This is a genomic window from Rossellomorea sp. y25 (assembly GCF_038049935.1).
Lineage (GTDB): Bacteria > Bacillota > Bacilli > Bacillales > Bacillaceae_B > Rossellomorea.
In genome coordinates this window covers 1544407-2005779 of sequence record NZ_CP145886.1, presented here as the reverse complement: position 1 = coordinate 2005779, position 461373 = coordinate 1544407, and the positions used below count along the sequence as shown (strand labels likewise).

Genomic DNA, 461373 nt, shown 5'->3' with positions numbered 1-461373 from the left:
TCAAGATGGAGCAGGATCAACAAACGTTTGTTCTGCTTGACTACTCCACCAATGTACTCTGCCTCCATTATTCCGACAACTTGTGGCGGCGGTTCAATCATTTCTCTCGCTACATCTAACACATCATTTGCTGAATCTACGATCAATCCTACTTCTTTATCCTCTGAACCAACGATAATCAAACGGGTGCTTTCTAATGAATCTGAAGAGGATAAACCAAATCGGCTTCTTAAATCGATAATGGGAGTTACGACACCACGTAAATTTATTACTCCCCTAACATAGGAAGGCATTCCAGGCACTCTCGTAATATATTGCAGCTTCTCAATTGACCGAACCTGATTGACGGGAATCGCATATTCCTTATCCACCAATTGAAATACGATAAGCTTTAGGTCTTCCATCGTCTCTGATACTACACTCATTTCCCTTACCTCCTATTTTATCAACGCATTACAATCAACAATCAGCGCTACCTTTCCATCCCCCAATATAGTGCCACCGGAAATAGCGAATACATCGTGCAGATAATTCCCTAATGATTTTAGAACAATTTCCTGTTGACCAATAAAGGAATCTACCACTAACCCTGCCATCTTTTCACCTTTACGGACAACCACGACAGAATATAAGTCCTCATCCTTTGAATCTTTAGGAACTTCGAAAACATCCTTGAGGAATAACAATGGTACAATCTTGCCTCTGAAATCAATCACTCTTTGATTATGTGCGTTCATCATCTCTTCTTTTTTCACTATGGCCGTCTCTATGATCGAAGAAAGTGGAATTGCGTATTTCTCAGCTTCAATTTCAACAAGCATGACTGATATGATCGATAAGGTTAATGGTAATTGGATAGAAAACAGTGAGCCTTGTCCAACAGTAGAGTCGATTGTTATTGAACCGCCCAATGACTCAATCGTTGCTTTGACGACATCAAGGCCAACTCCCCTACCAGAGATATCCGAGATTTGCTCAGCAGTAGAAAAGCCTGATGCCAGGATGAGTTCATAGATTTGCCGATCCGATAAGGTTTGCGCAACTTCTTCTGATACAATTCCTTTTTGAATCGCTTTTTCCAGTACCCGCTGTTTATTTATTCCTGCACCATCGTCTTCTAGTTCAATAAATACATGATTTCCACTATGATAGGCTCGCAGCTTGACGGTTCCTTGTTCAGGCTTACCATTTTTAGTACGAACATCAGGCATTTCGATTCCGTGATCTAAAGCGTTTCGAATTAAGTGGACGAGAGGGTCTCCAATCTCATCAATGACCGTACGATCAAGTTCGGTCTCTGCCCCGATGATTTCTAATTCTATTTCCTTATTTAAATCTCTTGCAAGCTGCCTTACCATGCGTGGAAAGCGGTTAAATACCGTCTCTACAGGAACCATCCGCATATTGAGAATGATGCTTTGTAAGTCTCCGGAAATCCGTGTCATTCTTTCAACCGTTTCATTTAATTCCGGGTTATTCAAATCTTTAGAGATCTGTTCCAGTCTGCCTCTATCAATGACAAGCTCTTCAAACAAATTCATCAGCACATCTAAGCGTTCAATATTCACACGGATCGTTTTGCTCGAAGGGTTCGATTGTTTTGATGGATTACTTGTTGTTTTGGGTATCATTTCTTCCCTTTCTTTTTCAACACCTTCTCTATGCTGTTCCTCATTAGCATTATTTTCATTATCATGAAGATGATGAGAGGTGAGTTCCAGTACAGTGACTTCTTCAACCTCAGATACCTTTCGTATACTCTTTTCTATGCCACTTGCATCCCCTTTTGACACAACGGCTACAACAAAGGAATGATCGAACTGTTCTTCTTCCAGCTGATCTACAGTTGGGAAAGACTTAATGACTTCCCCGATTTGTTCCAGCACTTCAAAAACCATATAAACCCTTGCTGCTTTTAAAAGGCAATCCTCCCGCAAGGATACGGTGATTTCAAAGCAATGGAATCCCTGTTCATAGGATTGCTGAATAACGGTTTGTTCAAATGCTTCATACTTCATGGATAATGTATGTATTTCGGTGGCTGAGGATGCGGCAACTTCATTACTAGCTGACTGTAGAACTTCACCCTTTTCAATCGCTTGGAGGAGAGTTACTACTTCTGACACGTCCCGCTTCCCATCTCCGCCGTCTGCGATAGAAAACACCATTGCTTCTAAGTCGTCAACGGATTTAAACACAATATCCAAAATTTCTGGCGTCACTTTTATTTTTTCGTTTCGAATAGCATCCAGTACGTTCTCCATTTTATGGGTAAGGTTTGCTAAATCCTCGTATCCCATCGTTGCAGACATTCCTTTTAACGTGTGAGCTGAACGAAAAATTTCATTAACAATCGCCAGGTTTTCAGGGTTTTTCTCCAATTCCAGTAATTGCTCATTACAGGTTTGTAGATTTTCCTTACTCTCTTCTATAAAAACTTCTAAATATTGACTCAATTCCATGTGCACCACACCTCTCTACAACATGTACTTCATAATGGTTTGAGAAATATCCCCGATGGTTTCCACGCTGTCCACTAAATTTGTCGCGATAGCCGATTTCGGCATTCCAAACACAATACAAGATTCTTCAGATTCTGCAATGGCTCTCACTTCGCCTCGTTCTTTAAGCTTGATCAATCCTTCAGAGCCATCAGAACCCATACCGGTCATAATGACAGCAATTTTGCCATAGTCTAGAATCAAGCTTACGGATTCGAACAATATGTCAACGGAAGGTCTGTGACCATTCCTTGGTGCTTCTTCCTTTGAAAGATGAATGGATAATTGTGATCCAAACTCAACAACCTTTGTATGAAAACCACCAGGTGCTATATATGCTGTTCCTTTTTGAAGGATTTCTTCATGTTCCGCTTCCTTCACTTTAATGACTGACTGACCATCTAACCGATTGGCGAGTGATCTGGTAAAACCAGGCGGCATATGCTGCACCACTACAACTGGTGCATCCAGGTTAGGTGGTAATTCAGTCAGCACCTGCTGTAAAGCGCGTGGACCTCCTGTTGAAGTTCCAATTAGGATTATTTTCGGTGAATTCATGCTCCAGTTGCTTTCTGAAGCTGTCGTGAGTTCTGTCCCATTAGCTTGTCTGCTTGATCCTTTTAATTCTGACCTCTTTCTCTTCCCATAAGTTTTGGTCATCTTTGTCATATTCACCTTGCTTGCCGCGACTACTTTTTCAACTATTTCATCTTGAACTTTATGAAGGTCCAATGATATGGTCCCTGAAGGTTTAGCGATAAAATCCACAGCTCCCAGTTCCATGGCTTTAAAAGTCTCCTCTGCCCCTTCTCTGGTTGTGGAAGAGAGCATCACGACAGGAACTGGACATTCCCCCATAATCCGCCTTAAGGCTTCTATTCCATTCATCCTTGGCATTTCAACATCTAAGGTTACGACGTCAGGACGAAGTTTATTAATTTTCGAGATTGCGTCTTCACCATTCCTTGCAATTCCTATCACTTCTAGTTGCTTTGAGGCTGTTAGAAAATCACTAATAAGTTTTCTCATAAATGCTGAATCATCTACAACTAGAACCTTTTTCATTCAGGACTTTTACCTCCCAAAAAATAAATTTTTCATACTCTTTAAAAAACCTGCTTGTTTACTCACCGGTTGTCCCCCGGAAAGCTGATGCAACATCGTACGCAGACTTAAGGTCATGGCTGAAGCAGGGTAAGAAACGACTAAGGGGGTTTGTTGAATGACCGCCTTCCTGACCGTTGAATCTTCGGGTAAGACCCCTAAAGAGACAATCTCCTTATGCAGGAATTTCCTCATCGTTTCTTGCAGTCTAGTAATCGTTTCAAGGCCTTCCTTCTTGAATTCAGCCCGATTACATGTCAGATAGAACTTTTTCTCTTGATCTCTCAAGTAAATATATTTCATCATCGAGTAGGCATCTGTGATTGAAGTAGGTTCAGGTGTCGTGACTACAATGATTTCATCCATGGCCAGGAGGAACTCTATTGTTTCTTTCGTAGCACCTGCCCCCATATCGAAAAGAATATAATCATACTTTTGAACTGCATACTCTAACACTTCAAAGAAGCGTTCTATCTGCTTCTCTTTCCACTCCACTATGTCTTTCAGGCCATTCCCACCGCTTATGTAAGAAATACCATGAACATTTTCACAAATAATCGTGTCGATATCCGATTCTTTTTCGTCGATATAATCCATGATTGAGTAGGTATGATGACTTCCCAGTAATATATGAATGTTTCCCATCCCGATATCAAGGTCAAATAATAATACTTTCTTATTTTCTCTACCAAGCAAAATAGAAAGGTTAGTTGAGATATTCGATTTTCCGACCCCACCCTTTCCACTTACAACTGCAATCGTTTTAGCAGGAGGAGAGTCATCTAAGAGCATTTTCCTCCTTAGGTTATATGCTTGATCTCTCATAGCGAAATCCTTTCATTAGAAAATGACCTATTTTTTCAATGTTCACCTCGGTGATATCCTCAGGTACATCCTGACCGATTGTTACATAGGCTGCACCGATCTTCATCTCGGACATCATGTTGATCATAGAGCCATAACTGGATGTTTCATCCAATTTCGTAAAAATGAACCGATCAATGTCAATAGAAGAAAACTGTGAAATGATTTCCTTCATATCCCGCTCCTTGCTGGTCAGGGATAGAACCAAGAACGTTTCCATGTGATGCTTGAAGTCGATAATTCCCCGCAAATCTTCTACATATTTCTTTTCTCTGAAATTCCGGCCGGCAGTATCAATGAACACATGGTCATAGTCCCGGAATTTATCGATTGCTTTTTTAAAGTCTTCCATTTTATAGACTACTTCAACTGGTACATTCAACAGACCGGCATACGTTTTTAATTGCTCGATCGCTGCAATGCGATACGTATCCGTCGTGATGAAAGCTATTTTCATCCGTTTCTCAATGACTGCCTCAGCAGCCATTTTTGCTAAAGTAGTTGTTTTACCCACACCTGTAGGGCCAACTACGTTAATATATTTCTTCTTGTAACTCATACCGCCTGAAGAGATTTCCTCCAGAAGAGCATTAAGAAAATACGTGACTTCCTGTCGGGCCCATTCATTTCGATTATTCCCTGGAAGAAAACCACCCTTGATCCTTCCTTCAAGATAGTCACCAAGTTGGAAGAGTGTTGGGTCACTCACATCATGATTTTTAAGATATAACAAGATTTCTTGAATATCTTCAGAGTAATTCTGGAATTGATTTTTTGATTTCATGGTAGAAATCATGTGTTTTAGTTCTTTTAATTCTGACTCTACCGACCGATTAGGACCGTCGTATTTTTTTTCGGAAGGATCGGAAGTAGGAACGATTGGTGCAGATGCGGCTTTCATCTTATTCATTTCCATCTTTTCAATCTCAACCTCTGGATCGATGGCAGCGATGACCTCTATCATCTTCTTTTTAAATAACCCCATAAATCCACCCGTATACGCTACTTTAGAGTTTAGGATGACAGCATCATCCCCTAATTCAGCTCTAACCTTTTTCATTGCCTCATTCATGGAAGGTGCTGCATATTTCTTTACTTTCATCCGACATTCACCACCCCTAAACTTTGTACTTCTACAGTTGCTTCTAATTCGTTATATGAAATGATAGGCACTTGTGGGAAATACCTCTCTGTCAATTGTCTTACGTACATTCTCACAGCTGGGGAACACAGAATGATCGGTGACTCCTCCATAAGAGACAACTGCTCCATTTGTGATGCGACTGCCTCCAGGATTCCTTGAGAATCGTTTGGATCCATTGATAAATAATTTCCATGTTCCGTTTGTTGAATGGCGTCGGCAATCAATTTTTCAACCTTTCCTGACATAGTCACAACCTTTAAGGAAGCATCTCCTTGAACATATTGACTGGTAATTTGCCTTGCCAACGATTGCCGGACATATTCAGCTAAAAGATCTGTATCTGAACTCATTTTGGCATAATCAGCAAGTGTTTCAAAAATAATCGGCAAATTTCTGATAGACACATTTTCCTTTAACAACTTGGCTAATACTTTTTGTACTTCACCTACTGTTAAAGGATTCGGCGTCACTTCTTCCACTAATATCGGGTAGGATTCCTGCAGGTGATCAATGAGCTGTTTCGTCTCCTGCCTGCCAAGTAGTTCATGAGCATTTGTTTTAATCATTTCGGTTATGTGGGTGGACACCACTGACGGCGGATCCACAACTGTATATCCGAATATTTCTGCCTGCTCTTTCATATCTTCTGAAATCCACTTAGCCGGAAGACCGAATGATGGCTCGATCGTATCAATTCCCTCGATCGAGTCATCCTCCACACCTGGACTCATGGCTAAATAATGATCAAGCAAAAGCTCTCCACGGGCCATCTCATTGCCTTTAATTTTCAAACGATATTCATTCGGTTGAAGTTGTATGTTGTCCCGGATCCTTACTACAGGTATGACCAGCCCCAGCTCTATCGCTAATTGACGGCGTATCATCACAATCCGGTCAAGGAGATCTCCTCCCTGATTCGTATCGGCAAGGGGAATCAGACCATAGCCGAACTCAAATTCAATCGGATCCACATTCAGTAAGTTCACGACGCTCTCCGGACTTTTCATTTCATCCTGCTCTACTTCCTCTTCCATTTCCATCATGTCGGATTCAGTTTCCTTAGGTGACCTTGAAAGCATGTAAGCCCCTATCGCTAATAAGGCTGCCACTGGAATGGTTAAGATATCGTGAATAGGAGTTGCTACACCCAGCATGAAGATCGTGAAGGCTGCTACATATAGCATCGCAGGATAAGCAAGTAGCTGATTCATGATATCCTGTCCCAGGTTCCCTTCAGATGCGGCTCTTGTTACCACGATGCCCGTGGCTGTTGAAATCAACAGGGCAGGAATCTGACTGACGATTCCATCTCCGACTGTCAGTAAAGAATAACGGGTTGCCGCTTCGGCAATAGGAAGCCCTTGTTGTGTCATGCCGATTATAATACCGAAGATTAAATTGATCATGACAATGACAATACCAGCTATGGCATCTCCCTTAACAAACTTGGATGCCCCGTCCATGGCACCATAGAAATCTGCTTCCCGCCCTACTTTTTCCCGACGATTTCTGGCATCATGCTCTGAAATCATCCCGGCATTCAAATCGGCATCTATACTCATCTGCTTACCGGGCATTGCGTCAAGGGTAAATCTTGCCGCAACCTCGGACACACGCTCAGATCCTTTTGTTATGACAATAAATTGGATCACGATGAGGATGATGAATACTACGAGACCGACGAGAATATTTCCCCCTACAACGAATGTTCCAAAGGTTTCCACAACGTCCCCTGCTTCACCCTTACTAAGGATTGATCTCGTTGTGGAAACATTTAGACCTAATCGAAAAAGTGTTAACAATAATAATAGGGAAGGAAATATAGAAAATTGCAATGGCTCATTCATATTCATCGAGGTTAGGAGTACAAGGAGTGCAAGTGAAATATTAACGATGATCAGTAAGCTTAATAACCAGGATGGGAACGGGATGATAAGCATGGCAACGATTAATATGACACTGGCTAGTACGGATAAATCTCTTGCTGACATTGTTTCTCTCCTAACTGCTTACATTTGATTTTTTATTCGGTAAACATAAGCTAAAATTTCTGCAACTGCTTTGAAAAATTCTTCAGGTACTGCATCGCCTATTTCAGCCGAGTCATATAGGGACCGGGCTAAGGGCCGATTTTCCACCATAACCACATCGTTTTCATTGGCGATATATTTAATCTTCTGTGCTAGATAATCAACGCCTTTTGCCACTACATAAGGCGCATCCATTTTATTCTCATCGTATTTAAGAGCAATGGCAAAGTGAGTAGGGTTTGTAATTACTACATCTGCTTCAGGAACTTCCTGCATCATGCGTCTCATAGCCATTTCACGCTGTCTTTGCTTAATTTTGGATTTAATTAGTGGGTCTCCCTCGATGTTTTTATGTTCATCTTTTAAATCCTGCTTTGACATTCGAATATTTTTTTCAAAATCATATTTCTGATAAAGAAAATCGAATAGAGATAAGAATAGTAGCGCAAGTGAAGCAGCGATTCCCATTTGCACAGTCAAGCTCGCCATCGTTGCTAATGAATCCCCCACTGATTTAAACGATAAGCTTAACACTTGATCAATATTCATCCAGAGAATGACGAAGGTGATTGCCCCAACAAATGAAATTTTTAAAATGGATTTTAATAGTTCAACGATTGCTCTTAAAGAAAAGATACGCTTGAACCCTTTAATCGGATCAATCTTTTCAAGCTTCGGCTCCAGCGGTTTAGTGGTAAACATGACTCCTACTTGAATATAATTCGAAAACAATCCGGCAAGTAAGGCCACTAACATAATCGGTCCGAGAAGTAACGCAAGCTCTTTCATAATATCCATGGTTATGACTTGAACTGTATTCTCTGTCAGTTCCATCAGCATATATTCCTGAAAGGTTTGATTAAAGAGATCGAACACAATATTTCCAATATAAGAAGCACTGAATGTAAGGAATAAAAAAACGGCAAGAAGGATGATTGCTGTATTCACATCCTGACTTTTTGCTGTTTGTCCTTTTTTCCGGGCGTCATCCCTCTTTTTCGGAGTTGCTTTCTCTGTTTTCTCCCCACTGAAAAACTGTAGGTCTAATGTTAGCCACTGCAATTTATGTGCCTCCAATTATTCTCATTAAATCTCTCATGGTTACAAACATCATCTCAAATAGCTGCTGCATGACAGCAAACATCACACCCATTACAATAAATAACACGATAAAGGCAACGGCAATCTTAATGGGAAACCCAACGACAAAGACGTTTAATTGTGGAACCGTCCTGGCGACAATGCCCAAAGCCACATCTACTAAAAATAATGTTGCAACCACCGGAATCGACATTTGAAAGGCAATGATAAACATTGAATTAAAGGAAGAAATAACATAATCAATTAATCTCTCATCTCCAAATGGAATCCAAGGGCTATCGATGGGAATCAATTGATAACTATAGAAAATTCCGTCCAGTAGTAAATGATGTCCATCCAGGGCAAGCAACAAAAGAAGCGCAAAGGTATATAAATATTGACCCATCAAGGGGCTTTGGGTTCCTGTTTGAGGGTCGATTACATTGGCTATGGCAAACCCCATCTGGAAATCTATGAATCCTCCTGCTATCTGAATGGCCGTAACGATCATATAGGCAACAAAGCCAATGAGAAGACCGATCATGGCTTCTTTCATAATCAATAAAAAGTATTGTCCGTTGATTTCAAATGCCGCAGAATCAATCGTGTAATACATCACCCATGAGAGTACAAGCGAGAAAGCGATCCGATGCTGTGCAGGTATATTACGGTATGAAAACAGGGGCATTGTAACAAAAAAAGCCGAAACCCTTACAAACACAAGTAAGTATACCGATAGAATAGGTACAAGTTCTTCCATTCTCTTACCCTACGAACCTTGTTAAATCCGAAAAGATTTGTGAGGTATACGTCACAAGCTTCGTTAACATCCAAGGGCCAAAGAAAACAATTCCGATCAAGACCGCCACAATCTTAGGTATAAACGCAAGGGTTTGTTCTTGTATTTGTGTTGTTGCTTGAAAAATACTGACGACCAACCCGACTACGAGGGCCAGCAGCAGTAATGGACCTGAAACGATGAGGGTTACATATATTCCACGCTCCGCTATTGCGATAACAGATTCAGCATTCATTGAAGCTCACCTACTTAGAAACTTTGTAAAAGAGATTTTATTACTAAATACCAGCCATCCACTAACACAAACAGTAAAATCTTGAACGGCAAGGAAATCATTACAGGAGGGAGCATCATCATCCCCATGGACATCAAGACACTTGCTACCACCATGTCGATGACTAAGAAAGGAATAAAGATCATAAATCCTATTTGAAAAGCCGTCTTGATTTCACTTAACGCAAATGCCGGCACTAGGGATGTAAGAGGTATGTCTTCCACAGACTCCGGCCGTTCTGCCCCGGAATACTGTAAAAACAACTCTAGATCCTTTTGTCTTGTGTGCTTACTCATAAATTCTTTAAACGGAATCGAAGCCTTTTCGTAAGCTTCTTCAAGATTAATCTCTTCATTAAAAAGAGGGGTCAATGCTTCATCGTTTACCTCTTGAAAAGTTGGAGCCATGATAAAGAACGTAAGAAATAATGAAATTCCAATCAATACCTGGTTGGGTGGCATTTGCTGAGTGGCGAGAGAAGTTCTGACAAAGGACAGGACAATCATGATCCGGGTGAAAGATGTCATTAATATCAGAATACTGGGTGCCAGTGAAAGGACGGTAAATAATAATAGCAGCTTTACGCTTGTCGATACATTATCAGCAGAACTACTATTAAAAAACTCCATGAATTCATTCATCTGAATGATTCTCCTTATTCTTTAAATCCTTAAACATCTTCTTTCTTCCCTTGCTCATTTCCTCAAGCTGTGATTTCAACTGTGATTGAAATGAGCTTTTAGAAGACGCTGGAGAAGGGCCTTTTACCTTTGTCAACCAACTGGAAACGGCTGTTTTAGTATCGGGAAATTGAGCTTCCTGATAATAGGATAGTATCTCTTCTTTTTCTTTTTCATCCTGAATTTCTTTCAGTAGCTGAATATCTTCTCCCACACCCAGTACAAGTACTTGCTTGCCTACCTTAACAATTTGGACAGAACGATTGCCCCCGAGTGGCGTTCCACCTAAATGATTGATTAATTTCGTCTGTTGAAAGGATCTTCCTTTTTGATTTATAAACTTCAATAAAAAATAAATAAGTGCAACTACAAAGATAAGAGCAACGATCATTTTAAGATAATCCAAAAAAGTAACCGAGGTAGAGACACCTGAATCAGAACTGTCCGCCTCTTTACCTTGTTGTTCATTGCATTTCTCAGGATGCTCTATGCAGTCCTTAACATTATTCACTTCCGCAAATGCTGTTTGGTTTACAGCATTTGCAGCAATGATGAAAACGATCAGACCCACTAGAATTTGAAACTTCTTCAATACATGCACCTTCTTATTAATCTGTTAGCTTAGAGCTTTCTGGATAGCTTCGATGACACGATCAGCTTGGAATGGTTTAACGATAAAGTCCTTTGCACCCGCTTGAATGGCATCAATCACCATTGCTTGTTGACCCATTGCAGAGCACATGATAATTTTCGCACCTGAGTCGAATCCTTTAATCTCCTTTAAAGCTGCAATACCATCTTTTTCCGGCATCGTAATATCCATTGTGACCAGGTCAGGTTTCAGTTCTTTATATTTATCAACAGCTTGACTTCCATCGGCTGCTTCTCCAACTACATCGAACCCATTTTTCGTTAAAATATCTTTAATCATCATTCTCATAAAAGCTGCATCATCAACAATCAGAATTTTATTCGCCATTACCGTCATCCTCCATTGTCTAAGTTATTTAAGTTTTTTAATACGATCACTTTGACTTACGATGTCCGTAATTCTGACACCAAAGTTCTCATCTATCACGACAACTTCTCCCTTAGCCATTAATTGGCTGTTCACAAGAATATCAACCGGTTCTCCCGCTAATTTATCAAGCTCTATAATGGAACCGGATGATAGTTCAAGTATGTCCCTGACAGACCGGTTCGTTCTTCCGAGCTCTACCGTAACCTGAAGAGGAATGTCTAATAACATATTTAAATTCTTTGTTTCCTGTTGTCCCAGCGTTGTCGGTTCAAAATGACTAAACGTTGCCGGTTGTACATTTACGGTTTCTCCATGCACGCCTTGTCCGCCCAGATGTTGAGGAGACCCGTGCTGGTGGGAAGTACGGACAGGTTCCTCATACATACCGCTATAAGCAGGCACTGGTTGTGGAGCAGTAGGAGGATCGACGCCCGGTGCAACCGCGGCTGCAACTTCTTCAGTAGCTCCACCATTCATTAATTCATCCACCAGGCTCTTGGCAAAAGTTAGGGGCAACAGCTGCATAATGCTCGAATCAATGAGGTCCCCAATTTTCAATGAGAATGATACCTTCACTAATAGATCTTGATCAGGAAGGTTTTCTTCCCCCTCCCCTTTAGGTATGTACATCAGATCGATGGATGGTGGGGAAATATCCACTTTCTTACTAAATACCGTGGACATGGAGGTTGCAGCAGATCCCATCATTTGATTCATGGCCTCTTGCACGGCGCTAAGCTGAATTTCACCCAATTCACCAGATGGATTCCTTCCATCCCCACCAAGCATTAAATCAGCGATGATCGATGCATCTGATTGTTTGATCACCAACAAATTCACTCCTGAAAATCCTTCAGTATATTGAACCTGAATGGCGACATATGGATGAGGAAATTCCTCTTCTAAATAATTCTTATTAATGATGGTTACTTTAGGGGTCGTTATCTCCACCTTTTTGTTAAGCAAAGTAGACAAAGCCGTTGCAGAACTCCCAAAGGAGATGTTCCCTATTTCACCTAAGGCATCCTCTTCAATTGAACTAATGTAGTCATTACTATTTATCGTTTTGCGCTCTTCTGTGTCCTCTTCGGGTTCTGCAGAACCACGAAGAAGAGCATCAATTTCATCTTGTGATAACATATCATCACTCATCATCGTCGTCTCCCCCCTTCAAGGAATCTAAAATTTGTACCGCCAGTTTCTTATTTGACTTCCCTGGCTGAGCAGTAAATTTGGGAATTTCACCCACTCTGATCGTTAAAGGATCATCGATTCGGGTGTTCATTTCTATTACGTCACCTATATCCAGCATAAGGAACTCTTCAATTGAAATATCAGAACGTCCTAATTCAGCTACAATTGGTACTTGGGCTTTCTTGATTCTTTTTTCAAGATGTGCCGTTTCTTCCGGCTTACTCTCTTTCCGTTTGCTTTCCATCCAATAGCTTCCTGATAATTTCGGAAGGATCGGCTCCAGGACAACGTGCGGAATACAGATGTTAATCATTCCACTTGTTTCACCAATCGTTGTATTTAATGAAATAACCACAACCGTTTCATTTGGTGACACCATTTGAAGGAATTGCGGATTCACTTCAAATTCTGCAAAAAACGGATCTACATCCGCCACAGTACTCCAGGCTTCCCTTAAATTCTCAAACGCCTTTTCAAAGAGCTGACTCATGATCCTTGTTTCAATTTCCGTTAAATTCTCTACTTTGTTAACACTGACTCCTCTTCCACCCATCACCCGATCCATCATCGAATAAGCGATATTAGGGTTGATTTCCATGAGGATTCTTCCATCCAATGGAGGCAATTCATAGACATTTAAAATCGTCATTTTCGGAACGGAACGGATAAATTCCTCATATGGGATTTGGTCAGCAGATGCCACGTTTATTTGAACGTACGTTCTTAGTTGGGCAGAGAAGTAGGTAGTCAAGATACGGGCGAAGTTTTCGTGAATTCTCGTTAAACTTCGGATTTGATCCTTCGAAAACCGTAAAGCTCTCTTAAAATCGTACACTTTCACTTTTTTCTCTTCTTCTTCTTTTTTGAAATCATCTGCGCTCATCTCTCCCGTATTGAGAGCAGACAACAGAGCATCGATTTCACTTTGAGATAAAATTTCACTAGCCATGCCTTCACCTCCAAATACTCTTTATAGTCTACTTTATTGAATCATCATAGAGGTGATATAGACTCTTTCTACCATTCCTTCTTGCATAAGGGAGTTCACTTTGTCTTTTACCCTTGTTTCGATCAATTCTTTCCCTTTTTTCCCTTGCAGTTCTTCTGCTTTCAATTCTGAAAGCTCTTCTATGATGATGTTATTCACTTGAAAATTTCTCTTTTCCAACTCACTTTTCGCTTTTTTACTATCCGTTTGAATCTTAAAGGAAATACGAATAAAATCATTGCTCATTAAATTGGTAGTCGTCTCAGGGATATCCACGGAGTTTTCGATCACTTCTTCAATGGAAGGCTCCTTCGTTTCTTCATCTCCTGAAAACTTCAGAATGACAACTAACGCAATCACACCGACAAGCGTAATCGTAACCAACAAGATCATCATGATTGTCAGGGCTTTATTCTTCAACTAGTACTCCCTCCCCCATGCGGCAGGCTTAGTAGATTTGCTTTTTGAAAGAAAGAAAGTGTAAGGCAGCGAACCTCGTCCACCGTTTCCTTCACAACATATCTTCTGCCATTTGTTAATAGAATCGTAGTGTCTGGAAACGCTTCTACTGTTTCTATGTATAAAGCATTCAACGTAAACGTCTTTCCATTCAGTCTGGTTAACGTGATCATCAGCTTTTGGGACCGACTTTCATCATCGGGGTTTACCAAAGGTACCCTCCGATTAGCCAGTCCCTTCCTCCCTTTTTAACGAACTAACGTTTCAAGTTTACAAGCTCTTGCAAGATTTCATCCGACGTTGTGATGATACGTGTATTTGCCTGGAATCCACGCTGTGCCGTAATCATTTCGGTGAATTCTTCGGATAGGTCTACGTTTGACATTTCAAGGAAACCTGATTCAATTGTTCCGATTCCAGATACTCCAGGTGAATCAACAATTGGAGCACCTGAGTTAGTAGTTACTTTGAAGTAGTTCCCCCCGGCTTTTTCCAGTCCACCGTCATTTGGGAACTTTGCTAATTGTAATTGTCCAGCAGGTGTAAGTACACCATCCTTATCAACAAAGTTCACTGTACCATCTTGACCAATACTCATACTCTTTGCATCAGTAGGAATATTAATTTTTGGAGACAAATAAAATCCATCACCTGTAACCAGATCACCAGATTCATCGAGGTAAAAATTTCCAGCTCTCGTATATAAAGTCTCACCACCAGTTGCGTCCGTTACTTGAAAGAAACCAGACCCGGAAACTGCTAAATCTAGTACTCGTCCAGTTGATTGCAGACTTCCTGTAGTGTGAATAGTGTCAATGGTTGAAATTTGCGAACCCAACCCTATCTGTTTAGCATTCACACCACCCCTTGAGGCACCGCTAGCGCTAGCTCCAGAGATATTTTGATTAATCATATCTTTAAATACAACTCGACCTTTTTTAAATCCATACGTATTAACATTCGCAATATTATTTCCGATTACATCCAGCTTCGTTTGAAAGTTTTTCATTCCACTTATACCTGAATACATTGAACGTAACATTGATTTTTCCCCTTTCGTGTTAGCTGCTTCGATCATTCCACAGCTACAGGCTTCCTATTTGGTCCAGCCTATGAGTCTATTAGTATGGTTCCATTTATATTTGTGAAAATTTGAGAACTTGCTTCATCACGGTCTAATGCTGTTATCACTGTTTTATTTTTTGCACTTACAATTAGTGCTGCATCTTTTAAAATCACCAGTGAATCTTGAACACCCTTTGTTTTCGCCTCATCTACTTTCTCCCCTATCTTCTCCCATGTTTGTGGAGTAATAGAGATTCCCCGTTGTTCCATCCTTACTTTTGCATGCTTACTGATCTGCATAAGGGGTACTTCTTGAATGGCTTTATCTAATTGAGCAGCAAAAGATGATGCGATTGAAGGTTTAGTAAAGGCTTTCGTTTTATAATTTGGTGTAATTGGTTGCAGTGAACGATGAACGAATGTCTTTTCCATACAACCACTCCCTAAGATTCAATTTTGATTAATTTATCACTGGAAATTTTGTCCCCTGCTTCTGTATGAAACCATATTTTTGAATCTTTCGTTGATACGGATTGAACGATTCCGCTCATCTCTCCATCTTCGCTGTTCCATGTTACGTTCTTTCCTATTAATAAAGATGCATTTACGAGAGAAGCTTCAGGGATATCCGTCGTATTCACTTGCGATATATTCCCGGGAGTCAGAATCGTGCCGTCCTCCATGATGAATTCAACAGAGTCACCTGTAAAGCGGACTCCTTTAACAAACCCCTGTCCTTCTTGTATTTCGGGTGTATCGCCTTCTTCAGATTCTATAATTTTATGCCATGTCACTTGTTTACCAACAAACTGATTGTAAGAGATCAATTGTGTTTGGGTTTGGTTATCCACAAATTTCTCCATTGTTTGCGTCAGGTTCGTCATTTGCTCTAATGATGAAAAGGTAGCCATTTGTGCGATGAAGTCTTTGTCCTGCATCGGATTTAACGGGTCTTGATTCTGTAATTGTGTCATCAGGATCTTCAGGAAGTCATCTTTTCCCAGAATATCCTTACCACCTTCACGCTGTTTTGTTTGGACGGTTGAATATAGTAAGCTCGGATCGATTTTCGTCATATTATCACCTATATTTCGGTATTTACGAGATATTCCTTAAAGGATTCAGTTCTTTCTTCTCCCCCGCTTCCTCCATGTTCGGGTTGATTCTGCTTATGTTGTTGTGAGGACTGTTGCTGTGACTGCCCTTTGGATTGCCGCTCAGCATCTGTTAACGCCTGTGAGATTTCAATCTTCTCTACCTGGAGGTTCTGAGATGTAAATGCATGCTTTAATCCTTGAATTTGAGAATCAAGCATTTCTTTCGCAGTTGCCGTTGAAGCTAATATTTTTGCGTTCATCACTCCGTTTTGCTGTAAAAGTTCGATCCTTAATGAGCCCAGTTGCTCTGGATACAGCTTGATTAACAGCTTACTCATGTTCGGCTGGGACACCATTTGAGATTTACTTAGGATATTCTGAAATTCTTTCACGAATTGTTCATATTGAACGGAGCGATTTCCTGATGAGAGACTCATGGAAACGGATTCTGTTTTCGGAAGTACAAAGTGTATGTGACTTGCCAGTATCGGTTGAATACTTTTCTTCTCCACTGTGACCCTTTCTGTTGAGGACTGCTTTTCCATTGTTTGCACAGGTGCTTGGCGTTGAAAAGCATCTTTCAAGATCCGGGACCAATCCTTCGCATGATTAAACTCCCTGGACAGGGATTGATCTACAGCCGCTTGAACCATCTTCATCATGTCTTTCAGCTCCGACGCTTTTGATGCTTCCATCACAAGTAAGTCACGGTTAGCTGCCAGAAGTTCAATGACCTTTACAAGTCTCGCCACTTCTTCCACTGGCCCTCTTCCATTTAAGCCCCCCACCTCATTCTTTAATGCGGATTGCAGTAACTGCATCGTTCCCAACAGGGTTTCATGAAGATCCTCTATACTATCACCTGATGAAGACGAAGATTGCTCAGTCCCAATAAGAGCGGATTGGAGCTCAGAAAAAAGTGTTTTGACCGTTTCTTTATCCATACCAACTATTTCAGCGATTTGGTCAAAGTCAAATTCCTTTAATCGGGATAAGTCTTCTAATTGTCCGCTTGATAGTCCAACTTCATCAAGCTCTGTTGCGCGTAAGATGCCTTGCAGGCTAACCAGAAGAGATAGTGTCTCGGGCTGTTTCACTTCTTCCCTTTCAACCACATGATTCGATACAAATCCTAAAAGTTTTGAAAACCCATCCAATTCTTTCTTAAAAAGCGTTGATTCCTGTCTCATCCCCATTAGTGGGTGGGAAGCTTGTGTACCTATTCCGACTTCCACTTTTTCACCTCCTCTCATGCCTTTAGCTTATCTTTCCTCCGTCGAGAGCAGCACCGTATATTTGGCAGCATCTTCCGGAGGCATGTTTTCTAAAATATCAGCTAGAGTATCAGGTTTGATACTTGATAGAATCTTCATCGCCTCATCGTCATTCATATTCATCAGAACAGGTGCTGCACTCTTTGCTGACATGGATTCAAATGTATTGACCACCTCTTTAAAGGCACGTTTGTTTTCTTCGCCAATTTGCCGTAACTCTTCAAGCTCTTCTTTTTGTTGCTGAATGGTTGCTTGTAGTTGTTCATTATCACTGTCTTTTTTTTCTGCTTCACTTTGAAGCTGAACAATTTTCGCCTCTTGATCTTCTGTTAAAGCTTGAAGTGAGATCATTTGCTCATGTAATTCCTCTCCATCCCGTGTATTCTCTGAAGGAAGGACTTTAGCTAAAAAGGGAATATCCGAACTTAAAGATTGAGCTTTTTCAAATACATTTATTCCTGCTACTGTCATGATTACAAGAGCGAAGGTTATAGCAAATAAGAGAGGAATGAAGATGATAAACACTACCCTTTGAAAACGACTTGATTGCTCTTTTTTTTCCTCTTCGATTACCTTTGCCATGAAATCACCTGACTCCCCGTTTCATATATTGAACGACCGACACTTCGTCTAATTGTTTATTTTCCACTTGTTGATTGCTTTGAAGGAAGCGATGGAGATCTTTTTCCCTCATCTTTTCGTATTTCTTCACTTCTACATTCATGTCCACAAGTTTCTCTTCGTACCAGTTCATTCGATTTCTAGCTTGTATCACCAAGTCCTGGTAATAAGAGATGGTCTTTTCGAGATTGGTAATGAATTGTTGATGATGTCGGATATCCTGTACGGATAATCCATTTTGCAATCCGGTTTCTTGGTGCTGTTCAAGGTATTCTTTCTTCTTCAGAAACTCATATAGCTTCTCGGCCACTTTTTCAAATTTTTCAATGGAACCCCTGTACATTTCTTGAACTTCATCTTTCTCTTTTTCCTTTAATGTTAAAATCCGCTCGAACCTGTATTGATAATTCACTCGATTCATCCACCTTTTTCCGATAGCTTTACAAGTTCATCAACACTTCCATGAAGGGAAACCTTCTCGTATACATCCTGCTTCAAGAAGGAGATGATGTCTGGATAGTATAGGATGGCTTCATCAACCTCACGGGAAGTACCCTTTTTATAAGCACCAATTTGGATAAGATCCTCGGAATTCATATAAGTACTCAATAGCTCTCTTATTCTAGTGGCGGCATGTAAGTGTTCATTTGATGCCAGATGATTCATTAACCGGCTCACACTTTTTAAAATATTGATAGCAGGATATTGGCCTCTATTTGCGATTTGGCGGTCAAGCACGATATGACCATCGAGGATTCCCCTGACCGTGTCTGATATAGGTTCATTTAAGTCATCACCATCTACCAATACGGTGTAAAATGCCGTAATACTTCCAAATACATTCGTTCCTGTTCTTTCTAATAGTTTGGGTAAAATAGCGAATACGGAAGGGGTGTACCCTTTAGTGGTCGGTGGTTCCCCGACCGCCAACCCGATTTCCCTCTGAGCCATTGCTACACGTGTAGCGGAATCCATCATGAGCATGACGTTCAATCCTTTATCACGAAAATATTCCGCAATGGCAGTTGCCGTAAATGCCCCTTTGATCCTCATTAAGGCAGGTTGGTCTGAAGTGGCTGCCACAACAATCGTTCGCTTTAACCCTTCTTCTCCTAAATCTCTTTCAATGAATTCCCTGACTTCTCTGCCCCGTTCACCGATTAACGCAATCACATTCAAGTCCGCTTTCGTATTTCGGGCAATCATCCCAAGCAATGTGCTTTTTCCTACCCCACTTCCAGCGAATATACCGACCCTTTGTCCTTTGCCTACAGTCAGCATGCTGTCGATGGCTTTTACACCAACCTCCATTTTCTCGTTGATTGGCGGCCTTGCCAAAGGATTGGGAGGGTCTTGTTCTGTATACGTTGTGCTCAATCCACTTGGCAAGTTACTTCCATCGAGTGGATGTCCAAGGGAATCAATCACCTTCCCTATTAAAGATGGACCAATTTTGATTTCTAACGGCTTTGCGGTTCCTTCAACCAAACTGCCGGGAGAGATATCCTGCATATTGGTATAAGGCATGAGGATCACTAAATCATCATTAAACCCTACCACTTCTGCTAAAATCACTTTCTGCTTGCCTCGGGAATAAATATGAATATGACATACTTCACCAACAGAACTTTCAGGTCCTTGAGATTCGATCATTAACCCGACAACCCGCTTTACCTTTCCAAACTTTTTGAAAGTCGGAATCCGGTGGATATGGTGAATTAGATCTGCGGCTTTCATTCAACATCACCTTCCAGAAAATGAAGAAGCTTCAGCTTTAATTCTCTTAATTGGGAATCCACACTCACAATGACACGTCCCTGATTGGTTTCTATATAACATTCCTCTGGTTTAAGGTCATCATTTGCATAAATAAAGCACTGAACATTAGTGGGGAACATGACTTCAAGCTCGTTTTTGTTTTCAACCAAAAGTTTATGCTTAGACGGATGAACATGAATCTGAATGTGGGGTAAATCTCTTACTTCTCTCAACCCCTGTTGGACGATTGAAAGGAAATGATCGGGTTCGTCCTCAAGTTTCCGATTCAAAATCTTCTCAGCACTTGTAATCCCCAGACTAACAATGACCTTTTCTGCATTGTGAATATAGTCATGATATTGTTGTTTATTTAGCTCGGTCATTTCATTGGCTTCCATTAAAAGCTGTTGATAATCTTGATAACCTTTGTTTCTGCCCTCTTCTTCACCTTGAAGAAATCCGGCATTATAGGCTTCTTGCATGAGTTGCTCCCGCTCGATCACCCACTTTTCTCGTTCACGTTCAATTTGACTCTGAGCATGAAGAGTCATTTCTTTCGCTTCTTCGATTATTCGGGCCGCTTTTTCTTTCGCTTCTTCTATAATGTTATCTACCTGATTTGCTCTGTTCAGTTCAAAGTCATTCGCTTCATGCTGCTTGGATTTTCCTAGTGGCATAACTCTTTTAAGGGATATCACTTTTCCATCTTCATGAATGGTTTGAGCAATGGAAGACTTAATGATTCTAGACAATGATATCGTCTCCTCCACCACGGGCTATGATAATCTCACCGGAATCCTCTAATCGCCTTATCACAGCTACAATCCTAGACTGTGCTTCTTCTACATCGCGCAAACGAACCGGCCCCATGAATTCCATTTCTTCTTTAAGGGTCTCCACCATTCGATTAGACATGTTTCTATATACAACTTCCTTGACCTCGTCGCTGGAGACTTTAAGGGCAAGGAGAAGGTCTTCGTTATCACAATCCCGAATGACACGTTGTATGGAACGTCCATCAAGGGTAACAATATCTTCGAACACAAACATTCTCTTCTTGATTTCTTCTGCTAATTCCGGATCTTGAATTTCCAATGCATCTAGGATTGTTTTCTCTGTAGAACGATCTACCCCATTCAGCACTTCCACCACTGCTTCAACTCCACCCGTTTGCGTATAATCCTGGGTAACTGTCGCAGAAAGCTTTCTTTCAAGGATAGCTTCTACCTCACTTATCACTTCTGGTGATGTACCATCCATAATTGCGATTCTCCTTGCAATATCCGCTTGAACGTCTTGAGGAAGTTCTGACAGAATTTGGCCTGCCTGCTGGGGTTCAAGATAAGATAGAATCAATGCAATGGTTTGTGGGTGTTCGTTTTGAATAAAGTTGAGAATTTGAGCAGCATCTGCCCTCCTTGCAAAGTCAAAAGGCTTTACCTGTAAAGATGACGTTAATCGATTGATGATAGCTAATGCTTGTTCTGATCCGAGTGCTTTTTCTAGTACTGTTTTGGCATAGCCAATCCCGCCCTGAGAGATATAATCTTGAGCAATGGCAATATTGTGAAACTCCTCTAGAATATCCTCTTTCGCTTCATTCTCTACCTTTTTGACTCCGGAAATCTCTAACGTTAATTTTTCGATATCTTCTTCTGACAAATGCTTGTACACTGACGCGGATACATCAGGACCAAGAGAGATCAGGAGGATGGCTGCTTTTTGTTTTCCGGTTAATTCTTTCTCTCTTCTAACCATGTTCACCCCTCCTAATCCTCTGCTAACCAGGTACGTAATAATTTTGCAAATTCTTCCGGCTTTTCTCTAGCCATCTTTTCAAGCTGTTTCCGGCGAATGGATCCTTCTGTTTCTTCTTTAGGCTCAATATCAGGGATATGGACAGGCTCCCTTTTTTCTTCGTAAACCATTTCTTCTAGCACTTCTTTCTTTCTGGAACGAATTAAGAAAAATACTAACAGTAGGATGACAACAAGAAGTATCCCTCCAACTACATAAGTCCACCAAGGAAGAACAGATTTCTCTTCAGAGACCAAGTTGACTTTTCCATTAAACGGTTGAACCGAAACGATTACTTTGTCTTCAATTGCCTCGTCTGTTAATTCAGGGGTAGAATCCTTGTCAATGGACGTTCGTACAATGGTCGATAGTACTTCGCGGATATCATCCACCCTATCTTGAGGAAGAGAATTTACCTCTTCAGGATTTGGAGGCTCCACCATTACCTGAATCCCAAGGTCCCGTATTTTGTATGGACTCTCTACCACTTCTTTACGGATACGATTGACCTCATTGTTGATCGTTTCTTCCATTCGTTCATAATCACCGTTTGATTCAGACCCAGAGCCATAAGTATCTCCGCTATTCGTTGGTTCATTGCCATCCCCGGCTCCAGGTGTCCCTCCCGGATTTGCCCCTTCTCCTGAAAAGGTTTCGGTAATTCGTTGGGCACTAATGGCAATTCCTTCCATATTTTCTTCATCCACTGGGGTTACAATGTTTTCTTCACGGTTTTCCTGGGTAAAGTCTATATCAGTTGTAACCGATACAACCACCTTGTTAAATCCAATCAATGTGCCGAGCATATTCTGAACTTGACGTTGTATATCACGTTCAATTTCTTTCTTAACATCCATTTGTTGAGCAAAGTTCCCTCCACCCATGGAATTATTTTGGGATTCCAAGTCAAAATACTCAAAAAATTGATTCATGATGACGATATTCTCAGTAGGAAGATCAGGAACACTTTTCGAAACCAGATGGTAAAGAGACTTAATCTGCTTTTGATCAAAAGTGAAACCAGGATTAGTATTTAATACAATGGACGCTGATGCTTGCTGAACGTCATCATTCAAGAAAACCTGCTTCTCAGGAAGATTGATCATGACTTTTGCATCTTGTACTCCCTCGATCCCTTTCATGAGTTGAGCCAGTTCCGTTTGCATTGCATCCAGCTTTAACACATTAAATTCATTATCGGTCATGCCAAATCCAGCATTTTGACTGAAGAAAGAGTAATCTATACTGCCCGAGTTAGGGATACCTTCTGCCGCTAACTCAACCTTTAATGTATCTACTTGTTCTTTAGGAACCATGATGGTTGATCCACCATCGGAAATCTCCGATGGTATTCCTCTACCGTCGAGATTTTCTTTTATGGTTCCGGTTTCTGATGGTGATAGATTACTGTAAAGGGGCACAAGAGACGTTCTTGTTGCAAAGAAGCTCACAACACTAATCAGAATGACCATAATCAGGAAGGTGGCACCCATACTAATCTTCTGTTTTTTTGTTCTGCTTGCCCAATAAGACTTTATTAGTTCTGTATATTTCTTTAACGATTCATTCATTACAATCCTCCGGTACATGACTGCATGAGCCTACTACATTGGCATTCTCATTATTTCCTGATACGCTTCTACTACTTTGTTTCGCACTTCCATGGTCGTTTGGAGCGTAATACTGGCCTTTTGCGAGGCGATCATCATTTGATGAAGATCAACATTTTCTCCCCGTACAAGCTTCTCTGTCATTTGATCTGATTGAACTTGCATTTCATTCACTTCTTCAATGGAATTTTTTAGTAATTGACTGAAATTCCCTGTACTTTCTGAAGGTGAAATATTTTTTTTTTCAAATGACGGACTTATAACTCCAGGATTAATCGAATTGATATTATGTATTGTCATAGAATTATACCTTCTTCCCTACTTACCAATTTCTAAAGATTTCATTAACATCGCTTTATTTGCATTAAATACGGTTACGTTTGCTTCATAAGAACGAGTAGCCGATATAAGGTCAACCATTTCTCGTAAAGGATCCACATTGGGTAGTTGTACATACCCCTCGACATTCGCATCAGGATGTTCTGGATTGTAGACCATTTTAAAAGGTGTCTCATTATCTTCTTCGATTCTGGAAACCTTTACCCCGCTACCAACACTATGTTTGTCTCCAGTGTTCATAGCATTATTTAATAATGATGAAAATTGATTTTCCTTAGATGCCATTACAACAGATTTTCTCTTATAAGGCCGCCACTCCCCTTCCACCATTTCTCCTCTTGTAGTGTCCACATTCGCCATATTAGATGAAATGACATCCATTCTTAAACGCTGAGCAGTCAAGGCAGAAGCTGTTGTATTCATACTTGTAAAAATAGCCATTATCATTTACCTCCCCTTACAACCGTTTGAAGACTGTTGAACTTACCATTTATCCGATCTGTCAGGGCGTTAAAATAGATTTGATTCGAAGCCATTTCTGACATTTCCTGATCTAAATCTACACCATTACCATTGTGATTATATTGATAAGCTGTTTTTGTTTTAACTGTTGGATGTTGACCGCTTGAATGAAAGGAAAAATGCCGGTGATCGGTTCTTTTGGCATCTAGTTGTTGAATTGATTGATCCAACATTTTCTTAAATTCTACTTCTTTTGCTTTATAATTTGGCGTATCGACATTTGCGATATTTTGAGAAATTACTTTTTGATTTAATGAGGCGTAATTAAGTCCTCTTTCTAGAGTTGTGAAAGTGTTGGAAAATAATTTCACTTAAGGCACCTCTATCCTTTTTTTGACAAGATACTACTATTTTTTACAAATTTAGCATGCAACAGTATTTATTGTAATGTTTAGCAAGATTAGTGTCTATGAATATTCCGTAAATTTTCAAGAATGAGCTCGATAATCAAAGAATTCGTGACTTTTAATCTATATTTAACCCTTAAATTCCCAAGGATATTTTTACAAATAAATGATGTTTTTTCTAATTTTATTACATACATGTTACACTTCCGCTTTTTTAATAGAATTATTTTCAATGTACAAAATTCAAAGATGTTGCTTTCTTCATGAATCTCTTACATAAATATAAATCCACCTTTATTACACATGAAAATAACACCTGCAAAGAGGTGAAAGTTCTCATAATTCTCATTCTCTACTGGTTTAGAAGCATTTTGTCGAAAATAGTCGTAACATTGTTGTAACTTTATTGTACTATTCATGTCATTTATGACAATACCTAACGGATAATAATCGATAGTCCATTTGGCTTATTTTCACTAAACAATCTGATATTTCCGTCCATTCGTACCACAAAAGCGGAGGGACTTTGCTTAGAGGCGACAAGCATAAGCCAAGGCCACCGGAAAGGCGCTCATTGCCTTTTTGGTGGACTTGACTTATGACCTCGAGCCTCTAAGTCCCGGAGCTGGATGACACAAAAGCGGAGGGACTTTGCTTAGAGGCGACAAGCATAAGGGAAACCAAATAAAAAAGCTGTTCCCCATTTGGGAACAGCTTTTCATTGTATTAATTTGTACGAAGCTTATCTAATTCAACTAAGAACTTATTGTTTAAGACTTTAATGTAAGTACCTTTCATTCCCAGGGAACGAGACTCAATTACACCGGCACTTTCTAATTTACGAAGGGCATTAACGATTACTGAACGAGTGATTCCCACTCTATCCGCAATTTTCGAAGCCACCAAAAGACCTTCATTACCATTAAGCTCTTCAAAGATATGCTCGATCGCTTCAAGCTCACTGTATGATAATGAACTGATCGCCATTTGTACAACTGCTTTACTTCTAGCTTCCACTTCAATTTCTTCAGCTTTTTCCCGAAGAATTTCCATACCAACTACTGTTGCACCATATTCAGCCAAGATTAGATCATCGTCTTCGAAGCTTGCTTCCAGGCGAGCGAGAATTAATGTACCCAGTCTTTCTCCTCCCCCAATAATAGGAACGATTGTTGTTAACCCATTTTTGAAGAATTCTCTATTTTCAACAGGGAAAGCAGTATATTCACTGTTAACATCCAGGTTTGGTGATGTTTCTTGAACATTAAACAGGTTTTGAGTATACTCCTCGGGGAATTGACGGTCAGCAAGCATTTGTTTCATGCGCTCGTTTTCAATTTGCTGATTGATAGCGTATCCAAGTAATTTACCTCGACGACTTACAACGAATACATTTGCTTCGATGACCTTGCTTAGTGTTTCTGACATTTCTTTAAAGTTAACTGGTTTACCAGCTGCTTTTTGCAGCATAGCATTAATGGTTCTTGTTTTACCTAATAAATTCATTTCATTTCCTCCTACTACAACTTAAGTGTATCTATTATTTAATTTAGTATTGTGATTAATTCATCTATCTTTACCCAATAGAGTGAAGGTGAAAACTTATAGAATAAACTGACTCAGATCCTTATCCTTCGATATGGCGCCTAACTTATCATCCACATACTGAGGTGTGATTTTAACCGTTTCTAGTGTAATGTCCGGAGCTTCAAAAGATAAGTCCTCGAGAAGTTTTTCCATAATCGTATGAAGTCTTCTCGCTCCTATATTATCGGTGTTCTGATTTACGTCATATGCAATTTCAGCTAATCTACGAATAGCATCGTCAGAAAATTCAATTTGTATACCTTCTGTTTCCATTAAAGCAATATATTGTTTGATTATCGCATTATCAGGTTCAATGAGTATACGCACAAAGTCTTCTGTAGAAAGCTTCTGAAGTTCCACTCTGATTGGAAAACGACCTTGTAATTCCGGGATAAGATCAGATGGTTTACTCATGTGAAAGGCACCTGCGGCAATAAAAAGCACGTGATCTGTTTTCACGGAACCATGCTTCGTGACAACCGTAGATCCCTCTACAACTGGAAGGATGTCACGCTGAACCCCTTCTCTTGAAACATCGGCTGAAGATTGGCCAGAGCCCTTGCTTGCAATTTTATCAATCTCATCGATAAAAATGATTCCTGATTGCTCTGCACGCACGATTGCCTCCTGGGTCACTTCGTCCATATCAATGAGCTTTTGAGCTTCCTCATTAGTAAGAACGATTCTCGCTTCTTTCACCTTTAATTTGCGTTTTTTCTTTTTCTTTGGCATGAAGCTGCTCATGGCATCCTGCATGTTCATCCCCATCTGTTCCATACCGGATCCTTGGAGCATATCGAACATGGAAGGCTGCTGCTCTTCTACTTCAATGGTGATGAACTCTTCTTCAAGCTCACCATTCTGTAGCCTCGTTTCCATTCTTCGTCTTTGCTCTTGAAGGGAACTCTCTTCTTGCTTTTCTTCCTCTTCTTCCGAAGTGCCCTGAGTCTGACTGCCACCAAAGATCATTTCAAATGGGTTTTTGTAAGAGGATGACTTTTTCTTAGATGGTACAACCATTTCGACTAAGCGTCGATTGGCGTTTTCAGCAGCTCTTTCACGAACTCCTACCATCTTCTCCTCTTTCACCAGCCGGACAGACGTTTCGACTAAATCTCTTACCATTGATTCTACATCACGTCCAACATAGCCTACTTCAGTAAACTTTGTAGCCTCCACTTTTACAAAAGGAGCTCTTACAAGCTTCGCGATTCTTCTGGCAATCTCTGTCTTTCCGACCCCTGTTGGTCCCATCATTAAAATGTTCTTTGGAATCACTTCATCCTTTAATACATCAGAAAGAAGGCTACGGCGATAACGGTTACGTAATGCAACAGCGACCGCTCTCTTTGCATCTTTTTGTCCTACAATATATTGATCCAGACGTTCAACAATTTGCCTTGGAGTTAAGTGATCGGTACTCTTCATCAAATGGCACACTCCTTACTTTCCCTATAGTGTGAAAGAATATAAAATTTCTACATAATGATCCATGTTTAAAGCTCTTCAACAATAATTTGATTATTTGTATATACACATATATCAGCAGCAATTTGTAAGGAAGATTGAGCGATTTCCCTTGCTGATAAATGGTCACCTGCGTATTGCTTTAATGCTCTTCCAGCAGACAATGCATAATTTCCACCTGATCCAATGGCTAAAATTCCATCATCCGGCTCGATCACTTCACCTGTTCCTGAAATTAGAAGCAAGTGATTTTCATCCATTACAATCAACATCGCTTCAAGCTTTCTTAACACCTTGTCGCTTCTCCACTCTTTAGCTAACTCAACAGCTGCTCTCGGAAGGTTCCCGTTAAATTCCTGGAGTTTCCCTTCGAACATTTCCGATAGTGTGAATGCATCTGCAACAGACCCGGCAAAACCTGCCAATACTTTACCATTAAAAAGCTTCCGTACTTTTTTTGCTGTATGCTTCATCACAACTGTATTGCCAAATGTAACCTGTCCGTCACCAGACATCGCACATTTGCCTCTATGTTGCACGGCAAAAATAGTGGTTGCGTGGAATTGTTCCATATCCTGACCTCCAACTCTTCTAAGCACGTGGATGATGTGCTAAATACGTTTTTCTTAACTGGTCCTTTGATACATGAGTATATACTTGAGTTGATGATAACTGAGAGTGTCCAAGAAGTTCCTGAACCGTTCTTAAATCGGCACCATTATTAAGTAAATGCGTAGCAAATGTATGCCTTAGCATATGGGGATGAATCTTTCCGGTCAAGGAAGCCTTCTCGATAATCTTATTTAAGATAAGACGTATCCCCCTTTGGGTTAATGCTCCGCCACGATGATTGACCAACAAATGGGTATGAGTTTGATTCTTCATTAACATGGGGCGTGATTGTGTTATGTATTGTTCTATAGCATCATGAGCAAAGCTGCCAAATGGTACATATCTCTCTTTGTTACCCTTACCTTTCACAAGAATTGTAGAAAGACCTAAATCTACGTCCTTCAGTTGCATATTTGTGCATTCACTTACGCGAATACCTGTTGCATAAAGAAGTTCAAAGATGGCTCGGTTGCGTATGTCTAAAGGTGTTTCTCCACCGCACGCTTCTAACAATACTTGTATTTCTTCCTCGTAAAAAAAGTTAGGCAATCGTTGTTCTTTTTTAGGAAGATTCACAAAGGAAAATGGATTAACAGTTAGCTGTTTTTCCCGATTTAAATAACGGTAAAAACTTCTTAAACTGGAAACCTTCCTTGAAATGGAAGACCTCATTAAACCATGATCATGCAGCTTGGTTAAAAAAAGTCTCGCATCAGAATACTCGACATCTTTTAATGAACTTAAACCTTGTTCTTTCATAAATACGTAGAACTCTTCAATATCATGACGATATTGTTCAAAAGTGTGAGCAGAATAATGCTTTTCTATTTGTATATATTCAGTAAAGGATTGTAATTGTTCATATAATTGATTTTTCATTTTCAACACCTCACAAGGGCTACTAAATAGTAACACAACCTAGCAGCCCTTGCAATGAATTTTACACTTTTTTCACAAAGTTCTGAATTGTTTCTAAGGCCCGAGTTGCATGCTGTTCATTACGCTCTTTCTTGCCTTTTACCTTTTTGGGTAAATCAGGGAAAAGACCGAAATTAGCATTCATCGGTTGGAAGTTATTTTTGTTGGCAGTCGTTATATATCTTGCCATGCTTCCAATCGCTGTTTCATGTGGAAATACTAGGGCTGATTCACCCTTGGCTATCTTCGCAGCATTGATTCCAGCAATCAACCCGCTGGCAGCGGATTCCACATAACCTTCCACACCTGTCATTTGGCCGGCAAAAAAAAGATTCTCATGTTCTTTTAATTGATAGGTATCTTTTAGAACATTTGGAGAGTTGATGAAGGTATTTCTGTGCATGACCCCATAACGGACAATATCTGCATTCTCAAGTCCCGGAATTAATTGGAGAACTTCTTTTTGAGGGCCCCACTTTAAATGTGTTTGGAAGCCTACAATATTATAAAGTGTGCCCGCTGCATCATCTTGTCTTAACTGAACAACAGCATATGGTCGTTTACCTGTTTTAGGGTCTTCTAATCCCACTGGCTTTAAAGGGCCAAATAACATGGTTTTCTTTCCCCGGGAAGCCATCACTTCTATCGGCATGCAGCCTTCAAAGAAGATTTCTTTTTCAAACTCTTTCAAAGGCACCGTTTCAGCTGAAATAAGAGCTTCATAAAAACGATTGAACTCACTCTCTGTCATCGGGCAATTTAAATATGCCGCTTCCCCTTTGTCATATCGGGATTTCAAATACACTTTGTCCATATCAATGGAATCCTTCTCGATGATTGGAGCTGCAGCATCATAGAAATATAAATGCTCTTCACCTGTTACTTTTCTAATTTTCTCAGAGAGACTCTCACTTGTCAGCGGCCCTGTGGCTACAATGGTAATTCCTTCAGGTAGATCCGTGACTTCTTCATTGAATACTGTGACATTCGGGTGATTTTTTACTTTCTCAGTAACATGTGCTGCAAATTCATGGCGGTCGACTGCCAACGCTCCCCCTGCCGGAACTGAACATGCATCAGCTGCTGACATAATGACCGAGTCTAATTGACGCATTTCTTCTTTTAATACCCCAACGGCATTGGTTAATGTATTTGCTCTAAGTGAGTTGCTGCACACAAGCTCTGCAAATTTATCTGTATGATGGGCAGGTGTTTGGCGTACAGGTCTCATTTCATAAAGGTTTACCTTTATTCCCCTCTTGGCAATCTGCCATGCGGCTTCACTTCCCGCTAACCCTGCTCCAATAACATTTACTGGCATCTATATAAACCTCCTGTAAATCGATCCTTCGTCTTAACCATATTGTATTGTACACCAATGCACAAAGATAAAAAAGACAAAAGCATATTGAGAATTTGTCATTTTGACTAAATGCAAACAGAAAAGGGCTGACCCAACAGATAATAGAGAAATCACCTGTTGGGACAGTCCCTTGTTACATTGTATAAGTTCATTGTTCAACAATCAATCTTTTTATTGATCAGAGGAATAGGAAACTCACACTATTTCTGAGGTTCTTCTTTATAATCACAATTCGTACATTGAATTTGATTACCTTTTTTAAGCTTTTTCTCTACGAGCAATTCTGAACATTTCGGACATTTCCGTTCGATAGGTTTATCCCAAGATAGGAAATCACATTCAGGATACTGATCACAGCCGTAGAAAATACGCTTTTTCTTGCTTTTTCGCTCTATGATATTCCCTTTTTCACATTTAGGACATTTCACACCAATTTCCTTGACGATCGGCTTTGTATTTCTACAATCGGGGAAATTACTGCATGCCATGAATTTACCATATCTGCCCATTTTGAACACCATTGGATGTCCGCATTCTTCACAGTCTTCACCGGCAGGTTCATCGCGGATTTCGATTTTTTCCATCTCATTTTCCGCTTTTTCTAAGTGTTTTTCAAAATCCTGATAAAAACGGTCGATGATACTTTCCCATTTCACATTGCCGTCTTCAATATCATCAAGGCTGCGCTCCATGTTTGCCGTAAACTCTACATCAATGATCTCCGGGAAGAACTCTCTAACTAACTCTAAGACGATTTCACCCAGTTCCGTTGGAATGAAACGCTTATTATCAAGTGTTACATAGCCTCTTCGTTGAATCGTATCCAGAGTCGGGGCATACGTGGAAGGGCGGCCAATACCCAGTTCTTCCAATGTCTTAACCAGCCTCGCTTCTGTATACCTTGGTGGTGGTTGAGTGAAATGCTGATTTGGATCAATACTTTCACTTTTCACTTTATCGTTTTCTTCCAAGGCAGGAAGAAGATTGTCTTTTTCTTCTTTCTGATCATCAGATCCTTCAACATAGACTTTCATAAAGCCTGGGAACTTCACTTTAGAGCCGGTTGCTCTAAACATGACTGAACCATTTACGATATCAACGCTCATCGTATCCATGATTGCCGGGGACATTTCACTTGCCACAAATCGTTCCCAAATCAATTTATAAAGTCTGTATTGATCTCTTGAAAGATATTCTTTCACTGAAGCCGGATCCCTTAATGTACTGGTTGGACGGATGGCTTCGTGGGCATCTTGTGACTTTTGTTGTTTTTTCTCTTTGCGCTCAGTCTGCTTAACGAAGTCATTTCCATATTTATTAACGATGTAATCGTTCGCTTCTTTTTGAGCCACTTCTGAAATACGAGTCGAGTCAGTTCTCATATAAGTAATAAAACCAACCGTACCTTCTTTCCCCATCTCAATTCCTTCATATAATTGCTGGGCAAGCATCATCGTTTTCTTCGCACGGAAGTTTAACTTTCTTGCTGCTTCCTGCTGTAGTGAAGAAGTTGTAAATGGCGGAGCCGGATTCCGTTTTCTTTCCTTTTTTGTCACTTTGTTAATTTCAAAGGACTTCCCTTTTACTTTACCAAGCACTTCTTTCACATCTTCTTCGGTCTTCAATTCAACCTTCTTACCGTCCATTCCGTAAAACGATGCCTGGAATGTATCGTTCCCTTTTGTGAATTCAGCTTCTATTGACCAGTACTCTTCTGGAGTAAAGCTTTTGATTTCATTTTCACGGTCAATGATTAATCGTACAGCGACGGATTGTACTCTTCCTGCACTTAGACCTTTTTTAACTTTTTTCCAAAGGAGAGGGCTGATGTTATACCCAACTAATCGATCTAAAATTCTCCGTGCTTGCTGTGCATCGACTAAATCCATATTGATTGCTCGTGGATGCTTAAAAGATTCTTTAATCGCATCCTTCGTGATTTCATTGAAGACCACACGACACTCGGAACTCGTGTCCATATCAAGGCTGTGAGCCAAATGCCACGCAATGGCTTCTCCTTCTCTGTCGGGGTCAGCCGCCAGGAAGATTTTCTTTACTTTTTTTGCTGCGGTTTTCAGTTCTTTTAATACAGGGCCTTTACCACGTATCGTTATATACTTCGGTTCAAATTCGTTTTTAACATCCACGCCCATTTGACTCTTCGGTAAGTCTCTGACGTGTCCCATTGAAGCCCTGACCTTATATTTCTTTCCTAAATAACGTTCAATTGTTTTCGCCTTAGCCGGCGATTCCACTATTACTAAATAATCTGCCATCCAATAAGCCTCCTTAAAGAGGAAAATAATCACTGTTTATAGCACCTTGGAATGATAAAGATCCTAGCGTAACGGAAACGTTTACACTTTCATTCACATAGGTATAGAATTGATATCATTGTAGATAATCACTACTTTTAACGATTTATTTCTCTTATATATAGTTTTAGATACCTGTTGCAAAATGTATAACAGTTTCACAATAATTGCAACCATTTTGTATAAATTACTTGTAATTATTCAAACATTCGCAGGAAAAATCCCACTTTATTAAAAGATTCTATATCATATGTTCTGACTTTATACTCCCAGTTCTGAAAAAATATCTTCTATTGATAAGACCATTCTTGCACCTTCCTGGATTAAACTGTTGGTTCCTTCTGCTAATGGCTCAAATATGGATCCTGGTATACATAATACTTCTCTTCCTTCATTTAATGCATAATCAGCCGTGATGAATGTCCCGCTTTTTTTTCTTGCTTCCGTAACAAGCACTGCGTCGGAAAGACCGCTGATGATCCTATTTCTAAAAGGAAATTGCCATTTTTCAGGTTTGATATAAGGGGGATATTCAGAGAGGAGAAGCTGATGCTTCATCATATGATGGGCTAACCCTTCATTTTGCTTCGGATAAATGTGGTTGAAACCTCCAGCAAGTACACCTATCGTTTGGCCACCTGATTGAATCGTTTCGTTATGAGCCACCGTATCGGCACCTTGCGCTAGTCCACTTACAATGACTACCTCTTTCTTCACCAGCTTTGGAATCATATCGCGAAGAATTTTATCAGTATAAAAGGTGGCATTTCTCGAACCGATAATGGCCAATTTTTTTTGGCCATGAAGGAGATTCCTGTTTCCTTTTAAAAAGAGGAGAAAGGGGGGATCATATACGTTTCCCAATAGAGCAGGGTAGTCTTCGTCCATAATTGTGATCCATTCTATATCATTTTCCGAATAAAGCTTTTTGTATCGCTCTGAATCAAATGAATGAAGATCTCTATAGAAGAGTTCTGAATTGACATTGGTGGAAAGGATTATCTTTTGAAGGGTGGAAGGGGATAAATCAAAGATAGAGTGTAATTTCGGGAGCGATTCTAGTATTCTTTTTGTTCCTTTCAATCCAATTCCCCGACAATGATGAATATGAAATAGAATATGACGACGTTCTTTCATTTATTACCTCCTGAATATTGTTTAATAGAGGATATAAAACTGAGACTGATAGCTTGAATGCCATCAGTCTCAATCCATGATTAATGCGTTTTACATTTATCTAAGATTCCTTCTTCTTTAAGAACCTTTATTAATGTTTCTCCCATATCTGAAGGTGTAGGAGCAACTTGAATTCCGCATTCATTCATAACGCGAATCTTCTCATCAGCTGTTCCTTTACCGCCTGAAATGATCGCACCGGCATGGCCCATACGTTTTCCTGGAGGTGCTGTACGTCCTCCAATGAATCCTACTACAGGCTTAGTCATGTTGGCTTTAACCCATTCAGCAGCTTCTTCTTCAGCAGTACCGCCGATTTCACCAATCATGATGACGGCATACGTATCTTCATCTTCATTGAATGCTTTCAATACATCGATAAAGTCTGTTCCATTCACAGGGTCTCCACCGATACCGACTGCCGTCGACTGTCCGATTCCCGCTTGTGAAAGTTGGTGAACTGCTTCATACGTAAGTGTACCAGAACGTGAAACAACACCTACATGACCTTTCGTATGGATGTAACCAGGCATGATTCCGATTTTACACTCTTCAGGTGTGATGACTCCCGGACAGTTCGGTCCTACAAGGCGTGTTTTCTTGCCTTCCATATAACGCTTGACCTTCACCATATCCAATACCGGGATATGTTCAGTAATACAGATTGCCAAATCAAGCTCGGCATCTACCGCTTCCATGATTGCATCTGCTGCAAACGGAGCAGGAACATAAATGACGGATGCATTTACGCCAGTTGCTTTCTTTGCTTCTTCAACTGTATTGAAAACAGGTACGCCTTCAACCTCAGTTCCGCCTTTTCCTGGTGTTACACCTGCCACGATTTGTGTACCGTATTCAAGCATTTGCTTCGTATGGAAAAGAGCTGTTGATCCTGTAATCCCTTGTACAACAACCTTGGTATCTTTATTAATAAATACGCTCATTAGTCCCCCGCCTTTCTCAGCCTACTTGCTCAACGATTTTTTGTGCGCCGTCCGCCATAGATTCAGCTGCAATGATATTCAAACCTGATTTATTAAGGATTTCTTTCCCTAAGTCAACATTTGTACCTTCAAGACGAACCACAAGAGGAACTTGAAGACCGATTTGCTTAGCTGCTTCTACAACACCTGTTGCAATAACATCACATTTCATGATTCCACCGAAGATATTGACGAAAATACCTTTAACGTTTTCATCAGAAAGAATGATTTTAAATGCCTCTGTTACCTTTTCCGCTGTCGCACCGCCCCCAACATCAAGGAAGTTAGCGGGATCTCCGCCGTAATGCTTTACGATGTCCATCGTTGCCATGGCAAGACCTGCTCCATTAACCATACAACCGATATTACCGTCAAGGGAAATATAGCTCAGGTCATATTTAGAAGCTTCGATTTCTTTTGCATCTTCTTCTTCAAGATCGCGTAGTTCAATGACATCTTTTTGACGGTATAATGCATTTGAATCGAAGTTGAACTTCGCATCAAGTGCCATGACGTCTCCGTCACCTGTCACAACCAATGGGTTGATTTCGACGATTGATGCATCCTTTTGGATGTACACGTTATAAAGACCCATCATGAACTTGGCTGCTTTTCCAACCAGTTTTTGAGGGATATTGATGTTGAATGCAATGCGTCTGGCTTGGAAGCCTGTTAATCCAACAACTGGATCGATGTACTCTTTAAAGATTTTTTCCGGTGTTTTTTCTGCTACTTCCTCGATTTCTGTTCCGCCTTCTTCAGAAGCCATCAGGACAACTTGGGAAGTCGCACGGTCAAGTACCAGACCTACGTAATATTCTTTCTTAATATCACAGCCTTCTTCGATAAGTAAGCGCTTTACTTCCTTACCTTCAGGGCCTGTTTGGTGAGTTACTAATGTTTTGCCGATTAACTCATCTGCATATGTACGCACTTCGTCCAGGCTTTTAGCGATTTTCACTCCGCCAGCTTTACCTCGACCACCTGCATGGATTTGGGCTTTCACTACATACACGCTGGAATCTAATGTCTTCGCCGCTTCTACTGCTTCTTCAGCTGTAAAAGCCACTTTACCATTTGGTACGGATACCCCGTAATTTCTGAGGATTTCTTTACCTTGATATTCATGGATATTCATTTTCCATCCTCCTATCAAACTCTTCAAAAAATAGACTGCGCTTTCATTGTATAAAATGACAGTATATCTGTCTACCATTATGCTAAAAATATTATATTAATTTTAAAATTCTGAACTTGAAATAGTAGAATTACTCCATATGCTCCGTTGTTCCTGAAGTGACTATCCTTGAAATTATTATTCTTAAAAAATATAATTTGCTATTCTAATTCGTGTTGATGCCTTTTAGTGACAGGAAGTATATTCGATTGGCAAAGAATTATCCCTTCCCCGCTATATCCCGATCTAATCGATAGATGAAAGCAAAAACCTCCGCTACAGCGCCATATAATTCTTCGGGTATTGATTCTCCTATATCCAGGTTCCCAAGAAGTGAGAGTAAGCTCTTGTCTTCTTGTACAGGTATTTGATGGTCTTTTGCTTGAGCCAAAATGTTTTCAGCAATGATTCCCTTCCCTTTAGCAAGGACCTTTGGAGCTGATTCACTACTTTGATTATATCCTAAAGCAATCGCTTCTTTTCTCTCATGAGGGTTTTTCATATCTTTAAATCAACTCCCGAAAACGTTTTAAAACGTTCTGCCATGATTTTATCAGAAAGCTCAACCTGCTTATCCGGAGCTTTCACCTTTACCATAGATAGTTGATAGTCCAGTTTCTCCAGACCTTCTTTTAATCCAGGAATAAATGATCTGGACATCCTCTCTGCGTTTGGGTGGTCATTCCAAACGGTCAAGGAGACCACCCGGTTTTGAACCTGCATATCGATCAATGTCTCTCTCATGATATCCAGCTCTAAATAAAATAAAACCCGGCAGTAGTCTCCATCAATCACACCTTTTTGTTTCTCTTTCCCTGTCCATTGAAGGGTGATATCGGTGCCCTGTCCATTTAGAGAAAATGGGAATTGCTGTACGATTGTTAGAAAAGGAGAACTCTCCTGTGATTGAAGCACTTGGTGGTTCATTTTGAGAACAAGATCATCGGCTAACATTCGAATATCTGCGAGTGGGTGATTTTGACTTAACCCAATGAGATACTGCTTAATTGTTGGATGATTTTGAAGCTCTTGTCCGTTTTTTTGTAACTGAGCTTCAAAGTTAATCCCAAACGTTCCAATTACTTTTTTCAGCATCCTTGCCAGTTCTTCTCCCCGAATCGTCTGAGTGATTTCTTGCTCTATCTGTAGGTGAAGTTTTTGTAATAGCCGTTCCATGTTCGATGCAGGTGCTCCTTTTCCATAAGACTGCAAGAGCCTCATATAGTTCATCTCAATGGACCGCCATTTTCCCTCTCCAACTACTCCCATCAGCTCTTTAGCTGCCACAAAGGAAGGTTTATCCCTTTCTCCATTTAGTAAAGTCTCCGAACTCAATAGTATATTAATCCATTTATCGATATGAGTTCCAGATCGTTTAGGAATTTCCGGGATCCTGCCGGTAGTCGTTGATAGGAGCTGATTCAGATCATTTCGAAGCTTTACGGGAGCTGGACCTGGATGATTTGCCAATTGGGTTCTTAGAATATCGATCTTTCTTTCCCACTGCCCGTATGTAGACTGTTTCAGTTCTTCTGAAAGCATTGTCTTTAACCCTTTCCTCCACTGATTCATGGGAGTGTCTTTCGGAAAGACTCCTAGTGATTTCAATAGATCGAAATGGCCTAATCGATTTGAGAAGGTTTGGGATGAATCAACTAAACTGGATAAGGCATTTATCACAAGTTTTTCAGACGCCAGCCTATTCAACGGTTTCTGGATCCCCGTAAGTAAATGAAGTGCGGCCGTGCCCCCTCCAGTTCCCCTTAACTTTGAAGACAGCTCATTTAACATGGATAAAATGCTGGTGGTTGAAGTTCCCGCTCTCATTGAGAGAAAGACCCTGTCAGAAAGCGGCATGTTCCTCTTAGCCATTTCAACCAGGGTTTTCACATTTTCCGATGAATCCTTCCCTTTCAAATGTTTCTCTCCGAATAATAGCAGTTCTTTATGAATGGGAATGTTTTTTTTCATTAGATCCATTACAAATTCGTTCATTTCTTTTCCACTTGTTGATATGGAAAAATGCTGTAATAGATTTGCTGCTATTTGCTTTCCATTTTCTACTCCAGTTTGCCCACGGCTCGGGATCAGATGTAGACTTACACTACTTTCAGATTGCTTCACTTCTACCCAATAACGTTCTCCAGCTTCCATAGGCGCTTCAATTTTCGCAATAAACCGTTGTCCATTTGCTGACACCACCGCATTGCCCTCTCCTAACAGCTTATGGACGCTGATAATTAGAACTTTTCCACTTTGAATGGAAAAGGGCTTTTGATCAAGGGGCTGGTTACTGTAAATACCATGAATATGGGTCATATCCTTATCTCCCGTTCATTGTGAATCCTAATCGTTTATACAGGCGAACCGGCTGCTAATCTATAGCAGCTCCTTCACAGGTGCAAAGGTCTTTCGATGAATGGGCGTCACTCCTAATTTCTCCAGCCCGCCTAAGTGATCCTTTGTTCCATATCCTGCATTTTTCTCAAACGCATATCCAGGATAGGTAGCGGCATACTCCTTCATCAGCCTGTCACGTGTCACCTTGGCAATGATGGATGCTGCGGCGATGGATATACTTTTCGAGTCTCCTTTAATGATCGACTGACTCGGAAAGGGCGATTGAATTTTCATCGCATCGATCAGTAAATACTCAGGCTGAACCGGCAGGCTGACGATCGCTTCACTCATAGCCTTTTTTGTAGCCTGATATATATTTATGGAATCAATTTCTTCCGCATGTACCATTCCTACTCCAACAGATGTTGCGTGTTCCATGATGTATTCATAGAAATCTTCTCTTCTTGCTTCTGTTATCTTCTTGCTATCATTTAATCCCGCCAAATAGAAGTCATGGGGCAGGATGACGGCAGCCGCTACCACAGGACCTGCTAAAGGACCTCTGCCTACTTCATCGATTCCTGCAATAAGGGTGAATCCTTGCTGGCGAAGTTCACTTTCATATTGAGTAAGGACGGCAAATTCTTCTCTTTCCTTCTCTCGTTTCATCTGCTCGCGTTCAATCTGTTTTAATAGTTTTTGGACACCAATTCTTTTGTCCTTCTTCAATCCCTCAAGAATCGGATCATGAGCAGAAGCAGACTTGATGATTTCACTTATTTCCTTAATGGTCATATGTACTGTATTCATATTGCTCCTCCTATCTATATCGGATGTACTTCACATAAATAAAGAGGCTGCGCTAAAGAGATCCCCTCTTTTTACAGCCTCTTTTTTATTCGCTCTCCCGCTCAGTCTCACCAATGATGTCAAACGTCATGGGTCCTAATTGTACATTTCGAATGTCACGGACGATAATTTCAGATGTCTTGTCATAGTTCACTTCTCCACCAGCCATCAGACAGCCTCTTTTAGCTCCGATTTTATCGAAGCTATCCACTACTTCTTCAGGTATTCCTTCGAGGCCGTAGCGCTCTTCTAATCGCTCTGGATAGTTCTCTTCAAGAAATCGCAAACCATAAACGGCGATATCCTGTAAATTCAGGATGGTATCTTTAATGGCACCGGTCAATGCCAGTTTATATCCAACTTGCGGATCTTCAAACTTAGGCCATAATATACCAGGCGTGTCGAGCAGCTCAAGCTCTTTCCCTACTTTGATCCATTGCTGGGCTTTTGTCACTCCAGGAGTATTTCCTGTTTTCGCTATATTTTTCTTAGCCAGGCGATTGATTAATGTGGATTTTCCTACGTTAGGAATACCGACAATCATGGCTCTTATGGCACGAGGTCTCATTCCTCTTGATTTCATGCGGTCGAACTTTTCTTTTAATATTTCTTTAGCGGCTTGAACTATGACTTGAAGTCCTTTGCCAGCCTGTGCATTTACAGCAAGGGCTGTTATTCCTTGCTCTTTAAAATAAGAAATCCACTGATTCGTTCTATTTGTATCTGCCATGTCTGCTTTATTTAACAAAACAAGTCGCGGCTTTTGTCCAATAATTTCTTCTATCATTGGATTTCTTGATGATAACGGTATTCTTGCATCTACTAATTCAATCACAATGTCTACAAGTTTTAACTTCTCAGTAACTTGCCTACGAGCTTTAGCCATATGCCCTGGGAACCATTGTATTGTCATATGACCACCTCCAAACAACTTTTTTCTATTATTTCACGAAACCTATATCTTTAACAGGCCAATAGATCACTTTTGTATCACCGATGACTTCTTCCATTGGAACTGTACCGATGTGACGACTATCTTTACTGAATCGGCGATTGTCACCCATCACAAAGATTTCCCCTTCAGGAACAGTGCCTTTTTCAATGATATCATTTAAAGTGAAATCTTCTGTTAACACACCTTCATTTAATTGATCTTTATACTCTTGTAAGTATGGTTCATTATACGCTTTTCCATTAATATATAATGTGTCATTTTTGTACTCTACTTCATCCCCCGGGAGCCCGATGACGCGTTTAATATAGTCTTTTTGTTCAGGTGCATGGAAAACGACGATATCAAATCGCTCCGGCTCCCCTAATTTACTTACAATCATTCGATCTCCATTATGTAAAGTAGGCATCATTGATAATCCATCGACAACAATGGGTGCAAATAAAAAGAATCTGATAATTGCAGCTAAACCTACTGCGATCAACAGTGCCTTCATCCACTCCCACCACTCATTTTTCTCTTTAACCACATCTCCACCACCCAATGTATTTTTCTATCTTTTTCTATTCTACTAGAAATTCTTGTATTTCTCATTAAAAAAAGGTGGCTTCATTAAAATAGTCAGGCCGTTTTTCCGCGGATGTTTCATTTATTTCACAACAAATCTTGTAAAATAAGGAAAAGGAGCTTGTCTCCAAGCTCCTTTTCTTACGTTCTTATCGAATTTCTTTAATACGTGCCGCTTTACCACGCAGGTTACGCAGGTAATAAAGTTTCGCACGACGGACTTTACCGCGACGAATAACTTCTAATTTAGCGATCTTTGGTGTGTGTACTGGGAACGTACGTTCAACACCTACACCGTAAGAAATTTTACGAACTGTAAATGTTTCGCTGATACCGCCACCGCGGCGTTTGATTACTACTCCTTCGTATACCTGAATACGTTCACGAGTACCCTCAACGATGTTAACGTGTACACGTACTGTATCACCAGGACGGAAAGATGGTAGATCAGAGCGAAGTTGTTCTTTCGTAATATCTTCGATTAATTTGTGCATCTTTTTCAACTCCTTCCAACAGATGCTCTTACAAAAGCGATTGATTGCAGCGGAACATCGGGATCAATGGCAACAGGGGATAACCCCTCAAGCCACAAAGAATATAATATCACACAGACAACCAGGATGCAATAGCCTATTTAGACTTTCTCCATTCCTCTATCCAGGCTTTTTGTCGATCTGTGAGCTTATAGCTTTCCAATAGATCCGGTCTTCTTTCATAGGTTCTTCTCAAACTCTCTTTCTCTCTCCATTCATCGATCAGACGGTGATTCCCTGAAATCAGCTCCTCCGGTACCTTCATCCCCCTAAAGTCGGACGGGCGGGTATAATGGGGATGTTCAAGGAGTCCTGACGAGAACGAATCCAGAATGGGAGAATCCTCATTCCCAAGCACACCTGGAAGCAGGCGTACTACACTATCAATGACCACCATGGCGCCAAGCTCTCCACCAGTCAAAACATAGTCTCCAATCGAAATTTCATCTGTGACAACATGCTCCCTGATTCGCTCATCGTAGCCCTCATAGTGCCCACATATAAATACGAGATGATCTTCCTTGGCCAATTCCTCAGCCTTTTGTTGAGTATAGCGTTCACCTTGGGGACACATGAGGATAACCCTCGGTTTTGATTGTTGTTCACTCTTCAATGCGTCGACGGCATCAAAAATAGGCTGGGGCTTCAAAACCATACCTGCTCCTCCACCATACGGATAATCATCGACTTGATTATGCTTATTGTCAGCGTATTCCCTGAAGTTAATCACATTATAGCTTACAGCTTCTTTTTCATGTGCTTTCTTAAGTATCGATTCACCTAATATTCCTTCGAACATAGGTGGGAAAAGAGATAGGACATCAATTCGCATCATGATAACAAGCCTTCCATAGGTTCTATCGTGATGAGCTGCTTCTCAATATCGACGGTTTTCACAATATCCTCAATGTAAGGAATAAGGTGTTCTTTCCCCCGTTGACCCTTCACTACCCAAACGTCATTCGCTCCGGGGCTCAGAATCTCTTTAATCGTCCCCAGTTCTTCTCCTTCAGTCGTAACGACCTTACAGCCAACGATTTCATGGAAATAGTATTCCCCTTCTTCAAGTTCCTGTAATTGGTCTTCTTGAACCTTTAAGATGCCTTCTTTAAATTTCTCAACCTCATTAATGTTTTCATAACCCTCAAAGGTCAGTAAATCAAAGCTCTTATGATTTCTATGAGATTTAATCACGAGATTGATCGGTTCATTATTTTGACCTTGGAACAAATAAAGTGTGTTCCCTTTTTGATAGCGTTCTTCCGGGAAGTCGGTAGTCGAGACGATCTTTACCTCTCCTTTAACTCCGTGCGTGTTGACGATCTTACCTACATTAAACCACTTTTCCATAGCTTTCACCTCTTGCATTAACGAATTTCTTTCACAATACCATCTTCTACGACAATCGTCTTAGAAAGTGCTTCTTCCTCCCAATTGTCACCAACTTGAATGTCCATCATACCTTGGACTTCCCTTTCCTTTAGTTCGCTTCCGATAGGCAGGATATTTAACTGCTCGATTTGGAATTCCAAGAGCTTGATCTTTTCAGCACGTTCATTCAATTCTCTTTCAAAATGCTGACTTAACTTATGTGACGGGTATTTCTTCCCACGTTCGATCTTTTTCATTTCGAACTGCAACTGGTCACATTCCTTGGCTAAATGAAACTTTTGATTTTCATATCGTTTCATTAACAAGTCCTTACTGTTTACTGTCAGCACTTGTTTAATCGTAATCGTATGTATCACATTCAAAAGCTCTTCCTCCTCCTTCTATTCACCCCACGCTGTCATATTAAATCCTTAGGGTGTTCTCTTCGGGGAGTGTTGGATTGTACCATTTTTTCTTTATATACAGCAGCCTAAGCCTATGAAAAAGGGGACTGACGTCTTAAGGCTATATAGTAACCTTGTGGGTCAGTCCCCTGGTTCTAAAAGAGCAAGTGTTGAAGGTCTAAAGCCTCATGAGAAGGCAGCTGATGAAAGCTTCCTTACTCCACTATCTCTAAAAAGATTTTCTTCTGTTGTGAAGATCCTGCTGCAGCGTATACCACAGTTCGAATCGATTTAGCTACTCTCCCTTGTTTCCCAATAACCTTCCCCATGTCCTCGGGATGAACAGATAACTTATACGTTATGCCGTTCGTTCCTTCATCCGTTTCGATGTGGACCGCGTCAGGATGGTCAACTAAGGGTTTCACAATCGTTAGAATAAGATCTTTCATCGATCTAATCGATTACTTGCTGTTTTTAGCATTGTGGAATTTTTCCATAATGCCTTGTTTTGAGAATAGGTTACGAACTGTGTCAGATGGTTTAGCACCATTAGATAACCATTTAAGAGCTAACTCTTCATCGATTTTCACTTCAGCTGGTTTAGCAACCGGGTTGTACGTTCCAACTGTTTCGATTTGACGTCCATCACGTGGTGAACGAGAATCTGCAACTACGATACGATAGAAAGGAGATTTTTTTGCTCCCATACGTTTTAATCTGATTTTTACTGCCATAATTAAAGCACCTCCGAATAGTTTCACACAAGTTAGTATAATATCAAATGTGTATTTTGTTTGTAAAGTGTTTTTTCTTAACAGTTCTATTTTTCTTATGAAAAACAGAATGAATTGCTTACATAAATGGGAATTTCATCCCTTTTTTCTTACCTTTTCCTTGCATGCCGCTCATCTGTTTCATCATTTTCTTCATATCCTCGAATTGTTTCAGAAGCCGGTTTACCTCTTGAATAGAAGTTCCACTTCCTTTGGCAATCCGTTTACGGCGGGAAGCATTGATGGTTTCCGGATGAATTTTCTCATCACCAGTCATGGATTGGATAATCGCCTCTACATGACTGATCTGCTTGTCATCGACTTGCAGCTTATCCAGACCCTTCATTTTGTTTGCTCCCGGCATCATTTTGAGTAACTCATCAAGTGGACCCATTTGCCTTACTTGACCTAATTGCTCAAGGAAATCATCAAATGTGAAAGACATGGTACGCATTTTTTGTTCCAGTTCTTTGGCTTTCTCTTCATCCACATTGGCCTGAGCCTTTTCGATGAGGGATAAAACATCCCCCATACCGAGAATCCGTGACGCCATACGCTCAGGATGGAATGCTTCCAAAGCATCCATCTTCTCGCCCATCCCAACAAATTTAATTGGTTTTTCAGTGACTGAACGGATGGATAATGCGGCCCCGCCACGTGTATCACCATCAAGTTTTGTCAGCACAACACCGGATATGCCAAGAGCTTCATTGAAGCTTTGCGCAACATTTACTGCATCTTGACCAGTCATGGCATCCACCACAAGGAAAATTTCCTCTGGATTTGAGAGTTCTTTAATTTCTTTCAACTCTCCCATTAGATTTTCATCAATGTGAAGTCGACCTGCCGTATCAATCAGAACATAATCGTGATGTTCTTCTTTTGCCTTTTCGATGGCTTGCTTTGCAATTTCCACCGGACTGACCTGATCCCCCAATGAAAACACAGGAAGGCTTAATTGCTTCCCGATGGTTTCTAACTGCTTGATTGCAGCAGGACGGTAAATATCAGCAGCCACTAAGAGTGGTTTGCGGTTATGTTTCTTTCGAAGCAGGTTCGCAAGCTTACCAGTGGTGGTCGTTTTACCTGCACCTTGTAAACCAACCATCATAATGACAGTCGGAGGACGTTTAGCGACGGCAATCTGACTTTGTTCGCCACCCATCAAGTTTGTAAGCTCTTCTTGAACAACTTTAATGACCTGTTGTCCAGGTGTAAGACTTTTCATGACTTCCTGTCCGACAGCCCGTTCACTTACTTTCTTGACGAATTGCTTCACCACTTTAAAATTAACGTCTGCTTCTAAAAGAGCAAGACGAACTTCACGCATCATTTCTTTAACATCCGCTTCTGATATCTTTCCTTTTCCACGGATTTTTTGTATTGTACCTTGCAGTCGGTCGGCTAATCCTTCAAATGCCATTCATGCCGCCTCCTAATCCAATATTTCAAGATCATCAATGAGTTTTAAACAATGAGAAGAATCGATTGATGGTTCTTCTATTTTTTGTCTGAGTTGATCAAGAATCTCGTTGCGTTCTTGAAATTTTTTAAATAATAAAAGCTTTTCTTCGTACTCCTCGATCATGGCCTCTGTTCGTTTAATGTTATCATACACTGCTTGTCGACTAACATTATACTCTTCAGCGATTTCCCCTAAAGAGAAATCATCCAAATAATAGAGGGACATATAGCTTCTTTGCTTAGGAGTTAACAAAGATTGATAAAAATCGTAGAGATAATTCATTCTGGTTGTTTTCTCCAGCACGGATATCCCTCCTTGTTAAGTGAAAAACCTTTACATATGAAGAATACAGTCTTTACGGGCGTTTGTCAAGGATACTTATAGATTTTTCAGAGAGAAAACCTAAAAAAACATACTGATTCCGTAAACAAAAGAAGAGTAACCTGCAAGACCGCTTCTCAAAGTCTCTCATCAGGCTACTCTATCGATTCTTGTATCTATTCTTCTTCTTTATCAACCAGGTTTGAGAATAAGCCATAGACATACTTTTCAGCGTCGAACGGCTGGAGGTCGTCCATTTTTTCTCCAAGACCTACATATTTCACAGGGATTTCGAGCTCGTTTCTGATCGCAAGGACAATACCACCTTTTGCTGTACCATCAAGCTTCGTCAGGACGATTCCTGAGACGTTTGTTGCTTCTTTAAAGGTTTTCGCCTGTACCATTGCATTTTGACCTGTGGTTGCGTCAAGAACGAGTAATACTTCGTGAGGAGCTCCCGGAATTTCTCTTTCAATCACTCGCTTCACTTTTTCAAGCTCTTTCATAAGGTTCACTTTATTTTGCAACCTTCCTGCCGTATCACAAATGAGTATGTCTGCTTTTTTCGCTTTGGCAGACTGGACGGCATCAAACATAACCGCCGCAGGATCGCTTCCCGCCGCCTGCTTAATGACCGGAACTCCTACACGTTCACCCCATACTTCAAGCTGCTCGATCGCTCCTGCTCGGAATGTGTCACCTGCAGCAAGAACAACATTCTTACCCTGTTCCTTAAACATATGGGCCATTTTTCCGATGGTCGTCGTTTTTCCGACACCGTTCACCCCGACGAATAATAAAACTGTTAGCGCATTGTCTTGAATGTTCAGGCTGCTGTCTTCTTCACGATCCCCCTGGTAGATTTCTACGAGCTTCTCTGAGATGACAGATTGAACATCTTCCGTGTCTTGAATATTCTTTCGCTTCACTTCAAGCTTTAGTTCATCAATCAGCTCCATCACTGTATCAAAGCCGACGTCCGCTCCTATCAGGATTTCTTCCAGCTCTTCAAAGAAGTCTTCATCGACTTTGCGGTATCTGGCAACCAGGTCATTCATCTTTGAAGTGAAGTTGTTCCTCGTTTTACTTAATCCATCTTTAAATTTCTCTGTTACATTATCACTCGACTGTGTAAATTTATCTTTAAGTTTCTTAAAAAAACTCATTCTTCCGCACCCCTTACCTAAGTTTCAAGTAATTCCTTTGTTTCTTGCAGTCTGACAGATACCAATTTGGACACACCGGATTCCTGCATCGTTACACCGTACAGTACGTGGGCTTCTTCCATCGTTCCTTTACGATGGGTGATGACAATGAATTGTGTTTCATCACTGAATTTTTTTAAATACTGACTGAATCTCTGCACATTTGCTTCATCAAGAGCTGCCTCAACCTCATCCAATATACAGAATGGCACAGGGCGGATCTTCAGGATTGAAAAAAGGAGTGCAATGGCCGTCAAGGCCCTTTCCCCACCTGACATCAGGCCCAGGTTCTGCAGCTTCTTCCCAGGTGGTTGTGCCACTATATCGACCCCGGTATGAAGAAGATCTGATGGATCTGTCAGCTTTAACTGAGCTCGTCCGCCACCAAACAAGGCTTTAAATACACCTTCAAATTCCACTTGAATGGCCGTAAAAGTTTGATCAAAACGTTTGATCATTTCTGTATCCATTTCATTAATGACCAAATATAGTGTATCCTTCGCTTCAGTTAAATCATTCTTTTGCTCAACTAAAAATTCGTACCGTTCTTTTACTCGTTCATATTCGTCAATGGCACCTAGATTGACGGTCCCCAGCTCTTCCAAGGCCAATTTCACAAGTTTCACTTTCTTTCTTGCTTCTTCAACCTCAATCGTCAATGGGTAGTCGGACTTAGCCGCTTCAAATGAAAGCATATACTCATCACGTAAATGATCAAGACGATTTTCCAGTTCAACATCAAGACGATTGATCTTTACTTCCTCGTCCCTTAAAGCTCCAACCAATCCTTTATGCTGACGCTTCAATTCTTTTAACTCAAGCTCCTCATCTTCAACCCTATGTTGAAGCTCCAAGCGCTCTTCACGTCGCAAAGAGATCAAATTTGACGTTTCTGCCTTTTGAATTGCACATTCTTCTGCCTTCATCCCGAGCTGCTCTTCACCTGAAAAATTATCCTTCATTTCCGTCTGCAACCATTCTAAATCATCCTGCAAAGTCGCTTTTCGCTTCTTTGATTCAACGATTGTTTCCTGCACCCGCTTTAATTGACTACGACTGTTGACCAGTTGCTCGTTTCGCGCAGCCAGGTTCGCTTTAATATCGCTGATTTCGTTCAATAAAGCGTCTTTGGACGTTCGTTCACTATTCTTCTGCAGAGTAAGCTCACTGATCTTTAGATCGAGTCTTGTAATCTCTTCTCCAATTTCATCGAGTGACGATCTTAATTCTTTCGTTCTGGAATCATGCTTTTCTTTAACCGACGTAAAGTCTTTTTTCTCCAAGTCATATAGGGAAAGCCTTTCATCCAGATTCTGTTGGGATAATTCATTTTCACGAAGTTGGGAAAGAAGCTCTTGCTCCTTGAGTCGCAAACGCTCTCCCTTCACTCTCATTTCCTCAAGCTTCTTTTCTCTGAAGCTGCTCTCTTCTTTGAGTGATTTCACTTGAGACTGAAGCTGTTCAGTCTGATTTTCCATTGTAGTAAGCTTTGCTTTCATTTCTTCAAGCTCACCTTTTCTGGAAAGAAGGGAATTCTTTTTCTGCTTTATCGTACCACCCGACATGGATCCGCCGGGATTAACCACATCCCCATCAAGAGTCACGAGACGGTAGCGATATTGTATAAGCTTCGCGATTTCATTGGCACCCTTTAAATCCTTTGTGATGATCACATTTCCAACCAGGTTGGAGATCACCATTTGGAAGCGCTGATCATAATTCAGGAGATCGGTTCCAACTCCTATAAAGGAAGAATGCCCCTTCAGCATGTTTTTTTGACTATCGGGTATCGATTTCCCTTTGATCACGTTCATCGGTAGGAAAGTAGCACGGCCATATTGGTTCTTCTTTAAGAAAGCAATGGCTTTACGACCATCTTCTTCAGTGTCGACCACAATATGCTGCATGGAGGCTGCCAGAGCAGTTTCCATAGCTGTTTCATATGCTTTAGGTACGGTAATCAGTTCTGCAACCGCACCTTGAATACCGGTTAACTGACCGTCACGTTCCTTAAGGACTTCTTTTACACCTTGGAAGAAACCTGTATAGTCCTCTTCCATTTCCTCAAGCATTTCTTTCCGGGATTTTGCTTGTTGCAGAAATTGGATAGCTTGGTAAAGGGTTTTTTCTTGCTTTTCATATTTTTCTTTAACCGATTCAAGCTTCTTCTGTTCTTCCCTATAGAAGAATATGTGCTCATCGATTACCTCTTTTTGCGCTTGCAGCTCTTTCGAAAGTTCTTTGTGACGCAGATGAAATTCCTCACGCTGAATCACATATTTTTCATTCTCTGCTTCTAATCGGCCGCTTCGATTGGATTGCTGCTCCAGTTGCTGCTCAAGGTACTGAATTTCATTTTTGGCTGACGCCTGCTGATTCAGCTTTTCAATGTAATCACTTTTGAAGGATTCAATCACATCTTCAATATTTTCATTGTAATGCTTAAATTGATTCTGTTTCGTTATGAGCAGCTCTTTTAGTTCCTTGACGTCTGAATCGATAGACTTGAATTCCATTTCTCCTTTTTCTTTTTCAGAAGTCAGTTGTTGGATTTGATCCTTGGTTTCTTCTATCGATTGCATTAATTGAGATTCGTTGGAAGACGAATTCCTCTTCCGCTCCACTAATACTTGCTTCCTGCCCTCAAGCTTCTCCAATTCTTCACTAGTAGCCAGGAGCACCTCTTGAAGATTCGAAATCGACTCATCAAGAGCTGCAATTTTATCCCGGGTGTGGGTTAGAATGGCCTCTTTCTTTTGTATACGCGTGGAAAGTGCAAGTTCTTCTTTCCCATGATGCTCGAATTCTTCACTGAGCTTTTCCCATTGCTTATGTAAATCCTCAATATCATAAACCGTCAGGGCAACCTCGAACTTCTCCAGCTCTTCTTTTTTCTCTAAATAGTCACGTGCCATGGAAGCTTGAATCTTAAGAGGTTCTACCTGCCCTTCCAACTCATGAAGAATGTCATTTACACGATTAAGATTTTCCTGTGTTTCGAATAACTTATTCTCAGCCTTTTTCTTGCGTGATTTATACTTCAATACGCCCGCTGCCTCTTCAAAAATGGTTCGTCGTTCTTCGGGCTTACTATTAAGGATTTCTTCCACTTTCCCCTGACTGATGATAGAGAACGCTTCTTTCCCCAAACCTGAATCCATAAATAATTCAATAATGTCTTTCAATCGACAAGGCTGTTTATTGAGTAAATACTCACTATCCCCGGAACGGTAGACTCGTCTTGTGACACTGATTTCACTGTAATCAATCGGAAGGGCTCCGTCTTCATTATCCAAGACAAGTGTTACCTCTGCTATATTAAGGGCTTTTCTCGAATCACTGCCGGCAAATATAACATCTTCCATCTTTGATCCACGTAAACTTTTTGCTGATTGCTCGCCCAGCACCCAGCGAATCGCGTCGATAATATTGCTTTTTCCACTGCCGTTTGGTCCAACAACAGCTGTAACACCCGGGACAAATTCCACGGATATTCTTTCTGCAAAAGATTTAAACCCCATTACTTCTAGTTGTTTGAGGAACATCTTCTTTCCCCCTATTTAGCGTCTAGCTTTTGTTTTAGCTTCTCAAGAGCCTTCTGTGCGGCTTGTTGTTCGGCTTCCTTCTTAGATCGACCTTTTCCGATACCTAATTCTTCGTCATTTAAACTGACACGGGAAATGAACTGACGATTATGGGCTGGCCCGCTTTCTTCAAGGATGCTGTATTCAATCATTCCTGCACTGCCTCGTTGGACTAGTTCTTGTAGCTGGCTCTTATAATCCATCACATGAGAAAAAGCACCGACATTGATTTTTGGATAGACAACTTTTTCAAGGATTGAAATCACTGTATCTAACCCTTGATCCAAATATACCGCTCCGATAAACGCCTCAAAGACATCTGCGAGTAGTGCTGGTCTTTCTCGACCACCTGTCATTTCTTCTCCTTTACCAAGTAAGATGAGCTCGCCGAAATTCAGTTCGATCGAGAACTTAACCAAGGATGGCTCACATACTATGGCTGCCCTTAATTTCGTAAGTTCACCCTCACTCATCATTGGATACTTCTTAAATAAGAATTGAGAAACCGTTAGTTCCAAGACGGCATCTCCAAGAAATTCTAAGCGTTCGTTGTCTTCATAAGGCTTACGACGATGCTCATTCACATAGGATGAATGAGTAAAAGCTTGTTTAAGTAGTTTTTCATCATTAAATTGAATCCCGATTTCATCTTGAAACGTTTTGAACTTTCCATCATTTTTATATCTGGTTATTCCTTTATTTCTACTTTGCTTCCGCATAAGGCACTCCACCTTGCTCTATATATGTTCTCATTGTATACTAATCAAGTTTATGCTAAAAAAATCATTTACGCAAAAGTTTCTTGCGTACGTTAGAACACAAATAAACTTGGTAGAGGTGAGACCTCTACCAAGTTTTAAATGGTTTTGAATGAAAGATGGACGTTTGCCCATCTTTTAATTCAATCTAACGATTAAGCGTTTGCTTTTATGTAGTTCACAGCATCACCTACTGTGCCGATTTTTTCAGCATCATCGTCAGAAATTTCCATGTCAAATTCATCTTCAAGTTCCATAACCAGCTCAACTACATCAAGGGAGTCAGCTCCTAGATCTTCTTTGAAAGAAGCTTCAAGAGTTACTTGAGATTCATCTACACCTAGACGATCAACGATAATTTTTGTTACACGATCTAATACTTCTGCCATTTTTGTCACCTCCCCTCAAGTATTATAGAGCATTTTGACCTCTAATGAAAAGAGTATACATGAAAACGATCAATAATTTATTATTTTCTTGCCGTTACATGACCATTCCGCCATCGATATGAAGAGTTTGGCCTGTCATATAAGCAGCTGAGTCGGAAGCCACAAATGTTACTACCTTGGCGATATCTTTTGGGTCACCAAAGCGGCTTAAAGGAATTTGCCTTAACATTTCATTACGCACATCTTCCGGCAGCTGATCCGTCATATCCGTAGAAATGAAACCAGGAGCGATCGCATTTACCGTGATGCCACGGGGTGCCAACTCTTTTGCTGTGGTTTTCGTTAATCCGATTACACCCGATTTAGCAGCTACATAGTTTGCCTGACCAGGGTTTCCACTCACACCAACAATCGAAGAAATATTGATGATTCTGCCGCTTCTTTGCTTCATCATTTGGCGGGTAACGGCCTTCGTACAAAGGAATACACCTTTTAGATTGATGTTAATGACATCATCCCATTCTGCTTCTTTCATTCTCATTAATAAATTATCTTTCGTAATTCCAGCATTGTTAACCAGAATATCCACTGAACCGAATTGACTAATCGTTTCCTTTACCATGGCCTGAACAGCATCACTATCCGATACATTACATTGTACGGCAATGGCTTCTCTGCCTAAACCTTTAATTTCATCGACGACTTCATTAGCCTTCGCTTCACTTCCTGAATAGTTTACGGCAACATTACAGCCTTCACGGGCAAGCTCTAGAGCGATCTCCCTACCTATTCCCCGGGACGCCCCCGTTACCAGGGCAACTTTTCCTTCTAAATTCATTTAAGCTTCCTCCTTTAACGCTTGAATGGTTTGTTCTAAAGATGCTTCATCTTGAACAGCATACGTTTTCACTCGTCTATTGACTTTTTTCACTAAACCTGAAAGGACTTTTCCGGGTCCAACTTCGATAAACGTATCCACATCTAATTCAAGCAGCTTCTCAACAGTATCTTCCCATTGAACAGGAGAGTATAATTGTTCAATTAATAAACGTTTGATTTCTTCACGATCCGTCACAGGTTTGGCCGTCACATTCGCAACAACCGGTACAGCTGCATCTTCAATCGTGATCGAATCTAGAATTGAGACAAACTGGTCGGCAGCAGGTTTCATTAATCGAGAATGGAATGGTCCACTCACTTGAAGTGGAATGACTCTCTTTGCTCCAGCTTCTTTCGCTTTCTCTGAAGCAAGCTCCACTCCTTTCACCGTACCTGAAATCACAATTTGACCAGGACAATTTAAGTTTGCCAGCCCCACTGGATGTCCCTCATTTGTTACAAGATCGGTAACTTCCTTTAGCGGCTCTCTTTCCATGCCAAGAATAGCAGCCATCGTGCCTTCTCCACTTGGAACTGCTTGTTCCATGAATTCCCCTCTTTTACGAACCGCATACACAGCATCTTCAAAGCCCAGGGCTCCGGCAGCTACCAGGGCGGAATATTCACCTAAGCTATGTCCGGCCGTATAATCTGCTGTGATGCCTTCTGCCTTTAAACGGTCAAGAATCGCGATGCTCGTCGTTAATAAAGCAGGCTGGGCATTCGTCGTTTGGGTAAGCTCCTCTTGGGGTCCTTCGAATATAACCGTTGATAGCTTTGTATCTAATGTTTTGTCCGCTTTAGTGAAATACTCCTGTACTTCAGGATATTGATCAGCCAATTCTTTTCCCATCCCGACTGATTGGGAACCTTGTCCAGGAAAAATGAACGCGATTTTACTCATACTTTTCTTCACTCCTATTGATAGCATCTTTAATTGTATTGGAGACATCGTGCTTCACCATTTCTCTGGCTTGTCTCATGGCGTTATATAAAGCAACTTCATTTGATGAGCCGTGGGCTTTGATCACCGGTGCTTTTAGACCAAATAAGCCCGCGCCTCCATACTCTGTATAATCAAGCATGTCTTTCATCTGCCTTAAATCATTTTTCACTAACCCGGCAGCCAATTTATTTTTTGTTGAGGCTGTAAAGGTCTTCTTGAGCATCGAGAAAACAGAAAGAGCCGTCCCTTCAATCGTCTTCAACACCATATTCCCGGTGAAACCATCGGTTACTACGACATCCGCAGGGCCTTCAAGTAAGTCCCTGGACTCTACATTTCCCACGAAATGAATAGGGGCGTCCTTAAGAAGTTGGAAAGACTTCTTTGTTAATTCATTCCCTTTTTTATCTTCGGTCCCAATGTTTAATAAGCCTACACGGGGATTGTTGATTCCTCTTACTTTCTCAGCATAAATGCTCCCCATGATGGCATATTGAAGGAGATGCTCAGGCTTGGCATCAACATTTGCACCTAAATCGAGCATGAGAAATCCTTTACCATCCAATGTCGGAAGGGTTGGTGCCAAAGCGGGGCGTTCAATCCCATCAATTCTGCCTACAATGAATAATCCGGCTGTCATAAGGGCTCCCGTGTTTCCTGCAGAGACACACGCATCAGCTTCCCCATTCCGGACTGCTTGGGCCATCAGCACCATAGAGGCATTCTTCTTGCGTTTAACGGCTCTAACAGGTTCATCTGTCCCCTCTATCACTTCATCCGTATGAACGATCGTCAAACGATCAACGGGTGTGATGTACTGCTTGATTTGGTTTTCATCTCCGAATAAAAGCACTTCTATATCGTTAAATTCCTTCAATGCCCTCTTTACACCAAGAACAATTTCTTTAGGAGCATGATCTCCGCCCATTGCATCAACGGCTAACTTCATCTACGCTTCATCCTTTGCAGAATTTTTAGAGCGATACATTTCGAATTCACCAGTGAAAACGAGCTCGCCACCGACTAAACTTTGAACTTCTACCGTTGTTCGGTCCTTTAGATCCTTCATATGTATCACTTTTGCTTTCGCGACAACACGCTCCCCTTCCTTTACAGGCCGGGTAAAACGGATTGTTGACTTAGCTGTTAATGCTAAGTCATCATTAATGACTGCTACCGCAAGAGAGTTTGCTTGAGCGAACAAATGATGCCCTCTCGCTATTCCATTTCTTACGAAAACATGCTCTCGTTTCACATCAAAAATGGAAATCGCACTCTGATCTAATTCTATATCAATAATTTCTCCAATAATCTCTTCAATAGGTAATGATTTCACTTCGTCTTCAAACGATTTCTCTGCTACATATTTAATCCGTTCACGAAGCTCCGGTATAGACAATTCCATACGATCCAACCGGATTGTCTGTACGCTCACCCGAAAACGTTCAGCTAATTCCTCATCTGTTATAAAAGGATTTTCCTTTATCGTGTCTGTAAGGTTTCCCTGTCTTTCTTTTTTTGAAAGTCTCAATATCAACACCGTCCAGTATTAGTACTAGGTACTAATAGTAGTATATAATCTAAAAAAGCAGATTGCAAGAAATAATCTCACAATCTGCCTTTCTAGTCTAGCTTTTCACCTTCTAATATCCCTGCAACCGACAGATACGCCCGAAGAGGTTCAAACTCGGGATCCTTCCAGAAAAGATCGGATTGAATTAAGCTTGCAGCATCATCTCTTGCAACTTCCAACGCACGATAGTCATGCACCATATCTGCCACTTTAAACTCAGGAAGCCCACTCTGCTTTCTGCCAAAGAAATCCCCCGGGCCTCTCAGCTCCAGATCTTTTTCACTCAGAACAAATCCATCATTGGTTTCGGTCATGATCTTCATTCGCTCTTTTCCAACCTCTGTTTTCGGTTCGGCAAGAAGAATGCAATAGGACTGATGTTCCCCACGTCCGACTCTCCCTCTTAGCTGATGAAGCTGAGACAACCCAAAGCGTTCAGCATCATAAATAAGCATAAATGTGGCATTGGGAACATTCACGCCCACCTCGACAACCGTGGTGGATACGAGTACTTGGAGATGATTTGCACTAAATTCCCTCATCACTTCATCCTTCTCATCAGGGTGAAGCCTTCCGTGCATCAATCCGACGTTGTATCGTCCTTCAAAGTAGTGCAGTAATTGATTGTAGACATCGATCGCATTTTGAACATCCAGTTTGTCAGACTCTTCAATCAGCGGACAAATCACATAGGCCTGTCTGCCTTGATCCAACTCCTTGTCCATAAATGAAAGCACCCTTGCTAGCATATCGGCTTTAGCCCAGTAAGTTTCAATCGTCTTTCTTCCTGCTGGCATTTGGTCGATTATACTCACATCCATCTCTCCAAACACCGTAATAGCAAGTGTTCTTGGGATGGGAGTCGCTGTCATAAATAATACATCAGGACTTTCCCCTTTTTCCCTGAGAACCCGTCTTTGATTTACCCCAAAACGATGCTGTTCATCGGTTACTACGAGTCCAAGAGACTTAAATTGCACATCCTCCTGGATAAGTGCATGTGTTCCAATGAGGATATCTATTTCTCCTTCTTTTAACTTTTCTAATAAAAGCCGTCGTCTTTTTCCTTTTACGGAGCTTGTTAACAGGGCAACAGACAGGCCTACCGGCTCCAATAATTCACTCAGAGAATTTGCATGCTGTTCTGCGAGGATTTCCGTTGGAACCATTAAAGCCCCTTGAAATCCTGCGGTTACACTCGAATAGAGTGCGATAGCCGATACGACTGTTTTCCCCGATCCGACATCCCCTTGCAAAAGCCGATTCATTCGGTAAGGAGACTTCATATCTGCCGAAATTTCATTCACTACCCGCTTTTGTGCATCGGTTAGCGGAAACGGGAGAGAGTCAATAAATTCTTTGATTTTACTTAAATCATAATTCTGTTGTAGACCAGACGAATGTTCTCTTTCAAACTTCCTAAGCGCCTGCATTTTCAGTTGAAACAACAAGAACTCTTCATACACAAATCGTCTTCTCGCCTGCTTCATGTCTTCAGTAGAATCTGGGAAGTGGAGATGAAAGAGAGCATCTTTTCGACTGGACAGCTTATATTTCTCCATCAACTGGTGGGGCAGGTTCTCCGTTACCAAATGACTGTAATCCTGAAAACCCTTTTTAATGAATTTTCTTAGTGTGTTGTTTTTTATAGAGCCCTTCAACGAATAAACAGGTTCAAAGTCTCCCTGTTTCCCATGTGGCCCCGACTGAAAATGCTGAACCGTAATGATTTGCCTATTCTTATCCCATTTCCCTGTGACCGTCACCGTATCGTGAAGGTTTATTTTCTTCTTTAGATACGGCTGATTAAAGAATACGGCCTGAACTAAATTCCTCCCGACCAATATTCTTAACGTCAAACGTGATTTTTTTCTCCCATAATACATTAATGCAGGTTCAGAATGGACCTTCCCTTCCACTGTGACACGCTCATCATGGGCTACATCCTCTAAGTCCCGAAGCCTGTAATCTTCGTACCTGTAAGGCAGATATTCTAACAAATCCAGAACAGAATATATCCCCATTGCATTCAGTTCCACAGCTGTTTCTTCACCAATCCCCTTTATGTTCTGGATCGTTAGCCCTTCTTTATGAGTCTTCACGTTTATTCAGGGAAACCCCAAAGATTTTCGCTTCCAGCTCTCTACCTGTAGGGGTGGCAGCCAAGCCACCTTGAGCTGTCTCTCTTAGTGCCACTGGCATTGTTTGACCGATTTTGTACATAGCGTCAATCACTTCATCACATGGAATCCGACTCGTTATGCCCGCAAGTGCCATATCCGCTGCAACCATTGCATTTGCCGCCCCCATTGCATTCCTTTTCACACAAGGTACTTCAACGAGGCCTGCAACAGGGTCACACACAAGACCTAACATATTCTTTAAGGTAATGGCCATGGCCTCGGCTGACTGGCTGGGTGTGCCCCCGGCCATTTCAACGATGGCAGCTGCAGCCATCCCACTGGCAGAACCAACCTCTGCTTGACATCCGCCGGCTGCACCTGAGATGGAAGCATTATTCGCTACAACAAAACCGAACGCCCCAGACGCGAATAAAAAGCGGATCATTTCATCTTTAGTAGGATTCAACTTATTTTTCACGGCAAACAATGTTCCCGGAACAACTCCTGCAGATCCCGCAGTAGGCGTCGCACAAATCGTTCCCATTGCAGCATTCACTTCATTGGTTGCTACCGCTTTACTAACTGCATCCAGGATAGTGTCCCCGGAAAGTGAACGGCCTTTCTCAATATATTTTTGTAAAAGTACGGCATCCCCGCCAGTTAAGCCTGAATGTGATTTCACACCTTCCAGACCTCTGGCTACTGCCTGTTCCATCACTTCCAGGTTTTTCTCCATTTGACTGTAGACTTCTTCGAATGTTTTACCTGTAAACTCGATTTCTTGTTCAATCATAATGTCAGAAATTTTCTTGTTCTGACTTTCAGCAAGTTCAACTAACTCTGCTACATTTCGAAACATTAAAATGACCTCCTCGCCTGAATGTAAACGCTATCATTATATTAATTGATTAATCGGAAATTCGGGTAACCTGAGTAATATTGGGCAGAGACGTTAATTCATTGATGACAGCCTCATCAATCGGCTGATCTACTTCAATGGTCATCAATGCCATTTGACCTTTCTCTTTGCGTGAAACATCCATATGTCCTATATTCAATTGATGTTTGGCAATGACATTGGATACAGATGCAATGGCTCCAAATCGATCATCATGAACAACCAATATGGCAGGATGGTGACCTGAAAGCTTGAGCTCAAAACCATTAAGTTCTATTATTTCAACTTTCCCGCCCCCAATGGAGATACCCACTAATTCGATTTCACCCTGCTCATCTCCCATCCTGATACGGGCAGTATTCGGATGATCCGTAATGGCGTCCTCCTCTTGGAACTTGATCTTTATTCCTTTTTGTTTGGCTACATTGATTGATTCGATAATTCGTTCATCATATGTATCATAATCAAGGATTCCACCTACAATGGCTACATCTGTTCCATGACCCTTGTATGTTTTTGCAAAAGATCCGTAAAACGATATCGTCGCCCATTTCGGTTCCCGACGAAACAGGTTTCTCGCTACTCTTCCTATTCTCGCTGCACCAGCAGTATGAGAACTTGATGGACCAATCATAACGGGACCAATAATATCAAATACACTTTTGTATTTCATGACTTTTCCCCCTAACTTAACATCCGGTCTATACTACCATTCTAACATAATGGAAGGGGACAAACTCCATATAGAGCTGTCCCCTTCCTTTATTCCTTATTCAACTGAGAATATATAGGAGTAAAGTGGTTGTTTACCATTATGAACTTCCACTTCTACATCTTCATAATGCTCTTCTACATACTCTTTTAATGAATCCACGTCCTCTTCTGTTACATCCTCACCATAAAGAATGGTTAAGATTTCAGAGTCTTCATCCAGCATTTTCTCTAATAAGCTTTGCGCTGTCTTTTGACGGTCATGATCAGAAATGACTATCTTCCCTTCTGCGATTCCCATAAAATCATCTTTTGCAATCGCAACACCATCAATATTCGTATCTCTGACAGCAAACGTGATTTGACCGGTTTTGACCTGCTTAGAAGCTTCAGTCATTAACTGCTTGTTATCTTCAACAGAAGCTGAAGGATTAAAAGCAAGTAACGCGGCCATTCCTTGAGGTACTGTCTTCGTTGGGACAACAGCTACTTCCATTTCCAGAACTTCAGCCGCCTGATCAGCTGCCATAATAATATTTTTATTATTAGGCATGATAATGACTTTCTTCGCATTCACTTCTTCAACAGCCTTCACGATATCCTCCGTACTTGGATTCATCGTTTGACCACCTTCTATCACAGAGGTAGCCCCGATGCTCTTGAACAGCTCGGCGATCCCTTCTCCCATCGCTACAGTCACAATGGCAAAGTCAACTTCTTTTGCTGCAGCAGGAACTTTAGCGTTCACAGGCTTTGTTTCACCAACAATGCTGCTGTGCTGCTGTCTCATGTTTTCAATCTTGATATTAATGAGACTTCCGTATTTATGACCATACGTCAATACATCCCCAGGTTGTTCAGAATGGATATGTACTTTAGCTAATTCATCGTCACTAATGACAAGCAGTGAATCACCGAATTCACTTAAATCCTGACGGAAGTTTTCTTCCACAAAGGATTGTTTGTCTTGTTCAAATCTGACCATGAATTCAGTACAATAACCAAACTCAATATCTTCTGTACTCATGAAATCCTGAGCTGTTTTGTGATGCTCAGCACTTACAAGATCATTCATGGAAGGTAACGAAGCTTGATTTGAAACCTTTTCACCCTTTAGCTCGGCTAAAAAGCCTTCATATACGAATAATAGTCCTTGACCACCACTATCGACTACTCCTACTTCCTTTAGAACAGGAAGTAAATCAGGTGTACGATTTAATGAAGCCTGTGCCTCATCGACGATTGCCTGCATAACCTTTACGAAATCACTTTCTGTTTCAGCTGCAGAAACACCTTTTCTGGCAGCATCTTTGGCAACCGTTAAAATCGTTCCTTCAACAGGTTTCATGACCGCTTTATAAGCCGTTTCCACACCTGTTTGAAGTGCATTGGCAAATTCCACACTCGATAAGGATTCTTTCCCTTCAATTGCTTTACCAAAGCCTCTGAACAATTGGGATAAGATAACACCTGAGTTACCTCTTGCTCCCATCAATAACCCTTTAGAAAGAGCAGCAGCCACATTTCCAATATGACCTTGAATATGTTTTTGGACTTCTTTCGCACCAGAAGTCATGGATAAATTCATATTTGTTCCAGTATCACCATCAGGAACAGGAAAAACGTTTAATGCGTCAACTAACTGCGCATTCGCAGATAATTGGGTGGCACCTTGTATCACCATTTCAGCAAAACGTTTTCCTTCCAAAGATGTAATCGACACGAATCTTCCTCCTCACTACGGGTTCGTGACACGAACCCCCTGCACAAAAATATTTACTGAATCTACCGCCAAGCCGACGGTCTTATCAAGAGTATATTTAACCTTGGATTGTACGTTATGAGCAATCTCAGAAATTTTTGTACCATAACTCACAATAATATACATATCAATATGTACTTCCTCTTCATCTTGACGAACGATCACTCCGCGAGTGAAATTTTCTTTACGTAAGATATCTGTGAAACCGTCTTTAATTTGGTTCTTTGAAGCCATTCCAACAATTCCGTAGCAATCCACCGCTGCACCTCCAGCAATCATTGCAATGACATCATTCGTAATATCAATTTGTCCGTACTGCGTTTTTAATTCGATGGACATGGAATGTTTTCCCCCTTTAATTACATGCTTGGCTAAAAACATTTTACTATAAGTATGGTGTTTTTGAAAGCTAAACTATTATCTCTACGTGATATGTTGGTTATGCCATCTATTTTTTCCTTAATATGCAAAGATTAATCAATTATTCTTCAGGTGGATATGACATATCATATATCGTGTTTTTAAGTAATGATCTGTTATTTTCCAAATACGTAATCAAAATTACTGCCTGTTTTTCTATGGTTCCAACAGATTAACTGGCCCTTCTTCCATCAGAAGGTAGAAAAAAGACGCCTAGCAACTAGACGTCTTCTCATTTTAAGTATTATACGCGTTCAACTTTACCAGATTTCAACGCTCTTGCAGAAACCCATACTTTCTTAGGCTTTCCGTCTACAAGAATTCGAACTTTTTGCAGGTTTGCACCCCAAGTACGCTTGTTCGCATTCATTGCGTGAGAGCGAGCGTTACCTGAGCTAGCTTTACGGCCTGTTACTACGCATTGTTTTGCCATAATATATTCCCTCCTCACTAACAAGAAGCTGAAGTTAATTTCAGTTCCACATTTCGCTTATTATCATAAAGATACTTTAATAATTTATCACACAACTTTCTAGAATGCAATACTACAATTAAAACCTTTCAAGAAAAAATACTTTACAGGCAGAAAAGCGGAGGCGGCTTGAGTAGGCCTGACAAGCACAACGGGGAAATCCCAAAAGGCGCTTTTTGCCTTATGGGATTTTTCAGTTGTGACCTCGAGGGACTAGCCGCCGGAGCTGGACATATAGAAAAGCGGAAGGGGCTCGGCCTGAGGCGACAAGCATAAGGCGAACTAACCGGAAAGGCGCTTTTTGCCTTTTTGGTTAGTTTGACTTATGACCTCGAGCCTCAAGCCCCTGGAGCTGGACATCGCAGAAAAGCGGAAGGGGCTCGGCCTGAGGCGACAAGCATAAGGCGAACTAACCGGAAAGGCGCTTTTTGCCTTTTTGGTTAGTTTGACTTATGACCTCGAGCCTCAAGCCCCTGGAGCTGGACATCGCAGAAAAGCGGAAGGGGCTCGGCCTGAGGCGACAAGCATAAGGCGAACTAACCGGAAAGGCGCTTTTTGCCTTTTTGGTTAGTTTGACTTATGACCTCGAGCCTCAAGCCCCTGGAGCTGGACATCGCAGAAAAGCGGAAAGGGCTCGGCCTGGGGCAGGAACACGACTGTTCACAATTTGGCGCAACAAACTCCAAAAGTGGCACAAGTTTGTGTGAAAGTGGCGCAACAAACCCAACAAGTGGCACAAGTTTGCTTGAAAGTGGCACAAGTTTACCCCAATGGAGGACTCTACACAGCCAAAAATACTCTTCCAGCACACTATTGAAAGCTCTCATCAACATTTCCCTGTCCTTAAATAACAATTACGCTCTCATTTTTCTAAAAACCACCTCACTTCTTCCATAAACAAAAAAGAAGATGGCACTAAAGCCATCTCCAACAAACTATTTATTCTTTTTTAAACGTTCCTAACATCGCCCTCACAAGTCCACCCAAGAATTTTGGTAATTTAATTGTATAAAAGCGCATTTTTAGTCCCTCCCCACAATCTAAAGAACGTAATGTTTCGCTTGACAACAGTTCAGTCTATTCAAGCAGTGTCAGTTAAGTACGTCTTCTTTTCTACCTGGTTTAAGAAGCTTTAATCACTGCTTCTTATCACCATTAATATGCCATTTGAAAAGGAAAAAGTACCAGATGATTGTATAAGTTCATTACTAATACATAGTGTGGATCCTCTGGAAATATTCCGATTTTCTAATGGATATTTAAAGCCGGTGAGGGTGATCCCTTCGACACTTTCGGTTACCGGAACGAAGGAAATATACTGTAATTCCGGGCTTTTTTCAACGGAATGCTCTCCAGGTTTGGCTATGTATAAACGATTTTGCACATCTATGATTTCCACTTCAATATCCGTATTTAATAGTCTCGGAGTCATTAATAATTGCAGGTTGCCCATGAAATGATCAAGCCGTCCACCGGTCGCACCAAAAATGTTGATTTTGTCAGGATTCTGATCAATCGCCCAGTTCAGCGCAAGCTCCAGATCCGTCTCGTCCTTTTCAGGCTTAAAACGATTGACTTCCTTAACTTTTTCTTGGATCAGCTCCCACTCTTTCTCGTTCACTGAATCAAAATCTCCAAAAGCGACATTCGGTTCAATATTTTGTTCAAGTAACGTGTATACCCCACGGTCCACACCAATCCAGTTTGCCTCACCATCCGAATATGCGTTCAATTCAGGGATGTATCTTTCTGGTCCGCCGGCAACGATATTGATTTCCATATTCTTCACTCCCTTTTTTATAAAAATAGACTGACCCTAAAGGATCAGCCTGTCATCTCTTATGTGAGAGATTTCTTTAATTCTTCGATTGCTGCCCCTCGGTCGCTGCGGTTGTAGATGGCAGAACCTGCAACAAACACATCTGCTCCTGCTTCAGCACAAATAGCTGCTGTTTCAGGGTTAATGCCACCGTCCACCTCGATTTCAAGTGTAGGATTGATTTCATGTGCCCATTCACGAATCTGTTTGATTTTTGGTACGACCGATGGGATGAATGATTGCCCACCAAATCCAGGGTTCACTGTCATAAGCAGGACCATATCGACATCTTGCAAAATTGGCTTGATCATTTCTGCCGGTGTTGCAGGATTTAGGACGACTCCCGCTTTTACACCTTTGCTTTTGATCATCTGAATCGTTCTATGCAAATGGGGATCAGCTTCTACATGGACGGTAATATAGTCAGCTCCAGCATCAGCAAAAGCTTCGATATATTGACTTGGATTTTCAATCATAAGATGTACGTCCAGTGGTAACGTCGTTAATGGACGTATCGCTTTCACGATCATTGGCCCCAGCGTGATATTCGGGACGAAGTGACCATCCATCACATCCACATGGATATAGTCGGCTCCCCCTTTTTCCACATCTTTAATTTCGTTCCCTAACTCTGCAAAATTTGCAGACAGAATGGAAGGTGCGATTTTCATGTTTAGTACCTCGGCTTTCTTTCTTTTATTTCTTTATGGAATGTTAAGTAGTGATCGTAGCGGTAAGTAGGGATTTCTCCTTCATCCACGGCAGCTTTAACGGCACATTTGGGTTCATTGATATGAAGACAGCCCCTAAATTTACAATCGTCTGATACTTCAACCATTTCGGGGAAGCATTGTGGCAGCTCTTCTATTTCAAGCTCTGAAAACTCCAATGAACTAAAACCTGGGGTATCCGCTACTAAACCATCCTCAATATCAATCAGCTCCACGTGACGAGTGGTATGTTTTCCCCGGCCCAAATGGGAGGAGATCATAGCCGTCTTTAATTCAAGTTCAGGTTTCAAGGCATTAAGCAAGGATGATTTCCCAACTCCGGACTGGCCTGCAAAGACAGAAATTTTATCACTTAAATAAGGTGTTAATTCCTCTACTCCATGCTCTGTTTTAGAAGACGTCATCAGGACTTCATAACCAAATGAGCGGTAATCTTTCACATATCGTTCGATCTTGTTTGTTTGATCAGGCGTTAGCAAGTCCATCTTGGTAACACAAATAAGCGGTTCTATTTCTTTACTCTCCACTAACACAAGAAAGCGGTCAAGTAATGCCGGGCTAAAATCTGGTTCGCTTGCAGAGAAGACCAATATCGCTTGATCGACATTCGCAATCGGCGGACGTACTAACTCATTCTTACGTGGAAAGACTTTCAGGATGTATCCATCCGTTTTGTTCTCTGCTTGAAATTCAACATAATCACCCACCAGGGGGGTTATTTTATTCTTACGGAAATTTCCTCTACCCCGGCATTGCGTAACGCTTCCTTCTGAAAGTACATAGTAAAATCCACTTAATGCTTTAACGATTTTTCCTTCAGGCATTCGAAACCTCCTATTCAAAAACATTCATTAAATAATTTAGTCATCTGGGTTATGTATCATTATCATTATAAATGAAAACAAGAGGACTGTCCCGTCAGGTTCATAAAAAACCTCGGTACAGCCCTTTGGCAATTGTCATTTATTCTTCTTTAGGATACTCGACAGTACCTGTTTTATACTCTTTTTCATCAACGAGAATGCGATATTTCCCAACAGTTCCTTCTTCCAATGTGAACTTCATTGTAATGGTCGTATCCTCATAAATGCTGATGAGTTCGTCACTATCTTCAATCTTTTTATTCTTGTCCTCAATAAAAATATCCACTACTTGAGGATCTCCATTGTCCTTGGTATAAGGAATGGTCATTTCCTCTGTAAACTCCTTGGTCGGTACTTCCTTCGGTGGCTCAGGACCCTTAGACATGATAACGTAAACATCCTCACCCTTACTAATAGGAGTATCTGCCACAGGCTTATGAGAAATCACCCTACCTTCTTCAACCTCATCTGAAAACACTTCACTCTGTACAATGATATTTATTTCCTTTGAAGCTTCATATTTATCAAGTGCAGTTTGATCGAAACCTACCAAGCTTTCTAAATCAAACTTTTCAGTTCCCTTACTCACGGTAAAGGTTATCGTCGTTTCATCTGCCACGACTTCTACTCCAGGAGATGGATCCTGGTCGGTGATTGTTCCAGCAGGTTCGGATTCATTGAACTCTTCTTCTTTCTCTACCGTGAATCCTTTTTCTTCAAGTTCAGAGGACACCTCTTCAAAATTCTTTCCTACATAGTCCTCTACTCGAACTTTTTCTTTACCTGTACTAACATAGATATCTATAGCCGATCCTTCATTCGCCATCCGTCCTGCCTTTGGGTTGGTCTTGATTACAAAACCTTCAGGAATCGTTTCATGGGATTGTTTTTTTGTTTCTCCGACGACAAACCCCTCTGAAACGATGGTGGAAATGGCTTCAGTCTGATCTTTTTCGACCACATCGGGCACCTGAATTTCCTTTGGCCCCAGCAGCTCAGGAACGAAAGTAACAGCAGCAACTCCTAAAAGAATAAGCAAAAAGAATAAACTAATAATAAGAATCGGCCACTTCTTTTTACTCTTTTTCTTAGGTGTTCCCTTCTTATTTTTCTTCTTTCCGTTCTTCTTCCCCTCTTGAACGGGAGGAGTTGGCTTCGTTTGTAATTTGTCTGTATCCGAATGATGGTGAACAATCGTATCGTCTAGATTCGAATAAGCCTTTTGATCGGTGATGACCGGAATGGCCTTTGTTGCCTCGTCATCAAGGGGAACGGCGAATTTCGGTTCATTCATCCGGTCCGGGTCCAAGGCTGAGCTCAATGCCTCGTCCATATCCTCGAGGCTTTCATACCGTCTGAATGGGTCTTTAGCCGTTGCCTTTAATACGATATTCTCAACACTCTGTGGAATATCCGGATTCCATCTTCGTAGAGAAGGAGTTTCAGATTGCAAGTGTTTTAAAGCAATCGAAACCGCTGATTCCCCAGAGAATGGGAGTCTGCCCGTTAACAATTCAAACATGACGATTCCAAGTGAGTAGATATCTGATTTCTTTGTGGCCATGCCGCCCCTCGCCTGTTCAGGGGAGAGGTAATGGACCGATCCCAGGACTGAATTGGTCTGGGTGATCGAAGTGGCACTAAGAGCCATCGCGATCCCGAAATCCGTGATCTTCACATTTCCATCTTCATCAAGCAGGATATTGTGAGGCTTAATATCACGGTGAACGATATGATTCTGATGAGCATGAGACATCGCTAAGGTTAACTGCTTCATAATATCGATCGCTTTGTCTACATGAACAGGTGAATGCTGCTGTATGTATTGCTTTAAGGTCATGCCATGAACATATTCCATGACAATATAGTATAGATCGTCTTCTTCTCCTACATCGTATATACTCACAATGTTCGGATGTGTCAAGCTAGTAGCAGATTGGGCTTCTCGTTGGAATCGTTTAATGAATTCCTCTTCATTGGCAAAATCGATTCTGAGCATTTTAATAGCCACTTCACGATCCAAAATCACATCATGAGCTAAATAAACGTTGGCCATCCCTCCGCCGCCGATTAGTTTAATGATTCTGTAACGCCCACTGATGCGCTTTCCTTCCATCATGTTATCACCCGCTTTCCGTTTCAGCGGCAAACTCAACAATTACTACGGTAATATTATCCTCACCGCCATATTCATTGGCTAAATGAACAAGCGACTCTCCTTTATTTTCTAGGGAGTTGTCATGAACCAATATCTCTTTCATTTCTTTTTGGGAGACTTTATTAGAAAGACCGTCTGAACACAATAAAATAACGTCTTCTTCTTCAAACATTATCGTTTTAATATCCATCGTAATTGAAGCTTCCGTACCTATCGCTCTAAGTATTACATTTTTTCTTGGATGATGCTCTGCATCCTCTTTCGAAATTTCACCGCTTCTAACTAATTCATTCACAAGTGTATGGTCTTCTGTTAGCTGATGAAAACCATTTTCGTTCAGAATATATCCTCTGCTGTCACCAATATTAACAATGGTTGCAAATAATGAGGTGCAAATGGCTCCGACAAGAGTCGTTCCCATTCCCTCGCACTCCGAATTGGATTGAGAATAAGTATATACTTCTTTGTTTACTTCGTTAATAGTTGTTTTTAACCAATTTTCGGCTTCATCAGCGGTGTGAAATTTTTCGGTTTTCTCCCATAAGTCCTTTAAGATCGAAATGGTGAGCCCACTAGCAACATCTCCTGCTCGGTGGCCCCCCATTCCATCTGCTACAACAGCTAAATGATCGCCGTGATGATTCACAAATACCCCGGCACTATCTTCATTTAGTTGACGCACTTTCCCTTTGTCCGTAAAATAAACAGTTTTCACTTAGGTCACCTCGTCTCTTCTTCTGCACCTGATTCAAGTAGCTCCTTATACTCATAGTTGGATGCATTTCAGTTCAAAAAATGAATTCACTTTGATTATCTTCGTTATATACGATCAGCTTCACATTCATTCTGAATGGAGTTGATAATGAAAAGAGCGAATATTTTCGGGCTTATCACTTTTGAGGAAATAAACATATGATTACAAAGTATTAGATAATCAAAGATTCATTAAGGGCTGTTGTACTTTTACGACTTTTCTAGTGAGTTTTCCTGCTTTTCTTTCGACATTTGATTTATTTCGACTCATTTTTTTCTAAAACACGAAATGAAAAACCCATCTCCACCAAAATCTTGTGGAAATACTTGTAATTGATTTTCTTTAATAAAAGGAGTAATGGAATCCGGAAGTCCATCTAGAGGATCAGGCTTAAATTCACTATGATCACTTAAGAAAGCCGCCACAGTACCTTCATTCTCATTTTGGTCTACAGTACATGTGCTATAAACTAAAAGTCCATCTTTTTTTAACAGTGGTGCAACCGCTGATAAGATGTCCAGCTGAATCTTTTGTAGTGATAGAAGATCGGACTCTTTTTTAGCATATTTAATATCCGGTTTTCTTCTTAATACACCTAAGCCAGAGCACGGAGCATCGACTAAAATACGATCGAAACTTTCTTTTTCAAACTTCTCTCCTGCTTTTCGACTATCAAGGGTTGCCGACTTTACATTATTTAATCCAAGTCGAGTCGCATTTTCGTCAATTAATTTCACCTTATGCTTGTGTAAGTCCAATGCATGGACTTCACCGGTACCTGAGAGTTTTTCGGCTATGTGGGTCGTTTTGCCCCCAGGTGCTGCACACGCATCTAACACTTTCATCCCCTGTTCAAGCTTTAAAGCATAGGAGACAAGCATGGAACTTTCATCCTGGATGGTACACTGTCCGTTACGATAAGCTTCTGATTTTGCCAGGTTACCTCGAAGTGACTGAATAGCCTCCGGGACAATTGCGCTTACTTTCACTTCATTTCCACTATCCGTTAAACGTTTAACCAGTTCTTCCCGACTGATTTTGGTCATGTTGACACGTGCCGTTTGTTTAGGTGCGATTAAATTGGTTTCACACATTTCTTTCGTCTTCTCCAGACCAAATTGTTCTTCCCATCTCTTCACTAACCAATAAGGATGACTCGTTTCGATGGCCACCCGCTCGATCGGATCTTTAATACTGTCAAGGGAAGGAAGCCCTTTCCTCTGAACAGAACGCAAGACCCCGTTTACTAATCCTGAAATGCCTTTGTGTCCTCTCTTCTTGGCGATTTCTACAGCTTCAAAGAAAACAGCACGGTCAGGAATTCGATCTAAGTACACAAGCTGATAAAGGGATAAGCGCAAAAGTTGACGAACCCACTCATCCAGCTTCCCTTTAATAAATGGAGCTAAATAGAAATCCAACGTCATTTTCCGTTGAATGGTTCCATACGTCAGCTCCGTTAATAATCCAATGTCTTTACTTGGCAGTTGATTTTTTTCAATCACAGAATTCAATAATAAATTACTATACGATTGATTTTTCTCTACTGCTTCAATGACATCAAGCGCTGCTTCACGAACGGTTTTATTTCTTTTACTCATTATTTTCTCCTAACATCATTCCTGCTTTTAGGTGAGAGCCAGCCCCACGCAGGTAATCCTTTGCACTCATTCTCTTTTTACCGGAAGGCTGTAAATCGGTTATTTTAATTCCCACAGAATTGCCTGTAGAAACGACGAATCCATCCTCTTCAATCTTCACGATTTCACCAGGTGCGGCAGAAGTACCTCCGACTTTTTCTCCCCACCAAACTTTGATCACAGAATTTTCTAATGTAGTGTAAGCAACCGGCCAAGGGTGAAGTCCTCTAATATGGTTGTAGATTTCTTCTCCAGTTTTCTTCCAGTCAATTTTTTCTTGTTCCCGCTTGATGTTTCGTGCAAACGTCGCTTTTGAATCATCTTGCTTGACCGGGGAAATGTCCCCCGCTAATAATTTGGGCATCGTTTCAATCAGTAACGCTGCACCTGCAACACTTAGTTTGTCATGAAGCGTCCCGACATGATCCCGCTCTTCAATATCTACTTCCACTTGACTTATAATGTCTCCTGCATCAAGCTTTTCGACCATATACATAATGGTAATGCCCGTTTTCTCTTTTCCTTGGAGAATGGAATAATGAATGGGTGCCCCCCCTCTAAGTTCAGGAAGTAAAGAGGCGTGAACATTGATACATCCATATTGTGGAGCTTCCAGTAATTCGTTAGGAAGAATTTGCCCAAAGGCCGCTGTAACTATAAGATCAGGCTTCAATGCAAGCACTTTGTTTAACTCATCTTCATTCTTTATTTTCTCTGGTTGGTAGACTGGGATCCCGTGTTTTTCAGCTGCTACTTTTACAGGAGGAGGCGTGAGGATCCTTTTTCTTCCCACCGGGCGGTCAGGCTGTGTCACAACCGCAATAACATCATACTTTTCATCTAATAGAGATTGAAGAACAGGAACTGAAAAATCAGGTGTTCCCATAAAAATCACTTTCGTCATTAAGCTTCATACCTTTCTAATTCTTCTTCTGTAACATATTTTTCTACCTTTGAGGTAAATAGGATACCGTGAAGATGATCGATTTCATGTTGAATCGCTCTCGCTAAAAAATCCTCCGCATGAAATTCAATCATTCTTCCTTTTCGGTCATGCGTTTTGACCTTGATGGAATAAGGACGGGTCACTTCGCCATATAAGCCCGGGAAACTTAAGCATCCTTCGAGGTCGGTTTGAGATCCCTCCGCCTCGACGATTTCCGGATTGATAAGCTCGATTGTTCCAGTGTCATCCCCGACATCGACCACTGCTATCTGAAGGTCGATTCCTACTTGGGGCGCTGCAAGGCCGACACCGTCCGCTTCAAGCATAGTATCATACATATTTGCAAGTAATTTTTTTAATTTCTTATCAAATGCCGTTACCTTCTCACATTCTTTTTCTAAGATCGGATCAGGGTGCATTACAATTGGAAGTATTGCCATAAGTCTCCTCCATTTTTCCGTATAAATAGTGTTACATCATCATATAAGGGTTCACATCTATGGAGATTGTTAACCCTTGGGATGCATATTGTTGCTGGTACTGGTCTAATACTGTCTTTAATGTAGTTCCAAGATTTGGTTCCAGCTTGTATTTTATCAAACATTGATAGCGATATCTATTCTTTATCCTGGGGATTGGTGATGCAACGGGCCCAAGAATAATCGTTGTGTCGGATAGCTTTGAACGAATATAGTTCGTCATCTTCTCTGCAATATCCACCACTTTCATTAAATCTTCATGACTCAATGTGATCAGAGTGATGTAGTAAAAAGGAGGATAGGAACCCATTTTCCTCATCATCATTTCCTGCTGATAAAAACGGTTGTAATCATGATTTGACGCTAACTCGATTGAATAATGCTCAGGTGTATACGTTTGAATCACGACTTCTCCGGGCAGCTTGTGTCTGCCGGCCCGCCCACTTACTTGTGTCAGTAATTGAAACGTCTTTTCTGCTGCTCTGAAATCCGGAAGATGGAGCATCGTATCTGCACTGAGGACCCCAACAAGTGTGATATTCGGAAAATCGAGACCCTTAGCAATCATTTGAGTACCAAGAAGGATATCCGCTTTCCCTTCTCCAAAGGCTGTTAACAGTTTTTCATGGGAGCCTTTTCGTGAAGTTGTATCTACATCCATACGAATGATTCGAGCATCTGGAATGAGTTTCGTCAATTCCTCTTCAACCTTTTGAGTTCCGGTCCCAAAATAACGAATATGCTCACTCGTACATTCAGGGCAAGTACTTGGAACTCCCTCCTCGTAACCGCAATAATGACACTTCATGCCATTTGAAAAACGATGATAGGTCAAAGATATGTCGCAGTTTGGACACTGAAGGACAAAGCCGCAATCTCTGCACATGATGAAGGAGGAATGCCCTCTTCTATTCAGGAATAGAACGGTTTGCTCTCCCTTTGCCATCCGGTCCTGAAGCTTTTCGAATAGTTTTGTTGAAAACATGGAACGGTTTCCCTTCCTCAGTTCCTCTCTCATATCCACAATGTCAACGGATGGTAATGGACCGTCATTCATGCGTTTATCCAAAGTGAGAAGCTCATATACACCTTTCGATGCCCGTGCAAAGGATTCCAAAGAAGGTGTAGCACTTCCTAAAATTACAGGGCACTTATGATATTCCCCTCGATAAATGGCGATGTCTTTAGCATGATAACGGGGATTTTCCTCTTGCTTGTAACTTGTCTCATGCTCTTCATCGATAATGATGATCCCGATATTTTCAAAAGGGGCAAAAACGGCTGAGCGGGCACCGACCACTACTTTTACTTCCTTACGCTGAATTTTCCTCCACTCATCATATTTTTCACCAACTGACAAACCGCTGTGCAGTACAGCTACATCATTTCCGAAACGGCCCTTAAAACGGTGAACCATTTGGGGGGTAAGGGATATTTCAGGAACTAATACAATCGCTTCCTTCCCTTCTTGTAAGACCCGTTGAATGGACTGCAGGTAAATTTCTGTTTTACCACTCCCTGTTACTCCGTAAAGAAGGAATGTATGATGTTTGTCTTGATCGATGGTGTTTAGTATAGGACGAATCGCTTGGTCTTGCTGGGACGTCAACGTTAGGGGTGAGGTTTTCTCAAATGTTTTGTTTTCAAAGGGGTCACGATACATTTCAACGTTTTTTTCAATCAGAAGCCCTTTATTGACCAACGATTTAACGGTAGATGAAGTGGTTGCCATCTCTTCAAGGAGGGTTGACGCTAGTATCCCGTCACCACCCGGAGCAGAATCACTCATGTACTCTAGGATTTGTTTCTGCTTATTTGCTTGAAGGGGCAGGCTGTTCTTTACCTCTTCTAAATCATCGTCTGGAACATTAAGATAAAGTTTTCGAACCGTTTTCTTATTTCCTTTCGCTTTCACCCTGTAAATCACTTCCACCGAACCATTTTTAACCTCTTTATGAATGAGAGGTAGAAGTCCGCTGTCTTCAATCGCTTTCCAGGAAACCTCTTTCCCCTGCTGAAAGAAGCGCTGTAAAGAGTGATGAAGCTCGTCAGGTCCCTTGTTTTCTTCTAGCTGAAAGAACTTTTCGTATTTGGCTTTCATTGCTGCAGGCAGCATGGATTGAAAAGCAGAGATTTTAAAACAAAGTGTTTTCTCTGTCAGCCAGTTCCCCAGTTTAAGCAATTCGTTGTTGAGAACTGGTACAAGATCCATTGGCTCAATGACCGGTTTGAGTTTCGACACTTCGCCTTTTTCCTTTAATTCAATCACAAAACCTTGAATTTTCCTTGGTCCAAACGGAACAACCACCCTCATGCCGGGAAGGATGCTGCCTCTCCATTCATCCGGGATACTATAGTCGTAGGTGCGATCCGTTTGCATGGCAGGGACGTCGACGATTACACTAGCTACGTTCATATGGCGTACCCTTCTTTAATTGCCGGACCGCTTCTTTATAGATTTCTTTCGCTACATCCACTTTTGATAATAACGGCAGATCCCGAACGTCCCCACCTTTTGTCACGATTGAAACCCGGTTTGTGTCGGTACCAAAGCCTGACCCCGCTTCTTTTACATTATTTGCTACGATCATATCTGCCTGTTTTTTTTCAAGCTTAGCCTTGGCATACTCCTCAACATTTGTTGTTTCCGCAGCAAATCCGATAAGAAATTGATGATTCTTTCTCTCTCCAAGACTTTTTAAGATATCCTTCGTCCTTTCGAATTCAATCACGAGATTTCCATCTTTTTTCTTTAACTTATCCCCGAATATTTCTTTCGGACGATAATCAGCCACCGCAGCGCTCTTCACCACGATATCCGCCGTTGGAAAAGCTGCGTGAACCGCATTGTACATGTCTTCGGCACTCATGACGGAAACCAATTCAACACCACGTGGAATCGGTAAATGAGATGGTCCTGAAATCAACACGACCCGGGCTCCTAAAGACACAGCTGCTTCTGCAAGGGCATAGCCCATTTTCCCCGTTGAACGATTGGAAAAGAAGCGTACAGGATCCACCATTTCCCTGGTAGGGCCAGCTGTTATCACTACTTTTTTCCCTTGTAATAGCATTCCTTCACTATCAAGATCTGAAAAATAGCGATCAACCAACTCCACTACTCTTTCAGGTTCTTCTAATCTTCCTTTTCCAACGTATCCACAAGCCAAATACCCTTCACTTGGTTCGACAAATTCGTAGCCAAACTCAAAAAGGGTATTAATATTTCGTTTCACCGCTGGATGATCATACATATGTACATTCATGGCTGGGGCAATCCAGACTTTCGTTGTAGTTGCCAGTATAGTTGTAGATATCATGTCATCTGCAATTCCATTCGCGAGCTTCCCGATGATGTTGGCCGTTGCTGGAGCTACGAGTACAAGGTCCGCCCAGTCAGCTAAGTCGATATGAGCAATCTTTGACGAATCCTTTTCATCAAAGGTATCCCAATATACATCTTGACGGGATAATGCTTGGAAGGTAAGTGGAGCCACAAATTTTTGAGCTGATTCAGTCATGATGACTTTCACTTCGGCACCGCTTTGGACCAGCTTGCTTGTTAAAGCAGCCGCTTTGTATACAGCAATTCCACCAGATACACATAGCAGTATTTTTTTCCCCTTGATCATTCTGCTTTCCCCCATTACTCTTTATACTTCCTTTATTATGAAGGATATTGATAGAAAAAGAAAATAGGGTTGTCCCGAAAAGATCATGAAATCTTTCGAGTCAACCCCCTAGAGTTTTTCATTAAGCATGATGATGCTTATTCATCAGAATAAACAGCTTTGGCATCTCTTTCTTTCATAGATAATTGACCGGCCTGAATTTCTTCAAGGGCTTTTCCTACAAATTTTTGAGACTCATAGCGGTTCAAACGGTAATCCCCTGTGTCTTGCAGGTTTCTCGCTCGCTTAGCCGCAATACTGACTAACGAATATTTAGAATCAATCTTCTTCATTAATGAATCAATGGATGGGTTTAACATTTATTCAACCTCCAGCATATTTAAGTATCGTTGTTGCACTCGTTCCCGTTTACAGTGTTCTGCTTGAACAATGGATTTAATCTTGTTTACTGCATTTTCAATTTGATCATTTTCAACAATGTAATCATATAAATTCATCATTTCGATTTCTTTTCTAGCAGTATTCATTCTGCCCTGAATCAAATCATCCGTTTCAGTTCCTCTTGTTACGAGACGATTCTGAAGTTCAGAAAGACTAGGGGGTGCCAGGAAGATAAATAAACCTTCAGGGAATTTATCTCTAACCTGCTGTGCACCTTGCACTTCAATTTCAAGAAAAACATCTCTTCCTGCATCAAGTGTCTCTCGAACGTAATCAACCGGAGTGCCATAATAGTTTCCAACGAACTCTGCATACTCCAAGAGCTTTCCTTGCTTTATAAGCACTTCAAACTCTTCTCTTGATTTAAAGAAATAATCTACACCATCCACTTCTCCTTCTCGGGGTTTACGAGTGGTCATGGAGATGGAATATTCAAATTTTGTATCTTCTTGGGAAAAAATCGCTTTACGAACGGTTCCTTTTCCTACACCTGAAGGTCCGGATAGAACGATCAGCAATCCTTTTTCTTTCATTTATTTACCCTGCCCTTCTTCTACTATATCCTCTTTATCCGTTAAACGATGAGCAACGGTTTCGGGTTGAACAGCTGAAAGAATAACGTGATCGCTATCCGTAATAATAACCGCTCTTGTTCTTCTTCCGTATGTAGCATCAACAAGTGTTCCCCGGTCTCTTGCATCCTGAATCAAGCGTTTGATCGGTGCTGATTCGGGACTAACAATCGAGATGATCCGGTTAGCTGAAACGATATTTCCAAATCCTATATTGATGAGCTTAATCGACATAACGCTCCTCCTAATCAATAGTTTAGTTTCGCCGGAATGATGGGAAACTAAACTTCTTATTCTACATTTTGCACTTGTTCTCTTAGCTTCTCGAGTGTTGATTTCAGTTCCACAACAATCGTGGCGATAAAGGAATCATTTGCTTTCGAACCAATCGTGTTCACTTCCCGGTTCATTTCCTGGATCATGAAATCCAACTTCCTGCCTACAGGCCCTTCACCAGCCAATGTGGAATGAAAATACTGGATATGACTTTCTAATCTCGTCAGTTCCTCGGTAATATCCGATTTATCAGCAAAAATGGCAACTTCCATAAGTAAACGACTTTCATCGAAGGAAGTTTCATTGTATTCGAGAATCCTTTTTCTTAACCGCTCTCTATATTGATCGACCAGTTCAGGAGCATGATTGGTAAGTTCAACAATTTTGTTCTCAAAATGATTGAGATGGGTGAGAAAATCCTTCTTGAGAAGCTGTCCTTCTTTTTCCCGCATTAACCTAAGGTCAGTTGCCGCTTTTTCTACAGCTTTTAACACCAAATGCTCAAGTTCTTCATTTTCTTCTTCCATTTCTTCAATCAACACAAATTCTTCCCTGTTTAAGAGGTGGGCTAATTGCACTTCATCTTTTAGGGAGAAGGTTTCTTTCACTTTATTTACTAACTGATAATAATCTTGAATGAGCTTCCAGTCAATATGTAGATTTTTATGTACTAAGCCATCACCGGTAATGGTGATGAAAATATCCACTTTCCCTCTCTTAACGGACTGGGATAGTTGTTTTTTAATTTTATCCTCAAGTTTCATTAATTGGCGGGGCATTCTTATGTAACATTCACTGAATCTGTGATTAACGGATTTCATTTCTACCGTTACAGTATGTTGTTCAGAGTCTACTTTGCTTCTACCAAAGCCTGTCATACTGACAACCATTACGATCACATCCAATCTTTTGACGTAGATCAACTGATTTCATGCGTGCATTCACACTATAAAAAAAGGTAATAGAGGCTTTTCTCTATTACCTTTAGGATTATACCACATTTCACTATTTTTTTCTTGCAAAAAATGACCCTGCCAGCAAAAACGTTGGAACGGAGCTTAATCCGATGATTAAGAACCAGTCTTTTAGCGCGATCGGTACTGTATGGAAGATCGGCTGCAATGATGGGATGTAGATCACAAGAAGCATTAATACGAGTGAAGATAACACGGCCCACACCAGATACATATTTCCAAACGGATTTCTTGAAAACACTGATACTTCACTTCGACAGTCGAACACATGTATCAGCTGTGCCATAACCAATGTAGCAAAGGCAACCGTTTGGGCATAAGCCAAGTGATCAGGATGAGTCTTATATGACAACATAAATGCAAGTAAAGTGACTCCTCCGATTAAGAATCCCCTTGACACCACTTTCCAACCTAATCCCCTTGCAAACACCCCTTCTTTCGGATGTCTTGGCTTTCTCTTCATGACATCATCTTCAGGCTTATCAAGACCCAGTGCCATGGCAGGAAGCCCATCTGTCACAAGGTTCACCCATAGAATCTGAATCGGCACCAATGGAAGTGGGAGTGCAAGAATCATAGCAAAGAGCATGACGAGGATTTCCCCGACGTTCGAAGCCAGCAGGTACCGGATAAACTTTCTGATATTTTCATAGATGTTCCTGCCTTCCTGAATCGCCGATTTAATCGTCGCAAAGTTATCATCCAACAGGACCAGTGAGGAAGATTCCTTGGCTACATCCGTTCCGGTTATTCCCATCGCTACTCCAATATCGGAGGATTTTATAGCAGGAGCGTCATTTACTCCATCCCCGGTCATCGCCACCACATGTCCCCTGTTTTGCAGGGCTTTGACGATTTTCAATTTATGCTCAGGAGAAACTCGTGCAAATACGGATACATCTTCTACCATTTCTTCTAGTTCATGTACTTCCATTTGATTTAACGCTTTTCCATCCAGAACGCGATCCTTGTTTTTTAAGATCCCGAGTTGTTTAGCAATCGCTTTAGCCGTTAAAATATGATCCCCAGTAATCATGACCGTCTTGATACCGGCTGCACGGCACTCTTTTACCGCCTGCTTCACTTCAGGTCTGGGAGGATCAATCATACCTTGTAAGCCAATGAAGGTGACTCCTTCTTCAATTTTTTCTTCGGTAATTCCTTCCATGGAACTTTCATTGAGGGGTTTATACGCGATCGCAATGTTCCGTAGGGCATTGGAAGACATCTCGCTGATTGCATCTTCTACTTTTTGAGACATTTCAGTTGTTTTATGTTGAAGTCTTCCTTCCCACAAGATGGATTCGCTTTTACCGACCAATACGTCGGGAGCACCTTTCGTTACAGAGAAGTGTTTCCCATTTTGATCGACTACGATAATACTCATCATCTTTCTGGTAGAATCAAAGGGGAATTCTTTTACAACCTTAAATTTTTTCTGCAAAGACTCCCGGCTTAATCCAGCTTTCAACCCTGCAACAAGAAGAGCCCCTTCTGTAGGATCTCCATCAACTGCAAAGCTTTCTTCACGTGTCACCAGTTCTGCATGATTGCAAAGCATTCCAAAAGTTAATAATTGTTGCAGGGCGTTCTCATTGTGAGGTGTAACCCTTTGTTCCCCGTTGTAGAATTGGCCGTTCGGCTCATATCCGGTCCCCGTTACCGTCCACGTTCTCCCTCCACTCCATAGATGTGTGACCGTCATCTTATTTTGGGTCAGAGTCCCTGTTTTATCTGAGCATATTACCGATGCACAACCTAATGTTTCAACAGCCGGCAGCTTTCGAACGATCGCTTTCTTCTTGATCATCCGCTGGACGCCGAGGGAAAGGGCAACGGTGACAATGGCTGGTAAGCCTTCAGGAATAGCGGCTACAGCCAATGAAACTCCCGCTAAGAACATGGTGTACATATCATGGCCTTGGATCACACCGATTCCTACGACTAATGCCGTCAATACGAGGGCAACCGTGATCAGTATTTTCCCTAATTCTTCAAGCTTTCTTTGAAGTGGAGTTATCATCGTTTCTGCTTTTTGAATCATATCAGCAATTTGTCCCATCGCTGTTTTCATTCCGATTGATGTAACCACACCAATTCCATTACCCCTTGTGACCATCGTCCCCATAAAGGCCATATTCTCTAAGTCACCGAGACTCATATTTTCGCCATTAACGGGGTTCGTTAATTTAGTAACAGGTACAGATTCCCCTGTTAAGGCAGATTCCTCTATTTCCAGGTTGTTCGCTTCAATGAGGCGTACATCTGCCCCGATCCGATCGCCGCTTCCAAAGCGAATAATATCTCCAATAATAACCTCTTTTGAAGCGATCTTCACCCATTCCCCATCCCTTAATATCGAAACCTGAGGTGCTGAGAGTTCCTTTAAAGCCTGTAGGGACCTTTCTGCTTTTCGCTCTTGAAAAAAACCTAAAAAACCGTTGATTAATACAATGGCAATGATTGCAATCGCATCGATGTATTCCCCAAGTAATCCTGAAATGAGTGTGGCTGCCAATAACACAAGAACCATAAAGTCCTTAAATTGACTGAAAAATAATAACAAAGCCGATTGCTTCTCAGCTTCTTCTAATTGATTGTACCCATATTGTTTCCGTCTTTTAGCTACATCCTCTGTTGAAAGACCTTCTTGATAATTGGTATTCAATGACTGCTCTATATCCTCTTGTCTCATCTCATGAAATTTCATGCAACCATTTCACTCTCCTCCTACGGTACGAAAAGTTGTCCCTTCTCATAGCATTCTTATTCAGACTCGTCCTAAAAAATGATATGATTTATGTATGTTTTGCATTTTATCGTTTAGAAGGGTAAAATCGATTACATTTGAAACACGGAGATCTTGACAAAGTCGGATAGAATTAAAAACGAATGAAACCGTTTAAAGTAGAGGATGTTTTATATGTCATTTGATGGATTATTTACGAGAAGCATGACGAAAGAATTGAATGAAAACTTATTACACGGACGCATTAATAAAATACATCAACCTTATAAAAATGAAATCATCATGATTATCCGGGCGAATGGAAAAAATCACAAAGTTTTATTATCCGCCCACCCCAATTATTCCAGGGTACAATTAACCAACGAAAATTACGAAAACCCTTCTGTTCCTCCTATGTTTTGTATGCTTTTACGTAAGCATCTGGAAGGGTATATCGTAGAAGGAATCAAACAAGTAGAGTTGGACCGGATGATTATATTTGAAGTAAAAGGAAGAAATGAAATCGGTGATATTTCATACAAACAATTAATTATTGAGATCATGGGCCGACACAGCAATATTATTTTAGTTGATAAAGAACGAAATATGATTCTGGATAGTATCAAGCATATTTCACCAAGTATGAATACCCATCGTACCGTTTTACCGGGACATACGTATGTTCTACCCCCACAGCAGGATAAGAGAAATCCTCTTGAAGCAACAAGTGATGATATCCTAAGAGCACTGGACTTTAATTCCGGCAAACTCGATAAGCAGATCGTTCAATCTTTCGCCGGAATTTCTCCTCTCTACGCTAAGGAAGTCGTCCACCGGGCAGGAATTGGAAGCCAGTCGACCTTTGCAGAATCCTTCTTAGAATTGATTCAACATGCAAAATCGAATGACTCAACACCAACCCTCATTAGCGGAGAAAAAGAAACGTTTTACTGGATGAATCTTGACCATCTTCAAGGAGAGAAACAAACCTTTCCTTCGTTAAGTGCATTATTAGACCGGTTCTTCTATCAGAAGGCGGCACGAGATCGGGTCAAGCAACAAGGAAACGATTTGGAACGATTCATTCGAAACGAAAGGGATAAAAATGTAAACAAAATCGAAAAATTAAAGCAAACGTTGGAGGATGCCCGACAGGCTGATCGCTATCAATTGCTGGGTGAACTCCTCACGTCGAATCTATATGCCGTTGAACGAGGAATGACTGAGGTTAGCGTTGTAAATTACTATGATGAAAACGGGGAAAGCATTACGATCCCCCTCAACCCACAAAAGTCTCCTTCGGATAATGCCCAAAACTATTTCTCACGCTATCAAAAAGCAAAAAATGCAGTGAAAATCGTACATGAGCAAATTGAAAAAGCCGACAATGAGATAAAGTATCTAGAGCAATTACTTCAGCAATTAGAATCGGCTTCTACGAAAGATGTAGAAGAGATCAGAGAAGAACTTGAGGAAGAAGGTTACCTGAGGGTTCGCAAGCAGACGAAAAAGAAAAAGGCCAATGTGAAGCCCGTTCTGGAAAACTACACATCGAGTGATGGCACACAAATATTAGTCGGGAAAAACAATAAACAAAACGACTATCTAACAAACAGAGTCGCAGGAAGGGAAGAGATTTGGCTTCACACGAAGGATATTCCCGGCTCCCATGTTGTAATCAAGAGTCAGAATCCTTCCGATGAGACGATCAAGGAAGCGGCTAACATTGCTGCCTACTTTAGTAAAGCACGTGATTCAAGCTCGGTACCTGTTGATTTCACTCAAGTCAAACAGGTAAAGAAACCAAAAGGAGCCAAGCCGGGGTTTGTCATCTATGAAGGACAGCAAACCGTGTATGTGACACCTGATTTGGATTTGGTCCGGTCATTAAAAGAATAATTTTAGTTAGAATGTACTTTCCCCCAGGCTGAGATTGGCCTGGGGGAAAGTATTTTGGTTATAGTACAGGCGAAAAATGCAGAAAGGCAGATAAACGCCTCCCCACTATCATTCTCCTATTAAAACTAAAAAGCAACTCACAAAAGAGTTGCTTTCCACCTTAACTGCCCCACTTCTCAGGATTTTCACTCCAAAGCTTCAATTGTTCCAGATCTTCTTCACGAATGATGGAGTTTTGAAGCGCTACGTCCAATAAGCTTGAGTAATCGGATAGAGCATATGCTTTAATGTCGTGTTCCCCCAGCATCCTTTTTCCTTTTTCTAACTCGTATGTGAAAATGGCAGCTACCCCTAATACTTCACAGCCCGCTTCTCTTAATGCGTTTACAGCCGTAATACAGCTACCTCCCGTTGAGATGAGGTCTTCTACCACGACCACTTTTTGTCCAGGCGTCGCTTTCCCTTCAATCTGTTTACCTTTTCCGTGAGCTTTCGCTTTTGACCTGACATAACACATCGGAAGGTTTAATTTTTCACTCACCCAAGCAGCATGTGGAATTCCAGCTGTTGCAGTACCCGCAATGACTTCCACCTGAGGAAATTGCTCTTTAATAATCTCAACAAGACCCGTAGAGATTTCATCCCGCACTGTAGGATAAGATAAGGTCAGTCGATTATCACAATAGATCGGGGACTTTATTCCGGATGACCATGTAAATGGCTCCGTCGGATTTAAAAATACAGCTTCAATGTCTAATAGTTTTTTTGCGATTTCTTGTTTCATTCTTTGTCCTCCCATTCATGTACGATCCGCTCATATGCAAGTACCGGATTATCGGCACCTGTGATACTTCTTCCAACGACAATGTAGGAAGATCCTAATTCTTTTGCCGTTTGTGGTGTAGTGACTCTTTTTTGATCTCCTAAATGATCTTCTGCTAATCTGATCCCAGGAGTTACACGTATAAAGTCAGAACCGCAATGTTCTTTAATCAGGCGTGATTCGTGAGGAGAACATACCACTCCATCAAGTCCCGCTTCTTTCGAAAGGGTGGCATAATGTAAGACAGACTCATTAATGGATTTAATAATTAGTTGTTCTTTCTGCATTTGTTCTTCCGTTGTCGACGTCAATTGTGTGACGGCAATCAGTTTTGCTCGTTTATGATTGGCAGGAGTACCCGCATGCAGACCTTCCAGCGCCTTTTCCATCATCACACTGCCACCTGCAGCATGCACATTGATCAGGTCCAGGTCGAACCCGGCAAGTCCCTTCATGGCGCCGTATACTGTATTGGGAATGTCATGTAGCTTCAAGTCCAGGAAGATACGATGATTTTTATTTAAAATCTTTTCGATGATAACCGGTCCATTTTGAAGGTATAGCTCCATACCTACTTTTACATTTAAACTCTCTGAAAATTGATCTAAGAAGATTGATGTCTTCTCCCACGTTGGGAAATCAAGAGCTATAAACGGCTTTTGATTCATGCTTCCCCCAGCTCCTTCCGGTCAATTGGGATATATGGTCCACTCCCAGCTCATCAAGTAACGGCGGTAAATCTTTTATGATACGCTGACACACGAATGGATCCACGAAGTTTGCTGTACCGACGGCTATGGCACTTGCCCCTGCGTAAAAATATTCAATCACATCTTCAGCAGTTTGTATGCCCCCCATTCCGATAATCGGAAGATCCACCTGTTGACTTACTTCATAAATCATACGAATCGCGACAGGTTTAATGGCTGGTCCTGACAATCCACCTGTTTTATTAGCCAGGATCGGCTTTCCTGTCTTCATATCCAGCCTCATCCCGAGGAGTGTATTGATCATTGTCAGCCCGTCTGCCCCCCCTGCTTCAACAGCCTTGGCCATGTCGACAATATTGGAGACATTCGGTGATAACTTTACATATAGTGGGACCTGCGAGACTTCTTTTACTCTCTCAGTCAATTCTTTTGCCACTTCGGGAATGGTACCAAAGGCAATTCCCCCTGTTTTTACATTTGGACAGGAGATATTCAATTCAAGGGCCTTAACGTTTTCTGCGGTTGAGATGACTCTTGCCACCTCCACATAATCCTCAACTTGAGAACCAGCCACATTTGCAATGATTGGTACATCGTACTGGGAAAGCCATGGAAGTTCGTTTTCCATCACACCTGTTAGTCCTGGATTTTGTAAACCAATCGCATTCAGCATCCCGGCGTTCGTTTCTGCGACGCGGGGAGTAGGATTTCCAAAACGAGCTTCTTCCGTCGTCGCTTTGATCATGATCGCCCCAAGCTCGCTTAAATCATAGAATTGACTATATTCGCGACCAAAGCCAAAGCAGCCTGATGCCGGCATGACCGGGTTTTTTAATGATAATCCCGGTAATTCGATTTTTAATGATTTCATAAAAGCACCACCCCTACTGGAAATACAGGTCCGTCACTACAAACCTTCACGTAGCTTGCCCCTTCAGGATCATCCTGTTTATGACAAACACAAGCGAAGCATGCACCTATTCCGCAGCCCATTCGTTCTTCTAAAGAGATAAACCCTCGTTTGTCCTCTAATTCGACTTGAAGTGCTTTTAGCATCGGAGTCGGACCACAGGAATAAAACACATCAAAGGCCGGTGCTTTTTCTCGAATAACATCTGTTACAAAACCGGGAGTTCCGAGGGTTCCGTCCACTGTGGCGACAAAGGTTTCACCCAATTCTCTGAACATATCTTCATAAAAGCTCACGGATTCAGTTTGAAAACCGAGGATGTGTTTCACTGTCCAACCATTTTCAACCAGCTTTTTAGAAAGACCGTAGAGGGGAGGAACTCCAATTCCTCCACCTACTAACAGTGCGGTCTTACTTGCGTCTTCGACTGGGAAACCATTTCCAAGAGGTCCTAAAACGTCGACTGTTTCTCTTATTTTCACCTCTGAAAGAAGGATCGTTCCCTTCCCTTCAGCACGGTAGATCAATGTCATCGTGAGGTTTTCCGGGTTGTGAGAGGCGATGGAAATCGGCCTTCTAAGTAAAGGGTCTATTCCCGTACCCACTTTAATATGGACAAATTGCCCAGGAGCCTTGATCTCGTTCACCAATTCCCCTTGTAGAACCAATTCAAAGATGTTTTCAGCTATTCTTTCATGAGAAAGCACAACCATCTTTTGATTTACGATCATTGAAAAACCGCCTCTCTCGTCTTCGGTTGTGATGGAAGAGCCTCAGCAGAGAATGTCATGGATTCAATCACTCTCAGGATGGCTTCTGCCGTGTCCAGGGATGTAAGACATGGAATGCCATTCTCTACAGATTCTCTACGGATTCTAAATCCGTCCCGGGCAGGTTGTTTTCCTTTTGTTAAAGTGTTTATGACAAGCTGTGTTTCTCCACTTTGGATGATATCCAGCAGGGTTGGTCCGGTAGATCCGATCTTATCCACCTCACGAACGGTGATGTTTGCTTTAGTCAGATGCTCAGCCGTGCCCTTAGTTGCAAGGATCTGATACCCGATATCGATAAAGCGTTGCGCCAGGAGAACCGCTTCTTCTTTGTCTTTATCTGCTACGGTCATGAGTACAGAGCCGTACTCTTTCATTTGCATCCCTGCTGCAACCATTCCTTTGTAGAGGGCTTTTTCCAGTGTAAGATCTTTCCCCATTACTTCACCTGTTGATTTCATTTCAGGCCCTAAAGTGATGTCCACCCGTCTTAGCTTGGCAAAGGAGAATACAGGAACCTTTACATATACACCATGTTTTTCAGGAATTAATCCTGATTCATATCCTTGATCTTTCAGGGAGATTCCAAGTATGGACTTAGTTGCAATATTCGCCATCGGTACATTCGTAATCTTGCTGATGAATGGTACTGTTCGGCTGGAGCGTGGGTTCACTTCCAGAACAAATATTTCTCCTTTTGAGATGACATATTGGATATTCAGTAACCCAACGATGTTTAAGCCTTTGGCGAGTCTCGTTGTATAATCAACAATGGTTTGTTTCTGTTCTTGAGTGAGCTGCTGTGGAGGATAGACCGCGATGGAATCTCCCGAGTGAACTCCAGCCCGTTCGATATGTTCCATGATTCCAGGGACGACTACGTCTATTCCGTCAGAAATGGCATCCACTTCAATTTCTTTTCCGATCAGGTAACGGTCGATTAGAACCGGATGCTGTGGATTCACTTTCACTGCATTCTTCATGTATTGAAGAAGTTCTTCTTCCCGATACACGATTTCCATCGCTCTTCCACCAAGAACGTATGACGGTCTTACCAGAACCGGGTAACCGATGCTTTCTGCGATCTTAATGGCTCCTTCTACAGATACCGCTGTTTTCCCTTCAGGTTGAGGGATGCCCAGTTCATTCAGTGTATGTTCGAATTTGTCCCGGTTTTCTGCACGATCTAAATCTTCAAGGGATGTACCGAGAATCGTGACTCCTCTTCTCACTAGCTCTTCTGCAAGATTGATCGCGGTTTGCCCACCAAACTGCACGACAACTCCCTTAGGCTTTTCAAGATCAATGATGTGCATCACATCTTCTACCGTAAGAGGTTCAAAGTATAATTTATCCGAGATGCTGAAGTCGGTCGAAACCGTTTCTGGATTGTTATTTACGATGATCGCTTCATAACCCGCTTCTTTAATGGCCCAGACAGAGTGAACGGTCGCGTAATCAAATTCGACTCCCTGACCGATCCTGATCGGTCCTGACCCAAGAACGATGACACTCTCCCGAGAAGTGACCTTGGATTCATTCTCATCCTCATAGGTTCCATAGAAGTAAGGAGTTTCCGATTCAAACTCAGCCGCACATGTATCTACCATTTTATAGACAGGTGTCAATTTATTTTCTTTTCTCCAGCTATACAATTCTGCTTCTGTACTATTCCATAGCTTGGCAATCGTGATATCTGAGAAGCCCATACGCTTTGCTTTTTGGCCCAGCTCAAGATTGAAGGGATGTAGAGTTAATTCCTTTTCGAATTCTACGATTCTATTCATTTTATACAGGAAGAAAAGATCGATTTTGCTCCAATCATGAATGGTTTCAATCGTCACTCCTCTTCTAAGTGCTTCCCCGATATAGAAGAGGCGTTCATCTCCTGCTTTGCGGATTCTCTTCTCGATCCACTCGTCTGTAAATTGTTCAGCATCACTTAATTCTATATGATACGTGTTGCTTTCAAGGGAACGAATCGCTTTAAGAAGTGACTCTTCCAATGTTCGCCCAATCGCCATTACTTCACCGGTTGCTTTCATTTGCGTACCGAGGTTACGCTTGGCAGCCTCAAATTTATCAAATGGCCATCTCGGGATCTTTGTCACCACATAGTCCAGGGCAGGTTCGAATGATGCATATGTTTTACCTGTTACAGGATTCATCATTTCATCCAGGGTCAGTCCTACAGCAATTTTTGCTGCAAGCTTCGCAATTGGGTATCCCGTTGCTTTTGATGCAAGTGCAGAAGAACGGCTCACCCTTGGGTTCACTTCGATGATGTAATACTGGAAGCTGTCCGGATCAAGGGCAAGCTGGACGTTACAGCCCCCTTCTATTCCTAATTCACGGATGATATTTAAGCTTGTATTCCGCAGCATTTGATACTCACGGTCACTTAAGGTTTGACTTGGTGCTACAACAATTGAATCTCCCGTATGAATTCCAACCGGGTCGATGTTTTCCATATTACACACCACGATGGCGTTATCGGCTGCATCTCTCATAACCTCATATTCTATTTCTTTGAAGCCAGCAATACTTTTCTCCAGCAAACATTGGGTTACCGGACTATATTTCAATCCTGAGCTTACAATCTCGACCAATTCGTCTTCGTTGTGACAAATTCCACCACCGGTTCCACCTAATGTATAGGCAGGACGAACGATGACCGGATAGCCTATTTCATTCACAAATTGATAGGCTTCATCTAAGGAATGAATGATTTCACTTTCCGGAACCGGTTCTCCCATTTCATTCATCAAGTTCCTGAACAAGTCACGGTCTTCCGCTTTCTCGATTGCAGAAAGCTTCGTCCCGAGAATTTCAACTCCGCATTCTTCTAAAACGCCCGATTTAGCAAGTTCAACAGCCAGATTCAATCCCGTTTGCCCACCTAATGTAGGAAGTAGGGCGTCAGGTCGTTCTTTGCGAATAATTCGACTGACAAACTCCAGTGTAAGTGGCTCGATATACACTTTATCTGCCATTTCAGCGTCAGTCATGATTGTAGCTGGGTTTGAGTTTACAAGAATAACACGGTAGCCTTCCTCTTTTAAGGCGATACACGCTTGAGTTCCGGCATAGTCGAATTCTGCAGCCTGTCCTATGATGATTGGTCCGCTTCCGATAACTAAGATGCTTTTAATGTCTGTACGTTTAGGCATGTTGAAGCTCCTTTCTTTTCTCATCTTTCATAAGTTGTAAGAAATCATCGAATAAGTAATTTGAATCCTCAGGTCCAGGTGACGCTTCAGGGTGATACTGAACTGTAAAGGCCGGGAAGTCTAAATGCTTTAATCCTTCTACTGTGCCATCATTGATGGCCATGTGAGTAACTTGAAGCCTTGATCCTGTCAATGACTTTTCATCTACTGCATAGCCATGGTTCTGGGAAGTCAGTGCTACTTTTCCAGTTTTTATATCTTTTACCGGGTGGTTGCCTCCGCGGTGACCAAATTTCATTTTGAAGGAGTCCCCTCCACATGCCAGAGCAAACAATTGATGCCCTAAACAAATACCAAACAGTGGAATTTCTCCCAGTAGCTCTTTAATGGTCTCAATGGCTTCCGGCACATCTTTCGGATCCCCCGGCCCATTTGAGAGCATGATCCCGTCAGGCTGCAAGCGACGAATCTCTTCAGCTGACGTATTGTAAGGAACCACAATCACGTCACAATCACGCTTGTTTAATTCTCTCAGAATTCCGTGTTTCATCCCAAAGTCCATTAATACGACACGATATCCTCTTCCTGGACTGGCATAAGCTGTTTTGGTCGAAACCTGCATGACTTGATCTGTTCTTAGAGCTGTATCATGCAATTTCTCAAGCATTTCTTTTGGATCTAATTCAGCTGAGCAAATGATGCCTTTCATTGCTCCATGCTGTCTGATGATTCTTGTTAACTTTCTGGTATCGATATCTGAAATTCCTGGAATCCCTTTTATTTTTAATAATTCATCCAATGTTGATTCATTTCTCCAGTTAGAAGGAAAATCAGCAACTTCTCTCACAATGAATGCTTTGATAGCTGGAGTGATGGACTCAAAATCGTCGCGATTGATTCCATAGTTCCCTACTAGAGGATAGGTTAATGTGACAAGCTGTCCACAGTAAGATGGATCTGATAGTATTTCCTGATATCCTGTCATACTTGTGTTGAAAACCACTTCTCCAATCGTTTCTTTATTCGCTCCAAATCCTTCTCCTACGAATACTGTTCCATCGTCTAAAATGAGTTGTCTTTTCATTGTTTGTTTCCTCCTTCATTCCATACAAGAGATCCCTGATAAAAAGTAGCTTTTGGAAAGCCTCTGCACTCCCAGCCTGTAAATGGGGTATTTTTTCCTTTTGATAAAAATTCAGCTGGGTCAATCCCTTTTTGTTCATTTAAATCTATAAGCGTAAAGTCAGCTTCTCCTCCTACTTCTAGTAGTCCAAACGGAAGGTTAAATGCTGAGCTTGGTTTAATCGTCATCCAGTCAATTAACTGCTTTAATGTGAAGATTCCTTTTTCTACAAAGTGTGTATAGAGTAACGGAAAGGCTGTTTCCAATCCTACAATTCCGAAAGGAGCGAGCTGCATCCCTTCTGACTTCTCTGCTTCCGTATGAGGTGCATGATCCGTCGCAATAAAGTCGATGGTGCCATCCAGCAATCCTTCTATTAACGCTTGCTGATCTTCTTTGCTTCTAAGAGGCGGGTTCATTTTGAAATTCGTATCAAGCCCTGGAATATCATCTTCACACAGGAGAAGATGGTGTGGTGTTACTTCAGCTGTCACATTGATCCCAGCCCTTTTAGCATCACGGACCACTCTTACTGACTCTTTTGTTGAAATATGACATACGTGATAATGTACACCTGCTGCTTCTGCAAGCAGCACATCCCGGGATATATGTACGGCTTCACAGATGGAAGGTATTCCTTTCAGGTTATGCTCTTTGGAGAATGTTCCGTCATGAACCGCTCCTCCATAAATCAGGGTATTCTCTTCACAGTGGGCCACAATGGATGCATTGATGCCGGCTGCCTTCTTCATGGCTTCAAACATCATCCCTGCCGATTGCACCCCTACCCCGTCATCTGTGAATGCAAATGCCCCATTTTCTTTTAAGGAAGGTAAGTCATTAAGCGTTTTTCCAATTTGTCTCTCTGTGATGGCGGCATAAGGTAATACGCGAACACTCGCTGTTTCAGAGATTTTCTTGTTTAGGGCTTGCAGATTTTCTACCGAGTCAGGTACGGGTCTTGTATTAGGCATTGCAGCGATGGTAGTGAAACCACCCTTCGCAGCAGCTTTTGTTCCCGTTTCGATTGTTTCTTTGTGTTCGCCCCCTGGTTCCCTTAAATGGACATGAAGATCAACAAAGCCTGGGGAAATCAATAACCCATCTGCTTGAAATTCCTGGTGATCGGTACGTTTGAGGTCTGTTCCCATCTCGATGATTTTCTGATTCTCCACCTTCACATCCACTATCTCAAGAACACCATTCTTTGCTAGAATACGTGCATTTCGGATTAACCAATTCATTTCAAATTCCCCCTAGTTAGTTGCTTTCAAGTGCTCTCTTTAAAACAGCCATTCTGATGTAAACTCCATTTTCCATCTGCTTAAAGATTCTTGATTGATCACATTCCACCAATGAATCTGCAATTTCAACCCCACGGTTGACCGGTGCCGGATGAAGAATGATACCGGTTGGTTTCATTCGTGCTTTTCGACTTTCCGTCAAGCCAAAGCTTTCATGGTATTCCTCTTTCGTTAAACTTGATGTACTATCGTGTCGCTCATGTTGAATTCTCAGTAACATGACCACATCGGAATCTGCTATACAATTATCTATCGGCCTATATTGATGTCGGTCCTGTGATGGGAACCATTCCTTTGGTCCAGAGAACATGACTTCGGCTCCCAGCTTTGTTAACGCTTCTGCATTGGATCGTGCCACCCGGCTGTGGGCAATGTCTCCAATGATCGATACCTTCAGTCCTGCAAATCCTCCAAATTCCTGTCGTATGGTCAACAGGTCCAAAAGGCATTGAGTTGGATGATTACCACATCCATCGCCTCCGTTGATGACGCTTATGTTAAGTGGTGCAAGTTCATCGAAATATCGTTCAAGTGAGTGCCGGATTACAACGGTTTCGACCCCGATGCTTTCTAATGTTTTCACCGTGTCATACAAGCTTTCTCCCTTTTGTACACTTGAAGTCTGTGCTTCAAATGGAATGACCTCGAGCCCAAGTTTCCTTTCCGCCATTTCAAAACTGCATTTCGTCCGGGTACTTGCCTCGAAAAAAAGATTGGCTACATATTTATTGGAGCCTTCCTTCCATGTTTCCCCCTCTTTAAAGTGTTCAGCTGCATCTAATATTTCAATGATTTCCTCTTTTGATAAGTCATTCATTGTCAACAAGTTCTTCATCATGGGACAACCCTTTCTTCTCTTCTTTCAAAAAAACACCCTGCCAATTTTCTGACAGGGTGTTTTTGAACATGCCAACAGGGACCGTGCGAAAAATCCCACGTGCCTGTCTTGTTCAAATTCACCCTTCTTAGACTCTCTGGACCATGTTAAAAGGTGCTTCTATGCAACATCATGCTTAGCATTTTCTTCTTCGAATAAGTTGTTTTCTCCTTCGCTTTCTTCTCTGCCTGGTAAGACAAGATTAAGGAGAACTCCGACAATCGCTGCTAGAGCCATTCCTGATAAGGATACCTGCTCATTGACCTTCACGAATGCCCCTCCTACCCCGATTACCAGGATCACTGAGGAAATCACCAGGTTTCTCTTGTTTCCTAAGTCTACTTTGTTATCAATCAGCATGCGCAGTCCGCTAGAGGCGATGATTCCGAACAGAAGGATGGATACTCCGCCCATGACGGCTGATGGTATCGATCCAATCAAGGCTGTTATCTTACCGACAAATCCGAACATGATGGCAAGGACTGCGGCTCCTCCGATTACGAATACGCTGAACACTCGTGTTATGGCTAATACTCCAATATTTTCACCATACGTTGTATTAGGTGGTCCACCGAGGAAGGATGCAATCACAGTTGCTACCCCATCCCCAAGAATGGAACGGTGAAGACCTGGTTTCTCAATGAAGTTTCTTCCTACTACTTTACTTAGAACCATCTGGTCTCCTGTATGCTCTGCCAAAGTTACGAGGGCAACAGGTACCATTATGGACACGATTTCCCAAGAGAAGCTTGGCGTGTAGTCAACAAATGGCATGAAGAAGTCCGGCATTTGAAAAAGCGGTGCATCGATTACTTGTTGGAAATTTACTAACCCTGCAAAAACCGCGATGACATATCCACCAATGATTCCAGCTAAAATCGGTACCATTCCAAGAAACCCTTTGAAGTAAATCGAGCAAATCACGGTAATGGCCAGAGTCGCAAGTGCCACCATAAAGTGTGTGTTACTGTAAACCAATTCTTCTGCTCCAGGATTTTCATACATGGCCATATTTACGGCCGTTCCTGCCAGGCCTAATCCGATAACCATAATCACTGGTCCTACAACAATCGGTGGAAGAATTCTCACCAGCCATTTCAACCCCAGTTTAGATATCAGTGATGCAACAATTCCGTAAACAATCCCGGCGAGAAAGCTTCCCATCATGGCAGCCTCCGGTCCTCCAAAGCTCTTTGCAGCTAAGATAGGTGCAATGAAAGCAAAGGATGATCCTAAGTAAGCAGGAATTCTGCCCCTTGTAATGAAGAGGTAAGCAAGTGTTCCTAAACCACTTGAGATAAGGGCGACTCCCGGGCTTAACCCTACCAGGAATGGAACTAATACCGTTGCTCCAAACATGGCGAATAAATGCTGTATACTTAAAGTGATCCATTTTCCTAACTTCGGTACTTCTTCTACATCTAATACAACTTGTTGGTTTTGACTCATTTATTTTTCCTCCTCTAATACCCAAATTCCCCAATAAAAAACCCTCTTTGTCCAAAAGAGGGCACAAAGAGGGTACAAGAAGGTCTATTATTACCTTCATTCCCATCCTTTGTCAGCCTCACGGGACCACTCTTAAAAGGACTTCCGTTATTCTTTTTCGTGTATTGCGACGATATCTTCCTGATCGACCTCTGTTAAGGCAACCATAATTTTTTCGGAGCTGGATGTAGGAATGTTTTTTCCAACAAAGTCTGCTCGTATCGGTAATTCTCTATGTCCACGATCGACCAGTACTGCAAGTTGGATTTGACTTGGTCGTCCAAGATCCATCAATGCGTCCAAGCCTGCCCTGACCGTTCTTCCTGTAAATAATACATCGTCTACCAGGATGACTTTCTTGTTGGTAATATCAACAGGCAGGTCAGAACCTTTCACCTCGGGTTCATGATCTTCTGTTTTCTTAGTTAAGTCATCTCGGTATAGGGTTATGTCTATTTCCCCTACGGGAATCTTTTCGCCTTCAATATCATGGATTCGCTCCGCTAATCGGTTAGCGATGTAGATGCCTCTTGTTTTGATTCCAACAAGAACACAGTCCTCAATTCCTTTGTTGCGTTCAATGATTTCATGAGCTATCCTTGTCAGAGCTCTTCGAATGGCGGGTTGATCCAATACCGTTGCTTTCTTTGTCACTTTCGCCACCTCGTTTCTTTAAAATAAAAAATCCCTCTCACCGTAGGGATGAGAGGGCACACTTATCGTTGTAATCTGATTGCACGCCAAAACGATTTGGTCGTACATGCTCCTTCTCAGCCTCACGGGACCGTATTAAAGGTTACTTATTCAATTAACTAAATCATAAAGGTCGAGTCGGAATTTGTCAACGATTATTTTCAAGATGCTTCACAAGTTTAGTGAACTCTAAAGGTAACTCCGAGTGAAATTCCATATATTCTTCTGTTCTGGGATGAACAAACCCTAAAACCCCTGCGTGAAGAGCTTGTCCCTCTATGCTCAGTGTTTTCCTTGGTCCATACTTAGGATCCCCGGCAAGGGGGAAGCCGATATACTTCATATGCACACGGATTTGATGCGTTCTCCCAGTTTCCAATTCACATTCAACTAATGTAAAATCTTTATAACGATCAAGCACTCTGAAATGAGTAACTGCTTGTTTGCCGTTATCCACTACAGCCATACTCTGACGATCTTTAGGGTCTCTTCCGATTGGAGCATCAATGGTGCCGTATTCGTGGGGAATAAGACCATGTACGATGGCTGTATATTTTCTTGTAACGGACTTTTCTACAAGCTGATTTACCAAATGCTCGTGGGCCATGTCATTTTTCGCCACCATCAGTAAGCCGGAAGTGTCTTTATCTATACGGTGGACGATCCCCGGTCTTAGAACTCCATTAATGCCTGATAGATCCTTACAATGATACATCAATCCGTTCACCATTGTACCTGAATAATGCCCAGGTGCAGGGTGAACGACCATTCCCTTCGGCTTATTTACAACGATGACATCCCCATCTTCATATGCAATGTCAAGGTTAAGATCTTCCGGCTCTACATCCAGCTCTTCCGGTTGAGGGATTGAAACCGTGATGACTGCATCTAGAGGACATTTAAAGTTGGGTTTAACTGCATCACCATTCACTTGAATATGCCCTTCCTTTATCCATTGTTGAACCTGTGAACGGGACCATTCCTTATTCAACTGACTTACGACTTTATCAATTCGTTCTCCCTGGTCTTCCTGCTGTATGTTGTGCTGAATTACTTCCATTTTTGTTCTCCTTCTTTGCTTTTCGTTCGTCTAAATACATGTAAATTAGTAACAATGCCACTCCAATGGTTAATGCTGCATCTGCAATATTAAATATCGGAAAATCATAGGAAAAGATGTATGTATTTAAGAAATCAACCACTTCTTTTCGAAAGATACGGTCAATAAAGTTTCCAATAGCTCCACCAAGCATAAAGGCTAAACTTAAACTGAATAAAGAATGCCCTTTCGCATGGACTTGCATATAATACACGATACCTACAATCACTACTACTGTAATAATGTAAAAAAACCACATTTGCCCTTGAAGTATTCCCCATGCTGCACCTTGATTTCGATGAGAAGTAAGATATAAGACGTTGTCAATGATCTTTATACTTTCTCCTTCTGTCATTCGTTTCACAACCAACCATTTTGTTAATTGATCGAGTCCAATCACAACCAAAGCCAATAAATAATAATACACAAAGGTAACCTCCGAACATCGTTTAAATGATTACCTTTGCATTTTAGCATAAAAGGGAGAATAAAGACACTTAAACTAAGGAGAACGACGAAAACCTATAGTGTGGCTGTTAGGAATAAGATGAGATTTTTCCAAATCGTCTCCATTCCAATGCATCTTCCAGAGATGTGCATGTTGGGTTCATCTTAATGAAATCATAGGGAATTTCTTCTCCGCTCATTTCACAATAGCCATATTGATTATCTCTAAATCGATTTAACGCTTGTTTCACTTCTGTAATTTCTTCATCAATATACTGCTGAATTAAAGGATGTTGAGATTGACTTGCCTCCAGCTCTTTCAAGGATGTGGTCAGTTCTTGAACAATGGATGTGTATCGGTCATATGTCATCTTTGATCCCTCCATTTATAGTATGGGGGAAACAGACCTAAAAATTGTGTTGCAAGATATAGCAATTTTGGAATTAGAAAGGCTGTCTGGACGAAAAAAGACTGACTCACATTGAGTGTGAGTCAGCCTTTTTAAATTATGCCAGGTGTGAATAGCTTTCTTTCACTACTGATGCACATCTTGTGCAAAGAGTAGGATGATCTTTATCCTTGCCGACTGTCGGTGTGACAATCCAGCAGCGGTCACATGTTTCACCTTGCGCTTTTTCCACGACAATATTGATTTCACCAAGACTTAATGCATGTTCTGGTGCTTCGTTCACTGCTCCACCGATTTCAAATGCGGAGACGATGAATAATTGTTTTAAGTCTTCCTTAATTGAACCTAGTAAAGCTTTCGTTTCATCATTTACGTAAAGGGTCACTTTAGCCGTTAATGATTTACCAATCATCTTCTGATTACGCGCTTCTTCAAGAGCCTTTAAAACATCATCTCTTAACTCAAGGAAAGCATTCCATTTCTTCTTCAACTCATCAGCATTTCTTACCTCTTGCACTTCAGGCATATCTGTTAGTTGAACACTCTCTCCCTCTACTCCAGGGATATGAGCCCACACTTCATCAGCTGTATGAGACAGGATTGGAGACATCAGTTTCGTAAGCGCAATCAGGGATTCATATAACACAGTTTGAATGGCTCGACGCTCTTCATGATTTTCTGACTCGATATATAGAACATCCTTCGCAAAATCTAAATAGAATGAACTTAAATCAAGCGTACAAAAATTATTTACAGCGTGATAGATGCTTGCAAATTCATATTTGTCGTATGAATTTCTCACATTTTTCACAAGATCATTAAGCTTTACAAGCATGAATTGATCCACTTCTCTTAATTGATCGAAGGATACCGCATTGGTACTTGGATCAAAGTCGGAAAGATTTCCCAATAAGAAACGGTACGTATTACGGATTTTACGATACACTTCAGCCACTTGCTTCAAGATTGGATCCGATACACGTACATCTGCTTGATAATCAACCGATGCAACCCACAGACGAAGGATATCGGCTCCAAGCTGCTTCATCACTTTTTCAGGAACGACTACGTTCCCTAATGATTTACTCATTTTTCTTCCGTCACCATCAAGAGCAAATCCATGACTTAACACGCCTTTATATGGAGCTTTACCCGTCACTGCTACACTTGTAGTCAAAGAAGAGTTAAACCATCCGCGATATTGGTCAGATCCCTCTAAATAAAGGTCTGCAGGACGCTTGAGGTCATCTCTTTCTTCAAGCACCGCTTGATGTGAGGAACCTGAATCAAACCAGACGTCCATGATATCCTGTTCTTTTGTGAACTTCCCATTCGGACTTCCTTCATGGCTGAATCCTTCAGGTAGAAGATCCTTCGCTTCTTTTTCAAACCAGATGTTTGATCCATGTTCACGGAAGAGCTTCGATACATGGTCGATTGTTTCATCTGTAATGATTTCCTGGCCATTTTCAGCATAAAATACCGGGATAGGCACTCCCCATGCACGTTGTCTTGAAATACACCAGTCTCCACGGTCTCTAACCATATTGTAAAGGCGTGTCTCCCCCCAAGCAGGTACCCATTTCGTTTCATTGACAGCTTCCAGCAGTTCTTTACGGAATTTATCGATTGACGCAAACCATTGTGCCGTCGCTCTAAAGATAACAGGCTTTTTCGTACGCCAATCATGTGGATAGGAGTGAGTGATAAAGTTAAGCTTTAATAATGCTCCTGTTTCCTGTAGCTTTTCTGTAATCGGTTTATTGGCTTTATCGTAGAATAAACCTTCGAATCCAGGTGCTTCAGATGTCATAACGCCTTTATCGTCAACCGGGCATAACACATCCAAACCATATTTCTTTCCTACCAGGAAGTCATCTTCCCCGTGTCCTGGAGCGGTATGAACACATCCAGTACCAGAATCAGTAGTGACATGCTCCCCTAGGACAACAAGTGAATCCCGATCATATAATGGATGTTTTGCCACGATATGCTCAAGCTCTGCACCTTTAACCTTTTGGGATACAGAGTAATCTTCCCATTCCAGATTCTTCGCTACTTCTTCTAATAAATCTTCAGCTACTACATAGCTGCTTTCTTTCACATTTACTACGACATAACTTAGATCTTCGTGCACGGCAATTCCCAGGTTAGCAGGAATCGTCCAAGGTGTTGTCGTCCAGATGACTAATTGAGTCCCTTCTTCAAGAACTCCCTTTCCTTCTGTAACGGCAAAACCGACATAGATGGAAGGAGAACGCTTATCCTGATATTCAATCTCTGCTTCTGCAAGAGCGGATTCACTTGATGGAGACCAATACACTGGTTTTTTACCTTTGTAGATATAGCCTTTCTTCGCCATATCACCAAACACTTTAATCTGTTGAGCTTCATATTCAGGCTTTAATGTAATATATGGATTATCCCAATCCCCGCGCACCCCTAATTGTTTGAACTGAATGCGTTGATTGTCAACCTGCTCATATGCATATTCCTCACACAATTTACGGAACTCAGCGATAGTCATTTCTTTACGTTTCACGCCTTTGTTCGTTAACGCCTGCTCAATCGGTAAGCCATGGGTGTCCCAGCCTGGAACATACGGTGCATGAAACCCGCTCATGGATTTATAGCGAACGATAAAGTCTTTAAGGATTTTATTTAATGCATGACCCATATGAATGTTTCCATTCGCGTACGGTGGTCCATCGTGAAGAACAAATAATGGACGATCACTCGTTCTCTCCTGCACTTTTTGGTAAATATTCATTTCTTCCCATTTTTTCTGCGTATCCGGTTCGCGTTTCGGTAAATTGCCTCTCATCGGAAATTCCGTTTCGGGCATCAATAATGTATCTTTATACTCCATGAAATCTTCCTCCTAAACGTTTCTCTTAATTGCCATCTTTTCTAAAACCTGCAATTCTTAATCAGGCTATCCCTTTTAGAAACAAAAAAAAGCTTTCTCATCCCTGGAAAGGGACGAGAAAACTTTTCCCGCGGTACCACCCTCATAAAGATCGAAACCGACCTTCACTCGTTTTGATTCGTAACGTGATCAAGACGCTATTCATTACTCTTCAGAAGTGAATTTCATGAGTAGAGCTCTAGGGTGATCTTCCGTACCTTTGTTCCTTGTCGGGCTTTCACCGTCCCCGACTCGCTAGAAAGGAATGATCATAAGAAACGTACTGTCCCTGTCTTAGCCTTCATTATGGCAATTTAGATTGTTGTTCAATTATATGAAAGTATTGCTCTTTTCGTCAAGACAATGTCTCTTCTTCTTTTAAAGTTTTTAAATCTGTTGCATCCAAATCGAATTCCATTAATTGATCCCAGTCATTTGTATCAAGTAAATCAAGTTGGGCTTCAATTAACATCTTGAAACGAGTTCGGAACACCTTTGATTGCTTCTTTAGTTCTTCAATTTCAATGGCAATCTTACGGGCTTTGGATAATGATTCGTTAACGATGCGATCAGCATTCTTCTCGGCTTCCTTAATGATCAGCTTCGATTCTTTCATTGCATTACGCTTAACTTCTTCCCCTGCTTCTTGAGCAATGACGATTGACTTGTTTAATGTTTCCTCGATGCTTGTAAAATGACCTAAACGTTCATTCAAGGAGTTTAAACGTTCTTCGGTTTCTTTCTTCTCACGGATAAGAATTTCATAATCTTTAATAATTTGATCTAAAAATTCATTAACCTCATCCTCATCATAACCACGAAAGCCACGACTAAATTCTTTGTTATGTATGTCTAATGGCGTTAAAGGCATGGGAGCCACCTCCAGTACTTGGTGAATTACATATTTATTATAACTAAAATTTCGACAGTATGTGGGAGTATTCCTTTATTTTTCTTAAATTATTTCAGTATTCCGACAGAAATTCGCCATTTCTCCCGTTTTGTTCTTCCTTCAATGGACAATAACTTACTTCTTCCGTATCCTCTTGCTGAAAGTACATCGCCGGCTTCGACTTCAAAAGAGGCATTTTCGACTGTTTTCCAATTAACTTTTACATGATTACTCTTGATTAAGCTTTGAGCTTTTTGGCGGGAATCATTATAAACTGCTGCAAGAACAACATCTAACCGCAGGGAACTTACAGTAGTCACTTTTTCGAGCCATTCTTCCTTACTCACGATTCGATCCTTCAAAGGAATATCCTTCAAGGATATCTTTGCCTTCCCTATTTGTGTGAGTTCCATTCGAACGTATTCAGAAATCTCATCAGCAAGCATGAGTTGAATGGTATCGTCCACTGCTAAAATATCCCCGAATTTTTCACGTTTCAAGCCTAATGACATAAGAGACCCTAATACCTGTCTATGTTCTATTGTAACAAACTTGGACGGGTACTGTATTTCAAATAGCCTAATTCCAAAATCTTCTTCTTCAGGCTGAAAATAAGAAGGATACAATAACGCTCTCTTCCTCTCTGTATTCTCAGGATAGAATGAGAGGAGAATTTCATCGTTGTTTCCGATGATTGACTCGACAATATACTGTTGTCTCGGATCCAAAAAGTCTGTTCGTTTGGCTGAATATTGGTTTTCCACTGCCAGTTTCCATTCCAATACAGCATCCACAAACTCTTTCTCATCCGGTCTGAAATGTTGATGAATTGAAGACAAACGCTCACCTCCTCTGTGATTTACCCAAAATAAAAAAACTGAAACTGTTCAATACGTTTCAGTTCTTTAAAGGATATATGATCTCCTGCTTCTCAATTAAAGAAGCCATCTAAATAATTGGTATAACCCAGATTGTGCTAAGTTCAACACAATGAACGCCACGATTGGTGAAATATCAATCATCCCGATTGAAGGAACAAAACGTCTAAACGGTTCTAAATACGGTTCGCATATTCTTGCTAAGAACTGCCCAATCGCCGTCTCCCTTGCATTTGGAAACCAGGACATTAATATATAAATGATTAAAGCCCAGGAGTAAATTTGAATAAGGTTCGATAAAATCTCATAAAGCAACACCATAGTTTACATTACCACCTCGAATCTGATAGATCTTCCTCTTTTAAGAATTCTGAGATATTTCCACTTACTTCAACATTATCAGGCGTACAAAGAAAAATATTATCTCCAACACGCTGAATGTCGCCGCCAATCGCGTAAACAGTTCCACTTAAAAAATCGACAATGCGTTTCGCTTGATCATGCTGAATTCGTTGTAAGTTAACAAGTACAGAGCGCCGGTTTTTCAAGTGATCAGCAATCTCTTGAGCTTCGGCGTATACTCTTGGTTCAACAAGAATCATCTTAGAGGACTTTTGAACACTTTGAAGACTGACAACATTTTGTTTCGAATTTGAAGGCTGCGACTTCATGGGCTTCTTCTCCTCGTATTCTTCTTCAAACTTTTCTTCTTCATAATCATATTCATCTTCATCTAACAAAAAGAACGTTTTAAACTTCGACTTGATACCCATTTGTATTCATCCCCTCTCAGTCATTTCCAACTAATGCAGTTCCAATACGAATAAACGTAGCCCCTTCTTCGATTGCAATCATGTAATCATTGCTCATCCCCATTGATAATTCTTTACAAGGGGCGTATGGAAGGTTTAATGCTTTGATTTCTTCCTGGATTGTTTTCAACTGTTTAAAACATGTCCGTAAGAATGGTTCATCGTCCGTATGTGGAGCCATCGTCATTAATCCTACGACTTTAATATTTGTGAGGTCTTTTAAACTCCCAATAAATTCTTTTACTTCTTGAGGAGATAACCCATGTTTCGAGTCTTCTCCCGAAACATTCACTTGAACAAAACAAGACACAGGCTTGTCCGCTCTTTTATGAATTTCTTTGGCTAATGACAGACGATCCAGAGAATGTATGTATGATACTTTATCAATGATGTTTTTTACTTTTCTAGTTTGCAGAGATCCAATGAAATGCCACTGGGGTTTGTCCTGTAGAACTTCCCACTTGGAGAGCAGTCCTTCGTCACGATTTTCCCCTAAGTGAATAAGGCCGGCTTCAACCGCTTCTTCTGCCCTCTCAATTGAAACGTATTTAGTGACCGCAACAACATGTACGTCTTCAGGGTTTCTTCTACTGCTCTTACATGCATTTTCAATATTTCCTTGGATGATTCTGAATTTTTCAGATACTTTCATCTTCTTTCTCCTTCCAGCCAATAAAGCTCATGATTCTTCCTGTTTTCCCACCATCTCTTCTGTAGGAGAAAAACTCATTGTGACAGGATGAACAATAACTAGAAGTGTGGATCTGTTCAGCATTTAAACCAGTTTGTACTAAAAGCTGTTCATTCAACTTCTTTAAATTGAGGTAATATTGTCCCTCTTCCTTTAAATTATAGGGTAAGTTGTTTTCATCTTCTAGTGTTTTTTTCACTTTATCAATCACATAGTCATCAACTACATAACAATTTTCACATATGGATGGCCCGATAACAACCTCTAGAGAAGACTTGGAGGCCCCTTGTTCCATAAAAGCACCGACCATTTTGGGCCCGATTTCTAAAACTGTACCCTTCCATCCGGCATGAGCCAATCCGATAGTACCCGATTCTCTGTCCAGGAAATATAGCGGAACACAATCTGCATAGCACATGGTTAAAAGAATATTCTCATTACATGTGATAAAGCCATCGGTATCTTTAATGCTGGTATGATAGTACTCTGCGCCTTTTCCCTTGTCTACTTTTCCTACTGTATGAATATTATTTCCATGGGTTTGTTCAGCAGCTACCCATGATTCAACAGGCATAATTAAACTGGAAGCAAGTATTTGACGATTACCAATCACCGAGGATTCATCGTCTTCAACGTGCAACCCCATATTGAAAGAGTGAAATGGTCCGGTACTGACACCTCCCGACCTTGTCGTGATCCCTGCAACTAGCCTTGGATTCTCTTTCTTCCATGTATCTATAAAATAATAAGATTCTGTTTCTCTTTTAAAAGGCTCCTTCGACACGTTGAATCTCCTTCGTTTTTATTAAGTGTACCATAGACTTTGAAGATTCGTCATGTATCGGGAGATTGTTTCGGTTCCTGGAGCTGACCTTGAATATGATGATTTTCTTTATATCGTACCAGAATAACATCCTCCCCTATTTTTACAATGCTGCTCCAAGGGATCACAATGTCTTCATCTTTACCGAAGAATCCTAATATTTTTCCTCCTCCCCCGATTACGATCGCCTCAATCCTTCCTGTATCCAGGTTAATTTCTATGTCCCCTATATTCCCTAACTTTCTCCCGTCCGAAATACTCACGACATCTTTCACCTGAAACTCAGATATACGCACCATCTGTTTTCACCCTCTTTTCTCCTTGTTTCACATTTATTCACATAAATTAATCGCTGTTCCTTCACCTTATTCAAGTAGTTATTATTAGTGTATGCAGCAAAAAGAAAGGCAGACCTTTCAGAGAAGGATCTGCCTTTCTTTTCTTATTGTCCAGCTTCAGCGGCTAGCCCCTCGAGGTCACAACAGAAAAACCCCATAAGCCAAAAAGCGCCTTTTGGGGTTTTCCTGTTGTGCTTGTCGGGGCTGAACGAGCCGCCTCCGCTTTTCTTTGTCCAGCTGCAGGGCTTAGAGGCTCGAGGTCATAAGTCAAACCATCCAAAAAGGCAAAGAACGCCTTTCCGGATGGTTCGCCTTATGCTTGTCGCCTCTGGGCAAAGCCCTTCCGCTTTTCTTTCTTATTGAATATTTTTGTTCATTTGTTTTATTGCTGCTTTTTCCAGACGTGATACTTGTGCCTGAGATATGCCTATCTCGTCAGCGACTTCCATTTGAGTTTTCCCTTGAAAGAAGCGTTTACTGATAATGAGTTTTTCTCGATCATTTAATCGCCTCATTCCTTCTTGAAGAGCGATCTCTTCAATCCAATGGAAATCACGGTTCTTTTCGTCGCTCAGTTGGTCCATTACAAAGATAGGATCTCCACCATCGTTATAAATGGGTTCAAACAGCGAAACAGGATCTTGGATGGCATCTAACGCAAATACAATTTCTTCATGAGATACATCAAGCACTTTAGCTATTTCTTCAGCAGTCGGTTCCCTGGATGTTTCACCCATTAATCTTTCCCTTACTTGCAGAGCTTTGTACGCAATATCTCGTAGTGAACGGGATACTCTTATTGGGTTATTGTCTCGTAAATATCGACGGATTTCTCCAATAATCATCGGAACCGCGTATGTAGAGAATCGAACGTTCTGACCTAAGTCAAAGTTATCAATGGACTTCATTAACCCGATACACCCTACTTGAAATAAATCATCAACATACTCACCACGGTTATTAAAGCGTTGAATTACACTTAAGACGAGGCGCAAATTCCCATTTACAAGTTTTTCTCTTGCGGTAATATCGCCCGCTTGCATTTGCTTGAATAGTACTCTCATTTCATCATTCTTGAGAACTGGTAATTTGGAAGTATCTACACCACAAATCTCGACTTTATTACGTGTCATTCTTTCCCCTCCTTGTAGGAGCTGCTGTACAAAATTCAGTATTTCCTTGAAGAGGAAAAATATGCATTTCATTCTGCCAAGTAATGGCTCATACTTTCCAAATCCCTTAATTTATCTGGGTAAATCCGACAAAAAAAAAGTTCAAATCCTGATAATAAAAAAAAGCTGACCTTTTCGATTGAAAAGGTCAGCTTTCTTGTCATACCATTTTATTAAATTCCTTCTTTAGACGTTTAATAATCCTCTTTTCTAACCGGGAGATATAGGACTGTGAGATGCCAAGCATATCAGCGACATCCTTCTGGGTCTTCTCTTCTTCTCCCATTAAACCAAAACGCAGCTCCATAATTTGTTTTTCACGATCAGAAAGTTGGTGAAGGGCGTTAAAGAGTAATTTTTTATCAACGGTTGCTTCAATGTCTTTTGTTATAATGTCTTCATCTGTTCCAAGTACGTCTGATAACAGTAATTCATTTCCATCCCAATCAATGTTGAGGGGCTCATCGAACGAAACTTCAGATCGGATTTTATTATTTCTTCTTAAGTACATGAGAATCTCATTTTCAATACATCTAGAAGCATACGTAGCTAATTTGATTTTTTTCTCTGGATTGAATGTGTTAACTGCTTTAATCAAACCGATTGTCCCGATGCTGATTAAGTCTTCAATATTGATCCCGGTATTCTCAAACTTTCGTGCTATATATACGACTAGCCTTAAATTACGCTCAATCAATAGCGAACGTGCCGCCTTGTCTCCATTAGGCAATTTATTGAGTAGTACTTCTTCCTCCTCTTTTGTCAATGGAGGGGGAAGTGCTTCACTACCACCTATGTAGTAAATTTCATCTGTCTTCAGCCCAAGTTTGATTAACAGTTTGTACCAATAGTATAAAAATTTAAATTTGAATTTTTTCATTGTTGCTCCCCCTTCTATTTCTTTAAATTGTGAGTATAGTAGTAATAATTGATTTAAGAAACGTTAAGAACCGGCTTTTGCGAAGCCATCTTTGGATGAACGATCGCTTGAAAATTTCCATCTGCTGAAAGCGGATCCTCTCTGAAGGCAATCAATCCATTCGGAATCGCCCATTCTGTTTCATGATCCTTCAGAATGAGAGAATCAGGCTTTATAGCGGCAAGAAGTTGGCTTTTTCTTCCGACTGATTGGGCGGGGACAATTCTCATCCGGTCAGACCAGCGTGGGTCAATAGATTTTTCACCAGAGAAAATGTCTTCAACATCGTGACAAAGTGCCATCACTTCACCTGGAATTTGACCTTCAATTTCGGCGATTGACAGAATCATGACCGGGCTTTTGGATATGGGGTCTTGAAGTTGATTCCCACTGTCAACAAGGCCGTTTACGGTACAATGAAATTCTTCAATTTTTATCCTTACCTTCAGGAGCTGATCATACTGTATCTTCACATGCTCGATGCTATCTACTCTCCCTTTAGAAAAATACCAGGCAAGAGGCAGAGCGAGCATAACGAATACCCAGCTTATTGGATCACCAAATCCACGGATACTTGCAAGTAGCATGGATGATTCTGCACTTGGGTCGAAACTTATAAAATAATGAGTTCCTATTAAAATCCCACCTGTAAAAAAGGTAACAAAATAAAACATAAGAAGATTTGATAAGTAATAGCGTAACCTTCTATACCCGAATGCTGAGTACACCATGATGATTGAAAACAATAATTTCATAAAAGGATTTCCTGCAAGATGCGCATAAGGTGAAAAGGCAAGGAGAATAATGATCGAGCCCATCAAACTGCCAATTCCAATCCTCCAAAGGGCATATTGTCTCTTTAAGATGATCCCAGTTAACCATAATAAGAAAAAGTCTACTAACAAATTCAACAACCAGATGACATCCAGATATAAGGTCAATCTCTACCCTCCTTTTGAAACTTCACCCAGCTAAAGTTACTTGAATTTCGAGATAGGAATGACTTATCAGAAGTATATCGTACATACCCTTTAAAAGGTTGTCATTTTTTGTATGCTTCAGAGGAAAACTTTTCAGAGATAAAAACGAAATATGTCACTAAATATATTCCTGATTCGAGGTATAAAAAAATGCTTTAGGAAGGGGATTCTGATTGAATGAATTAGAGAAAAAAAACAGTCCCAAAGGCATGGGTGCCTTTGGGACTGTTTTACTTTTCTTATGGTCAAGCCATTATCTACGGCGATTACGGTTTCGTAAGAAGGTTGGAATATCCAGTGTTTCTTCAGCACCCTGGTTCTGGTTTGAAGAGGTTCTCACCGGCTCTTGGTGTTGAGGCTCTTCACGTTTAGGTTGTTCGCGCTTGATAGATTGGCTTGGGTTTGGATTTTGATTCGGTTTCATTCCACCAAATGTAGGTCGAGTTTGCTTTGGAGGTTGAATGACCTCTTCATTAAACCCGGTTGCAATAACTGTTACCACAATATCATCTTTTAAATCTTCGTTAATGACGGAACCGAAGATCATATTCACTTCTTGATCTGAAGCGGATGCTACAATGTCAGCAGCTTCTTGAACTTCATATAGACTTAAGGACGTACCACCTGTAATATTCATCAGAACACCTTGTGCCCCGTCAATGGAAGTCTCAAGTAATGGACTTGAAACGGCTTTTTTTGCGGCTTCCGTTGCCCGGTTTTCACCAGATGCTGCACCGATACCCATTAGGGCTGAGCCTTTGTTAGACATAATCGTCTTTACGTCGGCAAAGTCAAGGTTAATCAGACCAGGTGTAGCAATTAGATCTGAGATACCTTGTACACCTTGTCTTAAAACGTTATCAGCTTCACGGAAAGCTTCAAGCATTGGTGTGCTCTTATCCACAATCTCAAGAAGACGATCGTTTGGAATAACGATAAGGGTATCCACTCCTTCTTTCATTGCAGCGATACCACCGCTTGCCTGATTTGAACGCTTTCTGCCCTCAAAGGTGAAAGGTCGTGTCACAACACCGACTGTTAATGCACCGATCTCACGGGCAATTTGAGCGATTACCGGAGCTGCACCAGTTCCGGTACCCCCACCCATTCCAGCCGTGACAAAGACCATGTCCGCACCTCTTAAAGCCTCTTCAATTTGTTCTTTACTTTCTTCAGCAGCTTTTTTACCTACTTCTGGATTCGCACCTGCACCTAATCCTCTAGTTAATTTACCACCGATTTGCATTTTTATTTCAGCTTTTGATAGATTCAGAGCTTGCGCATCTGTATTAACAGCAATAAATTCAACACCCTGTACTCCATGCTCAATCATTCGGTTTACAGCGTTATTTCCTCCACCACCGACACCGATAACTTTTATTGTCGCTAACGAATCTAAATTTGTATCAAACTCCAACATGACAAATCCTCCTAACTCATCGAATCTATGGATTCCTTTATTTATTCAAAGAAGTATCCAAAGAACTTTTTCACTTTTGACATGGCCTTTTCATCTTCATGTTCTTCTTCTTTAACCTTTGCAGGCTTTGGCTTTTTATTAGCTGGTTTCGATTGACGCTTCTCAGCAGCCTCTACAGGCACTGGTTCTGCACTAACAGATCTTCCTTGTAATCTAGCATTCTTTTGAGCGTACTTGATCAATCCTACTGCTGTCGTATACTGAGGTTCTCTCACTCCAATATAATCCGGAATTGCCACCCGTACACGATTTTGGAAAACGATTTGTGCTAATTCTAACACACCTGGAAGATTTGCTACACCACCAGTTAAAACATATCCACCCGGCAGGTCTCTTATCCCCATTCGTTTCAACTCATGGCTGATTAGGTCTAAGATCTCTTCCAGCCTTGCTTCTATGATATCAGAAATTTCTAATTGATTAAATTGCTGATGTTGATCACTACCAATAATTGGTACACTGAACACTTCATCTTCTGATGCATGGTCATAATAAGCATGTCCATATTTTGTTTTGATTTTCTCTGCATCGTCAGTTGAAGTTCTTAAACCAATAGATAAATCCTTGGTAATATGTTCTCCCCCTACAGGTAGTACAGTTGTAGCTTTTAAGTGACCTTGTTCAAAAACAGCTATCGTTGTAGAACCGCCGCCAATATCTATTAACGCGGCACCCAGATTCTTCTCATCCTTTGATAAAGCAACAGAACCAGCTGCCAGAGGTTGGAGAACGATATCTACAATTTCAAGGCCCGCCTTTTCTACACAACGTAGAGTATTATGTAAAATCGTCTTTGATCCTGTAATAATGGTGCCTTCCATTTCCAGTCGAACACCGATCATGCCTCGAGGATCTGTAATCTCATCCAATCCATCAACAATGAATTGTCTTGGGATTACATTGATGATTTCTCTTTCTGGAGGAATAGAAACAACCTGGGCTGCATCCATCACTCTTAGAACATCTTCATCGCCGATTTCCCGATTATCACTTGATACTGCCACCACACCATGACAAGATTGAAGAGACACGTGGTTGCCAGTAATACCTACGATGACTTGGCTTATGGATAAACCAACCATCCTTTCCGCTTGTTCAACTGCTTTCTTGATTGTATGAACAGTTTCGTCTATATCTACGATGGAACCTTTTCTGATTCCTTCTGAGTTCACATTTCCTACACCGATAATGTTTAAGGAATCATTTGTCATTTCACCAATGATTACTTTTACTGTGGATGTACCGATGTCTAGGCTAACGTAAATTTCATTGCTGTTCACTCTATGGCACCTCCTTAAAGAATGTTTATTTGGAACAACAATCCTAGAAAAACACTATTCTAAGTATATCTTATTATGATATTCGTCGTAACAAAAACGATTCCCTTTTAAAATTCTAATTTTTTTCTCTTTTTTCTTGTTTATTTGACCAATTGCTAATAAGTATTCTCCTAATCACTGCAATGTTCTGGAATATCCTTACTCCAAAAGCAAATACAGCCGCCAGGTATAAGTCTACACCAAGATGTACACCTAGAAAAGCTAAACTTGCTGCTAGTAAAATATTAAAAAAGAATCCAGATACAAAGACCTTGTCATCATAAATATTCTGGAGGTGGGCACGTATCCCGCCAAATAATGTATCCAATGCTGCCAGGACGGCGATTGATAAATAATTCGAGTACTCATCTGGAATTCTAATATCTGTAAGAAGCCCCAATACGACCCCTACCAGCAACCCTAAAAGGGGAAGCCACATATTACCCGTTCCCTCCTCTTTCCTTAACCGGCTCCATTAAACGGACCCGTATGGTATCTTTGTGTGGTGGAACCGTCACTTTTTCTAAAGGCTTTGAAATAGAGACTCGAAGATTATCGATAAAAAAGTCCTCCACAGATTGTGATACCTGCATCCGATTATACAACTCTTTTGCAGAGGCTAAATCTTTGGTTAAAACTCTCACTTCAAATGGTATTGTCTTAATTGAATAACCATCAACCTTGGTTTCTCCATTAATATCACGAATGACCGAGGTATTGATCAAGCGATGGCCATCTATGGAAATGTCCACTGCATCATAACGATTCAGCTCATTCACAAGTCTTTCCAACAGTTCAGGTGATACATTTTGAACTTTTTCCCCGAGTAGGACTTCTTCCATGGCAGGCTCAATCGTTAAGATAACTCCAGCTCCTGTTTTCTCAGTCAAACCCGCTTCTGTTTTCAATTCCTCTAATGTTTGTTTCAACGCTCGTTCTGGACTCGACTGCTGTTCTGTCTTATACTGTTCCAACTTCGTTTCTACAGCACGCATTTCTGCATAAAGATTGGAGTTGACTTCTTTTTCTTTTAATAGTGCATCTCGTAGTTCCCATATATCTCGTGTATCCCGGACAACAGGTTCTTTGACTGTTTGGAACTGTATAGCAATCATAAACCCAATAATAATCGTAATGATGGTGAAGCTTATCTTTAATTTGTTGTCCATTAATTGCACCTTACTTTCACATCTAGCCCTTACTTGTTAACTGGGCGAATCGTCAATGCGTCATCAATTGCTTAGGATTCGCTGATGCTTGGTTCTAAAATAACGGTATTCTTTTTTTCCAGTTTAAAAATAATATTATCATTTACAAGCTGGTCTTTAACCCCGCCCGTGATGTTCATGGCTGAAGATAACACTTCCGGGTCACCAATAGCGGTAATTTCAAACGGCGCAGGATATTCGATTCCATCAATTTGAATAACAGGACCATTACATAGTATGTATGAATCATGCTTTAGCCTTTGTCCATTTATCGCTACGGCAGAAGCCCCGGCAATGTATAATTCATTGATCACCTTAAAGACATGGTGCTCATGAACGATATAATTATTGGCGTTTTCTTCATTCGGATCGTAATCAGCATCTGATAACGTTACGTTTACCCCAGGACCTTGTACTTTCGTCTTCCCCAGGTACATGCGATACTTCTCTGCATCTTCTGCCAGGTTAAAATAAATTTGTTTCTCTTTAGAAAATTCCTTCTCCATATTGACGACCTTCTCCTGTTTCTCAAAGAGTTCCTCTTGCAGATTATTATTCTTCTGCTGATACTCAAGGATCTGATCTCTCAATGCTTCTTCCTGTTTCCACTGACCATTCGTTCGGTTCCCAAGTTCTGCTTGTTCTGTGTTAGCAAGACTAAATGAAAAAGCAAGGATGAAACCTAACACCAGACATACAAGAGAGAGGATTACATGCTTACCTCTCACCCTCATCCTCATCATCGCTTTGTTCACCTTCCGTTTCATATGCTCTGAAATAAGAACCTACCTCTAAATCAATGACTCCTTTTACTGAAGGATCCAGTTGACTGACAATGGAGGGGTAATGGACCATCTTCTCTGAAAAGGTCCTGATGGTAGCACTCACTTCGAATCCATCATTCATAAATAGAGTCAAGTGATATTGGTCTGTTTTCTTTGGAACCAGGTTGATTTCCGATATGAGATGCTGAACCTCTTTCGGAAGCTCACCTAATTCTTCCACCATTTTCACAAGGACCTTATCTTCCTCGAAACCTCTAAGTAAAGGAGCGTCCACAGGTATTGATTCCGTGCCTTTATTCAGAACGTTCCCATTTTCTAATATGACAAAGAATTTATTATCTTTCGAAAGATATGCCTTTTTATCATATTCTTGGATGTGAACTTCATAGGAATTCGGAAAGGACATCTTAACCGTCGCATTCTTCACTTCAGGAAGCTTCTTTAATTGTTCCACAGTTTTTTCTTTGTTTACGCTCCACAAATTCATACCGCTGTCAATTCCACTATTCAGAAGGACCGTTTCATTTGAAACAAGCTCATTCCCGTGTACCACCACTTCTTTCACATGACTTAAAGGTGACTGAAAGTAAACCACCGATAGAATCATGAGCAAGAACAAAGAAAGTAAAAAAAGCAGTCTGCGATTCGCTTTCTTTTTTCGGTGTTGTTTTAATTTAGGAATACGATCTTCAAGGGAAACAACATTTTCTTTTTTCATTTCGTTCTCCTCAATTTCACTTTGTATTCATTAAGTCATGAATAAGATATTCTCACCACGTCTTATAATGAAAGTACTCTTTACATTGGGATACCTTTCATTCTATCTGAAGGCAGCAAATGTTAAAAGAGGAACAGAACGTTATTTTCTGCCATATGACATAATGTTGAACAAGAAACCCTTATGATAGAGTTGCAGGATGGATAATCGGGAGTTTGCACTCTAAGATACATTGTCCATACCACTTTTCGTATATGTATTTCCATTCACCATTTCAAAAAGAGGCCATCCTTACTATTACACTCTTACACTCTATTTTAAACAACAATTTCTACATAATGAAAGTATGTCATTGAATTGTAAAAGATTTGGCTAACAAAAGTAATAAACTCTCCTTTATTTTGAAAAGGTCTGATCATAATGCATTACGTATATGTAATTAATTGTAACATCTCCCCATTAAATATCCTATCGTTATTTCAATAAAAAACAGGGAATTCAAGCGTTTTTTTCATTAATTCAAAAAGAGACTGACCTTAAAAGACAGGTGAGGACATGAATGATGAATTCCTGACTATCAGGCTTTTATCATTCACTTCTTCCCGGCTTTTAAAGTCAATCTCTTTTTTTAATCGTTACTGTCTCGTATAGCGGCTTATATTCAGCAGCACCCCGACAGCCATTAGCATGAGGGTCAAAGAAGATCCCCCGTAACTTAGAAACGGGAGGGTGATTCCCGTAACAGGCATAAGACCTGTTACAACCCCTACATTGATCATTACCTGGATAGCAATCATTGACACGATTCCTAACGCTAGAAAAGTTCCGAATAAATCAGGAGCCCCCAAAGCAATTCTAATTCCCCTCCATAAAATCAATGAAAACAGAAGCAATACGAGCGTCCCCCCAATAAAACCGAGCTCTTCTGCTAAGATAGCAAAAATAAAATCGTTTTGAGGTTCTGGAAGATAGAAGAACTTCTGCCTGCTTTGTCCCAGTCCTAATCCAAACAAGCCTCCCGGTCCAATTGCATATAAGGACTGAATGATTTGAAATCCGCTGTTTAACGGATCCTGCCATGGGTCTAAAAAGGACGTTATCCGTGCAATGCGATAAGGTGCAGATATAACAAGACCAATAAAGCCGACTAATCCAATCATCCCCAGACCGACAAAATGCATGACCCTCGCCCCTGCAATAAAGATCATCACTACTGAAGTGCCAACCATGACAGTACCCGTACCCAGATCCGGTTGTAACATGATCATTCCAAAAGCAGCGAACACTAAGAGAAGCGCCGGCAGGACTCCTTTTCTAAAGGAAGTAATATACTTTTGGTTTTCGGATAAATACTTTGAGAGAAACGCAATCATGGCAAGTTTCATAAATTCTGAAGGCTGAATGGAAAACGCCCCTACTCCAATCCAGCTCCTGGAACCGTTCCTTAGAACCCCTATACCCGGGATTAACACCAGTACAAGAAGGACAAAGCAAATGATGATGATGATTTTCGCCCAATTTCTCCATGTCCAGTACTCTACATTCATGATGAAGAACATAGCGACTAACCCTACACCCGCAAAGAGCACTTGCCTTTTTGCAAAGAAAAAGGAATCATCGAATTTGTAATCAGCCCAGACAGCGCTCGCGCTGTACACCATTATCAATCCAATCGCAAGTAAAGTGAGTGTAACCATAATGAGTATAAAATCGGGAGTCGATTTTTTTAAAGGCAATCTTCAACACCTCGAATAGACAAATTTAGAGCCGTTCGAGCAAGGAAAACTACTTATCTTGGATTGGTATACTGGTTGTTAAAGTATGGATGCTCTTTATGGACAAGCCCTTATTAAAGCTTATGCACCGCTTCAATAAAAATGTCACCACGTTGTTCAAAAGTTCGATATTGATCCCAACTTGCACATGCTGGGGAAAGTAACACAACATCTCCCTCTTCGGCATATCCAAAAGCAACAGGAACTGCCTTTTCAACATTATCGACAGGAATAATGGATTGTATCCCTGCCTTTTCTCCTGTTTTCACGAACTTCTCAGACGTTTCCCCGAAGGTGATCAACGTTTTTACATTCTTCAAATATGGAATCAGGTCATCGAATTCATTTCCACGGTCTAAGCCGCCAGCCAGGAGGATGGTTGGCCCTTCAAAAGCATGCAGAGCACTTTTCGTCGCCAGGCTATTCGTTGCTTTCGAATCATTGTAAAACTTTACACCCTTCACTTCACGAACAAATTGCGTCCGATGCTTGACCCCTGTAAAAGTCCCCAGTACTTTCTCAATACTTTCATTTGGCACTCCGTAGATTTTACATGCAGCAACCGCACAAAGTATATTCTCCAGATTATGCGCACCAGGTAAAACGATAGAAGCTATTTCAACGACCCGCTCACCTTTGAAGAAGATAGCTCCATTTTTTATATAGGCCCCTTCCGCTACTTCTTTCCTTGTGGAAAATGGAATTAATTGTGCTTTTGTAAAGGCAACTGATTCTAACACATGGTCTTGATCTGCATTAATGATCAAATAATCATGTTCTGTTTGATTTTTCGTTATATTGGATTTCGCCTTCCAATATTCACCCAAGTCACCGTGGTAATCCAAATGTGCATCATATAAATTCGTAATGATGGCAATATGAGGAGCGAACTCTTCAATCCCCATCAGTTGGAATGACGAAAGCTCAACCACCATTTTTTCATTTTCTTTCGCTTTCTGAGCTACTTCAGAAGCGACCGTTCCGATATTGCCTGCAATAAGAGGCTTTTGATCGGCCTCTTTTAGCATTTCAAACAGAAGTGTCGTTGTCGTGGTTTTACCATTTGTTCCTGTAATCCCAATCATTTCTGCTTCAGAAATTAAGAAAGCAAGTTCAACTTCTGTCAGAACGGGTATGTTCTTTTCGATTGCTTTCTTAATTAATGGGTTGTGATATGGTATTCCCGGGTTTTTAATTACATACTGAAAGCCTTCATCAAGAAGTTCGATGGGATGGCTTCCGCAAATCACTTTAATACCTTCCTGAAGTAGACCCTGAGCTTCCGGGTTATCAACTAAAGGCTTCTGATCGTTTACCGTTACAAATGCTTCTAGCTTATGTAGAAGAGAGGCAGCACTTACCCCACTTTTTGCTAAACCTAATACAAGAACTTTTTTATGTTTGAACTTCGTTATCTTCTTCAATTATAACCACACCTCAATATAGATTCCTAATACGGCAAAAAGCAGCCCAACGGTCCAAAACGTTACAACAACCCGCCACTCTGACCAACCGACTAATTCATAATGATGATGCAACGGGCTCATCTTGAATATTCGTTTACCTGTTGTCTTAAATGATGCGACCTGTAAGATGACGGAGAGCGTCTCAATGACAAAAACTCCCCCGATAAGAATTAAGATGATTTCCAATTTGGTTAAAATGGCAATCGTGGCTATTGCTCCACCTAACGCCAGTGATCCAGTATCTCCCATAAATACTTTAGCAGGGTGGGCATTGAATACTAAGAAGCCGAGAACAGCCCCGACTACCGCCACTCCGAAAATCGCGACGTCATATTGGGATTGATTCCAGGCTAATACAGCTAGTGCACCAAAGGCAATGGCGCTCGTTCCTGATACTAATCCATCTAAACCATCCGTTAAATTGACAGCATTTGAAAATCCTACAAGCCAAAAGATAATGAATAAACAATAAAACCAACCTAATTCGAATGAAAAATCCGTTAACGGAATCGAAACTGTAGTCGGAAAGTCATTTTGCTTAAAGATGAGATAAAAAATGACAGAAATGACAATCTGACCTAATAGCTTTTGCTTAGATGTCAGTCCCAGGTTTCTCTTCATCACAACTTTAATAAAGTCATCAAGGAACCCTAATAAACCAAACCCGACGGTCACAAGAATCATTAAATAAGTTTCAGGACCAGGCTCTGAATATTTCCCTGTCATTACAAATGTAGTAATCACGATGGAGACCAGGAACACAATTCCCCCCATTGTAGGTGTACCAGTTTTCTTCATGTGAGATTGGGGGCCTTCATCACGGATACTTTGCCCAAATTTCAATCTTCTCAGGAAAGGAATAAAGATGGGGGCAAGCAATACGGTAATGAGAAATGCCATAATGATTGTAAAAAAGATCACTTGTTCCATCATCATTATTCCCCTCCTTTTCCGTTGTTGGATTCGTTCGATAATATGTCCATTGTTTGATTTTGTTCAGATTCGTTATTAGAAATAAACTTCGTCATAATTTCCCACTTTTCTTGATTGTAATTTTGTTTGTAGTTTTCTAGTAAGTCAATATAAGCCTTGTAAACATCTTCAACCATAAATAATGGAAAGTGGTTCGGAACAAATGAAGGTACTTCTTTATTCTTAGGCCAAAGTGAAGCAATAGCCCCTTTTTCGATACTTTCAAAAAGATCTATTTCATCACCAAAAGGGACGTATAGTCCCTTCTCCATTCCCATCCTAGTTGAATTTGAAACTACTAGAAACGCAAAGCCTGGTAAATGTATCCCTGAAGTTTCAGGAAATAATTTCTTGACTTCATCATAAAAGAGCATACTTACAACCCCTTTATGATTTGTCTGGCCACTTCGCGGTCATCAAAATCGTATACGTTGTTTCCAATGATTTGATAGGTTTCATGACCTTTTCCCGCAATCAGGACAACATCATCAGTTTTGGCAAGACTTAAAGCCTCTTTAATTGCTTCTTTCCGATCCACAATTAATCGATACTGTTTGCCGACCACACCAGATTCCATATCTTCGAGGATACCATTTGGATCCTCAGTTCTTGGATTATCAGAGGTGAAGATGGCAAAGTCCCCATATTCACAGGCAATCTCAGCCATTATCGGCCGCTTAATCTTATCCCGGTCCCCTCCACACCCGACCACCACAATAACCTTTCCCTTGGTAATCGATTGGATGGTTTCTAATACATTTTTCAAACCATCCGGAGTGTGTGCGTAATCTACAATTACCGAAAATGGCTGACCTTCAGAGATCGTTTCGAAACGGCCCCTGACACCGTGTGCGCTCTCCAGGCTTCTTACGCTGTCCTCTAGGGGTATACCAGCTGCACTAGCCGTTGCAATCGCAGCCAAAGCGTTATATACATTAAATTGTCCAGCGAATTTTAATACCATCTCTTTTTCTCCAAATGGTGAAACGAGTGTAAAAGTGGACTCTGTAGCTTTTAAGACAATATCTCTTGCATGGAAGTCAGCAGAAGGAGACAGACCATATGTAAACACATGTGCGGCTGTGACTCTAATAAAATATTCAGCTGCTTCATCGTCCTTATTAATAATGGCATACTTCGGAGATTTCTTAAAATAAGTATTCCCTAATTGAGAAAACAATAAGCCTTTTGCATTTCGATAATCATCCATGGATTTGTGATAATCCAGATGATCCTGAGTCAGGTTTGTAAATACGGCAATATCAAAGTCGCAGCCGTGAACCCGCCCCTGATCTAAAGCATGTGAAGAAACTTCCATAATCGCAGAACGTACTCCTTTATCACAGAACCGTTTAAACGTTTGTTGGAGTGTTAAGCTGTCAGGAGTCGTATTATGACTTACATGTAACTCATCCCCCACTTTAATGTGCAATGTCCCAATTAAACCGGTCATCATTCCACAGTGGCTAAAAACCTGGTCAATCAGATGGGTGGTCGTGGTTTTCCCATTTGTCCCTGTCACCCCGACCAGTAAAAGCTGATGGGAGGGCTGCTTATAGAAGTAGTCTGCAAGAATTGCCATTGCTTTCTTCGTATCAGGTACGATGATAACCGGAACGTTTGCCTCTATGCTCCTCTCAGCGAGAATTGCAGCTGCACCGTTCTTCTCTGCCTTTGGGGCGAGTGAATGACTATCAATCTCCAACCCGTTAATGCAGATAAATAAATCACCATTTCTCACTTTCTTATGATGGTTAGCGATGTTTGAAATAGCTGGATTCCCTTCACCCTCTACTGAGAAAAACGGCAGTACTTCCAGCAAAGTGTGCAATCTCATCTTTTCAACTCCTCACAGGTAGAAAGCAACCTTTTTATATTTTACAAAAAAATGCGTATGAAAGCTATCAACCTTTTAACTTAGTTCGTTATAATTATCGAAAACTTGCAGCCCCGGGCATCATTTAAGGGGATACAGGACCTCCCCTTATGGTTATAAACCCCCGGCATAAATAAGAAGTATATCATGAAATGGGCCATCATGTTGACATTCTCGGCACTTATTCCGATAGATACACCCTTACTTTTGAACCTTGCTTGATCTTCACCCCCGGATCAGGAGACTGGCTAACCACTTTATCCCCAGTTCCGCTTATATCCAAGTCCAAATTAATAAGCTGCTCCTGTAACTCTTTTTTTGTTAATCCGACTAAGTCAGGGGTTTCAATCATCGGAGTATCGGTCCACGTCATTTTCTTTTCAATTTGATCTTTTCTTTTCGGAACTCCCATTGCTTCTAAACTATCCCCTATAATACTCCCTGCAATAGGGGCCGCTACTACCCCACCGAATTGAACCGTACCTTTCGGATTATCGACAGCTACGTAAACGACTATTTCCGGATCATCCGCGGGTGCTACTCCCATAAAGGAAACGATATGATTATTCTCTAAGTATTTACCATCCTTTGCTTTTTGAGCGGTTCCCGTTTTCCCACCTACCCGATAACCATCTACAAAAGCTTTCCCACCTGTACCTTGTGCAACTACACTTTCCAATGCTTCACGAATTTGTTTTGATGTTTCTTCCGAGATGACCCTTTTCTTTATTTGAGGTGTTTTTCTCATCACCACTTCTCCACTTGAAGGGTCAATAAGCTCTTTTGCAATATACGGTTGATACAGGATTCCACCATTGACGGCTGCTGACACAGCGGCTACCTGTTGAATCGGCGTAACGGCTACCCCCTGACCGAAGGCGGTAGTAGCTTGTTCTACAGGGCCGACCCGATCAAGGTTAAAGAGAATTCCTTTTCCTTCTCCTTGAAGGTCTATGCCTGTCTTTTCTCCAAAACCAAAGTCATGAATATAGCTAAATAGTTTTTCTTTCCCCAGCCTCTCACCTAACTCTACAAATCCGGGGTTACATGAATTTTGGACCACTTCCAAAAATGTTTGGGTTCCATGTCCTCCACGCTTCCAACAATGGAGGGTAGAGCCCGCTACTTCAATATGACCAGGATCATGGAACTTTTCTTTATAAAGATCTACCTTATTTTCCTCTAACGCTGCCGCAAGAGTAATAATTTTAAATGTAGAACCTGGCTCATAGGTGCTCCAAATCGGTAAATTCCGGTTATATATTTCTTGAGGTACGTTTCGGAAATTTGCCGGGTCAAAGGTAGGACGGCTTGACATAGCCAATATTTCGCCATTTTTAGGGTTCATGGCAATGGCGATAATCCCATCAGGGTTGTAAGTGGCTTGTGCAATATCCAATTCACGTTCCACGATGGTTTGAACCTTCGTATCAATCGTCAGCTTTAAATCCAACCCATTCTCAGGCTTCTCAAAGTCATCTGCCATGTCAGGCATTCTTTTTCCTTTGGCGTCTGAGAAAAATTTCACATATCCTTTATCTCCACTAAGCTCCTCATCATATGAAAGTTCCAGCCCCATCAGCCCCTGATTATCAATTCCAGCGAAGCCAAGTACATGAGATAAATAACTGCCATATGGATAATAACGCTTAGAGTCTTCTCCTAAGTAAACCCCTTTTAAATTAAGGTCTCTAACCTCTTTCGCTTTTTCATATGAGATCTTTCTAGCTTCTTTAATCAGCACCATATTTGCCCTCTGTGTAACATATTTATATGCAGATTCCACTGAAATATTAAGAACAGCCGCCAGTTTATCCGCTGTACCCTGAGGATCAGTAATTTGTCTTGGAACGACGAATATCGTCGGTGCACTCTGATTTCCGGCAAGTTCTTCCCCATTACGGTCAACTATTTTTCCTCTTTCAGGTTGAAATGGGATATTTCGACTCCAAGAGTCCTTTGCTAAGCTTGTAAGCCAGTCCCCTTTAAAAAACTGAACATACCCCAGCCTTATATCAATAATGGAGAAAATCAGGACTCCTACTACAAGTGCTACCGCTAACCTCTTCCTAACAGTTACATTGGATACTCTTTTCACTAATGGAACCTCCCCTTCTATGGCTCGTTCCATTATATGCTTGGACTTATTGTGGTATGTTTGGAAATCCACGAAAGGAAAAGGAAAGCATATTCATTCACATCAATTTGACCGATTATTCCAATAAAAAAAGGGCGACTTCGATGTGAATGGCACTCATACCCAAATCGGTTCAAAAGGAATAGATCCAGTTGCCGTTGAATGAGTCACATACATAAGTCAGCCCTTTTCATTTAATTTAGAGGTGGTTCTTCCGTATTCTCATTTTCACCTTGCTGTACTTGTTCTTCCGGGGTACTAAAGTTAACCACGAGAGGCTCTTCTTTTTCCACAGGTACTCCCGGTTGAATATTTTGACTGACGGCATAACCGTTCCCAACCATATTGATCTTCAGTCCAGCAAGATTTGCCACTTTAAAGACATCCCTTACAGACCATCCCTTCATATCAGGAATCGTGATGTCTCCATCGGTTTTGATCACAACTTTTTCCCCTTCAAGTATCGCACTTCCAGCTTGGGGCAGCTGCTTCTGAACCTCTGATCCGTTTCCAACAACAACGGGTGAAGCCCCTGCTTTTTTCAACTCTTCTTTAGCTTCTTCCACACTCATTTCTTTCGTATCAGGTAGAGACTGTTTTTTCAAACTCACTTTTTCCTGAGGTTTTATATTCAAGTATTTCAAGCTATTTTGCATGACAGGATTGAACACAGCCGCTACGGGATCCGAACCGATTTCAGTAGGTTCTAATTCGGGTTGTTGAATCCCTACATAGACAATTAGCTGAGGGTCATCAGCAGGTGCCATACCCATGAATGAAAATAGATAATTTTCTTTTCCGTACATATACCTTCCCGTTTCACGATCTGGTATTTGAGCCGTACCTGATTTTCCTGCAACGCTATAGCCTTCGATGGCAAAGCGGGTACCTGTGCCATTCTCAGATGTTACTGTTGATTCTAAGTATTCACGTACTTTTTCAGCAGACTCCTTTGTAATTGGGTTTCCAGCAACTTTTGGTTTTGTTTCTTCAACCACTTTCTTCGTATTCGGATCTACTATCTTCGAGATAACATAGGGCTGCATCATTTTCCCATCGTTCGCAATGGCCGATTCCGCTTGAATCATCTGCAGCGGGGTAACGGTTGTACCTTGTCCAAAGATCGTAGTGTATTTTTCAATCGGGTAATGATAAAGGATAGATCCAGAAGCCTCATGTGGTAACCCCACACCTGTTGGTTCTCCAAATCCAAAACTATTTAAATACCCTTCGAACTTCTTGAAACCGATTTTGTCCAGTAAATTCGCAAATGCCACATTGGAAGATCTTTGAACGCCTTCTAAATAAGAAATCGTCCCCCAACCTTCCCCTCCATTATGATCCCGGATAGGATTAGGAACATTATCAACATAATATTTACCAGATTCATAGGCTTCGTTCGGATTAAACTTCCCCTCATTTACAGCAGCAGCCAATGAAAATGCCTTCATAGTTGAACCCGGCTCAATCGTTTCCTCCACAATGAAGTTTGTCCAATTATCCAGTAGACCTTCTCTCGTGTCGGGATGAAAGGAAGGTCTTTGAGACATCGCAAGTATCTCTCCCGTTTTTGGATCAGATACGATCGCAAACATTTTCTTCGGTTTATATTTCTTTTGCACTTCATTCAGGGCTTCTTCTAAGAATGTTTGAACTTTCTTGTCAATCGTTAAGTAAATATCATTTCCATCCTGTGGTGATGTTACATGCTCATCTGCATTTGGTAATAAATACCCCCATACATCACTCTTATATTCCACTGAACCGTCCTTGCCACTTAACACATCATCAAAGCTTGCTTCCACACCCATTTTCCCTACGGTTTTGGAATCACCGTTATCCGAAGTGGACTTTTGCGCAAAACCAATAAGATGAGGCGCGAAGGAACCATTGGGATAAAATCGTTTCGCTTCTTTTCTGAATGTGATCCCAGGTATGTTTTCTTCTTTAATCTCCAGCATCATTTGATGAGTCAGGTCCCTACCAGCAGATCCAAATTCCACCTGATACGGCCCATCTTGATCGAGACGGTCATAAATTTCGCTCTCTTTCATATCAAGATATGGAGCCAGAGCCTTTGCTGTTTTCTCCGGATCTGTCACATGCTTAGGCTTTTTCGGATCACTCGTGATGCTGGGGTCTAAAATGGCCACGAGTGTATAGGCTGAAGTATCCTCGGCGATGACTTCACCTTTCCAGTCAAAAATCGTTCCCCTGTGAGCTTCTAAAATGTGACTTTTTATATATTTTTTTGCCGCTTGTGATGCCAGGACCTTACCTTCAGCTTCCCCGGTAACCTGAATCGTGACAAAGCGAACCATTAATACAAAAAAGAGCAAGCCGAAAATCCCGAAAAGGATGGCTGCCCCTATGTTCATGCTTGGTCTTTTTTTCATTATTGTTCAACAACCTTAACGTTCTTTTCTTTCAAATTAAGTCCAAGCTCTTTCGCTTTTTCAAGAATACGCTCATACGTACTAAGCTCACTTACTTGAAGCTTAAGATCATTATTTGCCTTTTCCTGCTTTTCAATGGTTGATTCAACATGCTGGACTTCTTTATTCACATCATAGATGGCAGCCTGTGTTGTCACAATCTGAACGGCTAAGAAGCAAAATACTGCTGCGAAAATCGCGACAAGGATCTTTTCCCCGGGTGTGATGACGGATCTTCTCTCTTCACTCAAGCGCTTTGGTTTGGCTTGAACGGATTGATTCTCAACTTTTTGCTGCTCGTAATTTCTGGCTAAGTTACTCAAAATTCTCCCTCCTGTTTCCTTCTATTTATATATTTTTTTCTGCGATTCTTAATTTAGCTGACCTAGCGCGATTATTTTCTTCTAATTCGTCATCACTAGGCAGGATCGGTTTTCTCGTTACAAGCTTAAGCTCTGCTTCATAACCTTCAGGAATAATCGGTAATCCCGGAGGCAGATCAGGTCCTGATGCCTTCTCCTTGAACATCGTTTTGCAAATGCGGTCTTCTAGGGAATGGAATGTAATCACGCTCACCCTTCCTCCCTTATGAAGAAGCTCTATCGCTTGTTCAAGTGAATCTTCAAAGGCCCCCAATTCATCATTCACGGCAATTCGTATGGCTTGGAAGACTCTCTTAGCAGGGTGACCACCTTTTCGTCTTGCAGGTGCAGGGATACCATCCTTAATGAGCTCGACAAGTTCACCCGTTGTTTCAATCGCCTTAATATCTCTTGCCGCTTCTATCTTTCTCGCTATTTGCTTTGAGAATTTCTCTTCTCCATATCGATAAAAAATCCGAACCAAATCTTCAAACGACCAATGATTAACCACATCATAAGCAGTTACTTCACCTTGCAAGTCCATTCTCATGTCGAGTGGAGCATCATGGTGATAACTGAACCCTCTTTCTGGAGTATCCAGTTGAGGCGATGATACACCCAGGTCGTATAGAATCCCATCCACACTATGTACTCCAAGTTGTTCAAGTTCTTCCTTTAGGTTTCGGAAGTTTGATTGAACGAATGTAACTCTATCCTGGTAGGATGAAAGCTTTTCTTTTGCGTGGTTGATGGCTGTTTCATCCTGATCGAAGCAATATAGATGCCCTTCCGGTGATAACTGGCTCACAAGATACTCGCTATGCCCTGCTCCACCCAGAGTACAATCTACATAAACTCCATTTTCTTTAATACTCAGACCATCCACCGTTTCTTTTAATAATACAGTTGTATGTTTAAACATGTTGACTTCACCTTTCCAATCGAACGTTTTGTGGGGGGTCAAATATCAAACCCTACCATATTCTCTGCAAGCTCAGCAAATGAATCTTCAGACTGTGTGAAATAGTCTTCCCATAATGATTTACTCCAAATCTCAATTCGATTGGAAACTCCTAAAATAATGCATTCTTTATCCAATTGTGCATAATTCACAAGTGTAGCAGGAATATTCACCCTACCTGTTTTGTCTAATTCACTCTCAGTCGCTCCCGAGAAGAAGAATCGAGTGAAGGCACGGGCGTCTTTCTTTGTCAGTGGTAGGGCTTTGAGCTTGTCTTCAAGAGCTCGCCACTCATCCATGGGATAACCAAATAAACATTGATCCAACCCTCGGGTAATGACAAATGAATCTCCGAGGTGATCACGGAACTTGGCAGGTACGATTAAACGGCCTTTATTATCAATGTTATGTTGATATTCGCCCATGAACATATGCACTGCCCCCACTTTCTAACACAAATGTACCACATCCCCCCACTTTTCTCCACTCTTTTATAAATTCTTTCCTTGCAAAATATTTCCTCTATTTTTCATTAGTCTTTTTCTCTCTTTTCCAGACAAGTTTTCACCGTTGAAATTTGTCTTTATTCAACGTAAAAAGGACCTAATTCGCAATATAAAACGAATTAGGTCCTTTAGTTTTTGTGCTTGTCGACTGGTAATATTGCATATTGTTTCCAATCAGATATATACCACTTTATGAGTTCCGTCAAAGGTGAAATCTTGAAGTGTCAGGTCTCTTACGAAGTTGGGTCCGTATTTGTTTAAGAAATAGAGAACATTCCACGTTCTTTCCTGCGGTCCTTCATTTGGCCTGATGCTGTTTTCCACCTTCATAAACTGATTAAAGGTTAATGAGTGCTTATCTTTCAGGGCTTTATCCACTTTGTTACGTAAATAATCGAACTGACTCAAGTGGAATTCAAGGTTCTTTTCAATTATCGGATGTAATCCTTGATCAATACTAAGCGCCTGTTCGCGAATTCTCTCATACTTACGCTGGAGTTCTTCCTGGATTTCTTGCATTTCCAACTTTAAAGCGGGACGCTCGAGGGATTTCCAAAAAGCATCACGAGCAGTAGAAACACCTTCCGTAATCACTCCATGGAGCGTCAATTGAAGGTCATGAATTCTCTTATCTATTTCACGTTCCACGATGGTAATATTTAATCTCGGGACGACCGGCGGCATTTTTAAATCTACAAGTTCAAAGGCTTTTTTCAATTCGCCCCAATAGGCAATTTCACCAGGTCCGGCAACAAATGCGAGAGTTGGAAATAACCATTCCTGCATCATAGGTCTCGTGACCACGTTATTACTGAATGATTCTGGACTTTCTTCCAGAATGGATAGCAGCTCCACACTCGAATAAGTTTTACCACTATTCTTTTCAAAGAACGTATTCCCTTCTCTTTCTAACAAAGCCCTTTCGTTCTTAAGTTGAATAAAGAGATTGGCAGCTGCAGGGGAAATGTCTAATTGAGTACTATATCCATTTTTGCGGATTTCTTCTTGTTGCTCAAACACCGCATCCGATATGGATTGACTGCTTTCAATCAAATGGTGAAAATGTCTTGATTCAAGCTTCCTTAGTAAAGGATAGGCAGAATCAATCACCAATAAGCCGAAATCTTTGAATAAGCTCATCACAAAGTGGGCAAAGAATCGAACAATATCCTCTTCTTCATCAATCATTTCAGTAAGTTCCGATGCCAGTTGTTTTGTATGCTGTGTTTCTCCCAGTATCATTAGTATATCATCAAGCCATTTCTTCATCACTGGTTTCGTATACGTAATATGAGAGGTCATTTTTTTCTCTAATACTCTCTCCGGATATCCTACCTTTTCAACCTTTGATCCGTTTTCTACGTATATATGATTGACTTCTTGATAATCATGATCTTCTCCTGCAATCCAAAAAACAGGAACCACAGGATGCTTTAACTCGGCTTCCTGCTGTCTGGCTAATTGAATGACAGAAATGATTTTATGTATCGTGTAGAGTGGGCCAGTCAGCAGACCTGCCTGTTGTCCGGCGATGACGGTTACGGCATTGTTTCTCAATTTCCCCAACGATTCTTCAACCTTTTCAGATGATGGCAATGACTTCATGTAAGAAGAAATACATTCTGCAAGATCTTCTCTCTGAAATTGTCTCGAATCTAAATCTTTCATGCGATCTGAATAGACTGAAGAACTGTTTACGTTATAGTGGAAAAAAGAAGTGACGGGCTCTTCTTGTTTTAAGTATTGAGAGGCAAACTGATTTATTGCTGGAATGTTTAAGCTTTCCAATTCCATTTGAATTACTCCTTTTCTAGCTCTTTATATCCTAACGATGAGTATATCATTCCACATTAAGAAAAGGAAAAAACTTGCCTGTTCTTTTTTCTAATATAATTCTAGGATACGGAGGACCAGTCCTGTAATCATTAACGTTATATAAGCCGTAAAGAATAACAGGAAGTTCATCCGCCAGAAACCTCTCAATACCTTAGGGTAATGGATTTCCCCCTTTGCCTTCCAATACATGATGGCAAATAGAACGCCAATGGAGCAAATTACAAGGAAAATAAGCCATAGGTAAGAAGTTTGCCAAATGGCAATGACAATAAAGTGAACAGAGACGATTAGTAGAAAAGTCGTAATATCAATCGCCAAATGAACAGCTTTCCGATGGTTCTTCATGATTTCTTTCGCTAGAATGAAACTGATGAAATATCCCAAAAATGGGATCATTACAAATATGGCAATGATGGTCGAAAAAATCGAAGCCATTTTATCCCCCCAGACCTTCTCTTTCAATTCCTTTAACTAATCTGTAAACGACATTCATGATGGGTACAAAATGGTGTTCTTTATGTGCTTTTTCAAGTAGAACGCCTAAGATAGACTCTATTTCTGTTTTCCTACCGGATTCAATGTCTTTTAACATGGAAGATCTGTTTTGGTATGTATTGGTGCAAATTTTTTCAACCGCTTCAAAGGAAATAATCCCTTCCATTTGTGGAAAGAGGCGAAGCAGTTCCTGGAATAAATCCATTTGTAATTGATGCAAGTGTGGGTTTTCAACCAGCTTCCCGTTCGTTAACCGGGTTAAAGCCGTTAGAGGGTTAATTAGTACATTTACAAATAGCTTGGTTAGGAGCATTTCCTCGAAGTCTTGTTTTAATAAAAATGGAAAGGAAGGAATGCTCTGTGATACTAATTCTTCCATAACTCCCCATTCTCCTTTAATTAAAGCGAGATTTGTCTTTCCGTCTCCTAAATGATGGAGAGTGTGGTCGTTTTCTTTCAAAGAGCCATGCTCTACCGAACCAGCAAGTAAATTTTGGTGGGGCAATGATTTCACCCAATCCAGGTGCCCAATACCATTTTGAAGGAATAGTAGTGGTTGACGCTTATCCATAAGCTCTAACACATTTTCCAAGGACTTTAAATCATATTCCTTTACTGCCACAATCACTAGGTCAAATTCCAAGGGAACTTCTGTAAGAAGATCCGAATGGACTTGTGTTGTGAATGAAGAGGTTTCCCTATGTACATTTATGCCATTCATTAACAGGGACTGAACCTGCCCTTCTCTCCTTACAAGGAGAGTGACATCAAACTTCTGGCCCAAATACCCTGCAAATAAAAGGCCGACTGCTCCTCCTCCAATGATTCCTATTTTCATAAAGACTCCTTATCGTACATGTTTTTAAGAATAGTTTACCAAATTTTCCGTAACTAGAAAACCATAGGCTAAAAGAATCAGTCAACGTTCGAAAGAAAGGGCCCGTCCCAAAGGAACGAGCCCTATCCAACAATCTAAACAGGATATACGGGATGTTTTCTCTCACTAAATTGAACTTCTTTGGTTTCATAGAGCTTATAACGTTGAATTAATACGGAACGCAACTCATTCGGTGCTGTAATTTCATCTACTATTAATTCCGATGCCAATTTATAAATATCGATATGCTCTTTATATTCCTTCTGCTTTTCCTGTACATACTGTATTCTCTCTTTTGGATCTTCGATAGCTTGTATCTTATTTGAATAAACAGCATTTACGGCTGCTTCCGGTCCCATTACTGCAATTTGTGCAGTAGGGAGGGCAATACAAACATCAGGATCAAAAGCTGGACCTGCCATTGCGTATAGACCGGCGCCGTATGCTTTTCTTACAATGACGGATATCTTCGTAACCGTTGCAGAGCTCATGGCAGCAATCAACTTTGCTCCATGGCGAATAATCCCGGCTCTCTCTACTTTTGTCCCGATCATAAACCCAGGTACATCTGCAAGGAATAATAAAGGAATATGGAAGGCATCACATAACTGGATGAATTTTGCCCCTTTGTCTGCAGAATCGTGGAAAAGTACTCCTCCCTTTACCTTTGGCTGATTGGCAATGATCCCCACCACTTTACCATCCATGCGGCCGAAGCCTGTGATCAATTCAGGTGCAAAGAGTTTTTTCATTTCAAAGAAGCTGCCTTCATCGATCAATGTATCGATGCAATCGTACATGTTAAAAGGCGCATTTTGATGTTCCGGGATAATGTCTTCTAACAGCTTCTCATGCTTAGGGGCAAGACCATCCTTGACGGCAGGCTTCTGTTGATAATTCGCTGGGAAATAACTTAAATATCTCTTCGCTTCTTCAATCGCTTCCTCTTCAGAAGCTGCAAGAAGATCTCCACACCCACTGACAGTGCAGTGCATTCTTGCACCACCCATTTCTTCAAGCGTTACCTTCTCACCGATCACTTTCTCTGCCATACGAGGAGAACCAAGATACATAGAGGCATTCCCATCCACCATGATCACTATGTCACAAAAAGCAGGGATATATGCCCCACCAGCTGCCGACGGACCAAAAAGAACACATATTTGCGGAACCATCCCTGACATTTTCACTTGATTGTGAAAAATCTTACCTGCCCCACGTCGATTAGGGAACATTTCTAACTGATCGGTAATACGGGCTCCGGCCGAATCCACTAAATAGAAGATAGGCACTTTCAAATTAAGGGCGGTTTCTTGTATTCGGATGATTTTCTCAACGGTTCTCGCTCCCCAGGATCCAGCTTTAACAGTGGAATCATTGGCCATTACACAAACGGTCTGTCCACCTACTTTACCGATTGCTGTTACAACGCCGTCAGCAGGTAAATCTTCTGCCTTATTGTTTGCAAACATACCATCTTCTTGATAATCCCCATTATCAAATAGTTGTTGAAGTCGATCTCGAACAAACATCTTTTTCTGTTCTTTCAATTTCTCATGATATTTCGGCTGACCACCCGAAGCAATCCTTTCTCTCTTTTCCTCGAGAGTGTTGATGATCGTTTTAGATGTCGACATAGTATCCCCTCCGTCGTTTTATGTAAATGCGTAAACAAGTCAGAGATGTTCATGCCATCTCTGACTTAACGTTTTCATACTCCCATTAACTTTCAATAACGAGTAATACATCTCCTTCATTAACGAAATCCCCTACACTAACCTTAATTTCCGAAACTTTCCCTCCCGCTTCGGCTTCAACGGGAATTTCCATTTTCATTGATTCAAGCATTAATACAGTATCTCCTACAGACACTTCTCCACCTTGTTCTACCAGTACATTTAAAACCGTTCCTGCCATTGATGATGTAATTTCCTTCATGATTGATTCCTCCAGTTTGTTCTCTTTTAGTTAAATTTTATCAGGGACTAACATCCCCCATTCTTTTTACGTGCGGTTGGCTGTCAAGAAGTCCTGTAGCCATTTCGTGGTGTAAGACCCTTTGATAAAGCCTTTATCTTCAATGATTTCCTTGAATAGAGTGACATTCGTTTTGACTCCTTCAATCGTTACCCCTTCAAAGAAGACCTTGGCTTTATGTAATGCATCTTGACGATCGTTTCCTTTGATGATGCATTTGGAAATCATCGGATCATAGAATGGAGTGACCTTGTTTCCTTCTTCATATCCGCTGTCGATTCGAACATCTTCTCCTTTTCCCCATCGCAAGGTCATTAACTGACCTGGAGACGGGTAAAACGTCTTCGGATCCTCGGCATAAACTCTAAACTCAATTGCATGACCCTTAACAGAGATTTCCTCCTGTTTGCATAGAGGAAGGGGCTCTCCGGAAGCTACTAAAAGCTGCCACTTCACTAAATCTAATCCCGTGATGGTTTCAGTGACCGGATGTTCTACTTGCAGTCGAGTATTCATTTCCAGAAAATAAAAATTTTCATCTACATCAACAATAAACTCAACTGTTCCAGCATTCGTATAGTTGACTGCCTTACCTGCCTGTACAGCAGCGGCAAACATCTTCTCCTTCGTTTCTTGAGAAAGCGCGGGAGAAGGTGATTCTTCTATCACTTTTTGATTTCTTCTTTGTACAGAACAATTCCGCTCAAAAAGATGCACCAAATTCCCATGATGATCTCCAAAGATTTGCACTTCGATGTGTCTCGCATTTTCAATACATTTCTCAAGAAAGACTTCCTCTTTCCCGAAATAGGCTTTAGCCCGGTTTTTAGTAGAATCGAAGCTTTGAACGAGCGCTTGCTCATTTTCACACCGGATCATTCCGATTCCCCCGCCTCCACCACTGGCCTTCAACATGACGGGATAGCCAATATCGCTTGCTACACGCTTGGCAGCATCAAGGGTTTCGACCCCTCCATCACTTCCTGGTACGACCGGTACAGACGCTTCATGCATCACTCTTCTAGCTTCCACCTTGTCGCCCATCTTTTCAATAATGTCATGAGCCGGCCCGATAAAGGTGATGCCTTCTTCTGCAACTCTTCTGGCAAAGTCTGCATTTTCTGATAGGAGACCATACCCGGGATGGATTCCATCCACTTTTTCCTTTTTTGCTACATCAAGTATATTGTCCACTACCAAGTATGAGCGATTCACTTGTGATTCACCTATGCGGTGTGCAATATCCGCTTCTTTAACGAAGGGCATATCCTGATCTGCATCGGAATAAACCGCGACTGTTTGAATGTTTAGTTGTTTACAGGTTTTAATAATTCTTGAAGCAATTTCTCCCCTATTTGCAATTAGAATCTTATGCACAATCTCTCCCCTTTCTTCATAGAACACATCTGTTCATATTACGAATTCTACAAAAATCGTCGAAATCCTTCTTCTTAATTGTAAACGTTTTCTTAATTAAGTGCAGAATTTTTTGTTTATTTGTTATATAATAATAATAAATACTTGCTTGATCATTAAATCCGTTGCAAACGGATTCATGATTCACCATGTTTTCCCATACTTATTTTTTAGCATTTTAGGAGGTAATACGATGGCAGTAAAAGTGGAGAAATTAAAAGTAAACTATAAAACTCTTGAAGAGTTTAAGAAATTTAAAGAATATGGTGTACAGGAATTATCCATGTTAGAAGACTTACAAGCCAACATCATTGAAAACGATAGCGAGTCACCTTTTTATGGAATTTACTTTGGCGATACCTTGGTTGCCAGAATGAGCTTGTACCAGCGCAATGCTCGTTTTGATCAGTACTTCGATCCTCCCCAAAATTACTTGGAACTATGGAAGCTAGAGGTATTACCAAAATATCAAAACAAAAACTACGGAAAAATGCTCGTAGAATTTGCAAAAAGCTTTGGTTTACCTATTAAAACAAATTCCCGTATTAAATCCCAGGGATTCTGGGAGAAAATGGGCTTCGAAGCCGTTACGTACGAAGTGGAAAGAGATTTAGGTGAAAATCCATACGTATGGTTCCCAGAAGGGGTCACAGAACAGAAAATCAGTTAAATACGAAAGCGGAGGCGGCTTGCCCAGAGGCGACAAGCATAAGGCGGACCTACCGGAAAGGCGCTCTTTCCCTTTTTGGTAGGTCTGCTTTATGACCTCGAGCCTCTAGCCGCCGTAGCTGGATGAATACGAAAGCGGAGGCGGCTTGCCCAGAGGCGACAAGCATAAGGCGGACCTACCGGAAAGGCGCTCTTTCCCTTTTTGGTAGGTCTGCCTTATGACCTCGAGCCTCTAGCCGCCGTAGCTGGATGAAAACGAAAGCGGAGGCGGCTTGCTCAGAGGCGAAAAGCTTACGAAAACCATTATCAATTAACTAAGATAGGCTGGCTAAATAAATTTATTTAGCCAGCCTATCTTTCTCTTCATTTATTCAACCGCTGAAGGTTGCCGTTTTTATCCATCTGAAACTTCACTTTGTCTTCATTTCCTTGCAAAAGAGCCATTTTCCTTGCTTTTTCAAAAATAGCTAATAATGACTTATGATCTTCTTCAAGAAGATTAAATTTTGCTTCATACTCTTTCAACTCAGCTTCAACCTCTTGAAGCCTTTCTTTCAAATAAGAGATTTGTCCATGAAGCTGAGTATTTTCATTCCGTACTTTTTCCCCGTTTCGAACGGCATCTTCAGCTTTTTGAAGATAATTTATCATACTCCCCATTGAAAACACTTCAGAAGCTTCAAGCTCTGGTGAACTCTCTACTTGCACTTCTTGATTTTCTTCATTTGCCTTACCTATTGGAGAGTCCTTTTTAGATTGCTTTCTTTGTTTTTTAGCAAGTTCGATTCCGGATTTATATTGTTTACGAACAAATGAGTTCCAACGAAAGCCGCAAGCCGCTGACGTTCTTGATAGTTTTCTTCCTACCTCTTCAAACGCTTGAAGCTGGGTACCACCTTCTCGTATATTGCGTAATACCACTTCCGCTAACAACACATCTTCATCTTGACTCCATGCATCCTGCCTATTTGAAGACATTTCCATCCCCCCTGTAAGATCCAGTTTATCCAATCATATGCTCTTACTAGAGAAGATAGAATCTGCACCACTATTTTTTTAATGCATACAAAAAGGAACCGGCTTTCTGGCACCGGTTCCTTTTTATTATGCTTTACCTATTTATTAAAGAATCTCTCCACTGCCTCGTGATGCTCATCACTTGCCCATAGCTTTGAACATTGGCTTATTTCCTTCATTATATTTTCTTCTACTCTTTTTCTATCCCATTTCCCAAGAAGTTGCTGCTTATATGCCCTCAAGACTCCCTCTGATTTCTGTGAGATCAATTTAATGAGGGGAATTTCATGGATTGGGACATTGGCATCGACTAGTTCATCTACAAACCCTATATCATAAAGGACTTCTGCTTCTTCCACCCTTGCTGTCATTAGCAGGGAAAGCGCATTAGACGCTGAAAGCCTTTCAAGAAGTAAGGTCCCACCTCCCCATCCTGTGGTAATGGCGAGATTCCCTTGAACGAATCCCATCTTAGTTGTTCTTTTGGCGATTCTAAAGTCACAAGCAGTGGCGATCTCACACCCTCCGCCAATCGCCGTTCCATTAATAAAAGCGATTGTAGGTTTTGGTAGGAAGGCTAGTTTCATAATGAGGCTGCCCATTTTACTGAGCATTCCATAACTTTCACTTTCTGTTTTAAGGTTATGAAATTGAGATAAATCTCCCCCGGAGCAAAAAGCCTGATCACCACTTCCAGTAATAAGCAGCGCTTTCACATGATCATTTTGAATACACTCATCTAGCGCTTTTTCGAGTCCTGCCATAATTTCATAACTCACTGCATTTCGTTTTTCCGGACGGTTGATGATAAACTGCAGAATCCCTTCTTCATTCATATGTATCATATATTCTCCCAAATCAGACCCTCCTTTCATACTTTTAGTGTATGGTTTTCTAAATGAGATGAACAGACATTTCTTTAAAATGACAATAAAAAAAGCGTGAAGAGCCATGGCCTCTTTCACGCTTTTTTTGCTGTAAACAATATTATTTGTTTACAACTTCTTTACCTTTATACGTTCCGCACTCTTTACAAACACGGTGTGCTAGTTTCATTTCACCACAGTTTGGGCATGCTACCATACCAGGTACACGTAGTTTGAAGTGTGTACGACGTTGTCTTTTTGCTGTTTTAGATGTTCTTCTAAAAGGTACTGCCATTCTTCCCACCTCCTTAAAAGAGATTCATACTCATTATGAAGCCAGTCGAACTGGTACTTCGCTTTTAAGATTTCTTGTTTTGATCAAGAAGTTTTGCTAACTCAGCGAGACGAGGATCAACTTTCTTCTCTTCCTCTTGTTCGACTTGATAAGCTTGTTCTTCCGTCAGAACTTCCCAGTTCTTACCTGAAGGCATCTCATCTTGTTCTCTCGCTTCATCACTGATTACTTGCATTGGAATCTCAAGTAATAGTAATTCTCTTATAGCAGGTTTTAAATCAATAACATCACCTTGAATACGATGTATTTCCTCTTCCTCATACTGATCATAATCAGTTTCATTTAGAAGATAGGTTTCAATCGTTTTAATGTCAACTGGTAAATCAACATCCACAAGGGTTCTTGAGCAAGGTAATACTAACTTTCCTTCTATATGAAGATGGAAGGTGACCCGGTTCGAACCGATATCTGCCTTTCCAGACACTCGAATAGGTGAGACTTCTATAATTTGGGGATCGATTTTTTTCAATTCATCCAAATTAATTGTTTCGTCAATGGAAAGTCCCTTGTCTCTAAATTTTTGTAATTGTATTATTGACCATTTCAATGTAATCACCTCAAGGCAACAAAGGTAATTATAGCTTTCATAATACCGTTTGTCAATATTTTTTCTTTACACTCTTTACAACCATAGTGTTGTAATTATAACGTTTAAATATAAGGACTTTCAAATATTTTATAATATTAGTTATGATTATGTCATAAAAGGAGAGAATCTATATCATTTCCATATATAATGAACTACATAGCAGATAGTTGTGACTTAGAAAGGATGTGGAGAATTTCATGAAAGCAACAGGAGTAATAGTAGAGTATAATCCCTTTCATAATGGCCATTTACATCATTTAAGGGAAACGAGAAGGGCAACAGGAGCTGATGTAGTGGTTGCGGTTATGAGTGGGCATTTCCTGCAACGTGGAGAGCCGGCACTGGTATCAAAATGGTCCCGCACCAAAATGGCTTTAGAAGCAGGGGTTGACGTTGTCATTGAGCTTCCCTATAGCTTTGCCACACAGCATGCTGAATTTTTTTCACGGGGAGCCATTTCACTCCTTGATGCCATCGGGTGTGAAAGCTTTTGTTTCGGCAGTGAAGATGGAGATATCGATACTTTCGAGAAAACGGTCCTATTCATCGAAGCGAATAGGAAGAAATACGATACATATATAAGTGAGTTCATCCAGGAAGGCACGAGCTATCCTTCTGCGTTGGCCAAAGCTTTCCAAATGCTCGGGAGCGGGGACTCGGTCATCGATCTAAGTAAGCCGAATAATATACTGGGATTTCATTATATGGAAGCAAGAAATCAGATTCACTCATCATTGAAAGCTTTCACCATCCCAAGGGAATCTGCTGGATACCATGATGAACATTTTTCTTCTCCTTCGATTGCGAGCGCTACAAGCATCAGGAAAAATATTTTCAGCAGTGAGGGTGATATCAAGATCGACTCTTATCTCCCCCCTACATCTGTTGATCAATTATCTCAGTACCAACTTGAGTACGGGGGATTCCATAGATGGGAAAATTATTGGACATTTTTGCAGTATAAGCTTCTTTCTTCGTGCAAAGAAGAACTGAAGGAGATATATGAAATAGAAGAAGGTATAGAGAATCGGATGATAGAGTTTGTTAAAAGCTCGGCTTCCTTTGAAGAATTCATGATGAAGCTTAAAACAAAACGATATACATGGACGCGTCTTCAACGAATGCTCCTTCATGTTTTAACCAATACAAATAAGGAAGAAATGCGAAGCAGACACAACTCCCCACGCCATATTCGCCTGCTTGGTATGAATAAAACTGGGAGGGAATTTATCCATTATCAGAAAAAAGCAATGCCTTTGCCTTTAATCAGCAAGCTTTCAAGTGCAAATCAAAAAGATATAGCTTTAGATGTCAGAGCGGCTGAAATTTATTCTTTAGGTTTAGAAAATGGGGCAGCCCGAAAAAAACTGCTTCATCTAGAATGGTCTCAACCGCCAATTATGATATAGAAATAGAAAGAGGCTGACAGAAGGCAGCCTCTTTGTTTATTTTTCTAATGTCTGTAAAAATGCTAATGCTTCATCAAATGTTTTCACAGGTATTACTTTCATGTCCGTACCAATGTCTTCAGCTGTTCTTTTGGCAGCAGTATAGTTCGATTCAAGATCAGGATATTTTTCTTTCATTTCCTTTGTAACCGTTTCATGGGGAGCAAGAAAATACTCTGCACCCGCTTTGTCAGCCGCAATGACCTTCTGCTCTATACCGCCAATGCGTCCAACTTCCCCGTTTTCGGAAATCGTCCCGGTTCCCGCAATAGAATGACCCTTCGTAATGTCATCCTTCGTTAGTTGATTATAAATCTCCAAGCTAAACATCAATCCTGCGGAAGGGCCACCAATCTCTTCAGTATCCAGTTCCACCGGTGGGTCTGTTTTGATGTCTTTATCGTCACTCAGCGTAATACCAAGACCTACTTTATCGGGCATATCAGGGAAAGCCTCCAAGGAAATCGTCTCCACCATTTCTTCCTTATCCCGAACGAAGGTAATCTTCACACTATCCCCACTTTTTTTCTTACTCACATATTCAATGAATTCCTCTGATGATTGAAATGCATTCCCATCAACGGCTGTAATACGATCACCAGGCATCAAAACTTCCTCGGCTGGCATCGACGGGTAAATATTTAAGACATAGATACCTTTATATGTGTATTCATAGGGTTTACCTGCTTTTTTGAAGGCCACTTCAATGGCATGGTTTTGAGAGTCGGCCATAAGGTGAAGTTGACGAAGATTATATTCCTCGTCACTTTCATGAGGACTTCTGATTTCTTCAACAGGAAATATATATTCGTATTTTTTTATGCTGGCAATAAGATAGGCATAGATATTTGCTCTACCCATCCTGACGGTTGTAAGCATTAATTCACCTTCATCCTCATATCCATCCTTCACTTCTACGATCGGATCCAGTTCATGTGCACCTCCCGGCTTCGTTACATAGAATGGAAGATAATAAAAGGATGTAGCAACCATAAAAATGGTCATGATGACTAAGGTTCTAATTAATGTTTTCGTTTTCATGTTCTTACTCCTTCCAATTATCTAAAACTTTCTGAATAGAAGGAATAACCTTCTTTGCCTCTTCCTCTCCCATATCTATAATTTCTTCAATATTTTTGAACGCTCTGGTACTGTACATTTCTACATGGGGTCTTATCATAAAGTCGGAGGCAAATTCCCTGTGTGCGACGATTTCTAGTTGAAGGATATCGATGCTTTGCATAATCACATCATAGATCGTTGTGATTTCTGCATTACGTTTCACATGAGATACATCGACTCCTATGACGATGTCGGCACCCATCTCTTTTACAACCGAAACGGGTACCCGGTCAATGACTCCTCCGTCCACGAGTAAACGGCCGTTTATTCTTTCAGGTACAAATATACCTGGAATCGCAATACTTGCCCGAACCGCACTTGAAACAGGTCCCGTCGTAAATACCACTTTTTCACCATTTGTTATGTCTGTAGCGACTACACTTACGGGGATGTTTAAATCTTCAATATTTTTATTATGTGTAAAAAGCCGAATGAATTCTCTTATCCGTTTACCCGAAATAAATCCCATCTTCGGAACGGTAAAGTCTAAATAATATTTTCTTCTGAAGGTGGTAGAAAGCTTGTAAAGGTCTTCCATCTTATGCCCTACCCCATAAAAGCAGCCGACCAAAGCACCCATACTGCTTCCTGCTATCATATCAATCGGAATCTTCGCATCATCAAATGCCTTTAACACGCCTAAATGTGCAAAACCTCTTGCCCCACCCGAGCCGAGGGCTAATCCAATTTTCGGTCTCTCCATGCCCTTCCCCCTTTTCCCGAGTTATCGGTACATTTCATCATATGGTCTATTTCAATTATGTATGAGTATATTGAATAATATGAGGACAAGTTGAATTAATCCCATTTTATCATTCTTTTCCCATTTCACAAGGAATTGATATAGAAGGAACTTATTTCATAAGAGGGGGAAGTCCGGTTGTTCAAATCGAAAATCAAAACCTTGGCTTTATCCATAAGCGTGACGGTGTTTGCGGTATCTCTCATCATAATGCCCGGAGAATCTCTTGAGGCGTCCATACGTGGATTAGATATGTGGTGGGAGATCGTTTTCCCTTCCTTACTGCCATTTTTTATCGTGTCTGAAATGTTGATTGGATTTGGGGTGGTCAGGTTTATCGGGGTCATTCTGGAGCCCTTGATGAGGCCATTATTTCGGGTCCCCGGAGTCGGAGGGTTTGTGTGGGCAATGGGAATGGCATCCGGGTTTCCATCGGGAGCCAAATTGACGGCTCGCCTGAGACAAGAAGAACAAATCACCAAACTGGAAGCAGAGCGCCTTGTTTCCTTCACGAACTCTTCCAATCCTTTATTCATATTTGGAGCTGTGTCAGTCGGCTTCTTTCAAAACGCTACCCTTGGCATTGTTTTAGCTGCCGCTCATTATATTGGAAACATCTGTGTAGGTGTCGTCATGAGGTTCTATGGTGGAAAAGAAAAGGAAGAAATGAGGAATCGCTCTCCCAGAAAAAAGGGCTTTATCATTCGGGAAGCCTTTTCTGCCCTTCATCGCACAAGACTGCAAGATAAGCGCCCTATAGGTAAACTCTTGGGAGATGCTGTCACCTCTTCTATTCAAACCTTACTAATGATCGGTGGTTTCATTATCTTATTTTCGGTCATTAATAAAATGCTTTACCATCTTCACATTACGACCTTTTTTGCAGAAGGGTTGTCAACTTTATTTATTCTGCTTCAATTACCAGAGCAATTAAGTATTCCTTTTATATCCGGCTTATTTGAAATTACGTTAGGCTCAAAACTGACAAGTGGAGTAAATGAAGCCACTCTCCTTCAGCAAGCCATTATTACAAGCTTTATATTAGGGTTCAGTGGATTTAGTGTCCAAGCACAAGTGGCAAGCATATTAGCCGAAACCGATATACGGTTCAAACCTTTTTTCTATGCCCGTTTTGTTCACGGAATAGCCGCGTCCATCACGACCATCCTGATTTGGAAGCCGATATATGAGAGATTTTCCGATGAGCAGCTCTCAAATGCCATACCCGTATTCGCAATGAAGAATAATGCATTCTGGACGGAAATGCTATATTGGTTTAAGACTGCAGGACCAGTGATCACGATTTTCAGTTTGATTCTCTATATCGTTCTGTATGCAAGAAGACAAGTGTATAAATAAAGAAAGGGGTTGATCCTTTTGCCTATGCCGGTTTACTTTTCACATCATGTGTAAGTTAAGGTTTAGACACCTGGATCAACCCTGTTTAATTATTCAGGCTTATTTAATTCATTATATTTTTCCTTTAACGATTCTTCCACACGCTTCGGGACTAATTCCGAAATGTTACCTCCATACTTAGCCACTTCTTTTACAATACTCGAGCTCAAGAAAGAGTATTGATTATTCGTCATGATAAAGAACGTCTCGATATCATCTTCTAAAACCCTGTTCATGGACGTGATCTGCATCTCATATTCAAAATCTGATACCGCACGCAACCCTCTAATAATCGCTTTCGCATTCACTTTTTTTGCGTAATCTACTAAAAGCCCTTGAAAGGAATCGACCACTACATTTGGAATGTCCCCGGTAACCTCACGAATCAATTCAATTCTTTCATCTACAGAGAATAGAGGTTTTTTAGAAGAGTTATTTAAGACCACTACATAAATTTGATCGAAAACCTTTGCGCCTCGTGTAATAATATCTAAATGTCCATATGTAATGGGATCAAAGCTTCCCGGACAAACTGCTATGCTCGTCATCTTTTTACCCCCAGTATATTTAGTATCTTCAATCATTTTCCTTCGAAAAAATGGAGATCCTTATGATTCCATACGTTTCTTCCCTTACTTTCTTCAAGCCCCCGGCTCTGTCTTCCAATGTAATATCCGAGCCATGTTCACACATGACGTAACCGCTTTCATTTAGAAGATTGTGCTCATCGATGAATTCCAAGAGGTGTTGAAGCTTCTGCTGTTTATAAGGAGGATCCAAGAAAATATAATCAAAGGTTAACTCTCTTTTTAAAATCGCCTTTAATGCCCTCGTTGCTTCATTCCGATACACTTCGCTCTGGTCCATTAAGTCACAATCCTGGAGGTTTGCCTTAATGGTTTGAAATGCTTTTGCATCACGGTCTACGAATATAACAGAATCAAGCCCCCGACTTAGAGCTTCTATTCCTAGTCCACCGCTTCCTGCAAACAAATCCAATCCTGATCCCCCTTCAAAGTAGGGACCTAACATATTAAATATAGACTCTTTCACCTTATCTGTTGTCGGCCGTGTTCCACTACCAGGAACAGCTTTCAACGGTCTACCTTTTAACGTACCTGATATTACTCTCATAATCATCCACCATATATGTATTTTTTCTTCACTATCCTATCATATCTCGACAGATATCGCTACATACTGAAATTGTTCCAAAAATGTATAAAATCATTTTGATAGGTGATAATGGAAGTAACAGCATCCTAACTGATGTTGTTGCCAACCGCGGAGAAGACTTACGATTCCCCATAAGTTCTTCCTCCGGTTTCTCCTCTCCCTTTGCCTTCTTTCCAGAAATGGATATAGAAGGACCCTGCAGAATTTCTGCAGGGCTTTTTACATTTCTTCTTTAATTTCGATTGAATTTCCTTTATTCACCACTTTTACATTAAACAATTTCTCAAACCAGTGAACATCCATATAAATGGAGCCTCCAACCGTTTGCACAGGCTTCGTTAATAAGCCGTAATTTTCTTCATTATAAATAAAATAATCTTCATTCACATAAAACCTGAATGTATTTCCGTTTATCGATGTGAAAAATACGTTGGGCTGAATCTCTTTTATATCCAGTCCAAGAGCCCTCACTGCTTGTGGAAATTGAATTAACTCTTTCTGTTTATAAGAAATGTAAGACAGGTTATGGGATTTCTTATTGATGAACACCGGGTGATCGTTTTTAAGAACCATTGGGACATTCTTTCTTCCTTTTGCACTTTCATTAAAAAATGTAGATTCAAAGCCTGTAACCGCTCCTAAAATCATATCTAATTTTAATGCATCGACCGATTTTGTCTTTTCCCCTTCAATTCTTCGCTTAAATGCATCCAATTGGGAGGAGGTTAGTCCTTCAATTAATTCCTTATACGCCCATGCGGAATTTGAAGTGTGCGGTTGTTTTTTTAAGATGATGCCAACAATAAACTCTTTGAGCCAAACCTCTTCATCAGTGGAAGCATACTGTTGATACAGTAAGCCGCCTTTCACATCATCCAGGAGCTCCTCTTCAGCTGTGTTCCTCACAATCAAATATGGAGATTGATAGGGCTTTATTTTGTTCGTCATGATGACGGTCACAAATCCTTCAAAGGAACTCAGGGAAGCCATACCGATATCTTTGATGACCGTCGTGTCGTACAACATTCTCACTGTAGATGATTTTTTTTCTAACATCGTCTCTTCTGTCCAATATAAAGCGGAAGGCTCACTTCCACCGCTGAAGGAATAGTAATCAATATATTTCATTTTTTTATGGCTGGCAGATTTATATCCTGTTATCCATTTTCCAGTCCTGAAGCTCTTTTCTGTTATTTGAATATCCGTATTTATTGTAAAAACAGAGGAAAGTGTGGGATGCCAATCTTTTACTAACATTACTTCTGCATTAAGTGGCTGTTCGAATGTATAGGTAATCGTGATCTCCTGTAGGTCATCATAGAGATTACTTAATAAGAATTCCCCGTCTTCTTTTGTGAAACAATCTTCCCCTCTGTCATTGACACATAAAAAATCCCTTGCATGATCTGGCCACTCAATTGATATACGTTCAGGGATCGATGATAAAAAATGAATGGTTTGAGTAACAATGAATTCGTCTCCCGTATGCGTAATGGAATAAGACTGATTCACCTTTACTGCACCGGACTCTTCGGCACTTTCCGTCGTAAACCCCATCCATTGAAAGAAAAGAATGCTAAAACTAATCAGTACCATAAGTAGACCAAATGTAAATAGAATGCGTTTCATACCATACTCCTTAACTCCGTCTGCTACATAAAGAATAGCAGATTCCAGCAGCTAATTGTGGAATATTTTAAGGATATTGCCATTTATTCATACAATATCCAGATCTTTACTGTCTGTAAGAAAAGGGGAGTCGCCTAAATGATCGCTCAGTAAATGATTCCATTCACTTTTATCGACCAAACCATTACCGATAAGAGTTTCTTGTAAACCTTCAAGAGTAGAGTTTTGCAGTTCATTTTCTTCTATGAGGGATAAGATTCCGTGAGCCGCCAGTGTGGATAGGATCGCTGACACTATAAAAGAATCACTATTCTTTATCTCAACAATCTCTTTCCTTTCAAGCCTCCCACCCATTACATACAAACATGATAACCCCAGGACGATAAAAAGAAATAACCATACCATCACGATCACCCCTATAAGTTATTTTAGAATCTTTACTTATGACTATATGTTTGAAATAATAAGGAATTGATAAACTCGGTAAGAAAAGGAGATTGAATGAATGATTCAACGTTTTATAGAATTAGGAGAAGGATATTCAGATATTTATGAACTAATGGAGCTAGCAAAAGCTAATAAAGAACGATTACAGCATATGATGACATTTCATACAATTGTAAAGAATCGGGCCGTTTCATCCCTGGCTCTTGTGATGAAACCTACAGAACAGGGGAAATTCCAAGCAATCTATGTGTGCAGGGAAGGAATTCCAAACCCGAACATCACACCGAACCAGCGCTACTCCCTTTTTGAAGAAACAGCTAAGGAATTAGACAAGGTCATTATCCAAATGGATGTTAAACCATCCACTTTATATCCAGAAAAGGCATTGTACTATCAACATCTGATTGCGATACTGCGCTTGAATCATTATATACTGCCTTTACAATAAGGTATGTTAATCGTGCAGCTTTTTGAACGGGGAGCTATTCATACTTAAGAAAAAAGCTGCCAAAACAACAGTCTTTGGCAGCAAACATTAAAATCCCATTTTGTAATCATATTCCTTCGCCTTATCGGGGCGGGAATTTTCAAAAACAGACTTAATAAATGGCTTAAATGAAGGATCTACTTTTTTCACATATGAATAGGTAGCTATTCGTTCCATTACAGAGTCAATTTCATCCTGATTACAATAAAGTACAACATATTTCATTTTCTTTGAAACATAGTGAACATTCCCAAATCGTCTCAGGGACTTGGCATGCTTCAAACTATGTAACCAAACAACTAAACCTTGTCTCTCTGTTAACATATAGTTTCCCCTCTAGGAATCACTTTTTTATAAGTCTAGCATAATAATGTGGGGGTAAGCAATATGTAATGGTCTTAACTTACATTAAATAAGCGTACAGTGAATACTACATAATGAAGTAGAAAACGGAGGGCCACCATGGACTTAAATGTGATTTGGGACTTTTTTATCGATCAGCTTCGACAAGAAGACGGGATTGAGGATGCCCGTGTAAAATGGAGCGCAGGCATTCCATTCATCTATATACAATCCAATAAAGAGAAAAGCGACATCGAGTACTCCATTAAAAAGTGGTCGGCTAGAGCGATGCGGGGAAAGAGATTGCATTCTGATACGATCTTTTTCAGGGAAGAAGAATCAATATATGTATATCGCCACCGGTTTTATGTTCCCCAGGAAAAGATGTTTTGCTGCGGGAACCTCTGCGTGGATTGTGTTCGGTTAAGGCAGTAATAAAAGAAGAGCGGACACATCGCCCGCTCTTCTTTCGACTTGTTTACGCTGAACAGCCGCAGCTTCCGCCAGAACCGCAGCCTCCCCCGCAGGATCCTCCGCTTGAGAAGAAAGGATTCCCTGAAGGAACCTTTACATTTTTAGATACGGAATGGCCGATTAGCAGGCTCACCTGATCAAGGAGATCTTGCAGCTCGTTTTCCACTCTTCTGAACTCCGCTACATTCTCATCAAGGTCCATTTCTCTTTTCACTTCACGGATTTCCTTCATGATGGTTTTGTAGTCCGGGTGGTAACGTCCGAAGCGTTGAACTTCTTCGTAACTTTCTTTCATTCGCGAAAAGGTTTGTATTTTTCGTTGAGTTTCAGAATTGTTGCGAAGTTTATATAAAGACTTACGATAATTTTCTGCCACATCAGATTCTAAAATCCACTGAGATAATTCGTCAGCTGAATCCAATATTTCCATTCTTTCTATAGTAGCAAGCATAATGCTCACCTCCGTAAAGTCATTTTAACATGTTTCACGAAAGGAAGCGAATATGCAAATTGATTTATTAGACTTGCTCACTTAATGAAATGCTGGGCTCATTCATCCTAAAGAAAAAAACGCCGTGAAATAGTTTTCACGGCGGCAGATCCATAAACACTATTGAATCGTCACATAAAACTGCTTTTTCATCCCTAAAGGTTTGTTATTCGTCCCTACTATTTCCACGTTGAGAAGATGTACACCTTTTGGTAACCCTTTTACAACAAAGGCAGCTGTATGATACTCCTTATACAAATTCCCTGTATTTGAACGAACGACAATCTTCCCTTTTTTCGCTCCGCTTTTTTCAGAAGTGAAAGTTACATTGGGAACGATACATTCAATATATACTTGACTTCCTTGTACCATATGTTTGATGGAAAGAGGCTTTTGCTCAGTGTTCGCTGCTTCAACTTTTTTAGTGAACGTAAAGCTTTCTGGTTCTGGCATTTTTTCCTTACAGCCACTTAATACAATAAGTAACGCAATGGATAGAAAAATGATTTTCTTCATCGTGTACACCACTCCTTACTAATAGCCTTGCCCAATCCACACGAATTTTACTCAAAATAATTGATAGGTGTTTGTGATGAAGTATGATGCAGAGCCATTTACCAACCTCAAAAAAAATAGCACCTCAACTATCGGCACTATTCATTGATTGAAACATACTGATCATCATGGAAGCCATTTGGACTCCGTTTGAGAATTTTTGTACGCGATGAGGAATCGTCTTTTGAAAATGGTTGATGGACGCTATTTCGAATTTCTCTAATTCATTGGGATTTCGAGAAAGTGTACGATACCACTGTGGCTGATCCCTTAAAAATAATTTCAGATCTTCTTTGGCATAAATATACTCAATAATGTCTGCTCGCATTATTAATCACCCTCCTAATCTTTCCGGAATGAAAATGGATGGGAGGGTTTAGATGGTGTTTCAGTTTTCGTTGCCGTTCCTGATCCCCTATTGTTATTTGACTGAAATTGACTAAGTACCCCTTGCACGGCTCCCAAGGCTTCACTTAAGTTGTTAATATGTTGTTGCAATTGATTAGCGTCCATTTTTTTCACCATATCTCCAACTTGATCCATCCAGCCGCTTTTACTTCCCTGGTTGGTTGGGGTTGATTCTTTCGCAGCTTCGTCTTTATACTTATCCCACCTTGTATCATCTTCCCCCAGTAAGTACCAGTCTTCAAAGAGATCCTGCCAATTGGCATCACCATTCCGCACATCTTTCACAATTTTCGGATGCTTTCTCACAAATCCTTTAAACTCTTTTACCTTAGGGTGTAATGATTTACCCATTTTATGAACACCTCCATTACAGGCATCTACCTACTATACTTTATGAAGGATCGAAAAGAATGGTGATACATTCCTTTTTGTAGTAATATTTACAAGTATATAGTGATGATTTTCAACAAACAGTTTCCAAGGACAGGCGGCTGTGAATAAAGAAAAGGATGTATGATGATGAAAGAACGGGTACAACAGTTATTTGATGAATGTCTTTCAGCTGCAACGGATGAGGAACTGCTTATCATGAAGCAGCTTTTAGAAGGGGTTAAAAGGAAGAAAGAAAAGGAAAATGGGTCAATCATTGGCGGAATATTTGCTATGGACCGTGAAGTGAAAGATGGGAATTTCGAAATAAGTATTCCGATCACCCCAGTTACATATAATTCACTGGAGATCGTTCATGGAGGAGTAACGGCTACTTTGGTAGACTCAGCTATGGGGACATTAGCCAATATGATGCTTCCAGAGGATTATGGGGCCGTAACGACAAATTTAAACGTTCACTACTTGGCCCCGGGTGTAGGAGAACGATTAACTGCTCATGCAACAGTGGTTCATCAAGGCAGTAAGACAATTGTTGTGGATGGGAAAGTTGTAAGTTCGGACGGTAAGATTGTTGCTCATTCTACAGGTTCCTTTTTTATATTCAAAAAGAAGCAGTAAACGAGCCTTATAAGACAAAAGAAAAGGTTGATTCCCCATTCGGCATTGGAGAATCAACCTTTTTATTATTCGTTTTCGACTTTTTCTATAAAGTTTTGAGTGTAGTACCTTTTGTATACTCCTACACCAAGATGGGTGAATTTTTGTTCCAATAAAATCTTTCGATGCCCTTCAGAATTCAGCCAGCCATGAACGGCTTCAGGAGCATCGGCGTACTGAGAAGCAATGTTTTCCCCTGCTGTATTGAACATAACATTTTCACTTTCTAGACGCTCGGAAAGGTTTCCAGATGTAGGTGAATCATGGGAGAAATATTCCTTTTCATACATTTCTTTACTATGCCCTCTTGCTACCTTTGCCGTTTCTTCATCCCATTTTAGGATATCTTCCTCAAATTGATGTCTGAGCACATTTGTAATATCAAAGATCTGCTTTTCACTGGCACCATTCACTTTATCCCATTCATCTTCACTCGGCTCCTGTTCTTCTGCCAGTTCCCCTCGATACATCATTTCATATGGATGCATCTCAATCAATGTCTGGCTATCCAGAAAGCGGATACTCGTAAGCTTACCGGTGAATTTGTCTAAATAAAGCTGGGCATAAATATCTCCAAGAGATATGAGTAACCTTGTATTCAGATCTTCTTCATTCAATTCAAATTGATAAGCCCCTGAATCATCATTTACCACGATTTCGGAATCAACAATGGTAAAACGGTAAATGTCTTCTAAACTTTGCCCCAATTTATAAGGGGCCACATCCACTTGATTCCCAATGGCAAACAACGTAACGACTTTATGATTATTAACGCCCATTTGTATGTACTGTTTATCCGAAATCGGGTAGATCCACCATTCATAACCATAGGAGCTTGGTTCAACCCGTTCCGGCTCTCCAAATGCTACTGTTACCTTTTTCGTATCTTTACCAATCCACGTTGATAAACCGGATGTAGGACGTTCACCAGGTGTTTCGATTGATTGGTTTAATTGGTTTTCGTTGTCTTCTTTAAGAGTTTGGGTTTCTGGTCCTTTTAGAGGTTCATTTTCTTGTTTTTGACCTTGATAAATACCAATAAATAAGATAATGACAAGAATGATCAAAATACGCAAAACTGTTCTCAGAAATTTCCCTCCTCTCTACTTTCTCTACCAAGATATGCTGCAAATGCTAGATTTATTATACCATTGTTTATGATTCTAAAACTTCAGTCTAGTATAAAGGATAGCATATTTTCATTCGTTCTAAAACAAATGAATCTCTAATGGGAGAGGTTTCTGTCCCAATTATAATAGAGATGATCAAAGATCATCTCCTCAAGATTAAAACGGTTTATTTCTGAAATTCGATTCAGATATATTTTCTAACGCAACGTAGGCCTGTCTGCCCAGTGATTCCCTTATAGCAAAATCACCTAAAGAGACCATCCCGAGCAATCGGTCTCCATCGACAATAGGGAGTCTGCGAATCTGATGCTCGGCCATGATATGAGCCGCTTCTTCTGCTTCGCTCTCAGGGCCAATGGTTATTAAGTGTGTACTCATAATGTCCTCTACCTTTGATGAAGCTGGGTGTTTTTCAGCAATACAGCGGAGGACGATATCCCGGTCTGTCATCATTCCAACAATCTTTTCACCATCCACGATGGGAATGGATCCTACATTATGTTCCTTCATTTTAAGAGCAACCTCATAGACATTGTCCAGTAATGAACAGGTTTCAACGTCTTTTGTCATTATTTCCTTGATTTTGGTCATATTTATCCTCCTCATGCGTTCAGAATCACTTTCTATATTTTTCACTTTCTCCTGAAGGATATTCACCTTTTATAAAAATGACATAATCAAATGATGCAAGACATTGCAAGATAAAGGTTTTTCCACTATTATTAAGAATGAGAAATACCGCATTAGTATCATTGTACATACACCGATATAAATGCTTCTACCATACGTATAGCATGTGGGCTCCATAGCCATCATGCCAGACAATATAGGAGGGAATTATTATGCGTTTTGAAGGAACAGAATTTGAAAGCTTAAAAGTGGATTTAAACCGATTAGACGAAATCATGGAATCTCATGGTCTTGTTCGTGCAGGTCAATGGGATTACGAAAGAGTAACATACGATCGCAAATTCGAAATTAGAGAAGGTATTTTCTATTTACGAATTCAAGGTCTTGCTGTTGAAGGAGATATCGGTAAGCATGACGCCGTTATTCAATTAATGACCCCACTATTAGGTAAGCACTATTATCCACATGGTGTAGAATACGGTGAAGGTGAAGAATTCCCTAAACACCTGGTCACTTCTTGTGAAAAACTTATTGCAGATGTCAAAAAAGAAGCAACGAACTTCGCTTGGTAATATCTGATTATGATTAGACTGTCTATCTTCAGACAGTCTTTTTCTATGTCTCATTTAGAGTGGACCTATCCTTCAATCTCCCCTATTCAACATTCGATAGAACGTGTATTAAACAGAAATAAATCCTTTGAAATTTCATTTTCTTCCTACTGTTCATTCTTCACATTCTCTCATATAATATATAGTAAGAGGTTTCTGTTAGAAAGGGGTACACAATTGTCAAAGTTTTTCACGAAAAAGGTATTAATGATTACGCTGATCTTCTTAATACTTGCTATAACTGCTTTTTTTATATTACCAGTTTCCGTCCCCTTAATTACTGCGATTATTACTGCTCTTTTCCTGGAGCCTGCCGTTAGCTTTATTCAAAAGCGTTTCTCGGCAAAACGTCGAATTGCGGTACTTTCCGTTTTTATACTGTTTCTACTTCTTATTAGCGTTTCCTCGTTCTTCGTTACTACCAAAGTCGTTGGTGAAGGTATCAAGCTGATAGAAGATGCACCGAAATATGTTAACCAGTTGAGCGATATATGGCTTGATTATGAGGATAGGCTGTTGAACGCGACGGAGGATCTTCCTGATGAATTAGTGAAAAGCTTCAGTGAAGACGTTCAAAACTTCCTGAATAGTGGAAAGACGAAAATTCTTAACTCTGTAAATATTGAAAAGATAAGCGTATTTTTATCTTATATACCCAATTACTTAGTAAGTTTTCTCGTTTACTTAATAGCTCTTTTTCTATTCATGTTGGATTTACCACGCATTAAGAAATCCATTTATGGTCACTTGACAGAAAGAACTGCAGAGAAAGTAACGTTTATGACTTCCCGACTCACTTACGTTATTTTTGGATTCTTTAAAGCTCAATTCCTGGTGAGTATTATCATCTTTATCGTTTCCTTAATCGGATTATTATTTATAGCTCCCGATGTTGCGATCGTTATGTCGATCATCATATGGGTGATTGACTTTATTCCTTTGATTGGATCGATCGTCGTGTTGGGCCCTTGGGCTATTTTCCATCTGCTGACAGGAAATATCGCATTAGGAACCCAACTTGCTGTATTAGCTGCCATTCTGCTTATTATTAGAAGAACGGTAGAGCCTAAGGTGATGGGTACCCATATTGGTTTATCTCCGCTTGCTACATTGATCGCCATGTATCTCGGGCTTAAACTCTTTGGTGTATTGGGCTTTATCATCGGTCCATTATTACTCATTGTGTTTAACTCCGCTAAAGAGGCAGGTATTATAAAAACGAATTTCAAGTTATAATTTAAAGGACAAATCCTATCGACTAGGATTTGTCCTTTTCTGAATCTGTAATGATAATTTCTTTGGCTATGTCACATTTTTGTTGATCTGTTAAGACGGACTCACGGACTTCATTTTAAAAGAAATCATAAAAAAACGGCTGTTTTCCCTGCGATAAGGCTTTTAGCTTATGAAGCTCCCCATCTCCGCATTGGAGTTTTCCCATTTGGATTAGAGCCTGTGGGGTATGTACTCCAAAAGCTAACCCGGAAAAAGTGTTTATATCCATTGAGATAGGATCCTCCACCTTTCCTCCCGCGAGCACTTCATTTTTGTTAACAATGAAAGTATTGTTATTCCAGGCAGCTGTTGAATCAGTAATGGAAAGTGACAGTTGATAGGAAAAATTGATTTCTTTTACATGTTTCTTTAAGAAGTTTTCCACGTCGACGATTCTTGCCATAAAGTATGGGTACTTCTCCATTTTAACTGCAGGGTCCTTCAACATATACGGTAAGGCTTCACACGGATTCAAAATAAGCTCTGCCTCTTTTACCATGGAGTCGTGCTGACAAATAAAGTTCCATAATCCAATTCTTGCATCACTTGTAAGTGGAATAAATTCTTCAACCTTTATCTTTTCCTTTTTCACTTCATATGTAAGATATCCGGTTGCGTCACCTTGTTCATTATAATATATAGCTATCCATAAATCCGTGATGCTTCTTTCCCTCCACCAGTTTTCAGAACGGACGAGCATACCATTATAGTCTTCCGCGTAACGATTATAAACCACTTCTAATTCATTGGGATACGTATCCTTGGTAAATCTTTTAATGTGGCCATTGTGAGGTTTTAAAGGTACAAGGTCCTTCTTCTCAAGCTGTACCTTGTGGAAGAATGTAAATACCTCCCAGCCGAATTTACGATAGAAATCAATATAAAATGGATGAAGCATGGATATGACTTTGCCTTCTTCCTTCATCATTAGTAATGAATGGTTCATCAATTGACGTATGTGCCCTCTTCTTCTAAACTCCGGATAGGTGGCGACTCCTGCAATGCCCCCCATGGGGTACACCTGTTTCCCCATCTGTATTTCCAAAGGTATCAGGTGAAGCTTTGCTGCTAATTTTTCTTCTTCATATATTCCATATACAGTATGTTCTTTAGTTTGTTGAAAACGTCTCTCCCTGTCTTCACTTGGTACAGCATACTGAAACGCATATTCGGATAACTGTAAGGATTCTTCAAATTGATCGTAGTTTAATTTTGTAATCATTATTTTTCTGCTCCCTTCTACTATTTCTACATTCGACGGGTATTCTACCATTCCCTTTAGTAAATCACCATTTATTAAACAAAGAAAAAAACCTATTATGTGATGTATCACATAATAGGTTTTTCTTTAATATCCCAGGATTGCCCGAATGACTGAGGTTGTTTCTCCGCCTTTGTAGAATACGTAAAGGAGGAGATACACAGCGACTCCTGTAATAGCCGTAAAGAACCAGATTAAACTAGTGATCGGTCCCAGCTTACGGTGCCTCGCTAAACGATCTTTATATCCTGTCCACAAGCTCATTAAACCAAATACAGCACCCGTTGTGGCCAATGTAATATGGAAAACCAAGAAAACCGTATAATAAATCTTAATGCTATCAGGACCGCCAAAAGACGTATTTCCAACAAATATCGTTCTGCTCATATAAATGATGAAAAAGATAAGCGCAAAAATACCTGCAAGTGTCATGGTTTTCTGATGTTGCTCAATCTTTCTCTGTTTAATCTGCCACCATCCAATTGCGACTGTCACTGCACTTAATACGATGAAGGTGGTACTAATTGTAGGTAAAATAGGTAAACCCATCTCTATTCCTCTCTTTTCTAAAGATACTAAGCTATGTACTTAGAGGAATGAAGTTAATCATCCCCTGATTCGTTACTGTTCTGTCAATTTTGGATCAATGGGATCATACGAGAGCTTTTCTTGTTTCTCCTGATCTTTGCGATACCATTGAAAAAACAGGTTGAATAGCATAACTCCAAATACAATCTCCTGAACAATCTTCATGATCACTCCGCCAAGCTGCTGATCATTTTGTGTAGACATATCAGTAAATAATTCCGGCCCAGTCAGCGTCAACCCTTCAAGAGTATTAACAGGCACACATAGTGCCAATGCTTTAAGAAACTCTTGTGGATCATAATAAGGGGCATATAAAGGATTCTCGGCAAAAATAATCAAACCGCATGCCGGTGTCAATAAGACTGCACTCCCAAGAATATATCCAATACGCTTGAGCCCACTTAAATCAATATCGTCATCCACTGGATTTAGTAAAGGCCACCACATGAATAAGGCTAGCAAGAATAGAATGATGGTCGCCAAACCGTGAAGAGTAGCATCAGTTCTGACATTATCAAACACTAAAGGAATATGATAAATCGAAAAGATGATATTGAAAGATAGTAATGAGATCAATGGTTTTGTCATAAACTTAAAGATTTGCTTAACCACTGGTAACTCAACTGCAGCTTTCCAGACCCATTTAGGTATTCCTAACACGAGCAGAGGAGTGACCACTAAATATAGTAACGCCATTTGTGCCATGTGAGCAGAAAATAAGATTGTGCTCATAATTTCTACTGGCGAACCCTTAATTCCATATAAGAGAACCATTGATAGAATAAAATAAGTGGCTTCTTTGCTGGTCAGTTTTTTACTTTCTTTAAAGCTGTCTCTCCATTTGACAGTGATTAAGAAATACACGACCGTTATAAATGCTAAAGCCAAGAAAAAAAACGGGCTCCATAAAGCCATAAAACCAAAAATACCTAAAGGCATTTCTTCACCTCATTTCACGTTTCCTAACCCCATTATACTGACAACCCTCCCCCACTTCAATGTAAGGTAATGACAAGTTCTTGACAATTAGAAAAGCGGAGCCGACTGTACAGGCCCGACAAGCACATTGGGAAAACCCAAAAAGGCGTTCTTTGCCTTATTGGGTTTTCTCAATGTGACCTCGAGGGACTAGGAGGCGCAGCTGGACAATGAAAAGCGGAAGCGGCTTGTACAGGCCCGACAAGCATAAGACGATTCTGCCGGAAAGGCGTTTTTTGCCTTTTTGGCAGAAGTGGCTTATGACCTCGAGGGCCTAGCCGCTGGAGCTGGACAATGAAAAGCGGAGCCGACTGTACAGGCCCGACAAGCACATTGGGAAAAATCCCACTCCAACGAAAAAAAGCCAGCCATAAGGCTGACTTTTTCTTTAGATCCATACAATCGTTACAAATGCTAACACTGTGATAAATGCAACAAGTGCACCAGAGTACAGGAATAATGCAGGAGCTTCATGACCTTTATGACTCATATGCATGAAGTAATAAAGTTGAAAAATTAGTTGAACGACTGCAAGTAAGAGGATGAAAGGTACAATAAAGTACTTATCAAAATCTCCTGCCACTGCAATGAACGCCACTAATGTTAAGAAAATCATTAACATGAAGGATGTAACCTGCATTCTCATGTCTTCTGCATTTTTCTTACGACGATATTCGTAATCTACACTTGGGTTACCTGAATTTGATTGTTGATTCGCCATCAGTTTATCCCACCATTCCCATTAAGTATACTACTGTAAAGATAAATACCCATACAACGTCGATAAAGTGCCAGTATAGAGAAGCTAAATAGAACTTTGGAGCATTGTAAAGGTTTAAACCACGTTTAGCGTTACGAAGCATTAAGCTTACAATCCATAGAAGACCGAAAGCTACGTGTCCTCCGTGGAATCCAACTAGTGTGTAGAAGGCTGAACCAAATGCACTACTAGTAAAAGTATGCCCGTATTCATGTACGTAATGATTAAACTCATAAATCTCTAATCCAAGGAACGCTGCACCTAGAAGAACCGTGACTAATAACCAAGCCTGCATACGTTGGAAGTTATAATTCTTCATATGATACATTGCATAAACACTTGTAAGAGAACTTGTTAAAAGTAACATAGTTGCAATAAATGCAAGTGGTAGATCGAAGATGTCAGCAGCAAGTGCATGACTGTCACTAGGGACTTTGTCTTTAAGCGCTAAATATGTTGCAAAAAGAGATCCGAAAAGAACCGTTTCTCCACCAAGGAAAAACCAGAAGCCCATGAACTTGTTTTTCCCCTCAAGGGTTGCCTTTTCAGGGGAGGCTGGCCAGGTCTTTGGCGTGAATTTTTCTTCAGCGTGCATTATGCCTTACCCCCTTTATCATCATCCATTAAATCTTCTTTGTGAACATGATATCCATGATCATCAAGTACTGAACGGAAGAACATTGCACCTAATGTAATAAGCATACCAATTACCAGAACAGGAATTGCCCATGCTTTATCACCATCCGGATGATACATAGCACCAAACGCTGCGATAAATAATCCGAGTGAAATGATCACCGGTAAGATGGAGTTATTCGGCATATGAATGTCTCCGATTGGTTCTGCTGGAGTTAAGTCTTTTTTACCCTCCATTTTCTCTAACCAATAAGCATCCAAACCACGGATAAGTGGAGTTTGCTTGAAGTTATAGAATGGCGGTGGTGATGGGATCGCCCATTCAATCGTACGACCATCTCCCCAAGGGTCATTAGAAACCTTAACACCTTTGACTTGAGTCATGATGACATTAACAAGAAGAACAATAACCGCTACTCCCATGAAGCCTGCTCCAATAGAAGAGATCAGGTTTCCTGTTTCTAACCCTTGACCAGGCAAGAACTTCCAAATACGACGAGGCATACCCATTAAGCCAAGGAAATGCTGAATAAAGAATGTTAAGTGGAATCCGATAAAGAATAACCAGAAAGCGATCTTCCCTAAGAAATCATTTAACATTGTACCGAACATTTTTGGCCAGTAATAGTGAGTACCTGCTAATAGGGCAAATACTACCCCACCTACGATAACGTAGTGGAAATGGGCAACAACGAAATACGTATCATGGAATTGATAGTCAGCTGTTGCAGCTGCGTTCATGATTCCAGTAACCCCACCGGCTACGAAAGTAGGAATAAACGCTACTGCGTAGAGCATTGGAGTCGTGAAGCTGATACTTCCTCCCCACATGGTAAGGAGCCAGTTAAAGATTTTGATACCTGTTGGTACGGCAATGGCCATTGTCGCAACGGCGAAGATTGCATTTGCGATTGGTCCAAGACCTACTGTAAACATATGGTGAGCCCAAACCATGAAGCCTAAGAAACCGATAAGCACGGTCGCAAATACCATGGATGAGTAACCGAATAAACGTTTTCTAGAGAAGTGTGGAATGATCTCAGAGAAAATTCCGAAAGCAGGCAATACAAGGATGTATACCTCAGGGTGACCAAAAATCCAGAAGAAATGCTCCCAAATAATGGTGTTACCGCCATTCGCTACATCAAAGAAATTCGATCCGAACATACGATCAAATAACATTAAGAATAACCCTACCGTTAATGCAGGAAACGCGAATAAAATAAGTGCCGAGGTAACAAATACTGTCCATGTAAATAGCGGCATACGCATGTAGGTCATACCAGGGGCACGCATATTAATGATGGTTACAAGGAAGTTGATCCCACCTATTAATGTTCCTGCACCTGAAATCTGTAAACCTAGTACATAGAAATCAATACCATGCCCTTTAGATGCCATTGAAAGTGAAGCATATGATGTCCACCCTGCATCTGGTGCTCCTCCTAAGAACCATGAGAGGTTAAGGAAAACCCCACCTGCGAAGAATAACCAAAAACCTAATGAATTCAGGAATGGAAATGCAACGTCACGAGCACCGATTTGTAATGGTACAACCGCATTCATGAATGCGAAAATCAACGGCATGGCCGCTAAGAAAATCATCGTTGTACCGTGCATTGTTAAAACTTCGTTGTATAAGCCTGCACTAACAAAGTCATTGTTAGGAACAGCCAGCTGTATACGAATGATAAGAGCTTCCAATCCACCGACTAGGAAGAAGAATCCTCCTGCCATAAGGTAAAGGATGGCGATCTTTTTGTGGTCTACTGTTGTTAAGTAGTCCCAAACAGTCGCGCCGAAGCCTTTTTTCTGTGCATAGCTACTCACGATTAAACCTCCCTTTAACTAATCCCCAATTAATCTTGAACTTTTAATCCCATTAAATATTCTGCAAGGGCATCAAGTTCATCTTCCTTCAGGTTACCGTATGTACCTGTCATTTTATTTCCTGGCTTGTACTGCTCAGGGTCAACTAACCAATTTTTTAGTTCTTCTTCATTGTGATCTAAAATACCTGCGATTCGGGTACGCTCACCAAAGTTTGCTAAGTTCGGAGCAAGACGTGCTGATTCAGGACGTCCATCCTGAGGTGATACTGCGTGACAGCTTAAGCATTTTTGGTTGAAGATTTCTTGTCCTTGTTGTGCTAAATCAGAAGTTGGTTTAGGTTCTCCTGCATTTTTCATATCTTCTACCCATGCCGTAAACTCTTCCTTAGGAAGCGCTTTTACTTTAAAGTCCATTAGTGCATGAGAAGGTCCACATAGCTCAGCACATTTCCCGTAGAATAATCCGCCTGCTTCTTTAGACTTTTCTCCATCAAATTCAAGGAAGAATGTGTTTACGTTGTCGACGTTTGTATCAATCTTTCCTCCAGCTGCCGGAATCCAGAAAGAGTGCTTAACGTCAGAAGCCGTAACATTGAAGTAAACCCTTTGATCGGTTGGGACAACTAAGTCCTGTGAAGTGATGATTTTTTCATCCTCATACTCAAATTCCCACCAGTAAAGATTAGCGCGAACATTTATAACTAAAGCTTCGCGATTACCATCTGCGTCTTTTTTGTCCATAGCTTTTGTATCCGCTAATTCGAAAGTCGACGTTACGGTTGGAACAGCCAGGATAAGAAGAAGGATTATTGGTATTACTGTCCACACGATTTCAAGTGTGTGACTACCTTCAACTTGTTTCGGGATAGTAGTATCTCCCTTTTTTCTGCGGAAACGAATAATTGCCACCATATAGACGATGACTACTACAATGATTACTAATACCATTATTAATGTAGACAGTATCATTAAATCATATTGTGACTGTGCTACTTCACCAGCTGGCTGTAATGTGGAGAGAAATGGCTCTCCACAACCAGAAAGAACTAGCGCTAACATTGCTACAATTGAGAATAAGCGCCACTTAGATAGCCTTGCTTTCATAGCTTAATCAAACCCCTCTTTCGTGTAATATACTTTTGAATAAAACAAGGACTCATGAAAATATCTATTTGGATTTCTTATCAGAAAGAATTCCCACTAATCTTAAATTACGGTAACGATTACCATCGCTACGAACAAGATAGTTAAATAATTTAGTGAATAGACAAACATAAGTTTCGACCACTTAATATCGTCTTTCATTTTGTAACCTGCGAGACCCAGTGCCAGCCAGCCAATGTTAAAGGCTGTTGCAAGGACAAAGAAGAACATTCCTAAATCCATCAAGAAGAATGGAAGTGGCAATAAAGCTGCAACCCATGCTACGATATGGTGCTTTGTGGTAGCAAATCCCTTCACCACTGGAAGCATTGGGATATTCGCTGCCCTGTATTCTTCCACCCTCTTCATCGCTAATGCGTAGAAATGAGGTGGCTGCCAGATAAACATCATTAAGAATAGTACCCAAGCGATTACATCAAGGTTTGCATCAACAGCTGCCCAACCGATTAATGGTGGAACCGCGCCAGAGATACTTCCTACAATCGTGTTGCTCACATATTTTCTCTTTGACCACATTGTATATAATACAACATAACTAAATACCCCGATAATTCCTATTACACCTGCAGTAACAGTGGTCATAAATAACATAATGATTCCCACTGCAATCATTATTAATCCCAAAGACAATGCTTTAGGTCCATTGATCTTGCCCGTTACGGTAGGACGTGCTTTTGTACGTTCCATCAGATGGTCGATGTCACGATCATACACATTATTAATGGTGCAAGAACCCGCAATAATAAGGGAAGAACCTATCAATGTAAGGAACATTATATCAAGAGAATTTAGAAAGTGCGTATTCGTAAAGTAAAAAGCTAACCACATACCTGTAAAGGTTGTAATTAAATTTGAATTAACGATACCAATTTTGATTAATGCTAAAAAATCCTTCCACGCAGTTGAGGTTGTCAAATCTGCTTCTTCTACGTTTGTCATCATTCGACTATTAGCCATTTTCTTCCTCCTCTCTATAAAAAGCCAGAGGCCAGTTGCCACCTCTATACTATATAGGAAATGTTTCACTATTTCTATATCACCTGTTAACATGCACAGATAAGAAATAGTATATATGCTATCAATATTATATTAAACCATATATTTTTTCCTTTTTGGGGGAGAATTAGACAATTATGTGAAGAAATTGTGAAGAAAGAAAAGCGCAGAGGTTTCTTCAAATTTCTACAAACATTTTAAACCCATCATACCATAAAACGAAGCTAAGCGCTTACAGATTTTGTTTTTCTGCAAATTAGTCATTATCTACTAATACCTATTCTCTTCATATAATTAATTATCATGCTCATAATTCTGTAACATTTTATCGGTTGAGTTTTACTGACCTTTTATGTATTATCGTAGGGGCATATATATTTTTCTACTATATTTATAATTTAGAAAGTGTGTAGAGTCTATTAGTTAAGAAGGTGAATAGATTGCATAAAGGTGTTCACAAAGGATTAAAATGGCTTGCCGTCCTCACTACTCTTGGCATGTTATTTGTTCTATTAGGAGGAGCCCTTGTAACAAAGACAGAATCTGGTATGGGATGCGGCCGGTCTTGGCCACTATGTAACGGGCAATTAATTCCAACTGATATTACATTTGAGCTTGTCATAGAATTAGCACATCGGGTTGTCTCCGGTGGTGTAGGCTTACTGGTATTGGCCTTATCAATATGGTCATGGAGAGCGATTGGATATAAGCGCGAAACGAAATTTCTTGCTGCACTCTCTTTCTTTTTCTTAGTATTACAAGGTCTTATTGGAGCTGCCGCTGTACTTTGGGGACAATCAGACTTCGTACTCGCATTGCATTTTGGAATTTCTCTTATATCATTTGCTTCAATCTTATTATTGACACTGCTGATTTTTGAAGTCGACCAGAAATTTGATGCCCACTCATTGGTCATCAATAAACGCATGAGATTTCATACAATCGGGGTCACTTTATATAGTTACATTGTTGTTTATACTGGAGCTTTAGTAAGACATACGGATTCAAGCTTAGTATGTAAGGATTGGCCGCTATGTGTCAATTCGTCCCCGGGTCTGCCCACAAATCTCTATGAATGGATTCAGATGGGACATCGAACAGCAGCAGGACTCATTTTCTTATGGATTGCATATATCACATATATTGCGATTAAAGAGCATAAACACCAGAAGGTTATTTATTGGGGATGGATCATTGCATTTACGCTGGTATCTCTTCAAGTCATGTCCGGAGCACTCGTTGTGTTCACACGATTGAACCTTGGGATCGCTTTATTACACGCATTGATCATCTCTTGTTTATTCGGTTTACTATGCTACTTCATTTTACTTGCTTCAAGAAGTAAACTTAAAGAATAGAAAAAGGATTCCGGACTTATCCGGAATCCTTTTCTTTATGCTTTTTGCACTTCAATTAATAGATCTCCAGGATTAATGGCATCGCCGTTTTGTACATAAATGTCTTTAACTACCCCTGCAAACGGAGCTTGAACGGTCGTTTCCATTTTCATGGCTTCTGTGATCATTAGATGATCTCCTTTTTCAACCGTTTCTCCTTTTTCTGCAATGACCTTTATAACGGTTCCTGGCATGGAAGCCCCGATATGATTTTCATTCTTCACATCTGCCTTCATCTTGGCTGCAACTGTTGATTTAATACTTTCATCCTTAATGACAACCTCACGGGCCTGGCCATTCAGCTCGAAATAAACGATTCGTGTACCATCTGCCTGAGCCTGACCAATCGAAACAAGCTTAACAATCAGTGTCTTCCCAGTTTCGATTTCCACCTCTATTTCTTCACCCAGTCTCATCCCGAATAAGAAAGTCGGGGTATCAAGAACTGAAATATCTCCAAACTGATCCATTGTTTGTGCGTATTCCATGAACACTTTCGGATACAGGGCATATCCAAGGGCATCAAAGCTCGTGACAGGACGCTGAAGATCCTCGAAGAGCTTTTCTTTAAGGGCGGTAAAGTCCACATCATCAAGGAGCTCTCCTGGACGAACGTTCAATGGAGTGCGCCCTTTCAGAATCACACTTTGTAAGTCTTTCGGGAATCCTCCATGAGGTTGTCCAAGGTACCCTTCGAATAATTCTACCACTGAGTCAGGGAAATCGATTTTTTCACCTTTTTCGATTACATCTTCTTCTGATAGATCATTCTGAACCATAAATAATGCCATATCTCCCACGACTTTAGATGAAGGAGTAACCTTTACGATATCCCCAAAGAGGTGGTTGACCCTTGCATACATTTCTTTCACTTCTTCCCAACGGTGCCCAAGTCCTACAGCTTTTGCCTGCTGCTGAAGGTTACTATATTGCCCCCCTGGCATTTCGTGCTTATAGACCTCTGAATGTGGAGACATCATGCCGCTTTCAAAGTCTGTATAATACTTTCGAATGTCTTCCCAATAGTGAGAAAGAGTTTCCAGTGAGTTAATATTTACATTCGGTTCTCTTTCGGTTCCTTTTAATGAGTAGTATAGCGTGTTGGCACTTGGTTGAGATGTTAGTCCCGACATTGTGCTTAGTGCTGTATCGACAATATCTACACCAGCTTCAACAGCTCTTGCGTATGTGTATATTCCGTTACCGCTCGTGTCATGAGTGTGTAAGTGGATAGGCAGGCTAACGGTATCTTTAAGTTCCGAAATTAGTCGGTAGGCAGCCTGAGGTTTTAAGAGCCCTGCCATATCTTTAATCGCTAAAATATGCGCTCCGCTTGCTTCTAACTCTTTTGCCATATCCTTATAGTAATCAATACTATACTTTGTTCGGGTAGGATCATCTATGTCTCCGGTATAGCAAATGGCAGCCTCGGCGATTTTTCCGCTTTGTCTTACAGCATCAATCGCTACTTCCATCCCCTTAACCCAGTTTAAACTGTCAAATATTCTGAAGACGTCTATACCTGCAAATGCGGATTTCTCAACAAATTCTTTAATGACATTATCAGGGTAGTTCTTATAACCAACGGCATTGGATGCTCTCAGAAGCATTTGGAATAGAACATTTGGAATGCGCTCTCTCATTGTTAATAATCGATTCCAAGGATCTTCCTTTAGGAAACGGTAGGCTACATCGAACGTTGCCCCTCCCCACATTTCATAGGAGAACATATCCGGAAGTAAATGAGATGTAGGCTCTGCAATTTGCTTCAGGTCATTTGTTCTGACACGCGTAGCAAGTAAAGATTGGTGCGCATCCCGGAAAGTTGTATCAGTCAGGAGTACTGAGTTTTGTTCCTTGACCCAATTAACCAACCCTTCGGCACCATGTTGATCTAAAATTTGCTTTGTCCCGGGTTTGAAGTCTTGTTTCAAGTCAAGGGATGGAATCCTAGGCTTAGAGAATACTGGCTTTTTCTTCTTCTCGATTCCCGGGAAACCATTTACGGTTACATTTCCGATATAAGTAAGCATCTTCGTACCACGGTCTTTTCGTTTCGGAAAAATAAACAGTTCAGGTGTCGTGTCAATAAAGGATGTATCGTATTTACCTGTAATAAAGTTTTCATGCTTAACAACATTTTCTAAGAACGGAATATTCGTCTTGATTCCACGTATTCTAAATTCTTGAAGATTTCTGACCATTTTCGATGCAGCTTGTTCAAAGGTTAAAGCCCAAGTAGACAGTTTAACAAGAAGTGAATCATAGTATGGTGTAATGACTGCTCCCTGGAAGCCGTTACCTGCATCCAATCGAACCCCGAATCCGCCTCCTGAACGATAAGCCATGATTTTCCCCGTGTCAGGCATAAAGTTATTTAATGGATCTTCTGTTGTAACACGGGATTGAATCGCAAACCCATTTGTCCGGATCTCTTCTTGAACAGGAATCCCAAGCTTACTGCTATGTAAGGCATGTCCTTCTGCAATCATCAATTGAGACTGAACGATATCTACCCCTGTAACCATTTCCGTAATCGTATGCTCTACTTGAACGCGAGGGTTTACCTCAATGAAATAGAACTGATCATTTGCAACCAGGAACTCAACCGTTCCGGCGTTTACATACTTTACATTATCCATTAAACGGACGGCTGCCTCACAAATATCTTCTCTCAGCTGATCACTCAAAGATACGGATGGTGCTATTTCAACTACCTTTTGGTGACGTCTCTGGATGGAACAATCCCGTTCATACAAGTGAACAATATTGCCGTCTTCATCCCCAAGTATTTGAACTTCAATGTGCTTAGGATTCTCCACAAATTTCTCAACATATATTTCATCATTTCCGAAAGCTGCTTTCGCTTCAGATTTAGCGCGCTCATAGGCTTCTTTCAAGCTTTCCAGGTTACGGACGATACGCATTCCGCGTCCACCACCACCTAATGAGGCTTTAATGATGATTGGGAAGCCATGGTCCTTCCCGAAGGCAATGACCTCTTCCAAAGTCTCTACGGGGCCATCTGTTCCCGGAATAACAGGGATATTAGCTAATTGAGCCTGATGTCGTGCCTTAACTTTATCCCCAAACATATTTAAGTGCTCTGAATGAGGCCCAATAAAAATAATCCCCTCTTCTTCACAACGTCTGGCAAAATGAATATTTTCAGAAAGAAACCCATAACCAGGATGGATGGCATCGACATCAGCGTTCTTTGCGATTCGAATAATCCCCTCTATATCTAAATAAGCATCAATAGGTTTCTTCCCTTCTCCTATTAAGTATGCCTCATCAGCTTTATAACGATGATATGCTCCCGAATCTTCCTTACTGTAAATGGCGACGGTTCTTATACTAAGCTCCGTACATGCACGGAACACACGGATGGCAATTTCACCGCGATTTGCTACTAATACTTTTTTAATTTTCTTCAATACACTCTCTCCTTTAAGCTATTCATGATTGAAAATCTCTATAATGCAGTCTATGAAAAAAGGACTGACCCGAAAGATAATAAAGAAGTATCTTAGGGGGCAGACCCTAGACTTAGAGTTTTAGATACTCTATCAAAGTGACCTACATTTTTACACCATATATTTTTTTGCTATTATCAATATTCTCCGAAGGATAGCCATTTTCCTTCTTTGTTTTATATTTTTCTTCATATTTCACAAACATCGACACATTTACAAGGACACCCATCGACAAAGATAGTACTAATAATGACGATCCTCCATAGCTGATGAATGGAAGTGGGACACCTGTAATCGGAATTAATCCGGATACACCTCCTAAATTAATGAAGGCTTGGATACCGATCATGCTCGATATTCCGATTGCCAGCATCGTTCCAAAAGGATCCTGACATTTAACTCCAGTATAGATCCCCCGGAGCACGATATAAGACAAACCGAGAATCACAAAGCTTACACCGAATACACCTAATTCTTCAGCGATGATGGCCATGATAAAATCCGTTTGGGGTTCAGGAAGATACCCCAGTTTCTGAACACTTTGTCCCAAACCAAGCCCTTTTACCCCCCCAGAGCCGATGGCAAGATACGAGTTCACTAAGTGATAGCCTTCCCCCTGGGCATATTTGAACGGTGATAGGTACGCTTCAATCCTGCTAAGTCTTTCTCTTGTAAAAATAAAGCCTCTTGCCAGGTAAATCACGGGTGAAAGTACTATCAACAGCCCTACACCTAAACCAGCGAGTTTAAAGAAGGTCTTATAACTAATCCCTGAACAGGAAATGACGATTGCTCCAATGACGAAAATGATCGCCGCTGTACCAAAGTCAGGCTCTAAAAAAACTAAAAAACAAATAAAGCCTAAAAATAGTAATGGGGGAGCAAGGCCCTTATTAAAATCATCTATGTATGCCTGTTTCTTGGAGTATACGGAGCCAAGATAAATGATGACTGCCAGCTTGGCGAACTCCGATGGCTGAATGGGCATGAAACCTAAATTGATCCAGCTTTTTGCGTTGTTTACTTCATAACCGAAGACATGTACCCCGATTAATAATCCAATAATAATAAACATGAGTCCCTTGATTATTTTCGCAACTTGGAAGGCTTTGTATGGAAACCATGCTGCAATTGTAAAGGCAATGAACCCGATGATGATATTGATCATCTGCCTTTTATAGAAGTGATCACTTTCCCAGCCAAACCGTTCTACAGCCATGACCATACTCGCACTATAAATCATTACCAGACCAAACAAACAAAGAAATACATATACAGCTATTAACGAATAATCATAGGATTTTGCAATTTTTTTAATCATGACATTTCAATCCTTTTTCTCTTATATCATTAAATTAATCCTAACCAATCAGTATTCTTAACAAAAAAACTCAAACAACAGATCCATGTATTGTTTGAGTTGTCATGACTATTTTACTTTTTTGTAGATGCTTCATGAAGGGCAGAAAGTTGTCTTTCCAAAGAATCAATCAGCTCTTTTCCATCTTGATCATCTACTAATCCTAAACGGACTGCAAATTCTATTTCACGAGATAATCCGAACATTTGGGTATCCAATACTTCCTCATAAAGAGGACATTGGGGCATCGTTAAATTATCCATTTGTACTTTAATAAGTTGTAAAATCTTTTCTGCGTCGGCCTTTAATAGCTCATAGGCTTTTTCTCGATGATTAATTGTCATTTCTGACGCCACAGTGATCCCCCCATTCCGAACAAATAGCTTTCCTGTCTTAAAATTTTATCGTTAAATCAGAGAAATTGCAAGAAAAATAAGTGTATTCCCCGGGATTCAATGACAGATTTTCGAATTATTTTTTTGGGGGGATCCCCGTGAAAAATCTTATACAATCTCTTATTCCAGAACTCACTATATTACCAATGCCTATGATTCATACTCGAACGTAATTGACGGGACCATTCGGTTAAAATATACTCCAGGAATATTCATCACTTAGCATTTCAAGGAGCTTTAACCCTGCACTGCTATTCCCGACATTATCCAGTGCAGGACCAAAGATTCCAATTCCACACTTTCCAGGAACAGCCCCCATGATCCCACCTGACACTCCACTTTTGGCCGGGATGCCCACTTTAATGGCAAATTCACCAGAAGTATTATACATTCCGCACGTAACCATGAATGTTTTACAAATCCTCGCAACATCCCTCGTAATAATTTCGCGCCCGCTCTCAGGGTCAACGCCATCATTAGCGAAAACAGCTCCCATCTTAGCAAGATCGACACAACTCATTTCCACCGCACATTGTTTCGTATAAAGAACGAGTAAATCTTCTACATTTCCAGTAATCACACCGTGCTGCTTCATAAAATAACAAAGCGATCTATTCAAATTTGCTGTTTGCAGTTCTGAATAAGCCACATCTTCATTGTATGATACCGTATCCCCAGTCATGTGATTAATGAACTCAATTAATCGTTCCCACTTTTCCATCCCGGTGTTTCCTTTAATCATATTCGTGACTGCGAGTGCACCTGCGTTGATCATCGGGTTAAGGGGTTTAGAAGGCTTATGGGTTTCGAGTTTTGCTATGGAATTAAAAGGATCACCCGTAGGCTCCATACCAACCTTTGAAAAGACATGATCCTCCCCATAGTCCATTAAGACAAGAGCAAGAGTGATGACTTTCGATATACTTTGGAGTGTGAACTTCTTTAAATGATCTCCTGCATAACAAGAGTGATTATCCAAAGTATATATACTTATTGCCAAATCACTGGGATTTTGATCCTTTAATGCCGGTATATAATCTGCTACCATTCCCTCTGAAGCAAAAGGCCTTGCTTTCTCCACTAATTCTTCCAACAGCTCCTGGGTTCTAATCACTATTGTATCAGCTCCTTTAGTCCTACCTTTAGTTTCCCTACTTTCACCGATTGAAAACGTTGAAAATGCTTTCAGCTTTGTGTGACAAACCTTTAAATAACAGATATACTGAAACTATCAGCGAGAGGAGGAATCTTAATTGGAAAGCATAGTCCCAATAAAAGGCAAGGTGAAATTCACGATAACATTGGATTCGGGCGTTTGGATATTTGATGATCGAAAAGTTGATTTAACTACATATTTTGATGAAACGAATGAGACGATTGATGAATTAGAAGAATATACAAAAGCCGTGTCCAAGCATTGGTCCCGGGAAATTCAAGAAGGCGCAACATATCCGCCTACACTTAAGACAGAAAAAAAATATGAAAAGGAAAAGATTTTGAACGGAACATTCGCTATTCCGTTGAATCCGTTTCTTACAAATGCGGAACCTCTTGAGAATGCGACATCTCTTGTGATCGAAACCGACTCGGATGAATATCGCATGGATCTGGCACACGCAGATCAATTACTCATTGGATTCTCAAAAGAAGGAAAGCCTCTAAGGGAAAACGGTCCCGTTCATATCTACTACAAAGACGGTTCGAATAGAGAAAACCCAATAACCGATGTAAGAGCATTCCGGGTAGAATAATATCATTTTAATGATTCGTACCCCAAGAAAGCTCTAAGTCAAATTTTTATAAAAAAACCGGTTCAGGAACCTCTGAACCGGTTTTTTCATACTTTATAATTGTGCTTAAATATACGCTAGTACTAAAGAAGGTCAGCAGCAAGTTGTGCAAGACCGGATCTCTCACCTTTCATGAGTTTAACGTGTCCGGCCAATTTTTGATCCTTAAATTTTTCTACTACGTATGTTAGGCCATTGTTGTACTCATCCAGGTATGGATGATCAATTTGTGCTGGATCTCCCATTAAAACGATTTTACTTCGTTCTCCTACCCTGGTTAGGATCGTTTTCACTTCATGCTTCGTTAAGTTCTGAGCTTCATCAATGATAATATACTGATCCGGAATGCTTCTACCTCTTATATAAGTTAATGCTTCGACTTCAATCGATCCCATACCGGCAAGAATATCATCCAGCTCTCCCGGCTTCTTTGTATTGAACAAATATTCCAGGTTATCATAAATCGGCTGCATCCAAGGTCTGAGCTTTTCTTGTTTTTCTCCTGGAAGATAACCAATATCTTTCCCCACGGGTACTATCGGACGTGCTACGAGCAATTTATTGAATTTATTAAAGTCTTCTGTTTGAAGAAGCCCTGCAGCCAGTGCAAGCAAGGTTTTACCTGTCCCTGCTTTTCCAATCATGGTGACTAAAGAAATATCATCTCTTAGTAACAGTTCCGTCGCCATTGTTTGCTGAACATTTCTGGCCTTGATACCCCACATATGCTCTTGATCATATACCAGCTTCTTCACTTTAAGTCCAGATGCATCTACCATTCCTAATGCAGAAGCAGAGCTTCCAAGTGCATCTTTCATAATGAGGAATTGATGAGAATAAAATCGTTGCTTCGTTATATCAGTAAGGGTTAGTTCCCCTTTATCATAAAATTTGTCAAGTAACTCTCTCTCAGTGTACAGTTCAATAAATCCTGTGTAAATATCATTTACCTCGATAACCCGGTCACTCAGGAAATCCTCAGCCTGTAACCCTAACGCATCAGCCTTTACCCTGACGAGGGTGTCTTTACTAACAAGTATGACCGATTTTCCATCCTTTTTCGCTTCTTCTTCGAGAGATAAGTTTTTTGCTACGGCAATAATTCTGTTATCATTGGTTTTCTCTACAAATATTTCTTGAAGCTGCTGAAATGAGCGGTGATTTAGTTCGATTCTCAATGATCCTCCCGTATAAAGGGGGATTTTTTCATGGAGCTTTCCTTCTTGCCGTAAATTATCTATTAACTTCGATACATGTCTTGCGTTTCTTCCGATTTCATCCATATAACGCTTTTTGGAGTCCACTTCTTCTAAAACGACTGCAGGTATAACCACCTCATTATCTTGAAAAGAAAAGATGGCTTGTGGATCTTGTAATAAGACATTGGTATCTAATACATAAATTTTATTCAAATCGATGCCTCCTGCTCCTGATTTCTTATTACTATTGTATGTAGCCAATGTTGATCCGGTTATTCCCAGCTACTCAAATAGGACGGCCCGTTTCTTAAAATATATGAATAAACGTATAAAGATAGAAGAAAATTACACAATAAGAAAAGATATTGATTCTAAATCGGGAGGTTTTCACATGTTTAAACTCATCTCTCTGCTTATGGTAACCATCATTCTTGGTGCATGCGCCAACAAGAATGAGGTCGGGTATAATAATGATTCGAACAGTAAAAACAATAAACCGATCACTGTTCAGGATAGCAATATCCAACATGTTGAGCGAAAATCAGGACAGCAAATCTCAAAGCATTTAGTTGACCTGACGACTAGTGTACCTGATGTAAAAGACGCAACCGCAGTAGTCTTTGGAAAGTATGCTTTTGTTGGAATCGATATCGATTCCGATATTGAGCGTTCTCAAGTCGGTTCCATCAAATATTCTGTAGCAGAAGCACTTCAGAAAGATCCATATGGTGCAGAAGCCATTGTCATCGCTGACCCGGACCTTTATGCACGTTTAAATGAAATCAGCAAAGACATCCAAAGGGGCGAACCGGTTCAAGGAATCATGAATGAATTGGCTGACATATCCGGCAGACTCATGCCTGAAATTCCTAGATCGTTAAAGCAAACAGACCCCGAAAATGCGCCGAATGAACCAAATAAGAAAATGAATAACACGAAAGAAAAACAACTTCAGAAAAAACAGGAAAATCAAACTTACGATAAGATTGAATAATACTTCGGTCATTAAAAAAGTGAATGAGAAAAAGCCATGAAAAAGCTTAGGGTTCTAAGCTTTTTTCATGGCTTCTATTACTTGTCGGTCCAAACGGTCTGCTGCCGTTTTATCATATGTCTTCTCATAGGCAGGTTCTGTCGATATTTTCGATCCATAGAACATGACGTCTCTTACTTCATTGATAGCAAGTTTAATAAGCGTCAGCTTTAGAGGGACTCCTTCCAACTTCTCCTCTCGGACCACTCCTTTTCCGCTTATGGAATAGGTTGATTCATTTGCAATTAAATTCACAACCGCGAGCGGATTGTTCTTTATATTCTCTACAATCCTGGAGCGTTGATCAACAGCAAATAACAACGTATGTTCATCCTTCGCCAAGACCCAAGAAATCGCACTTACATTAGGTCCATGCGTTTCAAAATCAATGGTAGCGAGTGTAACAAACCGCTCTGATTGCAGTTCGTCAAATAATGCAGGAATTAAGCTGGGTTCCACTTGATTAGCCATACAATCCCCCCTTATGAGTCCTCATTTTCTCTGTAAGTGTTTCGTTTCATTCGTGATTCAACTTGATTATACTATACCAATTCTGTTGATAAAAGCATACAGGAAAGTTAAATAAAGCGTTTGACTTTACTACATGATATACTAAAAGGACTAGACTTATGATTAGAACAAATAGAGGTGTGATGTATGAGAGTAAAATGTGCTTTATGTGAAGTGATAGAAATTATTGATGATTATTCCTTGCAGGCTAAGAAATTGCGGAACCGCCCCATTCATACGTATATGTGCGAGAAGTGTCATGATCGTATTAAAGAAAAGACGGAAGAACGTGTGTCGAGTGGGAATTTCAGATTTTATCGATCTCCTCAGGTAGACGATGACTTTTAAACAAATCGGTTCAGGAACTATTATTGGTCTTGTGTCAGGTACCCTATTAGGATTATTTCTAAAATGGATGCAAGTAATAACAGGCATCAAGGTTTATACCCTGTTATTGAATGTTGATTTCATCCCTGGATTCGGTGAAAAAGACTTTCCTGAATGGATGGAGTTTTTGTTCCACTTGGTTATTTCATGTGTGATCGGGGTAGTGTTCGTGAACATGATTGAAAGGCTGAACGTTACTGTTAAGGGCTATTGGATTCTTTCCTTTGTGCTAACAGCCCCGACTGTGTTCCTATATTTCCCTCTTTCGCACCTGGCAATTAAAGATGTACCCGGTTTACTGTATGGTGAGGCAATTATCTTATGGACAGTAGGACATCTTCTCTACGCTCTGTCCTTACCTCCACTATATTATCTATCTTCTGTTCGTGGTTAATCCACATAACGAAAAAAGCTGTAGTCTCATCCATTAGAGACTACAGCTTTTTCATGCTTAAAACGTGCCTTTTTTCTTTTCGTTTGTTAGCCGAACCTTATATATAATCAAGATAAGAGCCGCAACGACTAACCCCTCTGCTACCGGTAAAAAGATTCCAAGAAACGTTAGTACGGTACATCCCAAAATGAGAAAAGTATAAATCAAAATCGATTTCATTACTGGCAGCTTCTTCGCAAAACCTAGCTTATAAACTAAGATTGAGAGCCCAACTATGGTTATATAAAGCAACCACATTCCCATTTCCGCGTTTTGGTCAACACGGTAAAGGGATGCGAAAAAGGACAAACGCTCTGTTACATCCATTTCCTACTCCCCCTTCACTTAGTTTATTGAGAAACCTTACTTTTCTTTTCTGCTCTTTCACGCTCATTCTTATCAAGAATCTTTTTACGAAGACGGATTGACTCAGGTGTTACTTCACAATACTCGTCATCGTTCAGGTATTCAAGAGACTCTTCCAATGTCATGATTCTTGCTTTTTTAATGGTTACGGTTTGATCCTTGTTAGCAGAACGAACGTTTGTCGCTTGTTTAAGTTTTGTGATATTAACGGTAATATCATTTTCTCTTGTATGTTCCCCAACAATCATTCCACCATAAATTTCTGTACCGGATTCAACAAAGATAATACCACGGTCTTCCACTTGCATGATTCCGTATTGAGATGCTTTTCCTGTTTCCATCGAAACAAGTACACCTTGTCGACGTCCGCCAACTCTACCTTTTTGCAAAGGCTGATAGCTGTCGAATGTGTGGTTGATGATACCGTATCCACGTGTAAGAGTCATAAATTCAGTTGAATAACCGATTAATCCACGTGCAGGCACCATAAACATTAAACGGACTTGTCCATTCCCATTGTTCACCATATCCAGCATTTCGCCTTTACGTTGACCAAGGGATTCAATAACTCCACCCATATATTCTTCAGGAATATCAATTTGAACACGTTCTACAGGCTCACTCTTCACGCCATCGACTTCTTTAATGATAACCTGTGGTTTAGATACCTGTAATTCGTAACCTTCACGACGCATGTTTTCAATCAGAATCGAAAGATGAAGCTCTCCACGACCTGAAACCGTCCATGCATCAGGTGAATCTGTTGGTTCAACACGTAAACTTACATCCGTTTGAAGCTGAGCCAGTAAACGTTCTTCGATCTTTCTAGAAGTAACAAATTTACCTTCTCTACCTGCAAATGGACTGTTGTTCACTAGGAATGTCATTTGAAGTGTAGGCTCGTCAATACGAAGAACCGGAAGTTGATCCTGATGTTCAACAGGACAAACCGTTTCACCGACATTGATATCTTCCATTCCGGAAACAGCGATTAAATCACCAGCTTTTGCTTCTTGGATTTCTTCACGTTTTAATCCGAAGAAACCGAAGATTTTTGTTACACGGAATTGTTTAACAGTACCGTCAAGCTTCATTAATGCTACCTGCTGGCCAACCTTCATTGTCCCTCTGAACACACGTCCGATTCCAATTCGACCAACGTAATCATTGTAATCGAGCAATGCAACTTGGAATTGCAGTGGATCTTCAGAGTTGTCTACTGGTGCAGGAATATGCTCAATGATCGAATCATATAAACACTGCATGTTTTCGTCTTGTTTTTCCGGATCCGGATCTGTACTTGCTGTACCGTTGATAGCTGAAGCATAGACAACCGGGAATTCAAGCTGTTCATCATTTGCATCCAGTTCAATGAATAATTCCAGAACTTCATCGATTACTTCTTCCGGACGTGCTGAAGGCTTGTCAATTTTATTTACAACCACGATAGGTGTAAGGTTTTGCTCAAGTGCTTTCTTAAGAACGAAACGAGTCTGAGGCATACACCCTTCATACGCATCTACTACTAATAAAACACCATCTACCATTTTCATGATACGTTCAACTTCTCCACCAAAGTCAGCATGTCCTGGTGTATCAAGAATGTTGATTCGAGAATCTTTATATTGAATCGCCGTATTTTTCGCTAGGATTGTAATACCGCGTTCTCTTTCTAAATCATTTGAATCCATCGCGCGCTCAGAAACTGTTTCATTTTCGCGGAAGATTCCAGATTGCTTTAAAAGCTCGTCTACTAATGTCGTTTTCCCGTGGTCAACGTGAGCAATAATAGCAATATTTCTAAGATCATTTCTTAATTTCATATTTCCACTCCTGAATATTGGATTTCTTTATAATGTTAAAGATAATATATTTCAGTTCAACTAGACCATTATATCACAGCATCAAGAAAAGCCCTAATAAATATTTCATAAAGCGTTTCCGTCAACTAATAGTTTCCAAAATAACTTCTTTCACATCGTCCTGCCTCTTTGTCTACTCTACCCATTGCACATTACCGATTTGATAGGTAAGATTTAATTGGAAGAGCTATTAAGATTTATGGTTTTAATCAAATGAGGAAAATGATTTTTCATTTTTTGGAGGTTTTATGATGGGTAATATAAAATGGATTTTTGTATTATTTTCTTTATTAGCTGCCGTTTCCCTAATGGGTATCGCGATTTCAATCAGTTTACAAAGCATCCTGCTTGCTACTGTCAGCTTCCTTTTTCTATTTATCGTGATGGGGTTCGGTTTCAAAACAAAGAAAAAATACCGTGAAGAAGGTCGTTTGTAGATCGAAAAAGGGAGATGCGGCAAAGGAATTGCCGTCTCCCTTCTTTAGATCTTCCGTTCAAGATAGTCAGTCAAGATGGTTTGGTGCAGTTTTGGTTTTCCTACAAACACCGAGCTTTTATTCAATGGATTCAGGGGATCCCCATTAAGGTCTGTCACAACTCCCCCAACCTCTTCAATCATAATTTTCCCGGCAGCGAAATCCCAAGGAGCCAAACGCATTGTTAAGTAAGCATCCAATCTACCTGAAGCAACATAAGCCAATTCAATGGCGGCTGATCCATAGGAACGAGTTCCCCTTACATCCTTCACGAGTGGCGAAAGAATTGTTCGGTCAATTCGTTTATTCTCAGTCACCCAAAGTGCATTTAATGCTACAATCGCATCCTGAACCGGTACTGGATCAAGCGCGGGAAGCTTCACATCATTCATATAAGCTCCGTGACCCTTACTTGCAAAATATAGCTCATCATGAACGACATCATATATGTATCCTAATTTACCTACTTCTCCATCATAGATGCCGATAGAGATAGCAAAATTCCGTTGCTGATGAACAAAATTCATCGTTCCATCGATCGGATCGATTATCCACGTTATACCTGATAGTTCCTTAAAGTCATCGCCATAACCTTCTTCACCGAGGATTTGATGATCAGGGTATGTATTTCGGATATTCTCAGTAAAGAAATGCTCTGTTGCTTCATCCATATCTGTTACCAAATCATTTCGGTTCGACTTCGTCTTGATATTTAACTCTGTTTTGAATGATTGACGAATCTTCTCTCCAGCTTCCCGTATCCACGTTCTAACATTTTGATCTAATTCCGTCCAATTTGTCATTGATTATTAGCCTCCAATATGTGTAACAAAAATCTTATTATTATTACTAATATGGTCGTTTTCACTAGATCCGACTCATACTCATTCTCTATACAAGTGCCACTATGCACTTCTACTTCTATAGCTAAATAGCTTAATGGAAAAAAGAGGCTGTTTCAAGTTATTTACCTCATCATACTCCGCAAAATTAGATATGATCAAAATCAGGGTTACTTATGACCACAAAAAAGCGAACTCTTTGCCTATGAGCTCGCCGTTCAAATGTTGAATTAGACAAAATACTTTATACCCACCTGAAAGGATTAAAGCTTTATAAGGCCTTCATTTTCATTAGCTCTTCTCGAATACTCATGAGTTTCTGTTTGGACTTTGTCTGGGTATCTTTATTCTTCGTTTGAATTGCTTCGAATAATACAGCTAATTCATAATCCATTTCAAGTCTTAATACATTCATTCTTTGCTGCTGGACATCACGTTTTTTAGAAGTGTTCATTACTTGTTTCATGGCCATACACCCCTTCCGAGTTTTCGATTTATCTGATTGTTCTGATAATATTTACTACATGTTATGATATATCCTCTCATCTTGTAACTAAAATGTGCAGACACCCATGGATAATTCAATTCGCTACAAGCTTGCACCTCATTATGTTAAGATATTGGTGGTATATAAGGAGGCTACAACATGAAATTCAATGGTTTCAAACAAGAAGATTTTCAAGTTTTCACGATTAATGGGTTAGAAGATCGGATGACTGCCATCCATGAACAGATAAGGCCTAAACTTGATTATTTAGGTGAACATTTCGCACCCACTTTAAGCGCATTAACAGGAGAAGAAATGTTTTACCATGTGGCTAAACATGCACGTCGATCAGTTAACCCTCCTGATGATACATGGGTTGCGTTTGCGAATAACAAACGAGGTTATAAGAAACATCCACATTTCCAGATAGGATTATGGGAAACGCATGTTTTCATCTGGTTTGCAATGATCTATGAAGCTCCAAACAAAGTTCAATTCGGTAAAAAGGCTGCAGAAAATGCGGATAAGATAAGATCTTTGATTCCTGGCCACTTTGTTTGGTCTGGAGATCATACAAAACCAGATGCTACACCTTTTTCTTCCATGTCACAGGATGAATTCATTGCTTTAAGTGAAAGAGTCCAAAATGTGAAAAAAGCCGAACTTCTATGTGGACTTCACCTGGACAAGGATACAGCTATTAAGCTGAATGGTGATGAATTTATTCAAGAAGTTAATAATGCCTTTGAAACACTTTTACCCCTTTATAAAATGAACTAAACCATATAAGTGTTGTCAATAATGCAGAAAGAACGACTGCCAAAAATAGCAGTCGTTCTTTTAGTTCATTGAAATTTTGTCAGCGTCTTGAAGTTCTTTCATTTTCTTTACAACCCGATAAGAAGAATAGCCGCTTGACTCTTCAAACTCATTACATATTCTCTTTTCCTCTGCCTTACCGGGTACGATTTCCTTAAATCGCTTATACCGATTCATTAGATCATCTCTTGAGACCCCTTTTTCATAGGCTTTTTCAATAGCTTCAAAAAAGGCAATAACATCAATTACTTCTTCCGTTGACCAGTCAATATCGAAAGGGTATTGATATTCCATAGTTTCATACAACTCCTTGATGAATGATGATATGTTAATTCCATTTCTCCCGAATGCTCTCAGATTGGCAAATCATTCGTTGAATGAGATCTTTAACCGATGGGACATCATGTATTAAACCCATTACTTGTCCGGCCCACGCAAACCCGGCGTTTACTTCCCCATCGTAAATGTATCGTTTATTGGCTTCCCCGCTTATGTATGATTTTAATCCTTCATAGCCAGTGTCCGACGTTTCAGCATCCAGTATCTGCTTGGTCCATGTGTTGGATATGGCTCTTGCCGGAGCCCCTAAAGATCGTTTGATGACTACTGTACCACTCTCGTCTCCTTCAATCAAGGCACGTTTATAAACTTCAGAAGCATGTACACATTCCTTTGTAGCAATAAACCTTGTACCCATCTCAACTCCTTCAGCTCCGAAGCTGAGAGCAGCCATTAACCCTCTTCCATCTCCAACACCTCCAGAAGCAATGACCGGAATAGAAACAGCATCAACCACGCCGGGAATCAAGACGAATGTACCGACATCATCTTTCCCTAAGTGACCTCCCCCTTCTTGTCCAACAACCATAACGGCATCCGCACCGAGTTCTTCCGCTTTGATAGCCTGTCTTTTTGAGGCGACTAATACAAGCTTAACAATGTTCTTTCCTTGAAGCTGTTGAAACAGGGGCGTCGGGTTTCCTCCTGTAACGGATACAACCGGTACTTTCTCTTCAATGGCAACGTCAACAAACTCGCTAAAGGGGCGTCCATGTTGACCGATGGCAAAGTTCACTCCAAACGGTTTATCTGTTAAAGACCTTACCTTTACGATTTCTTTACGCAACTGTTCAGGATTGTCCAGAGACATGGCAGTAATCTGTCCAAGACCACCCGCATTCGACACGGCTGCAGCCAGTTCTGCATATGCCAGATGAGCCAGACCACCTTGTATTATTGGATATTGAATGTTTAATAACTCTGTTACCCGTGTTTTCCAATTCAATTGAATCCCTCCATTCATTCATCTATTCTCGATGGAGAGGGTGAAATCCTTTTCTTGATGGCAGCATAATAAAAAAGGGATACTGACAGACAGAAATGTATGAACTAGTGGGGATAAATCAGAATGGAAAGTAGTGTAGATTTTTGGCTCATTCGGGTGAAACGGACGTTTCACCCGCCTTTCAGCTTAGCTGAAAGGTCGTCCGATGGTGGAGAATCCCCAGCCCAAGCGAGCTTGGGCTGGGGATTCTCCACCATCGGACGGAAATGAGCCAAAAATCATCGGATTCTGATCTTTAGTTTTGTGCTATGAAAAACAAAATAAACAAAGGTTAGGCATATGCCACTATGCAAAGATTTTCTTAAGTGCTATAATTCATTTGTTTGTTGAAAATATAATAAGAAAAGTTATGAAATCATGAGCAAAATCCTATATAATAATAACTTTAGCATGGCTATATAATTTGCTATTAAGAATATAAAGAGGTGTTGAATGAATTGTCTCAGAATGAAACGCCGTTATTTACCGGCTTAATTGAACATAGTAAAAAAAATCCCGTCCAATTCCATATCCCTGGTCATAAAAAAGGGGCAGGTATGGACCCTGCGTTTAAAGATTTTATCGGAGAGAATGCCCTTTCTATTGATTTGATTAACATCGGTCCTTTAGATGATTTACATCAGCCCAAGGGAATGATTAAAAAAGCTCAGGACCTTGCAGCCGAAGCATTTGGTGCCGACCATACTTTCTTCTCTGTTCAAGGAACAAGTGGCGCCATTATGACAATGGTAATGAGTGTATGTGGCCCTGGCGACAAGATCATTGTTCCTAGAAACGTCCATAAATCCGTTATGTCTGCAATTGTATTCTCAGGAGCTATTCCTGTCTTTATCCACCCGGATATTGATGAGGACTTAGGTATCTCTCATGGGATCACAACAGATGCTGTAGCAAAAGCATTGGATCAAAACCCTGATGCCAAAGGTGTTCTGGTCATTAATCCAACTTATTTTGGGATTTCTGCAGACCTTAAAAAGATTGTAGAAATTTCTCACTCATATAATGTTCCAGTTCTTGTGGATGAAGCTCATGGAGTTCATATACATTTCCATGACGAACTTCCCCTCTCAGCTATGCAAGCAGGCGCTGATTTAGCGGCTACCAGCGTTCATAAACTTGGAGGTTCCATGACTCAGAGCTCTGTCCTTAATATGAAGGAAGGACTTGTATCATCGAAACGAGTGCAAACCATCTTAAGTATGTTAACGACAACTTCGACTTCCTATTTATTATTGGCATCCCTCGATGTGGCAAGATCGCGATTAGCCACTGAAGGCCGAGAGCTCATCTCTAATACGATTGAACTTTCGCAGGATATTAGAAGACAAATCAACGAAATCGAAGGATTATACTGTGTGGGGGAAGAAATCCTTGGAACGAAAGCTACCTATGCTTATGATCCAACCAAGTTAATTGTCTCCGTGAAAGATTTAGGCATCAGTGGATTTGATGCTGAGAAGTGGCTAAGAGAAGCTTATAATATCGAGGTTGAAATGTCTGACCTTTATAATATCCTTTGCATCATCACTCCTGGTGACACTCATGTAGAGGGGGATCAACTGGTCATGGCATTAAAAGAGCTGGTGATAAGCCTTAAAAAACATGGAGATATGACACCAGTTAAGGTTATGCTGCCTGACATACCTGTTCTTTCCATTACACCAAGAGATGCTTTTTACGCAGATACTGAGGTCATTCCAATTGATGAGTCTGTCGGAAGAACAATCGCTGAATTCATTATGGTCTATCCTCCAGGAATTCCGATTTTCATCCCTGGTGAAATCATCACCCAAGAAAACATCAATTATATTAAAACCAATATAGAAGCAGGTCTGCCAGTTCAAGGACCTGAAGATTATGATTTACGCCACTTGAGAGTCATTAAAGAGCATAGAGCGATAAGATAAACAAAAAAGGATGAAGAAGGCCCCACCCTTCTTCATCCTTTTATTTATAAGAACCCCTTTAAGACATTTTCACTCCCTGCTCCCCTTAGCAGGTATCAGTCGTCTAATTCTTTGTCGTCGTTGCAGTCACAGCAGTTAGAGAATAAAACAGAAACCTTCTCATCCTCATAATGATCGATAGTGCCCAAACATGATTGACATACAATTGTTCCCATCTTTTTTCCTCTCCTTCACGATGTTTTTTGTAAACGCTTTATCTTATCTGCTTCTATAATAATATAACACATTTAAAATATCAAGCCTAAATTGTATAACATATTTAACTTTATACTCTTTTAATTAATCATACTATTAAACATTAAACTATATGTAAGTGTTTTCAATTACATGAACAGTTTTTTACATAAATTGAATGAGATTTTGCCATCTTATTCGTAGGCGAAATGAAAAAAGCTGCATAAAGAAGAGATTCTTCATGCAGCTTTCATAGTTATTCAACTGTCTTTATTCTATTTGGATCGAGAGTTTCATATCCTTTATCCCGCAGGCCCTTCACAATATCGGATAAGCCCTCGCTCGTCCATGTTCGATCATGCATGAGAAGGTTTGCCCCATCATTCAGGTAAGGGCTGTTAACCATAATATCGGTGATTGCATCTTTGTTCTGATATTGCTTTTCCCAATCATATCCGTATGTCCAGTTCATTAGTGACATCTTTTGTTCGGCTGCAATTTGTCGGCTATAGTCAGTATTCTGACCAAATGGAGCCCTGAAGAATTTTGGTCGTTCCCCAATGATGGATTCAATAAGATCATTTAGTGATACAATCTCTTCTTTTTGCTTTTCAGGAGTGATTTCTTTCAGACTGCTATGACTATACGTATGGTTTCCAATCGTAAATCCCATGTCATGAATCTTTTTTAAAGTCTCTTTTTCTTCCGGTGTATCAAGAAAATGACCATTTACAAAGAATATAGCTGGAGCGTTCAGCGATTTAAGATCTTTTGCCATTTGTAAGGCGTGTTGATCTGGTGCATCGTCAATCGTAAGGAGTACTACTTTAGGATTCGCATCACCTATAGGATTAATGCTCCAGTTATTTTCATTAATCCTATAGTCCTTTGTTTGAACTACCTCTTCTGAAGGTTCGCTTGTCTCTTCCTGTTCAGTGTTTTTTTCTGCTGAAGAATCAACTTCAGTTGTCTTCCCGCTCTCTTTTTCCATTTCAGAATGATCAGGCTTCTTGGTTTCTTCGTTGGTGGTTGTTGGTTCACCTGAGCATGCTGTTAAAAGTAGTAGGGTTAAGCCTGTTGCTAAAATCTTTTTCATGTCTCTCACCTTTCCGTGTTCACTTTGAATATTTTAACATATTCTTAAATGATTCTGGGAAAGAATTAAAATATTTCCATTACATTTTCAAATACAACTTTGAAGGCAAAGAAGCACGTTAAACTAAATGATGTAATAAATAAGGTCAGCTTTCTTGATTGAACGATTTTCTTGGCGGCAATAAAGGCTAAGTAAAAGAATATAACAAACATTATCCATTTATATTCTAAATGATCTTTATCAGACATCCATTCAGCTATATAGAAAACACTCCATAAAATCATTTGAACTAAAAAAGCAATATACGATTTCATGTTTATTACATCCTTTAAGTGATTTATTTTAAACTTCCTTCTTTTTTATTTACCCCTATTCATGGATTGAAACCTAATGATTATTTGATAAAGGCGTAGATCAGTATTCAATCATCGTATTTATATAGTATATTCTATTAAGATTACTTTCATTATGTATGTCTTTTCAATTATGTAACATTTCAATGACTTGACCCCTTTATGATTTTTCATATGATAAAATGTGACATAAGATCAGTATAAAAGTTATTTATTTACAATTGTAAAGTTCATAGCATCGTTTAAGAAAAGAGGATGATGTATGAAACATATACTCACTTTATCAATATTAATCATTTCCACGATGTTGCTTTTGACTTCATGTGACTATATTTCTTCGAATAAAGTTGTTTTAGCAGAAGATCAATTTATAGAAAAGCAGGTTATATTCTTCACCGATGAACGAAACGTTTCTAAAGAAATACCCTATTACGATGCAATCATTGAGCTAAAAAAACAATATCCTGATGACCTTAAACGTTTAAAGGTTGTCAGCCTTAATACTGAGGCACCAAATGAAATAGCAGATTCTCCCCCGACTTCGCCTGCAATCGTAGTCGTAGAAAACAATCAGGTCATATGTAAAGTGGAAGGCGATATTTCCAAAGAAGACATTTTAAAACCCGTTTCAACTGCAATTGAAAGTTGGGAACAATAACAAAAAAAGGGATTGAAGCGCATTATTGCTTCAATCCCTTTTATTCTTGATAACAAATAAAAAAGGATGATCCCAGCAAGCCGGGATCATCCTCGATTTGTTACTTTATTTTACGATATGAATTGGGCTACCCATTGCAACTTCTGCTGCTTCCATGGAAATCTCACCTAATGTAGGATGAGCATGAATTGTCATCGCAACGTCTTCAGCAGTCATACCGGATTCAATCGCCAGTCCTAATTCAGCAATCATGTCTGATGCACCGGAACCTACGATTTGTGCTCCGATAATTAAACCGTCTTCTTTACGGGTAACAAGCTTCATGAAACCATCACTCGCATTAAGAGCCAATGCACGGCCATTAGCAGCGAATGGGAATTTAGCAGCGATCACTTCGATGCCTTCTTCTTTCGCTTGCGCTTCAGAATAACCTACTGTCGCTAATTCAGGATCTGTGAAGCACACAGCAGGAATACCGAGGTAATCGATTTCTGCCGGTTCACCTGAGATGACTTCAGCAGCAATTTTACCTTCGTAAGAAGCTTTGTGAGCAAGTGGTGGTCCATCTACGATGTCACCGATTGCGAAGATGTTAGGGATGTTCGTACGGCACTGCTTATCAATTTTGACAACACCGCGGTCTGACATCTCGATGCCAACTTCTTCAAGACCGATTTCATCCGTATTTGGACGACGGCCTACTGTTACAAGCACGTAATCAGCTTCAACCGTCTTCTCTTCACCTTTTACCTCATATTTAACAACTACGCCGCTATCGCTTTCTTCAACGCCTTTAGCCATTGCTTTCGTTACAACCTCGACGCCTTTTTTCTTAAGACCTTTTTTCACGACCGTAGTCATTTGCTTTTCGAAACCGCTAAGGATATCGTCGGCACCTTCTAAAATCGTTACTTGGGATCCAAGGTTTGCGTAAGCAGTACCAAGTTCAGTTCCGATGTAACCTCCACCGATTACCACAAGCTTCTGTGGAATTTCAGTAAGAGCAAGAGCTCCTGTTGAATCGATGACGCGTTTTGAGAACTTGAAGCTAGGGATTTCGATTGGGCGTGAACCAGTTGCAAGAATCAAGTTTTTGAACTTGTATGTTTGAGCAGAGTTGTCATCCATCACACGCAATGTATTAGTATCTACAAGGTAAGCTTCACCGCGTACGATTTCTGCTTTATTTCCTTTAAGAAGGCCTTCTACACCGCCAGTTAATTTCTTAACAACTCCAGCTTTCCACTCTTGAACTTTATCAAAATTCACTTTTACATTTTCAGCTACGATCCCCATGTCATCAGAATGTTGTGCCTGATGAAAACGGTGACCCGCTGTGATTAGAGCTTTAGATGGGATGCAACCAACGTTTAAGCAAACTCCACCCATGTTTTCTTTTTCAATGATTGTCACTTTTTGCCCCAGTTGCGCTGCACGGATTGCAGCTACATATCCTCCGGGACCTGAACCGACTACGATTGTATCTGTTTCGATTGGGAAATCTCCTACTACCATTGTATTACGCCTCCATTAATAATAATTCTGGATCGTTCAACAAACGCTTGATATGGTTAAGTGCATGTTGAGCAGTAGCTCCGTCGATCATGCGGTGATCGAAGCTCAATGATAATGCTAACACAGGTGCGGCTACAATTTCACCATTTTTAACTACAGGTTTTTCTGCAATACGTCCGACTCCAAGGATGGCAACCTCTGGATGGTTGATTACCGGAGTAAACCATTGTCCACCAGCAGAACCAATATTCGTGATTGTACATGAAGCACCTTTCATTTCATCTCCTGAAAGCTTACCATCACGAGCTTTGCCAGCCAGTTCGTTAATTTCATTTGAAATTGAGAACATGGATTTACGATCAGCATTCTTCACAACAGGTACTAATAGTCCTTTGTCAGTATCCGCTGCGATACCAATGTTGTAATAATGCTTTTGTACGATTTCGCTCGTTGAATCATCAATAGATGTGTTTAGCGCCGGATATTCACGTAATGCACTTGTTAATGCTTTAACGATATAAGGTAAGAATGTTAATTTAATACCTTTTTCAGCTGCAACTTCTTTGAACTTCTTGCGGTGAGCCCAAAGTTTTGTCACATCAATTTCATCCATTAATGTTACGTGAGGAGCTGTATGTTTAGAGTTGACCATTGCTTTCGCAATTGCTTTACGCATACCACTCATTTTCTCGCGAGTTTCAGGGTATTCACCCTCTGGAGCTTTAGGCGCAGCTTTTTTAGAATCAGCTTCTGGTGCTTTTTCTTCTGTTTTCGCTTCTTCAGCAGCTTCTACCGGCTTAGAATCTCCGCTTAAGAAAGCATCGATATCTTCCTTGACAACACGTCCGTTTTTACCAGAACCGGATACTTGGCGAATTTCCACACCGTTTTCTCTAGCGTATTTACGAACAGAAGGCATAGCGATGACACGCTTATTAGGATCAACTCCAGCATCTTGACCTGTTGATTCTTCCTTGGTTTCAGGAGCAGCTTCTTTCTTAACATCCTGACCAGATTCAGCAGATCCTTGAACTTGACCTTCTGTTTTCTCGTCAGCTTTAGGAGCTTCTTTCTTCTCTCCATCATCACCTTTGAACTGAAGATCTTCGTAACCAGGCGCGTCGAACTTAATAAGTGTATCACCTACTACTGCTACAGTACCTTCGTCAACAAGAAGTTCTTCAACTGTCCCTGCTACCGGAGATGGAATTTCTACTACTGCTTTATCATTTTGAACTTCACATAGTACATCGTCTTCTTCAACTTTATCGCCAGGCTTAACAAACCATTTTACGATTTCACCTTCATGAATACCTTCACCAATGTCTGGTAATTTGAATTCGAATGACATGGACTCTACCTCCTGTATTGAATAATGATTAAAAATAGATGAATGTAATATTTATATCTGTCTGATTTTCTTATATCTGCAATTGGAAAAGAGAAGGGTGGGTTACCCTTCTGTTTTCATTTAAATATAAGGGGGAGCTATAAAAGCTCCTTACCCATTAAAAGTTAAGTACTTTTTTCGCTGTTTCAAGAACGTCTTTGTGGTTTGGTAACCAGATTGGCTCTGCTTGAGAGAAAGAGTACACTGTATCTGGTGCCGCTACACGAAGTACTGGTGCTTCAAGGCTAAGAATCGCACGGTCATTGATTTCAGCAACCACGTTCGCTGCGATACCAGCTTGCTTTTGAGCTTCTTGAACAACGATGGCACGGTTTGTTTTTTCAACTGACGCCATAATTGTATCAATGTCCAACGGGCTAACCGTACGTAAATCGATTACTTCGACTGAGTGTCCTTCTTTTTCAAGTTCTTCAGCCGCTTTCAATGATTCGTGTACCATTGCTCCATAAGTGATAATGGATAGGTCTGTACCTTCACGTTTTACATCAGCTTTACCAAGTTCAATTGTGTATTCCTCTTCAGGAACCTCTTGACGGAATGAACGGTATAATTTCATGTGCTCCAGGAAAATGACAGGGTCATTATCACGAATAGATGAAATTAATAAACCTTTAGCGTCATAAGGTGTTGAAGGAATAACGACTTTTAAACCAGGTTGCTGAGCCATTAATCCTTCCAAGCTGTCCGCATGAAGTTCCGGAGTATGTACTCCACCACCAAATGGGGAACGGATTGTGATTGGAGAAGTATACGTTCCACCTGAACGGTAACGCATACGGGCCATTTGTCCACTTACTGAATCCATTACTTCGTATACGAAACCGAAGAATTGGATTTCCGGTACCGGACGGTACCCTTCTAATGCTAAACCGATTGCTAAACCACCGATTCCTGATTCTGCTAGTGGAGTATCGAATACACGGTCTTCACCGAATTCTTTCTGAAGTCCTTCCGTCGCACGGAATACACCACCGTTTAGACCTACGTCCTCACCAAAAACTAAAACGTCTTCGTTGTTGCGTAGTTCTGTGCGCAGTGCATCAGTGATCGCTTGAATCATTGTCATTTGCGCCATGGCTTATTTCGACTCCTTTTCTTTGTAGATTTCTAATTGTTCTTTTAAGTTGTAAGGAAGCTCTTCATACATATTGTTAATGAAATCAGTAACTTTTTGCTTAGGAGTTCCATCTGCTTCTTTAATAGCTTGTTTGATATCTTCTTTCGCTTCTTCGATCACTTCGTTTTCTTTCTCTTCACTCCATAATCCTTTACCTTCTAAGAATTTACGGAAACGCACTAATGGATCTTTCTTCTCCCAATCAGTATCCATTTCTGAAGTACGGTAACGAGTTGGATCATCACCTGCCATTGTGTGTGGCCCGTAGCGGTAGCAAAGTGTTTCGATTAATGAAGGTCCTTCCCCATTTACAGCGCGATTACGAGCTTCTAAAGTAGCTGAATACACTGCTAATGGATCCATACCATCCACTAATATACCAGGGATACCGGCTGCAACTGCTTTTTGAGCAATTGTACGGCCAGCTGTTTGCTTATCACGTGGTGTTGAGATGGCGAACTGATTGTTTTGAACAACGAAGATCGCTGGAGCTGCGTACGCACCGGCAAAGTTAATTCCTTCGTAGAAATCACCTTGTGAAGACCCACCGTCACCTGTATATGTAACGGCAACAGCTTTCTTACCACGTTTCTTAAGGCCTAATGCCACCCCGGCAGTTTGGATGTATTGTGCACCGATGATGATTTGAGGTGATAATACATTTACACCTTCTGGAGGCTGATTTCCTTTGAAATGTCCACGTGAGAATAAGAATGCTTGAGCTAACGGAAGACCGTGCCAAACGATTTGTGGAACATCGCGATAACCAGGCAGGATCCAATCTTCCTTCTCTAAAGCAAAGTGAGAAGCAATTTGTGATGCCTCCTGTCCAGCTGTTGGTGCATAGAAACCTAAACGTCCTTGACGGTTCAGGGAGATTGATCTTTGATCAAGAATACGAGTATAAACCATACGACGCATTAATTCCTGTAGATCCTCATCAGAGATCTCAGGCATTGCATCTTCGTTTACTACTTCGCCTTCTTCGTTCAAAATTTGGAACATTTCAAACTTGTCTTCAATTTGTTCGAGCGTCTTAACTGCATCGAATTGTGCCTTCTTTGATTTAGAAGCCATCGAAGTCACCTATCCTTTCTTTATACATTTATTTTGGTTTTTTTACATACAAAGTTTAGATTACCCAAATTCAGTATGACCTACCACAATACTTGAGGATACACACACTATTAGTAGTTTTCCACAAATACCAAGAAAGCAAACCCGAAATTACATTCGAGCTTATCTGTATCAGTCGAAATTCAATAGCGACTAATACAATCCATGAATACCTTTACTAGTTTACAATATAGAAATTCAGGAAGTCAACGACAAAGTATTATAAATTCATGATTCCAAACAACCTTTAAATTTTTTTCTGCCATTTCTTTTCAGAACTGTATCAATACTCCCTTACTACCTGTTATATATAAACAATAGAAACAATCTCATCTGTTATAGAGTAAGAATGCCGTTACTCCTCTTTATCCCATTATGACCCTGAGATTGGAAAGGAACTCGGATTATTGTTTAAGTAAAATCAAAAAAGTGATAGAAGAGGGAAGTTTTCCTCTTCTATCACTTTTTATCCATCATTATTCTGAGTCTTTCACATCAAGACCGGCGCTCGAATAAAACTCTTGTTTTAGCTTATTGAATTCTTCTGTCTTTTTATTGTAGTCCTCATTGAACTTCACTATTTTTTCATATTGTTCATTAATAGAAGAGATTTGTTTCTCAAGCTCTTCAATTGTAAGTTCTTTCTTTTTGAACATATTATAAAGCTCTTTATCCAGAGATAGGACATCCAGATAAGAAGATGTTAGCTTTTCATGAAGCTGATAACGTTCTTCCATCGTTTTCCCCAGCTTTTTGGCTTCTTTTTTAAGGTCTTCGTTTTCTAACTTATCAACATAGTCGTCTGCTTTCGCAAACTCTTCCTTCGCTTCACTCATGGACGTACGCTCTTGATCTATGTATTCTTTTCTTTTTTTGATGTTGTCCAGAGCTTCGTCGGAAAGTTTTACAATCTGGTCAAACTCTTTCATCCCAAGATCCATAATCTTAGTATAAATTTCTTTCTCTTTTTCTTCTAACTCTTGAAGAGGCTTTTGAACTTCAACATATTGACCTTCTTTGGATACTGTTTCTTCAAGAACATTGTACATATTCTCCTCGGGTGAAGAACCACCAACACAGCCCATTAATACAAAGATAGCGGCTCCTAAAATGAAAGCAAAACGAAATTTCGACACAACTAGATCCCCCTTAACTATTTACCACCTTCTACTATATCTATGTCTACAACATTTGACAATAGGGATTTACAACTGTGGAAAAAAATGTCGATTAGACTATTCTTCCTATTAAAATGATTATGTCATTTATCTGTTGAGTATTCCACCTTATATCGAATCTCATTCGTTAACTTTTCCGGTGTAAAATGATAGACTATTATCATACATAATAGATTATCTTAATATATAAAGTAGAGAAGTGATTGATCAACTGGCCCCGTCTGCAAGTAATGTGTAATGACATATATCGCCTATCCAATCATATCTCTATTGTACCTGAGGAGGAAAATCAATGATTACGATGAATGACATAATCCGAGAGGGTCACCCTACATTAACGATGGTGGCAAAGGAAGTGGCTATCCCGCCATCAAATGAAGACAAGGAAACATTAAGAAGCTTATTAGAATATGTAGTAAACAGCCAAAATCCTGAAACAGCAAATAAGTATGGCCTTAGACCCGGGATTGGCCTCGCTGCGCCTCAAATAAATATTTCTAAGAGGATGTTAGCTGTCAATGTGACAGACAATCAAGGAAGATTACACAGCTATGCTTTATTCAACCCGAAGATTATTAGCCACTCAATCGAGAAAGCTTATTTAACATCAGGTGAAGGTTGTTTGTCAGTAGATAGAAATGTTCCCGGATTTGTTCCTCGATACGCCAGAGTGACTGTCAAAGGCTGGGATGTGGATGGTAACGAAGTGAAACTGCGTTTAAAGGGGTTACCGTCCATCGTATTCCAGCATGAAATCGATCATTTGAATGGGATCATGTTCTATGACCACATCAACCCGAATAATCCGTTCGAGCCGATTCCGGATGCAATCGCTATTGAACGATAATAAAAAAGACTTCTTCCTATTACCGAAGAAGTCTTTTTTGTTTAGATTAATTCCAGTTCCTTTAAACCATGATATATTCCATTATCATCGACGTGTTTTGTGACCAAATTTGCATGTTTTTGTACTTCTTGCACGGCATTCCCCATGGCAACACCTGTACCAACGGATTGAATCATTTCAATATCATTTAACCCGTCTCCAAACGCGTAAACATCTTCCATTTCAAACCCGAGCTTAGCGATCATTTTTTTAATGCCTTCTGCTTTTGATCCGCCTTTCGGCAGGATATCCATTGAGTACTGATGCCAGCGAATGAATGTGAAGTCATTGTATTTCTCCCGATAAAAGCTTTCTTCTTCTTTTGTACAAAACAACAAGGATTGATAAATATCTCTTCCTTTATAAAATTCCGGAGCATAATCAGGATGTGGAAATTTTAAACTTCTCATACTCTCTTCAATATATTTATGGTGCTTTTGGTTTGACTTCATCGTTTGATGATTTAAGTGAACCACCGGATGTTCCTTAGAATACGTATCCTCCAGTAACTCTTCTAACGTCTCTATTTTTAATGGATTTGTATAGATGACCTCATTTTCAAAAACTACATATTGACCATTAAATGAAACAAAGGATTCGATCCCTAACTCTTCCCGAAGACCCTCATACATAAATGGAGCTCTGCCAGTTGCAATCGCAACATAAGTGCCATTTGATTGTAATGTTTGGATGGCTTCTTTCGTTGCATGAGGAAGCTTCTTATCGTGGTCAAGCAGTGTACCATCTATATCGAAGAAAACTATTTTAGACATATCTGTTCTCCTTTTCACACATAATCTTTATCTCTTTTACCCGTTGTTTAAAGTAATCCTTTGCGGCTTAAATGTCAATGAATGAGCCCATTTACCAAACTTAACCATGTAAGAGATTCAATAAATTCCGTACAATATAAGTAAGACAACAGAGACGACGGTATTATTGTTCCTTTACTTCAAAGGAAAATCTCGGTAAACTATTGATAAGGAGTGATCCACCATGTTAAAAAAGCTCAGAAAAAAGCTTTTAAAACAGTGGAAAGAATTGCTTAGAAAAAAAACGATTGCATAGTATTTTATCTGTCGAACGAACCCAATCAAAGTCACACTACTAAAATACATGTAATTCGGTTATACTGTCATACGTTTACACAAATAATAAGGGACTGATGCCACTAGTGAGCTTTTTCGTCTCCATTGGTTCAGTCCCTCTTCTCTATTTTTGTAATGTTTTAATGAAGGATTCTCGCAAAAACTTTATTTACTCGAAAGAATCCTTTATAATTTATAGCATACATAAACACGGTGATTCATCCCTACTTAAATGATAGGTTATTTTCGAAAGAGTTAGAACAAGGGCTGTAGGCTATGGTGAATTCTCGTGAAAGATAGATTCCACTCGCCTTTCATTCATATTGAAAGGTCGCCCTGTGTTAAGGAAATGATCCTTTTATCAATCGTTTTTTTACCACAGGGCGTAAATGAGCCATATATGAACATAGTAACTGTTCAGACCACAATGGTATATCTATACCTATTAGCAGGGAAGCTAGCCCTCTAATGTCCAGCTCCAGCGTCAAGTCCTATTCGTCATGATACACACCTCCCTCAACCGGAGCCTGGTTTTATGCCTATAGGTGCCTAAGACGCCGCTTATGTTATGTAGTTGATAACTTTTTTATCATAGATGAAAGTTAGATTTTTTGAAAACGGATAAGGAGAGAGAAAAACATGATTTTTAAAGTATTTTATCAAGAAAGTAAAGCAGAAGTGCCTGTTCGCGAATGCACTCAATCTCTTTACATGGAAGCAGATTCAGAACGTGAAGTACGTCTGAAATTAAAAGACAAACCGTATAACATTGAATTCGTACAAAAGCTAGAGGGCGCTTTTTTAGAGTATGAAGAAAAACATCATTCTTTCGAGTTGGAGCAATAATCAATGAAATTTGTCAAGAATGACCAAACCGCAGTATTTGCCCTTGGCGGTTTAGGTGAAATCGGTAAAAACACATACGGCGTACAATTCCAAGACGAAATCATCCTGATCGATGCGGGAATCAAGTTCCCTGAAGACGAACTGCTCGGTATCGATTACGTAATACCGGATTACACATATCTGGTGAAGAATGCAGATAAAATCAAGGGTCTTTTCGTGACACACGGACACGAAGATCATATCGGTGGAATCCCTTATTTACTGCGCGAATTAAACATCCCGATTTACGGCGGGAAGCTCGCACTGGGACTTATTAAAAACAAGCTGGAAGAGCACGGTCTATTAAGAAATGCGAAACTTAATGTCATCAAAGAAGATGACATCATTAAATTCCGCAAGACGTCTGTTACCTTCTTCAGAACGACTCACAGTATTCCGGATTCATACGGGATTGTTGTGAAAACACCACCTGGTAATGTTGTACATACAGGTGACTTTAAATTTGATTTCACGCCGGTTGGTGAACCCGCGAACTTAACCAAAATGGCTGAAATCGGAAAAGAAGGCGTCCTTTGTCTTCTATCTGATAGTACGAACGCTGAAGTTCCAAACTTCACAATGTCCGAACGCAAAGTCGGAGAAAGCATCAATGACATTTTCCGCAAAGTGGACGGTCGTGTTATATTCGCTACTTTTGCTTCTAATATTCACCGTTTACAACAAGTGGTTGAAGCAGCTGTCTTTCATAATAGAAAAGTCGCTGTTTTCGGAAGAAGCATGGAAGCTGCCATTACAATCGGTCAAGAATTAGGGTATATTAACGCCCCTAAAGATACATTCATTGAACATAACCAGATTAATCGTTTACCTGCAAATGAAGTAGCGATATTATGTACAGGTTCTCAAGGTGAACCAATGGCTGCATTATCGAGAATTGCAAACGGTACTCACCGTCAGATTCAGATCCAGCCTGGTGACACAGTTGTATTTTCTTCTTCACCTATCCCTGGAAATACGATCAGTGTAAATCGCACAATCAACCTACTATATCGTGCTGGAGCAGAAGTCATCCATGGACCATTAAGTGATATCCATACATCTGGTCATGGTGGACAACAAGAAATGAAGTTAATGCTCCGCCTGATGAATCCAACCTTCTTTATGCCGATACATGGTGAATTCCGCATGCAGAAAATGCACGCTCAGATCGGGGTAGATTGTGGAGTTCAAGCTGAAAATTGCTTCATTATGGACAACGGTGAAGTTCTCGCATTAAGCAATGACTCAGCACAAGTTGCTGGCAAAATCCCTTCTGGGAACGTCTATATCGACGGAAGCGGTATCGGTGATATCGGTAATATCGTTCTTCGGGATCGCCGAATCCTTTCAGAAGAAGGCTTAGTCATCGTTGTGGTTAGTATCGACATGAAAGATTTCAAAATTGCATCAGGTCCTGACCTGATTTCCAGAGGATTCGTGTACATGCGTGAATCAGGTGACCTTATTAATGAAGCACAAACACTTATTTCTAAACACCTGAACAAAGTTCTAGAAAGAAGGACATCACAATGGTCAGAGATCAAAAATGAAATCACGGATACCCTTGCTCCATTCTTATATGAAAAAACAAAACGACGTCCTATGATTTTACCGATCATTATGGAAGTCTGATAATCTTAAGATCCGGTGGATGGATGACACTTTAATCACAGTGTACCTTTCACCAAATAATAAAGAAGAGGCTGACCGCTTGGGTCAGCCTCTTCTTTATATTATAAGACCTTCTTTTCAAAACGGTTAATATCTGTATCTGCTCCAATTACAATCAGGATATCTCCTTCACGAATCTGTTCATCGGCTTGTGGAGACACAATAATATCCTTTTGTCTTTTAATCGCCACGATATTGATCCCGAATTGAGCACGGATATCCAAATCGATTAACGAGTTCCCACTAAGGTTTTCATTCGCCACAATCTCTACGATGGAGTGTTCATCCGACAGCTCTAAGTAATCCAATACATTATTCGAAACGATATTATGAGCAATCCTTCTCCCCATATCACGTTCTGGATGAACGACTTGGTTCGCACCTATTTTACGTAAAACTTTTTCATGGTAATCATTTTGTGCCTTAACGGTAATTTTTTTCACACCGATTTCCTTCATCATCAAGGTGGTTAAGATACTAGATTGGATATCGTCTCCAATAGCCACAATGACGTGGTCAAAATTCCTGATTCCCAGGCTCTTTAATACGGATTCGTCCGTTGAATCTGCCACTACCGCATGAGAAGCAATGGAAGAGAATTCATTTACTTTATCTTCATCCTGATCAATCGCCATAACCTCCATCCCTTGATCTGATAATGAACGGACAATACTGCCTCCAAATCGCCCTAATCCAACAACCACAAACTCTTTTTTCACCATACATCCCCCCGCACTCTCTATATCCTTTATTTTAGCATAAAAAAAAGGAGAAAATGAAATTTCTCCCTGTTGTTCCCTGTATTAAATTTTGAGGGTTTTTAACAATACCCTCTTTTATTATTATTTCTTGCCTTTAACATAATCTGCATCAAATAAAAACAGTCTCATTAACAAGTAAAGAGATGGAATCAATAAAAGCAATCCTGCTATAAAGACGATAACCAGGGCCGTTCCCATCGTTGGATTCGTTACACTCGTTTCTATCGTAATAAACGGTTTTAAAATATAAGGTAAATGGGATGCACCGTAGCCAAAGAAAGCAAAGAAGAATTGCAGCATAACCAAAATAAAGGCAGTTCCAAAATTCTTTCGCAGGTAGATTAAAAATGATGCACCGAAGAAGCATAGAAGGGATAATCCAAACATCCACCAAATATCAATTGCCTTCGTAAAATGCTCTGCATTATGCTCTCTTAAAGACACGAACACTAATAAGCTTGCCAGAATGGTCGGTGGACTCCAAAACAGAGAAAACTTCCTTAATTCTTCCCTGGAATCCATATCTCCTGCACGGTTTGCATAATAGGTTAGAAAAGTTGCACTTATAAATAATACCGACACAATGGAGAGAGCCACCACACTCCACGAATAAGGGCTGGTAAAAAGCTCCTTGGCCAGGAAGATGACCTTATCTCCCTGTTCCTCCAGAAATCCACCTTCTGAAATCGTTAAAGCCGTTGATAAGGAAGCAGGAATTAATAGACCGGTTGCTCCATATAAAAACAGATACACGATATTATCCTTTGAGCCGTAATTTCCGAATGCATAGAAGCTTCCTCTTATAGCCAGCAATATGATGGCGATACTTCCCGGAAGTAATAAAGCCGTTCCATAATAATATGCTGCGTCGGGAAAGAACCCTACAAGCCCCACAAAGAAGAAGACGAAAAAGACGTTGGTTACTTCCCATACCGGTGAAAGGTATCGACTAATCAACACGTTTAACGTATGCTCCTTGCCCTTCATTCTCCCGTAAAAGGCAAAGAAGCCAGCCCCGAAATCAATTGAAGCCACAATAAGGTACCCATAAAGGAATAACCACAATACGGTAATCCCTACTACTTCCAAACTCATACCCATTCCTCCCTTAAAGCTTAAGCCCCTTCTTCACAAAAAATGAAAAGAAGGAGCAATTTTATTTCTAATTAACTCGCTTTCTTAGGAAAACGTTGTTCTAATTCCGCCTCTGCAGGCTTATTTTTAAACATTTTGATTAATACAACCACACATAGCACACCCAGGAGGATATAAAGGCCAACAAACAATGCAAACGTCAAGCCTACTCCATCGGCTTTCGTTGCCGCATCTGCCACTTTCATATACCCTCTCATAATCCATGGCTGTCGACCAACCTCGGCGTAAATCCAGCCAAATTCAATCGCCAGCATCGCAAGTGGTCCACTTGCTACAATTCCCCATAGAAGCGGCTTATTCCATTCATTCCGCTTCTTCCACTTCCAGAACAGAATAAATGCCGCAGAAATAAAGATACTGTAAAACCCAATTGATACCATCAGGTCAAACATATAGTGGACCCATAAAGGCGGCCGCTCATCTTCAGGAAATTCATTCAGACCAATAACCTCTGTTTCAAAAGAACTCCCTGCCAGAAAACTTAAGAATCCAGGTAAGCGGATCTCATTATGGACCTCATTATTTTCATCCAGTGTTCCAAATACGATAAGATCCGCATTCTCTTCCGTTTCAAAGTGCCATTCTGCTGCGGCGAGCTTCTCAGGCTGATACTCGGCTAGGAATTTAGCTGATAAATCCCCTGCCAATGCAGTCGCAAAAGCGAAAATCAAAGCAGAAACCATCGTTAAACGCAGGGCTTTCTTATGATACTCCCCGCCTCTCTTACGAAGAATCGCAAATGCCGTAATCGCCGCCAACACCAAAGCCGATGTTAGATAGGCAGTCGTCAATACGTGAAACACTTTCGTAGGCGTGGCCGGATTCAGCATCGCAGCAATCGGATCGATATTAATGGCTTTCCCATTCTCTAATTCAAATCCTTGAGGAGTGTTCATAAACGCATTCACCGTCGTAATGAAAAGTGCAGAAGCCGAAGAACCAATCATAACCGGAATCGTCAACAGCCAATGGATCCACTTATTCTTAAAACGGTCCCAAGTATAAAGATAGATTCCTAAAAAGATAGCCTCAAAGAAAAACGCAAAAGTTTCCATAAATAATGGCAGTGCAATCACCTGTCCGGCGACCTGCATAAATGAAGGCCACAATAAGGAAAGCTGCAACCCTATCGCTGTACCCGTTACAACCCCCACCGCAACCGTAATCGTAAAACCTCTTGCCCACCTTCTTGCAAGCAAAAGATAATGGGGATCATTTCGTTTGATACCCATAAACTCCGCAATGGCAATCATAATCGGTACCCCTACCCCAATCGTCGCAAAAATAATATGGAATGCAAGGGTTGTCGAAGTGAGCATTCTACTCAAAATCACACCATCTAAAACCATTCTATACTCCCCCTACTGATCTACTTACAATCGTAAACAACTGTTTTCTACTGTTTATCACATATTGTTCATTATAAAACCTGATAATGAGTTTGTGATGTGTTGAACATGAATATTTTGTGACGTTTTTCACAAACATTTATTTATCTTTTATTTTAGGGGTTTTTAGAGTAATTGGCAATGATGTTGCTTGGAGGGATGGGGCTTGTTTTTCGAGAAAGTATTGTACACCGACCCGACCCTATCCCACCACACCCCTCCTTCCATAAACAAAAGAAAAGAACCCCTCACACACCAGTGCAGGGGTCCATCCTTTCTTACATCGCATCCAACATTCTGAACTGTGATTTAACCAGCTCATAATAATCACCCTGTTGCTCCATCAGCTCATCGTGGTTGCCGGATTCTTTGATTCTTCCATTTTCCAGGACAAAGATATTGTCCGATTCACGGATCGTAGATAGGCGGTGAGCGATGATGATTGCGGTACGACCGTTCAGTAGACGTTTCAATGCTTTTTGAATTTTGACTTCTGTTTCTGTATCTATGGATGCTGTCGCTTCATCCAATATGATGATTCGAGGGTTCGCCAATAGTGCTCGGGCGAATGACAGTAATTGTCTTTCACCAACGGATAAAACATTACCCCGTTCTTCCACTTCGGTCTCGTATCCATTGGAAAGCTTCTCGATGAACTCATTGGCTCCGATTGCTTCGGCGGCATTCTTAACCTCTTCGTCCTTTGCATCAGGGCGCCCGAATCGGATGTTATCCATGATGGTTCCCGAGAAGATGAATGTATCCTGCAGGACGATGCTGATTTGACTTCGTAAGCTTGAAACCGATGCATCCCTCAGGTTTACCCCATCAATTTTCACTTCACCATTCGTCGGATCGTAAAAACGGCTGATCAGGTTGGCGATCGTAGTTTTACCAGATCCAGTATGGCCGACTAACGCGACGGTCTGGCCTGCTTTCATTTCAAGGTTGATGTTTTGGAGTGCTTTTCGTTTGTCATCGTAGGAAAATTCTACATTCTCAAACTGTATTCTTCCTTTGATGTCAGTCAGGTTCACTGCATTCGTTTTTTCATTTACAATCGGTTGTTCATCGAGGAATTCGAAGATACGCTCGGATGAAGCCATACCGATCAGTAGTTGATTGTAAACTTGGCCGAGCCTTGAAATGGGTTCCCAGAACATCCCCAGATAGAAGGCGAATGAAACAAATTCTCCCAGTTCCAGTGAGCCGCCTTGAATGAGATGGGCACCGTACCATATGAGGACCGCTGTCCCAATGGCGTTTGTCAGTTCTACTAGCGGGCGGAACATGGCATTTTTCTTTGTGGCTGTTCTCCAGCTATCGAAGTTTTCCGTGTTTACCCCATCGAAGAAGGCCATGTTTTCTTTTTCTTGAGTGAATGATTGAGTAACACGGATCCCTTGAATGCTTTCATTCAGATGGGAATTCAGCTTCGATTGCTTGAGTCGTACCATTTGCCAGGATCTGCGGATGTTTTTTCGTAAGCTGGTTGAGATAAAAAACATGATTGGCAGAATGACCATGACGGCAAGTGTTAACTCAGGACTTAACGTAAAGAGAATGACGATGATTCCAATGAGCAGGATGATATCCATTAAGAGATTAATAACTCCGTTTGTAAATAGTTCCTGAAGGGAGTTAATGTCATTCATGATCCGAACCAGGATGGAACCGGCTGACCTCTGATCAAAGAAGCGATGGGATAGCCATTGAACATGGCTGAATAAGTGCTTTCTTAAATCATAGATAACTCCTTGCCCCAGCTGATTCATCCACCTGATCCTTAGCACATTTGCAACGTAATTCAATACATAGAGTCCTGCGATAATTCCAACCAATGTAAATAGTAAATTGGAATCCTTCTGCCTGATGGCTTTGTCTAATGTGTATACCCCAATCAGAATAGGTACGATCAATCGAACTGCTGTTGTGATCAGAACGGTAATGATGGATAAGGGCAGGAGTTTTTTAGAATAGGGCTTTAAATACGTTAATAACCGGTAGAGTTGCTCCCAGTTAAACGGCTTATCGATCATTTGATCTGTAGAGTAATGGAATCTGCTTAATACGCTTTTGTTCACTTTGTTTTTCTGACTCAAATCCACTCACCTACCCTTCCTGAGTTTGTAATATTTTTTTCTGGTCTTTGTATTGGATATCATAGATTCGTTGATACGGTCCATTATTTTTCAGTAGGAAGTCATGAACTCCCCTCTCGACGACTTTCCCGTTTTCCAGTACGAGTATTTCATCTGCATGCTTGAGGGATGAAATCCGATGGGCAATAATAAAGGTCGTTCGATCCGACATGACTTCTTTTAGCGCTTTTTGAATCCTGAATTCAGTTTCCATGTCTACGGCGCTTGTTGCGTCATCGAGGATCAGGATCGATGGGTCTGTACAAATCGCACGGGCTATGGCAATCCGCTGCTTTTGACCACCTGAAAGACCTAAACCTCTTTCACCGAGCCTTGTGTCGTAGCCATCGGGCAATTCTGAAATAAAATCATGGGCTTGTGCCCGTTTTGCTGCTTCCATGATATCTTCCATTGTTGCTTCCGGTCGTCCATACGATATATTTGCCTTGATGGTCGAAGAGAATAAGAAAGATTCCTGAAGGACGAAACCGATATTTTTTCGAAGTGATTTTAAAGAGTAATCTTTCAGATCCCTTCCATCGATGAGGATTTCTCCCTCTTCGGGTTCATAGAAACGAGTGATAAGCTGGGTGATACTCGTTTTACCAGAGCCGGTACCTCCGATCAGACCGATGACTTTTCCGGGTTCAGCCTTAAAGGTAATATCCTCGAGGGCTGCTTCATCATGAACGGTATAATTCAGTGACACATGCTTAAATTCCACTTCACCATTCATCCGATCAACGTGGAGAACATCTTGATGATCTTTTATCTCTTCGTCCACTTCAAGAATTTCGAGTAAACGTTCCCCTGATGCTTTCGATTGTGAAAACAGGTTAATCGTAAATCCAAGATTCATGATCGGCCAGATAATGTACCACACTAAACTGTAAAACGCGACAAGCTCTCCTGGTTGAAGGTTGCCATTCATCACAAGATAACCACCGTAAGCGAGGAGTGTCACCACACTTACATTCCCCAGAAACTCCATTAAAGGAAAGTACTTTGCCCAAATGTCCGAGGTGAAAAGGTATTTATCTTTGTAATCGCCGTTTGATTGGTTGAATTTGTTGATTTGATGATTTTCTCTCGATAATGATTTTACTGTATTGATTCCTGAAATATTTTCTTGAACATTGGTATTCAGTTTTCCGAATGATTTACGGATACCCCTGAAAGCAGGGTGAACCGCTTTATCAAATTTGTATACGGCTATAGCCAGAAATGGTAACGATAATAGGGTAACGAATGTCAACTGAGGTGAATAATAGAACATAACACCAAAGCTTACCGTTACTAAAAGGAAAAAGCGAAGCAGTTCGGAAAAACCAAAGGATAGAAAGAAACGAAAAGCTTCTACATCTGCCGTCAACCGGGACATCAGATCCCCTGTTTTGGCATTATCGTAGTAACTGAATGGAAGGAATTGAAGCTTTTCATACAGTTCATTTCTCATTCGATAAACCGAGGTTATACCGAATAGATCCCCATGGTATTGCTGAATAAATGTGGCAACGCCTTTCACGATCATAATGCCGATAAATCCAAAAGCTAAGTACGGAATCCACTGATAGTTCCCTTGCAGAATCACATCATCAATCGTGATTTGCAAGATCATTGGATAGACGACAGTGATCAGTGTAACAAAAATCAAGAAAATCATTGAAATGATAAAATGCCTTTTATAGGGCCAATAAAAGGCTTTCAATTTTTTAAAAGTATCCATATTTTCTCCCCCTTCAACGTTGCATATAAAAAGAACGTACTAATAAATATATCGGCTTTCGAAATATTTATCTACCCTTTTTTAGAATTTTTTACTTTTTTATGAATTATCCTTCTAGTCTTATTATTCATATTAATTGTAAAAATGAATCCAAAAAAATAGATCGGTCTTTTGACCGATCTATTCCCGCATATTTCGTTTGAACCTATTCGCTTTTTTCCATTTCATCGAGCACACGATTGACGCGTTTTTCAAGCATTTTCATTCCGCTTCCGCCCGCTTGGAAGTGACGAAGGTTCCCGTCTTTATCAAAGACATAGTAAGCCGGCACATATTGATTTTCGAATGCATCGGTCAATTTATGCTCACTGTCTACGAAGATTGGCTGAGTGATATCGTGCTCAGCTGCTACCTTCTTTATTTCTTCCAGGTTCAGATCATCCTCGGAGCGTGGCATATGGACAGCCATAACATTCAGTTTATCACTGTATTGATCCCGAAATTCATTTACTTGTGGCATCGCTTCTTTACAAAGGTGACATGAGATGGACCAGAAGTGAATAAGTGTCGGCTTTTCTCCTACCAGCTCTCCCTTTGTTACTTCTCCATTTAACCATTCTGTAGCACCGTTTAATTCCGGCATCGGTTCACGAAGCTTCATTAATATGGCCTCCCTTAATTTGTATCGATTTTATTCCTATTGTTCACAGGATAGATTTGTACTACTCCTGAAAAATTTACATGATAAGAAAAAGGCCTAACAAACGGTTAGGCCTTTATTCATTTGAAAATTATAAAGTTTTTTGACCTGGCTTCCAGTTTGCCGGGCAAAGTCCGCCAGTTTGAAGTGCTTGAAGTACACGTAAAGTTTCTTCAACGTCTCGGCCGATATTGTTGTGGAATACTACTTGATATTGCAGTTCCCCTTCTGGGTTTATGATGTATAGCCCGCGAAGAGCAATACCTTCATCTTCAATTAGGACTCCGTATTCGCTGGATACACTGTGGTTTGTATCTGCAGCTAATGGGTATCTTAGCTCACCAAGACCATTTTCTTTACGGTCAGTGTTAATCCAAGCTAAGTGGGTATGAATAGTGTCTGTAGAGACACCGATAACTTCTGCATCTAAATCTTCGAACTCATCGTAGCGGTCTGACATTGCTGTAATTTCAGTTGGACAAACGAAAGTGAAGTCCATTGGGTAGAAGAACAATACTGTCCACTTATCGTTTTTCATATTTTCTTCCAGTGACACTTTACCGAATTCTTTGTTTGGCAATACAGCGTCCATTTCAAAACGTGGAGCCTGTTTGCCTACCATGCGTTCTGCCATGAGTGAATCCCTCCAATGAGTTTTTAATGAAGTATTTTACATGAAAAGGAAGACGTGAAAGCCTGTCCTTTCTGAATCACAAGTTTCATTATATAGGATTAGTTTTTTTAAGTCAATGTTAAATTATAATCAATTTAATATTAAAATGATTATAATTTATTGACAATATCCCTTACTTGGTTTTCCCTATTATATAGAAGTTTACTCACTTTTCTGCTTGAATAAACATCTACATAAAGTTTACCATTTCTCAACTGGGGAATAAAACAATATGCTTTTTTATATACTCTTTGACATGTCCTATGGTGAATTGTGTATACTAGAATGGTCATTATTTAAAAGGAAGGATGTTTTGGATTGAATTACATACTTGGTCTTAGTGCTATAAGTGACCGACTTTCCAATTTTAATTGGGGCGGTCTATTGGTGACGATTGGAATAGGCGCCTTACAGATAATAGCGATTTGGATCGCTTTCATTATCGTGAAAGGTGCAGCTAACAAAGTGGTTGAGAGAGTCTTTGATAAGTACAGAAAAAGAAATGATGTTTCTGAAGGTCGCGCCCAAACACTACAAAGTCTTTCAAAAAATATAATCGGATACATCCTGATTTTTGTTTTCTTTGTCACGATTTTACAAATCTTCGGTATCCAGGTGACGGCTATTCTCGCCGGAGCAGGAATTGTTGGCCTTGCAGTCGGCTTTGGGGCTCAAGGGTTAGTAAGTGATGTAGTGACTGGATTCTTTATTCTATTGGAAAAGCAAGTAGATGTAGGGGATTACGTGTCCACAGGAAATTTCTCAGGGATTGTAGAAGAGGTTGGTTTACGAACGACACATATTCGTGGGTTTGATGGTACTCTGCATTATGTGCCAAATAGAGAAATTACGAGTGTCAGCAATCATTCCCGTGGAAATATGAGAGCACTTGTTGATATCGGGATCTCATATGATGATGACATTGACAAAGCGATGGTGGTGCTTCAGCAGGTTTGTGATACGATCGCTCAAGAAGATGACAATATTGTAGATGGACCAAATGTGTTAGGGGTTCAGACACTTGGCGCTTCAGATGTAGTACTGAGAGTGCTATGCAAAACGAAAAACATGGAGCAATGGGGAGTGGAACGGAAGCTTCGTAAAGCTCTAAAAGAAGCTCTTGACCAAAATGGAATTGAAATTCCTTACCCTCACCAGGTTTATATTGAGAAGAAAGAAAGCTAATGAAAGTAAAAAGAGAAGGCACCGGCCTTCTCTTTTTATTTGTCTCTTCTCCTTTTGGCATTCAGTAGACGCTGAAGGCGATCATCATCCTTAGTTTCTTGAGGATCCTGTTTAACCTTGGATTTGTTTATCCGCCCCTTTTCCTCAGAAGCTTTAGGCATAGTCTGCTTGCTGCTTGTAGGTTTCTCCAACTCATTCCCCTCGCGGTTCTGTTTCACTTTGCTGCCAAGTTGTTCAAAAGTTGGTCGTTCTTTAGGAACGGTAACGGGTATCTTCCTTTTAAGCTTATCAAAGACTCCCATTATAGGACCTAATCCAAACCTTCTTATTGCAATTTCACTAAAGAATAGTAGAAAGCCTATACTAATAAGGAGTGAACGGATTGATTGCTCTCTGGATGATTGGTTGTTGAACTCTCGAAAGACTTCTTTAGGGGACGAATATCTCTTCCCTCCCGTTGCTTCTACTATCTCTTCCAGTGTTCGGGTTCCCCCCTTGTAGGTGTATTCTTTCGAATATGGAACCGAAAAGCCTGTTTGGTATGAGCTTCCACTCTCTTCACCTGCCTTGGAGATATTCATATGATATAGTCCAGGTGATAACCTGCTCTCAAATTCGACTTCATAGTCCCCCGGATCCTTAATTCTCGTCGTTGCAGGAATCTCTTTTCCACTTTCATCAAGTGCCGTTACCTCAAGTTGAGAGACATCTCCCGCAGATGACGAAAGCTTTAACTGAGTATATCCCCTATCGTCTTCCACATCGATGGTGTAAGGGTTGGATTGAATATCAGGAAACGAACGTGTAACAAGCTGATTGACGAACGTCGGCCATCCTTTCCACCTGACGAAATCCCCTGTCCATTTTCCAGTTGTATCAGACGTAAATGCAAATGTCCTCCCCAGACCATATCTCCAGGTTGCCAAAATAGGATCATTCTTTTCACTTTTCATCTCAACTTGAGAAGTGCCTTTTGGACTAGTGGCAATATAGGCATTCATTTGCGGAATGCCTTCTGTAAATAACGTTTCCCATTTAGACGAAGAAATCGCTGGATAAAATGGATAGTCTTCAATATAGGTCCTGGTAGTAATGACTGTCTCCCTTGTTAAGATACTCGGTATCACACTGGCATCGACAACATCATAAAATCGACCTTTTCCCCATTGTGATAAATCATTTAATAGACCTCGATCTGCTCCTTCACCGATTGAGACGGTGGATAACGTAATTTGTTTACCGTGACCATCCTCTACAAGTGACTGGTAACTGCCTGACGTGGCAGATTGTCCATCCGTTAAAAGAATGATATGTTTTCTTTTTAAAGGTAAATCCTCTAAACTCTTATATGCTTGCTGTAAGGAGGAAAAGATTTCTGTTCCGCCACCAGGTGAAATGGAACGTATTTGCTCTTCTACTTTCTTGCGATTGGAAAGTGGTTTCGTCTCGACGATTTCCCATGGTCGATCGTCAAATGCAATGACTCCCAGCGTATCCTTATCTCTAAGTAAAGAGACGGTTCTTGCAGCAGCTTCTTTTGCAAGGGCAATCTTCTGACCATTCATACTCCCTGAGCGGTCGAGCACAATGACAAGACCAAGGGACGGAAGCTCTTTTTTCCCTTTCACATCCATATTGACGGGCAGTAATTTTTCGATCGGTGTTTTAAAATATCCTCCAAGAGCAAAACTTTCGCTTCCGCCAAACATAATAAATCCTCGTCCAAATTCTTGCACGCTTTTCTCCATAAGGAGCATTTTTTTCTCAGGAATGCTTGTCGCAGATACATTATCAAAAAGAATCGTCTGATATTCCAGATAGGAAGTCAGCTTTCCCGGTAACTGCTCAGGTTTGTATGAATCAACGCTAAACCCTGCTGACTTCAGTAATGGGGTTAACGGGCTTTCTCCAGAAGGGCTTTCCACCAGGAGTACTTTGGCTGGCCCTAATGAACGGGCAAGATTGTATAAGGTATTATTTTCTTTGCTTCCACCCCCTTCTGTAAACGCCTCTGCCTTATACACCAATAAACCCGATTCACCTACGACATGCTTGAACTGATATTCATTGTTTCCTTCTTGCACTTGTACAATTTCCTTAATGATTGACTGATCATTTAAGGATATGCGCATTTCTACCTCTTTTTTTGTTGTGCTGTACGCGTTAACGGTTATGACTGTTTCTTCTCCTTCATATTGAATGGAGGGCGACGTAACATTAGTTACTGCCACATCATCTTTCGTATCCGGTGAAAGTGGAATCCAATCCACTTCAATCCCTTTACCCTTTAATAATGGTATGACATTTTCCCCAGTCCCAGTCGTTTCCTTACCATCTGTGATAGCAACAATTCTTCCTCCCCGGGTAAGGAGATTCGATGCATATTCCAGTCCTTCTTCGAGGTTCGTTTCTCCCTCGTTAATCTCTCCTGCAAACTGATTGATGTCATTTCTGTCCGGTGAAATTGTTCGTTCAATTTCCGAGTTTTCTCCAAAGGCTACGATTCCGTATCCATCATGTTCTACCTTGGTTCGGGATGCTTGATTGATCAGATTCAGGATGTGATCCTCTTGTTCCGACACAGAGGCAGAACGGTCAGCTAGAATGAGTACCGACCGCCCTTTATCCGGCAACAAAATAAGCGGGTCAGCAAGGGCAATGATCAATAGAACCATCCCACATCCCCTTAATATGAAGACGAGCTTTTCTTCCTTCCTCTTCAATCCCTGTCTGGCAAATAGGAAGAGTACAAATCCAAGGGGAATCATCAACCATAACCAAAGGATTTCTTTAAATTCGATTCCCACGTCTGTACACCTCCCATTCGATAAATAATAGCAGGATTGCCAAGATTAGAAACCACTCAGTAAGGGCTTGGGGAATGCTCTTTGATTCCTCGTTTTTCATTCCTTTAGTGGGTTCAAGGGAAAAGGAAGACCCTCCTGATAATTGTTTTTCCCGATCATCAAGTACGACACTGAAATATTTCATGTCACCATCTCGTATAGCTTGATATACACCAGGTGCTTCGGGTGCCTTGAACATCCCCTCCCCAGTCCATTCTTTTTCAAACTCACCTTCAGTGGAGTATATATCCCATTTATCTCCCGAAAGAGGTAATGTCCTCTCTTCACCCGGTTGATAATAGCCTAAAAACCCATGATTCTCTGATAAAAATTGATAAGAATTATAAAGAAAGATCGGAAATCCCGGATGTAATGGGAAATCTGATTCATTAAGGTGCAAATTTAACAGGACAAGCTTCTGACCATTCACTTCTCCCTTCTGGATGAGAGGAATGGAATCACCTGTTGCAACTGATTGGAGATTCTTTATTTGGATGGAACTCACTTTATCCACATACACTTTTCCCAGTTCAACATGTTTTAATAGGGGATCTTCATTCGTCGCTTCAATCCCATGTGTCAGCGGAGTGGCTTCTTTTGATCGTTCCGGAACGATCATGGCAGGGCTGCCAACAGATAATTGCTGCCACTTCTCCTTAGTTGTCAAGATGATTTCATCCCCAGGCTTCATTTGATCCTCTTCAATGGTTTTCACGTCGACTCCGATGGATTGAAACCCCTTTAATAGGAAAGGGTTAATTTCCCCTATGACATGAATGGCCGGCTTGGCAGCAGCCTGAATACTTGAAAGGCTGTTATCTTCCATGTAATCATCATTAAAATCGATTACCGCCTTATAGATTGGGCTATGGGAAAGGTCAGATAATGGAACAACGGTTTCCCCTCCTGGATCCAATGTCAGTCCCACCGAAGAGATCTCATTCTTTTCATCGTAAATGGTGAGGTGACCCCTTCGTGATACCTCACTTTGATTTTCGATCACAGCGACTCCTTGATAAGAAGATCCTAACCGTTCAACTCCGAAACTTGTAAGAGAAACATTTACAGGATTAGTCAAAAGATTATGTACCTGAATAGGACTTGTAAGTTCTTCTGTAAAATCATCTTTTTTCATTGAGTCTGAGAAGATATGTATGATTGATTCCGACCCGATTGCCAACGCCTCTCCAAGGTGAATCGCTTTTTTCATATCTTCGTTGTCATTAGATAATGGTAGATTCTTTAAACCATTGAGAACAACCCGGTCGTTTGTTTCTTCCGAGACAATGGTGGTTAAAGATTTCCCCACCCCCAATAAGGTTACTTTTCCATCAGTGCCTTCAACCAATGATTGAATGTCTTCCTTTGCTTCTTCAAAGTGAGATCGATTGTTCACCACTGCATTCATGGAGGCAGAGGTGTCCAGTAAAATGACGAGATGATCTTTTTTGGCCATTTCTTTAAATGTATAAGGCTTTACCAGGGCGATCATTAGGAAGAGAAGGATCAGTACTTGTAAAAGAAGTAAGACATTTTTCTGTAATCTATGAAACCATGGAGAAGCTTGCCATTCCTTCATTACCTCTTCCCATAGTAAATTAGAAGGAACAACTTGATCTCTGTATTGTTTTCGAAAGAAATACATTAAAATAACGGCGGCTATAAAAAAAGAAAATAAAAAAAAGATTGGATTCCCTATTCCCATCATATCACCTCAGCGGATCCATCCATTTTCTTTCAAATCCTTAAAGAATATTTCATTTAATGGTGGCAGGCAACTTGTTTGAATATAGCCAAACCCCCATTGATTGCATAATGCTTCAATCTCTTTGTTGTGATTAAGTAATCGCTCCTGATAGAGCTCCACCATCCTCGGACTTATTGATACATTCGTTTCCTGGTGTTTTTCACTATCTAATAATTTGACATCACCTTGATAGGATGGCGTAAGCTCTTCTTCATCGAGAAGTTGGATAAAATAAACCATTTCTCTTCTAATAGAAAGTTTTCTGAGTGCTTCCTCTATCAATGAGAGCGATTCGAGCCCGTCAGAAAGAATAAAGGATACGGCGCTTTTTTTTCGTACCCCTTTTCCTACTTGCTCAAAAAAGGAAATCCCAACTTCCCCTGTACGGTCCAGGGACAGCTCTTGAATGTCATGGAGAATCGCTTTTGCGTCCCGTGCCCCTTTTTTCATAAAGCACTTTTGGTGATGAGCTCCCATGCAATGCAATGTTAGACGATCATCATTTGAAAGAGCTAAAAATGACAGTGCTCCAGCTAATTCTTTCGCTCTCTTCCACTTTCTACTTTCTATTAACATGGAATTCGAGCAATCAAGGTAAATATGAACCTTTAATTCTCTTTCATCCAGATACCTTTTGATATATACCTTTTCCGTTCTGGCATACACATTCCAGTCGATTTGCCTTACATCATCCCCAGGTTCATACATTTGATAATCGGAAAATTCCAGGGAACTCCCATGATGGGTTGCGAGACGGGAACCTTTATGGTGACCGCTCTTTAATCGTGTACCAGTGATCCTGTGCCTTTTCAATTGAGCTAGAAACTGGCTTTGCCAAAGCGTTTTCACCGACTATCACCTTTTTGAACGAAGTCGATCATTTCAAGGATGAGCTCATCCGTTCCAACACTCATTGCTTCTCCTTCAAAATTCAGGATCATACGGTGCCGCAATACGAGAGGAGCCACCTTTTTCAGATCTCCAATGGAAACATGGTACCTTCCTTGTGTCAACGCTCTGGCTTTGGCCATAAGAATGACATTTTGAAGCCCCCTTGGTCCACTCCCAAATTCAACATATTGTTTGATCCTTTCCGTTGTTCTTTCACTTTTAGGGTGTGTTGCATCAATAATATCAATGGCAAAGTCAATCATTTCATCTGTGACCATAATTTCTTTCACGAGGTCCTGAATGCTTAATAGTTCAGCTTGATTCAGCCTTTTCTCAAGAACGATGTCTTCGGTTCCTGTTGTACGCTGGATAATTTGTTTCATCTCTGCTTTAGTAGGATAGGAAACCAAGATTTTACACATAAACCGATCAACTTGGGCTTCAGGTAAAGGGTACGTTCCTTCAAGATCAATCGGATTTTGAGTGGCCAAGACAAAGAAGGGCTTATCCAATGTCATCGTTTCACCTACCACCGTGACCGTATTCTCTGCCATTGCCTCAAGAAGGGCACTTTGCGTCTTGGGTGTCGAACGGTTGATTTCATCCGCTAACACTAAGTGATGAAACAAAGGACCTTGATGGAAAACAAATGGATGTTGATCGTCCCTGCTTTGTTTCATGACCATTGTTCCAGTGATGTCTGTAGGCATTAGATCCGGGGTAAACTGAATTCGTGAAAAGCTAAGGTCCATAACATCCGCAAGGGTACGCACCAACATCGTTTTCCCTAACCCGGGTAAACCTTCCAAGAGAGTATGACCTCCCGCAAGGATGGACCAAAGCACACCCTCTACAATTTCCTCCTGCCCTACGATAAAGCGCTGAACCTCTTCCTTCACTTCTGTTATCTTCAAAGATGCATGTTTAAATTGTTGTTCTTTATCCTCTAAATTCACTCTGCCAACTCCCCTGGATCTATTTCACTGAAATAGGATTGCACGATATTCTCTAAATCTTTAGGGATCGTGGAACGATCCGACGACTTCCGGTAAAAAGAATAGTAATCCTGATACACTTCTTCATATGGACGAAGGGTTCCCTTTTGTACCGGCCCATTGCTTTCAAACCGCTCTCCCTGTTGACCCTCGCCTAATTTGCCTGTATCCCGTTCAATATGGTTATGCCCTTTGATTTTTTCCGGGACAGAAAGCATCTCTCTGGATCCTTGCCCGTTGCCGGCTCCGTTTCCTGCTAGAGGGGAGGAACCGTTTCCATTTCCTGCACCGTTGCCATTCCCTCCCTGGCCATGAGAATTTGTAGCACTGGTGCCTGGCTGATTTCCATTTGCAGATGAAGAAGGATCCTTTTTCCCCTGTGACTTACTATTTGCCTGGTTAGACGGCGCTTTACCGGAATTCTGTGCCAATGGTTCTGAACCTGTTGTATTACCCTTTCCGATTGCATTCTTTAAGAGACCGGCTTCATTTTGAAGTTCATCTTGAAGTTTAGCAAATTGATCTAATTGTTCTTCTATGCCATCCGACTCTTTCATTATTTCTGATAATTCTTCCAAGGAGGCAATATCCTTTGATTTTAAAGCCATTAATAGCTGATCTCTTTGTGCTTTTGTCAATTGATTAAAAGCTCGCTGGAGTTTATCGCTATTTTTTTCTTGAAGCGCTTTGTTTACGTTCTCTAGATGAATATCCGCTATCCTTTTCTTCACTTCCTGCAGCTTTTCATTCTGTTTCTCTATTGATTTCTTATGAAACTCGAGCTCTTTCACTTTTTTGGTTATTTCATCATATCGTTTGGCCGCTTCCTTTACTTTCCCGAGCTCTTCATTTTTTTTCAACAGTTTTTCTTTAATAGAAGCATTCTCTTTCTTTTTCGCCTTTTCTTCTATTCTTTTATTTGACTCCGCAATGATCTCTTTTTCTTTCTCAATCCGATTCGCTTCCTGAAAAGAGGTATTCCACTGCGTGAAAATCAGTAAGGATAAAAGCATAAGAGTTCCGCTTGTTATCAGGAATGAAGGCTTAATTCTCTTCTTTCTATATTTCAAGACTTCCGGATGAGCCCTTTTCATCTTATTCAATGCATCATGCACAACCAATGAAGAAAGAGCATGGCCACTATGAAGGCTACTATAAGCGGAACTTACACGATTGTCCTCTACGAACACATCATAGGTTAAGGCACTATCCTTCAAGGTGGCTCTCCTTCGATAAAACAATATCGCAACACCAATGAAAATGGAGTGGCAGCCTACCCATAGGATTCTTTCCCAATATGGGATTACAACTAACGCTGCCATCAAAACGATGCCTAGAACAAAGACACCTGCACAAACAAGCAGGAGCTGAATGTAATAACATAATTGATTGATCCAGAGCTTTTTTCTTATTTGCCGAAGCAATTGAAGAAATTGTTGAGTTTGTTCCATCTTCTCACCCTTTATTTAGCACTCTTCACCTTCATGCTTGGTCGTAGCTTCATGATACTGAGGGACAGGGAAATCAATCCAAGAACAGTGTAAATGATCAGGAATGAAATCCATAATGGAAACGTAATGCCGCTGCGAGTGTATATTTCTTCAATCGCCATTGGTTCAAAATGACCCATCATGACAATCCCCGGATTAAACATGGCGATTAAATACGGAGCAGGATTGGTCTGATTCTGATAAGGGCCGCTCCCGATTGCCATTGAGAGCATGAAGAGGAATAACGTTCCCCCTGCGAGAAACAGAACCGTTGCATAGGTTGTGACCATGGAAACGATTGTCTTTCGGATAATCGTTGAATATAAAACTCCGACGGAACCAAATGCAAAAACGATGAACAAACTGTATCCGAATACAAAAAGTAAATCCGTTGGGGAAACTCCCCCGAACAAGAACACAAAGCTGTATAGAGGCAAACTTGAGACGACGAGTAATAACAAATAAGAAACGGACGAGACCAGTTTACTCAGTATTATACTCATTGAGCTTTGCTCCGTCGTCAACAACATGCTTAAAGTTTGTTTCTCTCTTTCTCCGCTGATGACACCGCCTGTTAACCCGGGTGTAATGAATAACACGAGAACAAGCTGTAAGAATGAGAGAATCATAAACATCACACGGCTTTCTTCGGGACGAAAATAACCAGTATTTGAAAATCGCGTTTGCATATAGATGAAACCGATCACGACAATTCCTACGGCAATCAAGTAGCATAACATCCCGATAAATGCTTTAAACGAACGAAAGCGAAGTTTAAATTCTTTATTTAACATAGGATTGATGAGTAACTGTTTCATGTAAGTGTCACTCCTTTCGTGATCTCCATAAAGACATCTTCTAAATTCGTTTCAGTCTCTTTGAAACTCACAATCTGGATGTCGTTTAAAACAGCTTTTTTCAATAGCTCTATTTGCTCCGTTTCTTCTCCTTTATAAAGAAATTGAAACGTTCTATTCTCCTCATCCACTTCAACCTTTGAAACAAATGGGTCGTCTTCAAAGAATGCCACAGCACTCTCCACCATTCCCCTTACCTTCACGACAATCAGTTTATCTGCCTGCAGTTGAAATTGAATATCCTGAACAGAACCATGAGCTACGAGTTTCCCATTTTCAATCACGCCAATTTCATCACACATTTCCGCAAGCTCCGGAAGGATATGAGAGGAAATTAAAATCGTTTTCCCCATTTTCTTTAATTCTTTAAGAATTTCCCTCATTTCGATCCTGGCCCTCGGATCAAGCCCTGATGCCGGTTCATCGAGTATCAGCACTTCCGGATCGTGGATGAGGCACCTTGCTAAACAAAGACGCTGTTTCATCCCCCTGGATAAAAGGTCAACATAGGAATCTTTTTTATGAGATAGATTCACCAGTTCCAACAATTGGGGAATGAGTTTCTTTCTTTGCTCTGCAGGAATTTTATAGCTTGCACCATAAAAGTCCAGATACTCGTCAGCTTTTAATTGATCATACACGCCAAAGAAGTCAGGCATATAGCCGATTTGCCTTCTGACCATTTTGGGATCTTTACTTATATTGAATCCGTTCACTGTAGCCGTTCCTTCAGTAGGAGCTAAGAGAGTAGCCAAAATGGAAAATGTCGTAGATTTCCCTGCTCCATTTTGACCAACAAAGCCAAATACGGTTCCCTTTTCAATGGATAAGTTCAGATCATCAAGGGCCAGGAACGACCCATAGCTTTTAGATAAGTTTTGAATCTCGATCATGGTCGGACCTCTCCTTTCAACACAATATCAGGGAGACGAACAAATGGATCCCCTTGAGATCGTTTTTCAAACTCGAAAACGATTTCCCCTTTGTCATTGATATACTTGTTCAATTTTTCTTTTACTTCGATTGAGTTCGTGGATGATTCAGAAATCACCAGCCGTTCATCTGTTTGTGGATCGACCAGAGAAAACTGAAGCACCCCTCCTGTATGAAGAGTCATATTTAAAGAATGAAGCGTAACCTTAGATAATTCAATTTGATTAGGGAGGTGAATGGATAGCTCATATGTCCCATCTTCGAGTCCCATCTCATCTGCACCATTATGTGAGTAATGCTCAATCACCTGTCCCTTAACAGGCAATACATCCAAATCAAGCTGTTCATTCCTAAGTGTAATAGCACCCTTATAATTTCCAAGGGAAGGAAAATGTTGATAAAGTAATGAGAAATTTTCAGACTTGGATTCTTTGTTCTTAATCTTCATATGGAATATCTCCGCATCTGTATATCCAAAAATGACCGGGGAGTTATTTTCATTATCCGCAGAAATCATTTGGGATGCGAAGTTTTCCAACCGTTCTTTCTTTTGCTGCTTAATATTTTGCTGATTCGGTAATGGCGATGAAATATTCGGTGTCACACCAATAGGAGAAGATAAATAATTCGTTGAAAGCTTTTTATCAACTTCGAGGGTATCCCCGGCTTTCATATCCCCCAGACGATACATTCTGGACCCCGACCAAATATATACATCTGTAAAATCATATGGAAAATCATTTTGAATTGTACCGGATAAGGTTTGATCCTCTAACACTAATTCCGGTATAAACCTTCCTACTTCTTCCTTTTCGCTTGTACCGAGTAATGTCCTCGTGGACCAGTATTCTACATCCCGAAATGTAATGGATCGTTTATCCTTCGTCATCTCTTCAACTGCAAACTTATACTGATTTACTCCCCCCGGGCTATTCCTGACTCTTGCAGGTGTGATATCTAAATGATGCTTATCTGAAATAAAATCATAGTCCCCCCCGGAGTTTGATAACGCGCTAAATGCTGAAATTCCGTGTACGCTCTTATCTTCCTCGACTTTTAAGACACTCATTTGATTCAAATGAGGCTTCGAGATTCTATCTTTAGCCCCGGTGATAAAGATCCCTGAGGAAACGAGGACCGAGATGACAGGAATAATCCACCATGCTTGTTCACGCTTATCCACTTTTCTTAATAAGAAATAGAGCAAAGGTACAAGAACAATCAAATAAATGATGAGAATGATGACTAGAGTACTTATTTTAAAATTAGTAGTCGGAAAGAGCTCATTACTGTCAGCTACTTCATAATAAATCCTCTCCAGGAAACTTTGATCTCCGTTGGACTGGCCAAGTAAAAAGTATGGCTCTGTTTTAGAAAGGACATTTGCAAACCATTCGTCATAGCTTTCCCATGCATTTAATACAGGATCACCCAGTGAGAATGCCGTCTGCCACACTTCCCCTAAGCCTTCTGAACTTTTCACGACCAATGGTATCCCGTCTTGCTCAACCAGAACATCCGATTCTGGTTTAACAGTCCCTTTATAGATTGCTAATGAGTTAAAGGAAGCCTCTATATTCTTTTTCACATTAAAGGTTGAAGTGTCGGAGAGTGTTGATTCTTCCCCGAACATAAGAGGAGCCATATCTGCTGCAGAACCAAGAGTATCCTCCAAATGAGGTGCCCCTCCAATAATTAAAACACCACCTGTCTCAACCCAGCTTTTTAACGCACTTTGTTGATCCTGGCTAAGTTCTGAAATATTGAATTGGTCAATGATAAGATAATCAAGCATTTGAAATCCGCTCTTCTCTTCAGGAATGTTTTCCTTTGTGAGCGTTAACGTCTCTACCTGATTTCCTCCCATGTTAGCCCCTTTAATTCCCTTCAAACGGTCAGGATTTTCACTCAATAATCCAATGGCCGTATAATTGCTATAGATGAAATTAGGAGTTAATCGTTTATCTCCGTTAAATTTTATTTCTTTTCCTTTTTCCCAAGATCCTTGGAACAAATGAATGGTTTCCTGATTGGAATTATGCCTGATTTCATCATTGAATCCTGGAATGGATAATGTGTATGTACGTTTTGAGTTTGCTGGCACATCTATGGATAACGCTCTTGATCCTCCGGTCTGAAAGGAAGGAGCATAGTCAAACAATAGATCTCCCTTGAAATCAGAGCCTGTATTTTCTACGGTTACTTTAAGGGGGAAACCTCTTCCCTCCTTCACTTTTCCATCGATTCCTTCTTCCACTGAAATTCTAATTTGCGCTTGTGCGAGTGTTGTATCTTCCATGAAAAGAAACATCAAGAACCCTAATGTCATCACAAATATTGCTTTCGTCCATCTTTTCACATGCATTCCCCTCTTTCTTTCTCTCTACAAAAATAGACGTAATCATCATGGGAAAAGTTTCTATTATTTTTATCTTTTTCCTCATTCTCCATCTACCTTAAGTGTAATTTTACACTATTATAACCTCTTAGCAAGACCATTTTAGAAATTTATGTTAATTTTTCTTGTATTGACAAAAAAATCACGGAACGATATCCGTAGATAACGTTCCGTGATTCATACTCATTATTTTATTCCGCCAATATAATCTGAGAGAAGGGAGATGGCAAAGTCTATCGCTTCTTCATCAGGGTTTAATTTAGAATGATGCAGGCCAAATGGGGAATTCACGCCAAGCCAAAACATAAAGCCCGGTATTTCCTCAAGCATATAACCAAAGTCTTCACCCGTCATAGCTTCTTTACAGATTACGAGGTTCCGATTCGTTTTTTGGAGAAAAGAAATGAAATGATTTGTCCACTCCGGATCATTATAGACCTGGCGATACATGCTGCCATAATCCACCCGAATATCACAATCATAACTGATTTTCATACCATCGATTAACGCTTCCAGCCGTTTTTTCACACTTTCCATCGACTCGGCTGAAAGGGTACGGATGGTACCTTCCAATCTGGCTGTTTCAGCAATGATATTTTGCACCGTCCCACTTTCCATTTTTCCGACGGTGATGACCGCACTGTCTAATGGATCGACATTCCTTGACACGATCGACTGCATTTGTGTAACAAAGGAAGAGGCCACGACGATCATGTCCTTGGTATGATGAGGATAGGCAGCATGGCCGCCTTTCCCTTTAAAATCAATAAATAACTCGGACGTATTGGCAAAAAGCAGCCCCTCTTTAACAGCCACCGTCCCCACTTCATATTCCGGTGCAATGTGAAGTGCGAATATACAATCCGGCCTCCATTCCTTCATGATTTCACTTTCAAGCATAGGCTTCGCTCCACCTGGTCCCTCCTCTGCGGGTTGAAATATGAACAGAAGATCATCTTCTATAGGGTGGTTAACGAAATGGGTTAAAACCCCCAGCTCAATCGTCATATGAAAGTCATGGCCGCATGCATGCATCCTCCCTTCATGTGATGAAGGAAAATCCAATCCTGTTTCTTCCGTGATCGGCAGGCCATCAATGTCCCCGCGGTAGCCAATCATTCTTGTAGGATTTGTGCCATGAACCTTAACGAAGAGCCCTGTTCTCCAGGTCTTAATCTCTAATCGGTCAGCAGGCAGGCTACAAACATAATTTAATAGGTATTGCTGTGTTTTAAACTCTTGAAACCCAAGTTCAGGAATTTGATGGAGATCTCTCCTGATCGACTTAAAGTCTAAAGTAGACATGGGTATCCTCCTTACATGAATAATAGATGGGTAGTTAGCGAAAATGAGACCTTATAAGAAAAGAACAGACGCCGACCGTCCGTTCTCTCCTTGATCATGCTATTGTTGAAATGATTACAGTTGACGTAATTCTTGTTTTATTTCGGTCTTGGATTTTGTCTTTTCATCAATGTCTTTCAATTTCTTTGCGGGTGTACCTGCCACAACCGTGTATGGAGCTACATCATCCACAACAATCGCTCCAGCTGCAACGACAGCTCCTTTTCCGACTGTTACACCTTCAAGGACAACGGCATTGGCGCCAATGACTACATCGTCTTCGATGACGACGGGCTTTGCAGATGGCGGCTCAATTACCCCGGCAAGCACCGCACCCGCTCCAATATGACAATTCTTCCCTACGGTAGCACGGCCACCAAGTACAACATTCATATCGATCATCGTTCCTGAACCTACTACAGAACCGATATTGATCATTGCACCCATCATAATAACTGCGTTGTCACCGATTTCCACTTGATCGCGAATGATGGCGCCTGGTTCTATACGCGCTTTAACCCCTTTTAGGTCAAGAAGAGGAATCGCAGAATTTCGACGATCATTTTCTAATACATAGTCTTCGATTTTATCTTTATTTTCTTCAAGAATAGTAGAAAGCTCGCTCCACTCTCCGAATACTACCCCAGCGTTTCCCTGAAGGAAGGTTTGAGAAGATGAACCAAAGTCGATCCCTTCTAAATCACCTTTCACGTAAACTTTCACAGGAGTTGATTTAGTACTATTTTGAATAAAAGAAATAATTTCGTTTGCGTCCATCATTTTCATAAGAATACCCTCCGTAATTATGTATAAATTCAGAATTCGTTTTCTTGAATTACTTTATCAAATTAAAGAGTAGAAGACAAGCCATAAACGCGAATCCTATGAGTTTTCATGAATGAATTCGTTTACAACTTCAACAAACGCCTCCACTTGTCTTAATTGGAATGCGGATTCATACCCGAGTAACCATGTGTCCCTGTGTATCAACGAGTCATGTTCATCGATTAAAGGTACTTTATAAATGTCTTCTTCCATGCCGTCTAAAGTGATGGCTGGCAATATTGCGTAGCCGATTCCATTTAAGGTCATCTGCTTACATGTTTCAATTTGATCTACAACAATCGTTCTTTTCGGAGTTGTCTGGAATTGACGATGCCACCAATCCTGAATTTCCTGATAGTAGTTTGAATCACTCTTAAATTGGATAAACGGTCGATCGGTTTTCATGACCTCTTCAATCGATTGGATTTCTCTATCCACCAAGTACAATGTATCTTGAAAGAGATGGTGTTTTGGACCCTTCCAATCAGGAGTTCCCCTGATAATTCCGATATGCACTTCATTTTCATATATCGCTTTAAGAATTTCAGAGCTCCACCCTGTCATTAAAGAAATCTTGGCATGAGGATAGGTTTCAACAAATCGTTTGAGTACTTTAGGCAGCCAATTCTGACCCACGATGGATGCACAAGCAATCTTTAAGGTTCCATGCACCTCAAACTCCAAAGCTTGAATTCTTTCCTTCACACTCTCTTCCTTCTGCAACATCTCTTCAGCCAATTTCACCACAAGCTCACCGGCAGGGGTCAATGCCAGACCTTTTTGAGAACGAAGGAATAATTTTGTTCCCCATTCCTTTTCAATTGTCTGGAGTCTTTGAGATAATGCCGGCTGTGATACAAATAACCGCTCTGCTGCTTTACGCATGTTCATTTCCTGAGCCAGTACGTTTAGTAATTGATATTCAGAAAACGCCATATTTTCACCTTCATAAGTTTTTCTTATATTATATCTTAATTTATATAAAATTTCATTATTATCCGGAATGGAATACACTGATAGTAGACTCGAAATGAGGTGTTGGATAATGGAAGTGATTCTCTTTTTCACTGGATTGGTTGTAGCACTTATTGGCACTTTGGCAGGGAGCGGCGGATTGATTGGTATGCCGGTGATGCTTTTAATTGGTTTACCTATTCATACAGCCATTGCTACGGCTAAATTTTCAAATATTATGAGTTCTTTTTCAAGCTTTGTTTATTTAATCAGGGACCGGAAAGTTTCATGGAAAGAATGTTTACCCATTCTTCCCATTGCACTGGTCGGGGGGGTGACAGGGGCATTTTTATCGGATAGCATATCTCCCTCTTTGCTCGAATGGATGGCCTTTTTCTTTCTGCTGTTTGCTCTTTTACTAAGTATAATAAAAGGATTCCAGCCAAAGGAAAATAAACAGAAGCACTATCGGACTTATGGATTTTTGTACTTGATCAGTACGTATGACGGTTTATTTGGACCGGGGCAGGCTACCATGCTTATGTACACTCATTTGTTGCACGGTCTTTCGTATCTTAAATCAGTGGCTCTTACCCGTTTTCAAACCTTTGTAAGCTGTTCAGGTGCATTTACAGTCTATTTTCATAATGGCCACGTCGATTGGGGAGTTGCCATCCCCTTTGCTCTAGGCGGCCTTGTAGGTGCTCAGATGGCTGTAAGACTAGCATCTAAGCTTTCTACGAAACATATACAAATCCTACTAAACATCCTCACTTTTATTCTTATATTACAACTCGGAAAAAACCTATTTCTTTAGGGAACGGTCCCTTGGGAGGAATAGGATACCGACAAAGCTAAACAGGGCGAAAAGGAGAACAACAAGGTATACGGATTTCAAGGAACCTGTAAGCGCACCTTGAAACAAGTCAAGTACATCAGAAGATAATTTCTCTCTTTCCACTTTGTTTAAGAGCATATTCACATCATTTATGGAAAAATCTTTATCGCTTTCTTCCAAGTATGTCTGTAGGCGGCTGTTCAGGATTCCACCCAATAATGCAGCCCCTATCGTCGTACCTAAATTCCTCATAAACATATTGGTGGCAGTTGCAATCCCTCGAACCTGCCATTCGACAGTAGACTGAATGGAAACGATAAAGGATGTTGAAGTGAGTCCCATCCCTACACCTACAAAGAATGATCCACACGCAGCCCATAAAGGACCGTAGGTTGGGTCCATCATGACAAAGATGCTTCCACCCAGTATGAGTGATAATCCACCAATCAAGGAGGTTCTAAAATAACCGATCTTTAATAATAAACGTCCCGCGATTGTTGCTGAAATCGGCCATCCAATCGACATCGCCGTTAATGTAAACCCTGCAACCGTTGCGCTTCGCTCCATGACGCCTTGTACGAAGGCAGGGAGGAAGCTTGAAATACCGATTAACATGACGCCTGTTGTTAATGAAACGATATTGGCGACCAAAATGGAACGGACCTTCCATAAATCAAAAGGCATCATCGGCTGTGCAGTTCGTCGCTCTTGATAAATAAACGCTACAAAACCCAAAATAAAAAGAATGATCAGGAACATCGCCTGCCAAGAGTTCCAAGGCAGGTGAACTCCTCCCTCCACCAGTAAAAACATTAATAATGAGAGGGAAACAACCAGTAGAAAAGCTCCCCCATAGTCGATAACCGGTTTTTTCTTTTCAACATTCTCATGTAAGTAAAGCCATAGACCAACAATGGATAACAAGCCTAGCGGGATATTGACCCAAAAGACGTATCTCCAACTTGCATATTCAACCAATAATCCTCCGACAAGTGGTCCGCTAATGGCAGATATCCCCCACACACTTGATAAATACCCTTGTATTTTCGCACGTTCTTCCTTGGAATATATATCGCCAACAATGGTAGTGGCCATAGGAAGTACCGCTCCAGCTCCAAAGCCCTGTATAAATCGGAATAGGATCAATTGTTCCATCGTTTGAGAAAACCCGCATAAGATGGAGCCGATAAGAAAAATAACGATCCCAATCGTGATGATCGGCTTCCTTCCAAATAAATCAGATAGCTTTCCGTAAATCAGGACCGTAATGGCATTCATTAAAAGATAAGCAGAGAACACCCAACTATAAAGAGAAAAACCACCGAGATCCCCTACGATGGCAGGCATGGCAGTAGAGACGATTGTTGCTTCAATGGCCCCCATGAACATAGCCAGCATCACTGCAACCAATACAAGCGGTTTTTTTGTCCTTTTGACTGAATTCATTTCTAAACTGCTCATCTTGTTCTCCTTTAAATCGTGTTCAATATAAAATAACGCTCTTTTCGGAAAGATTGTTGTTTTTAACATGAGTTCTGCAAGGCTCTGTCAATTAGTGTGCGCTGGATGGTGAGGGGAACTGCTCCGCTTGCAGCTAGCGTTCGGCCGAGCCTCCTCAGCTTAGCCGAACGGGGTCTCGGCACGCCCGTACTACCGCAGGAGTCTGCGCAGTTCCCCTCACCATCTTTTATAGGTTTTTTGTGACAGAGCTTCAACTTGTGCTTTTAAAAAAAATACTTGAAAAATACTTCCTTAAGACAATCAATCTCTCCTTACCTTCAATGAGATTGTTTTCTAGAAAGCTTGTTTTAATTGTTTTCGATTAAGAATTCATGCTCAGAAAGTTGGTTGCAGCGGAAGGATGATCGACTCCTGCGGGAATAGCTGGACAGGTGAGACCCCGGAGGCGCAGCCGAGGAGGCTCACCGCCAGCCCCGCGGAAAGCGAGCATCCTGGAGCGGAAATCAACTAGTACTTTCTTATCTATAATAGCCACAAACTTTACGAAAAGAGCGTAAAATAAAGAGGATGACAAATATGCCATCCTATATGATCTTAACATTATGTAACTATCATGAAGGGTTTAATCCCTTTTAAACAGTTGTCGTTGAAGCTGCTTTAACACAACTCTCCTTGTCATGATCCCTTCAAAGTATCCGTCATCAGAAACCACGCATAGGAATGGATGGTCCACTAAAAGCTCAAGTGCTTTCTTAAAATCCGATTGTAAGGATACAATGGGAAATTCAGTTGTCATGACTTCCTCTACCTTCTTTGCTTCAAGTTGTTCAAACTCAAAACGCTCGAGACCAAGAATGGAATCGGTAATTAAACTTGAACTAATCAAGCCCTGAAAGCGAAATGTCGGATCAAGCACAGGGATGGCTGAGTAACCACTCTTAGTGAGTAATAGTAACGCATGCTCCAGGGAATTCCCCACTTGAACATGAGCCACCTTCTCAGAAGGAATAATGAAATCTTTAATATTCGTTTCTAATAACTCCTTGCTACTCAATGAAATCATGTATAACCCCTCATTTTAAAAAATAAGAATTTGCGTGCCCATCTATAAATAAAAGAAGAGGACACTAACCATCTTAACATATCGAAACAAAAAAGTATGTTTTGACGATTGAATTAAAGACTAAAAAAGATAACCAAATGGTTACCTCTTTAGTGCATTAATCTTGTTGAGCTTCTTGTAGAAGTTCAAAAATTTCAATCGCTGTAATGTCTATGTTATCGAAAGGAAAACTGCTTCCTTTTTCATTCATGACTTCAATTTCGAATGTATCTTGCTTCGGTAAATACTTTACCTCACAAATTTTCTTTCCATTGTATTCGAAAAATCGTTGTTGAGTTTCCCCTTGTTCACCTTGTTCTTGTAATGATTTTAATCTTTGTATAATTCCAAGAAGCTGAGACATTATTGGTCTCTCCTTTCCTGTTCTAATTCTTGGTCATAGCTTTTGCATTGTACCAGATTCTATCCTGTTAAATCTAATGTTTTGTCCTTTTTCTACATAAATTCCTTTATAATGAAAGGGTAGAAATATATTCTCCCCGGAAAGGATTGATTGGATGAGTATTTATCGTATAGATTCTCGAATATCCTTAGTTGATCTAATGGATCTGTCATTACAGGAACGTACAGGAAGTTATATAATAAACGAAGAGTCCCTTACCATTATCGAAACGTCTGCCAGTCCTTCTATACCTCACCTAAAAAAAGGTCTCTCTAAGTTAAACATTAATCTTGAAGATATTCAATACATAATTTTAACTCATATCCATCTTGATCATGCGGGAGGTGCAGGTCTTTTTCTGAAAGAATGCCCTAACGCAAAGGTCATCGTTCACCCGAAAGCGAGGCGGCACCTAGTTGACCCGACACGCTTGATCCGAGGAGCAAGAGCAGTATATGGAGAAAAATTCGATGAGCTTTTTCACCCGATTGTGCCAATTCCTGAAGAACGAATAATTGTGATGGGACATGAAGAAAAGCTGGAACTGAGCGAAAGCTGTACATTAACGTTTTTGGACACTCCTGGTCATGCAAATCACCATTTTAGCATCTTTGATTCTGTTTCAAATGGGATGTTCACCGGGGACACATGCGGCATCCAGTATACTGTTGGGTCAAAGCACTTTTACTTCCCTTCCACTTCCCCCAACCAATTTAGTCCTGAACGAATGAAGGATTCCATTCGTTTGTACAAGGAATTACAGCTGGATCGTTTGTATTTTGGCCATTATGGTGTCACTGAAGAAGTATCATTTGCATTAGGGGAAGTAGAAAAATGGCTTGACCTTTTCATGGAAAAAAGTAAGGAACAGTTCTCTTCCGTTGAAACAGTTGAAGAGAACGTAAAAACGATAACTTCTGTACTTTTTGAACTAACGAAGAGTAAAATGATCCAAAGAGGCGTTGATCAGGCCAATCCGATTTTCAAATTATTAAAGCTTGATATGAATGTATCTGCAATGGGAATCGTAGATTATTTCATAAGGCAAAGCAAAGGAGAAGAAACATCATGAAAGTTGTCACTTTATACTCTCAACCAGAATGCCCCCCTTGTGAAGTAGTCAAAATGTTTCTGAAAGAACACAATGTTGACTACAAAGAAATCGATATCAAACAAAATGAACAAGCAAGAAATTATCTTGTGAAAGAGCTGAAATCTTATTCCACCCCAACCATCACAGTGGACTCTGAGGTAATAACAGGATTTAATCTTGAAGCCCTGACTGCAGCTTTAAACAAATAGGCATTTAGATTATTCATCAACAAAAAAAGTTGGCCATTCTCTTATGGCCAACTTTTTTATTTATTCGGTTTGAAGCTTTTCCGGTAATACGTATGTAATGGATGAAACCTTCCATGAACCTTCTTCTTCATTAACCACGACAGCCTCTACACCGGAATCCGTTGATACAGGCCCTTCTTCCTCACCTGTTCGTTCTTCCCAGACATACCATTTTCCATCTATGTATTCTACCTTAGTAGAATCATCATACTTAAAAAAAGGAATATAGTGTGGTGCAAAGTCAGATCCAAATGTGATATAACCACCCTCTACTTCATACACATTCTCACGGATGAAGTTTTCTGTAAGATCCTTTGTAAAGTACTGTGACAACTTTTCATTAATCTGTTTCTTAGATTGTGGTTTTTCACTCAATGATACTTGGGTATGAAAGGCATTTTCTACAAGAGATAATGCGTTTTCTTCAGAAAATTCTGAGGCTTGGGTTTGACTGACTTGTCCACATGCCGCTGTAACGAGCCCTAAAATAAGAAATAATAGCCATAATTTTTTCTTTTCCATATGCTTTCCCTCCTTAATATGCTTGTTAAAAATATTGTAGCAATGGAAAATTGTCGATAGGTTATCAATTGTTCGTTAAATCCTAACAAGGATTGACATATATTTTGGTTTGGTTGTAAATTTCCCCCTATATGTGACAATCAAACACAAAAATCAATGGTACATTTAACCAAAAAAGGATGCCGCATGATAACATGCGGCACCCTCTTACTTAAGATAAATAGCGAACGGACCAATATATAATAAACAGTGTAATTAAAATGGTTGCAATCAATATAGACACGAAAATAGGATTCCGAATATAAGGGTGCTCCTTGACAACATCCGGTATATCTGTGTCATATTCACCCTTCAGCCGCTTCTCCTGTCCAGCAAGTTTAAAGGTATACACTAACGAATAACCGGCTATCCCTATAACAATCAGGGAAAGCACAATCATATATATACTCATCATAGCCCCTCCTTACAATATGTCCTTAAGAATAATTTGTCCTATAAAGAGTAGGCTATACAAGAAAAGCGGAAGGGCTTTGTTCAGAGGCTCATCTTATGACCTCGATCCTCTAAGCCCTGTAGCTGGACATCAAGAAAAGGGCAGACTGAACAAACAGGTAATTAAAAGAGTAAACCATCCTCCTCAAATAAGAATTCATAAGAAAGATCCATAAATAAATACAAGCCATTGCCAAATGGAAAGGAATACGTACGAATGGATTCTCCTGAATCGATATCGCTGTATATATCAGATAATAAACCTTTCTTATTGATCCTCATACGAATGATATTTTCCAGAAAGTACGGGCGCCAGCTCCAGTTCTTCCCTTTGTACCTTGGTTCAATCTTCCATTTATGTTCATCTTTAACAACGTTACTAGTCACTTGGAAGCCATTTTCATCACAAATGTATAGCCTGAAGCATTTATCGGTAAAATTCTTTCCTAACTCAAAGAGTACGTCATCGAATTCTGTGCATTGTTTTTTTATCATAATCAGATTTTGACTGATTTCTTTGTGCAGGACATCTGCGAATTCAAATCCTGCTTCAAGATGCTTCTTCTCATATCGAATATAGTCCTGGCATTTTTCCTTCAGCTTTTCTTTTAGAAGATCGGGTTTCAAAAATGAGGCTGACGGGCGCTGCAGGTAAAATCCTTGATAATAACGGCCGCCATTCAACCAGGCAAACTGCAGTTGAAAGTTGATTTCGATATTCTCGAATAAGAGGGAGGCTCCGATTTTTCTGGCCAGCATTGACAAACTGTACAATATATCTTTGTAGACTTTATTACCAGCATCATTTCGAAGTTGGAATAAATCCACCTTTAATATATCCGGTGAGAATTGCGATAGTCGATCCAACTGACCACTATTACCTCCAACATTATCGATCGCAATTTTAATTCCGTATGTTTTGTAATACAGCAGCAGATGAACAAGCTGATCGAAGTCTCCGACGAACGTTTTTTCAGAAAGCTCAATCACTGTCCTGTTTAAATCCAAACCCTTTTTTTCGTACTCTTGAAGGAGCTCCAGAAAAGATTCCCCGTGATCAAGCATCAATAGTCTTGCATCCCGGTTTAAAAAGATGTATCCCTCCTGTTTCTCATGTACAAACTTACTTAAAGCCAGTCTGGTTACACGTTCATCCACTTCCATTTTATATTCATCCGGTATCTCTTCATCTCCAAAGAACGGTCCGAGACTCTCAATGACCCCTTCATCGACTTCCATTCTACCTAATACTTCGTATCCGATAATTTTATGTTCATCCGCACTGAAAATTGGTTGAAAGTACGGAATCACTTTTTCTATATTGGTTAATACTTCTAATGCGTCCATGCGCACTCCCCCACCATAACTCAAGTTTTTTTGCATAATTATAACACAACTATACAGTGGAATTGAAAAGACATAAACAAAAAAGCTTTCCCTGCCATGTCGTGTTGACATATGGGGAAAGCTTTAATCCTTTGTTCCTGCTTATATTAGAATGGAAATTGATTAAGCCATTGGCCTCCATCCATTGTAATGCATTCTCCGTTTATATACGCCGCTTGATCTGACGCAATAAAATAAGCAAGGCCGGCAATTTCTTCCGGTGTTCCTAATCGTTTTAATGGGACGCTGTCAATTGTTCTTATTGCTGCCTCTTCTGAAATCCAAAGCTTCTCGGCTCCACCCGTTCTTTCAATTGGTCCTGGTGCAATGGCATTTGTACGAATACCGTATTTATGGCCCCACTCGACGGCAAGTGTGCGCGTTAACGATAAGACTCCTGCTTTTGCTGCAGCTGAATGAGCCACACCTGCACCCGCGTTCCAAGCGTAAGTGGCAACCATATTAATGATGGATCCCTTTTGTTTGTGCTCAATCCAATAGTTCCCTACAGCATGTGAGCAAAGAAACGTTCCATTTAAAACGATATCAATAACAGATTTCCAACCATTTGGAGTAAGCTTTTCCGCCGGACATATAAAATTTCCTGCTGCATTGTTAATGAGTACATCAATTTTGCCGAATTTCTCTGCCGTAAATTCAACCATCGCCTTTACGTGGTCTTGTTCCCTTACATCCATTTGAAATACTTCAATGTTTCCACTAAGAGACGAAAACTCTTCCTTCACCGATTGAAGTCGTTCTTCATTTCTCCCTGTTACGACGACGCTTGCGCCAGACTCTACAAAGTGCTTCGCCATATATTTCCCCATACCATTTGAACCGCCTGTTACAATCACAACTTGTTGTTCTCCCATATGTAACTCCCCCTTATTAATGAATGAATGTTCACTCACAATTTTATCATATAGAGTTGTGTTGCAACCATTTTAAATGATAAAAAAAGACTGATTTTTAAGAAAATATCCTTTTCTTAAAAATCAGTCTGAAAAATCAACCATCCGGATTGTTAACAATGGTTTCGTGTAATTGCGCCAACGCCTTGATAATGGTTTTATTTCTCTTATATCCTTTTGCTTCAATCGAAACATTATTATATGAAACAACTACCTGGCCTAAAGATCGAGGAGATTTAAAGCCATATACATATACTTTAACCGTTCCTCTATCGGTAGGGAGAAATAGGATTTCCATACTTTTTGTCTTTTTCATAATCCCACTCCTTCATATAGCATTCGGAACTCTGATTCACTTCGGCTGCGATTTTGCTTCAAGTCTATGAATCTTTTACTCTCCTCACTTTAAAATAAGTCATAGGAACTACTCTGTCAAACATTTCATTGCATTTGCCGGGCGAACGTTAAAAAGTATGAACATAAAATGTATCTTCAAGGCTGCTTCAAGTAATTAGGGGAGGAACATTACATAAGAACAAATTGCTGTTCCTCGATTTCCTTCGGGCAAATCGGTTTACTAAAGAAGTAGCCTTGAGCTTTTTGGCAGTTCGCCTCTTTAAGAAATTCGACTTGCCCCTCACTTTCTACACCTTCAGCAATCACTTCAAGCCCCAGGCTATGTGCAAGATGGATGATAGTAGTCGTTATGGCAGAGTCCTTCTGATTCATTCCAATTTCTCTCACAAAGGATTGGTCGATCTTTAATATGTCGATTGGAAATCGTTTCAAATAATGAAGTGAAGAATATCCTGTTCCAAAATCGTCAACAGAAATGTACACACCCAGATTTTTAAGCTTTTTCAGCATTTTCAATGTTTGTTGAGTGTCTTGCATGGCTCCCTCCGTAATTTCAATTTCTATGCATGAAGCAGGAATATTATACGTTGATAAATAGAAATCAATTCTATCCACTAATTGCTCCTGCAGAAATTGCTTAGGCGAAATATTGATGGCCACACGCACTGTCCTGTAACCTTTTTTCCTCCATTTTTGCAATTGTAAACATACTTGCTCCATTACCCATTCGCCAATCTGATCAATCAAACCTGTTTCTTCTGCCAAGGGAATGAACTGTGCCGGTGATACAAACCCAAATTTGCGGTTGTTCCAGCGAATTAACGCTTCGAAGCTATCAATCGCACCGGTCGATAAATTCACCTGTGGTTGATAATGGACGTACAACTCACCCTTTTGAATGGCTTTTCGTAAGTGGGATTCCATAATGATATAATTAGGAAAGCTTGATTTCATATGCGTTTGATAGAAGCGATAATGAGCTCTTCCTTTTTCTTTTACTTCAAAGAGAGCTTGAGCAGCTTTTTGAATGAGTGAATTAGAATCATATCCATCTGCAGGATAACGGCTGATTCCAATCGAAGGAGAGATATAAAACTCCTGCTCATCAATAGTAAAAGGATCTTTGAACAGCGCTAAGATTTCCTTCGCCTTCGTCTTGGTATCTTCAAAATTACTATTCTTCAACAGATAGATAAATTCATCACCGCCTTGCCTGTACAATAAACATTCTTCATTCGTAAGAGTTACCAAACGTTCTGTGATCTTTTGGAGAAACCGGTCGCCCCCCTTTAAACCAAGGGTGTCATTTACAAATTTAAACCGATCTAAGTCCAAGTATAAAAGCGAGAGCTCTATACCTCTTTCTTCCATATTATGAATGATTAAAGGAACATGATCATCCAGTGCTTTCCTGTTCCAAAGACCAGTTAATTGATCATGTAGAGCCATATAATGAATCATTTCATTCTGTTCATGGTGCTTGGTTATATCCTTCACGATAATATAACAACCATCACACTTTTCTTCTACTACGATGGGGATCATTTTTAGCTGAGTGATCTTCTTTTCTCCTGCTTCGTTTAGAAGAAGACAATTAACAATGGAAGAGGGCGTTCCCTTCAAAGCTTGAGTAAGTGACTCGGTTAGGGTGTACTCATTTTGAGAATGAAACAAATCATAGATACTCATGTTTACAAGGGTTTCTTTCAAATAGCCGGTTAATGTGCATCCTGCTCCGTTAGACTCTTTTATGAACCCATGGGAGTCCAGAATAAATATGGCATCCAGATTATGTTCAATAATGGATTTGTATCGTTCTTTCGCTTTTTCTAATTTCTTCTTCTCTGCAATGGACGAAGAAATATCTCTTGTAATGGAAACAACGTACTCTACTTTTTCATATCGATTCTTGATAGGTGTAAGAATCGATTCATTTACAACTTGACTTCCATTCGAAAGGAAAAACGTATCCTGATAGATAATGCTCTCTCCTGATTGCACAAGTTCAATGTATTTCTTCTGTATGTCAGTAGCCGTCTCAAATGAAACTACTTCCTCCAATAAGCGTCCCATATCCTCATGTTGAATGGACGTGTACCTTCTAGCTGATTCATTTATGTATAGGTACCTGAAAGCAGGTCCCTCCTCAACCTTCATAATGAAAATCATATCATGAATATGATCTAAAATTAGTTCTTTCAAAACAGTGTCAAGCACCTCTTGACCTTGTCCAATGGTATTGTTATTGTTAGTCGATTTCATGGATTCGTCATCCTCTTAGGCTTCTGTCATTTTCAGTATTAAGTATCCTGATTATATTTTACTAGTTAAACTAAGAATTTCCTACATTCCTGTAAGAATATACACTATTTTCTTTATATTCCATTACTTCAGACCCATTCGATCACTTGATTCATCTGCCTATTATATGTGAGACAGGCGCGTTGGTCGATTTTGAACCATACACTAAAGTGAATAGAGAGAGGAGGTTTTTCGTTTAATGTATCGACATGCATATTACCCATATCAGAGTTATCCACAGTATAGAGGAGGAGATCAACGCTTCTTCCCCTTCTTTGGATTACCGTTTTTAGCAGGTGGTTTAGCCGGATTGGCCATTAGCCCGTTCCTTTTCAACAGACCTTGCTACGGTCCTGCTTGTTATCCACCTTACCCGCCATACGGAGGGTATCCTTATCCTGCTTACCCACAACCATACGGAGGGAATAATTTTCAATCATCACCGTACAACTTTACAGAGAATATTAATATATACCCCCAAAGATAATAAAAAGGCTCACCTGAAAATGTATGGAGTACATTCTTTAGGTTGAGCCTTTTGATATTTACTCTCTACAAGTTTCACCTTTAGGACCGGGTACTCCTTTTCCCGCTTAAGTTAATTTATATTTCATCCAATAGAAAGAACGCCGTCCCAAATATACTTATCTTTCAAAAAGAAACTCCCCACCGTACCTTTCCAATACCAGAAAAAGGAGGTATAATGGAGGTTAATACAATGGAAAGGAGCCAATAACTTGAGGAATACTAGTAAATCCACCCCTTCTTCCACATCCGTAATTACCCTCTCTCAAGCTATTTTCACTGTGAATCGTCATGCGAAAACAGCAGGTAACCCAAAATACTTATATTCATTAAAAAAACGAGCTTTAATGAAAATGATCCGGGAAGGTAAAGCGAAGAAAGTTGGACTTCACTTCTCCAACAACCCAAAGAACAGCCAACAACAATCTGACGTATTGATTGATTGCGGAGATTATACCTTTCATATCCCACCATCAAAGGAAGATTTCAAGGACCTGCCTCACCTGGGGTCGCTTGATCAATCGTTAAGAAATCCTAGATGTAAGATGGGACTTCAGCAGGCAAAAGGAATTTTAGAGCAATATACAGGGATGTCCGAACAGAATGAAAAGCCTCGAAAGCCCGGAAAGAACAATTATCAAAAACCCGTCTTCAAAAAGTTGGGCGATAGCTTCTTTTAATGCTCAACGATTTTAGTACATTAACGCATATTTCTTCTAAAGGGTTCCGGCCAAATGAAATGCTGGGACCCTTTTGTATGTCTTTATTTGCCCTAGCTTCTACAATATATGTTGATCGATTTTCATAATGAGTTCAGCAATATCCGGTTTACTGATTTGATCTTCTGCTCCGACCATTTCACCTTTATGTTTTAAATCTTTTGTAATTAGTGAAGAAAAAATGATTACAGGCAGTTTACTGAGCTTAGAATGACTCTTGATTCTTTTGGTCAAATGATGCCCGTCCATTTGCGGCATTTCAATATCTGTTAACACAAGCTGAACAGTCTCTTCAATATCTTGAGTTCCCCCAACTAGTGACTCCAGATAGTTGAATGCATCGGCTCCATTTTCGAAGAACTCCACTTCGTCATATCCTGCTTCACTCAACGTATCATTCAAAAGCTTACGGAGTAGAGGAGAATCCTCCGCAGCAACAATCTTCTTATTCTTTCTCTCCCTTGGTCCCAACCTCTTCACTTGTTCCACCCGGATCCCTGTGTCAGGATTGATTTCCAGCATAATACTCTCAAAATCCAATAACAATATCATTGATTCGTTTCGCTTGATGACCCCTATTATTCCGGAATGAACCCCTGAATACATTTCTGAAGGCTTATCAATCTGATTCCAGGAAATCCGATGAATTTGAGTTACGTTATGTACGTGAAAAATGACCTTTTGTTGATTAAACTCAGCAACAATATACTTTGATTTGGGTGTTTCCTCCTCTTCCACACCAAGAACCCTTGCCATATCAATAACTGGAAGAACCTCTCCCCTCAATTGAATGAGCCCTTTCACATGATGGTGGGAATGAGGAATGGGAATGACTGGAGTGGGTTGAATAATTTCCTTCACTTTAATCACATTTATACCAAATTTATTGTGTTGAACTTCGAATTCAACTATCTCTAGTTCATTGGTTCCACTTTCAAGAAGAATACCGTTTGTTTGATTCAATTGTATTTCGTCCTTCCATACAAACATGAGTATTTGCCTTACTCTTCTTATATCGTACATTTAAGAAACATCTTTACAGGTAATCATGAAAAAGTCGGCAGTCCGTTCGGGAATCTTTTTCAACCCTCACTTTCTATACCGTGACCTAAAAGGTAATAGAAAATGAATCCCTATACATACTAAGGAGAGGAGGTGTTTATATGACCGATCGTAGGTTTTCAGATAACCAGCCCCTGCCTGATTTTGATGAAATAAGTGACCACATTCTTCCCGCACAAAACAATCTTCCCATTATTGCCTTTGGGAAGAACGTGGATGGAAAGGACGAACCCTTTGAACTTTCTTTCATAGAAGGTCAAAGGAAAATAAATCAGGAGCAGAATGAAAATCCTCGAAAGTAAAAAGGAAAAAGCGATTGAAAGGCTTCCCTTCAATCGCTTTTCTCTTACACTCCACGCTTGTTCCCCCATACCAAGGTATGCAATTGCGGGAGTACCCGCACCTGATTTAATTCTTCCCTATCACAGACCTTTTCAATGAGCGTTTCATAATCCAATAACAAGTTTGATACCAGTTTAGGTGTATCTCCTTCAGAAACAGAAGGATTACCTGTCTGGATGTAGAATGGAACATCAGGATAGCGTTTATGAATTTCTGTGGCATATACTAAATCCTGTTCGTCAAAGACAACTACTTTTAAGCTGAATTGTGAGCGATTTTCATTTAATCGATGAACGATATGATCCAGTTTCTCAAAGTCAGTCCCCATTTTCGAACTTGGTGGCTTTGGAGAAAGAGTCAGATCATCTATATCATAGAACCAATCCTGCCAGCGGCTTCCTTGTGTTTCTAAGGCCGAAGCAATATCATTCTCCTTTAAAATCTCGATAAGCTCCTTCAAATGAGCCAATAGAGCAGGATTCCCGCCTGAAATCGTTACATGGGAGAACTTATTTCCCCCTACTTCTTTTAGTCTGTTCCACACTTCTTCAGCTGTCATAAGCTGAATATCCTCTTTGGCTGAACCATCCCACGTAAATGCAGAGTCACACCATGCACAACTATAATCACATCCGGCAGTTCGGATAAACATCGTCTTTTGACCAATTACCATACCTTCACCCTGAATGGTTGGACCAAATACTTCTAAAACGGGGATTTTCTTCATGATTGTCTCCCCTTTGGTCTGTATATGACGTAACTTGTCGGTGTTTCTCTTAAAAATACTTGAAGGCACTTAGGCTGGTGAGGCAGTGTATCTAAATGACCCTGAATGATTTCCCACATCACTTTCGCTACAACTTCAGTGGTGGGGAACATATTGCCGTTCTCTGCAGAAAACAATTCATCTTCGTTCATGACCTTATGATCAAATCGCTTATGAATCAGATTTTTGATGTGTTGGAAATTAATAAGAAACCCGGAATCATCAAGCTGATCCCCTCCAATAGTAATATTGGCAAAGTACGTATGACCATGGATATCCTGACAGCTTCCTGCATCTGCATGTGGTATATAATGGGCTGCCGCAAAATGCATATCTTTATTTAATTCAAATTCATACGTGTGGTCAGGAGTCGGGTAGATTTGTTGTATCATCTTCACTCTCCCCCTTTACTTGCACTTTTATATTCTTCCAGCCCTTTTTGTCTAAGCTGACATGCAGGACACTCACCGCACCCGCTGCCTTTTATTCCATTATAGCAAGTGAGTGTATTTTCCTGTACATAACGGAAAGCACCTAAATCATCTGCCATTTCCCACGTTTGTGCTTTATTGATCCACATGAGTGGAGTATGGATGACAAACTGATCATCCATGGATAAATTGAGGGAAACATTCAAGGATTTGACAAAAATATCCCGGCAATCGGGATAGCCGCTGAAATCCGTTTCACATACACCTGTTACAATATGCCGTGCTCCGATTTGCTTCGCTAGTATGCCTGCAAATGACAGGAATAATAGATTTCTTCCTGGAACGAATGTAGACGGTAATTCACCATCCTGATGAGTGATCTCTTCATCTGCCCGTGTTAAAGCACTTGGTGCCAATTGATTTAATAAACTCATATCTAATACATGGTGAGGGACTTTCAGATCTTCTGCAATCTCTTTTGCACAGTCCAGCTCTGTAACATGCCTCTGACCATAGTTAAATGTTACCGCTTCTACTTCTTTAAATTGTTGTTTTGCCCAAAACAAACACGTTGTACTATCTTGACCTCCGCTAAAAACGACTAACGCTTTCTCTGTGTTCATAAAAGGTCTCCTTTCTTTTCTACAGGCTCTTTTGCCATGAAAAGAAGAAAGAGATTCTGTAATACCCTATAACGTTGGCTTTAAAATTGCCATTAACAAAAAATAACGACACCTAAGGATGCCGTTTTCCTTAGTTTTTTATAGAGGGTTGTGCTAGAACCTCTCGGGACTCTTCTTTAGTCCCAATTCTTCTTCTTTTGTCCTCAACCAATATAACGTTTTTTTTCAAAAAAATCTACCGTTTACGGGAATTTCATCGGAAATTTAATCACCATCGTGACCGCCGCTGATCATTTGCATGATACCCAGATAAAAAAGCAGAACTCCCCTTTGGAATCACTGCTTTTTTACCTTAATTATTTTAAACGAAGGAGCCTCCTTCGTTTTCTACGTTTTTTCGTGCTGAATCTGAGCCAGCCTATTTTCATAAAGAAACCAAACATGATCAGCGCTATGATACCCATAACCCCGAGAACGATAAAGTATCCGCTTCTCTCATCGAGTTCCGGCATATAGACAAAGTTCATCCCATACAGACCCGCAATAAACGTAAGAGGCATAAAAATCGTCGTAATGACGGTTAAGGTCATCATGATATTATTCATTTTATCTGAGTTAATGGATAAATAATTATCCCGGATATCTGATGAAAATTCACGATACGATTCAAGCATCTCGACAAGCTTAATTAAATGATCGTACACGTCATTAAAATAGAGCTGCTCTTCTTTGAGTGCATTCAATCTGCCGGAATTGCTGATACGATACAATAAATCCCTCATGGGCACAAGGGTTCTTCTTAACTTTGACATATCATGACGAATATCGAATAATTCATCCATCAGATCACTATCCGAATCTTCATTCGTGTTATCTTCTATCTTATTGAGGCGATCTTCAATACGATAAACCAGAGGAAAATAATCGTCCACTAACCGGTCAACAATTCCATGCATGACCTTAAAAGGACTGAGCTGATCCCCTTCTTGCCGAACCTTTTCCCATACATTATTGATTTCCCTGACAGGCTGTTTATGAAAGGTTACGATAAAACTTGCGTTCACAAACATATTAACTTCATGGGAATCCAGTGTCTTCTGATTAATGGCATGCTGAAGGACGAATATGTATTGATCATAAAAATCGAGCTTAGCCCGCTGACTGAAATCGTCCAGGCAATCCTCTATCGCAAGTGGATGGAATCGAAAATACAGCTTAAGTAACCGGACATCCTTGCTGGTCGGCTCTGAAAAATCCACCCAATACCATTTAACACCATTTTCTTTAATTCTGGATAAGGGAACATTCTGTTCAATTTCCCCATTTTCCATAATAATACTCGTGCGAATCATATGGCTCTCCCTAACTGACATTTATTTATTTATTTTTTTATCCTTTCCCTTTTTCTTCACCATTCAAACAAAATCACTACGTAAAAGATGGAATTAATGATAAAATATGAATCAAATTATTAAAGTAGGTGTACGTATTGGAACAGTATATTAACCCTCGGATCAAGGACATCCAGATATCAGGAATTCGAAAGTTTTTTAATATGGTGGCAGACATAGACGACATCATTTCCCTGACAATCGGTCAGCCGGATTTCCCTACCCCACAACATGTCAAAGACGCGGGTAAGGCTGCCATTGATGATGACTTCACTTCCTATACCCATAATGCAGGATTTCTCGAATTACGTGAAGCTGCGGCTTCATATGTAAAAGAAAAATATAATGTACATTATAACCCTGTAAATGAGGTCATAGTCACAAACGGAGCTTCTCAGGGGATCGATGTGATTCTTCGTACCATCCTATGCGAGGGAGATGACTGCCTTATCCCGGGACCCGTGTATCCAGGCTATGAGCCCATCATTAAACTTTGTGGTGCTAATCCCATACATATTGATATCACACAAAATGATTTTAAGTTGGATGCCGCTCTTATTGAGGGGAGCTTAACCCATTCTACAAAGTGTGTCATATTGCCTTATCCATCCAATCCAACTGGGGTAAGCTTATCCAAAGCAGAATTGAAAGAGATTGCCGACTTGCTTAGAAATAGAAATATATTTGTGTTGGCTGATGAGATTTATAGCGAGCTTACCTTTGATGATTCGCATTATTCCATTGCCGAATATTTAAGAGAACAAACCATCGTCGTCAATGGTCTATCTAAATCACATAGTATGACTGGTTGGAGGATAGGGCTGGTATTCGCTCCAGAATCAATTTCTAAGCATCTAATAAAGGTTCACCAGTACAATGTTTCCTGTGCTTCTTCCGTTTCTCAAAAAGCAGCATATGAAGCTCTTACAGTGGGAAAAGATGATGCGGCAGATATGAAGAAAGAATATAAGAAACGAAGGGACTATGTATACAACCGATTAATTGAGATGGGATTTAAAGGAATCGTCAAACCCGACGGAGCCTTCTACTTTTTCGTCAAAATACCTGACCGGATTCTTCTGAGTTCATTTGATTTCTCGTTGGCACTTGCCCAAGAGAAAAAGGTGGCTGTCGTTCCTGGAGATGCTTTTTCCCAGTTCGGCGAAGGATACTTCCGACTATCCTATGCCTGCTCCATGGACCAGCTGACAGAAGGGCTTGACCGTATCCAATCCTTCATCCAAACCTGACGAGAGGGACGGACCTTGCCTGGCAAGGTCCGTCCCTCTTCATGATTACCCTTTATATTCACCGTTATTTTTAGATGCTTTTTCTTTTTTGGCTTTGTCTTTGTGTATTTTGTTTGTTGCCGCACTTCCGATTTCGTGGGCAAATTCCGTATTGATCTTAGAGGAATCGAATCCTTTTTTGTTCTTCTGTTGTGGATCATTCTTTTTTGTACGTTTCGCCATTGCTTTTACACCCCTTTTATTGATCATGCCTATCCTTCAATGGATCAGCACAAGATTATTATTTGCTTTCTTCTTTTTCCCTATACGAACCAGCTGCCGGTATAAAAAGAGCAAAAAAAGAACCAACCCAGTCAATGAGTTGGTTCAAAAAAAAGGAAAAGGGGGTGTTAGTGAGAAATTAATCTCCAATTTCATGCTTAATTATAGAATACCCGCTTTCCAGAATGATAAACCGCCCTTCTGAAAAAAATTCAGTTTTTTTTTAGAAGAAAAGTTATTTCAGTAAAACACTTTAAAAAAGCGCTTTCATAACGTATAATAAACAAGTAAATTCTGAGGAGTGAGGTTCTGACATGTACATGAAAGAACAGTATGTTTTCAGAAACGATCAAATTTATAAAGCTGTTATCAGAAATTATTCCAAGGATGATTTCGACGACTTGATATCCGTTCAAAAAAGAGCATTCCCACATCCCTTCCCATCAGAATTGTGGTGGAATAAAGACCAACTCGCTCATCATTTGTTTCATTTCCCTCTTGGGTCCATGTGTGTGGAAGTTGACGGGAAGTTAGTGGGGAGTATGACAAGCTTAATCGTCGACTTTGATCCGTTAGAACCTCATCATACGTGGGAAGACATAACCGATGATGGATATATCCGGACTCACAATGAAAATGGAAATACATTATATGTGGTAGATCTATGTATCGACCCTGATTATAGGGGATTTAAACTTGGAAAAGTCTTGATGAATGCCATGTTTGAGATTGTGGTTCATTTAAAATTGGATCGCTTACTTGGCGGCGGTCGGATCCCTACCTATCATAAAGTGGCCAAAGATTTTCCGATTGATGATTATATACAGAAATTAACGAGTGGAGAATTCAAGGATCCCGTCATTACGTTTCTTCTGCAAACAGGACGCACTCCATTAAAAGCGGTTAAAGGGTACCTGAAGGATGAAGAATCTTGTGACTATGGGATTTTAATGGAATGGAAAAATCCTTTTAAAAGTTCAAAGTTCTAACGCATTTTGCAAAAAATGTACTCCCTGAAAAATAAAAAAAGGGATTGAAAGAACAATACGTTCCTTCAATCCACAAGAAAGGGGGAAATGAGAATGAAAAGGCCCAAAGGGTGTGCCTTATTCTACACAAATATAATACCCTCATTTCCACCATCTAAACCTAAATTTATTCCATTGATGTCGCTTTTTTCACAGCAGAAATGACAGCATCATTGGTGTCTAATTGTAGTGCTTGCTCTGCCAGTTCTTTCATTTCAGCACGATTCAACTGACGGATTTGAGAACGTGCACGTAAGATCGATGTCGCACTCATAGAGAATTCATCCAAACCTAATCCCAGAAGGATTGGCACTGCAATCTCATCTCCGGCCATTTCACCACACATACCTGCCCATTTGCCTTCTTTATGAGCCGCATCGATCACCATTTTGACTAGACGTAAAATGGCAGGGTTATACGGTTGATATAAGTAGGAAACCCGCTCATTCATGCGGTCGGCAGCCATTGTGTACTGAATCAGATCATTGGTTCCGATAGAGAAGAAGTCCACTTCCTTGGCAAAAACATCCGCCATTACAGCAGTTGATGGAATTTCTACCATGATTCCCACTTCAATATGATCAGCTACGTTCGTACCATTCTCAAGAAGAGCTTTTTTCTCTTCTTCAAGGATGGCTTTCGCTTCTCTGAACTCTTGAAGATTTGAGATCATCGGGAACATGATTTTCAGATTTCCGAATGGGCTGGCCTTTAATAACGCTCTAAGCTGAGTACGGAAGATATCCTGTTCGTCCAGACAGAGTCGGATTGCACGATACCCTAGGAATGGATTCATTTCTTTTGGCAGATTTAAGTAAGGAAGCTCTTTATCTCCACCGATGTCAAGGGTACGAACCACTACAGGTTTCCCTTCCATACCTTCTAATACTGACTTATAAGCTTCGTATTGCTCGTCTTCAGACGGTAATTCGTCACGACCCATGTATAGGAATTCTGTACGATACAGACCTACACCTTCTCCACCGTGATTCTTAACCCCTTCAAGATCCTTAGGTGTCCCAATGTTGGCAGCAAGTTCTACATGCTCTCCATCCTTGGATACCGTTGGTTCATTGACAAGCTTCGCCCATTCAGCTTTTTGTTCTTCATATCGGGCATGCTCTTTCTTATACTCTTCGATGACTTCAGGAGTCGGATTAATATGTACTTCTCCATTTAATCCGTCAACGATGATCATGTCACCATTTTCAACAGAGGAGGTAATAGATTTCGTTCCCACTACAGCTGGAATCTCCATTGAACGTGCCATAATGGCCGAGTGAGATGTTCTTCCACCGATATCCGTTGTAAATCCTTTAACAAATTCACGGTTTAATTGTGCCGTATCAGAAGGTGTTAGATCCTCTGCGATCACAATCACTTCTTCTGTCACCATGCTTGGGTTCGCAATCTGTACGCCCAATAGGTGTGAAAGGACACGTTTCGTCACGTCACGGATATCCGCGGCACGTTCTTTCATGTATTCATTGTCCATGGATTCAAACATCGATACAAACATATCCGCTGTTTCTTTAAGGGCGAATTCAGCGTTTACATTTTCAGATTTCACTTTGTCTTCGATTGGTGTCAGTAGTTCTGGATCGCTTAGGACAAGAAGATGCGCTTCAAAGATTTGAGCTTTATCCTCACCTAAATCAATTCTTGCTTTATCACGGATCGCTTCAAGCTCTGACTTTGACGTCGCAATGGCTTCCTGAAAGCGTGATACTTCCCGTTCAGCATTGTCTACGTTTTTCTTTTCAAAGCTTAGGTCGGGTTCAACTAAGCGATACGCTTTCGCTATGGCAATACCATTTGATGCTGCAATTCCTTTTAAAAGACTGGACATTACTCAGCTAAACCTTCTTTGTTCAATGTTTCTTGTAAGCTGCTTAACGCTTCTTCTTCGTCGCTACCTTCAGTAATGATTGTGATATCTGCACCTTTACCAACACCTAAAGACATAACACCCATGATTGATTTCAAGTTTACTTTCTTTTCTTTGTATTCTAGATGTACATCGCTGTCGAATTTGCTTGCCGTTTGAACTAGTAGAGTTGCCGGACGAGCGTGAATTCCTGTTTCAGCTGTAACTGTAAATGTTTTTTGTGCCATGTGAATCGACTCCTTAATTTATCTTGTTTTTGGTTGCTTCATTAAAGTAATGGATTATGTAGAATTCGTCAACTATTTCTAGTAAATAATCCATTCCTACTATAAAGCTGTTCAATAAAAAAGAATAGCATGCAATGAAGATATACACAATTGTAAAGCTTGATTTTTTTAGTATTTCATAAATTTGCCACTGTTATGAACCTATTTATGTAAAAATCAAGATGTTTTTTACAAAATAAAAACTGACTCTCCCATCACCCCATTCCGATTAGGAGATGGAATCTTTAGTATGAGTCAGTTGTGTCATTGCGATACTATTCTTTTTCTATGATTTCTGATTTAGCTTTCATGATATTGTAGCCGATTTTCGCTTTTATGATCGTGCCTTTCAGTGTCATTTCATGATCTTCAGACGTGTTTGTATATACGTTCACTAAGTCACATATGCAGCGAGAGAATAATTCTGAGAGCTGTTTTAATTCCTGCACCCCATGTTGACCATCCTCTTTCATGAGTTCTTCCATGACATCAATGGCTAAACTTTTCACTCTTAGAGCCTGCTCTGTTTGGTAATTCATATAGAACTCTCCCCTTTCCTACCATTCTTTCACTATCATATGCAAGAAAAACTAGATTAGAACGGGAGAGCTATAGGGTATCTAAACATTCAATTGGGCATCTTTCGTAAATAATTGCTTATATCCTAATAAAATAAAGATGATGACTGTTAAGGCTACGCTCCCCACAATGCCTAAAAGTATGGCAATCTGATACTCGATGGCCACTAATGGACTTATCCCCGAAAGGATCTGCCCTGTCATCATTCCAGGTAAAAAGATGATTCCCATCCCTAACATATTATTAAGAGTGGGAAGAATCGCTGCATCAAAGGCATTGTCTACATAGGTCTTGGAAGCTGCTTTAGGGGTTGCTCCAAGCATGAGGGCACCTTCTACCTTTTCTCTTTGATCCTTTAATCCCCCTAATAGAGTATTAATCCCCAATGTGATGCCCGTCATGGAATTACCCACGATCATCCCGGCAATGGGTATGAAATATCTCGGTTCATACCAAGGGGAGAAGTGAATCACCACCATATTAAAGTAGAATAAGCTAATAAGTGTTCCGATAAGTAAAGATAAAGCAGCAATCCCTTTCAGTTTCTTATCCATCTCATATTTAACTTGTTTAAAGATATTCCTGATGGCGAAGGCTTCCATGATCAAAATGATACTTAATGTAAGCCACGGACTCGGATTGTCAAAAATATAGGTCAGTATGTATCCTGCGACGATCAGTTGGAGGGTCATTCTAAAAGATGCAAGGATAATCTGTTTCTCTCTCGAAATCCCCCGCCACTTCACAATAAATAACAATAGAAGAACAAAGACATATGCAGCTAAAAATCTCCACAGCTCTATATCAATAATTCCATTTTCCACTAGTATTCTCTCCTTCACTTATTTTGAAAGGCTAATCGTCTCTTCACCATATTGCTCGGCAACATTCATCGAATGAGTCACCATAATTACGGTCCCGTCATGCCCTTTTGTACACTTAATAAAGCTTTTCATCACTTCGATCTCGGTTTCTTCATCAAGGGCCGAGGTTGGCTCGTCCAATAAATAGACAGTTGGCTTCATCAATAGTACCCGGCCAAGGGACAGGCGTTGTCTTTCCCCTCCGGATAACCTTTCAGCAAGCTCATCCAAAGGTTTATCCAGCTTTACAATTTCCAGGGTTTTCATGAGCTCCTCACGACTTGCAGGGGGCTTCTCTGAAAACATAAGACCCTTCTGCAAATTCTCTTCTACCGTTTCCCCGAATAATAAGGGGGTTTGTGAAATCATCACTACTTCTCTTCGAAGTTTTACAGGGTCAATTTCTTGTAAGGGAGTCTCATTATAATAAACCTTTCCTTCATCTGGTATATTCATTTTATTTAATAACTTCAGGAGGGTGGACTTACCTGCACCGCTTTCACCGATGAGGCAGGTTGTTTTGTGTGAGGATATCTCCATGCGATCGATGTTTATTATTTTTTTAAATATTACTTTTTCTAATTGAAACAGCACTATCTTCACCTCTCATATATTCACATTTATCATACCCTAAAGAATCATGAATTAAAGAAGCTGATGCTCGAAAGGAGAACTTCGAGCACCAGCTTCATTCATGTCGCGCATTCAAGTATTCGATGTGTTGCTGGATTCGTCTTGTGAAAAAGTCGACTTCATCCTTTTCCGGAACTCCACGTCCATATCTCACGCGTTCGTAAATAAAGTAAAATCGGGCATTTTCCTCCAACTCAATTCTAGTGAACCAAGCTTGGACGTTTTCATTCGGAAATCTGCCCACTTTATTCTTGTAAGCTTCTTCTTCTAACATTTCCATCGATTTCCTGATTGCGTCCCTTGCTTTAGAATATTCGACCTGCTCTCTTTGATTTGGAGTATCATCCACTCCTGCTACCCGGGTCGTCATGACAGCTGTTGTTCCCCCACTCGATGAGAAGCGGATGGACGTTTTTCTTTTCTTAACCAAATAAATGAAAGCAAAGCAAACCAATAGTGCTAGCAATGCCTCATCCAACCATGAAAATGAAAGTCCATCCCCCAGGGTAGACAGCTGTGATTCATCATAAACCTGTTGTACAACCTCATTTCCGTCTCCTTTTTCCGAATCCCCCCCAAAAAATCCCATGATCAAATCCCTTAATTTAATCAATAAACTAAAGATCGGGTTAACCAAAAAGGAGAAGAGCCAAAACACCTTTTCAAGCAGCCAATAGAATCCCCGGCTGACCACCGAACTAAAAGCTGCAAGTATCCCCCCGCTTAAAAACACCATAAGAAGGAGGACAAAAGGTTTATATATACTCTTCTTTACTCCTTTGCTTTCACTGGCCAACATCCTTTGAATCGAGGTGAAGGTCCCAACAAACGTGAATAATAAAAACAGCAGACTGTATACCAGATAAGTGTTTTCCAACTGTCTGAGGGATCCCGAGAATAAAGAAACAGCGGAGATAAAAAGAAAAATCAATACGTTACCACTGCTGATTTCAATTGATGGGTCCTTGATCTGAAGATGAGAGCTGATCTTCAAGTGCAGAAAGATCGTAGCGGGAAGTAAAACCCACCAGGATGCCGAGAAAAATAAGGTTCCGGATCCAATCCCGAAGGCAAACACTGCATATAACAGAAGATGATTAAAGCTCTGCACTTTAAGGGATATGGCCATGTAAGCCAGTACCAACACCAACATCATCGCAAAAGCAGGCACGTATTGATTCAACACGACGTCACCTGTAAATAGGAACGTAATGGCCAACAGGACAAACAGCAGTTCGATTCCTGCATACAGCCCCATTTTAATAAAAAGCATTTGTTTATGTTTCTTTAGGAAGGAAGTTTCAACGAACGATTCCATAATGTGACGACTCCTTCTTCTTCTAAGCTCAGCTTAAAGATATGTGGATGGCCTTTGCGAATATTTTGCAATAACTCCTCTTCTCTTGACCCAAGCGAACCGGCAACAATAAAAACGGAAGGTACCAGTCTGCGCAGATACAAATGCTGGAGGACAATGTGGAAAGGCATGGTGAATTCATCGGTTGATAATGTAGCTAAAAGCTCAAGCCCTTTCTGCCGGTGCTTCCGTCCAGTCCCTGGCGGCAGATAATAGTAAGGCGTAACTCCCGGTGTTCTCACATTTAAGACCAGGGAAAAAGAGATGTTTTGTTCCACGGCAAGTTGCATAAGGTAAGCTGTATGCTTGATGATCCCCTCCAACTTGCTTGTAATGGCAAAACGATCAGAGATATTGATGGCAATCATCCACTCTTTTTGAGTAGATGGCGCGAAGATTTTCGTTTGCAGCTCGCCTGTTCGTGCAGAAGCCTTCCAATGAACGTCCTGAAATCGATCTCCTTGTACGTATCCCCTTGTTCCTACAGGATGGAACACATCATGGAACAAAGAATGGGGAGTAGAAACATCCCCCTGCCTTAAAGTAAGCTGATGTTCCGCCATCCTGACAGGGGATGAAGAGGGGAACACCATAATGGTGGTTGGAACTGAATCGAGTAGATTCAGGATAACCTTACCACTTCCGAAAAGATGAGGAATCTCAAGGTGCATATTGGTTATACGGCATAAACCTCTTCTCTTGCCTTTGATCGGCAACAAAATTTGCCCCTCTTCATTTTTTCGGATGGAGAATGGGATGGATACCTCGATCTCGTTCGCAATGCCTAATGAATATGGATGTTCTGTAGGCTCCACAATATCTTTAAATGTCATTTTCAACGTTGCTCCCCAAATGGGAAGCCCTTTGTTTTCAAGCTTAAACACCCAATTATCTTCCTCGTCACAATGAAGCCTTAATCTTCGTTGTGATCTTTCAATCATGACTCCCTCCCCAACATTAAGCAGATACCATTGATGAACGCGAAAATAAAGAATGATCAACAGGAAAATCCCCAATCCGACATACGATTGTACATAGAAGCTTACTGCCCCGACAATGACAAGGAGCACTAAACTCATGGAAATATAAGGGTCCTCGACTACTTCGCGCTTCCAGTTCACTGCGCCTGCCTCGCTTCCACAGGCAGCATGGTCATCTCTATGATTCTGTCAATCAATTCTTCAGGTGTTTTAGTAAGGGATGCCTCAATGGTTAATTGAACTCTATGATGAAGGACAAATGGTGCTACACTAACGACATCCTGTGGTTTGACAAAGTCCCTCCCCGCTATGAATGCCTGAGCCTGGGATGCTTTTAATAGAGCCAGACTTGCACGTGGACTAGCCCCTACTTCAACCCATTCATGCTCCCTTGTCGCCCTTGTGATCTGGAGAATATAAGATTCGATATCCTCAGATATATGTACCTCTTTAACGAGACTTGTTAGAGATTGAATTTCAGCAAGGCTCATCACCTTTTCTACTGTATTTAAAGGCTGTGCAGATTTAAATCGATTAAGGATACTGCGCTCCTCTTCGAAACTTGGATATGTAAATGGAATCTTCAACAGAAAACGATCCAACTGGGCTGCGGGTAGAGGGAATGTCCCCTGCTGTGATTCAATCGGGTTTTGCGTCGCTACAACAATGAACGGAGGCTGTAATGACACTGTTTCTCCATCGATGGTGATCTGTTTCTCTTCCATCACTTCAAGTAAACTTGCCTGCGTTCTTGGAGTAGCCCTATTAATTTCATCTGCTAATAACACATTCGTGACAACAGGTCCGGTTCTTAATTCAAATTCTTGAGTCTTAGGATTAAAAAACTGAATGCCTGTTACATCACTTGGCAATACATCGGGTGTGAATTGTATCCTCTTAAAATCCCCTTCAATACAATGTGAAAAAGTTTTAGCCAATAATGTTTTACCGGTTCCTGGTACGCTCTCGAGCAAGACGTGCCCTTCCTGAAGTAAGGCAATCAATAGAAGGTCGATTTCTTTCTCCCTTCCAATCAGAACTTTGCTCATTTCTTTTTTTATGTCTTTTATAGTTGACATCTTTGCTCCCCCTTTATGTTGAACTCTATTTATCAATTAATTTTAAAATAATAGTAAATATTTAGCAAATATTCTAAAAATAGACCCTTACTCATCATACCATAGTGTGTTGTTAATATATTCCTTTATGTATTTGGACATTAAAAAGCCGGTCACCATCCGTGTCTTGGATTCGTAACCGGCAGTTCTTCTATGTTCATTCAAACTTTACAAACACTTATCCTATTCCCCGTACAGTGTTAATACTCTCTCCTTACTCTAGTTAAAAAAGAGAAGCGGAGAGTGTTAAAAGATGGTTGTCAGCTTAATTTTTGTTTTATTAATTGGTGTAATAAATATTGCCTTTTTGAGAAATGGGTAGTATCATCTGTCAAAAACAAGAGAAAGGCCATTACTCTTGTTTCATCTTTATTAATGTTCATAGATCATCTTCCTTGTCATACCACCATCCACCACTAAGTTTTCCCCGGTAATGAAATCATTATCAGGGTGAGCAAGAAATAAGCATGCCCTTGCTATGTCTTCGGGTTTCCCCACTCTGCCCGAAGGATGCTGGTCATGATCCTTGTCCCGTAATGAATCATAATCAGAGGTTTGAATCCAACCGGGACTTATTGAATTCACTCGGATCCCCACGTCACTCAATGTGATTGCCATTGAATGAGTCAAACTCACAATGCCCCCTTTTGTTGCAGAGTAGGCTTCCGTATCCGGTTCAGACATTGAAGCTCTGGTAGAGGCCATATTTATAATGCAACCACCCCGGTTCTTCATTAAAGCGGCCCCCTCTCTACTGCAATAGAAGACACTACTTAAGTTTGAAGATAGAATGCTGTCCCATTCCCCGGGATCCATCTGCCAAAAGGACATGAACTTCGAAACTCCTGCATTGTTAATAAGTACGTCCACCACTCCATGATCTTCCCTAATCTTTGAAAAAACATCTTTTACCTGTTGATAGACCCCTACATTCACTTTATGAAACCGTGTTGAATAGCCTTTTGAATTGAGCTGCAGGGATAATTCCTCCCCTTTATCCCCATCCATGTCCATGAATTCAACAACTGCACCTTGCTTCGCAAATTCTTCAACCAGCGTTTTCCCGATCCCATTCGCTCCACCTGTTATGCAAACAATTTTATCATTCAATCTTGCCATCTCCCTTTATCTTTAATTATTTTCATTTGCGATTTACTGTTTATTCTTCCTAAAGAGGATACCCTTTTCCTATGGCCCTCAACCTTCTCAAAGACATATAGAAAAGGATTAACCTGTGAAAATGCCGAGACATTCCAAGGTTAATCCTTTTATTTATTGTACTATCTTATTTTGGGTAGTTTGATTTATAACATTACGCTGATGAATATTGATTAAGGCGTCCAACTCTTTACTGAGTTGAATGGTGACTGGACTGCTCAGCCCAAAACGAATACCTGATTGTATCATCTTCCATCGCACCGTTTCAATTCGAGCCACAATGGTCCCATTCATCAACATCACCTCTTCTTCTTTACTCTATTTTACTATTAATTCCACGTAGAGAAAAGAAAAAAGTATCCGAACGCTATTTTGATAGTGAGAGAAATTCTGCGTAATGATTATTTTGCGAAGCGGTGTTTTCCAATGGTAAGCAATGTTTCTCTATTGGTAATCCATTCGCTCGTGGATGTTACAGGATTATAGAAGAAGAGAGAACCTTGTCCCTGACCTCTGAAAGCCAATGCCTCTTGAACAGCGTCTCTCGCTTCCTGAGAAGGCGCTTGGTTGATTTGACCGTTTTGAACCGGAGAAAAGGCATAATGACCGTTTGCTACCTCGTAGATTACTTCTTTAATAGAGTCAGGGAATTCAGAGGAATCCACTCGGTTTAAAACAACCGTTGCGACAGCCACTTTACCTGCATATGGTTCTCCTTTAGCTTCTGCATGAACCAGTTTTGCCAGTAACTCACGATCTTCGGCTGTTACTTCATTTCCTGGTATTGCTAACGTTTGACCTGGATGAATTTCATTCGATTTCAAATCGTTCTCTTTTTTTAGTTGAAGGACAGATACAGATTTCTCTTTACCTATATCCCAAAGAGACTCACCATTTTCAACAGTGTGTACTCCTTTAGCTGCAATAGTTTGAGTAGAGAATGAAACAATGGAAAGTACTGCAATCCCTACTAGTAAGCTTTTCTTAATCATATTTCTACCTCCTAATTAGCGCTCCCCACTAAGATAACAACGAATGAACAGAATTTCATCAGGTAATGGTTACCACCGTCCGTTCTTTGTAGTCTGGAAAGAACATTCTAAAATACCATAGTGCTTCATATATTAGATATGAACAAAAAAAACGGAGGATCTCATCCCCCGCTTTTCTAACTTCTTGGTGTATCTAAATAGTGATAAAGAATATTCCCGCCATGCTGAGCCACTCCACGAAACTGTTTAAAATCCTCTTGTTTAACGAGTAAAGATCGAAAGGTAAGAAAGTCTTCTTTCATCACTCTTATTTCTTCAATTTCTCTTGTACGCAATAAATGTAGTTGTTCAAGAATTTCTGTTTCACTCATATCCAAACCTCCATCCTGAATGTCTCTATTGTAGTTTTAAAAGGTTGTAAAGCTCAAGACTAATTTTTTAATTAAATTTTTAGAAAACTCTTTACCTTTTATTGAGTTTACGTCAAAATATTAGTAATTGTTTGTAGAATTTTGGCAAAAAGGAGCGACCTCAGATGAAAAAAGCAGAAATTGGAAATGTGATTGAATTTAGAGAAGGATTAAAAGGAATTGTAGAGAAAGTTAATGAAAACTCAGTCATCGTTGATCTGACGTATATGAAAAACTACCGCGACCTTGAACTGGAAGAAAAAACGGTTGTTAATCATAAAAACTATAAAATAGTGGAAGCATAATACGATTTTCTAAAAGGTGGAGAACGTTACTCCACCTTTTTATAATGGGATTCGACAAACAGAGAAAAGGTTTACAGAAACGGCTTTGAGGATATTCTTATAGCATACTGTTTTGTAAGGTGGAACCAAGTCATGAATTTAAATATACATATTGTTAACAAAGCAAGAAAAAGCTTTTGGTTTGTACCATTTTTATTTTCACTCGTCTCTTTAGTGCTTTCCCTACTCACCTTTTATTTTGATTGGTGGTTAAGTCAGCATGATTATCCTTTGTTTCCAAAGGTTTTGTTCTCGAATTTTGATTTATCCATGACCATCATCAGTACGATTGCGTCATCGATAATGACGATGACGACGATTACCTTTTCAACGATTATGGTCGTGTTAACCACTTTTTTATCCCAATATTCACCAAGGACCCTACAGAATTTCATTAATGACCGTCCTACTCAGCGGGTTCTCGCCATTTTTGTATCGGGTGTGGTCTACTGCATCACTTTATTAGTTCTCCTTCAAGATGAATCCGGACAAAAATTATATATTTCTTCGGCCTTTGCCGGTATAGTGGCGATTATTTGTTTATTTGTTTTCGTCTACTTTGTTCACCATGTTTCCAATTGGGTGAAAGTAAGTAATTTAATACATAATATAACAATCAAAACGAATAAAAAAATTGATAATAGCTATTTATATAGCAAGAATGCCATTAAAGACGAGCCTTCAACCTTGAATGAGTCACTTTTTAACGATACAGAACCCATTTATGTGTATAGTGAGCGATCGGGGTATTTACAGCAGATCGATATAGAAGGAATGATCAATAAAGCTGCTAAAGATAAAGCGATTATCCGAATGGTGAAAACACCGGGTGAATACTTACTTGAAGGTACTCCTGTCATGACGGCATGGACTGCGAATAAAGAAATAGATGTAGAAGATTACTTGGAATACCTCGTACTTGGGCCAGACAAAGAGCCCATGGAAGACATTGAACTCGGGATAAGAAAGCTGGTTGAAATAGCCTTGAGAGCCATTTCCCCCGCCATCAATGACCCGAATACCGCAAAAAACTGCATAGAAGAAATCGGGATCATTTTATCGAAACTTGCTAAACACAAGCTTCCAAGCTCATATTTATCAGATGAAGAAAACAATGTGCGAATCATATTGGAACAGCCGACCTTTGTAGATTATTTATACCGAAGCTTTTACCAGTTAAGGCATTACGGGAAGCAGGATATATCCATAATTGCCGAAATTCTGCGTTCACTGAGAATGATAGGGGAAAATAATAGCGAAGAAACGAAGCGCATGGTGTGGACGTTTAAAGACTATATTCTGGAAGGAATCGACTATGTCAGCCTCCAAAACCTCGACATGCAGTACATCATGAGACATCTGGATGAACTGGCTGCAGCCTGCAGACAAACAGATTGGGATAAGGATGAAGTGAGGAATAAATATTTCCCTGAAAAATATAAGACAAGTGACTCTTACCATCACCATAGAGAAGAGTAATGGGACCCAAGAAAAAACGGATGCTCGAAGCATCCGTTTTTTTCTTATTCTTTTCCCTTTTTCCCTTCAGAAAGCTCCTTGAAGGAAGATACTTTACCATGAGGATGCTGTTCCTGTTTTCTTACATTCCACTGTCTTTCTTTTTCGTGTTTAGATTGTGTCATATTCGCCACTCCTTTTTCATTAGTCTTTATTAACATGAACTCTAGACCCGCTTTTTACTCTCCTCCAGACAATTATTTATTGGGTTTCATCCAGAGAAGGATGATAAATAATAAGCTCATGTAGCCAAAGAGTGGATATAAATACGACAATAGTTCGCTATATTCAAAAAAACTTAAAGAATAGATCACGAGGAAGATACCTGCAAAGGTCATTATAGATGTGCCCTTCCAGTAATTCGATAATTGTTTCTCCAGGCCAAATACTCCCCCGATGACGGAAGTGAATATTTCACCATAAATGATGACAATATAAATTAAGTAAAAACCGGCAACAAAGGATTTCATAACCACGGCCATTGGAATTTGGTATTGTGTCACATCCGGGATCATGACTAAAGTAATATGGCTGGAAATTAGAATCAGCGTAAGGAAAAAGCCGCCAAGGTAACCTCCATACTTAATGGTTTCCCGATCTTTCACTTCACCGGCAACAGGAACGAGAACAGCCTGTGCCATGGCAAGATTAAAGGCTACGTATGAAAAAGGGGCAACCACAGATTTCCACCCATCCTCAGCATGCGGGATCATAAGAAATGCGTCTAAAAATCCAGCGTCGCGAACAGAATGAATCATCAAAAAAAGATTAAAGACGATCATAAGAGGAACGACGAATGTATTCACAGCAAAAAGTCCCTTAATCCCCACCATCATCGTGATGAATCCCAATCCAATAGTCAGCAGAATCCCTAATTGTTTTGGTAGCAAAAGCTGCTCTTGAAAAACAGCCCCTGCTCCTGAAAGCATTACCGCGGAAACCCCGATCAGCATAATCATCATGACGATATTCATAAACTTTGAAAACCATTTTCCAAATAGATATTCATTAAATTCTTCAAAGGACTTTGCTTTAATATCATGGGACTTAAGCATAATCTTCGTTCCCATTGTAATAAATAAGTACCCGCTTAATAAAATCGCAATAAACCCGACAAAGCCAAACCGGGTGAAAAACTCTACAATTTCCCTTCCCGTTGCAAATCCGGCTCCTATAACGGTACCAACATATACAGCAGCGATTTGAAACGACCCAGCTAATTTTTTCATACCCATCACCTCTGACAACCTTCTACTTCACCTTATGTACAAGCAGAGAAAATCAGAAGCAAAAGAACATAATTCTTCCGGAATTGTAGAAGAACCCAAACAAAATAGGCAGCCATAAAATGCGGCTGCCCTATTACTTTATTTTATAAAGATTGATCACCTATTCCATTTAACCATTGTCTTATCGGTTCAATGACCTTCTCAACTGTCCCCTCCTGGAACGGAGAATCGAGCTTGGCTGCTTCTACAAGCCCTGTGAATGAAAGGCTTCCCCCAAGTTTACAAAGGGCAACATAGTCATTCCACGCTTCCTCACGATTAAGATTCATTTTCTTCCAGAATTGGAACGCGCAAATTTGAGCCAATGTGTAATCGATATAATAGAATGGAGAATTATATATATGGGATTGACGCTGCCAGAACCCCCCATTTTCTAAATACGGAATATGATCGTAGTCCTTATGGGGAAGGTATTCCCTTTCAATTTTTCTCCATGCGGCGTTCCGTTCAGACGGGGAAGCTTCAGGGTTCTCATACACAAAATGCTGGAACTCATCAACTGCCACACCGTAAGGAAGAAATTGCACCGCTTCACTTAAATGTGCAAATTGATACTTATCAGTATCCTCTTTGAAGAAATAATCCATCCATGGCCATGTGAAGAATTCCATACTCATAGAATGAATTTCACATGCTTCATACGTTGGCCAAATATATTCAGGAATATCAAATCCCCTGCTTGAGTACACCTGGAACGCATGACCTGCTTCATGGGTCAATACGTCAATATCTCCTGAGGTACCATTGAAATTCGAGAAGATGTAAGGAGACTCATGGTTCGCAATATACGTGCAGTAGCCACCTCCAGCTTTTCCTTTCTTCGCTTCTAAATCCATGAGGTCATGTTCGATCATAAAACCAAAGAATTCCTTTGTTTCCGGTGATAATTCTTCGTACATCTTTTTGCCATTATCAATGATCCACTGAGGACTTCCCTTAGGAACCGCATTTCCGGAAGTGAACTTAAAGCCTTCGTCATAAAACTTCATCGAATCAATCCCTATGCGCTTTCCTTGTCTTTCTTTAAGTTCTGTAGCAAGAGGAACGATATGCTCCTTTACTTGATCGCGGAAAACCCTTACCATATCAGGTGTATAATCCGTTCTCGTCATACGATAGTAACCTAATTCAACAAAGTTCTTATACCCTAAAGTAGTAGCAATTGTGTGACGCAGCTTCACTAACTCATCAAATAGACGATCCAACTCTTCTTGATTCTCTTCAAAGAAAGCAACGGTCGCTTGAGCGGCTTCTCTTCTTGTTTCCCGATTGACAGATTGTGTGAAAGGGCCCATCTGAGCCAATGTTCTTTCCTCTCCCTCAAATGGAATCTTTGCAGACGCCATGAGCTTTGTATATTGGGAAGATAACTTATTTTCCTTCTGCAGAAGATTGACGATCTCAGGAGAAAAAGTCTTCATTTCACTTTCTGCCAGGTCGAATAGCTGCTTTCCCCACTTCTCTTCTAACTCTTTACGATATGGAGAATTTACAAGTTCCCGATAATATTCCGTTACCATCCCGTGAACCTCAGGCATCATATCATCAATATAATCTTGCTCTTCTTTGTAAAACTCATCATTGGTATCGATAGAGTGCCGAATATAGCATATATTTTGCATTGTATCGATGCTGAGACGTATTTCATTCAGTTTCTTCATCGCATCCATCTGTTCTTGTACATTGGGCGCGGCCTTAAATTTTCCGAGTAACTGTTGGAAAACAGGTTTAATCTCTTCTAAGTTGGGCCTTTCATATGTAAATTGTTCAAACTTCATAATGTTGCCTCCTCATAAAATATTCCCGATTATAGTTATTCGACTAGTAATAGATAATATCCTTTTATCACAAGAATTGAATTGCAGATACAAATACCGGATGGTGGCGAAGTCAAAGCAAAGAAATTTTAAGACAATATAAAACCCCGTCTAATAATAGACGGGGCACAAGAGTCGAACTTAATACGACAAGTCTTTAATCGATAAGCCTAATTTCTTCAACATTTCAATCGTTTCTTCCTTCTCAACAGGAGATAGAGCTGACATGAGTTCATGAATTCGATTTTCGTGATTAGGAAAAATCTCTTCAATTAACTGTCTGCCGTTCTCTGTTATTTGAGCATAGGTAACTCGACGGTCCTTTGGACAAGCATTACGCTTAAGATAGCCCTTTTGTTCAAGCTTATCCACTACATACGTAATGCTGCCGGAGGCTAATAGAATCTTCCCACCAATTTGCTGCAGGGGCTGATCTCCTTTATGATAAAGAAGCTCTAGAACAGCGAATTCGGTAGGGTTTAAGCCGTTCTCCTGGATGTTTTTATTTATCTCTTCATTTAAGGCTTTGAAAGCTCTTGAAAGGACAATGAAAAGCTTTAATGATTGTTTTGTATCTTGAGTTTTACTCATGGCATTCATTCCTTTAAAAATTAAATATCTCAGTTTCAAAACATTATACAAATAAACCCTGTTATTGTCAAATAGACCGGTCACTAGTTAAAAAGCAAAGGACGGTACGCTTGTAGCGTACCGTCCTTTGCTTTTAGAAATTACGACAAATTAGATTGATTGTCTAGTTTAAATGTGGAGATTGTTGGAGATTCGTTTCTTTTGTAAACCTTGAATGTTGAGGAAAATCATGTTGTGTAGTCACGAAGCAGTTCGCTTTAATAAGCTCTTAATGTAATGCCCAAATTCACTTGATGATTCCTGGAGGGTAAATGGTACAACTTTATTTGTGCACTTTTCATAGTCGTTCAATAGCTGATCTAATTGCTGGCTGCACCGAACGGTTTCATCTGCACATAGGCCTAAATTCTCTCCAAGGCAAATCATTTCTGAACGTTTCTGATTGATTCTCATTAATAACCATTTCTTTTTTAATAGACGACCCATTTCTTGTAAACTCCTTTTTTAGCTCCTAGTCTTTATTAAGTAAAATCATTACTTGAGCATTATCCCAAGTATTATCAGAAAAGTAAATAGATTCGCAAAACAAGACAAAATTACTAGTAATGTTTCTAAATTAGACATTTTTCGTCAAAAATTCCTCGTCAATAAAATTAGAGGATAGACTAAAGATTCTACTCTTTGTCTATCCTCATATATTAATAGATTGGGACCCAGCCTTCCTTAGTGACGAAAATACGAACAGCCACTACTTTCTTATCTTCACTTAATGTAAAATAATGGCGAATGTTTTCAGGAACTGAAATTAAGTCACCAGGATTTAGATGTACTTCAAAGAAATCACCATCGCTACCTTGTATGACAAATACACCATGGCCGTTTACTATAAAACGGACTTCATCATCTGTGTGATGATGCTCTTGTTGGAAATTCTTTAAAAGCTCTTCAAGATTTGGTGTACTCTCTGAAAGGGAAATTACATCCCAGGACCGATACCCTCTTCGTTCTGAGATATCTTCAATCTCTTCTTTAAAAACAGACAGGATTTCCGATTTATCATCCTCAGTTAAAGCGAATTGGTCCCTTAATCCTTCGTCCAGTTTTTCGATATTCCAATGCTCATAAATGACTCCTTGTTCACTTAAATACTTCACTACCTCTTCCTGATTATCAATGACTTGGTTCTTCCCTTGGATTTTGATTGTCGTCATAATCTGACTCCTCCTTTAGTAATTGATCTCGTGTTCGTTAAAGATAAAAGAGTGAGTTGATATTGAAATAAAAACTCACAAGCTTCTAATAGTTTCTTAGCTTCAAAACCGGTTCGTCCCCATACTGTGATACCGTGGTTCCGAATGAGCACCGCCCCTTTGTCTGCTTTAATAAAGGACTGAAACTCCTCGGCAAGCGTCGGTATATGAGCATGATTACGAATGATGGGAATGGATAAAGAATCATCTTCCTCCCACTTATCCCACGCTTTAATTAATTCTTGGTTTCTAAATGTGACGATACCTTCATCCCCATACAGTTCACTGATTACATTATTCGCCACAGTATGGACATGTAAGCTGCAACCTGCTGAGCTTTCTTTGAAGATATGACTGTGCAGCAGTGTTTCGGCTGATGGTTTTAAGTGAGTATCCTCAATGGCCTCACCATGAGCATTCACTAGGAGGAAATCTTCTTTTGTGTGCTTTCGTTTATCCTTTCCACTTGCCGTGACCAGGAAGGTAGCAGGGGAAGAACTCACTCGTATCGCAAGGTTTCCACTCGTCCCCATGAACCAGTCCCTGTCTGCCAGTTCTCTTTTGATATCAGCGAGTTCTTCCCACTCCGATTGATAGGGATTCATATTTTCACTCCTTTTTCAATGACGTCCATGCAATCATGAAAGGATTCAAACGGATGATAGGGGATACCTTTTTCTGCGCATGTATAGGCCAAATAGTCTCTGGCGATCACAGTATCTCCAAGCTTTGCCATTTCGATATCTGTGACTGAGTCCCCTATCACAATGACCTTCGTGTCTTCTGTTAATGACAATGTTCTCAAAATAGAAGGCTTACAGCATCCACATCCTTTACTTTCACAGTGATCGTCACATGGATGTGGCCAATGAATCGTTATGGCCGAATCGTTAAAGCTTGCTTCATTACAAAAAACTCCATTAAAAGGCCCGTATTCTTTTAGTAATGGTTGAACAAAGAAGTCAATTCCTCCACTAACGATATACAAAGGAATCTCATGGTCTTTTGTGTAGTCTACAAATTCCTTAAACCCTTCACGTATGACAGCAGTATCTAATAGATACTGAACCATTTCGTCTTTTTGGGATGAAGGAATAAGTGAAAACAACTTGCCTACACCTTCTTTAATGGAAATCGACTGATTTAAGATGTCATCTTTGATAGGTTCCCATGCTGGGGGAGCAAAGGTTTTCATCAACGAGATGATATTATCTGTTTCTGTAATCGTTCCATCAAAATCACAGAAAATGATTGGATGACCCACTACACCTTTACCTCCTCTCCCCATAGGGATAGGGCTTTGCGAAGTTCACCATGAGTTTCAGCCGCCTCATTGAGAGACGTTCCTTTTAAAACAGCATCGATAGCTTGAACGAATGCTTTTCCTCCTCCACTTGCTCCGTCAGGGTGACCATGAATGCCCCCTCCTGCATTAATGACACAGTCTATACCGAAATCTTTCACCAAAAGCGGAACAAGTGCGGGATGAATGCCGGCTGAAGGTACTGGCAATGCCCTTTTCAAGTGGGCATCTTCCTTCGTTAACTCATGGCTTACGGATAGAACTTTGCTCTTCTCTAATGCGACACTTCCGTATGGTGATGGAAATAGTGAAAAATCGGCTCCGGCCATTCGTAATAATTTACCTAACCATAAAGAGTAGCTCACACCATATGCAGGAGATGCTGCAGCAGCCCCGGCAAAGGCAGGGTGGGCCATGATCGGCAATGCGATCTCATTGTCCTCTCTCAATTCCTGGAGAACATCGAGGCCGTAAGAAAATACATTGAATAATAGAGCCTGTGCTCCAAGCTCTTTTGCTTTTCTTGCTTTATCCCGTAATTGTGATGTTCTGCCTGTCAGATTAATTGCATACAACGTTCTCTTCCCTGTTTCCTCAAACACTTCGTGCAGCACTTTTTTCCCTAAGCTGACTCTCTCAGAAAAGGGTGTCAGTGGATTATCAAATAAAATTTCATCGTCTTTTACTGCATCGACTCCGCCTAGAGCCTGGGCTCTTAATTGATTTTCCAGGTAGGTGAGATCTCTGCCGATCACTCCTTTAAAGATGCTCATTAACAACGGTCTTTTATGTACCCCTGTTAACTCCCTGATCCCTTCAATTCCAAATCGTGGACCAGGATAGGTTTTTTTTAAGTCTTTCGAAAACTCTAAATCTACTAATTTCACTTCGCCATCCAGGGAAAGCTTACCGAATACCGTTGTAAGAATGGCTGGGATATCATTTGAATAGTTATACCCGGGATATCCAATCTGCACCTCACCCCGGGGACCATCTTCGCCTTCCCACTCCTTCACGGAAACGACTCTCCCCTTGTACTTGCTCAATTGTTCCTGTTCCAGAAGCGGCAAGTCCGTCCATGAACCGACCGTCAATCCCAAGGCAATCCCCTCTGCCTTTTTCTCGAATGAACCGCTCTTTCCCTTTAGTTGATAGGTTGCTATCACTTCACTCATTGTCGTATTGCCTCCTTATGAAAAAAAAGCTACTCTTAGCCGCATGTTGATTTCATCAGCTCTGCAAACAAAAAACCTCTTCCAGATAAGAAGAGGTTTGAATTCGTCACTCTTTCTTATCTGTCAGCCATATAGCTGCAAGAATTAGCACCGTGCTTAAATAAGTCGGTTGCCGGGCTTCATCGGGCTGGTCCCTCCGCCTGCTCTTGATAAGAATTTCATTATTCATTATTTCAGTTGGATTATTGCACCATTTTCAGCTTATGTCAATCCCTTTTGTGGAATAATTCTAAACTTTCTATACGTGAAATCGCTTCTTTTATCCGATCGTTTGTGGATAAAAGACCTACACGTACATACCCTTCTCCGAATTCTCCAAAGCCAACACCCGGAGCAACAGCGACTTTGATTTTTTCAAGTAGATAGGTTGAGAACTCTACGGATGTAAATCCTTCAGGCACCTTTAACCAGGCGAAGAAGGAACCTTGTGGAGCTTTTACATCCCACCCTATTTCCTGAAGACCAGAGATTAATAGTTTTCTTCTTTCTTCATATGTTGAAACTAATGCATTCACGCATTCCTGCGAGCTTAAAAGGGCGGTGGTAGCCGCTTCTTGAATGGCGCCGAACAGACTCACATATAGGTGGTCTTGAAGGACGTTAATCGCTTCAATGACACTCTTATTCCCCACTGCAAACCCCACTCTCCAGCCAGCCATATTATACGTTTTCGATAATGTATAAATTTCTATGCCAACATCCTTGGCTCCTTCTGTTTCCAAGAAGCTAATAGGCTTCCGTCCATCAAACCCAATCGCTCCATAGGCAAAGTCATGTACAACACAAATATCATGCTGATCGGCAAGTTTCACTGTTTCTTCAAAAAATGAGGTTGTAGCGATCGCACCAGTAGGATTATTAGGATAGTTAAGAAACATTAACTTTGCACTTTCTAACTCTTCACGAGACTGTTCTCGATAATCAGGTAGAAATCCATTTTCCTCACGGAGAGGCATTTTGATCATGCGGGCTTCTGCTAATGCTACCCCGGATAAATAATCCGGGTAACCAGGATCAGGCACTAATACACCATCACCAGGGTTCAATAAACATTGAGGAATTTCAACTAAACCTGCCTTTCCTCCGAACAGCACAGCTACCTCTGTTTCCGAATCTACTTTTACACCGTATTCACGGAGGTAGAAGGCGGCAATCGCCTCTTTAAATGACGATAAGCCACGGAATGGAGGATATTTATGATTCGATGGTGAAGCAGCTGCTTCTGTCAGTTTTTCCACAATATGTGGAGGAGTCGGCTGATCCGGATTTCCCTGCCCTAAATTAATGACATCATGTCCCTCTTCCACAACCGCATTCACTGTACTTGCAAGGGATGCGAAAAATTGTTCAGGTAATAAATCTAAACGTTTTGCCTTACTAAAGGTTTTCATATACTCACCCACTACATTTTTTTGAAAATTAATTACTTTCAAATTCTAGTCACAAATGATATAACGGAAAATAAAGAATGTAAAGGAATAAATTCCAAAAGTCTATAATGAGGTGAAGCAAATGATTCAAAAGATAGGTCTCGCACAAATGGATATTGTGTTCGGAAACCCTGAAGAAAACAAGAAAAAAGTAGAACAATGGGTTAAAAAAGCGAAGAATGACGGCTGTGATACAGTTGTGCTGCCTGAGCTTTGGACGACTGGATATGACCTTACAAGAATGGATGACATAGCTGATAACGGTGCGAAAGATTCATCTTCTTTCCTGACTTCTCTATCAAAGAAATATTCCATTCACATTGTAGGTGGTTCTGTGGCAAACAAAACACAGAATGGGGTGAGCAATACACTTTTAGTTGCGAATTCCGATGGCAGGTTGGTGAAACAGTATTCAAAGCTTCACCTTTTCAAGCTAATGAATGAACATCATTATTTACTTCCTGGACAAGAAGATGGCATGTTCACCCTTCAAGAAACAGAGATGGCAGGATTGATTTGTTACGACATTCGTTTTCCGGAATGGTTCAGAAAACATGTACTATTGGGAGCCAAGATTGTTTTTGTCGTAGCAGAGTGGCCAGCAGCACGAATTGATCACTGGCAGACCCTCTTAAGGGCACGAGCGATTGAAAATCAGTGCTTTGTAATCGCCTGCAACCGTGTGGGCAGTGACCCGAACAATGAATTCGGCGGTTGTTCCCTCATCATTGATCCCTGGGGAGAAATTCTTTCAAAGGGATCTCAAACGGAAGAATTGGTTTCAGCTGAAATCAATTTACATGAAGTAGAAAGAGTCCGAAAACAGATTCCGATATTTCAGGATCGAAGACCGGATTTTTATTAGAAAGGTTATTTCTTTAAAAAAACCGTTGACATGGAAAATACTTCAATGGTACCATTCAATTCATATGGAACATTCTGAAAGTTTAATTAAATAGCGTACGCAACTCTTATCAAGAGCTGGCTGAGGGATTTGGCCCTATGAAGCCCAGCAACCGACCATAATACCGTATTAAAACGGGGCGCAGTAAGCGCCGGATTGACTAATCCAGTAAGGCACGGTGCTAATTCCAACAGAAAGATTATCTTTCTGAGAGATAAGAGGCGACGAAGATACCTTCTTCAAGCCTCTTTCGAACATGGAAAGAGGCTTTTCTAATGCCACGGAAAAGCCTCCATAACACTGTACTCATAAGGGTGTACTAAAAGGAGGAACGAAAATGGCAATTACTAAACTCAATACGTATCAACCACTAACTGAACAGTCGGCAATTGTGCTGGCCATTCGTTTAAGAATTTTTGAAGATGGAACTCTCTTGACATGTAAAGAAATAGGAGACGGCAACTTAAACTTGGTATTTCATGTAGTAGAGAGTGAAACAGGTAAAGGAATCATTATTAAGCAAGCACTTCCCTATGCAAAGGTTGTAGGGGAAAGTTGGCCATTGACAATCGAACGGGCAAGAATCGAAGCCGGTGCTCTAAAGCTTCAACGATCATTTGTAGGGGATCTGGTTCCTGAAGTGTACCACTCAGATCCTGCACTTGCGATTACGGTAATGGAGGATTTGAGTGCACTGACGATTGCCCGGGCAGGCCTTATCAAAGGGGAAAAGTATCCACAGCTCTCCCAAGACATCGGAACTTTTTTAGCCAATACACTGTATTTCACATCTGATTATGCCCTTCATCCTTTCAAGAAAAAGGAATACGTGAAAGAATTTTCAAATCCTGAGCTATGCAAAATTACTGAAGATCTCGTATTTACTGATCCTTTTTTCAATAGTGAAACCAATGAATTTGAGGAAGAGTTATCTCAAGATGTTCAAAAATTATGGGAAGATTTCACTGTAAAGCTTGAGGTGGCAAAATTGAAAAAGAGCTTTCTGACTGAAGGGGAAGCGCTACTGCATGGAGACCTTCATACTGGTAGCATCTTTGTAGATCAGAACCAAACAAAAGTGATCGATCCCGAGTTCGCCTTTTATGGACCGATTGGCTTTGACATTGGACAATTCATTGCAAACCTCATCTTCCAGGCGGTTTCAAAACCTGAAGAGAAGGATACGATTCTCCATCACATCCAGAATACCTGGAACGTCTTCTCTACGACGTTCTCCAAACATTGGATGGAAAGCCGAGATGCCTACACGAAAGTAAATGGCTACCTTGAATATGTATTGGAGAAAAGCTTTCAGGACAGCATCGGCTTTGCAGGATGTGAATGTATCAGAAGAACCATTGGCCTTGCTCATGTTGAAGATTTGGAGAGCATCGCTGATCAGGAACAAAGAATAAAAGCTAAACGTATTTGCATAGCTCTTGGAAAAGAACTGATCGTGAAACGCAAACAGATCCAGTCCATTGAGGGACTCATATCCTTAATACAGTCACATTCTTAATGAATAAAGGAGATTGACATGACACAAACACTTACAATTCCAACTTCACTAGAGTGGCATGAAGATTATTTACTGATTCTAAATCAACAAAAACTGCCTAACATAGTGGAATACAATAAACTCTCGACCATTGAAGATTATTATGATGCGATTATCACCCTAAAAGTGAGAGGGGCTCCTGCTATTGGCATCACGGCGGCTTACGGATTAGCCCAAGCAGCCTGTCAATATGAAGCGAATACCCTAGCAGAATTCATGGACCTCTTTCATCGGGACAAGAAATACCTCATTGAATCACGGCCTACTGCAGTCAACTTGGTTTGGGCTTTAAATCGCCTGGAAAAGGTATTAGAGCATATATCTTCGGTTAATGAAGCCAAAACCAATTTACTCCATGCTGCAATCCAACTTCATGCAGAAGACGAGGCAGTATGTCGTTTAATAGGAGAATATGGATTAAGTATATTGAAGGACAAACATAAGGTGATGACCATTTGTAACGCAGGTTCCATTGCAACGAGTAAATATGGGACGGCATTAGCCCCATTTCATTTAGGAAGAGAAAAAGGAAAAGCTTTTCAGGTTTACGCATGTGAAACGCGGCCCGTTCTGCAAGGGGCACGACTGACTGCTTGGGAATTACAACAATCCGGAGTTGACGTCACCCTCATCACCGATAGCATGGCGGCTCATACAATGAAAGAAAAAGGTATAGAAGCAGTCATCGTTGGTGCTGATCGCATCTCTGCCAATGGGGATACCGCAAATAAAATCGGAACGTCCATGCTTGCCATTCTGTGTAAACACTTCAATATTCCTTTTTATGTTTCTGCTCCATCCTCCACTTTCGATCTTTCAATCCGAAACGGTAATGAGATTCCGATTGAAGAAAGAACCCGGGAAGAGATCACAACAGTAGGTGGAACATTGATTGCACCAGAAAACGTTCCTGTTTATAATCCCGCCTTCGATGTTACTTCTCATGAGTTGATTACAGGCATTATAACGGAAAAAGGTGTTCTCTACCCTAGCTTTGAAGAAAGTATTCAACAAACCATCGGTTAAATCCAAAGGAAGAGCAGGAGATCCCTCCTGCTCTTCCTTTTACTTCCTTGCTATTTCTCATACAGTTTTGACGATGCCCACATCTCCCTCGGGTTCACTTCGTATATGCCATTTTCCCGATACATAAACTGATGAATAATAAATTCTCTTCTCAGGGTTGCAAAGTCCTCATGAAATTGTTGAATATATTCATTCAAATCTTTTTCCTTATATTTTTCTCCCACCTTTAATCCTTCCACCATATGTTCCAATATAAATAATTTCTTTTTTTGTTGAGAAGGAATATTTTTGATTCGTCCATTTTTCTCAAGGAAATTATTCTTTACCTTCTGTTTTTCTTTCAATAACTTCTCTGACATCACATTTTCCCCTTCCTCTTCCTGAGCAAACTGATGAAGAACATTTCCATGATGACTCAAAACCTTTTTATTCAAATAGTAGTAAACCGTGTTCTTCTCTCTTCGTGAATAAACAAGATTGCACTCTTTCAGTTTCGTTAGATGATGGGATATTGTCGGGGCAGTGAGTCCCAGTTTTCCCGCAATGGCTCCCACATGTAAGCTTTCAGATGCCAGTAAATAGACAATCTTGATTCGGGTAGCATCACCCATCGTTTTATGAAAAGCTACCTGTTTACTTAATTGCAAAAGGTCTCCTCCTCACTATTTAGATTACCATCTAATTAGATGATAATCTAAATAGGGTTGTAATTCAATCACTAATTATAAAAGGTTCTTTTCTTAAACTTTGTTGCTTTTGAAAAAGCGAGTAGTGGGTTGATTTCCGCTCCAGGTGCTCGCTTTCCGCGGGGCGTGAGTTGAGCCTCCTCGGGCTTTGCCCTGCGGGGTCTCAACTTTCCCGTTATTCCCGCAGGAGTCGAGCACCTTCCGCTCCAATCAACTTTCTAAGTGTGAGTTTCTTACTCTAGACTAATATAAATATCATAATTGTTTAGAATACAGCATTTTTCAAAATGTACAGTAGATTTTAGCTGGTATAGGACAAACTGTTTCATTCAATTGTTTATTAGCATAAATAAGCTGTGTCACGAAAACTCTTATACATGGTGAGGGCTGCGTAGACTCCATTTTGGTCGTTCCGAGACCCCGTTCGGCTAAGCTGAGGAGGCTCGGCCGAATGCTAGCTGCAAGTGGAGCAGTTCCCTCACCACCTAGTACACGCTAATTGACAGAGCCCTGAAGAGCTTATGTTAAAAAGCAACAATCTTTGAGAAAAGAGCGGTATAAAAAAACAGGCAACCTCCATTTGGAGGATGCCTGTTTTTCATTCTATTGTTCTAACAACAATAAGGTTTCTTTCTTATCCACCTGCTTACCGGCATAGCCTGTAAGTGTTTTATTCTTTCCAATGACCCGGTGACATGGGATGATGATGGGGAAACGATTGGCTTTATTCGCTTGTCCTACTGCCCTTACAGCTTTAGGTCTTTGAATCGCTTGGGCTACATCCTGATAAGACCAGGTTTCACCAAATGGAATCTGCTGCAGGATTTTCCATACTTCTTTCTGAAAAGCTGTTCCTTCTATCTTTAAAGGAAGATCAAATTCCCTTCTCTCTCCTTTAAAAAATTGTCTGATTTGTTCTTGTGCAATTTTTAATATCGGATGATCCGTATCAGAATCCGCTTTCCCCTCATCTTCTATAAACTGTACTGAAATAAGATAGCTCTGATCTGCTTGAAGCTCTAGTTTCCCAATTGGGCTCTCCATCACAATTGCATGAAATGACATTATACTGGACTCCTTTAAGATTTAGGTAGATAAATGTGGAAGATGGTTCCTTCTCCGACGATACTCTCAACCCGAACGCTTCCTTTATGCTCTTTAATAATTTTAAAGCTTACCATTAGGCCAAGTCCAGTCCCCCGTTCCTTCGTAGTATAGAACGGTTCGCCAAGCTTTTTAATTTTATCCTTTGAAATCCCGCCTCCCTGGTCTTTTATTCTAATATGAATCATTTCATCCTCTGTCTCTTGAATCTCGATGGAAATAACCCCACCGTCCGTCATTACTTCAATCGCATTCTTGATCACATTAATGAATACCTGCTTTAACTGATTTGGTTCTGCAATGATGGTAGAGAGATTCTTTTGGTAATTCTCCTCGTACTGCACATTGTGCATAACTGCCTGAGCACTTAATAGTTCAACCGTATCTTTCATGATCCTTATTAAATTCGTTTCTTGATATTGAATGGCCTGCGGCTTTGCTAATACTAAAAACTCAGTAATGATCGATTCAATTCTCTGAAATTCAGAGGTTATTACATTAAAGTACATTTCATGATCTTTACCTACACTATTTTCCAGCAGTTGAATAAAGCCTTTAAGGGCGGTCATCGGATTCCTGATTTCATGGGCAATCCCTGCAGCCAGCTCCCCAACTACACTCAATGTATCTGATTTCCTTAACTGCTCCTGCATTTCAATTTGTTCGGTAATGTCACGAATGATCGTTAGATTTAAATTAGAGAGCAAATTATACTTGGATGACAACTCAACGTATTGAACCTTATCTCTGTGGGAAGTTAACGTTTTTAAAAACGTTGCCTGTCCGTCTTCTTTTAATTGTTTTAAGTACTCATCATATGACTCGTCACCAGGTTCAATATTCAATATCTCGCGTACATCTCTACCGATTAAGTGATCTTTCTCGAGTGTAATGATTTTACTCACTTCAGGATTTGCATCTACAACAACATAATTGTGATTGGTAAGGAGCAGACCATCCAGTGACCCTTCGAAAATCTTCCGGAACCTCTCCTCACTCTCTCGTAATTCCTTCTCCATTTGATATCTTTCACTAACATTCCGAAAGATCGTCATGTTATAGCCATCAACGGAATGAAGCTTTGAAGTGAATTCCAAATGCTTCAACTGATTGTTAGGCATGAGAAACAATACTTCATCCCTTACAGCACCGCTCCTGTTTAACTGTTCCATGACTAAATCAAACTTTTGGCTTTCTAAAGGGTAAACAAAGTCCCTGATTCTCTTCGAAAGAAGTTCTGAAAGTGAGCATTCAAAGATCTTCATGGCAGAAGAATTGGCTTTTAATACCCTACCATCCTGATCCCATAGCACAATGGCATCAATCGCTTCTTCAAATAAACCTTTAAATAACTCTTCGTTTCGCTTTAATTGAATCTCCATCTGTCTCTTCTCGGTTACATCTCTAAGGATGGCCATATGAAGTTTATGATGCACAAAGGGACTTGTCGTAAATTCCACAATCGAAATGCTGTGTGCTTTTTTTATCGGAATTTCTCCACGTGCTTTTTTATTTTGAGAAATTAGCTCTTTTATCTTTTCAATCTTATAATGGGCATTTTTAGGGATAAAGGAGCTTATGTTCCTGTTTGTGATTTCTTCCTTGTCCAATCCCACTTGTGAACTGAACGCCTGATTCACGTCATTGATATTTCCTTCAATATCAAAGAGAACGATTCCTTCTGATGCATTCTGGAAAATATTCGATAACAAATGAACATTCATATGATCTTTTCGCTCTTTTTCCTTTAGTTCTGTTACATCCTTGAAGTAGAGATAAGCATTAGGAGAAATGGTCGATTTTTTGAGCAAGAGCTCAATATGAATGATTTTCTTATCGGTAATATTCATTAAGGTTTCATCTTCAAGGGTTTTCCCTGTTTCCATCACTTCCTTGTAATGAGCTACAATCGGTGCAGGAACAGAAGAGAAAAAGCCGCTGAACAGCTTCCCTACAATCGATTCACAAGTTGTCTCGAGCGTTTCACATGCTTCTCCATTGGCAAAGACAATTTTCAACTCTTTATTGATCACGAACATCGGCATGGGTGATGCTAAGCAAATTTCCCTATCGACGGGATGACATTCTTCCTTATTCAACTCTTTCTGCAATTTACTACTATTAGTCATTTCCTCATCCCCCTACTATTTTAAAAAGACGACTATTGGCTCAAATCATTATAGAGTTCGCATAGCTCACCATACTTTTGGTGATAATTAACAGTGAAATTCATGTTTTACTCATTGTATCCTAGGGTAAGAATGAATTAGGATAAATCTATTCTAAGAGATGGTGAAGATATGAAACAGCGTGACTATTACTTCGACAATGCCAAATTCATTTTGATCTTCCTGGTTGTATTTGGACATTTGATCCGGTCCTATATAGAAAGCGATCCATTTATCCTTTCTCTGTACAAAACGATTTACACCTTCCACATGCCAGCCTTTATTCTAGTGGCAGGGTTTTTCGCAAAAGGATTTTATAAAAAGGGATATATTCAAAAACTGGCCAAAAAATTAATTCTTCCTTACATTGTGTTTCAATTGATCTACACGGTGTATTATTATTTTCTTTATCAAAAATCAACATTTGAAGTCGATCCCCTTAATCCACACTGGTCATTATGGTTCCTCATCAGTTTATTCTGTTGGAACGCACTATTGTATGTTTTCATCAAGTGGTTTAAGTTCAAGCCCGGCATTGGATTGACAATCGCTTTTTCCATTGGGCTGCTTGTAGGTTTTGCTGATGTGATTTCAAACTATCTTAGCCTGTCCAGAACATTTGTTTTCTTTCCGATTTTCCTGATGGGCTATTATTTGGAGAAGGAGCACTTCGAATATTTTAAAACGAGTAAAGCACGTATAGTGGCAGGTACATTATTTATTCTCGTATTTTTGGGAATGTATTTCATCCCTGAATTCTCCGATAAATGGTTACTTGGCTCTAAGCCTTATGGAGACTTCGAAGGGAACAACGCCATTAGTTTAGCTGTCAGGGCGTTTGTTTACTTGCTGAACGTTGTGATGATCTTTAGCTTCTTTACCTTTGTCCCTACTAAGAGAAGGTTTTTCACAAAATGGGGCAAAAATACGCTATATGTATACTTGCTGCACGGCTTTCTTATCCGCTTATTCCGCGAAAGCCAGCTGAAGGATACAATTGATCCCACTACGAGTTTATTAATCTTGCTCGGTGTATCATTGGTTCTGACAATGATTTTCTCGACAAAGTTTTTCACAAGCATAACGCAACCGATAGTGGAGTTTAAATCAACCAAACTCCAGAAACTTCTTTCAAAAAGAGAAATGAAAACAAGATAAACCTCACTAGAAAGGGCTGACCCAATATCAGACACGGGTCAGTCCCTTTTCATGAGTATCTATTCTCTTAAGGTATATATTGATCATCTTCTACACATTTTTCAAAAAACTATTTATTTTATTATACTATTCGTAACTTTTCCTTAAATTCCTTCTAATACTTACAATAAATTTAAATACATTCTAGACAAACATTGAGCTTTCTCTCTTCCTTAGATAAAATGATAATCAGTACGGTTTGGATTAGATGTACGAACAACACGTATATGTTGGAAAATATGGTTTACAAGGGTTCACATGGTCCATCAAGTGAGCTTAGTATAAAAGGAGCTTATTTATGAAGAAAGTCGTTTTAAGTACGTTAAATGCAAAATATATTCACACCAATTTGGCCATTCGTTGCCTGAAGGCATTTGCAGAGCCTGAACATGAGATAGAATTGGCTGAATACACCATTAAGGATCCCACCCTTAACATCGCCACTGACTTATTCTCGAAAAAACCTGATATCATTGGATTCAGCTGTTACATTTGGAATATCGAAGAGACGATCAAAGTGATCAAAATCCTTCGCAAAATCCTGCCCGAAGTAACCATCGTCCTGGGAGGACCAGAAGTCACATATGATGTTCCCTACTGGCTGGATCGGCTGCAAGACGTTGACTTTATCGTTATCGGTGAAGGGGAAGAATCCTTTAAGCAGTTATTGGATGAACTGAATGGGGATAGGGACTTTTCAAAGGTCCATGGAGTGGCTTACTTAGCAGATGGTAAGCCGGTCATCAAGCCTCAGCAGAATAAAATAGATTTAAGAGAAGTACCCTCACCGTTCCGTTTTCAAGAAGACCTGCCTCAATTGGGTAAAAGGGTTACGTATATTGAGACAAGCAGAGGTTGTCCTTTCCGCTGTCAGTTCTGCCTTTCTTCGATTGAAGTAGGTGTACGCTACTTTGACAGAGAAAAGGTAAAAGATGATATCCGTTTCTTAATGAAAAATGGTGCGAAAACCATTAAATTTGTTGATCGTACATTCAACATTAGCCGAAGCTATGCCATGGAAATGTTTCAATTTCTAATTGACGAACATTTACCAGGTACTGTCTTTCAATTTGAAATCACCGCTGACATTATGAGACCGGAAGTAATTGAATTTCTGAACGAAAATGCCCCTGCAGGGTTATTCCGCTTTGAAATCGGAATTCAATCAACGAATGATGAAACGAATGATCTCGTAATGAGAAAACAAAATTACACGAAACTGACCAGAACCGTTACGATGGTGAAAGATGGAGGAAAGATTGATCAGCATCTGGATTTAATTGCAGGATTACCTGAAGAGGATTACAACTCTTTCCGTAAAACTTTTAATGATGTATTTGAATTGCGACCAGAGGAGCTACAATTAGGATTTCTGAAGATGCTTCGTGGTACAGGCTTAAGAATTCGTGCAAACGATCATCAGTACACGTATATGGACCATTCACCTTATGAAATCCTAGGCAACAATGTATTGACCTTTGATGATATCGTTAGAATTAAACAGGTTGAAGATGTATTAGAAAAGTATTGGAATGATCATCGTATGGATCGTACGATTGAATATTTAGTGACAGAATGCTTTGAAACTCCCTTTGATTTCTTCCAACAATTCGGCTCCTACTGGGAAAACCGTGGTTGGTCAAGAATCGGACATCAACTGGAAGATTTGTTTAAAAGGCTGCAAGAGTTTTTATCTACAGAGACCAGCTATAACATTTCGATGATTGAAGGTCTAATGAAACTGGATTATTTAGAGAATCAGAAGTATAAACCACGTAAACCTTGGTGGACTCATGAACTTACGAAAGCAGATCGATCTGCTATTTATCAATCCTTGCTGGCACAACCATCTATCGCAGGAGAATCTTTCGCTCTCCTAAACTTAAATGAAAAGGAATTGTATAAGCATACACTCCTGGAAACCATTCAATCCCAGGATGGACTAGATCAGTATGTATTAGCTTACTTTGAACCAGCAACCGGTCAATCTACCGTATTTGAGATTGATCGACAATCTGTTTCCCCATAAACAAGAAAAAATGTTAAGCGAATCGCTTAACATTTTTTCTTGTTTTCTTTTGCTTTTGGCTGTTTTTGAGTTACTTCCAGGATCTTGGCTGCATTAACATCTCCAAATTCCTGACCAAATTCTTCGCGAAAAGATTGTTTTTTGTCCTTCATCAGCTTCTACCCTTCATCCCTTTAGAAGAGTTTCTATTCTTCCCCTTAGCTGTATCTTCTCCTTGAGAAAATTCAGCTGAGAATTCTGACTCTTGTTTATTCTTTAATGGCGTTTGGTTGTTTTTTTCAGCAGCATTATACTGTGCTTTTCGTTTCATGTAACTCATCTCCTTTGTTACCCTTACTTTCTCCATTCGTTTCTCTTTCCATTCCCAAAGAGTCCGCGTAAGGTATTCCAATACTAGAAGAAAAAGTCTGAATAAATGAAGCATTTAACCAAAAACTAAGCAAAAATGCTAAATGAGGATATACGATGATACTTGTCTTCTTACTTTGTTATGCACTACTTGGATGGAAATTCGGAAATTGGAAAGATTTTTACAGCTATTATCCAACTTTACTGTTTTTTATTATCGGGGATTTACTATCCCAATTCCTTTTGTATGACTATTCCATGTGGAAATTTCAAACGGTTACAGTATTAGGAGACCACATCAACCTGAATCATACGATCATATCTCTTTGTAAAATGGCTGTTCAATACACCGCCACCATTGCCATCTTTATCGGGAAACTGCCTTCGTCTTTCCGTGGAAAAGTCGCCTGGATTATGTTGTGGACGGGAATTTACGGAATGACAGAAGGCCTTTCTCATATCTTTGGAATGATGACCTATCATAATGGCTGGCATTTTGGCTGGGATATTCTATTTAATATCATGATGTTCACCGTACTCATCATCCATCATAAAAATCCAATTAAAGGATGGATAGTATCCCTTCCCATCATTCTCATCCTTTGGATTTATTTCGATGTTCCCTATTCTGTACTCAAATAAAAAACGATGCTGATTTGGCATCGTTTTTTAATCTATCCAATGATAACTCTTTCCTTGGGATAATGATATTTAGTTGTTTTCTCTTTTCCTCCTATCATAAACAGGAAGGATAGAATGCCGACTCGACCGATAAACATGAGGGCTATAATCACACACTTTCCAATTGATGAAAGGTCAGAGGTGATCCCCAATGATAAACCCGTTGTTCCAAAGGCAGAAGCAACTTCGAAGATTATTTCAATAAGACTGTGATCTTCTGTAATTGTTAAAATAACGACTGATACAAAACATATAAGGACGGCTACCATCGTAACGACCAGCGATTTAATGATGTCCTGTTCGTGTACTTCTCTTCTAAAGATTTTAATCGTTTTATTGCCTCTGGCGAAGTGGAATAAGAACAAAATATTCAGGGCAAAGGTTGTTGTCCTAATTCCCCCACCCACTGAGCTTGGAGATGCCCCAATGAACATTAACGCACTCAAAACAAGTAATGTAGGAGTTGAAAACTCTGCTACATTCATGGTAGCAAGACCGCCACTCCTCGTCGATGAAGATTGAAATAGGGAGTAAAAGAATGATTCATGCCAAGACATACCTGAAAAAAATCGATCATATTCAAACAACCATATAACCAACGTACCGAAAATTAATAATATACCAAATGTAATGGTCGTAATTTTAGTGAATAATGAGAAATGATGTTTGCTTCTCTTCTTGTTCATTAAATAGTCTTTTGTCTCGATTAATACTGGAAATCCAATTGCCCCTAATGTGAGTAAGATGATTGTAATAAATTGGACAAAATAGTCATCTTTAAAAGGGATGAGTGATTGACCGGTTATATCAAAACCAGCGTTAGTCGTAGCACTCACTGAGGCAAAAAGTCCGTGGATGAATGCTTCCTGAAAGCTTTGATAGTAACTCAGGAAATAAACCCCTAAAATAAACGCACCCACTAATTCAATAACAATGATAAGCAATAATATTTGCTTTAATAGATGAACAAGGCCGGATAGATTGGTTTGATTTTGATCCGTCATAATCAATCGACGTTCTTTCAGCCCTATTTTCTTACCAACCAAAAGCCAGAAAAAAGTTCCAAGAGTCATGATCCCAATTCCACCGAATTGTAAGACAAATACCAATAAGAAAATCCCTGTTGTATTGAACGTATCGGCGGTACTTACAACCGTCAAGCCCGTCACACTCACCGCACTGACGGAAGTGAAAATAGCATCAATAAAACTCCACTCTGCGCCGGGTTTATGGGCGAATGGTAAGCTCAATAGAATCGTTGCCACAGTAACGGCAATTAGATAAAAGGTTACAATGACTTGAGCAGGAGTTAATTTATTCAAATTTAATCTTAATTTATACCACATATATGTATTTCCCTTTCAAGGTTATTTCCTTTTCTATCTTAATGAATATGAACGAAGAATGAAAGGAAAAATGGATAATTTCCTATATGTTTATTCTTTCTATAACGACAGCGGCTTAACCATCAAGAAACAGTTACTCATTTTGCACCATACAAACTATACAATTTCGGCGAAATATTACCAGTCATGTTCAAAGAATTAAGACAAATAATAGTACTACAGAAACATCATTGTTTCAAGTCTACTAATAAGGAGGAAACAACAATGGCTAGAAGCAGCAATAAATTACTAGTTCCAGGTGTTGAACAATACCTTGATCAAGTGAAATATGAAATTGCTCAAGAATTTGGTGTAACACTTGGATCAGATACAGTAGCTCGCTCTAACGGATCCGTTGGAGGAGAAATTACAAAACGTCTGGTTAAACAAGCTCAATCACAACTATCTGGACAACAAACTAAATAATAATGGCATGGGGTAGCCGGTTTCCACCAGCTACCCCTTATAAATGAGAACGACCCATTTCATAAATGGGCCGCTGTTTATTAGTCATTATCTTTTTTATTCTGTTTTCTATCTTGGTGTTCATTTTTCTTTTCTTGGTTATCCTTTTCGCGATCTCCACGGTCTTCATTGCCTCTGGATTGATCTATATCACCTTGATTAGAAGAACCATTGTGTTTCCCATTGGACTCATTCCAATTGTGATGGTCAGAGGAATTGCCTTTGCCTTGAGATTGTGCAGGTTTTTCTTGAGGCTTATTTTCATTTGGAAGAGGTTTATCATTTTTTGGATGGTTTTCAGATTTCACAGGTTTCTGCTTCTTCTCTTCAGATGGTAATTCCACCTTTTGATTCTCAACCTTTGAATTCTCCTCTTTCTTCATTCCCTCTTTGAGAACATCTTGGTCATAACTCTCTTCTTCAGGATTTCCTGCTGGTTCCGGTGTTTCAGCTTTTTCACTTTCACGTAATAAAGACCCTGCAGTCATTCCTTTATCAGATGCTTCTTCTCTCATTTCCTGCGATGTTTCTTTCACCGTAATGTTCATGTTGTGGTCTGTGCTATATTCTAGAACAAGCTTGTTTATCTCAGCAACCAAATCATCTTCACGCTGCTCATTTGAATCCTCACTAAATGAAGAGGTGATGAGAACATTTTGATTCTCTTTTAAATATCCCATTTCTTCACATAACAGGAAGATTTCCTTTGTCACTTCACTTACATCCATATCTTCCCAGTCACCCAACTCTTTTAGAAGCACTTTGGCATCTTGATTGTAAGGGATAATCTTTATCACCTGTTGTTTTTTATTCAGGGTCAATTCCATACTTGGGTTGATATCGACAGACACATAAGCATATGCCTGGTTACTCTGTAAGAAAGCACTTGAAAACAGGGTGAGGATGACGATTATAGCAGTTAATAATGCAGTCGATACTTTCCAATTCCATTTAAAAGTTGGTTTGATCTTAACAGGCTCATGATGCAAAGGAAAGAAAGGAATTTCTTCTCCAATTGTATAATGTTGATTGGGCTGTCTTCTTCCCGTCAGAAATTCCCCTTCTGACGTCATCATAACGAGGATATCACGTTTGATTTCCATAATGATCCCTTTTTTCATATCTCTAACCGCCCTTTTAAGTAATCCCGTAAGTACACATAATCTCCAATAAGAATAAGAGTAATGGCAATAATATATTTTCTATTTCTCTCAATTGTTTTTCTACTAACGTTTACCTGCTTCTCTAATTTTTTTATGGGTAACCGTTTCTTTTCAAGGAGGTAATCCAGTAATTCTTTGGAATTCACTACCGTTTTAGCAATGTCAATGGCATTCAGTCTGGCGTCTTCATGCTTAGGTGACTGTTCGACTAGCTCATGAAAGGATAATTTGTAGTGAGAAAGATGTTCTTGGAAAGAGATAATCTCTTCCTGCCTCTTCTTTCCTTCTTGTTGCTTCCCATATTCTTCAACAGAGACAATTTGCTCGATTGTTAAATTCGGGTTCTCTTCATCATCCTCCACCAGACTCATGTCGATGCTCACATCTTGAAACTTCCCGTTTTTTCTGATATAATCAATCACTTTCCGTTTGATGATTACTTCAGAAAAACTAATGATGGAAGACCCTCGCTGATGATTATATTTTAAGATAGCGTCATGAAAGGCAATAAGACCGATGCTAAATTCATCATCACTTTCATAGATATATCGTTTGCAGACTGAAGATACCGTTTTTTTTATAAATGGCTTATAGTCTTCCAAGACTATGTTCAGTAATTGTTCATCACCATTTTGTATTCGTATCGCCATGTCTTCAAGCGTTTGTTTCTTCTTTTGTTTGGCTAGTAAAAATAGTAATACATTTAGCATCAGTCTCACTCCATCCTGCACACTATTATACTCATATGATGTTGATTTTAAAAGGATAATAGAGAGGAAGGGGTACTGCTTAAGTAATCTTTACAGATGCACTCGACTCAGCAAATGTGAAATCACTTTAAGTCCAGTATCCCCTTCGTGACTGACGGGTCATTAGAATACCAGCCTATCCTGAAGCTATTGCTCTTTACTTAGTCTTTATTGTGACCCTTGCCGTTTTCTTTACCGTTTTCACTGTTCTGACCGTGTTGTTCCTGCTGTTTTACAGCTGGCTGTTGTTGTTTCTTTTCTTCTTTAACATCATGACGAGCTTGTTTCTCCTCGTTTTTCACTTGTTTCCGCACTTCTTTTGCTTCTTTTTTCTCTTGCTTTTTTTGTTGCTTTAATACTTTTTCCGCTTCTTTTTCCACGTGCTGAACTTTTACTGGTGCGGTTTTTTCTGTTTCTTCTTTCACAGTTGGACTTGTCTCAGTTTTATTTCCATCTGTATTTTCATCAGACGATGTTTCGGTTGATTCTTCAACCCGAGTTACAGAGTCTTCCTTCATCGATTCATCGGATTCTGTTTCTTCTTTAGCATTTGCTTTTTTCGTCCATTTTTCTTCCAGCTTTGCAAGCTTTTCGGCTAATTTCTTATAGCTTTTTTCAATGTTATTATGAAGAGCTTCTTTCGCTTTAGGGTTCTTCACTTTTTCCATATTCGCTTTAAGTGAAATGATATTTTGTGACATTAATTCTTCCATTTCAGTCATTTCATCCGATTTTTCTTCGGAATCTGCTTCTTCTGGGGTGCCTTCTTCATTACTTTCTTTGGTTTGTTCAGTTTCACTGTTTTTCTCTTCAGTATTCGATTCTTCTGCTGTTTCGCCCTCTAACTCTCCCATTGAATCATCGTTAGAAGCTTCTTCATTCTCACTGTGTGGTAATTCATCTGAAGAGCGTTGAATCATTTCAATGGCATGGTTGATTGCTTCGATAGCTTCTTCTTCTTTTCCTTCTTCAAATAAAGTTTCTACTTCAGCAAGTCTTTCTGCTGCATACTCTGCAAGTAATTTCGCTTCTTTCGCATCATCCATCGTAAAGGCAAGCTTCACTTTCTCTAGAGCAAGCTTAGCAAAATAGAAGAAATCACCAGGAAGTAATGATGGGGTTTCTGTCTCTTCTAGTTTTTCAATTTCTGTTTTAGCAGAATCAATCATGGCTTCATCATTCACTGTAACTCCTGTACTACCCTTTTGCTCAATCGTAACCGTGTCAAACGTTTTTTCATCGTTATTCGCATAAGCCAATGAACCTGAAAAGCTAATAGACCCTGCTACTAATACAGCTAAAGATGATTTCATTAATTTGGAATGTTTTGTCATATGTACACCTCGGAAGTTGAATTTTTATTAGTCGATCGATCGCCTTACTAAAGGAGTTACGTTATGAGAATTTTTTTTGAGGGGGTTTATACAAATAAAAATTGAAAGTTCTTAAAAAGGACGTAATGATAAGGGGATGGTAGACATATGAATCCTCATGTAAAAAAGCTAACGTGAATATTTCTCACGTTAGCTTTCCATTTTTCTTTATTCCGCTTTGGCTTCTTTCTTGGCTTCTGCGTGTGCTTCTTCCTGCTTTGCTTTCTTTCGTGATAATAAATATCCTCCAACTGATAAGAGGATTAAAACGGTCCAGAAGACGAGCTTCCATGGTTTTGATTCAGGGAAATGATGATCCAGGATCGCAACATCAGGATGAGCAAGTGTAAATACAGCAAGCTTTACACCAACCCAACCGACGATTAAAAACGCTGCTGATTCTAAAGTAGGGTATTTCTCCAATAATTTAACAAACCAAGTTGCAGCAAATCGCATAATCACCAAGCCGATTATTCCTCCAAGGAACATGACGATAAACTGACCACCATCGATTCCACCTACATCAAACCATCCTGTTGGCTGCAATGTTACAGCTAGAGCAACGGCAGCTAACATGGAGTCAACTGCAAAGGCGATGTCTGCAAGTTCCACTTTCAATACGGTAGTCCAGAAACCTGAGCCCTTGTTTGACTCAGACTCTACAATTCCAGTGTCTTTCCTCTTTTTAACGAAATGGTGAATCGATACATAGAATAAATAGATTGCCCCGATGGCTTGAACTTGCCAAACATTCACTAAGAACGAGATGAGAAATAGTGCAGCAAATCTAAATACAAATGCTCCTAACAGACCATAAAAGAGTGCTTTCTTTCTTTGTTCTACAGGCAGATGTTTAACCATGACTGCCATAACAACTGCATTATCAGCAGCTAGAATTCCTTCAAGACCAACAAGGATGAGCAATACCCATCCATATTCCAGTAACATTGAAGCATCCATAAATGTAAGTCCCTCCTATTTACACAGTTAGTTTTCCAATAGGCAAGGATTTTTATAAAATAAAAAGACCCTTGCCTAAATAAGGCAAAGGTCTTGCTGAGCATAATCATTATGCCAACAAAGCCGATGGAATAATCCATGAACTGACGACTTTGTTTAGGTATGACACCTATAGCTACTCCCCTTTGACAGGTAGAAAACGTTTAAGTTGTATACCCATATCTTACCTCATGAATGAGGTTTCGTAAAGAGATAAAACTTAATGGATCCGGATGAGGATTGATCGAATAATTAGACCAAGTACCACTCCGGGGATCACAAACAACATCGGCAAAAAGATTGGCCCGACAAATTTACCGAATAAATATACCTTGGGAGAGTACATCAAGCCAACGGTCACCATATAAGCAGACATGACAAAAGGTAAGAATATATACGGTTCTTCCTTGGTTTGAGCAAGTTTATAAGCATCCCACATGGCAAACATATAGAGACATGGATAAAACATCAGCCATTGATAATCAATCACAGAAGCTGATTTATGGGTTTCACCTAAAAAGCTATACATAATTCCTTGATTGAAGTTACTTTGGACATTGATGATAATTTCAAGAAGTACAAATAACGTTCCCTTAAACCACAGTCCAACCAGTAATTGTGGAAAACCTGGGAGTGCAATACTCCATAGAACTCCCTCTAATTTTGTAATAGAAGTTTTCATGGGCATCCCAGCAATTGGCGATGAAGTGTATGAACGATAGGATATATGTACTGGGTCGGATTTTGCGTAAGGGAAAATGACATCTCGAGAATCCTCCTATTGATGCTTTCCCATTATTTTTACCATTTTCCTCCCAATTATTACGACGTTTAACACTCAATCCGACAATCATTGTGAAAACATCCTTAATTAATCTTCACATGGAATTTTTCGTTAGAGGAATGTTCTAGATAAAATTCAACCATTTTTCCAATTTGGCTTGACAGGGATGGGCATTGAATGTCAGATCCCTTCAGGTCTTCTTGAGCTTGGTGACAATGAAACCTTCCTTCAAGTGTAAAATAATCAAGCGCTTCGCGTTCAACCTTCAAATATTTTCGAATAAATCGAAAACCCAATGCCCAATTGGAAAGGAACAAGGGAACCTTTCCCCGCGGATGTTTATTGTACATATGCCATAAAATCTGTTCGTACACTTCCCTTACCGTTACTGGTTGTGGATCGGTAAGATGATAGGTTTTTCCTGTTCCGATCCCTTCATGGCCGAGGTGTATAGAAGCTCGAACGACATATTCGACGGGAACGATATTTATGAGGGAATTACCTTCTCCAAGAAATGGTATCCAAGGTAAAAAGGATAATCGCTTAAACATATTCATAATAAAATACGGTCCATCAAACTTAACCGTCTCACCCGTCTCTGAATTTCCTTTTACGATACCGGGACGGATGATCGTAATCGGCATGATGCCCTTCAGTTCATCAACTAATACCTCAGCTTCATACTTTGTCCGTTCATAGAAGTTATTAAAGCTAGTTGGATACTCCAACTCATACTCATAAATCTCTCCTTTACGTGTTCCCGCCACAAAGGCAGTAGAGAAATAAACATATCTCTTTAATCGGTGAAGAGTTTTACAGAAAGAATTAACGTTTCGTGTGCCCTCTACGTTTACTTTATGAGCAAGACCTTGAGGTACTGCGAGATCATAGATGGCAGCTAAATGCCAGACATACTCCACTTTTTCGCGTATTTCGCCAATTCTAACTTCCGTCATTCCAAGGTTGGGTTGTGTAATGTCTCCTTCTACTAAAATGAGGTCAGCTTTTGTATTCACTGTCAGCTTACCTACTATTTCCTCTGCTTCTGCAGCCATGGTACCTAAATGGAGTAAGTAGATTGCTGAAGCCTTGTCTTGAATAATTAATTCTTCCACAATGTTAAGACTTAAAAAACCTGGAAAACCAGTGATTAAATATATCCCTTTCTTCATACCGCTTCCCCCCCCCCGCCTAGGATTCCTTTCAAAAATGGGTATTAAAAAAAGCTAACCTACAAGCTAAGGTACCCGTTTGATACAAAGAGGTGACTACTTAGCTGTAAGGTTAGCTCCGTTCGATATTGGCTATTCTCTATTACCGTATGCTTGGCGATTTCTCTTCATTCTTCTCGTTTCTTTATCAAAGAAACTGTACACAATCGGAATGACATAAATCGTTAACAGTGTACTGCTTATCAAACCACCGATTACGGCTATACCCATCGGCTGATTGATTTCTGTACCTTCCCCGAGTCCCAGAGCCAGAGGTAATAGGCCAAGTATAGTAGTCAAAGCTGTCATTAAGATCGGTCTTGCCCGGTCTTGAACCGCTTCAACAATGCTATCAAAGCTATTGATTCCTGCTTCTTTACGCTGGTTAATGTAATCGACAATCACAATCGCATTGTTTACAACAATACCTGCCAGGACAATGACGCCAATGATCGCAGAAATGCTTATCGGTGTTTGAGTGACTGCCAGCGCTATCGCGACACCAATGACCATGAGTGGGACAGTAAACATGATGACAAATGGATATTTAAAAGATTCAAACTGTGCTGCCATCACCATATATACAAGAACAATGGCCAGTCCAAGTGCCAGTGCCATATCGTCAATGGAATCTTCCAGTAACTCTCTGTCGCCACTGAATGAGACTAATGTCTCATTAGGGAGATCCAATGATTCTATCTTTTCATCCACAGCTTTCGAGATTGCTCCGAGATTGGTGGAAGATGAATACTTCAAGTTGAATTGAACTGCGTGCTGCTGATCGATTCTTTGTATACTGACAGGACCATCTTCTATGGAAAAATCAACGACGGAATTCAATTGAATGTACTTTCCTTGTCCATTAGGGATTAGAAGTTTTTTTAGTGAGTCCAAATTCTCAGTAATATTACGGTCATATTGTACGAACACATTTATGACATCAGACGTCTCTGTAACCATTTGGGTCGTCAATACACCCCGTGTTACATCCTGCACAAGCGTACCTATCTGAGCTGGTGCCAGCCCCTGTTCGAGAGCTTTGTCACGATTCACTTTCATTTGGATTTCTTTCACCGTTTCCATCTGATCGGTAGTCACTTCTGATACGTCATTCATATCCTTAAGAGAATTGAATAGTTTATCCACAGATTGATTCAACCTATTCGGGTCTGTATCTCTTAAATTGAATGTCAGGGTTTGAGGACTCGAACCTGATGTTGACTGAAGGTTAAAGGAAATTTCAGCAGAATCATTCACCTTTTTCGCAACTTTCTCGACCTCAGGTTTTACGTCATCTGCAAAAGTGAATATTGATCTCTCCCGATCCTCCAAAGGTTTCATCTTAACATAAACCTCGGCAATGTTCCCTTTCGAACTTCCTCTAAAGGACTCTTCCTGAGTTGTACCGACCAGGCTTACAAAAACATCAACTTCCTTTTCCTTTTCCAGCCTCTCTTCGATTGCATTCACGACTTTGTTCGTTTCTTCTACGGATGCTCCATTTTCTAATTCGACCCTCATGTTGAAAAATCCTTCATCCGTCGGAGGTAAAAACTGTGTCCCTACTGTTGTTAAACCGAGACCACCTGCAACTAAAGTAAGAGCAGTAATAAATAGGACGATGAATCGATGACGAAGGGCCCACTTGACAGAGCGGGTAAATGTTTTCCTGCCTTTTGAACGCCTGCGCTTCGCTTCGATATTTCCTTTAGGCTTCTTCAACAATCTGCTTGCTAACATCGGGATGACCGTTAAAGCTACAACGAGAGATGCTAATAAGCTAAAGGAAATGGTCAGGGCAAATTCGGTAAATAACTCACCAAGCAACCCTGAAATAAAAACAACTGGTAAAAACACTGCAACCGTTGTTAAAGTAGATGCCGTAATGGCTCCACCCACTTCTTTGGAGCCGATACTCGCAGCTTCTCTCGGTGTTTTTCCAAGTGAAAGATGCCGATAAATATTTTCAATTACAACAATGGCATTATCCACAAGCATTCCGATTCCAAGGGCAAGTGCTCCAAGAGTCATGATATTTAAGGTGAAATCAGCAAAGAACATTAAGACGAATGTAACGATGACAGAGTATGGAATCGCCACACCGATAATTAACGGACTCTTTACATTCTTCAGGAATAGAAATAGAACAAGCATGGCAAAAGCTCCACCAATTATCAGGGAGTTTGCAATATTCCCAATGGCTTGCGTAATATAGTCCCCTTGATCAAAGAGAATATCAGCTTTGATTGATTTGTATTGATCCTGTTGGAGTAAACGGTCAAGTTCCTCTTGAAATGCTTTGGAGACAGAAGCCGTGTTTGCGTCGGATTGCTGTAACACACTAAAAAGGATGGCTGATTCTTGATTAGCACGGGTGATCGTATTTGTATCCTCCTGCTTCTTCTCAACGTTCGCGACTTCTCCAAGAGTAATTTTCTTTCCAGTTTGAGGATTTACTTGAAGAACTAATTTTTTTAATTCATCGACGGACTGTAATTCACTCATAACGCGAGTGGTTAAGGTTTGGCCATCGGTTTCGATGGTATCTCCCGGTGAGGTTACATTATTTGCTCTAATGGTGTTTATAACGTCAGATTGACTCAGACGATTTTCTTTCAGCGTTTGCTGATTCAATTCAATGACCACTTCATCCTTGAGTGAACCAGAAACGTTTACATTTGCCACTCCCTCAACACGGGTTAATTCCAATTTCAAGTTTTCGGATAAAGTTTTTAAATTACTTTCCTTTCCTTCTTCACGCAACGAAAATTGAATGATCGGAAACTGGGCAGGATCGAATTTAAGAAACCTTGGGTTATCCGCACCATCCGGGAGTGGAGTCTGACCCATTCTTTGAAGCACATCGTTCTCAATGTCATCAATGGAGGTTGCCCATGAAAATTCAAGGAGAATAAAGTTTGAGCCTTCCCTTGAAGTAGATTGGATGTTTTTCATCCCTGGTAAAGTGGACAAGCTTTCTTCCAGTGGCTTTGTCACCTTCTCCACCACTTCTTCAGGACTCGCACCAGGATAATTGGTGACGACGACCCCCACAGGAGGATTTAAATCTGGAATGAGCTTTAACGGGATTCTCGAGAGGGAAACCCCTCCAAGAATAAGGATGAGTAGCATGGTGACAATGGTGAATACAGGGCGGCGTATGGAAAAATCACTAATTTTCAAACGGGCGCTCCCCTTTCATTATGTATGTTCACTACCGATCGGAAGCAGTTAATGTTAACTATAGTCTCTTCAGGAAGATCCTTCAATATTAAAGCTTCTACAATAGAAAATGTTCACAATTTATTCATCTTGATAAATAAATAAACCTATTCTGTAAACACTATTTTTATACTGAAACGTAAGGAGCATAAGCATGGCGAATTGGGTTCCATTTGTATCCCTTAGTCTTATCAGCATCTTCCTGTTAACCTTCATAGTGATTAAGAACCGTCATATTTCTGCTCAGATTTTATTGTTTTGGCTTTTCATTTCCGGATTAGCCTATGTATTCGAATATATCATCTTTGTTTTACTTAACAGCTATACGTATCATCCCCATATTTTATCGAATAATTACAATGATAGTGTATTGGGGTCGATTAGTTCACAGGCTTTTTCCGTTCCGATCGCCCTTACTTACATTGTTGTCTATCATTTGAAAATAACCCGGATTGCCTTGATCATTGGTTTATTCTTTCTCATTGAAATATGGTTCACCTATTCAAATTTGTACGAACACCATTGGTGGCAATCGTATTACACATCATTTTTCCTAATCCTTTCTGTCATACTGTCTAAGGTGTGGTGGAAGCTGCTCGAAAATGATCCTAATCACTATGTACTATTCATTACCTTGTTTTTTGCTCTGTCGACCGTCTCCCTTTCATTTGCCTGGATTCTTTCTTCCCTGTTGGAACTTTATATCCTCCCAATGAATCATTTCTCTAATCCTACACGGGATTTGATTGCGGGAAATGCGATATACATTTGGTTTACCACCTACTTTTATACACTGGTTATCTTCTTTAGAAATAAGGATAAGCCATATGCTCTGTTGACCATCCTTTTCCTGTTAACCATAGAAGTATTCATGGTCCAAGAAGGTGTGTTGCTATTAAAGAATCCAATCATGATGATGGTTCTTCCCCTTTTTCATTTTTCAATGATTACACTAGGCGGATATTATTACAATCATCATTTCCCAAATTATGTTGAAATCACACGAAAAGGACTGCCCTCTGGATAATTCATCTTTTAGAAAAAATTCGATGAATGACCAGGACAGTCCTTTTTATTTCCTCTTAATAATATGTTAGTTTGATGCAATTGGCTTCGGTTCAGTTTGTTCTTTTTCTATGGTCCAGCCGGTAAATCCATAAAGAATAGTTATAACTGGAGAAATGAGACAAAAGATTGCAAACGGTAAATATTCAAGCGTGGAGACACCTAATACATCGGTTAGGAAGATGCCGCATACACTCCATGGTACTAACGGGTTAATGACTGTTCCAGCATCTTCTAACGTACGTGATAAGTTTTTAGGATGTAACCCAAGTTTCTTATATTGTGATTGAAAGGCTTCTCCCGTCAATAGGATGGACAAATACTGCTCCCCGACAACCAGGTTGATACCAATGGCTGATAAAGCCGTTGAAAGGATCGTTCTTCTTCCTGATTGAATGATCGTTGAGACTTTATCAAGTAACACAGGAATAATGCCAAGCTTAAATAGTATTCCACCCAGGCTTAAAGAAAGGATAACAAGGGAAATCGTGAACATCATGCTGTTGACCCCTCCTCTTGTTAAAAGCGAGTCGATGGATTCCACACCCGTTTTTGACTCATACCCTGCAAATAACACCTGGAACAGTTCGTTCAGCTTCAAGGATCCATGTAAGAATGATATTCCGATCGAGACCGCTATATTGATTGCCAGTGTTAATAAGGCAGGGGTTTTAAATACGATTAAAACAATCAGCAATAATACAGGTATGAGACTATACCAATGAATGAGGCCGGTTTGACTTAAGCCTTCCTGCAGGGATTTCAGCTGTGATAAGTTGACATCACTTGTTTCCGGTGATAAGAATCCGAATACGATGAGCGTAATGATAAAAGCAGGAACGGTTGTCCAAGCCATATTGCGAATATGGGTAAATAAATCTACCTTTACAATAGAAGAAGCAAGATTCGTTGTGTCTGATAATGGGGACATCTTATCTCCAAAAAAGGCTCCTGAAACAATCGCCCCTGCCGTAATGCTCATGGATAATCCCATCGCTTCACCAATTCCGATAAGTGCTACACCTATGGTTGCCGCCGTCGTCAATGAACTTCCAATCACGATGCCGCTTAAGGAAGTAAGCAAAAAGGCAATCGCATAAAAATAGTTGGGAGTAACAAATTCAAATCCATAGAACATCAAGGTAGGAATGGTTCCACTGAGTAACCAGCTGCTCACAAGAAGACCAATGAAGAAAAAGAGTAAAATAGCCCCTAAGCCACCTTGTGCCCCAACAATCATTCCTTGTTCAATCTCTTTGAATTTAACTTTTCGAATAAGTCCATATATCATGAGAAAAAAGAGTGAAAAAATGATCGGAATATGAGGGACTGATTCGAGTACGATAATACTGACACTAATCATCCCCAGTATAGCGAGTAATACCGCTGAAGCTTCTTTAACGGTTGGTTTGTTTACGCTTTGAATGTTTAACATAGTAACACTTCCTTCTCTAAGTTGAAATTGATGAATTGGAATAGAAAGAACAACAAAAAGAACCCTCCATCCCGAATAGGGACGAAGAGTTCTCCGCGTTACCACCCTAATTGGAATAAACCTATTGTCATACATTCCCTCAGCCCATTCATGACTATTCATGAATGTATGACAATCTATTATTCCCACTTCATAAAGGTTTGTCTTTGGATAAAGCCTCATTTACTTAGAGGGTTTATAAGCAATGTAATTCAGAAATAATGGACCTAAGCTTTCACCTGCCGCCTAGTCTCTGATTGCTGTCTACCTATTTCCTACTGCGTTGCTCAAGACAAAGATATGTGATTAAGCGCTAAGAATTAGAAAGGGCATCAAGTTCTTTCGCTCTTAAACGCTTTTAAGCTTTTATGCACTAAAGTAATTATACTAGTATTTTATCATCGTCTTAAAATATGTCAACTACCTTTTTATAAAAAAATGCCTCTCTTCGTAGAAGTGAGGTCACCTTTCCTTATACAAATAGAGAATCGGCAAATGGTTCTACTGCTTGTTGGGCCGGCTTTCCTATGAAATAACCTTGTGCATAATGAACACCGATTTCTTTACAAAAAAGCAATTCTTCTTCCCTCTCTATTCCTTCTGCTAATACAAGGATATTTAACTCCTTAGCAATCTTCATGACTTTCCGTAAAAACTCCTGATTTTCAGCAAGTCTATCACAATGATTGATAAAGGATCGATCAATTTTCACATAGTCCGGTTTTAGGAGAGTCAGCATTTCAACTGTGGCAAAACCGGATCCAACATCATCAAGCGCCACTTTCATTCCTTCACGCTTATATACATCAAGGACGGATTTTAGATGCTCCACATCCTCAATCTTTTCTGTTTCAACCACTTCGAATACAAGATCCTCGGGATTCACACCAATTTCGTTCACAATCTGAAAGGTATGGCGTAAACAAAATTCAGGATTATAGATCGTGGAAGGAAGGAAATTAATAAAACTTTTAATACCTGGATTCACCTGACCTACACGGCATTCGATAGCCGATTTCCTTGCTTTCTGGTCTAACATGGAATGAAAGCCCGTGATGGCGGCAACTTCAAATAATTGTCCGGGATTAATTTTTTTTGACTGGTCCCCTGCCCGCAAAAGAGATTCATAACCCAAGAGACTGTAATCGCTTAAATCAATGATTGGTTGAAGATGACTTGTGAAATTTCCACCCTGAATCATCTCTATCATCTCTCTATGTTTCATTAACAGCATGAATTTGCCTACTGCCATGAATGGTCTGGGCTGATCTATATCATTTATGCTGCACTTCCATCCATACTCTTCCAGTAAATCCTCTACCCTCACAAGCTTTTCGTATAGTACATTCAGATTTTCATATAGAAAAACATATGTACCATCTTCTAATCGCGTCGAATATCCATTCAATGGCACGGAATGATTTTGATCATTATGTAAAAAAAAGCACCCTGCATCGAGATACTTCATGGTTACAGTGCAATTTGCACAAGCGATTTTCACTATCAACTCTCTCCCTTATATGAAATTATATCCTATATTTATATAATAAGGCTTTTTACCCAAAAAACACCACTAATCAACCTTTATATCAGGAGAAATTCACTAGATAATGGTACTAGCTCAAATGAATCCAGGCTTTACACGGAATTCCGAGAACCTAAAAACTAAAAGCACCCCTCCAGATCAAATTCTAGGGGGTGCTTACATAATTTACATTAAACTGTATAATCGTATATCAGGATTTTTATCATTGAACCATCTCATGGCAAAATCATTTTCAAACAAGAAGACCAGGTTGTCATGACGATCTTTCACCAGCATGCTTCGAGAGCTCGACATTGTTTCCTTAACATCTTCTTCATTTTCAATCCATCTTGCAATTTTTGATCCAATCGGTTCCATTTTGACATCAACGTTGTACTCATTTTTCATTCTGTGCTCGAATACTTCAAACTGAAGCTGCCCGACTGCACCAAGAATGATATCTTCCGTGCGAGTCTTATAATATTGAATGGCTCCTTCTTGTACCAGTTGAAGAATTCCTTTTTGAAAGTGTTTCTGTTTCATTACGTTCTTAGCTGTAACACGAACAAAAAGTTCTGGAGTAAATTGAGGGAGCTTTTCATACTGGAATCCTTGTTTTCCTTGCACTAGTGTATCACCGATTTGATACGTACCCGTGTCATATACCCCAATGATATCTCCACTCACAGCTTCATTTACAGTACTTCGATCATCTGCAAGAAATTGTGTAGACTGAGCAAGCTTAATGGATTTACCTGTGCGAGAAAGGTTAACAGTCATCCCTCTTTCAAATTGACCTGAACAAATGCGGACAAATGCAATCCGGTCACGGTGAGCAGGATTCATATTGGCTTGAATCTTAAATACGAATCCAGAGAATTCCTCTGCCGTCGGTTCAATCTCGCCTGCGTCAGAATTCCTTGGCTGTGGAGACGGTGCAAACTGTAAATATGTTTCAAGAAACGTTTGAACGCCAAAATTGGTTAATGCACTGCCGAAGAAGACAGGAGAAAGCTCTCCATTCGCTATCCGTTCACGGGAAAATTGGTTTCCTGCTTCGTTCAGAAGCAAAACATCTTCAAGCGTTTGGTCGTATAGATTGCTATCCTTAAGAGGATGCTGGCCTTCAATTTCACCTTCATCGTTTAAAGGTATAAAGCGATCTTCATCGTCTACACGGAATTGCTCAATTCGATTATGGAATCGATCATAGATTCCTAAAAATTCTTTCCCCATCCCTATCGGCCAATTCATCGGGTAGGATTGAATTCCCAATACTTCTTCAAGCTCTTCCAATAATTCTAAAGGCTCACGTCCTTGACGGTCGAGCTTATTAATGAAGGTGAAGATCGGTATCCCTCTCATGCGGCAAACTTTGAAAAGCTTTAAGGTTTGCGCCTCGATCCCTTTGGCTGAATCAATGATCATAACCGCGCTATCAACAGCCATCAAGGTTCTATACGTATCTTCAGAAAAGTCTTGGTGACCTGGTGTATCAAGGATATTCACCCGATAATCATCATAGTCGAATGCCATCACAGAAGAAGTGACCGAAATCCCTCTCTGCTTCTCAATTTCCATCCAGTCAGATGTTGCAAACTTTCCTGATTTCTTTCCTTTTACAGTTCCAGCTGCTCGAATTGCTCCTCCAAAAAGAAGAAGTTGCTCTGTTAATGTTGTTTTCCCAGCATCCGGGTGGGAAATAATAGCGAAAGTTCGTCTTGACTGAACTTCCTGTATAAAGTCTATTTTCATTCATAAAACCCTTTCTCGTCATTATCACTTTCTCATCATATTCGTTCTAAAGTGACAATGCAACAAAGAATCAAAACCCTGGTAAATTCGGTAGCTTTACTGATCATCTTCTATCAGTGTGAATGGGACCGTATTCGCCTTACATTATCTCTTACATCTCACGTGTCCACTGAACAATCCGGGAACTTAAGGTGGTTGCTGTCTCTCCTGAAACCCTCTCCTGTAATGAATGGAATAATTTTGTGTGTATATCTTCCTCTTCATAGGTAAAAGAATAAGACCATTGAATACACGGCACCGCAATTAATATGAGCTCTTCTTTCTTGTTTTCATATATATATACTTTTTGTTCCAAGCCTTCCAAAAAATTTTTTCTGATCTTCATAATTTGTATCCCCTTTCATGAAAACGCTTTATTGGCGCATACTAAAGACGATGTTGTCCGTACAACTTCACTAAATTCGTGTAATTGTAGGTTGTCAGACGTCTGAAAGAATTGTAAAATAAAAAACCGAAAGCATCAAGTTACAAACTTAAATTTTGAAGAGGTGAAAGAAGTGCAATATTTATGGGGTATCATGGGTATCATTGTCGTTCTGGGAATTGCTTTTGCATTTTCTACGAACAAAAAGCGTATTAATTTCAGAACCGTCCTTGGAGGACTAGCTATACAGTTATTTTTCGCTTTTGTCGTGTTAGAAACTTCTTGGGGTCAAAGTTCTCTTAAATGGTTGACTCAAGGTGTCAACGCTATAATCAATTATTCAAACGAAGGTATCACCTTCCTTTTCGGTGGTCTTTATACGGAAGAATCCAATATTGCGTTTATTTTTGCGTTTAATGTCCTTCCAGTCGTTATTTTCTTTTCTGCGTTAATTTCAGTCCTTTACTATCTTAAAATCATGCAGTTTTTCATCAAAATTTTAGGTGGCGGATTGGCAAAGCTTTTAGGAACAAGAAAGGCCGAGTCACTGTCTGCAGCAGCGAATATTTTTGTCGGACAAACTGAAGCCCCGTTAGTAGTAAGGCCTTATCTATCTAAAATGACTGAATCGGAACTTTTCGCAGTCATGACAGGTGGACTTGCTTCCGTTGCGGGTTCCGTATTAGTCGGGTATTCCTTACTGGGCGTTCCTTTGGAATATTTATTGGCAGCAAGCTTCATGGCAGCTCCTGCAGGACTCGTATTGGCAAAGTTATTTGTACCTGAGACAGATAATACACCTGAACCAAAAGAGCTTGATATGGAAGCGGATTCTGATTCGGCAAATGTCATCGATGCAGCGGCTAAAGGTGCCAGCGTCGGGCTTCAATTAGCTTTAAATATCGGTGCAATGCTACTTGCATTTATTGCACTCGTTGCCCTTATTAATGGTTTACTCGGATTTGTAGGTGGTTGGTTCGGTTTTGACAGCCTTTCACTTGAACTCTTACTTGGATATGCTTTTGCTCCACTTGCATTTGCGATTGGAGTACCTTGGAGTGAAGCAGTCATCGCCGGAAACTTCATTGGACAAAAGCTTGTCATCAACGAATTCGTTGCTTATTCCGCGTTTGCTCCTGAAATCGGGAACTTATCGGATAAAGCGGTAGCCATCATCTCCTTCGCTCTTTGTGGATTTGCGAACCTTTCTTCATTGGGTATTTTACTTGGTGGACTTGGTAACCTTGCCCCTGACCGCAGAGGGGATATTGCCCGATTAGGATTAAAAGCCGTCATTGCCGGTGCACTCGCTTCATTACTAAGCGCTGCAATAGCTGGTATGTTTGTATAATCGATTTGATTATTAAAGAAGCTGTCCTCTAGGTGGACAGCTTCTTTTCATTCTAGACTGCTGATGGAGTGAACAACTCATCATTTGACAGACAGGTTCTTCTTTTCCCTGATTTCTTTGCTGCATAAAGTCTTTGATCGGCGAGTGCGATAAGCTCTTCCGGGTCATTCGCTTCAGTCGTTTCAGCTTGACCGAAACTCATGGAAATCGGCAGAGGCTGTAAGGACTCCAACCGGCTGTATAACTCTTTTAAAAACTGATGGATAACATGGTCATCCATATGAGGCAATAGGATGACAAATTCTTCTCCTCCATATCGAAATGCCTGTCCCTTATATATCTCAGAGAGGGTACGAAAAACTTCCCCTACCTTTCGAATGACTTCATCCCCTGTTAAATGTCCTAATTCATCATTCACTTTTTTGAAATCATCGATGTCTCCAAGGAGTATAGTGAAGGATTCATTCTCATCCAGTTTCTTTCTAAACTTTTCCTGAAATGATAGCTGATTGAATAAGCCAGACAAATAATCTCTATGGGCGAGATGATGATAGGCTTCCTTTTGCGCATAATGAGCACGCTCCCGTAGCATGATCAACGCCCCAAAAAGACCGATGATCCAAAGGAAAAACAAATTAATAGAAAGAGTGAAATAATGTTGGAATTCGCTTAAGTTGACGGTCACGGTCCCCATCAAAAGATATGCCAGGCTAAATACAGCAAGGGAAATGAGGGCTCCTTTGGTTCTCCAATAAATCGTTGCATGCATGACAAACAATATTGAAATCGGGTAAAGCGGACTATGTATCCCTTCTGATAAAAACATCAGCCAGATTAATGCCAGGAAATCGAACATTATCCCCGCCTTTAAGATGAATTGGAGACTTCTTTTATCATCCCTGGCCCGAATAAGTGCAATTTGAGTCACAAGCATATAGATGACCCCGGATACTAATAAAAAGGGAAAGACCTCTTTATTGGTAGTGATATTATCAGAAAAGGGAGGTACGTAAAATATAAGAGTAGCGATCACAACAAACAGCCACCTCAAAGTAGAAAACAACTTCTCTGTTTCATAATCATTCAAGTACAACGAAAATCTCATTAGCTTCATTCTCTCATCATTTAATATATAGTTAAATTTACCAAAGTTTAAGAAAGTCGTCTATGTACATATAAAAAAGCAGACCAACATCTGTCATATTGGTCTGCTACTCCGTTTAAGATTATTCAGTTATACCGTACTTCAACTTGCTTTCTTCTATCGCAATATCCTTGTCACTATGAGGATATTTCGTATTTTCGATGATTTGATAATCCTCATGACCCTTACCGGCAAAGATGATAATATCCCCCGGTTCACTAACCTCCACTGCATGCTTAACCGCTTCGGCACGATCCCCGATTAAAGCGTACTGGTCATGCTGCATTCCTTTTTCAAGATCTTTTAGTATGCTATCGTACTCTTCATATCGCGGGTCATCTGTCGTTAAGATGACATAGTCTGCAAGTGATGCTTTTTCTGCCATGGTAGGACGTTTTGTCTTATCACGATTTCCTCCTGTTCCGACGAGGAAAATGATTTTGTTTTCCTTGAACGGCAGGACTGATTGAATGGCGTTTTCGATTGCATCCGGTGTATGTGCATAATCAATGTAAACGGAGAGGGGGGCATCCATTTCAACCTTCTCCATTCTCCCACTTACAGGTGGAAGGTCGCGAACAATTTCCACCAGTCTGGATACTTCCATCCCCCTCGCATACAGACAAGCCATAGCTGTAAGGACATTGTATACATTGAACTTTCCTAATAGCTTCATTTCCACCTTAAAGTTTCCTTCAGGAGAAGCCAGCGTGAACTTCGTTAAATCATTATAATACTCTACATCTTCTGCCTTAAAGTCAGCGTGCCCTTCTAGCCCATAGCTGATCACTTCATGAGGAGTCATATAGCTGTAGCGCTCATACCATTCGTCATCTGCATTAAGAACAACGTACTTTGGATCTTGTAAGTCTTGACCTAATTGTGAGAACAATAACCCTTTCGCATATCCATAATGTTCCATCGTCCCATGATAATCCAAATGGTCATGACTTAAATTGGTGAAAGCCACCACATCAAAGTCGATACCCCATAATCTCCCCAACGCGAGTCCGTGTGAGGATACTTCAAGGGTGAAATTCTGGATATCGCGATTGATTGCTCTTTGAAGCATCTGCTGGTTCGTTAAGTTGTCACAGGTTGTGTTTTCACTCGGTAGCAGTTCTCCATCTAGATTAAAGCCGATTGTGCCGGATAATGCGGAGCTCCGGCTGTCTTTTTTCAGGATGGAATGGATCAGGTTACTCACTGTGGTCTTCCCGTTTGTACCGGTTATACCGAAAACCGTTAACTTTTGTGAAGGGTAATCATAATACTTATTGGATAATTGAGCCAAGGCTTTGAATGAGTCTTTAACTACGACTAATGCCGCATGATTTAAATCAATATCTAATTGTTTTTCTGCAACAATCAGGGTGGCTCCTTTTTCAACGGCCATCTGTGCATAATCATGTCCATCCACTGTGTAGCCTCTTATACATACAAACAAGCTTCCTTCTGTCACTTTTCTGGAATCGACATGAATTTCGTTTATTTCTGAAGGCAATTCACCGTAAATGGTTTTTAATTTAATGCTGTCTAACAGGTTATATGTAATCATTTGCTTACCTCTTTTGTATTAATATTGTATCTATTTTATCTTATCATCTTCGCTTTGATAAGAGAAATACCTCCAATAATCAAAACAAACTTTTCTCACACAATTGTCACCATACCCCCATTCACGATGACTAAAACAAAAAAGCCTTTGATCACACCCATAATAAGGGTGATCAAAGGCTTCACTTTACTCCTCAACCATCTTTGATTGAACATATTGCCAAAGTAATTTTTCCGTATTGAGAATCGAGGATTCATGCGTTCGCTCATATGCATGAGAAGCATCGATCCCCGCACCGATCAGTCCATGAACGATGTCAAAGCCTGCACGGATCGCGGCTGATGCATCGGAACCATAGTAAGGATAAATATCGACTTTATATTCGATCCCGTTTTCTTCAGCTAATGAGACTAAGTGTTTACGCAATTCGTAATGATAGGGTCCACTTGAGTCCTTTGCACAAATAGATACGGTGTATTCATCCGTTGATTGACCATCACCGATTGCTCCCATATCCACTGCCAGATATTCAACGGTTTCGTCAGGAATATTAGAATTCCCGCCGTATCCTATTTCTTCATTATTGGATATTAAGAAGTGGGTCGTATAAGGAAGAGCGATTCCTTCTGATTTGATTTGGCGAATCAAGCAGAGAAGCATACCCACACTCGCCTTATCATCTAAATGGCGAGATTTAATAAACCCGCTTTCTGTAATTTCAGCACGAGGATCGAAAGAAACAAAGTCCCCCACTTCTATACCAAGCTCTCTTACTTCCTTGGCATTTCCGACCTTTTCATCAATACGAACTTCTATATTCGTTTCATCCCGTTTTGCTTCACCTGCATTTTTGTATACGTGAACGGATGTTTGATGCATAAGGATGGTTCCAGTGTAGGTTCTGCCTGAAGAGGTTTCAATCTGACAATACTCCCCTTCGACTGCATTCCATCTGAATCCACCAATCATGGATAAACGCAAACGTCCATCACTCTTGATTTCCTTGACCATGGCGCCAAGAGCGTCCACATGTGCCGTCAGCATGCGATGTCTTTCTGTGTCTTCGCCAGGTAGCGTAATGATCAGTGCACCTTTTCGGTTTCTTTTCATTTCTACATTTAGGTCTGAAAGATATTCCTCAACAAAATTCATAATTTTATTCGTGTTTCCTGAAGGACTTGGAATTTCTACAAGCTCCTTAATTAATTGAAGAGTTTTCTTCGTATCTGGATATGTATTCATTTGACTCCCTCCCTTCCCGTATTATACCGTCATTTGCCAGATTACTACAAATCATGTTTACCGAATATTCCATCTAATACGATTGGATTTTTCAATCGCTTCTCTTTCAAATTTCTTTCTTATCTCTTTTTGAAACGGATGAAGATACCCACAGTTCTCACAGAAGTAAAAGCCAATATTCCCCCTGATCTTTTGTCCATGAGGCAGAATCGTAAACCCATCACCATATTCTTCCCTTAAGAATATTTCACTTTCCGTCAAATCAGGGTGACCACAATATAAACAACCATTAAACTCCATTTTTCCCACCGCCCCTTTTTGTACATGCCTATGAAGGGAACGGGAATACTATGAATGGATTCGTAGGAAGTTTACTGTAGCCCCTTAATCATTAACACAATAAAAAACATCAAAGAAACAGGAGTGATATAGTGAACTCATCAACACTGGACAATTTACCTCAAGGTAAGAAACATCCGAAAGGGTTATATCTCTTGTTCTTCACAGAATTATGGGAACGGTACAGTTACTATGGCATGAGGGCTCTTCTCGTCCTCTATCTAACAACTGCATTTGTAAGCGGGGGATTGGGTGTGGATCCTGCCAAGGCATTATCCATCTATGGAATTTATACCGGAAGTGTATATTTCACACCAATATTCGGAGGGTGGATGACAGACCGCTATATAGGATTGAGAAGAGCGATTACCATTGGGGGCATCACAATGGCATGCGGGGATTTTTTAATCTTCCTTACCCACTCCCAAACTGGGCTATATGCAGGATTAGCCCTTCTAGTAATCGGAAATGGATTCTTCAAACCGAATATCTCAACCCTGGTTGGTGAGCTCTATCCACGAAATGATAAACGAAAGGATGCAGCATTTACGATCTTTTATATGGGAATTAATCTGGGAGCATTATTCGCACCGCTTATTGCAGGGTTTCTCGCAGAGGATTTATTTCTCAAAACACTTGCGGATGGTACGATGCACTATGGATTTAAATGGGCTTTCCTTGCATCCTCCATCGGAATGGTTACTGGACAAATCATCTTTAGCACATTAAATAATAAGTATCTTGGAAACGTTGGATTAAGGCCCAATAAAGCACTGGCAGAAGAAGCGAACGAGAACCAGAATGTTCCTCTGTCGATGAAAGAAAAGCAGCGGACAAGAGCCATTCTAATCCTAGCCTGCTTTGTCGTTTTCTTCTGGGCTGGCTTTGAACAGGCAGGAAGCTCGTTCACTCTGTATACGAAAAATTTCATCGATCGAGAAGTGTTCGGCTATACTATTCCTGTCGCCTGGTTCCAATCTGTTAACCCCTTGTTCATTGTGATTCTGGCACCGATTCTTTCAAGTGTCTGGTTAAAGCTTTCAAGGTCAAATAGAGGCGACCTGAACATGACGACAAAAATGGGAATCGGAATGATTCTCCTCGGACTCGGATTTATGATCCTCATTCCCGCAGTCATGCAAACGGGTTCGGATGAACAGAATATTACCATGAAGGCAAACTTACTGTTTATCGTCTTTACTTACCTTCTGCACACCCTTGGAGAACTCTTTTTATCGCCTGTCGGTTTGTCGCTCGTCAGTAAAGTAGCACCTGTTAAAATCGCATCCTTGCTGATGGGGGTTTGGATGGCTGCCATAGGGGTGGCGAGTCTTCTGGCCGGACAGTTAGCCTCCCTGACAGCCACACTGGGATATTTGGAAATCTTCGCTGTCATCGGTGCCACCGCCATTATCCTGGGCTTAGTCTTACTTGCCATTTCGAAAAAGCTTGTATTGATGATGAGGGAAGAAAACCAAACGTAATAGAAATAGGAAAGCCTCTGGACAATTCCAGTGGTTTTCCTATTTCACCTTTTTCTCAGCTGCACTCCCATTCAGTAATCCACCAATCAATAATATCGTGGAGGAAATGTAAAACCATACAACTAACGTAATGACGCTGCCCAGCTGGCCATAGAACTGGGAATAGTCATTCAGTTTAACATAGGTACCGTATAACCAGGAAACCCCTTGCCAGCCAAAGGTTGCGAATAGTGCACCGGGAATGACATGTAGGAAGGAAATTCGTTTACTTGGAACAACCATATAAAGAAACAGGAAGAGTATGAACATAAAGATCGAGCTTAAACCCCATTTTCCAATGACCCACGCTTGACTCCATTCTCCGTTAATCTTCCCTTCTGCGAACCTTGCATGACGGATATATTCCTCAACTACAGGTACGATAAGGGAAAATGAAATAAGGAACATAAAGCCGACTGTCAATAATAAATCATATAATAACGCGATTAAAAAGGGTTTCTTCCTCTCGATTCTATACGCTTGATTCATTGATCTTACCATGGATTGGACGGCCATAGAGGAAAGCCAAAAGGTAAAGAAGATGGAAATGGACAATACATCTCCCCGTTGGTCATACAAAATACGATCAATATTATTTTGAATGATAGCGTATGATTTATCAGGTGCAAAAGGCTTAATCAGAAGCAATACATTGGTTTCCGTTATGGGCAGATAACTAATCAGCGAAAAGACAAAAATTAAAAACGGAAAGATGGATAATAATAAATAATACGCCAACTGTGCAGAATGATCGAAGAAGCGTTCCTTAAAAAATCGAACTGTCACATTCTTAGTATGATGTAAGATATTCATGGTTTTAAACTCCTAAATAGGAAAAGATATTCTTATTTTCCCCTTTCATGCAAAATTCAATCATTTTTAAACAGCTTTGCATTATCATTTGACCTTTCTCCATTTTCCCTGTCAAATGATAAGCGTGAGGAATTACTAAGAGGATATGGAATAGTCCCCGATCCTCACCTCATTCTGCATCCCCTTTTTTCCACTCATCCTCTAATAAACCAAATAGCAGAGAGTCTCTCCACCCATTTTTCATTTTCAGGTCTTGACGGATTCTTCCTTCTAACGTCATTCCGATTTTTGTTAACACTTTATGAGAGGCTATGTTTTGGGACCCACATTTCGCTGAGATTTTATGCAAATTCAACTCAGAGAACCCTCGCTCCACTAACGCTCTTCCAAGGAGAGTTCCGATTCCATTCCCCCAGTAATCAGGATGTAGTATATACCCGATCTCACCTGATTGATGAACGAAGCTCTTGATGATAATTTCTCCTGCACCAATCACACGACCGATTCTCTCATCGACCAAGGCATGAACATACCTTGTTTGTGGAACCACCTTTTCAGCTTTCAACACTTCCTCCACATACGCTAGTGTTTCCACCTCTGAATTCGGGCCCCATGGCTGATACTGAGACACAGTTTCTTGAGACGCATAGAGATGAACGTCCTTCCAATCTTCTTTCTTTAACCTGCGTATATATAAATGAGAAGAAAGATAAATCTTTTCCATGTCATTCACCCCACATGCATAATAAATTGAACTAATATTAACACAACTTTCTGTATTAGGATTAAATTTTTCTGAATGAATGTCACTATTGAACAAATAGACAAGATAAATAAAAAACCAACAATCAAAATTCACGAAAATACCCGTAACTAATAAAGGATTTCCCCCTCTCATTCAAGAAATCAATATATAGAAAGAAAATTTCTTGCATCACTGTTCGAAGCAGACGAAAGGAAAGGGAGAATTGATATGGTAAACAACAAGGAAACAATGGGGAATGAAGATGTATTCACAGACTTTATTAATAAAATGACCTATGGTGAGTATCTTGGTCTGGATACGTTACTCCATAGTCAGAAACGATTATCCGGTCATCATGATGAAATGTTATTCATTATCATTCATCAAGTAAGCGAGTTATGGATGAAATTGATTCTGCATGAAATCAAAGCTAGTATCACTTCCATTCAAAAAGGAGAACTTTCTCCTGCATTTAAAATGTTGGCACGTGTTTCAAAGATTCAATCACAAATCATTCATGCATGGGATGTCCTATCCACACTTACTCCTTCAGAGTATGTACAATTCAGGGACAGCCTTGGACAAGCCTCAGGATTTCAATCCTATCAATATAGAATGATCGAATTTGCTCTTGGGTACAAAACGAAACATGTACTGGAGATTTATAAGAAAGATCCTGAGTTATTAGCCCAACTAAAAGAGGCATACGAGGCCCCTTCCCTATATGATGTTTCCATCCATGCCCTATCAAAAGCGGGCTTACCCATTCATGAAGATGTACTTCTTCGGGACTACAAGAAGCCTTACGAGGAAGATCAGACTGTATTGGATGCATGGACAGAAGTCTATAAGCATCCCGATCAATATTGGGATTTATACGAATTAGCCGAAAAATTGATCGATATTGAGGATTGGCTTCAACAATGGCGTTTCAGACATATGAAAACCGTGGAACGGATCATCGGGCATAAAATGGGCACGGGAGGATCAAGCGGAGTAGGCTATCTAAAAAAGGTTCTGGACCACCGGTTCTTCCCTGAGCTGTGGAATGTGCGTACGAATCTTTAAAAATAAATGACGTAATATTCACACATTCTATCAGCGTATTTTTATTTCCATCATTCGTTAGGGTTGCCTTTTATATGGTTACCTGATATTATGTAAGAGAATTATTTTTGTTCGGAATGGAAGGATAGACAAAGTTTTTAAAGCTTTTCGCCTTGAAGTTACATGAGCAAGAATAGTAATACAATTGTGTGGAGAACACACGAGGAGGTAACATTATGTTAGAAGGTACAGTTAAATGGTTTAACGCAGAAAAAGGTTTCGGATTCATCGAGCGCGAAGGTGGAGACGACGTGTTCGTACACTTCTCAGCTATTCAAGGCGAAGGATTCAAAACTTTAGAAGAAGGTCAAAAAGTTTCTTTCGAAATCGTTCAAGGAAACCGTGGCGACCAAGCTGCTAACGTTACTAAAGCATAATTTATGCTACCCAGGAAGACCCTACTCTGTAGGGTCTTTTTTCTTTGCCCTTATCTATTAAGGCGTTTACAATAGTCTTATCTTTAAAACTAGGAGGCTATAATTTTGACTCGACACTCTTTTCATATCACGACTGATTGGCCAGGTTTACGAAACGATGTAGGAACCTTGAGCTCAGAAAATTTACATATAAACATATCCATCCCTCCAGAAATGGACGGCCCTGGGATTGGAACAAATCCTGATGAAATGCTTCTGGGTGCTGCAGCTACATGTTATATCATTACACTAGCCGCAATGCTTGAACGAAGCCACATCGGGAAAACTGGCTTAACGATGACATCTGAAGGAATTGTAGAAGTGGAAAAAGGCGTTATTACGTACAAAGAAATCATTCATCGTCCTGTCTTGACATTAATCCCCTCCCATACAGAAAAAGACATCTCCCTCGCTAAAAAACTGATGATGAAAGCCGAGCAGTCTTGTATGATCACCCGTGCAATCAAGGGAAATGTCATTGTTAGTGTTGATCCCACCCTTCTTCTATAAAAGTCAGAAAAAAGGGCACCCAAGCGGATGCCCTTACTTATATTCAATTCGATTATGATTCAGCTTGAACAAGCTTCACTAACATATGGGAAAGCATATGCTGCTCTTCCTCGTTACCCGCTTTCCATAATTCATATAATAACTTCTCTTCCCTATTCTTTGGCTCTTCATGTGCAGCAAGATAGTCTCCCACTTTTTGGGCTGCCTTAGCTTGCTGCTCTTCATTCATCCCTAACTTATCCGCTAAGGAAACTTTATTACCTAAGTATTGTTTGAAATGATCAAAGTTTGAAAGGATATCCTCTTTTTTGTCCTGAGACATATTGTCTAACGTACTGTCAACTTTCGACTCCATTTTTTCTTCTGTAGAATGATTTGCCATGTAAAACCTCTCCTCTCATTCAATCTAGTATGTATATTCCCACTACCGGGAGAGTTAAACATTTATTTTCATATTTTTGGTAATGGAAGCTCCAACTCTCTGCTTCTTGTTTAAGCAATTTCTCCAGAGTGTATACAATAAAGTGGAACTGAATAATGAGGAGGACGAATCATGAATACACAATTTGATAAACTATTCATTAATGGAGAATGGGTAAAAGGAAGCAGTGAGAATATGATTCCCAATAAAAACCCATTCGATGATACAGAGCTTGTTTCCATTAAAGCTGCCAGTAAAGAAGATCTCGACACCGCATATAAATCAGCACAAAAAGCACAAGAAAGCTGGGCGAGGGAACTTCCTCAAGTAAAAAGAGAAGTGATGGAAAAAGCTGTTCGAGTCGTCGAAAACAATCAGGAGTTGATCATCGATTGGCTCATTAAAGAGTCTGGCAGCACATACATGAAAGCGGCAGGAGAAGTGAAAGTTTCCATTAATAGTATGAAGGAAGCGGCAACCTATCCTTACAGAATGGAAGGGAAAATCCTGCCTTCTCAGGTGCCCGGGAAAGAAAACCGTGTCTATAGAGAACCGCTGGGGGTTGCGGGAGTAATCAGCCCATGGAACTTCCCTTTCCATTTAGCTGTACGCTCAATTGCAACGGCTTTAGCAACCGGAAATGGTGTTGTGGTTAAACCAGCTACCCACACTCCTGTGACAGGCGGACTATTATTTGCGAGCATCTTTGAAGAAGCGGGACTGCCAAAGGGATTACTTAATGTAGTCGTCGGAAAGGGATCAGAAATTGGGGATGATATCGTCACTCATCCGATTCCACGTTTAATCTCCTTTACAGGTTCCACTGAGGTGGGACGTCGGATAGGTGAGCTCGCAGGAAAGAACCTCAAGAAGACTTCTCTTGAGTTAGGTGGGAATAACGTCTTTATCGTCTTGGATGATGCAAATCTTGATCAGGCTGTTGAATCTGCCCTATTCGGTAAGTTCTATCATCAAGGACAAATTTGCATGTCCATAAATCGGATCATGGTTCAAAGAGGCATTTACGATAAATTTATCGAAGCTTTTGTATCTCGTGTAAAAGAACTAAATGCAGGAGATCCTTCACATAAAACAACCCATATCGGCCCTTTAATCGATCAAGATCAAGTAGACCGCATTCTGAAGGATATTGAAAGCAGCAAGGAACAAGGAGCGGAAGTTGTATTAGGAGGCAACGCTGATAAAAACTTATTGCAGCCTACCGTATTAACCCACGTCACAAACTCGATGCCGATCTCGAAGAACGAAATCTTCGGACCTGTGGCCGCAATCATACCTTTTGAAGATGAAGAAGAAGCGATTGTACTTGCCAATGAACATCCTTATGGGTTGAGCGGGGCTGTACATTCATCCTCCATTGAGAGGGCGACGAATCTTGCACACCAAGTACAGACCGGGATGATTCATATAAATGATGAACCTGTGAATGATGAGCCTCATATGCCATTTGGCGGAGAAAAGGATTCTGGTCTTGGCCGCTTTAACGGAGTATGGGCCCTCGAAGAGTTCACAACCGTCAAATGGGTTGCCGTTCAGCACAAGAGAAGAGACTACGGGCCATTTATTGAAGAGAGATAATAAGAAAAGCGAGTCTTGATGACTCGCTTTCTTGTCTTTATAGTTCATCGAACCCATTAGCATCTGATGTCTTGGTATATTGCCTTGATTTTTGTTCAAAGAAATCGGTCTTCCCTCTATCCACTTCCTGATAAGCAATGATCCATTTTAGAGGATTCGATTTATACCCTTGGAATGGTTCTTCAAAGCCTAACTGTTTGGCTCTTTTATTCGCCATGAACTTAATATAATCTTCAAGGTCGCTCATTAACAGCCCATCAACGTGAGATCCGATGATTTCCCTTCCCCACTCTATTTCCAGGATAGCTGCCTGTTTGAAAGCATCATGTCCAAAGTCGCGCAGCTCTTCCGTATGATAAGAAGGGTTCTCGTTCAGTACTTCTTTAAATATTTTTTCAAATAAGCCAACATGCAGCTGTTCATCCCGATTGATGTAATTAATCATCGTAGAGGTCGCCACCATTTTTTGATTTCTGGCCAAATTATAGAAAAAGGCAAATCCGGAATAAAAGAACAATCCTTCTAGAATCACATCATAAATGATCGATTTTAATAGATTCGCAATGGTAGGAGATTCTACGAAGCCCTTATACCCATTCGTAATAAATTCATTCCGCTTCTTTAAGATTGGATCGTTCTTCCAGAAATCAAACACTTCATCCTGCTTCTTTTTTGACACGATACTCGATAATACATAGCTATAGGAATGATTGTGTACAACCTCTTGCTGTGCAAGAATGATCATCAGCGCATTCAAGCTGGAATCCGTCAGATAGTCTGCCACTTTACCGGCGTAATCTGTCTGCACACTATCAAGTAGAGCCAGTAAACCGATGATTTTTAAAAAGGACTCCTGCTCTCTCGATGAAAGATTCGGAAATTGTTTAATATCCTTTGCCATATTGATTTCAAAAGGTGTCCAGAAATTCCCGAGCATTCTCTTATATTTCGGATATGCCCATGAGAACCTGACATCATCCCAGTTCAATATATTCGAACTTTTCCCATTTACGATACCTGTTGATTTATTTGGTGCCTCTGAATCTATTAAGATTCGCTTCTTCAATCCATTCACGTTATCATCTTCCTCCCGGTTAGCTATGGCAGCTTTCACACTCTTCAAAATTCGAAACAGATGTTGATCTCACATAATAGGTCGTTTTCAACCCTGACTTCCATGCATCTAAATGAAGAGATAATAACTCTATCGCCTTGATATCATTTCGCACATACAAGTTAAACGATATTCCCTGATCTATATGACGCTGTCTCTTCTCATTTTGTTTAATACTCCAGTGCTGATCTACGTTATAGGCCGTTTTGTAATACCAGGTTGTCTTAGGTGATAAATCAGGGGCTGTAACAGGAATCTTATAATCTTTCTTTTCTTCTGAGTACTCTAATCTGAACAAAGGATCTATACTTGCTGTGGATCCGGCTATGATCGAGGTGGATGAATTAGGGGCGACGGCCATTAAATATCCGTTTCGTATCCCTTTAGTAGAAACTTCCTCCCTGAGTACATTCCACCTTGGTCCTGAATATCCTTTTTTGGAAAAATACTCTCCGGTGGACCAATCTGAACCGCTGAAATATGGATAAGATCCTTTTTCTATTGCTAATTCATGACTGGCTTTAATCGTGAAATAGGCAACATCCTCGTATAAGGAATCACAATAATCAACGGCTTCATCGCTCTCCCATTTCAACCCTTTTAAAGCAAGAAGGTGATGCCACCCAAAGGTTCCTAATCCAATCCCTCTATAGCGCCTGTTTGTCAGTTGGGCTTGCAGGACTGGAAGTTTATTTATATCAATGACATTATCCAGTAATCTTACTCCTATGGACACCACTCTTTCCAGCTCATCATCCATTACCGTTTTAGCTAAAGAAACAGATGCCAGATTACAGACGACATAATCTCCCGGAGATTTATAGGTAATGATTTTCCCGTCCTTTATGACCTCTTCTTCCATAATGGTCGCACTCATATTCTGGGCGATTTCCGTACATAAATTACTGCAGTAAATCATCCCCTTATGCTGATTGGCATTTAGCCGATTGACTGTATCTCGGTAAAACATATAGGGTGTTCCCGTTTCAAGCTGGGAAATCATGATCCGCTTGAAAATTTCAATCGCTGGGACCACTTCCCTTGAAAGGTCAGGGTTTTCTACACACTCCCAGTACTTATCCCTGAACGAGCCTTCTCCATCCTTTTCGTCATAGTAATCTTCCAGTGAAAAACCCATGCCTATTTTCACTTCATGAGGATCAAATAAATACCATTCCCCTCTTTTCTCCACTTGCTCCATAAATAAATCAGGTAAGCTGACACCTGTGAAGAGGTCATGAGTACGCTGCCTTTCATCTCCATTATTTAATCGCGTATCAAGAAAAGGAAAAATATCCTTATGCCATACATCTAAATATACAGCGATTGCTCCTTGACGCTGGCCTAATTGATCAACCGATACGGCCGTGTTATTTAATTGCTTCATCCATGGAATAACACCTGAACTTACACCCTTGAAGCCTTTAATATCACTTCCTCTGCTTCGGACTTTCCCTAAATAGATACCCAGGCCTCCACCGTTTTTACTTAATGTGGAAACATCTGTATTGCTGTCATAAATGCTCCTTAAATCATCTGCCACCGTATCAATAAAACAACTTGATAACTGACCATGACTTTTCCCCGCATTGGCGAATGTAGGGGTGGCTACCGTCATATACAAATTGGATAGTGCCCAATACGCTTCCTGAATGAGCGCCATCCGCTTATCACGCGGTTCGTTCATAAAGAGAGTCATGGCAATGATCAATAATCGCTCTTGTGGTAATTCAAGAATCTTTCCATCATGGGATTTTGTTAAATACCGCTCTGTTAATGTGACGATCCCTATGTAAGTAAACAATTGATCTTTAGATGAATCCATGATCGTTGCCAGGAAGTCTATATCTTCTTTTGTATAAGATTCGAGCAGGGCTGACGTATATAATTTCCGATCAGTCAACTCGTGAATTGATTTATTAAAGGAACTGTATAACTTGTCTTTTTCAATTCCCCTGGAATTAGCAACTGTACGATAAAGGTTTTTTAAATAAAGTGTTGCAGCCACATAGGTCCAATCGGGTTCATGGGCAGAAATACGTTCAACTGCAGTGAGAATCATGAAATGATAAAGCTTTTCTTTACTCAGTACAGACTGTCCGTTAGCATACATAAAAATCTTTTCATCGAATTCTTTAAAATGGAGCTGTGGAAAACGACTGTGGAGACTTGTTATAATCTCCTCTGCTTCCACTATTAGTCGCTGCTCTTGTGATACGATTGACATAAATATTCCTCCCAATTTATACAGTGTGGATAGGATTCAAAAAAGCCCATCCTTCAGAAGGATGGGCCTAATATATACGGAGATATGTACATAGACTTAAAGCCTATTACAATCCTCGCTTTATCCTCCCAATTCCCGAAGAAGATAACACGTGAATAAATAAGGCAGGTCTCCTGACTCATGCTTCACCCTACTCTAAGGCCTTCCCATCGTATAAGACAGTGGCAGTTCCTTATTTCGTCAGCACTTACAGTTGCGGGGACAGCTCCGGATTCACACCGGATTCCCTTTTAAGTCCATTCAGACACCCTATTCACAGGTTATAATCAATATATTGTTAAAATCATCAAACATAACACTAAATGTTGTGTTCTGTATCATCATAAACGATTAAAAATGAATTTACAAGTGGAACTATTCACTTTGTTTAGAAGTTGAAATCTTTTAATAGTATCACTCTATTACACTCGTAAAGTCAAGAGTTGTAATAAGTTGAACAGAAGGAAGGATAAATCCTTCCTATGAAATATGCTTATAATTATTATTTTCCATGAAAAGAATAGGAGAAGATTGAATACAACCTTCAAATGGACACTAGTCAGCCGACACCTTCCTACATGTTAGTTGAAGAAAATGTTCCCACTCTCTATAATTCAAATAGAAGGTTGTTTGACAGTATTCTTTGGTCCCCAATATTTTTTATTGGCTGTTTAAATGGAGAATGAACTCGATTTAAACAGCCTCTTTTTTTTAGTTCGGCTTTAATGTATGTGAAAATCCTCTTACAATTTCATTTCTACCCGGGAGCTTTCAGTTCAAATGTAACCGCATACACAATAGTGAAAGAGGGACCATATAAGCAATTTAATGTATTTCAACCTTATTACAATCAATACTTTTCAGCTTAAATACTTTCTTTTTACGGTTTTTTCATTTAAAATGCGCATTAAGTGATTTTTTTCGAAATCACACCTTAGTTCTGAAAGGAGTCTATTATGAAAAAATTATTAACGACTTTACTATTAGCATTACTAACGATTGGACTAGCCGCTTGCGGTTCGAACGAGGAGAGCCAAAAACAAGCTGAAGATAAAGCGAAGACAGAAGAAAAAAGCGATGGACAGGCTCAAGAGGAGCAAGCTAAGCAGATGGAAGAAATGCAGAAGAAAATGGATGAACAAAAGGTTGAAAAAGATAAGATCGTTGCCATTGTAAACGATGAAAAAATTAAAGGTGAAGATTTCAACAACGTATTGACTCAATCACAAATGCAGTATCAACAAATGGGTCAAGACCCGACAAGTAAAGAGGCAGCAAAGAAGATAAAAGAACAAACTATTGATAGTCTGGTTGGACAAACACTCCTTATGCAGCAAGCCGATGAAAAAGGATATAAGGCATCAGAAGATGAAATCAATAAACAACTGGAAGAAGTTAAAAAGCAGTACGGTGATGAAAAGAAGTTTGAAGATGCAATGAAAAAAGCCGGATTCACGATGGATGAGTTAAAAACTCAAATCGCTGAAAACATCAAATACACAAACTACGTTGAGAAAGAAATCAAAGTAGAAGAAGTCTCTGAAGAGGAAATGAAGAAGTTTTACGATCAGTACGCAAGTCAGCAAGGTCAGGGTGAATCAAAGGATGCACCAAAATTTGAAGAAGTTAAACCTCAGATCAAGACTCAGTTAGAACAACAGAAAAAACAAGAAAAGCTTGTTCAACACGTAGAAAATTTAAAGAAAAATGCTAAAGTCGATGTAAAAATCTAAAGCACCATTGTAGAAAGCCACCTGTATAGATAGGTGGCTTTCTTATGTTCTATTCCTCCCCGATGTTTTCCTCTCATCAAGAAGGGTATTGTACAACAACGACTCATTAAGGGAGGATGAAAGATAATGACAAAGAGAGCCAATGACAATCCAGAACAAATCAATAAAGATCATGACGGCATTCTTGATCAGCATGAAAGTGAGCAGAATGTGGACCCAATTCCCCTCGATGACTTAAAAAAAGAGCAGCGGGACGAGAAAAATAAACATCATACGAAAGATGACTCATCAAGCAAAGAATAATACGTTAATCAAAAGCCCTGTGGGATTCCCACAGGGCACTCTTCTTATTTAGATAACCAATCCGTATGGAATGTTCCTTCCTTATCCACTCGCTGATACGTATGGGCTCCAAAATAATCACGTTGGGCTTGAAGGAGGTTGGCAGGGAGTGACTCTGAGCGATAGCTGTCATAATATGCTAAAGCACTCGCTAGACCTGGTACAGGGATACCTAATTTAATGGCTGTAGCCACCACTTCTCTCGCTTCCTCCTGATAGTTTTCTACGATTTCCTTGAAATATGGATCAAGAAGTAAATTCGTTAATCCCGGTTCACGATCATAGGCTTTCTTGATTTCTTCCAGGAAGCCTGCACGAATGATGCATCCACCTCTGAAAATCATGGAAATCTCGCCGGGCTTCAGGTTCCAGTTATACTCATCCGAAGCAGATTGAAGCTGGGCGAAACCTTGTGCATAGGAACAAATTTTGCTTAAATAGAGAGCTTTACGAATCATTTCGATAAACTCTTCTTTGTTACCGGAGAACGTTTTATTCTTCGGCCCTTTTAAAATCTTGCTTGCTTTCACACGTTCTTCCTTCATGGCAGAGATGAAACGGGCAAACACAGACTCAGTAATGATTGATAATGGTACACCTAATTCCAGTGCAGAAATACTCGTCCATTTCCCAGTACCTTTTTGTCCTGCTGTATCCAGGATCACTTCAACAAGGGGCTTTCCTGTTTCTTCATCCACCTTGGTAAAGATATCCGCCGTGATTTCAATCAGGTAGCTGTCCAGCTCCCCCGCGTTCCATTCTTTGAATATCTCATGCAGCTCTGTTGCATTTAAACCTAAGACATTTTTCATGAGATAATACGCTTCACAAATAAGCTGCATATCACTGTACTCAATTCCATTATGGACCATTTTCACATAATGGCCAGATCCGTCAGGACCGATATATGTACTGCACGCGTCGCCTTTAACCTTTGCAGCAATCGCTGTTAAGAAAGGCTCGATTAAGTCATAAGCTTCCTTCTGACCGCTAGGCATAATAGCAGGACCGTATAAAGCCCCCTCTTCACCGCCGGAAACTCCTGCTCCAATGAAGTTGATCCCTTTCTCACCCAGCTCCTTATTTCGGCGAATCGTGTCTTCAAAGTATGTATTTCCTCCATCAATCAGTATATCCCCTTCATCTAAGTGAGGAAGTAAAGATTCAATGGCTTTATCGGTGATGTTACCGGCCGGAACCATGATTAATATTTTTCTTGGTGTTTCTAATGACTGGACGAATTCTTTTACATCGTGAGTTCCGACCATTTTCTTCCCTGTATGCTCTTCAAGGACTTCTCTAACCTTCTCATCAGATACATCATATATAGAAACTGAATAGCCTCTGCTTTCGAAGTTTAAGGCCAAACTCTTTCCCATCACTCCAACACCGGCAACCCCTATTTGTTGTTTTGTCATCTATTGATCATTCCTTTCAAATCGAGTAAATATATTTTCACCGTATATATTATAATACGAAATAAATTTCCCGTGGTGGATTTTTATGAAATAATATTTTTTTATTTTGTTATTTAGGTTAAAATTATTTTCATCAGTATCTAATGTATAAGGAGGTTATTCATGAATACCGATGATAATGTACAGCATTGCTTGCCACGAATCCGTTCCCATTACTCACAATTCAGTGAAAAAGAAAAGATGATTGCAGATTTTATTATTGCTAATCCTGAAAAAATTATCCACTCTACCATTAGTGGTGTAGCAGAGGACCTGGGGGTTGCAGACGCTACAGTCTTCCGATTCTGTAAGCGATTAGGCTTTAAGGGCTACCAGGCTATGAAAATTTCCCTGGCTTCTGACCTTGTAACGCCAATTAAAGATATTCATGAAACGATCAATGAGGAGGACTCTGAAGGAGTTATTGCCCAAAAAGTGTTCCGTTCTAATATTAGGACCCTTGAGGATTCTTCCCGTATGCTGGACGAGGGAATGTTCACGAAAGCCGTTCAAGGGATGCTGAGTGCCAGAAGAATTGAATTTTACGGAACGGGTGGATCTGGCTTTGTTGCCATGGATGCTCATCATAAGTTCCTTAGAACCGGGATGACCACTACGGCTTACAATGATTCTCATATGCAGCTTATCTCAGCTTCTCAATTAACAGAAGAAGATGTGATTGTATTTATCTCTCATTCTGGATCGAACAAAGATCTATTGGAAGTGTTGGACGTAGCGAAGAAGAATCGGGTAACGACCATTGCCATTACTCACTTGGCCAAATCCCCTTTGAGCAACGGGGTCGACATTCCTCTTTTTACAGTATCTCAAGAAACCGAATATCGATCTGAAGCACTTGCTTCAAGAATCAGTCAGCTCAGTATTGTGGATGCCCTCTACGTCAACACCATGATGAAAAGAAAAGAACTGTCGAAAGACTCTTTGCTAAAAATGCGTGACGCGATTTCCATTAAGAAAATATAGTAAGAAGTAAAGGGACGTACCTTTACTTAAGGTCCGTCCCTCATCATTACTTCGGATACTTCAGGGCATTCTTTTCAAGCTTTTTATACACCTCTTCTTCTAAGTCGATATCCATTTTATCAGCCAGTTGGACTAAATAAATCAGGACATCAGCCATTTCTTCTTTAATATTTTGATGTGTCGTTTCCACTGCTTCCCGGCTTGTTTTCCATTGGAAATTCTCCAGGAGTTCATTTGCCTCTAGTGAAATGGAAATGGCCAAATCCTTTTCGTTGTGATTGGCATCCCAGTTTCGTTCATCCCTGAATTCAATGATTTTTTCATACAGTTGTTTCATCTTGTCTCTCCCATTTGCCTATGATCTTTTACCACTTCTTAACTATAACACGGGTGGCACAAAGATTGTGACAGGGAAAACCGACTTTCTTGAGCTTAAACTTCCAGTCTTTCAATGATTGTTGCATTTGCCATCCCATGGCCTTCACACATCGTTTGAAGGCCGTATCTTCCTCCAGAACGCTCCAGCTCATACATCATGCTTACCATGATGCGTGCCCCGCTGGCGCCTAATGGATGCCCCAGGGCGATCGCCCCCCCGTTTGGATTCAGTTTGGAAGGGTCGGCTCCTATCTCTTTTAACCAGGCAAGGGCAACAGGTGCGAATGCTTCATTCACTTCGAATATATCTATTTCCGCCAATGACAATCCTGCTTTCTCCAGGGCTTTCTTCGTTGCAGGTATAGGTCCGGTTAACATGAGGGTAGGATCAGACCCGACCACCACGCGGGTATGAACCTTAAATCTTGCCTTCAACCCTAATTCTTCAGCTTTCTCACGAGTCATTAAAAGAAGTGCGGCAGCCCCATCACTAATTTGGCTTGCATTACCTGCATGAATGATACCATCTTCTTTAAATGCAGGTTTTAAATTTGAAAGCACATCCATCGACGTTTCCTTTCTTGGTCCTTCGTCTTTAGAAAACGGAATTACAGTTCCATCCGGAAGGTTAACCGTCAACTCATATATTTCCCGGTCGAAATAACCAGCCTCTTGAGCTTTTAACGCCTTTTGATGACTTAAAAATGCGAACTGATCAAGCTCTTCACGACTGAATCCGTACTCTTCAGCAATCCGTTCTGCAGATAAACCCTGGTGGATGATTTCGTGTTGACCTCTAAGTTTTTCACTAAAGGGAGCACCCTGATAGTTTGAACCGATTGGCGTTCTTGACATATTCTCCACCCCGCCAGCGATCACGATATCCATGTCGCCGGAAAGAATGGCTTGTGACGCAAAATGGACAGCCTGCTGGCTCGAGCCGCATTGTCGGTCGATTGTCGTACCAGGCACTTCGATTGGAAAACCGGCAATCAATGCAGCCACCCTGGCAATATCACCAGCCTGCTCACCTGATTGAGTAACACAGCCTAATATGACATCATCGATAAGCCCAGGGTCAATCCCGGCTCTCTTCACTAACCCATTCAGCACTTCCCCAGCTAAATCATCGGGCCTCATATCTTTCAACGAACCCTTTCGTCTGCCAACCGCAGATCGTATTCCTTCTACGATAACAACCTCTCTCATCCTGCTCTTCCTTTCTATAATCCAAGATTCTTCGCTATGATCACTTTCATGATCTCATTTGTCCCTGCATAAATACTGGCAACAGGAATATCCCTGTATCTTCTCGCAATTTGATACTCTTCCATGTAGCCGTATCCACCATGAAGCTGCATGCATTCAGTGGCGATTTGCCTTGCCATTTCAGTCAATTTATATTTGGCCATGGAAACCTTCGTCACGACATCTTTCCCATCCATATGTTCGGCGATCAAACCATCGAGGAATACCCTGCCCATCTCAATATCCGTCGCCATTTCCGCTATCTTAAATTGTGTATTCTGAAATTCACCAATTGCCCTTCCGAACGCTTGACGGCTTTTCACATAATCCATCGTAAGAGAGAACATTTCTTCTGAAGCAGTCTGAGCAGCAATCGCTACGATAAGACGTTCTTGCTGGAGCTTATTCATCAGATATTGAAATCCTTTGCCCTCTTCCCCAATCAAATTATCTTTCGGCACCTTGCAATCCTCAAAGATCAGCTCGGCTGTATCTTGACAGTGCAAACCAACTTTCTCAAGCTTCCTTCCCCTGGAGAATCCGGGTGCATCCCTTTCGATAGCCAACAAACTAATACCCTTGTGAGGCGGACTGATAGTGGTATCTGTTTTACATGCCACAATCACTAAATCCCCCTGTATACCATTTGTGATGAAGGTCTTTTGACCATTCACAATATAGTGGTCCCCCTCAAGCTTAGCCGTCGTTTTAATCCCGGCTAAATCAGATCCTGTACCAGGTTCTGTCATGGCAATGGCGGTTATCATGTTTCCACTCGTGCATTCAGGAAGCCACTTTTTTTTCTGTTCCTCACTTCCATATTCAGATATATACGGGACTACAATGTCACTGTGCAATCCTATCCCGATCAGACCAGAACCCACCCGTTCCAATTCTTCATTGATAATGACGGAAAATCCCCAATCCACTCCGCTTCCACCGTACTCTTCGTCAACGTCGGGACAAAGAAACCCTTTTTCTCCCATTTTCACCCAAAACGACCTGGGCACCATTCTGTTTTTCTCCCAATCATCATAAAAAGGATAAGCTTCTTTAAGTAAAAATTTTCGAAGTGCCTGCCTGAATATGCTATGATCCTCCGTTAAATAAGGATGTTTCATACTTACTCGACCTCTTTTCATACGGGATGCCCTTTATTAAGCGTTTTCATTTACATGAAAATGAATGAACATGCATTCACTTAGTGGTTTACATTTCCCCATAGTTTCAAATGGTTACTTAGGCTGCATTCTAATCGCCCCGTCCAATCGGATCGTTTCACCGTTCAGCATTGGATTTTCGAGTATACTCTTCACTAATTGAGCATATTCAGAAGGGTAACCGAGCCTTGGGGGAAAGGGCACCATTTTCCCAAGCGAATTTCTTGCTTCATCCGGCAGAGTGTCAAACATCGGGGTATGAAATAACCCTGGCGCAATCGTCATGACTCTGATACCATCCCTTGCAAGCTCCCTGGCAATCGGAAGTGTCATCCCGACCACTCCCCCCTTTGATGCACTATAAGCAGCCTGACCGATTTGCCCGTCAAATGCCGCAACTGAAGCTGTATTGACGATAACTCCTCTTTCCCCATGCTCGTTTGGAGTATTTCCCATCATCCTCTCTGCAGCCAAACGAATCACATTGAACGTACCAATTAAGTTAATCTCAATTACCTTGGAAAAGCGATCAAGAGAGTGAATCCCTTTTCTTCCAACCACTTTCCCTGGTGGAGCAATCCCTGCACAATTCACTACTGTATTAAAACCGCCAAAAGCCTTTATCGACCCTTTCAAGGCTTTTAACACCTGATCTTCCTTTGTAACGTCTGTTTTATAAAATCCAATGGATTCTCCATACTCCTCTTTCAAGGCAGTTGCTCTCTCTTCATTGAGATCCAGTATATACACCTTACCACCTTCCTCAATGATCCTTCTTACTGTAGCTTCCCCCAGTCCGGATGCACCACCTGTCACTAAGGCGACTATTTCTTTCATTTCCACTATCAATCCCTCCACTCATGTAAAGCATATATTATAATTTTAGCGTTGTATGGAGAAAAAAGATATAATGTTTTTAAAATTCTGTCTACTCAAAACCCCTTCCCTTACTTACCAAGGATAACGAAATATCACTTGTAAAGAATAAGAATGAAACAACCATTAACAATTTAGGAGGAAACAACGATGACTAATAAAAATGATAATCGTGAACGAAAAAATAAATACCCAAACAACAAAAAAAGCGATACTGAATTCTCGAAAGAACTCAATATTCGCAGTGAAATGACAAAGAAAGATTTAGGAAAATAAATAGCAGGAAATGTGAAGGAAGCTGTTTTTACAAGTGTCCGGTTTCATTGGGGCATACCCGACTGACGTGCATCGGTTCTTTTATTTAGCCCGGGTCATTTAAATATCTCCATAAAAAAACAGACTCACGAATGAGTCTGTTTTTGGAGTTGTAAAGTTAGATTATGCTTTACGTACGTTAGCTGCTTGTGGTCCACGAGCACCTTGTTCTACGTCGAAAGATACTTCTTGACCTTCGTCAAGAGATTTGAAACCTTCACCTTGGATCGCTGAGAAGTGTACGAATACGTCGTCTCCACCTTCTACTTCGATGAATCCGAAACCTTTTTCTGCGTTAAACCATTTTACTTTACCATTTTCCATGTTTGTTGCCTCCTAAAGTGCGTTACACACAATGTATTACTATTCTTGCGATATCAGGTGAAAACCAAATCTTGTTCTTCCCTCGTATACCGGACAAAAATAATTCTTCTATAGAATAACAGTAATGAAACAAATAAGCAAGTTCTTCAAGGAGAAGTTTTGAAAGTCAGACCTCTTGAGACAAACTTCCCCCATCAAAGGGTTTCTTGGTATGACTAATGAATACTGCCCTTATGCCCTTTAAAGCGCTAACAATATTTTTATCAAGATTTATCACTAATGGGAGTCTAAAATGAAGGGTAACCTGTGGTATAATAAGAGAATATGAAAGGGAGTGCCCAATGAAATCCACAAAAAATCGGTTTAGTAATGGCGCAATGGTTACGATAAAGGAAACTGGCGAAACAGTGACAATATTGAAATGGCAATACGTTAAAAACATGAAGCGATACTCATATATCGTAAAAGAACATCCCGGCACGTTTTATTTTGAGGAAGAATTAGAAGTCAATTAAAAGAATTGATCATATCATAATATGATTTTGGCAAGGACTCTTACGTGAATTCCAACAGAGTCCTTTTTACTTGCCTCTTTTCACAATATTTGTGGTAGTTGATTTCCGCTGCAGGAAGCTCGCTTTCCTCGGCGCTGACCTTTAACTCTGAGAGTTCTTTATAAAAGACTGATCTACATATAAAAGAAGAAAGCCTGCACCTTAAATAAGGTGCAGGCTTTCTTTATGTATGACCTGTGAGGGATTCGAACCCACGACCCCTTCCCTGTCAAGGAAGTGCTCTCCCACTGAGCTAACAAGTCGCAATGGAAGGTATATATTAAATTATAGTCATAATGGGAAAAATGTCAATCATTTTTTTGTTCTATACATTTTTCTTCTGGGAATCCATGTATAGAAGAACATTCGTTCGCATATACTATGAGTATACTTCCAGGAGAGGAGTTCAAAAATGTATACGGTATTACATCGCTCATTCATGGACCAACGCCCCATTGAAATAATCTATATGAATCCTGAGTCCATTTGTACGAAAAGAAAAATCATAGTAAAAAAAATCGATGGGGACATTATTCTGGCCTATTGCTTTTTACGAGAAGCGTTTCGCCGATTCAGACTACATGATATTTTGGCCGCTTATCCCCTTCTTTGTTATGAGAAACGAACTATATCCTAGTTGGTAACTAAAATACAAGAGGCTGACCCTATAAAGGGCCAGCCTCACGTTTGTTTATGCTGTTGCTTTCGTTGGTGTTTTGTCTTCCCTTTTAATGAAGAATTGTAAAGCCAACATTACACCGAACAGGATTAATCCTAAGATATCTGTCATGCCCTCTGGATAGATCAGCATTAATCCAGCTGCTACACAAAGAAAACGTTCTATAATATACACTCTTCGGTACCAATATCCAATCATACCTGCACCAATGGCCATCATTCCCGTAATGGCGGTAAATACAACCCATAATAATTCAGGGATTGTTGTATCAATCATAAGCAACTCAGGAGACAGTACGAACATATACGGAATGATAAAGGCGGCAATCGCTAATTTGGCAGAATTGACCCCGGTCCGTATCGGCTCCCCTCCTGATACCCCTGCGGCGGCAAATGCTGCAAGAGCCACTGGTGGCGTGATATCTGCGATGATACCAAAGTAAAAGACAAATAAATGAGCCGCTAACTCAGGTGCACCTAACAGGATGATCGCAGGTGCCGCGATTGTGGACGTGATTACATAGTTGGCCGTTGTTGGTGATCCCATTCCCAACACAATCGATGCAATCATCGTAAACACCAATGTCAGGATTAATTTACCTTCTGTTGAATTTGTTAAGTCTGCAGCAAGGTCAACCAAACCATTCGCAAGTGTAAGGCCTAATCCGGTTTTCGTCACTACCCCGACAATCATCCCTGCAGCAGCAGTCGCTACAGCTACGGAAAGAGCAGTCCGAGCACCATCTACTAGTGCGTCGACTGCATCTTTAAAGCCAATCCTTGTCTCTTTTCGAATCGCACTAATCACGATTGTAGCAACAATTGACCAAAGTGCTGCACGCATAACACTCATACCACTGACTAATAAAATAATGACCGTAAGAATCGGCATTAATAAGTAGATTTTCTTTAAAACTTCTTTACGATTCGGCATTTCTTCGTCTGAAAGTCCCCGAAGACCGATGCGCTTCGCTTCAAAATGAGTCATAATCCAAATTCCTGTGAAATACAAAAGAGCAGGAATGGTGGCAGCCTTTGCAATATCCCAGTAAGAGATACCACCGATGAATTCAACCATTAGGAATGCTGCAGCTCCCATGATTGGGGGCATTAACTGGCCACCCGTTGATGCTGCTGCCTCTACTCCACCTGCAAACTCTTTACGATAGCCAAGCTTTTTCATCATTGGAATCGTAAAGGAACCAGATGTTACAACGTTCGCAACGGAACTTCCGCTGATCGTTCCTTGCAATGCACTCGAGAATATGGCAACCTTTGCAGGACCACCAGTGCGTTTACCGGCGATCGCAACAGCCAGATCATTAAAGTATTGACCCACGCCGGTTTTAACGAGGAAGGCACCGAATAACAAGAACAGGAAGATGAAGGTTGCTGAAACATATAATGGCGTTCCAAGAATCCCTTCACTTGTGAAGAACATCGTTTTAACGATATCGTCCCAATCATAGCCTCTATGTGCCAGGAATCCAGGCATCAATCTTCCATAATACATATAGAGAATGAATGAAGAGGCAATAATGGTGATGGGCAAGCCGACAGCACGACGGGTTGCTTCTAATACTAAGATCATCGCAGCAAAACCAACATAAAAATCAAGCGATGTCATTAATCCGACTCTGCTGACAATGTCGTCCTGCATAATCGGCCAATACGCTCCAATTCCGACAGATATGATAGAGAGAACGACATCATACCAAGCCACTTTATCTTTACGTAAATTTTTCTTTCTTGCCGGGAATAACAGAAAGACAAGTGATAAAGCGAACCCTAGATGTATGGATAATAATAATTGTCTAGGGATGAATTGAAAGATTGATGCTACTAATTGAAATAATGAAAATGCTAATAAACCAAAGAATATAACCCATTTGAACAGTCCATGATGCAGCTTTCTCGTTGATGATTCAGGATCATATTTTTCTAGTAGTTCTTGTTGTTGTTCGGAGGTTAATGATTCGAATTCTTTATCTTTTTCCAACAACAGTCACTCCTTTCCACTGATCATAAAGTGATTGTTTCTTTAATTGTACCCGAACGACAGACCCTTTATCGAAATAGTCGGCTAAAGGATAGGCCTTACCATCAACCACGAGTCGATGATTGGCAACTACTTGCCCGATTCGGATATCAATGTACGGAAACACTTTATTCATATTTGAAATTAAGTATTTTCCTTCCTTTGTTACTTCAAAGTGTTCATTTCCTTCTGCATTTGCAGGCATGCCAATGGCAGTATCCTCATAAAGTAGCTTTGTTTGTTGAATTTGATCTGTAGATTGGCGATAAAACTCTTCTACTTCTGAGAGATGGATAGAATGAGTGTAACGAACCGAAAATGTATGATCATCAGGTAGTCTGAAATTGACAGGATCACCCTCCGTACTCCTCGGTTCGATTACCAGATATGTTTGAAAGGGAATAAAAGTGATGAATAAAAGAGCAAGAATAATGAGAATTGTTCCTATGAATGTAATTTTCTTCATAACAAAGTCCCCACCATTCCATTTACTACTGCTTTACTTACCATATTTTTAGCCTATACCAAAACAAAAGAATAGACCGTTTTACGCGGCCTATCCCTTCGTCTATCTGCTGGTGTGGATCTATTCCATTGAAACGCCTTTTTCATCAAAGTATTTCTTCGCACCAGGATGTAATTCAATTCCCATACCCTTCAGTCCATCTTCAGCCTTGATTAACTTACCTTTGGCATGAGTGATTGCATCTGTATTTTCAAAAATGGCTTTTGTAACATCATAGATTACATCTTCGGAAATATCAGCATTTGTTACTAACATTGCACGAACAGCAACTGTTGTAACTGCCTCATCGACTTTACTGTACGTCCCAGAAGGAATTTCGTCCTCGGAGTAGTACGGATATTTTTCGATCAGCTCACTGATTTTGCCGGATTCAACTGGTACGATTGCGATGTCTTCCGTTGCTGCTAACCCTTCAACCGCTCCTGTTGGCGTACCTGAAGTGATGAACGCTGCATCGATTGTACCATCTTGGATACCTGTTGTTGAATCATCAAATGATAAGTTACGAGCCTCTAAATCTTCTAAAGTGATTCCGTGAACTTCCAGGATTTGTTTCGCATTAAGTAAAGTTCCTGATCCTGCTTCACCGACTGAAACGACTTTACCCTTTAAATCTTCAACTGACTGGATACCTGAATCCTTTGTTGTAACGATTTGAATCGTTTCAGGATAAAGAGTAGCAATTCCACGTGCATTTTCTACCTTGTTATCGCTGAACATTTCTGTTCCTTCAGATGCATAAGAAGCGATATCTGTTTGTGTAAAAGCGATTTCAGTTTTTCCATCTTTAATAGATGCCATATTTTCCGCAGATGCACCAGATGTTGAAGCAGATGCTTTAATTCCTGTTTCATCTTGAATGATTTTAGCAAATGTTCCGCCTAACGGGTAATATGTACCCCCTGTTCCACCTGTAGCAATTCCAATGAAGTCAACCTCTTTGTTACCTTCACCCTCAGATGATCCTCCACCTGATCCGCCGCCACATGCAGCAAGAATGACAGATAGAACTAGAAGTAGTGCAGTGCTTAGAAATAAACTGCGTTTTTTCATATTCTAATTCCCCCTATTAAATTTTATACGTTAACGAAATAATTGTAACACAGTCTGTAACAATCTTGTCAAATCAAATACATAAACCTTTAACATTTTTCATAAAAAAACTATCTTCACACCCCATTTTGCGATCGGGACCTGTAATGTGGCTTGTTCCAATCTTGTCAGTCATTTCACAAATGTATAGAGAATGTATAAAGCGGTTACATTTCCCGACCCTTTTTTCATCCATCACAGATATTTGTCCATATAAAAAAGACTGAAAAAGAATCACTCCTCTTCAGTCCATCTGTTATATATCAAAGTACATTCTAACCTATTAACTCTTCATCCTCAAACTTCATCTTATCTTCTTCCGAGATATTTTCTTCACGATCCCTCAAGCTATGTGCAATTCTTGAAGATGCATTCGCCGCAATACTTGCCACGATATCATCTAAAAAGGTATGTACACCCTTCCCGTTCTTCGTATCCAAGTCGCGGATGATGCCAATCTTATTTTTGTCAAGATGACCAAAAGTGGTAACAGCGATGCTTCCATAACCAAGTGCTGCACCCAATGCAATGGTCTCGTCTACTCCAAATAAGCCCTCATCTGATTCCACAATCGATTGAAGGGGCTCGGAAAGCTTCTTCTCCTCAGCAAGTTGATCTAATTCCACCCCTACGAGGATCGCATGCTGAATCTCCCTTTTCAACAACACTTTCTTCACACTGTCGATACAATCTTCCATATTTAATCCATTATTATATGGATACTGCATTTCATAGACGATTTCAGCAATATCCTCTATTAATACGCCCCTATCTTTCAGCCTTTGTAAGGCAGCTTTGGTTACATCTCTTGAATGTACAGGTTTGCTCATTCTGATACCCCTTTCTAAACAGTCCATCAACTTACTTAAATTATAGCATTGTTTTGAATTTTCGTATTGCAATCCGCTTTAGGGAATTATCCTAGAGAATATGATACAATCTTTCTGTAAACGTTAACACTGATTATAGGAGGCTATCGTCATGACAACCGCAAGAGGAACTGTAACCGAATTAAACCTCTTTAGTAAAGAATTGAATGAAGAGATCAAGATGCTCGTATACCTTCCAGCTACTTTTTCTCCCCTCTATAAATATTCACTCCTGATTACCCAGGATGGTAAAGACTACTTCCAACTTGGAAGAATACCTAGATTAGTCGATGAACTTCTCGGGAATAGGGAAATTGAAAACATGATCATCGTCGGGGTTCCTTATAAAAATGTTGAGGATCGCAGAAGAAAATATCACCCGCACGGTGAAGAAAATGATGCTTACATCCGCTTTTTAGCACATGAATTGGTCCCGTATCTGGATGAGCATTATCCTACCTATCATATGGGGATGGGACGTGCCCTGGTTGGTGATTCATTAGGAGCGACCGTTTCACTAATGACCGCATTGAAATATCCAAATACATTTGGCAAGGTTCTTCTTCAGTCACCTTTCGTCAACGAGAAAGTGTTAGAAGCAGTGGAAAACTTCTCACAACCTCACCTATTAAGCATTTACCATATCATTGGTCAGCAAGAAACAGAGGTGAAAACGACGGACGGGAAAGTCAAAGACTTCTTAAATCCAAACCGTCAGCTTCACGAAACATTCGATCATAATGGATTCTCTTCCTTTTATGATGAATTTGACGGGGACCACACCTGGAAACACTGGCAGCCTGATCTAAGACGTGCCTTAAAGATGATGTTCAGCTAAACAATTGTTCGTTCACCTCTTTCAAGCATACTCATCAAATGAACGGAGGGAAGCTATTTTCTGCATATTGAAAAGTACCTTCCCTCTTTCGTTCGCCCTATATTAAATTTTTGAAAAATTTGCTATACTATACATATTACAAAGATAGTTAAATAGAGGAGGATTGAAGAAAATGAATTATGGTATAGTCATTTTCCCATCGAAAAAGCTACAAGATATCGCAAACTCTTATAGGAAACGTTATGATCCTCATTATGCTTTAGTTCCACCACATTTGACATTAAAAAATGTCTTTAGTGCAGATGATGATCAAATCAAAGATATCGCTAATAAATTAGCTGCTATTTCAAAGAAATATGATCCATTCAATCTTAAAGTGTATAAAGTAAGTTCTTTTCAGCCTGTGAACAATGTAATCTATTTCAAGGTGAACTCCACTCCTGAACTGCAAGGGTTACACGATGACATGCATAGTCAAAACTTCATGGGTGACGAGCCGGAATTCGCTTTCGTTCCTCACATAACTGTCGCACAAAAGCTTTCAAATGATGAACACTCCGATATTTTCGGATCATTGCGTATGCTTGGAATCGATCATGAAGAAACCATTGACCGATTTCACTTGTTGTATCAATTAGAAAACGGGTCTTGGACAGTATACGAAACCTTCCGTTTAGGAAAGGAAGAGTAAGAGTTGAAAGTCGAAGTTGCCAAAACAGAAGATCAAATCCAAGAGGTATTCAACATAAGAAAGACAGTGTTTGTGGAAGAACAAAAGGTTCCCCTTGAAGAAGAAATCGATGAATTCGAAAATGATTCCACACACTTTGTCCTCTACGATCAAAACCACGCAGTAGGTGCCGGTCGATTCCGTATTCTCGACGGAATCGGGAAAGTGGAAAGAATATGCGTTTTAGAGTCTGCCAGAGGAAAAGGAGCAGGTCGTGAAATCATGCTCGCCATCGAAGAATACGCTAAGCAACAGCCCTTATCTCAATTAAAATTAAATGCTCAAACATATGCAATCCCTTTTTATGAGAGCTTAGACTACAAAGTTACGTCTGATGAATTTCTGGACGCAGGGATCCCTCATAAAGCGATGAAAAAGGATATCTAAAAGGAACAAGCAATTAAGCAGATCAGCTTAATTGCTTGTTCCTTTTTTGCTTTATCAAATCCCATATAAAGAAGTATATTACATTATCAACTCGTCGATAATGAGATAGTGTATGGGAAGGGGGATCCTTATGGAATTCATGTCGATTGCCGTCGAGTTAATCGTAGGATATTTTGCCTTATTGATTCTTACAAAAATCCTTGGTAAGACTCAAATCACACAAATATCTGCTTTTGATTTCATTTCAGCACTAATATTAGGTGAACTTGTAGGTAACTCCCTTTATGATGGCAAAGTCAGTGTGCTTCCGATCCTTACAGCCATTTTCATTTGGGGCAGCTTGATCTTTTTCACGGAGTATTTCACTCAGAAATCGAGACGATTCCGCCATATGCTGGAAGGAACACCTGCATTGATCATTAATAAAGGGAAGATTAACTTTGATGAACTCAAGAAGAATCACTTAGATCTTAATCAGCTTCAGCATTTACTTCGTGCTAAAGATATTTTCTCAGTCAGGGAATGTGAATATGCCCTATTAGAGTCTGACGGTACACTAAGTGTCATTAGAAAGCCCCTTTATGAAATCGTTCAGCGCCAAGACCTGAATATCCCTGCGAAAACAGCTACTCTCCCACTATCTTTAATCGTGGACGGAGAAATCGTTTATGATAATTTAAAGCTAGCCGAGCAAAAAGAGGATTGGCTGTTGAATGAAATAAAAAAACAAGGCTTCCTCTCTTCCGAAGACGTTTTATATGCCGAATGGGAAGAAGGAGAAAGCCTGTTAGTCCAAGGGTATTAATGGGGCATAACGATGAGTTCATTCTCTCTTATCGTGAAGGATAGGAGTTTCTTTCTTTCAAGACTGGTAAGATAAGCCGTCACCGACGTTCTGAACAAGAGCCATTGCCCCACATTCGATACAGTTATTTTATGTAACTGCAAATACTCTTTTACTACTTTTTCAAAGGAACAACCTTCTGAACTCTCATTCACAAGTGTGAGAAGTGAGTTCATTCGTTCTTCATGAAGATCGATATTCTCTTGGACCGTTTCAACATAGCTCTCTTCATAGTTTCCGTGACCTGGAATTGCTCCTTTGCATGTAATGTGAAGGAGTTTTTTTAATGAATCCAGGGTTTGATCCGCATCCACAATAAACGGAACAACATGTTTTTCCAACGTCTCCCTGCCAAAATAACTGTCCGCCGCATATAAAATACCATCCATAAGGAGTCCCACCTGACCATATGAATGTCCCGGTAAGTCAATTGCTTCGAAAATGAAAGGGCCAATGCTATTTTCACCAACATTCAATTCATCATCAACGGCCACTGATTGTCCTTCTAGAAATTTATTTCTCAAATCTTTTATGGGATTTGCTCCATTAAACAGATAAATGGGCTCCAATATCGAATTCTCTATAATCGCTTTTTCTATTTTAGGAGCAAATAATTGGATCTCGTATTTTTTTTTCAGGTAGTGAGCTCCGCCAAAATGATCTGCGTGGGCATGAGTGATCACACAATAATTCAGGGGCAGGCCTTCATTTTTTATTATTTTGATCACTTTCTTCATCGATGCATCATCCAGTCCGCAGTCTATGAGGAGACCCTTTCCTTCTTTCACGCAGTAACCTATCGTAACGCTTCCTGTAAATGCATAGCAATGCTCAGTAAGGCTTTGTAGTTTCAAGTTATTACCTCCAGATATGTCAGGAGCTCAAGATCAGTTAAATAAAAAAACCCTAAGGAAGGCTGCACCTTTTGGGATTTTTCAATTTGCCTATAAGTGACCCCCTTAAACTTCTTTATACATATTCGTTAAAATGGTTTCCTTTTCCTGTTAACTGGGCTAATAATTTTGACGGGATGGACGGTTTAGTGAATGCTTGGTATGAAGTTTTGCGTTGTTTTGATCGATATACATGATTGGATGTTCCTGTCTCTTCAGGATGTGCTTGAGATTTATTTTTCATGGGCTTCACTGATTGGACGGGGAGATAGGTGAACGGATGTTTTTCAACTTTTAATTCGCGCTCTTGATACTGTTTATACTGATGGTGAGGAATTGGTGCGATGTATCCCACTTTCATTACCTCCTTGGTAGTAGTTACCCATTTAAGGTTGTGCAATAAACTTTCTGGTGGCTTCCCGTTCGTATGCTGAGACTTTGCAGACCTATGTATAACGAACAACCTGGTGGCTTTGATTGTACTCTCCCAAGGCAAAAAAGAAAGGAGAATTAACATAAAATACGTGCCGGCACACATCTTTATGTCCATTCTCCTTTATTTATATATACCTTTATTTCTTCCCCTTATTTAACATATTGGAAATGGTTCCAAAGTCTAATTGCTTTCCATCATTCACAATCGACTGCACGATCTTATTTTCCATTTCCTTGTTTACAGGTTTATTGGCAATTTTGGATACGCGTTTAATGACGCTTCTGACCGTTGCTTCATCTTTGAAGTTTGCATTTTGTAATGAGTTCGCAAGCTCTAACACTTCGTTCATGTTAACGCCTGTCTTCTTCTCTAAATTCTTAAAAAAGTTATTATTCATTTCCTTAACGCCTCCTTTTAACTATAAGCATCATATGTAAAAAACCCAGGAGCGTGATTATGAATTGGTTTTTTTGAAGATTGAGGATGTTTTTATTTATTTTAGATCGTCTTTACACGATTTTTTTAGAGGACTCGTTGAAGGTTGAAAATCTCTTTGGTATTGTAATTGAATTTAGTGGCCATAAGAATGTTTATTATCGACTTTTCTGATTTATTATCGACTTCGGCCCTTTTATTATCGACTTCCTACCGGTACAACTTCACCACGTTTATTTTCATCTCACTTTCCATCACCTTTCCTGGCACTTCAAACGTATCCATAACCCTCAAAGTGACGCTTCCCCCAATAAAACAAAAAGACAAAATCCCTCCTGTGAGGATTCTGCCTTTTGTACCCCTTTCTAACAGAAGCTAGCTCCAACGATAATTAAAAGAATGAAAAGCACAACGATTAATACAAAAGTTGAACCATATCCGCCTCCGCCATAACCGCAGCCACCGTAACCATATCCATACATTTTAGTATCACCTCTCTTTTACCTTTAGTCTCTTATAACATATGTAAACAGAGAGGAATACGTATGGGCTTTTCAAGATATTATTGTGTGTTTGTCCAATTGTACAGGTCGAAGGTCAGATTTCCTTCACGGTCCAGCTGGGCAAGGAAAATGGATTCAACCTGTAATTGTCTTTTGGTTAGTTCTTTTTGTAACCAGGGCAGGGGAAACCCGACTTCTTGTAGAGCCGCTTCATCTATTTTCCCGTCTGAAATGACAGCCTGTGGAGGAGTGGTTTTTTGTGAGATTTTATATATATCTTCTCGAACAAGTGGCCTCTTTTCTTTTTTGAGCAAAACACTTAGATCACCATTGGTGTCCAGTGAAGCGAACTCGACATCTGCAGCACGGAAAACATCTTTTTTTCTTAATTGTTCCAACAGTTCGTCAACGGAATACTGTTCTTTCTTTAAAGCCTTCTCATCGATATTTCCATCTTTTATAAATACGGTTGGTTTTCCTTCAGCAAATCGTCTAAACCTAATGCTTTTAAGTGACAAATAGGAGAACAGGAGTGGGAACGTAAACCATAAGAGGATGCTCATAAGGCCTTCACTTAATGGCAGGCCCAGATCCATCGAGAGAGTCCCTGCAATGCTTCCAACCGTGATTCCTGTAATGTACTCAAAAAAGGAGAGTTTAGAAAGCTGTTTTTTCCCTAATAATTTTGTAATGGCGAATAGGGAAAGTAAAATGAATATACTGCGTAATGCCACCTCTAAGTACTCAGGCATCAATCTTCACCTCTATTATCCTTTTGGCTTAAAAAGGAGAGCTCCAATGAAACCAAATATGATTGCGGAGGAGATCCCGGAGCTTGTCACTTCAAACATGCCTGTAAGGACTCCCACTATCCCATGTTCCTGTGATTCCTGCATAGCACCATTGACCAGTGCGTTACCAAAGCTCGTTATTGGGATTGTCGCCCCTGCTCCGGCAAAATCTATGAGAGGCTCATATAACCCAAAACCTGAAAAAACCGCTCCTGCCACAACCAGTAAGCTGAGTGTATGGGCTGGGGTTAATTTAGCAACATCAAACAGCAATTGACCAATCACACAAATGATCCCGCCTATTGTAAAGGCCCAAAAAAACATTGCTAACACTTCGCTTCCTCCTTTCCTTTACATATATTCGATGGAAACCGCATGAGCAATACAGGGGATCGTTTCCCCTTGTTGAAATGTCAGAGGTGATAACAAAGCTCCCGTCGCAATAACTAAAATGCGTTTATATGTTCCTTTTTTCATTTCATTTAATAGGTGTCCATAAAGGACTGTAGCTGAACACCCTGGGCCACTGGCTCCAGATTGGACTGGCTGATCATTTCCATATATCAGCATTCCACAATCTTGAAACTGATGTTCTGAAAAGTTATATCCCTTTTCCCTTAACAGTTCAATAGCCGTCTTCCGACCGATTTTGGCGAGATCTCCCGTGATGATCAGGTCGTAGTATGAAGGATCTCTGTCCAGATCTTGAAAGTGCCCCGCAATCGTATCCACTGCAGCTGGTGCCATGGCACCTCCCATATTAAAGGGATCTTTCAATCCCATATCCATCACCTTGCCGATGGTTGCAGATGTAACTCTCGGTGCAGGGGTCGTGACTGATGCTCCTTCTCCGATTACCGCATACCCCGCACCTGTTACTGTCCACTGTGCAGTCGGAGGCTTTTGACCTCCATATTCAGTCGGGTAGCGGAACTGTTTCTCTGTTGCGGAATTGTGGCTTGATGCCCCAGTCACAATATGATGAGCACCATGATAGTTAACCAGGAATGCAGATAATGCCAAACCCTCCATGGACGTTGAGCATGCTCCGAATAAACCGAAGTAAGGGATTCCGTTGGTTCTGGCAGCAAAACTTGATGGGGTAATTTGATTAATAAGATCCCCCGTTAAGAAAAACTGTACATCGCTTTTTTGGAGAGACTGTTTTTCCAGGGCTATTTGAACGGCATCTTCAATGAGTGTTCGATTGGCTTTTTCATACGTATTCTGGCCCATCCAGAGGTCATCATAAAACTGATCGAAGTCGGCAGCTAAGTTCCCTTTCTTTTCAAAGGGGCCGCCAACGACACCGGTAGACAGGATGACAGGATGTGAAGGAAATACCCATGACCTTGAACCTTGAAGCATTAAATCACCCCCAATTGAATTAAGATCGTCTTGATTAATGCAACGACAAAAGCAGAAAATACTCCGAAAACAATAACAGAACCCGCCAATTTAAATAGGTTACCGCCTACCCCTAAAACATATCCTTCCGTTTTATGTTCAATGGCTGCTGCAATAACAGAATTTCCGAACCCTGTTACCGGAACCGCACTACCAGCTCCGGCAAATTGGCCAATATGATCATAGACTCCAAATCCGGTCAGTAGCATCGCTATGAATACCATCGTTGCAACGGTTGGATTTCCTGCCGTCTGCTCAGTAAAGTTGAAGAAATAAATGTACATATACGTAATGGCCTGCCCAATTAAACAGATGAAGCCCCCAACAAAGAATGCCTTGATGATATTTTTCAGGAGGGGGCGCTTTGTTTCATATTTTTTTTCTAATTGCTCATACTTTTTCTGTTCGGGTGTTTTTGGTACTTTCCCCACAAAACATTCCTCCTACGTCTTTTCCTTTTGAAGCTTTACAATCTCCTGAAACTTTTTTTCCGCATCCTTCTTTGAAATTGAACCTCTCTTTAGTTTTTCCTTTAGGCGGATCGTTTCAAGGAATATCTTGTAATCACTGGATAAAATAAAGTCTTCACCTGAGTACTTATCTTCTAGATATTGATCCATCTTTTTTTCGATTTTCTTCATATGGAATCTTTGTAAGTGCTTTACCTTATATACAACGAGCGTTTCTTCTTTTCCTTGAATAACCGCTACGTCATAAAGCTCTTTCATTTTCGATATTTCTCGCTTTATGGCGTGACCGTAGCTATCTGTTTCAGGATTATCCACTAATTCAATGGGTGGTGGATCGGTTTTCTTCATAAGCGCAATCTTGCTATCGTTTCCATCTTCCTTATTGGCGCATCCTATTAAGACCAGTAAAGTAATTGGAACGATGATTCGTTTTTTGTTCATGACATATCCCTCTTTTGTTTGTACTCACCTTTTATTTTTTTCTTAAAGTCAGATTTTATGAAAAAAAAAAAGACTGCCCAATATGAGCAGCTTTATCTTTTCTTCGCTTTTCCACAACCGCATCCTTTTTTCTTAATGGGAGTGTTGGTTGGTTTCTTGGTATTTACAGAAGTATTCTTCATCATAATCGACCTCCTTTACCATCCCCCTTACATTCATTGTATGTGAAATAGGGTAAGCTTGTTTCCACTAATTACCTAATTATTTATTCCCTTATCCAACTTTGGACAGCCGCCTCTATTATGGAAGCAACACCAGCAACTGCCAATACTGTTATAAACGGGTTAAAAAACACAGGAATGAAAATATTTCCTACATATAGAATTACAGCAACCCACATACCTGTACACCAATAACACGATATTAGTTCCCCTACAAACCCTTTTACTCCACCCTTTTTGGGTAAAAGGAAAATTTCTTCCACCCCATCTTTTGACATTTCGGGTACTTCATCGAAAAATGGAGATCTCAAAAATTCAGTTATTTTGTCAAAAACGATGAGGTGAGTCATTCTAAACACAGCAAGCCCCAAGATAATGATGTCAAGTATTCCCATACTTCCACTCCTTTTTTAAACTAATATCCAGCCCAATTTAGTCAAAAGGGGCATTTGTCCGTTACCCAAATTCCTCTTCTACAATATGTTATTAATGTAGTGAAAATTATTTAAGGAGGAAAATTCTTATGGGTTGCGGAAATTACAGAAAAGATGACATTGCAGGTGCAAGAGACCGCGGTTGTGTATGCCTTGCTGTTCGTGCTATTAAAGATGTTCAAGATGCAGCAGATCAAGACTGTTTTGATTGTAAAAATGATTGTTTTCTTGAGCCATTAGGATCTTTAGTAAGTCCAGTTGGAAATGCACCAAATACTCGTGTTTTCAAACTCTATAATAAAAAAGGAGACCTATTTAAGGTACACCCTAAACATTATTGCTGGAAAACACCTTACTTCCGTGTGAAGAACGTATTTGACGACTGCTGTGCAACACTTCAAGTATTGAAGAAAGTTCACGTTACAGGTGCAGACGTAGAATCAGAAGACGAATTAATGGGGTTAAACAATAACTTCGTCTACGAATTGACTGGAGATTGTATTACAGTTGATCTGGATTGCTTCTGTGCTATCCAATGTATCGATGATGTTAGAGTAGAAGGCGTTTGTGACTAAGCAGTAACGAGAATAAAAAGCCAGTCGGATATTCCGGCTGGCTTCTTTCATTTCAAACCTATGATTTTAATCGCCTTTATAGAATTTCTTTTCAAAGTGATTTCTTCACCTTGAAACGTTTTTATATCAATGGATGCGCTATCTGCACTGGTTAATACACCACGATACACCCCTTCTTCTGTTTGAAACGCACATGGAAATGGGGCTCTCCCCATTATGCTCTGCTGCATATATTCTATTTTCCCATCCAGATCCAGGTCCTTAAAAGGAGTAAGTGGTTTAAAGTAACTGTCATGTGAAAGCTCTTGCCCTAATTCACTGTGAATGGTTTTTGGTTCTTCACTCTTAGGTGACTCTTTTTTTATGGGTTCAGTTTCTCTTTTTACAATAGTGTGATATTCAGGCTGTTTTAACTTCCCTAAAGGGGCAGCTTCAAATAACTCAGTGCTTTTCCTTTCAACGGGCCGGACATTTCTTTCTACTTGTTTAGGTTGAACGTTTCTTGACGATGATCCTCTATATACTTCTTGCATGCTGCTGCTGTTCACATCATTTAACCTGGGCTGATGTATATATAATAGTGGCTTTTTCTGTCTATTCAATCCTATCCCTCCATTCATTCTACATTTATATGTATGCAGGATGCGCCTATGAGTTTCTTCTTAGATTCTTGAAAATACTATCAAAACATAACAAAAAGAACCCAGGCTACAAGAAAGTTCTGCAACCTGGGTTCTGTCATTTTTATTTTTAGCCTAATACATGATAACCGGAGTCTACATGCAGGTTCTCACCTGTGATGCCTCTTGAATAATCACTAAAAAGGAATACAGCCGTATCACCGACTTCTTCTTGTGTGGTATTGCGGCGAAGTGGAGCACGTTCTTCGATTTCTTTCAGGATGCTGTTGAAGTCACCTACACCTTTAGCAGATAAGGTACGGATTGGTCCTGCAGAAATGGCATTCACTCGAATACCATGCTTACCAAGATCACTGGCAAGATACTTCACACTTGCTTCAAGAGATGCTTTCGCTACACCCATCACGTTGTAGTTTTGCATCACTCTCTCCCCGCCAAGGTACGTCATGGAAACGATACTTCCACCCTCAGTCATAAGATCCTTTGCCACTTTAGCAACCGCAGTCAATGAATAAGAGCTGATGTTGTGAGCCAGAAGGAAACCGTCTCTTGTTGTGTTCATATAATCTCCAGCCAGCTCTTCTTTATTGGCAAATGCAATACAATGAGCCAGTCCGTGGATCACGCCGACTTCTTCTTTGATGGTTGCAAAGCATTTTTCAATGTCTTCATCACTTGTTACATCACAAGGCAGAACAAGTGAATCTTCGCCGCCTTCTAATGTCCCGGCGAGATCTCTAACTCCTTTTTCAAAACGCTCCCCTGCATATGTAAAAATCAACCGTGCACCGGATTGATGTAATGATCGGGCAATTCCCCATGCTATACTGCGTTTATTTGCAACTCCCATAACGACATATGTTTTACCTTTTAATGAAAGAGTCATTATAATCCTCCTAATTTATACATGTTATTAGTACCTACTACTAATTCTACAGTAATCCATCACAAAAGAAAAGAAGAATTCCTACAGGATTCGCCTTTTAACTTCTTCGATTTGAACTAAATGCCTCTGTTCATGTTTACCGAGAAGCTCTAACACTTGCCATATGGGCATATTTCCAAATCGATGATGATTCATGGATCGACTTTTCAAGCCCTCTTTCGTGTATAACTCCAGGAAGCGTGTAGTGAGTGACCGGGATTCATCTAAGGCTAAAATCAATGCTTCTTTTTTTTGAGGCTCAGAAGTTGGTTCGATTGGTGCCTTCAATTTTTTAGATGGATCATCAAACACGGATAAGTCAGCTCGATTTTCACTTGATCCTGATTGACTCTCCGCTGAATCGAGAGCCAATGTTAAAAATCTTTTTTCAGCTCCAGCCAGATGGAGAACAATTTGAGCTATGCTCCATTCCTCTGGCGAAGGCTGTTCGTTCAACTTCTCTACAGGTACATCCATGAAACTCCCTTTCACCTTTTCCCTGATTTCAATTACTTTTGTTTCCCACATATACTTACCTCCATTTAGTATATCTCTCTTATTAGATATTAGTGGTAAGAGAGTAAACTCCTCTAAAAAATAAAACTTCCCAAGAAAAAATTCTTGGGAAGTTGGTTATTTCTTAGCAATACTCACAGAATTCAAGCTCGCGTTTAAGTTCATCTACATATTCTTTAGAACCGGTCACAATCAAGCGGTCGTTCATGTGCAGTTCTGTATCTCCGTGAGGAACAATGGAGTCTTTCCCTCTAAAGATCCGAACAAAGATAACGTCTCCCGTGAATGGAAATTTCCTGAGTGTCATACCTTCGAACTGACTGTTTAACATCCGGATTTCATATAGGGATGTTTCTTGGTTAGTAAGGATATTCATCACAGAAGGTGACTCGATCAGCGCACGTAATAAGGCTTTCGTTGACAGAAACACGGAATATACTTCAATGTCCTGTTCACGCAGAGTCTCATGTAAGTCTGGACTCTCAACCCTTACAATGACACGATTGACACCATATTCCTTAGCAGTGACGGCAAGTGTTGCATTTATTTCTTCATCACCTGTTGAAATCACTATGATATCAGAGTCAAAGATGTTGTTCTCTTCAAGCGTGTCTATTTCGTAATTATCGATTTCGTTGATGGTAAATAAAGAATCGGCGATATTACGATCAGACTTATCTTGTTTTGTATGATATAAGACCGGCTCATAAAGGGAGGAATGAAGTTCCCTGGAAACCGGCATTGTAAGCTGATTCGCTCCCAAGAATGTAATCTTAAGCTTTTTCTCTTTTGCACTTTCCCTTGGGAAGAGCTTCTTAAAGAATATAGGTGTAATAATACATGTAATCACCGCTACTAAAATGAGCGTACCACTCATTTGTGGTGTGATAATTTCTATTCTCTCCGCGATTTTCGCAGCAGCAATAACGAGTGACAGTGTCGATGTTAATAAGAATGCTGAAGCAATCGTTGTTTTCGTATCATACCAGTACTTCAGCAAGTAAACAGGAATGACTTTCGAAACCAGGAATGCAAGAAGCAGTAATGGAATTAACAGCAGCATCTTTTTATCGCTGAGCAGCGATCCAAGATCCAACTCAACCCCGACCATCACGAAGAATATGGGGATCAGGAATCCATATCCAAAGGAATCAAGCTTATGGACCATTTCCTGATTCGGTGCTAATAATGATACAAGTACACCGGCAAGGAAAGCTCCCAGAATGTTTTCGGCTCCAACCGTCTCAGACACTGCAACCAATAAGATGATTAATGTAAAAACGGCACGTGTACCGATTTGAACGGTTCCTGTTGATAAACTCTTGATGAAGGAGTTGTTCTTTAATCTCTTCGCCAGGAAATATAAGAGGACCCCAACACCAAATAGGATCAGAAGAAGCCACATGTTTCCATGACCTTCACCGTAAAGGGACACAAATACAGCCAGTAATATCATTGTCACAAGGTCGGCAATAACCGCTACAAGCAAAATGATTTGACCAATGGCCGATTTCATTATATGTGCTTCTTTTAGAGTAGGAACGACTACTCCCAGTGAAATCGTTGAAATGATCAAGGTCATTAAGAATGCATTATTAATAAGTCCGAATAAGACGAATAGATAAGACAGTCCAAGTGAAACAAAGAAAATCCCAATAAATATAATGGTGGCTACCTTAAGACGATTCGGTTCTTCTTTTCCATTAGGTAACCGTTCTTTTTTCTTTTTCCCTCCTGAAAAAGCAGTGAAATCAATTTCCAGTCCGCTTAAAAACATAAGAAAAATAAATCCTAAAGTAGACAGTGTTTCTAACCACATGTCCTGGTGAACGATATTAAATCCGCTCTTACCTATTATTAAACCCATAATAATTTCAGCGATTACAACAGGGATAAAATTCAGTTTAAATCGATGTAGCAATATGGGAGTTAAAAATGCTACTAGAATAACAATGACAAGTGATGTAACAGATGCATGTTGTTCCATCTATTCCTCCCCCTCTTCTCTCTATATTAGGTATTTCATAAACAAAGTGGCTAATCCAAAATAAATCAGGATACTGATAATATCATTTATCGTCGTAATGAAAGGACCAGAAGCGACGGCTGGATCCACTTTTAGTTTGTGCATAAGTAAGGGTACTAATGTACCTGCCAATGTCGCAACAAATAATGAGACTAAAACGGAGACTCCCACAAGTACGCCTAAGAAGAATTCACCTTTCCATACATAGACAACGATGCTGACGACTATCCCGCATGTGGTTCCTGTAATAAGTCCGGTTCCCGCTTCACGGATGACAAGGGACATCTTGTTTTCCTTCTCCAGATCACCTGTTGCAATCCCTCTTACGGCTACGGCAAGGGCCTGGGTTCCCGTATTACCAGCCATCCCTGCAATCAACGGGATAAATACAGCAAGAATTGCTACTTTATCTAACGTATCTTCAAATCTCCCGATGAGGCTTGCCGTGAACATTCCAAGAAATAGTAATGCAATTAACCACGGAAGACGCTTTTTCGCTGCATTAAATGGACTTCGGTCGATGGAATCCAAATCGGCGATACCAGCTAACTTTGAGTAGTCATCAGATGCCTCTTCTTCCATGACGTCCATAATATCATCCACCGTGATGATCCCAAGTAAGTGATGCTGAAAATCGACAACTGGCAAGGCAAGGAAATCATAATCCTTCATTTGTCTCGCGACAGCCTCCTGATCTTCGCTGACGCCTACAGCCATAACACGATCACTCATGATTTCCCCGATCATTACCTCATCATGGCTGATGATGAGGTCCCTTAAAGAGATGACCCCGACCAGTTTTTTATCATCATCCACTACATATATGTAGTAAATCGTTTCAGCATTCGGGGCTTCATTTTTCAAAATATACATGGCCGACCGGACGGTCTGATTCTTTGATATGGCGACAAACTCAGTGGTCATGATACTACCGGCTGTATACTCTTCATAGTGCAGTAATTCTTTAATTTCTTTGGCTGATTCATCATCCATTATGGTTAAATAACTAACAACCTGATCTTTATCCAACTCATTCAATACATCTACCGCGTCATCGGCATACATATTGGATAGCATTTCAGCAGCATATGTAGGATTCATCTCGGCTAATATATCCTGATAATCCTCTTCATCTATATCCAGACTTTCAAACAGCTCTGCCATCTCTTCCGGAGAAAGATAATGGTACAGGCGGCTTCGTAAATCTTCTTCTATTTTAGAGAAAAATTTCGCTTGGTCATAAGAGTGTAAATGTACAAACTCTGAACGAAATAAATCCAGATCTTCTTCTTGAAGGGCTCTAATGAGTAGGTCTTCATCATACATTACTTTTTCCTGCTTATCTCTTTCCTTTTCTTGATCTTGAGTTACTTCAGACATCATATACACCCTCCTTCTTATCTTAAATTGTATATAGTCGTAATAATACTAGCAAATCTTAAGACGATTGTCTCTCATGAAATGAATTGGATACGGATTGGTTTAGAAACAAAATCGTTTGGTACAATATGAATAAACATCCGCTCGATATGAAAGACTGAAACATTAATATGGCATAAAATACGTGAAAAGAAAAGAAAAATGCCACAGGAAAGCGGGGATCCGATGAAATTAGATATAATTGGAGACATTCATGGGTGTTTTAATGAATTCAAAGAATTAACGATAAAGTTAGGCTACGATTGGTCAACCGGTCTCCCCGTGCATCCACAAGGAAGGTTGATTGGGTGTGTCGGGGATTTGACCGACCGTGGCCATCACTCACTTCAGACTATTTCAACGGTCTATGATCTATTTGAAAAAGGATCAATATACTATGTTCCTGGAAACCATTGTAATAAACTCTACCGATACTTCCTGGGTAACAATGTAAAGATCCTCCATGGACTCGAAACAACAGTAGGGGAACTAAGTGCCCTTCCACAAAGTGAAAGAGAACACTATAGAGATATGTTTATCTCCTTGTATGAACGATCCCCCTTGTATCAGGTGTTGGATGACGGCAAACTGATCATTGCTCATGCAGGTATCAAGGAAGAGCTGATTGGAATGCAGAATAACAGGGTGAAAACATTTGTCTTGTACGGTGACATCACAGGTGAGAAGAACGAAGACGGTACGCCGGTCAGAAAAGATTGGGCATTGGACTATAAAGGTGACGCCTGGATTGTATATGGCCACACCCCGGTAAAAGAAGCGCGGATCGTTAATAAGACTGCGAATATTGATACAGGGGCGGTCTTTGGCGGGAAGCTGACTGCCTTGAGATATCCTGAAATCGAAGTGGTTAGTGTTGAATCTTGTATGCCTTTTGTAGAGGAGAAATTTCGGAGGTTTGAATAAGTGAGCTGGTAGGTGTGTTTGTTCCCTCTCTACACACCAAAAAGAGATTCTCTTCAGTTTAACTGAAAAGAATCTCTTTTTTTCATTTTCTTTCAAGCAACATCCGCATATCCCGAGGCATCACTGTCTCCAAATGCACCCATACTTTTTTAACGGGATGAAAAAAAGACAGCTTTTTACAATGTAGTGCCTGCCTCCCTATCAATGCCACACTGCCTCCATACAAATCATCCCCTGCCAGCGGGTGTCCTATAAATGACATGTGCACCCTGATCTGGTGGGTTCTCCCCGTTTCCAATCTCAATTCAATATGAGCGAAATCCTGAAACTGCTTTTTCAATCTATAGTGAGTCAGGGCATATTGGCCATCCTGGCGCACTTCTCTTTCAATGATACTATCCGGTTTCCGGCCGATGGGCTCTTCGATCGTACCAGTGTCCGAGTCCAGCCGGCCTTCTGCAAATGCTTCATACGTTCTCTTTATTTCCCGCCCCTTCTGCTGAAGACTGAATAAATGATGAACGTGGCGGTGTTTTGCTATTAGAACCAGCCCGGATGTATCCTTATCCAATCGAGTAACGATATGAACCGTTGAACAAATACCGACCCTGTCATAATATCCGGCTATGGCATTGGCGAGACTTCCAGTCGGCTCTTTCTTAGTCGGTATGGATTTCATACCCCATGGCTTATTTACTACGAGAACATCATCATCCTCATAAATGATTGACAATGGGACCTCTTCCGGAACTAATGACTCACTCCCTTTTTCTTCAGGGAACCTCATCTCAAGAATATCCCCTTCTATAAGGTGATATCGGACACTTTCTTCCTTTCCATTAACGGTTATTGTTCCTCCATCAAACTTCACAGCAGTCAGAGTACGCTTTGAAATCTGCTGATCGATTAGAAACTCTCTCATCAGCTTCCCGTCATAAGAAGCAGGGATAATCCATTTCAATGTATAGAAATTCATCGTAAACTTCCCAGCCTTAAGTCATTCATCCGCAACAAAGGAATCATGCACCCTTTTCCAGAACGGAAACGGTCGGAAGCGGGCAAAGCGAATTTTCTCATCAGCGACACGATATTGAATGCTCTTTACATCTTTATGAAGAAGAGATAGATGGTCGATGGTAACCAGAAAATCAGGCCCATTCACCGGTTTAAGCATACATGTATGATGAGCAGGTAATATCAAAGGTGATCCGATCGTACGAAAAACACGATTATTGATGGATGCCATTTCAGCGAATTGAATAGCAGGAAGAGACGGATGAATAATTGCTCCACCTAATGCCTTGTTATACGCCGTACTGCCCGAAGGTGTGGATAAACACAGTCCATCTCCTCTAAAGCGTTCAAAGTGCTGCCCCCTGATTTCCACATCCATGACAAGGGTCCCTTCTACGCTTTTGACCGTCGATTCATTCAATGCTAAGTAACGGGTTTCTTTCCCCCCATGCTGGTAGCGGATAATCGTTTCTAATAATGGGTATTCGATAATTTGATAAGGTGTTTTCGCAATGGCGATCACAAGCTTCTCAATCTCTTCCGGCACCCAATCGGCATAGAAGCCGAGATGTCCTGTATGTACACCAACAAATGCGGTCTTATCTAACCGGGATCTGTAGCGGTGAAATGCATAAAGCAGCGTCCCATCTCCTCCAACCGATATGACGATATCCGGTTGGTCATCATCATAAGTCAAATTAAAATCCTGGAGATAGGTTCTCATTTTGTGCATCAATGTATTTGATTTCGAATCACCTTTTGATGTAATCGCGAACTTCATTCGTTTACCCCCTTCAAGTCACTACTGATTTGGTTTAGAGCTTTTACCCCGTTGGTCTTTTTCCTTTTTGTTTGTAAAAATGACTTGGGCTTCCTGAATTTCTTCACGAATCAAGCTCATTTCTTCATCCAGTCTGAATGCTGCTTCAGCAGCGCCTGCAAGACGAAGACGGACTTGTTCCGGGATTTGTCCACTGTACTTATAATTCAAAGAGTGCTCAATCGTCGCCCAAAAATTCATTGAAAGAGTTCGGATTTGAATTTCTACCAAAATGTTTTTTTCCCCGTGAATCGTTTGAACAGGATATTCAATGACAATATGATAGGATCGGTATCCACTTTGTTTCTTGTGGGTCACGTAATCTCTTTCTTCTATAATAGTAAAGTCATTTCGCCCTCGAAGCTTTTCCACAACGACATGAATATCCTCCACGAATTGACACATCATCCGCAGTCCGGCTATGTCTTGCATTTCTATTTCAATATTTGATAGCTTAATCCCTTTTTGATTTGCTTTATCAAGAATACTCGCAATTGGCTTGACTCTTCCAGTCACGAATTCAATGGGAGAATGAGTGTTATGAAGTTCATATTCTCCCCTCATCCCTTTAAGCTTAATCTTTAATTCGTCAACCGCTTGCTTGTAGGGAGCTAAAAATTGTTCCCAGTGATTCATTCTCCTCACCTCTACACGCCTACTTTTCAAGAAATGCGTTCTCTACCTTTGTAACCATTTCTTCACCGTAGTTCCCATTTCCTTCAATGTTGCTTACAAGATAGTCCAGCTCTTCGTTGAATCGATCCAATTCAAGTGAGTAATCACCGCTTTTCGCAATGACTGCAGCCTTATCTTGCAGTGCCTTTTTCAACTCAGCCCAGATTGACTCTTCCAGGTATAAGTAAACATATTCCTCTTCGTTTTCTGCTAAGTATACGAATGCATATCGATCAGAGTCTGCAATGATTTGGCCGGCTGCAGTCGTTCCTTGCAACAGGTCCGCTTGGTCCGTATGTAAGTATAATGTACCGTTTTCAAATGTTGTTTGTTTAAATTGAACAATTTTCCTCATGCTTTTCTTCATCCTTCCATAAAACAATCAGTATCATTTTAACATAAGAAAACCATTTCATCTAAATATTGAAGTTGTGTTTTATTAAAGGACTTTTCGTAAACTTTGTTCCTTTTGAAAAAGCGAGTAGTGGTTGATTTCCGCTCCAGGTGCTCGCTTTCCGCGGGGCGTGAGTTGAGCCTCCTCGGGCTATCCCCTGTGGGGTCTCAACTTCCCCGCTATTCCCGCAGGGGTCGAGCACCTTCCGCTTCAATCAATTTACTAAGTTTCCGTTTCTTACTATAGACAAATATAAAAATCATAAACGTTTAGAATACAACATTTTTCAAAGTGTATAGTCGGCTTTAGCTTGTATAATAGAAATACTATTTCTTTCAATTGTTTTTTGCATAAGATCTGTCACTAAAAACTCTTATATATGGTGAGGGGAACTGTGTAGACTCCTGCGGAAGAACGGTCGTGCCGAGACCCCGTTCGGCTAATCTGAGGAGGCTCCGCCAAACGCTAGCTGCAAGCGAAGCAGTTACCCTCACCATCAAGCACACACTGATTGACAGAGCCAGAGCAGCCCCCATGATATAAAACAATCTTTGCGAAAAAATCCTATAAAAGAGATAATAGAGGGACAGTATGCAAGGAAAGGATGCTTTTCATGGCACAGGAAATTGAAATTGAATTCAAGAATCTAGTAACTCAAAATGAATTTACGCGATTAACCTCACATTTTCATATAAAAGATGAGGATTTCATTTCTCAAGACAATCACTATTTTGATACGCCGTACTATCAATTAAAGGATAATCATTCTGCCTTAAGAATTCGGGAGAAGAACAGGACTTATACGTTAACCTTAAAAACACCTTTAAATGACGATCTCTTAGAAACGAACCAGAAGTTAACGAAAGAGGAGTCGGTATCTCTTTTACACCAAGGGGTATTTCCTGATGGAGAAGTCAAAGATGTTCTGGATTCCCTTCAAATCCCCATTCAATCCCTTCAGCATTTCGGTACGCTTTCGACCAGCCGTGCTGAAATCGACTATAAAGACGGACTTCTTGTCTTTGACAAAAGCTCTTACTTACAAAAAGAAGACTATGAGCTGGAGTATGAAGTAAAGGAGCGTAAATCAGGAGAATCTATATTTCTTGACTTACTGAAGGAACTAAACATTCCGCTTCGAAAAACCGATAATAAAATCAAGCGATTCTACATGGAAAAATTAAAACAGGACTGACATGAACCGATATAGTATATGAATAAATGTTTTCCAGAAGAGGAGTTATACTCATGAATGTTCAACTGTTGAAAACGATGATGGATTTACAAGCTCTAAACAGTTTGGGATCAGTATCTTCTGTTCAACAAAACACTCGCCGATCCAGTGAGTTATTTCATCAACTATTAAATCAAGCACTACACACTGAGCAGAACAACTTAAATATGAATCAAACATTAGGTTCCGTTAAAGAGGCGCTTGGAACCAAAACAACCTTCTCGGTTTCATCACCTCTTCGTGAACTTTCAGCTGTGAACAAACCGAACTGGAATGCTCCCCAAGAGATTGATGCAATGATATCTCGTGCAGCCGATCACTTTGGCCTGCCTAAAAAACTGATTCAAGCAGTAATAAAACAAGAATCCAACTTCAACCCTAATGCAGTCAGCCCTGCAGGTGCATCAGGTTTAATGCAGCTCATGCCGAGTACAGCACGAGGGCTCGGTGTGAAGAACATCTTTGACCCGGAAGAAAACGTTTTTGCCGGAACGAAATACTTGAAGCAAATGCTCGATAAATACAATGGGGACATCCCCCTGGCTCTTGCAGCTTACAATGCAGGTCCCGGAAATGTCGACAAATATAACGGCATCCCACCGTTTAAAGAAACCACTGCTTATGTAAAGAAAGTGACCGATCGATATTTCACCTAAATCCCAAAAGATGGCTGACCTTTATCTCCTGGTCAGCCTTTTCTTCTGTATTTTCGTATTCAGACGTAAGACAAAGACCTATAGTCTGATAGCCCTAGCTCCTCTTAAATTCACCTGAACCATTCCTGCAAATCTCTAATAAATCAGGATATACACCAGAAAGAAGGCTACACTAATTTAGGAATAATAAGTTGATGTAAGGCGATTTGTTTGAGATATAAATGAATGCTTGCTAGAATAAACATACAATCTAAGTAAAAAGGAGTCATTCTTATGGTCGAGAAACCACAAATGCCTTATAATCTTATCGGCGAAAAGAAACTCTCCATGCTCGTTGAAGCTTTTTATAATAAAGTAGCGAATCATCCCAAGTTGGCACCCATCTTTCCGGATGATTTAACCGAGACAGCTCGCAAACAAAAACAATTTCTAACTCAATATTTAGGTGGTCCTGCGATTTACACAGAGGAGCATGGTCACCCTATGCTGCGTGCAAGACATCTTCCGTTTCCCATCACAGAGGAACGGGCAAAGGCTTGGTTAAGCTGTATGCATGAGGCAATGGATGAGGTCAATCTAGAGGGTCCAGTAAGGGATGACTTTTTTCACAGGCTGGTATTAACCGCCCATCATATGGTAAATACAGAAACACCAAAGGGCTCTGCCATTGACTAGAACAAATAGCTGGCATCACCTTAAAGGATGTGGACGTAACAAGAAACCTCTAGAAATATATATGTTTGTTGACCCTCTTTGCCCGGAATGCTGGGCGCTTGAACCAATCCTAAAGAAATTACACATTGAATACGGACAATACTTTCGTATCCGCTATATCTTAAGCGGACAGCTCGCCTCCTTAAACCTTGCAACTAAACGAAAGCAGGAAGATTTAGCTCAGCAATGGGATAAAACAGCGAGTCGCTCCGGAATGTCGTGTGACGGAAGCTTATGGATTGATAATCCGATTGATTCTCCTTACCTGGCTTCATTCGCCATTAAAGCAGCAGAGCTTCAAGGAAAGCATTCGGGAATTCGCTTTTTAAGATTTTTACAAGAACGATTATTCCTGCAGAAACAAGACATCTCGAACATTGAGGTACTAAAGGAATGTGCACAGGCAGCAAAGCTTGATCTAAATGAATTTATGAACGATATTAACTCCTCTTCTGCATCCAAAGCGTTTCAATGCGATGTCAAGATCACGTCAGAGATGGAAGTGGAAGAAATTCCGACGCTAGTCTTCTTTAATGAGAATATTGAAGATGAAGGTTTAAAGATCACGGGATTGTATTCTTATGAGGTCTATGTTCATATTATTGAAGAGATGCTTGCGTCAAAACCTGAAAAGCAGCCCTTGCCTCCACTGGAAGTATTCATGAAATATTATCGTGTTGTCGCATCGAAGGAAATAGCCGTTGTCTATGATTTATCTATAGAAGAGGTAGAAAAGCAAATGAAGAAATGGACACTTCAGCAAAAAGTAAAAAGGCTCCCTGCAAAACATGGGACCTTCTGGAAATATATAAGCGATTAATTATTTCAGTATAATTAAAATAAGCCTATAAACAAGAAAAGCCGATGTTGTTTCCAACATCGGTTTTTCAATACGAACAAAGGGGATGGGAGAAATTTTTCACGGTCAAACAAAGGGGTATATGTTTGCTTGTGATCAACTTCACACTGATAATATATCACGCATCCACTTGTATTGGCAAGTTGTTTGTATGGTATTTCACAATATTGTCAAAATCCATACATGTTCCCCTCTACTCTTTCATATACATAGATACAAGACAACTTATCACCGGAGGGAAATGATATGGCTTTAAAAATGAAATACGCAGTCCTCCTGCTGTTGATCCTGATCAGCTTCTTCATAAACATACTCGGACTCATGCGTCTGGTTCCAATCTATATAACATCCCCCATTCTCTTTCTCTCACTCCTACTCTTCTTCCACTCCCTTGGAAACCGCAACCGCTTCAGGGGATTCAAATCATTGAAATGAGGGACGGACCTTCAACTTGCAAATATTTTTTACTATAAAAAACCCCCAGAGGATAAGGAATTCCTTATCCTCTGGGGGTTTTCATTTGGAACTGTATACTTACACCAATCTAATTATTGAAGTTTCTCCAGCAGTTCTTCCATTTCATTCAACTTTTCTTCAAAGACCTTGCACGCGTCTTCAACCGGCTTGGAGGTTGTCATGTCCACCCCTGCTTTTTTCAGGACTTCAATCGGGTAGTCAGAGCTTCCAGCTTTGAGGAAGTCGATGTAGCGTTTCACCGCCGGCTCTCCTTCTTCAAGAATTTGCTGACTGAGAGCTGTCGCTGCAGAGAATCCAGTCGCATATTGATAAACATAGTAATTGTAGTAGAAGTGAGGTATTCGAGCCCATTCCAATCCGATCTCTTCATCGATCGAAATGTCTTCTCCGAAATATTTCTTATTCAATTCATAATATTCTTTCGTCAAGAATTCAGATGTAAGAGCTTCTCCTTCTTGGGCTTTCTTATGAATGAGGTGTTCAAACTCTGCAAACATGGTTTGACGGAAAACGGTTCCCCTGAATCCTTCTAAATAATGATTTAGGAGGTACAGTCGCTTTTTCTCATCATCAATTGTGTTTAATAGATAATCATTCAATAGTGCTTCATTACACGTAGAGGCCACTTCAGCAACAAAGATGGAGTAATGACCATAGGTGTAAGGCTGGGCTTTCCGCGTATAATAGCTGTGCACACTATGACCGAACTCATGAGCAAGTGTAAATAGATTATTCACATTATCCTGCCAGTTCATAAGGATATACGGATTTGTTCCGTATGCTCCTGAAGAATATGCCCCGCTTCTCTTTCCTTTGTTCTCGACTACGTCCACCCAACGATTGTCAAAGCCTTCTTTCAGGACATTGGCATATTCATCACCCAAAGGCTTTAAGCCGTCAAGAATCATATCCTGTGCTTCATCATAGCTGATGTCCATCTTGACTTCTTTCACAAGAGGCGTATATAAGTCATACATGTGAACTTCATCCAAACCTAATACTTTTTTACGAAGCTTCACATACCGCTGCAGCAAATGAAGGTTTTTATTGACAGTATCAACAAGATTATCATACACCTGTTCAGGAATATTGTTATTTGATAATGCTGCATGTCTTGCTGAATCATAATGTCTTACGTTTGCCACAAAGTTATCTTTCTTCACTGCTCCACTTAATGTAGAGGCAAAGGTATTTTCGAATTTCCCGTATGTTTCATATACTTTCTTGAACGCTTCTTCCCGGACACGCCGATCACTGCTTTCCAGGAAACGGATGAAACGGCCATGTGTGATGTCAACTTCTTCTCCGTTTTCATCTTTAATGCTTGGAAACTCCAGGTCTGCATTGTTCAACATACCAAACGTATTGCTCGCAGCACTGAACACCTCAGAGGCCTGAGCAAGCAGTGCTTCTTCCTCTGCTGATAGAACATGTGGGCGCTGTAGATTAATTTCCTCTAAAGCATGCTTGTATTTCCTCAGATCTTCTTTTTCGTCAAGAAACCCTTGCAGCTTACTTTCCTCAATCGATAGCACTTCGGGTACTAAGTAGGCAAATTTACTTCCTAATTGTGTATAAAGACTTTTGGCGCGGTCATCGAGACCCTGATAGTAAGAATTCGTTGTATCCTGATCATAGCGCATATGAGAATATGTATAAACCTTACCCATACGTTCCATAATTTCATCCTGAAAGGCAAATGCTTTATATAGCTGATCTGCACTATCCCTTAATGTTCCTTTAAACTCGTCTGCTTTGTCGGTCAATTCTTTTATCTCTTTATATTCTTTTTCCCACGCTTCATCACTTTCAAATATATCTTCCAATCTCCACGTTAACTTCTCCTCTACCTCTTTTCTACCAGGCAGACTTTTCGTAGCTGTATCTTTTGACATATACATCCTCCATTCTGAAATCTACAGAAAATTCCTTATAGTTACATTCTCTCTTATCTAAGATTTTCCTGCAACAAAACAATCTTTGTTAGACCTTTTTTAATATATGCTTCCATTTAGGAAAAAAATCATGCTGATGCCGTTCGAAACCTGGGAAATTGTCTGGACACATCCATGGCTCCGATAGCTGAAGATCACCATTCTCCAACGTTCTAACAACCTTCATGTCTTCTAGCAGGGTCAAATAGCTTTTCACTATTTCCTCGAGCAGCCCCCCCACCCCTACTAAAGGAAGCGAACGAAACTCTAAATATCCTCTATCTATTCTCTTCTTTATCACCTCAACCACTCTTTCCTCTGAAAAAAAGAGTTCCTTCTTCATACAATCCTTCCATATATAATATTGCCATTCGACCGAATGATTCTTGAATTGTAGTCCATGAGGTAAGACCGGTATACCAACGAACAAAGGCAAATATAAAAAAGTATCCCCTTCTCGATAAACTTCCCGTAAAAATAAATCATCTTTTGCGTTACCATAATGAAGTTTATTATAGATCCACTTCATTCGGAATTGATTCCAATTTTTTAAAAGGTGTGGGCGATTGACTGTAGGATGTGGAATGGATAATGGAAGAGTGAATTCCTCAATGGGTATCCTGACTGGAGCGGCACTAATAAACGCTGATGCTGAAACAGGAATGAGATGAGTAAATAATTGGAATCTTCTTTCTTCAGGAGAAAAATGGAGGAGAAAGTAGTGTAATTGGGGCGAGTATCGGATAAATGCTTGCTGAAATGAAGGTAAATGCAAGTTTCCTTTTTTCTTAACTGGCTGGGTGAGAATCCATAGGGGAGTGATCTCTTCTCTTTGATAACCCTGTGTTCTGGAGAAGATATCGGAAATGGGAATAGAGGAACATTGGATTTCAACGGCTATTTTTTTCGATTCTGTTTTTACATATACATCAGCGATTTGCTGAAGATTTTTAATATAATGCTCAACCTTTACTTCTTTAAAATGCAATTTTAACCTGTCATATAAAAGTTGCTTACTGAGTAGATGTCGGGGAGACTCATGCTGCTTTCCTATCTTACAATGAGACTGTGGGTGATGAGCAAAATGTGGAACTTTCTGTTTTCCAATCCGCAGGTTCAATGGGGATAAGCAGTGGGGACAGCGGAATGGAAGACTCTTTTTTCGCAGACTTATCAATTCCTCTCTTGAATAATGAATGGTTGACAACACCTTCTCTTGAAATACAGCTGTTAACATAGAACACCTCCTCCTACAATCATTCGCCAAAAAAAGTGAAATTCCTGCAAAAAAACCTTCAAGTTAATAAATCACTTGAAGGCTTCTTCTTATAAAAGAGGTGACATTAAGCGGGAAGTGGATTCTAATAAGCGATAGCCAAGATGTCTTTTTTGAAACTCTTCCAACTGTAGTTCTTCTGCATCCTCTAGATCATGTAAATATTCTTTCACAAGTGAATTCGTGCTTTCTGTTTTATAAAGAAATGCATTGACTTCAAAATTCAAATGAAAACTTCTCATATCCATATTTGAAGTACCAATCGAAGCCATTTCTTCATCTACAATCACAATTTTGCTGTGCATAAAGCCCTTTTGATATTCGAAAATTCGGGCTCCTGCTTCAAGAAGATCGGGAAAATAAGACCTTGAAGCGTGAAACACAATTCGTTTATCAGGTTTATGCGGCACCAAAAGTCTTACATCCACACCACTTAAGGCTGCAATTTTCAGAGCTGAGAAAATATCTTCATCCGGTATGAAATAAGGTGATGCTACCCATACACTTTTTCTTGCAGAAGTGATCATTGAGAAGAAAATATTTTTCAGAACGCTCAATTCATTATCCGGTCCTCCTGCAATCATTTGAACTCCACCATCGTTCGTATTTTCCATTGGATCCGGGCTTAAATACCCTGGAGTTAAGAAATCATCATTCGTCATATAATACCAATCTTGAAGAAAGATAAGCTGCAGCGTCCGTACGGCTTCACCCCTTACAAATAGATGGGTATCCCTCCAAAAGCCAAACTGAGGATTCTTGCCTAAATACTCATCGCCAATATTAAGGCCCCCAACAAATCCAATACTTCCATCAATAACGATAATCTTACGGTGATTTCTAAAGTTGAACTTATTATTAAGTACAGGGATTTTTACGGGGCCAAACGGAACCACTTCTATCCCTGCATCTTTTAATTCAGCAATATAGTCCTTTGATAATTGCCAAGCCCCGACCGCATCATAAAGGAAGCGAATTTTCACACCATTATTCGCCCGTTCAATAAGAATATCCTTAATCTGATTTCCTATATCATCATGCCGGACAATATAATACTCCATATGAATATGATGCTTCGCAGTCTTTAACCACTTAAGGATTTCCCCGAATGTCTCAGTACCATTGGTTAAAAGTTTGGTTTCACTAGAAAAAGAAATGGCACTGTTCCCTATTCGCTGAGCAAGCTGAAAGTGCTTTTCCTGGAACATGCCAAACATATCAGCGTTCATTTCCTTAGGACCAGGCTCATATTTATTATAAGTTTCCTTGTCCAATATGTACTTCTTCTGATACATTTTCTCTTTCCTGTAGTTACGGCCAAACAATAGATAAAAGATAAAACCAAGTATGGGAAAAGCACCTAATACGACTAACCATGTTAATGTTTGAGTAGGATGACGATTCTCAAAGAAGATAAGGAATCCGATAACAATTACGGAGAATGTAAAAACCAAACTAATATACTTCACCATACCTGATAGGTATTGATCAAAATAAAGTATATAGCTTAACACCAGAACAGCAATAAATAGGAGGACTCTCACAGTATTTTTCATACCTCTAACACCTTCCACTGGCTTAATGATACAAATAAATAAAAAAATACCGATTTCTAAATGAAACCGGTATTGTCCTTACGAAAAGTGTCCACTTAATGTCTCAAACACATGTTCATTAATGACTACTTTTCCATACTCTTCAAGGCGATGAACGGTCATTCGTGACTCATCCGCATATTCAAGCAGTATACTTAACATATTGTCGATATTTTCTTCCGAGAAGTGCTCTTCTGAAAATTTGACGTAAATAAAATATTTATTTTCGAATGCAAGCAGCTTTGTTTCCAGATGATCTAATGGCATATCCTTCATCCGATGGGACAGAGAAATCGCATCTTCAAAATCATTAAATTTCAACGTGAAATCCAGTGCTACTTCAGCTTCTCCATCTTGATCTTGTTTGATTTGGAAATGCTGATCCAAAAGTTCTTCAATGCGTTCATCTACAGGAAGTTCCTTGAGTTTATCCTCTGGAATAGGTAACTCAAATCGCTGACCATCCTTTGAAACCTGAGCTCTTGTAACGAGTACTTCAAGCCCTTTATCTAACGCTTGAACTTGAATCCATAGCGGTCCTTCTATACCGAAATCTTCTTCTTGATGAACCTCATCCATCATTTCCCAGAAGAGTTCTTCACTTCTTTCGCGATTATACCAGATTTCCTCACGATCAAAGCCGCGATCTTCTATATCCCCATAGGAAATATAGAACTTGACGGTATTTTCATTAATGCGTTCGATTTCCATTTAACACCTCTCCCTTCTTGCATGATGTTAGTGAAGGGACTACACCCTCTGAGCTTTAAGCCCGATTGCTGGTGAAGATAGAAGATACATTTAGGTTAGTTTGTACCTTGTACTTCTATTTTATGATATAAACACTGAAAATGGAATAAAAATAACACCCATTTTTTTCTTCACAAATCACACTATTTAACGCGTTTTTGACATTTTAGCGAATATTTGCAGAAAATTCAAGTGTTAATACTTAATCTAATATAAAAGGGGTTGACCCCAAAGGATACGCAACGTTCCTTAAAGGGTCAGCCCCTTTTACTTATATATTCTCATACATAAAGAATGCGTGAGAAAGAAAGGATCCTTTAGTTTACCATTCTTTGAGCTTCTAGAAGTTGGAACGTACGAACCTTCCTTGGAAGGAATCGTCTGATTTCATCTTCATTATATCCTACCTGAAGACGTTTTTCATCCAATATGATTGGTCGTCTTAAAAGCCCAGGGTTTTTCTGGATAAGCTCGAACAGTTCTTGAAGTGGTAAAGTTTCTAAATCTACATTAAGCTTTTGGAATGTCTTAGAACGGGTTGAGATAATTTCGTCTGTTCCATCCTCAGTCATACGAAGGATCTCCTTGATTTCATCAATGCTTAATGGCTCAGAAAATACGTTTCGCTCTGTATATGGAATTTCATGCTCTTCTAACCAAGCTTTTGCCTTACGACAAGATGTACAACTAGGTGAAGTGAATAATGTAACCACGAATCATTCACACTCCCTTAAGGATTTTTTATTATATAGAGTATTTTATTTAAACAAAAGCTGTTAATTAAAATTAGTTTAAATAAGAAATCTCTATTATGTATTATACATGAATTACTGTCCCTTGAACATAGTTTTAACTAATTTGTCAAATTTCCTATACATAGGTTTAACATACGTCATATGATCTCTTTCTAATAACGCTTTACCCGGTTCAAAAAGAGAATAAACATGATATAGAACATTTCCATATTTTCATTTAGAAAACCTTATTGCGAATGAACAATAAGGTTCTTTTACATTTAGAGGTTTTTCAGTACATCCCCATCACGATCTTCATCTTGCTTCAAGACTTCTTCAACCGGCTGGTATGACGCTCCATAAAACTTCTTGTCATTATAAGTATGGATTAATTCATATGTTTTCTTCATAGAGTTGAAGATCAGGTCTTCTGACTCTTGATTCGGAGCCCAATAAAGGATTTCCATTTCATTGATTTCGTTTGTAGCGAGAGAACGACGTGCATATCCTATACTAACAGCATGCTCGAAGCCTTCACGCTTGTAAAACTTCAAGCGCTTCTCCGTATCGCTGTCATCATAGTCCACGGGCTCTACCTCTAAAATGATGGCTTTGTTCTTTTCTTTTAACTTCTCAAGTAATTTATGACCTAAGCCTTGTCCCCGCGCATCCTTTGAGACAAAAAGATAATCAATAAAGATAAAGTCATCAAGTTCCGCATACATAAGTACGTGGTGTGGCCCCTCATCTTTATGATAGATGTCACTTCTTTCTTTGAGTAATGACTCAAGATGTTCTTTTGATTTCATTTCCTCTACCGGGAAATACTGATTTAACTTTTCATACCAATGCATGGATCTACTCCTTTAAAAGAATTTTGGGTGACATTGACTAACGGGATACAATTATTTTTCTCAGAAAAAAAATGTTTATGTTAGATGTTAGTCTTATCCGTGGGATAAAAGTACGGAATCACAGGCTTGAACGCCTATGAAGAGGGTAATGTGGTTGAAAGCGGTTAATCTTACCAATATATTAATCATAACAATAGATGAGCATTTTTTCAAATCGAAAAGCTTAAATCATACATAGTACCAATGAAAACAGAAAAGCCTGCCCTGTAAATGACAGGGCAGGCTTGCGGCTTATGGTGTGTAGTCAACACCTTCTGTATACGTATTCCCCGCATCCCATAAAAGGAACTCTTTGATTCCTTGATCATTTAATGCTTTAATTTGCGCCTCAACCTCTGCCTTCCCGTAGGCTTTATAGTTTCCACTGCCTAACCAGGAAGCGGTAAAGTCCTGCAGCCACGGTCTTGATATAGGCGGGTTTTCCAATTCCGCTAATTTAGATTTTTCAAGCTTCGCATACTCAGAAACCAATTCATAAGGTTGTAAATCAGGTTTTGCGATTCCGAAATATGGCGTCCAATGACTCGGATAAATCATCGAAGAAATCACATCAACATTCTCAGATATTTTCGAAAAATTCTGCCCGATACCCGGTGCCTCTGGAAGAGTTGCTGTATACCCGAAGATATCGACAGAAACCTTTACGCCATAAGGCTTCAGCTTTTCACGGGCATACTCTACAAAATCCGTAACAGCATTCACACGTTTTTGTACGTTATCGGTATCATTACTTGCATACTCGCCTCCGTCGTACTTCAGCTCACCATCACGCTTCTCGAAACCTTCAGGGAAACGAACATAATCAAATTGGATTTCCTGGAATCCCATCTTCGCGGCTTCAATCGCTATCCCTACATTATAGTCCCATACTTCTTTCAGAAATGGGTTCACAAAGGATTCTCCCCTGCCGTTTTTCCATACCTGACTTCCATCTTTAAAGGATAATTCCGGTTTTTCGTTCGCCAAAATCGTATCTTTAAATACAACGACCCTGGCAATCGGGTAAATCTGTTTTTCTTCAAGTACCTTTAAGATTGCTTTGGGATCTTTGATATAGGGTTGCCCTACTTTAGCGTATGGTGAAGATTCTTCAGGTTCGTATGTAACATAACCGTGATCATCTTTAATATCAATAACCATGGCATTCAGATCCGTATCATCCATTAGTTTCGTTAAACTTTCAAATCTCGCTCCACCAGCAGAGTGACCTGTAACATAAACCCCTCTCACCGCATCAGGATATTCAAATGTAAAGCCGGAATCATATGCAAACCTTGGGGCGGGACTTGCTATCTCTTTCTTACTTAAAGAAAGACTTCTCTTCTCGTGGGCTGCCGCCCCGTCTCCTTCAGCACTCGCTGTTTGGAACGGCAATGCGCACATTGTGATTAAACATAAGGATGTCGCTACCTTACTCCATTTCAAAATAAACCTCTCCTCTATTAAATAAGCTATCTAGTAAAATATGTAACACCTTATACTATTCTAACAAGGAAATAACTTGAAAGAAAAGGGGTATTACTCCTAATCTGTCGAAATTTCCAAGGAAATTAAATATCTTCATTATATTGTATTATTTTCATGTACAAATAGAATACATCAAACATTCAATAAAAAAAGCTCCCCTCATTAAAGGGAGCTTTTAAAAAGAATTTTAGTTTTTGTACTGAGCTTTATATTGCGCAAATTCTTTGTCTGAGCAATATACGAAGTGTCCAGGTGCCACTTCACGCATTTCAAGATTATCTTCCTCTGTATAGTTGTGAACAGAAGGATTATACTCTTTTCTTCTGCGTGTGCGCTCATACTCAGGATCCGGTAATGGAATCGCTGATAAGAGTGACTGAGTATAAGGGTGAAGAGGGTTTTTGTAAAGCGCATCACTTGGAGCCAATTCGACTAATTTACCATAGTACATCACTCCGATACGGTCGCTGATGTATTTTACCATGGATAGATCATGGGCGATAAATAAGTACGTTAAGCCCTTCTCTTTTTGTAATTCCTGCATCAGGTTAACAACCTGTGCCTGGATCGAGACGTCAAGAGCGGAAATCGGCTCATCGGCAATAATGAAGTCTGGATCCACCGCAAGGGCACGGGCAATCCCGATACGCTGTCTTTGACCACCTGAGAATTCATGGGGGTAGCGACCAGCGTGCTCTTTATTTAAACCAACTGTTTCAAGTAAATCATGAACCTTTTTCAAACGTTCTTCTTTAGAAGAAGCCAATCCATGAATGTCGATACCTTCTGCAATGATATCAGCTACCTTCATACGAGGATTCAAGCTTGCATAGGGATCCTGGAAGATCATTTGCATTTTACGGTTGAATTTCTTTAACTGTGAACGTGACTTTTTACCGTGAACGTCCTCACCATTAAATAGAACTTGACCGTCTGTGGCATTATACAAACGAATAATCGTACGACCAGTCGTAGATTTACCACATCCGGATTCCCCTACCAGACCAAGGGTCTCACCTTTATATATATCAAAGCTGATATCATCAACAGCTTTAACCATATTCGGCTTACCAGGGTTAAAGTACTGCTTTAAATTCTTAATTTCTAATAACTTTTCTGCCATTATGAACGAACCCCCTCAACAAGTACCGGCTCTTTGTAATTAGAAGGCATTTGTCTTTGTCTTAATTTAACGATTTCAGGTGGCTCAACTTTTGGAGCACTAGGGTGCAATAACCACGACTTCACATAGTGAGTATCAGAAACCTGATAATATGGCGGCTCTTGTTCAAAATCCACTTTTAAAGCATATTCACTGCGGAGGGCAAAAGCATCTCCTTTAGGTGGATTTAAAAGATCCGGCGGTGTACCGGGGATAGCAACTAATTCTTGTTCACCTTCAGTTTCTGTTGTAGGCATCGAACCGATCAATCCCCACGTGTAAGGGTGACGTGGATCGTAGAAGATTTCATCCACAGTACCTGTTTCTACGATTTGACCACCATACATAACCGCCACACGGTCAGCCACATTTGCTACAACACCAAGATCATGTGTGATGAAAATGATTGATGTATCAATTTTATTTTGCAGATCTTTCATCAGCTCAAGAATTTGTGCCTGAATCGTTACGTCCAATGCTGTTGTAGGCTCATCTGCAATCAGGATCTTTGGATTACATGCCAAAGCAATCGCGATGACGACACGCTGACGCTGACCACCGGAAAACTGGTGGGGATATTGCTTGAAACGTGTTTCCGGACTAGGAAGACCTACTAATTTAAGTAACTCGATGGCGCGTTTTTTCGCATCATTTTTACTCATATTTTGGTGTTTCACAAGCGGTTCCATGATTTGCTTACCAATCGTCATCGTTGGGTTCAGAGACGTCATTGGATCTTGGAAAATCATAGAAATGTCTTTACCGCGAATTTTCTGCATATCCTTTTCAGGTAACTTTGCTAAATCTTTACCCTCAAATAACATTTCCCCCCCTTTAATAAAGCCTGGAGGATTTGGAATTAATCTCATTAGAGCTTTCGTAGTAACTGATTTCCCTGAACCAGATTCACCAACGATCGCTAGTGTTTCACCTTTATCTAAATGAAAATCTACACCACGGACAGCCTGAACTTCTCCTCCATGCGTATTGAAGGAGACGTGTAGATTATTGACTTCTAAAATTTTTGACATATTCATAATCTCCCTTCCATTACTTACGCATTTTCGGATCTAGTGCATCACGCAATCCATCGGCCATTAAGTTAAAACTTAAGATGACTAATGAGATGACGGCTGATGGAACCAGCATCATATGCGGAAATGACTGGATTGATTTGTACCCATCATTAACCAATGATCCCAGTGATGCTCTTGGTGGAGCAATCCCCAATCCGATAAAGCTTAAGAATGCTTCTGTGTAAATCGCAGCAGGCACTGTGAACATCGTGGTAATGATAACAGGTCCCATTACGTTTGGAAGTAGGTGTTTAAAGATCAAACGGTTGCTCGTAGCACCAAGTGTACGTGAAGCTAGAACAAATTCCTGATTCTTCAACTGTAATACTTGACCACGAACGATCCGGGCCATACCGGTCCAACCGGTTATAACCATGGCCATGGTTATGGAGAATATACCAGGCTCGAATATCAAGATAAAGAGGATAACCACAATTAAGTTTGGAATCCCGACAAGAATTTCAATAATACGCTGCATGACATCGTCGACTTTCCCACCGTAATAGGCAGAAATCCCACCATATGAAATACCAATGATAAAATCGATGATCGCTGCAAGAATACCAATATAAAGTGAAATACGGGTACCGTTCCAAGTACGTGTCCATAGGTCACGTCCTAAATCATCTGTACCAAACCAATAGTTTTCTTTAACTTGTCTTGCTTCATATACATCAAAACCATCTGCATCTTTTCCGTCAAATGGTAACCAACTAATTCCTGAAAGCGCTTCAATTTTTGGTGGCAGCTTTGCATGCCGAATATTTTGATCGCTAAATTTATACTCGTTCATCATTGGTCCAAAAGCGGCAAAGAAGAAAATAATTGCCGTGATAATGATTCCAGCAATTGCTCCTTTGTTCTTCCGTAAACGAATCCATGAGTCCTGCCAGAAATTTAAGCTCGGACGCGAAATTTTCTCTGACTCGTCTTCCCTAGCCTTTTGAGGTTGGAAGAGGTCTGGACTAAGTTGATCTAGTTTCTTTTTGTTTGCTTCCATTATTTCTTCCCTCCAGCTAAGCGAATACGCGGGTCAATGATACCGTAAAGAATATCTACTAAGAATATTACACCGATGAATAATGCACTAAAGAAGAGGGTAATCCCCATAATAACGGTGTAATCATTTGTATTGATCGATAGAACGAATTGTTCCCCTAAACCAGGGACTGCGAAAATTCGTTCAACTACAAGGGATCCTGTCATAACCCCAACTGTCATTGGTCCAAGAATTGTTACAATAGGGATTAAAGCATTTCTAACAGCATGCTTTACAACAGTTGCCGTTTTAGAAATTCCTTTTGCTTTTGCTAGTAAAATATAATCGGAGTTTAATATTTCCAGCATTTCAGTACGCATAAAACGAGCAATGGTCGCTACTACGAATACTGTAAGTGCTAAGGTTGGAAGAATCGTATGTTTATATTCTCCCCATAGTGCCACGGGCAGCCATTCAAGTTTAACCCCGACGTAGTATTGCAGGAGTCCGGCAAATACGAATGAAGGAATCGATATTCCAATTACGGCTAGGAACGTCGAACCATAATCGAGCCATGTGTTATGTTTGATTGCTGCAATAATTCCAATAAGTAGCCCTAAGAAAGTACCTAATACCATAGCTTGGAATCCAAGAAGTGCGGAAGGACCAATACGATCTCCAACAATTTGTGTAACAGGACGATTATCGTATTGGAAGGACAACCCCAAATCTCCTTTCGCTAACCCGACCATATAGTTCACATATTGTTCTGGCAGCGGATCATTAAGACCGTATTTATCCATTATGATTTGTTGTTGTTCCGGAGTCAGCCTTTCTGCGTTTTGTAGTGGAGATCCAGGTAGGAGCTTCATCAGAAAGAAAGTGGCGGTTGCAATGATAAGCAAAGTGATGATCATATAAACGATACGTTGAATTGTATATCTGACCATTCTTTAGCCCCCCTTTTTTGTCTATTTTTTTCTACATTTTTAATTATATCGATTATCGACAAATTTTCAATGTATTTTTACTTTTTTGATAATTTTCGACATTCACTGGAAAAGGAGAGCATATGCTCATGCATACGCTCTCCCTTTTAAGGTTTTTCAATCGAGCCGATTATTACTCAATGTACGCCCATTTGTATGATGCATCTGCACCAAATGAGTGACGTAATAGACCTTTAACATATGGACGCTCTAGGAAAGCAGTTCCACGTTGGTACATCGGGCTGATCGCTTGATCTTCGAAAAGAATCTTTTCTGCGTCAACCATTGCTTGCCAACGAGCTTCAGGATCATCAAGAAGTTCACCTTTAGCTTGTTCAATTAACTTGTCATACTCTGGGTTAGAGTAAGCCATTTGGTTGTGTGCACCATCAGTTACGAACATGTCAACAAATGTCATCGGATCTGGATAGTCAGGACCCCATCCGGCGAATGAAACATCATAATCACCTTTAGATTCTAACTCAAGCTTTTGCTTGAATGGTTGTGCTTTGATTGAAACAGTTAAACCTTCTAAGTTTTGCTCTAATTGTTCTTTTAAGAATTCACCGATTTTCTTAGAGCTGTCAGAGTCATAGTTTAGTAGTTCTAATTCAATAGAATCTTTACCTAACTCTTCTTTCGCTTTAGCCCAATGTTCTGCAGCTTTTTCTGGATCGAAACCACCGAAATCACCTACAGCTTCACGGTACTCAGCACCGTCTGGGCCAGAAACGAAATCTTTTGGTACTAAGAAATATGCAGGAATTGAACCATTGTTAAGAAGAACGTCAACCATACCTTGCTTGTCATAAGCTGCATCAAATGCTTTACGAGCATTTACATTAGCCATAACTTCATTCTTTTGGTTTAAACGAAGGAAGAATACCGCAGTATCAGCCTTTGTTTTGAAGTTTTCATCTGATTTGTATTTATCTACGAATTCAGCTGAAAGACCAGCTACATCCGCTTTGTTTGTTTCATAAAGGTTTACACCAGTAGCAGTATCTTTAACGATGTTGAAGTTAACTTCTTTAAGCTTAACAGTTTCTGCATCCCAGTAACCGTCGTTCTTAGTTAATTTGAAGCTTTGCTCATGCTTCCACTCAGATAGTGTGAATGGACCATTGTAAACTGCAGTGTCAGCTTCAAGACCGAATTTATCGCCTTTTTCTTCAACAAACTTTTGGTTTTGAGGATAGAATGTTGCGAAAGAAAGTAAAGCTTTGAAATATGGAACAGCTGTTTCAAGCTGAACTTCTAGAGTTTTCTCATCAACCGCTTTAACACCTAATTCTTCAACTGGAACTTCACCAGCGTTAACTTTTGCAGCGTTTTTGATATCGTACATGATGTACGCATACTCTGCACCAGTATCAGGGTTTAAAGCTTTTTGCCAAGCGTAAACGAAGTCGTTAGCAGTAACTGCATCTCCGTTAGACCATTTAGCATCACGAAGTTTGAACGTGTAAGTTTTACCATCTTCACTGATTTGAGGTTCTTCAGCAGCCATACCAAGTACAGCCTCATCATTTTCACCTAAACGGTAAAGACCTTCAAATACGTTGTTCATTACTTTAAATGAAACAGCGTCAGTTGCTAGAGTAGAGTCCATTGATGGGATCTCAGAACTCTCTAGTAAGTTAAGTACCTGTTCTTTCTTTTCAGCAGACTCGCCGCCTTCACCAGATGCTCCTTCGTTGCCCTCAGTTTTCTTGTCGCCGCCACATGCAGCTAAGAAAGTACTTAGAGCCAGAAGAAGAACTAGCAAGAATGAAAACTTTTTCTTCATCTTGAAATTGACCTCCTCGTAAATCTCATATTTATTTATCTTCTAATTTTCAGAAGATTTGTTACTTATTATACATGATAGAGAAATTATTGCAATATGAATTTAACAGTTTTTTTGCAAAATTATCAGATTAATAGGTATATTGTTGTTAAAACCTTGATGTATAAGGGTTTTAACTGTTCATTTTAGAGAGTTTGTCCCATTACAATTGTTACAAACGTAAATTTTAATTACGGCAATTTCAATTGTATTGTGGAGGATCATTCCCCAACGCCCCCTCTACTTCTATTATAATTATAAGATTTACAGACTAAATATAAAAAATAGAATTTATACTCTATTCTCTTCAAGGATTTATGTGGAGTTAGGAGTTTCAAATGTATACGCACTATAAGGATTTCTGTCTCTTTTACCACACATTGCATGCTGAACTGAATATATATGAACGATGATTGAATTCTTCTTTACCCTTCATGTATACTTTTATAAAAAACAAATTAAGGAGTACTATGAAACGAATAAATTTTTTCTACATACCTACACTGCTGTTTTTCATCATCGTCTTTGCGACTGCTATTCTACAGGGGAAAAACCTCCTTCTTTCTATAATAGACAGTTTGTTCATTATCGGAATTACGTATGTTGCCATAGGAGCCCTCCTTTATATTTTTCAAAAAGGTTTTTTCAACGGAATCTTGTATGCTCTTAAGAGATTCAGAAACAGTACGAAACAAGGAAAATACATCTCCCAGTTTGATACACTGGATGAAACGAAGGATGCTCATGAAGAATACGGAATGCAGCGCTCTTATTCCATTACGCGATCATTTCTTATAGTCGGTACTATTTCGCTCGTACTTTCGATCACTTTGTCCTATCTCGTGTACACTTGAATTACGAACATTTATTTTATATAATAAATGTATATGAATGAGAGTATAAGCGTTGATGAAGAGTAGTACCTTTCATTATTGAATTATAGAGAGCTTGTGGTTGGTGAAAACAAGTATTCATGGAGAGGGAATGGACTTCTGAGCTTTATTTGTGAAATAGAGTAGCATATAACGGATCAACCTCACGTTAAAGAGGTTCCATGTTCACATGGACTAAGCTGACTCATTTGAGTACTTAGGGTGGCACCGCGGAAATGATCCCATTCGTCCCTATCTTCTATAGGACGGATGGGTTTTTATTTTGTTTATTTTGAGGAGGAAGTTAGATGAAGACAATCTTTAGTGGTATTCAACCGAGTGGTACGATTACGCTTGGGAATTACATCGGGGCAATGAAGCAGTTCACTGAGCTGCAGGAGGAATACAATTGTTATTTCTGTGTAGTGGATCAGCATGCAATCACGGTAGCACAGGATAAAATGGAGCTTCGCAAGAATATCCGCAGTCTCGCTGCACTCTATATTGCTTGTGGCATCGACCCGGATAAATCAACACTATTCATTCAATCGGAAGTTCCGGCCCACGCACAGGCAGGATGGATCCTGCAATGTGTGACGTATATTGGTGAACTTGAAAGAATGACACAATTCAAAGATAAATCACATGGTAAAGAAGCAGTTTCTGCAGGATTATTAACCTATCCCCCATTAATGGCAGCTGATATTCTTCTGTATGGAACAGACTTAGTCCCAGTTGGAGACGATCAGAAGCAGCATCTGGAATTAACGAGAAATCTTGCTGAGCGTTTCAATAATAAATACAACAACATCTTTACGGTTCCGGAAGTCCGGATTCCTAAAGTTGGGGCTCGTGTCATGTCCCTACAGGACCCATTGAAGAAGATGAGTAAGTCCGATGCAAATCAGAAATCATTTATCACGCTCCTCGACGATCCGAAGATGATTGAAAAGAAAATCAAAAGTGCTGTAACGGATTCAGATGGAATCGTGAAATACGATAAAGAAAACAAACCAGGAGTATCAAACCTCCTTTCTATCTATTCGATTCTTGAAGGCAGTTCAATAGAAGAACTTGAACAAAAGTATGAAGGTAAGGGCTATGGAGACTTCAAAGCTGACCTGGCTCAAGTCGTAATCAAGGCCATTAAGCCGGTACAGGACCGCTACTATGAATTGATTGATTCTGACGAGCTTGATGATATCCTTGATCGCGGGGCAGAAAAGGCTAACTTCGCTGCAAACAAAATGCTGAAGAAGATGGAAAAGGCCATGGGACTCGGGCGTAAAGAGAGAAAAAGAAAATAGTGATGGTGCCAAGAGCCTGCAAATTAGGCTCTTGGCTTTTTTATGGACATTCACATAACCACCTTTTCCCCCTACCCAAACAAAAAACCCCAAGCCCATCACGGACTCAAGGTTTTCGTTCACCAATTAATTTACCTTAGGACGATTCTCCACTTCCCATAGTTTTTCAAAAAAAGGTTGTCCTTTTATTAAGTTCTCGCAGAGAGTCAGATGCTTGTCCGACCAGCCATACTGTGTTTCTTCGTATAACATTTGCCAAATTTCTTCAAAGTCCATCTCTTGAATGGACCGATATCGCTGTGGAGCCCATTCCGTGTACCAGTATCGTATTTCTGCCGTGTTATTTGAGCTGTGAAGCTGATCCAGCGCCATAAATAATAATTGCTTCAACTGTCTTTCTTTTCTTGTCAGACCACTCATCATATAGGGACTCGGCGAGAGAATGTGGTATGAATCCTCTCTCTTTCCTTCAGGCTGAATGACGTACTGCATCGTTTCATGATTTTCTACCATTTCATAGACGAGTTGTTCCTGCCTTGGAATGAGCCTGCTTTTTCTGATTGGAACGGTATACCCGATTGTATCCACGGCAAGTATCCCTGTTCCATCTGTGACAATGAAGCAATAATCCAATTGAATTCGTTCATGGTTTTTTCGCAAGTATGCTTTTTGATAGACATTATTGAGCAGTTGTTGAGGTAACTCTGATAAATCATTCTCGATGTAATGAAACAGAACAGTGTCCACTTTAATGAGCGGAACTTGATCTAATAATTCAATAACGTCCTCTTTTCTCCACTCGTGAAAATGACAGACATTGTAGCCATTTTCTTCGCCTTCGAACCAATTTACCCATACATCATGAAGATATAACATGATTGACCCCTCGCTTTGCTACAATCTTATTTGTCAATCAGTATAGGCAAATCGGTGTAAATTTATTCCTGTTAAGCAAGTGTTTTATAGATAGTGATTATTTTTCCTTCGTGGAATATAGATTGAGATCGTGATGATGAGAATCCCTAAGAGAAATAAGTAGCATTCGACTCGGGTGGATACGAAGAGAATATAGTCTGTAAAGGTCATTCCAGTAGTGAGAAGGTTTAAATAGATGATTAAACTTACACCACCTGAAACAGCCAGTCCAAACCCTATAAATAATACAAACATTCGAAACACCATACCTTCCGCCTCTATCCTCGCATTAGAGATTTAGCTCGTCCATTCTTACTATAGTCTATGGAGTTCAAATGGAAGATATGACGATATAAAGAGCTTAATTTAATATCACCAGCACAGGAATCAGAATATGAATGGCTGATCCCCATTCTACTAAGATAAGAAGATCGATGAAGGTTTTCCTAATAGAGCTGTGGTAGACCTATCCTTTTGCTTAACATAATTTTGTACCAGGTAATAGCCGGCAGCATACCCCAGCATATTAGGGTAAGATTTCTGACCAAGAAGTAAGTAGTCGTGAAGGGGACTGCTTCGTTTCACATCCAAATTAGGCTTAATCCACTTCTCGAAATAAAGTGACATTTGTTTTTCCTCATAAGCCTTTGTCCAGGAAGCTACATACTTCTCCCCACAATACTCTCTGACAGCAAACTCTGCCAGCCCTTCAAAAATGATGGAATCTAATAGGGTGTATTGGCTATCTTTTTTGTTTAAGAGTTTCATTCTGACACAGTGATGGTATTCGTGAACAAATAGAGCTTCGTATTCTTTGGCATCTTCTTGATCTGCTACAAAGAAGAAAATTTCGTCTTTAAAGCATACACCTGATTTTTTCATTGAGGCTTGGAACATGCCTCTCTTTTCCTGAACGGGGAATAAATAGATTGGAACGTTCGGGCCATTCCATTTTCGTTTATACTTTTTTTCATAAAGGGAAAAACGCTCCCATATCTTACGTTCTTTCATTTTTGCATAAATATCCTCTGCGTGATGTGATGATTTATACATGCCATGCTTCATGAGGTATTGATAAAACGACTTTTGATCTTCTTTCCCGTTTATCGTTTTCTTTAGAAGCTCTAAAGGTTTATGAATCGAATCTACAAGCCATTCATCAGTAGGAGCAACAGTCACCTTCATCCCTCTTTCCCAACTTTTTATCATGTATATGTAATAAAAAGAGGGTTCACAACAAAAAAACGAGCCTGCTAGCATATTAGCAGACCCGTTCTCATTTTAATTGTTATACTTTTTAAAGACGATCGTAGCATTATGACCACCGAAACCTAATGAGTTACTCATCGCTACATTCACTTCCTGTTTTCTTGCTTCGTTCGCTACATAATCAAGATCACAGTCCGGATCTGGTGTTTCGATATTGATTGTTGGAGGCAGTACATTGTCTTTCATAGCTAATACTGTAAAAATTGCTTCAACCCCTCCAGCTGCACCAAGAAGGTGACCTGTCATTGATTTCGTTGAACTCATGGCTAATTTATAGGCATGCTCTCCGAATACTTCTTTTACAGCCATCGTTTCGTATTTGTCATTGTATGGAGTACTTGTTCCGTGAGCATTAATGTAATCCATTTGCTCGGGTAGGATTCCACCGTCTTCTAAAGCCATTTTCATTGCTCTCGCTCCACCTTCTCCAGCTGGTGCCGGAGCTGTGATATGATACGCATCACCTGTACAACCATAGCCTACGATTTCAGCATAGATCGGCGCTCCGCGTTTCAGTGCATGCTCAAGCTCTTCCAGAACAACGACACCCGCTCCTTCTCCCATGACAAATCCGTCACGATTTGCATCAAATGGTCTTGAAGCTTTCTCAGGATCTGTATTGGTTGAGAGGGCTGTATTTGCACAGAAGCCGGCTACAGACATCTTCGTGATTGGTGCCTCTGCTCCACCTGACACCATGACATCCGCGTCTCCACGCTGGATGACTTTAAACGCATCTCCAATGGAGTTAGTTCCTGTCGCACAGGCTGTTACTGTACAAGAGTTAAAGCCTTTAGCTCCTAGCATGATGGAGACTTGTCCAGCCGCCATATCAGGAATGATCATTGGGACGAAGAATGGACTTACTCTGCGATATCCACGTTTTTGGAAGGTTTCATACTGCTGTTCGAACGTTTCCATTCCACCAATTCCTGAACCGATCCATACGCCGACACGGTGAGCATTTTCGTCTGTAATGTCGAGCTTCGAGTCTTTGACAGCCATTAACGAAGCTGCAATCGCATAATGAGTGAAGCGATCCATTTTTCTTTCTTCTTTTCTCTCAACACCGAAATCCTCGATATTGAAATCTTTCAATTCTGCTGCCACTTTGGCTGGATAATCGTCTGCATTTAAGCGCGTTAAGGGACCTACACCCGTTTTCCCTGCTAAAATATTCGTCCACGTTGATTCGACATCATTACCTAACGGGGTAACACTTCCCAATCCTGTTACAACTACACGTTTCTTGTTCATTTATTCCATCTCCTTTGTCTGCAAGTTATAGAAGAGAGTTCTATTTATTTACCCCAGCGCATGATAATGGCGCCCCAGGTTAAACCGCCGCCGAATCCTACCATGACGACTACATCGTTTTCTTTCACTCTTCCTGCTTCTAAATCTTCAACTAAAGAAACAGGGATAGAAGCTGCTGAAGTATTACCGTATTTATTTACCGTTTTAGACATCTTTTCAATCGGCAATTCCAATCGTTGTCTTGCTGCTTCCATGATACGAATATTGGCTTGATGGGGAATTAAAAAGTCAACATCTTCCTTCTTTAATCCCGCTTTTTCAATTACATTTACGCTCGATTCGCCCATTTGACGAACCGCAAATTTAAATACTTCGCGACCGTTCATGATGATATTTTCTTCCTGGTACAGATGTTTTGCACCCGATCCGTCTGCACCTAATTCAAAGGCAAGTATTCCTTTGCCATCTGGAACAGGCCCAAGTACTGCTGCACCTGCTGCGTCTCCAAAGAGAACAGCTGTATTACGGTCATCCCAATCTGTAATTTTTGATAACTTTTCAACTCCTACAACGAGCACATGCTTATACGCGCCATTGTCGATAAACTGCTTTGCCGTAATCATACCATACATAAATCCGGCACATGCTGCACTTAAATCCATTGCTGCGGCTTTCTTTGCTCCTAATCTTTCTTGAAGCAAGCAAGCTACAGATGGGAATGGCTGGTCAGGTGTGACCGTAGCCACAAGGATCAGATCAATTTCTTCTGCAGAGATAGCTGCATCTGCGATGGCCGTTTTTGCTGCTTCATAAGCCATGTCTGATGTGTCTGTTTCATTATCTGCTATTCTCCTCTCTTCAATGCCTGTTCTCGTACGAATCCATTCGTCTGATGTTTCCACCATTTTCTCAAGATCTGCATTGGTTACGACTTTCTCGGGAAGGTAACGCCCAATTCCAATAATCCCTGTATTCATACTGGCATTCCCTACTTTCTTTTTTTATGTTTTTTCTCTTATACTTTAGTTTATTATCAATTATTATGACTTGGTACTAATTTTATCGAAGATTTCTACTTTCTGCAATTATTTTTTCTTTTCCATTTCTTCTACGCGTTTGACCATACTCGTACAACCCTTCTCCTCATAGGTTATGTAGTAGGCAGAGGGGGTGAGAATATGTCTGAAGAAAAAAAGCTGCATCCATTTGATCAGATGATGTACGGAGGAAGGATCCCTAAAAAAGAAGCGCATCCTTCTCAGGAGAAGCGTGCAGGCAAAAATGAAGAAGGATCATTACTTGATGGCGTTCATTCCATTATGAATTCCATCGATGAATTGAAACCACTCTATAAGAAAATCAGTCCACTATTAAAGCAATGGACTATAAAGTAATAAAAAAACGGTTCATTGATATCGTCAATGAACCGTTTTCCTCTACACTTACTTGTTATGTAAGGCTTCCTGTTTGCCTAATTCATAGGCTTCACTCATGACTTGTGTAAACAGTGTCATAAATGGTTGCAGCATCTCAGGAGAGAACTCAACACCCGCTTGATCAAGTTGCTCTTTTGCTTGCGGGAAGTACTTCATGGCAATTTGCATAAATTCCATCGTTTTGTCTTGATTCATTGCTTCGATTCCTTTCCATTCGGCAATTTGCCTGTTTCGATATAGGCTTGAACATGTTGCTTCATCTCAGCTTGAAAGTCTTTTGGAATGACAGGACTATATTTCCCCATGGAAATGACTCCGTCTTCAAAATCAAATTCAAGGTTTCCTGAATCGAGCTCGTCATTTGCGAACCTTTCTGCAACTACACCATACAGCTTATCTGCATGCTGCACCGTACTCGTTAAAACCGTGGATTCCCCTAAATCAGATTGATCAGATACATAACCAATGGCATAGAGTCCCTTTTCCTTCAGCTTTTCGATTACAGATACATTATAGCCGTCACCTGCCGGATAAACAACATCGACTCGCTGATTCAATAAACCCTCCAGCTTTTCAAAAGCAATGTCTTGATCGTCCCAGTGATTGGTATACTCGATAATGAGCTCAGATTCACTTTTTTGGAATTTCGCTCCATCAATAAACCCTTGAACTTCGGGCTGCCATTCAAAAGCAGCAATCACTCCGACTTTATTCGTTTTAGATTGATAGGCTGCTGTCATGCCTCCGAAGAAGCCCATTGCATAGCCTTTAAATTGTAGACTGGTTGTATTCTCCTCTGTGGCATTTCCATTAAAGCTTACAAAATGCATATTGGGATACTCACCGGAAAGGGTGTTAAATATCTTGGAATATTCACTTCCGTGACCAAACACTAAAGTAACTTCATCATCATTATATGCTTTTACCGCTTGTTTAATTGATGTATCATTCTTTATACTCTCTTTATAGAAGACGTCAGCATCATAATCGGATTGAATCTTTAATAATCCTTTGTATCCTTTTGTTCCCCAAACCCCATCGTCTACGGTTTCCGGAACCAGTAAACCAACTTTTTCTATTTCAGCACTGTTTCCTGCTGAACAACCACTTATTCCAATGAGGAATACAATCAAGAAAATGGTGTAAAATTTCTTACTCATTTGCAGCAACTCCTTTAAAGCCCGTGCAGCATCTATAAAAAGAATCAATAGAAAATGTTTACATCATACTTATTTTACCCTCATCCCTATCTACATGGAAAGAAAAAATTTTCTTATTCCTGAATTTCATGCAAAGTGATCCCTCTTAATTGTTCCTTCAATATCCTTTCATGAGACTTAGAAGGTTTGACAATAAGCTCTTTACCATTTGGTTCGGCATTCATGCGCGGGGGTGAAAAAGATCTCTTCGTCACATAAGATAAGGCTTCATTCCAGCTTTTGCTTGAGAGTGCTTTCACCGTATAGACTTCTGTATTGGATGAATGATTTACAATGGAACGGGCAGCGTCCTTCACATAGATCGCTCCACTTGGATCATCAATGTAATTGGAGTCAACATCTTCTCCAATCAAAAGTCGAGCAAACAGAAAGTCATTCGGCTGGTGAATTCCGTATAAAGTTGGAAGGTAAAATACGGTTCCTTCTTCCTTATGGTTATGATTTATCGCACTATTGGGATAAATTCGAATGATCGTGAGAGGTTGTTCATTTTTTGAAATCAGCCCTTCTACTTCTGACAAGTAACTCACTTTATTCTCTCTTACCTGATCATAATATGGAAGGAACACACGGCATCCAGATTGTATTTCCTTATCCCAGTCTTCATAAGGAACATATTGAATGTTTGAGTTCCTTCCAATTTCTAACCACTTATCCTTCACTTCTTTGTTTTCATCAATTGCGGTCACGGTCCATCCATTCTCAAGAAGGGCATCACATAGTTCAAATCCCAAGAACTGCTGAGCAGCAAAAACGAATGCATGATTCAAGTCAATCACTCCAATGTGTTTGTTATAACTCTTTCTCATGTAAAGAAAAGTATGAGGCAAATTTCCCTCCGAGAGAAGCACGCTTTTCAGGAAGCACAAAGAATAAATCCGTTGATGTTCCTTTTTCTAAACGCTCTGTATATATATCTTTTATGAGAGTGAATTGATTTTTATAACGATTAAGAGTCGTTGACTGAACAATATAAAGTGGAATCGAGATGTTTTTAAATACTTCGTAGTCCTTTGATTGTTGACTGATGAATGCTTCGCAGTCCTCCTCTTTCAATCGAAACGTGTGCGCTAGTTCTTTTATTATCTTTTTATAAAAGAATTTCTGTTCCTTCTCTTGTTCTAAATGATCATATAGTGACACACAGGGTGAGAGCATAACGGCACTTCTAATATCTAGTTCCATTTTTGGGTAGAGGTTTTTCAACACCAACGCTCCCATTCCTTCGGCCAATATATGAATCTTTCCATTAATGATTTCAGATCGTTTTACATGTTGATAAAGTCGCTTGGCTAACTGCACGGCTTGATCGCTACCCCAATTCGCTCCATAAAGATTACTATAATAAACAATATATCCTTTGGCGGTCAGCTCTTGAATCCACTTGTAGCGTGCCTCATGTTGTACCCAAAAGCTGCTCTTATCATCTACATAGTGATGGGAATCTCCTATAACCATTACAGCGAATCCATTTGGGCGTTCAGGATAATGAATCATGCACCACTCTTGCTCTAATTGAAACAATCGCTGATACATTAGAATTTCTCCTTTTACATAGTAAGTCATTATAGTTTATGTAAGGAGAAAACATTGGTCAGGGAGATAGCCCATAGAACCCCATATATTTGCAAATTTAGTCGGTTACCTCCATCGATTATGCAGGAGTGGTATGGAAAGATGATAAGGGTTACATTTCACAGATTAGTCATTTATTATTTCCTGAAGCTGTGGTAAGATAAAAAAGATTGAAATTGGTTACAAATTGCTAATAAATTAGTTGATTACATAGGAATGAGGTGACTTGGCGTGAGATTTTTCTGGATGTTTTTCTGGGCATTTGCTCTTACTGAAATGTTAACTTACGTTGTAAGTTCAATGAATGGAACTGCTTTTCACTTTGAAACAGGATTAATTTTATCGGTTTGTGTAACGGTATTAGTATTCATTATCACGCTTGTTATTCCAAACGAGCCAGTCGAAAAGCACTAAAAAAAGCAGCCAGATCCGGCTGCTTTTTTTATTTGGTCCTAACTGATCAATAAGCCATTTTCCCCTGCCTCAATGGTGATGGTATCATTCGTTTTAATATTTCCAGCAATCAATTCTCTTGCCAGTTTGGTTTCTACTTCTCTCTGCAAATACCTTTTCAGAGGGCGCGCACCATAAACTGGATCATAAGCCGACTGTGCTATAAATTCTTTTGCACTCTCAGTCAATGACAGTGAAATATGCTGTTCTTCCACTCGTTTTTGTAAATCTTCCACCAGCTTATCGATGATCCCTTTTATATTCTCAATGCTCAATGGTTTAAAGAGAATAATGTCGTCGACCCTGTTAAGGAACTCCGGTCTGAAAGAGGAACGAAGCTGACTCATGACCAGGTTCTTCGTTTCTATATCCATTTCCTCTTCCCCCTTATTTCGTTCGAGGAGATGAGAAGATCCGATGTTAGAAGTCATAATGATCACCGTGTTCTTACAATCAACCGTCCTTCCTTGAGAATCGGTTATCCTCCCATCATCGAGCATTTGCAGAAGAATATTGAATACTTCTGGATGAGCTTTTTCAATTTCATCAAGAAGAATGACCGAATAGGGTTTTCGTCTAATTGCTTCTGTCAGCTGACCGCCTTCTTCATATCCTACATATCCCGGAGGTGCACCGATCAAACGTGAAACGGCATGCTTCTCCATATATTCAGACATATCAATTCGGATCATCTGTTCCTCACTATCAAACAACGTATGAGCAAGTGTCTTCGCAAGCTCTGTCTTCCCTACTCCCGTAGGACCTAAGAAAATGAATGAACCAATCGGACGATTCGGATCTTTAATCCCTGCTCTCGCACGTATAACGGCGTCACTCACCAATTGAACAGCCTCATCCTGCCCGATCACCCGTTCATGCAGAATACGATCAAGCTTCAACAGCTTCTCTCGTTCACCTTCTACAAGTTTAGTGACTGGTATCCCTGTCCATCTCGATACAATATTGGCTACTTCTTCCTCCGTTACTTCTTCTCGCAGCAGGCGTCCATCCTGCTCTTTCATCATCTCTTGCTCAACTGTATCAAGCTCTTTTTCCATTGCAGGAATCCTGCCATGACGAAGCTCTGCTGCTTTGTTGAGATCATAATCACTTTCTGCTTCTTCCAGCATGCGCCTGAGCTTCTCCAGTTCTTCCCGCTTCTCCTGAACAATCCCAATACTCTCTTTCTCTTGCTCCCATTTTAACTTCATCGCGGTCGCTTTTTCCTTCAGATTACTTAAATCTTCACGGATTCTATCGAGTCGTTCAAGGCTTGCCGGATCCTTTTCCTTATTTAGAGCTGCTTCTTCAATTTCAAGCTGCATCACTTTACGTGTGACTTCATCCAATTCTGACGGCATAGAGTCAATTTCGGTACGGATCATCGCACATGCCTCGTCGATTAAATCAATGGCTTTGTCCGGCAGGAATCGGTCAGAAATGTAGCGGTCAGAAAGTTTAGAAGCTGCCACAATGGCCCGGTCATGAATATTGACTCCATGATGAATTTCAAAACGTTCCTTCAAGCCTCTTAAAATTGATATCGTATCTTCTACATTGGGCTCCTGAACGAGAACTTGTTGAAATCGCCTTTCCAAAGCGGGATCCTTTTCGATGTACTTACGGTATTCATTGAGAGTCGTCGCACCTATACAATGCAGCTCTCCCCTCGCAAGCATCGGCTTCAAGATATTACCCGCATCCATTGCTCCTTCCGTCTTCCCTGCGCCGACAATCGTATGAAGTTCATCGATAAACAGAAGAATGCGACCCTCACTCTTTTTCACTTCCTGCAATACTGCCTTTAGCCGTTCTTCAAACTCTCCCCTGAACTTGGCACCAGCAACCAAAGAGCTCATATCCAATTCGAAGATGGTTTTATCCTTCAAGCCCTCCGGGACATCTTTTCTGACAATCCGCTGTGCGAGTCCTTCAACGATCGCAGTCTTCCCGACTCCAGGCTCCCCTATAAGAACAGGATTATTTTTCGTCTTACGGGAAAGGATACGTATCACATGGCGGATTTCACTGTCCCTGCCTATGACTGGATCTATCCTCCCCGACTTTACATCGGCAACAAGATCCCTCCCATACTTTTTCAACGCTTCATATTTTACTTCAGGGTTCTGTGTGTTCACCTTGCTCCCTCCTCTGATCGTTTCAATAATCTCCTTTAATTCTTTTTCTGTCAGATGATGTTTGGTTAAGTATGTCGTAATCGGGTGGTTCCTTTGGATGAATAACCCAAGGGCAAGATGTTCGACCGATACATAGTCATCTTCCCATTTAGTCTTTAAGGCCTCACTATCTTGCATAAGCTGATGAATATCTCTTGCGAAAAACTGTCCATACTGCAGCCCTTCTCCCTCCACAGCAGGGATATCGTTTAATCTGTCATCAATCCATTCTCTTAGGCCATCTACTTTTACCCCTCCACGGGCATATATCGTTCGAAGAAAACTGTTTTCTGAACCAAGGAGAGATTTCCACAAATGAAGCAGGGTGATATCTGTATGTAATTTTTCTTTAGCTGCCTCTCCTGCAGAAACCAATCCTTCTTGAATGCTGTGAGTCATATTATCAAATTTCATCGTGCTTCACCTCGGATTTTGACCTTTATTGACCTTTACATCTATTATATCCCTTTCGATGAAAAAAGGAAAAGAAAAAGGAACAAGGAGTGCCTCCGATAGACGTCACCATTCATGCTAAATAGTGAACAGTCGCCACGACATCCTTGTTCCTTATGGGGTTAAGGTTTTCTCATATACGTCCAAAGACGATTATGGTTGGAGTTTTCAGGAAATCGGTCTCCCGCTTTCAACCGTAGTTTTTGCGGATTTTTCACCATGCTTCCAGTTTCACCAATTTCTATATACTCTCCATTATTAGGTGCTTTTTCTCCAGCTTTAAATTGTCGTGACTGTCCCATTCTTACCCCTCCTTTTCGAAGCGATGCTTCCTTACTATTTTTCTACAAGGCCGAACATTCATGCATGCCAGATGAAGGATATCAGAATGCTTTATATGATAAACAAGTTACGGTTCGGTTAACATTTGGAAAAAGGCTTTACAGTCTTTCCCTTTATGGTGTTAAATTAAAAACTGTGGAGAAAAAAAGCTTGGAGGATACACAATGGATTTTTATCTGATTATGAAATACTTGTTTTTAGGGATTTTTCAAGGGTTTACTGAACCAATCCCTATTTCATCCAGCGGGCACTTATTGTTAGCCCAGCATTTCCTTGGTATAAAGGATGCCACCTTGACATTTGAAATCCTGGTTAATACAGCTTCATTAGTGGCTGTACTCATTATTTACCGTGAAGATATCATGCGTCTGATCGTGAATGGCTTAGGCTATTTCAAACATAAAACACCTGAAACGAAACGTGATTTTCATTTCATTGTTTACTTATTGATTGGTACGATCCCAGCCGGGGTGATTGGTGTATTATTCGGAGACGTGATTGAGGAACATTTAACATCTGTTATCACAGTAGGAATTACACTTATTATTACAGGTATTGCCTTATGGTTAATCCGTAACCTTCGAGGAAGAAAAAATGACGGTGACTTAAATGTCAAAGACGCCATCATCATAGGTCTTGCTCAGGCTGTGGCCCTTATTCCTGGAATCAGTCGTTCCGGTGCAACCATCGTAGCTGCAATGGCTAGTGGAATGAAGGCTGAAACGGCATTGCGTTTCTCTTTCCTCCTCTATATTCCAGTAAGTGTAGGGGTTATGGTATTCGGAATAAGTGATCTTATAGAGGATCCGAATCTTGCTTCAATGGCCATTCCATACTTAGTTGCGTTCATTGCATCACTTATTGCTTCATACTTCTCATTAAAGTGGTTCATGAATATTATGGCTAAAGGAAACTTGAAATATTTTGCCGTTTATTGTGCCGTTGTCGGAGCTGCTGTATTAATTTTCGCTTAATTCCCTTCTATCTGTCTGTTTCCTTTGGTAAGCTTTGAGTATAAGACATTATGATGGAAATGATGTGATCTCATGAGTGAAAATCTAGAAGTTCCTTCCGAGATTAAGCAACTATTTTTCGAGAAAAAAACGGTGAAAAATTTCAAAAAAGGATCCTTCCTGTTTCAAGAGGGAAGGCCTGCTCACGAGTTATATTTGATTAAAAGCGGTCGTGTCCAAATCAGCAAAGTGATTCCTGACGGACGGGAATTGTCTTTACGGATCTGTTCAAGTCATGATGTGATTGGTGAATTAACGTTATTCAGTAAAGATGCATACTACATGCTCAGTGCAAAAATGCTTGAGAATACGGAGATTTATGCGTTACCAAAAGAGGTCTTCGAAGAAAAACTATCCAATAACAGTAACTTGACCATCCAATGGCTAAAATGGATCCAAATTCAGAATCAACAAAACCAAACGAAGTTTCGCGATCTTATTCTTCACGGGAAAAAAGGTGCACTTTACTCAACGCTGATCCGTATGTCCAACAGTTACGGAAAAACAGTTGAAAAGGGCATTCTAATTGATTTTCCGTTAACCAACCAGGAACTCGCCAATTTCTGTGGTTCCTCCAGGGAAGTCGTGAATCGGCTGCTGAGTGAATTAAAGAAAGAAAACGTCCTTGTGTCGGAAAAAGGATATATCACGATTCTTGATTTGAACTACCTTAAAGATGAAATCGATTGTGAGAATTGTCCGGTTTCGATTTGTCGGATTGATTAAACGTTTCAACAAAAAATCCCCCTGAAGCAACCCTTGCCTCAGGGGGATTTTTTACATATCGGTATTATCTGATTCCCAATGCAATTTTCGCATAGCGGGACATGTTGTCTTTGCTCCATGGTGGATTCCAGACGATGTCTACTTCTGTTTCTTTTACTTCCGGAATGTCACTTAGAGCTGTTTTCACTTGATCGACAATGGTACCAGCGAGTGGGCAGCCCATTGACGTAAGGGTCATAGTGACCGTTGCTTTACCTTCTTCATCTAGATCCACGTCATATACCAGACCTAAATTAACAATGTCTATTCCTAATTCAGGGTCAACAACCTGTTCAAGTGCACCCATCAAATTATCTTTAAGATCCTGATCCATGCTAACTCTCCTTCCTCTATCCATGCTTGATGCTTATCTATTTTCACTACTCATCTTAACAAATTAACGTGCATAAAACAAAAGGTTAGGCTGATAAATGCTTCTCAAACCACTCTACCAGCTTTAACACGCCTTCTCTTGATACTTTATGATCTGCTTTATCGTCTTCAATAAATAACAGGTTGTCTTCCTGTGATTCATAATAAGGCAGGATGCTCTGGTAGAACTCTTGTGTAAGGTTAAACGGTACAACCTTGTCCCGTTTTCCGTGCCAGAACATAAGAGGTCTGCCCCCAAGTTTCTCAGGCTGAAGACTTAAGTCGTAGTGAGCGAGTTCATTTAACATATTTCCTATTTCTTCTTCACTGAATGGCAATTCATAACCTAACGATTCGACTTGAGCTAACTGGGCTTGAGCAAATTTCACATATGTAGGATTTCCCATTAACGAGACAGCAGATGAAATCCACTCATATTGAGTTAACGCTCCAAGTGTGACAATCCCACCCATAGAGGTCCCTGCAACCCCGATTCCATTTGGTACGAGCAATCCTTTTTCTTCGAAATGCCCTTTAAGAGTCGATAATTCATGAATCGTATGTAAGACGATCTTCCAGAAGACTTCTCCTAATTGATGCTCTGATTTGCCAGTAGATCGTTCTCCGTGCTCTAAACAATCGGGAAGGATGACTCTGAATCCCTTTTCAGCCAAATAATAGGCATAATGTAAATTATGCTCTTTCGCACTCGTAAATCCGTGAATGAAAAAGCAAACGGGTATTGGCTTATCTACATCCTCTTCCTTCACGAGATGAAGAAATGGAATGGTTTGAATGGTCGATTTATCAACTAAAATCATGTGTATTCTCTCCTTCCTGACTGCATTTCACTTTACTATGATATCCTAGATTTGGTAGTATGTATAATATTTAAATCGAAAGTGTTTGTAAACATTTATTAAATTAGTTGAAGCGGCAGTGGACAACTTTCATTGTCTAACGCTACACTAGAATTGCCTTAATACCAATTAGATTGGGGATTTGTATTCATGAGTTCACAAGAAAAACACTTGATCGTTCTGGATTTAGACGGAACACTTTTAACAGATGAGAAGAAGATTTCAACAAAAACCCGCGAAATACTAAAAAAAGCACGCCATAAAGGGCATGAAGTTATGATTGCAACAGGCAGACCTTATCGTGCCAGTGAATTGTATTATCAACAATTAAAGCTGACAACTCCCATCGTAAACTTCAACGGCGCATTTGTGCATCATCCCACTGATGATTCATGGGGGATGTTTCATGAGCCGATGGATTTAAAGGTGGCCAAACAAATTATTAATGCATGTGACGATTTTAAATTCCGTAACATTGTTGCCGAAGTGATGGATGATGTGTATCTGCATTATCATGATGAAAAGATTATAGACGTATTCATGATGGGCAATCCCTCCATTTCAACAGGGGATATCCGCAGTGTACTATCTGATCATCCCACTTCCATGCTCATTCACGCTGAAGAAGAAGATGTACCAGAGATACGTGCACATTTAGATGATGTTCATGCAGAATTGATTGACCATCGCCGTTGGGCTGCACCGTGGCACATCATCGAAATCGTTAAATCAGGATTGAATAAAGCTGTCGGAATTGAACGAGTTGCTTCATCTTTAAATATTCCGCAAGAACGCATTATTGCATTCGGAGATGAAGATAACGATCTTGAAATGCTTGAATATGCAGGCACTGGGGTTGCCATGGGGAATGCCATTGATCCCCTTAAAGATATTGCAAATGAAGTGACATTTTCGAATGAAGACGACGGGATCGGACGCTACCTGCAAAAACGTTTTAATCTTTAACCCAGAACGTATTTGGAAACTGTGGGTATATCTTCTTAATCTAATCCACCACCACTTTAGCCATACTAAATAGGAGCGCATCATGCGTTCCAACTTGAAAAAGGGGTGGTAGTGATGGGTAGAAATAAATCGAAACGATTTGTACAACAAGGTAAAATCGCAGTAACAAAACATGATGAACGTATTCCGTACCATCTGACGTATGCTGAAGCAGAAGCTAAAAAGCTTGCTTCACATGGCGAAGGGCCAGGGGGAATGGAATAATGAGTAATCCATTATTCCAACAGGCCCGTAACGCGGTTCATTCTGCCCAACAAGCATGCAGTACGGGAGAAAACGCTCAAATGTCCATTGATAAAGCGAAAAACGCGTTGTCATCTGCTTACGCTAACTCAAATGTCGAAGAACAAAAGCAGCTTCACGCTCTTCAAGATGAGTTAAACCGCCTGTCATAAAGATAAAAACAGGGTTTGCCCTTTACGGGCAAACCCTGTTTTCTTATGGAAGGGATACGACATATCGGTGAAGAATCTTCCCATCTTCATTATCCCGTTCATAAAGACTTAAGAAGAACTTGTCTTTACCCCCTGTCATCTGGGGGAGTATGATGGTAAATTCGGTCCAGTTAGGCGCTTCTTTATTAACCTTGAATAAGGTTTCTTTAAGAAGTACTCTATGTCCATCCTCCACATAGTAATAAAAACTCCCATCAGACACCCGCGCTTGTCCCTGGATGGTAAACCGCCCTTTCACCTCTCGTACCTTCACTCCCCTGAAAGATGGGTTTTCTTCAGGAACTTTGAATGAATACTCAGCCCGCAGGGGATGATCAAAACCACTTATATCCTCCCCCATCAGCCATGCTACAATCGTATATTTCCCTTCTGGGACACGTTTTCCTTCCTGCTTGTAATCCCAAATTTCTTTCCAGATCTTCGTTTCACCCTTCTTCAAAGAAATGGTTTGAAGCGCTTGAAGGAATGATTTACCCCGGCTGTACTGATAGACCACTTTTCCCGCATTATTTTTGATTGTAAAGTCAAATATTTGACTCGTGTTAAAGGTGATGTTCTTATCCCCTTCACTATTATTATAAAGAAGGAGCTGGATCTGAGCTCCTTCTTCTCCCGGAACAGCTGTTACAGTAAAGATCAGCGGTACCTTCTCAGCTTTCATGGTAGAAGGGAAACAAAAGAGCATTAAAGAACTTATAAGTATATAAACAACTGCCTTCAAGGTGATACCCCTTTCTATCTAGGTTCACCTGTAGTATTTGTTATTTTAAAGAATCTAATCTTTTCTAAAGAAACCGAATATCCCTGTCGTTTGCACGATATTGGTAAATGCATTAGGATCTACATCTTTAATGGTATGTTCAAGCTCATACAGTTCATAGCGTGAAATGACGATTATCAGCATTTCCTTGTCTTCACCGGAAAATGCCCCTTTTGCAGGCAGGGTCGTAATTCCCCTGACAAGCTTCGAATGGATGGCTTCTCTTAATTCATTGGATTTCTTTGTCACAATCATCGCTGTCAATTTCTCATGTCGTGTATGGATGGCATCAATGACACGCGTTGAAGCATACAACGTGACCAACGTGTATAACGCTTTCTCCCATCCATAAAGAAATCCTGCAGAAGTTATAATAACCGCATTCATAAGAAAGAAATAGGTTCCTACGGGCTTATCTTTCATTCTGGAAAGAATCATGGCGATAATGTCCATACCTCCAGTGGATGCACCCCATTTCAACGTGATTCCAACTCCCACCGCGGCAATGACCCCTCCAAAGACGGCGTTTAGCAGGATATCGGGCGATAATTTAATTACAGGGATCACTTCCAGGAATAAGGACGTCAGAAATACAGAAATGAAGCTATATACGGTAAAGGAACGGCCAACCTTAAGCCACCCCAGAATCGTTACAGGAATATTTAAGATAAATAATAAAATACCTGTTGAAATATTGAATGGCGCAAATTCTTTTAACACACTTGATAATAACTGAGCCAATCCTGTAAAACCACTTGCATAAACATTTGCCGGTATCAGGAAAAAATTCATGGCAATGGCCCCCAGCACTGCCCCTACTAACACTACGAAAAACTTCTTCGCTTCTAACTGAACATGATTTCTCGACATTGACAGACCTCCCACATCTAGTTGTTATTTTCTATGTTCCACAATTCATCTTAACTAAACTCCCCCTGATATTCACCCTTTAAGAGAACAATGATACTTTTTACCTTGAATTCATGCTCTATAGATTGTCATTTTCATGAAAAATAGCTAGACTAAAGCTATATAGAATAGTCAAAGGATGATTAGGATGACAGTAAAATTATTTGCTGATAGTGCAAGCGACCTTCCTGCTTCATATTTCAACCAACACAACATAGAGCTTTTGCCACTGAAAGTACATATTGATGGTCAAGATTATGAAGACTTGGTCACCATCGAGCCGAAAACCGTATTCAATAAAATCAGAGAAGGACATATGCCTAAAACGTCGCAAGTATCACCTGATCTTTTCCTGAAGAAGTTCACAGAGCTTGCAGAAGCCAATCAACCCGGTGTTTACATTGCCTTTTCCTCACAATTGTCAGGGACGTATCAAACCGCTGTCATGATTCGTGATCAGGTGAAAGAAGAGCACCCTTCTCTTGATTTGACCATCATCGATTCAAAATGCGCTTCCCTTGGCTACGGCTTGGTCGTAATGAAAGCCGCTTTACTTCTTCAGGAGGGAAGAAGTAAAGAAGAGATTATCAAAGCCTCCCGATTCCATTCAGAGCATATGGAACACCTATTTACCGTAGAAGATCTTGAATACCTTGCCAAAGGCGGAAGAGTTTCAAAGGCATCAGCTTTTCTTGGGGGACTGTTAAACATTAAGCCTCTTCTACATGTTGAAGACGGAAAGCTCGTCCCGATTGAAAAATTGCGTGGAAAGAAGAAACTTCTTAAACGAATTCTTGACTTAATGGAAGAACGCGGTGAAGATCTCTCAAACCAGGTCATCGCCATCAGTCATGGTGACGACGAAGAGCTTGCCCTTGAAATGAAAAAGCTCATTCAAGAAAAATTTTCACCAAAAGATGTATATATCAGTATTATTGGATGTGCCATAGGTTCTCATACAGGCACAGGCACCCTAGCCATATTTTTCTTAAACGAACACTCATAAACTCCCTTCCTCTTCCTCATACTATGAGAGAAGATGATACTCGAAGGGAGAATGACTATGCCACATACATCTGATAACGAAAAAAAGGCCAAGGATAACAACGCCCTGCGCCAGGAGAAGAATAAAATCAAAGAAGTGAACCGTAAAGCCGGGAAGAATCAGTATTCTAAGAAAACGGATCATTTGTAAGGGATTGCCGCGGGCAGTCCTGCGCTTTGATAGGAGAAAGTGCTAGTTCTTAATTGAGCTAGTGCTTTTTTTGTAGAGTAGACTGGAAAATAAGAAATGATCAGCAATAAATGTCTGATTATTGGTCAATGGTCGATATTTTTAAAAAAACTCTCCCATTCGTTTCGTAGAAGTTGTATGCACCTTCAAAGCTTGTCTATAATGAAAAGAGATAATACTATGGAGGGGTTACATATGGCGAAGGAAAGTTCATTTGATATTGTATCGAAAGTGGATATGTCTGAAGTGAGTAATGCGATTCAAATTGCGTTGAAGGAAGTTCAAACACGTTATGACTTTAAAGGAAGTAAGAGTGATATTAAATTAGATGGAGAGGAAATCGTCCTCGTTTCTGATGATGAATTCAAAATGAATCAGTTGAAGGATGTTCTTCTCAGCAAACTCATCAAGCGTAATGTTCCTGTTAAGAATCTTGACTACAGCAAGCTTGAAGGGGCTTCAGGCGGGACCGTTCGTCAGCGTGCGAAACTCGTTCAAGGAATCGATAAAGAAAATGCGAAAAAAATCAACACCATTATCAAGAACTCCGGCGTAAAGGTGAAGAGTCAGGTTCAGGATGATCAAGTACGCGTCACTGGAAAAAGTAAGGATGATCTTCAAAAAATCATCGCTGCGATCCGTGAAGCAGACCTTTCAATTGATGTGCAGTACGTAAACTTCCGTTAATCCGGTTTTTCAAAGAAGTCTAATGGGTACAATATATCCATTAGACTTCTTTCATTTAGGAGGAAAAACATGAAGAAAAAAGTCATCATCATAGGGGCGGTCGGCGGCGGTGCCACCACTGCATCACAAATTAGAAAACTGGATAGTGAAATAGAGATCATTCTCCTTGAAAAGACATCCTATCTTTCATACGGGGCATGTGGAATGCCTTATTACCTGGGTGACGTCATTAAAGACCGAGAAAGTCTTTTTGCAGCCACCCCTGAAAAATTACATACGAAAAAAAACATCGATGTCCGCATGCATCATGAGGCGATGAAAATTGATCGGGATAAAAAATCTTTACTGGTGAGGGATCATGACAAAAACCAGGATTACGAAGAAGCATATGATTACCTCGTGATCGCAACAGGGGCTTCCCCCTTTATCCCTGACATACCGGGACTTGATAAAATCCCGGCTTTCCATCTCAGAACCGTTGAAGACATGGACAGGATCAAACAATTCGTTGAAACCTCAAATCCAAAAGTCTGTACCATTATCGGCGGGGGTTACATAGGAGTTGAAATGTCCGAGAACTTCACTCATTTAGGGATGAAAGTCAACCTGGTTGAAAGATCGGAACATGTGATCAGTGTAATCGATGAAGAAACCGCCATCAAACTGCAAGAGCATATCACAGATCAAGGTGTGAATTTGTACACGAAGGATGGACTGAAAGAGGTACTGCCGGAGTGTACCCTGAAACTGGATAGCGGAGAGACGTTTCAGTCTGACTTCATTCTTCTTTCGGTAGGCGTAAAGCCTAATAACCTTCTTGCTAAAGAAGCCGGTTTATCTACAGGAGAGTCAGGTGGTGTCGTCAGTAATGAGTTTATGCAAACAGACGACCCTTCCATTTATGCAGTCGGGGATGTGGTAGAGTCCATCGATTTTATTGACGGGTCCCCTAAGCAGGTTCCCCTTGCATGGCCTGCCCATCGACAAGCTTACATTATCGCAAGACACCTATCAGGAAACCCTGTACCTTTCAAGGGCATGCTTGGTACTGCTATTGCGAAGGTATTCGACCTTTCCATTGCCTCCACAGGATTAGGCGAGAAAGAATTAAATGAAAAGGGCTATTCGTATAAAACATCCGTGCATAAAGGAAAGTCACATGCAGGCTACTACCCCGGTGCTCATGATGTGTATGTGAGAGTCCATTTTTGTCCTGACACCGGAAAGATCTTTGGAGGAAATGTTGTGGGCGGCGAAGGGATAGACAAGCAAATCGACGTTCTTGCTACTGCCATTTATGGAGGCCTGACCATTACCGATCTCCAGGAACTTGAAACATGCTATGCCCCTCCCTTCTCTTCTCCAAAAGGGTTGTTGAATATGATTGGGTATAAGGGTGCCGGGTTAATGGAAAAGAAATAATTGTAGGCAGGCTTCTCTTGGAGGGCCTGTTTTTTGTATGAGTATGCACTTTTATGATGGATATTTCTGTTAAACGGCTGGATTTTTTGTGGAAATGGCCGGATTTTTTCCGATTTCGGCCGGATTCTCTTCAAAAACGGCTGGATTTTCCGGGAAAGCGGCCGGATTCCCCTAAAAATTGACTGAATTTCCTTCAATCACGGCTCAATCACATATCAAATGCCTTCGTCCCAAATCCACATAACTGCAGCACACGTCAAATCGACCGATAAATTTGATTAACCTCCCAAAAGAAACATGTTAATAATTATTTTTTCCGGGTAAACACTATCCTAAGATAACCCAAATCATCAAAGGAGTGTTTTCATTGTCACAACAACAAAACCAGAAGCAAACGTTTCCCCCACAGCATCAGGATCATCAGCCGGGTACTGTGGATGAGATGAACCCCCAACCGATTCATACGGATCAAAATTATAAAGGCAGTGGGAAGTTAGACGGGAAGGTCGCTCTCATTACCGGAGGAGACAGCGGGATCGGACGATCGGTCGCCTGGTATTTTGCCAGGGAAGGCGCCCATGTTGCCATTTCGTATTTAGATGAACATGAAGATGCGAATAAAACAAAGGAATTAGTGGAAGCTGAAGGCGTAAGATGTATCCTGCTGTCAGGTGATATCGGAAGCTCGACATTTTGTAAAGACATCGTGAACAAAACGATTTCAGAGTTCGGGAAGCTTGATATCCTTGTGAATAATGCCGCTGAACAGCATCCTCAACAAGGACTGACGGATATAAGTGACGAGCAGTTGGAGCGTACCTTTAAAACGAATGTGTTCTCTATGTTCTACTTAACAAGAGCAGCATTGCCTCATCTAAAAAAGGGGGCTTCCATCATTAACACGGCTTCCATCACAGCTTATAAAGGGAATAAGGATTTGATTGATTACTCTTCTACAAAGGGTGCCATTGTAAGTTTCACGAGATCCCTTGCAGAAAACATTGCATCTGATGGAATCAGGGTAAACGGCGTGGCACCTGGCCCGATTTGGACTCCGCTGATTCCGTCCACCTTCAGCTCTCAAAAGGTATCCCAATTTGGAGCGAATACTCCACTCGGACGTGCTGGACAGCCTTATGAATTAGGACCTGCATACGTATACTTAGCAAGCGAAGATTCAAGTTACGTATCAGGACAGATGATTCATATTAATGGCGGGACGGTTATTAACGGATAAAATGAAAGCGACTGAAACATATGATTCCCCATTAAGTGGAGATTCCAACGTTTCAGTCGCTTTTTATTATGATTTCACTTTTCGCTCACTGCAAGAGTATCTTGTAACGAGCTGATGTGGAACGATGATTCTCTTGATCGGCTCTTTCGGGTTTTCAATCTTTTGAATAAGACTTTTAGCCGCTTCGTTACCAAGATTAAATATATTGATATCCACTGATGTAAGCGGTGGACGGGACATTTCGGCCAGCAGTACATTGTTGAAGCTGACAATGGAGATATCTTCAGGCACACGGATGCCCATTTCATCCAGTGTGTTCAGTACGCCTAATGCCATTAAGTCATCGGCCACTACCAGAGCCGTTGGAGGATCGTTTAATTGCATCAGCTCATTAATGGCTTCACGCCCTCCTTCACGGAGAAATTCTTCATGAATGATATACTCGTCCTTCATTTCAATTCCAGCATCCCGCAAAGCCTTCTCATAACCTAATAGACGCTCAACGGTTACAACAAGATTGAGGTCCCCCCCGATAAACCCGATACATTCATGACCCAGCTTCAGGAGATAATCGGTCACTTCCTTCGTTGCTCTGTAATTATCATTGTCTACATGGGTGATTTCTTCACAATACTTGTAAGGCTTACCTACAACAACAAAGGGAAAGTCGCGATCCTTTAAGTAGTTCATCACCTTATCTTCAACTTTCGAGTATAGAAGGATGATACCGTCTACTCTTCCCCCTTGAACCATTTGGACGACACCTTCGTAAATTTCTTCTTCAGATTGACCTGTGGACATTTGAAGTGCGTATTGTTTTTCCTGTGCCCCTTCACTTAGTCCTCGTAAAACTGTTGGAAAGAATGGGTTTTGTGAAAAAGTACTAGCTGAACCCGGTAATACAAGACCCAATACTTGAGTTGATTGATTCGCCAAGCTCCTTGCAATGAAGTTAGGATGATATCCTAATTGCTCCATCGCTTCTCTTACTTTTTGCTTTGTTTTCTCGCTGATTCTTGGATTATTTGCAATAACACGTGAAACCGTAGATGGAGCTACGTTTGCAAGCTTTGCAACATCCTTTATGGTGACCGCCATTCATTCCACCCCCCTCTTTAAAAAGCTTACCCTCTTACGTGTCGAGGGCTGCTTTATTCTATTTTATTAGAGAATTAAAACGCTTCCATTTTATTATTCTTAAAAATGTGAAAAAACAGGGCTCATAGAAAGAGCCCTCGATGAAATTATGACTGCTTTTTCTTTCTTCCACGCTTCCATACAAGATAAATAAAGAGTAAGAAAAGGACATACACCGTGCCGAGTGCTAATAGATAAGGATAGTTCAATCCACTCTTCTGTTTAAGGGAATAAACCTCTGCTTCTTCACGATCAAGTACGACTGTATAATTTCCATCTTTATCACTACGAACCAGGTCTGCGGTTAGTAACCCTTTCAGCTCACTATTTTCCGCTAATTCTTCTTCACTCAATTGAACTTTTTTAGATTCACTAGTGTTGTTAATCGCGATTATGAGTGTTTGGTCACCGTAAGCACGCTTAAATATTCCCATCCCGTCTTTTTCATAGATGGGGTCAATGGTCCCTCTGGTCAGGGCAGGATAATCTTGACGGATCTTTCCTAATTGAGTGATATAATCGATTAATTCTTCATCTGCCCTGAAATTCATAAAGCGGCGATTATCCGGGTCATTTCCACCATCGACAGCGATTTCCGAACCATAATAAACGATTGGAACTCCGGGAGTTGTGTACATATACGTTAGAGCGAGCTTCCATCTGGTACCCGGGAAGATCTTCTCTTGAACGAGCAGTCTCGTAAAACGTTCCATATCATGGTTATCGATAAAAGTTCCCATTAAATAGGGATCGTCATAGTACGTTTCGTTGTATTTCCAAAAGTTAAATAAGCGATCCATCGAAGTATCCGGTTTTTGGAATACAGAACGCATTTCTTCTGCTTGAGGAAAGTTAACGAATCCATCAATGCCTACATCATTGTATTTCGCTATCTTCTGGGGATCACGATCGAACACTTCACCAAGAAGATAGAAATCTTCCTTGACTGACTTAACCTCATCGCTGAATTCAGTCCAGAATTCCTTGGGTACGTGACGAACAGTATCCAATCGATAGCCGTCAATATCCGTTTCTTCGATCCACCATTTCGCGGCGTCAAATAAGTAGTTTTTCACTTCGGGATTTTCTGTATTTAAATCGGGAAGATCATATAACCACGCATTTTGAACGCTTTCTTCATTATCAAAGTTCATCGGCTGATTTTCGTGAAACCAGTCCGCTTTCTCAGGGTCATTCACCCAAGGGTGTTCGGCTCCGACATGGTTTACAACAAAGTCCAACATCACTTTCATATCGCGCTTATGGGCTTCATCCACCAGCTTTTTGAACGTTTCCATTGATCCGAAATGTTCTTCTGTCTTATAGAAATCTGTAATCCAATACCCATGATAACCCAGCGGTTGATTATCAAAGACCGGAGTCAGCCATATGGCGGTGAATCCCATATCCTTAATATAATCCAGCTTATCGATCACACCTTGAAAATCCCCGCCCTGATAGGCTTTAGGGTCCTTCGTATCCACTTGTACATCATTGCTCGTATCCCCGTTATTAAAGCGATCGACCATTAGAAAATAAATGGTCTCATCCTGCCATCTTCGTTCTTCTTTTTCAACTGCACCTACCGGAAGGGCGTAAAAAAGAAGAAACGGGACTAAAATGAGAGATAATACTCTTCTTTTCATCTCCGCTCCTCCTAAAACTGTTAGTAACGCCTATAAGATTATCCTTTTGTACCCCCTGCCGTCAATCCTGAAACGAAGTATTTCTGGAAGAACAGGAATAATAGAGCAATTGGTACGGCAATTAAAACAGATCCAGCAGCGAATGTTGTAAATTCTGCTCCAAATTGTTTTGCTACCATATCATAAAGGGCAACCGGTAATGTATACATTGTTTCTGAACGCAACAAGATACTTGCAATGATAAAGTCCGCGAATGGTGCAATGAATGAAAACAGTGCAACTACCGCAATGATCGGTTTCGCAAGGGGCATGACGATTTGGAAGAAGATACGCAAATGTCCCGCTCCGTCCATTTTCGCTGACTCATCAAGCTCTTTCGGAATCGTATCCAGATACCCTTTCATTAACCATGTATTCATTGGGATCTGTCCACCAACGTATACAAGAATCAATCCAATATGAGTATCCAATAGATCTGTTAATAGTGCTAAAACGAAAATCGCAATCAATGCAGCAAAGTTAGGAATCATTTGTAGGATAAGGAATGTCATTAATCCATTCTTACGTCCGGCGAAACGGTAACGTGAGAATGAGTAAGCCGTTAAACTTACCAGTAAAACAGTAAGTGCCATTGTTGATAAACTTACTTTTAATGAGTTCCAGTACCAAAGCATATAATTACTTTGCTCCAGATCGAATAGTTCCTTATAATGTGCCAGTGTTGCATTCTTAGGAATAATGGATGAACCGGATAAACTTTGACCTGGGTTAAAGGAAGAACCGATGATCCATGCAACCGGGTATAGAATGATGGCAAACATTATTCCGATGGCCAGGTACGAAAATGTTAAGCGTATGAGTTTCTGTCTTTTCATATTCATATTACATCATATCCTCTTCTTGGAATGATTTCGTTCTCTTGAACTGCCAGATCGCTACTGTAATAACGATGATGGATAATAATAATGTGATGGCAGCGGCTTTCGAATACTGCGCGGATGTCATAGTCAAACTGTAGATCCAGGAAATCAGAATGTCAGTTCCACCTGCATTTTGTCCTGTCAGGGCAGGTCCTCCGCCATTGAATAAGTAAATAACGTTAAAGTTATTAAAGTTAAATGTGTATTGCGTAATGATGATTGGTGCTGTTGCAAAAAGCACAAGCGGCAGAGTTATGTTCTTGAACTTCTGGAAGGCTGATGCCCCGTCAACCGTTGCTGCTTCATAAAGCTCATCAGGAATCGATTGAAGAACTCCCGTTGTCATTGCAAAGATGAATGGGAAGCCTAACCAGGCTTGAATACCAATCAGGGCAATTCGTGTATACATCGGTTCAGTCATCCATGGTAAACCTTCAATGCCAAAGAATCCTAAGATGTCTCGGTTAATCGTTCCGAAAGATTCATTGAACATACCAGCGAAGACCAGTATGGAAACGAAAGCCGGGATGGCCCAAGGTAAGATGAACACGGTACGAATGATTGCTTTTCCTTTTAAATCCTTTTGATTGACCAGGATGGCAAGGAATACACCCAAGGCAACTTGAAGCGTTGTGGCACCAAATGTCCAAACAAGTGTCCAAGCTAATACGGTAATGAATGTTTCTCTCCAAATATCAATCTTGAAAATATCAACAAAGTTTTGAATTCCTACCCAGTCGACTAATTTAGCCGGTGGTGAGTGATACAAATCATAGTTTGTAAACGCCAGTAAGATAACAAAGATGATCGGGAAGATGACTACGAATACGAGTAATAAAAATCCAGGAGACATAATGAGATATGGAAAGCCATTGTCCACTAAATTTCTGTACTGTTCCCGAATCGTACTTAGCTTCTCTCCTCTGTCTCTCTTTTCTCCGTTTTTATATGCGTCCCGAAGATTAAATAAGTAGAATCCGATTCCGAAGATTAATACGATGATTGCAAGGATGCCGTATACCATTAAGAAAATGGAATGATCTCCGTATGAGATGTCTGTCCCAAGCGTTGTAATCCCCCATAATCCGTAGCCGATCAAATCTCTAAAGACAAAGATAAAAGCGGCTGTCATGATCAGGAAGAATCCGCCTTTTAGAAACTGTCTATGATACATCTGACCTAATCCAGGGATTAGGGAAAGGGCCAGTGCTGTTTTTCTATGTTTTGTTTGATAGGATTTTTGCTCCATCCTATATTCCCCTTTCTACGTTCACAATTTTGATAAGCTTCAAGAGCTTTTTAAGAAAAGAAGTGGTTATTTCCTTAAAAAGCCCTTGAATAGGTCTTTAAAAGGATAGCAGTACCTCTCAGGTTGAGAAGGTACCGCTATATTTATTCATTAGTTTGAATGATTTGCATCTATGTTTTCTTGAATTTGCTTTACAGCTGCATCAAGAGCCGCTTTAGGTTCTTGTTTGCCTGTCACAACGGTTTGAAGTGAGTCAGCCATTGGTCCCCAAACTTCTCCCATTTCAGGGATGTTTGGCATTGGAACCGCATATTGAGATTGCTCAGCAACTGCTTTAGCTCCTGGATTTTCTGCAATCGCAGGGTCGTCGATCAACCCTTGGTTTGTTGGAACTTCTTGAGTTTGTTCAAAACGTAATTTTGCATACTCATCTTGAGTGATGAATTCGATGAATTTTTGAGCCCACTCTTTATTTTCAGAGTATCCTGATACGTGCCAGCCTTTAACACCCATGAACGTTTTCATTGGCTCTCCGTTTGGAAGCTTAGGCATAGCTGAAATACCGATATCGATTCCTGCATCTTTATAACCTTGGAAAGACCATGGACCATTCATGACAGAAGCAACTTTCCCTTCGCCAAACAGACCGTCCATTGCAGATCCACCATTTTCACCAACGATACCTTTAGGGAATAACCCTTCTGAGTACCATTTTTGAATATATTCAGTACCTTCTACAGCACCTTCATTGTTTAAACCAAGATCTTTCGCATCTAATGCTCCATCCTTTTCAGCAAATACATATCCGCCGAATCCACCGATCGGTGCATGAGCGAAATAGAAGTTATCCCAAAGAGCTAAGAAACCGTAGTTTCCTTCTTTAGTGAAGTCTTTAGAGAACGTGTATACTTCATCCATTGTTTTTGGAGCTTCTTCCATTAATTCTTTGTTATAAACGAATACTGGAGTTTCAGAAGACTTTGGAAGACCATAAAGTTTTCCATCATAGCTCTCCGCTGTCATGGAAGACTCAGTGAAACGCTCTTCAACGTCTCCTTCAACTTCTAAAGCAGCGATATGACCGGCAAGAGCAAGCTCACCGATTTGGTCATGTGGTAATGTTAAAACGTCTGGACCAGTTCCAGCAGGACCGTCTAAACGTAATTGTTCTTTCATCTTAGTAGCCATTTCGACTTCTTTCACTTCAACTTTGATGCCAGTTTCTTCTTCGAACTTAGCACCTACTTCATCCAGCCATCCAGTTTTCTCTTGATCTTCCCAGACAACCAGTTTTTCAGGTTTGTTTGCATCGTCAGCTTTTTTCTCTCCGCTGTCGTTGTTTCCTGACCCTTCTTCACGATTAGGACCACAAGCAGCCAACGCCCCTAGTACAAGCATGATTACCATCAATAATGATAACGCTTTCTTCATCTCGACCCCTCCTAAGTATGGTAAAAAATATTGAGCTTTCCATTAGACTGAACAAACGCTTGCACATACTATGACTTAATCTCTAAAGATATCGCTTACATTCTTTGTGAAAACGATTGCACAACCTACTTCTTATTATACAAACTAAATCTACTTTGACAATACTTTTTTGAAAATTTTTTATGTTAGCCCGAGAGGAAAGAAAACGCTTTACTAGATTATAGACCTATTATTGACAACATTGTTGGTTTAGAATACTCTTTAAATGGAATGAAAAAGAGGAGGATATACGATGCTACTGGAAGCCATCTATCATAGACCGAAAGATAATTATGCATACGCTTGCACAAAGGATGAATTACACATACGGATTCGTACGAAGAAGAATGATGTAGAAAACGTCACACTCCTGCACGGAGATCCTTATCAATGGGAAGACGGAAAATGGCAATTTGATCGTAAGGAGATGATTTTAACCGGAACTGATCACCTGTTTGATTATTGGTTCGCTCCCATCTCACCTCCTTTCAGACGTCTTCGTTATGGTTTCCTTCTGCATGACGAAACGGAAGAAGTCTTTTATGGAGAAAAAGGATTTAATGTGGCCCCTTCTACTGATATCGGGGATTACTTCTGCTTCCCGTTCTTGAATACCATCGATGTTTTTCAAGCACCGGCTTGGGTGAAGGATACAGTATGGTATCAAATCTTCCCTGAGCGATTCGCAAATGGGAATACTGAGAATGATCCTGAAGGAACACTGGCTTGGAATAGCACAGAGCCCACTCCAACCAATTTCTTCGGAGGGGATTTAGAAGGTGTGATCCAGAACATTCCTTATCTAAAAGAGCTTGGGATCTCTGGAATCTACTTTACCCCCATCTTTAAAGCGCATTCCAATCATAAATACGACACGATTGATTATTTCGAAATCGACTCACAGTTTGGGACGAAAGAAACATTGAAGGAATTAATAAAAGTCTGTCATGAGAATGATATTAAAGTCATGCTGGATGCTGTCTTTAATCATAGCGGCTTCTATTTTGACCAGTTCCAGGATGTACTTGAAAACGGTGAGGACTCTCCTTATAAAGAATGGTTTCATGTAAACGAATTTCCCTTGGATATAGAAAGTAATCCGCCTAATTATGATACCTTTGCATTCGAACCTTCCATGCCGAAGTTAAATACTGAAAATGAAGAGGTTCGCAATTATCTATTAGAAGTAGGCCGATACTGGATAAAGGAATTTGATATCGATGGATGGCGCCTGGATGTTGCTAATGAAGTTGATCATCAGTTCTGGCGTGAATTCCGAAAAGAAGTGAAGGGGTTAAAACCGGATCTATATATCTTAGGAGAAATTTGGCACGATTCAATGCCTTGGTTACGGGGAGATCAATTCGATGCTGTCATGAACTACCCTTTCACGACAAACCTATTGAATCTGTTCGCTCACCAAACAATCTCTGCTTCTCAATTTGTTGAAAACATGACTTCGGTTGTTCATATGTATCCTAAGAACGTAAACGAAGTGAATTTCAACCTTGTTGGAAGTCATGATACACCGCGTGCATTAACAGAGTGTGGCGATGATATCCGGCGAGCTAAACAAATCTACACTTTCATGCTCACCTTTACAGGCACACCTTGTATCTATTATGGAGATGAAATCGGCTTGACCGGTGACCAGGATCCTGGCTGCCGAAAGTGCTTCCCATGGGAACAAGATCAACATAATGAAGAGCTCTTCGGGCATATACAAAAACATATCTCTCTTCGTAAGGAATATCCACTGTTAAGTAACGAAGGAAATCTGACGTTTTTACCAGGTGACCTTCATGAACATTGCCTTTCCTTCACCAAATCAAACGGAGAGGAAACAATATTTGTTCTATTAAACTGCAGTGAAGAATCGACCACCTTCTCTCTTCCTTTCGAATTAAGAGGAAAGAAAATCACGAATCTGTGGAGTGGAGAAGATTTTGCCGCTGAAGCAGAGTCCATCGAAGTGGCACTCGAAGGGTATGGATTTGCCATCCTGAAATTTTAAAAAAACTTAGTTCGTGAAAAGTGGGACTACACCTTAACGGTTAGTCCCCTTATCTATTTAAATTGTAAAGAATGCCCAGGTGCATATCCCTGGCCAGCTAAAGGAGAAATCTATGAGTAAGAATCAAAAAAACATGACCCTCTTTGCCTTGACTTGGCCGATTTTCATTGAAATCTTTCTTCATATGCTGATGGGAAATGCCGATACGTTAATGCTAAGTCAGTACTCAGATGATTCTGTTGCAGCCGTCGGGGTTTCCAATCAAATCCTTTCTCTCATTATTGTCATGTTTGGATTTGTCGCTACAGGTACTGCCATTCTTGTTGCTCAGCATCTGGGAGCCCGGGAAGACCGATTGGCTGGAGAAGTATCCATCATTTCCATTGCCGTTAACTTAGGATTCGGTCTCTTCCTTAGTCTCGCCCTTGTGTTTTTCAGTGTACCGATTTTGCTTTCAATGGATCTTCCCCGATCACTGATGGATGAAGCATCTTCTTATTTGAAAATCGTTGGAGGATTCGCCTTTATCCAGGCCTTGATCATGACAGCCGGTTCCATCATGCGGAGCTATGGCTACACGAAAGACGCCATGTACATCACGATCGGAATGAATATCATCAATGTGATCGGGAACTATTTATTTATCTTTGGTCCATTTGGTGTTCCTGTTTTAGGAGTGGAAGGGGTAGCAATTTCCACGATTGCTTCGAGACTCATCGGATTCATAGTGAGCATCATCGTGATCACCAAACGAATCCCCAATGCTCTTCCAATCAAGAGTCTTTTTCGTTTACCCATTTCTCATGTGAAAAATTTATTGCGCATCGGGATTCCCTCTGCAGGAGAACATTTATCTTATAACGGCTCACAAATGGTCATTACGTATTTCATTGCAAGTATCGGGACGAACGCATTGACCACCAAGGTGTATGCACAAAACCTGATGATGTTTATCTTTTTATTCAGCGTAGCAATCAGTCAGGGAACTCAAATTATCATTGGTCATATGATCGGAGCAAAACAATTTGACAGTGCCTATGAACGGTGTTTGAAAAGTTTAAAGATTGCTATTTTCATCTCTCTTATTATGGCCGGAATTTTCTCTATCGCAGCGGAACCGCTGCTGCGAATATTTACAAACAACGAAGAAATCATTTCTCTTGGTAAAACATTGATCTACCTGACCATCATTCTCGAACCAGGCAGAAGCTTCAATTTAGTTGTCATTAACGCACTAAGAGCAACAGGTGACGTACGCTTCCCGGTCTATATGGGGATCTTATCCATGTGGGGAGTAAGCGTTACACTCTCCTATATACTCGGAATCTGGTTTGGGCTCGGACTTATCGGCATCTGGATCTCCTTCATTGCCGATGAATGGCTCCGGGGCATCATCATGCTCAAACGCTGGCGATCCAAAGTATGGATCCATAAACGATTTGTCCAAAGTGATAATAGCACAGTTTAGAGGGACGGACCTTCAAGTGGTTGTGAACCTTGGAGCAAGTCCATATGACCGCTGCTACCCTCCCTCTTTTAATAAAAAGGATGGGACAAAAGTGTTTTAGTCTAAGTAAAACCCGAACAAATCTGCTTTAGGCAGATTTGTTCGGGTTTTTTATTTATTTATTTGGTTTTTTAGTTTTGTCCCCCCTCCCTCCTTTTCACTCCAAATGAAAACGCATCCATCAATTCATGTTAAGTTTTTTTACATAAAAACGCTTACATTATAAATTAACACTTGAACTTTTGTTATTTTCTGAATATGATAAATAATATAACTTATTCATGTCATAAAACCTAACATCATAGAATCGATTTATCCAAGAATGAATGAACATAAAACTAAAGGAGGAAAAAACAATGAAAAAAGTAGAAGCGATTATACGTGCAGAAGCATTCTTGTCCCTGCGAGAAGCGTTATGCCTTCGTGGCTTCAGCGGACTAACCGTATCGGAAGCAGCTGGCTGTGGAAAACAAAAAGGGAAGCAAGGGATTTTCAGAGGTAATAAATTTGAACTGCAGTTAGTCCCCCGTGTAAAGGTGGAAATGATCGTCGACGATGGTCAGGTTGAAGACATCATTGATCTCATCGTTGAACATTGCAGTACTGACACCGTAGGAGACGGAAAGATTTTCATCTATCCGGTTGAGGATGTCATTCGCATCCGTACAGGTGAACGAGGAAAAAAAGCTGTTTTATAGATTATTTCATTCCTAACTCAATCACCAAGCCGCTTTACCAAACCAAATTTGGAGGGATACCATTGATTAAAAAAATTTCTGCTCTGTTGTTTCTGTCACTGTTTGTGAGCACTACTGCTTTTGCTGCGGCCCCTACCGCAGAATCTGTTCAAGCATCCGTTGACTCCTTGTGGGTCATGATTGCTGCAGTCCTTGTGTTCTTCATGCACGCTGGATTCGCCATGGTCGAGACTGGATTTACCCGAGCCAAGAACTCCCTTAATATCCTGATGAAAAACTTCTTAACTGTAGCCATTGCTTCTGTTCTGTTTTTCATTGTAGGGTTTGGGTTTATGTTTGGGGGAACATCCGGTGGAATCATTGGTGCTGACAGCTTTTTCCTTTCAGGACGTGAAGATATCGGTTTCTTCCTATTCCAATCTGTATTTGCCGCTACATGTGCAACGATCATTTCAGGGGCTGTAGCTGAACGAATGAAGCTTAAGAGTTATATTCTATTGACCATTGCCATGACCGGAATCATTTATCCGATTGTCGGACATTGGATTTGGGGTGGCGGATGGCTTTCAGAGCTTGGATTCGTTGATTTTGCCGGATCTACTGTCGTTCATTTAACAGGTGCTGTCGGAGCCTTTATTACGGTGCTTTTCCTTGGAGCACGTATCGGCAAATACAATAAAGGGAAAGTGAATGTTATTCCTGGTCATAATATCCCGATCGGTGCCCTTGGGGTATTCATCCTTTGGTTCGGCTGGTTTGGATTTAATGGAGGCAGCAGCCTAGCCGCTGATCCGACGCTTGTACCTCACGTCATTACAACAACTTTATTCTCAGCATCTGCTGCCATTCTTTCATCCGCTTTCTATACACTAGTAAGATTTAAACGAATCGATCCTTCTCTGACATTAAACGGAGCACTGGGAGGACTTGTCGGAATCACTGCCGGCTGTGCCAATGTATCACTCGTCGGCTCTCTCTTTATAGGGCTTATTGCAGGAGTGATCCTGGTTGAAGCCGTAACGTTCATCGATACGAAACTTAAAGTCGATGATCCTGTTGGAGCCATTGCAGTCCATGGAATTTGTGGGATCTGGGGTACGGTAGCAGTTGGATTGTTTGATGTTTCAAACGGTTTATTATATGGCGGTGGCGTCTCTTTAGTAGCCACACAAGTCCTAGGCGTGTTGGCAGTTATTGCCTGGACGTCCGTAACGGTCGGAGGTTTCCTGTTCATCGTCACGAGAGTATCAAGTATCCGCGTTTCACGTGAAGAAGAACTTTCAGGACTGGATTTTACAGAGCATGGATCGAACGCCTATGAATTAAAAGATACTGTATTAGAATCAAACATTTCTTCCTCTTCTCCTTTTGGATCTGATCTTGTCGAAAGATTAAATTCCATCGGAACAGGTAAAGTGAGTGAAACCATGAATCAACGAAACACAATCTAATCAAATCGGGAGCTGCAGAAAGCGGCTCTCTTTTTTTGTCTATACCAAAAATAATCCCGTATGGAAGTTTACAACCTAAGCTTCCATACGGGATTATTTACGAAATCGTTGAAATGATTTTTTCTTTTACATCCTTCGACACGAAATGCTTCTTGGAAAAAACATTATAGTGATTCTTTCTTACTTCATTCAGGATGGCCCTATACAATAATGCGGCACCCTTCACTGGTGTTCTTGAATACACAGGATAAAGATTCATTGTACGGAATGCTCTATCATAATAGTCTTCTGCAACCCTGGCCATTTCTTCCCATACGGACCGGAAAGCATCATTATTTTGATAATCCATTAATTCTGTTACAGTATATTCATATTTAACAAATAAATCCTGCGGGATATATAATCTTCCTCTTTCCAAATCCTCACCAATATCTCTTAAAATATTGGTAAGCTGCATGGCATACCCTAAGTAAATCCCATCTTCTCTTAATTGATGTTCTTTCCCGGGAGCAAGAATAGGAAGGAGCATTAACCCTACAGTGCTTGCAACGTGATAAGAATAGTCCAGTACATCATCCATCGTCACGTAAATTCTCCCGTTCAAATCCATCCGCTGTCCTTTCATCATATCCCGAAAGGCTCCGATGTCCATGTTGAAATGTTTAAATACATCGTTCAATGCTACCCACATAGGCTCTTCTTCGTTATAATAACCCCTAAGAAATGATTCGAATTCTTTTTCGAACCGGAGCAATTCATCGGATGGCCAGATCCCCTCGTCTACGATATCATCTACTTTTCGACAAAATGCATAGACAGCCCATACGGCTTTCTTTTGGTCTTTCGGTAAAAGGGAAAATGCTCTGTAAAAGGTCTTTGAGTGAAGTTTAATGATATTCTCACAATGATCGTATGCTTCCAAGATCTTGTTCATGTAAGGTCACATCCTTCCTTTCCGACTCGGATTTATAAAGTTCTTTAAAGGATTCAGCAACAAGCTTTGCCCCCTGCATGACAATCGGTACACCACCACCCGGATGGATGGACGCTCCTACAGCAAAGATATTCTTTTCTGCAAACGGTTGTACCTGAGGTCTGAACGGACCTGATTGCATTAAACTGGGTGCAATACCGAAGCTTCCTCCAGAATATAACCCCTCTTGTTTTGCCTCTTCAGGTGTCCTTACTTTCATCCACTTAATTCGTTTTCTTAACTCTTTAAAGCCCCTTTTTTCCATTGTATCCAATACAGAATTGGAAAGAAATTCTGAAGCCTTCTTCCAGTCCAATTTCTCGGAAACCGGAACAGGGATTAGGACGTATAGGACACTGTTCCCTTTAGGCGCAAGGGATGAATCAACCTTAGACGGATTAAATACGTAAAATGAAGGTTCTTTAGGAATTCTCTTATTCTTGAAAATATCCTCCATATTATTAGAGAAATGTTCATTTAAATAAAATTGATGCATTTCCTTTTCTTTAAAACCCCCCTCTATTCCCATATACAACAAGACGCAACCGGATGAGGGCTTGTAAGGTTTAGGGGCCTTTTTCTTTAATAATTTTGATGCCGTAGGAAAATCTCCATTGATGATCACTGCATCTATTTCTTCTCTACGGTTTCCAAGCACGATGTGAGTCGCTTTATCACCTGTAGTCTCGATTTCTGTGACAGATGAGGAGGTCTTGATGGAGACACCATTCCGTTCACAAGCCTCTAGTACATGCTCCAATAGAGATGCATAACCACCATTTATATAATAGATACCATGTTTATGCTCACTAAAGGATACCAAACTATAAATTGCAGGAGTCGTATAGGGGTTCCCGCCGATGTATAAGGTTTGAAGCCCGTATGCGGTTTGGAGTTTTTCATGATCAAAATAATGCTTTAAATTCCCCATCACGTTCCTGTATGCTTTTAACTTAAGCAGTGAGCCAATCGTTTCCCGATTCAGATAGTCTTTTGTCTTTAAAAAAGAGGATTCAAGAAATTGAGGCTTACCGATTGTAAACCGTTCATCCATGTCATTCATAAATCGCAGGAATCCGTCTTCATCTCCAGGAAACTGCTGTTTTATTTCTTCATATTGCTTATCTACATCAGCATATTTTGTATATGTTTGACCGTCTGCAAAATGAACGTTATACAAAGGATCACATCGGACGAATTCAATTGCGTCTGTATTTATACCTGCTTCTGAAAGAATGGAAAGCAGCATTTCGGGCAGAAGCACGATGGTCGGTCCTTTATCAATTTTGTAATCACCTTCTTGAACAAAGGCAAGACGCCCACCGATGATTGACTCTTTTTCATACACCGTAACCTCATGGCCCTCTTTCGACAGTAACAGTCCCGATATCAATCCGCCGATGCCTGATCCAACAATCGCCGTTTTCATAATGCTTCCCCCATTGTTTGATCTTTGGTAAATGAGAAGGAGGGATCTTCGTTCATCAGCATATTCGTTGTAATACGGGCTGATTCTAATATCGTAGGCAACCCGCTTCCAGGATGAGTTCCTCCGCCGACCAGCCAGCAGTTTTCAAGCTCTTCAAATTTGTTGTGAGGTCTGAGTGCCATCATCTGAGTTAATTGGTGACCGAGATTGAAGGTCGCACCTTCGTATATATTGAAGTCCGTTTCCCAGTGATGAGGCGAGATGATTTTTTCAACTTGGATATGTTCCCGAATGTTCTTTAAACCTGTTTTGCTTTCAACTGCATCCAGAACAAGATCCCGGAACGTTCGTTCATTCTCTGTCCAATCAATTCCGCTTACATTATTGGGAACGGGAGCAAGGATATATAAAGTGGAATGTCCTGGAGGAGCAAGCGTCTTATCTGTCACAGAAGCATTTTGAATATAAATGGAGGGATCTTCAGGAAGTGTAAACGTCTCCGTTATTTCCTCCACATTTCTCTTATAGTCCTCTGCGAAAAGGATGCTGTGATGAGGAAGATCATACTGTTTATCGATTCCAAGATAAATCATGAAGGTGGAGCAGGAATACTTCTTCTTCTTCAGTTTTTCTTTACTGTACTTCTTGAGAACTCCGTCTTCTACAAGGTTACTCATCACATGAGCAAAATCTCCATTGATGATGACTTCATCTGCGGAAACCTTCACTCCATCCTCTGTAATGATTCCCTTCACCACATTACGATCTTCAATCCACAATTTCTTGACCCCCCGGCCCAAATGGATGGAACCTCCATGCTCCGTTACTACTTTGGCCATGGCTTTCGACAGCTGATTTACCCCGCCGATCGGGTGAAAAATGCCATATTCATGCTCCATGAAGGACAAAATCGAGAATGCTCCCGGACACTCCCACGGTGACATCCCTAAATATTTCGATTGAAAGGTAAAGGCTAACCGCAATTCATGATCAGTGAAATAATCGCTTAACACACTATAAAGTGATTTCCCTAATGACAATTGGGGAAGTGCCCTCAAAACCTTCCAGCTGATATATTGATAATATCGATCCATGGGACTTTGGAGAATCGGCTTTAAACGCTCCATTTTCTTACGTGTATCATTCATAAAACGCGTATACCCTTCTGCATTCCCCGGATAATGACGTTCAATTTCCCGGGATAGTCTCTCCGGGTCTTTAAACATTTGCACTCTTTTATCTTTAAAAAGCAGTTCATACATCATTGAGAGCTCTTGTAAATCCACATAGTCGTGAAGATTTCTCCCTGCTGCCTCGAATAATTCTTCAGCAATTTCCGGCATGCTCAAGAACGTTGGACCAATATCGAACGTATACCCATCCATGGTGACAGACCCGTTTCGTCCCCCAATGAATGTTTGCTTTTCATATACTTCTACGTCGTACCCCTTGCCGGCTAAAAGCATCGCTGCCGCTAGACCTCCTGGACCAGCACCTATGACGATCATTTTTTTGGCCATCGTTACTGCCTCCGATATTTTTTATTTGTACATTTATTATACAATACTTATACAAATATAGTATACAATTCTTTTTTACTAGAAACAAAGTTTAAGCACTCATTTTCCAGAAAAATTTGATTCACAAAAAATGACTGGGCTTGTCTCTTATAAAATTTTCGCAAATCTTGAGTATTGAGATCCGTTTACCTTCGCTGTTTTACCATGGATAGATCACTACGATGAATTGATTGGAAATACAACAAGGAGACATATAAAAGGTACCCTCCTTTTACTATGCCTCCTTTTTAAATCATTATTACTTAAAATCTATGTTTGTACCTGTCTCTTAATTCTTATTGGTTTTTTAACCTGGAGTTTCTCGAGAAATTCCGGCCGTTTTAATGGAAAATCCAGCCACTTTCATGAAAAATGCGGCCGTTACGACCAAAAATCCGGCCATTACCAAATGTAATCCAGCCGAAATCAATAAAAATCCAGCCGTTTCACTTATTTTTCCAAAAGATACCGCATAGGAACCCCCTATCCAAATTCTCTTATCGTTCTAACTCACACAAAAAAGGTAAGCCCCTTTATAAAAGAAGCTCACCTTTTCAAATAGCTATTATTCTACAATTTGAACATTATAATCCTTAAACCAAACATGAATCTGGGCCAAGTGGGCAAGTAGTTGGGGACCGGTCATAAGTTGGCCATACCATGGTACCTCGAAGGCAGATCCACCTGTTGCAACGATTTCTTTCAGTTTTTCTTCATCGAACAATTCATAGAGAACACTTGATTTGTCTTCGAGTATTTCATTCAACCAGTCACTTACCAGTTTCGTGTACACAGGGTGATGTGTTTTCGGGTAGGGACTCTTCTTCCGATAAAGGACTTCGTGTGGGAGCACTCCCTCAAGTGCCTTTCGCAGGATCCCCTTTTCTCTTCCTTCGTACATTTTCATCTCCCATGGAATGTTCCAGACATATTCTACGAGTCTGTGATCAGCAAATGGCACACGGACCTCCAAGCTTGCACCCATACTCATGCGATCCTTGCGATCTAACAATGTCGTCATGAACCATAGTAAATTCAGATAGAATAGTTGCCTTCTTTTCGTTTCAACTTCACTTTCCCCTTCTAATAATGGGGTTTCTGCCACTGTCCGATCATATTGCTCCAGCACATACTCTTCCAGATTTAATTTCTTACTCCATTCTTCCTTCAGAAGGCCTTGACGCTCAGCTGTGGAGCGCATCCATGGAAATCCTCTGCGGTCGAAATCTTCTGGACGGTGAAACCAAGGGTATCCCCCGAATATTTCATCCGCACATTCTCCTGATAATCCAACCGTGAAGTCCTGTTTAATTTCCCGGCAGAACCATAATAGGGATGAATCAACATCAGCCATTCCCGGTAAATCTCTTACATGAACCGCCTCAGTCAGATAGTCCTTCAATTGTTGTTGACTAATGATACTGCGATGATGCACTGTTTTAAATTCAGAAGTCATCTTATCAATCCACGGCGCATCGGAATTCGGCTGGAAATCGTTCGCTTTAAAGTATTGATCATTTTCTTCATAGTCGATGGAGTACGTATGAAGACTGCCTTTTCCCTCTTCTTTATAGCAATTCGCTGCTACCGCTGTAATTGCACTGGAATCAAGTCCGCCGGATAAGAAAGTACAGAGGGGTACATCGGAAACAAGCTGTCTTTGGATGGCATCGGTTACCAGGAAGCGAACTTTCGCAACTGTTTCAATAAAAGAATCTGTATGCTTTTCACTCTTCACATTCCAGTATCTCCATATTTTCAAGCCCTTTTTAGAGAATAGTAACGCATGAGCCGGACGGAGTTCCTTCACCCCTTTGAATACACCATTTCCAGGCGTACGGGATGGTCCGAGTCCCAATACCTCCGCTAATCCTTGATGATCCACCTGAGGCAAAACATCCGGATGAGCCAGTAACGCTTTAATTTCCGAACCGAAAAGGATTCCTTCTTCCTTTTCAAAATAAAATAAAGGCTTAACGCCCATTCGGTCCCTGCCTATAAACACGTGCTCCTGTTCACTGTCCCAAACCGCAAATGCGAAAATTCCATTTAAATGATGGACACATTCCTCTCGCCACTCAATATAAGACGTTAACAGGACCTCCGTATCAGAATGGCCTTTGAAGGTATAACCCTTAGAAATAAGTATCTTTCTTAAATCTTCTGTGTTGTAAAGTTCACCATTGTAGCAGATGGTGAAAAGGTGGTCGTTATGCTGAATGCTCATGGGCTGCCTGCCACCTGCAGGATCTACTACAATTAATCGTTTATGACCAAACGCAACATGTTCATCAATCCATACATTCGTTTCATCAGGTCCTCTTTTAGAAAGGGTTTCAGCCATTTTTTCTACTACTTCTTTTTGATCCGACAAATCTCGTTTATAATGGATCCAACCTGTAATTCCGCACATTGTGATCATCCTCACTTTCTAATCAAACAAACTGGGCTCACGGACACATAAATTATTCTATGCTCTGAGCTTTAAATGGTTAATTGTCTCAATCAATCTTTACATGAATGAAATATGATAATTATGACAAGAAATGTAGTTAAGGAGGGATATTCACTTGAGCAACATATTTCGATCAAACATTTTAAAATCCCAAAAAAGGTCCTTCTCCGAGGGCACTGCTCTTTTCGAAGAGGATACGTGGTACTTTTTCGAAATCGATGCCGAGGAAGAGTCCGAGCTCGAATTTTACCTCAATCATGAATTAAAAGTATATAGAGATGGGGACTGGCTTACAGGTGTTCTGTTGGAAGACGGAATTATCGTGACACCGTATGAGCGATTAAGAATCGAGAATGGCGATCGAATTCAAATAAAGAAGAATATATTGTATTCGTTGGAGAATTTATTGGAAGAGATTTCTGATGATGCTTTTCATCAGTTTACAACAGCCTTAAACAATCTGGGTTATTCTATTTATGATAGTATCTTTTGCCATAACCACCTGGTTTTCCTTGGAAATCAAAAGATTAAAGAAGGGGTTAACTTCATCACCTTCGATAACGGTGTAGAAGTATGTGCTGTCCAGCATCACTTCACCTATTACAAAAAGAAGCGGGACCGCTTTGAATTCACATTAAGTACGGGGAGACGAATTGTGATTGAGAGTTTTAATATTTAATCCATTCATAAACCCAAATAGAAAAAAGCAAATGCCTGCCGGTATCCGACAGACATTTGCTTTTTTTTCTATTCCTTCTTTATCCAAGGAAATTCAAGCCCAAAGGCAATCGTAATCCCAAATAAAGAACAATGATTAAAGCGATGATCAATTGAATCCAGAACATCTTCGTACTCTTGCCTTTATTCATGCGAACCAAGACCATCTCGAACATCCCGATGACCCAAATACCAACCAATCCTTTAATGCCATATAGGGCAGGATTAATTCCCTGATGCTTCCAGAATAATAGGGCACCCGTTAAAATAATGAGCAGGTAGAATAACCGTAAAATCATATGTACAACTTTCATGCCTTTTTTCTTCCCTGCATTATGTAAGCCAACCGCTACAAAGAAAAGAATAATCGCAATCACCCAAGTTGTAATATGGGCATGTGTATTATCAAACATAATGAACCTCCTACATGTAGATAGTTTACGTTCATAATATTACCATAGTCTTAACTCCAACAGAAATTTTAACTAGGCCTGTAACTGATTTGTCAAAATTCCGAGAGATTCAATTTCGATTTCCACTCTGTCACCTTTCTTCAGGAAAAGCGGAGGCTTGAAGCCTTTTCCAACTCCAGCAGGGGTCCCGGTAGCAATGATATCACCAGGCTCAAGGGTCATCCCCTTTGATAATGTAGAAATGATGGTGGGGATGTTGAATATCATTTCACTTGTGTTTGAAGACTGACGGATTTCATCATTTACCCTCGTCTTGATTTCCAGATTCTGCGGGTCGGCGATTTCATCCTTCGTGACAAGATAAGGACCGATCGGACATGTTGTATCAAGGCTCTTACCGATAAAAAATTGGCCATGCTTTTTCTGCAGATCCCTGGCGGTTATATCATTGAGTATCGTATATCCAAATACGTAACCCAAGGCGTCTACCGGGGAAATCCCTTTCCCTCTCTTGCCAATCACAACAGCAAGCTCTCCTTCATAATCAAGCTGCTCCGTCACTTCACCATGATGCAGCACCGTTTCACCATGACCGATTACGGTATTGGTGGCTTTAGTGAAGATCATGATGTCTTTCGGGATATCCTGTTCGCTGCCCATTTCGATGGCATGATCACGATAATTTTTCCCTACACACATAATATTCCTCTGCACTTTCGGAAGCGGTGAAAGCCACTTTATCTCAGCATGCGAATAATAGCGGGGTTCTGCCGAATCTTCCTGAAGAACTCTTTTTACCTTTTGAAGAAAACCCTTCCCCTCTTCTATCCCGCCAAGTAAATCCTGAGGCAAGCCGTGCAAACCTGCTAACTCTATAATTCCGGCATTTCGTTCCACACCATACGTCTGTCTATCCCCAACCTGAAAGCTAACAAATTTCATTCCTTACTCATCCCCTTCATTTAATTGATAAACTATAACTCTCCTTTTTTCACCACAGTGCTTCTTCCATAGCTAAATACACGCCACAGCTTCTCAACAGGACCGTATTTAAACTTGGATAACCAAATCTCTGATAGGATGACTTGAATGACATAAATCCCAACTGCCAGCATAGTCCCCGTCGTTAACGTCACTTCTCCGTATAGTCCAAATCCATACGAATAGAATATCAGGGTGCCGAGGATCGATTGCATAAGGTAGTTCGTCAAGGACATTTTCCCTACTGAGGCTAAAGGCTTGCTCCACTTCATGATTTTTTCATTCAACAATAATAATGAGAGGATTATTGCATAAGATACTGATAAGAACGGACCTCCCAAAAAGTCTTGAATGTATGCATATGCAAAATTGGACTGGATGAATAATGGCATTGTTTTAATGAAAATCCCCATCGCCAAAGTACAGATTCCTATTATAATCCATGTCTTCTTATAAGCTCTTACCTTTTCCAGTAGTTGCAGTTTACTAGCCCCTGCACCAATCATCATCATTGGCAATATAGAAAGTAATAAAAATATGAGATTACCAGGTGAATTCACAGCATACCAGTCCTGAAAACGCTGTTCCATTATACTGCCGAAGCTTCCTGATGCATAAGCGGCAACAGAATCCTGCAATGACTGGATATCAGTGAACTGCGTTACGCCAGTCGGATCTGCAAATGTCATTAAAACGAGCAGAATACTGAAAAATAATTGAGGCACCAGAAATAATAATCCTCCTAACCATAATAATCCCTTTCCAGACAGCCTCATAAAAACGAGCAGCAGCAGCCCGAATACGGCATAGTTGATTAAGATATCCCCAGACCAAATCAGGAAAGCATGGATACAGCCGATCACTAATAAGATAAGAAGCCTTCTGATTCCAAATAGATAGAAAGACGTTCCTTTGGCAGTTGCCCTTTGCTGCTGAATCCCTAAACCATAACCAAACATCATGGCGAATAGAGGATAGAAGCTTGCTTGGACCAATACATCTATCCATGGATACAAGGCGACATCTTCAGGTGTTTTCCACCAGGAATAGGGGTCAAGATAAAGAAATGGTGAATGAAAGGAAATCATATTGATGATAAAGATCCCAAGCAATGAAAATCCTCTGATCACATCAAGACTTACAATACGTTCTGAATGTTCAGTTGGCGATAAAGAGTCCATTAATTGTTCCTCCGAAAAAATAATCTTAGTTCCATTTTAACTCTAAATGTGAAATTAGGCGATTATCACCTATTCGTTCTTCTCACATAGAATAACAATAATTAACTTTGTCTTAAAGGTGTGAGTCGATATGCCCGCAATCGTAGGAATTGCTCAAGTCGTAAGCATCGGTTCAAGTGCCGTCTTCCATATTGGAGATGTATTTAACATTAGTCCGATTTCCACAGCCAAGACTTTCGCAGGGGCAGGTTCGTTCATAACAGGAAAGGGGATTTCTGTTTACAATGAAAGCTCCTTGACCTATACCGTGGACGATGATGGAATGGACCAAGGAATAAACTTTAACCTATGAGTGTGATGCCGAATGACGAATTATTATGTTCAACAATCCATACAGATTCAATTCATTAAAATCGGGGGGATGTCCAATTCTTCCATCTTTCAAATCGGAACATGCGGTCAAATCACAACAAATGACTTCCTTTATAATACAGGGGGCTTCACGGAGCCTGCTCCGGAAGCGGAGAAAAACGGCAATGGAAAACCGCCTCCCTCTATAACCCCCCTCGTCCCCCTGCAAACGCCAAGGTAACCTAAATCGCGACAAAAGAAAGAGGTGGCAGAATGAACAATTACTATATGACCCCACAACAACTTTATCAGTATATCGAGATGTTGAACACGAAAATTGTCGCGTTGGAAAAAAAAGTGAATGAGCTGTCACAAGAGGTAATAACTCTAAAGGATGCACCGAAAATCAATGTTGAAAGAATCGAATACAAATTTGATCAGCTCAAAGTGGAATCTCTTGATGGCACCTTGAATATTGGATTAAATCCAAATAACCTAAAAGAAACCATAGAGGATCTCGCCGTCGAGCAAAATGTGGATGTCAAATCAATCAAGGACATCAAGCCCTATAAAGAAAGAATTACTGCTGAAATTAAAGCGTATATCGATTCAGAATTACCAAGTCTTATTCAGGATAATGAAATGCAATTTCAGCGGTCTCTGGATCCATCTTATTACGAGATGATTCAGCAGGATTTATTGAACCAGATGCCACAAAGAATCGATTTCTATTTACAGAACATCCCCTATATTGAATCAAAACAACAAGAAGGAGAATGGGAACGGAAAATCATCAGCAAAATCAAAAAGGATATCGAAACGGCCCTCTTCTCCTTCATGTCACAAATCCCAAATAATATGGAAGGAATGAAGAACAATGAACCTCCAAGTAATCAATCGTGAACTATCGGTTGGGAATATTGAAATTGCCGGGGTTACGAGTTCCTCTCTCGTTCTCGTAGGTGATGCTGATGTCATTCAGCTCGCCTCAGCATTCGATACGCCACCTGAATCACTGATCATCGGTCCATTCGTTCCTCTTACACCTAAGTAATGCTTAAGCGTTACTCGATTGTTAATCATTTGGAAGGAATCACACTAGCCTTTAGCTCGCTTTATCAATTAGGGGATTCTCAAAACATTTATGCCGTGTCGAAGGCATTTGCGGTGCAGCGTGAAAGAGAGTTTTTCTTAACCAGTGAAGGAAGTTTTGATTCATCCGTATTTACCGGGCCAATCGACCTCCCTCGCATTAACCCGGATATCAGGGTAAACAGGCTAAATCTTTGTCCCATCAAAGTAAATAACATGTATATACGGGCAACGTCGTTCTCATCCATCATCCACGTCGGAAATACATCCAACGTATATATGGAAGCCAGGGTAAAAAATATCCGTCAGCTGGAAAAAGAAAAAGATACCGAACCACTCACGTTTGAGACGATTGAAAGTCCAAACTAGATGAAGAACCTTCCCCAGAAGTTCACATAGGCTAACATTATAGACAAATAAAAAGAGGATGTTGATTATGCCCGCTTTAGTAGGTCCTGTCGCTATTCTTAACGTTGGTGGAGGAAATGTCCAGTTTGGGGATACGGCGATTATTTCACCTAAGTCTGCTTCTAAGACATTCGGAGGTGCCGGCGGCTTCAATACTGGTCCATTTCAGTTAAGCTATAATGTATTCAGTGTAAGTACCACATTTGATTGTAATGTCGTCGATCAACCCATTACCGGAAATAATTAGAATAACAAAAAGCCCACATTGTGGCTTTTTGTCTTTTATACCCTTATCCCTTTTTCCGCCGCTCATTGCTTTTCTTTGTTTTCACCAATTTTGAGGAGGGCTGCTTTCGTATCCACTTAATGAACTTATGAATCTTTTCATCCCGTCGCAAGTCTTCGATGGTGTTCAACCTTATGCCCAATTCATCATTTGTATAGAGGGAATGAACTTGCTTATGACACGGTATACAAAGCTGTGCCGTGGGAAGGAAAGTTCCCCCAACCTCTTTGGGTGTCAGGTGATGAATCGTGGTTTCCACATTCTGCCGCGAACATAATTCACATGTACCAATCGACTTTTTACTCATCTAACCCACCCCCCTAAATATAATTAGTATAGGTATTCCCTAATTTTCACACCTTAAAAAACCACTTTGAAGACCAGGCTTCAAAGTGGTTTTCTATTATAGCTCCAACACATGCCCTCCATCGAAGAAGTAAAGATACTTTTCAGAAACTGTTTCTTTCCAAATGGATTCTAATGCACGGGTATATAATTCAATTTGCACCCTGTATCGTTCTTCAAGAACGGGCTTCGCCTCGGCAAACCCATCTTTATATCGGTCATGAATGCCGTCGGTTTTGTAATCCAGCAGTACGATTCCAAACTCATCCCGGAATACACAATCGATGACCCCTTGAACAAGAATCGTTTCTTCCGGGGCACCTTCCCCTGTTTCCGAAATCTCACTTAGAGGGACGCTCATGCTGAAAGGAATTTCCCGTTGTATATTCGTTGCACGGGCCATACGCTGACCGAGGTCGCTTTGGAAAAATCCAACGATGTTTTCTAATGAGATTGCCCTTTTCTGTTCTTCCGTCAGAATTTCTTTGTGTACCAGATTTAACAATAACTCTGCAACATCTTGTTCTGTGGGTACACCATCTGCTATAGAGATATGCTGCATGACGGTGTGCATGGCTGTTCCTCTTTCAGCAGGAGACAGCTCTTTAGACTGCATAAATTTTGGCCGGTTGTACACAGGCTTTTGATGGCGCCGAAGAATATCGATACTCGATGCTTCATCCCTTATTTCCACCATTCGCTTCAGCTCAGAAACCGACTGCTTCGAGCGAAGGTTAGTAGCGCTCAGATGTGGATACTTCCACGACAAACGGTGCAATACCTCTTCTTTATGTTTGGACTCAATTTCCACTTCCCCGCCATTCTTCACCTGCTCTTTCCAATTGTCATCTTCATCCAATGACTCATCGGCTTCTGCATCCATCTCAGACTTATGAATCGTCGTGATATTCCAACAAGAAGGATGCTTTAGAATTTCTTCATTGATCCCACTTCCTTCTAAAACCGCCTCTCCTCCAAGGTCTCCACAATGGGGGTGCCGCATGAGGGACGGACCTATCCAATCAAGATAAGAGCTGGCCCCGGCCCGGTCAAAGTCAGATAACAACCATTCTGTCTGTCCTAAAGCCCCCCTCCATTTCTTAAGTGATTTCTCTAAGCTTTTCACGGTTCCCACTAAGAATAGTTTCTCTTTTGCACGGGTTAACGCAACATAGAGCACCCGCATTTCCTCTGAGATGGCCTCCATGCGCTTCTTCCGCTTAAATGCCAGCTGGGGAAGGGATGGATAACTGATTCGCTTCCCCGGGTCTGTATACTTTGTAGCCAAACCTAGATCTTTATCTAATAAATAGGAAGCGTTCAAGTCCATAAGATTGAATTGCTTCGACGTGCCAGCGACAAAGACAACCGGGAACTCAAGCCCTTTACTGGAGTGAATGGTCATTAAGCGGACCACATCTTCCTGTTCACTGAGAGCTCTCGCAACCCCGAGGTCATCTCCTCTTTCCCTCATCCGATCAATGAATCGCAGGAAGCGGAATAACCCTCTGAAGGACGTTGATTCGTATTGGCGGGCACGGTCGTATAGTGCCCGAAGATTTGCCTGACGCTGTTTCCCGCCGGCCATTCCTCCGACATAATCATAGAATCGGGTGTCCCGGTACAATTGCCAGATCAGCTCCGTAACCGAACCTTGTCTAGCCTTTGTCCGCCAGTTTTGCAGATGATACAGAAACACTTTGACCTTTTCAAATGTTTCTTCTTCACGAGAGTTACTTGGTTTTTCACTTGCAAATTTCTTCAAGGCTTCGTAATACGTTCCCGCTCTAGAATGGATTCGAATGCTTGCAAGCCCCTGCTCATCCAGTCCAACAATCGGGGAACGAAGAACCGATGCCAGGGGGATATCCTGATAAGGATTGTCAATCACTTTCAGGAGTGAAAGCATAATCGCGATCTCGGTTGCTTCAAAATAGCCAGTAGACAGATTTGCATAAATCGGAATTCCCTGCCGTTTGAATTCTTCCATGATTTCTGCCGCCCAAGGCATGGAACGAAGCAAAATCACAATATCCTTGTACTGAATCGGACGCTCGGTTTTCGTTTTGGCATCATAGATCGGTGTACGCCCTTCAATCATGCTCTTCACTTTATTTGCCATATAGCGGGCTTCAAGTACGGATTTCTCAATATCACCCTCGTCAAAAATGGAGAGTTCCACTTCATTACCAGCCGATGAAGCTTCCTCTGATTCCTGATCAATGATCGCTACTTCGATCGGATACTCTTTCTCTTCAGGATAAGGAGCACCTTTCACAAGCTCTGCTTCCCGGTTGTATTCCATCTCACCAACCGAGGATCCCATTATTTGCTTAAATAAAAAATTTGTTCCCTCTAATACTTCCTTCCTGCTTCTGAAGTTTTGAGATAGATCGATCTTTAATCCCGCTTCCCCGCTTACTGGAAGAAAGCGGGTATACTTTCCTAAAAACAAATTCGGTTCAGCCAATCGGAAGCGATAAATGGACTGCTTTACATCTCCTACCATGAAACGGTTCCCTACTTCTTCCCGTTCTTCAGTGATTAGAAGAAGAATTGATTCCTGTACCATATTCGTATCCTGATATTCATCGACGAGTACTTCTTTGAATTTCTTTTTATATTGCTTTGCAGCCTCTGAAGGAAGTAAAGCATCTGATGCAGGGTCACGTAAAATATCGAGACAAAAATGCTCTAAATCGGCAAAGTCAACAAGTCCCTTCTCTTCTTTCACTTGCCGGAAACGTTTGCCGAATTCCACGACCACTTCTGCCAATGTGTGAATCACTTCCTTCATCTTTTTCATGTCTTCGATGAATGACTCCGGCCTTCTCGAAAAGAAATCCTCCTGGAGCTTCTCCAACGTCTTCTTTCCTTGATCGCGAAGTTTTTTCGCTTCATCAACGATATCCTTGTTATAATCGTCCCCCCGGCAAGCTTTTAGCTTGGTGAAGGGTAAGGTTTGAATGGTTTCATATATAGTATTCCAAGAAATGTGCAAGCTTTCCTCGAGGCTCTCGACAATCTCTATATCGCTTAGAAAGTTTTCCGCTCTCGGGCCCGGCCCTCCAGGAACCCGTGTCAGATCCATTGCACGCTGAAACAAGTTTTTCGCCCCATGAAGCTGTAAGCGAATATCTGTCAGAAGCGGCTGAATGAAGGAAAGCTGATCGATTTCTACACCTTCTTGGATGTCATACATCTCTTCCAGCCCTCTCAGCCATTCGTCCGGGTTCGGATGTGAGCGTGAAAAGTCATACAGCTTACGGATCATATCCTGTAGGGCCCCGTCACTTCTATCATTGGTAAATGTATCTACCAGTGTAAAGAAATCATGATTATGTTCTTTGCCGTATTCCTCCTCAAACAGCTCATCAAGCACTTCATCCCGGAGCAGATCGCCTTCTGTTTCATCGGCAATCCGAAAACCCGGGTCTATATCGATAAGATAATAATATTTACGAATCACTTCAAGGCAAAAAGAGTGAAGAGTCGAAATGGAAGCCCGGTTCAGTAAGCTCAGCTGCTTTCTTAAATGATGGGAATGGGGATCGTGATCAATCGCTTTTTCCAATGCCTGCCCGATCCGATGTCTCATCTCAGCGGCCGATGCATTGGTAAAGGTTACAACCAATAGTTCATCCACATCCATTCTGTCTTCTTCAGAAAGGATTTTCTGAATGATCCTCTCTACAAGAACCGCGGTTTTCCCTGATCCTGCAGCAGCTGCTACGAGAATGTCCTGGCCTTTCGCCCAAATTGCTTTCCACTGATCGTCTGTCCATGTAACATGATCAGGCTTCGCTGGAATCGTACCATTACTCATTGGACTCTACCTCCTCTCTTACTTTCTTTAATAGATCTTCTGGTTTTGCCGTTGGCAGCACTCTGTACTCATTTTCCTCCAGGGACTGATCGAATTGACAAACGGAACGGAACGAACAGAATTGACAAGGTGTCCGATCCTTAAGCTTGTAAGGTGTAATATTGGTCTCGCCTGAAATGATCCGGTTCCCCGACGCTTCGTAGAGCTTTCTCAGATGCTTGCGCATATAGTGAAAGTCTTCCTGTGAAGCAGCCTTCGAACGGGAGGATAATGATCCATCCTTCTTGATCCCGGCAGAGATGATATCTGAGTTCCCCGTATCTAGCGTTTGATCCATTAACCGAACGATGTCAGAGTCTCCCAGAACGAGTCCCTTCATCTTAAAACTCTTAAAGATTTCCTTTTCAATCTGATCCATCGTCAAGATTTTCTTACTATTGATCATAGGGTTATGAACGTGGAAATAGAGCACACCTGCAGGCTTTGCTTCCTTCCCTACAAATTGTTTAGAGTTCGTTAACACAATGTCTAAATACGTCAGCATCTGAAGCGCTAATCCATAGTACACTTCCGTCATATCCAAATCTCTCGCACTCGATTTGTAATCAACAATTCTAAGGTAAACTCCACTTGTATCCTCTGCTTTGTCTACCCGGTCGATTCTTCCCTGAAGCTCCATTTTCGTTCCATTCCTCAGTTGGAACTGGAACGGAGGGAGGGTCGCATGGGGACCAAATCCAAGCTCCACCCCGACAGGAACAAATCCACTCGCCTTCGCATGCTCACTAAGAATGAGGCTCGCACGGCTTATGATTTGCTCAAGCTTCTGAGCGATATAATAATGGCGGTTTGAGCTTAATAGAATCTGGTGCTGAAGCTTCGGTGCCAGCATCAAGACCGCTTCTTTAGCTAGCTTGAGACACTGTGCTTTTGATAAAGATGCCCAGGTCAGACCATGACGTTCGACTTCTTCTGATATCCATTTAAGAGCGGAGTGGAACATCTCCCCGATATCAGGAGCCTCCAGTTTAAAGAAATCCCGTTCTCTAAGCTTCAATCCGTGACTGGCGAAATGGGAAAACGGACAGCTATGGAAAAGCTCCATTCGGGATACACTCGCTAAAATATGGTCACCATACAGATCCCTGCTCGTATCCTCTGAAAGCTGATTCGCCCGATTCTGGTAGAAGAGACTGGATAAAATATGCTGTGAGTGCCATTTCCAATCGTTTGACGTTGCATAGAAATTATACACATCCCACCAGAAATCATAGATCGGATATTCCCGTTTCTTCATCTGTAATTGCGATGTTAAATGAGAAATCGTCACATTGGGATGACACACATAATGAAGCTGCTCTTCCTCAGAAAGCTCCGATGGTTCATTAAACAGAAGCTTCGTATTTGCATCCGGAAACATTTCATTCAGCCTTTTGATGAACGAGGATGCTAATAACGCTTTTCCTTCTTCATTGGCAATCGGATAGCTGACGAATAATCGTTCACTCGGAGTCGTAAAGGCTTTATATGCCACAAACTCCTCGTCCAGCAGCTTTGTCCTGTTACTGGGAGCTATCTTGAAGCCCCTATTGATCAACGATTCACGGTCTTCATCAGACAGGACTCCGTCTTCATTCATTTTCGCCGGCAGCACACCATCATTCACTCCGATGATGAAGGCTGCTTTAATGTCTCCGAGTCTTGATTTCTCAAGATCTGCAATAATGACCTGATCGATGGCAGGGGGAACTAACGAGAACTGCATCGTTTCGATTCCTGCATCCAAAATGGAAGAGAATTTCTTCATCGTTGTTTCCTCATCGCCGAGCATTTCTACATATTGATCAAGCAGGTCCATCACGGCTGACCACGCTTGATCGTGCTCCCTTGCCGCAATCAAGTCGCCTTTTTCTTCTGCTTCAATACGCATACGTTCAAGCTTAGCCGGAATATCCAACTCTTCCAGATACAGATAGAGAGTTTCACAGAATTCCCGTCCCGTGGATTGCTTTTTCAATCGTTTTCCGAGACGTATGATCGGCGCAGAAATAAATAAACGAAGCTCATTAATTTCATGCTCAAGTTCCTTTTCACGGTCGGTTTGTGGTGCATCTACATGCTCAAGACCACGGAAGCGACGGTATTTCCAGCGATCTTTCTTCGTCCAGCGGTCCCCTTTGATCCCATATGCCAGCACATAGTTCTCCAATCGGTCCATCTTTTCACGCAGATCGGTTGGATTTTTCTGATAAGGAAACAAGAGGTCTGTTTTCACCGCCCGGAAGACAGGCTCGTATCTCCAATTCGTGTTCATGATTTCCATAGTCGAACGAATCAACTCAATTAAAGGGTGATTCAACATCGTCCGCTTCTGGTCAAGGAAAAATGGAATACTATAGTCTTGAAAAATGGTTTCGACCTTATCACGGTAATCCTGACTGTTTCGAACCAGCACCGCGATATCCTTGTAGCGATATCCCTTTTCCCGGGCAAGCTTCCTTATTTCCCTTGCTATCCCTTCGACCTCTGCCCGGCGATTAGAGGCTTCCAGAAACTCAATGGATCCTTTTGCTTCTTCGCATGGAACAGTTGGCCGGTCCTCAAAATGACGTTCCAGATGCAGCATCGTGTCGTTATGATAACGAATCGGCTTCACTAACACATCTTCCTCTACGGATTTCCCTGCTCCATAGCAAATATCCTTAAGAGTGTGGTAGGTTTCGTTCGTCATCCGATACAAGCTTAATTGGTTCATAGCACCCAATTGCTGTTCCGGATCGGTGGTGAGGGCAACCGTCACCTTCTTGCTGTGCTGGATGAGCTGATCGATAATGAGATATTCCTGCGGTGTAAAACTATGAAAGCCGTCTATGTAGATCTCTGCCTTACTGAGAAGTTCAGAGTTTTTCACATTATCAGCCAACAATTGAAAGTAATCTTCTGAATCAATGTATTTGCCCAGGAGCTTCTCTTCAAAAGTTTCATAAATCAGTTCAAGATCATGAAGCTTATCCTTCAGCACCTTTGACTCCCGCTCATCTTCCCCATCAAGATGCCGGAGATCCTGTGGCGAAATACAATAGCGCTTAAATTCCGTCAACATAGTTTCTACATGATGAATGAAACCCGGCTTATCCGCGGCCTTCGAGAAAATAAGGAGTCGATCTTTGTTTTCATCTATAATCTTTCGAATCATCATATTTAAGCCAACATCGGATAGGTGATAGCGGCTCATTCCGCCCGTTTCCTGCAGAATCTTCCACGCGAGCCTGGTGAAACTGAACACTTGTCCACGAATCATCCCATTTAAACCGGGTGTATTGACAAGATCGTATTCCGATATAAATGACATCTGATCAGGTACGATATAGATGATGGGATCCCCATTCGGCTCTTCCAATAAGCTCTGCTTCATCTCATTTAATATGCGATGTGTTTTCCCCGTACCAGAGCGCCCGAGAATAAAACGTGCAGCCATCCTCTCACTCCCTTTCTTATTCTAATATCTATTGTAACCATGAGGCAGGTTGAATTTTTGTATAGGTTCATTATAGTACACAGGAACAAATCTTTCCCGTCTCAATCTTTATTGAAAAAATTTGGAACATCCGCATACAGTAAAAAGAGGTAGGTGATGGGATGATGAATCAATATTTTAACAGAATCGCCTCTGTTCTTGTTGTGATGGCGATTATGGTAGCCTGTAATATTTACACGTTCATTCCAATCTACAGGAATATCGCTTCCTCCCTGTCCATCGCACAAAGTGAAGTCGTTATTGCAGGAAGCTCATTTATCTTTTTTTACGCCTGTGGACTTCTTACCTTTGCGAATGGCGCAGATCGTTTTGGAAAGAAAGAGATTCTCGTTTGGGGAATGCTTGCCTCTGCAATTTCAACAGGCTTGGTGGGGATTGCAGGTGACTTCTGGAGTTTATTTTTCATACGGGGATTTCAAGGGTTTTGTTTGGGGAGTTTTGCCCCCGTCGCCTTTGCTTATACGTATGATTTGTTTTCTAAAAAAAAACGAACCCTGCTTCTAGCATTTATCAATTCCGGATTTCTTTTCGCAGGCATCCTCGGGCAATTGCTAAGTGAAGGAATCACCCGCTACAGCAACTGGACGACTGTGTTCTTCTTTTTCGCAGTGGTGTACGCCTCCTTATTTTTCATAGGAAAACAAACGCTACCTACAACGTCCACTCGATCCGTTTCCGTCACACACCAAATCGTCACGATTTATAAGCTCCTTTTGAGAAAGGAACTCCTTTACTGCTACGGTATCGTGTTCACCCTTCTTGCCTCTTTTGTTGCTTATTATGACAGCTTGACCAGATACTTGTTTGGAAGTCCCGATGTACTCTTCCTCATCAGGGCAGTCGGAATGATCGGTGTCGGCTTATCGCTCTTTACCGGTCGCCTTCTTGAAGCCATTGGGGTCTATAAAACTCTTTTTATGGGTGTAGCCATTTCCATTACGAGTTTATCCATCGCTTTCATTTATGTGTATATGAGCGAACCGTTTATCATCGTTGTATCTTCTGTCCTCTTTGTTTCCGGCATTTCATTGTTGATTCCAACGGTGATTACCCTAATTGGAGATATGAGTGGTGATGACCGAAGCCAGGCTCTTAGTCTTTACTCCTTTATTTTATTAGGAGGAACCAGCTTAGCTCCTTTAGTGATCATGCAGCTTACTTACGTTCAATCGTTGTTTCTGTTACTGGGATGCTTTTTGTTTCATGCCTGGATGGGAGTGTTGTTGTATGTTGAGCGGAGGAGACGGGGGACGGGGGATTAGTACCAGTCCTCCATTCTCTCCTGAAGATTTGAGGTGTGGAGCTCGAATTGGATATTGTCCGTGGCAAGGAAATTGACACTCCACCCTTTCCCTCTTCTTAAAGGTCCCCTTACAATACACACTTCCTTCTCCTTCAATCGTTGAACAGCCTTAAAAAACTCTTCTTCATTGATGGAAAAGGCGATGTGATCGACCCCATATCCCCTGGACGTTCCGAGGCTGTCTTTTTCCTGGAGACAGATCCAAATCGGACCCCATTCCAGATAAGCATCCATTCTCCCTTTATGTACAAGCACTGCCTGCAGGATTTCCATATAATAAGTCAGCGATTCTTCTAAACTACTAACGTTGATTGTCAGATGATTAAAGCCGGTTATGTTCACATATTGTCCTCCTTTCGTTTGGATATGTCCGTTTATTATGTCAGCAGGATAAATCGAGGAACTTTGTAGAGAATTTATACCTACCGACCTATCCATCGGGTAGTTAATTGCGTCTTTTGGGAAGGGTATTGCGTCTTTTTTTGATTAATTGCGTCTTTTTTTGATTAATTGCGTCTTTTCGGAAGGCGATTGCGTCTTTTTTTGATTAATTGCGTCATTCCGTATGGTTATTGCGTTATTTAACAAATAAAGGAAGTTGACTGAGCGCTCGATCCCACCACCCCACCCACACACCAAAAAAAGAAGGACACCATCATCCTTCTTTCCACTCATCTACTAATAACCCATACAGGATCATGTCATAACGATTCCCGTCTCTTTGCAGGAACTGACGGAAACTTCCTTCTTTTGTGAATCCAAGTGATTCATATAAACGGATCGCTCTCTCATTATACGAAAATACCGTTAACTGAAGACGGTGTAAATTCAACTCATGAAAGGCATACGCCAAGAGACACTGCATGGCTTCCCTGCCGAATCCATTCCCCCATGACTGCTCGTCACCGATGGATATTGAAATCCAGCCCACACGATGGGTCCAGAGAATTCCGTCCAACTCAACAAATCCGATGATCCTTCCGTCATCCTTCAGCCGGACCGCAAAACGAAAGGCGGTGTCTCCCGGATCCCCCATCCATTTTTTAATCTCTTCGTCTGTTTTAGGCTTATGGGGGAGAGCATCCAGTAATCTCTGAACTTCTTCATTTTGATTCCATTCCCTTATGGCCGTAACATCTTCTTCCTGAAATCCGGAAAGATAAATTCTTGTACCCGTCAATAACCGTTTCATGTCTTTTTCACCTCGACGTATGTATTTCGGGGCGTACCTCTCCGATTCCTTTATTGCCCTTGAAAAAGTTTCGTGAGTGCCTTTTTGTTTACTTTTCCCACATCGGTTTTAGGAAGTTCTTCGATGAAATGATAGTTCTTAGGAATCTTAAACTTCCCAAACTTCTGCAAGCAATACGTTCTCACATCCTCTGCTGTCATGGACTCGCCTTTTCGAATCCTGATATAGGCCGTGACCACCTCTCCCCACTTTTCATGAGGGAGTCCAATGACCGCACACTCAAGTATGGCTGGATGCTCACATAACCAATGCTCGATCTCTTGAGGATAAATATTTTCCCCCCCGGAAATGATCATGTCTTTTTTTCGACCAACAATATAATAATCTTCATCCACATCATATTTCGCCAGGTCACCTGTATGTAACCACCCGTCTTTGAGAACCTCTTTCGTCTGCTTAGGATTCTTCCAGTACTCCTTAAATAAATGGTCTCCTCCTAACAGCAGCTCCCCCACCTCTCCCTGACCGACAGGATTTCCGGCTTCATCAATCACCTTTACCCGATTCAACATCATCGCTTTACCCACAGAACCCTTTTTCATCCGGGAAGGATCAATATAAAAATTATTAGGTCCCGCTTCGGTTAAACCATATCCTTCTTTAAACGGTATCTTCTTTTCCTTAAAGAACTCATATACCTTTCCGGGGCAAGGGGCTCCTCCTGAAAGAAACACCTTCATTTTTGGAAATGGAGTATGTTTAAAATCCTCATTTTCCATAAGCAAGTGATACATTGTCGGGACAAGTAGAACAATGCTGCATCCGTATTCGTTCAGGACATGTATCACTTGGTCGGGGTCAAACCTTTCAGCAATCACGACCTTCCCTCCCACCATCAAAAGAGGGATTGACAGAGCATTTAACCCTCCCGTGTGAAAGGTAGGTAAATACGTCAGCGTGCAGTCTCCCTCTGTCAAGTTCCAGCTCACCACTGTGTTCAGGGCATTAGCAGTTACCGATCGATGAGAAAGAACCACTCCCTTGGGACATCCCGTCGTTCCACCTGTATAAATCATCACCCAAGGATCCGAGGCTGACAGAGTAGCAGATTGAGGTATACCCTGTTTTTGGGAGTAAACAAAGGTTGCGATTTTATCCATACAGTGTTGTTCTGCTACGTTTTCAAGGTCTGAAACAAGAGATTGAAAGTCTTTTTTATATAAAATCAGGCCGGGTGTACAATTGGCTATGATCGACCCAATCTCAGCAGCGGATAATCGCCAATTAAGAGGTACAAATACAGCCCCTATTTTTCCACAGGCAAATAAGAGCTCGAAGCAGACTGTATGATTAGTGGATATGAATACCACACGGTCCCCTTTCGATATTCCTGTATCATGCATATATTGAGCCCACTTAGACGCCCGTTCATCTAAGGTGCGGTAATCAATCGTTTCATTGGTAGGAGCATTGATTAAAGCAACGTGATCAGGAGAGATCATTGATCGCTTCTGCAACCAATCTGTTACACTTTCCATATTCATCTCCTCCTTTGGATGGTTGCTTTCATGATAGATGTCGGGGGTTACAAATGAGTTACAGAAAAGGAACCTAGCTTCCACATTAAAAAAGGGCCTGGAAGAGTCCAGGCCCCGTGCTGCTTACCAGATCATTTCCGCCCACTCGGGGTGGTCAATGAATGGATTTCGATTTCCTTGATATTGTTCAAAAATAATATTGTTGCGTCTGATTTCCCTCGCATCGACAGGGTCTTGTTCATTCCATTGAAGGAGAACTGACATTTTCCCGTGGTACGGGGCACTTCCATTGTTGACGTTGTTATTGATTTCTAAATCGAGTTCTCCACTGTCCCCTTCATAGCGGACGGCCATGTAGAAGATCATACGGGCGACGTCACCTTTCACTTCATCACGAGGCTCCCAGGAATCGCCATCATAATAGTTGCCTGGCGCTTCGCTATGCTGAGTTCCACCATTGTCAAAATCAAGATTACTTCTTGTGGAATTGACCGTTACATCTGTTGGTCTTAAGTGATGAAGGTCCGTCCCCGGTCCTTGCGCTGTTCCGAAGTCACCGTGGGATTTCGCCCACACGTGCTCACGGTTCCAGTCGTCGACTCCACCGCCGTTTGTCGTTTTCGATTGGGAGCGTCCTGAGTACAGGAGTATCACATTATTGGGATTGTTCGGATCTTCATCTGTGTTACGCAATGCTCCCCATACATCACTGTAAGAAAGAGTTTGATGATCATCAATGATGTTATGTAGTGCTGTTTTTAAAGAAGACCCCGTCTTTCCTTCAGCGGTATTATAGTATTCTTCATAGGCTGGCGGGTCGGTTGGTTCAGTTGGAGGATCAGTCGGATCAGTGCCTCCATCTTCCACTGATTCAAATGCTGACGTAGACTTCACTCCCGGATGAGAGAAATATGCCGTTAAACTTCCAGTCACTTTGATTTTTTCGCCGATCAGGCCTGGGTTACTTTGCAGTCCATAGTTTGAGCGGTAGGAAGATGGAATTTGAACATATACCATATCATCCGTGTTGGATTCTGAAGGGGAATCTGCCAAAGCTAAAGCATAATCATTTGGAAAATTGCTCGTGACAACGGATGACGTAGAGGTCGGCTGCCCGACCACATATCCTTCCACCGACTGAGTGGAACCATCTTGATTGGACAATGCCTGATCAACAGTAAATGGCGAACTCCACGTCCCGTTTCCCGCTGCACTCATTTGACTCGGAGATACTTGACCACACGCAATCATAAAAATAATTAAAACAGAAAAAATGCTGATGATCTTTTTGTTTACAACCTTCAAATTGCTTCGCCTCCTCTAAAAATGACTATATATTTAGCGTACATTACATATTGTCAAAATAGGGTAAATTTTGTGTAAATGCGTGAAAATGAGTCTATTATCATAGGGTTGTGATTGGTCTTAACGGGGGGAGACGTTCTTTCCGTAATTGGTGAGGGTCTCCTTCCCACACTAAAAATCCCACAAAAAAAGCACTAGCCCCATCCAGAGCCAGCACTTCCTCTTCTTACATCCCTTCAACCAACACCGAAGCGCCCATTCCGCCGCCGACACATAATGAAGCAATTCCCTTTTTCAATTCACGACGCTTCAATTCATGCAGTAAAGACACAACGAGTCGTGCACCTGTGCAGCCAACTGGATGACCGATACTGATTCCACTTCCGTTCACATTTACCTTTTCCCGGTCGAGACCAAGCTCTTTTTCGACAGCTAAATACTGTGCTGCGAATGCTTCGTTAATCTCGAATAGATCGATCTCATCCAGAGACCAATTTTTCGCTGTATGTAGTCCTTTTTGAATGGCTGGTACAGGACCGATCCCCATCACTTTCGGATCCACGCCTGCTACTGAGTAGCCAACGATTCTTCCTAGGGGCTGAAGTCCTCTTCGCTCGGCTTCTTCTTCACTCATGAGGATCAGTGCCGCCCCTCCATCATTGAGACTTGAAGAATTCCCGGCAGTCACCGTGCCGCCTTCACGGAATGCAGGCTTTAATTTCTGCAGCTTTTCTACTTTCAGCCCGGCTCGGGGACTTTCATCTTTATCAATCACCTTTTCACTCTTACGTTCCTTTACTGTAAGTGGAAGGATCTGTGAATCGAAATATCCATTCTCCATCGCGGCGGCTGCACGCTCATGGCTTAACACCGCATATTCGTCCTGCTCTTCCCGGGAGATCGAGTGAATTTCTGCTAGGTTCTCGGCTGTTTCTCCCATCATGATGCCGTGGATCGGATCTTCAAGCACCTCCCAAACGGAATCCCGAATTTCACCGTGTTGCAGCCTTTGACCGAAGCGGTGCTGCTTTAGAATATATGGACTGGAGCTCATCGCTTCTACTCCACCTGCCAGGACAATATCAGATAAGCCTGTTTGAATTTGCATGGCTGCTGAAATGATTGCCTGCATCCCGCTGGCACATTGTCGTTGAATCGTAAAGCCTGTCGTCGTGTCGTCAAACCCGGCAAGTAGCGCTGCCGTTCTTGCCGTGTTAGGCTGGTCGGTCCTCTGAATACAATGCCCGAGGATCACTTCATCAATATCACTTGCCGAGAGCCCGCTTTCTCTCGCCGCTTCTTTCATAACAGGTACAATCAGATCCGTCGGTAGCAGATCTTTAAATGCTCCACCAAATGCACCAACCGGCGTACGCAGGGCCGATGTAATCACTACATTTCTCATTTTGTCACTTCCCTTTCCTATCAGTTACATCATGATGCCGCCATCTACATGCAGGACTGTTCCATTTACATAGTCACTATCATCAGATGCCAAATACAAGTAAGCTTTTGCGATATCATCCGGTTTCCCTAGTCTGCCAAGCGGTATCATCGCCTTCATTTGATCGATGACTTTTTCCGGAACGGCTGCCACCATACTCGTTTCGGTGAATCCGGGCGCGACTGCGTTCACGTTGATACCTTTACGCCCCAATTCCTTCGCCCATGTTTTCGTCATTCCGACCACGGCAGCTTTTGTTGCCGCATAGTTGGTTTGTCCGACATTTCCGTAAACCCCACTTACAGAAGACGTGTTGATGATTTTCCCTTTTCCATTATCGATCAAATGGGGGAGAACCGCTTGGGTACAATTGAACACACCTGTCAAATTCACATCCAGCACCTTTTGAAAGTCTTCCGGTGATAACTTATGAATCATACCATCTCTTGTAATTCCAGCATTGTTTATTAAAATATCGATTTTACCAAATCGTTCTCTTACCTCTTTTACAAAAGAATCAACGGAAGATCGATCTGCTACATCCCCTTGAAAAAAGCATGCTTTCCCCGTTCCCAGTTCATTCAGCTGTCGTGCTTTTTCTTCGCCGACCTCCTGATTGAAGTCGACAAGTGCAACGTGGCATCCTTCTTCCACAAAAATTTTCGCTGCGGCATATCCTATTCCGTTCGCAGCACCCGTAATCAGGGCGACTTTACCTTCCAGTCTCATGCCGGTTCCTCCTTCATCTGCAAAAATGATGTCATTGCGCGAAGCAATTGATCTACATCATCGATGAGCGGTGAATGCCCACTATTCTTTAATTCAACAAATGTAGCGTTTTCTCCTATATCTTCGATGGTTTCCTCTGCCATTTCTTTTGTGATCACATAATCACGGTCTCCTCTTAATACAAGTACCGGAATCGAGATGGAGCTCGCCTGGTTCGTTCCATCAACGAGACCATTGTAAGCACTGCTAACATTAAACGTGTTTAAGGCTTGATAAATATGAGCCAAGTTCCGCTGTGTTCTCATATCATCAATGTACGCTTCGTAGCGTTCATCATCGGGCTGGTTGTGCGAATAGATCAGTGAATTCCACAGGGTGCGGAGAAATTCCCGGTTGTTCCCGTCGTATGCTGCTTGGACCGGGACGGTTTTGCCGCTGTCCATCATTATTTCTTCTATCCTACGAAGGCGATTTCCCATATCAGGTGTGCCGTCTGATTTAGTGCCGAAGAATGGGTAACCTCTTGTGGAAGCTGAAGCTAGTAAAATAAGGTTCTTGCAATAGTCTGGATAATCGATGGCAAATTGCATGGCGACTGCACCACCAGTCGACCATCCTACCATTGAAAAGTCACGGAGGCCCAATTCGTCAACCCAATCCTTAATATCGTCGGACAAATCTTTTATACTCGTAATTTCCCGATGATAGCTTGATTCACCAAATCCTCTCATATCAACGGCGTAAATTTTATAACTTTCATCCATTTTATCCAAAACAACATCCCAATGTTTGGATGAGGTCATATTCCCGTGGATAAGCACCAGTGGAATATGTCCCCCGTTTCTTTCCCGATAAGCTAACGTTTCTCCATTCCCAAGCAATACTTTCTTTAGTTGAACCGCTGCCATTTCGTTATCCCCCTTTTTATGAATTCCCCCAAATCATGGTCGTCGCTCCCCAGGCGTACCCAATCCCCGCACTGACCAGCACGACAACATCGCCCTCATTCAGCTTGCCTCTTTCTTCTGCCAGTTCCAGTGACAAAATTTGATCGAATTGGCCGATATGTCCGTATTCTTCCAGATAGATAGACTGCTTTTCAGTGAGTCCCAATTCCTTTAATACATAGCGATGGGCGGACTTTTTCATATGAAGCATGGCTACGTATGAAATGTCCTTTTCTGAGTATCCGCTTTTATATACCGATTCACGTACAACCTTTAAGAAGTGATCCATGGATTTCTGCTCGAGCCTTTTCTTCATTCCTTCCGGATCGGTGACATCCAGCTTATATCGTCCGATAGACTCTCCTGTCAGAGGCTCCTTCGTTCCACCCACCGGGACAATGACATCTTCTGAAAACGAGCCATCGGTGATGATGGACGTTTCCAATACGGCATTTTTCTTAAGACCTTTTTGAAGGATCATCGCTCCGCCGCCTGCTGCCAGGTTGAACATAAAGCGGGTCCTGCTGTTTCGGTAATCGATAAAATCGTTGTTGCGGTACCCTCCTGCAAGGAGCACGGTTTTAACGGAGGGATCCGTTTCCAGTAAGCTTTTGGCAAGCTTCATCGCCATGATCGTGGTACCGCACCGTAACGCCACGTCAAAAGCCCAGGCCCGATAAGCACCGATTTCTTCCTGGAGCTTGATTCCCGCTGTCCAAAGGGGATATTCTTTATGTTCTTCACCAATGTAGATGACTACATCAATATCCTTGGGATCGATACCTGCTTTTTCGATGGCCCGCCTTGCCGCTTGAATGCCCATGGCACATGTATGATCTTCCGGTCCTGGAACCGTTTTCTTTTTGATTCCCATTTTGTTTTCTACAACCTCTAATGGAAGTCCTGCTTTTTCAGCAATTTCCCCGCTTGTCATAGTAGTTGAGGGTAAATATAATCCTGTGCTAAGAATGCCGATCGTCATGAAAGATCCTCCCTTTTAGCTTGCGATGTTTTTCTCTTCCCTGTGCTCTCGTTTCCCTCGTTTTCTTTTCTTGATTTTCTTGAATGACCCCACAATACCCGCCGGGAAGAACATAACCGCCAGGATATAAAGAATTCCGAAGAAAATGATCCAGCGTTCAAAGATCGGATAGGTTTTGGCGAGCTCGGTCAACCAGTGATGGGCAAATTCAATCAGTCCTGCTCCGACGATCGGTCCCACCAGGGTGCCCACTCCGCCAATGATGGTCATCAATAACGCATCAAGGGTGACATCCATCGTGAATACACTCGTGTTCACGAACCGTAGAGACAAGCCGTACAATGAACCTGCGAAACTCGCAATCACTCCGGCAATCACACTGGCTAAAATTTTGTAATGAAGGACCTGGAACCCAAGTGATTCTGCCCTCTGCTCGTTTTCACGAATGGCCTGAAGTACGGACCCGGCAGGAGAATGGGTAAATCTTCTTAATAAAAGAAAGATGACGGCCATGACACCTAGGCATATGAAGTAAAATACCAGACGATCTTTCATTAAATCCGGTGTTCGAAACGTAAACCCATCATTCCCAAACGTCAAGCTTCTCCATTTTTCAGCCCCGACGAGGAATAATCCTGCAAAGGCAAGGGTCAACATCGCATAGAAATGACTTTTAAGTCGTAACGTCAAGAGTCCGACGATATAGCTGACCAATCCTGCTATGACGGAAGCGACCAGGATGGAGACCATGAGCCAAAACATGGTAGGCTCCATTCGGTCGAGAAAAATGCCTGTAGAATAGGCTCCGATACCAAAGAACATGGCATGCCCAAAGGAAACGATCCCTGTATATCCGAGAAGGAGATCGTAGCTCATGGCAAATACGCCGAAGATGAAGACCTGGGTCAGGAGGATCATCATGCTTCTTGAATCATTGAAAAACGGATAGATGATCAGGATCCCTAATGCTATTCCTAAAAATGCGTTCGATCGCTGCTTGAGAATCTTCATTCTGTCACCCCTTTACTGTAAATAGTCCCTGTGGCCTGAAAATCAGTACAAGCGCCATTAATATCATATTGACTGCCAGGGATAATTCGGGCACATAATACGTCATGAACGAGCCTGACAGACCGACTAAGATAGCCGCAAACAACGAACCCGGAAAACTTCCCATTCCCCCGATCACCACAACGATGAAAGCGAGGATCGCAAATTCCATGCCCATCTCTGCATAAATGACACCTGAGTACGGGGCAAGAAGAATTCCTCCGAGGGCAGCCAGGGAAGAACCAACCATAAAGACGTACATAAACATTTTCTTAATATTGATACCAAAGGCTTCCACCATTTCTTTATTCATGACCCCTGCCCGGACGATCAAGCCGATTCTTGTTTTATTCAAAATCAGCTGGATAATCGTGAAAATCAATAATCCAACAAGGATAATGAAGACACGATATTTAATGACAATGATATCCCCGATTTCCCAGCTCCCCGCTAAATAGTCAGGCGCTTTCGCGGATAGCTGGTTCGGTCCCCACACGACTTTCAACATCTCTGAAAGAACGAGCATGAACCCTAACGTAATGAGAATCTGTTGAACATGATTTCCGTAAACCGGCTGTATAATGAATTTTTCTGTCACGAGTCCCAGCACCAATCCGGTTGCAATCGCTCCGATAATGCCTACCATAAAGCTGTCTGTTACGGTATAAACCCAGACGCCGCTGTATGCTCCCCATGCAAATAAGCCTCCGTGAGCAAAGTTCAATACATCCATTAATCCAAATATGAGCGTCAAACCTGCTGCCAGCAGAAAGATCAGCATCCCTGTGGCCAATCCATTAAGTGCCAAGTTAATGATGAGGTCCATCCTCTTCCCTCCTCACGCAATTCCTAAGTATTTCTTCTTCAATTCTTCATCTTTGACCAACGATTGCATTTGCCCATCGTGAACGGTGGTTCCATCGTCGATAATATAGAAACGATCCCCGATTTGACTGGCCATCATAAAGTTTTGCTCAACAAGAAGGATCGTCGTTCTTTCTTTCATTTCTTCAATGGAATGCATCACTTTCTCGACGACAATCGGAGCGAGCCCCTTACTCGGTTCATCGATTAAGATAAGGTCATTATTATTTAAGTACGCCCTTGCAATGGAAAGCATCTGCTTCTGCCCTCCGCTTAAATTCCCGCCGGCCTTTTTCCAGAATTTTTTCAAATCGGGAAACAGATCAATGATCCAATTCATTCGATCCCCGGTCTCTTGATCTTGCGTTTTCATGGCTACCTTCATATTCTCTTCCACTGTCAGGTCTCCAAATATCCCCTGATCCTCCGGGACATATCCGATTCCTTTATTGGCTACTTTAAAGGTGGGAAGCGTGTGAATCTCCTCCTCTTTATAGATGACTTTTCCTGACGAGGGCGGGGTCAGTCCCATGATGCTCCGGAGACTGGTCGTTTTCCCAGCCCCGTTTCTTCCTAGCAGTACGGTTACTTCGCCTTTTTTCACCTCAAAGGAAACTCCTTGCAAAATGTGATACTGACCGATATATGTTTCGATGTTTTCTACTTTAAGCAGTGTGCTCATCGTAAAGTCCCCCTAAATAAGCCGATTGCACTTGTTCATTCTTCATGATTTCCTTTGGATGATCATCAGCAAGCATTCGACCATTGAATAACACCATGATGCTGTCAGACAGATCCATGATCATATCCATTTTGTGTTCAATGAGGACAATGGTTTTATCCCCTTGAGATTTGATGGTACGGATCACTTCCAGGATCGCCGGTACTTCTTCCAGGGACATTCCTGCAGTAGGTTCATCCAATAGCAAAATTTCCGTATCCAGTGCAAGGAGCATGGCGATCTCTAGCTTTCTTTTTTCTCCGTGTGCAAGGTTTACGGCAAGAGAGTCCGCTTTATTCGAGAGCATGACGAGCTTCAATAAGTCATAGGCTTCACTCATGACATCACTGAACGCTTTGATATTCCTGTGCATCACATAGCGGATTCCAAGCTTTGACTGCACGGCCAATCTCACATTCTCTAAAACCGTCAGATTCGGGAACACATTCGTCATTTGAAAGGAGCGACCGATTCCAAGCCTGGCCCTTTTTGTAGGAGAGAGTCTCGTAATCTTTTGTCCTTTCAAAAACACATCTCCGCCAGTTGGCTTTAACTGACCGCTCAGAAGATTAAACAGCGTCGTTTTCCCGGCACCATTCGGTCCGATGATCGACTTGAATTTCCTTTCAGGTACCGAGAACGTTACATCATCGACGGCAATATGACCTCCGAACTTAATCGTTAGATTCTTTGTTTCTAAAATACTCAAGCTTCTTCACCCCGCTTAGATTTCATGAAAGGGGCTGACTGATAACAAAGTGCCAAAACACCCAGTCAGTCACCCCCCTTTTCATTCCTTTAAGTTCGATTTTAGTTACGGATCGGAGGAGCCGTTTCTTCCGGCGAAAGCTCTCTGATCAATACCGGAACAGGATATGGAACTCCCTCTTTCTTCTCGAGCTTGATGGCATATAGCGTTTGTAATGCCTGATGATCTTCTTCCCGGAAGGTCATCGTTCCCTTCGGTGTTTCGAAGCTCATTCCCTCCATCGTTTCAATGAGGGTATCAGGATCTAAATCCCCTTCTGTTTTCTTGATCGCCTCCACAATGGAAATCGCCGAGCTCATCCCACCTGGGGTAAAGAGATCCGGAACGTCCCCGTCATATTTCTTCTTGTGTTCTTCCACTAACCAGTCGTTAATGTCATTGTCCGGCAGTTCATGGTAATAGACACTGAACCCTTCCATCCCCACAAGTGGTTCCATAGCTGATAGAGCAGCAATATCTGGTGCCCCTGTAGAAATTTTGATCCCTTTTTCCTGGAGCTTCATATCCCCGATTTGATTCCATGGAGAGTTCGCACCTGCCCAGATGACAAATAGATAATCCGGTTTACTATCAATGACCTTTTGGATATTCGATGTAAAATCTGTAGCGGCCGGATCTGCATATTCTTCAAGTACAATTTCAGCTCCAAGACCTTCAGCCGCTTCTTTAAAGGCTGCCACCCCGTCGCGGCCAAATGAATAATCCGGTGCCAGTGTAGCGATCTTCACTCCATCCTTCGCAATCGCAGCAGCCCCTGCAACAGCATCCTGTGAAGAGTTACGGGCTGTACGGAAGATATAAGGATTAAACTCTGAACCTGTAATACTATCGGCAACCGCCGGCTCGACAATCATGATCTTTTCGTATTCTTCTGCAAGTGGCAGCACGGCCAGTGTGTCACCTGAGCTTGATGATCCAACCAGGAAATCCACTCCATCTTCTTCTAAAAGCTTCGTCGCTTTTTGAACAGCAACCTCTGGCTTCGTTTCTGTATCTTCAAACACAACTTCTATTTTCTTCCCCGCCACTTCCATCGTTCCATCCGTGGCATACTCGAGGCCTAATTCAAATCCGCGCTGCGTTTGCTTCCCATATGACTCCAGTGCCCCTGTAAGGGAAGCAAGCACCCCGATCTTCACCGTTTCCTGTTCTTTCTCATCTGTATCCCCCGACCCGCCACTGCTTTCTGAGCTGCAGGCACTCGCAGCAATAAGCATGCATGACATCAACATCATTAAAGTCGTCCATCTAAACGATCGTTTCACATTTTCTCCCCCTCGGAATATGAACTAAAGCGATAATAGCTTTGAATTCATCTTAGGTGAGGTGAGTTACAAATGAGTTACATGGGAGTGGGGCGATGTTTTTGAATGGGTTGCGTGCAAATAAGGATTGCAATTGGATAATTATGTTAATCGGCCGGTTTTTTGATGCTTTCGGCCGGATTAAGTGGAAAAACGGCTGGATTCCATGCTATTTCCGCTGGATTATTCGATATTACTGCCGGCTTTCATGCTATTTCCCCCGGATTATTCGATAAAACGGCCGGTTTCCTTGATATTTCGCTGGATTATTCGATAAAACGACTGGATTATTCAAAACTCTAATCGAATATCCTGCGATAATAACCAATGTTCCTACGGTAAATATGATCATGACCCAAGTTCTCATAAAAGCAATTGAGTTCCTGGCTTTCTTCGACCGAATCTCGCAATGTAAATCCATCTCAAAATAAAAAAGGATCAGATCCCCAAAGTGGATCTGACCCTTTCCTTATTCAAATAGCCTTCCTCTTACCTTCGCACCAATGACCATTTCATACATTTGCTGTGTCGCTGTCATGGGATCGACGCCCAGTTCGGATTCGAGGATGTCTTTGCAGCGCTGAAACCACTTAACGGCTTGGGGACGGTTATTCTTTTGATAATAGCCGTACATGAGGATGCGGTAGGCTTCCTCCCAAAGGGGATCATGTTCGATAATCGTCAGGCAGTAATCGATGGCTTCATCGACCCGTTCCATTCTCACTGCGATCTGAGCCCGTTTCTCCAGTCCTCTCAAGTATAGGAGATGAAGTCGCTCCCTTTCCTTCTCGGTCCACCACGCCCCTTTCCGGTCCGGCAAGAACATCCCTTTATAATAGTGGAATCCCCGTTCGAGGAATTGAATGGATTTCTCCACATCGTTTTCTTTTAATCCCTCTGTGATCCAGCTGGTGAATTGATCTGCATCGTATTCGATGTTGGCCATTGGATTCAATCCATACCCTTCCTGATGGCGACCGATAAAGAAAGCTTTTCCCCTTGCTTGACGATTGGGTTCTAATACATTGTTCAGGGCGTTGAGTGCCACCTTGAAGTCACGGTCCGAACCTGTCCCCTCTGGCCACAGTTCTTCAATGATTTCTTCTTTCCGTTTTAATTGGTTCCGTTGAATCAGGAAGTATTGAAATAATTCTTTCGCCTTCTCCCTCTGCCACTGCTTCTCTATGACTTTATGATCGCCTAACCGGATTTCAAAGCGTCCGAGGGTTTGAACTTTGATTGTGTACCCCGGATGGGAGGTGATCGAATCATATCCTGATTTGGTTAAAAGCTGATGACAAAATGAGGCATGAATGCTCTCCTGGTAAGCTTTGACTAATAATGGAATCAGGCTTTGCAGGTCTTTCGGCCCGAATGTAGTCGGCTTGAAAAAGATAAACTCATATTCTCCCATTTGGACTTCATTTAAGCAGGAGGTCATATTTTCAACGAATCTATCGTGATCACCTGTTTTGTAGGCAATTGCGCTTTTCCACAAATCTGTCACCATTTTGCCGTAACGGTCTCCGCACGATTGAAAATGACTGCTCGCCCGTTCAAAGCTTTTCCTTGCCTCTTCAAATTCTTCTTTGTAAAAGTCCGTTATCCCGACGCTCAGAAGTATGAGTGAATATAGCCACATATCTTCTACCTTTTCCGTTTCATGCAAAGCCTCTTCGGCTAATTCCTTTGCACTCTGGAAATCTCCTGATCTGGCATAAAGAATCGACAGTCCCATATATGGTTCTGCTTTTCCCCTTGAAACATTGATCTGACTCATTAATTCTAACGATGTTTCATAGCAGCTTTTTGCAAGCTCTGTGTCGTAATCACTGATGAGCTGAACGGCATGACCCATGCGAATCCAACCGCATGCTTCCACAAAAGGAGACTTCCCTTTGATTCCCTGACTGATCCCCTGCTGAGCTAATGATTTGGCTTCGCTGCCATTCCCCATGAACGATTGAATAAGCGACAGAAGCAATTCTTTTTCCCGATGGGATTGTGGAAGCCGGTCTTCTCCTTCTTTGTAGAGAAGAACCTGTTTTGCTTCTTGAAGCTTCCCTGTTCGGAGAAGCATCCTTGCCTCAAGGTTGCCTTCTTCCTTCATGAAACCGCTCTTCTTTCCTTTGTCATACCAGATTTTCGCCTGAATTGCCTTTCCAGAGTTCACCAAATTCTCTGCTATCAGAACATATAAATGATTTTTTTCGAAAAGGTATTCTTGATCTTCAACCTCTAAACATTCAATGGCTTTGAGTAAAAACCGCTGTGCTTTTCCCGGCTGAATCGTGTCTAAATAGATTCTGCCGATTCCTTCATATGCTTTGCTCAGCATGAGCGCGTCACTCTTTTCCTCTGCCAGTTGAATTCCATGGGTATAGGCTTTTTCTGCTTTTTCGTAGAATGACCGATAACGAAAGAACTCACCTTGATAAAACCAAAGAGGATAATATTGATCCTTTAAGGAGTCTGGAACCTCCCCCAAGTAGTCACCAAGTGTTTCGAGCTGTCCACTTTTCATCATCGCATCCGCTTCACGAACAAGAATAGCGGACACCGCCTCAATGTTTTCCATTTTCATATAATGATGAATCGCTTTTTCCCACTTCCCGTTCTGTTCATAGAATCGAGCACATTTCAGCTGTAATTCCTTATAGAGCCCTATGCTTTCTTCTTTAAATTTCCGTTCTAAAAAAGTTTGGAAAAGGGCGTGAAGTCGATAATGATGTGATCCTTTCATTTCTTGAATAAGGGCATTTTTCTCTGACAGCTGGTTTAACATTTGCCCGGATCCCGGCAGTTCAAAGATGGCTTCGCATGTACGTCCATTTATTTCATCGAGAATCGAGATTTGCTTCAAGAACTGCTGCACGATCGGTGTTTGCTTAGAAAACACCTCATGTGCCAAATAATGAAAGAGCTCTTCAAGGGAGGAATGCTGCTTTTCCACCATGAGAATATCAGGATTCTCTTGAAGCTGCGAATGAATCATACTGACAGCAATGACCCAGCCTTCGGTTAATTCACAAATCGCATCAAGCTGGGATTCGGGAATGACCGTTTCATGAAAGTCCGTTAGAAGTACTTCCACCTCTTCTTTCGTGAGGCACAAATCATTTTCTGTTATCTCTAATAATTGTCGGGATATTTTCAGCTGGATAAATGTGGCCCATGAAGGCTTGGTTCGTGTAGATAGAAAGAAATGAATGTGACCCGGTAAGTGCTCAATGACCTTCTCCATCCATTGATTTATAAGGAAGGAATGGTCCACTAAATGATAGTCGTCGACGATAATGGTGAATGTGTGGGGGATTTTCATGCATTCGTTAATAAACAATGCACTTAATCTGTAGATATCATCATCCTTCATATATTGCCCCATGGACAGAATGGTTTCCCTCAACTCTTCTCCAAAATGAGGGATTTGCTTCTGGATGCTATACACAATATTTGTGACAAACGGAACCAGTCCGTCATCGGTTTGCGTAATCGAGTACCAGCAATGGTTCGGCTTTACATCTTGAAGAAACTGACTGATCGCAGTACTCTTTCCGTAGCCTGCCCCCGAATGAACGATCACCAATTTATAATCTGTAACCGTTCTCATTTTTTTCATTAAGCTTGGCCGCCTAATATATGAATCCTTGACAACAGGCGGCACAAATTTGGTTTCAATGATTGGAATTTCTGTTGTCACACAACCACCCTCAAAACGAACGAATTTTCTTACTATTCTATCATATTTATATTGGGCGATGGAGGACAACTAGTACTTAAGTGGAGAATCTTTTACAAAAAAAAGAATACTGCTCAAGTATTGAACAGCATTCAGGATCGTTAGTTTCTAAATTGTACATCCCATTCGTTGATAGGCCAGTAACGAAGATCCACCTTCCCGACGATCTGTTCACGGTCTATGAACCCGAAGTAGCGACTATCCATGCTTCCCCGGCGGTTATCTCCAAGAACAAATACTTTTCCTTTGGGAACCGTTTGCTCATCTGTGATTTCTTCCAGAGTAAAGTCACCCGTCAGCTTATTTCCGATATACTCTTGCTTGAATTTCTCTAAATAAGGTTCAGGATAGTACTCTCCGTTAATATATAGCTTATCGTCCTTATAAACGACCTTATCACCGGGCAGTCCGATGATGCGTTTCACATAATCCTCATTTTCATTTGCATGAAAGACGACAACATCAAAGCGATCCAAGTCTCCAATATGATAACCGATTTTGTTCACAACAAGCTTATTTCCATCCTGTAGTGTCGGCATCATCGATTCACCTTCGACTACATAGTTGGAGAAGAGAAAGGTTCGAATGATGATAAAGATGATCAGTCCAATCCCTAAGGCTTTAATCCATTCGAGTCCTTCTCTTTTTACCTCTTCTCTCAATTTGATTCCTCCTGCTTTTTCCGTTCAATTCGTTGGTCTATTTCCATTTTCTTATTCAGATGTATCTCAATTCGTTTCCCTACAAACCATAGCACAAAGATAATGGCTGCAACGATCACAGTACGTATTGGCTGTCTTACTAATGATATGATATCATATCCGATAAAACTTATGGTAAAAATCATCACCATTTTCCCTGTTACCACCGCGAGCATATATTGAGCGATGCTGATCGACGACAAACCCGCCACTACATTCACCACGGCAGACGGCGTAAAAGGAAAGCATAAGAGAATGAACAACGGGCCAAACCCATGCTTGTCTACCCATTTCGTCAATCGTTTCACTTGGCGGTTCTTTCTCAGGAAACGAAAAAATCGGGTCTCCCCATACCTTCTTACCAACAAGAATACAATAAGAGCTCCAAGAGTAGCCCCGATCCACGAAAACAGAAACCCCCACCATAACCCGAATGCATTGGCATTCGCCGTCACAAACACAACCAGTGGCAGGAACGGAAGAAATGCTTCCAGCAGCGGCAGCAGGATCCCTGGAATGGGTCCAAACGAACGATACTGCTGAATCAGGTCCATCATATTTTCAAGTGTAAACCATTCTTTTATCGACTTTATATCCATATTATATGTTTCCCCTTAAACGACCATGAACAAATAAACTCATTTCGTTATATCGTTACTTATATTTTCATCATATCACACCAAATCAGGATTTCCATATTGTTATCTCTCGGGTCGTTTTATTAATATAACTTTGCCTAATGAGGGGGGATGTAAACGTTTTGGGGTGGGTTATTTTTTGGGGTGCGTTCTGGAATAGGTTTTGGATTAGGATTCGTTCGTTGGTTCGTCTTTCGTTCGCAAAATTTGTCGGATTTTGTACATTACCAGATATATTGAATCTTTAGCAGATAAAAGTGTTTTTGAGGATGTTAAAATCGGGGAACGGTAGATAAATTCCTTCTCCAAACAATCCAGTCAAGGATTCCTCAACTCCGTCCGGTTGATATTATCGACTTCGCCCCATTTATTATCGACTTTCACAATAGTGCTCCACACTCGTCAAATTTCATTTTTTTATTCTTCATTCCCCATTTCCCCTAAAAAAACAGCCATCCCCATCCAGGAATGACAGCTCTCTCCTCTATAAATGCTCCCCAAACCAACCCACAATCTCTTGTAATCTTGCTTCCCTCAAGGAAGGTTTTCCATTCCGTGACAAATTGTGATTGGATTCCGGGAAACGCACGAATCTTACATCTTTTTTCTCTCGCTTTAATGCGATGAATAACTGTTCCGCCTGCTCGATTGGACAACGGTAGTCCTTTTCGCTGTGAAGTATTAATAGGGGGGTGTTCATATTCTTCACATAAGCAAGGGGTGAATGCTTCCAAAGGGTTTCGATGTCGCCGAGGTCGCTTTGGATTTGCCACTCCGAGAAGTAGTAGCCGATATCGCTCACTCCGTAAAAACTGATCCAATTGCTGATGGAGCGCTGGGTGGCCGCCGCTTTAAACTTGTCGCTATGACCGATGATCCAGTTGGTCATGAACCCTCCGTAGCTTCCACCGGTCACACCTAAGCGGGTTTCATCAATAAACGAAAATTCCTCAAGGGCATACTCGACTGCTGCCATGATATCTTCGTAATCCCCGCCGCCGTAATCGCCTCTTACGGCATCCACGAACTCTTGCCCGTAGCCATGGCTTCCTCTTGGATTCACATATAAAACAGCATATCCTTTGCTTGCCAGTACTTGGAATTCGTGAAAGAACGTGTTCCCATACATGGTGTGGGGGCCTCCGTGGATTTCGACGATTAGTGGATATTTCTTTCCTTCCTCATAGTCGACTGGCTTCATGATCCAGCCTTGTACCTGCCAGCCTTTCGCACCATTGTACATAAAGGCTTGAGGAGAGGATATTTCACGATCCGCCAGGCCCCCGTTCAGGTTGGTCACTTTCTTCAGGTCTCCGGTAGGAACATGAAGAGTATACAATTCACCAGGTTCTGTCGGTTTACTCATGGCAACGAGCATTACTTGGCGATCAGAATCGAAGTCGAATCCATATATATGCTGCTGCTCCTGCAGCAATGCAGGGTAGATGGCTCCTTCAATGTGAGCGTAGTAAAGGACCGTGTTTCCTGAATCAGACGCCAGGAAATAGAAACTTTCATTGTCCTTTGACCACAGGATTCCTGCTTGAGATGAGCCTTGGATACTGTCAGTATTGAGATAATCTCCTACAGGTACATCCATGCTTTCTGTCAGGCAAACGGAGTGACCGGTTTCAAGGTGATGCAACCACACCTTATTGTGTGTCGCATTCTCATATTCACGTCCATGTCCTAAATAGGAGAGACGCTTTCCATCGGGAGACCAGCTTGCTTCTCCGTAGTACCCCGATTCTCCATTAATCTTCTTATATTCGTTCGTTTCAAGATGATAAATAAATAAATCAGACTGGAAGGAGAAATCTTTGTCTTCTGTTCTGTCCACTGAAAACGCAATGTGCTTACCATCGGGGGACCAGGAGTGAAGAGTGTAATCATGGACATCATCCGTGATTCTTCTCATTTCCTTCGACACCACCCCCACCATTACTATCTGCGAGTGGCAGTTGTCATCGAAACCTCGGTCATCACTTTTATATTTCATGCTTGTCGCAACAAATGGCTTTAATTTCTCTTCTTCGCCATCCTTCTTTTCAAACGTCTCCCCTTTTTCCAATCGCATCGAGAAAGCGACCTTTTCACCACAAGGAGACCATACAGGATTCGAAACGCCTTTTTGATAATCCGTCAGCTGCTCTGCTTCCCCTCCATCACGATGAATGACATAAAGCTGATTCACGCCGGAACGATTTGAGACAAAGGCAATCGTCCCCCCATCAGGTGACCATCTCGGAGATGAAATCTTTTGTTCTCCGAAAGTCCATTGGCGAGTGGTTTGGTCTTGCAGACGAATGCTATGTAAGGTTGAGAAATATTCATTTTTTTCTTCACACATGATGGTTTGGACAAATACGGCTTCTTCTCCGCTTGGAGACAATCTTGGATCGGATACGGCCTTTATTTCGTAGAGGTCCTGGATTTCAATTCCTTTATTCATGTTCTGATACCATCCTTTCTTCTGTTCCCCATATGATTTCGACGTCAGAAATACTTTTCCCTTTATGGATAAAAACTCGAACTGCCCTTCATAATAGAAACAAATTCAAATTCTACAACTTTCCCTATTGAAAGTAAATCGAATTCCACGTAAAATGAAAATACGAACATTCGTTCTATATCAAAAATGAAAAGGAGTCTTTTCATATGACAAGGATCCCGGAGAATGACAGGAATATATTAGAACAGGCGATTTATTTACCGATGGTGCTGACCATATTGAATCGTGATCTGCAAATCGTGGATAGCAGTCCTTTTAAATTAAAACGACCGTATCTGGAATTGGTCGAGGAGACGATGAAGGTCATCCAAGGAGAACTCGCTCATGTAAAAAAGTACATGAGGACCAATAAGATGAAGGTTGAGCGAATTCAATCAGACGATGCTTTTACGATGTATATGTTTCTTTATAAGGGGTATGAAGAACACCATAACTACTTTAATCCGCGCCTTCGCAACCGGGTGGAGGATCTAATGAGACATTATTTGTATCGCCGTTTCCTGGAAACGAAAACAGACACAACAAAAGAAGCGTGATTGATCTCACGCATCAGCTTTTTTGATAGTTGGATTGAGATAAAACGTTTTTATGTTACTCGCTTCAGTGTGAACCTTCGTATTATATTTACTTTCCATTTCTGCCACCCGCTGTGTATATGCAATACGCAAATCAGAGGTGCGAAGCATTTGATTTTCAAAGGAACTATATGAAATCGGAACCGTGCAGGACTCATTGTTTTGAAGATATACCTTCGTCGATCCATTTGTCGATCGTTCATACCCACGAACATGGGAGTGGGAAACCCAGGCACATTCTTGCTTGACAGGAGATGATGTTGGAAAAAGATAAATGGACATCTGAGGATTCACCATGATGGGAGCTTTGTAGATAATACCCGTAAGTCTCTTGGTGCCTTCTTTTCTTCCTTCATAGGAGGAACCAAAGAATTCACAGCTCTTCTTCAAAATATCAAACGGTTTAAATGGGGAGACTAGCACGTCATCTACCTCTATGATCTTGGTAAATGTCCTGGCACCGTACTCAATAGGCTGCAGGATCATCGTATGGGGATTCACTTCATATTCTTCTATAATTCGAGATTTTTCTCTCATTTCATCGCCTCCATTTACATTTTTCACCAAAATAATACCACAAATTCCGAGGGTTGTCTCCTATATTTTTAAAAATTCTGAAATTTACTGCACGCCACCCGTTTATGAGTAAAAAATTATCAGAATATTTAATTTTTTAGTTGAATTTTTACTACTTACCCCATATACTAATAAAAAGAATTCAGGGGTGACCGTATATGGAAAACAAAAAGTCCTATACCGAAATGATGAAAGCTTCTGCGATGACCCGGAAGAAAGCCGCTGAGAGAAGTGTAATGGAGATCTATATTGACATGGTGTTGCATGAAAGCATTCTGACGACCCGTAAGACAAAACTCCTGACAGACATTGACGCCGCCCTGGATAAGAAAAATAAACCTTTGTTCATGAAATTAACAAAAGAATTAAACGAACTGAACCTAAGCTACGGATGATAAATAATAGCTGACTCTCCACAGAGTCAGCTATTCCTTTTTTAATGGACGGGCCATTGGACCCCCTCCATTTCATGAATTACTTCAATTTAAATAGTACATCCTAAAGCTAACCTATACACTTTGGAGCGAATATGATGATCCTGCTAATAAAAGTACTTGTCCTCTACTTAATTACCATTGCCGCTATGCGACTGATGGGAAAATCCACAATTGTACAAATGACCCCTTATGATCTTGTGGCGATTATCATTGTCGGGACCATTGCCTCTGAGCCCTTAATCTCTACAGAATTCTGGCCGACGATTGCATCTCTCGTCATTTTAGTAGGACTGCATGTTCTGTTTTCATTCATGACCTTAAGTCAATGGGGAAACCGTTTCTTTCTTGGAGAACCTACCTTGCTGATTAAAAATGGTGAAATTCTAGAGGACAACCTTGAGAAATCTAAGATATCGCTGATTCAGTTGACGTCCATTCTACGCTCACAAGGTTACCCGAAGATTTCAGACGTGGACTACGCCATGCTCGAGCCGATAGGTGAAGTAAGCATCATTCCAAAGGTGGAAAACACCCCTGTTACCGTCCAGCATCTCGGCCTTAAAATCGATGACGAGGGATTGCCGATTTCAGTGATTGTGGATGGTAAAATCCAAACGCGGAACCTGGTGCTCCTTGGGAAATCGCAAGAATGGCTGGAAGCTCAACTAACGAACTCCGGACTTCATTACAAAGATGTAATTTTCGCTTATATGACAGAGAAAGCGAAGAACCTGATTATCAGTAAAAGAGAAAAAGCCTAGTCTTTTTAAGAACCAGGCTTTTTTCATTATTCCTTTATTAAAAATAAACGTATGGTCGGGTCTCCTCAAAGTGACGGACCGTTTCACTTGATACATTTCACCTATTCTATTTGTAAAAGACGGACTGGCGGCTTCTTCCTCATCATATTGAAATTCCATTCAAGGAAGATCTAATGTAGTAAATTCCCATAAGTTTTAATCGTAAAGTATAATGCTACGGCGGTATAAACAAAAGCCGTCCAGAAAGAAATGGAATGATAAAACCTCTTCTTTTCTTCTTTGATCAAATGCTGCCCCTTTTTGTAAAAATATCCATCTCCGTTTACGTAGATGATGATCAGGGTAACTAATATCCCAATGATCAAAGACCACTCCATCATCGGGCGGCCAGTTTCAAGATAACTCAAAAAAGGTAAACCGATTAACGCTAAAACGGTAAACATAAAACGAATAAATAATATCCAAGCTTTTTGATACTTGATTTTCCCCGCCCCCTGCCAGTTTTAATAAACTGAAAAACCCAACTATACAATTCCTTATTTTACCATATTTACGAGGATTGTGCACTGAAATTTGGAATTTCAGGAATAGGATTTAGAAATAGACACAATAAAAAAACGACTCGCTTCCTACCACAAGTCGTCCTTCATGTCATGCACACTCTTTCAATTTATAGAGGGAGAACCTATCCTCAGTATTACCCCTTTACTCTGTATCTTTCTCTGTTTCATACTCTTCAAGCATCGTCAGTCGTTCAAGCATCGTCGGATGGCCGTAACGGAAAATCTTCACAAGTAAAGGCGGATTGACCTGAGATAATCCCACCTTGGATAACTTTTGGAAAGATGAAATGGCGGCTTCTTTGTCGCTCGTCATTTCTATTGCATATCGGTCAGCCCTCGTTTCCTGGTAGCGGGAGATCCAGTTACTAAGGGGACTGACAGTGAACAGCAGCATGGACGTAATCATCAAGAACAGAGGTAATGAGCTCAAGTTCGACACGTTCGATACTTTCATGTCCTCTTTATGATTGGCGACGATCCCTCTCATCAGCTTGGCCGTCAGGAATAATCCAAAAAAGGATAGGATCAGGTATATCGCAATGCCTATATAGATATGCTTCTCCACATAGTGAGCCATTTCATGAGCCATTACAAACAGAATTTCCTCGTCTGTTAATTTTTCAAGTGTCGTATCCCAGAGGACAATCCGGGAATTGGATCCTACACCGGTAACATAGGCGTTCAGGGAGTTCGTCTTCTCCGACATATCGACTTCAAACACGTGGTCTGCAGGGATTTTCGCCTTGTCTGCAAGAGTCAGGATTTGCTCTTCTAACGCTTTATCTTTCAGTGGATAGAAGTCATTGTATAACGGATCGATCAATACAGGCTGCACGAACATCATGAAAACCGTAAATGGCACAGACAATGCCCAGGCTGCCAGCCACCAGCGCTGTTTGAATCGTTTCATCAAACCATATAACACAGAAACAATGATGAACATAAGCAGGTAATTCACCCAGAAATCCGTGACCTCATCCTTCATCCACATGGCAAAGGTTTGGGTGGAAATATTGTAGCTCTTCGAAATTTTATAGGAAATATACTGAAGAGGAAAAATCGCTACAAAAGAAGCAATCGATAACCAGAATAAATAAATGGCCGTTTGCAGGAAACCATTTTTCACTGTGCCCCTCGCCCACTTCTCAAACACACGCGAGACCCCGAGGATCAGGATCAGGAAATAAAACAACCATTCATAAGGAGTGGATAAGAAAAACAGGAGATTCTTGATTTTAGAAAAATCCTCACTCAGCATAATTTCTTTATCATTCATAAAGGTGGCTGGATCAGCACTGCTTCCGTTGTACATGTCAGGCAAAGTAGAATCCGCCAAGAAAAATAAATACACATATAGAAACAAGCCTAATAGCAAATAAGCCAGGATTGAACGAAGTGCCCATTTTTTAGCCAACATATTTCCTCCCTTCAATGTCTTCATTACTATATGTAATACCCTGTCCAAAGATTTAGAACCTAAACACATTACGGCAGAAATCGCGAAATCCCCCTCCAATTAAAAAAGCCGCGACCCGAATCGCGGCTTACATCAAGAACACCGAATACAAAGACAGTACTGAAATCGCCCCAATCACCACAACGATGACGTTGGCACCAAGAAAGGCGATGACAAATGCGGCTGCCGTCCCGACGGCTCCAAACATAAGATTCCCCTCTTGAATCAAAAGGATGCTCGGAAAAATTAAAGCGCCTAATACGGCGAAGGGAACATTCTTTAATACCCCTTGAAGAAATGGAGGCAGCTCTTTCCCTTTAAATACGAGGAAAGGAAGCATTCTGGGAATATACGTGACAATCGCCATACCGATGATCATCAACACAATCGCGCTATTCATTCGCTCTCTCTCCTCCCTTCATTATGACAACCAATTCCACAATCACGGCTGATACGAGGGTAGCAAGTACAATCGACCATCCGTTTGAAAGGTTCGTCGTGAAAAGCAGGATGCTATTCAACGCACCGGCCACTACAGCTAAAAACGTGACCTTGACACTTTTTTTCATGGAAGGAACGAGGAGTCCCACAAACATGGCATAAAGAGCGATCGTCATACTCGCTTGTAGAAACTCGGGAAGGATTTCCCCAATGAAGTAGCCTACACCAGAGTTCACGACCCAGCTCCCGTATGAAATGAGCATCACCCCGACGGCAAAACCCGTTCTTACTTTGCCATCTTTGACGCTGATGACCGTGAAGGTTTCATCCGTAATCCCAAACGCATAAAAAAGCTTTTTAAACAAACGGTCTTCCTCGAGCTTTTCACTTAAAGAAGCCGACATCAGGAAGTGACGGATGTTTACGATGAACGTTGTAAGAATAATTTCAATGATACCAGTACCAACCGCTATCAGACTCAGTGATATGTATTGAGCAGCCCCTGCAAACACGAGCATGCTCATCAGTACCGTTTCCGTGACCGTGAGGCCGGTTGTCCGTGCCAACAACCCAAAGGTTAACGCAACAGGCATATATCCGATGGCAATGCTGAGTCCTCCCTGCAGGCCCAGACGAAAATCACTCACTTTTTTCGTAGAAAGCAGTGCCTCCATCCTCTCACATCCTTTATAATAGAAGTAATTTACTATTTTAATTTTTTGATAATTTATTATATTATACATATAGACGCTATAGTATACAAGAGGAGTTTTAGCATGGAAAATTTCCCGATTCAAATTGGTGATAATATACGGAAGATCCGCAGGGAGCGCGGCTTCAGCCTTGAGCAGATGGCAGAGCGCACCGGTGTAAGCAAGGCGATGATCGGTCAAATTGAACGAGGTGATTCGAATCCGACCGTCGCGATTCTATGGAAGATCGCCAATGGCTTGAAGGTATCCTTCTCTTCACTGATTGAAAAGCCAAGCAATCAAATATCCATCATTCATTATCAAGACGTTCAACCTGTTCTTGAAGATAACGGCAATTACATCGTGTATCCCATCTTCCCCTTCGATCCCCTGAAAAAATGGGAAAGCTACCGGGTTGAAATGAAACCGGGCTGCTTGTATCGGAATGAAGGCCATACGAAGGGGGTAGAGGAATATATCACGGTGCTGTCGGGGAAGATTGCCCTTAAAATTGGCGAAGAAACCTATGAGCTGACAGAAGGAAGTTCGATTCGTTTTGCCGCTGACTCAGGGCATGAATATGTAAATGATTCAGGAGAAACAGCTGTGTGCCAGATGGTTATTTATTATGGCGGTGAATAATCCCAAAAAAGTCCTGCATGTGAAACTACATGCAGGACTTTTTCAAACTATCCAGCTAGCAAAATGTATCCTTCGGTTTCGGCACCGACAATCCGAATAGCGGACGAAGATATAGTGCCAGGAACGTACCGCCAAGGGCAAGGATCCCCCAAATATAACCGTGAAGACTGAAGGAAGCAATCCCTCCGAAATAAGCACCAATGTTACATCCGAATGCCAAACGTGCACCGTATCCCATCAGCAGTCCACCAATGACGGACGCCATGGCATTTTTCCCGGTGATTTTATTAAAACGGAACAGGCCTCCTGCAGCAGATGCAAGAAATGCTCCAAGGATGACACCGAAGTTTAATACCGTTGTGGAATCAGCAAAGATCGATGCTTGAAGAGCTTCAGCATTGGCTCCTGTCCAATAGCCCCAGCCTGCTACGTCGACCCCGAACATTCCGGCAACCTTTGATCCCCATAGAGCAAAGGCAGAAGTGATCCCCCAAGGATTCCCCCGTGTCATGAGAGTAAGAGCATTTAACACAGCCAATACAATCGCTGCTGCCAAAAGGGGCCAAGATCCACGTAAAATCCGTTTCCATCCCTTTGATGTTGGAAGTGTCGCCATGCGGGGCGGTTTTTTCTTCTTCTCCACCCGCAGTGTAATCCACGCAATGAATCCAAAGAATAAAATCGAAACGACCCACGCCCCGAAATAACCTAATCCGGTAGAAGTTGCTAATGAAATAGGTTTGAAGGACGGCAATTCCTCTGTCCAAAATGGAAGATGATAGGCTCCGACTGTGGCACCGACAATAAAGAATAGCAATGTGATGAACATAACGGAGCGGCCGCCGCCGATTGCGTAAAGGGTACCTGAAGCACAGCCTCCTCCAAGCTGCATCCCAATCCCAAACAGGAAGGCACCTACCAGTAAACTTACACCAACGGGTGATACATAACCTGCCGCTTCTCCGCCAAAGAATGTAAACCCTGTCGCAAGGATCGGAGCAAACAGCGTTACGGCAACGGCAAGCATCACCATATGTGCCCGCAGTGCCTGCCCGTTCCCTACAGACATCACTCTGCGGAAGGCAGAGGTGAATCCGAATCTTGCATGAAATAATGTATATCCTAACAGCAGCCCTAGAACCAATAACACGGTTTGGGCAATGTCTTGTGTAAAGAGTAAGTATAGCCCAAGTATCGCTGTAACGATTAAACCGCCAGCCACTAAAAAGGTCTGTGGCGGGTTCAATTCGGTACTCGCTTTCTCCGGGCCCTTTTGTTCATTAATCGGTTGAACATAGCCAGCCATGAATAATCCTCCTTAATCTGATTGAATTTGTTGGAATTTATTTTACAATAGTAATAGATTCGAGAACAGTTGTCAAAAAGATAGACTTCTACTTCCTTTCTTCTATTTAAAAAAGCTGCTTGATACATCTCAAGCAGCTTCGCTTCTATAAGGATACAAGAGCCAACATAATCGGAATCGTCACAATGCTCAAAAGTGTAGTGACAAGGGTACTTGTCGACACTAAATCAGGCTCTGTGTTGAACTGCAATGAAAACATCGTCGTATTCGCAGCAGTCGGCATGCTTGCCAAAATAATGAGGATCGATCCCAGCATAGTAGAAATAGGCAGGAAAGAAACGACGACCAGAGCTATGATGGGTGAAGCTACCATTCGCATGATCACAATAAAGGAAAGGGCGCCTCTTTCCACCTTCTTCCCTCCCAATGTCGCTAATTGCATTCCTAACACCACCATAATCGTAGGAATCGTTGCCTGGGAAATCAGATCAATGGTCTGACTCATAAACACCGGCACATCAAGATGAAACAATTGAAAACCCAACCCAAGAAAAGCACCATGCAGAATCGGCATCTTGACGATCTTCATCCAGATTTCGCTCGTTTCCCTCTTTTTATCACTGCCACTGACAGCATAATAGAGGCCGATTGTATTCATCAGAAATGACTGGATCACCATCATTATGACCGCATAGCGAAAACCGAGCTCACCGAAAGCGAATAGGATGATCGGTACTCCATAGTTGCCGCTGTTCATGAATACCCCGGATAAAATCATGGCCGATACTTTCGGTTTAGAATAGTTTTTAAACCTCGCCACTATTTTAATAGAAACAATCAGGATCACACAAAGCGCGATACAAAAAAGAAAAATATAAAGATAATCCATATTCAGTTCATTCTCGTAAAATGTCTTGAATGCCAGAAATGGATACATTAAGTAAATGGCCATCTTCGAAATCGAATTGATCTCGAAACCAAGTTTCTTTTGGCCGATATATCCAACAGCAAAGACCAGTAATGCAGGCAGTACAATCAATATTACGTCCATTTACGTCACCACAATCTATTAATATGAAAGATAGGCTTGACTACTAGAGTCAAGCCTAAGTGTACCATATTTACAACAGCGGGATAATTAATCCGGCTAACAGCAGGATCAATGCGCCGCCTAATCGGGAAGAGATTTGAGCGAAAGGCATAAGCTCCATTCGTTTCGATGCTGACAACACAGCAACATCTCCCGTTCCTCCCATATTCGCCATGCATAGCCCTGCGGTGATCGCTGCTTCAATCGGGTAAAAGCCAACGACTTTGCCAAGGATCGCCGCACCGAGGATCGCTCCTAAAACGACTCCGAATACAGTCAAGATATATTGCAGCGTCAACGCAGCAAGAACGGTATCTAAGTCCGTGTACGCGACACCGATCCCAAATAATAAAGCGAACGTCCAGTTGCTGGCTACAAATTGATACCACTGACTGGCTCCCTCTACGACATTTTGAGGGATCATGTTAGAAATCTTCGCTGCAGCCACAAGAATGATCATGATGGCATATGGATGAAGGGGAAGAAAGGATCCCAGCAATGTCCCCACCGTGAAGAATGTCAGGGCAGCGAGTAAGCCCACTCCCATCTTTTCAATATTATACTTCTGCTTTGTCTTCTCATAAGTAAAACCTTTCATAAGCTGACCGTTTCCACTTAGGGAAGGTACTTTTTTTCCGATAATATCAAGAACCGATGCTAAAATAATTGCAAATACATTCCCTAATGCCAGTGCTGGCACGAGCATGGAGATATAATAGCTTGGATCATTCCCCATCATTTCAGAATAGATTTGACTCATGGGAACAGCTCCAGCTCCCATTCCGCCACCCATGATCGGCATCGTAATGACGAGGATGGCTTCTTGAAGGGTAAATCCGACAAGAGATCCAAAGATTCCTGCTACTATCACGGCTCCGGCTACCGCTCCGAAAATCGGTAGGAAATAGCGCAGACCCACTTTAACTAAAACCTTTGAATTCATTCCTAAAATACTTCCCGTAATTAATGCAGCAATATAGAAATTCAAAAAACCGCCTGATTTCATAAAGTCAGTCATGGACGTGACGGTGGCTTCCGGAAGTAAACCTGCGTAAACCATAAAAGCAGATCCAAAGATCGCAATGATGGCACCTCCGCCAAGGAATGTTTTCACAATCGGCGTACGGTCTCCTAACCATCCGAATAATTCCCCAAGAACCATCATGACGAGAAGACTACCGATCATTCCCCCTGGAAGGTTTCCCGTATACAAGCTGGCTAGCGTGATTCCCGTAAAGATCAGGAACCAAAGGATCGGCATATTGAAAATCTGAAGCGATCGATCTTTCGTAAGCGTCACATTCTCTTTTGTTTTCTCCTTCTTATATGAAAGTGTTGATGCTGCTTGTCCCATCTTGATCATCCCCTTTGTCATTATAAAAATTACGAAACTGAACTGTTTGCTTTGCTTTCCTTACATGCAATCTTTCGCACGGACTCCCCGACTTTTTCTGCCACACGGGAATCAAGCGCGTTCGGAATAATATATTGAGGGTTCAATTCAGAAGAGCTGATCACATCGGCTATGGCATAGGAAGCGGCCACTTTCATTTCCATTGTGATATCCTTTGCTTTCGCATCCAGCGCTCCTCTGAATATCCCAGGGAAAGCGAGAAGATTATTGACCTGGTTCGGATAATCCGATCTTCCCGTCCCTACTACCGCTGCGCCTGCTTCCAATGCTTCCTCCGGATAAATTTCAGGAATCGGATTGGCCATGGCAAACACAATCGGCTGCTCATTCATCGTTTTAATATACTCTTTCTTGAGGGCTCCAGGCCCGGATACACCGATAAATACATCGGCTCCTTTTATCGCATCCGATAATTCACCCCGCACCCCCAGCAGGTTCGTGCGTGTAGAAATTTTCGCCTGGGTAGCATTCATCCATTTCTCCCCCTTGCACAGTACACCTTCTAAACTTACGAGAGTAATATTTTCATAACCTGCGAATAAAAGGAGTTCGGCAATCGCGATTCCAGCTGCCCCCGCCCCATTGATGACAATTTTCACTTTCTTATATGATTTGTTTACGACCTTCAGCGCATTGACTAACGCGCCTAGGACGACTATGGCCGTACCATGCTGATCATCATGGAAAACGGGAATATCCAACTCTTTTTTTAACCGGTTTTCAATTTCAAAGCAGCGCGGCGCTGAAATATCCTCCAGATTGATCCCTCCAAAAGAAGGAGACAAGGCTTTAATAATCGTGACGATTTCATCTACATCCTTCGTATCCAAACTAAGGGGGAAGGCATCTATTCCGGCGAACTTCTTAAACAACATGCTTTTCCCTTCCATGACCGGGATCGCGGCTTCTGGACCGATATCACCAAGACCCAATACAGCTGTACCGTCTGTGATGATGGCCACCATGTTTCCTTTCGATGTCAGCGTATTGGCGTGCCTGGGATCCTCGGCTATCGTCTTACATACATCGGCGACACCCGGTGTATAGACAAGACTAAGATCTTCTTCAGATGAAATATCAATCTTACTCACCACTTCAATTTTCCCTGCATGAGATTCATGTATGGATAATGCTTCTTCCTTTAAATTCTTTCGAGTCATCCAATCGCTCCTAACGTAATCGCTTACAATGTATACCCATCATATGAAAACGCTTTACCTTTTCATAGATTATGAAACTATTGTTTGACTTTTAAAATTAAAAAAAGCAGCCGGATAGGCTGCTTACAAATAGCTTTGAATGCGTGAGCTATTCAGTTTGTTCCTTGTATATTGATAGACCGGCCTTCCGACACCATAGATCAGGGTCTCATCCACCACGCCGATACTTTTTAAAAACCTGAGGTACTTTCTGATCGACACCCGTGAAATGGACGTCACGTCTGCAATATCATCTGTTGAAAACGACTCTTCCTCGAAACTCACAATCTCGTCGTAGATAGACGATAATGTACTGCTCGTCAATCCTTTAGGGAGGGGTGCCTTCTCCCCGGCTTGCACATCCCTAAGTAAAAGTAAATCGAGTTCACTTTGATCGATGGTAGATTGCTTTTGAAGCATCCGATTACTCTCCCGATAAGTCGTCAATGCTTTTTTAAACCGTTCAAATTCAAAAGGCTTGATCAAATAATCCACTACCCCCATGCGAAGTGCGCTCTGGATATTATCGACTTCTGATGCGGCTGTGATGAGGATGACATCTGTCTCCCGCTGTTCCTTCCGTATTTGCTCTAACAAATCCATCCCGGTTTGTTTCCCAGGCATATAAACATCCAATAAAACCAGATCAATCTTATACTCACTTACTTTCGCCGAGGCATCTTCAATCGAATTAGAGATTCCTATTAAATGAAACCCTTTGATCTCTTCCAGATACTTTTGATTAAACCGTGCCACCATCGGATCATCTTCCACGATCAATACATTAATCAATCTTCTTCCCCTCCTTATATGAAGCTTGAACAATCATCGTCGTTCCCGAGCCTACCTTTGATTCGACGTGCAGGGTTCCATTCAATTTACGGAGACTTTCTTTCACTAAGAAGAGACCGTATCCTCTTCCTTCCCCTTTAGAAGAGTATCCTTTGATGAAGATATCCTCTGCTATTTCATCCGCCATTCCTTCTCCTGTATCCGTCACGACCATTTCAAATTGCTCGTCCTCATAGAATAGCTCCATCAGCACTTCCTTTTCATCACTATTTGTCGTTGCTTCAACACTATTATCCAATAGGTTTCCAATCACGGTAATCAGTTCATGTGTTACAGTAGGATCTTTGGGTTCCGGGATAAAGTCGTGGCATTCAATGGTCAATGCAACGTTCTTTTCCCTCGCATAGCTCAGTTTCCCCATGATAAAACCAGCCAAAGCAGGATCTTTCACTTTCGACGTCACCGTGCTCACTTCATCGACCCGTAGGGAAACAAGTTCTTTCACGTAGCGATTTAAATGATTGTAATCCTTCATCTTCACCAATCCCAGAATCACATGCATCTTATTCATAAATTCATGCGACTGGGCCCGGAGCGTTTCCGCATACGATTTGACACCCGTTAACTGCTCAGCCAATTGATTCACTTCCGTTTTATCACGGAAGGTGGATATCGCCCCGACTACTTCATCATTGACGATTAACGGAACACGGTTTACCAGGATAGATACCCCATTGATCGTTTGCTCCTCGTCAAGCTCAGGTTTCCCCGTAGCGATGACTCTTTCCAACCGGGTGTGTGGCATGTATTCTTTGATGGGCATTCCAATCGGATCCGAGCTTAGTCCCGCTTTATTAAATATTTTCAGGGCAGACTTATTCACTAATGAGATGGTCGTATCTTTATTGACAGCCACCACCCCCTCATGAACCGACTGGAGCATCGTATTTCGCTCTTCCAATATTTTCGCAATCGTAATCGGCTCCAACCCAAACAACATATTCTTTATGTACCTGGCTATAATAATGGCCCCAATGACTCCAACAATAATCCCGATCATAGATCCCACTAAAATATTCCAATGACTCTGGTCCAATGCTTCCTCCACGCTACCCAGGGAAATCCCTACTGCGACAGCCCCTATCTGTTGATTTTCATTATTAAAGACAGGAGAAAATGCCCTGACGGATTTGCCCAAAGTCCCTTCTGAAATAGACAATGTTTCCTTCCCTTGGAGTACATCTTTCTCATCCCCGCCGACAAAATGCTTGCCGATACGATCAGGATCAGGGTGAGACTTACGTATCCCTTCCATATCCATGACCACTACAAACAGAACCTCTGCTGATTTCTGGATATCAAGGGTGTACTCCTGAATCCGATCTGCATTCCCTTCCCCCTCTAAACCGCTCTTCACAATCGTGGAATGAGCGACCGTCCGGGAAACGATTTTCGCCTTTTCTTCAATATTAGACTCAATGTTGTCATTAATCGTCCTGGAAATAAGCAAGTCGGTTATTACAAGTGATACCAGGACAACGATGCATACGAAGAGAATGATGATGGTACTTAGTTTAAGCTGTTTCTTTTTCACAGGAGTCACTCCAGTGTTTTTTAGTATGATTCTTTATTTTACATGATTTTTGGTGTTTAAAAAGGGCCATGTGAAAAAGAGGCTCCAAAGTTGGAACCTCTTGATTAAATGAAGATTTTCATTTGTTTGTAATACCGTTTTTTCAAGTTGCGTACTATGTTTTGCTTTCTGGTTTTACCCTTCAAGCACCGAAAACAAAAAGAACCCCCAAAAAAGAGTTCTTTTCAGCCACCCTGTATCACTTCCCCTTAAACTCCGGCTTCCGCTTCTGACTAAACGCCAACAAAGCCTCCACCCGGTCTTCCGTAGGAATGGTAATCTCATATGCTTTTCTCTCAATCTGTAATCCGGTCTGCAGGTCTACGTTCATACCATTCTTTACGGCAAACTTAGCTTGCTGCAGGGCAATCGGGCCATTAGCCAGCATGGGTTCCACGAATGCATGGACTTCACCCAAGAAGTTCTCTTTTTCTACTACTCTTGTGACCAGTCCGATGTCCAATGCTTCTTCTGACGTTAATCGTTTAGCCGTCAGAATTAGTTCCAGCGCTTTTGATTCCCCTACTAATCGTGGCAGACGCTGGGTTCCCCCTGCTCCCGGGATGATGGCCAGGCTCGTTTCGGTCAGTCCCATTGTCGTGCCTGCTACTGCGATTCTGAAGTCACAGGCGAGGGCAAGTTCCATTCCTCCGCCGAATGCGTAGCCATTCATAGCGGCGATGGTCGGTTGTGGGAGGGTAGCGACGGATTGAAAGACTTCGCCTATTTTGTAGACGTTGCGGATGACTTGCTGTTCAGTCAGAGTCTTGCGCTCTTTTAAATCGGCTCCAACCGAGAAGGCTTTTTCTCCACTTCCTGTGAAGATGACGACTCTGACGTCCGGGTTGATGCGGAGTGCTTCGACTACCTGCTGGAGTTCGTTCAGCGTATCGTAATTAAAGGCGTTCATTGCCTCAGATCGGTTGATGGTTACAGTGGCGACATTGCCCTTTTGTTCTAGTAAGATTGATTCCATGTTTGTTCTCCCCTTTTTTTAACTGATTCCTCCCTATGTATGATTCGACACAAACCGAGAAAACCCTTTCATTTTTTAACGAGGTTGAACATATCTTGGTTGGGTGAATAGACTAAATGTGACATATACCCATAAAGGAGCTGTATTTCTTTTGTATAATCCTTCAAATCAAAACCCTTACCTTCAGCATCAACAGGTGAATCCCTATTCAAACCAATATGCAAACGATATTGCCTGGCTACACTACTACCGTGAAACCCAAAGCCTTCCCGATCAATGGGTTGAGTATATTCAACCACTTGTAACCCGAGCCCTGTCTGAAGTGGAAGAAGGCATCAACCTTACCCACCTCTTCCAGGAGTTCATCCTGTCAGGTGTACTGGTCGGGCAGGGATTCACACCCGAGCAGGCGATCGAACAGGTTGAAACGTGGGAAAAAGGTGAATCGAAGCTCTTACAGGCTAGTAAGGCGATGAAATAACGTAAAAAAGATGCTCAGTGATCCACTGAACATCTTCTTTTTTTATGATTGAAGCACTTGTTCTTTCAGCGCTCTTCTTAAAATTTTCCCTGTTGTATTCTTCGGCAGCTCATCAATGAACTCGATCGATGCTGGCAGCTTGTACTTGGCAAGATGCTCTTTACAATACTTAAGTACGTCCTGTTCCGTTAAGGATGGTTCACTTTTCACAACATAGCTGCTGACGACTTCACCCAGTTCCGGATGTGGGACACCGATGACCGCTGCTTCCACGATTCCAGGATGATTGTATAGCACTTCTTCGACCTCGCGTGGGTAGACATTGTACCCCCCGACGATGATCAGTTCTTTCTTTCGGTCCACAATATAGAAGTAGCCTTCTTCATCCATCCGGGCAAGGTCACCTGTGTATAACCAGCCATCTCGGATCGTTGCCGCTGTTTCTTCTTCCATTTTGTAATAGCCCTTCATGACATTCGGGCCTTTGACGATCAGTTCGCCCACTTGTCCGACTGGTACTTCTTCACCCAGTTCATCGACGACTTTATTCTCCAGGTTCATGATTGAAGTTCCGATGGATCCTGGTTTTCTCGGTCGATCCAGCGGGTTGAAACATGTCACAGGAGACGCTTCGGATAGGCCATAGCCTTCAGAAATCATGACGTTGAATTTCTTTTCAAAGTTTTTTAGTAAGGCCACCGGCAGGGAAGCTCCGCCTGAAATGCAGAGACGGAGAGATGATAGATCTTCCGGATTTCCTTCAGGATACTGGAACAGGAAGTTGTACATGGTTGGTACGCCGGCAAATACGGTTGGCTGATAGGCCTTCGACAGTTCAAAAATGGCTTTTGGACTGAAGCGTGGAACGATTAAAAGGGTCGCCCCTGTCATCAATGGCGCATTCAGGACCACTGTCAGACAGAAGACGTGAAACATAGGCAGAGCTGTAATGACGGTGTCGTCTTCATTCATTCGTAAATAGCTGCCGACATCGGTTGCATTGGAATAAATATTTTTGTGTGTCAGCATTGCGCCTTTCGGTTTCCCCGTCGTTCCCGAGGTGTAAAGGATGATGGCTACTTCATTTTCATCCACTTCCTCCCCCTTAAACGCAGGATCGCCCTTCCCAAGAACACTTGTAAACGATTTCATTTTAGGGTATGCAAGCGAGATTTTCTCTAAATCAATGTCCTTTGCCCGTTCATCCCCTGATTCACACAGGATAAATTGCTCGACATCGGATAATAGATGCTGCATCTTTTCGATTAATGGGAATAGCAAATCAAGAGTGACAATGGCTTTCACGTCACCATTTTTCAGAATGTAGCCAATTTCATCCGGTGTGTAGATCGGATTGATTGGTATAACCTTTAACCCCATTCGTAATGCCCCATATAATCCAATGACGAAATGTGGTGAATTCCCTAATACAAGCGCGATGTGATCCCCTTTTTTCAGACCCGATTGCTCTAGGCCACTTGCAAATTTCGATACAGCTGCATTTAATTCCCCGTATGTACTAGAGGTATTTAAGAAATGATAGGCTGTTTTATCTGCTTTCTCTTGAGCGATTTGGTCTAACCGTGTTGCGATATTCAATTGTATCCCTCCCCTTTTCAGTTAAACTGAATGAATGGTCATTCATCAAACTATTAAAAGTATTCAAAATATATTCTATATAAAGAATAGTATTAATACAAGTATGATGATGAAAAAAAGCCGCCCAATTTGGACGACTCTTCCATTTTCTTATTGTGCAAAAATCGCATTTGAAACGAGTCTGAACAGATAATCCGTATGATCACGGAAAGTTGGTTCGAGTCCGATCAATAATACATTTTCATCCTTCACGATAACAGGCTTTCCTTGAGCTGCTTCACTGTCTTTCCAGTGTCCGGCCAGGAAGAAGTCACTGCTGTTTTGATAGCTTGATAGAATTTCTGCATTACCTGTGTTCGTGTACCATGTTGGTTGATAAACAAATCCAATGTCTGCTGTTTCGTAACCAGCTGTGTAAGTAGAATCCGTGTGTGATAATTGGACGATTCCGTTGCTGTTGGAGCCGCCGGTTTCCACTTTCACATCACTTATTCCAAGCTTTGTCGTGGCTTGAGATGCACCTGCACCGACGGCAAGATATTGTCCACCATCCGCTACAAAACCTTCCACATTCGCTTTGAATGCTTCGTATTGTGCTGCATCCTTCAATCCGAATTCCGAATTGGCCACACTATTTTGATAGGAAATGAGGTTCGATCTCCCGTTATAAATAAACACATCTGTTGAACCCAGACCCTCTTCTGCTACCTGTCCGGGAGTCTTTTCTTCCACCGCGAAGCCAAGACGCTCCAGGGCAAGCTTCGTTCCAGAGTGGGATTGAGCTTTGTTCATTCCTCCATCTTTCAAGAGGGTTACATGCCGGGACGTCATTTCTTTCGCTCCTACAGGAACAGATTGGGAAGAAATCGTGACAGCAGTATTTTTCACAAGGTCGGAAAGTTTTGCTTTTGCATCGGCACCTGCATACATTGTTCCATCTTCACCTCTGTGAAGAGTGTGTCCGCTATTTAATAATTGATTGGCAATCGCTATCGATTCCACGGAGGTATTCGGGATCGCATATGGTCCGTCCCCAATGACGTCTCCACTTTCATTAAGTGCTCTTACTTGTTTCGATTTAACATTCAGTTCAGTGTCACTGCTTACTTCCACTGCATCGAAGCCCCATAATTCCGGCAGATTCCAGGCAGAGATATCATACATACTCGGTGTATCTTCAGTGATGTCTTCCCCGTCCCAAAGCATGGTGTTCGCGAGGCCGGCTTTTGCTTGCTCCATCGGTACGATATACGTTCCTTTCGGATATGTCACGCCATCAAACGTGAAATCCTTCTGAGCTTCTTCTACGACAATATCATTATCTTGAAGATGAAGGACGGCTTTCAAAGTAGCCGTTTGATCCTGTTCATCATTCGGCAGAATATAAGCAGATGGGAAATGGCCTTCCGTATGGAACGGATGGTCGAACTGGACACCACGTTTAAAGACTTCGATCTGATCTTTTACCATATCCACTTTGTTCTCGCTCGCATAGCCCAGTGCACCCATCACGGCATCATAGGTCCATTGAACCCCGTCCCAATCATTGGTCGGCGCTTCAAGTGTATACCCATATGCCCCGTGGTACATGGCATACATTGGAGTGAAGATCGGCGGATAATCATCCCATCCGGCAGAATCATCACGTTGCGGGATATAAGTCCCTTCCATATTCTGATAATCTACTTTTGACGATTCCGTATGAGTATTTTCATAGTTTTCTTTATTCGAAACGATATTGGATTCCATCGCCTCTGCTTGATTCATTGCCCACTTCGAATACAGATCATATTCATAGTTTGGATTATGAGGAGGCGTACAAGGCTCAATCAAACCTGGCTTTGTCGGGCCGCCATATCCTCTCACATATCCATGGAGATCAAGGAATACCATTGGATTCCATTCTGTGATCAGGTCTACCATATGCTCTGTTTCAGGCTGGGATTGAGTGATAAAATCACGGTTGAGGTCAATTCCATTTCCGTTGAAACGCGTAGCATCAATACGCCCATCCGGGTTCGCTACCACATTGAAAATCAGGATATGATCTTCGAGAATCCCTTTCGTTTGTTCGTCATTATCCGAGGCAAAGCGCTCGATTAATTGCAAAGCTGCGTCTGTTCCAACAAATTCTGTTCCGTGAATCGATGCATTGATCATCACCGGAACCTTTAGATCAGGGTGCTTATCGATAAAGTCCTGTGCTTTATCAGGCGACTGGATCATTTTCTTACGCAGACCTTTATAGTAACCATACTTCCCTTTCGCTTTCGCATCCGAAACGGTCACTACATACATATCATGACCTGCTGCTGATTTTGTTTCGCTCTTCTCGACAGTTACACGATTGCTTTCCTGTGCGATCGCATCAAGCTTCCCTTCAATCTCAGAGTACTTCACAAAGTCATAGTGCTCGCTATTAAACAAGCTTTTATCTTTCTCATCGAGTTGAGTACTTTGAATCGTCGTTTGTGGAGATTCTGCTAAAACGTTGAATGGTGTGGTGGATAGTAGAGTAAAACTGGCAATTCCTGCAATAATCTTTTGCTTCATTTATGTACCTCCAAATTCTGTAATAGTCTAATGATAGAATAAATATTCATAACGGTACATAAATATTTAGTCCTATATTTTGATTGGTAGGATTTTCCTACAAAACCAAACAGGGCAGCGATCTTTTAGAGAAAGCTGCCCTTCAATTCAAATTTATTCATAATTACCTATAGCCCAAGTTTATTCGGAATCCACATCACTGCCCCTTCCCAGTAGGTGATGATAAATAAAATGAAGATTCCCATCATGAGAAATGGCATGGTTGCCTTAACCAGTCTTTCAAATTTCACATCTGCAATCGAGGAAACAATGAATAAACCGGTCCCAACAGGTGGTGTGAGAAGGCCTATAGTCAGGTTGATACATATGATAACGCCAAAATGAATCGGGTCGATTTCAAATGCAGTGATCAGCGGCATAAAGACTGGGACTAATATGATTAAAGCCGCAATTCCATCCAGTACCGCGCCTAGTAATAGCAATAGTATATTCACCAATAACAGGAATACAAATGGGTTATCAGATAAGGATGTCATTTGCGTTACGATCGCTTGAGGGATTTGTTCAAATGCTATCATCCAGCCAAAGATATTGGCCATTGCAATTAAAAAAGTAACCGTCGCTGTTGCCGTCACCGTATTCACTAAAATACCAGGGATTTTTCTCCACTTTAATTCCCTGTAGAATAACATTCCCACAATAAAGGCTACCAGAGAGGCGATAGCAGCAGACTCCGTAGCTGTGAATGCTCCACTTAATATACCAAATATAATAATAAACGGAACAAGTAATGCCGGGAGTACACTGAAAGAACTCGTCATAATTTCTTTAGCAGAAGCTCTTTTCGACTTCTTAAAATTATATTTATATCCAAGGAAGGCAATCAAGCTGATAAAACCGATTCCATACATGATACCTGGAATGATTCCCGCCATGAACAAACCACCAATCGAAGTACCAGATAGAGTTCCATAGATGATAAAGATCATGCTGGGCGGAATGATGGGGGCTACTATAGAAGAGGCTAATGTTAATGCTGACGAAAACTCTCTATCATAACCTTCTTTTTCCATTTCGGGAACCATGACTTTACTCATCATGGCAGCCTGAGCATTAGCTGATCCCAGTATGGAAGCTAAAAACATGTTAGCAATAATCGTGACATACGCGAGACCACCCCTGACATGACCGATTAAGACTCTTGCAAACTTTACTAATCTTGTGGTGATACCACCACCATTCATTAACTCTCCAGCCAGCATAAATAAAGGAATAGCCAATAAACCGAAATTATCCAATCCTGAGTAAAGCCTCATGGGAGTAGAGGACAAAAGTGTTACGTTTCCTACTACTAGGAAATAGAGTACGGTTGTGATTCCCAATACAAGGGAGATAGGTACAGACATAAAGAGGAGGATAAAGAAACAAAAGACCACTAATATTGTCAATTACTTACCCTCCCTTACCAAATCAAAGAGGTTAGATAATACATGGATACCTGCAAATGAAAGACCCAATGGCACTGCAGAATAAGGAATCCACATTGGTATTAACATGGCTGTGGATTTTTGATAGGCAACACTAGGTGATAAAATCCAACTAGTGCTGTAATAGATTAAGAGAACGAGAAAAACGAGCATTATCATATGCCCTAAAATAAGAATGATCCTTTTAACTTTTGAAGAGACATATTCTAATACGATTGTGACGGAGGCTTGGGACTTATACTTCAGCCCCAAGCTCCCTCCTATAAAACTAATCCAAATTAGGAGAAATATAGAAACTTCTCCTGCCCATGATAATGGGGAATTAAGGATATAACGAAAACCGACTGCTAACGTTACGATAACGGCCATCGAAAACATCAGGATCATTGATAGTATCTTTTCTATAGAAGAAATGCCGTTACTTATCGCTCTCATGATTTTTACCCCCTATTGCTAATCTATTATTTACGGAAGGTATCAATAAACTCTTGAATAAGTGGATCTGTCGGACCATATTTCTCATCATACTGTTTCATCTGTTCTTTAAATACTTTAGAATCAAGCTCGTAGATTTTCATACCTTCATCTTTTAGAGTCTGTTTAAACTCTTCCTCTTGTCCAGCTCTTGTAGTGGCTGCGAAATCTGCGGCTGCCGCCATGGATTCACGGACAATTTTCTGGTCTTCTTCAGACAGTCCTTCGAATGTTCCTTTATTCATCATCGCCACCGCAGGCCAAACCATGTGATTAGTCACCGCTCCATATTTAACTACTTCATGATATTTATTGGTGATGGCTGCATCCAAATCCATGTCCATTCCATCAATTACACCTGTTTGAACGGCTGAATATACTTCCGGTAATGGAAGCCCCTCGGTAGAAGCGCCAGAGAAATGATAGAAATCCTGCATCGGTGGACTAGGTGTAACACGCAGTTTTAACCCCTTCATATCTGATGGGTCCTTCACTTCTTTATCTTTAAACAACATCACACGTTGTCCGGCGAATAAATAGTCCAGGCCGACTAAACCTTGCTTATCGATCGTATTGAGAATTTTCTTTGCTACCTCTGAATCTCTTGCTTCATTTGCCGCATTTAAATCTTCAAACGCATAAGGAGTAAACCACGCAGCAAATGAAGGTTCTCTTGAGCTCATATATGCAGCTGTTATCAGACCAAAATCGACTGAGCCAGCAGCGATTTGTTCTACCATATCTGCTTCCGTTCCCAACTGACTTGATGGATAAATTTCTACTTTCATACGACCTTCTGATCTCTTTTCGAGCTCTTCTTTAAATTTTTCTGCCCCTTTATGCCACATATGACTCGGTGGTGTAATATGAGCTAATTTAAAGGTATAAGTTTTGCCCTTATTATCTTCAGATCCACTGCTTTTTTCTGATTCTCCGGAACCGCAAGCACTCAATACACCTAATACAAGAAGAAGACTCAACAAGTTTAATCCCCATTTTCTCAAACTTTTCACGTTCATTTCCCCCTCATTCATTATTAAAGCGTTTTCAAATATTGAAAATTCAATGAATGCTTTCTCTAACGTTGCAGATGTACACCTAACAGATTACTAGCTTCAAAATTTTCCCCTTGCTCGATAAGCTTTCTTATTCTTGTTGAGGAAATTACTGTTCCTTTCTCGCAACAAACAGGATTCAACATGCTCACCTTAAAAAATTGCCTGAGCGTTTTCACATTACCTTCCCTGCCATTACCAAATCTAAAATCGTTCCCAACAAATATTTCTTCCGGGTGGAAACTCATTAGAGTATTTATAAATTGGGAAGAAGATTGTTTAAGATACTCTTTATTGAAACTGGCTATAACGGCATAATCAACACCCAGGGACTCTATACGTTCCAACTTCTCATCTAGGGTGGTAAGCATTTTAGCTCCTTTGAAATAAGTACGAGGTGGTGGATCAAACGTATACACTACGCTTGGAATACTTCTTTTTCTGCTTTCATGTACGACATGAGTAATCACAGATTGATGTCCTTTGTGTACACCGTCAAATGCCCCAATTGTTATAATGGACTGAGGCAATGTTAATGACTGACCATGAAGTGTTTGCACCATAAGCACCTCCAACAAATAAAAACCTTAAATACTTACTATTCTTTCAACGTTCCACCAACAGACCAATTTCCATTTGGAACTTCATTTATTAAAATTCTTACTTGTTCTGGTTTTGTTTGTAAACATTCACAAATTGAAAGAGTAAGAGATTTTACAAGCTCTTCTTTTACTTCGGGACTCCTGCCTTCGAGAATATGAAGATGAGCAATCGGCACCTTTATACATCCTTCCCATTACACGCATTAAAACCAATGAATCCAAGTGGGCCAAAATCAACCTTTAAAGAGTCACCATCATAAATATTAATTGCTTCGGTTATTCCTCCCGTTAAAATAACCATCCCTGCTTCGATTCCAAGGCCATCTCGATCCAACATTTTGGCTAATTCAATAATGGATTTGACGGGGTGGCCTAAAACAGCAGAACCCAGACCAGATTGGACTTTTTCTCCATTTCTAAACATGGAAACTTCCAGATTTCCAAGTGAATGGTTCAAAGGGGAATATGCTTGATCACTCAGTATAAAACGAGAAGAAGAGGCATTATCTGCCACAACATCCACTAAAGTGAAAGAGAAATTTTTATACCGGCTATCAATAACCTCAACTGCAGGCATGATAAATTCTGTAGCACTCCAAACATCACGAGGTGTTAAGTGGCTTCCCTTTAAAGCTTTCTTCATTACAAATGCAATTTCTGGTTCTACTCTGGGATGGATCAATCCTTGAAGAGAGAGAGAATCTTGATTGATCTCCATTGATTGAGTTAGTCTCCCATAAATTGGTTCATTCACACCAACCGATTGTTGTTTAGCGATACTCGTTAACCCCATTTTCCATCCAATTTTATGATCTCCCCTTTGAAGGGCACATTGTTCCCATAATTTCTGAATTTCATAGGATTCTTCAACCGTTAAGTTGGGATAAGCCAGTGTAATCTTATCCATTTCAATTCCTTTTACCTGATGAAAATCAATGGTTTTCGCTAATTCTATTAAGTTCTGTGTTTTAGTCTCCATTTTTGGCTCCTTTCTACCTTACAGTAGCTTTCTTTGATAATTCGCTGGCGACGTCGACAATCATATCTTCTTGTCCCCCTACGACACCCCTTCTGCCTAATTCCACTAAAATATCTCTTGGATCAACATTGAATTTCCTGGCCGCTTTTTGTGCATGAAGTAAGAAGCTAGAATAGACACCTGCATAACCCAGAATTAAACTCCCTTTTGTAATTTCTTGTGGTTTTTCTAAAATCGGTGCAACAATATCCTCTGCCAGATCCATCATTTTATAATGATCGATCCCAGTCTCAATGTTCATGCGAGCCAGTATCGAGATCAAGACTTCTGTTTGTGTATTTCCAGCACCTGCACCTAAACACCGGACACTCCCATCGACCCAGGTTGCTCCTTCTTCTATCGCTGCAAGAGTATTGGCCATTGCCAGTGAAAGATTGTTATGGGCATGAAATCCAATATTTGCATGGATGCTTTGCTTTAATACTTTCACTCTTTCCCTTACTTCATGAGGAAGCATGGCCCCTGCAGAATCTACAATATAAATGGTATCCGCTCCATAGCTTTCCATTAATTTCGCCTGCTGTATCAATTTGTCCATGGGTGCCATGTGAGCCATCATCAAGAAACCGACCGTTTCCATACCCAATTCTTTCGCCGTTTGGATATGTTGCTTTGATACATCAGCTTCTGTCACATGAGTAGCAATACGAGCGAGCCTAGCACCTGCTTGCTCTGCCTTTTTCAATTCTTTAACCGTTCCTATTCCAGGTAAGAGCAGAATCCCTATCTTTGCTTGTCTGCATACCGAGACAGCAGCTGAAATCAAATCAAATTCATTTGTTTTTGAAAGCCCGTATTGCAGGGAGGAACCCCCTAATCCATCTCCATGGGAGACTTCAATGTAAGGAATATTTGCTTCATCTAAGGCTTTTGCTACATTTATTACTTGATCCACTGTATAGCTGTGACCGATAGCATGACTTCCGTCTCTTAAAGCTACCTCTGTCACAGTAATATCCCGATTTGTCACACTCATTCTCCTTTCTCATTTACTCGAGGTGAAGTATTATGCCCGCTGAGTCATTACATATTTAGCTAGTTCTTCCCCTACTTTCACTGCAGATGAAGTCATGATATCCAGGTTTCCGGCATAACTCGGTAAGTAGTCACCAGAGCCCTCCACTTCAAGGAAAACCGTCACTTTATTGTCTTCAAAAATAGGATCGGTTCGAAGGCGATATCCAGGAACATATTCACTCACTCTATTTACCATGTTTTTGATAGATTGAGTAATCTCTTTTTGATTCACATTTCCTTTCACTAAACAATAAACCGTGTCCCTCATTAAGATTGGAGGTTCAGCTGGATTAAGAATGATAATCGCTTTTCCATTTTCAGCTCCTCCAATCACTTCAAGACCTTTGGCTGTTGTTACTGTAAATTCATCAATATTAGCTCTTGTGCCCGGACCGGCACTTCTACTGGAAATGGTGGCAACAATTTCTGCATACTCCACTTCAGCTACTGAATTTATACTGTGCACGATCGGAATGGTCGCTTGCCCTCCACAAGTGATCATATTTACATTTTGTTCATGTAGATACTCGTGTAAGTTTACAGGTGGAACAACAAAGGGGCCGATGGCAGCAGGTGTAAGATCAATCACTTTCTTACCGAGATTTTTTAATACTTCAGCATGATGACGATGGGCTTTTGCAGATGTTGCATCAAATAATACATCTGCCAATTCATGTTTTTCTAAGAACCCATCCAACCCATTTGAAAATGTTGAAAGACCATGTTCCTGTGCCATTCTTAATCCTTCTGAATTTGAGTCAATACCAATCATTGCCGTTAATTCCAATACATCTGAACGAAGCAATTTCTTCATTAAATCTGTACCTATATTCCCAGACCCGATTATGGCAACTTTCGTTTTCATTTCTTTTCCTCCTTACCTTTCAAACGTACATGAAACCTGTCCTAGACCATCAAACACGGCAGAGAACCCATCACCGGGGTGTGCGTATACAGCTGCTGATAAAGCTCCTGATAAGATCAACTCCCCAGGTTCCAGAGTCAAATTAAACTCATGCAGTTTATTGGCAAGCCACGCTACACAATATGCTGGATCTCCTAGTGCTGCTGAACCCTTCCCCGTATTCATCAGTTCACCATTACGATAGAAGTTCATCCCTACTTCTTTTAAATCGACGTCCTCTATTGATACTGGTCGATCCCCTAATACAAATAACCCTGAAGAAGCATTATCGGCAATCGTGTCTTGTAATTTAATCTTCCAATCTGTAATTCTGCTATCAACAATTTCTAATGCGGGTAATACATAATCTGTAGCCTTCAATACATCTTCTACAGTTACGTTTGGACCTCGCAATTCTTCTTTAAGGACAAAGGCGATTTCCCCCTCCACTCTAGGTTGAAGAACTTGAGTCTTCAACACTGTTCCATTGTTCTCAATGGCCATTTCATCAAGAAGGTGTCCATAATCTGGTTCATCGACACCAAGTAGTTCCTGCATGGCGATGGACGTGAGACCAATTTTTTTGCCCACTATGGTCGCACCCGTTTCGACTTTCCTTGCGATCGTTTTCAGTTGGACGTGATAGGCTTCTTGAATGGTGATGGATGGTTTTAATTCTGTTAAAGGTTTACTCCCCTCTCTATTTCTCTCAGCTTCTATAAGTTGATTTGAAAAGTTCTTGATCTCTTCACTCATCATTTTCTCTAACATGATCAGCCCACCTTTCCTATAATTTAATCGTGATATTGGAAAGCTCACTATAAAATTCGAAACTATGCATGCCTCCCTCTCTGCCAATACCGCTTTGTTTCATTCCTCCAAATGGAGTGCGCAGATCTCGCAAATACCAGGTGTTCACCCAAATGATTCCTGCTTCTATTTGGTGAGCTACTCGATGGGCTCTTCTTAAATCATTTGTCCAAATCGTCGTTCCTAATCCATAATGAGTATCGTTTGCTTGTTCAATGACTTCATCTTCCGTTTCAAAAGGCAGTACCGTCACCACTGGCCCAAATATTTCTTCGCGTACACATGTTGCATCCTTATCAAGGCCAACAATGATTGTCGGCATGATAAAATACCCTTTGTCTTCTTCCTGGAGTCTACCTCCCCCGGCGAGGATGGTTCCGCCTTCATCTCTGGCTGATTGTATGTAGCCCAACACTCGATTATAGTGTTCTTTACTTATTACTGCGCCAACTTTAGTTTCATCATGGAATGGATCACCTACAGTGAGCTCTTTTGTTCTGGCAACGAACTTCTCTAAAAAGGATTCATACATCGAACTTTCAACATAAATTCTGGAACCACACAGACATACTTCCCCTTGATTCATAAAACTTGATTTAAGTGTCGTCTCGATCACTTCATCCAGGTCGGAGTCTGCAAAGATGATGTTAGGGTTTTTTCCACCAAGTTCATATGATAGTTTCTTTAAAGATGGGGCAGCGGCTTTCATGATTGCGGTTCCTGTCTTGGTTTCCCCTGTGAACGTAACAGCATCAACGTCAGGATGTTCGGTAATGGCAGCCCCTGCCGAGCCAGGTCCAAAACCATGAACAAGATTCACTACCCCGTCTGGTACTCCTGCATCTTTACATATTTCTGCCAGTACCGTAGCTGTCATGGGAGTCCACTCAGCAGGCTTCATAACTGCTGTATTTCCAGCTGCAAGACAAGGTGCCATCTTCCACGTAAGAAGTAATAATGGCAGATTCCAAGGATTGATCATCCCCACTACACCAACCGGCCGGCGAATGGAGTAATGAAGGGCTTGTTGATCTTGCTGATATGCCTCTGTTCCCATAGAGGTCAAGTAGTCGGCAAAGAAATGAAAGTTATAGGCAGCTCTAGGAATATCAATTTCAAGTGCCATTTGATATGGTTTTCCCGTATCCATTGATTCAAGTGCAGCTAATTCTTCTTTACGTTCAAGAATCAGGTCGCCAATACGTCTTAAAACGGCAGAACGTTTGCTTGAAGTGAAGGTTTTCCAAGGTCCCTTTAAAGCGGTTTTTGCCGCTTTTACAGCTTCATCTACTTCCTTCTTCCCACCTTCCGATACCCTTCCCATTATTTCCTCTGTAGCTGGATTCATATTTTCGAAGGTTTTCATATCAAATGAATCTCTATATTCACCATTAATGAAATGTCTGCAATCTATTGGTCTAACTTTCTGATTGGATTTTTCTTTTAAATGCACTGAAAGTCCCCCCCGCTACTATTCACACGTTATTGTTTTTGAAAAAAGGTGACAAACATGTCACCTTTTTTCATTTCATTTAAGTTAATGGGTCTTCAAATTCTACAATCATTTCTATTTCAATGGCTGTTCCTCCAGGTAATTGTGCCATCCCCACAGCTGACCTGGCGTGCTTGCCCTTTTCACCAAAAACCTCTACTAATAAATCAGACGCACCATTCATTACTTTTGGCTGTTCCGTAAAATTCTCTGTGCAATTGACAAATCCTAACATTTTCACGATCCTCTTAACTCTAGAAAGTTCTCCAAGTTCATCCTTCAACACGTTTAATAGATTCATCATGGATTGACGTGCAGCCAGATAACCTTCCTGTACATCAAAGTCAGTGCCAATCTTTCCACGATACTCATCGACTCCTTGACCAGAAGTGAAAATCAGGTTGCCAACACGAACTCTACTAACATAATTCCCCACAACAGGGCGTACAGGAGAAAGCTTAAGTCCCAGACTTTGAAGTTTCTCCTCTGGTGTCATTAGTTTTTGTTCCATAGTCAGATTTTAACTCCTTTATATTTAAGAATCTCAACGCATTTTCACCTAAGATCATTCGTCTTTGAACGTCTGTTAATTCGTTCATTCCATCTATTACTCTTCCTGGTGGAACCTCTCTTAATAAAAATGGATAATCGGACCCCATCATTACTTTCTCATGACCAAATCGATCAATTAGGTAGTTCACATTTAAAGAATCATAGTTTAAGGAGTCAAAATAGAAATTCTTCACATAATGACTAGGTGGATGCGTTGTTAATCGTAATTGCGGCCATACTTTCCACCCTTGATCCAATCTTGGTAAGATGTACGGGAATGACCCTCCACCATGGGCAAAACAAATTTTTAAATCAGGAAATCTCTCTATCACACCGCTCCAAACAAGACTGGCAGCGGCAAGAGCTGTCTCACTCGGCATTCCGATGGTATACATAAAGTTATGTCGTGGTGTTCGATCCTTAGCCATCGTCTCCCACGGATGAATAAATAAAGGTACATTCCATTTTTCGGCCATCTCAAAAAACTCCAGGAATTCAGGTGCATCTAAATTTTCACCATTTACATTTGTACCTATTTCAATTCCATATAAATTTAATTCATTAATGCAACGATCCATTTCAGCTACTGCTGTTGCTGCATCCTGCATGGGCACAGTCCCTAATCCTACAAAACGGGAAGGATACTCTTGAACGGTTTTTGAAATAAAGTCATTTTGAATCCGTGCCATTTCAAGTGCTGCATTCTTATTTGCCCAGTAAGAGAACGTGACGGGAATGGGAGATAGCACCTGAATGTCTACACCTTCTCTATCCATATCCTGAATTCTCTTTTTTGGACTCCACACTTGATCGGTCACTTCTCTAAATATCTTTCCTTCTACTAAAATATTAGCTCCACACGCACATGTTTGATGAAGAACCGGCCATTTCCCTCCGTATTTTTCAGCAAAATCCGGAAGGTCCTTCGGAATGATATGGGTATGAAAATCTACTCTCATTTCCATTCCTCAGCTTCAGGGGGCATTTTATACCCACAATTTTCACATATACGCAGATCTTCACTTGAATTAAAATGTTCTATCGCTTCTTTCACCTGAGTTTCTATATTTGTCAGTTGAACAGTCGCCCGGTGCAATTCATGGTCACATTTATCACAGAACCATACAAAGCTTTCAAGTTCTCCCTGATCCCTTTTTCTTTCTAAAACAATTCCATATGAATCTGCTACTCTATGAGGAGAGTGGGGTACATTTGCCGGCAGCATAAATATCTCACCTTCGCCTACAGTTACCACTTCACGTTTCCCTTCATCATTAATGCATTCTACGTATGCATTGCCTTTAATTTGATAGAAGAATTCATCAGATGGATCCACATGGAAATCACGACGTTTATTGGGACCTCCAAGTAGCATGGCAATAAATTCAGAGTCTTCCCAAAGCACTTTATTGTTCACAGGCGGCTTCAATAGATCTTTGTTATCTTCAATTGTTTTTAATAAATCCAGAACCCTTGTTTTTAAAAATGATTTTGATTGAGTCGTCATTTAATAACCTCCTGAATGATTTTAGTTGTTACAATACACTGCTTATATAGCCGATATCTTTTGAGATTTTTTCAGCTGTATTTACCACACTTCTAATCATTTCATTACGATTGCTGCCATTCATATATGAGATCGGTCCAACCATATTAAGCGCAGCGATCGTTTGACCCGTATATGATCGAATAGGTGCCGCTATACCATATAGCCCCAGTTCATTCTCATTATTGCTAATCGCAAAACCTTGGGCTTTTATTTGCT

At 40.8% G+C, this 461373-nt stretch carries 464 protein-coding genes, 1 tRNA gene, 5 riboswitches and 2 other annotated features (2 of these 472 cut by a window edge); of the genes, 94 read left to right on the top strand and 371 right to left on the bottom strand.

The features are described 5' to 3' along the window. The 81 genes from AAEM60_RS10030 to AAEM60_RS09630 all read right to left on the bottom strand — a co-directional run. Positions 1-404, bottom strand: the 5' portion of a protein-coding gene (locus AAEM60_RS10030; protein WP_341357987.1) for a chemotaxis protein CheW. The gene continues 22 nt to the left of window position 1, outside the view; the window shows 404 of its 426 coding nt (coding positions 1-404); its start codon is at positions 402-404; its stop codon lies off the left edge, out of view. A 33-nt stretch (positions 405-437) separates the two neighbouring features. After that, on the bottom strand, positions 438-2462 hold the full coding sequence (locus AAEM60_RS10025; protein WP_299740891.1) for a chemotaxis protein CheA: 2025 nt from the start codon (positions 2460-2462) through the stop codon (positions 438-440). Between the two features lie 15 nt (positions 2463-2477). Next, entirely contained in the window at positions 2478-3566 is a 1089-nt protein-coding gene (locus AAEM60_RS10020; RefSeq protein WP_299740889.1) for a chemotaxis response regulator protein-glutamate methylesterase, read from the bottom strand. A gap of 9 nt (positions 3567-3575) precedes the next feature. Next, positions 3576-4397, bottom strand: coding sequence for a MinD/ParA family protein (locus AAEM60_RS10015; protein ID WP_299740887.1), 822 nt, complete (start codon positions 4395-4397; stop codon positions 3576-3578). Positions 4398-4410: 13 nt separating this feature from the next. Then, the gene (gene flhF, locus AAEM60_RS10010; protein ID WP_299740885.1) at positions 4411-5571 is read right to left on the bottom strand and encodes a flagellar biosynthesis protein FlhF; all 1161 of its coding nucleotides are present in this window, start codon (positions 5569-5571) and stop codon (positions 4411-4413) included. Next, on the bottom strand, positions 5568-7604 hold the full coding sequence (flhA, locus tag AAEM60_RS10005; protein WP_299740883.1) for a flagellar biosynthesis protein FlhA: 2037 nt from the start codon (positions 7602-7604) through the stop codon (positions 5568-5570). The genes flhF and flhA overlap by 4 nt, the downstream gene beginning before the upstream one ends. An 18-nt stretch (positions 7605-7622) precedes the next feature. After that, complete coding sequence (flhB, locus tag AAEM60_RS10000; RefSeq protein ID WP_299740880.1) at positions 7623-8705, bottom strand: flagellar biosynthesis protein FlhB; 1083 nt, start codon at positions 8703-8705, stop codon at positions 7623-7625. A 1-nt stretch (position 8706) separates the two neighbouring features. Continuing rightward, positions 8707-9483, bottom strand: coding sequence for a flagellar biosynthetic protein FliR (gene fliR / locus AAEM60_RS09995; protein WP_299740879.1), 777 nt, complete (start codon positions 9481-9483; stop codon positions 8707-8709). Positions 9484-9487: 4 nt separating this feature from the next. Continuing rightward, positions 9488-9757 carry a flagellar biosynthesis protein FliQ gene (gene fliQ / locus AAEM60_RS09990; RefSeq protein ID WP_299740877.1) on the bottom strand — a complete coding sequence of 90 codons (270 nt, stop codon included), beginning with the start codon at positions 9755-9757 and terminating at the stop codon, positions 9488-9490. A gap of 14 nt (positions 9758-9771) precedes the next feature. Beyond that, positions 9772-10437: a flagellar type III secretion system pore protein FliP gene (gene fliP, locus AAEM60_RS09985; RefSeq protein ID WP_299740874.1), complete on the bottom strand. Its 666-nt coding sequence runs from the start codon at positions 10435-10437 to the stop codon at positions 9772-9774. After that, positions 10430-11068, bottom strand: coding sequence for a flagellar biosynthetic protein FliO (locus tag AAEM60_RS09980; RefSeq protein ID WP_299740872.1), 639 nt, complete (start codon positions 11066-11068; stop codon positions 10430-10432). The genes fliP and AAEM60_RS09980 overlap by 8 nt, the downstream gene beginning before the upstream one ends. Before the next feature lie 24 nt (positions 11069-11092). Continuing rightward, on the bottom strand, positions 11093-11455 hold the full coding sequence (locus AAEM60_RS09975) for a response regulator (RefSeq protein WP_299740870.1): 363 nt from the start codon (positions 11453-11455) through the stop codon (positions 11093-11095). A 24-nt stretch (positions 11456-11479) separates the two neighbouring features. Next, positions 11480-12652 (bottom strand): flagellar motor switch phosphatase FliY, encoded by a 1173-nt coding sequence (fliY, locus tag AAEM60_RS09970; protein ID WP_299740868.1) that lies wholly within the window; start codon positions 12650-12652, stop codon positions 11480-11482. Beyond that, positions 12642-13640: a flagellar motor switch protein FliM gene (fliM, locus tag AAEM60_RS09965; protein ID WP_299740866.1), complete on the bottom strand. Its 999-nt coding sequence runs from the start codon at positions 13638-13640 to the stop codon at positions 12642-12644. The genes fliY and fliM overlap by 11 nt, the downstream gene beginning before the upstream one ends. A 33-nt stretch (positions 13641-13673) precedes the next feature. After that, a complete protein-coding gene (gene fliL / locus AAEM60_RS09960) occupies positions 13674-14099 on the bottom strand; it encodes a flagellar basal body-associated protein FliL (protein ID WP_299740864.1) in 426 nt (141 codons plus the stop codon). After that, complete coding sequence (locus AAEM60_RS09955) at positions 14096-14311, bottom strand: flagellar FlbD family protein (RefSeq protein WP_299741293.1); 216 nt, start codon at positions 14309-14311, stop codon at positions 14096-14098. The genes fliL and AAEM60_RS09955 overlap by 4 nt, the downstream gene beginning before the upstream one ends. A gap of 83 nt (positions 14312-14394) precedes the next feature. Continuing rightward, on the bottom strand, positions 14395-15180 hold the full coding sequence (gene flgG / locus AAEM60_RS09950; protein ID WP_299740862.1) for a flagellar basal body rod protein FlgG: 786 nt from the start codon (positions 15178-15180) through the stop codon (positions 14395-14397). 68 nt (positions 15181-15248) lie between these two features. Further along, positions 15249-15635 carry a TIGR02530 family flagellar biosynthesis protein gene (locus AAEM60_RS09945; RefSeq protein WP_341357869.1) on the bottom strand — a complete coding sequence of 129 codons (387 nt, stop codon included), beginning with the start codon at positions 15633-15635 and terminating at the stop codon, positions 15249-15251. Positions 15636-15646: 11 nt separating this feature from the next. Then, positions 15647-16279, bottom strand: coding sequence for a flagellar hook assembly protein FlgD (flgD, locus tag AAEM60_RS09940; RefSeq protein WP_299740858.1), 633 nt, complete (start codon positions 16277-16279; stop codon positions 15647-15649). 8 nt (positions 16280-16287) lie between these two features. Next, the gene (locus AAEM60_RS09935; RefSeq protein WP_341357868.1) at positions 16288-17535 is read right to left on the bottom strand and encodes a flagellar hook-length control protein FliK; all 1248 of its coding nucleotides are present in this window, start codon (positions 17533-17535) and stop codon (positions 16288-16290) included. Between the two features lie 27 nt (positions 17536-17562). Continuing rightward, positions 17563-18156: a MotE family protein gene (locus tag AAEM60_RS09930; protein ID WP_299740853.1), complete on the bottom strand. Its 594-nt coding sequence runs from the start codon at positions 18154-18156 to the stop codon at positions 17563-17565. A 4-nt stretch (positions 18157-18160) separates the two neighbouring features. After that, on the bottom strand, positions 18161-18607 hold the full coding sequence (gene fliJ / locus AAEM60_RS09925) for a flagellar export protein FliJ (protein ID WP_299741292.1): 447 nt from the start codon (positions 18605-18607) through the stop codon (positions 18161-18163). A gap of 5 nt (positions 18608-18612) precedes the next feature. Further along, positions 18613-19932: a flagellar protein export ATPase FliI gene (gene fliI, locus AAEM60_RS09920; protein WP_299740851.1), complete on the bottom strand. Its 1320-nt coding sequence runs from the start codon at positions 19930-19932 to the stop codon at positions 18613-18615. Further along, complete coding sequence (gene fliH / locus AAEM60_RS09915; RefSeq protein WP_341357867.1) at positions 19929-20705, bottom strand: flagellar assembly protein FliH; 777 nt, start codon at positions 20703-20705, stop codon at positions 19929-19931. The genes fliI and fliH overlap by 4 nt, the downstream gene beginning before the upstream one ends. Continuing rightward, entirely contained in the window at positions 20698-21711 is a 1014-nt protein-coding gene (gene fliG, locus AAEM60_RS09910) for a flagellar motor switch protein FliG (RefSeq protein WP_299740847.1), read from the bottom strand. The genes fliH and fliG overlap by 8 nt, the downstream gene beginning before the upstream one ends. An 11-nt stretch (positions 21712-21722) precedes the next feature. After that, entirely contained in the window at positions 21723-23321 is a 1599-nt protein-coding gene (fliF, locus tag AAEM60_RS09905) for a flagellar basal-body MS-ring/collar protein FliF (protein ID WP_341357866.1), read from the bottom strand. Positions 23322-23354: 33 nt separating this feature from the next. Continuing rightward, complete coding sequence (gene fliE / locus AAEM60_RS09900; RefSeq protein ID WP_299740843.1) at positions 23355-23660, bottom strand: flagellar hook-basal body complex protein FliE; 306 nt, start codon at positions 23658-23660, stop codon at positions 23355-23357. Between the two features lie 18 nt (positions 23661-23678). Further along, positions 23679-24140: a flagellar basal body rod protein FlgC gene (gene flgC, locus AAEM60_RS09895; protein ID WP_299740840.1), complete on the bottom strand. Its 462-nt coding sequence runs from the start codon at positions 24138-24140 to the stop codon at positions 23679-23681. A 2-nt stretch (positions 24141-24142) separates the two neighbouring features. Beyond that, positions 24143-24532, bottom strand: coding sequence for a flagellar basal body rod protein FlgB (gene flgB, locus AAEM60_RS09890; protein WP_299740838.1), 390 nt, complete (start codon positions 24530-24532; stop codon positions 24143-24145). 762 nt (positions 24533-25294) lie between these two features. After that, positions 25295-26074 carry a GTP-sensing pleiotropic transcriptional regulator CodY gene (gene codY / locus AAEM60_RS09885; RefSeq protein WP_044337406.1) on the bottom strand — a complete coding sequence of 260 codons (780 nt, stop codon included), beginning with the start codon at positions 26072-26074 and terminating at the stop codon, positions 25295-25297. Between the two features lie 96 nt (positions 26075-26170). Further along, positions 26171-27583 carry an HslU--HslV peptidase ATPase subunit gene (gene hslU / locus AAEM60_RS09880; protein WP_299741291.1) on the bottom strand — a complete coding sequence of 471 codons (1413 nt, stop codon included), beginning with the start codon at positions 27581-27583 and terminating at the stop codon, positions 26171-26173. A 68-nt stretch (positions 27584-27651) separates the two neighbouring features. Beyond that, positions 27652-28194 carry an ATP-dependent protease subunit HslV gene (gene hslV / locus AAEM60_RS09875; protein ID WP_044337408.1) on the bottom strand — a complete coding sequence of 181 codons (543 nt, stop codon included), beginning with the start codon at positions 28192-28194 and terminating at the stop codon, positions 27652-27654. Positions 28195-28213: 19 nt separating this feature from the next. Continuing rightward, on the bottom strand, positions 28214-29113 hold the full coding sequence (xerC, locus tag AAEM60_RS09870; RefSeq protein WP_299740834.1) for a tyrosine recombinase XerC: 900 nt from the start codon (positions 29111-29113) through the stop codon (positions 28214-28216). Between the two features lie 61 nt (positions 29114-29174). Beyond that, positions 29175-30473 (bottom strand): FADH(2)-oxidizing methylenetetrahydrofolate--tRNA-(uracil(54)-C(5))-methyltransferase TrmFO, encoded by a 1299-nt coding sequence (gene trmFO / locus AAEM60_RS09865; RefSeq protein WP_299740832.1) that lies wholly within the window; start codon positions 30471-30473, stop codon positions 29175-29177. A 242-nt stretch (positions 30474-30715) separates the two neighbouring features. Beyond that, positions 30716-32791 carry a type I DNA topoisomerase gene (gene topA, locus AAEM60_RS09860; RefSeq protein ID WP_341357865.1) on the bottom strand — a complete coding sequence of 692 codons (2076 nt, stop codon included), beginning with the start codon at positions 32789-32791 and terminating at the stop codon, positions 30716-30718. A gap of 300 nt (positions 32792-33091) precedes the next feature. Then, positions 33092-33967 (bottom strand): DNA-processing protein DprA, encoded by an 876-nt coding sequence (dprA, locus tag AAEM60_RS09855; protein ID WP_299740828.1) that lies wholly within the window; start codon positions 33965-33967, stop codon positions 33092-33094. 80 nt (positions 33968-34047) lie between these two features. Then, complete coding sequence (gene sucD, locus AAEM60_RS09850) at positions 34048-34950, bottom strand: succinate--CoA ligase subunit alpha (protein WP_044337414.1); 903 nt, start codon at positions 34948-34950, stop codon at positions 34048-34050. Between the two features lie 16 nt (positions 34951-34966). Beyond that, complete coding sequence (gene sucC / locus AAEM60_RS09845; RefSeq protein ID WP_299740825.1) at positions 34967-36127, bottom strand: ADP-forming succinate--CoA ligase subunit beta; 1161 nt, start codon at positions 36125-36127, stop codon at positions 34967-34969. A gap of 259 nt (positions 36128-36386) precedes the next feature. Further along, positions 36387-36668 carry an EscU/YscU/HrcU family type III secretion system export apparatus switch protein gene (locus tag AAEM60_RS09840; protein WP_113968236.1) on the bottom strand — a complete coding sequence of 94 codons (282 nt, stop codon included), beginning with the start codon at positions 36666-36668 and terminating at the stop codon, positions 36387-36389. After that, entirely contained in the window at positions 36665-38485 is a 1821-nt protein-coding gene (locus AAEM60_RS09835; protein ID WP_341357864.1) for a hypothetical protein, read from the bottom strand. The genes AAEM60_RS09840 and AAEM60_RS09835 overlap by 4 nt, the downstream gene beginning before the upstream one ends. 60 nt (positions 38486-38545) lie before the next feature. Next, a complete protein-coding gene (locus AAEM60_RS09830; protein WP_341357863.1) occupies positions 38546-39316 on the bottom strand; it encodes a ribonuclease HII in 771 nt (256 codons plus the stop codon). Between the two features lie 85 nt (positions 39317-39401). After that, positions 39402-40268: a ribosome biogenesis GTPase YlqF gene (gene ylqF, locus AAEM60_RS09825; RefSeq protein WP_299740816.1), complete on the bottom strand. Its 867-nt coding sequence runs from the start codon at positions 40266-40268 to the stop codon at positions 39402-39404. Positions 40269-40296: 28 nt separating this feature from the next. Then, positions 40297-40836, bottom strand: coding sequence for a signal peptidase I (lepB, locus tag AAEM60_RS09820; protein ID WP_299740814.1), 540 nt, complete (start codon positions 40834-40836; stop codon positions 40297-40299). A gap of 187 nt (positions 40837-41023) precedes the next feature. Continuing rightward, positions 41024-41368 carry a 50S ribosomal protein L19 gene (gene rplS / locus AAEM60_RS09815; protein WP_032088854.1) on the bottom strand — a complete coding sequence of 115 codons (345 nt, stop codon included), beginning with the start codon at positions 41366-41368 and terminating at the stop codon, positions 41024-41026. A gap of 136 nt (positions 41369-41504) precedes the next feature. Then, positions 41505-42239 carry a tRNA (guanosine(37)-N1)-methyltransferase TrmD gene (trmD, locus tag AAEM60_RS09810; RefSeq protein WP_299741290.1) on the bottom strand — a complete coding sequence of 245 codons (735 nt, stop codon included), beginning with the start codon at positions 42237-42239 and terminating at the stop codon, positions 41505-41507. After that, positions 42239-42757: a ribosome maturation factor RimM gene (gene rimM / locus AAEM60_RS09805; protein WP_299740811.1), complete on the bottom strand. Its 519-nt coding sequence runs from the start codon at positions 42755-42757 to the stop codon at positions 42239-42241. Before rimM ends, trmD begins: the two co-directional genes overlap by 1 nt. A gap of 17 nt (positions 42758-42774) precedes the next feature. Next, positions 42775-43161 carry a YlqD family protein gene (locus AAEM60_RS09800; protein WP_299740809.1) on the bottom strand — a complete coding sequence of 129 codons (387 nt, stop codon included), beginning with the start codon at positions 43159-43161 and terminating at the stop codon, positions 42775-42777. Positions 43162-43397: 236 nt separating this feature from the next. After that, positions 43398-43631: a KH domain-containing protein gene (locus AAEM60_RS09795; protein WP_299740807.1), complete on the bottom strand. Its 234-nt coding sequence runs from the start codon at positions 43629-43631 to the stop codon at positions 43398-43400. Between the two features lie 12 nt (positions 43632-43643). Beyond that, positions 43644-43916, bottom strand: coding sequence for a 30S ribosomal protein S16 (rpsP, locus tag AAEM60_RS09790; protein WP_032088859.1), 273 nt, complete (start codon positions 43914-43916; stop codon positions 43644-43646). A gap of 118 nt (positions 43917-44034) precedes the next feature. Beyond that, a complete protein-coding gene (gene ffh, locus AAEM60_RS09785; RefSeq protein ID WP_299740804.1) occupies positions 44035-45378 on the bottom strand; it encodes a signal recognition particle protein in 1344 nt (447 codons plus the stop codon). A 12-nt stretch (positions 45379-45390) separates the two neighbouring features. Then, on the bottom strand, positions 45391-45723 hold the full coding sequence (locus tag AAEM60_RS09780) for a putative DNA-binding protein (RefSeq protein ID WP_034755696.1): 333 nt from the start codon (positions 45721-45723) through the stop codon (positions 45391-45393). 194 nt (positions 45724-45917) lie between these two features. Next, entirely contained in the window at positions 45918-46907 is a 990-nt protein-coding gene (gene ftsY, locus AAEM60_RS09775; protein ID WP_299740801.1) for a signal recognition particle-docking protein FtsY, read from the bottom strand. Positions 46908-46924: 17 nt separating this feature from the next. Next, complete coding sequence (gene smc / locus AAEM60_RS09770) at positions 46925-50491, bottom strand: chromosome segregation protein SMC (protein ID WP_341357862.1); 3567 nt, start codon at positions 50489-50491, stop codon at positions 46925-46927. Between the two features lie 11 nt (positions 50492-50502). After that, the gene (rnc, locus tag AAEM60_RS09765; RefSeq protein WP_299740798.1) at positions 50503-51249 is read right to left on the bottom strand and encodes a ribonuclease III; all 747 of its coding nucleotides are present in this window, start codon (positions 51247-51249) and stop codon (positions 50503-50505) included. Between the two features lie 194 nt (positions 51250-51443). Continuing rightward, the gene (acpP, locus tag AAEM60_RS09760; RefSeq protein WP_032088865.1) at positions 51444-51677 is read right to left on the bottom strand and encodes an acyl carrier protein; all 234 of its coding nucleotides are present in this window, start codon (positions 51675-51677) and stop codon (positions 51444-51446) included. A 94-nt stretch (positions 51678-51771) separates the two neighbouring features. Beyond that, positions 51772-52515, bottom strand: a complete 744-nt coding sequence (gene fabG / locus AAEM60_RS09755) for a 3-oxoacyl-[acyl-carrier-protein] reductase (RefSeq protein WP_341357861.1) — start codon at positions 52513-52515, stop codon at positions 51772-51774. Further along, on the bottom strand, positions 52516-53460 hold the full coding sequence (fabD, locus tag AAEM60_RS09750) for an ACP S-malonyltransferase (RefSeq protein WP_299740789.1): 945 nt from the start codon (positions 53458-53460) through the stop codon (positions 52516-52518). Beyond that, positions 53453-54451 carry a phosphate acyltransferase PlsX gene (gene plsX, locus AAEM60_RS09745; RefSeq protein ID WP_299740787.1) on the bottom strand — a complete coding sequence of 333 codons (999 nt, stop codon included), beginning with the start codon at positions 54449-54451 and terminating at the stop codon, positions 53453-53455. The genes fabD and plsX overlap by 8 nt, the downstream gene beginning before the upstream one ends. After that, positions 54452-55033 (bottom strand): transcription factor FapR, encoded by a 582-nt coding sequence (gene fapR / locus AAEM60_RS09740; RefSeq protein ID WP_341357860.1) that lies wholly within the window; start codon positions 55031-55033, stop codon positions 54452-54454. Between the two features lie 92 nt (positions 55034-55125). Continuing rightward, positions 55126-57177 (bottom strand): ATP-dependent DNA helicase RecG, encoded by a 2052-nt coding sequence (gene recG / locus AAEM60_RS09735; RefSeq protein ID WP_341357859.1) that lies wholly within the window; start codon positions 57175-57177, stop codon positions 55126-55128. Further along, positions 57164-58057 carry an L-serine ammonia-lyase, iron-sulfur-dependent, subunit alpha gene (gene sdaAA / locus AAEM60_RS09730; protein WP_299740781.1) on the bottom strand — a complete coding sequence of 298 codons (894 nt, stop codon included), beginning with the start codon at positions 58055-58057 and terminating at the stop codon, positions 57164-57166. The genes recG and sdaAA overlap by 14 nt, the downstream gene beginning before the upstream one ends. Positions 58058-58106: 49 nt before the next feature. Beyond that, complete coding sequence (sdaAB, locus tag AAEM60_RS09725; protein ID WP_044337431.1) at positions 58107-58769, bottom strand: L-serine ammonia-lyase, iron-sulfur-dependent subunit beta; 663 nt, start codon at positions 58767-58769, stop codon at positions 58107-58109. Between the two features lie 96 nt (positions 58770-58865). After that, entirely contained in the window at positions 58866-60530 is a 1665-nt protein-coding gene (locus AAEM60_RS09720; RefSeq protein WP_299740777.1) for a DAK2 domain-containing protein, read from the bottom strand. Between the two features lie 15 nt (positions 60531-60545). Then, positions 60546-60908, bottom strand: coding sequence for an Asp23/Gls24 family envelope stress response protein (locus AAEM60_RS09715; RefSeq protein WP_034755738.1), 363 nt, complete (start codon positions 60906-60908; stop codon positions 60546-60548). A 325-nt stretch (positions 60909-61233) separates the two neighbouring features. Next, on the bottom strand, positions 61234-61422 hold the full coding sequence (gene rpmB, locus AAEM60_RS09710) for a 50S ribosomal protein L28 (RefSeq protein WP_034755741.1): 189 nt from the start codon (positions 61420-61422) through the stop codon (positions 61234-61236). Positions 61423-62400: 978 nt separating this feature from the next. Further along, positions 62401-62481 carry a stage V sporulation protein SpoVM gene (gene spoVM, locus AAEM60_RS09705; protein ID WP_032088878.1) on the bottom strand — a complete coding sequence of 27 codons (81 nt, stop codon included), beginning with the start codon at positions 62479-62481 and terminating at the stop codon, positions 62401-62403. 112 nt (positions 62482-62593) lie between these two features. After that, positions 62594-63241 carry a thiamine diphosphokinase gene (locus AAEM60_RS09700; protein ID WP_299740771.1) on the bottom strand — a complete coding sequence of 216 codons (648 nt, stop codon included), beginning with the start codon at positions 63239-63241 and terminating at the stop codon, positions 62594-62596. Between the two features lie 59 nt (positions 63242-63300). Continuing rightward, a complete protein-coding gene (gene rpe, locus AAEM60_RS09695) occupies positions 63301-63951 on the bottom strand; it encodes a ribulose-phosphate 3-epimerase (RefSeq protein WP_299740769.1) in 651 nt (216 codons plus the stop codon). A 2-nt stretch (positions 63952-63953) separates the two neighbouring features. Further along, entirely contained in the window at positions 63954-64835 is an 882-nt protein-coding gene (gene rsgA, locus AAEM60_RS09690; protein ID WP_299740767.1) for a ribosome small subunit-dependent GTPase A, read from the bottom strand. A gap of 139 nt (positions 64836-64974) precedes the next feature. Next, a complete protein-coding gene (gene pknB / locus AAEM60_RS09685; protein WP_299740765.1) occupies positions 64975-66993 on the bottom strand; it encodes a Stk1 family PASTA domain-containing Ser/Thr kinase in 2019 nt (672 codons plus the stop codon). A 4-nt stretch (positions 66994-66997) separates the two neighbouring features. Then, complete coding sequence (locus AAEM60_RS09680) at positions 66998-67747, bottom strand: Stp1/IreP family PP2C-type Ser/Thr phosphatase (RefSeq protein WP_299740763.1); 750 nt, start codon at positions 67745-67747, stop codon at positions 66998-67000. 305 nt (positions 67748-68052) lie between these two features. Then, entirely contained in the window at positions 68053-69387 is a 1335-nt protein-coding gene (rsmB, locus tag AAEM60_RS09675) for a 16S rRNA (cytosine(967)-C(5))-methyltransferase RsmB (RefSeq protein ID WP_299740761.1), read from the bottom strand. After that, positions 69380-70330, bottom strand: coding sequence for a methionyl-tRNA formyltransferase (gene fmt / locus AAEM60_RS09670; RefSeq protein WP_299740759.1), 951 nt, complete (start codon positions 70328-70330; stop codon positions 69380-69382). The genes rsmB and fmt overlap by 8 nt, the downstream gene beginning before the upstream one ends. Then, complete coding sequence (gene def, locus AAEM60_RS09665) at positions 70330-70812, bottom strand: peptide deformylase (RefSeq protein ID WP_299740757.1); 483 nt, start codon at positions 70810-70812, stop codon at positions 70330-70332. Before def (AAEM60_RS09665) ends, fmt begins: the two co-directional genes overlap by 1 nt. A gap of 31 nt (positions 70813-70843) precedes the next feature. After that, positions 70844-73267, bottom strand: a complete 2424-nt coding sequence (priA, locus tag AAEM60_RS09660) for a primosomal protein N' (protein WP_299740755.1) — start codon at positions 73265-73267, stop codon at positions 70844-70846. Next, positions 73254-74483, bottom strand: coding sequence for a bifunctional phosphopantothenoylcysteine decarboxylase/phosphopantothenate--cysteine ligase CoaBC (gene coaBC / locus AAEM60_RS09655; protein WP_299740753.1), 1230 nt, complete (start codon positions 74481-74483; stop codon positions 73254-73256). The genes priA and coaBC overlap by 14 nt, the downstream gene beginning before the upstream one ends. Before the next feature lie 137 nt (positions 74484-74620). Then, the gene (gene rpoZ / locus AAEM60_RS09650; protein WP_299740751.1) at positions 74621-74842 is read right to left on the bottom strand and encodes a DNA-directed RNA polymerase subunit omega; all 222 of its coding nucleotides are present in this window, start codon (positions 74840-74842) and stop codon (positions 74621-74623) included. Next, complete coding sequence (gene gmk / locus AAEM60_RS09645; protein WP_299740749.1) at positions 74843-75457, bottom strand: guanylate kinase; 615 nt, start codon at positions 75455-75457, stop codon at positions 74843-74845. It lies immediately after the preceding gene. Beyond that, complete coding sequence (locus tag AAEM60_RS09640) at positions 75458-75730, bottom strand: DUF370 domain-containing protein (RefSeq protein WP_044337446.1); 273 nt, start codon at positions 75728-75730, stop codon at positions 75458-75460. Positions 75731-75786: 56 nt separating this feature from the next. Further along, complete coding sequence (locus AAEM60_RS09635; protein ID WP_299740746.1) at positions 75787-76662, bottom strand: YicC/YloC family endoribonuclease; 876 nt, start codon at positions 76660-76662, stop codon at positions 75787-75789. Between the two features lie 115 nt (positions 76663-76777). Then, complete coding sequence (locus tag AAEM60_RS09630) at positions 76778-79456, bottom strand: calcium-translocating P-type ATPase, SERCA-type (RefSeq protein WP_341357858.1); 2679 nt, start codon at positions 79454-79456, stop codon at positions 76778-76780. 213 nt (positions 79457-79669) lie between these two features. On the opposite strand from AAEM60_RS09630, the gene AAEM60_RS09625 reads away from it, so the two are divergent. Further along, the gene (locus AAEM60_RS09625; RefSeq protein ID WP_299740742.1) at positions 79670-81373 is read left to right on the top strand and encodes an NFACT RNA binding domain-containing protein; all 1704 of its coding nucleotides are present in this window, start codon (positions 79670-79672) and stop codon (positions 81371-81373) included. Between the two features lie 160 nt (positions 81374-81533). Here the strand turns inward: AAEM60_RS09625 and pyrE are convergent, their stop codons facing one another. The 46 genes from pyrE to AAEM60_RS09395 form a co-directional block, all read right to left on the bottom strand. After that, a complete protein-coding gene (pyrE, locus tag AAEM60_RS09620; protein WP_299740740.1) occupies positions 81534-82157 on the bottom strand; it encodes an orotate phosphoribosyltransferase in 624 nt (207 codons plus the stop codon). Next, on the bottom strand, positions 82154-82864 hold the full coding sequence (pyrF, locus tag AAEM60_RS09615; protein WP_299740737.1) for an orotidine-5'-phosphate decarboxylase: 711 nt from the start codon (positions 82862-82864) through the stop codon (positions 82154-82156). The genes pyrE and pyrF overlap by 4 nt, the downstream gene beginning before the upstream one ends. Next, the gene (locus AAEM60_RS09610) at positions 82836-83777 is read right to left on the bottom strand and encodes a dihydroorotate dehydrogenase (RefSeq protein WP_299740735.1); all 942 of its coding nucleotides are present in this window, start codon (positions 83775-83777) and stop codon (positions 82836-82838) included. Before AAEM60_RS09610 ends, pyrF begins: the two co-directional genes overlap by 29 nt. Continuing rightward, positions 83774-84547, bottom strand: coding sequence for a dihydroorotate dehydrogenase electron transfer subunit (locus AAEM60_RS09605; protein ID WP_299740733.1), 774 nt, complete (start codon positions 84545-84547; stop codon positions 83774-83776). The genes AAEM60_RS09610 and AAEM60_RS09605 overlap by 4 nt, the downstream gene beginning before the upstream one ends. Further along, the gene (gene carB, locus AAEM60_RS09600; RefSeq protein ID WP_299740731.1) at positions 84544-87756 is read right to left on the bottom strand and encodes a carbamoyl-phosphate synthase large subunit; all 3213 of its coding nucleotides are present in this window, start codon (positions 87754-87756) and stop codon (positions 84544-84546) included. Before carB ends, AAEM60_RS09605 begins: the two co-directional genes overlap by 4 nt. After that, positions 87749-88840, bottom strand: a complete 1092-nt coding sequence (locus AAEM60_RS09595; RefSeq protein ID WP_299740729.1) for a carbamoyl phosphate synthase small subunit — start codon at positions 88838-88840, stop codon at positions 87749-87751. The genes carB and AAEM60_RS09595 overlap by 8 nt, the downstream gene beginning before the upstream one ends. Beyond that, the gene (locus tag AAEM60_RS09590; RefSeq protein WP_341357857.1) at positions 88837-90123 is read right to left on the bottom strand and encodes a dihydroorotase; all 1287 of its coding nucleotides are present in this window, start codon (positions 90121-90123) and stop codon (positions 88837-88839) included. The genes AAEM60_RS09595 and AAEM60_RS09590 overlap by 4 nt, the downstream gene beginning before the upstream one ends. A gap of 16 nt (positions 90124-90139) precedes the next feature. Continuing rightward, a complete protein-coding gene (locus AAEM60_RS09585) occupies positions 90140-91018 on the bottom strand; it encodes an aspartate carbamoyltransferase catalytic subunit (RefSeq protein WP_299741289.1) in 879 nt (292 codons plus the stop codon). 162 nt (positions 91019-91180) lie between these two features. Then, on the bottom strand, positions 91181-92509 hold the full coding sequence (locus AAEM60_RS09580; protein WP_341357856.1) for a solute carrier family 23 protein: 1329 nt from the start codon (positions 92507-92509) through the stop codon (positions 91181-91183). Between the two features lie 147 nt (positions 92510-92656). Beyond that, positions 92657-93202, bottom strand: coding sequence for a bifunctional pyr operon transcriptional regulator/uracil phosphoribosyltransferase PyrR (gene pyrR, locus AAEM60_RS09575; RefSeq protein ID WP_044337457.1), 546 nt, complete (start codon positions 93200-93202; stop codon positions 92657-92659). 187 nt (positions 93203-93389) lie between these two features. Next, a complete protein-coding gene (locus AAEM60_RS09570) occupies positions 93390-94301 on the bottom strand; it encodes an RluA family pseudouridine synthase (RefSeq protein ID WP_299740720.1) in 912 nt (303 codons plus the stop codon). Continuing rightward, complete coding sequence (gene lspA, locus AAEM60_RS09565; protein ID WP_299740718.1) at positions 94249-94767, bottom strand: signal peptidase II; 519 nt, start codon at positions 94765-94767, stop codon at positions 94249-94251. Before lspA ends, AAEM60_RS09570 begins: the two co-directional genes overlap by 53 nt. Before the next feature lie 109 nt (positions 94768-94876). Continuing rightward, the gene (locus AAEM60_RS09560) at positions 94877-95158 is read right to left on the bottom strand and encodes a hypothetical protein (RefSeq protein WP_299740716.1); all 282 of its coding nucleotides are present in this window, start codon (positions 95156-95158) and stop codon (positions 94877-94879) included. Between the two features lie 136 nt (positions 95159-95294). Then, positions 95295-98066 (bottom strand): isoleucine--tRNA ligase, encoded by a 2772-nt coding sequence (gene ileS / locus AAEM60_RS09555; RefSeq protein WP_341357855.1) that lies wholly within the window; start codon positions 98064-98066, stop codon positions 95295-95297. Positions 98067-98172: 106 nt separating this feature from the next. After that, positions 98173-98410: a binding site (T-box leader), on the bottom strand. Positions 98411-98460: 50 nt separating this feature from the next. Further along, positions 98461-98976 carry a DivIVA domain-containing protein gene (locus tag AAEM60_RS09550; protein WP_034755815.1) on the bottom strand — a complete coding sequence of 172 codons (516 nt, stop codon included), beginning with the start codon at positions 98974-98976 and terminating at the stop codon, positions 98461-98463. Between the two features lie 89 nt (positions 98977-99065). Then, a complete protein-coding gene (locus AAEM60_RS09545; protein ID WP_299740708.1) occupies positions 99066-99836 on the bottom strand; it encodes an RNA-binding protein in 771 nt (256 codons plus the stop codon). Between the two features lie 96 nt (positions 99837-99932). Further along, on the bottom strand, positions 99933-100196 hold the full coding sequence (locus AAEM60_RS09540; protein WP_299740706.1) for a YggT family protein: 264 nt from the start codon (positions 100194-100196) through the stop codon (positions 99933-99935). A gap of 8 nt (positions 100197-100204) precedes the next feature. Beyond that, entirely contained in the window at positions 100205-100648 is a 444-nt protein-coding gene (locus AAEM60_RS09535) for a cell division protein SepF (protein WP_299740704.1), read from the bottom strand. 16 nt (positions 100649-100664) lie between these two features. Beyond that, entirely contained in the window at positions 100665-101339 is a 675-nt protein-coding gene (locus AAEM60_RS09530) for a YggS family pyridoxal phosphate-dependent enzyme (protein ID WP_299740702.1), read from the bottom strand. Beyond that, a complete protein-coding gene (pgeF, locus tag AAEM60_RS09525; protein ID WP_341357854.1) occupies positions 101326-102162 on the bottom strand; it encodes a peptidoglycan editing factor PgeF in 837 nt (278 codons plus the stop codon). Before pgeF ends, AAEM60_RS09530 begins: the two co-directional genes overlap by 14 nt. 50 nt (positions 102163-102212) lie before the next feature. Further along, on the bottom strand, positions 102213-102500 hold the full coding sequence (locus tag AAEM60_RS09520) for a YlmC/YmxH family sporulation protein (protein WP_299740698.1): 288 nt from the start codon (positions 102498-102500) through the stop codon (positions 102213-102215). 395 nt (positions 102501-102895) lie between these two features. Continuing rightward, positions 102896-103672, bottom strand: a complete 777-nt coding sequence (gene sigG / locus AAEM60_RS09515; protein WP_299740696.1) for an RNA polymerase sporulation sigma factor SigG — start codon at positions 103670-103672, stop codon at positions 102896-102898. Positions 103673-103871: 199 nt separating this feature from the next. Beyond that, entirely contained in the window at positions 103872-104591 is a 720-nt protein-coding gene (sigE, locus tag AAEM60_RS09510; RefSeq protein WP_299740693.1) for an RNA polymerase sporulation sigma factor SigE, read from the bottom strand. Between the two features lie 53 nt (positions 104592-104644). After that, positions 104645-105571: a sigma-E processing peptidase SpoIIGA gene (spoIIGA, locus tag AAEM60_RS09505; protein WP_299740691.1), complete on the bottom strand. Its 927-nt coding sequence runs from the start codon at positions 105569-105571 to the stop codon at positions 104645-104647. A gap of 292 nt (positions 105572-105863) precedes the next feature. Beyond that, entirely contained in the window at positions 105864-107030 is a 1167-nt protein-coding gene (gene ftsZ, locus AAEM60_RS09500; RefSeq protein ID WP_299740689.1) for a cell division protein FtsZ, read from the bottom strand. 41 nt (positions 107031-107071) lie between these two features. Continuing rightward, a complete protein-coding gene (ftsA, locus tag AAEM60_RS09495) occupies positions 107072-108370 on the bottom strand; it encodes a cell division protein FtsA (protein ID WP_148968668.1) in 1299 nt (432 codons plus the stop codon). A 115-nt stretch (positions 108371-108485) separates the two neighbouring features. Continuing rightward, complete coding sequence (locus AAEM60_RS09490) at positions 108486-108848, bottom strand: small basic family protein (RefSeq protein WP_341357853.1); 363 nt, start codon at positions 108846-108848, stop codon at positions 108486-108488. 1 nt (position 108849) lies between these two features. Beyond that, complete coding sequence (locus AAEM60_RS09485) at positions 108850-109578, bottom strand: DUF881 domain-containing protein (RefSeq protein WP_299740684.1); 729 nt, start codon at positions 109576-109578, stop codon at positions 108850-108852. Positions 109579-109649: 71 nt separating this feature from the next. After that, positions 109650-110351, bottom strand: coding sequence for a DUF881 domain-containing protein (locus AAEM60_RS09480; RefSeq protein ID WP_341357986.1), 702 nt, complete (start codon positions 110349-110351; stop codon positions 109650-109652). Beyond that, positions 110335-111120, bottom strand: a complete 786-nt coding sequence (locus tag AAEM60_RS09475) for an FtsQ-type POTRA domain-containing protein (RefSeq protein WP_299740682.1) — start codon at positions 111118-111120, stop codon at positions 110335-110337. The genes AAEM60_RS09480 and AAEM60_RS09475 overlap by 17 nt, the downstream gene beginning before the upstream one ends. A 635-nt stretch (positions 111121-111755) precedes the next feature. Continuing rightward, a complete protein-coding gene (gene spoVE / locus AAEM60_RS09470; RefSeq protein WP_299740680.1) occupies positions 111756-112856 on the bottom strand; it encodes a stage V sporulation protein E in 1101 nt (366 codons plus the stop codon). A 113-nt stretch (positions 112857-112969) separates the two neighbouring features. After that, complete coding sequence (gene murD / locus AAEM60_RS09465; RefSeq protein ID WP_299740678.1) at positions 112970-114319, bottom strand: UDP-N-acetylmuramoyl-L-alanine--D-glutamate ligase; 1350 nt, start codon at positions 114317-114319, stop codon at positions 112970-112972. Then, the gene (gene mraY / locus AAEM60_RS09460) at positions 114320-115294 is read right to left on the bottom strand and encodes a phospho-N-acetylmuramoyl-pentapeptide-transferase (protein ID WP_299741287.1); all 975 of its coding nucleotides are present in this window, start codon (positions 115292-115294) and stop codon (positions 114320-114322) included. Between the two features lie 2 nt (positions 115295-115296). After that, positions 115297-115707, bottom strand: coding sequence for a hypothetical protein (locus AAEM60_RS09455; protein WP_299740676.1), 411 nt, complete (start codon positions 115705-115707; stop codon positions 115297-115299). A 2-nt stretch (positions 115708-115709) separates the two neighbouring features. Beyond that, positions 115710-117170, bottom strand: coding sequence for a UDP-N-acetylmuramoyl-L-alanyl-D-glutamate--2,6-diaminopimelate ligase (locus tag AAEM60_RS09450; RefSeq protein WP_299740674.1), 1461 nt, complete (start codon positions 117168-117170; stop codon positions 115710-115712). Between the two features lie 220 nt (positions 117171-117390). After that, positions 117391-119307, bottom strand: a complete 1917-nt coding sequence (locus AAEM60_RS09445) for a stage V sporulation protein D (protein ID WP_299740672.1) — start codon at positions 119305-119307, stop codon at positions 117391-117393. 233 nt (positions 119308-119540) lie between these two features. Then, a complete protein-coding gene (locus tag AAEM60_RS09440; protein WP_299740670.1) occupies positions 119541-121742 on the bottom strand; it encodes a penicillin-binding protein in 2202 nt (733 codons plus the stop codon). Then, on the bottom strand, positions 121742-122104 hold the full coding sequence (gene ftsL, locus AAEM60_RS09435) for a cell division protein FtsL (RefSeq protein WP_299740668.1): 363 nt from the start codon (positions 122102-122104) through the stop codon (positions 121742-121744). The genes AAEM60_RS09440 and ftsL overlap by 1 nt, the downstream gene beginning before the upstream one ends. A 25-nt stretch (positions 122105-122129) precedes the next feature. Beyond that, positions 122130-123065, bottom strand: a complete 936-nt coding sequence (gene rsmH, locus AAEM60_RS09430) for a 16S rRNA (cytosine(1402)-N(4))-methyltransferase RsmH (RefSeq protein WP_299740666.1) — start codon at positions 123063-123065, stop codon at positions 122130-122132. A gap of 38 nt (positions 123066-123103) precedes the next feature. Then, positions 123104-123535 (bottom strand): division/cell wall cluster transcriptional repressor MraZ, encoded by a 432-nt coding sequence (gene mraZ / locus AAEM60_RS09425; protein WP_148968656.1) that lies wholly within the window; start codon positions 123533-123535, stop codon positions 123104-123106. A gap of 249 nt (positions 123536-123784) precedes the next feature. Next, positions 123785-125404 (bottom strand): bacillithiol biosynthesis cysteine-adding enzyme BshC, encoded by a 1620-nt coding sequence (gene bshC / locus AAEM60_RS09420; RefSeq protein ID WP_341357852.1) that lies wholly within the window; start codon positions 125402-125404, stop codon positions 123785-123787. A gap of 90 nt (positions 125405-125494) precedes the next feature. Then, a complete protein-coding gene (locus AAEM60_RS09415; protein WP_299740660.1) occupies positions 125495-125881 on the bottom strand; it encodes a DUF3397 domain-containing protein in 387 nt (128 codons plus the stop codon). Between the two features lies 1 nt (position 125882). After that, positions 125883-126779, bottom strand: a complete 897-nt coding sequence (locus AAEM60_RS09410) for a 2-dehydropantoate 2-reductase (RefSeq protein WP_299740658.1) — start codon at positions 126777-126779, stop codon at positions 125883-125885. A 134-nt stretch (positions 126780-126913) separates the two neighbouring features. Next, a complete protein-coding gene (locus tag AAEM60_RS09405; protein ID WP_299740656.1) occupies positions 126914-128455 on the bottom strand; it encodes an acyl-CoA carboxylase subunit beta in 1542 nt (513 codons plus the stop codon). Between the two features lie 85 nt (positions 128456-128540). Continuing rightward, on the bottom strand, positions 128541-128756 hold the full coding sequence (locus AAEM60_RS09400) for a biotin/lipoyl-binding carrier protein (protein WP_299740654.1): 216 nt from the start codon (positions 128754-128756) through the stop codon (positions 128541-128543). A gap of 66 nt (positions 128757-128822) precedes the next feature. Beyond that, positions 128823-130172, bottom strand: coding sequence for an acetyl-CoA carboxylase biotin carboxylase subunit (locus AAEM60_RS09395; RefSeq protein WP_299740652.1), 1350 nt, complete (start codon positions 130170-130172; stop codon positions 128823-128825). Between the two features lie 232 nt (positions 130173-130404). Between AAEM60_RS09395 and AAEM60_RS09390 the strand changes: the two genes are divergently transcribed. Beyond that, positions 130405-130881 carry an N-acetyltransferase gene (locus AAEM60_RS09390; protein WP_299740650.1) on the top strand — a complete coding sequence of 159 codons (477 nt, stop codon included), beginning with the start codon at positions 130405-130407 and terminating at the stop codon, positions 130879-130881. Positions 130882-131243: 362 nt separating this feature from the next. Here AAEM60_RS09390 and AAEM60_RS09385 read toward each other — a convergent pair whose 3' ends face one another. From AAEM60_RS09385 to AAEM60_RS09370, 4 genes are all read right to left on the bottom strand, one after another. Then, positions 131244-131858: an RsfA family transcriptional regulator gene (locus AAEM60_RS09385; RefSeq protein WP_299740649.1), complete on the bottom strand. Its 615-nt coding sequence runs from the start codon at positions 131856-131858 to the stop codon at positions 131244-131246. 137 nt (positions 131859-131995) lie between these two features. Further along, a complete protein-coding gene (locus AAEM60_RS09380) occupies positions 131996-132754 on the bottom strand; it encodes an enoyl-CoA hydratase/isomerase family protein (RefSeq protein WP_299740647.1) in 759 nt (252 codons plus the stop codon). A gap of 130 nt (positions 132755-132884) precedes the next feature. Continuing rightward, the gene (rpmF, locus tag AAEM60_RS09375; RefSeq protein ID WP_044337494.1) at positions 132885-133058 is read right to left on the bottom strand and encodes a 50S ribosomal protein L32; all 174 of its coding nucleotides are present in this window, start codon (positions 133056-133058) and stop codon (positions 132885-132887) included. A 64-nt stretch (positions 133059-133122) separates the two neighbouring features. Continuing rightward, the gene (locus AAEM60_RS09370) at positions 133123-133665 is read right to left on the bottom strand and encodes a YceD family protein (RefSeq protein ID WP_299740644.1); all 543 of its coding nucleotides are present in this window, start codon (positions 133663-133665) and stop codon (positions 133123-133125) included. A gap of 239 nt (positions 133666-133904) precedes the next feature. Here AAEM60_RS09370 and AAEM60_RS09365 point away from each other — a divergent pair, with 239 nt between their 5' ends. After that, complete coding sequence (locus tag AAEM60_RS09365; protein WP_299740642.1) at positions 133905-135116, top strand: nucleotidyltransferase; 1212 nt, start codon at positions 133905-133907, stop codon at positions 135114-135116. A 36-nt stretch (positions 135117-135152) separates the two neighbouring features. Here the strand turns inward: AAEM60_RS09365 and AAEM60_RS09360 are convergent, their stop codons facing one another. After that, on the bottom strand, positions 135153-136196 hold the full coding sequence (locus tag AAEM60_RS09360; RefSeq protein ID WP_299740640.1) for a SepM family pheromone-processing serine protease: 1044 nt from the start codon (positions 136194-136196) through the stop codon (positions 135153-135155). A 4-nt stretch (positions 136197-136200) separates the two neighbouring features. Next, a complete protein-coding gene (locus tag AAEM60_RS09355; protein ID WP_299740638.1) occupies positions 136201-136980 on the bottom strand; it encodes a patatin-like phospholipase family protein in 780 nt (259 codons plus the stop codon). A gap of 177 nt (positions 136981-137157) precedes the next feature. On the opposite strand from AAEM60_RS09355, the gene ylbJ reads away from it, so the two are divergent. Continuing rightward, entirely contained in the window at positions 137158-138378 is a 1221-nt protein-coding gene (gene ylbJ / locus AAEM60_RS09350) for a sporulation integral membrane protein YlbJ (protein WP_341357851.1), read from the top strand. 89 nt (positions 138379-138467) lie between these two features. Here the strand turns inward: ylbJ and coaD are convergent, their stop codons facing one another. The 4 genes from coaD to AAEM60_RS09330 form a co-directional block, all read right to left on the bottom strand. Then, on the bottom strand, positions 138468-138965 hold the full coding sequence (coaD, locus tag AAEM60_RS09345; RefSeq protein WP_299740633.1) for a pantetheine-phosphate adenylyltransferase: 498 nt from the start codon (positions 138963-138965) through the stop codon (positions 138468-138470). A 28-nt stretch (positions 138966-138993) separates the two neighbouring features. Then, positions 138994-139551: a 16S rRNA (guanine(966)-N(2))-methyltransferase RsmD gene (gene rsmD / locus AAEM60_RS09340; protein ID WP_341357850.1), complete on the bottom strand. Its 558-nt coding sequence runs from the start codon at positions 139549-139551 to the stop codon at positions 138994-138996. Positions 139552-139812: 261 nt separating this feature from the next. Continuing rightward, entirely contained in the window at positions 139813-141222 is a 1410-nt protein-coding gene (locus AAEM60_RS09335; RefSeq protein WP_299740629.1) for a hypothetical protein, read from the bottom strand. Between the two features lie 87 nt (positions 141223-141309). Beyond that, on the bottom strand, positions 141310-141627 hold the full coding sequence (locus AAEM60_RS09330) for a hypothetical protein (protein ID WP_341357849.1): 318 nt from the start codon (positions 141625-141627) through the stop codon (positions 141310-141312). 100 nt (positions 141628-141727) lie between these two features. On the opposite strand from AAEM60_RS09330, the gene AAEM60_RS09325 reads away from it, so the two are divergent. Beyond that, positions 141728-142117, top strand: coding sequence for a methylthioribose kinase (locus tag AAEM60_RS09325; RefSeq protein WP_299740625.1), 390 nt, complete (start codon positions 141728-141730; stop codon positions 142115-142117). An 87-nt stretch (positions 142118-142204) separates the two neighbouring features. Here AAEM60_RS09325 and AAEM60_RS09320 read toward each other — a convergent pair whose 3' ends face one another. Then, positions 142205-142480, bottom strand: coding sequence for a YlbG family protein (locus AAEM60_RS09320; protein WP_299740623.1), 276 nt, complete (start codon positions 142478-142480; stop codon positions 142205-142207). 138 nt (positions 142481-142618) lie between these two features. Here AAEM60_RS09320 and AAEM60_RS09315 point away from each other — a divergent pair, with 138 nt between their 5' ends. Then, the gene (locus AAEM60_RS09315) at positions 142619-142933 is read left to right on the top strand and encodes a hypothetical protein (RefSeq protein ID WP_299740621.1); all 315 of its coding nucleotides are present in this window, start codon (positions 142619-142621) and stop codon (positions 142931-142933) included. A 43-nt stretch (positions 142934-142976) separates the two neighbouring features. Here AAEM60_RS09315 and AAEM60_RS09310 read toward each other — a convergent pair whose 3' ends face one another. The 4 genes from AAEM60_RS09310 to AAEM60_RS09295 all read right to left on the bottom strand — a co-directional run bounded on the left by AAEM60_RS09310 (position 142977) and on the right by AAEM60_RS09295 (position 144776). Further along, the gene (locus tag AAEM60_RS09310; RefSeq protein WP_299740619.1) at positions 142977-143423 is read right to left on the bottom strand and encodes a YlbF family regulator; all 447 of its coding nucleotides are present in this window, start codon (positions 143421-143423) and stop codon (positions 142977-142979) included. Between the two features lie 159 nt (positions 143424-143582). Further along, on the bottom strand, positions 143583-143978 hold the full coding sequence (locus AAEM60_RS09305; protein WP_052504421.1) for a hypothetical protein: 396 nt from the start codon (positions 143976-143978) through the stop codon (positions 143583-143585). A gap of 124 nt (positions 143979-144102) precedes the next feature. Then, positions 144103-144345 carry a YlbE-like family protein gene (locus AAEM60_RS09300; RefSeq protein ID WP_044337507.1) on the bottom strand — a complete coding sequence of 81 codons (243 nt, stop codon included), beginning with the start codon at positions 144343-144345 and terminating at the stop codon, positions 144103-144105. Positions 144346-144359: 14 nt separating this feature from the next. Next, positions 144360-144776, bottom strand: coding sequence for a YlbD family protein (locus AAEM60_RS09295; RefSeq protein ID WP_299740613.1), 417 nt, complete (start codon positions 144774-144776; stop codon positions 144360-144362). Positions 144777-144938: 162 nt separating this feature from the next. On the opposite strand from AAEM60_RS09295, the gene AAEM60_RS09290 reads away from it, so the two are divergent. Further along, a complete protein-coding gene (locus tag AAEM60_RS09290) occupies positions 144939-145433 on the top strand; it encodes a PaaI family thioesterase (RefSeq protein WP_341357848.1) in 495 nt (164 codons plus the stop codon). 65 nt (positions 145434-145498) lie between these two features. On the opposite strand, the gene AAEM60_RS09285 is transcribed toward AAEM60_RS09290, so the two are convergent. Continuing rightward, the gene (locus tag AAEM60_RS09285; RefSeq protein ID WP_299740609.1) at positions 145499-146548 is read right to left on the bottom strand and encodes a CAP domain-containing protein; all 1050 of its coding nucleotides are present in this window, start codon (positions 146546-146548) and stop codon (positions 145499-145501) included. A gap of 210 nt (positions 146549-146758) precedes the next feature. Then, positions 146759-147193, bottom strand: coding sequence for a CBS domain-containing protein (locus AAEM60_RS09280; RefSeq protein ID WP_299740607.1), 435 nt, complete (start codon positions 147191-147193; stop codon positions 146759-146761). A gap of 251 nt (positions 147194-147444) precedes the next feature. Here AAEM60_RS09280 and AAEM60_RS09275 point away from each other — a divergent pair, with 251 nt between their 5' ends. Together AAEM60_RS09275 and ytvI are read left to right on the top strand one after the other, a co-directional pair. Continuing rightward, entirely contained in the window at positions 147445-147804 is a 360-nt protein-coding gene (locus AAEM60_RS09275) for a YugN family protein (protein WP_299740606.1), read from the top strand. Between the two features lie 216 nt (positions 147805-148020). Then, on the top strand, positions 148021-149079 hold the full coding sequence (ytvI, locus tag AAEM60_RS09270) for a sporulation integral membrane protein YtvI (protein ID WP_299740604.1): 1059 nt from the start codon (positions 148021-148023) through the stop codon (positions 149077-149079). A gap of 115 nt (positions 149080-149194) precedes the next feature. Here ytvI and AAEM60_RS09265 read toward each other — a convergent pair whose 3' ends face one another. The 8 genes from AAEM60_RS09265 to cyoE all read right to left on the bottom strand — a co-directional run bounded on the left by AAEM60_RS09265 (position 149195) and on the right by cyoE (position 157294). Next, positions 149195-150340: a GNAT family N-acetyltransferase gene (locus tag AAEM60_RS09265; protein WP_299740602.1), complete on the bottom strand. Its 1146-nt coding sequence runs from the start codon at positions 150338-150340 to the stop codon at positions 149195-149197. A gap of 126 nt (positions 150341-150466) precedes the next feature. Continuing rightward, complete coding sequence (locus AAEM60_RS09260) at positions 150467-150928, bottom strand: DUF420 domain-containing protein (RefSeq protein WP_299740600.1); 462 nt, start codon at positions 150926-150928, stop codon at positions 150467-150469. Between the two features lie 72 nt (positions 150929-151000). Continuing rightward, positions 151001-151906: a cytochrome c oxidase assembly factor CtaG gene (ctaG, locus tag AAEM60_RS09255; RefSeq protein WP_299740598.1), complete on the bottom strand. Its 906-nt coding sequence runs from the start codon at positions 151904-151906 to the stop codon at positions 151001-151003. Positions 151907-152333: 427 nt separating this feature from the next. Then, positions 152334-152666 carry a cytochrome c oxidase subunit IVB gene (ctaF, locus tag AAEM60_RS09250; protein WP_044337517.1) on the bottom strand — a complete coding sequence of 111 codons (333 nt, stop codon included), beginning with the start codon at positions 152664-152666 and terminating at the stop codon, positions 152334-152336. A 4-nt stretch (positions 152667-152670) separates the two neighbouring features. Then, entirely contained in the window at positions 152671-153300 is a 630-nt protein-coding gene (locus tag AAEM60_RS09245) for a cytochrome (ubi)quinol oxidase subunit III (protein WP_044337518.1), read from the bottom strand. Then, the gene (ctaD, locus tag AAEM60_RS09240; RefSeq protein ID WP_299740595.1) at positions 153300-155171 is read right to left on the bottom strand and encodes a cytochrome c oxidase subunit I; all 1872 of its coding nucleotides are present in this window, start codon (positions 155169-155171) and stop codon (positions 153300-153302) included. Before ctaD ends, AAEM60_RS09245 begins: the two co-directional genes overlap by 1 nt. 29 nt (positions 155172-155200) lie before the next feature. Then, positions 155201-156277: a cytochrome c oxidase subunit II gene (gene coxB, locus AAEM60_RS09235; protein WP_299740593.1), complete on the bottom strand. Its 1077-nt coding sequence runs from the start codon at positions 156275-156277 to the stop codon at positions 155201-155203. Positions 156278-156379: 102 nt separating this feature from the next. Beyond that, positions 156380-157294 (bottom strand): heme o synthase, encoded by a 915-nt coding sequence (gene cyoE / locus AAEM60_RS09230; RefSeq protein WP_299740591.1) that lies wholly within the window; start codon positions 157292-157294, stop codon positions 156380-156382. 479 nt (positions 157295-157773) lie between these two features. Between cyoE and AAEM60_RS09225 the strand changes: the two genes are divergently transcribed. Next, positions 157774-158691 carry a heme A synthase gene (locus AAEM60_RS09225; RefSeq protein WP_299740590.1) on the top strand — a complete coding sequence of 306 codons (918 nt, stop codon included), beginning with the start codon at positions 157774-157776 and terminating at the stop codon, positions 158689-158691. Between the two features lie 35 nt (positions 158692-158726). On the opposite strand, the gene pyc is transcribed toward AAEM60_RS09225, so the two are convergent. The 4 genes from pyc to glsA all read right to left on the bottom strand — a co-directional run bounded on the left by pyc (position 158727) and on the right by glsA (position 165072). Beyond that, positions 158727-162167, bottom strand: a complete 3441-nt coding sequence (gene pyc, locus AAEM60_RS09220; RefSeq protein WP_341357847.1) for a pyruvate carboxylase — start codon at positions 162165-162167, stop codon at positions 158727-158729. Positions 162168-162309: 142 nt separating this feature from the next. Then, positions 162310-163527: an FtsW/RodA/SpoVE family cell cycle protein gene (locus AAEM60_RS09215; protein WP_299740588.1), complete on the bottom strand. Its 1218-nt coding sequence runs from the start codon at positions 163525-163527 to the stop codon at positions 162310-162312. 113 nt (positions 163528-163640) lie between these two features. Beyond that, positions 163641-163922: a YlaN family protein gene (locus AAEM60_RS09210; protein WP_113968349.1), complete on the bottom strand. Its 282-nt coding sequence runs from the start codon at positions 163920-163922 to the stop codon at positions 163641-163643. A 229-nt stretch (positions 163923-164151) separates the two neighbouring features. After that, positions 164152-165072 carry a glutaminase A gene (gene glsA, locus AAEM60_RS09205; RefSeq protein ID WP_341357985.1) on the bottom strand — a complete coding sequence of 307 codons (921 nt, stop codon included), beginning with the start codon at positions 165070-165072 and terminating at the stop codon, positions 164152-164154. 142 nt (positions 165073-165214) lie between these two features. On the opposite strand from glsA, the gene AAEM60_RS09200 reads away from it, so the two are divergent. After that, positions 165215-165712, top strand: a complete 498-nt coding sequence (locus AAEM60_RS09200; RefSeq protein WP_299740587.1) for a peptidyl-prolyl cis-trans isomerase — start codon at positions 165215-165217, stop codon at positions 165710-165712. A gap of 122 nt (positions 165713-165834) precedes the next feature. Here AAEM60_RS09200 and AAEM60_RS09195 read toward each other — a convergent pair whose 3' ends face one another. After that, positions 165835-167163 (bottom strand): PhoH family protein, encoded by a 1329-nt coding sequence (locus tag AAEM60_RS09195; RefSeq protein WP_299740586.1) that lies wholly within the window; start codon positions 167161-167163, stop codon positions 165835-165837. Between the two features lie 178 nt (positions 167164-167341). Here AAEM60_RS09195 and AAEM60_RS09190 point away from each other — a divergent pair, with 178 nt between their 5' ends. Further along, positions 167342-167944, top strand: a complete 603-nt coding sequence (locus tag AAEM60_RS09190; protein ID WP_044337528.1) for a YhcN/YlaJ family sporulation lipoprotein — start codon at positions 167342-167344, stop codon at positions 167942-167944. 54 nt (positions 167945-167998) lie between these two features. Here the strand turns inward: AAEM60_RS09190 and AAEM60_RS09185 are convergent, their stop codons facing one another. Then, complete coding sequence (locus AAEM60_RS09185; RefSeq protein ID WP_299740585.1) at positions 167999-168454, bottom strand: pyridoxamine 5'-phosphate oxidase family protein; 456 nt, start codon at positions 168452-168454, stop codon at positions 167999-168001. A 186-nt stretch (positions 168455-168640) separates the two neighbouring features. Here AAEM60_RS09185 and AAEM60_RS09180 point away from each other — a divergent pair, with 186 nt between their 5' ends. Further along, entirely contained in the window at positions 168641-168841 is a 201-nt protein-coding gene (locus AAEM60_RS09180) for a YlaI family protein (RefSeq protein WP_341357846.1), read from the top strand. Then, a complete protein-coding gene (locus AAEM60_RS09175) occupies positions 168831-169274 on the top strand; it encodes a hypothetical protein (protein ID WP_299740583.1) in 444 nt (147 codons plus the stop codon). Before AAEM60_RS09180 ends, AAEM60_RS09175 begins: the two co-directional genes overlap by 11 nt. Positions 169275-169331: 57 nt before the next feature. Here the strand turns inward: AAEM60_RS09175 and AAEM60_RS09170 are convergent, their stop codons facing one another. Both AAEM60_RS09170 and typA read right to left on the bottom strand, forming a co-directional pair. After that, the gene (locus tag AAEM60_RS09170; protein ID WP_044337532.1) at positions 169332-169640 is read right to left on the bottom strand and encodes a YlaH-like family protein; all 309 of its coding nucleotides are present in this window, start codon (positions 169638-169640) and stop codon (positions 169332-169334) included. 23 nt (positions 169641-169663) lie between these two features. Next, positions 169664-171502: a translational GTPase TypA gene (gene typA / locus AAEM60_RS09165; protein ID WP_299740582.1), complete on the bottom strand. Its 1839-nt coding sequence runs from the start codon at positions 171500-171502 to the stop codon at positions 169664-169666. A gap of 287 nt (positions 171503-171789) precedes the next feature. On the opposite strand from typA, the gene AAEM60_RS09160 reads away from it, so the two are divergent. Continuing rightward, positions 171790-171978 (top strand): YlaF family protein, encoded by a 189-nt coding sequence (locus AAEM60_RS09160; RefSeq protein ID WP_341357845.1) that lies wholly within the window; start codon positions 171790-171792, stop codon positions 171976-171978. 44 nt (positions 171979-172022) lie between these two features. Here the strand turns inward: AAEM60_RS09160 and AAEM60_RS09155 are convergent, their stop codons facing one another. Both AAEM60_RS09155 and AAEM60_RS09150 read right to left on the bottom strand, forming a co-directional pair. Beyond that, on the bottom strand, positions 172023-172820 hold the full coding sequence (locus AAEM60_RS09155; RefSeq protein ID WP_299740581.1) for an inositol monophosphatase family protein: 798 nt from the start codon (positions 172818-172820) through the stop codon (positions 172023-172025). Between the two features lie 310 nt (positions 172821-173130). Beyond that, positions 173131-173325, bottom strand: coding sequence for a hypothetical protein (locus tag AAEM60_RS09150; RefSeq protein ID WP_299740580.1), 195 nt, complete (start codon positions 173323-173325; stop codon positions 173131-173133). 180 nt (positions 173326-173505) lie between these two features. On the opposite strand from AAEM60_RS09150, the gene AAEM60_RS09145 reads away from it, so the two are divergent. Next, positions 173506-174126, top strand: coding sequence for a DUF1054 domain-containing protein (locus tag AAEM60_RS09145; protein ID WP_299740579.1), 621 nt, complete (start codon positions 173506-173508; stop codon positions 174124-174126). 60 nt (positions 174127-174186) lie between these two features. Here the strand turns inward: AAEM60_RS09145 and AAEM60_RS09140 are convergent, their stop codons facing one another. Further along, entirely contained in the window at positions 174187-174459 is a 273-nt protein-coding gene (locus AAEM60_RS09140) for a UPF0223 family protein (RefSeq protein ID WP_299740578.1), read from the bottom strand. Between the two features lie 34 nt (positions 174460-174493). Further along, positions 174494-175450: a nitronate monooxygenase gene (locus AAEM60_RS09135; protein ID WP_299740577.1), complete on the bottom strand. Its 957-nt coding sequence runs from the start codon at positions 175448-175450 to the stop codon at positions 174494-174496. Positions 175451-175573: 123 nt separating this feature from the next. Here AAEM60_RS09135 and AAEM60_RS09130 point away from each other — a divergent pair, with 123 nt between their 5' ends. Together AAEM60_RS09130 and AAEM60_RS09125 are read left to right on the top strand one after the other, a co-directional pair. After that, positions 175574-175720 (top strand): hypothetical protein, encoded by a 147-nt coding sequence (locus tag AAEM60_RS09130; RefSeq protein WP_299740576.1) that lies wholly within the window; start codon positions 175574-175576, stop codon positions 175718-175720. Positions 175721-175947: 227 nt separating this feature from the next. Next, positions 175948-177417 carry an aminotransferase class I/II-fold pyridoxal phosphate-dependent enzyme gene (locus AAEM60_RS09125; protein ID WP_299740575.1) on the top strand — a complete coding sequence of 490 codons (1470 nt, stop codon included), beginning with the start codon at positions 175948-175950 and terminating at the stop codon, positions 177415-177417. Between the two features lie 95 nt (positions 177418-177512). On the opposite strand, the gene AAEM60_RS09120 is transcribed toward AAEM60_RS09125, so the two are convergent. From AAEM60_RS09120 to AAEM60_RS09110, 3 genes are all read right to left on the bottom strand, one after another. Further along, on the bottom strand, positions 177513-177632 hold the full coding sequence (locus AAEM60_RS09120) for a GapA-binding peptide SR1P (RefSeq protein WP_169216148.1): 120 nt from the start codon (positions 177630-177632) through the stop codon (positions 177513-177515). Positions 177633-177907: 275 nt separating this feature from the next. Beyond that, positions 177908-178747 (bottom strand): polysaccharide deacetylase family protein, encoded by an 840-nt coding sequence (locus tag AAEM60_RS09115; RefSeq protein ID WP_299740574.1) that lies wholly within the window; start codon positions 178745-178747, stop codon positions 177908-177910. A 65-nt stretch (positions 178748-178812) separates the two neighbouring features. Further along, positions 178813-179061, bottom strand: coding sequence for a hypothetical protein (locus AAEM60_RS09110; protein ID WP_044337541.1), 249 nt, complete (start codon positions 179059-179061; stop codon positions 178813-178815). A 301-nt stretch (positions 179062-179362) separates the two neighbouring features. On the opposite strand from AAEM60_RS09110, the gene AAEM60_RS09105 reads away from it, so the two are divergent. Next, positions 179363-179758 carry a hypothetical protein gene (locus AAEM60_RS09105; protein WP_299740573.1) on the top strand — a complete coding sequence of 132 codons (396 nt, stop codon included), beginning with the start codon at positions 179363-179365 and terminating at the stop codon, positions 179756-179758. A 105-nt stretch (positions 179759-179863) separates the two neighbouring features. On the opposite strand, the gene lpdA is transcribed toward AAEM60_RS09105, so the two are convergent. The 5 genes from lpdA to AAEM60_RS09080 form a co-directional block, all read right to left on the bottom strand. Beyond that, the gene (gene lpdA, locus AAEM60_RS09100) at positions 179864-181273 is read right to left on the bottom strand and encodes a dihydrolipoyl dehydrogenase (protein ID WP_299740571.1); all 1410 of its coding nucleotides are present in this window, start codon (positions 181271-181273) and stop codon (positions 179864-179866) included. A 4-nt stretch (positions 181274-181277) separates the two neighbouring features. Next, positions 181278-182624, bottom strand: a complete 1347-nt coding sequence (locus tag AAEM60_RS09095) for a dihydrolipoamide acetyltransferase family protein (RefSeq protein WP_341357844.1) — start codon at positions 182622-182624, stop codon at positions 181278-181280. 157 nt (positions 182625-182781) lie between these two features. Continuing rightward, positions 182782-183759: an alpha-ketoacid dehydrogenase subunit beta gene (locus tag AAEM60_RS09090; protein ID WP_044337544.1), complete on the bottom strand. Its 978-nt coding sequence runs from the start codon at positions 183757-183759 to the stop codon at positions 182782-182784. A 3-nt stretch (positions 183760-183762) separates the two neighbouring features. After that, positions 183763-184878, bottom strand: coding sequence for a pyruvate dehydrogenase (acetyl-transferring) E1 component subunit alpha (gene pdhA, locus AAEM60_RS09085; RefSeq protein ID WP_044337545.1), 1116 nt, complete (start codon positions 184876-184878; stop codon positions 183763-183765). 515 nt (positions 184879-185393) lie between these two features. Further along, positions 185394-186053 (bottom strand): YkyA family protein, encoded by a 660-nt coding sequence (locus AAEM60_RS09080; protein ID WP_299740564.1) that lies wholly within the window; start codon positions 186051-186053, stop codon positions 185394-185396. A 334-nt stretch (positions 186054-186387) separates the two neighbouring features. On the opposite strand from AAEM60_RS09080, the gene def (AAEM60_RS09075) reads away from it, so the two are divergent. Beyond that, on the top strand, positions 186388-186942 hold the full coding sequence (gene def / locus AAEM60_RS09075) for a peptide deformylase (protein ID WP_299740562.1): 555 nt from the start codon (positions 186388-186390) through the stop codon (positions 186940-186942). A 41-nt stretch (positions 186943-186983) separates the two neighbouring features. On the opposite strand, the gene AAEM60_RS09070 is transcribed toward def (AAEM60_RS09075), so the two are convergent. Next, positions 186984-187754 (bottom strand): Cof-type HAD-IIB family hydrolase, encoded by a 771-nt coding sequence (locus tag AAEM60_RS09070; protein ID WP_299740560.1) that lies wholly within the window; start codon positions 187752-187754, stop codon positions 186984-186986. A 954-nt stretch (positions 187755-188708) separates the two neighbouring features. Between AAEM60_RS09070 and AAEM60_RS09065 the strand changes: the two genes are divergently transcribed. After that, a complete protein-coding gene (locus tag AAEM60_RS09065) occupies positions 188709-188915 on the top strand; it encodes a DNA-directed RNA polymerase subunit epsilon (RefSeq protein WP_341357843.1) in 207 nt (68 codons plus the stop codon). A gap of 3 nt (positions 188916-188918) precedes the next feature. Continuing rightward, positions 188919-190586 (top strand): ribonuclease J1, encoded by a 1668-nt coding sequence (gene rnjA / locus AAEM60_RS09060; RefSeq protein WP_299740557.1) that lies wholly within the window; start codon positions 188919-188921, stop codon positions 190584-190586. 101 nt (positions 190587-190687) lie between these two features. Here rnjA and AAEM60_RS09055 read toward each other — a convergent pair whose 3' ends face one another. The 7 genes from AAEM60_RS09055 to AAEM60_RS09025 form a co-directional block, all read right to left on the bottom strand. After that, the gene (locus AAEM60_RS09055) at positions 190688-191344 is read right to left on the bottom strand and encodes a TrkA family potassium uptake protein (protein ID WP_299741284.1); all 657 of its coding nucleotides are present in this window, start codon (positions 191342-191344) and stop codon (positions 190688-190690) included. Positions 191345-191467: 123 nt separating this feature from the next. Further along, positions 191468-192481, bottom strand: a complete 1014-nt coding sequence (locus AAEM60_RS09050; RefSeq protein ID WP_299740555.1) for a cytochrome d ubiquinol oxidase subunit II — start codon at positions 192479-192481, stop codon at positions 191468-191470. 71 nt (positions 192482-192552) lie between these two features. Next, entirely contained in the window at positions 192553-193890 is a 1338-nt protein-coding gene (locus tag AAEM60_RS09045) for a cytochrome ubiquinol oxidase subunit I (protein ID WP_299740553.1), read from the bottom strand. A 317-nt stretch (positions 193891-194207) separates the two neighbouring features. After that, positions 194208-195968: an ABC transporter ATP-binding protein gene (locus AAEM60_RS09040; RefSeq protein ID WP_299741283.1), complete on the bottom strand. Its 1761-nt coding sequence runs from the start codon at positions 195966-195968 to the stop codon at positions 194208-194210. Positions 195969-196041: 73 nt separating this feature from the next. Beyond that, a complete protein-coding gene (locus tag AAEM60_RS09035) occupies positions 196042-197796 on the bottom strand; it encodes an ABC transporter ATP-binding protein (protein ID WP_299740551.1) in 1755 nt (584 codons plus the stop codon). 205 nt (positions 197797-198001) lie between these two features. Then, entirely contained in the window at positions 198002-198457 is a 456-nt protein-coding gene (locus tag AAEM60_RS09030) for a TlpA disulfide reductase family protein (RefSeq protein ID WP_299740549.1), read from the bottom strand. 130 nt (positions 198458-198587) lie between these two features. Continuing rightward, positions 198588-199130, bottom strand: a complete 543-nt coding sequence (locus tag AAEM60_RS09025) for a peroxiredoxin (RefSeq protein ID WP_044337555.1) — start codon at positions 199128-199130, stop codon at positions 198588-198590. Between the two features lie 357 nt (positions 199131-199487). Between AAEM60_RS09025 and AAEM60_RS09020 the strand changes: the two genes are divergently transcribed. Beyond that, positions 199488-200354, top strand: coding sequence for a mechanosensitive ion channel family protein (locus tag AAEM60_RS09020; RefSeq protein ID WP_299740546.1), 867 nt, complete (start codon positions 199488-199490; stop codon positions 200352-200354). Positions 200355-200389: 35 nt separating this feature from the next. Here the strand turns inward: AAEM60_RS09020 and AAEM60_RS09015 are convergent, their stop codons facing one another. From AAEM60_RS09015 to AAEM60_RS08965, 11 genes are all read right to left on the bottom strand, one after another. Then, entirely contained in the window at positions 200390-203161 is a 2772-nt protein-coding gene (locus tag AAEM60_RS09015) for a VWA domain-containing protein (protein ID WP_341357842.1), read from the bottom strand. Then, positions 203145-204905, bottom strand: coding sequence for a BatA and WFA domain-containing protein (locus AAEM60_RS09010; protein ID WP_341357984.1), 1761 nt, complete (start codon positions 204903-204905; stop codon positions 203145-203147). Before AAEM60_RS09010 ends, AAEM60_RS09015 begins: the two co-directional genes overlap by 17 nt. A 9-nt stretch (positions 204906-204914) precedes the next feature. Beyond that, positions 204915-205796 carry a DUF58 domain-containing protein gene (locus tag AAEM60_RS09005; protein WP_341357841.1) on the bottom strand — a complete coding sequence of 294 codons (882 nt, stop codon included), beginning with the start codon at positions 205794-205796 and terminating at the stop codon, positions 204915-204917. Then, complete coding sequence (locus AAEM60_RS09000; RefSeq protein WP_299740540.1) at positions 205793-206794, bottom strand: AAA family ATPase; 1002 nt, start codon at positions 206792-206794, stop codon at positions 205793-205795. The genes AAEM60_RS09005 and AAEM60_RS09000 overlap by 4 nt, the downstream gene beginning before the upstream one ends. After that, on the bottom strand, positions 206791-208284 hold the full coding sequence (locus AAEM60_RS08995) for a hypothetical protein (RefSeq protein ID WP_299740538.1): 1494 nt from the start codon (positions 208282-208284) through the stop codon (positions 206791-206793). Before AAEM60_RS08995 ends, AAEM60_RS09000 begins: the two co-directional genes overlap by 4 nt. Before the next feature lie 11 nt (positions 208285-208295). Further along, positions 208296-209141: an ABC transporter permease gene (locus tag AAEM60_RS08990; protein ID WP_299740536.1), complete on the bottom strand. Its 846-nt coding sequence runs from the start codon at positions 209139-209141 to the stop codon at positions 208296-208298. Beyond that, the gene (locus AAEM60_RS08985) at positions 209138-210073 is read right to left on the bottom strand and encodes an ABC transporter ATP-binding protein (protein WP_299740534.1); all 936 of its coding nucleotides are present in this window, start codon (positions 210071-210073) and stop codon (positions 209138-209140) included. The genes AAEM60_RS08990 and AAEM60_RS08985 overlap by 4 nt, the downstream gene beginning before the upstream one ends. Further along, positions 210070-212472, bottom strand: a complete 2403-nt coding sequence (locus tag AAEM60_RS08980; RefSeq protein WP_299740532.1) for a hypothetical protein — start codon at positions 212470-212472, stop codon at positions 210070-210072. The genes AAEM60_RS08985 and AAEM60_RS08980 overlap by 4 nt, the downstream gene beginning before the upstream one ends. 225 nt (positions 212473-212697) lie before the next feature. Next, positions 212698-213816: an N-acetyldiaminopimelate deacetylase gene (locus tag AAEM60_RS08975; RefSeq protein WP_299740530.1), complete on the bottom strand. Its 1119-nt coding sequence runs from the start codon at positions 213814-213816 to the stop codon at positions 212698-212700. A gap of 114 nt (positions 213817-213930) precedes the next feature. Continuing rightward, positions 213931-214641 carry a 2,3,4,5-tetrahydropyridine-2,6-dicarboxylate N-acetyltransferase gene (gene dapD, locus AAEM60_RS08970; RefSeq protein ID WP_299740528.1) on the bottom strand — a complete coding sequence of 237 codons (711 nt, stop codon included), beginning with the start codon at positions 214639-214641 and terminating at the stop codon, positions 213931-213933. A 96-nt stretch (positions 214642-214737) separates the two neighbouring features. Further along, positions 214738-215616, bottom strand: coding sequence for a LysR family transcriptional regulator (locus AAEM60_RS08965; protein ID WP_299740526.1), 879 nt, complete (start codon positions 215614-215616; stop codon positions 214738-214740). 109 nt (positions 215617-215725) lie between these two features. Here AAEM60_RS08965 and AAEM60_RS08960 point away from each other — a divergent pair, with 109 nt between their 5' ends. Then, on the top strand, positions 215726-216451 hold the full coding sequence (locus tag AAEM60_RS08960; RefSeq protein WP_299740525.1) for a sulfite exporter TauE/SafE family protein: 726 nt from the start codon (positions 215726-215728) through the stop codon (positions 216449-216451). Here AAEM60_RS08960 and AAEM60_RS08955 read toward each other — a convergent pair. From AAEM60_RS08955 to AAEM60_RS08945, 3 genes are all read right to left on the bottom strand, one after another. Continuing rightward, the gene (locus AAEM60_RS08955; RefSeq protein WP_299740524.1) at positions 216440-217933 is read right to left on the bottom strand and encodes an MDR family MFS transporter; all 1494 of its coding nucleotides are present in this window, start codon (positions 217931-217933) and stop codon (positions 216440-216442) included. The two genes, AAEM60_RS08960 and AAEM60_RS08955, sit on opposite strands and share 12 nt — an antisense overlap. 622 nt (positions 217934-218555) lie before the next feature. Further along, positions 218556-218996, bottom strand: a complete 441-nt coding sequence (gene cbpB, locus AAEM60_RS08950; protein WP_299740523.1) for a cyclic-di-AMP-binding protein CbpB — start codon at positions 218994-218996, stop codon at positions 218556-218558. A gap of 157 nt (positions 218997-219153) precedes the next feature. Beyond that, positions 219154-219399, bottom strand: a complete 246-nt coding sequence (locus AAEM60_RS08945) for a DUF1797 family protein (RefSeq protein WP_044337569.1) — start codon at positions 219397-219399, stop codon at positions 219154-219156. A 154-nt stretch (positions 219400-219553) separates the two neighbouring features. Between AAEM60_RS08945 and AAEM60_RS08940 the strand changes: the two genes are divergently transcribed. Then, positions 219554-220510, top strand: coding sequence for an MBL fold metallo-hydrolase (locus AAEM60_RS08940; protein WP_299740520.1), 957 nt, complete (start codon positions 219554-219556; stop codon positions 220508-220510). Continuing rightward, complete coding sequence (locus tag AAEM60_RS08935; protein WP_341357840.1) at positions 220507-220740, top strand: glutaredoxin domain-containing protein; 234 nt, start codon at positions 220507-220509, stop codon at positions 220738-220740. Before AAEM60_RS08940 ends, AAEM60_RS08935 begins: the two co-directional genes overlap by 4 nt. Before the next feature lie 60 nt (positions 220741-220800). Here AAEM60_RS08935 and AAEM60_RS08930 read toward each other — a convergent pair whose 3' ends face one another. The 6 genes from AAEM60_RS08930 to AAEM60_RS08905 all read right to left on the bottom strand — a co-directional run bounded on the left by AAEM60_RS08930 (position 220801) and on the right by AAEM60_RS08905 (position 226712). Beyond that, entirely contained in the window at positions 220801-221301 is a 501-nt protein-coding gene (locus AAEM60_RS08930) for a DUF3993 domain-containing protein (RefSeq protein ID WP_341357839.1), read from the bottom strand. Positions 221302-221512: 211 nt separating this feature from the next. Beyond that, positions 221513-221755, bottom strand: a complete 243-nt coding sequence (locus tag AAEM60_RS08925) for a hypothetical protein (protein ID WP_299740514.1) — start codon at positions 221753-221755, stop codon at positions 221513-221515. A 161-nt stretch (positions 221756-221916) separates the two neighbouring features. Beyond that, positions 221917-223140 (bottom strand): EAL domain-containing protein, encoded by a 1224-nt coding sequence (locus AAEM60_RS08920; protein ID WP_299740512.1) that lies wholly within the window; start codon positions 223138-223140, stop codon positions 221917-221919. A 146-nt stretch (positions 223141-223286) separates the two neighbouring features. Next, on the bottom strand, positions 223287-224054 hold the full coding sequence (gene fadH, locus AAEM60_RS08915) for a 2,4-dienoyl-CoA reductase (RefSeq protein ID WP_341357838.1): 768 nt from the start codon (positions 224052-224054) through the stop codon (positions 223287-223289). Between the two features lie 136 nt (positions 224055-224190). Then, entirely contained in the window at positions 224191-224409 is a 219-nt protein-coding gene (locus AAEM60_RS08910) for a hypothetical protein (protein WP_299740509.1), read from the bottom strand. 209 nt (positions 224410-224618) lie between these two features. Then, positions 224619-226712, bottom strand: a complete 2094-nt coding sequence (locus tag AAEM60_RS08905) for an EAL domain-containing protein (RefSeq protein ID WP_299740507.1) — start codon at positions 226710-226712, stop codon at positions 224619-224621. A 238-nt stretch (positions 226713-226950) separates the two neighbouring features. Between AAEM60_RS08905 and AAEM60_RS08900 the strand changes: the two genes are divergently transcribed. Together AAEM60_RS08900 and AAEM60_RS08895 are read left to right on the top strand one after the other, a co-directional pair. Further along, on the top strand, positions 226951-227238 hold the full coding sequence (locus AAEM60_RS08900; RefSeq protein WP_299740505.1) for a hypothetical protein: 288 nt from the start codon (positions 226951-226953) through the stop codon (positions 227236-227238). A 250-nt stretch (positions 227239-227488) separates the two neighbouring features. Continuing rightward, the gene (locus tag AAEM60_RS08895) at positions 227489-227956 is read left to right on the top strand and encodes a YkyB family protein (RefSeq protein WP_299740504.1); all 468 of its coding nucleotides are present in this window, start codon (positions 227489-227491) and stop codon (positions 227954-227956) included. 99 nt (positions 227957-228055) lie between these two features. Here AAEM60_RS08895 and AAEM60_RS08890 read toward each other — a convergent pair whose 3' ends face one another. Continuing rightward, positions 228056-228985: a chemotaxis protein gene (locus tag AAEM60_RS08890; RefSeq protein WP_299740503.1), complete on the bottom strand. Its 930-nt coding sequence runs from the start codon at positions 228983-228985 to the stop codon at positions 228056-228058. A 173-nt stretch (positions 228986-229158) separates the two neighbouring features. Here AAEM60_RS08890 and AAEM60_RS08885 point away from each other — a divergent pair, with 173 nt between their 5' ends. Then, a complete protein-coding gene (locus AAEM60_RS08885) occupies positions 229159-229359 on the top strand; it encodes a hypothetical protein (protein WP_299740501.1) in 201 nt (66 codons plus the stop codon). 44 nt (positions 229360-229403) lie between these two features. Here AAEM60_RS08885 and queE read toward each other — a convergent pair whose 3' ends face one another. The 4 genes from queE to corA all read right to left on the bottom strand — a co-directional run bounded on the left by queE (position 229404) and on the right by corA (position 232571). Further along, on the bottom strand, positions 229404-230129 hold the full coding sequence (queE, locus tag AAEM60_RS08880) for a 7-carboxy-7-deazaguanine synthase QueE (protein WP_299741281.1): 726 nt from the start codon (positions 230127-230129) through the stop codon (positions 229404-229406). Next, on the bottom strand, positions 230123-230557 hold the full coding sequence (locus tag AAEM60_RS08875) for a 6-carboxytetrahydropterin synthase (RefSeq protein ID WP_299740499.1): 435 nt from the start codon (positions 230555-230557) through the stop codon (positions 230123-230125). The genes queE and AAEM60_RS08875 overlap by 7 nt, the downstream gene beginning before the upstream one ends. Before the next feature lie 2 nt (positions 230558-230559). Next, the gene (gene queC, locus AAEM60_RS08870; protein WP_299740497.1) at positions 230560-231219 is read right to left on the bottom strand and encodes a 7-cyano-7-deazaguanine synthase QueC; all 660 of its coding nucleotides are present in this window, start codon (positions 231217-231219) and stop codon (positions 230560-230562) included. 124 nt (positions 231220-231343) lie between these two features. Continuing rightward, positions 231344-231388: riboswitch (PreQ1 riboswitch) on the bottom strand. A 187-nt stretch (positions 231389-231575) separates the two neighbouring features. Continuing rightward, complete coding sequence (corA, locus tag AAEM60_RS08865; protein WP_341357837.1) at positions 231576-232571, bottom strand: magnesium/cobalt transporter CorA; 996 nt, start codon at positions 232569-232571, stop codon at positions 231576-231578. A 137-nt stretch (positions 232572-232708) separates the two neighbouring features. On the opposite strand from corA, the gene AAEM60_RS08860 reads away from it, so the two are divergent. Continuing rightward, positions 232709-233860: an aminotransferase A gene (locus tag AAEM60_RS08860; protein ID WP_299740493.1), complete on the top strand. Its 1152-nt coding sequence runs from the start codon at positions 232709-232711 to the stop codon at positions 233858-233860. Between the two features lie 45 nt (positions 233861-233905). Here the strand turns inward: AAEM60_RS08860 and AAEM60_RS08855 are convergent, their stop codons facing one another. Continuing rightward, positions 233906-234082, bottom strand: a complete 177-nt coding sequence (locus AAEM60_RS08855) for a hypothetical protein (protein WP_341357836.1) — start codon at positions 234080-234082, stop codon at positions 233906-233908. A 353-nt stretch (positions 234083-234435) separates the two neighbouring features. On the opposite strand from AAEM60_RS08855, the gene AAEM60_RS08850 reads away from it, so the two are divergent. Further along, positions 234436-235110 (top strand): GNAT family N-acetyltransferase, encoded by a 675-nt coding sequence (locus tag AAEM60_RS08850; protein ID WP_341357835.1) that lies wholly within the window; start codon positions 234436-234438, stop codon positions 235108-235110. A gap of 166 nt (positions 235111-235276) precedes the next feature. Here AAEM60_RS08850 and ptsP read toward each other — a convergent pair whose 3' ends face one another. From ptsP to AAEM60_RS08790, 12 genes are all read right to left on the bottom strand, one after another. After that, on the bottom strand, positions 235277-236998 hold the full coding sequence (gene ptsP / locus AAEM60_RS08845) for a phosphoenolpyruvate--protein phosphotransferase (RefSeq protein ID WP_341357834.1): 1722 nt from the start codon (positions 236996-236998) through the stop codon (positions 235277-235279). Further along, positions 236998-237264, bottom strand: a complete 267-nt coding sequence (locus AAEM60_RS08840; protein WP_299740485.1) for a phosphocarrier protein HPr — start codon at positions 237262-237264, stop codon at positions 236998-237000. Before AAEM60_RS08840 ends, ptsP begins: the two co-directional genes overlap by 1 nt. 314 nt (positions 237265-237578) lie before the next feature. After that, the gene (locus tag AAEM60_RS08835; protein ID WP_299740483.1) at positions 237579-237842 is read right to left on the bottom strand and encodes a hypothetical protein; all 264 of its coding nucleotides are present in this window, start codon (positions 237840-237842) and stop codon (positions 237579-237581) included. 81 nt (positions 237843-237923) lie between these two features. After that, complete coding sequence (gene fetB, locus AAEM60_RS08830; RefSeq protein ID WP_299740481.1) at positions 237924-238706, bottom strand: iron export ABC transporter permease subunit FetB; 783 nt, start codon at positions 238704-238706, stop codon at positions 237924-237926. An 18-nt stretch (positions 238707-238724) separates the two neighbouring features. Continuing rightward, complete coding sequence (locus AAEM60_RS08825; protein WP_341357833.1) at positions 238725-239339, bottom strand: ABC transporter ATP-binding protein; 615 nt, start codon at positions 239337-239339, stop codon at positions 238725-238727. A 94-nt stretch (positions 239340-239433) separates the two neighbouring features. Beyond that, positions 239434-240696: a hypothetical protein gene (locus tag AAEM60_RS08820; RefSeq protein ID WP_341357832.1), complete on the bottom strand. Its 1263-nt coding sequence runs from the start codon at positions 240694-240696 to the stop codon at positions 239434-239436. Further along, positions 240666-241856 (bottom strand): DUF58 domain-containing protein, encoded by a 1191-nt coding sequence (locus AAEM60_RS08815; RefSeq protein WP_341357831.1) that lies wholly within the window; start codon positions 241854-241856, stop codon positions 240666-240668. The genes AAEM60_RS08820 and AAEM60_RS08815 overlap by 31 nt, the downstream gene beginning before the upstream one ends. Next, complete coding sequence (locus AAEM60_RS08810) at positions 241853-242794, bottom strand: MoxR family ATPase (RefSeq protein WP_341357830.1); 942 nt, start codon at positions 242792-242794, stop codon at positions 241853-241855. Before AAEM60_RS08810 ends, AAEM60_RS08815 begins: the two co-directional genes overlap by 4 nt. A 411-nt stretch (positions 242795-243205) precedes the next feature. After that, positions 243206-243952, bottom strand: a complete 747-nt coding sequence (locus AAEM60_RS08805) for an SDR family oxidoreductase (RefSeq protein WP_341357829.1) — start codon at positions 243950-243952, stop codon at positions 243206-243208. A 153-nt stretch (positions 243953-244105) separates the two neighbouring features. Then, positions 244106-244285, bottom strand: a complete 180-nt coding sequence (locus AAEM60_RS08800) for an aspartyl-phosphate phosphatase Spo0E family protein (RefSeq protein WP_299740469.1) — start codon at positions 244283-244285, stop codon at positions 244106-244108. 107 nt (positions 244286-244392) lie between these two features. After that, positions 244393-244983: a cell wall hydrolase gene (locus AAEM60_RS08795; RefSeq protein ID WP_299740467.1), complete on the bottom strand. Its 591-nt coding sequence runs from the start codon at positions 244981-244983 to the stop codon at positions 244393-244395. A 176-nt stretch (positions 244984-245159) separates the two neighbouring features. Further along, complete coding sequence (locus AAEM60_RS08790; protein ID WP_299740465.1) at positions 245160-245354, bottom strand: hypothetical protein; 195 nt, start codon at positions 245352-245354, stop codon at positions 245160-245162. Between the two features lie 164 nt (positions 245355-245518). Between AAEM60_RS08790 and AAEM60_RS08785 the strand changes: the two genes are divergently transcribed. Together AAEM60_RS08785 and AAEM60_RS08780 are read left to right on the top strand one after the other, a co-directional pair. Beyond that, the gene (locus AAEM60_RS08785) at positions 245519-245698 is read left to right on the top strand and encodes a DUF2187 family protein (RefSeq protein ID WP_044337597.1); all 180 of its coding nucleotides are present in this window, start codon (positions 245519-245521) and stop codon (positions 245696-245698) included. A 132-nt stretch (positions 245699-245830) separates the two neighbouring features. After that, positions 245831-247216 (top strand): DUF2254 domain-containing protein, encoded by a 1386-nt coding sequence (locus AAEM60_RS08780; RefSeq protein ID WP_341357828.1) that lies wholly within the window; start codon positions 245831-245833, stop codon positions 247214-247216. 44 nt (positions 247217-247260) lie between these two features. Here the strand turns inward: AAEM60_RS08780 and AAEM60_RS08775 are convergent, their stop codons facing one another. The 10 genes from AAEM60_RS08775 to AAEM60_RS08730 all read right to left on the bottom strand — a co-directional run bounded on the left by AAEM60_RS08775 (position 247261) and on the right by AAEM60_RS08730 (position 256131). Then, on the bottom strand, positions 247261-247380 hold the full coding sequence (locus AAEM60_RS08775; RefSeq protein WP_220154054.1) for a DUF6254 family protein: 120 nt from the start codon (positions 247378-247380) through the stop codon (positions 247261-247263). Between the two features lie 72 nt (positions 247381-247452). Next, entirely contained in the window at positions 247453-248484 is a 1032-nt protein-coding gene (locus tag AAEM60_RS08770) for a GerAB/ArcD/ProY family transporter (protein WP_299740455.1), read from the bottom strand. Between the two features lie 143 nt (positions 248485-248627). Further along, positions 248628-250322, bottom strand: coding sequence for a M3 family oligoendopeptidase (locus AAEM60_RS08765; RefSeq protein ID WP_299740453.1), 1695 nt, complete (start codon positions 250320-250322; stop codon positions 248628-248630). Positions 250323-250502: 180 nt separating this feature from the next. Further along, entirely contained in the window at positions 250503-250961 is a 459-nt protein-coding gene (locus tag AAEM60_RS08760; RefSeq protein ID WP_299741280.1) for a MarR family transcriptional regulator, read from the bottom strand. Between the two features lie 231 nt (positions 250962-251192). Next, complete coding sequence (locus tag AAEM60_RS08755; protein WP_299740451.1) at positions 251193-251438, bottom strand: aspartyl-phosphate phosphatase Spo0E family protein; 246 nt, start codon at positions 251436-251438, stop codon at positions 251193-251195. A gap of 212 nt (positions 251439-251650) precedes the next feature. Beyond that, positions 251651-252163 (bottom strand): cupin domain-containing protein, encoded by a 513-nt coding sequence (locus tag AAEM60_RS08750; protein WP_299740449.1) that lies wholly within the window; start codon positions 252161-252163, stop codon positions 251651-251653. After that, the gene (locus AAEM60_RS08745) at positions 252160-252807 is read right to left on the bottom strand and encodes a methylthioribulose 1-phosphate dehydratase (protein ID WP_299740447.1); all 648 of its coding nucleotides are present in this window, start codon (positions 252805-252807) and stop codon (positions 252160-252162) included. The genes AAEM60_RS08750 and AAEM60_RS08745 overlap by 4 nt, the downstream gene beginning before the upstream one ends. Continuing rightward, positions 252804-253466: a 2-hydroxy-3-keto-5-methylthiopentenyl-1-phosphate phosphatase gene (locus AAEM60_RS08740; RefSeq protein ID WP_299740445.1), complete on the bottom strand. Its 663-nt coding sequence runs from the start codon at positions 253464-253466 to the stop codon at positions 252804-252806. The genes AAEM60_RS08745 and AAEM60_RS08740 overlap by 4 nt, the downstream gene beginning before the upstream one ends. Next, positions 253466-254680, bottom strand: a complete 1215-nt coding sequence (locus AAEM60_RS08735; RefSeq protein WP_299740443.1) for a 2,3-diketo-5-methylthiopentyl-1-phosphate enolase — start codon at positions 254678-254680, stop codon at positions 253466-253468. The genes AAEM60_RS08740 and AAEM60_RS08735 overlap by 1 nt, the downstream gene beginning before the upstream one ends. A gap of 113 nt (positions 254681-254793) precedes the next feature. Then, a riboswitch (SAM riboswitch) is annotated at positions 254794-254896 on the bottom strand. Positions 254897-254946: 50 nt separating this feature from the next. Next, positions 254947-256131: a pyridoxal phosphate-dependent aminotransferase gene (locus AAEM60_RS08730; protein WP_299740441.1), complete on the bottom strand. Its 1185-nt coding sequence runs from the start codon at positions 256129-256131 to the stop codon at positions 254947-254949. 121 nt (positions 256132-256252) lie between these two features. On the opposite strand from AAEM60_RS08730, the gene AAEM60_RS08725 reads away from it, so the two are divergent. The 3 genes from AAEM60_RS08725 (at position 256253) to mtnA (ending at position 259658) form a co-directional block, all read left to right on the top strand. Next, entirely contained in the window at positions 256253-257035 is a 783-nt protein-coding gene (locus AAEM60_RS08725; protein WP_299740439.1) for a carbon-nitrogen family hydrolase, read from the top strand. Between the two features lie 103 nt (positions 257036-257138). Next, positions 257139-257295, top strand: a riboswitch (SAM riboswitch). 116 nt (positions 257296-257411) lie between these two features. After that, positions 257412-258593, top strand: coding sequence for an S-methyl-5-thioribose kinase (gene mtnK / locus AAEM60_RS08720; protein ID WP_341357827.1), 1182 nt, complete (start codon positions 257412-257414; stop codon positions 258591-258593). 18 nt (positions 258594-258611) lie between these two features. Then, positions 258612-259658 carry an S-methyl-5-thioribose-1-phosphate isomerase gene (gene mtnA / locus AAEM60_RS08715; RefSeq protein WP_299740435.1) on the top strand — a complete coding sequence of 349 codons (1047 nt, stop codon included), beginning with the start codon at positions 258612-258614 and terminating at the stop codon, positions 259656-259658. Between the two features lie 50 nt (positions 259659-259708). Here the strand turns inward: mtnA and AAEM60_RS08710 are convergent, their stop codons facing one another. The 3 genes from AAEM60_RS08710 to AAEM60_RS08700 all read right to left on the bottom strand — a co-directional run bounded on the left by AAEM60_RS08710 (position 259709) and on the right by AAEM60_RS08700 (position 263577). After that, a complete protein-coding gene (locus tag AAEM60_RS08710; protein ID WP_341357826.1) occupies positions 259709-260305 on the bottom strand; it encodes a metalloregulator ArsR/SmtB family transcription factor in 597 nt (198 codons plus the stop codon). Between the two features lie 642 nt (positions 260306-260947). Next, positions 260948-261409 carry a methylated-DNA--[protein]-cysteine S-methyltransferase gene (locus AAEM60_RS08705; protein WP_299740431.1) on the bottom strand — a complete coding sequence of 154 codons (462 nt, stop codon included), beginning with the start codon at positions 261407-261409 and terminating at the stop codon, positions 260948-260950. Between the two features lie 14 nt (positions 261410-261423). Next, positions 261424-263577, bottom strand: coding sequence for a PAS domain S-box protein (locus tag AAEM60_RS08700; protein WP_341357825.1), 2154 nt, complete (start codon positions 263575-263577; stop codon positions 261424-261426). Between the two features lie 171 nt (positions 263578-263748). Between AAEM60_RS08700 and AAEM60_RS08695 the strand changes: the two genes are divergently transcribed. Together AAEM60_RS08695 and AAEM60_RS08690 are read left to right on the top strand one after the other, a co-directional pair. Beyond that, positions 263749-264774 carry an acyltransferase family protein gene (locus tag AAEM60_RS08695; protein WP_299740427.1) on the top strand — a complete coding sequence of 342 codons (1026 nt, stop codon included), beginning with the start codon at positions 263749-263751 and terminating at the stop codon, positions 264772-264774. Positions 264775-265111: 337 nt separating this feature from the next. After that, on the top strand, positions 265112-266842 hold the full coding sequence (locus tag AAEM60_RS08690) for a radical SAM protein (protein ID WP_299740425.1): 1731 nt from the start codon (positions 265112-265114) through the stop codon (positions 266840-266842). Positions 266843-266868: 26 nt separating this feature from the next. Here AAEM60_RS08690 and AAEM60_RS08685 read toward each other — a convergent pair whose 3' ends face one another. Together AAEM60_RS08685 and AAEM60_RS08680 are read right to left on the bottom strand one after the other, a co-directional pair. Next, the gene (locus tag AAEM60_RS08685; protein WP_258549568.1) at positions 266869-266994 is read right to left on the bottom strand and encodes a hypothetical protein; all 126 of its coding nucleotides are present in this window, start codon (positions 266992-266994) and stop codon (positions 266869-266871) included. Continuing rightward, positions 266994-267152 (bottom strand): hypothetical protein, encoded by a 159-nt coding sequence (locus AAEM60_RS08680; protein ID WP_299740421.1) that lies wholly within the window; start codon positions 267150-267152, stop codon positions 266994-266996. Before AAEM60_RS08680 ends, AAEM60_RS08685 begins: the two co-directional genes overlap by 1 nt. Positions 267153-267307: 155 nt before the next feature. Here AAEM60_RS08680 and AAEM60_RS08675 point away from each other — a divergent pair, with 155 nt between their 5' ends. Beyond that, positions 267308-267832, top strand: a complete 525-nt coding sequence (locus AAEM60_RS08675; RefSeq protein WP_299740419.1) for a hypothetical protein — start codon at positions 267308-267310, stop codon at positions 267830-267832. A gap of 32 nt (positions 267833-267864) precedes the next feature. On the opposite strand, the gene AAEM60_RS08670 is transcribed toward AAEM60_RS08675, so the two are convergent. Continuing rightward, positions 267865-269217, bottom strand: coding sequence for a TrkH family potassium uptake protein (locus tag AAEM60_RS08670; protein ID WP_299740417.1), 1353 nt, complete (start codon positions 269215-269217; stop codon positions 267865-267867). Between the two features lie 264 nt (positions 269218-269481). On the opposite strand from AAEM60_RS08670, the gene AAEM60_RS08665 reads away from it, so the two are divergent. Then, entirely contained in the window at positions 269482-269682 is a 201-nt protein-coding gene (locus tag AAEM60_RS08665; protein ID WP_044337619.1) for an alpha/beta-type small acid-soluble spore protein, read from the top strand. A gap of 80 nt (positions 269683-269762) precedes the next feature. Here AAEM60_RS08665 and AAEM60_RS08660 read toward each other — a convergent pair whose 3' ends face one another. The 7 genes from AAEM60_RS08660 to AAEM60_RS08630 all read right to left on the bottom strand — a co-directional run bounded on the left by AAEM60_RS08660 (position 269763) and on the right by AAEM60_RS08630 (position 279183). Further along, positions 269763-270842: an anti-sigma factor domain-containing protein gene (locus AAEM60_RS08660; RefSeq protein ID WP_341357824.1), complete on the bottom strand. Its 1080-nt coding sequence runs from the start codon at positions 270840-270842 to the stop codon at positions 269763-269765. Then, positions 270839-271594, bottom strand: a complete 756-nt coding sequence (sigI, locus tag AAEM60_RS08655; RefSeq protein WP_299740413.1) for an RNA polymerase sigma factor SigI — start codon at positions 271592-271594, stop codon at positions 270839-270841. Before sigI ends, AAEM60_RS08660 begins: the two co-directional genes overlap by 4 nt. Before the next feature lie 200 nt (positions 271595-271794). Further along, the gene (locus AAEM60_RS08650) at positions 271795-272967 is read right to left on the bottom strand and encodes a hypothetical protein (RefSeq protein WP_299740411.1); all 1173 of its coding nucleotides are present in this window, start codon (positions 272965-272967) and stop codon (positions 271795-271797) included. A gap of 207 nt (positions 272968-273174) precedes the next feature. After that, positions 273175-273966, bottom strand: coding sequence for a TerC family protein (locus AAEM60_RS08645; protein WP_341357823.1), 792 nt, complete (start codon positions 273964-273966; stop codon positions 273175-273177). A 99-nt stretch (positions 273967-274065) separates the two neighbouring features. Continuing rightward, positions 274066-274162, bottom strand: a riboswitch (yybP-ykoY riboswitch). Between the two features lie 63 nt (positions 274163-274225). Then, positions 274226-274687 (bottom strand): hypothetical protein, encoded by a 462-nt coding sequence (locus AAEM60_RS08640; RefSeq protein ID WP_299740407.1) that lies wholly within the window; start codon positions 274685-274687, stop codon positions 274226-274228. Between the two features lie 185 nt (positions 274688-274872). After that, positions 274873-275961 carry an SDR family oxidoreductase gene (locus tag AAEM60_RS08635; RefSeq protein WP_299740405.1) on the bottom strand — a complete coding sequence of 363 codons (1089 nt, stop codon included), beginning with the start codon at positions 275959-275961 and terminating at the stop codon, positions 274873-274875. A 132-nt stretch (positions 275962-276093) separates the two neighbouring features. Continuing rightward, positions 276094-279183 carry an efflux RND transporter permease subunit gene (locus tag AAEM60_RS08630; RefSeq protein ID WP_341357822.1) on the bottom strand — a complete coding sequence of 1030 codons (3090 nt, stop codon included), beginning with the start codon at positions 279181-279183 and terminating at the stop codon, positions 276094-276096. A gap of 193 nt (positions 279184-279376) precedes the next feature. On the opposite strand from AAEM60_RS08630, the gene AAEM60_RS08625 reads away from it, so the two are divergent. Continuing rightward, positions 279377-280249 carry a hypothetical protein gene (locus tag AAEM60_RS08625; RefSeq protein ID WP_299740401.1) on the top strand — a complete coding sequence of 291 codons (873 nt, stop codon included), beginning with the start codon at positions 279377-279379 and terminating at the stop codon, positions 280247-280249. A gap of 66 nt (positions 280250-280315) precedes the next feature. On the opposite strand, the gene nhaC is transcribed toward AAEM60_RS08625, so the two are convergent. From nhaC to AAEM60_RS08605, 4 genes are all read right to left on the bottom strand, one after another. After that, positions 280316-281722: a Na+/H+ antiporter NhaC gene (gene nhaC / locus AAEM60_RS08620; protein ID WP_299740399.1), complete on the bottom strand. Its 1407-nt coding sequence runs from the start codon at positions 281720-281722 to the stop codon at positions 280316-280318. A gap of 511 nt (positions 281723-282233) precedes the next feature. After that, entirely contained in the window at positions 282234-283262 is a 1029-nt protein-coding gene (locus AAEM60_RS08615) for an EAL domain-containing protein (protein WP_341357821.1), read from the bottom strand. 210 nt (positions 283263-283472) lie between these two features. Further along, complete coding sequence (locus AAEM60_RS08610) at positions 283473-285041, bottom strand: peptide chain release factor 3 (protein ID WP_341357820.1); 1569 nt, start codon at positions 285039-285041, stop codon at positions 283473-283475. Between the two features lie 151 nt (positions 285042-285192). Beyond that, positions 285193-285426: a YueH family protein gene (locus AAEM60_RS08605; protein ID WP_299740393.1), complete on the bottom strand. Its 234-nt coding sequence runs from the start codon at positions 285424-285426 to the stop codon at positions 285193-285195. Positions 285427-285598: 172 nt separating this feature from the next. Between AAEM60_RS08605 and AAEM60_RS08600 the strand changes: the two genes are divergently transcribed. Further along, on the top strand, positions 285599-286816 hold the full coding sequence (locus AAEM60_RS08600) for a NupC/NupG family nucleoside CNT transporter (RefSeq protein ID WP_299740391.1): 1218 nt from the start codon (positions 285599-285601) through the stop codon (positions 286814-286816). A 52-nt stretch (positions 286817-286868) separates the two neighbouring features. On the opposite strand, the gene AAEM60_RS08595 is transcribed toward AAEM60_RS08600, so the two are convergent. From AAEM60_RS08595 to AAEM60_RS08580, 4 genes are all read right to left on the bottom strand, one after another. Beyond that, positions 286869-287921, bottom strand: coding sequence for a GGDEF domain-containing protein (locus tag AAEM60_RS08595; protein ID WP_299740389.1), 1053 nt, complete (start codon positions 287919-287921; stop codon positions 286869-286871). Positions 287922-288042: 121 nt separating this feature from the next. Next, the gene (locus AAEM60_RS08590; RefSeq protein ID WP_299740388.1) at positions 288043-289518 is read right to left on the bottom strand and encodes a UDP-N-acetylmuramoyl-L-alanyl-D-glutamate--2,6-diaminopimelate ligase; all 1476 of its coding nucleotides are present in this window, start codon (positions 289516-289518) and stop codon (positions 288043-288045) included. A gap of 186 nt (positions 289519-289704) precedes the next feature. Continuing rightward, entirely contained in the window at positions 289705-290760 is a 1056-nt protein-coding gene (locus tag AAEM60_RS08585; protein WP_341357819.1) for a M42 family metallopeptidase, read from the bottom strand. Positions 290761-290817: 57 nt separating this feature from the next. After that, on the bottom strand, positions 290818-291060 hold the full coding sequence (locus tag AAEM60_RS08580) for a hypothetical protein (RefSeq protein WP_341357818.1): 243 nt from the start codon (positions 291058-291060) through the stop codon (positions 290818-290820). A gap of 131 nt (positions 291061-291191) precedes the next feature. Here AAEM60_RS08580 and AAEM60_RS08575 point away from each other — a divergent pair, with 131 nt between their 5' ends. Beyond that, positions 291192-292583 (top strand): peptide MFS transporter, encoded by a 1392-nt coding sequence (locus AAEM60_RS08575; protein WP_299740382.1) that lies wholly within the window; start codon positions 291192-291194, stop codon positions 292581-292583. A gap of 39 nt (positions 292584-292622) precedes the next feature. Here the strand turns inward: AAEM60_RS08575 and AAEM60_RS08570 are convergent, their stop codons facing one another. Together AAEM60_RS08570 and AAEM60_RS08565 are read right to left on the bottom strand one after the other, a co-directional pair. Then, on the bottom strand, positions 292623-293435 hold the full coding sequence (locus AAEM60_RS08570) for a YihY/virulence factor BrkB family protein (protein WP_299740380.1): 813 nt from the start codon (positions 293433-293435) through the stop codon (positions 292623-292625). A gap of 169 nt (positions 293436-293604) precedes the next feature. Continuing rightward, on the bottom strand, positions 293605-294159 hold the full coding sequence (locus AAEM60_RS08565) for a GNAT family protein (RefSeq protein ID WP_299740378.1): 555 nt from the start codon (positions 294157-294159) through the stop codon (positions 293605-293607). A gap of 249 nt (positions 294160-294408) precedes the next feature. On the opposite strand from AAEM60_RS08565, the gene kynA reads away from it, so the two are divergent. From kynA to AAEM60_RS08550, 3 genes are all read left to right on the top strand, one after another. Continuing rightward, complete coding sequence (gene kynA / locus AAEM60_RS08560) at positions 294409-295248, top strand: tryptophan 2,3-dioxygenase (RefSeq protein ID WP_341357817.1); 840 nt, start codon at positions 294409-294411, stop codon at positions 295246-295248. Between the two features lie 215 nt (positions 295249-295463). Next, positions 295464-295664, top strand: coding sequence for a cold-shock protein (locus AAEM60_RS08555; RefSeq protein ID WP_034763568.1), 201 nt, complete (start codon positions 295464-295466; stop codon positions 295662-295664). 105 nt (positions 295665-295769) lie between these two features. Continuing rightward, positions 295770-296213, top strand: coding sequence for an SACOL1771 family peroxiredoxin (locus AAEM60_RS08550; protein ID WP_299740371.1), 444 nt, complete (start codon positions 295770-295772; stop codon positions 296211-296213). A gap of 52 nt (positions 296214-296265) precedes the next feature. On the opposite strand, the gene AAEM60_RS08545 is transcribed toward AAEM60_RS08550, so the two are convergent. Beyond that, positions 296266-296595: a DUF3243 domain-containing protein gene (locus AAEM60_RS08545; protein WP_341357816.1), complete on the bottom strand. Its 330-nt coding sequence runs from the start codon at positions 296593-296595 to the stop codon at positions 296266-296268. 171 nt (positions 296596-296766) lie between these two features. Here AAEM60_RS08545 and AAEM60_RS08540 point away from each other — a divergent pair, with 171 nt between their 5' ends. Further along, positions 296767-298233, top strand: a complete 1467-nt coding sequence (locus tag AAEM60_RS08540; protein ID WP_341357815.1) for an aldehyde dehydrogenase family protein — start codon at positions 296767-296769, stop codon at positions 298231-298233. Positions 298234-298270: 37 nt separating this feature from the next. On the opposite strand, the gene AAEM60_RS08535 is transcribed toward AAEM60_RS08540, so the two are convergent. Next, positions 298271-299308 (bottom strand): ribonucleotide-diphosphate reductase subunit beta, encoded by a 1038-nt coding sequence (locus tag AAEM60_RS08535; RefSeq protein WP_299740365.1) that lies wholly within the window; start codon positions 299306-299308, stop codon positions 298271-298273. A 19-nt stretch (positions 299309-299327) separates the two neighbouring features. Continuing rightward, positions 299328-301574: a ribonucleoside-diphosphate reductase subunit alpha gene (locus AAEM60_RS08530; protein ID WP_341357814.1), complete on the bottom strand. Its 2247-nt coding sequence runs from the start codon at positions 301572-301574 to the stop codon at positions 299328-299330. Positions 301575-301719: 145 nt separating this feature from the next. Further along, positions 301720-301901: riboswitch (cobalamin riboswitch) on the bottom strand. Positions 301902-302569: 668 nt separating this feature from the next. Between AAEM60_RS08530 and AAEM60_RS08525 the strand changes: the two genes are divergently transcribed. Both AAEM60_RS08525 and AAEM60_RS08520 read left to right on the top strand, forming a co-directional pair. Next, the gene (locus AAEM60_RS08525) at positions 302570-303346 is read left to right on the top strand and encodes a SurA N-terminal domain-containing protein (RefSeq protein ID WP_341357813.1); all 777 of its coding nucleotides are present in this window, start codon (positions 302570-302572) and stop codon (positions 303344-303346) included. A 126-nt stretch (positions 303347-303472) separates the two neighbouring features. Continuing rightward, positions 303473-303649, top strand: a complete 177-nt coding sequence (locus AAEM60_RS08520) for a hypothetical protein (protein WP_181778144.1) — start codon at positions 303473-303475, stop codon at positions 303647-303649. 44 nt (positions 303650-303693) lie between these two features. Here AAEM60_RS08520 and gndA read toward each other — a convergent pair whose 3' ends face one another. Next, on the bottom strand, positions 303694-305106 hold the full coding sequence (gene gndA, locus AAEM60_RS08515) for an NADP-dependent phosphogluconate dehydrogenase (RefSeq protein ID WP_299740358.1): 1413 nt from the start codon (positions 305104-305106) through the stop codon (positions 303694-303696). A gap of 162 nt (positions 305107-305268) precedes the next feature. Between gndA and AAEM60_RS08510 the strand changes: the two genes are divergently transcribed. Continuing rightward, entirely contained in the window at positions 305269-306129 is an 861-nt protein-coding gene (locus tag AAEM60_RS08510) for a MurR/RpiR family transcriptional regulator (protein WP_299740356.1), read from the top strand. Positions 306130-306175: 46 nt separating this feature from the next. Here the strand turns inward: AAEM60_RS08510 and AAEM60_RS08505 are convergent, their stop codons facing one another. From AAEM60_RS08505 to AAEM60_RS08490, 4 genes are all read right to left on the bottom strand, one after another. Next, a complete protein-coding gene (locus AAEM60_RS08505) occupies positions 306176-306466 on the bottom strand; it encodes a nucleotide pyrophosphohydrolase (protein ID WP_299740355.1) in 291 nt (96 codons plus the stop codon). 95 nt (positions 306467-306561) lie between these two features. After that, positions 306562-307716: a thiolase family protein gene (locus AAEM60_RS08500; RefSeq protein WP_299740353.1), complete on the bottom strand. Its 1155-nt coding sequence runs from the start codon at positions 307714-307716 to the stop codon at positions 306562-306564. A gap of 14 nt (positions 307717-307730) precedes the next feature. Beyond that, the gene (locus AAEM60_RS08495; protein ID WP_299740351.1) at positions 307731-308876 is read right to left on the bottom strand and encodes an acyl-CoA dehydrogenase family protein; all 1146 of its coding nucleotides are present in this window, start codon (positions 308874-308876) and stop codon (positions 307731-307733) included. Between the two features lie 114 nt (positions 308877-308990). Beyond that, on the bottom strand, positions 308991-309758 hold the full coding sequence (locus AAEM60_RS08490; RefSeq protein WP_341357812.1) for a 3-hydroxyacyl-CoA dehydrogenase: 768 nt from the start codon (positions 309756-309758) through the stop codon (positions 308991-308993). 183 nt (positions 309759-309941) lie between these two features. On the opposite strand from AAEM60_RS08490, the gene AAEM60_RS08485 reads away from it, so the two are divergent. Continuing rightward, positions 309942-310067 carry a hypothetical protein gene (locus tag AAEM60_RS08485; RefSeq protein WP_299740347.1) on the top strand — a complete coding sequence of 42 codons (126 nt, stop codon included), beginning with the start codon at positions 309942-309944 and terminating at the stop codon, positions 310065-310067. A gap of 162 nt (positions 310068-310229) precedes the next feature. On the opposite strand, the gene AAEM60_RS08480 is transcribed toward AAEM60_RS08485, so the two are convergent. Then, positions 310230-310430 (bottom strand): cold-shock protein, encoded by a 201-nt coding sequence (locus AAEM60_RS08480; RefSeq protein WP_034763533.1) that lies wholly within the window; start codon positions 310428-310430, stop codon positions 310230-310232. Positions 310431-310771: 341 nt separating this feature from the next. Between AAEM60_RS08480 and AAEM60_RS08475 the strand changes: the two genes are divergently transcribed. Next, complete coding sequence (locus AAEM60_RS08475) at positions 310772-310945, top strand: hypothetical protein (RefSeq protein ID WP_187443334.1); 174 nt, start codon at positions 310772-310774, stop codon at positions 310943-310945. A 230-nt stretch (positions 310946-311175) separates the two neighbouring features. Here the strand turns inward: AAEM60_RS08475 and AAEM60_RS08470 are convergent. The 5 genes from AAEM60_RS08470 to AAEM60_RS08450 form a co-directional block, all read right to left on the bottom strand. Beyond that, positions 311176-311247, bottom strand: a tRNA-Val gene (locus AAEM60_RS08470). 428 nt (positions 311248-311675) lie between these two features. Next, positions 311676-313661 (bottom strand): TRAP transporter permease, encoded by a 1986-nt coding sequence (locus AAEM60_RS08465; RefSeq protein ID WP_299740343.1) that lies wholly within the window; start codon positions 313659-313661, stop codon positions 311676-311678. Continuing rightward, entirely contained in the window at positions 313648-314166 is a 519-nt protein-coding gene (locus AAEM60_RS08460; protein ID WP_299740341.1) for a DUF1850 domain-containing protein, read from the bottom strand. The genes AAEM60_RS08465 and AAEM60_RS08460 overlap by 14 nt, the downstream gene beginning before the upstream one ends. A 120-nt stretch (positions 314167-314286) precedes the next feature. Next, complete coding sequence (locus tag AAEM60_RS08455; protein ID WP_299740339.1) at positions 314287-315279, bottom strand: TAXI family TRAP transporter solute-binding subunit; 993 nt, start codon at positions 315277-315279, stop codon at positions 314287-314289. Positions 315280-315593: 314 nt separating this feature from the next. Further along, on the bottom strand, positions 315594-316148 hold the full coding sequence (locus AAEM60_RS08450) for a phosphatidylglycerophosphatase A (protein WP_299740337.1): 555 nt from the start codon (positions 316146-316148) through the stop codon (positions 315594-315596). Between the two features lie 151 nt (positions 316149-316299). Between AAEM60_RS08450 and AAEM60_RS08445 the strand changes: the two genes are divergently transcribed. The 4 genes from AAEM60_RS08445 to AAEM60_RS08430 all read left to right on the top strand — a co-directional run bounded on the left by AAEM60_RS08445 (position 316300) and on the right by AAEM60_RS08430 (position 318947). Continuing rightward, positions 316300-317025: an esterase family protein gene (locus tag AAEM60_RS08445; protein WP_299740335.1), complete on the top strand. Its 726-nt coding sequence runs from the start codon at positions 316300-316302 to the stop codon at positions 317023-317025. 172 nt (positions 317026-317197) lie between these two features. Then, positions 317198-317716, top strand: coding sequence for a YjcG family protein (locus AAEM60_RS08440; RefSeq protein ID WP_299740333.1), 519 nt, complete (start codon positions 317198-317200; stop codon positions 317714-317716). Positions 317717-317719: 3 nt separating this feature from the next. Further along, positions 317720-318142, top strand: a complete 423-nt coding sequence (locus tag AAEM60_RS08435) for a GNAT family N-acetyltransferase (protein ID WP_299740331.1) — start codon at positions 317720-317722, stop codon at positions 318140-318142. Between the two features lie 130 nt (positions 318143-318272). Beyond that, positions 318273-318947, top strand: coding sequence for a DUF421 domain-containing protein (locus AAEM60_RS08430; RefSeq protein ID WP_341357811.1), 675 nt, complete (start codon positions 318273-318275; stop codon positions 318945-318947). Here the strand turns inward: AAEM60_RS08430 and AAEM60_RS08425 are convergent. From AAEM60_RS08425 to AAEM60_RS08380, 10 genes are all read right to left on the bottom strand, one after another. After that, on the bottom strand, positions 318944-319840 hold the full coding sequence (locus tag AAEM60_RS08425) for an MBL fold metallo-hydrolase (protein ID WP_299740327.1): 897 nt from the start codon (positions 319838-319840) through the stop codon (positions 318944-318946). The genes AAEM60_RS08430 and AAEM60_RS08425 overlap by 4 nt on opposite strands. Positions 319841-319955: 115 nt before the next feature. Next, the gene (locus AAEM60_RS08420) at positions 319956-320234 is read right to left on the bottom strand and encodes a hypothetical protein (protein ID WP_299740325.1); all 279 of its coding nucleotides are present in this window, start codon (positions 320232-320234) and stop codon (positions 319956-319958) included. Positions 320235-320451: 217 nt separating this feature from the next. Further along, positions 320452-320712, bottom strand: coding sequence for a stage VI sporulation protein F (locus AAEM60_RS08415; RefSeq protein ID WP_113970022.1), 261 nt, complete (start codon positions 320710-320712; stop codon positions 320452-320454). Positions 320713-321115: 403 nt separating this feature from the next. After that, the gene (locus AAEM60_RS08410) at positions 321116-321232 is read right to left on the bottom strand and encodes a YjcZ family sporulation protein (protein WP_082051146.1); all 117 of its coding nucleotides are present in this window, start codon (positions 321230-321232) and stop codon (positions 321116-321118) included. A gap of 80 nt (positions 321233-321312) precedes the next feature. Further along, positions 321313-322005 carry a DUF421 domain-containing protein gene (locus tag AAEM60_RS08405; protein WP_299740322.1) on the bottom strand — a complete coding sequence of 231 codons (693 nt, stop codon included), beginning with the start codon at positions 322003-322005 and terminating at the stop codon, positions 321313-321315. A 15-nt stretch (positions 322006-322020) separates the two neighbouring features. Next, positions 322021-322377: a stage V sporulation protein AE gene (gene spoVAE / locus AAEM60_RS08400; RefSeq protein ID WP_044337663.1), complete on the bottom strand. Its 357-nt coding sequence runs from the start codon at positions 322375-322377 to the stop codon at positions 322021-322023. A gap of 18 nt (positions 322378-322395) precedes the next feature. Next, the gene (gene spoVAD / locus AAEM60_RS08395; protein WP_299740318.1) at positions 322396-323412 is read right to left on the bottom strand and encodes a stage V sporulation protein AD; all 1017 of its coding nucleotides are present in this window, start codon (positions 323410-323412) and stop codon (positions 322396-322398) included. Continuing rightward, positions 323412-323882, bottom strand: coding sequence for a stage V sporulation protein AC (gene spoVAC / locus AAEM60_RS08390; protein ID WP_341357810.1), 471 nt, complete (start codon positions 323880-323882; stop codon positions 323412-323414). The genes spoVAD and spoVAC overlap by 1 nt, the downstream gene beginning before the upstream one ends. Before the next feature lie 12 nt (positions 323883-323894). Then, a complete protein-coding gene (locus AAEM60_RS08385; protein ID WP_299740314.1) occupies positions 323895-324362 on the bottom strand; it encodes a sporulation protein in 468 nt (155 codons plus the stop codon). 265 nt (positions 324363-324627) lie between these two features. Then, complete coding sequence (locus AAEM60_RS08380) at positions 324628-324978, bottom strand: DUF1360 domain-containing protein (RefSeq protein ID WP_299740312.1); 351 nt, start codon at positions 324976-324978, stop codon at positions 324628-324630. A gap of 128 nt (positions 324979-325106) precedes the next feature. On the opposite strand from AAEM60_RS08380, the gene AAEM60_RS08375 reads away from it, so the two are divergent. Next, entirely contained in the window at positions 325107-325592 is a 486-nt protein-coding gene (locus AAEM60_RS08375) for a CotY/CotZ family spore coat protein (protein WP_299740310.1), read from the top strand. A gap of 47 nt (positions 325593-325639) precedes the next feature. Here AAEM60_RS08375 and AAEM60_RS08370 read toward each other — a convergent pair whose 3' ends face one another. The 5 genes from AAEM60_RS08370 to mgtE form a co-directional block, all read right to left on the bottom strand. After that, on the bottom strand, positions 325640-326194 hold the full coding sequence (locus AAEM60_RS08370; RefSeq protein ID WP_299740308.1) for a CotO family spore coat protein: 555 nt from the start codon (positions 326192-326194) through the stop codon (positions 325640-325642). A 148-nt stretch (positions 326195-326342) separates the two neighbouring features. Beyond that, on the bottom strand, positions 326343-327119 hold the full coding sequence (gene fabI / locus AAEM60_RS08365; protein ID WP_113969974.1) for an enoyl-ACP reductase FabI: 777 nt from the start codon (positions 327117-327119) through the stop codon (positions 326343-326345). Between the two features lie 81 nt (positions 327120-327200). Further along, the gene (locus tag AAEM60_RS08360; RefSeq protein ID WP_299740305.1) at positions 327201-327686 is read right to left on the bottom strand and encodes a DinB family protein; all 486 of its coding nucleotides are present in this window, start codon (positions 327684-327686) and stop codon (positions 327201-327203) included. Positions 327687-327798: 112 nt separating this feature from the next. Next, positions 327799-329661 (bottom strand): monovalent cation:proton antiporter family protein, encoded by a 1863-nt coding sequence (locus AAEM60_RS08355; protein ID WP_299740303.1) that lies wholly within the window; start codon positions 329659-329661, stop codon positions 327799-327801. 21 nt (positions 329662-329682) lie between these two features. Further along, positions 329683-331026 (bottom strand): magnesium transporter, encoded by a 1344-nt coding sequence (gene mgtE, locus AAEM60_RS08350; protein ID WP_299741279.1) that lies wholly within the window; start codon positions 331024-331026, stop codon positions 329683-329685. 279 nt (positions 331027-331305) lie between these two features. Between mgtE and prpE the strand changes: the two genes are divergently transcribed. Next, on the top strand, positions 331306-332043 hold the full coding sequence (gene prpE, locus AAEM60_RS08345) for a bis(5'-nucleosyl)-tetraphosphatase PrpE (RefSeq protein WP_299740301.1): 738 nt from the start codon (positions 331306-331308) through the stop codon (positions 332041-332043). A gap of 82 nt (positions 332044-332125) precedes the next feature. Here prpE and AAEM60_RS08340 read toward each other — a convergent pair whose 3' ends face one another. The 4 genes from AAEM60_RS08340 to AAEM60_RS08325 are packed head-to-tail and all read right to left on the bottom strand — an operon-like array spanning position 332126 to position 334907. Further along, positions 332126-333019 (bottom strand): RluA family pseudouridine synthase, encoded by an 894-nt coding sequence (locus AAEM60_RS08340; protein ID WP_299740299.1) that lies wholly within the window; start codon positions 333017-333019, stop codon positions 332126-332128. A gap of 21 nt (positions 333020-333040) precedes the next feature. Continuing rightward, positions 333041-333838, bottom strand: a complete 798-nt coding sequence (locus tag AAEM60_RS08335) for an NAD kinase (RefSeq protein WP_034763479.1) — start codon at positions 333836-333838, stop codon at positions 333041-333043. Positions 333839-333859: 21 nt separating this feature from the next. Further along, positions 333860-334513, bottom strand: a complete 654-nt coding sequence (locus tag AAEM60_RS08330; RefSeq protein ID WP_299740294.1) for a GTP pyrophosphokinase family protein — start codon at positions 334511-334513, stop codon at positions 333860-333862. A gap of 19 nt (positions 334514-334532) precedes the next feature. Beyond that, entirely contained in the window at positions 334533-334907 is a 375-nt protein-coding gene (locus AAEM60_RS08325) for a hypothetical protein (RefSeq protein WP_299740291.1), read from the bottom strand. Positions 334908-335559: 652 nt separating this feature from the next. Between AAEM60_RS08325 and AAEM60_RS08320 the strand changes: the two genes are divergently transcribed. From AAEM60_RS08320 to AAEM60_RS08300, 5 genes are all read left to right on the top strand, one after another. After that, the gene (locus AAEM60_RS08320) at positions 335560-336141 is read left to right on the top strand and encodes a CYTH domain-containing protein (protein WP_341357809.1); all 582 of its coding nucleotides are present in this window, start codon (positions 335560-335562) and stop codon (positions 336139-336141) included. A 53-nt stretch (positions 336142-336194) separates the two neighbouring features. Further along, positions 336195-336836 (top strand): lytic transglycosylase domain-containing protein, encoded by a 642-nt coding sequence (locus AAEM60_RS08315; RefSeq protein WP_341357808.1) that lies wholly within the window; start codon positions 336195-336197, stop codon positions 336834-336836. Between the two features lie 273 nt (positions 336837-337109). After that, positions 337110-337511, top strand: a complete 402-nt coding sequence (locus AAEM60_RS08310; RefSeq protein WP_341357807.1) for a globin — start codon at positions 337110-337112, stop codon at positions 337509-337511. Beyond that, positions 337504-338370, top strand: coding sequence for a ClpXP adapter SpxH family protein (locus AAEM60_RS08305; RefSeq protein WP_341357806.1), 867 nt, complete (start codon positions 337504-337506; stop codon positions 338368-338370). Before AAEM60_RS08310 ends, AAEM60_RS08305 begins: the two co-directional genes overlap by 8 nt. A 285-nt stretch (positions 338371-338655) precedes the next feature. After that, positions 338656-338844, top strand: coding sequence for a hypothetical protein (locus AAEM60_RS08300; RefSeq protein ID WP_299740282.1), 189 nt, complete (start codon positions 338656-338658; stop codon positions 338842-338844). Positions 338845-338957: 113 nt separating this feature from the next. Here the strand turns inward: AAEM60_RS08300 and pepF are convergent, their stop codons facing one another. From pepF to AAEM60_RS08240, 12 genes are all read right to left on the bottom strand, one after another. Further along, on the bottom strand, positions 338958-340781 hold the full coding sequence (pepF, locus tag AAEM60_RS08295) for an oligoendopeptidase F (RefSeq protein ID WP_299740280.1): 1824 nt from the start codon (positions 340779-340781) through the stop codon (positions 338958-338960). Between the two features lie 88 nt (positions 340782-340869). Then, positions 340870-342057: a competence protein CoiA family protein gene (locus AAEM60_RS08290; RefSeq protein WP_341357805.1), complete on the bottom strand. Its 1188-nt coding sequence runs from the start codon at positions 342055-342057 to the stop codon at positions 340870-340872. A gap of 89 nt (positions 342058-342146) precedes the next feature. Then, positions 342147-343652: a cardiolipin synthase gene (gene cls, locus AAEM60_RS08285; RefSeq protein WP_299740277.1), complete on the bottom strand. Its 1506-nt coding sequence runs from the start codon at positions 343650-343652 to the stop codon at positions 342147-342149. A gap of 78 nt (positions 343653-343730) precedes the next feature. Then, the gene (gene mecA, locus AAEM60_RS08280; protein WP_299740275.1) at positions 343731-344402 is read right to left on the bottom strand and encodes an adaptor protein MecA; all 672 of its coding nucleotides are present in this window, start codon (positions 344400-344402) and stop codon (positions 343731-343733) included. A 356-nt stretch (positions 344403-344758) separates the two neighbouring features. Next, on the bottom strand, positions 344759-345154 hold the full coding sequence (spxA, locus tag AAEM60_RS08275; protein WP_032089161.1) for a transcriptional regulator SpxA: 396 nt from the start codon (positions 345152-345154) through the stop codon (positions 344759-344761). Between the two features lie 302 nt (positions 345155-345456). Continuing rightward, entirely contained in the window at positions 345457-346029 is a 573-nt protein-coding gene (locus tag AAEM60_RS08270; RefSeq protein ID WP_341357804.1) for a GNAT family N-acetyltransferase, read from the bottom strand. A gap of 291 nt (positions 346030-346320) precedes the next feature. Beyond that, positions 346321-347472 (bottom strand): putative glycoside hydrolase, encoded by a 1152-nt coding sequence (locus AAEM60_RS08265; protein WP_299741278.1) that lies wholly within the window; start codon positions 347470-347472, stop codon positions 346321-346323. Positions 347473-347743: 271 nt separating this feature from the next. Continuing rightward, positions 347744-348679: an ATP-binding cassette domain-containing protein gene (locus tag AAEM60_RS08260; protein ID WP_299740261.1), complete on the bottom strand. Its 936-nt coding sequence runs from the start codon at positions 348677-348679 to the stop codon at positions 347744-347746. Beyond that, positions 348679-349758 carry an ABC transporter ATP-binding protein gene (locus AAEM60_RS08255; protein ID WP_299741277.1) on the bottom strand — a complete coding sequence of 360 codons (1080 nt, stop codon included), beginning with the start codon at positions 349756-349758 and terminating at the stop codon, positions 348679-348681. The genes AAEM60_RS08260 and AAEM60_RS08255 overlap by 1 nt, the downstream gene beginning before the upstream one ends. A gap of 10 nt (positions 349759-349768) precedes the next feature. Next, positions 349769-350794, bottom strand: coding sequence for an oligopeptide ABC transporter permease (gene opp3C / locus AAEM60_RS08250; protein WP_299740259.1), 1026 nt, complete (start codon positions 350792-350794; stop codon positions 349769-349771). Then, entirely contained in the window at positions 350794-351723 is a 930-nt protein-coding gene (gene opp3b / locus AAEM60_RS08245; RefSeq protein WP_299740257.1) for an oligopeptide ABC transporter permease, read from the bottom strand. The genes opp3C and opp3b overlap by 1 nt, the downstream gene beginning before the upstream one ends. A 172-nt stretch (positions 351724-351895) precedes the next feature. Next, positions 351896-353551: a peptide ABC transporter substrate-binding protein gene (locus AAEM60_RS08240; protein ID WP_299740255.1), complete on the bottom strand. Its 1656-nt coding sequence runs from the start codon at positions 353549-353551 to the stop codon at positions 351896-351898. A gap of 509 nt (positions 353552-354060) precedes the next feature. On the opposite strand from AAEM60_RS08240, the gene AAEM60_RS08235 reads away from it, so the two are divergent. Together AAEM60_RS08235 and trpS are read left to right on the top strand one after the other, a co-directional pair. Then, entirely contained in the window at positions 354061-354444 is a 384-nt protein-coding gene (locus AAEM60_RS08235; RefSeq protein WP_299740253.1) for a DUF3899 domain-containing protein, read from the top strand. A 43-nt stretch (positions 354445-354487) separates the two neighbouring features. Beyond that, positions 354488-354719, top strand: a binding site (T-box leader). A gap of 51 nt (positions 354720-354770) precedes the next feature. Continuing rightward, positions 354771-355769 carry a tryptophan--tRNA ligase gene (trpS, locus tag AAEM60_RS08230; RefSeq protein ID WP_299740251.1) on the top strand — a complete coding sequence of 333 codons (999 nt, stop codon included), beginning with the start codon at positions 354771-354773 and terminating at the stop codon, positions 355767-355769. 126 nt (positions 355770-355895) lie between these two features. Here the strand turns inward: trpS and AAEM60_RS08225 are convergent, their stop codons facing one another. The 5 genes from AAEM60_RS08225 to AAEM60_RS08205 all read right to left on the bottom strand — a co-directional run bounded on the left by AAEM60_RS08225 (position 355896) and on the right by AAEM60_RS08205 (position 360187). After that, the gene (locus AAEM60_RS08225; RefSeq protein ID WP_299740249.1) at positions 355896-356645 is read right to left on the bottom strand and encodes a YjbA family protein; all 750 of its coding nucleotides are present in this window, start codon (positions 356643-356645) and stop codon (positions 355896-355898) included. A gap of 84 nt (positions 356646-356729) precedes the next feature. Beyond that, positions 356730-356951, bottom strand: a complete 222-nt coding sequence (locus tag AAEM60_RS08220) for a hypothetical protein (RefSeq protein WP_299740246.1) — start codon at positions 356949-356951, stop codon at positions 356730-356732. Between the two features lie 150 nt (positions 356952-357101). Further along, on the bottom strand, positions 357102-357869 hold the full coding sequence (locus tag AAEM60_RS08215) for a DUF2268 domain-containing putative Zn-dependent protease (RefSeq protein ID WP_341357803.1): 768 nt from the start codon (positions 357867-357869) through the stop codon (positions 357102-357104). Between the two features lie 96 nt (positions 357870-357965). Continuing rightward, positions 357966-359210 (bottom strand): beta-ketoacyl-ACP synthase II, encoded by a 1245-nt coding sequence (gene fabF / locus AAEM60_RS08210; protein ID WP_341357802.1) that lies wholly within the window; start codon positions 359208-359210, stop codon positions 357966-357968. A gap of 44 nt (positions 359211-359254) precedes the next feature. Beyond that, a complete protein-coding gene (locus AAEM60_RS08205) occupies positions 359255-360187 on the bottom strand; it encodes a beta-ketoacyl-ACP synthase III (protein WP_299740242.1) in 933 nt (310 codons plus the stop codon). Positions 360188-360388: 201 nt separating this feature from the next. Here AAEM60_RS08205 and AAEM60_RS08200 point away from each other — a divergent pair, with 201 nt between their 5' ends. Continuing rightward, positions 360389-360604: a hypothetical protein gene (locus tag AAEM60_RS08200; RefSeq protein WP_341357801.1), complete on the top strand. Its 216-nt coding sequence runs from the start codon at positions 360389-360391 to the stop codon at positions 360602-360604. 48 nt (positions 360605-360652) lie between these two features. Here the strand turns inward: AAEM60_RS08200 and AAEM60_RS08195 are convergent, their stop codons facing one another. From AAEM60_RS08195 to AAEM60_RS08180, 4 genes are all read right to left on the bottom strand, one after another. Next, positions 360653-360841 (bottom strand): ComZ family protein, encoded by a 189-nt coding sequence (locus tag AAEM60_RS08195; RefSeq protein ID WP_299740238.1) that lies wholly within the window; start codon positions 360839-360841, stop codon positions 360653-360655. Then, the gene (locus AAEM60_RS08190) at positions 360838-361806 is read right to left on the bottom strand and encodes a BMP family ABC transporter substrate-binding protein (protein ID WP_299740236.1); all 969 of its coding nucleotides are present in this window, start codon (positions 361804-361806) and stop codon (positions 360838-360840) included. Before AAEM60_RS08190 ends, AAEM60_RS08195 begins: the two co-directional genes overlap by 4 nt. A 113-nt stretch (positions 361807-361919) precedes the next feature. Continuing rightward, on the bottom strand, positions 361920-362636 hold the full coding sequence (locus AAEM60_RS08185; RefSeq protein ID WP_299740234.1) for a hypothetical protein: 717 nt from the start codon (positions 362634-362636) through the stop codon (positions 361920-361922). Positions 362637-362658: 22 nt separating this feature from the next. Beyond that, entirely contained in the window at positions 362659-363402 is a 744-nt protein-coding gene (locus AAEM60_RS08180) for a hydrolase (RefSeq protein ID WP_299740232.1), read from the bottom strand. A gap of 270 nt (positions 363403-363672) precedes the next feature. Here AAEM60_RS08180 and AAEM60_RS08175 point away from each other — a divergent pair, with 270 nt between their 5' ends. Continuing rightward, positions 363673-363855: a DUF2929 family protein gene (locus AAEM60_RS08175; RefSeq protein ID WP_299740230.1), complete on the top strand. Its 183-nt coding sequence runs from the start codon at positions 363673-363675 to the stop codon at positions 363853-363855. A gap of 38 nt (positions 363856-363893) precedes the next feature. Here the strand turns inward: AAEM60_RS08175 and clpB are convergent, their stop codons facing one another. Both clpB and AAEM60_RS08165 read right to left on the bottom strand, forming a co-directional pair. After that, a complete protein-coding gene (gene clpB, locus AAEM60_RS08170) occupies positions 363894-366485 on the bottom strand; it encodes an ATP-dependent chaperone ClpB (protein WP_299740228.1) in 2592 nt (863 codons plus the stop codon). Between the two features lie 161 nt (positions 366486-366646). Continuing rightward, positions 366647-366826, bottom strand: a complete 180-nt coding sequence (locus AAEM60_RS08165) for a YjzC family protein (RefSeq protein ID WP_044337703.1) — start codon at positions 366824-366826, stop codon at positions 366647-366649. Positions 366827-367030: 204 nt separating this feature from the next. Between AAEM60_RS08165 and AAEM60_RS08160 the strand changes: the two genes are divergently transcribed. After that, positions 367031-367840, top strand: coding sequence for an undecaprenyl-diphosphate phosphatase (locus AAEM60_RS08160; protein ID WP_299740225.1), 810 nt, complete (start codon positions 367031-367033; stop codon positions 367838-367840). A 72-nt stretch (positions 367841-367912) separates the two neighbouring features. After that, a complete protein-coding gene (locus AAEM60_RS08155; protein WP_299740223.1) occupies positions 367913-368605 on the top strand; it encodes a Crp/Fnr family transcriptional regulator in 693 nt (230 codons plus the stop codon). A gap of 64 nt (positions 368606-368669) precedes the next feature. Here the strand turns inward: AAEM60_RS08155 and AAEM60_RS08150 are convergent, their stop codons facing one another. Together AAEM60_RS08150 and AAEM60_RS08145 are read right to left on the bottom strand one after the other, a co-directional pair. Beyond that, positions 368670-368978 (bottom strand): metal-sulfur cluster assembly factor, encoded by a 309-nt coding sequence (locus AAEM60_RS08150; protein ID WP_044337705.1) that lies wholly within the window; start codon positions 368976-368978, stop codon positions 368670-368672. Between the two features lie 85 nt (positions 368979-369063). After that, on the bottom strand, positions 369064-369837 hold the full coding sequence (locus AAEM60_RS08145; RefSeq protein WP_299740221.1) for a prolyl oligopeptidase family serine peptidase: 774 nt from the start codon (positions 369835-369837) through the stop codon (positions 369064-369066). A 189-nt stretch (positions 369838-370026) separates the two neighbouring features. Here AAEM60_RS08145 and AAEM60_RS08140 point away from each other — a divergent pair, with 189 nt between their 5' ends. The 3 genes from AAEM60_RS08140 (at position 370027) to AAEM60_RS08130 (ending at position 371297) form a co-directional block, all read left to right on the top strand. Beyond that, positions 370027-370842 (top strand): Cof-type HAD-IIB family hydrolase, encoded by an 816-nt coding sequence (locus AAEM60_RS08140; protein ID WP_299740219.1) that lies wholly within the window; start codon positions 370027-370029, stop codon positions 370840-370842. Between the two features lie 114 nt (positions 370843-370956). Continuing rightward, entirely contained in the window at positions 370957-371106 is a 150-nt protein-coding gene (locus tag AAEM60_RS08135) for a hypothetical protein (protein WP_181778135.1), read from the top strand. After that, the gene (locus tag AAEM60_RS08130) at positions 371106-371297 is read left to right on the top strand and encodes a DUF3813 domain-containing protein (protein ID WP_044337708.1); all 192 of its coding nucleotides are present in this window, start codon (positions 371106-371108) and stop codon (positions 371295-371297) included. Before AAEM60_RS08135 ends, AAEM60_RS08130 begins: the two co-directional genes overlap by 1 nt. 43 nt (positions 371298-371340) lie before the next feature. On the opposite strand, the gene AAEM60_RS08125 is transcribed toward AAEM60_RS08130, so the two are convergent. Both AAEM60_RS08125 and AAEM60_RS08120 read right to left on the bottom strand, forming a co-directional pair. Then, positions 371341-372078, bottom strand: a complete 738-nt coding sequence (locus AAEM60_RS08125) for a BsuPI-related putative proteinase inhibitor (protein WP_341357800.1) — start codon at positions 372076-372078, stop codon at positions 371341-371343. A 54-nt stretch (positions 372079-372132) separates the two neighbouring features. Further along, positions 372133-372987, bottom strand: a complete 855-nt coding sequence (locus AAEM60_RS08120) for a YitT family protein (RefSeq protein WP_299740212.1) — start codon at positions 372985-372987, stop codon at positions 372133-372135. 187 nt (positions 372988-373174) lie between these two features. On the opposite strand from AAEM60_RS08120, the gene AAEM60_RS08115 reads away from it, so the two are divergent. The 5 genes from AAEM60_RS08115 (at position 373175) to AAEM60_RS08095 (ending at position 377606) form a co-directional block, all read left to right on the top strand. Beyond that, on the top strand, positions 373175-374032 hold the full coding sequence (locus AAEM60_RS08115; RefSeq protein ID WP_299740210.1) for a DegV family protein: 858 nt from the start codon (positions 373175-373177) through the stop codon (positions 374030-374032). Between the two features lie 57 nt (positions 374033-374089). Continuing rightward, on the top strand, positions 374090-374221 hold the full coding sequence (locus AAEM60_RS08110; protein WP_098353057.1) for a DUF3941 domain-containing protein: 132 nt from the start codon (positions 374090-374092) through the stop codon (positions 374219-374221). 234 nt (positions 374222-374455) lie between these two features. Then, the gene (locus AAEM60_RS08105; RefSeq protein WP_044337711.1) at positions 374456-374947 is read left to right on the top strand and encodes a YajQ family cyclic di-GMP-binding protein; all 492 of its coding nucleotides are present in this window, start codon (positions 374456-374458) and stop codon (positions 374945-374947) included. Between the two features lie 69 nt (positions 374948-375016). Further along, positions 375017-376369 (top strand): CoA-disulfide reductase, encoded by a 1353-nt coding sequence (locus AAEM60_RS08100; protein WP_341357799.1) that lies wholly within the window; start codon positions 375017-375019, stop codon positions 376367-376369. 367 nt (positions 376370-376736) lie between these two features. Next, positions 376737-377606, top strand: a complete 870-nt coding sequence (locus AAEM60_RS08095) for an SDR family oxidoreductase (RefSeq protein WP_299740202.1) — start codon at positions 376737-376739, stop codon at positions 377604-377606. 66 nt (positions 377607-377672) lie between these two features. On the opposite strand, the gene AAEM60_RS08090 is transcribed toward AAEM60_RS08095, so the two are convergent. The 5 genes from AAEM60_RS08090 to AAEM60_RS08070 form a co-directional block, all read right to left on the bottom strand. Further along, positions 377673-378704, bottom strand: coding sequence for a LacI family DNA-binding transcriptional regulator (locus AAEM60_RS08090; RefSeq protein ID WP_299740200.1), 1032 nt, complete (start codon positions 378702-378704; stop codon positions 377673-377675). Positions 378705-378850: 146 nt separating this feature from the next. Then, complete coding sequence (locus AAEM60_RS08085; RefSeq protein WP_299740198.1) at positions 378851-380389, bottom strand: alpha-amylase family glycosyl hydrolase; 1539 nt, start codon at positions 380387-380389, stop codon at positions 378851-378853. Positions 380390-380427: 38 nt separating this feature from the next. Further along, the gene (locus AAEM60_RS08080) at positions 380428-381270 is read right to left on the bottom strand and encodes a sugar ABC transporter permease (RefSeq protein WP_299740196.1); all 843 of its coding nucleotides are present in this window, start codon (positions 381268-381270) and stop codon (positions 380428-380430) included. A 1-nt stretch (position 381271) separates the two neighbouring features. Beyond that, positions 381272-382558 (bottom strand): sugar ABC transporter permease, encoded by a 1287-nt coding sequence (locus tag AAEM60_RS08075; RefSeq protein ID WP_341357798.1) that lies wholly within the window; start codon positions 382556-382558, stop codon positions 381272-381274. A gap of 150 nt (positions 382559-382708) precedes the next feature. Then, positions 382709-383989 carry an extracellular solute-binding protein gene (locus AAEM60_RS08070; RefSeq protein WP_299740193.1) on the bottom strand — a complete coding sequence of 427 codons (1281 nt, stop codon included), beginning with the start codon at positions 383987-383989 and terminating at the stop codon, positions 382709-382711. Positions 383990-384281: 292 nt separating this feature from the next. Here AAEM60_RS08070 and AAEM60_RS08065 point away from each other — a divergent pair, with 292 nt between their 5' ends. The 4 genes from AAEM60_RS08065 to AAEM60_RS08050 all read left to right on the top strand — a co-directional run bounded on the left by AAEM60_RS08065 (position 384282) and on the right by AAEM60_RS08050 (position 389698). Next, complete coding sequence (locus AAEM60_RS08065) at positions 384282-386042, top strand: alpha-glycosidase (protein ID WP_341357797.1); 1761 nt, start codon at positions 384282-384284, stop codon at positions 386040-386042. A 112-nt stretch (positions 386043-386154) separates the two neighbouring features. Further along, a complete protein-coding gene (locus AAEM60_RS08060) occupies positions 386155-387510 on the top strand; it encodes an MATE family efflux transporter (protein ID WP_341357796.1) in 1356 nt (451 codons plus the stop codon). Positions 387511-387905: 395 nt separating this feature from the next. Beyond that, a complete protein-coding gene (locus tag AAEM60_RS08055) occupies positions 387906-388247 on the top strand; it encodes a P-II family nitrogen regulator (protein WP_060670328.1) in 342 nt (113 codons plus the stop codon). 62 nt (positions 388248-388309) lie between these two features. Further along, positions 388310-389698, top strand: a complete 1389-nt coding sequence (locus AAEM60_RS08050) for an ammonium transporter (RefSeq protein WP_299740180.1) — start codon at positions 388310-388312, stop codon at positions 389696-389698. 97 nt (positions 389699-389795) lie between these two features. On the opposite strand, the gene AAEM60_RS08045 is transcribed toward AAEM60_RS08050, so the two are convergent. The 4 genes from AAEM60_RS08045 to asnB all read right to left on the bottom strand — a co-directional run bounded on the left by AAEM60_RS08045 (position 389796) and on the right by asnB (position 396081). Then, positions 389796-390632, bottom strand: coding sequence for a phytoene/squalene synthase family protein (locus AAEM60_RS08045; protein WP_341357795.1), 837 nt, complete (start codon positions 390630-390632; stop codon positions 389796-389798). Continuing rightward, positions 390598-392100 (bottom strand): phytoene desaturase family protein, encoded by a 1503-nt coding sequence (gene crtI / locus AAEM60_RS08040; protein WP_341357794.1) that lies wholly within the window; start codon positions 392098-392100, stop codon positions 390598-390600. The genes AAEM60_RS08045 and crtI (AAEM60_RS08040) overlap by 35 nt, the downstream gene beginning before the upstream one ends. After that, on the bottom strand, positions 392097-393620 hold the full coding sequence (gene crtI, locus AAEM60_RS08035; protein ID WP_341357793.1) for a phytoene desaturase family protein: 1524 nt from the start codon (positions 393618-393620) through the stop codon (positions 392097-392099). The genes crtI (AAEM60_RS08040) and crtI (AAEM60_RS08035) overlap by 4 nt, the downstream gene beginning before the upstream one ends. A 604-nt stretch (positions 393621-394224) precedes the next feature. Then, on the bottom strand, positions 394225-396081 hold the full coding sequence (gene asnB, locus AAEM60_RS08030) for an asparagine synthase (glutamine-hydrolyzing) (protein WP_299740150.1): 1857 nt from the start codon (positions 396079-396081) through the stop codon (positions 394225-394227). A 148-nt stretch (positions 396082-396229) separates the two neighbouring features. On the opposite strand from asnB, the gene AAEM60_RS08025 reads away from it, so the two are divergent. Then, the gene (locus AAEM60_RS08025; protein ID WP_299740149.1) at positions 396230-396793 is read left to right on the top strand and encodes a DUF2777 family protein; all 564 of its coding nucleotides are present in this window, start codon (positions 396230-396232) and stop codon (positions 396791-396793) included. 79 nt (positions 396794-396872) lie between these two features. Here AAEM60_RS08025 and AAEM60_RS08020 read toward each other — a convergent pair whose 3' ends face one another. The 3 genes from AAEM60_RS08020 to AAEM60_RS08010 form a co-directional block, all read right to left on the bottom strand. After that, complete coding sequence (locus AAEM60_RS08020; RefSeq protein WP_044337728.1) at positions 396873-397244, bottom strand: YisL family protein; 372 nt, start codon at positions 397242-397244, stop codon at positions 396873-396875. A gap of 72 nt (positions 397245-397316) precedes the next feature. After that, positions 397317-398186, bottom strand: a complete 870-nt coding sequence (locus AAEM60_RS08015) for a fumarylacetoacetate hydrolase family protein (RefSeq protein WP_341357792.1) — start codon at positions 398184-398186, stop codon at positions 397317-397319. 32 nt (positions 398187-398218) lie between these two features. Further along, the gene (locus AAEM60_RS08010; protein WP_299740143.1) at positions 398219-399406 is read right to left on the bottom strand and encodes a DUF418 domain-containing protein; all 1188 of its coding nucleotides are present in this window, start codon (positions 399404-399406) and stop codon (positions 398219-398221) included. 130 nt (positions 399407-399536) lie between these two features. Between AAEM60_RS08010 and AAEM60_RS08005 the strand changes: the two genes are divergently transcribed. The 6 genes from AAEM60_RS08005 (at position 399537) to AAEM60_RS07980 (ending at position 401504) form a co-directional block, all read left to right on the top strand. After that, positions 399537-399758 carry a spore germination protein gene (locus tag AAEM60_RS08005; protein WP_299740141.1) on the top strand — a complete coding sequence of 74 codons (222 nt, stop codon included), beginning with the start codon at positions 399537-399539 and terminating at the stop codon, positions 399756-399758. A 12-nt stretch (positions 399759-399770) separates the two neighbouring features. Next, positions 399771-399998 (top strand): spore germination protein GerPB, encoded by a 228-nt coding sequence (locus AAEM60_RS08000; RefSeq protein ID WP_044337732.1) that lies wholly within the window; start codon positions 399771-399773, stop codon positions 399996-399998. Positions 399999-400030: 32 nt separating this feature from the next. Continuing rightward, on the top strand, positions 400031-400660 hold the full coding sequence (gene gerPC, locus AAEM60_RS07995; protein ID WP_299740136.1) for a spore germination protein GerPC: 630 nt from the start codon (positions 400031-400033) through the stop codon (positions 400658-400660). Then, complete coding sequence (locus AAEM60_RS07990; RefSeq protein ID WP_044337734.1) at positions 400635-400811, top strand: hypothetical protein; 177 nt, start codon at positions 400635-400637, stop codon at positions 400809-400811. Before gerPC ends, AAEM60_RS07990 begins: the two co-directional genes overlap by 26 nt. Continuing rightward, complete coding sequence (locus tag AAEM60_RS07985) at positions 400811-401218, top strand: spore germination protein GerPE (RefSeq protein WP_299740133.1); 408 nt, start codon at positions 400811-400813, stop codon at positions 401216-401218. Before AAEM60_RS07990 ends, AAEM60_RS07985 begins: the two co-directional genes overlap by 1 nt. Before the next feature lie 67 nt (positions 401219-401285). Beyond that, a complete protein-coding gene (locus tag AAEM60_RS07980) occupies positions 401286-401504 on the top strand; it encodes a spore germination protein (protein WP_044337736.1) in 219 nt (72 codons plus the stop codon). Between the two features lie 43 nt (positions 401505-401547). Here the strand turns inward: AAEM60_RS07980 and AAEM60_RS07975 are convergent, their stop codons facing one another. From AAEM60_RS07975 to addB, 3 genes are all read right to left on the bottom strand, one after another. Further along, on the bottom strand, positions 401548-401850 hold the full coding sequence (locus tag AAEM60_RS07975) for an HNH endonuclease (protein ID WP_341357791.1): 303 nt from the start codon (positions 401848-401850) through the stop codon (positions 401548-401550). A 96-nt stretch (positions 401851-401946) separates the two neighbouring features. Continuing rightward, a complete protein-coding gene (gene addA, locus AAEM60_RS07970; protein ID WP_341357790.1) occupies positions 401947-405714 on the bottom strand; it encodes a helicase-exonuclease AddAB subunit AddA in 3768 nt (1255 codons plus the stop codon). Further along, positions 405707-409192: a helicase-exonuclease AddAB subunit AddB gene (addB, locus tag AAEM60_RS07965; protein ID WP_341357789.1), complete on the bottom strand. Its 3486-nt coding sequence runs from the start codon at positions 409190-409192 to the stop codon at positions 405707-405709. The genes addA and addB overlap by 8 nt, the downstream gene beginning before the upstream one ends. A 161-nt stretch (positions 409193-409353) precedes the next feature. On the opposite strand from addB, the gene AAEM60_RS07960 reads away from it, so the two are divergent. Continuing rightward, complete coding sequence (locus AAEM60_RS07960) at positions 409354-410514, top strand: MFS transporter (RefSeq protein ID WP_341357788.1); 1161 nt, start codon at positions 409354-409356, stop codon at positions 410512-410514. Here the strand turns inward: AAEM60_RS07960 and AAEM60_RS07955 are convergent. From AAEM60_RS07955 to AAEM60_RS07875, 17 genes are all read right to left on the bottom strand, one after another. Further along, positions 410511-410897: a VOC family protein gene (locus tag AAEM60_RS07955; protein ID WP_341357787.1), complete on the bottom strand. Its 387-nt coding sequence runs from the start codon at positions 410895-410897 to the stop codon at positions 410511-410513. The genes AAEM60_RS07960 and AAEM60_RS07955 overlap by 4 nt on opposite strands. A gap of 313 nt (positions 410898-411210) precedes the next feature. Next, on the bottom strand, positions 411211-411747 hold the full coding sequence (locus tag AAEM60_RS07950) for a GNAT family protein (protein WP_341357786.1): 537 nt from the start codon (positions 411745-411747) through the stop codon (positions 411211-411213). A gap of 50 nt (positions 411748-411797) precedes the next feature. Continuing rightward, positions 411798-413285 carry an AMP-binding protein gene (locus tag AAEM60_RS07945; RefSeq protein ID WP_299740117.1) on the bottom strand — a complete coding sequence of 496 codons (1488 nt, stop codon included), beginning with the start codon at positions 413283-413285 and terminating at the stop codon, positions 411798-411800. A gap of 123 nt (positions 413286-413408) precedes the next feature. Continuing rightward, the gene (locus tag AAEM60_RS07940; protein ID WP_299741276.1) at positions 413409-414536 is read right to left on the bottom strand and encodes an endonuclease; all 1128 of its coding nucleotides are present in this window, start codon (positions 414534-414536) and stop codon (positions 413409-413411) included. Between the two features lie 280 nt (positions 414537-414816). Next, the gene (locus AAEM60_RS07935; RefSeq protein WP_299740115.1) at positions 414817-415995 is read right to left on the bottom strand and encodes a thiolase family protein; all 1179 of its coding nucleotides are present in this window, start codon (positions 415993-415995) and stop codon (positions 414817-414819) included. A gap of 24 nt (positions 415996-416019) precedes the next feature. Continuing rightward, positions 416020-416763, bottom strand: coding sequence for a 3-oxoacyl-ACP reductase FabG (gene fabG, locus AAEM60_RS07930; protein WP_299740113.1), 744 nt, complete (start codon positions 416761-416763; stop codon positions 416020-416022). Next, the gene (locus AAEM60_RS07925; RefSeq protein ID WP_299740111.1) at positions 416760-417671 is read right to left on the bottom strand and encodes an alpha/beta hydrolase; all 912 of its coding nucleotides are present in this window, start codon (positions 417669-417671) and stop codon (positions 416760-416762) included. Before AAEM60_RS07925 ends, fabG (AAEM60_RS07930) begins: the two co-directional genes overlap by 4 nt. A 16-nt stretch (positions 417672-417687) precedes the next feature. Next, positions 417688-418692 (bottom strand): 3-oxoacyl-ACP synthase, encoded by a 1005-nt coding sequence (locus AAEM60_RS07920; protein ID WP_299740109.1) that lies wholly within the window; start codon positions 418690-418692, stop codon positions 417688-417690. A 15-nt stretch (positions 418693-418707) separates the two neighbouring features. After that, complete coding sequence (locus AAEM60_RS07915; protein WP_299740107.1) at positions 418708-419703, bottom strand: branched-chain amino acid ABC transporter permease; 996 nt, start codon at positions 419701-419703, stop codon at positions 418708-418710. A 4-nt stretch (positions 419704-419707) separates the two neighbouring features. After that, entirely contained in the window at positions 419708-420568 is an 861-nt protein-coding gene (locus AAEM60_RS07910; RefSeq protein ID WP_299740106.1) for a branched-chain amino acid ABC transporter permease, read from the bottom strand. A gap of 12 nt (positions 420569-420580) precedes the next feature. Continuing rightward, positions 420581-421288 (bottom strand): ABC transporter ATP-binding protein, encoded by a 708-nt coding sequence (locus AAEM60_RS07905; RefSeq protein ID WP_299740104.1) that lies wholly within the window; start codon positions 421286-421288, stop codon positions 420581-420583. Next, a complete protein-coding gene (locus AAEM60_RS07900) occupies positions 421272-422036 on the bottom strand; it encodes an ABC transporter ATP-binding protein (RefSeq protein WP_299740102.1) in 765 nt (254 codons plus the stop codon). Before AAEM60_RS07900 ends, AAEM60_RS07905 begins: the two co-directional genes overlap by 17 nt. 101 nt (positions 422037-422137) lie before the next feature. Next, a complete protein-coding gene (locus tag AAEM60_RS07895) occupies positions 422138-423331 on the bottom strand; it encodes a substrate-binding domain-containing protein (protein WP_299741275.1) in 1194 nt (397 codons plus the stop codon). A gap of 538 nt (positions 423332-423869) precedes the next feature. Continuing rightward, positions 423870-427100, bottom strand: a complete 3231-nt coding sequence (locus AAEM60_RS07890) for a BTAD domain-containing putative transcriptional regulator (RefSeq protein WP_299740098.1) — start codon at positions 427098-427100, stop codon at positions 423870-423872. Between the two features lie 140 nt (positions 427101-427240). Beyond that, complete coding sequence (gene lepB / locus AAEM60_RS07885; protein WP_299740096.1) at positions 427241-427801, bottom strand: signal peptidase I; 561 nt, start codon at positions 427799-427801, stop codon at positions 427241-427243. Beyond that, entirely contained in the window at positions 427798-428439 is a 642-nt protein-coding gene (locus AAEM60_RS07880; RefSeq protein ID WP_299740094.1) for a TVP38/TMEM64 family protein, read from the bottom strand. Before AAEM60_RS07880 ends, lepB (AAEM60_RS07885) begins: the two co-directional genes overlap by 4 nt. A gap of 523 nt (positions 428440-428962) precedes the next feature. Then, the gene (locus AAEM60_RS07875; RefSeq protein ID WP_341357785.1) at positions 428963-430930 is read right to left on the bottom strand and encodes a S9 family peptidase; all 1968 of its coding nucleotides are present in this window, start codon (positions 430928-430930) and stop codon (positions 428963-428965) included. Between the two features lie 206 nt (positions 430931-431136). Between AAEM60_RS07875 and AAEM60_RS07870 the strand changes: the two genes are divergently transcribed. Continuing rightward, a complete protein-coding gene (locus tag AAEM60_RS07870) occupies positions 431137-431526 on the top strand; it encodes a hypothetical protein (RefSeq protein ID WP_299740090.1) in 390 nt (129 codons plus the stop codon). A gap of 6 nt (positions 431527-431532) precedes the next feature. Here the strand turns inward: AAEM60_RS07870 and AAEM60_RS07865 are convergent, their stop codons facing one another. Further along, positions 431533-432102 carry a competence protein ComK gene (locus tag AAEM60_RS07865; protein ID WP_299740088.1) on the bottom strand — a complete coding sequence of 190 codons (570 nt, stop codon included), beginning with the start codon at positions 432100-432102 and terminating at the stop codon, positions 431533-431535. A 197-nt stretch (positions 432103-432299) separates the two neighbouring features. On the opposite strand from AAEM60_RS07865, the gene AAEM60_RS07860 reads away from it, so the two are divergent. Then, on the top strand, positions 432300-432536 hold the full coding sequence (locus AAEM60_RS07860) for an IDEAL domain-containing protein (protein ID WP_299740086.1): 237 nt from the start codon (positions 432300-432302) through the stop codon (positions 432534-432536). A gap of 134 nt (positions 432537-432670) precedes the next feature. Beyond that, positions 432671-433339 carry a DUF421 domain-containing protein gene (locus tag AAEM60_RS07855; RefSeq protein WP_299740084.1) on the top strand — a complete coding sequence of 223 codons (669 nt, stop codon included), beginning with the start codon at positions 432671-432673 and terminating at the stop codon, positions 433337-433339. 170 nt (positions 433340-433509) lie between these two features. Here the strand turns inward: AAEM60_RS07855 and AAEM60_RS07850 are convergent, their stop codons facing one another. The 4 genes from AAEM60_RS07850 to AAEM60_RS07835 form a co-directional block, all read right to left on the bottom strand. Then, complete coding sequence (locus tag AAEM60_RS07850) at positions 433510-433746, bottom strand: hypothetical protein (protein WP_341357784.1); 237 nt, start codon at positions 433744-433746, stop codon at positions 433510-433512. Positions 433747-434044: 298 nt separating this feature from the next. Continuing rightward, the gene (locus tag AAEM60_RS07845) at positions 434045-435316 is read right to left on the bottom strand and encodes a M48 family metallopeptidase (RefSeq protein WP_341357983.1); all 1272 of its coding nucleotides are present in this window, start codon (positions 435314-435316) and stop codon (positions 434045-434047) included. A gap of 130 nt (positions 435317-435446) precedes the next feature. Further along, complete coding sequence (locus AAEM60_RS07840) at positions 435447-435758, bottom strand: AzlD domain-containing protein (RefSeq protein ID WP_341357783.1); 312 nt, start codon at positions 435756-435758, stop codon at positions 435447-435449. After that, on the bottom strand, positions 435751-436473 hold the full coding sequence (locus AAEM60_RS07835) for an AzlC family ABC transporter permease (RefSeq protein WP_299740076.1): 723 nt from the start codon (positions 436471-436473) through the stop codon (positions 435751-435753). The genes AAEM60_RS07840 and AAEM60_RS07835 overlap by 8 nt, the downstream gene beginning before the upstream one ends. Positions 436474-436575: 102 nt before the next feature. On the opposite strand from AAEM60_RS07835, the gene AAEM60_RS07830 reads away from it, so the two are divergent. Further along, on the top strand, positions 436576-437133 hold the full coding sequence (locus AAEM60_RS07830; protein WP_299740074.1) for an XRE family transcriptional regulator: 558 nt from the start codon (positions 436576-436578) through the stop codon (positions 437131-437133). Between the two features lie 55 nt (positions 437134-437188). On the opposite strand, the gene AAEM60_RS07825 is transcribed toward AAEM60_RS07830, so the two are convergent. From AAEM60_RS07825 to AAEM60_RS07795, 7 genes are all read right to left on the bottom strand, one after another. Then, the gene (locus tag AAEM60_RS07825; protein WP_341357782.1) at positions 437189-438439 is read right to left on the bottom strand and encodes a YeeE/YedE family protein; all 1251 of its coding nucleotides are present in this window, start codon (positions 438437-438439) and stop codon (positions 437189-437191) included. A 145-nt stretch (positions 438440-438584) separates the two neighbouring features. Continuing rightward, positions 438585-439490 carry an AEC family transporter gene (locus AAEM60_RS07820; RefSeq protein ID WP_341357781.1) on the bottom strand — a complete coding sequence of 302 codons (906 nt, stop codon included), beginning with the start codon at positions 439488-439490 and terminating at the stop codon, positions 438585-438587. Positions 439491-439560: 70 nt separating this feature from the next. Then, on the bottom strand, positions 439561-440883 hold the full coding sequence (locus tag AAEM60_RS07815) for a 2-hydroxycarboxylate transporter family protein (RefSeq protein WP_341357780.1): 1323 nt from the start codon (positions 440881-440883) through the stop codon (positions 439561-439563). A 29-nt stretch (positions 440884-440912) separates the two neighbouring features. Then, complete coding sequence (locus AAEM60_RS07810) at positions 440913-442103, bottom strand: NADP-dependent malic enzyme (RefSeq protein WP_341357779.1); 1191 nt, start codon at positions 442101-442103, stop codon at positions 440913-440915. Between the two features lie 123 nt (positions 442104-442226). Then, on the bottom strand, positions 442227-442934 hold the full coding sequence (locus tag AAEM60_RS07805) for a response regulator (RefSeq protein ID WP_299740064.1): 708 nt from the start codon (positions 442932-442934) through the stop codon (positions 442227-442229). Continuing rightward, positions 442927-444528, bottom strand: a complete 1602-nt coding sequence (dcuS, locus tag AAEM60_RS07800) for a DcuS/MalK family sensor histidine kinase (RefSeq protein ID WP_341357778.1) — start codon at positions 444526-444528, stop codon at positions 442927-442929. Before dcuS ends, AAEM60_RS07805 begins: the two co-directional genes overlap by 8 nt. Positions 444529-444766: 238 nt before the next feature. After that, the gene (locus AAEM60_RS07795; protein ID WP_299740060.1) at positions 444767-445543 is read right to left on the bottom strand and encodes an enoyl-CoA hydratase-related protein; all 777 of its coding nucleotides are present in this window, start codon (positions 445541-445543) and stop codon (positions 444767-444769) included. Positions 445544-445694: 151 nt separating this feature from the next. On the opposite strand from AAEM60_RS07795, the gene AAEM60_RS07790 reads away from it, so the two are divergent. Next, the gene (locus AAEM60_RS07790; protein WP_341357777.1) at positions 445695-446024 is read left to right on the top strand and encodes a hypothetical protein; all 330 of its coding nucleotides are present in this window, start codon (positions 445695-445697) and stop codon (positions 446022-446024) included. Between the two features lie 42 nt (positions 446025-446066). On the opposite strand, the gene AAEM60_RS07785 is transcribed toward AAEM60_RS07790, so the two are convergent. The 16 genes from AAEM60_RS07785 to AAEM60_RS07710 form a co-directional block, all read right to left on the bottom strand. Then, complete coding sequence (locus AAEM60_RS07785; RefSeq protein ID WP_341357776.1) at positions 446067-447623, bottom strand: fatty acid--CoA ligase family protein; 1557 nt, start codon at positions 447621-447623, stop codon at positions 446067-446069. A gap of 150 nt (positions 447624-447773) precedes the next feature. Continuing rightward, on the bottom strand, positions 447774-450176 hold the full coding sequence (locus tag AAEM60_RS07780) for a M14 family zinc carboxypeptidase (protein WP_341357775.1): 2403 nt from the start codon (positions 450174-450176) through the stop codon (positions 447774-447776). A 167-nt stretch (positions 450177-450343) separates the two neighbouring features. Next, positions 450344-451624 carry a TRAP transporter large permease gene (locus AAEM60_RS07775; RefSeq protein WP_341357774.1) on the bottom strand — a complete coding sequence of 427 codons (1281 nt, stop codon included), beginning with the start codon at positions 451622-451624 and terminating at the stop codon, positions 450344-450346. After that, the gene (locus tag AAEM60_RS07770) at positions 451625-452098 is read right to left on the bottom strand and encodes a TRAP transporter small permease (RefSeq protein ID WP_341357773.1); all 474 of its coding nucleotides are present in this window, start codon (positions 452096-452098) and stop codon (positions 451625-451627) included. Positions 452099-452124: 26 nt separating this feature from the next. Beyond that, on the bottom strand, positions 452125-453156 hold the full coding sequence (locus AAEM60_RS07765; protein WP_341357772.1) for a TRAP transporter substrate-binding protein: 1032 nt from the start codon (positions 453154-453156) through the stop codon (positions 452125-452127). Positions 453157-453215: 59 nt separating this feature from the next. Continuing rightward, positions 453216-453755 carry an FAD synthetase family protein gene (locus AAEM60_RS07760; RefSeq protein WP_341357771.1) on the bottom strand — a complete coding sequence of 180 codons (540 nt, stop codon included), beginning with the start codon at positions 453753-453755 and terminating at the stop codon, positions 453216-453218. A gap of 35 nt (positions 453756-453790) precedes the next feature. Further along, positions 453791-453970 (bottom strand): tautomerase family protein, encoded by a 180-nt coding sequence (locus tag AAEM60_RS07755; protein WP_341357770.1) that lies wholly within the window; start codon positions 453968-453970, stop codon positions 453791-453793. Positions 453971-453972: 2 nt separating this feature from the next. Further along, entirely contained in the window at positions 453973-454773 is an 801-nt protein-coding gene (locus AAEM60_RS07750; RefSeq protein ID WP_341357769.1) for a fumarylacetoacetate hydrolase family protein, read from the bottom strand. Positions 454774-454786: 13 nt separating this feature from the next. Beyond that, positions 454787-455803, bottom strand: coding sequence for a 4-hydroxy-2-oxovalerate aldolase (gene dmpG, locus AAEM60_RS07745; RefSeq protein WP_341357768.1), 1017 nt, complete (start codon positions 455801-455803; stop codon positions 454787-454789). 36 nt (positions 455804-455839) lie between these two features. Beyond that, positions 455840-456715 carry an acetaldehyde dehydrogenase (acetylating) gene (locus tag AAEM60_RS07740; RefSeq protein ID WP_341357767.1) on the bottom strand — a complete coding sequence of 292 codons (876 nt, stop codon included), beginning with the start codon at positions 456713-456715 and terminating at the stop codon, positions 455840-455842. A 12-nt stretch (positions 456716-456727) separates the two neighbouring features. Then, the gene (locus tag AAEM60_RS07735; protein ID WP_341357982.1) at positions 456728-457510 is read right to left on the bottom strand and encodes a fumarylacetoacetate hydrolase family protein; all 783 of its coding nucleotides are present in this window, start codon (positions 457508-457510) and stop codon (positions 456728-456730) included. 31 nt (positions 457511-457541) lie between these two features. Beyond that, positions 457542-459017 carry an aldehyde dehydrogenase gene (locus AAEM60_RS07730; protein ID WP_341357766.1) on the bottom strand — a complete coding sequence of 492 codons (1476 nt, stop codon included), beginning with the start codon at positions 459015-459017 and terminating at the stop codon, positions 457542-457544. 79 nt (positions 459018-459096) lie between these two features. Continuing rightward, entirely contained in the window at positions 459097-459567 is a 471-nt protein-coding gene (locus tag AAEM60_RS07725; RefSeq protein WP_341357765.1) for a RidA family protein, read from the bottom strand. Continuing rightward, entirely contained in the window at positions 459515-460573 is a 1059-nt protein-coding gene (locus AAEM60_RS07720; RefSeq protein ID WP_341357764.1) for an amidohydrolase family protein, read from the bottom strand. The genes AAEM60_RS07725 and AAEM60_RS07720 overlap by 53 nt, the downstream gene beginning before the upstream one ends. After that, the gene (locus AAEM60_RS07715; RefSeq protein WP_341357763.1) at positions 460564-461115 is read right to left on the bottom strand and encodes a 3-hydroxyanthranilate 3,4-dioxygenase; all 552 of its coding nucleotides are present in this window, start codon (positions 461113-461115) and stop codon (positions 460564-460566) included. Before AAEM60_RS07715 ends, AAEM60_RS07720 begins: the two co-directional genes overlap by 10 nt. A gap of 28 nt (positions 461116-461143) precedes the next feature. After that, on the bottom strand, positions 461144-461373 hold the 3' end of the coding sequence (locus tag AAEM60_RS07710; protein WP_341357762.1) for an IclR family transcriptional regulator. 523 nt of this gene lie beyond the right edge of the window; only the last 230 of its 753 coding nucleotides appear in the window; its start codon lies off the right edge, out of view; it ends in the stop codon at positions 461144-461146.

Coding starts and splice junctions, on each gene's coding strand:
- AAEM60_RS09025 (WP_044337555.1), bottom strand. CDS start 199,130: ATGGCAGAACGCATGGTAGGCAAACAGGCTCCACGTTTTGAAATGGAC.
- AAEM60_RS09795 (WP_299740807.1), bottom strand. CDS start 43,631: ATGAAAGATCTTATTCTAACGATTGTGAAACCCTTAGTTGACCATCCT.
- ftsY (WP_299740801.1), bottom strand. CDS start 46,907: ATGAGTTTTTTTAAGAAACTTAAAGATAAATTTACACAGTCGAGTGAT.
- AAEM60_RS08195 (WP_299740238.1), bottom strand. CDS start 360,841: ATGAATCAAGACAAAACGATGGAATTTATGCAAATTGCCATGAAGTAC.
- AAEM60_RS09170 (WP_044337532.1), bottom strand. CDS start 169,640: ATGGATGTAACAGAGCGTTTGTCCTTTTTCGCATCCCTTTACCGTGTT.
- AAEM60_RS08145 (WP_299740221.1), bottom strand. CDS start 369,837: ATGATTTTAGTTGATAAATCGACCATTCAAACCATTCCATTTCTTCAT.
- trmD (WP_299741290.1), bottom strand. CDS start 42,239: ATGCGAATTGATGTCCTATCTCTTTTCCCACCTATGTTCGAAGGAATA.
- AAEM60_RS09540 (WP_299740706.1), bottom strand. CDS start 100,196: ATGGTGTTGCTTTATGAGATTTTATCGAACCTTATTCAAATTTACTCC.
- AAEM60_RS08445 (WP_299740335.1), top strand. CDS start 316,300: ATGACAACCGCAAGAGGAACTGTAACCGAATTAAACCTCTTTAGTAAA.
- AAEM60_RS08595 (WP_299740389.1), bottom strand. CDS start 287,921: ATGAGATTTTCGTTGTACTTGAATGATTATGAAACAGAGAAGTTGTTT.
- AAEM60_RS08875 (WP_299740499.1), bottom strand. CDS start 230,557: ATGATACAACAAATCTACCCGACTCCTGACCACACGTATGAATTTGAA.
- AAEM60_RS09120 (WP_169216148.1), bottom strand. CDS start 177,632: ATGGGAACAATTGTATGTCAATCATGTTTGGGCACTATCGATCATTAT.
- flhF (WP_299740885.1), bottom strand. CDS start 5,571: ATGAAAGTAAAGAAATATGCAGCACCTTCCATGAATGAGGCAATGAAA.
- AAEM60_RS08540 (WP_341357815.1), top strand. CDS start 296,767: ATGAATACACAATTTGATAAACTATTCATTAATGGAGAATGGGTAAAA.
- AAEM60_RS08330 (WP_299740294.1), bottom strand. CDS start 334,513: ATGAATCACTGGGAACAATTTTTAGCTCCCTACAAGCAAGCGGTTGAC.
- rsmD (WP_341357850.1), bottom strand. CDS start 139,551: ATGAGAGTAATATCAGGTACGTTAAAAGGTAGACCGTTGAAAGCTGTT.
- mecA (WP_299740275.1), bottom strand. CDS start 344,402: ATGGAAATCGAACGCATTAATGAAAATACCGTCAAGTTCTATATTTCC.
- AAEM60_RS08735 (WP_299740443.1), bottom strand. CDS start 254,680: ATGAGTGAAGTGATAGCAACCTATCAACTAAAGGGAAAGAGCGGTTCA.
- AAEM60_RS09160 (WP_341357845.1), top strand. CDS start 171,790: ATGATGGGTAATATAAAATGGATTTTTGTATTATTTTCTTTATTAGCT.
- AAEM60_RS07910 (WP_299740106.1), bottom strand. CDS start 420,568: ATGGACCTCATCATTAACTTGGCACTTAATGGATTGGCCACAGGGATG.
- AAEM60_RS09090 (WP_044337544.1), bottom strand. CDS start 183,759: ATGGCGCAAATGACAATGATTCAAGCGATCACTGATGCACTGCGCACA.
- AAEM60_RS08010 (WP_299740143.1), bottom strand. CDS start 399,406: ATGGACTCTTTATCGCCAACTGAACATTCAGAACGTATTGTAAGTCTT.
- AAEM60_RS07750 (WP_341357769.1), bottom strand. CDS start 454,773: ATGGAGACTAAAACACAGAACTTAATAGAATTAGCGAAAACCATTGAT.
- acpP (WP_032088865.1), bottom strand. CDS start 51,677: ATGGCAGAAGTATTAGATCGTGTAACAAAAATTATCGTTGATCGTCTA.
- AAEM60_RS08770 (WP_299740455.1), bottom strand. CDS start 248,484: ATGAAAAAATTAGCTGGGTCGTTTCAAATCGCTGCTGTATATGTTGGT.
- AAEM60_RS09150 (WP_299740580.1), bottom strand. CDS start 173,325: ATGAAACAAGTAATGAACACTTCTAAAAAACGTGATGTCCAGCAGCAA.
- AAEM60_RS08995 (WP_299740538.1), bottom strand. CDS start 208,284: ATGGAACAAACTCAACAATTTCTTCAATTGCTTCGGCAAATAAGAAAA.
- rimM (WP_299740811.1), bottom strand. CDS start 42,757: ATGGAAAAGTGGTTTAATGTAGGTAAGATCGTCAACACGCACGGAGTT.
- AAEM60_RS08065 (WP_341357797.1), top strand. CDS start 384,282: ATGCTACTGGAAGCCATCTATCATAGACCGAAAGATAATTATGCATAC.
- AAEM60_RS09305 (WP_052504421.1), bottom strand. CDS start 143,978: ATGAAGAAAATCATTTTTCTATCCATTGCGTTACTTATTGTATTAAGT.
- ptsP (WP_341357834.1), bottom strand. CDS start 236,998: ATGTCCAGTCTTTTAAAAGGAATTGCAGCATCAAATGGTATTGCCATA.
- AAEM60_RS09520 (WP_299740698.1), bottom strand. CDS start 102,500: ATGGTGCGTATATCTGAGTTTCAGGTGAAAGATGTCGTGAGTATTTCG.
- AAEM60_RS08500 (WP_299740353.1), bottom strand. CDS start 307,716: ATGAGAGAGGTTGTTATCGTAGAAGGAATACGATCTGCGGTTGGCAGA.
- AAEM60_RS08890 (WP_299740503.1), bottom strand. CDS start 228,985: ATGTTTGTATGGAAGGACGAAATACAATTGAATCAAACAAACGGTATT.
- AAEM60_RS09570 (WP_299740720.1), bottom strand. CDS start 94,301: ATGGAAGTAATTCAGCACAACATACAGCAGGAAGACCAGGGAGAACGA.
- AAEM60_RS09625 (WP_299740742.1), top strand. CDS start 79,670: ATGTCATTTGATGGATTATTTACGAGAAGCATGACGAAAGAATTGAAT.
- sdaAB (WP_044337431.1), bottom strand. CDS start 58,769: ATGAAATACAAAAGTGTATTTGATATTATTGGTCCCGTTATGATTGGT.
- AAEM60_RS09035 (WP_299740551.1), bottom strand. CDS start 197,796: ATGGATACTTTTAAAAAATTGAAAGCCTTTTATTGGCCCTATAAAAGG.
- AAEM60_RS08700 (WP_341357825.1), bottom strand. CDS start 263,577: ATGACTAATAGTAGTAAATTGCAGAAAGAGTTGAATAAGGAAGAATGT.
- AAEM60_RS08725 (WP_299740439.1), top strand. CDS start 256,253: ATGATTCAAAAGATAGGTCTCGCACAAATGGATATTGTGTTCGGAAAC.
- fliE (WP_299740843.1), bottom strand. CDS start 23,660: ATGACAATACATAATATCAATTCGATTAATCCTGGAGTTATAAGTCCG.
- AAEM60_RS08820 (WP_341357832.1), bottom strand. CDS start 240,696: ATGGAATCGTTCGTTGAAACTTCCTTCCTAAAGAAACATAAACAAATG.
- AAEM60_RS09955 (WP_299741293.1), bottom strand. CDS start 14,311: ATGATCACGTTAACCAGACTGAATGGAAAGACGTTTACGTTGAATGCT.
- gerPC (WP_299740136.1), top strand. CDS start 400,031: ATGAACAATTACTATATGACCCCACAACAACTTTATCAGTATATCGAG.
- AAEM60_RS08685 (WP_258549568.1), bottom strand. CDS start 266,994: ATGAAGGACAAAAAACAATCTTTTCGCGAAGAATTTGGTCAGGAATTT.
- lpdA (WP_299740571.1), bottom strand. CDS start 181,273: ATGGTAGTAGGAGATTTCCCAATCGAAACAGATACAATCGTAGTCGGT.
- AAEM60_RS08440 (WP_299740333.1), top strand. CDS start 317,198: ATGAATTATGGTATAGTCATTTTCCCATCGAAAAAGCTACAAGATATC.
- AAEM60_RS08960 (WP_299740525.1), top strand. CDS start 215,726: ATGGAAGTGATTCTCTTTTTCACTGGATTGGTTGTAGCACTTATTGGC.
- AAEM60_RS08935 (WP_341357840.1), top strand. CDS start 220,507: ATGAAAGTTGTCACTTTATACTCTCAACCAGAATGCCCCCCTTGTGAA.
- AAEM60_RS08015 (WP_341357792.1), bottom strand. CDS start 398,186: ATGAAATTTGTTAGCTTTCAGGTTGGGGATAGACAGACGTATGGTGTG.
- coaD (WP_299740633.1), bottom strand. CDS start 138,965: ATGACGAGCATAGCAGTTTGTCCGGGAAGCTTTGATCCCATTACATAT.
- AAEM60_RS08590 (WP_299740388.1), bottom strand. CDS start 289,518: ATGATTACATATAACCTGTTAGACAGCATTAAATTAAAAACCATTTAC.
- AAEM60_RS09260 (WP_299740600.1), bottom strand. CDS start 150,928: ATGGGTTTACCTATTTTACCTACAATTAGTACCACCTTCATCGTATTA.
- AAEM60_RS09095 (WP_341357844.1), bottom strand. CDS start 182,624: ATGTCATTCGAATTCAAATTACCAGACATTGGTGAAGGTATTCATGAA.
- AAEM60_RS07840 (WP_341357783.1), bottom strand. CDS start 435,758: ATGAATAGCGCGATTGTGTTGATGATCATCGGTATGGCGATTGTCACG.
- AAEM60_RS08265 (WP_299741278.1), bottom strand. CDS start 347,472: ATGTGCGCATTGCCGTTCCAAACAGCGAGTGCTGAAGGAGACGGGGCG.
- AAEM60_RS09390 (WP_299740650.1), top strand. CDS start 130,405: ATGGCAGTAAAAGTGGAGAAATTAAAAGTAAACTATAAAACTCTTGAA.
- AAEM60_RS07815 (WP_341357780.1), bottom strand. CDS start 440,883: ATGGGACAAGCAGCATCAACACTTTCATATAAGAAGGAGAAAACAAAA.
- AAEM60_RS09945 (WP_341357869.1), bottom strand. CDS start 15,635: ATGGAAAAGACATTCGTTCATCGTTCACTGCAACCAATTACACCAAAT.
- ctaG (WP_299740598.1), bottom strand. CDS start 151,906: ATGCCTTTAGGTATTTTTGGTTTTATGGCTTTATGGAGCCCGTTTTTT.
- AAEM60_RS08475 (WP_187443334.1), top strand. CDS start 310,772: ATGAAATCCACAAAAAATCGGTTTAGTAATGGCGCAATGGTTACGATA.
- AAEM60_RS08355 (WP_299740303.1), bottom strand. CDS start 329,661: ATGGAACAACATGCATCTGTTACATCACTTGTCATTGTTATTCTAGTA.
- clpB (WP_299740228.1), bottom strand. CDS start 366,485: ATGAAATTTGATAATATGACTCACAGCATTCAAGAAGGATTGGTTTCT.
- AAEM60_RS08205 (WP_299740242.1), bottom strand. CDS start 360,187: ATGAATACAGGGATTATTGGAATTGGGCGTTACCTTCCCGAGAAAGTC.
- AAEM60_RS08855 (WP_341357836.1), bottom strand. CDS start 234,082: ATGGCGAAACGTACAAAAAAGAATGATCCACAACAGAAGAACAAAAAA.
- AAEM60_RS08190 (WP_299740236.1), bottom strand. CDS start 361,806: ATGAGTAAGAAATTTTACACCATTTTCTTGATTGTATTCCTCATTGGA.
- AAEM60_RS08160 (WP_299740225.1), top strand. CDS start 367,031: ATGGATTTTTATCTGATTATGAAATACTTGTTTTTAGGGATTTTTCAA.
- mgtE (WP_299741279.1), bottom strand. CDS start 331,026: ATGTATGATGAAGACCTACTCATTAGAGCCCTTCAAGAAGAAGATCTG.
- AAEM60_RS08495 (WP_299740351.1), bottom strand. CDS start 308,876: ATGAAACATCCTTATTTAACGGAGGATCATAGCATATTCAGGCAGGCA.
- AAEM60_RS08965 (WP_299740526.1), bottom strand. CDS start 215,616: ATGGCGTTTTCTGAATATCAATTACTAAACGTACTGGCTCAGGAAATG.
- AAEM60_RS09560 (WP_299740716.1), bottom strand. CDS start 95,158: ATGACATATGACCGATACACATCCATTGTTCAAGAACTGACCACATCC.
- AAEM60_RS10025 (WP_299740891.1), bottom strand. CDS start 2,462: ATGGAATTGAGTCAATATTTAGAAGTTTTTATAGAAGAGAGTAAGGAA.
- AAEM60_RS07770 (WP_341357773.1), bottom strand. CDS start 452,098: ATGAGAGCGATAAGTAACGGCATTTCTTCTATAGAAAAGATACTATCA.
- AAEM60_RS09110 (WP_044337541.1), bottom strand. CDS start 179,061: ATGAAATCGTATATTGCTTTTTTAGTTCAAATGATTTTATGGAGTGTT.
- rsmB (WP_299740761.1), bottom strand. CDS start 69,387: ATGAGTAAAAGAAATAAAACCGTTCGTGAAGCAGCGCTTGATGTCATT.
- AAEM60_RS08300 (WP_299740282.1), top strand. CDS start 338,656: ATGGCTTTAAAAATGAAATACGCAGTCCTCCTGCTGTTGATCCTGATC.
- coxB (WP_299740593.1), bottom strand. CDS start 156,277: ATGAAAGCAAGGCTATCTAAGTGGCGCTTATTCTCAATTGTAGCAATG.
- rplS (WP_032088854.1), bottom strand. CDS start 41,368: ATGCACAAATTAATCGAAGATATTACGAAAGAACAACTTCGCTCTGAT.
- kynA (WP_341357817.1), top strand. CDS start 294,409: ATGGTAAACAACAAGGAAACAATGGGGAATGAAGATGTATTCACAGAC.
- AAEM60_RS07870 (WP_299740090.1), top strand. CDS start 431,137: ATGACAAGGATCCCGGAGAATGACAGGAATATATTAGAACAGGCGATT.
- cyoE (WP_299740591.1), bottom strand. CDS start 157,294: ATGGCTAATAGTCGAATGATGACAAACGTAGAAGAAGCAGATTTGACA.
- pyrF (WP_299740737.1), bottom strand. CDS start 82,864: ATGAATCAAAAGCCGTTTATAGCTCTTGATTTCCCAACGTGGGAGAAG.
- ctaF (WP_044337517.1), bottom strand. CDS start 152,666: ATGGCGAATCAACAATCAAATTCAGGTAACCCAAGTGTAGATTACGAA.
- AAEM60_RS08045 (WP_341357795.1), bottom strand. CDS start 390,632: ATGAACAAGATCTTGGAAGCATACGATCATTGTGAGAATATCATTAAA.
- AAEM60_RS08905 (WP_299740507.1), bottom strand. CDS start 226,712: ATGAAATCGACTAACAATAACAATACCATTGGACAAGGTCAAGAGGTG.
- AAEM60_RS08505 (WP_299740355.1), bottom strand. CDS start 306,466: ATGAAACAACTGTATGAAAAAATCATTGAATTCAGGGATGAACGAAAC.
- AAEM60_RS08730 (WP_299740441.1), bottom strand. CDS start 256,131: ATGAAAACCTTTAGTAAGGCAAAACGTTTAGATTTATTACCTGAACAA.
- AAEM60_RS08585 (WP_341357819.1), bottom strand. CDS start 290,760: ATGAATACATATCCAGATACGAAGAAAACTCTTCAATTAATTAAGGAG.
- AAEM60_RS09535 (WP_299740704.1), bottom strand. CDS start 100,648: ATGGGTATCAAGTCGAAGTTTAAAACGTTCTTTTTGTTAGATGAAGAT.
- AAEM60_RS08150 (WP_044337705.1), bottom strand. CDS start 368,978: ATGGATCAGGATCTTAAAGATAATTTGATGGGTGCACTTGAACAGGTT.
- AAEM60_RS08380 (WP_299740312.1), bottom strand. CDS start 324,978: ATGGGAATACTTGACATCATTATCTTGGGGCTTGCTGTGTTTAGAATG.
- AAEM60_RS08485 (WP_299740347.1), top strand. CDS start 309,942: ATGACTAATAAAAATGATAATCGTGAACGAAAAAATAAATACCCAAAC.
- pepF (WP_299740280.1), bottom strand. CDS start 340,781: ATGTCAAAAGATACAGCTACGAAAAGTCTGCCTGGTAGAAAAGAGGTA.
- rpoZ (WP_299740751.1), bottom strand. CDS start 74,842: ATGTTAAACCCATCCATTGATTCATTAATGAAGAAGATTGATTCTAAA.
- rpmB (WP_034755741.1), bottom strand. CDS start 61,422: ATGGCAAAACAATGCGTAGTAACAGGCCGTAAAGCTAGCTCAGGTAAC.
- AAEM60_RS07945 (WP_299740117.1), bottom strand. CDS start 413,285: ATGGAAAGTGTAACAGATTGGTTGCAGAAGCGATCAATGATCTCTCCT.
- AAEM60_RS09715 (WP_034755738.1), bottom strand. CDS start 60,908: ATGTCCATCGAATTAAAAACGCAGTACGGACAAATTGATATTACGAAT.
- flgC (WP_299740840.1), bottom strand. CDS start 24,140: ATGGCTATTTTTACAAGTATGAATACAACAGCTTCTGCCTTGACTGCT.
- AAEM60_RS08795 (WP_299740467.1), bottom strand. CDS start 244,983: ATGATTAAGAAAAGCTTACTAGTAGGGATTGCAGTACTTTCCATTGTT.
- fliQ (WP_299740877.1), bottom strand. CDS start 9,757: ATGAATGCTGAATCTGTTATCGCAATAGCGGAGCGTGGAATATATGTA.
- AAEM60_RS09325 (WP_299740625.1), top strand. CDS start 141,728: ATGATTCAACGTTTTATAGAATTAGGAGAAGGATATTCAGATATTTAT.
- AAEM60_RS08785 (WP_044337597.1), top strand. CDS start 245,519: ATGAAAAAAGCAGAAATTGGAAATGTGATTGAATTTAGAGAAGGATTA.
- flgD (WP_299740858.1), bottom strand. CDS start 16,279: ATGACGAAAATCGATCCGAGCTTACTATATTCAACCGTCCAAACAAAA.
- AAEM60_RS08090 (WP_299740200.1), bottom strand. CDS start 378,704: ATGGCGGTCACCATAAAGGATGTTGCAAAGCTTGCAAACGTAGCTCCA.
- AAEM60_RS09130 (WP_299740576.1), top strand. CDS start 175,574: ATGGAAAGTAGTGTAGATTTTTGGCTCATTCGGGTGAAACGGACGTTT.
- AAEM60_RS08200 (WP_341357801.1), top strand. CDS start 360,389: ATGTCTGAAGAAAAAAAGCTGCATCCATTTGATCAGATGATGTACGGA.
- AAEM60_RS08120 (WP_299740212.1), bottom strand. CDS start 372,987: ATGTCGAGAAATCATGTTCAGTTAGAAGCGAAGAAGTTTTTCGTAGTG.
- AAEM60_RS08840 (WP_299740485.1), bottom strand. CDS start 237,264: ATGGCACAAAAAACATTTACAGTTACAGCTGAAACAGGAATTCACGCT.
- spoVM (WP_032088878.1), bottom strand. CDS start 62,481: ATGCGCTTTTATACAATTAAATTACCAAAATTCTTGGGTGGACTTGTG.
- ffh (WP_299740804.1), bottom strand. CDS start 45,378: ATGGCATTTGAAGGATTAGCCGACCGACTGCAAGGTACAATACAAAAA.
- AAEM60_RS09245 (WP_044337518.1), bottom strand. CDS start 153,300: ATGCACGCTGAAGAAAAATTCACGCCAAAGACCTGGCCAGCCTCCCCT.
- gndA (WP_299740358.1), bottom strand. CDS start 305,106: ATGACAAAACAACAAATAGGGGTTGCCGGTGTTGGAGTGATGGGAAAG.
- crtI (WP_341357793.1), bottom strand. CDS start 393,620: ATGGCCAAAAAAATGATCGTCATAGGTGCTGGTCCAGGAGGTCTAGCG.
- rsmH (WP_299740666.1), bottom strand. CDS start 123,065: ATGTTTAAACATACAACTGTATTATTAAAAGAAACGGTGGATGGTCTG.
- AAEM60_RS09385 (WP_299740649.1), bottom strand. CDS start 131,858: ATGTCTTCAAATAGGCAGGATGCATGGAGTCAAGATGAAGATGTGTTG.
- AAEM60_RS09145 (WP_299740579.1), top strand. CDS start 173,506: ATGAAATTCAATGGTTTCAAACAAGAAGATTTTCAAGTTTTCACGATT.
- AAEM60_RS08415 (WP_113970022.1), bottom strand. CDS start 320,712: ATGAATAATAACTTTTTTAAGAATTTAGAGAAGAAGACAGGCGTTAAC.
- dprA (WP_299740828.1), bottom strand. CDS start 33,967: ATGAAAGAACGTCGTCATATTCTATTTCATATTCATCATTGTCGGGGA.
- AAEM60_RS08000 (WP_044337732.1), top strand. CDS start 399,771: ATGACGAATTATTATGTTCAACAATCCATACAGATTCAATTCATTAAA.
- AAEM60_RS07830 (WP_299740074.1), top strand. CDS start 436,576: ATGGAAAATTTCCCGATTCAAATTGGTGATAATATACGGAAGATCCGC.
- AAEM60_RS08645 (WP_341357823.1), bottom strand. CDS start 273,966: ATGGATGCTTCAATGTTACTGGAATATGGATGGGTATTGCTCATCCTT.
- AAEM60_RS09605 (WP_299740733.1), bottom strand. CDS start 84,547: ATGATCGTAAATCAAAAGATGGTTGTGCTTTCTCATGAAAGAATAGCT.
- AAEM60_RS08955 (WP_299740524.1), bottom strand. CDS start 217,933: ATGAGCAGTTTAGAAATGAATTCAGTCAAAAGGACAAAAAAACCGCTT.
- fabF (WP_341357802.1), bottom strand. CDS start 359,210: ATGAACAAGAAACGTGTAGTTGTAACAGGATTGGGAAGTGTTACCCCG.
- AAEM60_RS08900 (WP_299740505.1), top strand. CDS start 226,951: ATGTATCGACATGCATATTACCCATATCAGAGTTATCCACAGTATAGA.
- AAEM60_RS08990 (WP_299740536.1), bottom strand. CDS start 209,141: ATGAAACAGTTACTCATCAATCCTATGTTAAATAAAGAATTTAAACTT.
- AAEM60_RS09290 (WP_341357848.1), top strand. CDS start 144,939: ATGATGATGAAAGAACGGGTACAACAGTTATTTGATGAATGTCTTTCA.
- priA (WP_299740755.1), bottom strand. CDS start 73,267: ATGAACGTAGCTAGTGTAATCGTCGACGTCCCTGCCATGCAAACGGAT.
- AAEM60_RS09630 (WP_341357858.1), bottom strand. CDS start 79,456: ATGAAATTTCATGAGATGAGACAAGAGGATATAGAGCAGTCATTGAAT.
- AAEM60_RS08450 (WP_299740337.1), bottom strand. CDS start 316,148: ATGAGCAAACCTGTACATTCAAGAGATGTAACCAAAGCTGCCTTACAA.
- ftsZ (WP_299740689.1), bottom strand. CDS start 107,030: ATGTTGGAGTTTGATACAAATTTAGATTCGTTAGCGACAATAAAAGTT.
- smc (WP_341357862.1), bottom strand. CDS start 50,491: ATGTTCCTCAAACAACTAGAAGTAATGGGGTTTAAATCTTTTGCAGAA.
- AAEM60_RS07810 (WP_341357779.1), bottom strand. CDS start 442,103: ATGACTCGAAAGAATTTAAAGGAAGAAGCATTATCCATACATGAATCT.
- AAEM60_RS08940 (WP_299740520.1), top strand. CDS start 219,554: ATGAGTATTTATCGTATAGATTCTCGAATATCCTTAGTTGATCTAATG.
- AAEM60_RS09335 (WP_299740629.1), bottom strand. CDS start 141,222: ATGAAACGCATTCTATTTACATTTGGTCTACTTATGGTACTGATTAGT.
- AAEM60_RS09315 (WP_299740621.1), top strand. CDS start 142,619: ATGGACTTAAATGTGATTTGGGACTTTTTTATCGATCAGCTTCGACAA.
- queC (WP_299740497.1), bottom strand. CDS start 231,219: ATGAACACAGAGAAAGCGTTAGTCGTTTTTAGCGGAGGTCAAGATAGT.
- AAEM60_RS08520 (WP_181778144.1), top strand. CDS start 303,473: ATGACAAAGAGAGCCAATGACAATCCAGAACAAATCAATAAAGATCAT.
- AAEM60_RS08675 (WP_299740419.1), top strand. CDS start 267,308: ATGATACTTGTCTTCTTACTTTGTTATGCACTACTTGGATGGAAATTC.
- sucC (WP_299740825.1), bottom strand. CDS start 36,127: ATGAATATCCATGAATATCAAGGTAAAGAAATCCTCAGAAATTACGGG.
- AAEM60_RS07925 (WP_299740111.1), bottom strand. CDS start 417,671: ATGGCAGCGGTTCAACTAAAGAAAGTATTGCTTGGGAATGGAGAAACG.
- AAEM60_RS08760 (WP_299741280.1), bottom strand. CDS start 250,961: ATGAATGCCATGAGTAAAACTCAAGATACAAAACAATCATTAAAGCTT.
- AAEM60_RS07990 (WP_044337734.1), top strand. CDS start 400,635: ATGAACCTCCAAGTAATCAATCGTGAACTATCGGTTGGGAATATTGAA.
- AAEM60_RS07835 (WP_299740076.1), bottom strand. CDS start 436,473: ATGGAGGCACTGCTTTCTACGAAAAAAGTGAGTGATTTTCGTCTGGGC.
- AAEM60_RS09265 (WP_299740602.1), bottom strand. CDS start 150,340: ATGATTACAAAATTAAACTACGATCAATTTGAAGAATCCTTACAGTTA.
- AAEM60_RS07985 (WP_299740133.1), top strand. CDS start 400,811: ATGCTTAAGCGTTACTCGATTGTTAATCATTTGGAAGGAATCACACTA.
- AAEM60_RS08670 (WP_299740417.1), bottom strand. CDS start 269,217: ATGTGGTATAAATTAAGATTAAATTTGAATAAATTAACTCCTGCTCAA.
- AAEM60_RS09400 (WP_299740654.1), bottom strand. CDS start 128,756: ATGAAGGAAATTACATCATCAATGGCAGGAACGGTTTTAAATGTACTG.
- AAEM60_RS08985 (WP_299740534.1), bottom strand. CDS start 210,073: ATGATCGAGATTCAAAACTTATCTAAAAGCTATGGGTCGTTCCTGGCC.
- def (WP_299740562.1), top strand. CDS start 186,388: ATGATTACGATGAATGACATAATCCGAGAGGGTCACCCTACATTAACG.
- AAEM60_RS08695 (WP_299740427.1), top strand. CDS start 263,749: ATGAAACAGCGTGACTATTACTTCGACAATGCCAAATTCATTTTGATC.
- pyrE (WP_299740740.1), bottom strand. CDS start 82,157: ATGAAACAAGAAATCGCAAAAAAACTATTAGACATTGAAGCTGTATTT.
- AAEM60_RS07880 (WP_299740094.1), bottom strand. CDS start 428,439: ATGGATATAAAGTCGATAAAAGAATGGTTTACACTTGAAAATATGATG.
- AAEM60_RS09360 (WP_299740640.1), bottom strand. CDS start 136,196: ATGAAAACGAAAACATTAATTAGAACCTTAGTCATCATGACCATTTTT.
- AAEM60_RS09450 (WP_299740674.1), bottom strand. CDS start 117,170: ATGAGATTGCACACTTTGCTGGAAGTACTGCCGTTTTTCTCAGTAGAG.
- AAEM60_RS09610 (WP_299740735.1), bottom strand. CDS start 83,777: ATGAAATCATTAAAAATCGAATTACCGGGATTATCATTAAAAAACCCG.
- AAEM60_RS08480 (WP_034763533.1), bottom strand. CDS start 310,430: ATGGAAAATGGTAAAGTAAAATGGTTTAACGCAGAAAAAGGTTTCGGA.
- sigI (WP_299740413.1), bottom strand. CDS start 271,594: ATGCTAAATGTATTACTATTTTTACTAGCCAAACAAAAGAAGAAACAA.
- AAEM60_RS08755 (WP_299740451.1), bottom strand. CDS start 251,438: ATGGGTCGTCTATTAAAAAAGAAATGGTTATTAATGAGAATCAATCAG.
- AAEM60_RS07950 (WP_341357786.1), bottom strand. CDS start 411,747: ATGAAACGGTTATTGACGGGTACAAGAATTTATCTTTCCGGATTTCAG.
- AAEM60_RS08525 (WP_341357813.1), top strand. CDS start 302,570: ATGAAAAAATTATTAACGACTTTACTATTAGCATTACTAACGATTGGA.
- opp3b (WP_299740257.1), bottom strand. CDS start 351,723: ATGGTCAGATATACAATTCAACGTATCGTTTATATGATCATCACTTTG.
- AAEM60_RS08135 (WP_181778135.1), top strand. CDS start 370,957: ATGGGTAGAAATAAATCGAAACGATTTGTACAACAAGGTAAAATCGCA.
- cls (WP_299740277.1), bottom strand. CDS start 343,652: ATGAAAAATACTGTGAGAGTCCTCCTATTTATTGCTGTTCTGGTGTTA.
- topA (WP_341357865.1), bottom strand. CDS start 32,791: ATGGCAGATTATTTAGTAATAGTGGAATCGCCGGCTAAGGCGAAAACA.
- AAEM60_RS08140 (WP_299740219.1), top strand. CDS start 370,027: ATGAGTTCACAAGAAAAACACTTGATCGTTCTGGATTTAGACGGAACA.
- typA (WP_299740582.1), bottom strand. CDS start 171,502: ATGAAATTAAGAAATGATCTTAGAAATATTGCTATTATTGCTCACGTT.
- AAEM60_RS08270 (WP_341357804.1), bottom strand. CDS start 346,029: ATGCATTGGTATGAAAAGTTAAATCAGTATTTCCCGGTAGAGGAAATG.
- fabD (WP_299740789.1), bottom strand. CDS start 53,460: ATGAGTAAAATCGCGTTCATTTTTCCTGGACAAGGTTCCCAATCAGTC.
- sdaAA (WP_299740781.1), bottom strand. CDS start 58,057: ATGTTTCGAAATGTAGCAGAGTTAGTTGAACTTGCTGAAAGTCAGAAC.
- AAEM60_RS08005 (WP_299740141.1), top strand. CDS start 399,537: ATGCCCGCAATCGTAGGAATTGCTCAAGTCGTAAGCATCGGTTCAAGT.
- AAEM60_RS08975 (WP_299740530.1), bottom strand. CDS start 213,816: ATGTCTACTTTAGACTTTAAGTCGATCAGGAGAGATCTCCATCAAATT.
- xerC (WP_299740834.1), bottom strand. CDS start 29,113: ATGAAAAATCAATTATATGAACAATTACAATCCTTTACTGAATATATA.
- AAEM60_RS10015 (WP_299740887.1), bottom strand. CDS start 4,397: ATGCTCTTAGATGACTCTCCTCCTGCTAAAACGATTGCAGTTGTAAGT.
- AAEM60_RS09975 (WP_299740870.1), bottom strand. CDS start 11,455: ATGGCGAATAAAATTCTGATTGTTGATGATGCAGCTTTTATGAGAATG.
- AAEM60_RS08070 (WP_299740193.1), bottom strand. CDS start 383,989: ATGAAGAAAGCGTTATCATTATTGATGGTAATCATGCTTGTACTAGGG.
- coaBC (WP_299740753.1), bottom strand. CDS start 74,483: ATGATCAAGGGGAAAAAAATACTGCTATGTGTATCTGGTGGAATTGCT.
- AAEM60_RS09530 (WP_299740702.1), bottom strand. CDS start 101,339: ATGAAAGTATCTGAAAAATTCAGAATCATCCAAGGAAATATTGAAAAT.
- opp3C (WP_299740259.1), bottom strand. CDS start 350,794: ATGGAAGCAAACAAAAAGAAACTAGATCAACTTAGTCCAGACCTCTTC.
- AAEM60_RS09185 (WP_299740585.1), bottom strand. CDS start 168,454: ATGGCTAATCAAGTGGAACCCAGCTTAATTCCTGCATTATTTGACGAA.
- AAEM60_RS09140 (WP_299740578.1), bottom strand. CDS start 174,459: ATGGAATATCAATACCCTTTCGATATTGACTGGTCAACGGAAGAAGTA.
- prpE (WP_299740301.1), top strand. CDS start 331,306: ATGAAATTAGATATAATTGGAGACATTCATGGGTGTTTTAATGAATTC.
- fliI (WP_299740851.1), bottom strand. CDS start 19,932: ATGAAAGCCGCAGATCTAATTCACCATATCCACCGGATTCCGACTTTC.
- AAEM60_RS08610 (WP_341357820.1), bottom strand. CDS start 285,041: ATGAAAATAGACTTTATACAGGAAGTTCAGTCAAGACGAACTTTCGCT.
- AAEM60_RS08335 (WP_034763479.1), bottom strand. CDS start 333,838: ATGAAGTTCGCGATTACATCAAAAGGTGATTCGAAATCAAATACATTG.
- AAEM60_RS07820 (WP_341357781.1), bottom strand. CDS start 439,490: ATGGACGTAATATTGATTGTACTGCCTGCATTACTGGTCTTTGCTGTT.
- AAEM60_RS07915 (WP_299740107.1), bottom strand. CDS start 419,703: ATGAAGATTCTCAAGCAGCGATCGAACGCATTTTTAGGAATAGCATTA.
- AAEM60_RS07960 (WP_341357788.1), top strand. CDS start 409,354: ATGATGAATCAATATTTTAACAGAATCGCCTCTGTTCTTGTTGTGATG.
- addA (WP_341357790.1), bottom strand. CDS start 405,714: ATGAGTAATGGTACGATTCCAGCGAAGCCTGATCATGTTACATGGACA.
- AAEM60_RS09490 (WP_341357853.1), bottom strand. CDS start 108,848: ATGTGGCTTCCCCTTTTAGGGTTGCTGGTAGGGGTCGTATTGGGGCTT.
- AAEM60_RS08320 (WP_341357809.1), top strand. CDS start 335,560: ATGGCACAGGAAATTGAAATTGAATTCAAGAATCTAGTAACTCAAAAT.
- AAEM60_RS08085 (WP_299740198.1), bottom strand. CDS start 380,389: ATGAAAAGAAGAGTATTATCTCTCATTTTAGTCCCGTTTCTTCTTTTT.
- AAEM60_RS09310 (WP_299740619.1), bottom strand. CDS start 143,423: ATGCTTGCTACTATAGAAAGAATGGAAATATTGGATTCAGCTGACGAA.
- def (WP_299740757.1), bottom strand. CDS start 70,812: ATGGCAATACTTCCAATTGTAATGCACCCTGATCCGATCTTAGAAAAA.
- AAEM60_RS07905 (WP_299740104.1), bottom strand. CDS start 421,288: ATGAGCACACTGCTTAAAGTAGAAAACATCGAAACATATATCGGTCAG.
- crtI (WP_341357794.1), bottom strand. CDS start 392,100: ATGAAAACGGCGATTGTTGGATCAGGCATCGGCGGATTGATATCGGGA.
- AAEM60_RS09010 (WP_341357984.1), bottom strand. CDS start 204,905: ATGGGAATAGGGAATCCAATCTTTTTTTTATTTTCTTTTTTTATAGCC.
- AAEM60_RS09050 (WP_299740555.1), bottom strand. CDS start 192,481: ATGAGTTTGGAAGTAGTAGGGATTACCGTATTGTGGTTATTCCTTTAT.
- AAEM60_RS08665 (WP_044337619.1), top strand. CDS start 269,482: ATGGCTAGAAGCAGCAATAAATTACTAGTTCCAGGTGTTGAACAATAC.
- fadH (WP_341357838.1), bottom strand. CDS start 224,054: ATGGGAGAACAACAAGTTGTGATTGTAACAGGCGGTTCAAATGGTATG.
- AAEM60_RS09280 (WP_299740607.1), bottom strand. CDS start 147,193: ATGACCAAAATCAAGGAAATAATGACAAAAGACGTTGAAACCTGTTCA.
- AAEM60_RS09355 (WP_299740638.1), bottom strand. CDS start 136,980: ATGGAGAGACCGAAAATTGGATTAGCCCTCGGCTCGGGTGGGGCAAGA.
- rpe (WP_299740769.1), bottom strand. CDS start 63,951: ATGAAAATCGCACCTTCCATTCTGTCTGCAAATTTTGCAGAGTTAGGG.
- rsgA (WP_299740767.1), bottom strand. CDS start 64,835: ATGCCTGAAGGAAAAATCGTTAAAGCATTAAGTGGATTTTACTATGTA.
- AAEM60_RS09105 (WP_299740573.1), top strand. CDS start 179,363: ATGAAACATATACTCACTTTATCAATATTAATCATTTCCACGATGTTG.
- rnc (WP_299740798.1), bottom strand. CDS start 51,249: ATGCGGAAGCAAAGTAGAAATAAAGGAATAACCAGATATAAAAATGAT.
- sigE (WP_299740693.1), bottom strand. CDS start 104,591: ATGAAAAAATTCAAATTTAAATTTTTATACTATTGGTACAAACTGTTA.
- AAEM60_RS07825 (WP_341357782.1), bottom strand. CDS start 438,439: ATGGCTGGCTATGTTCAACCGATTAATGAACAAAAGGGCCCGGAGAAA.
- AAEM60_RS08165 (WP_044337703.1), bottom strand. CDS start 366,826: ATGGGACAGTCACGACAATTTAAAGCTGGAGAAAAAGCACCTAATAAT.
- hslV (WP_044337408.1), bottom strand. CDS start 28,194: ATGGAACAATTCCACGCAACCACTATTTTTGCCGTGCAACATAGAGGC.
- fabG (WP_341357861.1), bottom strand. CDS start 52,515: ATGAATTTAGAAGGAAAAGTTGCCCTGGTAACGGGGGCGTCCCGGGGA.
- AAEM60_RS08910 (WP_299740509.1), bottom strand. CDS start 224,409: ATGAAAAAGACAAAAAGTATGGAAATCCTATTTCTCCCTACCGATAGA.
- AAEM60_RS08315 (WP_341357808.1), top strand. CDS start 336,195: ATGAATGTTCAACTGTTGAAAACGATGATGGATTTACAAGCTCTAAAC.
- AAEM60_RS07975 (WP_341357791.1), bottom strand. CDS start 401,850: ATGAGTAAAAAGTCGATTGGTACATGTGAATTATGTTCGCGGCAGAAT.
- codY (WP_044337406.1), bottom strand. CDS start 26,074: ATGAATTTATTAGGTAAAACAAGAACCATTAATGCTATGCTGCAAAAA.
- AAEM60_RS07715 (WP_341357763.1), bottom strand. CDS start 461,115: ATGACGACTCAATCAAAATCATTTTTAAAAACAAGGGTTCTGGATTTA.
- AAEM60_RS08155 (WP_299740223.1), top strand. CDS start 367,913: ATGAGTGAAAATCTAGAAGTTCCTTCCGAGATTAAGCAACTATTTTTC.
- AAEM60_RS08650 (WP_299740411.1), bottom strand. CDS start 272,967: ATGACAAAACATTCCAAATTAATGAAATCATCTTTAGCTGTATTAGTA.
- AAEM60_RS08510 (WP_299740356.1), top strand. CDS start 305,269: ATGAATACCGATGATAATGTACAGCATTGCTTGCCACGAATCCGTTCC.
- AAEM60_RS08690 (WP_299740425.1), top strand. CDS start 265,112: ATGAAGAAAGTCGTTTTAAGTACGTTAAATGCAAAATATATTCACACC.
- AAEM60_RS07780 (WP_341357775.1), bottom strand. CDS start 450,176: ATGAAGCAAAAGATTATTGCAGGAATTGCCAGTTTTACTCTACTATCC.
- bshC (WP_341357852.1), bottom strand. CDS start 125,404: ATGGAATTGGAAAGCTTAAACATTCCAGCAATAAATCAGTTTGCCTCT.
- corA (WP_341357837.1), bottom strand. CDS start 232,571: ATGATTCGCACGAGTATTATTATGGAAAATGGGGAAATTGAACAGAAT.
- AAEM60_RS09580 (WP_341357856.1), bottom strand. CDS start 92,509: ATGAGTCAAAACCAACAAGTTGTATTAGATGTAGAAGAAGTACCGAAG.
- AAEM60_RS09175 (WP_299740583.1), top strand. CDS start 168,831: ATGACTTTTAAACAAATCGGTTCAGGAACTATTATTGGTCTTGTGTCA.
- AAEM60_RS09595 (WP_299740729.1), bottom strand. CDS start 88,840: ATGAAAAGACAACTCATTTTAGACGATGGAACAGTATTCGTAGGAGAA.
- AAEM60_RS08405 (WP_299740322.1), bottom strand. CDS start 322,005: ATGCCTGAGTACTTAGAGGTGGCATTACGCAGTATATTCATTTTACTT.
- fliG (WP_299740847.1), bottom strand. CDS start 21,711: ATGGTTAGAAGAGAGAAAGAATTAACCGGAAAACAAAAAGCAGCCATC.
- fabG (WP_299740113.1), bottom strand. CDS start 416,763: ATGAGACTGGAAGGTAAAGTCGCCCTGATTACGGGTGCTGCGAACGGA.
- AAEM60_RS08240 (WP_299740255.1), bottom strand. CDS start 353,551: ATGAAGAAAAAGTTTTCATTCTTGCTAGTTCTTCTTCTGGCTCTAAGT.
- AAEM60_RS08805 (WP_341357829.1), bottom strand. CDS start 243,952: ATGGCAAGATTGAATGATAAAATTGTTTGCATAACAGGTGGAGCGAAT.
- AAEM60_RS08225 (WP_299740249.1), bottom strand. CDS start 356,645: ATGTTATATCTTCATGATGTATGGGTAAATTGGTTCGAAGGCGAAGAA.
- gmk (WP_299740749.1), bottom strand. CDS start 75,457: ATGAAAGAAAAAGGATTGCTGATCGTTCTATCCGGACCTTCAGGTGTA.
- AAEM60_RS09550 (WP_034755815.1), bottom strand. CDS start 98,976: ATGCCTTTAACGCCATTAGACATACATAACAAAGAATTTAGTCGTGGC.
- spoVAD (WP_299740318.1), bottom strand. CDS start 323,412: ATGCTTCAAGGTTCAAGGTCATGGGTATTTCCTTCACATCCTGTCATC.
- AAEM60_RS08750 (WP_299740449.1), bottom strand. CDS start 252,163: ATGACGACAATCAAAATCCAAGGGAAGAACCAAGTCATTGATAATCAG.
- fabI (WP_113969974.1), bottom strand. CDS start 327,119: ATGACTCTTTCATTAAAAGGTAAAACATATGTCGTTATGGGAGTTGCA.
- AAEM60_RS07720 (WP_341357764.1), bottom strand. CDS start 460,573: ATGGAAATGAGAGTAGATTTTCATACCCATATCATTCCGAAGGACCTT.
- AAEM60_RS08375 (WP_299740310.1), top strand. CDS start 325,107: ATGGGTTGCGGAAATTACAGAAAAGATGACATTGCAGGTGCAAGAGAC.
- AAEM60_RS09840 (WP_113968236.1), bottom strand. CDS start 36,668: ATGAAAAACCCTCATGAGAGAAAAGAAGCGATTGCTTTAGGATATAAT.
- AAEM60_RS10020 (WP_299740889.1), bottom strand. CDS start 3,566: ATGAAAAAGGTTCTAGTTGTAGATGATTCAGCATTTATGAGAAAACTT.
- rpmF (WP_044337494.1), bottom strand. CDS start 133,058: ATGGCAGTACCTTTTAGAAGAACATCTAAAACAGCAAAAAGACAACGT.
- AAEM60_RS09410 (WP_299740658.1), bottom strand. CDS start 126,779: ATGAAAATAGGAATCATTGGAGGAGGAGCAGTCGGCCTTTTATTTGCA.
- AAEM60_RS08220 (WP_299740246.1), bottom strand. CDS start 356,951: ATGGTGTTTCGAATGTTTGTATTATTTATAGGGTTTGGACTGGCTGTT.
- AAEM60_RS08235 (WP_299740253.1), top strand. CDS start 354,061: ATGAAACGAATAAATTTTTTCTACATACCTACACTGCTGTTTTTCATC.
- mraZ (WP_148968656.1), bottom strand. CDS start 123,535: ATGTTCATGGGCGAATATCAACATAACATTGATAATAAAGGCCGTTTA.
- fmt (WP_299740759.1), bottom strand. CDS start 70,330: ATGACGAAAGTGATTTTTATGGGAACACCTGATTTTTCAGTTCCTGTT.
- AAEM60_RS07935 (WP_299740115.1), bottom strand. CDS start 415,995: ATGAGAAATGTAGTGATTACATCGGCCCTGCGTACGCCGGTTGGTGCA.
- AAEM60_RS07865 (WP_299740088.1), bottom strand. CDS start 432,102: ATGAGAGAAAAATCTCGAATTATAGAAGAATATGAAGTGAATCCCCAT.
- AAEM60_RS08920 (WP_299740512.1), bottom strand. CDS start 223,140: ATGGACGCATTAGAAGTATTAACCAATATAGAAAAAGTGATTCCGTAC.
- sigG (WP_299740696.1), bottom strand. CDS start 103,672: ATGACACGTAATAAAGTCGAGATTTGTGGTGTAGATACTTCCAAATTA.
- rnjA (WP_299740557.1), top strand. CDS start 188,919: ATGAAATTTGTCAAGAATGACCAAACCGCAGTATTTGCCCTTGGCGGT.
- fliY (WP_299740868.1), bottom strand. CDS start 12,652: ATGATGAGTGATGATATGTTATCACAAGATGAAATTGATGCTCTTCTT.
- AAEM60_RS08810 (WP_341357830.1), bottom strand. CDS start 242,794: ATGTCAACTATAAAAGACATAAAAAAAGAAATGAGCAAAGTTCTGATT.
- AAEM60_RS09330 (WP_341357849.1), bottom strand. CDS start 141,627: ATGGTATGGTTATTTCTTTTTATCGTCCTGGGGTTATCATGTTTGTAT.
- fliM (WP_299740866.1), bottom strand. CDS start 13,640: ATGGCTAGTGAAATTTTATCTCAAAGTGAAATCGATGCTCTGTTGTCT.
- AAEM60_RS07920 (WP_299740109.1), bottom strand. CDS start 418,692: ATGACGATCGGCATTCTTAGCACAGGATTATATTTACCCTCAACTACT.
- AAEM60_RS09640 (WP_044337446.1), bottom strand. CDS start 75,730: ATGTCGATTAAGCTCATCAATATAGGATTTGGAAATATCGTTTCAGCT.
- AAEM60_RS08310 (WP_341357807.1), top strand. CDS start 337,110: ATGGTCGAGAAACCACAAATGCCTTATAATCTTATCGGCGAAAAGAAA.
- AAEM60_RS09635 (WP_299740746.1), bottom strand. CDS start 76,662: ATGGTTGTCAGTATGACAGGCTTTGGTAGAAGCAAAGTAGACTCTGAA.
- AAEM60_RS08705 (WP_299740431.1), bottom strand. CDS start 261,409: ATGTCATTTCATGCAATTGTGATGGAGAGCCCAATTGGGAAACTAGAG.
- AAEM60_RS09180 (WP_341357846.1), top strand. CDS start 168,641: ATGAGAGTAAAATGTGCTTTATGTGAAGTGATAGAAATTATTGATGAT.
- AAEM60_RS08765 (WP_299740453.1), bottom strand. CDS start 250,322: ATGAAGTTTGAACAATTTACATATGAAAGGCCCAACTTAGAAGAGATT.
- asnB (WP_299740150.1), bottom strand. CDS start 396,081: ATGATCACAATGTGCGGAATTACAGGTTGGATCCATTATAAACGAGAT.
- AAEM60_RS09590 (WP_341357857.1), bottom strand. CDS start 90,123: ATGAATTGGTTAATCCGAAATGCACGTATTCTAGCAAAGAATGGTGTT.
- AAEM60_RS09295 (WP_299740613.1), bottom strand. CDS start 144,776: ATGGGTAAATCATTACACCCTAAGGTAAAAGAGTTTAAAGGATTTGTG.
- flgG (WP_299740862.1), bottom strand. CDS start 15,180: ATGTTACGTTCAATGTATTCAGGTATAAGTGGAATGAAAAACTTTCAA.
- AAEM60_RS08460 (WP_299740341.1), bottom strand. CDS start 314,166: ATGAAGAAAATTACATTCATAGGAACAATTCTCATTATTCTTGCTCTT.
- AAEM60_RS08605 (WP_299740393.1), bottom strand. CDS start 285,426: ATGAAGATCAGAAAAAATTTTTTGGAAGGCTTGGAACAAAAAGTATAT.
- AAEM60_RS08555 (WP_034763568.1), top strand. CDS start 295,464: ATGTTAGAAGGTACAGTTAAATGGTTTAACGCAGAAAAAGGTTTCGGA.
- AAEM60_RS07725 (WP_341357765.1), bottom strand. CDS start 459,567: ATGGAACAAAAACTAATGACACCAGAGGAGAAACTTCAAAGTCTGGGA.
- AAEM60_RS08100 (WP_341357799.1), top strand. CDS start 375,017: ATGAAGAAAAAAGTCATCATCATAGGGGCGGTCGGCGGCGGTGCCACC.
- AAEM60_RS09300 (WP_044337507.1), bottom strand. CDS start 144,345: ATGCGAGCAGACATTATTGAGTATATTTATGCCAAAGAAGATCTGAAA.
- AAEM60_RS08790 (WP_299740465.1), bottom strand. CDS start 245,354: ATGAGTGAAACAGAAATTCTTGAACAACTACATTTATTGCGTACAAGA.
- AAEM60_RS08410 (WP_082051146.1), bottom strand. CDS start 321,232: ATGTATGGATATGGTTACGGTGGCTGCGGTTATGGCGGAGGCGGATAT.
- ylqF (WP_299740816.1), bottom strand. CDS start 40,268: ATGACAATACAATGGTTCCCAGGGCATATGGCTAAAGCTCGTAGGCAA.
- addB (WP_341357789.1), bottom strand. CDS start 409,192: ATGGCTGCACGTTTTATTCTCGGGCGCTCTGGTACGGGGAAAACACAT.
- AAEM60_RS09115 (WP_299740574.1), bottom strand. CDS start 178,747: ATGAAAAAGATTTTAGCAACAGGCTTAACCCTACTACTTTTAACAGCA.
- AAEM60_RS07855 (WP_299740084.1), top strand. CDS start 432,671: ATGATGATCCTGCTAATAAAAGTACTTGTCCTCTACTTAATTACCATT.
- sucD (WP_044337414.1), bottom strand. CDS start 34,950: ATGAGCGTATTTATTAATAAAGATACCAAGGTTGTTGTACAAGGGATT.
- AAEM60_RS07860 (WP_299740086.1), top strand. CDS start 432,300: ATGGAAAACAAAAAGTCCTATACCGAAATGATGAAAGCTTCTGCGATG.
- AAEM60_RS09830 (WP_341357863.1), bottom strand. CDS start 39,316: ATGAATACAGTACATATGACCATTAAGGAAATAAGTGAAATCATCAAG.
- AAEM60_RS09405 (WP_299740656.1), bottom strand. CDS start 128,455: ATGTCGACATCTAAAACGATCATCAACACTCTCGAGGAAAAGAGAGAA.
- AAEM60_RS08430 (WP_341357811.1), top strand. CDS start 318,273: ATGGAATTCATGTCGATTGCCGTCGAGTTAATCGTAGGATATTTTGCC.
- fliR (WP_299740879.1), bottom strand. CDS start 9,483: ATGGAAGAACTTGTACCTATTCTATCGGTATACTTACTTGTGTTTGTA.
- AAEM60_RS08180 (WP_299740232.1), bottom strand. CDS start 363,402: ATGTATCAGCGATTGTTTCAATTAGAGCAAGAGTGGTGCATGATTCAT.
- pknB (WP_299740765.1), bottom strand. CDS start 66,993: ATGATGGAAGGAAAGCGCATCAGTGGGCGTTACAGAATCATTAAACTA.
- rpsP (WP_032088859.1), bottom strand. CDS start 43,916: ATGGCAGTAAAAATCAGATTAAAACGTATGGGAGCAAAAAAATCTCCT.
- AAEM60_RS07940 (WP_299741276.1), bottom strand. CDS start 414,536: ATGATTGCGTGTGGTCAAGTATCTCCGAGTCAAATGAGTGCAGCGGGA.
- AAEM60_RS09070 (WP_299740560.1), bottom strand. CDS start 187,754: ATGTCTAAAATAGTTTTCTTCGATATAGATGGTACACTGCTTGACCAC.
- AAEM60_RS08745 (WP_299740447.1), bottom strand. CDS start 252,807: ATGAATCCCTATCAATCGGAGTGGGAAGAACTCGCTGATATCAAAAGA.
- AAEM60_RS08660 (WP_341357824.1), bottom strand. CDS start 270,842: ATGAAAAAAGGGATCATTATGGAAATCAAACGTGATATCCTCGTTATG.
- AAEM60_RS09485 (WP_299740684.1), bottom strand. CDS start 109,578: ATGGACAACAAATTAAAGATAAGCTTCACCATCATTACGATTATTATT.
- AAEM60_RS09190 (WP_044337528.1), top strand. CDS start 167,342: ATGTTTAAACTCATCTCTCTGCTTATGGTAACCATCATTCTTGGTGCA.
- AAEM60_RS08580 (WP_341357818.1), bottom strand. CDS start 291,060: ATGGAGTTTAATGGTTGTTTATATTGTGGTCACCCTGATTTGACGGAA.
- AAEM60_RS08115 (WP_299740210.1), top strand. CDS start 373,175: ATGACAGTAAAATTATTTGCTGATAGTGCAAGCGACCTTCCTGCTTCA.
- AAEM60_RS08680 (WP_299740421.1), bottom strand. CDS start 267,152: ATGAAACGAAAAGCACAGTATAATGCTGCTGAAAAAAACAACCAAACG.
- AAEM60_RS08945 (WP_044337569.1), bottom strand. CDS start 219,399: ATGTCTCAGCTTCTTGGAATTATACAAAGATTAAAATCATTACAAGAA.
- AAEM60_RS08105 (WP_044337711.1), top strand. CDS start 374,456: ATGGCGAAGGAAAGTTCATTTGATATTGTATCGAAAGTGGATATGTCT.
- AAEM60_RS08930 (WP_341357839.1), bottom strand. CDS start 221,301: ATGGAAAAGAAAAAATTATGGCTATTATTTCTTATTTTAGGGCTCGTT.
- AAEM60_RS08215 (WP_341357803.1), bottom strand. CDS start 357,869: ATGAAGGTGACTGTTGCTCCTACTGATGAATGGCTTGTAGATTCGATT.
- AAEM60_RS08625 (WP_299740401.1), top strand. CDS start 279,377: ATGGCGAATTGGGTTCCATTTGTATCCCTTAGTCTTATCAGCATCTTC.
- AAEM60_RS08780 (WP_341357828.1), top strand. CDS start 245,831: ATGAATTTAAATATACATATTGTTAACAAAGCAAGAAAAAGCTTTTGG.
- AAEM60_RS09065 (WP_341357843.1), top strand. CDS start 188,709: ATGATTTTTAAAGTATTTTATCAAGAAAGTAAAGCAGAAGTGCCTGTT.
- trpS (WP_299740251.1), top strand. CDS start 354,771: ATGAAGACAATCTTTAGTGGTATTCAACCGAGTGGTACGATTACGCTT.
- AAEM60_RS08080 (WP_299740196.1), bottom strand. CDS start 381,270: ATGAATATGAAAAGACAGAAACTCATACGCTTAACATTTTCGTACCTG.
- AAEM60_RS09365 (WP_299740642.1), top strand. CDS start 133,905: ATGAAAGCAACAGGAGTAATAGTAGAGTATAATCCCTTTCATAATGGC.
- hslU (WP_299741291.1), bottom strand. CDS start 27,583: ATGAAGAGTACCGATCACTTAACTCCAAGGCAAATTGTTGAACGTCTG.
- AAEM60_RS08055 (WP_060670328.1), top strand. CDS start 387,906: ATGAAAAAAGTAGAAGCGATTATACGTGCAGAAGCATTCTTGTCCCTG.
- AAEM60_RS07895 (WP_299741275.1), bottom strand. CDS start 423,331: ATGATGTTGATGTCATGCATGCTTATTGCTGCGAGTGCCTGCAGCTCA.
- AAEM60_RS08340 (WP_299740299.1), bottom strand. CDS start 333,019: ATGAATTTCTATACATTGAAATGGATTATCCCTGCTTCTTATGACGGG.
- mraY (WP_299741287.1), bottom strand. CDS start 115,294: ATGATGGAACAAGTGATCTTTTTTACAATCATTATGGCATTTCTCATT.
- AAEM60_RS08800 (WP_299740469.1), bottom strand. CDS start 244,285: ATGAATGGGACCATTGTGGCTCGAATTGAAACGGTGCGATGGAAGATG.
- AAEM60_RS07760 (WP_341357771.1), bottom strand. CDS start 453,755: ATGGTGCAAACACTTCATGGTCAGTCATTAACATTGCCTCAGTCCATT.
- AAEM60_RS08570 (WP_299740380.1), bottom strand. CDS start 293,435: ATGAATATCTTACATCATACTAAGAATGTGACAGTTCGATTTTTTAAG.
- AAEM60_RS08325 (WP_299740291.1), bottom strand. CDS start 334,907: ATGAGGAAAATTGTTCAATTTAAACAAACAACATTTGAAAACGGTACA.
- cbpB (WP_299740523.1), bottom strand. CDS start 218,996: ATGATTTCATTGAGTAGCAAGGAGTTATTAGAAACGAATATTAAAGAT.
- AAEM60_RS09480 (WP_341357986.1), bottom strand. CDS start 110,351: ATGAGGGTGAGAGGTAAGCATGTAATCCTCTCTCTTGTATGTCTGGTG.
- pdhA (WP_044337545.1), bottom strand. CDS start 184,878: ATGGCTTCTAAATCAAAGAAGGCACAATTCGATGCAGTTAAGACGCTC.
- AAEM60_RS07765 (WP_341357772.1), bottom strand. CDS start 453,156: ATGAACGTGAAAAGTTTGAGAAAATGGGGATTAAACTTGTTGAGTCTT.
- AAEM60_RS09045 (WP_299740553.1), bottom strand. CDS start 193,890: ATGGTTTTAGATGGTGTGATTTTGAGTAGAATGCTCACTTCGACAACC.
- AAEM60_RS09320 (WP_299740623.1), bottom strand. CDS start 142,480: ATGTTAACAGAGAGACAAGGTTTAGTTGTTTGGTTACATAGTTTGAAG.
- fliP (WP_299740874.1), bottom strand. CDS start 10,437: ATGAATGAATTCATGGAGTTTTTTAATAGTAGTTCTGCTGATAATGTA.
- AAEM60_RS08060 (WP_341357796.1), top strand. CDS start 386,155: ATGAGTAAGAATCAAAAAAACATGACCCTCTTTGCCTTGACTTGGCCG.
- AAEM60_RS09155 (WP_299740581.1), bottom strand. CDS start 172,820: ATGACAAATTGGACGGAATTAGATCAAAATGTTAGAACGTGGATACGG.
- AAEM60_RS09700 (WP_299740771.1), bottom strand. CDS start 63,241: ATGGAAATCAATATCGTTGCCGGCGGACCAGAAAGATACATCCCTGAA.
- AAEM60_RS09585 (WP_299741289.1), bottom strand. CDS start 91,018: ATGAAGAACTTGTTGACAATGAATGACTTATCAAAAGAGGAAATCATT.
- AAEM60_RS09040 (WP_299741283.1), bottom strand. CDS start 195,968: ATGATCGATAAGCCGTTTAACTGGGAGCAACTCTACCGGTTATTAACG.
- AAEM60_RS08130 (WP_044337708.1), top strand. CDS start 371,106: ATGAGTAATCCATTATTCCAACAGGCCCGTAACGCGGTTCATTCTGCC.
- AAEM60_RS09440 (WP_299740670.1), bottom strand. CDS start 121,742: ATGAAAAAAAGACCAAGCATGAACATAGGGGCAGCCATCCTTTTCGGG.
- AAEM60_RS08850 (WP_341357835.1), top strand. CDS start 234,436: ATGTACATGAAAGAACAGTATGTTTTCAGAAACGATCAAATTTATAAA.
- plsX (WP_299740787.1), bottom strand. CDS start 54,451: ATGAAGTTAGCCGTTGATGCAATGGGCGGAGATCATGCTCCTAAAGAA.
- AAEM60_RS08545 (WP_341357816.1), bottom strand. CDS start 296,595: ATGGCAAATCATTCTACAGAAGAAAAAATGGAGTCGAAAGTTGACAGT.
- AAEM60_RS08565 (WP_299740378.1), bottom strand. CDS start 294,159: ATGGAAAAGATTTATCTTTCTTCTCATTTATATATACGCAGGTTAAAG.
- AAEM60_RS08360 (WP_299740305.1), bottom strand. CDS start 327,686: ATGTGGGAAACAAAAGTAATTGAAATCAGGGAAAAGGTGAAAGGGAGT.
- AAEM60_RS08385 (WP_299740314.1), bottom strand. CDS start 324,362: ATGAACAAAAAACGAATCATCGTTCCAATTACTTTACTGGTCTTAATA.
- AAEM60_RS08530 (WP_341357814.1), bottom strand. CDS start 301,574: ATGTCAATCGTATCACAAGAGCAGCGACTAATAGTGGAAGCAGAGGAG.
- AAEM60_RS08635 (WP_299740405.1), bottom strand. CDS start 275,961: ATGAAGAAAGGGATATATTTAATCACTGGTTTTCCAGGTTTTTTAAGT.
- AAEM60_RS07735 (WP_341357982.1), bottom strand. CDS start 457,510: ATGAGTGAAGAGATCAAGAACTTTTCAAATCAACTTATAGAAGCTGAG.
- mtnK (WP_341357827.1), top strand. CDS start 257,412: ATGGCAATTACTAAACTCAATACGTATCAACCACTAACTGAACAGTCG.
- flhA (WP_299740883.1), bottom strand. CDS start 7,604: ATGTCAGCAAGAGATTTATCCGTACTAGCCAGTGTCATATTAATCGTT.
- AAEM60_RS09275 (WP_299740606.1), top strand. CDS start 147,445: ATGCGTTTTGAAGGAACAGAATTTGAAAGCTTAAAAGTGGATTTAAAC.
- AAEM60_RS09215 (WP_299740588.1), bottom strand. CDS start 163,527: ATGATTAAAAAAATTGCAAAATCCTATGATTATTCGTTAATAGCTGTA.
- mtnA (WP_299740435.1), top strand. CDS start 258,612: ATGACACAAACACTTACAATTCCAACTTCACTAGAGTGGCATGAAGAT.
- AAEM60_RS08290 (WP_341357805.1), bottom strand. CDS start 342,057: ATGTTAACAGCTGTATTTCAAGAGAAGGTGTTGTCAACCATTCATTAT.
- nhaC (WP_299740399.1), bottom strand. CDS start 281,722: ATGTTAAACATTCAAAGCGTAAACAAACCAACCGTTAAAGAAGCTTCA.
- AAEM60_RS08885 (WP_299740501.1), top strand. CDS start 229,159: ATGACCGATCGTAGGTTTTCAGATAACCAGCCCCTGCCTGATTTTGAT.
- AAEM60_RS08020 (WP_044337728.1), bottom strand. CDS start 397,244: ATGTTTGATAATACACATGCCCATATTACAACTTGGGTGATTGCGATT.
- ileS (WP_341357855.1), bottom strand. CDS start 98,066: ATGGAGTATAAAGATACATTATTGATGCCCGAAACGGAATTTCCGATG.
- AAEM60_RS08775 (WP_220154054.1), bottom strand. CDS start 247,380: ATGACACAATCTAAACACGAAAAAGAAAGACAGTGGAATGTAAGAAAA.
- AAEM60_RS08925 (WP_299740514.1), bottom strand. CDS start 221,755: ATGATGAGTATATATATGATTGTGCTTTCCCTGATTGTTATAGGGATA.
- AAEM60_RS08455 (WP_299740339.1), bottom strand. CDS start 315,279: ATGAAAAAACGCAGTTTATTTCTAAGCACTGCACTACTTCTAGTTCTA.
- AAEM60_RS07875 (WP_341357785.1), bottom strand. CDS start 430,930: ATGAATAAAGGAATTGAAATCCAGGACCTCTACGAAATAAAGGCCGTA.
- AAEM60_RS08075 (WP_341357798.1), bottom strand. CDS start 382,558: ATGGAGCAAAAATCCTATCAAACAAAACATAGAAAAACAGCACTGGCC.
- AAEM60_RS09835 (WP_341357864.1), bottom strand. CDS start 38,485: ATGACCCATATTCATGGTATTTACAGTAACCAGCCCCTTGATCAAAAG.
- trmFO (WP_299740832.1), bottom strand. CDS start 30,473: ATGCCAGTAAATGTTATTGGAGCAGGGTTAGCGGGAAGTGAAGCCGCA.
- AAEM60_RS09455 (WP_299740676.1), bottom strand. CDS start 115,707: ATGCTCTTTTATGATGAAGTCAAGAAATTATTTCCTGAAACTTCAGGG.
- AAEM60_RS09030 (WP_299740549.1), bottom strand. CDS start 198,457: ATGAAGCTTCGTGAACCGATGCCGGAATTAAACGGTGCTACAGAATGG.
- AAEM60_RS07980 (WP_044337736.1), top strand. CDS start 401,286: ATGCCCGCTTTAGTAGGTCCTGTCGCTATTCTTAACGTTGGTGGAGGA.
- AAEM60_RS09415 (WP_299740660.1), bottom strand. CDS start 125,881: ATGGCTTCGATTTTTTCGACCATCATTGCCATATTTGTAATGATCCCA.
- AAEM60_RS08110 (WP_098353057.1), top strand. CDS start 374,090: ATGCCACATACATCTGATAACGAAAAAAAGGCCAAGGATAACAACGCC.
- carB (WP_299740731.1), bottom strand. CDS start 87,756: ATGCCTAAACGTACAGACATTAAAAGCATCTTAGTTATCGGAAGCGGA.
- AAEM60_RS08260 (WP_299740261.1), bottom strand. CDS start 348,679: ATGGCAGAAAAGTTATTAGAAATTAAGAATTTAAAGCAGTACTTTAAC.
- AAEM60_RS09475 (WP_299740682.1), bottom strand. CDS start 111,120: ATGAAAAAAGAAAATGTTGTTTCCCTTGAAGATCGTATTCCTAAATTA.
- AAEM60_RS07740 (WP_341357767.1), bottom strand. CDS start 456,715: ATGAAAACGAAAGTTGCCATAATCGGGTCTGGGAATATAGGTACAGAT.
- fliF (WP_341357866.1), bottom strand. CDS start 23,321: ATGAATGAATCGTTAAAGAAATATACAGAACTAATAAAGTCTTATTGG.
- dapD (WP_299740528.1), bottom strand. CDS start 214,641: ATGAAAATGATGGACGCAAACGAAATTATTTCTTTTATTCAAAATAGT.
- AAEM60_RS09930 (WP_299740853.1), bottom strand. CDS start 18,156: ATGGCAAAGGTAATCGAAGAGGAAAAAAAAGAGCAATCAAGTCGTTTT.
- AAEM60_RS08640 (WP_299740407.1), bottom strand. CDS start 274,687: ATGAAAACTTCTATTACAAAATTAGAGGGAGTTCTATGGAGTATTGCA.
- AAEM60_RS07795 (WP_299740060.1), bottom strand. CDS start 445,543: ATGGAATCAATCTTACTAGAACAAAAGGGCAATGTCGCCACTGTAACC.
- AAEM60_RS08835 (WP_299740483.1), bottom strand. CDS start 237,842: ATGAATTACCAAACAGAGCAGGCTCTAAGAGTGAAAAGTTTAGCCATT.